The organism is Nocardioides euryhalodurans (assembly GCF_004564375.1).
Taxonomy (GTDB): Bacteria; Actinomycetota; Actinomycetes; order Propionibacteriales; family Nocardioidaceae; genus Nocardioides; species Nocardioides euryhalodurans.
The window spans coordinates 226521-572500 of the sequence record NZ_CP038267.1 but is presented as its reverse complement, the minus strand read 5'-3'; the positions used below and the strand labels follow the sequence as shown (position 1 = coordinate 572500).

The following is a 345980-nucleotide window of genomic DNA, read 5'->3' as shown; positions in this document are numbered from 1 at the left end:
CAAGCGACTGTTTACTAAAAACACAGGTCCGTGCGAAGTTGTAAGACGATGTATACGGACTGACTCCTGCCCGGTGCTGGAAGGTTAAGAGGACGAGTCAACTCACTTGTGGGTGAAGCTCAGAATTTAAGCCCCAGTAAACGGCGGTGGTAACTATAACCATCCTAAGGTAGCGAAATTCCTTGTCGGGTAAGTTCCGACCTGCACGAATGGAGTAACGACTTGGGCGCTGTCTCAACCATGGACTCGGCGAAATTGCACTACGAGTAAAGATGCTCGTTACGCGCGGCAGGACGGAAAGACCCCGGGACCTTTACTATAGTTTGGTATTGGTGTTTGGTTCGGCTTGTGTAGGATAGGTGGGAGACTGTGAAACCTCGACGCCAGTTGGGGCGGAGTCAACGTTGAAATACCACTCTGGTCGTACTAGATGTCTAACCTAGGACCATGATCTGGTTCAGGGACAGTGCCTGATGGGTAGTTTAACTGGGGCGGTTGCCTCCTAAAGAGTAACGGAGGCGCTCAAAGGTTCCCTCAGCCTGGTTGGCAATCAGGTGGCGAGTGTAAGTGCACAAGGGAGCTTGACTGTGAGACAGACATGTCGAGCAGGGACGAAAGTCGGAACTAGTGATCCGGCCACGGCATGTGGAAGCGTGGTCGCTCAACGGATAAAAGGTACCCCGGGGATAACAGGCTGATCTTCCCCAAGAGTCCATATCGACGGGATGGTTTGGCACCTCGATGTCGGCTCGTCGCATCCTGGGGCTGGAGTAGGTCCCAAGGGTTGGGCTGTTCGCCCATTAAAGCGGCACGCGAGCTGGGTTTAGAACGTCGTGAGACAGTTCGGTCCCTATCCGCCGCGCGCGCAGGAAACTTGAGAAAGGCTGTCCCTAGTACGAGAGGACCGGGATGGACGAACCTCTGGTGTGCCAGTTGTCCCGCCAGGGGCACCGCTGGTTAGCTACGTTCGGAAGTGATAACCGCTGAATGCATCTAAGCGGGAAGCACGTTTCAAGATGAGGTTTCCCACCCCCTCGAGGGGGTAAGGCCCCCACCAGAACAGTGGGTTGATAGGCCGGAGGTGTACAGCAGCAATGCCCAGCCGACCGGTACTAATAGGCCGAGGGCTTGTCCCACACACCACCAGAACAATTACTGCGTGTTCGCGTCCACTACCCAGATCCCGACCAACAAACCCACCCCGAGCAGCCACAACAGCTCACCGGGGCGGAACAAACAACAGAAGAGTTGGTCAACAGAGTTACGGCGGCCATAGCGAACGGGAAACACCCGGACCCATCCCGAACCCGGAAGTTAAGCCGTTCAGCGCCGATGGTACTGCACCCGAGAGGCTGTGGGAGAGTAGGACGCCGCCGGACATCCTTTCGACGAGGGCCACCCAGCAATGGGTGGCCCTCGTTGGCATTTCCGGACCAGGAGGCGTCCACAAGCGGCCCTGACACCGGGTACTCCACAGGGGATCACTCGCTGAGCCCGTGGTGGGGGTGCCGGCGGGGAGGCTGGTCGCGAGGTGATGACCCATGGCCCAGACCGTGTCCGATGACCAGCGGCCCGACAACCAGGTACGGCTCAGCGGCCGTGTGTCGGGCGATCCGGAGCAGCGCGAGATGCCGAGCGGGGACCGCATGTGGTCATTCCGCCTCGTGGTGCCGCGCGCCCAACCACGGGGACGCCAGACCGTCGACGTCGTCGACTGTGCCGTGTGGGGCGGGCGACCGCGTCACACGGTCGCACGGTGGGCGGACGGCGACCTCGTCGAGGTGGAGGGGGCGCTGCGGCGCCGGTTCTTCCGGAGCGGTGGGGCGACGGCGTCGCGGGTGGAGGTGGAGGTGACCAGCGCCCGGATCACTCGTCGAGCAGGGAGCGCATGAGCACTCCGAGCCCGGGCTTGGGCTGGAAGGACGTGGCCTTCTCGGGCAGCAGCCGGTTGCCGGTGACGATCTGGTCGACCAGGTCGAAGTCCGGGGCCGGCATCAGGACGCCCACGCCGCCTGGGGGCACGTGAGCCAGGGTCTCCTCGACCGAGTGGTGGTAGGCGACCTGGCGGCGCGCCGGTGGGAGCCGGGGGACGAGCTCCTCGTGCAGCATCTCCACGGCGGCTCGACCCGGGCTGAGCCGCAGCTCGATCCTGGCCCAGTCGGTGCCGTCGGTCAGCACGAGCGTGCTCGGGCCGAGCGCGGCCATGGCCTGCTGCTCGGTCGCCTCTGCGAAGGACGCCAGCCCGTCGACCGCCCGTCGTACGTCGCGCAGCGACGTGTGGGTCAGCGTCCGGTGGATCGCGCCCAGGAACAGCGGCGTGTCGTCCTGGTCGACCAGCATCGCCAGGCCCCGGTCGGCGGCGGTCCCCGGGTGGGCCTGCTGCATCTGGAGGTACGCCGCGTAGCGGTGGTGCCCGTCGGCGAGGAGGACCCGGCAGTCGGCCAGGTGGGTGGCCAGCGAGGCCAGCTGGAGGGGATCACGGATCGCCCAGACCCGGTTGAAGCGCTCGCTGCGATCGGTGAACTCCGCCCGGGGTCGACCGGCGACCACGTCGTGGACGACCGCCCGGACCTCGGCGGGGCCACGGTGGACGAGGAGGATCGGAGCGGGGTTGAGCCGCATCTGGTGCATGCGCTCGGCGAGCTCGGCACTCTGCTGGGGCTCGACGCCCTCGTGGGGGAGCACCACACGACCGCCTGGCTCGGACGCCCGCTCCGAGACGTCGAGCGCACCGACGAGGCCGCGGACGGTGAGACCGTTGGCGGTGTACTCGTGGAGGTAGAGCGCGGCGTCGGCGTCGTGGACCAGATGCCCCTGGCGTTCCCACCGTCGCAGGCGTTCGGTGACGCCGCGGTAGGGACGGGCGAAGGCCCGGGCCGAAGCCGGGTCACCGACCCGGCGGGAGGAGAGCATCAGCGCCCGGAAGGGCGCGAACCTCAGCGGCCCGGCGACGCCGGCTGGGGAGTCGGGGGCGCCGGAGTCCATCGGAGCATCGTAGGGTGCGCGTGCGACGACCGGGATCGGAGGTGCGTGCCAGTGCTCGGAGCATCGCGACGACCCTTGGTCGAGGTCCACGACCTGGTGATGTTCGACCTCGACGGCGTCCTCTACGTCGGCGAGCACGCCGTCCGGGGGGCCCCCGACCACCTCGCGCGGGTGCGTTCGGCGGGTGTCCACGTCGCCTTCGTCACGAACAACGCCTCGCGTCCCCCGGCTGCGGTGGCCGAGAAGCTCAGCGGGCTCGGCATGCCGGCCAGCAGCACCGACGTCGTCACCTCGGCGCAGGCCGCGGCACGGGTGCTGCTGGACCGGTACGGCGAGGGGGCGCCGGTGTCCGTCCTCGGGGCGCTCGGGCTGCGGGAGGCGCTCACGGAGGTCGGCCTGGTGCCGGTCGCCGTCGACGACGACCGGGCGGTGGCGATCGTCAGCGGGTTCGGACCCGACGTGCGGTGGCGCGAGGTGATGCGGGCGGCGACCCTCGTGAGGTCGGGTCTCCCGTGGGTCGCGAGCAACACCGACCTGACGCTGCCCACCCCCGAGGGAATCTCGCCCGGACACGGCGCCCTCGTCGAGCTGGTGTCGAGGTTCTCCGGGGTCGACCCGGTGGTGGCGGGCAAGCCGCACCCCCCGCTGTTGCGGGAGACGGTCCGGCGGGTCGGGGGCGAGCGGCCGCTGATGGTCGGCGACCGGCTCGACACCGACATCGAGGCCGGCCACCACAGCGGCGTCGACTCGCTGCTGGTGCTCACCGGCGTCACCGGGCTCGAGGAGCTGGCGGCAGCCCGGCCGACGCTGCGACCGACGTACGTCGCGACGGACCTGGGCGGCCTGTTCGACGCCCACCCGCTGCCCGAGCGGCACCCGGACGGCTGGACCCTGGGGGGCTGGACCGCCCGCGTCGACGGCGGTCGGCTGGAGGTGACGGGGGACGGCGACCGGGACGACTGGTGGCGGGTGGTGGCGAGCGCGTCGTGGCAGTTCCGCGACGACACGACGCGGCCTGTGGACACCCATGGGCTGGTCCCGCCCGGGACGGACCCGGCCGGGTAGCCTCGGCGCCATGAGCGAGACGCGTCCCGAGAGCAGTGAGCCGGTCCGGACCGGGGTCGCGGAGGTCGACGCCGTGCTGGAGACGGTCGAGGCACTCGACGACGTGCCGGTCGCGGAGCACCCGCCCGTCTTCGAGGCGGCCCACGAGCAGCTGCGCCGCGCCCTCGACGGCGCCCACTGAGCCGTCGTGGGCCCACGACGCCTGCGCCTGGACGCCGAGCTGGTCCGACGCGGGCTCGCGCGCTCCCGTGAGCACGCCAGCGAGCTCGTCGCCGCCGGCCGGGTGACGGTCTCGGGCGCCCGCGCCACCAAGCCAGCCACGGGGGTCACGACCGACGTGGCCATCGTGGTCCGCGACGACCCCGGACGCCCCGACTACGTCTCCCGTGGCGGCCACAAGCTGGCCGGGGCCCTCGACGCGTTCGCGCCCGGCGGGCTCACGGTCGAGGGCCGTCGGTGCCTCGATGCCGGTGCCTCGACCGGGGGCTTCACCGACGTGCTGCTCCGACGGGGTGCGCGCGAGGTGGTCACGGTCGACGTGGGGTACGGCCAGCTCGCCTGGCCGCTGCGGCAGGACGAGCGGGTCGTCGTGCACGACCGCACCAACATCCGCGAGCTCTCCCTCGACGTGGTCGGGACACCCGTCGACCTCGTCGTGGGCGACCTGTCGTTCATCTCCCTCACGCTGGTCCTCGACGCGTTGCTGGCGGTGACGAGCCCCGACGGCGACCTGGCCCTGATGGTGAAACCGCAGTTCGAGGTCGGCCGCGAGCGCGTCGGCAAGGGCGGGGTCGTCCGCGAGCCGGAGCTCTGGGTGGAGGCCGTGGCGACGGTGGCCGCGGCAGCGGAGTCCCGCGGCTGGGGCACCGTGGCCGTGACCCCGAGCCCGCTGCCCGGTCCCTCGGGCAACGTGGAGTTCTTCCTCTGGCTGCGCCACGGGCCGACCCGGCTCGCCGCGGACGCGCGGGACCGCGTCGTCCGGGCAGGCACCGGTACGTCGGTGCCGGGTGAGAGGGTGGATCCGTGATCCCAGCCGAGACCCGCCGCGTGCTGCTGGTCGCCCACACCGCGCGTGACGAGGCCCGTGAGATCGCCCACGCGCTGGTGCGCGGCCTCCACGAGCACGGCATCGTCGTACGCCTGCTCGCGGACGAGGCCGTCGACCTCGGCCTGGCCGGGCCGGAGGCCGCCGGCCCCCTCCTCGAGCTCGCCGAGGCGACGGCTGCGGCCGGACGCGGGTGCGAGCTGGTGGTGGTCGTCGGCGGCGACGGCTCGATCCTGCGCGCCGCCGAGCTGGCGCATCCCAACGGCACACCCGTGCTCGGCGTCAACCTCGGTCACGTCGGCTTCCTCGCCGAGGCCGAGGTCGAGGACGTGGAGTCCACCATCGAGGCCATCGCCGGGCGCCACTACACCACCGAGGAACGGCTGACCCTCGACGTGACCGTCCACCACGACGGCGACGTCGTGACCAGCACCTTCGCCCTCAACGAGGCGAGCGTCGAGAAGGCCGCGCGGGAGCGGATGCTCGAGGTCGTGCTCGAGATCGACGGTCGCCCGCTGTCCCGGTGGGGCTGTGACGGAGTCGTGTGCGCGACGCCCACCGGGTCCACCGCCTACAACTTCAGTGCCGGCGGCCCCGTCGTGTGGCCGGGGGTCGAGGCGCTCTGCGTCGTCCCCCTCAGCGCGCACGCGCTCTTCGCGCGGCCGCTCGTCGTGGCGCCGACCTCGCTGGTCGCCGTCGAGGTGCTCTCCGGCACCGAGGGAGCGGGCGTGCTGTGGTGCGACGGCCGCCGTACCGTGGACCTGCCACCCGGCGCCCGGATCGAGGTACGCCGGGGCGCTCGTCCGGTCCGCCTGGTCAGGCTCCACCAGGCACCGTTCACCGACCGGCTCGTGGCCAAGTTCGGCCTGTCGGTCGAGGGGTGGCGGGGCGCGGGGGAGCGGCGTCGCCAGGCCGAGGACCGCGATGCTTGAGGAGATCCGGATCGAGTCGCTGGGGGTCATCGACTCCTCCGCGCTCGAGCTCGGCCCGGGCCTGACCGTGATCACCGGTGAGACCGGGGCGGGCAAGACCATGATCGTCACCGCGCTCGGCCTGCTGCTCGGGGGACGGGCCGACAGCGGCGCCGTCCGGACCGGCGCGCGGACCGCGCGGGTGGAGGGCACGGTCGTGGTGGGGTCGCTGCCCGACTTCGGGGCGGCGGTCGACGCGGTCGGCGGCGAGGTCGAGGAGGACCGCGTCGTCCTCGGTCGCACGGTCAGTGCCGAAGGACGATCACGGGCGTTCGCGGGCGGCGCCTCGGTCCCGGTCGCGAGGCTGGCCGAGCTCACCGAGCCGCTGGTGGCGGTCCACGGGCAGTCCGACCAGCACCGGCTGCTGCGACCGGCGGCCCAGCGGGGCGCCCTCGACCGGTTCGCGGGCGAGCCCGTGGCGGAGCCGCTGGCGCGCTACCAGGCGCTCCACGCCGACCTCCGGGCGACCGAGCAGGAGCTCGACGACGTCACCACCCATGCTCGTGACCGGGCCCGGGAGGCCGACCTGCTGCGGTTCGGGCTCGAGGAGATCGGCGCGGTGGAGCCGCAGCCGGGGGAGGACGGCGAGCTGGCTGCCGAGGAGGCGCGGCTCGGCCACGCCGACTCGCTCCGGACCGCGGCCGAGGGCGCCCGGGAGTCACTGTCCAGCGACCTCGACCGGCCCGACGCGCTCGGGGCGGTCGCGGCAGCGCGCGCGGCGCTCGAGAGCGTCCGCGACCACGACCCGGAAGCGGCCGGCCTCGCCGACCGGGTGGCCGACCTGTCCTACGTCCTCGCCGACCTGGCGGCCGACGTGGCCTCCTACGCCTCGGCGCTGGAGACGGACCCGGCGCGGCTCGCTGCCGTGTCCGAGCGTCGCGCGGCGCTGGTGGCGCTCACCCGCAAGTACGGCGAGACCGCCGACGAGGTGCTGGCCTGGCAGGAGCGCTCCGGTCAGCGGCTGCTCGAGCTCGACGGCACCGACGAGCGGATCGAGGTGCTGCGCGCCCGGCGCGAGCAGCTCCACGGCGAGCTGACCGCCGTCGCCGTTGAGCTCTCGGCCGCCCGCGTCGAGGCAGCCGGGCGTCTCGGGACCGAGGTGACCTCCGAGCTGAGCGACCTGGCGATGCCCCACGCCCGGGTCGAGGTCGCGGTCACCACGGGGGAGCGCTTCGGTTCCTCCGGGCGCGACGAGGTCGAGATCCGGCTGGCCGCCAACCTCGGCGCCGACCCCCGACCCTTGGCGAAGGGCGCGTCGGGAGGCGAGCTGTCGCGGGTGATGCTGGCGCTCGAGGTGGCCCTCGCCGGGACTGGACCAGCACCCACGTTCGTCTTCGACGAGGTCGATGCCGGGGTCGGGGGCACCGCCGCGGTCGAGGTCGGCCGACGGCTCGCGCGCCTGGCCCGCTCCGCGCAGGTGCTCGTCGTGACCCACCTGCCCCAGGTCGCGGCCTTCGCGGACCGGCACGTGGTCGTCACCAAGGCCAGCGACGGGACCGTCACCAGCTCCGGTCTGACCGTGCTCGACGACGCCGCTCGGGAGCGTGAGCTCTCCCGGATGATGGCCGGGCTGAGCGAGTCCGACACCGCACTGGCCCATGCCCGGGAGCTGCTCGAGACAGCCCTCTCCTCACGCGCCGCGGGCTGACGCGCCGAACCACCACGGGTCCGCGGAGCGGGTCCCCCCGGCTGACACCATGGCGCCGTGCCTGTCCGCAACAAGACCTCCGCCGCGCTGCCCGGGCTCACCGGGCCGGCGCGCGTCGAACGCCGTACGAAGGTGCTGCTCCCGCGACTGCGTCGCGGCGACGTGGCCGTGATCGACCACCTCGACCTCGACCGCGCGACGGCGCAGGCGCTCGTCGACGCCGAGGTGGCGGCCGTGCTCAACGCCTCTCGGTTCCTGTCGGGGCGCTACCCCGCGCTCGGTCCGGTGGTGCTCGCCGAGGCCGGCATCATGATGGTCGACGGGCTCGAGGGGCTCCAGCACATCCCCGACGGCGCCCCGGTCAGGATCCACGACGAGATGGTCTACGTCTCCGGCAAGCCGGTGGCCCTCGGGCGACAGGTCGACGCCGCGACCTTGCAGGACGAGATGGTGCAGGCGCGCACCGGTCTGATCACGCAGCTGGAGACCTTCACCCACAACAGTGCCGAGTTCCTGCGGCGCGAGGAGGAGCTCCTCCTGCACGGCCAGGGCCTCCCCGTGACCGGGTCGCGCCTGGCCGGACGTCCCGTGATCGTGGTGGTCGAGGGACACGAGCACCGCGCCGAGCTGGCAGCGATCAAGGCCTTCGTCCGGGAGCGTCGCCCGGTCCTGATCGGGGTCGACCGCGGGGCCGACGCGCTCCGCGAGGCCGGCCACACCCCGGACCTGGTCGTGCTCGGCAACGGGGGAGACGAGCTGCCCCAGGCGGCGACCCTCCGGGCTGCCCGCGACGTCGTGGTCCGGGTCGACCGTGGCGACCGTCGACCGCTCGAACACCTCGAACGACTGGGGATCCGGGCGCTCCGGGTCGAGAGCTCGGCGACCGCCGAGGACCTCGCGCTGCTGCTGGCCGACGCCGGGGACGCCTCGGTGATCGTGGGAGTGGGCATGCACGCCACGCTCGACGACTTCCTGGACCGGCAACGGGCCGGCCTCGCCAGCACCTACCTCACCCGGCTCAAGGTCGGGCAGCGACTGGTCGACGCGACGGCCGTGCCGACCCTCTACTCCGGACGGCTGCGCCCACGGCACCTCTTCCTGGCGCTGCTGGTGGGGGTGGTCGCCCTGGTGGCTGCCCTCGGCACCACGCCCGTGGGCCAGGACTGGCTTGCGGAGGCGTGGACATGGCTCGAGACGTTGCGCGTCGACGCCTCGGGGTGGTTCGCGTGACGCTCGTACGCCGACACCTCGTGGCTGCCGTCTCGCTCGTGCTGGCCCTCGCCACGGGCATCGCCCTGGGGGCGGGGCCGTTGAGCCGCGAGACCCTGGTGCCGACCCGCGCCGAGACTCCCGCGACGCCCGTGGCGCCCGCCGAGGACGAGGTCGCCGACGACCTGGCCACCTCGGTCGCGCCGACGCTGACCCGCGAACGGCTCTCGGGCCGGACGGTGGCCGTCCTCGCGACGCCAGGGGCCGACCAGGAGGCCGTCGACGCGCTCGTCGTCGGCGTCGAGCAGGCCGGCGGCACCGTGGCCCGCTGGGAGATCGGGACCTCGCTGGTCGCGGCGGGGGAGACCGCGCTGGTCGACACCCTCGGCGAGCAGCTGCTCGAGCAGCTCGGGAGCGAGGTGGCCGACGCCGAGGCGCCGCCGTACGAGCGGATGGGGCAGCTGCTCGGGGTCGCGGTCGCGACCTCGGGACGGTCCGAGGTCGCCGGCAAGGACGAGACGACCGTGCGGCAGAGCATCGACGCCGCCGAGCTGCTCACCTCGACGTCCGAGGAGCCCCGGCTCGCGCCGCTGGTCCTCGTGGTCCTCGGCAACGACACCGAGGACGCCATCGTGGCGGGCCTCACGACCGGGCTGGCCGACCGGGCGCGCGACGTGGTCGTCGCCGCTCCTGAGCGGTCCGGCGACCTCGCGGTGGTCGAGGAGCTCGGCCTCGCCTCGACCGTCGACGGCGTCGACGGGGCGGCCGGTCAGCTGGCCGCCGTGCTCGCGCTCGGTGTGGCCGAGGACACCGAACCCGGGGCCTACGGTGCGTCGGGTGCCGACGGCGTGCTCCCGCTCCGGTAGGATCAAAGTCCGTGAAGCATGCGACGCCGGTCAAGCACGTGTTCGTCACCGGAGGCGTCGCCTCCTCCCTCGGGAAGGGACTCACGGCCTCGAGCCTGGGCAACCTCCTGAAGGCCCGCGGGTTGCGGGTGACCATGCAGAAGCTGGACCCCTACCTCAACGTCGACCCCGGGACGATGAACCCGTTCCAGCACGGCGAGGTGTTCGTGACCAACGACGGGGCCGAGACCGACCTCGACATCGGCCACTACGAGCGGTTCCTCGACACGGACCTGTCCCAGATCGCCAACGTGACGACCGGGCAGGTCTACTCCAGCGTCATCGCCAAGGAGCGCCGCGGCGACTACCTCGGTGACACCGTCCAGGTGATCCCCCACATCACCAACGAGATCAAGGACCGGATCCTCGCGATGGGGCGGGGCGAGGGCGAGGACGCCGTCGACGTGGTCATCACCGAGATCGGCGGCACCGTGGGCGACATCGAGTCGCTGCCGTTCCTCGAGGCGGCCCGGCAGACGCGCCACGAGATCGGCCGCGACAACTGCTTCTTCATCCACGTCTCGCTGGTGCCCTTCATCGGGCCCTCCGGCGAGCTCAAGACCAAGCCGACCCAGCACTCCGTCGCGGCGCTGCGCTCGATCGGCATCCAGCCCGACGCGATCGTGTGCCGCGCCGACCGGGAGCTGCCGGCGGGCATCAAGCACAAGATCTCGCTGATGTGCGACGTCGACGACGAGGCGGTCGTGACCGCCGCCGACGCGCCGTCGATCTACGACATCCCGAAGGTGCTGCACCGCGAGGGCCTGGACGCCTACGTCGTACGCCGCCTGGACCTGCCGTTCCGCGACGTCGACTGGACGACCTGGGACGACCTGCTGCGGCGCGTCCACCACCCGAACGAGGAGGTCACGGTCGCGCTGGTCGGCAAGTACGTCGACCTCCCCGACGCCTACCTCTCGGTCGCCGAGGCGCTGCGCGCGGGTGGCTTCGCCCACGAGGCGAAGGTGCACCTGCGGTGGATCCCCTCCGACGAGTGCGCGACCCCCACCGGCGCCGCCAAGCAGCTGAGCGACGTCGACGCGGTCTGCGTCCCCGGGGGCTTCGGCATCCGCGGCATCGAGGGCAAGCTGGGCGCCCTGACCTATGCCCGCACCCACGGGATCCCCACGCTGGGCCTGTGCCTGGGGCTGCAGTGCATGGTCATCGAGTTCGCCCGCAACGTCGCCGGCCTGGAGAAGGCCGGCTCCTCGGAGTTCGACCCCGAGGGTCCGGAGCCGGTGATCGCGACGATGGAGGAGCAGAAGTCCTTCGTCGAGGGCGCCGGCGACCTGGGCGGCACGATGCGGCTCGGCCTCTACCCGGCGCAGCTGGTCGAGGGCAGTGTCGTCCGCGAGGCGTACGGCGAGGCGACCATCCAGGAGCGCCACCGCCACCGCTACGAGGTCAACAACGACTACCGCGACCAGCTCGCGGAGGCCGGCCTCGTCTTCTCCGGCACCAACCCCGAGCTGGGACTGGTGGAGTTCGTCGAGCTGCCGCGCGAGGTGCACCCCTACTACGTGGCGACGCAGGCGCACCCCGAGCTGCGCTCGCGTCCCACCCGCCCGCACCCGCTGTTCAGCGGGCTGGTCGGTGCCGCCATCGAGCGGCAGCGCTCGGAGCGGTTCCCGATCGACGAGACCGGGCTGCGTCGCCCCGCCGCCGACGAGGACTGAGCGCGTCAGTCGCGGTCGGCCCGCGCCTTCACCATGCGGGCGAGCGTGTCGGCGCTGCCGGCGAGGATCGCCCGAACCGTCGGCTCGACGTCCGGCCGTGAGGCGACCTCGGCCGAGCGGGCCAGGAACTCCTCGTCAGCCACCACCGGGTACATCGTCCGCACCAGGGAGAGGATCGACAGCATCCCGCCGCTGATGGCCGCCACCTCGTCGAGGTAGCGGTGGGCGTACGGCACCAGGAGGGAGGTCTGCGCGGGACGCCAGAAGCTCTTGGCCACCAGGGCGGTGAGGGTGCCGGCGGGCACGGACCGCCTCGTGAAGAGCTCCTCCCACACCTCCTCCTTGGCCGCCCGCTCGGGCCGGGCCGCGGTGACGGTGAGCGCGCGGTGGGCGGCGTCGGGGTCGGGGTCGCGGGCGACGAGGTCGGCCAGCAGCGCCTCGTCGTGGTGACCGCGCTCGGCCCGGCGAGCGGCCACCCGCCACGCCAGGTCCACGTCGCCGGCAGCCGCGTCGGCCAGGGCGGCGTCGTGCGCGGCGGTGCTGGCGCAGGCGGCCAGCACGTTGAGCGCCGGCTTGCGCAGGTCCGGGTCACCGCTCATCGCCAGCGCCTGGTCGGCGACGCGGCGCAGCTGTCCCTCGATCTCCGCGGGTGGGCTCCAGAGCTCGGCGGCCTCCCGGGCGAAGGCGAGGAACGGTTCGAGCAGGGTGGGGTCCTTCTCCGTGGCCAGCGCCCCGAGGAGCGCGTCGACCAGCTCGTGGCTCCCGGCCTCACCGTGCCGGACCAGGTCCCAGGCCGTGGCGACGGCGACGGCTCGGGAGATCGGCTCGGGGAGCGTCCCGGCCCGGCCGATCAGGTCCCGGATCGAGCCGTCGGCGGTCCGGACGGAGGCGAAGGTGAGATCGGTGTCGTTGGGGAGGACGAAGGCACCGGCCGGCAGTCCCTCGAGCCGGGTCCGCGCGCCGTGGGTCTCCACCTCGAGGCGACCGACCAGGGCGCCGGTCCGGTCGTAGGAGCCGACGTCGAGACGGTGGGGACGGGGAGTCCCGCCGTCGGGTGACTCGACGAGCAGCTCATCGCCGTCGAGGGTGATGACGTCGGTCCCGGCCCGGTCCAGCCACTCGCTCGTCCAGCCGTCCAGGTCGCGCCCGGAGGCGGCGGCCACGGCGTCCATCAGGTCCGAGAGCCGGGTGTTGCCCCACGCGTGGTCGCGGAAGTACGACTGCAGGCCACGGGTGAAGGCGTCCTCGCCGACGTACGCCATCAGCTGGCGGAGCACGGACTGGCCCTTGGCGTAGGTGATGGAGTCGAAGTTGGCCATCGCCTGCGAGACGTCGTCGACGGCGTTCCGGATCGGGTGGGTGGCCGGTCCCATGTCGAGGCGGTACGCGTCGAGCTTGCGGCCGACGAGGAAGCCGGCCCACGCCTCCTCGAACTCCGTGGCGTGGGCGGAGGCCCAGGTGGCGGCCCAGGAGGCGAAGGCCTCGTTGAGCCAGAGGTCGTCCCACCAGCGCATCGTCACGAGGTCGCCGAACCACATGTGGGCCATCTCGTGGAGCAGGATCAGCGCGACCTGCTGTCGCTGTGCGTGGGTCGGCGTGCTCCGGTGGAGGGCCGCGTCGGTCCAGGTGACGCAGCCCCAGTTCTCCATCGCGCCCCCCATGTTGGGCACGAAGACCTGGTCGTAGTGGGCCTCCGGGAAGGGCTGGCCGAACCTGTCCCCGAAGAAGGCGAGGCCGCTCTCGGTGGTGTCGAGGAGCCAGGTGGCGTCCCGCTCGAGGAACGGACGCAGCGACTGCCGCGCGTAGAGCCCGAGGCTGTGGTCGCCGCGCTGCTCGCGGACCTCGTGGAAGGGACCGGCGTTGACCACCACGACGTACGTCGACAGCGGCGGCGTGTCCGGGAAGCGCCACACCCGCGCGGCGGCGACCGGCTCGTCGACCGAGTCGGGCCGCATGTTGCTGAGCACCGTCCAGCTCTCGGGGGCCGTCACCGTGAAGCGGTGGGGAGCCTTGAGGTCGGGCTGGTCGAAGCACGCCCAGAGCCGTCGTGCCTCGTCGCACTCCAGCGAGGTCCAGACGTAGACCAGGCCGTCGCTGGGGTCCACCGTCCGCAGGATGCCGGTCGAGCTCGCGGTGTCGGACTGGGACGCGGCCACCACCAGCACGTTGTCGGACTGGAGGCCGGACAGCGGGATCCGCCCCCCGGACACCTCCGTGAGGTCGAGCTCGCGGCCGTTGAGCACCGCAAGGTCGACGTCGGCGGCGCAGTCGACGAAGGTCTCGGCGTCCGGCTCGTGGCAGCGGAAGGTGATCGTGGAGACGGAGCGCAAGGTCTCGCCCTCGAGCAGCCCGGTCAGGTCCACCTCGATGTCGTAGCGGATGACCTCGAGCAGGCGTGCCCGCTGCTCGGCCTCGGTGCGGGTCAGGCTGACAGCGTCCACCCGGCCACCGTAGCGTCCCCCACATGGAGCAGACTCCGGCGCCGCCACTCGTCGACACCCCCGAGAGCTGGCCGGTCGCGTCGAGCGAGGACCTCTTCCGCGACGACTGGGTGATGGCGCTGCGCGCCGACCGGATCCGGCGCCCCGGCGACGAGGGGGGCGAGCCGTTCCGGCGCCTGGTGCTCGAGCACCCCGGGGCCGTGGTGGTGCTGGCGGTCGACGAGGCGGACGGCGTACACCTGCTCGCGCAGTACCGGCATCCCGCCGGTCGGCGCTTCGTCGAGCTGCCCGCGGGGTTGTGCGACGAGCCCGGCGAGGAACCGGTCGACGTGGCCAGGCGGGAGCTGCGCGAGGAGGTGGGACTCGAGGCGGGGGAGTGGACCCACCTGACCTCGACCTGGTCCTCACCGGGCATCAGCGCCGAGCAGATGCACTTCTTCCTCGCGCGTGGGCTCACGCCGGTGACCGACCGGGACTTCGAGCCGACGCACGAGGAGGCCGAGATGACCGCCTTCGTGGCCCCCTTCGCCGATCTCCACGCGGCGGTGCTCGACGGCCGGGTGACCGACGCGCCCCTCGTGATCGCGGTGCTGGTCGCTGCTGCGCGCGGGCTGGTGCCGGGTGGCGTGCCCGCGACGCCCGCCGGGGAGTAGTCTCGGCGCCGCCCCACGACGGCGTGAGGGCCGTCACGTGTGGAGGAGTGTCAGGTGAAGGTCGGCGTCCCGAAGGAAGTCAAGAACCACGAGTACCGCGTCGCACTCACGCCGGTCGGTGTGCACGAGCTGACGCAGCACGGCCACGAGGTCTTCATCGAGAAGGGGGCCGGCACCGGGTCGCAGATCCCCGACGAGGAGTACGTCGCCTCGGGCGCGACGATGCTCGAGACGGCCGACGACGTCTGGGGCACCGCCGACATGGTGCTCAAGGTCAAGGAGCCGGTCGCCGAGGAGTACCACCGGATGCGGGAGGGCCAGACCCTCTTCACCTACCTCCACCTCGCCGCGGACAAGCCGCTCACCGAGCAGCTGCTCGAGCGCAAGGTGACCGCCATCGCCTACGAGACCGTGCAGCTGCCCTCGGGCGGGCTGCCGCTCCTCTACCCGATGTCCGAGGTCGCGGGCTGCCTGGCGCCGCAGGTGGGTGCGCACGCGCTGCTCAAGGCCCAGGGTGGTCGGGGCGTGCTGATGGGTGGCGTCGGGGGTGTCGCGAACGCGAAGGTCGTCATCATCGGCGCCGGCGTCTCCGGCCAGAACGCCGCCAACATCGCGCTCGGCATGGGGGCCGACGTGACGCTGCTCGACACCGACCTCGACAAGCTGCGGATGTCCTTCTGGCGCTACAACAACCGCGTCCACGGGCTGGCCTCCTCGAAGCTGGCGATCCAGCAGCAGGTGATGGAGGCCGACATGGTGATCGGCGCGGTGCTGATCCCCGGTGCGGCGGCCCCCAAGCTGGTGAGCAACGAGCTGGTCTCCCACATGAAGCCGGGTTCGGTGCTCGTCGACATCGCGGTCGACCAGGGCGGCTGCTTCGAGGACACCCACGCGACGACCCACGCGGACCCGACGTACCAGGTCCACGACTCGATCTTCTACTGCGTGGCCAACATGCCGGGCGCGGTGCCGAACACCTCGACCTACGCCCTCACCAACGCGACGCTGCCCTACGCCGTCGCCGTGGCCGACAAGGGCTGGCAGCAGGCGTGCCGCGACGACCGCAGCCTGGCGCTCGGCCTCAACACCCACGCCGGCCAGCTGACCAACGGACCCGTCGGCGAGGCCGTCGGCATCGCAGCGGTCTCGCTGGACGGCGCCCTTGCCTGAGGCCGACGGCCTGACCAGGGCGATCCGCACCTACCTCGACCACCTCTCGGTCGAGCGCGGGCTGGCCGACAACACGCTGTCGTCGTACCGCCGCGACCTCAGGCGGTACGTCGGCTTCCTCCGTGAGCGCGAGCTGACCACCCTCGACGCGGTCACCGAGGCGGTCGTCACCGACTTCCTGGTGCGGCTGCGCGAGGGCGATGCGGAGCACCCGGCCCTGTCGGCGACCTCGGCGGCCCGCACGGTCGTCGCCGTGCGCGGGTTCCACCGCTTCGCCGTCGCCGACGGGCTCGCGACGACCGACCCCGCGGCCGCCGTGAAGCCGCCGTCGCCGGCCAAGCGGTTGCCCAAGGCGCTGCCGCTGGCGGACGTCGAGGCGATCCTCGAGGCGTCAGGAGCGGCCGGCACCACGCTCGCGCTGCGTGACCGGGCGCTGCTGGAGGTGCTCTACGGCACCGGCGCGCGGATCTCCGAGGCGGTCGGCCTCGACGTCGACGACCTCGACCTGGTCGACAGCACCGTGCTGCTGCGGGGCAAGGGCTCCAAGGAGCGGCTGGTCCCGATCGGCTCGTACGCCGCCACCGCGGTCGACGCCTACCTCGTCCGGGGCCGCCCCGAGCTCGCCGGGCCCACGACGCCCGCGGGCGCGCTCTTCCTCAACTCCCGCGGGGGTCGCCTCTCCCGGCAGAGCGCCTGGTCGGTGCTCGTGAAGGCCGCCGACCGGGCGGGGGTGACCCGGGACGTCTCGCCGCACACGATGCGGCACTCCTTCGCGACCCACCTGCTCGACGGTGGCGCCGACGTCCGCGTGGTGCAGGAGCTGCTCGGCCACGCCTCGGTGACGACCACGCAGGTCTACACGCTGGTGACGGTCGACAACCTGCGCGAGGTCTTCGCGACCGCGCATCCCCGGGCGCGGGGCTGACTCCGGCAGGGTTCCCCGGCCCGCTGGGAAACCTGCACCTCCCACGGGTTGCGACGTCCGGGAAGCGCAGGAATCCCGCGAGCGCTGTGACGGGTGGGGTGACCTCCTGCCCGGGATGGTTGGATCGTCTGCATGCCCTCCGCCCCCCTTGCCGCCACCGGCGGTCCTGACGCGGCGTACGACGCCTTCAGCGCCTGGGTGGCCGAGCAGGGGCTCGACCTCTACCCCCACCAGGACGAGGCGGTCCTGGAGCTCTACGGCGGCAGCAACGTCGTGCTGGCCACGCCCACCGGCTCGGGCAAGTCGCTCGTCGCGACGGCGGCACACCTGGTCGCGCTGGCGGAGGGTCGTGTCAGCTTCTACACGGCCCCCATCAAGGCGCTGGTCAACGAGAAGTTCTTCGCGCTCTGCGAGGTCTTCGGCGCCGAGGACGTCGGCCTGCTGACCGGCGACGCGTCGGTCAACCCGGACGCGCCCATCATCTGCTGCACCGCCGAGGTGCTCGCCAACATCGCGCTGCGCGAGGGCAGCAGCGCCGACGTCGGGCTCGTGGTGATGGACGAGTTCCACTTCTACGCCGAGCCGAGCCGCGGCTGGGCCTGGCAGGTGCCGCTGCTGGAGCTTCCGCAGGCGCAGTTCCTGCTGATGTCGGCGACGTTGGGTGACGTCACGGCGCTGGCGGAGGACCTCACCGGGCGCAACGGTCGTGAGACCGCCGTGGTGGCGGACGCGGAGCGTCCGGTCCCGCTCAGCTTCACGTGGTCGACCGAGACCCTCGGCGACACGCTCGAGGAGCTCGTGACGACCCACCAGGCACCGGTCTACGTCGTCCACTTCACGCAGGCGGCCGCGGTCGAGCACGCCACTGCGCTGCTCCGGTCGAAGGTGGGCTGGCTCAAGCCGGACGCCGCCACGCTCGAGGCGATCGGCGCCCAGACGGCCGGGGTCCGCTTCGGCGCGGGGTTCGGCAAGACCCTTCACCGGTTGCTGCGCGCGGGCATCGGCGTCCACCACGCCGGGATGCTGCCGAAGTACCGCCGCGTCGTCGAGCAGCTGGCACAGGCTGGGCTGCTCACGGTCGTCTGCGGCACCGACACCCTCGGCGTCGGCATCAACGTGCCGATCCGGACGGTGCTCTTCAGCGGGCTGGCGAAGTTCGACGGGACCCGGCAACGGGTGCTCAAGGTCCGGGAGTTCCAGCAGATCGCCGGCCGCGCGGGGAGGGCCGGCTTCGACACCGCCGGCCACGTCGTGGTGCAGGCGCCCGAGCACGTCATCGACAACGAGAAGGCGAAGAAGAAGGCGGCCGCCAGCTCCAACAAGCGTTCCAAGGCCCAGCTCCGGAAGCCGCCACCGGGCACCGTCGTCTGGAACGACCAGACCTTCGACAAGCTCGTCGCAGGGGTGCCCGAGCCGCTCGAGTCCCGGATGCGGGTCGACAACAGCATGCTCGTCAACGTCCTCGCCCGCGAGGAGGACGCCTTCCCGGTGATGCGTCGCCTGCTGACCGACAACCACGAGGACCGTCGCCAGCAGGTCCGGCTCGTACGCCGGGCGGTGCGACTGACCCGCTCGCTGGTCCGGTCGGGCACCGTCACCCGGCTCGACGCGCCGGACGAGCTCGGCCGGCGCTACGTCCTGACGGTGGACCTGCCGCCCGACTTCGCCCTCAACCAGCCGCTCTCGCTCTTCGCCATCGCCGCCCTCGACGTGCTCGACCCCGAGGCGCCGACCTACGCCCTGGACGTCGTGTCCGTGGTCGAGGCGGTGCTGGAGGGGCCCCGTCAGGTGCTGATGGCGCAGCAGCACGCCGCCCGGGGCGAGGCGATCGCGGAGATGAAGGCCGACGGCATCGAGTACGAGGAGCGGATGGCCCTGCTCGAGGAGATCACCTGGCCCCAGCCGCTCACCGACCTGCTGGTGCCGCTCTTCGAGACCTACCGCGAGCTCCACCCGTGGCTGCCCGAGGACGCGCTGGCTCCCAAGTCGGTGGTGCGGGAGATGTGGGAGCAGGGGATGGGCTTCACCGACTACGTCGCCCGCTACCAGCTTGCCCGCTCCGAGGGGCTGCTGCTGCGCTACCTCACCGACGCCTACCGGGCGCTCCGGCAGACCGTCCCGGACCGGCACCGGCCACCGGAGCTGGACGACCTCGTCGAGTGGCTGGGGGAGACGGTCCGGCAGACCGACTCCTCGCTGCTCGACGAGTGGGAGTCCCTCGCCGACCCCGACCACGTCCGCAGCGACGTCGTGGCCCACGCGCCGCCACCGCCCCCGCGGCCGCTGTCGCGGCAGGACCGCGCCTTCGCGGTGATGATCCGCAACGCGATGTTCGCCCGGGTGGTGCACTGCGCGCGCGACGACCTCGACGCGCTCATGAGGCTGGAGCGCGAGGCGGCCGACCGGGTCGACCCGCCGCGCGAGGTCGTGATGACGCGGTCGGTGTGGGACGAGGCCCTCGAGTCCTACTACGCCGCGCACGACACCCTCGTCACCGATGGCGACGCCCGCGGACCGACGTACCTCGTCGTGGGGGAGGAGGAGCAGGGTGAGCCCGTCGGTGCCCCGGAGGGCGAGACCGCCCGGATCCGCAGGGTGGTGCAGACTCTGGCCGACCCCGAGGGCCACCGCGACTGGGTGATCGAGGCGGTCGTCGACTGCGACGCCTCGGACGAGACCGGCGAGCTGGTGCTCGCGACCACGGCGCTGCGGCGGCTCTGAGCTCAGGTCGTCGCGCGCTCGAAGAGCTCGACCAGGTTGCCGCTCGGGTCGGCGACGAGAACCTGGGAGCCGGCATTGCCGTGGAGGACCGGGCTGCGCAGCTCCACGCCGGCCTCGGCGAGGCGGGCACGGGCGGCGGCGACGTCGTCCACCTCCAGCTGGATCCGGTTCCACCCGCCGGGCTCGGGAGGTCGGCGGCCGTCCCCCTGGCCGGCTCCGCCGGCGCCCGGGGCGTTGAGGAGGAGGCGCAGGTCGTCGCGGTCCAGCATCGCGAAGCCGGCGCCGGCCTCCATCCGCACCCGGAAGCCCAGGTGGTCGCGGTAGAAGGCGGCGGCGACCCGGGCGTCGTCGACGATGTAGCGCACGCTCACGGTCATCACAGGACCTCCTCGACCGGTGGTCGTCCACGCTAGTCCTGTCGCGGCGGTTGTGCAACGGTTGCGTAGCGTTGCGCGACGTGGCCGTTTCACATGGTCTAGGCTGCCCCGCGTGACGACCCCCCAGCCGCGTGACCCCCGCATCGAGAGGTCGGTCCGGCTGGTCCGGGAGGCGGCCCTCGCCGAGCTCGCCGAACGGGGGTACGGCGGGTTCCGGATCGAGTCGGTCGCCCGCCGCTCCGGCGTCGCGAAGAGCACGATCTACCGGCACTGGTCGGGTCGGCTCGCCCTGGTGGCGGACGCGTTCGAGAGCCTGGACGTGCAGCCGCCGGGCGGAGGGGACGCCGGCCCGGTCGGGCGGGCGCGCGTCGCGGAGCTGTTGCTCCACCTCGCTGCTGCGATGCGGGACTCGACGCTGAGCGGCTGCCTCCCGGCCCTCGTGGAGGCCGCCGAGCACGACGGCGACGTACGCCGGTTCCTGCACCGGTTCAGCGCGGGCCGCCGACAGGCCCTGGTCGACGCGCTCCAGGAGGCGCGCGAGGCGGGCGAGGTGCGGGCGGACCTGGATCCCGAGGATGCCGCGCTGGCACTCTCGGGGGCGATCATCTACGGCCGGCTGATGACCGACCTCCGGTTCGACGCGGAGGCCCTCGACCGGCTGGCGGCCACCGTGCTCGGCCCAGCGGCGCCCTGACGAGTGCACAGATTGCTGCACAGGCACGGGTCTGCCTGTGCACCTGACCGGGGCCTCCTCAACAGATCCGAGATTGTCGCTGGGGGTTACGGTGCGTCGGTTGAGACCGGTCCTCGCGGCGGTCTAGGTTCGCCACGAGCTCGGCCACATGTCGCCGAGTCGACAATTGCGAGGAGTGTCAGATGAGCGGAGACGGTTCCTTCCCAGGACTGTTCGGCGGCCAGGGCAGCCACGCCCCGGAGATGCCACCGCTGGTGAGACCGACCGCACCGTCCACCCCCGATCCTTCCCCCGGAGCAGACGTGCCCGTGAGCCAGCCGATCCCCTTCGAACGCACCGCCGAGCCGGTGCCCGACCCCGTCATGGGCCCGACCGGGCGCCCGATGCCCGACCTGCCGGAGCCGAGGCGGGTCGAGGAGCACGGACCCGCGCGCGTGATCGCGATGTGCAACCAGAAGGGTGGCGTCGGCAAGACCACGACCACCATCAACCTCGGCGCCGCGCTCGCCGAGTACGGCCGCAAGGTGCTGCTGGTCGACTTCGACCCGCAGGGCTCCCTGTCGGTGGGCCTGGGGCTCAACCCCCACGAGATGGACGCCTCCGTCTACAACCTGCTGATGCAGCGCGACATGACGCTCGACGACGTGATCGTCCCCTCGGGCGTCCCCGGCATGGACCTGCTGCCCTCCAACATCGACCTCTCCGCGGCCGAGGTGCAGCTGGTCCACGAGGTCGCCCGCGAGCAGACCCTGGCCCGCGTCCTCGCCCCGGCGATCGAGAACTACGACGTCATCCTCATCGACTGCCAGCCCTCGCTCGGCCTGCTGACCGTCAACGCCCTCACCGCCTCCGACGGCGTGATCGTGCCGCTCGAGTGCGAGTACTTCGCGCTGCGTGGCGTCGCGCTGCTCAAGAACACCATCGACAAGGTGCAGGAGCGGCTCAACCCGAGGCTCGAGATCGACGGCGTCCTCGGCACGATGTACGACGGCCGTACCCTCCACGGCCGCGAGGTCATGCAGCGCCTGGTCCAGGCGTGGGACGAGAAGGTCTTCCACACGGTGATCCGCCGGACCGTGAAGTTCTCCGACTCCACCGTGGCGGGCGAGCCGATCACGACGTACGCCTCGTCGTCGACGGGTGCCGACGCCTACCGCCAGCTCGCCAAGGAAGTGGCTGTCCGGTGCCTCGACGGGTGAGCCTGCCGGCCGCCGACGACCTCTTCCGCACCACCGGCGAGAAGGCGACGCCGGTGCGGGCGGTGCCTGACGCCCCGGAGCCCGACGCCTCGGCGGACGAGCAGGCGCCGAAGCGTCCCAGCGGTCGGGTGCGCCACGACGAGAAGATGACCGTCTACGTCACCTCGGCGGAGCTGCTCGATCTCGAGCACGCCCGGCTGATGCTGCGCCGTGACCACGCGATGGCCGTCGACCGCGGGCGGCTGGTCCGGGAGGCGGTCGCCATGGTGCTCGCCGATTTCGAGCGCAACGGTGGCGAGAGCGCCCTGGTCCGGCGGCTGACCGAGGAATGACCGAGCTGATCGAGGCCCCGGCTCCGTTCGAGGTCCGGCTCGCCAACTTCGAGGGCCCCTTCGACCTGCTGCTGAGCCTGATCGCCAAGCACAAGCTCGACATCACCGAGGTCGCGCTGTCGACGGTGACCGACGAGTTCATCGCCCACGTCAAGGCGCTCGGCAAGGTCTGGGACCTCGAGCAGACCACGTCGTTCCTCGTCGTCGCCTCGACGCTGCTCGACCTCAAGGCGGCCCGGCTGCTGCCGCAGGGCGACGTCGAGGACGAGGAGGACCTCGCGCTGCTCGAGGCGCGCGACCTGCTCTTCGCACGGCTGCTCCAGTACAAGGCGTTCAAGCAGGTCGCCGGGGTCTTCGAGAAGCGGCTCGAGGGGGAGGCGCGCCGACACCCGCGGGCCGTCGGGCTGGAGGAGCGCTACGCCGGTCTGCTGCCCGAGGTCCTGATCGGGATCGGGCTCGACGCGTTCGCGGCGCTCGCCGCGCGGGCGATGGAGCCCAAGCCGGTGCAGGAGCTCTCGCTGCACCACATCCACGCGCCCACGGTGTCGGTGCGCGAGCAGGCGGCCCTGGTGGTCGAGCGGCTCCAGCGCACGGGCACGATGACCTTCCGGGCGTTGTGCGGGGACTCCCCGGACACCCTGACCACCGTCGCCCGCTTCCTGTCGTTGCTCGAGCTGTTCCGGGAGGGAGCGGTGTCCTTCGACCAGCTCTCGCCGCTGGGCGAGCTCACGGTGCGCTGGACCGGCGGGCAGGAGGACGACTTCGAGATCGACGAGTTCGAGGGGGCCCCGGCGGCCCCCGCGGACGACGGGGACACCCCCGACGAGGACCAGGAGGACCCCGATGAGTGAGACCCGGACCGACGACGGCACGCTGGACGTGGCGGTCGCGGAGCTGCGGCCGTCGCTGGAGGCGCTGCTCATGGTCGCCGACCAGCCCCTCGACGTACCGACCCTCGCGTCCGCGGTCGGTCACCCCGTCGACGCCGTGACCGGCGCCCTCGCCGAGCTGGCGGCCGAGTACGACGCCCAGGGTCGCGGCTTCGAGCTCCGGACGGTCGCGGGCGGGTGGCGCTACTACACCCGGGAGGAGTACGCCGCGGTCGTCGAGGGGTTCGTCCTCGAGGGGCAGCAGGCCCGGCTGACCCAGGCCGCGCTCGAGACGCTGTCGGTCGTCGCCTACAAGCAGCCGGTCTCGCGGGCCCGGGTGTCGGCGATCCGAGGGGTCAACGTCGACGGCGTGATGCGGACGCTGCTCACCCGCGGGCTGGTCGAGGAGGCCGGGCGCGACGGCGAGCACGGCGCCACGCTCTATCGCACCACTGCCTACTTCCTGGAGCGGATCGGCATCGGCTCGCTCGACGAGCTGCCCGAGCTGGCCCCCTACCTCCCCGACATGGCGGACCTCGAGGACGACCTCGCCGAGGCCGTCTCGACGCCCGCGGCAGCAGCGACGGACCCTGACGAGCAGGCCTCGTGACGGCACCCGACGTGCCCACCGACGACGACGGGCTGGTCCGGCTGCAGAAGCTCCTCGCGCAGTCCGGGGTGGCCTCGCGCCGCAAGTGCGAGGAGCTGATGCTGGCGGGCATGGTCGAGGTCGACGGCGAGGTCGTCACCCGGCTCGGCACCAAGGTGGACCCGACCACCGCGGTGATCCGGGTGGACGGTCGGCGGCTGCCGCCGGTCTCCCCGCACGTCTACCTCGTGCTCAACAAGCCCCGCGGCGTGGTCTCCACGATGTCCGACCCGGAGGGGCGGCGCACGATCACCGACGTGCTGGCCGAGTCCGCTCCCGAGGTCGGACGGCTCTTCCACGTCGGTCGGCTCGACACCGACACCTCGGGCCTGCTGCTGCTCACCAACGACGGCGACTTCGCCAACCGGATGGCGCACCCCTCGTACGAGGTGGACAAGACCTACGTCGCCGAGGTGGCAGGTGAGGTCTCCAAGCAGACCCTCGCGCGGCTGCGTGACGGCGTGACGCTCGAGGACGGGCCGGTCGAGGTCCGGCGGGTCAAGGTCGTCAGCGAGCACGACGGGCGCAGCATCGTCGAGCTGGTGATCCACGAGGGCCGCAACCGGATCGTGCGCCGGCTCCTCGACCACGTCGGGCACCCCGTACGCCGGCTGACCCGGACCGCGATCGGTCCCGTGGGGCTGGGGCGGCTCGAGGTCGGTGCGCTGCGGCCGCTCACCAACGACGAGCTCGGCGAGCTGCTGGACCGCGCCCAGCTCTGACACCCACCGCTGGCGCCGGGCCCAGCCGGATGGCCTGCGGGACACTAGGGTTCGTCCCACACCGACTCGAGGAGGGGCTGTGGCAGTGCGGGCAGTGCGGGGAGCGACGCAGCTCGAGCGTGACGACCGGGATCACATGCTCGACCGGGTCGCCGAGATGGTGCTCGACGTGATGGCCTCCAACGGCCTGACGGTCGACGACTTCATCTCGGTGATCTTCACCGCCACGTCCGACCTGGTCTCGGAGTTCCCGGCGTACGCCGCCCGCCAGCTCGGCTTCGGTGACGTCCCGCTGCTGTGTGCACGCGAGCTCGAGATCGCCGGGTCGATGCCCCGCGTGGTGCGGATGATGGCCCACGTCGAGACCGACCTGCCGCGGGCCGAGCTCACCCACTGCTACCTGCACGGGGCCGCTGCCCTGCGCAAGGACCTCACCCGCACCCGCGAGGTCCCCGACGATGAGTGAGCTGCTGCGAGGACCCGTCGAGGTCGTCGGGACCGGCCTGCTCGGCACCTCGATCGGTCTGGCCTGCCGGCGCGCCGGGATCGACGTGGTGCTGGCCGACGTGTCCCTCGAGAACCTCAGGACCGCCACCGGGCTGGCTGCCGGTCGCGCCCGGATCCAGGCCGACCGGCCGCAGCTGGTCGTCGTCGCGGTGCCTCCTGACCACCTCGGCAGCGAGATCGTGGCCGCCCTGGAGCGCACCGACGCCGTCGTGACCGACGTGGGGAGCATCAAGGGTGAGCCCGCGCGCACCGTCCACGAGCAGGCGCCGGGCGCCGCAGCCCGCTACGTCGGCGGCCACCCGATGGCCGGCAGCGAGCGGTCCGGCCCGCTGGCGGCGAGCGCGGCGATGTTCGACGGCCGCCCGTGGGCCGTGACGCCGGCCGAGGGCGCGGACCCGTACGCCGTGGCGCTGGTCGAGGAGCTGGCCCGGCTCAGCGGCGCCGTTCCCGTCCGGATGAGCCCCGAGGAGCACGACCGGGCCGTGGCCCGGACCTCCCACCTCCCGCACCTGTTCGCCGTCCTCGTGGCCGGCCGGCTCGCCGACGCCCCCGCCGAGCACCTCGCCCTCTCCGGGCAGGGGGTCCGCGACGTCACCCGCATCGCCGGCGGCGACCCGAGGCTCTGGGAGCAGATCGTCGCCCTCAACGCCGGCGCGCTGAGCGACGTCCTGGCCGAGGTCCGTGCCGAGCTCGACGTGCTGCAGGCGGCCGTGAGCGACGGCGACCGGACGGTGCTCGGGGGGCTGCTGGAGCGTGGGGTCGCCGGGACCCGGGCGATCCCCGGCAAGCACGGGGGCCCGCCGGCTCCGGTCCAGACCGTCTACGTGTCGGTGCCCGACCATCCCGGCGAGCTGGCGCGGCTCTTCGGCGACGCCGGCGCCTCGGGCGTCAACATCGAGGACATCCACATCGACCACGACCCCGGCCGTCCGGTCGGACTCGTGGAGCTGGTGGTCTCGGTGGATCGCGCCGAGGCCCTGCTGGTCGCTCTCGAGTCCCGGGGTTGGCAGACTCACCGGTAGTCTGCGCGGGTGCCTCAGACCCCCTCCGACCTGGTGATCGCGATCGACGGCACGTCCGGGTCCGGCAAGTCCAGCACCTCCCGCGGCGTGGCCGACCGGCTCGGGCTGCGCTACCTCGACACCGGGGCCATGTTCCGGGCGATGACCTGGTGGCTGCTGCGCCAGGGCATCGACGTGCGCGACGGTGACGCGGTCGCCGCCCGCTGCGAGGAGCCGGAGATCCTCTCCGGCACCGACCCCACGGGCCCCGGGATCGTGGTCGACGGGATCGACGTCGGCCGGGCGATCCGCACCGACGAGGTCAACGCGGCCGTCTCGCACGTGAGCGTGGTCCCCGCGGTCCGCACCCGCCTGCTCCACCTGCAGCGCGACGTGATCGACGGCGGCGGGATCGTCGTCGAGGGCCGCGACATCGGCTCGGTCGTGTGGCCCCAGGCCCAGCTCAAGCTCTACCTCACGGCCGACCCCGGCGCCCGGGCCGCCCGGCGCGCAGCCGAGGCCGGCGGGGCCGACGTCGCAAGCACCCGGGAGTCGCTGCTCTCCCGCGACCGGATCGACTCCGGTCGAGCCACGGCGCCGCTGACGATGGCCGACGGTGCCGTCCACCTCGACACAACGCCGTACTCCCTGGACGAGGTGATCGACCAGGTCGTGGCGCTCGCCGAGGCCGCGGGGGAGCGCAGGTGACCTCCGCCCTCCACGACGAGCCGCCGCGCAGCGCGGCGGTGCCCCATCCGCCGCGGCGGTTCCTCCAGAGCGCCCGTCCGGTGGCGCGAGGGCTCGTCCGCCGGCGCTACGACGTCCGCGTCCACCGCGCGGAGCGCGTGCCCGCGGCCGGCCCGGTGATCCTGGCCGCGAACCACATCGGCGTGCTCGACGGGCCACTGCTGGCGGCCTTCAGCCCCCGAGCCGTCCACGCTCTCACCAAGCACGAGATGTTCGAGGGCCGTACCGGCCGCTTCCTGCGGCGCTCGGGCCAGATCCCTGTGGACCGTTTCCACACCGATCCGCGCGCGATCCGTACCTGCCTGCGCGTGCTCCGCGACGAGGGCGTCGTCGGCGTCTTCCCGGAGGGCACCCGCGGCGACGGCGAGCTGCACCGCTTCCACCACGGCGCCGCCTACCTCGCCCTGGTGACCGGGGCGCCGGTGGTGCCCGTGGTCATCCTCGGGTCACGCGAGCCCGGTGGCGGCATCGACTCCACCCCCACCCGGGGGAGCACCATCGACCTGGTCTACGGAGACCCGTGGACCACCGAACGACGAGCCTGGCCACGCCGGACGGGAATGGTCCGGGACTCCTCGGCGCTGCTGAGGGAGCGGCTCCGGGAGACCCTGGACGAAGCACGGTCCCTCACGGGCCGAGACCTGCCCGGCCCGTTGCCGGCAGGGGAGTACGAGGACGATCCCGACACGGGGTTCGTCGACCGAGGAGCATGATGAGCGAGCAGTACCCCGACACCCCGCCTGAGACGACGGGACCACTCCCGGTCCTGGCCGTCGTCGGGCGGCCGAACGTCGGCAAGTCAACCCTGGTCAACCGGATCATCGGTCGCCGGGAAGCCGTCGTCGAGGACGTGCCGGGCGTGACCCGCGACCGGGTGTCCTACGACGCCAACTGGGCGGGGCGGGCCTTCACGCTCGTCGACACCGGTGGCTGGGACCCCGACGCCCGCGGCCTGGCCGAGCGGATCGCCGCCCAGGCCGAGATCGCGGTCGGGCTGGCCGACGCCGTGCTCTTCGTGGTCGACGCCACCGTCGGCATCACCGACGCCGACGAGGCGGTCGTCAAGATCCTGCGGAAGTCCGGGAAGCCGGTGGTGCTGGCCGCCAACAAGGTCGACGACCACCGTACGGAGACCGAGGCGCTCGGCCTCTGGAACCTCGGGCTGGGCGAGCCCCACCCGATCTCCGCGCTCCACGGCCGCGGGTCGGGCGACATGCTCGACGCCGTCCTCGCCGCGCTGCCCGAGCCCCCTCCGGAGCGCGACGCCGAGCCGGGCGGCCCCCGCCGGGTGGCGATCGTCGGCAAGCCCAACGTCGGCAAGTCCTCGCTCCTCAACCGACTGGCCGGCTCCGAGCGCGTCGTCGTCGACAACGTCGCCGGCACCACGGTCGACCCGGTGGACGAGCTGGTCGAGCTGGGCGGGCGGACCTGGCGCTTCATCGACACCGCCGGCATCCGCAAGCGCGTGAAGCAGGCCTCCGGCCACGAGTACTACGCCTCGCTCCGCACCAGCACCGCCATCGACCGGGCCGAGGTCGCCGTGCTGGTGATCGACGGCGGGGAGTCGCTCTCCGAGCAGGACCTGCGGATCCTGCAGACGGTCCGCGAGGCCGGCCGGGCGCTGGTCATCGCCTTCAACAAGTGGGACCTCGTCGACGAGGAGCGCCGCTACTACCTCGAGCGCGAGATCGAGCGCGACCTGGTGCAGGTGCGCTGGGCGCCGCGGATCAACATCACGGCCCGTACCGGCTGGCACGTCGACCGGCTGGTGCCGGCGCTGGACGCGGCGCTGGAGGGCTGGGAGACGCGGATCTCGACCGGTGCGCTCAACAGCTTCCTGGGCCGGCTGGTCGCCGAGCACCCCCACCCGGTGCGCAGCGGCAAGCAGCCCAAGGTGCTCTTCGGCACCCAGGCGACCACCGCGCCGCCGACGTTCGTGCTGTTCACGACCGGCAAGCTCGAGGCGTCGTACGAGCGCTACATCGAGCGGCGGCTGCGTGAGGAGTTCGGCTTCGCCGGCACCCCGATCGTGCTGCAGCAGCGGCCCCGCGAGAAGCGGAAGCGCTGAATGGTCGAGGAGGCGCGCGACCCGCGCGGGGAGCAGTCGTCGTCCCACTGGGAGGGTGTCTACGCGGCGAAGGGCCGTGAGGACGTCTCGTGGTACGAGGAGTCGCCGGAGGTCTCGACCCGGCTGGTCCTCTCCGACGGGGTCCCGGGCAGCGTCGTCGACGTCGGGGCCGGCGCCTCGACGTTGCCTGACGCCCTGCTCGACGCGGGCGTGGAGCACGTCACCCTCCTCGACCTGTCGATGAGCGCGCTGGCGCTGACGTCCGTCCGCCTCGACGAGCGGGCCAACCGGGTCACCACGATCGTCGCCGACGTCCTGACCCACGCCTTCGACGAGCAGTACGACGTCTGGCACGACCGTGCCGTCTTCCACTTCCTGGTGGAGCCGCAGCAGCGGGCGGCGTACGTCGGCCAGGTCTCGCGTGCCCTCGCCCCGGGCGGCCTGCTGGTCGTCGGCACCTTCGCCGCGGACGGCCCGGAGTCGTGCTCGGGCCTCCCCGTGAGCCGCTACGACACCGATGCCCTCGTCGCCGAGCTCGGCCCCGGCTTCACCCTCGTCCACACCGAGCGGGCCGAGCACCACACGCCGTGGGACTCGGTGCAGCCGTTCACGTGGGTGGTGCTGCAGCGGGAGTGAGGTCGGGCGGGGCTTTCCCCGGTCGGCCGGGGAAACCCGGGGTTCGTCACGCATGCTCGGGGCACGAACCCCGCGACTCGCGGACCAGGCTGACCCGGATTCGGATCGCCCTCACGTGCTCCTGTAGGGTTCTGGACGCTCGACCGGTGATCCCGGGCGAGCACTTTCGGGCTGTGGCGCAGCTTGGTAGCGCACTTGACTGGGGGTCAAGGGGTCGCAGGTTCAAATCCTGTCAGCCCGACCGAACGAACCGGCTCTGACCTGCGGAGACGCAGCGTCGGAGCCGGTTCTGCATTCGGGCCGCACGGTGGCTGCGTCGTCGCGCTGCTGCGGCAGGACCGCGCGGCGTGAGTCGGGCGTCCGCGAATTCGCGGAGGACCTCGCAGGGGCTAGGTTCACACGTGGTGATGTCCGACGCGGCGCGGGGGATGTGTTGGGCGTCCATCCCGGCCCACGCGGTCCGGGATGGGGCCGTCCCGCTGGCTCTGGGCCAGTTGGGCGGTTCGCTCCGCGAAGGCACCTGCGTGCGGCCTGCCGAAGATGCCCCTGATCGGTCGTCGAGGTCCGTAGACTGTGCGATGACGAGAGGCGCGGCATGAGCCATGGGCAGTCGCACGACCTGACGGACTCGCTTCGACGGGTGAACCGAGCACGATCCAACCTCGACCTCGCGCGCGCGCAGCGGGCGGTGCCCGGGGTGGTCACCACGGAGCAGCGTCACCTGCTGTCGGCCCTGGAGGGGTACGCCGCCGCGCTGACGAGCCACGGACACCCGATGCCCTACCGGCTGCACAGCGAGCTGGCCATGTACCGGTCCATGTTCGGACCGGCCCGACCACCCACCCGCTGACGCGTCCGCTCACCGGAGGGAGTAGGGGCCGGGACCTTCGGTCCACGTCTCGCCGGTCTGCTCACGGTAGGCGTGGACCGCTTCGGTGATGGTCTCGAAGAGGTGTTCCGGGTCGATGGTCTCGGTGAGCTCGTAGCGCTCGATCTTCTGGCGCACGGGAGTCTTGAGCTCGGCGAACACCAGGCTGGTGCCGGCGGCGTTCAGCTCGAGGTCGAGCTCCTCCAGGACGTCCGAGGCCGTGGTGTCGACGTCGGTGATCGGCTCGGCCGCGACGACGATCCAGCGTGGCCGGGGCTCGCTCCTCGCGAGGTGCCGCACCTGGTCGCGGAAGGTCCGCACGTTCGCGAAGAACAGGGGCGCGTCGAACCGGTAGATGACCAGACCGGGCAGGTGGCGCGTGGCGGGGGTGAACTGCGAGTCGTGGTAGCCGGCCATGCCCGCGACCCGTCCGAGCACGGCCTGGTGCGGCCGCCAGGCACGCCGGAAGACGTTGAGGATCGAGAGCCCCACGGCGATCGCGATCCCCGGCAGGACGCCGAGGAACGCGACACCGAGGAAGGCCGCCAGGGCCAGCCGGAAGTCCGACCTCCGTTGCCGCCGCAACCGGCGCAGCCCTCCGATGTCCGCGAGGGACGTCGAGGCGGCGATGACAACGGCAGCGAGCGTGGGCTGGGGCAGGTCCCGCAGCAGCCCGGGTGCGAGCAGCAGCAGGAGCAGGATCGCGACAGCACCCACCACGCCGGTCACCTGGGTCTTGGCGCCGTTCTGCGCGGCCACCGCCGTGCGGGATCCGCTGGTGCTGACCGGGAACCCCTGGAAGAAGCCAGCGGCGATGTTCGCTGCGCCCACGCCGATCATCTCGCGGTCGCCGTCCACCTCGTCCCCGGCACGGGTGGAGAACGCCGACGCCGTCGAGATCGTGTCGGTCAACGCCACCAGGGCGATGCCCAACGCCCCGGCCACCAGCAGCCACAGGTCGTCGAGCGGAACGGTGGGGATGTCGAACGGCGGAAAGCCTTCCGGCATCGGGCCGACCGCCGTCACGCCGCGGTCCTGCAGGTCGAACAGGTTCACCGCAGCGATCGCGAGCACCACGGCAAGGAGGACCCCCGGAACCCGGGGGAGCAGGCGTTGGAAGCCCAGGATCACGACCAGGCTCGCGACGCCGATCGCCAGCGCTGCGCCCACGGCGTGCCCGGCCGCGAGACCCCGCACGAACCCGACCGCCTCGTCGACCAGGCTGTCGGCGTCGACGGAGAAGCCGAAGAGCTTCGGCAGCTGGCTCACGACGATGGTCAGCGCCAGCCCGTTCATGTACCCGATCTGCGTCGGCCTGGACAACAGCTCGGCCACGAACCCGAGCTGGAAGACCCCGGCCAGCACGGTGATCAGGCCCACCATCACGGCCAGCAGCGAGGCGTACGCCACCGCCCGGTCAGGGTCTCCCTCGGCCGCGGCGAGGGGGATGACGGTCGCCGCGATCATCGGTCCCAGCGCCGAGTCGGGGCCGAGAACCAGGACCCGGGACGGCCCGAGGACGGCGTAGCCGAGGAGGCACAGGACGGTGGTGTAGAGCCCGGTGATGGGCGGCAGTCCCGCCAGCTCCGCATAGGCCATCCCTTGCGGAACGAGGAGCGCGGTGAGGACCAGCCCGGCCACCACGTCCTGGCGCAGCCACCCGCGCTCGTACGACCGCAGGCTCGCGATGCCCGGCGCGAGGCGCGTGATCACCGGCTCGGCGCGCGCGACGACAGGTCGCGCGCCGGCGTCCACGCCACGACGAGCGCGCCGGTCACCAGGTAGACCACCTGGAGGACGTGGAACGCGCGGATCGACGCAATCTCCCCGACGATCCACACCACCATGACGGTCCCCGCGACGATGCAGGCGAGCTGCCACCCGTCGCTGCGCTTCAGCAGGGCGGCGGCGGCGACCAGGGAGCTGCCACCGACGACGGCCATCAGGACCACGCCCGGGAAGTAGTTGCTGGGGAAGTCCGTGTTCCTGACCCACGACGCCTGCTGGGGGATCCACTCCGTCATCAGCGCGAGACCACCGATCACCGCGCTCACGCCGTTGAACAGCACCAACCCGAGGAGCAGCTTCAGCTTCCGGCTCATCGCGACCCTCGGGAGTTCCTGCGTTGACGGCCCGTACGGACGACGACCACGCTAGGGAACCCCTCGCACCCGGAGGCAGGGCCGAAGGTCCCCCCGGAGGTCCGCTACGACCGGCGCCGGACCGAGATCAGCGTGGCGCCCAGGTCGCGCACCTTGGAGAGCAGGCCGTGCAGCTCCGCCTGGTCGGTGACGGTGCCGGTCAGCGTGGTCGTGCCGTCGGTCTCGTGGTGGAGGGTCAGGCCGTCGAACCACGTGGACCAGTGCTCGTCGAGGTGCCCCTCGAGGCGGAGTTCGTAGTGGGGGCCGTCGCCCGGCGCGACCGTCCCGGTCATGTCGTCCTCGGCTGCGGTGGTGCGGCCGACGTCGGCCGGACGCTCCGGCGGATCGCCCACTCGGCAACGGTGAGGTTGATCGCCCACGCCGCCCCCAGGAGGAGGGCGGTGGTGAGGTCTGCGGTGCCGAGGACCAGCCCGCCGATGCCCAGCGTGATCACCTGGGTGCCGGCCACCAGCCCGATCGCGTAGCTGCGGATCATCCACGCCCGGTGGCGGATGACGTCCCTCCGGCGCGCGGCGAGGAACCCTAGGACGAGGGTGACCACCATCGCCGAGCCGAACGCCAGTCGCAGCGGGTACAGCACCTCGCGCGTCGCCTCGGTCCGCGGGTAGAACTGGTTCAGCCACAGCGCCGAGAACGCCACCCCCAGCCCGGCGATCACGAGGACGCGCCCTGCCCGTCGGTGCCAGCCCGGGTGGCGACGGCGGATCTGCGGCGCGAACTGGAACGCTCCGAGGAGCGCGAAGACCGTGGCGCAGGCGATGTGGAGGACGACCGGCTCGGGCGACGCGTCGTACCGGGCGTCCGACGGCAGCCCGGTCGCGCCTCCGGAGAGCTCGACCACGCGGAGCGACCCTGCGACCACCGGGATGGTGCCGAGAGCCAGCAGCCCGGCAGGGACGCCCCAGCCGGACCGGGGCCGGCCGCCCGGTCGGCGCGGCCCCGACCTGCCGAGGGCGGTGGCGTCCTGGCTCATTCCACACCAGCGGCGGTGGCCTGCGGGCTGTCGACGGTGTCGCGGTCCGACGTCGTGTCCGCGCGCACCGGGCGGGTGGTGGCCCACATGGAGCAGCCGAGGCCGATCAGGGCGATGCCGTTGGGGAAGGCGAGCAGCCGGTAGAAGGCGTCGGGCATCACGGACAGCAGGATCGTGACGACGCCGCCCACGGCCAGGACGACGGTGGCCCACCGGGCGAGGACCCGGGCCCGGAACAGCGCGACGCCGAAGACGAGTCCGCCGGCGAGGAAGCAGATGTCCTGGACGGGGAGGGTGATCGCCAGCAGGCCGATGTCGCCGGCCGGGGTGCCGCCCGTGATCTGGGTGATGACGTCCTCGACGTAGGCGGAGTCGGTCCCGACGAGCTGGGGCATGACGAAGGCGGCGACGTAGGTCATGCAGGTGATGAGCAGGTAGCCCGTGGCGAGCACGACGTACCCGACGAGCCCGAGGACCCCGTTGCGGCGCACCTGGCTCAGGTACATCCCGGTGATGCCGACGAGGGCCAGGACGGCCATCAGCACCTTGAGGGAGCCGCGTACGACGACCTCGGTCGTGCCGATGGAGTCTGCGTCGAGGTGCGGGTGGCCGAGCTGCACCCCGATGAAGAGCAGTCCGGCGCCGACGGCGGCGACGGCGGCCCCGCGCGTGAGGGTGGTGGGTGTGATCGTCATGTCCTGCTCCAGGTCCGGTGGGTCCGCGACGGGTGCCGCGGGGGATGTCCGGAACGTAGGGCGGGCGGGGGTGACCGGTCGTCACCACATGATGTGATCGACGATGTGACCCCGTCCGGGACGGGCTAGAGCAGCCCCAGCTGGTGGGCACGGCGGACGGCGGCTGCCCGGCTGTTGACGTCGAGCTTGGTGAAGATGCGCTTGGTGTGGGTCCGCAGGGTGTTGAGCGAGACGAAGAGCCGGCGGGCGATGTCAGGGCCGGTGAGCTCGCTGTCGAGCAGCCGGAGCACGTCGAGCTCCCGCTGGCTCAAGGGATCAGCCAGGGCGTGCTGCCGCGGATCCCCTGTCCCGGGAGCAGCGGGTCCCGGCAGACGTTCCGCGAGCCGCCGGGGGAGAGGGGGCTCCCGGACGGTGACCGCCCGCCGGAGGAGGTCCAGCATCGGCTCGCCCAGGTCGAGGTAGAGCCGGACCTGGCTGTCCGGCTCCGGGGCGAGGGCCCACGACTGCCGCAGGGCCGCCAACGCCCTCGGCTCGTCGCCCCGGACGTCGTGGGCGAACGCCTGCAGCACGCTGATCTCGATCAGGCTCCCCACCCGTCCTGCTTCGGCCGCGGCGACGTGCAGGCGGTCCAGGAGGCGCAGGGCGTCGGCCACGGGCGTCCCCCTTCGCCCGGCCGGGTCGCCCCGCGGAGCGCGGCGGTGCTCGGCGAGCAGGAGCCGCACCAGGGTGAGGTGCTCGTACTCACGCAGGTAGTCCGGGTCGTCGTCGACCCGGACGTCTGCGCTGTCGGCCCAGGCGGCCGCGGACGCCAGGTCGCCGGCCGCGATCGCGAGCCGGGCCCTGACGGCAGGGATGGGCCGGATCTCGGGGTAGAAGCCCCGCCGGTAGAGCGCCTCGGCCTCGTCGAGCAGGCTCCCCACCTCGTCGCGGTGGCCGGCAGCGGTACGGACCTCGGCCATGGCGACGAACCATCGGTGCCGGTTCTCGGTGATGGACGCCCGCCGCGCGAGCACCCGGGCGGTCTCGAGGTGGTGCCGGGCGTCGGCGAGCTCGTCGAGCTCGCGGTCGAGCTCAGCCAGCCCGACGTGGAGGTCGGCGGCCGCCCGAGGGTACGGCTTCCCGTCGGCGGTGGCTCGCTGAAGGCCCTGCTCGAAGAGCTCGCGAGCGCGACCGGGACGACCCAGGGCGACCCACAGGTCGGCGAGCACGATCGTGGTGTCGAGCTCGTCCACCAGGTTGCCCGCAGCGTGGAGGCTGCCGACGGCGGCGCCGAAGGTCTCCAGGGCCTCCGCGACGTCGCCTGCTGCCCACGCGGCGAGCCCGAGGAACGCCCCGCCCTGCCCGCGGATCAGGTGGTCATCGGGGGCGGCGAGGTCGAGCGCCTGCTGTGCGTGGTGCACGGTGCCGGCCACGTCACCGCGGGCCTGGGCCACCGACGCCCGGTAGATCGAGATCGTCGCCGGCGCCGTACGCAGGTCCTCGGTGTCCGCCCACTCGCGCGCGAGCGTCGGGTCCGCCGCGCCCGCGGCGAGCGCGACCTCGGCGGCCCGGAGCCATGCCTCCATGCTGTCGAGGTCGCCGGTCATCAGCCGTGACCATGCGGACCAGATGCTGAGGACGGGGCTCCGACGCACCACCGGCTCGGGCAACGACTGCATCCACGTCAGCAGCAGGCCGTCCTGTCGGGCCCTGCGCAGGTCGGGCAGCGCCTCCTCCATCAGGTGGGCGGCGCGACCGAAGTCCTCGGCGGCCACGGCGTGACGGACCGCCTGGATCGGCAGGTCGTGGGTGGCGTACCAGGCGCTGGCGCGCCGGTGCAGGTCAGGCACCTCGTCGGGGTGCTCGGCCAGCAGCCGGGCCTCCAGCACGTCGGCGAACAGGTGGTGGTAGCGGTACCAGGAGCGTTGGGCGTCGAGTGGGACCACGAAGAGGTTGTCGCGCTCGAGGCCCTCCAGCGTGCGGGCGGCGTCGGAGCGCCCGGTCACCGCGTCGCACAGGGAGCCGGTCAGCCGGTCGAGCACCGCCGTGCGGAGCAGGAAGTCCCGCACCTCGCCGGGCTGACGGGCCAGCACCTCGTCGGCGAGGTAGTCGATGACGAACCGGTTGCTGCCCGTGAACGCGTCGATGAACCCGGCGACCTCGCTGCGCTCGTCGGTGCCCTTCAGGGAGAGCCCGGCGAGCTGCAGGCCGGCGACCCAGCCCTCCGTACGCTCCTCGAGGGCAGCCACGTCAGCCGTGGTCAGGTCGAGCCCCATCACGTGGTGGAGGAAGTCACCCGCCTCGCTCCGGGTCAGGCGGAGGTCGGCGGCCCGGACCTCGGTGAGCTGCCCCCGGCTGCGGAGCCGGGCCAGCGGGAGGGGAGGGTCCGAGCGCGTCGCCAGCATCAGGTGGAGCTGGGCAGGACCATGGGCGAGGAGGAACGTCACGGCCTCGTGCACCTCGGACGAACCGATGACGTGGTAGTCGTCGAGGACCTGCACCCACTGCGTCCCCGGAGCCTCGTCGGCGGCCCGTGCCACGTCGTTGACCAGCACGGTCAGGGCGTCGGGGACGCCCACGCCCGGGGAGTCGAGGGCTTCCGGGCCCACGTCGAGACCCATGCCAGCGAACGCGGCGACCAGGTGCGTCAGGAAGCGGGTCGGGTCGTTGTCGTCCTCGTCGAGCGAGAGCCAGGCGACCCGGATGCCGGGGTGGCGTCGGTCGAGCCGGGCGAGCCAGTCGCCGAGGGCGGTGGTCTTGCCGAAACCGGCCGGAGCCGACACCAGGGTGAGCCGGTGGTGCGCCTCGACGGTCGCGTCGAGCTGCTCGACGATCCGCGGACGCGCGACCAGGTCCGGGCGCCGGAGTGGCGCGAAGAGCTTGGTGGCCAGCACCCGGGTCGACACCCTCGGATCATAGGAGCACCGGACGCTGACGATCTGGCCCGCCGCCCATGACGAACGACCACGAGCAGGACATCATCTCCTCATGACCCCGACCACGGCGCTCACCTTCGGCTACAAGGCCTCGGCAGAACAGTTCGGCCCCAGAGAGCTGATCGAGCTCGGCGTCCGCGCCGAGGAGGTCGGTCTCGACAGCGTCATGCTCAGCGACCACCTGCAGCCTTGGCGCCACGAGGGCGGCCACGCGCCCAGCGCGCTGGCCAGCCTCGCCGCCATCGGCGAGCGCACCGAGCGGGTGGTGCTCGGCACCAGCGTGCTGACCCCGACGTTCCGCTACAACCCTGCGGTTCTGGCGCAGCAGTTTGCCACCCTCGCCCTGCTGAACCCCGGCCGCGTCGTGCTCGGGGTCGGCAGCGGCGAGGCCCTGAACGAGATCGCGGTCGGGCTGGAGGAGTGGCCGGAGTTCAAGGAGCGCTGGGCACGACTGAGGGAGTCGGTGAGACTGCTCCGCGAGCTGTGGCAGGGCGACCGGGTCACCTTCGACGGGGACTACTACCGCACCGCGGACGCCACGATCTACGACCGGCCGGAGGGCGGCGTCCCGATCTACGTCGCCGCGGGCGGCCCACAGATGGCGAAGTACGCCGGGCGCGTGGGCGACGGGTTCATCTGCACCAGCGGCAAGGGCATGGACCTCTACACCGGCAAGCTGCTCCCGGCGGTGGCGGAGGGCCTCGAAGCAGCCGGGCGCGACCACGGCGACATCGTGCGGATGATCGAGGTGAAGCTCTCCTACGCGCCGACCCGCGAGGAGGCCCTCGAGAACACGAGGTTCTGGGCTCCGCTCTCGCTGAGTGCCGAGGAGAAGCACCGGCTCGACGATCCCGTGGAGATGGCCGCGGCCGCGGACCGGCTCCCGATCGAGCAGGTCGCCTCACGCTGGATCGTCGAGACGACACCGGAGGGCGTCGTCGACGCGGTCCGGCCCTACGTCGAGGCGGGGTTCGACCACGTCGTCTTCCACGCCCCGGGCCACGACCAGGAGCAGTTCCTGTCGTCGTTCGGGGCCGACGTCCTGCCGCTCCTGCGCGAGCTCGGGACCAGCTCGTCCTAGGGCGTGGCGGTGTTCGGCGTCGGATCCGGTGGGCGTCTCGGGTCGCTGTGCCGGCGGGAGTCCGCTGTCGGCGTTCACCTCGTCCGGGTGAGGACCTGCGTCCCTCCGGCGCCGAGGATGGGCTCAGGACGCGAAGGAGTTCACCATGAAGCTCATCCCCACCATCGTCGCCACGCTGTCGATCAGCGCATCGCTGGCGGCCTGCAGCGAGGACCGTGCCGCTGTGTGCGACTCCGTCGCCGACCTCAGGTCCTCGGTCGCGGACCTCAGGGACATCGACGTCACCTCCTCCGGCGGACTGAGCGACCTGCAGGCTGCCCTGGACGCCGTCGGGGACGACGTGGCCGCCGTCACGTCGGACGCGGCGGACGAGTTCGCGGACCAGGTCGCCGCGGTCGAGGCCAGCCTCGCGGGGCTCACGAGCTCCCTGGAGTCGGCCCAGTCGGGAATCTCCGCCGACACACTCGCCGAGGCAGCCGAGGCCCTGACCACCTTCGGCACCGAGGTCGAGTCGCTGGTCGACGACGTCGAGGCCACCTGCTGACCGCGGTCGTTGATGGCTGCTCTCCTGGGCGGAGTCCAGCTGCGCCACGAGGGCTCCTCCGAACGTCATCGTCCGCTTCGTACGACGCCTGGTCCACAGACGCACTCCTACGCTTGCGGTCCGGTCAACCGCGAGGGAACGGAGTCGACCATGGGAATCCTGCGAGGCCGACGGGACAAGCCTGAGGTGCGGCGGTTTCGCATGAGGGAGAAGCTGATGGCCGTCGGGGATGACTTCTGGATCGAGGACGAGGACGGCGAACGTGCGTACCGGGCGAACGCGAAGGCGCTGCGCGCACGCGAGACCATCGTCCTCGAGGACGCGTCCGGCAACGAGGTCGCGCGTGTCCAGGAGCGAAAGCTCAGCGTGCGCGACAAGGTCGCGATCGAACGTGACGGCCAGCCGATCGCCACGGTGCACAAGGCCCTGGTGGGGATCCGGGACCGGTTCGTGATCGACGTCGAGGGAGGGCCCGACCTCAAGGCTCACGGGAACATCGTCGACCACGAGTACGAGGTCGAGCGTGACGGGGATGCCGTCGCACGGGTCTCCAAGCGGTGGTTCCGGGTCCGCGACACCTACGGCGTCGAGATCGGGGCCGGCGAGGACGAGGCCCTGCTGCTGGCAGTCGTGGTGGCGATCGAGTCCCTCACGGACTAGCAGGAACCTGACCAGCCGCGCGTTCCTGCCCGGCACCTCCTGCTCGCCGACGTGGGCCGGCAGCCGGGTCCTCGCGCTCCACGGGCGGCCGGCCGAGTCGCTGGACCAGGCGCACGGCTACAGTCGGAGTCCGGTGGCGGACGACGTGGAGGGGTGGGCAGGGATGGCGCGTGGGGACCACGTCTACGTCCAGCGCGGTCGTCACTACACCCACCACGGGGTCGACTGCGGCGACGGCTCGGTGATCCACTACGTGGGTCCGCGCGGCCCCCTCCGGCACGTCGGCCGGACGTCGCTGGAGGAGTTCGCGGCCGGCTCGGTCGTGCAGGTCCGCGCTCACGTCGACCGTCTGGACGTCGAGACCACGATCGAGAACGCCGAGTCCCGCGTCGGGTCCCGCGACTACCACCTGGTGAGGAACAACTGCGAGCACTTCGCTGCCTGGTGCTGCACGGGTCGAGCCGCCAGCAGCCAGGTGCGCCGGTGGGCTCTGGCGGCACAGGGCACATTCGCCTCCCTCGTCGCGGTCCAGTCCCTGGGCGCGCACCTCGCCGTGCTGGGCACCGTGGGAGCGGGCCTGTACGCCTTCGCCGGGCCCTGGCGCCACCGGGCGCCTAGACCACGTCGACCCTGAACGACCGCTCCCGCTGCGGGCCCTGCTGTTGGTGGGGTAACAACCTCCCCTCGACCGATCCACATCGGGATTTCCGGTTCCACACTGGAGTGCATGAGGGGGGAGGCCTCGGTCACGACCGCGTTCGTCGTGGCGCTGTCGCTCGGCGCTCCCGCCCCCGCGCACGCGGACCCGGGAACGGCCACCCACCAGGGCACGGTGGGGGAGACCTTCGCCGGCGCCCAGACGCAGTTCGACCTGGTCACGCACGGCGACGACCAGTACCTCGCGTACTTCGACGTGGATCGCGACATCGTCGTCAAGCACCGGACCCTGGGTGCGGCCGAGGACGGGCCGTGGAGCTCCACGACGATCCTGGAGACGTCGTACAACCCGGACGGCCACGGCCGGGACCACTCCTTCAGGAGCCGGTGGGACTCGCACAACTGGCTCCGCCTGGCCGTGGACGGGTCCGGTCGGCTGCACCTCGCCGGTGACATGCACAGCTCGGAGATCCGCTACTGGCGGACGAGCAAGCCGGGCGACCTCGGCACGCTCACCCGCCGGAAGGTGCTGGTCGACCCTCGTCTGGAGGACCGCGTCACCTACCCGGAGTTCATCCTTCGGCCGCGCGGGGACCTGGGATGGCTGATGTTCCGCGACGGCGCCAGCGGTCGTGGCCGCACCCACGTCTATGCCTGGGACGACGCGCGCGCCTCCTGGTCGAGCAACGGCACGCTGTTCCGGGCCATGTCCCCGGTCTTCGGCGACGGCGACGGCAACGCCTACACCGAGGTGTTCCACACGCCGGGGAGTGGCTACCACATCCTCTACAGCTGGCGTGAGACGTCGGACAGCGGCTCCAGCTCGAGGTTCTCCTACCTGCGCACCCGCGACTTCCGGACGTACGAGAACGCCCGAGGCCTGGCCGTCCCCACTCCGGTGGACGCCGCGGCGAGGCGACCGATCGTGGATCCGATCGCTGCGACGAAGGACGGTTCGGGCAGCTGGACGTCCAACGGGTTCCTCAACGGCGAGACCCTGTTCGGCGTCAGTGGCGACCGGATCCTGCTGGCGTACACGAAGCTGGGCCGGGACCGGCTCGGCGCCACGAGCAAGCAGATCTGGGTCGCGTCCCCGAGCGGGCCCCGGGGCGCCTGGGACCTCGCGCAGGTGAGCGAGGAGCCCGGCGGTGTCGGCCTGGTCGGCGCCACGTTCCCCGACAACCACCTCGTCGTGGTCGACCACGACACGGTCGCGGTCGACTTCAGGTACGACCCCCGCTCGGGGCGTCCCACGCGGCGCGTGACCTTCGACCCGGCGGACCTCGGGGACGGTCCGGTCCCGAGCACGGACGCACCGGCCTACTACCCGGCCGAGGTCTACCAGTCGGTGGACTCCTTCCCCGCTGCGACGTCGCACACCGAGGCGGACAGCCGCTCCCACGAGCAGGCGGGTGGTACGTCGAACCGTGGCTACCTCAACTCGCGGCCGACCGGCGCCCGCACGCTCTACGTCGTGTCCTGGCTCGCCGGACCCGACCGGTTCACCCCGCCGGACCCGATTCCAGGCCCAGAGGTGCTCGACGGCTGGCCCGCCCGGCCGCTGGAGATGTTCAAGGTCACCTACTGAGGGCCGCGGGGTCGGGAGCCCCGGTCACCTCCTCCGGCGATTGCCATCGGTCGCGAACTCCGGGACACTCGAACGAGGTCGCTGCGGGCGCCCGGCGCCCCGGGCGACTGGGGGAGAGGCGATGGTCGAGCGAGCACTTCGCCCGGAGCGAGACAGCATCAGCATCGCGGAGCACGAGCGGCTCCGGAGGGACTTCGACGCCCTGCGGGAGCAGTTCGAGGCCGCCGACGAGGTGCTCTCGGCGATCGGCCGATCTGCGGCCGACCCGGAGAGGGTGCTGGCGACCGTCGTCGAGAGTGCGCGCCGGCTCTGCCGGTCGCAGGCGGCACACCTCTACTTCCTCGAGGACGACGTCTACCAGCTGATCAAGTCGACAGGACTGAGCGAGGAGTCGATCCGGTTCATCGCCGAGCACCCGATGCCGCTCGCTCGCGACACCCTCATCGGTCGCGTCGGACTCGACCGCCGGACCCAGCAGATCCCTGACGTGCTGGCTGATCCGGAGTACGGGCGCCACGACCTCCAGCGGGTCGGCGGCTTCCGGACCACGATGGGCGCGCCCCTGCTGGTCGATGGCGAGGTCGTCGGCGCCCTCCTGCTCTGGCGCAACGAGGTCAGCCCCTTCGACGAGCGTGAGAAGGCGATCGTCACCGCCTTCGCGGCGCAGGCGGCGATGGCGGTCAACGGGGTGAAGCTCGTGCAGCAGATGGAGGCCGGGGGAGTGGAGCTGGCCAAGAAGGTCGAGGAGCTCGAGGCGTTGCGCGAGGTGGGCGAAGCCGTGGGCTCGAGCCTCGACGTCGACCGGGTGCTCGCGACGATCGCCATGCATGCCGTGAAGCTCTCCGGGACCGACGGCGGCTCGATCATGGAGTACTCCGAGGAGGACCGCTGCTTCATGGTCCGCAGCGTCTACCAGACCGATCCGCACGTGGTCGACCGGCTCCACTCGATCCGGATCGACCTCGACGAGACACTCGTCGGACGAGCGGCCAGGGAGCGCCGCCCGATGGCGGTTCCCGACCTCGACGCCTGCGACCTCGACCCACACCTGCGGATCCTCCACGACGACGGCTGGCGCTCGCTGGCCGCCGTGCCGATGCTGCGTGAGGACCAGGTCGTGGGGGCCCTGATCGTCCGTCGGAGGCGCACCGGGGCGTTCACGAGCGACACCCTCGACCTGCTGGAGACCTTCGCGAGCCAGTCGGCGCTGGCCCTTGTCAACGCGCAGCTGTTCCGCGAGCTCAAGGAGCAGAGCATCGAGCTGGAGCTCGCCAGCACGCCCTACGCCATCGAGCTGAACCTGCGCAAGGGTGGGACGACGCATCCGTTCCTCACGCTCCAGTTCCTCACCGACGGCCGGTACGAGCCGGACACCGCCCTCTTCCTGACACCTCGCGGCCACGAGAAGCACCTGGTCGCGACCGACCACCTCGAGTCGGACCTGCTGCGTGGGCTGACGGTGCCCGACCTGTTCGACGTCGTGGCGCGCCACGGTCTGCACTTCGACCAGTCGCGACAGGTCGGGGTGGTGTTCCACATGATCAGCTGCCTCACCGAGCACGGCCGGATCGGGCTGACGGCCGTGGGTGACACCCCCACCGAGGCTGATCGTCGTTACCGGGACGCCGAGCGGATCCTGGTGGAGGAGGCACGGCTGTCGTTGCAGGAAGCTCCGTTGCCGGTCTGAGGTGCAGATGCCACGGATCTGGTACGTCGCGTACGGCTCGAACCTGGCCCGGGCCCGGTTCCGTTGCTACCTGTCAGGAGGGCGCCCGGCGGGTGGGTCTCGCCGGTATGTCGGCTGCCGGGACCGGAGCGAACCCACCCGGACCGAGGGCCTGGAGCTGCCCGGCGGACTCGTGTTCGCGGCCGAGTCGCGTGTCTGGGGCGGGGGCATGGCGTTCTACGACACCACCGCACCGGCCGTGGTCGCCTGCCGCGGCTACCTCGTCACCGCCGCGCAGCTCGCGGACGTGGCAGCCCAGGAGCTGCGCCGGCAGCCGGGCGGCGAGTTCGCGCGTGAGCTGGCCAGGCTGCTGCCCGACGTCGAGTCCGTGCTGACCACCGGCCCCGGTCGGTACGGGACGGTGGTCCGGCTCGGCGCGCTGCACGGCACGCCGATGTTCACGATCACCCACCACGACGTCGGCAGCCTTCCGCTCGCCGCCCCCAGCGCGCCGTACCTGCGCTGGATCTCGGACGGTCTGCGGGAGGCTCTCGGCTACGACGACGCCCAGGTCGCCGGCTACCTGCTCTCGGCGCCAGGCATTCGAGGACGATGGAGCGAGGACGAGGTCCTGGCGCTGTCGGGCGGGAGCGGGGTGGAGCCCGTGCGCGACAGGGTGGCTCCGACGACCACACGGCCGAGCGAGCCATGACCGGCATCGTGGACGCCGACTACCTGGTGGTGGGAGCCGGCGCGATGGGCATGGCGTTCACCGACGCCCTGATCGACCACGCCGACGTGCGCGTCGCCCTGGTGGATCGCCGCCACGGCGTCGGCGGACACTGGTTGGGCGCCTACCCGTTCGTCCGTCTCCATCAGGCGTCTGCCTTCTACGGTGTCGCGTCGACGCTGCTGGGCGGTGGCCGTGCGCAGGAGCGCGGACCGGAGGCGGGCCTGCACGAGCGAGCCACCGCCGCTGAGATCTGCACGTACTACGACCGCGTGCTCGTCGACCGGCTGCTGCCCTCGGGCAAGGTGCAGTTCTTCCCCAACACCGAGTACGTCGCCGACCGCCAGCTCGTCTCGTGCATCTCCGGCGAGCGACTCGCGGTGCCGCCGGAGTGCCGGATCGTGGACGCGCGCTACCTGGCGCCGACCATCCCCGCGGAGACGCCACCACCGTTCGGTGTGGCGGAGGGGGCCCGCGTCGCGCCGGTCAACGACCTCGTCCGGTTGACCGAGGCCCCCCGTCAGTACGTGATCGTCGGGGCCGGGAAGACGGCGACGGACGCCTGCATCTGGTTGCTCGCCCGGGGTGTGGACCCGCAGGCGATCTGCTGGGTGCGGCCGCGCGACGCGTGGATGCTGGACCGGGCAGTGGTCCAGCCGGACCCCTCGGTGTTCCTCGGCATGGCCGCCGACGTGATGGAGGCGGCAGGGGCGGCGCAGTCGCTGGACGACCTGTTCCTCCGGCTGGAGGACGCCGGGATCATGGTCCGCATCGATCGCTCGGTGACGCCGACGATGGCGAAGGCGCCCACCCTGGGCAGGTGGGAGCTCGAGAAGCTGCGCACCATCGAGGACGTCGTCCGGCTCGGTCACCTGCGGTTCGTGGAGAAGGGGCGGCTCACACTGGCGGGCGGGTCGGTCGCGGTCGCGGAGGACGCGCTCGTCGTGCACTGCGCGGCGTCCGGTCTGCAGTACCCGCCGCGCGTCCCGATCTGGCGGCCCTCGGCCGTGACGCTGCAGCCGATACGCGCGGGGTTCCCCTGCTTCGGGGCGGCGCTCGCCGGCTACGTGGAGGCGACACGCGCAGACGACGCGGAGAAGAACCTGCTGTGCCCGCCGACGCCGTACGCGAACACGCTGGCGGACTGGGTCAACATGAACGTGATGGGCACCCGTGCCACGGCCTCGTTCGGCTCCGCGGCGGACATCGCTGCCTGGGCCGGCTCGGTGGCACTCAACCCGGCGCGCATCCCGGCCGGCAGAGTCGGCTCCCAGGAGGTCGACGACGTTCTCACGCGCCTGACGGCCCACCTGCCCACCGGGCTGGCCCGGCTCGTCGAGCTGGGTGGGTCCGGACGGCCGGGCGAGGCCCCGTCGGGCAGCGGCTGACCAGGCGTCGGCGCACCCGTGACGGCTCGGCGCGCAAGGGCCGAAGGTCCCGGGACCTTGTGACCGACGGTCGTAGATCGACCCACCCGACTGGGGTTGGATCAGTGGCGGCGACGAGGGCCCGGAGGGCGTCGCGAGCGATGCACGTCACGCACGTGCGGGAGGCTCTCCGGAACGTGACGGGGGTCCGGCCCTCGTCGCCGGCCCCCTGTCGGGGTCAGCTCCCGTCGACGCTGATGTGCGCCGGGCGCGGTGACGGGTCGTTGGCCTCGACGTCCTGCACGGTCGCCTCCAGCAGGTCGTGCGCGAGCCCGGAGAGAGCCCGGCAGACCGCCAGCTCGTCCCCGATCTCGGGCACGTCCCGGTCGGCGGGGTGCTTGCGTGCGGTCCCGCGGTGCCGCACCACCGTGCCGGCGTCGGTGCGCAGCACCGCCTCCGCGCCGGTCCTCCCGTCCTGCTCGGACAGCAGCACGTCCACGTGCCAGGTCCTCGTGTGCATGGCGACCCTCCTTCGTGGCGCGGCCGCAGCGGTCCTCGCTGCTGGACCAGCGTCGCCTCGTGGGTCCATGCTCCCGCGACCCCCCCGGCTGCGGACCAGTCGAAGGTCCCCGCGAGTCGGGCCCTCAGGACCCTCTCGGCCCGGGCAGCGAGGAAGGTGCCCGAGCCGTGGGAGCGCGGAGCAACGCGTCCACGGTCGTCAACGCCACCAGGGACAGCGCGCCGACCAGCCATCCGTTCCCGTTCCCGGTCCCGAGGCCGACCGCCGCCACCGCCCCCACCGACGTCGCCGTGACCACCACCGCGACGAGGGGGAGGCCCGGCGAGCACTCTCGGGTGCCGGGCACCGGATCCTCGAAACGACCCACCAGCGAGACGATCGCGATCGTCGTCACGAGGAGGGCTGCGAACCAGGCCGGCCTGGCGGCCCACCAGGTGGTGGTGTCCGGCCGGTCGTGCAGGCCGAAGCCACCGAGCAGCAGGGCGGCAGCCCCGAGGAGGGCCAGCGCGGTGGGGTGCCAGAGGTAGAGGGTCATCACCCGCGCCTCGACCACGACGACGGCCCGCCAGACGCCGGCGTACCGGGTCAGCCGCTGCAGCACCGGCTCGGCAGCGAGCACCAGCCCCACCATCGCGGTCCCGAGGAACAGCAGGGTCGCCCGTGGGGGCTGCGTGTTGCTCACGCCGGGGCCTTGGGAGCCCACCATCGACACGGCGTACGGGCCGAGGGCGACCAGTGCCGCGGTGCACAGCAGCCCGCCCCCGGCGAGGAGGAGGCTGCGTCGCCTCCCGACTGCGCCGTCCAGCCAGGCGTAGCCGAGCTGGTGCAGGGTGCCCCAGACCAGCAGCAGGTTCAGGGCGCCCACCGGGCTGCTCCCCAGGAGCATGCTCGCGGTGTCGACCGGGAGCGCGACGAGCCCGACCGCGAGGGTCCACGGGCCCCAGCGGTCCCACGCCGCGAGCGTCATCGGCACGAGGGCGACGACGACGACGTACACGGCGACGAACCAGGTCAGCGTCAGCGAGGACGACGAGGCGATCCGGAGCCACCCGTCGTCGAGTCCGAGGAACGGTGCCACGAGGGCCGCCGCGCACCAGAAGCCCAGGAGCGGGAGCAGCGGTCGGGTCAGGCGGGTGACGCGACCGGCCAGCCACGTGCCGTAGCCCGCGTCCCGCGACCGCGCGTGGCGCCACGACAACGCATTGACGTAGCCGCCGACGAGGAAGAAGAGAGGCATCACCTGCAGGACCCACGTCAGGAGATGCGTCCAGGGAGCGACGGTCAGCAGGTCGGTGCGCTGCAGGCTCCCTGCGTCATCGACGTACCACCCCTGCTTGAGCCAGTGCCCCACCACCACCCCGCAGAGGGCCGTGACCCGCACCAGGTCGACGACCCGGTTCCGGGCACCCGTCCCGGGGCCGGCCGCCGGAGCTGTGGTGAGGTCCATGCCACCACCTCTCTGTCGGCCCTGCTCACGACGCTAGTGGCGCCGGCCCTGCACGTGGCGAGGTACGGAGTCCCGTCCTTCCGGGACCATCGGCCCGCGCTCGGGATGGGTGCCGACCGGCCGGGCCACCCGGGCCGTTGGTCCCTTGGTGGAGGCCCGGCGTCCACGCGAGGCTGGTGGACAGAGCCCGAGGAGGCATCATGCCCGAGGACAACCCCGCTCCGGTGGTCGTGGCAGTCGGCCACGATCCCGTCGAGTCCGCGCTGGCGTTCGCCGTGGTCGAGGCGCGTCGTCGCGGCTGCGGCGTTCACCTGGTCCATGCCGTGCACCACACCCACGACGGCCCTGACTCCGTGTTCGTCACCGAGTCCGACCGGGAGCGTATGGGTCGGCTGGCCCTCACGTCCGCGACGGAACGACTCGAGGCCCTGGCTGACGAGGGGATGGCGGTCAGCTCCGACATGGTGTCCGGGTCGATCGCCGCCGCCGCGGCGGCTTCCTGCGCCGACGCGCGCATGATCGTGCTTGAGCACCGTGACCTGGGACGGCTGCAGCGGGTGGTCACCCGATCCGTGGCGTCCGGGGTGGCGGCCCGGGCCCACGTGCCGGTGGTGTCGGTCCCGTCCCACTGGTCTCCCTCGCACCGACATGCGGCCGAGACCACGGTCACGGTGGGCGTGGACGATCCCGCACGATCGGCATCGCTGCTCCGCACCGCCGCCGACGCCGCTGCCGTAGCCGGTGCGAGCCTGTGCATCGTGCACGCGTGGGCGATGCCCCGCGCCTACGAGGACCTCGGGACCTCGCCCGAGGACGAGGAACGGTGGGCAGCCCAGGTCACGACCGGGATCCAGGAGGTGCTGGACACGATCGTGGACCAGGTGGAGGGAGTGACGGTGAGGATCGTGGTGCGCCACGCGCCACCTGCCGACGCCCTGGTCGAGACGAGCCGTACCTCGGACCTCCTGGTCATCGGTCGACACGACCCGCTGCTGCCGGTCGGCTCCCACCTCGGCCCCGTCGCGCGCGCGGTGCTGCGTGAGGCCGAGTGCCCGGTGATGATGGCGGGTTCCGGTCCGGGTGCCTGACGCACGCTGCGGGCCTGACCGGGGCACGAGGAGCGTAGGCTCGGGTCGTGGTGCAGGACGACGGGTCCGCACGGGGGCCTCATCTTGAGCTCGACGAACTTCTGTCGCAGCTGATCGAGCGAGCCCAGGGGGTCCGCGCCGCACAGAACCGGCTCCGTGGCCTGCTGCACGCCAACCGGGCGGTGGTCGGGGACCTGTCCCTGAGCGCCGTGCTCCGTCGCATCGTGGAGGCTGCCTGCGAGCTGGTGGACGCGCCGTACGGCGCCCTCGGCGTGATCGCACCGGACGGGACCGGCCTGGAGGAGTTCATCCACGTCGGCATGCCGGAGGACGCGGTGGCCTCGATCGGTCACCTCCCCGAGGGCAAGGGCCTGCTCGGGGCGTTGATCGACGACCCACGCCCGATCCGGTTGCGTGACATGCGTGACGACATCCGCTCCGTGGGCCTCCCGGCCGGCCACCCGCCCATGAGGGGCTTCCTCGGAGTCCCCATCCGGGTTCGCGACGAGGTCTTCGGCAACCTCTACCTGGCATCGCTGTCGCAGGCGAACTTCGACGCCGAGGACGAGGAGCTCGTGGTCGCACTGGCCGCCACCGCGGGCGTGGCGATCGAGAACGCCCGGCTCTACGAGGAGTCCCGACGCCGCCAGGTCTGGCTGCAGGCATCGGCCGACGTCACGCGGCAGCTGCTCTCGGCGGAGAGCGACGGCGCGCTGGCTGTCATCGCCGAACGGGTCGCGGAGCTGGCGACCGCCGACGTGGTGACCGTGGTGCTGCCCCAGGTCGGCGGGTCCGGGCTGACGGTCGCGGTGGCGGTCGGGCACAAGGCCGACCAGCTCCGTGGTCTCTCGTACGCCGTGGAGGGGACCCTCAGCGAGCTCGTCCTGACCACCGGCCGGTCAGCGGTGCTGGAGGACGCCTCGGACCTCACGGGCCCGGGGCAACGGTCGGTGCACATGAGCGAGATCGTCCCCGTCGGGCCGGTGATGGGGGTTCCCCTCGCTGGCACCGAAGGGGTACGTGGCGCCCTGCTGGTCGGCCGGTTGCAGGGGCGTCGCCCCTTCAGCGCCGCGGACGTGGAGATGGCCGACACCTTCGCCCACCACGCCTCCGTAGCGCTCGAGCTGGCCGACGGGCGACGCGAGGCGCAACGGATGAGCCTCTTCGAGGAGCGGGCCCGGATCGCCCGGGACCTCCACGACCACGTGATCCAGCAGCTCTTCGCGTCGGGGATGATGGTGCAGGGTGTGATCGCGACGCTCGACGACACGGCTGCCGCCGAGCCCCTCGAGCGGGTCGTGGACAGCATCGACGACGCCATCCGGCAGATCCGGACCTCCATCTTCCAGCTGCGGCCACACCGGCTCCCCGGGACCGAGCTGCGATCCGAGGTGCTCGACGTCGTCGCCGACGTCACCCCGTCGCTGGGCCACGCTCCCCACGTCCAGTTCGTCGGTCCGGTGGACGCGTTGGGCGACGAGGCCATGACCGACGACGTCACCGCCGTGGTGCGGGAGCTGTTGTCGAACGTCGCCCGGCACGCCGGCGCCGACCGGGTCGACGTCGCCGTCGAGGCGACGGGGTCGACCCTCGGGGTGACGGTCACCGACGACGGGGTGGGCCCGGGTGTGCCCTCACGCTGCTCGGGCCTGAGCAACCTTCGGCACCGCGCCGTCGCGCGGGGCGGGACCTTCGCGCTCGCGGCCGCCGGGCCAGGGGGAGGGGCCCGCGCCGTCTGGGAGGTGCCGCTCCCGTGAGCGACCGGGCACGAGGGGACGTGACCGCCGGCGAATCCATCCGGGTCTACCTGCTCGACGACCACGAGGTCGTCCGCCGCGGTCTGCGGACGATGCTGTCGTCCCTCCCGGACGTCGAGGTGGTGGGGGAGTCGGGCTCCGCCGAGGAGGCCACCGCGCGGATCCCCGCGCTCCGTCCGGACGTCGCCGTGCTCGACGGACGCCTTCCCGACGGCACCGGCATCGAGGTGTGCCGGGCGATCCGGTCCGTGGACCCGAGCATCGCGGTCCTGATCCTGACGTCCTACGACGACGACGAGGCGCTCTTCGGCGCGATCATGGCGGGGGCTGCTGGCTACGTGTTGAAACAGGCCAGGGGAGACGACCTCGTCCGTGCCATCAGGGCCGTCGCTGCCGGCCACTCCCTCGTCGACCCGCGCATGACGGCCAGCCTGCTCGAGCGGATCCGACGGGGTCCGGCCGCCTCGTTGGAGCTCGCCGCGTTGTCGGAGCGGGAGATCGAGCTCCTGGGCCTCATCGCCCAAGGCCTGACCAACCGGCAGATCGGGGAACGGATGTTCCTCGCGGAGAAGACGGTCAAGAACTACGTGTCCAGCATCCTCGGCAAGCTCGGCCTGGAGCGGCGGACCCAGGCGGCCGTCCTGGCGACGAAGCTGCTCCGTCCCGACCTCGACGGGGCGACCGGCCCCGGGTCGGGGACGTGACCGCACCTCGATCGGCCACGACGACCGCGGCCCCAGCGGCAGCCCACCTCGTGGGCTCGGCGGGGAACCGCATCGGGAGCACCACTCGAAGGAGCAAGGCATGGACGGCTCGGCACCCACGAGGGCCCCGGCCCGGATGCGCGCCTGGCGCACCCGGGGCGACGGCCACGAGCAGCTGCGGCTGGAGGAGGTGCCCACACCCCTCCCGCGGGGCGACGAGGTCCTGGTCCGGGTCCGAGCCTGCGGGGTCTGCCGCACCGACCTGCACGTGACCGACGGTGACCTCCCGCTGCGCCGGACGCCCCTCGTCCCCGGCCACGAGGCTGTGGGGGACGTGGTGGCGGTCGGGCCCGGGGCGACCGGGCGGGCGCTTGGGGACCGGGTGGGCGTCGCCTGGTTGGGCCGCACCTGCGGCTCCTGCCGCTGGTGCCGACGGGGCGCCGAGAACCTGTGCCGTGGCTCGCGCTACACGGGGTGGGACGAGGACGGCGGCTACGCCGAGTACGTCGCCGTCGCGGCGCCGTACACCTACCTGCTGCCTCCGGCGACGGACCCGGTGCAGACTGCCCCCCTTCTCTGCGCCGGCATCATCGGCTACCGGGCACTGCGCCGGGCCCACGTCCCGCCGGGCGGCAGGCTGGGCCTCTACGGGTTCGGAGCCAGCGCCCACCTGACCGCCCAGGTGGCGCTCGCGCAGGGTGTCGAGGTCCACGTCCTCACCCGGGACCCGGACGCGCAGCGGCTCGCCCTCGACCTGGGGGCGACGTCGGCCGGCGGGGCGGCCGACCAGCCGCCGGTCCCCCTCGACGCCGCGATCCTCTTCGCACCTGCCGGTGAGCTCGTCCCCGTGGCGCTGGCGGCCCTCGACCAGGGTGGGACGCTCGCGCTGGCGGGGATCCACCTCAGCGACGTACCGCCGCTGGACCACCAGCGGCACCTCTTCCGCGAGCGGACGCTCACGAGCGTCACGTCCAACACCCGCGCGGACGGGGAGGAGCTGCTCACGCTCGCGCCACGGCTCGGGGTCCGGGCGACGGTCACCCGCTACCCCTTCGAGCGGGCGTCGCAGGCCCTGACGGACCTGGCCCACGACCGGGTGTCCGGGGCAGCGGTGCTGGTCCCGTGACGGCGCACCCGCACGTTTCTTGACTTGGTCAAGAAAACCCGAAAGGGTGAAGCCGTGCCCACCACCGACGAGCTCGAACAGCTGCTGCGCGGGGCCACCCTGCGGGTCACGCGGCCCCGGCTCGCCGTGCTCGAGGCGGTCCACGACCACCCGCACGCCGACACCGACGCGATCATCGCGGCCTCACGGGCGCGACTCGGGGTGGTGTCCCACCAGGCCGTCTACGACGTGCTCCGGGCGCTGACCACCGCGGGCCTCGTACGCCGGATCCAGCCCTCGGGCTCCGTAGCACGCTACGAGTCGCGGGTGGGCGACAACCACCACCACGTCGTCTGCCGCTCGTGCGGGACCATCGCCGACGTCGACTGCGCGGTCGGTGACACCCCGTGCCTGACCGCCACCTCCGACCACGGCTTCGCGATCGACGAGGCCGAGGTCGTCTACTGGGGCACCTGCCCCGCCTGCTCCACTGCAGCACCGTCCTGATCCGCCCACTCCAGAAAGGTCCGCCGTGTCCGAGCACGAGCAGCCCGACGCCAAGGTCGGGGACATGAACGTCGAGGAGGCCGGGGGCTGTCCCGTGGCCGCCGGCAAGCACCCCACCGAGGGCGGCGCCACCAACCAGGGCTGGTGGCCCAACCAGCTCAACCTCAAGATCCTTCGCAAGCACCCGGCCGTCGCCAACCCGATGGGCGAGGAGTTCGACTACGCCGAGGCCTTCGCCACGGTCGACCTCGGGGAGCTCAAGCGCGACATCGAGCAGGTCATGACGACCTCGCAGGACTGGTGGCCCGCCGACTTCGGCCACTACGGCCCGCTCTTCATCCGGATGGCCTGGCACTCGGCCGGCACGTACCGGATCGAGGACGGCCGCGGTGGCGCCGGCGCCGGCATGCAGCGCTTCGCCCCGCTGAACAGCTGGCCCGACAACGGCAACCTCGACAAGGCGCGCCGCCTCCTGTGGCCCGTCAAGCAGAAGTACGGGCAGGCGATCTCGTGGGCCGACCTGATGGTCCTGACCGGCAACGTCGCCCTGGAGTCGATGGGCTTCGAGACCTTCGGCTTCGCCGGCGGTCGTGCCGACGTGTGGGAGCCCGACGAGGACGTCTACTGGGGACCGGAGCAGGAGTGGCTCGGCGACGAGCGCTACACCGGCGACCGCGAGCTCGAGAGCCCGCTCGCCGCCGTCCAGATGGGCCTGATCTACGTCAACCCCGAGGGCCCCAACGGTGAGCCCGACCCGCTGGCCGCGGCCCGCGACATCCGGGAGACCTTCCGCCGGATGGCGATGAACGACGAGGAGACCGTCGCCCTCATCGCCGGCGGCCACACCTTCGGCAAGACCCATGGTGCCGCCGACCCCGAGCAGTACGTCGGTCCGGAGCCGGAGGGCGCCGACCTGGCGGAGATGGGCTTCGGCTGGCGCAACACCTACGGCAGCGGCAAGGGCCGTGACGCGATCACCAGCGGCCTCGAGGTGACCTGGACCGACACCCCCACGCGGTGGTCCAACGGCTTCTTCGACCACCTCTTCGGCCACGAGTGGGAGCTCGAGAAGAGCCCCGCCGGTGCCTGGCAGTGGGTCGCCAAGGACGCCGAGGCGACGGTTCCCGGCCCTGAGCAGGGCGACCCGCCGCGCCGGCCCACCATGCTGACGACCGACCTCTCGCTGCGCATGGACCCGACGTACGAGCAGATCTCCCGGCGGTTCCACGAGAACCCCGCCGAGTTCGCCGACGCCTTCGCCCGTGCGTGGTTCAAGCTGACCCACCGCGACATGGGGCCCATCCAGCGCTACCTCGGGCCCGAGGTGCCGCAGGAGGAGCTGCTGTGGCAGGACCGCGTGCCGGCGCTGGACCACGCGCTGGTCGGTGAGGCCGAGGTCGCCGCGCTCAAGGAGACGATCCTCGGGTCCGGGCTCACGGTCGCTCAGCTCGTCTCCGCCGCCTGGGGCGCGGCATCGTCCTTCCGGGGCAGCGACAAGCGCGGCGGCGCCAACGGCGGCCGGATCCGGCTCGAGCCGCAGTCGGGCTGGGAGGCCAACGACCCCGACCAGCTCGCGACGGTGGTCCGCACCCTCGAGGGCATCCGGTCGGAGTTCAACGAGGGGCAGTCGGGAGGCGTCCGGGTCTCGTTCGCCGACCTCGTCGTCCTGGGGGGCTGCGCCGCGGTCGAGAAAGCGGCCCGCGAGGCCGGTCACGACGTGACGGTGCCGTTCACGCCCGGACGTACGGACGCGTCCCAGGAGCAGACCGACGTCGAGTCGTTCTCCTCCCTGGAGCCGACCGCCGACGGGTTCCGCAACTTCCTCGGCAAGGGCCACCGGCTCCCGGCGGAGTACCTCCTCGTCGACCGGGCCAACCTGCTGACGCTCAGCGCACCCGAGATGACCGTCCTCGTGGGCGGCCTGCGCGTGCTCGGCGCCAACCAGGGCGGCTCCACCCACGGCGTGCTGACGGAGAGGGTGGGGTCGCTGACCAACGACTTCTTCCGCAACCTGCTCGACATCGGGACCACCTGGCACGCCACCTCGGAGGCCCGGGACGTCTTCGAGGGCCGCGACGCCGCCACCGGCGACGTCCGGTGGACCGGGACCCGCAACGACCTGGTGTTCGGCTCGAACTCGGAGCTACGGGCGGTCGCGGAGGTCTACGCGAGCGACGACGCCGGCGACAAGTTCGTCGCCGACTTCGTCCGGGCGTGGTCGAAGGTCATGGACCTCGACCGCTTCGACCTGGTCTGACGCCGACCGCACGGGCGGCTGCACTCCTCCGGGGGTGCGGCCGCCCGTTCGCGTCCGCGGTCACCGGGTGGGCTCCGGGTCGTGGCGGGCGGCGACCACGAGCCCGGCGTGCCACCCGGGTGCCCGTCCCCCGGTCGGGGGCGCGATCCCCTGCACGTCGTGCCCGCTGCGGGCCAGCAGCCAGGCGACCACGGAGTTGGAGCTCCACATCTCGCCTGCCCGTTGCTCGTCGCGACCCCAGGTGGCCCGGGGGACGTCGGGCACCAGGTCGAGCAGGTGGGCGGCGCGGGTCCTGTCGGTGCCCAGGTGACGGGGACCGCCCACCGCCTCGGCCACGTCGGGGATCACCCCGTCGCGCCAGCAGCGCACCTCGTAGCGGAACAGGCGGCTACGTCCGAGCCACCGACTGCCCACGGGGCCCTCGCAGGCGACGCCGCGGTCCGGATCCGTCGTGCCCCAGACGGGACCCTGCTCGATGGCGTGCCGGTGCCCCTCGAGCCGCACCTCCAGGGCCGCGTGGAACAGGGGTTGCCGACGGCGGTGGTGGACTGCGGCGTCGACCGCCTCGAAGGCCAGCCCGTTGAGGCGTACGACATGACCGCCCGCTCCCAGCGGCAGCCAGAAGAGGAGGACCGAGGGCTCGGTGGCCGTTGCTATCCACCGAGCGTAGGACGTGCCGATGGTGCGGCCCCCCACCCGAAGCGGGTGAGGTCGCGGGCGGTGCGGACCGCCACGATGGGGACACCATGGCGCACGAGAGGTCGGCCGCGACGGCCACGTCGGCGGGCCTCGTGCTGCTGACGCTGGCCTCGGGACAGTTCCTGATGACGCTGGACAGCTCGGTCATGAACGTGTCCATCGCCCAGGTGGCCGAGGACGTCGGGACCACGGTCACCGGCGTGCAGACCGCGATCACGCTCTACACCCTCGTCATGGCGACCCTGATGATCACCGGCGGCAAGATCGGCACCCTCATCGGGCGGCGCAAGGCGTTCTCGATCGGGTGCGTGATCTATGCGTCCGGTTCGCTGACGACCGCGCTCGCGCCGAGCCTGACGGTCCTCATCATCGGCTGGTCGTTCCTCGAGGGCATCGGCGCGGCGCTCATCATGCCGGCCATCGTCGCCCTCGTGGCGGCGAACTTCCCGGCGGAGGAGCGGCCCAAGGCGTACGGCCTGGTGGCGTCGGCCGGCGCGATCGCGGTGGCCGCCGGTCCGCTGATCGGCGGCGCCGTGACGACCTTCTGGACCTGGCGCCTGGTCTTCGTGGGCGAGGTCGTCCTCGTCGGTGCGATCCTGCTGCTGGCCCGCAAGGTCCGTGACGTCGAGCCCGAGGAGTCCTTCGGCATCGACTACGTCGGGGTGGTGCTCTCGGCCCTGGGCCTCGGTCTCGTGGTCTACGGCGTGCTGCGGTCGGGGGAGTGGGGCTGGGTCCGCCCGAAGGAGGGCGGGCCGGACATCCTCGGGGTCTCCCCGACGCTGGCGCTGGTGGTCGCCGGCCTCGTCGTCCTCCGGTTGTTCCTGCGCTGGGAGGACCACGTGACCGCACAGGGCCGCGAGCCCCTCGTCGCGACCCGGATGTTCGCCAACCCGCGGCTGACCGGGGGACTGGTGATGTTCTTCTTCCAGTTCCTCATCCAGGCCGGGCTCTTCTTCACGGTGCCGCTCTTCCTGTCGGTGGCACTGGGGCTCACCGCCCTCGAGACCGGCGTACGGCTGCTGCCGCTGTCGGTCACCCTGCTGATCGCCGCCGTCGGCATCCCGAAGCTGTGGCCGGAGGCCTCCCCGCGTCGGGTGGTCGCGCTCGGGCTCGCCGCGCTCCTCGCCGGCATCGTCAGCCTGATCGCCGCCCTCGAGGTCGGTGTCGGCCCCGAGGCGGTGACCGTCCCGCTGCTGCTGGCCGGTCTCGGCGTCGGTGCCCTCGCCTCGCAGCTCGGCGCGGTCACCGTCTCCTCGGTCCCGGACGAGGAGACCGGCGAGGTCGGCGGCCTGCAGAACACGAGCACCAACCTCGGCGCGTCGCTGGGCACCGCCCTGGCCGGGTCGGTGCTCATCGCCGCCCTGACGAGCAGCTTCCTCCAAGGGGTGCAGGACAACCCCGACGTGCCCGACCAGGTGGTCGCCCAGGCCGAGACCGAGCTGGCCTCCGGGGTGCCCTTCGTGTCCAACGCCGACCTCCAGGAGGGTCTGGACGCGGCCGGTGTGAGCGACGCGGCCGCACAGGCGGTGATCGAGACCAACGAGTCCGCCCGCATCGCCGGGCTCCGACTCAGCCTGGCAGTGCTCGCCGTGATGGCGGCCCTGGCCCTCTTCCTCACCCGTCTGCTGCCGACCCAACCCGCGGGACGGGCCTAGGCTGTGGCCGTGCACTCCTCGTCCCGTACGAGCACCGCTGCCCGACGCCTAGCGGCGGCCGACCCCGCGGGCATGATCTACGGCGCCATCGTCTCGGCCGCGGCGATGGCGACCGTCAGCCTGCACACCGACCAGGCGCAACGGGTCGCGATCGGGACCGGCGTGGTGCTGGCCATCTACTGGCTGGCCGACCTGTACGTCCACGCCCTGTCCGTGCGGTTCGACGGTGACAGCCGGGGCCTGGTCCGCCGGCTCGTCCACGCCGCGGGACACAAGGCCAGCGTGCTCAAGGGCGGCGTCCCGACCATCGCGGCCTACCTCGTGACCTACGTCCTCGTGCGCGACGTCTCGGTGGCCGCCTACACCGCGCTCGGCGTCACCATCGTGCTGCTGATCATCGCCGGCTACCTCGGCGCCCGGCAGGCCGGGAGCCCGGAGCGGGCGGCCGTCGTCGAGGGCTTCGGCGCGGGGTTGCTCGGGGTGCTCGTCGTGGTGGCCAAGTCGCTGCTGCACTGACCGCCGCCACCAGGCAGGGACTCGCCCGGCTCACCTGATGGAGGTGATTCCCGGCGGGCCGGGGAACCCGGATACTGGCCCGCATGACGACCCCTACCCCGGGCGGTGGCGGATGGACGGCCTGACGCTGGCTGCGCTCCTGGGCGCGCTGGCCGTCGCCCTCAGCATCGCGATCAAGGTCGTGGCGCTCGGGGTGATCCCGGCGAACCGCAAGCCGTCGACCGGCATGGCCTGGCTGTTGCTCGTGCTGCTCAACACGGCTGCCGGGCTGATCGGGTTCGCGCTGTTCGGCTCACCCCGACTCGATCGCCACCGTCAGGCCCGCCAGGACCAGGCCAAGGCGAGGATCCGCGAGCGGACCGACCACGTGCCCGACCACGAGCTCGACCCGACGCTCCCGCCGTACGTCGGCTCCGTGGTCGCCCTCAACCGGACGCTCGGCTCGATGCCCCTCGTCGGTGGCAACACCGTCGAGCTGCTCCCGGACTACCGGGGCTCGATCGCGGCGATGACCAAGGCCGTCCACGGCGCGGAGACCTTCGTCGACGTCGAGTTCTACATCACCGCTTGGGACGACACGACCGACCCGCTCTTCGCGGCGCTCGCGGACGCGGCGGAGCGCGGGGTCCGGGTGCGGATGCTCTTCGACCACCTCGGCTCGCGGGGCATCCCCGGCTTCCAGGAGATGCTCAAGCGCCTGGACGGCACCAGGATCGAGTGGCGCGCGATGCTCCCGATCAAGCCGCTGAAGGGCGTCATCCGCAGACCGGACCTCCGCAACCACCGCAAGCTGCTGGTCGTCGACGGCCGGATCGGCTTCACCGGCTCGCAGAACCTCACGGAGCCGGGCTACAACAAACCGAAGAACCACGCGGCCGGCCGGGAGTGGGTCGAGCTCATGGCGCGGCTCCAGGGGCCCGTCGTGGCCACGCTGGAGGCCGTCTTCGCCCAGGACTGGTACACCGAGACGGGGGAGACGACGGCGGTCGCGATCGTGCCCGCGCCGGTGGGGGAGTCGAGGTCGGGCGCCATGCACGACGTCACCTGCCAGCTGGTGCCGAGCGGCCCGGGCTACGTCGCCGAGAACAACCTGCGGCTCTTCACCACCCTGATCTACTCCGCGCAGCGACGGATCTCGCTCACCAGCCCCTACTTCGTCCCCGACGAGTCCCTCCTCTACGCCGTGACGACCGCCGCCCAGCGGGGGATCGAGGTCGAGCTGTTCGTCAGTGAGGAGTCCGACCAGTTCATGGTCGGTCACGCCCAGGCGTCGTACTACCGGGCGCTGCTGGAGAGCGGGGTCCGGATCCGGCTCTACCCGTCCCCGTGGATCCTGCACAGCAAGCACTTCACGATCGACGACGACGTCGCCGTCCTCGGCTCGAGCAACATGGACATGCGCTCGTTCGCCCTCAACTACGAGATCAGCCTGATGATGCTCGGCCGGGACGTGGTCACCGCCATGCGTGAGGTCGAGGACACCTACCGCAGGCTCTCCCGCGAGCTCACGCTCGAGGAGTGGTCCCAGCGCCCGGGCCGCACGCGGTACGTCGACACGGTGATGCGACTGACAGCGGGACTCCAATGACGGCGAAGGAGACGCGCCGGCGGCGGCTGCGGCTGCTGGCGATCCCGCTGGCCGTCCTCGTCCTCTACTTCGTGCTGCCGGTGGATCCCGACGAGGCACCCCTGGGCGTGCTCACAGGACTGATGGTCAGCGGGGGAGCGCTCGCCGCCGTCGTCCGGGTGATCGCGCTGGAGGCGAGGGGGTCGGAGCGGCGCCTCAGCGGGTGGCACCTCGTGGTGGTCCTCGAGATCGCGCTGGTGGCGTTCTCCTTCGCGTACTTCCTCATCGAGACCCGGGACCCGGACCAGTTCTCCGGACTCGCCACGCGGCTCGACGCCCTCTACTTCGCCACGGCGACGGTGGCGACGGTCGGGTACGGCGACGTCCACGCCACCGGACAGGTCGCGCGTGGCTTCGTGACCCTGAACATGGTCTTCAACCTCGTGTTCATCGCCGCGGTGGTGAACCTGGCCAAGGAGCGGCTCAGCGAGCGCAGGCACCACGCCCAAGGAGGAGGCGGCGGCACCCCGCAGGATCAGGCCGGGCCGTAACCGGAGCGGTCGTCGCGACGGGTGGGCTGGGCGCGCGGGTCGTCGGCGGGGACGCGGTCCGCGCGCTTGCTGCGCGCCTGGAGGGCGAAGGCCGCCAGGAGGCCGACGACGACGAGCGAGACGATGACGAGCTCCAGCATGGCGATTCCCCGATCCGAGTAGGTAGGGGGACTCTCGCACATCCGGGGCGCCGAGCCACGGAAGCGCCGATGGTCGGGGAGCCACGGCTCCGGCGAGGCGCATCGGCGTCTCCGCGGCCCCCCGTGCCGAAGAGTGTGCGCCGGTCGCGGCGGGCCGCGCCTCACCCCGAGGGGTGATGCCTTGCCCCGGCCGGTCAGCCGCTGCGCATGAACCCGAGCGACTCGGCGGGGGTGAACCGGGGGAACACGGCCGCCGGGCTCACCGCGAAGCGCGCCGACACGATGTCCCAGAGGACCGCCCGGTAGTCGGTGGTCACCGTGAGGTCCGAGTCGACCTCGGCGGTCAGGTCGGGCCACGAGCCGTAGAACTGCCCGCCCCGGACGCCGGCGCCGAGGACGAACATCACGTTCCCGTAGCCGTGGTCGAGGCCCATGTTGGCGTTCTCCTTGACACGGCGCCCGAACTCGCTCAGGACGACGACCGTCACCTTCTCCCGGAGCGCCCCCAGGTCGGTCAGGAACGCGTCGACGTTGGTGGCCAGGTTCCCTGCCTGGCGCAGCATCTGGCCCCACGAGAGCGTGCCGATGTCGGTGTGGTGGTCCCAGTCGCCGTGGTCGACGGTCAGCACCTGGACCCCGACGTCCCCCTTGACCACCCGGGCGGCCGCCTGCAGCGCCTTGCCGAGGTCCCCGTCGTAGCGCGCCCCGTTGGCGGGGTTGGGGGAGGTGCGGCGTACCGGGGCGAAGTCGGCGTCGGCCCGGAACACCGACCGCATGGTGCCGGCGAGCGGGTGCCCGTTGCGGTCCCACAGCGTGTGGAGTGACCGCATCCGCTGGGGCGCGAAGCTCTCGTGGTCCGCACCGGGCACCCGGACGTCGTCGACGGAGTCCCCGGTGAGGTACGGCGCGGGGCCGACCAGCGAGCCCGGGGGCGTGCCGCTGCCGACGCCGAACGCCTGCAGGGGGGAGTCGATCGCGTCGGCACCCACGAGGCGGTTCAGCCAGCCCACCCGGGCCGACGAGCCGGGATCGGCGTCCTCGACCTCCTCCATCGCCGAGAAGTGCGACCGGTTGGGCGACGGGAGACCGGTCGCGTGGATGGCGGCCATGGCGCCGCTGATCCACCACGGCAGCAGGGGTGCCAGGGCCGGGTGCAACCCGAAGAAGCCGTCCTTGGCGAGCAGCTTCTCGGAGTCCACGGCGATCCGCGGCCTTGCCTGGTAGTAGACGGGGTCACCGTGCGGCACGACCAGGGACATGCCGTCCGCGGCGCCTCGGAGTGAGACGACCACGAGCACCGCGTCGGCCGACGCCGCGTGCGCGGCAGAGGCCGTGAGGACGGCGGAGCCGAAGGCCGTCGTCGTGCCGACCAGGGCCGCGGCCCCGGCGAAGAGACCACGTCGCGACACGGCGGCGAACTCGGGGCAGCAGGCATCAGGCGTCATCGCGGTCACCGGGTGTAGTGGTCGGGGGAGTCGAGGATGGTCACGATCAGCCGGTTCATCTTCCAGGCGACCACGGGGTGGCTCCTGGTGATCCGGGTCCGCGGGGTCACCTCCACCGCCTCGCAGCAGGCCTGCAGCAACGTGGCGGTCGACCGCCGGTGGAGCAGCACCTGCGACAGGTGGTCGACCAGCAGGTCGAAGCGCATCGGGAACCGGGGGACCCAGGCGGCCGGCTTGCGGTGGCGGGCGTCCTGGACCGGCCACCACCCGCTGCCCACGCTCAGGTGCAGGTGCATCGAGTTCAGCAACCTGGAGGGGGAGGACCAGGCGGCCGAGGAGATCGGCTGGCCGTCGGGTCGGGGCCACGACATCGGCAGCGTGCCGAGCCGGCCCATCTGCCACAGCACGGCGTGGGCCGCGCTCTGCTCGGTGCGCGGCGCGCGGATGGAGACCCCGAGCACGCGGTAGGTCGCCACCACGTCCTCCCCGGGGTCACGGACCTTCTGGCCGACCGAGGCGCGGAACTCCGCCGACGCGACGAGCGCGCGCAGCACTGGCGCGATGGCGGTGCCGTGGTCGAGGTACGTCGCCGCGAGCCGGTCCACCAGCGCCTGCGGCGGGTCGTCGGAGACGAACTTCACCGCGAGCCTCCGGGCGATCCTGGCCGCCGTGGCCGGGTGGTGGGCCAGGTAGCGGAGCAGCTCCGTGGTGACCGCCCGTCCGTCCGACGCGGCGTTGGCGTGCGAGAAGTCCAGCACCCTGACCGGACCGGTCCAGTGGTCGGCCTTGGAGTAGTGGGGTTCCCAGGTGCTGCGCTCGACCATCCAGCCGGTGAGGATCCGTGCGACGTTCTTGACGTCGTCCTCGGTGTGGTTCCCGCGGCCGACGGTGTGCAGCTCCAGCAGCTCTCGAGCCAGGTTCTCGTTCGGGTGGGCCTTGGTCGACACCGCCTGGTCGAGGAAGAGCAGCATCGACGGCTCGACGGTGGTCGCCTGGAGCATCTCGTCGAAGCGGCCGAGCGCGTGCCGGCGGATCGTGTCGCCGTACCGCTTGCGGTAGACGAACTGGTTGTCGCCCACGGCCGGGACGTGCAGGAGGTGCTCCCAGAACTCGGTCATCACCTCGTGGACCTGGCGGTTCGTCCGCATCCGCCGCAGCAGCAGCCAGCGCTGGTAGTGACCCATGAGGACCCAGCCCGGCTCCACGCCGGAGATCTGTCGCCGCCACGACTCGAGGCCCTCGAACGCGAGCCCCGGCCACCACGCCAGCACCGCATCGGCCGACCGGTCCGCGATCCTCCCGGGGGAGAGCTGCCACTCGAACCACTTCGCGGGGCCACCGTGCTGCTGCACCTGACGCGCCAGCGCCGGGGTGATCCCGTAGGAGAACCGCCCGACGAGGTGGCGCCCGGAGGCGGAGAGCAGCGGGTTGCCGCGGTAGCGGGCGGGCCGGTAAGTGGCAGCGGCGGCAGGTACTGCCGACGCCACGGCCGCTGCAGAGCCGAGGACGCCGGCAGTACCGATCACGGAACGCCGTGACGGCTCGAAGGTCGTGGGGGGCGCGACCGTCATCTGTGTCTCCCTGATCAGGCCACGACCCGGGGGGTTGTCGCGACCTGAGCCACGGTAGTGAGCCACCCGGACGGGCGCGGCGTTTCCGGGAAGGATGGCCCACCCGGGCCATGGAAATGACCCGGGTGGGTGGCGCGGCTAGAGTGGGGCCTTCCCGACCCCGAACCCGAAGGACCAGACGCATCCCCATGGACGGCTCTCAAAGTCGCCTTTCATCCGGAACGCCTGACATCGCACTCCTGACCGGGGGGTGTGTCCTGTGACCGAGTGGTTGCTGCTCGCAGCGTCGCTGCTCCTGGTGCTCGCGTGCGGCATGTTCGTCGCCGCCGAGTTCGCGTTCGTCACCGTCGACCGCAACCAGGTCGACCAGGAGGCCGCGTCGGGTGACAGCGCGGCTGCCGGCGTGCAGTCGGCGCTCAAGTCCCTCTCGACCCAGCTCTCTGGTGCCCAGGTCGGCATCACCGTCACGAACCTCGCGATCGGCTTCCTCGCCGAGCCGGCCATCGCCGAGCTCGTGGACGGCCCGCTCGAGGCGATCGGCCTGCCGGAGGGTGGCGTACGGCCGGTGTCGATCGGCCTGGCCCTCGCCCTGAGCACGGTGCTCACGATGCTCTTCGGCGAGCTGGTCCCCAAGAACTTCGCGATCGCGCGGCCGATGTCCACCGCGCGCGCCACCCAGGGGTTCATGCGCGGCTTCACGGCCCTCAACCGGGTGCCGATCCGGCTGCTCAACGGCTCCGCCAACGCCCTCGTACGCCGGCTCGGGGTCGAGCCCCAGGAGGAGCTGCGCTCCGCGCGCAGCTCCACCGAGCTGGCCTCGCTGATCCAGCGCTCGGCCGACCAGGGCACCCTCGACCACGAGACCGCCGAGCTGATGGAGCGGTCCGTGGAGTTCGGCACCCGCACCGCCGGTGAGATCATGACCCCCCGGGTCAGGACCACCACCGTCGAGGCCGGCGACCGCGCGTCTGCGGTGATCGAGCTGGCCCGGCAGAGCGGGCACTCCCGGTTCCCCGTCCTCGACGCCGAGGACACCGTGGTCGGGACCGTCCACGTCAAGCACGCGGTCGCGCTGCCCGTGCCCGAGCGGGCGACGACCCGCATCAAGCACATCATGGCCAAGCCGATCGTCGTCCCCGACTCGATGCGCCTCGACCCGCTGCTGGCCCTGCTGCGCGAGGACGGCTTCCAGATGGCGGTGGTCCTCGACGAGTACGGCGGCCACGCCGGCATCGTCACGCTCGAGGACGTGATCGAGGAGATCGTCGGCGACATCTCCGACGAGCACGACCGCCTCGGCGCGCGCGCCCGCCAGCGCCGTGACGGGAGCTGGCTGCTGTCCGGGCTGCTGCGACCCGACGAGGTCGAGGACCTCACCGGCATCGAGCTGCCCGAGGGCGAGGACTACGACACCATCGCCGGACTGGTGCTGCAGGCGCTCGGCCGGATCCCCGAGTCCGGCGACGTCGCCGAGGTCGAGGTGCCTGACCGCTCCGACTCCGAGGACCTCCGCAAGCAGCTCGCGACGCTGAGCGTGGTCCACATGGACGGCCTGCGGGTCGACCGCGTCGCGCTCCGGCTGCTCGACGGGCGTGAGGAGGAGCAGGCGTGAGCGACACCACCGCGATCCTGCTCGCCGTCTTCCTGCTGCTGGCGAACGCCTTCTTCGTGGGTGCCGAGTTCGCCCTGATCTCCGCGCGGCGCAGCCAGATCGAGCCCCGTGCCCAGGAGGGCTCGCGGATGGCGAAGAGCACCCTGCGGGCGATGGAGAACGTCTCGCTCGTGATGGCCGGCGCCCAGCTGGGGATCACCATCTGCTCCCTGGGCCTCGGTGCCGTCGGCGAGCCCGCCGTGGCCCACCTGCTCGAGCCCGCGCTCCACTGGGCCGGCGTACCCGACGCGTTCCTCCACCCCATCGCCTTCGCGATCGCGCTGACGATCGTGGTCTACCTCCACGTCGTCCTCGGGGAGATGGTCCCCAAGAACATCGCCATCGCCGGACCGGAGCAGGCCGCGCTGATCCTCGGCCCCCCGATGATGGGCATCGTCACCCTGCTCAGCCCGGTGATCCGTGGTCTCAACGCGATCGCCAACGCCACCCTGCGCCTGATGCGGGTGGAGCCGAAGGACGAGATCAGCTCCGCCTACACCCGCGAGGAGGTCGCCGCCCTCGTCGAGGAGTCGCGGGGCGAGGGCCTGCTGCGCGACGACGAGTACGACCGCCTGGCCGGGGCGCTCGGCTTCACCGAGAAGACCGTCGCCGGGGTGCTGATGCCGACGGCCGAGCTGGCGACCCTGCGTCGCGGGTCGACGGTGGCGGAGGTCGAGGCGCTGTGCGCGGCCACCGGCTACAGCCGCTTCCCGGTGCGGGCCGAGGCAGGCGACCTGCTCGGCTACCTCCACATCAAGGACGTGCTCGAGACCGACGAGTCGCTGCGGCAGCGGGTGGTCGACGACAAGTGGATCCGGCCCTTCGCACCGGTGCGGCTCAGCGACCCGCTCCACGACGCCCTCGAGCGACTGCAGCACCGTGGCGCCCACATGGCCAACGTCGTGGGGGAGGACGGGGAGGTGCTCGGCATCGCCACGCTCGAGGACGTGATCGAGGAGCTCGTGGGCGAGATCCGCGACGCGGCCCACCACGACGAGCCCGCCTGACCCACCTGTCCACGACCGCCGGATAGGGTGGCCGCGGCATGGCTCCCGGCATGGAATTGCAGGCATCGACGTTGGCGGACGACCTGACACGCAGCGACCGCGTGTGGACCCTGCCCAACGTCCTCAGCATGGCCCGGCTCGCGGGCGTGCCCGTCTTCCTGTGGCTGGTCCTGGGTCCCGAGGCCGACGGGTGGGCGCTCGCCCTCCTCATGGTGTCGGGGTTCACCGACTACCTCGACGGCTGGCTGGCCCGGAGGTGGGGGCAGACCACCCGGCTGGGCCAGGTGCTCGACCCCGTGGCCGACCGGCTCTACATCCTCGCCGTGGTCATCGGCCTCGGCCTGCGGGAGGTGGTCCCGTGGTGGGTGGTGCTGATCCTGCCGCTGCGCGACGCCTTGCTGTGGGGCCTCGTCCCGTTCCTCCGGACGCGCGGCTACAGCGCGCTGCCGGTCCACTTCCTGGGCAAGGCGGCGACGTTCAACCTCCTCTACGCCTTCCCGTTGCTGCTGCTCGGCGACGGCGAGGGAGTGCTGGCGACCCTGGCCGACGTGTTCGGCTGGGCGTTCGCGGTGTGGGGGATCGGGCTCTACTGGTGGGCCGGGATCCTCTACGCCTGGCAGGTCCACCGCCTGCTCCAGACGACCCCACGCAGGGCGGTCACCGATGGCTGATCCTGCCCGCGACCTCCCGCCCCACGTCACGACGCCGCTGCTCTCGCTCGTGACCCAGCAGGCGCTGGAGGAGGACTACCGACAGGTCGCCGAACGCAAGGGGAGCAGCGGCATCCCGCCCGACCCGCCCAAGGTGCGCGCGATCGCGGTCGCCGTGATCGCGGCGTTCGGCATCCTCGTGAGCGTCGCCGCCGTGCAGAACTCCCGCAACGAGGCCGTGGAGGACGCCGGGCGGGCCACGCTCATCGCCCGCATCGGGGAGGAGCGGGCGCTGCTGCGCTCGCAACAGGACCGGGTCGCCGACCTGACCCGCGAGAACCAGCAGCTCGCCGACGACGTCGACGCTCGGACCGCCTCGCGGCAGCAGGCCGAGACCCAGCTGACGCGGCTGCAGGCGAGCGCGGGCTTCGCCCCCGTCACCGGCGAGGGCGTGCGGATCGTGGTCGACGGCAACCCCAACGGCGACGAGCGGCAGCAGGTGACCGACGCCGACCTGGCGATCCTGGTCGACGGGCTCTTCGCGGCGGGGGCGGAGGCGATCGCGATCAACGACCAGCGGCTCAACAACCTCGGCTCGATCCGCAACACCGGCCCGGCCGTCCACGTCAACACCCGGCCGCTGAGCCCGCCGTACACCGTGCGGGCGATCGGCGACACCCAGACCCTGCAGGCCGAGCTGCTGAACACCACCCACGGCGCGGAGTTCTTCTCGCTCGCCGATCAGCTGGGTTTCGTCTACAGCATGCAGAATGTGGAGCAGCTGACGCTGCCGGCAGCCCGCCAGCGGCCGTTGCGGCAGGTCAGCCGCGCCGGTGAGGAAGCCGCACCCGGAATCGAGGAGGGACCACAGTGATCGCCGTCCTGGGGCTGCTCGTCGGCATCCTGCTGGGGTTGTTCTTCCAGCCCGACGTCCCGCTCGGTCTCGAGCCGTACCTCCCGATCGCCGTCGTCGCCGCGCTCGACGCCGTCTTCGGTGGCCTGCGCGCCTACCTCGACGGGATCTTCGACGACAAGGTCTTCGTCGTCTCCTTCCTGAGCAACGTCGTGATCGCCGCCGCGATCGTCTACCTCGGTGACCAGCTCGGTGTCGGCGGCCAGCTCTCCACCGGCGTCATCGTGGTGCTCGGGATCCGGATCTTCTCCAACGTCGCCGCTATCCGACGACACCTCTTCCACGCCTGAGCCATGACCGACCAGACGCCGCCCCCCGCCCCGGACCAGCGACCCGACCAGACCGGTCGCCGTCGGCTGCTCGAGGCCCTGCGCAAGCCGTCGCGGAGGCAGACCGTGGTCGGCCTGCTGCTGGCCGCCGTCGGCTTCGCGGCGGTGACCCAGGTGACGTCGTACGGCGTCGACGACACCTACGCCGGCTACCGGGAGCAGGCGTTGATCGACGTCCTCAACGGACTCGCCGGCACCACCCGCCGCGCCGAGGCCGAGGTCGCCCGGCTCGAGGCGACCCGTGAGGAGCTCCGCGACGACTCCAGCTCCGAGCAGGCAGCGCTGGAGCAGGCGCGCCGCGAGGCGGAGACGTTGCAGATCCTGGCCGGCGTGGTCCCGGTGACGGGGCCGGGCATCCGGGTCACCATCACCGAGGAGACCGGCCAGGTCGACATCGACTCGATGCTCGACACGGTCCAGGAGATGCGGACTGCCTTCGCCGAGGCGATGCAGTTCAACGGGCAGGTACGGGTGGTCGCACGGACCTCCTTCGAGGACGGCGTGGGCGGGATGTACGTCGACGGCACGTTCCTCGAACCGCCGTACGTCCTCGACGTGATCGGCGACCCGACGACCCTGCACGGGGGGCTCACGTTCCCGGACGGTCCGATCGACCAGCTCGAGGCCGACGGCGCCACGGTCGAGGTCGAGGAGCTCGACTCGCTGGACATCGAGTCGACGGTCGACCCGGAGCGGCTCGAGTTCGCCCAGCCCGACACCCGGTAGGCCGTCGCGGTAGCCTGCGGCCGTCACGTTCCCGCCACCGAGGAGACACCGTGTACCCCGACGACCTGAAGTACACCGCCGAGCACGAGTGGGTCCGCAGCCCCGGCCAGTCCGAGGGATCGGTGCGGGTCGGTATCACCCACTACGCGCAGGACGCGCTGGGCGACATCGTCTACGTGTCGCTGCCCGAGGTGGGCGAGACCCTGGTCGAGGGTTCTGCCTGCGGTGAGCTCGAGTCGACCAAGTCGGTCAGCGACATCTACGCCCCGCTGGCCGGTGAGGTGGTGGCCCGCAACGACGGCCTCGACGCCACTCCCGAGCTGGTCAACAGCGACCCGTACGGCGAGGGCTGGCTCTTCGAGGTGCTGCCGGCCGACGCCGGTGCCGTCGACGCGCTCCTCGACGCAGCCGCCTACCAGGCGACGCTGGAATCCTGACCCGTACGCCGTTGCCCCGGCTTGCCGGGCTGATAGGTTCGGGACAACCGTCAACCTCAACCCTTCGGTGAGGGTTCAGGCCCCGAGACGTGCCAGACCGTGGGAGGACCAGTCGATGCCGTTCTGCACCGCGTGCGGCCGGGAGAACCCGGACGACGCCCGATTCTGCTCGCAGTGCGGGACCAAGATGGTCGCCGCGGAGCCGAGTGGTGAGTCCACCGCCACCATCAACATCGGCACCGGCCGCGACAAGACCGACACCTCCGACCGCGCCCTGAGCCCGGTCGACGCGGCGGCCGTCGATGCGCTCCCGCCCGGCCACGCCCTGCTGGTCGTCCAGCGCGGTCCGGGAGCCGGCAGCCGGTTCCTGCTCGACGCCGACCAGGTCAACGCGGGCCGTCACCCCGACAGCCACATCTTCCTCGACGACGTGACGGTCTCGCGACGTCACGCCGAGTTCCACCGCGACGGCGAGAGCTTCACGGTCGCCGACACCGGCAGCCTCAACGGCACCTACGTCAATCGCGACCGCATCGACCGGGTCCAGCTCAACGACGGCGACGAGGTCCAGATCGGCAAGTACCGCCTGGTGTTCTTCTCGGGGCACACGGGCAGCTGATGGCGGAGCCGGCAGCGTCCGCCTCGCGGTCGCGCATGAACATCGGCCAGGTCCTCGACCGGCTGCGCCCCGAGTTCCCGGGGGTCACGATCCCCAAGATCCGGTTCCTCGAGGACAAGGGGCTGGTCAAGCCCGAGCGGACCCCCGCCGGCTACCGGAAGTTCACGACCGCCGACGTCGAGCGGCTGCGCTACATCCTCACGATGCAGCGCGACCACTACCTCCCGCTGCGGGTGATCGGCGAGCACCTCGACGCCATCGACCGGGGCCTCGAGCCGCCGCCGATCGACTCGGTCGTCCCCACGGTCCCCAAGGTGGCACTGGCGGCCGACGGCCTGCCGAGCCCGGAGTCGTTCACCCGCACCGACCACCTGCGGCTCTCCCGCAAGGAGCTGCTCAAGATCGCCGAGGTCGGCGAGGACCTGCTCGAGGAGCTCGAGCAGTTCGGGTTGATCCGGCCCCGGACCGGGACCCGTCACTACGACACCGACGCGCTGGTCATCGCCCAGACCGCCCGCGAGCTCGCCGACTTCGGCTTCGAGCCCCGCCACCTGCGCGCCTTCAAGACCGCCGCCGACCGTGAGGTGGGCCTGGTCGAGCAGGTCGTGGCGCCCCAGAAGCGGGGTCGCGACACCGCTGCCGCGGCCCGGGCCGAGGAGACGGTCAGCGAGATCGCGGCCCTCTCCGTACGCCTGCACGCGACGCTGGTGAAGACGGGGCTGCGCTCTTCCTGAGCGGTCGTCGCGTCCCTGCAGGTCTCCCCGGCGGGCCGGGGAAACCTGTGCTCCCCAGCCGGTGCAACGCGTGGGAGGTGCAGGATCCGGCTGGGCCGGGTGACGGGTGAGGTGACGCCCGGGGCGGGCGGGCGGCCGGGGGCCTCACGTCCCGGGAGTAGGGTGCTGGTGTGCGCGAAGTCGATGTCATGGGCGTCCGCGTGGAGATGCCCTCCAACCAGCCCATCGTCCTGCTGCGCGAGGTCGCGGGAGAGCGCTACCTCCCGATCTGGATCGGGGCGGTGGAAGCGACCGCGATCGCCTTCGCCCAGCAGGGCGTCGTCCCGCCCCGCCCGCTGACCCACGACCTGATGAAGGACGTGCTCGCCGCGACCGGGACCGAGCTCGACGAGGTGCGGATCACCGAGGTCCGCGACGGTGTCTTCTTCGCCACGCTGGTGTTCACGTCCGGCGCCGAGGTCAGCGCCCGACCGTCCGACTCCATCGCGCTCGCGCTGCGCACCGGCACCCGCATCGTGTGCAGCGAGGAGGTCCTCGACGAGGCGGGCTTGGCGGTGCCGGCCGAGCAGGAGGACGAGGTCGAGCGGTTCCGGGAGTTCCTCGACCAGGTGTCGCCGGACGACTTCGAGTCCCGCTGATCCGCCTCAACCATCACCCTCAAGTAGAGGTTGAGGGTTGCGACACGCCGCTGCTGTCGTTGACCACCCCGGAGTACGGGCTTACGGTGAACCGTCTTCGTTGTAACTCCACCGTTGTGGTCACCCGTGGCTCGCGGTCCGGCACTTCCCCCGGGAGTTACGCGCAACGGAGTAGCCCAGGAGGACCACGTGGCCGGTAAGGACTTCGAGCAGGATGCTGCTCGACAGATGTCGGACGACTCCGCGCTGGTCGCGGAGGCTGCCGAGGAGCAGGGCCTGCTCTTCACCGACGACGTCTCGCCGCTCCCCAGTGACACGGGCTACCGCGGCCCCACCGCGTGCAACGCTGCCGGCATCACCTACCGCCAGCTCGACTACTGGGCCCGTACCGGCCTGGTCGAGCCCACCGTGCGCGGTGCGAGCGGCTCGGGCACCCAGCGGCTCTACTCCTTCCGCGACATCCTGATCCTCAAGGTCATCAAGCGGCTCCTCGACGCCGGCATCTCGCTCCAGCAGATCCGCACCGCCGTGCAGCACCTGCGCGAGCGCGGCACCGACGACCTGACGCGCGTCACCCTCATGAGCGACGGCGTCTCGGTCTACGAGTGCACCTCCAACGACGAGGTCATCGACCTGCTCCAGGGCGGCCAGGGCGTCTTCGGCATCGCCATCGGCGGGGTCTGGCGCGAGATCGAGGGCACCCTCGCCGAGCTCCCCAGCGAGCGGACCGCCGCCGAGGCCGACGACGCGTCCACCGCGGGCGACGAGCTGGCAGCGCGACGCGCCTCCCGACGTACGGGCTGAGCCCGGGTCCGCCACGGCGGCGGTGATAGGTTGGCACCGCCGTCGATACCGCGCGGGAGAGTCTTCGGCCGGGTGCACAGCCCGGCGACGGAAGCGCCGAAGGGGCAAATCCTCCCCGGAACCTCTCAGGCGACAGGACCGTGTGGGGCAGGCAACTCTGGAGGGAGCGGTTCCCGACAGAGGGGGAGGCGCCCGATCGCACCCGATCCGAGGAGCCACCCGTGTCCGACCACCCCACCCTCCGCGCCCTCGACGAGGCCCAGCCCTTCCTGGACCGCCATCTCGGGCCGCGCCGTGACGAGGTCGACACCATGCTCGAGGCACTCGGCTTCGAGTCCCTCGACGCGCTGATGGAGGCGGCCGTCCCCGGCGGCATCCGGTCGACCGTCGAGCTGGACCTGCCGCCGGCGGCGTCCGAGACGATCGTGGCGAGCGAGCTGCGGGAGCGGGCAGGGGCCAACCGGCCGGCCGAGGCGATGATCGGGCTCGGCTACCACGCGACGATCACGCCGCCGGTGCTCCGGCGCAACGTCCTGGAGGACCCGGCCTGGTACACCGCCTACACGCCGTACCAGCCGGAGATCTCGCAGGGACGGCTCGAGGCGCTCCTCAACTTCCAGACGGTCGTCGGCGACCTCACGGGGCTGCCGACCGCCAACGCCTCGCTGCTGGACGAGGGCACCGCCGCGGCCGAGGCGATGACCCTCGTACGCCGTGCCAACCGCAAGGCCTCCGGGCCGTTCGTCGTCGACGCGGACGCGCTGCCGCAGACGATCGACGTCGTCCGGACCCGCGCGGCCGCGATGGGCATCGAGGTGGGCGTGGCCGACCTCGCCGACGGGCTCCCCGAGGGCGAGCTGTGCGGCGTGCTGGTCCAGTACCCCGGCGCCAGCGGACGGGTCCGCGACCCGCGGCCCGTGATCGACGCGGCCCACGAGCGAGGCGCGCTCGCGGTCGTGGCGGCGGACCTGCTCGCGCTCACCCTGCTGGAGTCACCGGGCGCGCTGGGCGCCGACGTGGCGGTCGGCTCCTCGCAGCGCTTCGGCGTGCCGCTCTTCTACGGCGGTCCGCACGCGGGCTTCATGTCGGTCGCCGCCGGGCTCGAGCGCCACCTGCCCGGCCGGCTGGTCGGTGTCTCCAAGGACGCGGAGGGCCGGCCCGCGTACCGCCTCGCGCTGCAGACGCGGGAGCAGCACATCCGCCGCGACAAGGCGACCTCCAACATCTGCACCGCCCAGGTGCTGCTGGCCGTGGTCGCCTCGATGTACGCCGTCCACCACGGCCCCGACGGACTGCGCACGATCGCGAACCGCACCCACCGCTACGCCGCGGTGCTCGCAGCGGCCCTCGGCCAGGGCGGCATCGAGCCCGAGGCCACCGACTTCTTCGACACCCTCACGGTCCGCGTGGCGGGCCGCGCCGAGGCCGTGGTCGCCGACGCCCGGGAGCGGGGGATCCACCTGCGGCTGGTCGACGCCGACCGGGTCGGGATCAGCACCTCCGAGTGCACGACCCGCGAGACGCTGACGGCGGTGCTCGCCGCGTTCGGCCTCACCGAGGTCGACCTCGACGACCTCGACCAGGCGACAGCGGACGCGATCCCCGACCCGCTGCGGCGGGAGACCGACTTCCTGACCCACGAGGTGTTCTCCACCCACCACAGCGAGACCGAGATGCTGCGCTACCTCCGGCGGCTCTCGGACCGCGACTACGCGCTCGACCGCGGCATGATCCCGCTCGGCTCGTGCACGATGAAGCTCAACGCGACGACCGAGATGGAGCCGGTCTCGCTGCCGGGCTTCGCCGACCTGCACCCCTTTGCCCCGGCCGAGGACGCCGAGGGCTACCGCCGTCTGGTCACCGAGCTCGAGGACTGGCTCGCGAGCGTGACCGGCTACGACAGGGTCTCGATCCAGCCCAACGCCGGCTCCCAGGGCGAGCTCGCGGGTCTGCTGGCCATCCGCGGCTACCACCGGGCGCGGGGCGACGAGCAGCGCGACGTGTGCCTGATCCCGTCGTCCGCCCACGGCACCAATGCCGCCTCCGCGGTGATGGCGGGCATGAAGGTGGTCGTGGTCAAGGCCGCCGAGGACGGTTCGGTCGACCTCGACGACCTGCGTGCGCAGTGCGAGACGCACCGCGACGACCTCGCGGCGATCATGGTCACCTACCCGTCGACCCACGGCGCGTACGAGGACGGCATCACCACGCTCTGCGAGGTCGTCCACGAGCACGGCGGCCAGGTCTACATCGACGGCGCCAACCTCAACGCCCTGCTCGGGCACGCTCGGCCGGGCGAGTTCGGCGGCGACGTGTCGCACCTCAACCTCCACAAGACCTTCTGCATCCCGCACGGCGGGGGTGGACCGGGCGTCGGCCCGGTGGCGGTGCGCCAGCACCTGGCGCCGTACCTGCCCTCCCACGACCTGCACCCCGAGCCTGCCAAGCGCGAGGGCATCGGCCCGATCAGCGCGGCTCCCTACGGCTCGGCAGGCGTGCTGCCGATCTCGTGGGCCTACGTCCGGCTGATGGGGGCGGAGGGGCTGGCCACCGCGACCTCGGTGGCGGTGCTCAACGCCAACTACGTGGCCCACCGGCTGGACGAGCACTTCCCCGTCCTCTACCGGGGGCACAACGGGCTGGTCGCCCACGAGTGCATCCTGGACCTGCGCCCGCTGACCAAGCAGACCGGTGTGACGGTGGACGACGTGGCCAAGCGGCTCATCGACTACGGCTTCCACGCCCCGACGATGTCCTTCCCGGTGGCCGGCACCCTGATGGTGGAGCCGACCGAGTCCGAGGACCTGGCCGAGATCGACCGGTTCGTCGACGCGATGATCGCGATCCGCGCCGAGATCGACCGGGTCGGCGCGGGGGAGTGGAGCGCCGAGGACTCACCGCTGCGGCACGCCCCCCACACGACCCGCGCCGTGGTCGGCGAGTGGGACCGGAACTACTCCCGCGAGCTCGGCGCCTTCCCGCAGGGCGTGGACCCCGACAAGTACTGGCCGCCGGTGGCCCGGGTCGACCAGGCGTACGGCGACCGCAACCTGGTCTGCGCCTGCCCGCCGCCCGAGGCGTTCGCGTAGGGCCCACGGATGAGGGAACGAAGGCAGGTCTGCCTCGACGTCGCGCAGGCCGAGGGGCGGCTGACGTCGCTCGTCGGTGCCGTGTTCGACCGTTACGGGCCGGTCTGGGCGGGGCGGGCAGGTGACTGCCCCGGGCTCGAGGGGCAGTACCGCATCGGGTCCATCACCAAGACCATGACGGCCGTGCTCGTCATGCAGGCGCGCGACGCCGGGCTGCTGCACCTCGACGACCGGGTGGGCCAGCACCTCGGCGCCCACGTCGGGTACGCCGAGGCGAGCCTGCGCGAGCTGCTCAGCCACACCTCGGGGATGCAGAGCGAGCCGGTCGGACCGTGGTGGGAGCGCTCACGCGGCAGTGACTTCGCGGCCCTGGCCGCGGCCAACGACGGCACCGGACGCGTCGCGCGGCCCGGGGAGATGTACCACTACTCCAACCTCGGGTTCGGCCTGCTCGGCGAGGTCCTGTGCCGCGTCACCGGCCGGCCGTGGCGCACGCTGGTCCACGACGTGCTGCTCACGCCGCTGGGCATGACCCAGACGTCCTACCTCCCGAGGCCGCACGCGCAGCCCGGGTGGAGCGTCGACCACTTCACCGGCGTCCGCACGCTCGAGCCGCTGACCAACACGGGCGCCATGGCACCGGCCGGCCAGCTGTGGTCCACGGTGGGCGACCTGGTGCTGTGGGGGCAGTTCCTCGCCGGCGGCCGACCCGACCTGCTCGACCCCTCGACCCTGCACGAGATGACGCTGCCGGTCACCGACTCCTACGGACTGGGGCTGCGCCTCGCCACCAACGCCGGCGGAGTGCTGGTCGGCCACAACGGCACCATGCCGGGCTTCATGGCCGGCGTCTTCGTCGACCCCGGCTCCGGCATCGGTGCCGTGGTGCTCACCAACGCGACCACCGGGGTCGACACCGAACGGCTGGTGGTGGACCTGATCGACGGTGACTTCATCGACGAGGTGCCCGAGCCGTGGGTCCCCACCTCCGAGGTGCCGTCCGAGGTGGCCGGCCTGCCCGGCCTGTGGTTCTGGGGGAACTCGGCCGTGGAGGTACGCTGGCACAACGACGGCCTCGACCTGCGTGCGCTCGCGGCGCCCGGTGGCCGGAGCCGGTTCGTGCTGCGCGAGGGGCGGCTGGTCGGTGTCGACGGCTACCACCGGGGGGAGACGCTCCACGTGCACCGCTGCCCCGACGGCACCGTGGGCCACCTCGAGGTCGCCACGTTCGTCCACACCAGGACGCCGTACGACCCGGAGGTGGCCGTCCCCGGCGGCCACCCTGCCCGTCGGGGCTGAGCATGACCGCCGCCCACGGCGACGCGCCGACCCGGCTCACGCCCGACGTCGCTGCCGGGGCGGTCCTCCACCAGCGACTGGCACGCCAGGTGGCCGAGCTGCACCGGGGCGAGCACCAGATCCGCTCCGACGACGTCCACGAGGGGGTGCACGGCGCCCGGATCGCCTGCCGGCGGCTGCGGTCCGCGCTGGCGACCTTCCGCCCGGCCCTCGACCGCAAGCTGACCGACCCGCTGCGCGAGGAGCTGCGGTGGCTCGGCGGGGTGCTGGGCGAGGTCAGGGACCCCCACGTCGCCCACGAGCGGCTCGTCGGGCTGCTGGCGACCGAGCCGGCGGAGGAGGTCGCCGGACCGGTGCGGCGACGCCTCGACACGACGTACGCCGCCCGTCTCGTCTCCGGGGAGGAGCAGCTGACCGGGGTTCTCGACTCGCCGCGCCACCTCGCCCTGCTCGACCACCTGGACGAGCTGGTCGCGGACCCGCCGTGGACACCGGCGGCGGGCCGCCCCGCCGGTGAGGTGCTCCCGCGACGGGTGCGCCGGGACTGGAAGCGGCTGCACGGCCGGATGGCGGCGGTGACCGGGGCGAGTGACCAGGACGTCGCCCTGCACGACGTCCGCAAGGCCGCCAAGCGGCTGCGCTACGCCGCCGAGACGCTCCGTCCTGCCTGGGGCGACCCGGCCCGCGAGCTCGCCGACGCCTCCCGACGGCTGACCGACCACCTCGGCGAACGGCAGGACCTGCTGCTGGTCCGTGCCGACCTCACCGCGATGGCCGACGCCGCGGAGGCAGCGGGGGAGCCCTCCCGCACGTGGGGCGCGCTGCTGGCCCGCGAGGACGCCCGTCGGCGCGAGCTGGACGCCGCCCTGGTCGCGACCTGGCGGAGCGTCGCTCGCGGGCGGCTGCGTCGCTGGCTCCGCTGAGGACCTGGAGGGACCGGGACCTTCGGCACTGGGGGCGGACTCCCCACCTCGCGACACTGGGAGCGGAGGGGGGCGGCCATGACGACCACGACGGGGCACCGCGCCAGGAGGTCGGACCGGGCTCGGAGCTGGTGGTCCCTGGCACTGATCCCGGTCGCCTTCGTGGCGGCCTTCGTCGTGGGCGAGGGGCTGTTGGCGCTCTACGGCTACGAGGTGCACGGCGAGCAGGCGCCACCGTGGTGGGCGGTCGCCGGAGCAGCGCTCCCGGCCCTGGCCGTCTTCGCGGTCCCGATGGTGCTCGCCCTGCACTTCGGCCGACGCGCCCTGCTGGCCGGCGACGAGGCCGCGAAGCTGCCCATGGCCATCGGGGTGGCCGTCACCGCGGTCTTCGTCCTGCAGAACACGCTCGCGCGCCTCGCCGGAGGCTGAGCGTCAGCGGGCCTGCGAGACGCTCGACATGTTGAAGTCGGGCACCCGCAGTGCGGGAGTCGCCGTACGCGAGAAGTAGTCGTCGCCCCACTCCCTGCTGAAGCTCGGGACGCTCCGGCCGGCGTGCGTGAACCGGTTGAGGAGGTCGACGGGGCTCTCGTTCCAGCGGAAGTTGTTGACCGAGCCGGTGATCTCGCCGTCCTCCACCAGGTAGACCCCGTCGCGGGTCAGGCCGGTCAGCAGCAGCGACTGGGGATCCACCTCCCGGATGTACCAGAGGCAGGTCAGCAGCAGGCCGCGCTCGGTCCCGGCGACCAGGTCCTCGACCGAGCCCGTCCCGCCGTCCACCTCCAGCACCAGGTTGTCGACGTACGGCGTGACCGGCTGGTCGGTCAGGCCGGCGGAGTGCCGGGTCTGCAGCAGCGAGGTGAGCGTCCCGTCGGCGATCCAGTCGTGGCGGCGCAGCTCCAGCCCGTTGTCGAAGACCGACTGCTCGTTGTCCGACGTCGACGCCGTCACGAAGGGCGTCGCCTCGAGCCCGGGGTGTGCCGGGTCGGAGAAGAGGTGGACGCCGGGGCGCGCCACCTGCTCGCCGATCCGGGTGCCGCCCCCGCGGCGGCTGTAGACCGACTGGCCCTCGTGGGCCGTGCGGGCGCCGGCGTACCAGTAGGCGTCGATCATCAGGTCCGCGACGGCACTGGGCGGCAGGATCGTGTCGTAGCGCCCGGCGGGCAGGTCGACCTGCCTGGCGGACCAGGCGAGCCGCTGGGCCAGCGTGGCGTCCATCGCCAGCGCGTCGACGTCGGTGAAGTCACGGGTCGCGCCGCCGACCCACGCACTGTCGGTGAGAGCCGCGTTCTTGCCCGTGCAGCCGTAGTGCCCCGTCGGCTGGACGTGCCGCAGCCGCAGCCCGGTGGTCGAGCCGAGGTACGTCGTCACGTGCTCGTGCGAGACGAACCCGTAGAGGACGCGGCCGGCGGCGCCCGCGCGCCCGAAGGCCTCGCCCAGGGCGGGGGCGAAGGTGTCGAAGACGTGGATGTCGGTCGGCTCGGGGGCGTCGTCCCAGTCGGCGGTGGCGTCGCCGGTGACCAGGTCGGCGGCGTCCTCGGCGGGCGAGCCCGCGCGGGCCGCCGCGTCGGCGGCGTGGACCAGCGCGCTCACCTGCGCCTGCGTCGTGGCGCTGCCGCTGACCGAGCCGCTGCTGGTCCCTCCTGCCTGGTGGACGAAGCTGATGACGGTCACGTCCACGCCGTGCATGACGCCGTTGGTGGTCAGCGTGTTGTTGGCCCACCGCAGGTTCGCCTGCGTGCGGTCGCGCACCAGCGCGATGCAGTCGTCGGCGACGGAGGTGGCCAGGGCGTGCTCGACCAGGCTCTGCGGGGTGGCGGCGGGAACGCCGTGCGTGCTGGTCATCGCGTGCCTGCCTCGTCGGTCGTGTTGAGGATGCGGACGCCGCGGAACAGCGACGTCGGGCACCCGTGGCTGACGGCGGCGACCTGGCCCGGCTGCGCCTTGCCGCAGTTGAAGGCCCCGCCCAGGACCCAGGTGTCGCGCCCCCCGACCGCCTCCATCGAGCCCCAGAAGTCCGTCGTCGTCGCCTGGTAGGCGACGTCACGCACCTGGCCGGCCAGCTGCCCGTCCTCGATGCGGAAGAAGCGCTGTCCGGTGAACTGGAAGTTGAAGCGCTGCATGTCGATCGACCACGACTTGTCGCCCACGACGTACAGCCCTCGCTCGACCCGGCCGATCAGGTCCTCGGTGGACACGTCGTCGGGGGAGGGCTGCAGCGAGACGTTGGCCATCCGCTGGATGGGGATGTGGCCGGGGGAGTCGGCATAGGCGCAGCCGTTGGAGCGCCCGTCGTGGAGCTCGGGTTTCATCCTGCCCATCGACCGGTCGAGCTGGTAGCCGACCAGCACGCCGTCCCTGACGATGTCCCACTCGCGGGTCGCCACGCCCTCGTCGTCGTAGCCGACCGTCGCGAGGCCGTGCTCGACCGTGCGGTCCCCGGTGACGTTCATGACCGGCGAGCCGTACTGGAGGGTGCCGAGCTTGTCGTACGTCGCGAACGAGGTGCCGGCGTAGTTGGCCTCGTAGCCCAGGGCTCGGTCGAGCTCGGTGGCGTGGCCGATCGACTCGTGGATGGTCAGCCACAGGTTGGAGGGGTGGATCACGAGGTCGTAGCTGCCGGCCTCGACCCCCGGGGCGCGCAACTTCTCCGCGAGCAGCTCGGGGGCCTCGGCGAGCTCGGCGTCCCAGTCGTGGCCGCCGTCGGTGAGGTACTCCCAGCCGCGACCCACCGGAGGCGCGATCGAGGACATCGAGTCGAAGACGCCCGACTCCTCGTCGGTGCCCATCGCCTCGAAGTGCGGCTGCAGGCGCACCCGCTGCTGGGTGGTCCGCGTGCCGGAGAGGTCCGCGTAGTACTTGTTCTCGTGGACCTGCTGCAACGAGGCCGTGGCGTGCTGGACGGCCGGGTGGCGGCGCAGCCGCTCGCTCCAGTCGATCAGCAGGGCGGCCTTGTCGGAGGTCGGCACGGAGAAGGGATCGACCTCGTAGGCCGACACCCACGTCACGTCGTCGTACGTCGGCTCGTCGGCGATCTCGACGGGCGACGTCGTCATCTCGGCGGCGACCAGGGCGACCTCGACGGCACGCTCCGCGACCGCGGCCGCCTCGTCGGGGGTGAGCACCACGCCCGAGGCGAACCCCCACGCGCCGCGGTGGATGACGCGCACCGCGAACCCGACGTCCTCGGAGTCGGCAGCGCCCTGCAGGACGCCGTCGCGGACGCCGAGGTGCTGGTAGCGGACCCGCTCGAAGCGGAAGTCCGCGTGGCTGACGCCCAGCGCGCGGGCACGCTCGAGGGCCGCATCGCCGAGGCTGCGGTGGGGGAGCGCGGTGAAGGTCGGGTCGAGAGCAGCACCGGTCATGGGGGCGAACCTAACCCATGGCGAGCAGCCGCTCGAAGCGACTCAGCGTGCCTGGCTCAGCGTCGACCCGGCGCGTTGCTTGCGGACGTGGAGCTGGGTGGGGATCCGGTCGCGCATCTCCGCGACGTGGCTGACGACCCCGACGACCCGGCCGCCGTCGCGCAACGAGTCGAGGGTGTCCATCACCTGGTCGAGGGTCTCGGCGTCGAGCGTGCCGAAGCCCTCGTCCACGAAGAGGGTGTCCAGCTCGGACCCGCCTGCCTCGTGGGCGATGACGTCGGCCAGTCCGAGGGCCAGCGCGAGGGAGACGACGAAGGTCTCACCCCCCGAGAGCGTGGCGGGGTCACGGGACTCGCCGGTCCAGTCGTCGCGCACCCGCAGGCTCAGCCCGCCGCGGGACTCCCCGACGCCGCGGTCACCGGTGTGCTCGAGGGAGTAGCGGTGGTCGAAGAGCCGGGCGAGGCGGTCGTTGGCCGCCGCCACCACCTGGGAGAGGCGGTAGGCGAGGACGTAGGCGGACAGCCGCATCCGCAGCCGGTTGTCGGGGGAGGTCCCGTCGGTGAGCGAGGCCAGCCGCTCGGCGAGGGCCAGGTCGGAGAGCACGGGGGACCACGCGGCCACGGCATCCTCGAGGGCGGACGAGAGGCTGGTCAGCCGGGTGACGGCGGCCTCGGCGACAGTGACCGCGGTCCGGGCGCCGGTGAGCGCCTCGGCGTCCCCCCGGTGGCGCGCGACCAGGGCCTCGACGTCCGGCGCAGCGGCGGCGGACGCTGCTCGGAGGTCGGGGTCCTCGAGGGCGCGGGTCGCCGTCGCGAGCGCGACCTCGTGGGCCCGGACCTCCTGCTCGAGCCGCTCGAGCAGGAGCGCGGGGAGCGCGGCCGCCCGAGCAGCTGCGACATCGGGGAAGCCGTGTTCCGCCGCGACCGCGTCTGCCCGCGCCGCCGCCGTCGTGGCGGCGGCCCCGGCCTCGTCGCGGCTGGTGGTGGCCCGGGCCGCTTCCCGGCAGACGGCTGCGACTCTGTCGAGATGGGCGGCGAGGTCGGCCACGCTGGTGTGTCCGGAAGGCGCCAGCAGCGCAGCGAGCTCCTCGCGCAAGGCGGCTGCGCGCTCCTCGCGACCGGCAGCGGTCGCGTCGAGGCGCGCGAGCTGGGCCGTGACGTCGGCCCGTCGGGCGGTGAGCTCCTCGAGCTCCTCCTCGAGCCCCTGGCGCCGGTCACGGGTCTCGTCCAGGGCGCCGGCCGCTGCCTCGAGCCGGCCGAGGGCCTCCGCGAGGACCTGGTGATCGCGCTCCAGCACGGGGGTGGGGCGTCCGCCGGCGCGCTCCCGCGCGAGCGTGATCCGGGTCGTCAGGTCGCTGACCGCGATCGTCCGGGCGTGGCGCTCGGCCTCGGCGTCGTCGACAGCACGGCGCGCAGACCGCTCGTCGGAGAGGTCGGGAGCACCGGGCGCTGGACGGGCCGGGTGGGGATGGTCGTCGGAGCCGCAGACGGGGCAGCTGGCGCCGACGGCCAGGGCGGTGGCCATCTCCGCGGCCATCCCCTCGAGGCGCTGCTCCTGGATCTGCAACCACCGCTCGCGCAGGTCCTGGGCCGCGTCGACCGAGGCCCGTGCGAGGGTCTTGGCCTCGACCCGCTCGGCGACGAGGCGGGCAGCGAGCCGGCCGGCCTCGAGTCGCGCGGCGGCCTCCTCGGTCTCGCGCCGGGCGACGGGCAGCCGGTCGTCGGCGCGGGCGGCCGCGGCCTCGTCGGCGCGTGCGCGGGCGAGGTCGGCGGGGAGGGAGGCCGCTCGCGCGTCCAGGCGCTCCAGGCGCCCGGCCAGCTCGGACCGCCGGGCGGCACCTTCCGCGATCTCCGACTGCAGCGACTCCAGCTCCACGACGTGGCTGGTCCTCGCACGCGCCTCGGCCGCCTCGGTGGTGGCGGCCGCAGCGGCGAGCTCGAGGTCGGGGACGGCGCAGTCGGGCCTCCCGAGCAGGATCCGGGCAGAGGTCAGCAGCTCGTCGGCGGTCGCCGCCGCGCGGACCGCGTGCCGGCGGGCGCGCTCGGCCTCGTCGCTGCGGGGGAGGACCGCCGTCGCGCGGCGAGCGGCGTCGAGCGCCGCGGACCGTGCCCGGTGGGCGGGCTCGGCCGCCTCGAGGGCGGCTGCCTCGTGCCGGGCGCGCCCGTGGCGTTGCTGGAGGTCGGCGAGCCGGCGCGCTCCCTCCAGGGCGGTGCGCGAGGTGGCCTCCGCGACGGCGACCTCCTCGACGACGCGCGCCGCCGTGCGTGCGGCGGCGAGGGCACGCTCGCGGGCCTCGACCGCCCACGGGGCGAGCTCGGTGACGTGGGGCGCGAGGTCGTGGAGGTCCCAGCCCTCGGGCAGCGGGCTGCCGGACGCCTCGCTGAGCCGGCTGACCGTCTCCGAGACCACGTCGTGGCGGCGACCTGAGGCCTGGCGGAGGCTGCGACGCCGCTCGCGCAGCCACTGCTCGACGTCCTCGAAGCGTGCGGTCCGGAACAGGCGCTGGAGCAGGCGGTGCCGCTCGTCGGACTCCGAGCGGAGGAACGCCTGGAACCGCCCCTGCGGCAGCAGCTGCACCTGGCAGAACTGGGCCAGCGTCATCCCCAGCAGCTCCGTGACGAGGTGGCCGGCCTCGTCGAGCCGGGTCGCCAGCGTCTGCCAGGTCCCGTCGACGCGCTCGGAGAGCACCACGGACGCCTGCTCGCGGGTGGTGCCGGTGCCGCGTCTCTTGGGACGCTCCCAGGCCGGGCTGCGGCGGACCAGGAACCGCCGGCCGGCGACGCCGAACTCCAGCGACACGACCGGGGTGGCGCCGGGGGCCGCGTGGTCCGACCGGAGCCGCTTGGCGCCCTGTCGGTCGCCGGGGACGGCGCCGTAGAGGGCGAAGCACACGGCGTCGAGGACGCTCGTCTTGCCCGCACCGGTCGCCCCGGTCAGCAGGAACAGGCCGGACTCGGAGAGGGAGTCGAAGTCGACGCACACCTGTCCGGCGAAGGGGCCGAAGGCGGTGACCTGGAGCTCGTGGAGCCTCATCGCCCCACCTCGCTCAGGAGGGTGTCGACCTCGGGGTCCTCGCCACAGGAGTCGCACGCCAACTGGAGCAGCTCGGCCTCCTCCGGGCTCGCGCCGCGCCCGCGCAGGTCGGCGACGAAGTCGAGGGTGATGTCGTGGTCGGAGCGACCGTGGATCCGGGCCGTGGGCGCCCGGCCGGGCAGCGGCGCCGTCGGCTCGAAGAGCAGCGCCAGGGTGTGGGGGAAGCGGGCCCGGAGCCGCTCCATCGGCCGCTGCGGCCGTACGTCGTCGGTGAGCGTGACCTGCAGCCACGCGGCCTCGTGGCGGGCGAGCGCAGGGTCGGCCAGCAGCTCGTCGAGGGACCCGCGCACCACCGCGAGCGGCCGGGGGACGGGCGCCTCGACGAACTCGGCGCTGACCCGGCCGCCGGCGTCGAGGTCGACCAGCCACGACCCCTTGCGCTGCCGGGCCTCGGAGAAGGAGTAGGCCAGCGGGGAGCCGCTGTAGCGGACCGCGTCGGAGAGCACGTGGGGGCCGTGGAGGTGGCCGAGCGCGGTGTAGGAGACCCCGTCGAAGACAGAGGACGACACCATGGAGACGCCGCCGACGCTGATGTCCCGTTCGGAGTCGCTCGGCTGGCAGCCGGCGACGAACGCGTGGGCGAGCACGACGGAACGGGTGCCGGGGGGACGGTCGTCGAGGTCGGCGCGGACCCGGGCCATGGCCGCGCCCAGCGCGGCCTCGTGGGACCGCGCGGTGAGCCCCCACGGCTCCCGGACCACGTCAGGATCGAGGTAGGGGAGGCCGTAGACCGCGACCGGTCCGTGGGCGTCCTCGAGCAGGACGGGGCGACCGACGCCCGCGGCGTCGGTGCGGACGTGGAGACCGGCGGCGTCCATCAGGCGAGCGCCGAAGCCCAGGCGCCGGGCACTGTCGTGGTTGCCACTGGTCACCACCACGCGGGCGCGCGAGGCGGCCAGCCGGGCGAAGGTCTCGTCGGCGAGGGCGACCGCATCGACCTGGGGCAGCGCCCGGTCGTAGACGTCGCCGGAGACGGCGACCAGGTCGACCTGCTCATGCTCGACGACCTCGAGCAGGTGGTCGGCGAAACTCGCCTGGGCGTCGAGCAGCGCCTCGCGGTGGAAGGAGCGCCCGAGGTGCCAGTCAGAGGTGTGGAGGATCCGCACGGGACGACCGTAGGTCGGGCCACCGACAGGGCCGGGGACCCACGCCGCGGTCGCCCCGAGCGGGGTGCTGCGGGGAGGTCAGTCCTGGGGTGCCAGGGCGAACTCCACGCGGCCCTCCTGGTCGACGCTGGCGTCGAGCACCTTGTCGTCGAGCACGTCTGCGGCGCCGCCGTCGAGGTAGACGGTGGCACCCTCCTGCTCGACGACGGCGTCACCCGGCTCCGCGTTGGCGGCGGGGGCGACGTCGAAGGAGGGGGGCTGGGTGTCGCCGGCGGTGATCCGCAGGCCGTTGGCCTCCGGGATCTGCTCGGCGATGCCCTTGACGACGGTGCTGGCGTTCTCGGTGAGGGTGAGCATGAGCTCGCTTCCGATCGAGTGCAGTACCCCTCCACCGTGGCGCACATCGGCGCCCGACACAAACCCGCTCAGACGTAGCGGACGGTGCGCGCCCCCCGGGTGAAGCCCCACAGCCCGAGCCCCGCCTCGTGCGCCAGGCCGACCGCCAGGGAGGAGGGTGCCCCGACGGCCACCAGGCTCCCGACGCCGGCCGCGACCGCCTTCTGGACCAGCTCGAAGCCCGCCCGGCCGCTGACCACCAGCACCGCCTCGGCGGGGGCGAGTCCGGCGAGCACCCGGGCTCCGGTGACCTTGTCGACGGCGTTGTGGCGCCCGACGTCCTCGCGAACGACGAGGAGCTCACCGGCCGCGGTCGCCAGGCCGGCCGCGTGCACGCCCCCGGTCTGCCCGAACACCGGCTGCGCCTCGCGCAGTCGGTCGGGGAGGGCTCGGACGACGTCGGCGTCCGGGTCGGGCCCGGCCCACCGCCGGCCGCGCGGGGTCGACAGCGCCTCCGCGACCGAGTCCTTGCCGCACACCCCGCACGCCGAGGAGCCGGCCGAGGCGGCCGCGTGACGGTGGGAGACGTCGCGGGCCGGGGCGGTGCCCAGGGTCACCGTCACGACGTTGAACTCCTCCTGCGGGCTGAGGTCCACGTCGGTGCAGTAGGCCACCGTCCGCACGTCGGCGAGCCCGGCGAGGCCCTCGTGCAGCAGCCACCCGGCCGCGAGCTCGAAGTCGTGACCGGGCGTGCGCATCGTCACCCACACCCGTCGCGCGGCCGCCCCGGGCCACGCCAGCCGGATCTCGAGCGGCTCCTCCGCCGCGACGCGGTCCTCGCGCCGCTGCTCGCCGGCGGGGGAGTGCTCGACGGTGGTCACGCGCACGGTCGGCCCGGGTCGGGAGTTCTCGCTCACCCCGTCAGCCTAGGCACCTGCGACGAGAGCACGCGTACTCATGCGCGCGGAGCCTCCGTGAGGGCAGGATCTGGGCAGCGCGTCTCCCGGGGGCAACCGAACACCCCCTGTGCGCGTCGTAAGGGTGAACGGGGGCGTCCGCCTCCTTCGCGGAGAGGGAGAGTGCAATGAAGACCAAGTCTGCGCGCAGCCGGGGAGCGGCTGCGATCGTGGCGAGCATGGCGCTGCTGGGCAGCGGCGCCGCGATCACGGCGTCCCCGGCCCAGTCCGTCCCGCCGGCCGAGGACTGCGCCACCGCCTTCCCGGTCGCCGACATCACCGACGGCATGCTCGTGGACGGTCTCACCGTCACCGACGGCGTCGACCCGGAGGCGTTCACCGGCGAGGTGCTCGGCGTGCTCACCGACGGCATCGCCCCCGGCGTCGACATGATCATCGCCGACATGGAGTCGTCCGAGATCGACCGCGTGGGCATCTGGCAGGGCATGTCCGGCTCGCCCGTCTACACCGAGGACGGCCAGCTGCTCGGCGCCGTCGCGTACGGCCTCTCCTGGGGGCCGTCGTCGGTGGCCGGCATCACGCCCTACGAGCAGATGGACGACTACCTCCCCGGTCAGCCCGCCACCGCGAAGGTCGCCATCGGCGCGCCGATGGCCCGCGAGATCGCCGCCAGCACCGACGTCACCGCCCGCCAGGCCAGCAACGGCCTGACCCGGCTCCGGGTCCCGATGACGATCTCCGGCATCGACTCGGCCCGTCTCAAGCAGCTCCGCCAGGACCGGAAGTGGATCACCCGCCAGGGCCGCGCCGGGAGCCTGGTCGGCAGCGCCGCGGGCAGCATGGCCGCAGAGCCCGCCGACGTGAAGGACGGCGGCAACCTCGGCGCCGCGATCTCCTACGGCACCATCACCGCCGGCGGGGTCGGCACCGTGACCGACCGCTGCGCCGACGACGTGGTCGGGTTCGGCCACCCGATGATGTTCAGCGGCGGGACGTCGCTGGGCCTGATGCCGGCGGACGCCCTCTACATCCAGGAGGACTCGCTGGGAGCCGGCTTCAAGGTCGCCAACCTCGGTGAGCCGGCCGGCACGATCACCCAGGACCGCCTCACCGGCATCACCGGCGCGATCGGCGCCACGCCGGCCGAGGTCGACGTCTCCTCGACGGTGAGCTACGGCAGCCGCGAGCGGGACGCCCTGAGCCACTCGCTCTCCCAGGACTGGAACGCCGACGTCACCGCGATGCAGCTGCTCTCGCTCCACGACGTCACGATCGACGCCATCCAGCCGGGCTCCGAGGTCGCCGGCATCACCCTCACCGGCACCGCCGACGGCCAGGCGTTCACGATCGACTGGAGCGACCGCTTCACCTCCGACTACGACATCGCCTACGAGAGCCTCTGGTCGATGGCCGACCTGGTCTGGATGCTGTCGCGCATGGAGGGTGTCCAGCTCGCGACGATCGACACCACCGGCGAGGTCGACGACAGCACCGACACGCTGCGGGTCGCCCAGGTCCAGCAGAAGCGCCGCGGCCACTGGGTCACGGTCAACCGCCGGACCCCTGCCATCGGTTCGCCCGGCGACCTGATGACGCTCCGCACCCGGCTGGCGGGACCTGACGGCGACACCTGGCTGCCGCAGACCGTCCGGGTGCCGCGCAAGGCCGGCGGCGAGGGCTACCTCGAGGTCGAGGGCGGCTCCTACACCTGGAACGAGGGGCTCTACGAGGCCGAGACCGTCACCGAGGTGCAGGAGGCGCTCGCCAGCGACGTGCGCAACGACGAGGTCCGGGCCAGCGTGACGTTCTGGCAGCGTCGCGGCCAGGTCCGGGCCGAGTCGGTCAGCGACCCGCAGGCCCTGGTCGTCGTCGGCCAGCGCCGGGCGCCGCTGATCGTCCGCCGCTGACCGCGAATCATCCGCACCAGACGGGCCGGGAGCATGGCTCCCGGCCCGTCTGCTGTCTAGGTTGGGAACCGTGAACGACCCGGAGGCGCTCCTGGGGCTGATCCGCGAGGCGGTGATCGGCGAGGACCACGTGATGTCCACGCCGTACGGCCGGCGGCGGGTGACGTACGCCGACTACACCGCCTCGGGCCGGGCGCTGTCCTTCATCGAGGACTTCATCCGCGGCCAGGTGCTGCCGTCGTACGCCAACACCCACACCGAGTCGAGCGGGACCGGCCTGCAGACGACACGGCTGCGCGAGGAGGCTCGCGACATCGTCTGCGAGGCGGTCGGCGGGGGAGAGGACTGCGTCGTCGTCTTCACCGGCTCGGGCTGCACCGCCGCGATCGACAAGCTGATCGGCATCCTGGGGCTCCGGATCCCCTCGGCGCTCGACGACGTCCACCACCTGACCGAGCGCATCCCTCCCGGGGACCGGCCGGTCGTGTTCATCGGCCCCTACGAGCACCACTCCAACGAGATCCCGTGGCGGGAGTCGATCGCCGACGTCGTCACGATCCGGCAGGACCCGGACGGGGGAGTGGACCTCGACGACCTGCGGGCCAGGCTCGAGGAGCACGCCGACCGGCCGTTGCGGATCGGCTCCTTCTCGGCGGCCTCCAACGTCACCGGGATCGTCTCCGACACAGCCGCGATCTCGTCGCTGCTCCACGAGCACGACGCGCTCAGCCTCTACGACTTCGCCGCGGCGGCTCCGTACGTCGACGTCGACATGGGGGACCCGGCCGCGGGTCCGGCGTACAAGGACGCGATCTTCCTGTCCCCGCACAAGTTCATCGGCGGTCCGGCCACGCCCGGCGTGCTGGTGGCCAGGCGGGCGCTCTTCGCCAACCGGGTGCCCGACGTCCCGGGGGGCGGGACGGTGGCCTACGTGAACCCCGACGACCACCGCTACCTCGACGACCCCGCGCAGCGCGAGGAGGGCGGGACGCCGGCCATCATCGAGGCGATCCGCGCGGGGCTGGTCTTCCAGCTCAAGGAGGCCGTGGGGGTCGAGACCATCCGCGAGCACGAGGAGCGCTTCCTGCACCGGGCCGTCGAGGCGTGGCGCCAGGAGCCCGCGATCGAGATCCTCGGCAACCTCGAGCGCGAGCGGCTCTCGATCGTCTCCTTCGTCATCCGGTCGCCGTCGGGGCGGCACCTCCACCACAACTACGTCGTGGCGCTGCTCAACGACCTCTTCGGGATCCAGTCGCGCGGTGGCTGCTCGTGCGCCGGACCCTACGGCCACCGGCTGCTCGGGATCGACCTCGAGCGCTCCCACGAGTTCGAGCGGGAGATCACCGGCGGCTGCGAGGGCATCAAGCCGGGCTGGGTACGGGTCAACTTCAACTACTTCGTCTCCGACGCGGTCGTCGACTACATCATCGAGGCGGTCCGGATGGTCGCCCACGACGGCTGGCGGCTGCTGGGGGACTACCTCTTCGACGAGGCGTCGGGGCGGTGGCGCCACCGCGACGGCCTGGTCACGCCGCCGCTCTCGCTGCGCGACGTGTCGTACGCCGACGGGCGGGTCTCGATGCCGCGCAACGACGACCGGGGCGGCGTCGAGCTGCTCGCCCAGCACCTGACCGACGGCAAGGCGCTGCTGGCGGCGGCCGAGGGGCCGGACCTGGACGACCACCCGGCCGACCTGCGCCCCGACTTCGAGCACCTGCGCTGGTTCGACCTGCCGGTCTCGGCGATGCCCCGGTGACCCTCGCGGCTGGTGTCCGACATCACCGCGTCGGTGATGCGCCGACAGCACTCGCGTACTCCTAGAATGTAAGAGTCGCACAAGCGACATCGTTCATTACATGAATCGTGGAGATCGCGACCCGGAACGGGGTCGGAGGGAGCTGGAAGACCATGAGCACGCAGCCGTACCTGTCCTACGGGATCGTCGACGGACGGACCCACTCGGAGCAGGACCTGGCGCTGTTGCGGACCGTGGAGCTGGACCGGGCGAGCGAGCGCCGCGGCCGGCGGCAGCGCAGCGCGCTGCGACGCGTCCTGCGCTGACGCACCTCGCCGGTCGTCGGGGACGGTCTGGCAGGCTGGCGCCATGAGCGACCAGCCCGACAGCCTGCGCCAGATCGAGCTCACCAAGATCGGGGAGGGTCGCTACAAGGCGACCAACGCCCGCGGCGGTGAGACCTTCATCGGCAGCGGGGGAGAGGACCCCGACTTCTCACCGGTGGAGCTGCTGCTCGCCGCCCTCGCCGGCTGCGGCGCGATCGACGTCGACCTGATCACCCGCAAGCGGGCGCCCGCCGAGGCGCTGACGGTGCGGGCGAGCGGCCACAAGGTGCGTGACGAGCACGGCAACCACCTGGTGAACCTGTCGTTGGCCTTCGACCTCACCTTCCCCGAGGGGGAGGGGGGCGACGCCGCCCGCGCGGTCCTGCCGCGCTCGCTGGAGCAGACCCGCGACCGGCTGTGCACCGTCAGCCGGACGGTGGCCCTGGGGGAGCCCGTGGCGTTCTCGCTGGCCGGCGAGGCCTCAGCCGACCGAGACTGACTCGATCGCCACCTCGGTCGCGGGCGCGCCGTCGGGGCCGCCGTCGGCGGTGCCGTCCTCGGCGACCTGGCGGACAGTCTCGAGCCCCGCGTCGTCGATCGTCCCGAAGACGGTGTAGCTCGGGGGCAGCTCGGTGTCGTCGTACACGACGAAGAACTGCGAGCCGTTGGTGTCCGGTCCGGCGTTGGCCATGGCCAGGGTGCCCGCCGGGTAGGTCTCGTCACCGCTCAGCTCGTCGGCGAAGGAGTAGCCCGGCCCGCCGGACCCGGAGGCGCTCGGGTCACCGCACTGCAGCACGAAGATGCCGGCCGTGGTGAGCCGGTGGCAGGTGGTCCCGTCGAAGTAGCCCTGCCCGGCGAGCGAGGTGAAGGAGTTGACCGTGCAGGGGGCCGCCTCCGCGTCGAGGGTCGCGCCGATCTCGCCCACGCTCGTCGTGAGGGTGACCGCCACCTCGCCCGAGGCGGGGGCCTCGGTGTCCGGAGCCGAGACCTCCTTGGAGGCGGCACCGCCGTCGGGGTAGTCACAGGTCGTCGTGGGCCCGGTCGGGCTGGACTCCGGGGACGTGGGGTCGGACGCGGTGTCCGAGCCGTCGTCGGAGCCGCAGCCTGCGAGCGCTGCGAGGAGGGCGAGGGTGGCCGGAACGGCGAGAAGTCGGGGGACCATGCGGTCGATGCTAGGCGAGCGCCACCGGCCGGTCGGCGTTGGGCGCGCGTCGTAGGGTCACGGGCATGGGCCTCGCTGGGCTACGGATCGCCGGGGGAGCAGCCGTGCTGCTCCTCGCCGTGGGCTGTGCGCCCGAGAGCCGGACCAGCAGCCCCTCCGTGGCGGCCACCACCCCCTCGACCGAGCCGCCGCCGTCACCCTCGCGCGACGTGTCCCGGGACCCGGAACCCGTGCCCGAGCCAGGACGGACCGGGCCGGAGCCGAGTGACGGCCGGCCCGCTGCGGCCACGCTCACGATCCCGGACCTGGACCTGCGCGACTTCCCGGTGGTGCCGTACGAGGGCGTCACCGACGACGCGGCGGGGACGGCGATCCAGAACGACGGCGACCTCGCCAGCCCGCACGGGCCCGACGGGGGAGTCGGTCCCGGCGGCGTGGGCAACTACCAGGTCACCGGCCACCGGCTGTCCTCGACGATGCCGTTCCGCTACCTGCCCTCGCTGACCCGGGGCGACGAGGTGCACGTCGAGTCGCGGGGGACACGTTATGTCTACCGGGTCGTCGACACCCGCGAGACGTCGTTCCGCTCGGCGCGGTCGCTCCGGGAGCAGCGGGCGGCCGTCCCGGGTCGCCCGGGCCTGACGCCGACCCGCGCCATGATCACGCTGTCGACCTGCGCGACGATCGAGGACCACGCCGAGGGCAACTACTGGAGCGACAAGTTCGACAACCCCGAGCACCGCATCGACAAGATCGGGGTGCTGCACCGGGTCGTCCCGGTCCGGGGCTGAGCTCAGGAGAGCCAGTCGCGCAGGACCTCGTCACGCTCGAGGTGCCGGAGCACCTCCATCTCGCCCGGCTCGAGCATCCGGTAGGCGACGAAGAACGAGTCGAGCTCCTCCAGCGCGTTGTCGGGCAGGTCGGACAGCGTGCGCAGGTGGTCCTGGTGGTGGTCGCTCTCGGGGACGCTGAGGATCTTGGTCTCGGTGTCCTCACCGATCCGCAGCTCGAAGCCGCCGAGCACCCGGGCGATCATGTGGACCCCGGGGTAGGTGGCCTCGTCGCACAGCACGAGGGCGTCGAGGGCGTCGCCGTCCTCGGCGTCGATCCCGACGACGTAGCCGTACTCACCGGGGAAGCCGGCCGGCCCGCCGATGCGGCGGTCGAACCAGATCACGCCGTCGTCGTCCTGCTCGTACTTGTTGCGGCCGCCCCGCGGGATCTCGACCACCACCTCGACGAGGCCGTCGGCGTGCAGGTCGGTGCGGGATCGGGTGTCGGAGGGCATGGCCTCCAGCATGCCTGCCGGGGAGGGGATGCCCTCGGGCAGGGTCTTCATCTTGACATAATGTCGCTTATCGGCGGATACCGTAGGCGGCCGAGAGGGGTCATGCGCCCTTGTCGATCACGCAGAACAGGTTGCCGTCCGGATCGGCGAGCACCACGAAGTCCGCGTCGTCCGGGTAGTCCCACTCGACCTGACGGGCGCCGAGCGCGACGAGCCGCTCGACCTCGGCATCCTGTTCCTCGGCGTCGTCGACCCACAGGTCGAGGTGAGTCCGGTCGGTCTCGTCGAGGTGGAGCCTCGCCGCACCGTCCTCGGCCGGCACCAGGAAGTCCGGGTTGGCGGCTGGGGCGTATCCCAGCGCCTGGCTCCAGAAGGACGCCGCACGGTGGCGGTCTGAGACGTTGAGGACGACTGCCCCGATGCGGACCATGCGCCCCAACCTAGGCAGCCCGCGTGTGGATGTGAAGGCCGTCGCGAGTCGACCGGATTGACATGACGACGGTCAGCCCCCGACGTAGGCCGCCAGGTGCTGCCCGGTCAGCGTCGCCCGCTGGGACACCAGGTCCTCGGGCGTTCCCTCGAACACGATCCGGCCACCGTCGTGGCCGGCACCGGGCCCGAGGTCGATGATCCAGTCGGCGTGCGCCATCACGGCCTGGTGGTGCTCGATGACGATCACCGACTTGCCGGAGTCGACGAGCCGGTCCAGCAGCCCGAGCAGCTGCTCGACGTCGGCGAGGTGGAGACCGGTCGTGGGCTCGTCGAGGACGTAGACGTCGCCCTTGTCGGCCATCTGGGTGGCCAGCTTGAGCCGTTGCCGTTCACCACCCGACAGCGTCGTGAGCGGCTGACCCAGCGTGAGGTAACCGAGGCCCACGTCGGCGAGCCGGTCGAGGATCTTGTGGGCCGCGGGCGTCCGCGCGTCGCCGTCGGCGAAGAACGCCTCGGCCTCCGCCACCGACATCGCCAGCACCTCGGCGATGTTGCGGCCGCCGAAGGTGTAGTCGAGCACCGAGGCCTGGAAGCGGCGCCCCTCGCACTCCTCGCAGGGCGACTCCACCGTGGCCATCACCCCGAGCTCGGTGAAGATCACGCCGGCGCCCTTGCAGGCGGGGCAGGCGCCCTCGGAGTTGGAGCTGAACAGCGCCGGCTTCACCCCGTTGGCCTTGGCGAAAGCCTTGCGGATCGGCTCGAGGAGCCCGGTGTACGTCGCGGGGTTGCTGCGTCGGGAGCCCCGGATCGCCCCCTGGTCGATCACCACGACCCCCTCACGGCCCGCGACCGAGCCGTGGACCAGCGAGCTCTTGCCGGAGCCGGCGACACCGGTCAGCACGCAGAGCACGCCCAGCGGCACGTCCACGTCGACGTCCTGCAGGTTGTGGGTCGAGGCACCCCGGACCTCGAGCGTCCCGGACGAGCTGCGCACCTTCTCCTTGAGCTGCGCCCGGTCGTCGAGGTGTCGGCCGGTGACGGTGTCGCTGCCGCGCAGGCCCTCGATGCTGCCCTCGTAGCAGATCTCGCCGCCTCCGGAGCCGGCTGCCGGCCCGAGGTCGACGACGTGGTCGCCGATCGCGATCGTCTCGGGCTTGTGCTCGACGACGAGCACGGTGTTGCCCTTGTCGCGCAGCTGGAGCAGGAGGTCGTTCATCCGCTCGATGTCGTGGGGGTGGAGGCCGATCGTGGGCTCGTCGAAGACGTAGGTCACGTCGGTGAGCGAGGACCCGAGGTGGCGGATCATCTTGGTCCGCTGGGCCTCTCCCCCGGACAGCGTCCCTGCGGGGCGGTCGAGCGAGAGGTAGCCGAGGCCGATCTCGGCGAAGGAGTCGAGCAGGTGCTGGAGGCCGGCCACCAGCGGCGCCACCCCCGGCTCGTCGAGGTCGCGCATCCAGGCCGCCAGGTCGCTGATCTGCATCTGGCACAGCTCGGCGATGTTCTTGCCGTTGATCCTCGAGGAGAGCGCCTCGCGGGTCAGCCGGGTGCCCTCGCAGTCGGGGCAGGTGGTGAAGGTGATCGCGCGCTCGACGAACCGGCGTACGTGCGGCTGCATCGCGTCGACGTCCTTGGACAGCATCGACTTCTGGATCTTGGGGATCACCCCCTCGTAGGTGAGGTTGATGCCCTCGACCTTGATCTTGACCGGCCCGGAGTAGAGGAGCTTCTCGAGCTCCTTCTTGGTGAACTTGGCGATCGGCTTGTCCATCGGGAGCCCGGCGCCGCTGAAGATCCGGCCGTACCAACCGTCCATGCTGTAGCCGGGGACGGTCAGCGCGCCGTCGGCGAGCGACTTCGAGTCGTCGTAGAGCGCGGTGAGGTCGAAGTCGCTGACGTTGCCCATGCCCTCGCAGCGGGGGCACATGCCGCCCTGGTAGACGGCGTTCTGGACGACCTGCTTCTCCTCGCGGCCGCTCGCCTTCTCGGTCTTCATCACGCCACTGGCGGTCCGGGTGGGGACGTTGAAGGCGAACGCGGTGGGCGGACCGATGTGCGGCTGCCCGACCCGGCTGAAGAGGATCCGGAGCATCGCGTTGGCGTCGGTGGCGGTGCCGACGGTCGAGCGAGGGTTGGCCCCCATCCGCTCCTGGTCGACGATGATCGCGGTCGTCAGCCCCTCGAGACGGTCGACCTCCGGCCGCGCCAGCGAGGGCATGAAGCCCTGCACGAAGGCGCTGTAGGTCTCGTTGATCATCCGCTGCGACTCCGCCGCGATGGTGCTGAAGACCAGCGAGCTCTTCCCGGATCCCGAGACCCCGGTGAAGACGGTCAGCCTCCGCTTCGGGATGTCGACGCTGACGTCCTTGAGGTTGTTGACCCGCGCCCCGTGGACGCGGATCAGGTCGTGGTTGTCGGCGGCGTGCACCCCGGTGTCGTTGCTCATCGTGTCTCCCTCGTGAGTGGCGGGCCCACGCTATCCGGGCCGCCGGCCAGGCTGCTTCTCCGTTCCTGACCTGCCGAGCGTCAGAAATCCACCGGCTCCCGCACGATCGGGCACGTCATGCAGTGACCGCCGCCGCGACCACGCCCGAGCTCGGCGCCGACGATCGTGATCACCTCGACGCCCGCCTGCTGGAGCAGGGAGTTGGTGAGCGTGTTGCGGTCGTAGGTGAACACCACACCGGGCTCCAGCGCCACCGCGTTGTTGCCGGAGTCCCACTGCTGGCGCTCGGACTGGTAGACGTCGCCACCGGTCTCGATCACCCGCAGCTCCGGGAGCCCGAGCGAGCGCGCCACGACGTCGACGAACGCGGCCGACCCCTCGTCGATCACCTCGACCCCGGGAGCCCGGTCGGAGGGCAGCAGCGTGAACGTGTGCACCGCGTCCATGATGGTCGGGTAGAGCGTCACGATGTCGCGGTCGGCGAAGGTGAAGACCGTGTCGAGGTGCATCGCCGCCCGGAGCCGCGGCATGCCGGCGACGACCACCCGCTCGGCGGCACCCTGGGCGAAGAGCGCGGCGGCGACCTGGGTGATGGCCTGGCGCGAGGTCCGCTCACTCATGCCCATCAGCACCACGCCGTTGCCGACGGGCATGATGTCGCCGCCCTCGAACGTGGCCTGGCCCCACTCCTGGTCGGGGTCGCCCCACCAGACGGTCGAGCCCGCGAAGTCCGGGTGGAAGTCGTAGAGCGCCTTGTAGAGGAGCGTCTCCTCCTTGCGGGCCGGCCAGTAGAGCGGGTTCATCGTGAGGCCGCCGTACAGCCAGCAGGTGGTGTCGCGGGTGTAGAGGGTGTTGGGCAGCGGCGGCATGAGGTACTCCCGCGCCCCGGTCGCCTCCCGGGCGAGGCTGACGTAGCCGGAGCGGAAGTCGTCGGGCAGGTCGTCGGTGGCGAGCCCGCCCACGAGGTAGTCCGCGAGCTCCCGCGGAGCGAGCGTCTCGAGGTAGGCGCGGGTGCTGTCCACGAGCCCGAGCCCGACCTTGTTGGGCACGATCTTGCGGTCCAGGAGCCAGTCACGGGCGCCGTCGACCTCCATCGTCTGCGCCAGCAGTTCGTGCAGCTCGACGACCTCGACGCCCCGCTGGGTCAGCTTGTCGACGAAGTCGGCGTGGTCCCGCTGGGCGTTCTCGACCCACATCACGTCGTCGAAGAGGAGGTCGTGGTTGTTGCTCGGCGTGAGCCGCCGGTGGGCGAGACCGGGAGAGCAGACCAGCACCTTGCGCAGCCGGCCGACCTCGGAGTGCACGCCGTACGACGCGCTCGGAGCCGCGGAGTCGGTCATCTCGGTCCTTTCGACGGGAGGGTCAGATGGAGATCCTGCCGGTGGCGAGGGACACGAGTCCAGCGATCGCGCCCGCCACCAGGACCGCGCAGACGACCAGCTCGACGGGGGTGAACATCCGGACCCGGTTCTCGCGCCGCGCCATCACGTAGAGGACGGTCCCGGGTGCGTAGACGATGCAGGAGAGCAGCAGGAACTCCGTCCCGGCGGCGTAGACGAGGAACACGGTGTAGACCACTGCCAGCCCGGAGACCGCCAGTCCCTTCCCGCGACCGTCCCGGCGGTCGTAGGTCTCCCCCGTGACCGCGAGCTTGAGCGCGTACGCCGCGGCGAGGAAGTACGGGATCAGCGACAGGCTCGTGGTCAGGTCGAGCAGGAAGTTCAGCGCGTCGTCGGAGAAGAGCACCACGACGATCAGTGCCTGCACCATCAACGAGGTCAGCAGCAGCGCTGTGATCGGCGCCTGGGCACCGTTCTGCCGGGTCAGGAAGCGCGGCATGTCGGCGTCCTGCGCCGGGATGAACAGCACCTCGGCGGCCATCAGCGTCCAGGCGAGGTAGGCCCCGAGGACCGAGACGACCACCCCGACGCTGATGAAGGCGGTGCCCCACTCCCCCACGACGTCCGCGAAGAGTGGCGCCATCGAGGGCTGCCGCAGGTCGGCGATGTCGTCGCGCGGCAGGATCCCGTAGGCCAGCAGCGTGACGAGGGCGAAGACGCACAGCACGCTCAGGAAGCCCAGGACCGTGGCCCGGCCGACGTCCTCGCGGCGACGGGCGTAGCGGGAGTAGACGCTGGCTCCCTCGATGCCGAGGAACACGAAGACCGTCACGACCATGGTGTCCTTGACCTGCTCGTAGAGCGAGGGCACGGACTGCTCCTCGCCGCCCCACAGGTTGTCGACGAAGACCGCGGGGTCGAAGGCGAAGAGCAGCACCAGGATGAAGACGATGATCGGGACGACCTTGGCCACCGTCACGATCCGGTTGACGGCGGCCGCGTCCCGGACACCGCGCGCGATCAGCGCCGCGAACGCCCAGACGCCGACGGTCGAGAGGGACGCGGCGAGGACGGTGTCGCCCTCACCGAGGGCCGGCCACGCCTTGCCGATCGTGGTCATGATGAACACCCAGTAGAAGGTGTTGCCGGCGCAGGCGCTGGCCCAGTAGCCGAACGCGGAGTTGAAGCCGACGTAGTCGCCGAAGCCCGCCTTGGCGTAGGCGAACACGCCGGCGTCCAGCCGCGGCTTGCGCACGGCGAGGCTCTGGAAGACCAGCGCGAGCATGAGCATCCCGGTGCCCGCGACGACCCAGGCGATCACGGCCGCGATGACACCGGCGGCGCTGCCGAACCGGGCAGGAAGCGAGAAGACTCCGGCGCCGATCATCGACCCGATGACCATGGCGGTGAGCGTGGGCAGGCTCATCCCTGCCGCGTTGCTGGTCGGCTGGTCGGTGTCGACGGTGGCCACCGCACCTCCTCCTCCGCCGTGGGCACGGGTACGACCGGGCGAGCGCGACGCTAGCCCCGGCTCCGACGCGACGCCCTCCCCCGATTCCGGTGACCGCCCTTACGACGCGCCGGCGGACGCGCGGCTCCACTCGTACGGCGTCGTGGTGGTGACGGCCAGGAAGCCGTAGCGCTCGAGGATCGGCCGGGAGTCCTCGGTCGAGTCGCTCTGGATCCAACGCTTCCCACCGCGCAGGGCCGAACGTGCACGGGCCGCGGTCAGCGCACGGTAGATGCCCCGACCGCGCCAGCGCTCCACGGTCGCTCCGCCCCAGATGCCGGCGAACTCGGTCCCGGTCACGGGCTCGAGCCGACCGGCGCACACCACCTCGCCCTCCACCTCCGCCACCCACAGCTCGGTGTCGTCACGCAGCGCCAGGCGTCGCACCAGTGCTTGCGTCATCTCCTCGGGATCGAGGTCGTCACCGAAGACCTCCTGCTGCTGCCGGCACATCGCGCGTACGTCGCCCTCCGACCAGATCTGCCGCAGCACCACTCCCTGCGGGAGCGGGACGTCGACGGCCAGCGCCTGCGCCTCGCCGATCATCACCGACTCCCGCTCCCCCTCCTCGAAGCCGTGTGCCACCAGCGCGTCGTGGAGCCCGGGCGCCCGGTCGTGGCCGCGGGTCTTCCACTCGACACGCACGACGTGCGGGTCGGCGCGGTAGTGCGCGAGGGCACCGACGACGAGCTGCCGGACGCCCCGCTCGTCGGCGTCGCCGAGGTCGCGGTAGGTCACGAATCCCCGGCCGCCCTCGTAGGTCGCCAGCCGCAGCGGCCCGAGCTCCGCGACCGAGGTCGCGCTCGCGGTCTCGATCCGCAGCTGGTCGTCGTAGGCGGCCAGGAGGCCGTCGCGGAGGTCCATGGCCGACACCCTGACGGGTCCTCCGGCTCTCCCGCCACCCGGTTATCGGGTAGGAAGTCCCCATGGCGTACGACGTGGCAGCGGTCCGGTCCCACTACCCCGCGCTCGCGGGGGGCGAGGCGTTCTTCGACGGCCCCGGCGGCACCCAGGTCCCGCAGCCGGTGGTCGACGCGGTGAGCCGGACCCTGGCCGGCCCGATCTCCAACCGCGGTCCCCTCACCGCGCCGCAGCGGGCCGCCGACGAGGTGGTCCACGACTGCCGGCAGGCGGTCGGCGACCTGCTCGGGACCGACCCGGGCGGCGTCGTCCTCGGCCGCAGCATGACCCAGCTGACCTACGACCTGTCGCGGGCACTCGCCACCACGTGGCGGCCGGGCGAGGAGATCGTGGTGTCACGGCTCGACCACGACGCCAACGTCCGGCCCTGGGTGCAGGCCGCGGAGCGCGTCGGCGCGGTGGTCCGCTGGATCGACTTCGACGTCGAGACGGCCGAGCTGCGGCCCGACCACCTGCAGGCCGTCCTGGGCGACCGGACCCGGCTGGTGGCGCTGACCGCGGCCTCCAACGTGCTCGGCACCCGGCCGGACGTGCGGGCCCTCGCCGACCTGGTGCACGCGGCCGGGGCGCTGCTCTTCGTCGACGGCGTTCACCACGCCGCCCACTGCTCGGTCGACATGGGTGCGCTGGGCGCCGACTTCTACGTCTGCTCCCCCTACAAGTTCGGTGGTCCCCACTGCGGCGTGCTGGCCGCGGCCCCGGCGCTGCTCGAGACGCTCCACCCCGACAAGCTGCTGCCGTCGACCGAGGACGTGCCGGAGCGCTTCGAGCTCGGCACGCTGCCCTACGAGCTGATGGCCGGCACCACGGCCGCGGTGGACTTCCTGGCCACCCTGGACCCCACGGGTGCGACCGGCCGTCGGGCACGGCTGGAGGCGGCGTACGCCGCGATGGAGGTGCACGAGGAGGTGCTGCGCGACCGGATCGAACGCGCGCTGCTCGAGCGACCCGACGTGACGCTGTGGTCACGCGCCGGTCACCGCACCTCGACCCTCTTCTTCACCCTCGACGGGCACGCACCTGCCGACGTGCACGCGACCCTGGGCACCGCGGGGGTCAGCATCTCCTCGGGCAACTGCTACGCGTGGGAGCCGTGCCAGGCCCTGGGGCTCGGTGCCGAGGGAGCCGTCCGGGTCGGCCTGGCCCCCTACACCGACCACGACGACGTGGACCGGCTCCTGGGCGCCCTGCCCGCCCCGCGGGAGTGACCGGCGGAGGCCCACCCCGCCGAACGGCTGAGCCCGATGGCCCGGACGACCGGAATGACTAGTCAGGTCGGGTCAACTTCACCGTGTCCTGCCACGAAGTGTCGGTGGTCGCGCCTAGCGTCGTCCTCAGCAGCACCGGACACACCACCCCCGAGGACACGCCATGTGGGACACCGTCGACACCAGCAGCAGCCACCTCAGCCACGACATGCCCTGCCCGCGCTGCGGCCACGGCCGCCACACCTACCTCGCGTGCTCCGACACGTGCACGTGCCGCTCCGAGACCGAGGCGACCTCCGAGCGCAAGCTCCTCAGCGCCTGACCGGGACGTCGACCTCGGAGACGACCCGCAGCACCGGCTGGTCGCTGGGCCGCCCCTCGACGTCGCCCGCCGACCACCGCAGGTGGAGGCCGCCGTCGGGCCGCACCTCCAGGACGGCGAGGTTGTTGTCGTACCAGGGACCCCGGTCGAGCTGCCACCCGAGCGGGCCGGCGGGCACCTTCGCCGATCGCGCCAGCCGGCGCGTCACCCTCGCCAGCGGCCGCCGCGCCCCCCAGCTGGTGATCCGCTCCATCCCCCTCGGGAGCGGGTTGCGGATCGGGGAGCAGACCGCCTGCACGATCGCGCTCTGCGGGCGCAGCGCCGTCACCGCCGGGTCCGCCCAGGCGGTGGCGACGTAGCTGTGGTGGACGTCGCCGGACAGGAAGGTGATCGTCTGCGGCGCGGGGCCGCGCCGTCCGGCGGCCACCTCCAGCACCATGTCGGCCACCTGGCGGAACCCCTGGCCGAAGGCGGCCCAGTGCTCGAGGTCGATGGCCTGCCGCAGCCGTTCGCCGACGCCCGCGGCGCGCTTGCCCCACGCGCCCGAGCAGAGTCCCTCGCTGAAGGCCTCGGCGTGGTGGAGGGCGGGTGCCATCAGGAACGGCAGCGAGGTCCCGACGAGCACGTGCTCGAACCCGCCCTGCAGCTGGTCGTCGAGCCAGGTCATCTCGACGTCGTCGAGGATCGAGCGACGGTCCGGCTCGAGCACCCGCGCGGCCCGCGAGTCGACCACGACCAGGCGCACCTGGTCACCGAAGTCACGGGCGAAGCTCCACCGGTAGCAGTCGGCCTTCTCGTCCGCCTGCTCGGCGAGGTCGTCGAGCGCCCCGGTGATGTCGAGCTCGCCCTCGCCGTCGTGGGAGGTGATCCGCTGCCACATCGCGTCGTCCGCGCGGTCGGCGCTGCTGAGGTTGCCGAGGTGCTGGTAGACCCAGTACGACGCCAGGCCGCCGACGATGCGGTCGTGCCACCACGAGGTGGCCGCCATCTGCTGGCGCCAGGTCCAGCTGGTGTTCCAGTCGTCGCGGATGTCGTGGTCGTCGAAGATCATCGCGCTCGGCAGCGTCGAGAGCAGCCAGCGGTTCGCCGGGTCGCTCCACGCGATGCGGTAGAGGTGGGCGTACTCCTCGTAGTCCTTGAGCTCCTCGCCCGGCGGCTCGTCGAGGCTGCGTCGCGAGGCGATGAAGTCACGCATCTCCTCGCTCGTCTCGTCGGCGTAGACCTGGTCGCCGAGGAAGAGCACCAGGTCCGGCCACTTGTCGGCGTCGCCACCGGCCATGTGGAGGGCGTACGCCCGCAGCGCGTCCACGCCGAACGCCTGGGTTCCGGCGTCGTCGTGGGGGACGCTCACCCGGCACGACCCGAAGGCCATCCGCAGCGGCTTGCCGGGCTTCAGCGTCGGGATCACCGACGGCGGGTACGCCGACCCGGGCTCGGGCCACAGTGCCTCGCCGCCCACCGACACGGTGTAGGGCGTGTGGCTCCCGGGGGCGAGACCCTCGAGCTCCACCAGCGCGTAGTGGTGACCGTGGGCCGCGAAGGTCCGGGCCGAGGCGACGTGGTCGCCGGCGGTGACGGTGACGGTCCCCGCGTCCGCCACCTCCACCCAGATCGTCGCCGAGGTCTCGTCGACATGCCGCAGCAGCGGGCCGAGCACGAGGGTCGCCATGGCGAGATCCTCGCACGCCACATCAGGGCTCGAGCAGCACCTTGATCGCCCGCCGCTCGTCCATCGCCCGGTAGCCCTCGGCGACGTCGTCGAGCGGCAGCGTCAGGTCGAACACCAGCCCCGGGTCGATGGCTCCGGACACCACCCGCTCGAGCAGGTCGGGGAGGTACCGGCGGACGGGCGCCATCCCTCCGGCCAGACCGATGTTCTTGCCGAACATGCGCCGCAGGGGCAGCTCCACGCCGTGCGGCACGCCGACGAAGCCCACCGTCGAACCGGGCCGCGCCACCGCGAAGGCGGTCCGCATGGCGCCGTCGGTGCCGACGCACTCGAGGACCGCGTCGGCGCCCACTCCCCCGGTGAGCTCGGCCACGGCGGCCTCGCCCTCCTCGCCGCGGGCGGCCACCACGTCGGTGGCCCCGAACCTGCGAGCGATCTCCTGGCGGGGCTCGTGGCGCGACATGGCGATGACCCGCTCGGCCCCCAGCTGGGAGGCCGCCAGCACGCCGCACAGCCCGACCGCGCCGTCCCCGACGACCACGGCCGTGCCGCCCTCGCGGACCCCGGCGGCGACGGCGGCGTGCCACCCGGTCGCCATCACGTCGGAGAGCGCCAGCAGCGACGGCACGAGGGACGCGTCGGGCATCCCGTCGGTCTTGACCATGCTGCCGTCGGCCTGGGTCACGAGGGCGTACTCGGCCTGGCCGCTCGCGGTGAAGCCCTGCTGGCGGCACGCCGACTGGACGCCGGCCCGGCAGTGCTCGCAGGTGTTGTCGCAGTGGCAGAACGGCACGATCACGAAGTCGCCCGGGCGGAAGGACCGCACCTCGGAGCCGACCTCCTCGACCACCCCCACGCACTCGTGGCCGATCGTGGCGCCGGCCTCCACGTCGTTCTCCCCGCGGTACGGCCACAGGTCCGAACCGCAGATGCAGCCGGCCGTCACCTTGACGACGGCGTCCGTGGGCGCTGTGATGGTGGGGGTCGCGACCTCCGAGAGGCGGATGTCGCGAGGGGCATGGATCGTCGTGGCGCGCATGGCCACCATCCTTGCAGCCCTCCCCCACGACCCACCTCCGGGGATGATTGCTTTATCTCATATCTGAGATACCGTGGCGCCATGACCCAGGACTACAAGGGCCGCATCGGCAACCTGATCCGCGACGCGCGCAAGCACCGCGGGATGACGCAGCAGCAGCTCGCCGAACGGCTGTCCACCAGTCAGAGCGCCATCAACCGGATCGAGAAGGGACACCAGAACCTCTCCCTCGAGATGATCGCGCGGATCGGCTCCGCGCTGGACTCCGAGATCGTCGCCCTGGGCGCCGGCCCCACCCACCTCCGCGTCACCGGGCCGACGACCCTGTCGGGGAGCATCGCCGTCAAGACCTCCAAGAACGCCGGGGTCGCGCTGCTGTGCGCCTCGCTGCTCAACCGCGGGCGCACCACGCTCCGCAAGGTCGCCCGGATCGAGGAGGTCAACCGGCTGCTCGAGGTGCTCACCAGCCTCGGCGTGCAGACGCGGTGGCTCAACGACGACAACGACCTCGAGATCATCCCGCCCGCCGAGCTCGACCTCAGCAACATCGACGTGACCGCCGCCCGGCGTACCCGCTCGGTGATCATGTTCCTCGGCCCGCTGCTCCACCGCGCCGAGAACTTCGAGCTCCCGTACGCCGGCGGCTGCAACCTCGGCACCCGTACCGTCGAGCCCCACATGTCGGCGCTGCGTCCCTTCGGCCTCGAGGTCAAGGCGACCGAGGGCAGCTACCACGCCCAGGTCTCCTCGCAGCTGACGCCGGCGCGGCCGATCGTGCTCACCGAGCGCGGCGACACCGTGACCGAGAACGCGCTCATGGCTGCCGCGCTCCACCCCGGCACCACCGTGATCCGCAACGCCTCGTCCAACTACATGGTCCAGGACCTCTGCTTCTACCTGCAGCGGCTCGGTGTGACCGTCGAGGGCATCGGCACCACCACGCTGACCGTCACCGGCTGCGAGCAGATCGACGTCGACGTCGACTACGCGCCCTCCGAGGACCCCATCGAGGCGATGTCGCTGCTCGCCGCCGCGATCGTGACCGGCTCCTCGATCACCATCGAGCGGGTCCCGATCGAGTTCCTCGAGATCGAGCTCGCCCTGCTCGAGGAGATGGGGCTCAACTACACCCGCTCCGAGGAGTACGTCGCGCGCAACGGCCACACCCGGCTGATCGACCTGACCACGCACGCGAGCGTGCTGCACGCGCCGCTGGACAAGATCCACCCGATGCCGTTCCCGGGGCTCAACATCGACAACCTGCCGTTCTTCGCGGTGATCGCCGCGGTCGCGACCGGCCAGACGATGCTGCACGACTGGGTCTACGAGAACCGGGCGATCTACCTCACCGACCTCAACAAGCTCGGCGCGCAGGTCAAGCTGCTGGACCCCCACCGGGTCCTGGTCGAGGGACCGAGCAGCTTCACCGGCACCGAGATGATGTGCCCGCCGGCGCTCCGCCCCGCCGTCGTCCTGCTGCTGGGGATGCTCGCCGCCAAGGGCACGTCGGTGCTACGGTCGACGTACGTCATCCACCGTGGCTACGAGGACCTCGCCGAGCGGCTCAACCTGCTCGGCGCCAACATCGAGACGTTCCGCGACATCTGAGCCCAGCCGCTGCATGAATCCCCGGCCCGCCGCGGATTCATGCACTTCCCGCGCGTGGCAACGCGTGGGAGGCGCACGAATCCCGTCCGCGACGTGACGGACGGGGCCGGTGTGGTCAGCTGAAGAGCGTCTCCACCCAGGCGCGGGCGGGCTTGCGGGCCGACGGCGGGGCGACCATGTCCGGGGTGATCCGCGGCATCGGTGCGGTCGACTGGGCGGCGTGGCGGTGCCAGTCGGTCTCGGCCTCGATCAGGTTGCCGAGCTCGGCCCGCTCGAGGAACACGCCGTGGCCCTCGGGGCACTGGTTCACCTGACCCGTGCCGAGCGGACGGCTCGCCATCGGGGAGTCACAACGGGGGCAGGTCAGAGGCTCCATGTCGCGACGGTACTCCTCCCCATCCGCCTGCCGGGACGGGGCTCGCGGTGGATACTGCTCGCCGTGACGCCCCGCACCGGACACGCCTACCTCGACGCCCCGACCGGCCCCCTCGCCTTCGCCCACCGGGGTGGCGCCCGGCACCCGGACCTGGTCGGTCTCGAGAACACCCTGGCCGCGTTCCGGCACGCGGCGTCGCTCGGCTACTCCTACCTGGAGACCGACGTGCACGCGACGTCGGACGGAGTCCTGCTGGCCTTCCACGACGCCGTGCTCGACCGGGTGTCGGACACCAGCGGCGGGGTCGCGGACGCGACGTACGCCGAGATCCGGGCGGTACGGATCGCCGGGCGCGAGCCGATCCCGACGCTCGCCGAGCTCTTCGACGCCCTTCCCGGGGCACGCTTCAACATCGACCTCAAGTCCGGGGAGGCCGTCCCGCTGCTGGCGCAGTTCGTCGCCGAGCGGGAGGCCTGGGACCGGGTCCTGGTCGGGTCGTTCTCGGGCCGCAGGCTGCGCCGCTTCCGGCGGCTGACCGGCGGCCGGGTCGCGACCTCGGCGAGCCCGCTCCAGGTCGTCGCCTACCGGCTGCTGCCCTCGGCGCGGCTGGCAGCGCTGCTCTCCGGCGGCCGCGGCTTCGCCGCGCTGCAGGTCCCCCACCGACGTGGTCCCCTCACCGTCACGACCGCCGGTCTCGTACGCCGGGCGCACCGGACGGGTAAGCACGTGCACTCATGGACCGTCGACGACGCCGACGAGATGATCGTCCTGCTCGACCGTGGTGTCGACGGGTTGATGACCGATCGCACCGACATACTCAGGGACGTGCTCGTGCAGCGCGGGCAGTGGAGGGGACAGCCATGAGTGCAGCCGCCGGTGTCGCGGACCTGAGCCCGGTGTCGCGCGCCCGCGAGCAGAAGGCCTGGTACTTCTACGACTGGGCCAACAGTGCCTTTGCCACGACCGTCGCCGGCGTGCTGTTCGGTCCCTACCTGATCGCCGTGGCCGAGAGCGCGGCGGTCGACGACCGGGTCTCCGTGCTCGGGCTCCAGGTCGCCCCGGGCGCGCTGCCGGCCTTCGTCATCACGACGTCCACCGTGATCTCGGCGGTCGTGCTGCCGCTGCTCGGCGCAGTCGCCGACCGCACCGCCCGCAAGAAGGACATGCTGGCCGGCTTCGCCTGGGCGGGAGCCTTCTTCGCGGCCCTGCTCTTCTTCATGAGCGGCGACAGCTGGCAGCTCGGTGCCCTGGCCTTCATCGCCGCCAACCTCTGCTTCGGCGCCTCCGCCGTCGTCAACGACGCGATCCTGCCGCTGATCTCGACCGAGGAGGAGCGCGACGCGGTCTCCTCGCGCGGGTGGGCCTACGGGTACGCCGGCGGCGGACTGCTGCTCGCCCTGAACTTCGTCCTGGTCAGCTTCCACGCCACCTTCGGCCTCACCGAGGGCATGGCCGTCCGGATCAGCCTGCTCTCGGCCGCGGTGTGGTGGGCGGGCTTCACCTTCATTCCCTGGCGGGGGCTGCGGAACCATCCCCCGCAGGACGTGGAGCAGGTGGAGGGCGGGGTGTTCGCCCGCAGCTTCGGTCAGCTCTGGGAGACCCTCAAGGACCTGCGCAACTACCCCATGGCGCTGACGTTCCTGCTGGCCTACCTCTTCTTCAACGACGGCATCCAGACGGTCATCAGCCAGGCGTCGGTCTACGGCGTGGAGGAGCTCGGGTTCGACACCGGCACGGTGCTCGCGACCTACCTCCTGGTCCAGTTCGTGGCGGTCTTCGGGGCGCTCCTCTTCGGCCGCGCCGCGGGCCGGGTCGGCGCGAAGCGCACGATCCTGGTCGGGCTGGTGATCTGGATGCTGATCGTCACCGCAGCTCTCTTCGTCCCGGCCGGCCAGATCGTGCCGTTCCTCGCGCTGGGCGTGGCCATCGGGATCGTGCTCGGCGGCACGCAGGCCCTGGCGCGGTCGTACTTCTCGCTCTTCATCCCCCGGGGCAAGGAAGCCGAGTACTTCAGCTTCTACCACGCCATGGATCGCGGGACGTCGTGGTTCGGCACCCTGCTGTTCGGGGTGGTCTACACGCTCACCGACTCCTACCGGCCGGCCATCTTCGCGCTCATCGTCTTCTTCGTCGTCGGTGGGGTGCTGCTGCTGCGGGTCGACACCGAGCGCGGCATTCGCGAGGCCGGCAACACCGCCCCCAGCGTCGTCTGACAACCAGACGGGACCAGCCGTCGCCACCCCACCCGGATGTGGCCCACGCCTCGGGATTCCCGGGAATCTTGGCCCTCCCCGTACCGTTGGACGAGGCGTAGCGTTGAACACGATGTAACGCCCACATGCGCGCCGGACCGGTGACACCGTCCGGAGCGTTCCACGGGGGAACATCAGACCAGGGAGGTGGCTCATGGCGGAGCGCACACTGAGAGGCGCCCGGCTCGGAGGCCAGAGTTTCGAGGACGAGCGCGGGATCGAGTTCGCGGCACGGCAGCAGGTCGGCTACCGCTGCGAGCGGGGTCACGAGTTCGAGATCACCATGTCGGTCGAGGCCGACATCCCGGCAACGTGGGAGTGCCCGCGCTGCGGCGCGGAGTCGCTGAGCGTCGCCGGCATCCAGCCGGAGGCGAAGGCCGAGAAGCCGGCCCGCACCCATTGGGACATGCTGCTCGAGCGCCGTTCCGAGAAGGAGCTCGAGGACATCCTCAAGGAGCGCCTCGAGCTGCTCCGCGGTGGCGAGATCGGCCCGGCCCACCTGCACCGCTCCTCGCGCAAGAAGAAGGTCAGCTAGACCCGTCGTCGTCGACGACCTCGCCCCGGATCACCGGCCCCGTGCCGGAGGGTCCGGGGCGACGTACGTCTGCAGGCCCGTACGACGTGCTGACCGGACCCAGCAGTCGGCGTGCGACCACCCCGGCCAGCATCCTCCGGGCCACGGGCCTGGTGACCGGGAGGATCAGCAGCACGCCGACCGCGTCGGTGACGAACCCGGGGGCGAGCATCAGCGTCCCGCCGATCAGGATCAAGGCCCCGTCGGCCAGCTCGCGGTGGGGCATCCGCCCCGTCTCGAGGGCCGTGGTCAGTGCCTGCCACGCCCGACCGCCCTCGCGGCGCACGAGCATGGTGCCGATGATGCTGGCCAGCACCAGCAGCAGGATCGTCCACCAGGCGCCGATCACCTGCCCGATCTGGACCAGGACGTAGATCTCCAGCAGCGGCACCCCGATGAAGAGGGCGACCAGCAGCGGGCGCAGCCAGCGGCGGCTCATCGGTGGCCCCGCCGTGACCGGACCAGGCGCAGCACCTGCTCGCGGCGCTCCCGCAGGCCCCAGGCGGTGATGCGCCGCAGGGACTCGGTGGCGACGGCCCGGTCCATCTTGGACTCCCCCCGCACCCGTTCCACGAACTCGATGGGCACCTCACGCACCACCATCCCGTGCCGGAGCACCCGCACCGCGAGGTCGGTCTGGAACACGTAGCCCGTGGACCTGACCGTCTCGAGGTCGATCTTCTCCAGGGTCTGCCGCCGGTAGAGCCGGAAGCCGGCCGTCGCGTCGCGTACGTCGACCCCGAGCAGCAGCCGGACGTAGGTGTTGCCCCCGCGGGAGAGGACCTGGCGGTGCAGCGGCCAGTTCACGACCGAGCCCCCGGGCACCCAGCGCGACCCGATGACCAGGTCGGCGTACGGGAGCGCGTCGAGCAGGCGGTGCAGCTGCTCGGGCTGGTGGGAGCCGTCGGCGTCCATCTCGCCGATCACGTCGTAGCCGGCGTCGAGCGCCACCCGGAAGCCGTGGAGGTAGGCGGCGCCGAGGCCTTCCTTGGAGGTGCGGTGGACCACCCGCACCCCGGGGTCGGCCGCAGCGAGCTCGTCGGCGACCTGGCCGGTCCCGTCCGGGGAGCCGTCGTCGACCACGAGGACGTGGACGTCGGGGTGCGCACCGCGCAGCCGGCGTACGACCCAGGGCAGGTTCTCGACCTCGTCGTACGTCGGGACCACCATGCAGACCCGGCCCTCGCCGCTCATGTGCCCACACCTCCGCTCCGCTGACGTCGACGATACGGGAGCAGTCCCAGCACGAGGCCCAGGACGGTGAGGGCCACGGCCGCGCGGCCGGGCCACGAGCCGGCCCACACCGCCGGGGTGAGCCCGTCGGCGATCGTGACGTCCTCCACCAGCACGTCCTGGGTCCGGATCCCGGCCCGCGCCACGACGGTGCCGTCGGGGGCGATCACCCCGGAGACGCCGTTGGTCGCGGCGACGAGGACGTGCCGTCCGGTCTCGAGGGCGCGCAGCCGTGAGATCTCGAACTGCTGCTCGATCTGCGCGGTGTGGATGAACATCGCGTTGCTGGTCTGGACGGTCAGCAGCTGCCCACCGTTGCGGAGCTGGGCGTGGATGCCGTCGTCGTAGGCGACGTCGAAGCAGATCGCGTCCGCGACCAGCGTGCCCCCCACCGGCAGCGGCTCGGTGCGCGTGCCGCCGAGCATGTCGCGCGGGATCAGGCGGAGCTGGCCGATGCTGCCGAGGCCGAGGTCGCGCCAGGGGATGTACTCGCCGAAGGGCACGGGGTGCCACTTGGTGTAGCGGTCGGCGGCCCCCGTGTCGGGCTCCCAGACGATGCCCTGGTTGAGGACGTTCTCGGTCCCGGCATCGACCATCGCGCCCACCAGGATGGGCACCTGCACGGCAGCGCTGGCCTCGTTGATCCAGGCGTTGACGTCACTGGCCAGGAACGGGTCGACCGCGGTGGAGTTCTCCGGCCAGACCACGAAGTCGGGGCGCGGAGCGCCTCCCTCCTCGACCCGGTCGGCGAGGTCGACGGTGGCGTCCACGTGGTTGCGTGTCACCTGGCGGTGGTCGAGCAGGATGTCGCTCCCGTCGCCCGGCACGTCGCCCTGGACCACGGCGACGGTCCGCTCCCCCACCGTCGGCAGCTCGTGCGGGACCAGCGTCGGCACCACGCTGGCGGCGGCCACGCCCGCCACGGCGACTCCTGCCCGGAGCCGCCGCGGACCGGTGACGACACCGGCGAGCAGCGCGCCGAGCAGGGCGAGCAGGAAGGAGAGCCCGGCCATGCCGACGTAGGGCAGGGCGTCCTGCCACGCGGTGCCGGCCACGGCGTACGAGAGGCGCCCCCACGGCATGCCGCTGAACGGCCACCCCGACCGGATGGTCTCCATCGCCACCCAGGCGGCAGCGAACCACAGCGGGCCGCCCCGGTGCCGGAGCAGCACCACGGTGGCGGACGCCAGCGGCGCGTAGAAGGCCGCCTCGATCCCGGCGAGGGCCACCCACGGCTCGTAGCCGACGACGCGCATCCAGAAGAGCAGGACGAACTGGAACCCGATGCCGAACGCCAGGCCAGGGATCCACGCGCGGCGGGCAGGGAGTCCGCGGACCGAGAGCACGAAGCCGGCGACCCCGATCGGGAGGAGCAGGGCGAGCCCGACCGGCTCGAACGCCTGTGCCAGCAACGCGCCCGCGAGCAGCGCGAAGCCGGTCCGGAGGAGCACGGGGGCAAAGGTACCTGTCGGCACCACCCCGACCGCCCCGCCGGTCGGGGTTGCAGGGCGGCGGAAGGGTCCGCTGCGTCCTTCGGGCCAACCCGAGATCGACCGGCTGCCGACACCGGGAAGTTGTCTAGGGAACCAGGGACCCTTCCGCGTCCGACCTCGCGGTGCGGGACCGACCTCCGTGAACCAGGTCGGACGGTGGTGGCGCCCCACCTCCGACGCGATCACCCGGACGACGGTCCCGCTCGCCACGAACTGCATGGGCGGACCCCCGCACCTTCGGTCGTGCCGGACCCCGATGTCAACCGGCGGTTGACCTGCGCCTTTGCGAGAACGTGCAGGTCAGCGGCGGGTCCCTCCGGTCACAATCCGTACCGAATTTTTCCTTGCGCCCGGCGTGTCGCCGACGACACCCCGGGCAGGCTGCGCGTGGTCAGCCGGGGACGACCACGGTACCGGTGGCCGTGGTCGCGAGGAGGGGCTCGTCGAGGACCGTCGCGGCCCCCGGACGGGCCTCGGTGGCGGCGCCCCGGGCGACCACGTGGACGGTCAGCGACAGCTCGCGCGAGCGGGTGCCGACGCGCGTGATCTCGCACCCGACCTCGAGCACGTCGCCGGCCCGGACCGGGGCGACGAACTGCACGTCGGCGTACGAGGCGAAGAGGCCCTCGTCGCCGTCGGTGACGATGCACATCTCGGTGGCCACGTCGCCGAAGAGACCGAGGCTGTAGGCGCCGTCGACCAGGTTGCCGGCGTAGTGGGCGTGGGAGTACGGGACGTAGCGGCGGTGGACGACGCGCATCCCCACCTCGGCACGGCTGCCGGTCATCAGGAGGCCTTCCTGGTCGGGCGGTCGGTCATGCGGTGGACGATGAAGCTGGCGACCTCCCCGGGCGTGGTGCCCCGGCTGAAGACGCGGTCGACGCCCAGGTCTGTGGACATTGCCTCGTCGAAGCGCGGCCCGCCCACGACCAGCAACGGCTGCCGGCCGGCGGGGTAGGCCTCGCGGAAGGCGGCCGACATCTCGCGGGTGTTGAGGAGGTGGGCGTCGCGCTGGGTCACGACCTGCGAGACCAGGACCGCGTCGGCCTTCTCGGCGAGCGAGCGGTCGACCAGCTGCGGCACCGACACCTGCGCGCCGAGGTTGACCACCTTGATCTCGCGGTAGTACTCCAGCCCCTTCTCCCCCGCGAACCCCTTGATGTTGAGGATCGCGTCGATGCCCACCGTGTGGGCGTCGGTGCCGATGCACGCGCCGACGACGACGAGCCGGCGGCGCAGGCTGCGCTTGATGGCGGCGTTGGCCTCCTTGGGCGTGAGCAGCGGGTAGTCGCGCTCCACCACCTGCACCTTGTCGGGCTCGACGAGGTGGTTGACCCGGCCGTAGACCACGAAGAAGGTGAACCCCTCCCCCATCGGCTTGCTGTGGACGACCAGCGCTGGATCCATGCCCATCTTGTTGGCCAGCTGCACGGCTGCGCCGTCGGCGACCTTGGAGTGGGCGATCGGCAGGGTGAAGGACAGCTGCACCATGCCGTCGCCGGTGGTGTCGCCGTAGGGGCGGATCGGGTTCATCGGGCGGCTCCCTGGTCGAGCAGCTCAGTGGCAGGGTTGTAGTACCGGGCGGACTTGCGGGCGACGCCGTCGAGACCGCGGCCTCCGTCGGCCGGGCGCTTCATCAGGCCGAAGGTGCCGTCGGCGATCGCGGCGAGCAGCGGGGGGTGCCCGGCGGCGTCGGTGTCGTGGGCGATCTGGTCCAGCAGCCCGATGGTCTCGCCGAGGACGTGGTCGGCACGCCGCTCGATGAAGCCGCCGGGAGCGGGCCGGAAGTCCTCCCGGAGGTTGCCGGCGGCGTTCATCACGTAGCGGACGTTCTGGAGGGCCAGGTCGCGGTCGGAGAGCCACGGCGTCACCACGGCCTCGGTCATCATCCCGACCAGCAGGATGCCCTGGCCCGTGAGCGCACCGACGAGGTTGAAGAACCCGTCGAGGAGGTAGCCACGGAACACGTCGCCGGTCATGTGGCGGGTGGGCGGCATCCACTTCAGTGGTGCCTTGGGGAACAGGTCGCGCGCCAGCATCGCGTGAGCCAGCTCGAGCCGGAAGGAGTCGGGGACGTCGGGGTCGATCTCGAAGGCATGACCGAGACCGAGCTGCCAGTCCTCGAGCCCGGCCTCCTTGGCGAAGTACTCGTTGAGCAGCTGGGAGGTGGTGACCGTGTGGGCCGCCTCGACCGCGTCCGCGGTGGTGAGGTAGTTGTCCTCGCCGGTGTTGATGATGATGCCCGCGCGGGCGTGCACCTGTCGGCTGAAGCGCTGGTCGACGAAGGTCCGGACCGGGTTGATGTCGCGGAAGAGGATCCCGTACATCGAGTCGTTGAGCATCATGTCGAGCCGCTCGAGGCCCGCCAGCGCCGCGATCTCGGGCATGCAGAGGCCCGAGGCGTAGTTGGTCAGCCTGATGTAGCGGCCGAGCTCGCGGGAGGTCTCGTCGAGGGCGGCGCGCATCAGCCGGAAGTTCTCCTGGGTCGCGTACGTCCCGGCGAACCCCTCGCGCGTGGCGCCCTCGGGGACGAAGTCGAGCAGCGACTGCCCGGTGCTGCGGATCACCGCGATCACGTCGGCGCCCGCGCGGGCCGCGGCCTGGGCCTGCGGGATGTCCTCGTGGATGTCACCGGTCGCCACGATGAGGTAGATCCACGGGGTCGCCGGGGCGTCACCCACCTTGGCGATCAGCCGCTCCCGCTCCTTGCGCCGCGCATCGATGCGCCGGAGGCCGGCTCCGACGGCCTTCCGGGACGCCGAGGTCGCGCGGGTCGAGTCGCGGCCCTCCGGCACGCGGAAGCGCACGGACCCGGCCCCGGCCTTGGCCGCGAGCGTCGCGAGGTCCTCCGCCTCCCCCCGCAGGAGGGCGTCCCAGACGGGCAGCGCGACGCCGTGCTCGAGGCCGACGTCGGCGCGGACGGCGTCGGCGAGCCGGTTGACCCACGGTGTCCCGTCGGGGTCGGCGCCACCGAGGCCTGCCAGGCGCAGCGTCGCGCGCTCGACGGACACCGTGGTGTGCTTCCTGGCCATCGACACGACCGGACGGCCGACCTTGCGGGCCAGCTGACGGGCCTCCTTGACGCGGGCGCGGTCCAGGTCGAGGCGGGGGCGGGCGGTCGTGGTCACAGTCGCTCCTCGAAGAGTCGTCGTACGCCGTCGTGGCCACGCAGCAGGTGGAGGGCGTGCTCGGCGTGCCCGGGGACGTAGCCGTTGCCGACGAGCATCGTCACGTCGGCGGCGAGCCCCTCGGCGCCGAGGGCGGCGGCGGAGAAGGAGGTGGCCATCGAGAAGAAGATGACCGTCCCGCCGGCAGCGGTCGACAAGATGGCGCCGCCCTCGCACCCCGGGACGTCGACGCAGACCACCGTGACGTCGGCGGGGCCACCCGCAGCGGCGACCGCGTCGCGCAGCGCGATCGGGTCCCGGGCGTCGGCCAGGACCACCTCGTCCGCGAGTCCGGAAGCCCGCAACCGGGCGGCCTCCTGCTCGTGGGGCACCACGCCGATGACGCGAGCGGCCCCGGCGTCGCGGGCTGCGGCGAGGCTCAGCGAACCGGACTTGCCCGCTCCGCCGATGACGGCGACGGTCGCGCCGGCGTACCGGGAGACCACCCGGGCAGTGAGGGCGGGCGCGCCGCACACGTCCATGACAGCAAGGCTCAGCTCGGGCGCGAGGTCGTCGGGGAGGACTGCGGCGATGGAGCGGCCGAAGAGCACCGCGTAGCCGTCGCACGGGACCTGCTCGGTGGCCGCGTCCCACGCGGCGAGCCCGTCCTGGATCACCAGCGGGGTGAGCGTCAGGGACACCAGCGTGGCCACCCGGTCACCGACGGCCAGGCCGAGCGGTGAGGACGCTCCCACCTCCTCGACGGTGCCGACGAGCATCCCGCCGGAGCCGGTCTCGGGGTTCTGCATCTTCCCGCGGGAGGCGACGATGCCGAGGACCTCGGCGCGCAGCGCGTCCCGGTCCACGGTCCCGTCGGCACGCGTGTGCGTGCGCTCGAGCTGGCGGAACGACGCGGCGTCGAGGTTGAGGCGCTCCACGCGGATCCGTACCTCGTCGGACCACAGCGCGTGCCGGGTGTCGAGACGCTGGGCTGCCTGGGGCAGGACCACCCGGTCGTCCAGCACCCGGTGCAGTCCCGTGGGATCGCTCTCCCTGACCCCGGTCACTGTGCTCCCCACCGCCCGTCCTCCGCTTCCTTGGTTCCAAACCCGTAAATCTTGCGGCGTGTGATTGGACGCGCCGCATATCTGCTCGTACTCTCGCAGAAACACGGTGGGCCACACAAACGACTCACCGGATCCGTCAGCGCCGCGAACGACCTGTGGGGAGATCCCAGTGAGCATCGAGACCGCCATCGACCTGGAGACCGGTCAGCCCTACCCGTACGCACAGGTGGAGCTCGTCGAGCCGGACTGGACCCGGTTCCCCGGCTGGAAGGACGTCACCGCCGCGGAGTGGGCCTCGGTCCAGTGGCAGCGCGCCCACTGCGTCAAGAACGTCAAGCAGCTGCGCGAGCTCATGGGCGACCTGCTCGACGAGCGGTTCTACGCAGACCTCGAGCGCGACCAGGCCGAGCGCGCCACCATGTCGATGCTGGTGCCGCCGCAGATGATGAACACGATGGCGCCGGCCGTCGAGCCGCGCGGCGCCGGCTCGCTCACCGACGCGTTCTACGCCGACCCGATCCGCCACTACATGATCCCCGTCTTCTCCGACCGACGGACCGACTGGTCCTCCCACCCGCACGCGACGCGCGACTCGCTCCACGAGCACGACATGTGGGCCACCGAGGGGCTGACGCACCGCTACCCCACCAAGGTGCTCGCCGAGCTGCTGCCGACGTGCCCCCAGTACTGCGGTCACTGCACCCGGATGGACCTGGTCGGCAACTCCACGCCGACGGTGGAGAAGCTGAAGTTCGGCGGCAAGCCGAACGACCGGATCGGCGACATGCTCGACTACCTGCGTCGTACGCCGTCGGTGCGCGACGTCGTGGTCTCCGGCGGCGACGTGGCGAACATGCCCTGGCCGCGGCTGGAGGACTTCCTCACCAAGGTGCTCGAGGTCGACAACATCCGGGACATCCGGCTGGCCACCAAGGCCCTGATCGGCCTCCCCCAGCACTGGCTGCAGGACGACGTCCGCGCCGGCATGGAGCGGGTGGCCACGATCGCCCGCGAGCGGGGTGTGTCGATCGCGATCCACACCCACACCAACCACGCCAACTCGGTCACCCCGCTGGTCGCAGAGGCGACCCGGGCGATGCTCGACACCGGTATCCGCGACGTCCGCAACCAGGGGGTCCTGCTCAACGGCGTCAACGCCGACCCGCACGCCCTGCTGGACCTGTGCTTCCGGCTGCTCGACGGCGCGCAGATCATGCCCTACTACTTCTACATGTGCGACATGATCCCGTACTCGGAGCACTGGCGGGTCTCGGTCGCCGACGCCCAGCGCCTGCAGCACCACATCATGGGCTACCTGCCGGGCTTCGCGACGCCGCGCATCGTCTGCGACGTGCCGTTCGTGGGGAAGCGCTGGGTCCACCAGCTCGCCGACTACGACACCGAGCGCGGCATCTCCTACTGGACGAAGAACTACCGGACCTCGATCGAGGCGACCGACCCCGACGCGCTCTCGCGCACCTACGAGTACTACGACCCGATCCACACCCTGCCGGCCGCCGGCCAGCAGTGGTGGGCCGAGCACTCCTCGCTCGACGAGTCCGAGCTCAAGGCCGCGGAGATGGCCGAGGCGTCGCGACGTACGGCGGCGCTGCAGGCCTACTGACGGGCCCGGCCGGCGTCGCGCAGCGGGTTACCCCCGTCTGCGTATGTCCCCCGGCGACCCCCCTCCCCTAGCGTCAGGGCAACGTCGAGAACAAGGGGGGGATCGACGTGGGGGACAACCACACGCACGATCAAGGGGAGCTGGATCGCCGTTCGCTGATGAAGCGCGCCGCGGTCCTCGGGGCTGCAACGGCATGGGCGACGCCCACGGTGCAGTCCATCGCCGGACCCGCATTCGCGGCCGGCTCACCGGTGCCACGGTGCACCGCCTGCATGACCGGAGGCGGCCAGATCGTCAGCGGCCTGGGGTCGCCGGTCACCTACATGGGTGCCAGCATCCCCAGCATGAGCTTCGGCCTCGGCCAGCTCTGCTGCGAGGACTGGAAGACCGAGCAGATCGAGGTCAACGCCCACCGCACGCAGCAGAAGAAGGATGACGTCAGCTGGCACTTCACGGTGGCCACCCTGACCTGCTCGCGGACGGGAAGCGCGGCACCGCCGCCGAACACCGTCGACTGCGCGAACAGGTTCAACGGCTCCGCCACCGACGGGGAGGGCAACACCCTGTTCTTCACCCTGGAGGACTTCGGGGAGCCGGGTCGGATGGTGGACGCGGTGACCATGCGGATCGAGAACTCGTCGGGCGCCGTCGTCCTCAGCGGGACCGGCCTGCTCAGCCGCGGCAACCTGCAGGTCCACGAGGGCCTCGGCCCGCTGGAGCGTGACTGCTCGGGCTGCTGACCCAGTCCGCACTCCTCTGCCAATCCATCACCGATCGGGGGGACCAATCGATGGAGCACACAGGGAAGGACGAGGACCAGGGCCTGGACCGCCGCTCCGTGCTGCGGCGCGGGGCGGTGCTGGGCGGGGCCCTGGTCTGGACGGCACCCGCCGTCCAGACCATCGCCGGCCCGGCGTTCGCGTCGGGGTCACCGCGCTGCACCGCCGAGGTGGAGGCCAGCTACACCTACTACGAGGGTCGGGTGAAGAAGACCGGCTGCGTCGTCTACCGCTTCGGTGACACCGCCGAGTGCTGCGACTGCATCGAGAAGCTGAGCGCCCTGCCGCTCCCTGTCGCCATCCTGGCCTGCGCCTTCGGGGGCAAGTGCACGATGGTCGGCAAGGGAACCTGCGCCGCCTGAGAGGAGAGATCGTTGTCCCAGCAACCCACCGACGCCGAGGCCCAGGCCGCTGCCTTCCTCGCGGCGCAGAACATCACGGGAGACGTCGAGCTGCACGCCGCTGGCGAGCAGGCCAGCGTCGTCGTCCCTGACTGAGACCCCAGACCCACCACAAGAGGTCCGCCGACCCCGCAGGCGGACCTCTTGTGGTGCTGTGCGAGGGGCCTCAGGTCGCCGCCGCCTGCAGGTAGGAGGGCGCGGCCGTACGCAGCCCCGGTGCGGGTCGTGGCCTTCGGCTCAGCCCAGCAGCTCGAGGACGGCCGCGGCCTGGGCGCCGGCCGTGAGGGTCGGCATTGCCACCACCCGGTGCCGCAGCACCGCGGCACGCAGTCCCCGCAGCGTCGGCCCCATGCCGACCTGCTCCCGGTTGAGGACCGTGCCGATGCAGGCGATCACGGCGTCCGCGCCCGCGATCGTCATCGGGGCCTCCCCCTGCACGCCCACGCACCAGGTGCCGACCGGGATCCGGTCCGGCAGCACGTCGCCGGCCGGGCGCCCCTCAAGGGCCCGGGCCGCGCCGGAGTCGAAGGACCCCGTCACGACCTCGCCCGTCATGGCGTCGTAGCGCTGGGTACGGGCCGCCAGCAGCCGGCCTCCGGCAGCCTCCAGCTGTCGCCGGCGGGTCAGCAGCGTGCGGTGGACCTCGACCGGCAGCAGCATGGCCTGTCCCGAGGGCTCGACGAGCACGCCTGAGTGGACGGCGAGCAGGTCGCTCGCCTTGGCCCGCGCGAGGTCGTCGAGCAGGTGCACCAGGTCGGACAGCAGCTCGTCGCCGTCGTAGCGGCGGGCGACGACCTGGTGGGCCTGGTAGGCCAGGAAGAGGCGCCGGGCCCGGTCCTCGCGCCCGACCTCGACGCTGAAGTTGGGCGCCACGCGGTGGTCGTACTCGGGCGCGCGCAGCGGTGCGAGCACGGCCTCGAGCGTGGCCACCGACTCCTCGGTGTCGGCACGGACACCGACGACGACGCCCCCGGTCCTGACGGCGAGCGTGGTGCCCCAGGCCCGCTTCTCGTCGAGGCGTGCCTGGCACGGCGTGCTGCTCCCGGGCAGGACGAAGACCTCCGTCGGGTCCAGGGTGGCGGTCATCGCGCCACCTCCAGCAGGCCGTCGTCACGCAGCTTGGTGGCGAAGGCCATGACGTCGCGCTCGACGGCCGCCGGCGGCTGCCCGAAGGCACCCGCGAGGTCGCTGACGGTCTCGCGCAGCGGGGCTGCCCCGTCGCAGAGCTGGAAGACCAGCGTCGCGATCGGGTCGAGACGATGAAGCTCGGCGGTGTCGGCGTTCCAGGCGATGGTCTCGCCCTCGATCTCGATCCACTCGACGTGGGGCGCCGGCCGGCGAGCCAGCACGGCGGAAGGCTCCAGCGGCATCCCGCTGTCGTTCGTGGTGGTCACAGGTCCTCCAGGATTCGTTGGCTGAGCAGTTCCTCGACCGCGTCGACGGCGCCGTCGAGCGATCCGATGCGAAGGTGGGCGACGGTGGCGTGCCGCACCAGGCGGGCGGCGACGTCGAGGTTGCGCCGGGGATCCCGGGCGAAGTGGAAGGTCATCCGTGCGAGCTCGTGGACCGCCTCGGCCGGGCCCACGGGGACGACCTCGGTGGTGCTGCCGGCGCGGTACTTCGGGAACAGGATGATCCGGGGCGGTGGCACCGGCGCGCTCTCGATGCGCGCTCCCAGGTGGTGGGGTGGCACGAACCACTGCCGGCGGGGGAAGCCGCCGGCCGGCGGACGGCACTCGGGAAAGAGCCCCCACGACCCCCTGTCCAGGCTGAGCGTCTTGGGGAACGGCGTGACCCATCCCGACGACGGGTCGATCGCGACGGCCTCGTCGGTGACGTAGTCGAAGCCGCTGCGGAGCAGCCCCGCCACCGTGGTGGTCTTGCCCGACTCCATGTCGGCGGCGAGCACGACCGTGATCCCCGCCCGCGTGGCCGCGGCGGCGTGCATCAGGTGGTAGCGGCCCACCGACCGCTCGATGACCGAGCGGTTGATGTGCCAGCACAGCGCCCCCAGGAGGTCCCGGGCGCTGCGGCTGGTCCCGAGCACCTCGCCGTCCGCGTGCAGCTGGACGTGCACGCCGTCGGGGTCGTGACGGACCTCGTAGGTCACCGGCACGTACGCCGTGGTGTCGCGGTCGCGACGCTGGAACGGGGCGAGGACGGGCAGCAGCTCGCGGGCCGCCCCCGCGGGCTCCACGAGCACCTCGAAGCGGTGGTCCAGCGCGCCGCAGGGTCCGCTGCGCCACGCCCAGGTGGGCGGTGCGGTCGGCGCGGGATCGAGGCGCGGCCCGAGCAGCATGGTCACCGGATGACTCCCGTCGCCAGCATGTCGCGCAGCGCGTTCTCCACGTCGGCCCGGGCGCGGGCCGGTTCGAGCGCGAAGAGTGCGCTGACCGCATCGACCATCTCGGTCACGGTGGTGGACCCGTCGCAGAGCTCCCACAGGGCGAGGGCCGTCTGGTTCAGCACCACCGGCGGAGCCGCGATGTCGGGCGTCAGCACGACGGAGTCGCCGGAGCGCACCACCGGGCTCTCGGTCGTCCGGTGCGGCCGGACGGGCAGCAGGTCAGTCATGGGTGGCCTCCAGGAGCGTGGGTTCGACTCCGTGGGCGACCGCGAACCCGGCCGCCTCCGAGCGGGACGCGAGCCCGAGCTTCGCGAGCACCCGGTTGATGTGGGTCTTGGCCGTGTGCGGCGAGATCACCAGGCGCGACGCGATCTCACGCGTGTCGGCCCCGTGGCCGAGCAGCCCCAGCACCTCGCGCTCACGAGGGCTGAGCGCGACCAGCCGGTTCGTGGTCGGCGCCGCCTGCTCACGCCGCTCGAGGATCAGGTCGTGGAGCACCGAGCCGAGCAGGTGGGCCGGCAGATGGACGTGACCCTCCAGCACGGTCCGGACGGCGTCCCGCACCCCGGTCAGCCCGTCGGAGGAGACGACGATGCCGGCAGCCCCCCGCTCGAGGAGCTCGAGGTGGCCCGCCGCGCCCGCCCTGGTGACCAGCACCGGGCGTACGCCCTGCCGGACCAGGCTCATGCAGAGCTCGACCTCACCACCCGGGGCGAGCTCGAGGTCGACCACCGCCAGCTCGGGCCGCAGCTCGAGCACCAGCCGGCGCAGGCTGGCCAGGGTCACCGCCGAGGTGGTCGCCAGCCCGAAGTCCTGGGCCAGGGCGACGGCCAGTCCGGTGGCCACCGTGGGTGAGGGGTGGGCGACCAGCGTCCTCACGGCGGACTCCCTGCAGGATCGCCCGCCCGGGCCAGCCGGTCGCTGCGGTGGGCGAGCGCCACCACGGCGTAGCGGTGGGAGACCCCGAGCTTGGCGAGCACGTGGCCGACGTGGGTCCGGACGGTGTGGTAGCTGATCCCGAGGGCGCGCGCGATCGCCTCGTTCGTCGCGCCCGCGCCGAGGAGCCGGACGATCTCCAGCTCCCGGTCGGTGAGCGAGCTCAGGGGGTCCTCCGCTGCGGCGGCCGCGCTGGGCAGTCCCCGCTCCCCCCGGTTGAGCCGGTCGATCGCCGCCACCATGTCGGCGGTGGACGCCCCCCAGGCCAGCAGGCCCGCGGCGCCCACCCGCTCGGCGAGCCGCACGGCCGCGGCGTCGACCTCGGGCGAGACCAGGAGCATCGGACGTCCGTCGCACAGCTCCCGCATCCGTGCCGACTCGGTGTCAGGCCCGGAGAAGAGCACCACGACGTCCACGTCCCGCGCCGGCGTCTCGGTCGCGCTCAGACCGGCGTGGTCCAGGGCGAGGACCGTGCAGTCGGCCTCCAGGGTGTCGCCGGGTGCCACGAGCACCTTGGCCATCGTCGTCATGCGATCTCCTGCTCGTGCACGGCGGGCGCGTGGTGCAGGATCCGCCGGAAGGCCCGGGCGATCCCACGCACCTGGTCGTCGTCCATGTGCGACCAGAGCGCCGGCGACACGACCGACCCCGCCAGCCGGTCGGTCAGCGGGAGCGACCGGGCCGGCAGGTGCCGGTAGGCCTGCTGCCGGTGGATCGGCGGGTCGTAGTAGTGGCGCGAGTCGACGCCCTCGGCCGCCAGCGCCCGGCCGACCTCGGCCGCGGACACGCCGGCCGTGGCCTCGTCGACTACGACGGTGAGGTCCTTGTACGTCGACACGTCGCCCTCGTCGAGGATCGGCCCCCGGACGCCGGCCACCTCGCCGAGCTCGGCCCAGAAGAGCCGCACCATCTCCCTGCGCCGGACCAGCGCCTGGTCGAGCAGGGAGAGCGAGTGCAGGGCCGTCGCGGCGTGCAGCTCCGACATCCGTGCGTTGAGGCCGGCGAACCGCGTGTCGTAGTCACCGGGGTTGCCGTAGTCGCGTCCGAGCCGCAGCTGTCGGGCCAGGTCGGCGTCGTGGGTGGCGATCAGGCCGCCCTCCCCCGCCACCACGACCTTGGTGGGGCTGAGCGAGAACACCTCGGCCACGCCGAAGTTGCCGACGGGCGTGCCCGCGCGCATCGACCCGAGTCCGTGGGCGGCGTCGTAGACGAGCGGGATGCCGGCCCGGTCGGCGACCTGCTGCAGGGCCTGGGTCCGGCACGGTGTGCCGTAGACGTGCGTGGCGGTCATCGCCGACACGTCGTCGCCGAGCTCGGACACGACCCGCTCCGCGTCGGTGGGATCGAGCGTCAGTGAGTCCTCCGACACCTCGGCGAAGGCGGGAGTGCCTCCCGCCCACATCACGGCGTGGGCGCTCGCGGAGAACGTCAAGCTGGGCAGGACGACGTGGCGCGTGGCACCGATCGCCTGCAGCACGAGCATCAGGCCCGAGGTGCAGCTGGCCACCGCGACGACGTGCGCGACACCCAGGCGGGCTGCGACGGTCTCCTCGAGCTCGCGCACCGTCGGACCGTTGGTCAGCATCCCCGAGCCGAGGATGTCGGCGTACCGCCGCTCGAGGGCGCTGGTGTCGCCCAGCGCCGGACGCACCAGCGGCAGCCGCTCGCCGAAGACGGGGTCACCGCCGAGGACGGCCGGGAGGTCCCCGGTCCGCTTCCGCGGAGCCGCCTTCTTCGTGGTCGTGGTGGTCGGAGTGGTGAGCAGGGTCATGACGGTGCCCCTTCACGAGCAGGTTCGGACGGACGTCCCGAGGCGACGGCCTCGTACGGATGTGGGGTGCGCAGTGCCAGGAAGACCAGGACGAACGGCAGCACCTGGACGCGCTGGCGGGTGAGGATCCCGAAGTTGGCGAAGTTCGAGAACGCGAAGATGAAGGCCACGGTGTAGGCCAGGCAGAGGATCAGGTACGGCTGTCGCCGCAGCCGGCCGGGCACCTTGAGGATCGAGCGCCAGCCCAGGGCGACCAGCAGGAGGAGCAGCGTCCCCTCGAGGGCGGCCAGCATCATCTGGGCGCTGTTGGCCTCGATGATCATCGGCCGGAAGATCACCGAGAACGCGGCGATCGGGAAGTCGGTGATGCTGTCGACGCCCGTGGCCTCGAAGGACGACCCGCCCTTGTCGGTGCGCTCGGCGGTGTTGGTGATCGCCTCGTCGACCCCGGAGACCGAGACGTCCTGGACGTTGAGGAACGAGGCCGCCATCTGCACCGCGAACAGCCCGCCGACCGCGAGCAGCGTGGCCGAGGCGACGAAGGCCAGCGGCGTGAGCTCGGTGGCGGGGTTGGGGCGTCGCCGCAGCACGTGGGCGAGGGCCAGCGCCAGGAACAGGGCCGCCGTCACGTGGGGCCGGACCACGCCCGTCACCAGCATCCCGAGCACCAGCGGACCCCACCAGCGCTTGTAGCCGCTGAGCAGCAGCGCGCTGCCGTAGGCGAAGAGCCCGATCCCGAAGATCATGAAGGCTTCCTTGCCCAGGCTCGAGGGCCAGTAGAGCATCGAGGGCAGGAACAGGACGAGCAGCGAGTAGCGCCGGGCGTCACCGTCGGGCACCGCCACCCGGAAGGCCCGGTAGAGGAAGTAGCAGCCCCAGAACGCCATCAGCCCGAACACCGCGAAGGCCACGAAGATGCTGGGCCCGGTGATGGCGTAGAGCGTCCCGGTCAGGACCCTGACGAAGCCGGTGCCGATGAAGTCCTTGCCGATGTCGGCGGTGAGGTTGCCGGAGCGGTACTCGACGGCGAGCCGGGCCCCCTCGTTGTCGTAGACCGCGGCGTCGGACAGCCCGCCGTAGAAGAAGTAGGCCAGCCCGTAGCGGGCCGCGGTCGCCACGCACTTGAAGGCGAACGCCCACAGCAGCACCTGGACGAACCGCGGGTCGGGGTCGCGTCGCCCCGCGCGCAGCAGCATCGGCACCGTGCCGATCAGCAGCAGCGGGATCACGACCAGCGCGATCCACACCTCGTACGTCGCGTTGCTGGCCGCCCAGGCGGTGAGGCCGGCGTAGGAGGTCACGAGCAGCACCCCGGCGACCGCGACGGCCGAGGTGGCCCGTGGCGAGAGCGAACCCGTCATCAGAACACCTCGAGGTCGCCCAGCGAGAGCCGCCAGGACCGGGAGTCGAGGACGTCCGGCGGGCAGCCGGGACGAGGGTTGGCGACCAGGCCGATGCCGCCGCCCGGGGCCGGCAGGTAGCCGGCGGCCAGGGCGGCGCGGGCGACCTCGCTGCCCGGCGACGCGTGCAGCGCGACGTGGTCGACCCCGGCACGGCGCGCAGCCCGCAGCACGGCCCGCGCGGCACCGGTGTCGCCGGCGGCGACCATCACGTCGCCGAGCGTGAGCTCCGCCAGTCCCGCGCGGCTGCGGACGCGGCCGACGCCCAGGCCGACCAGCTCGCCGTGGCGCCGGACCGCGACCGCGCGGTAGTCGAGCCCCGGGGGTGCCGCGTAGCGCCACCGCAGGTACGCCGGCGTGATCGGCGTGTGCAGCCGGCCGGGCACCGCGCCGCGACCGAGCAGCGCCGCGACCTCGTCCTCGTGGGCCAGCACCTCGGCGGCCGTGGGCAGCGGGCTCCGCACCGGTCGTACGTCGGTCGCCGGGGCCACGGCGCTCGCCGACCCGGACGCGTTGGCGGCACTCGCTGCCCGCGCCCCGCGCAGGAACCGCAGCGGCCGCACCGGGCTGATCCGCACCGGGAGCTGGCCGACCTCCTGCCAGCCCATCCGCAGGTAGCCGGGGCGGCTGTCGGCGTTGGGGGTGTTGAAGACGAGGGCGATGCCCTCCTCGCGCTCGAGCTGGTCGAGCAGCTGCAGGGTGAGCGTCTTGAAGATGCCCCGTCGCTGGTAGTCGGGGTGGGTCGCGGTGTCGACGGCCCTGACCGCCCGCAGCCGGGCGTCGCCGAGCTGCAGCTCCCATCGCAGGAAGAGCCGCACCCCGACGATGCGGTCACCGTCGGTCGCGACCAGGCCGGGCGAGGCGCCGAACGGGCTGTCCCGGTGCTTCCACCGGAAGAAGTCGGAGGTGCGGCTGCCCGTCGGGCCACCGGCCATCGCGGTGGTGAGCAGGTCGAGCACCTCGGGCTCGTCGTCGACGCCGAGGCGGCGCACGGTGAGGGTCTGCGCGCCGCTCATCCGACTCCCACCTCCGCCCGACGACCGGCCACCGCCCGGTAGTGGGCGACCTGGGTGTCGGCCGCCCGCTGGATCGAGAAGTCGAGGGCGCGCTCCATCCCGGCGTCCGCGAGCCGCGCCCGGTCCCCGGCGTCGCCGGCCAGCCGCACCATCGCCCGCTCCAGGGCGGCCACGTCGCGGGGCGGGACCAGCACGCCGTCGACGTCGTTCGTGATCAGCTGCGGGATGCCGCCGACGGCCGTCGACACGATCGGCACGCCCGCCCCGAGCGCCTCGATCAGTGCGATCGACAGCCCCTCGTGGAGGCTCGAGAGGACGAACGTGTCGAAGGCGGGCAGCAGCTCGGGAACGTCGTCCCGCATGCCGAGGAACCGCACGGAGTCGCCGATGCCCAGGCGGGTGGCCAGCGAGCGCAGCTCGGCCAGCCGCGGACCGGTGCCGATGAGGACCAGGCAGGACTCCGGGAGCTGACGGTGCACCTTGGCGAAGGCCCGCAGCATGGTGTCGTGGTCCTTCTTGGGTGCCAGGTTGCCGACGGTCCCGAAGACGAAGCGGGCGTCGTCGATGCCCAGCCGTCGACGGGCGTGGCGGCGGGCGTCCGCCCCCCGACGTACGGTCGCCAGGTCGACGCCGTGCAGCAGCACCTCCACCCGCGGGCGGCGCAGCGGCCGGCTCGGACGGATCGACTCCGCGACCTGGTCCGACACCGCCCAGACCAGCTCGTTGCGGCCGATGGTCGCGGCGTTCACGACTCGCGTCGCGGGGTGGTACCGGTCCCAGGTGTTGTGCTCGGTGTGCAGCGCGACCGTGCCGTCGCGCACCAGCAGCCGGCCGGCGGCACCGACCAGCGGCGCGTGTGAGTGCACGACGTCGTAGCGGCGCTGCCGCAGCAGCCGCCGGAGCTCCACCGGCCACGGGGCCGGACCGTCACCGAGCGGGTGCACGGTGATCCCGGCGTCGCGCAACGGCTGCACGAGCGCCGTCTTGCGGGGCAGCCGGTAGGCGACCTCGATCGTGAGGTCGGTGCGGTCCATGGCGCGGGCGAGGCTCACGAGGAGCATCTCGGCACCGCCCCGGCCCAGCCCCTTGGCGAGCCAGAGCACCCTGAGGTCGGTCATGTCGCGCGCCGCCGGTTCCGGGTCTGGGCCAGCCCCGTCCGCAGCCGGCCGAGGTGACCGGAGTGGCGGGTGCCGAGGTAGGAGCGGTCGGGCAGCACGAGGGCGTGCACGAACGAGGCCCTGTCGTGCCAGGTCGGGAGGGCCCGGATGGAGGCGACCGACTTGCGGGCATAGCTGCTGTGCGATCCGTAGACCGCGAGCTCGGCGGCCTGGCGGGGATCGGTCCGGTACGCCTCGGCCCAGGCGGAGAGCGAGAGCACGTCGGCGATCCGCAGCTCGTGCCAGGCGTGCCGCACGGCCCGGGAGACGACGGCCTCGCCCCCGCTGGTGCGGATCAGGTGGTGCACCCGCTCGAGGTCCAGCGACCGGGTCAGCGCGAGCTGCGCGATGTCGCGCAGCGGCACCAGTCGCGGCGTCGCCTCGCCCAGCACCGCGTGGTAGCAGGCGTGGACGAAGCGCTCCTCCGCCGGCAGCGCCTGCAGCTGCCGCCCACCCATCCTGAAGGCCTCCGACCGTGCCCACAGCTCGTCGAGCCGCAGCCGCACGCCGAGCGGCCCCATCGTGAAGGTGCGGTGCAGGTCGAGCTCGAGCCCGTCCTCGGTCAGGAAGCTCGTGCCCTTGCTGAAGCGGCGGTCGAAACCGGGCCTCGGCTCCGGGTGCCGGCGGCGGTGGCCCCGGGCGATGATGACCTCGGTCGCCCGGTCGAAGTCGTCGCCCTGCACGAGCAGGTCGACGTCCCCGAAGGTGCGCCAGGCCGGCTCGGGGTAGTCGAGGTGCGCGAGCACGGGACCCTTGAGCGCCCGCACCGGGATGCCCGCGCGGTCGAGCTCGCCGACCGTGTCGAGCATGAAGCGCTCGAGCGACAGCACACCCGCGAGCGTCTCGACGTGGAGCCACTCGGTCCGCTCGACCTGCTCGTCGGTGACGGGCAGCATGCCGCTCTGGACGGCGGCCCAGAGCAGGCCGGTGAGCCGTTGGCTGCGTGCGTCGTGGAGGAGCTGGTCGAACTCCCCCGCTCCGAGCGGCTCGTCGGGGAAGTGCAGCAGGCTCCCCGCGAGCCCGTGGGCGGCCACGGTGCGGATGAGCGTGGCGTGGTGGGTCTGCGGCGCCCAGGTGGGGATCACAGCGCGTCCTCCTCGATCAGCCGCGCGACCACGCCGCGGTCGGCGAGGTCCTCGAGGCAGGCGGTGACCGCGTCGGGGTCGAGGTCCTCCCCCGTCTCCCGGCCGAGCCGGTGGGCGATCGCCGCGGCGTCGACGGGTTCGGCGAGCAGCCGCCACAGGACCGCGCTGCCGCCACCCAGGACGACCACCTCGTGGCCGGTCCCGTCGGGCAGCACGAGGACGTGGAGACCGGTGTCGCGCCACAGCACGGCAGCGACCCGGACGTACTGGCAGGTGGTGGCGATCGTGCTCACAGCGTCACCACCCGGTCGTCGCCGCGCTGGTGGAGCGCGTTGCGGGCGTCGAAGACCAGCCGGGCGTGCCGGGTGATCGCGGCCAGGTCGTACTCGGAGTGGGGCGTCAGCACCACCACCGCGTCGGCCGCCTCGATGTTGGCCCGGGTCAGCGGGGTCCGGCGCAGCGACATCCCGTGGCTGCGCAGTCGCGGCACGAACGGGTCGTGGTAGGTGATCCGCGCCCCCCGGCGGTCCAGCTGGGCGAGCGTCGCGACCGCCGCACTCTCGCGCAGGTCGCCGACGTCGGGCTTGTAGGTCACGCCCAGCGCCAGGATCCGGGCCTTGGGCAGCGCCACCCCGCGCTCGGCGAGCGCGTCGCTGATCCGTCGGGTGACGTACGCCGGCATCTCGGCGTTGATGTCCTGCGCGAGCTCGACCAGCCGGAACGGCCGGCCCGTGTCGCGGCGCGACTGCCAGGCGAGGTAGGTCGGGTCGAGCGGGATGCAGTGGCCCCCCACGCCGGGCCCGGGCTGGAAGGGCATGAAGCCGAACGGCTTGGTCGCCGCGGCCTCGATGACCTCCCAGGTGTCGATGCCCTGCTCCCCGCACAGCACCGCGAGCTCGTTGACGAGCGCGATGTTGACCATCCGGAACGTGTTCTCGAGCAGCTTGGCCATCTCGGCGGTGCGGCACCCCGACACCGGGAACACGTTGTCGACGACCGAGCCGTAGAAGGCGGCCGCCAGGTCCGTGGAGTCCTGCTCGATGCCGCCCACCACCCGCGGGGTGGTGCGCAGCCCGAACTTGATGTTGCCCGGGTCGATCCGCTCCGGTGAGAACGCGAGCCAGAAGTCCCGTCCCGCACGGAAGCGGGCCCGCTCGAGCAGCGGGGCGACGACGTGCTCGGTCGTGCCGGGATAGGTGGTCGACTCGAGGACGACCAGCGCTCCCCGGCGCAGCCGCTCCCCCACCTGGCGTGCCGCGGACTCGACCATCGAGAGGTCGGGCCGGTGGTCGGTCACCGGCGTCGGGACGCAGATGACGACCACGTCGGCCGTGGCGACGTCCTCGAAGTCCGAGGCGAACCGGAGCGAGCTGCTCTCCGACGCCTGGACGAAGAGCGGCTCCTCCACCCCCGGGACGACGAGCTCGCCGCGGGCGAGGGCGTCCACCCTTCCCTCGTCCACGTCGATCCCGGTGACCCGGAAGCCCTCGACGGCACAGGCCGCCGCCAGCGTGAGGCCGACGTACCCCTGTCCGATCACGCACACGCTCGCGGTGCGGTCCCCCAGTCGTGCCTCGAGATGGTGTCGTGCTGACGTGCTCATGGTCCCCCCAGATCCATGTCGACGTGCAGTGGTGGCGGTGCTAGTCCGCCTCGCCCGCGCCGGAGTCGGCACGTTCGGTCTTCGCGGTCTTGCCGTTCTTCTCGGTCTTCTCGGCCTTGTCGGTCTGCTCGGTCCTGTCGGTCTGCTCGGTCTGCTCGGACTTCTCGGCGACCGTGGCCTCCGGCGGGCTCGCCATCGGGTAGCCGTAACGCGCCCCCGCCGGACGGGTCCCGACCAGGACGGTGCCGAGCGCCGCGATCCCGAGCCGCGACAGCAGCCGGTGGCACTCCTCCGCCTGCCCGCGCGTGGTCTTGTTGAGGCGGCTCACCAGGAGCGTGACGTCGGCGTGCCTGGCGACGTCGAGCGCGTCGGAGACGGCCAGCATCGGCGGCGTGTCGATGAGGACGACGTCCGCGAGCGATCGCGCGGCCTCGATCATCGGCCCCACCGAGGCCAGCAGGGCCCCCGGGTGGTCGGTCTGGTGACCGCTGGTCGCGATCGTCACGCCGGCGATGCCGGTCTCACGCAGGACGGACTTGAGCTGGCGCCCCCGGTCGGCCGCGAGCAGGTCCGAGACCCCGGTGCCGTTCTCGACACCGAACACCTGGTGGACCCGCGGGTTGCGCAGGTCGAGCGAGAGCACGAGCACCCGCCGCCCGGCCTCGGCCATCACCGCGGCCAGGTTGGCCACGGTCGTGGTCTTGCCCTCGTGGGGCAGTGCGCTGGTCACGAGGATGGTCAGGCCACCCGGCTTGGCCCCCTTGGTGGCGGCGTCGGCCAACCCGGGGCTCAGCAGCAGCACCGAGCTGCGCAGGTTGCGGAAGGCCTCCGCCACGGTGCTGGCCGGCCGCGCTGCGCTGGCCACCCCGTCGCGGTGGTTCTTGGGCATCGTCGGGATCTCGGCGAGCACCGGGAGCCCGACGGCGTCCTCGACCTGCTCGCGGGTCCGCATCCGGGAGTCGAGCCGCTCGACGATCAGCGCCAGCGCGGCACCGAGCAGCAGCCCGAGCAGCGCCGCGATGCCGATCCTCGCCATCGGGTTGGTCGGTGCGGCGAAGGTCTGCGTGGCCTCCGGGATCGGGACGCCGGACTGGAGGACCTCCAGGATCGGGCCGCTCGAGTTGCCGGTGACTGTCCTGAGCTCGTTCTGCAGGAGGCTGTACTGCTCGTTCAACGAGGCCATCTCGGTCTGCTCGAGGGCGTTCGTGCCGCCGGCCTCGAGAGCCGTGATCTGCTCCCCGATGCGGTCCAGCTCCCGGTTGATCTCGCGAGCCCGGATCTTGTTCTGGCTCTCCTCCAGGTCCTTGAAGTACTGGATCGTGGTGTCCGCGAACACGTTGACGCGGTTCGCGGCGGCCTGCCCGTCCTCGTCCGTGGTCGTGAAGGTCAACGTGCTGGTCTCGGCGTTGGGCTGGACCAGCACCTGCGCGGCCAGGACTTCGGGCAGGCCGTCGTACTTCAGCTCGGCGGCCGCCAGGTCGGGGATGTCTCCCGTCGTCGCGTAGAGCGCCACGGTCGCCAGGCTGATCGGCACCTCGTCGACCGGCGCGTTGAGCGGCGTGATCAGGGTGGCCGTGGCCGAGTACGACGTGACGGCCGCGTCGGCCGGCGCCGCCTCCTCCGGCAGCGTCCACCACGCCGCGAGCAGTGCGACCACGCACGGCAGCAGCACCAGCTTCCATCGGCGTCGCAGGATGCGGGCGTACGACGTCACCTCCATGTCTGTGCTCCTTCCATCTCCGTGTCGGCTTCCCGGTCACCAACCACGGCGTGACGGGCCTGGAGCACGAGGGCGAGTGCCTCCCGCGCTGACTGCGAGTCCTGGTCCGCCGCCGCCCGCTCGATCAGCGTCACCGCTGACTGCAGGACGCCCGGGGCGACCGCCACGGGGTCGAGGCGGACGATGGACGGGTGGGACGTGGCGTGCTGTTGCTCGTCCGGCGAGTGCAGCTCCTCGGCGAGCTTCTCGCCCGGCCGGATGGCGGTGACCCGGATCTCCACGTCGGCTCCGGGCCGCTGCCCGGAGAGCTGGATCATCCGCTTCGCGAGGTCGAGGATCCGGACCGGCTCCCCCATGTCGAGCATGAAGATCTCGCCGCCCTCGGAGAGCGCCGCCGCGTGGAGCACGAGGCGCACGGCCTCCGGGATGCTCATGAAGTAGCGGGTCATCCGGGCGTCGGTGATGGTGACCGGTCCGCCGGCGCGGATCTGCCGGACGAACGTCGGCACGACCGAGCCCCGGCTGCCGAGGACGTTGCCGAAGCGGACCGCGCAGACCGTCATGCTGCTCGAGCGGCCGAGCACGAGGTGCTCACCGGTGAGCTTGGTCGTCCCCATGACGCTGGAGGGACGGACCGCCTTGTCGGTCGAGATGAAGACCAGTCGCTCGGTCCCGACCTCCTCCGCGCACTGCACGACGTTGCGGGTGCCGAGGACGTTGGTGTAAACGGCCTGCACCGGGTGCGACTCCAGGATCGGCACGTGCTTGAGCGCGGCGGCGTGGAAGACGATCTCCGGCCGCTCCTCCTCCATCACGCGCAGCAGGGAGGCGCGGTCACGGATGTCGGCGAGCCGCTGGCCGACCGAGCGCGGCAGCGGTGCGGCCGCGTCGAAGAGGTGGGTCTCGTCGTGGTCGACGAGGGTGAGCTTGGCCGGCGCGAAGGACGCCACCTGGCGGGCCAGCTCGGAGCCGATCGACCCGCCGCCACCCGTGATGAGGACCCGCTTGCCGCGGATCAGGTCCTTCACGGTCGCCAGGTCGGTGTCGACCTGCGCCCGGCCGAGGAGGTCCGCGATCTCGATGTCGCGGACGTCCTGCAGCGAGACCTGCCGGCCGAGGAGCTCCGAGGCCGGCGGCACGATGCTCAGGCCGGTGCCGAGGTCGCCGCACAGGTTGGCCACCCGGCGCACCAGCTCGGGCTCGGCCTGCGAGATCGCGAGCACGGCCCGCGTCGCCGCGGTCTCCTCGATGATGTCGGCGAGGTCGTCGATGCCACCGCGGACCTTGACTCCCAGCAGCCGCAGCCCGCGCAGCCGGGGCTCGTCGTCGACGAAGCCGACCAGCCGTGCGGAGTGGTGGAGCTGGATGTCCTTGGCCAGCGAGACGCCGACCTCTCCGGCGCCGATCACCACGAGGCGCTCGCCGTCGTGCCCGGACCCGTTCGCCTCGCGCCAGCGCAGCAGGCGCGACCAGAAGCGGATGGTGCCGGCGAGACCACAGCTGAGCACGGTCGCCACGATCGGGATCGACAGCGGCACCGGCCGTCCCGTCGCCCACACGACCGTCACCAGGACTGCCATGACGCCGAGCTGCGCGACCAGGATCTGCCTGGCCTCCAGGATGCTGGCGAAGCGCAGCACGCCGGAGTAGACGCCCGCGACGGCGTGCCCGGTGACGGTCACCACCACCGCGATGGGCAGGAAGAGCGTCAGACCGGCCCACGCCTCGGTCGGGACTTCCCCGTCGAAGCGCAGCAGCATGGCACAGAGCCATGCGACCCCCGTCAGTACGGCGTCTCCCGCGACCAGCGGTGCTGCTACACGTACCCTCGTTCGCACTCGTTCCCCGCTGAGTGCATTCATCGGCCGTCACCCCCCCAAGGATCGGCCATTCCCCGTCGTGGAAGTTACCCGCGGGATCTGCCGCAAGGGAACAGCCGGAGCCAAAGACGCGCAAACGGTTACCTTCCCAACAGCCCCGCCACAGAGGTCTCGCCACGTCTCCGGCCACCCCGCAGGGGCGATCCCGCAGTCGCGTCCCGAGCGCCCCACGAAGCCTCGTCCGGCGCCCGGATCCCATCTATTGCTGGGGATCAGGGCCCTGCTGGCGACCCGTCGTACCGCGGCGTGCCCGACCGCGACTGCACGAGACCGAGCCCGGCGCCACTCCGGTCCAGACCGGTTCAGACCACGCGCCCGGACGGCCTCAGGCCACGGTGGCCGGCTCGACGCCGTACAGCGCGAGCATCTCCGCGGTCACCGCGTCCGGCGAGAACCGCCGGGCCCGGGTCGCTCCCTCGACCCCTGCCGAGCGGCGGAGCGCGGCGTCCTCGGCGAAGCGTCGGACCGCCGCGGCGGCCGCTGCCACGTCCTCGACCGCGAAGACGGTGCCCGCACCCGTGCTGAGCATGTCGCGGATCGGTGGCAGGTCGGTCGCGACGACCGGGATGCCGTTGAGCATCGCCTCCGCGGTGATCCGGGAGAAGGACTCCTGCCGCGACGGGATCAGCACGACGTCACACCGCTCGTAGACCCGGCGCACGTCGATCTGGGGCTGCTCGAGCGTCACCTGCGGCAGCGCGTCGAGGCGCGCCCAGACCGGCTCGTTGAAGTCCGAGGGGTTGCGGCTCGTGAAGAGCTTCCACTCCAGGGGCAGGTCGGCCAGCGACTCGACGATGTCGGGCAGCAGGTCGAACCCCTTGCGCCACGTGGGCGCGCTGAGGTAGCCGACGGTGACCCGGTCTCCGGGCGGTGGCCGCGGGGCGACGACGTCACGGGGGTCGATCGGGTTGGGCACGATGTGCACGTCCGAGGCCTGGCACAGGCCGTTCTCGACCGCGACCTCGGTGGCCGTGGTCGACACCGCCGCCCAGGTCACCTTCGGCAGCACCCGCCGCCAGAGCGGCCCCAGCCTCCGCCCCCACTCCGACCCCACCGGGTCGTGGACCCAGACCGTCACCGGCACCCGGGTGACGACGGCCGCGGGCAGCGCGAGGTTGAGCCCGGTGGTCGCGTTGGCGTGGATGGCGGCCAGCTGACGGCGGTAGCGGACCGCGGTCAGCACCACCCGCAACGAGGCCAGCACCTGGACGAGGCGGCGCAACGGCGCCGCGATCTCCTGCTGCCGCCCGGGCAGGCGGGGGAGGTCGACGTACGCGTCGGCGAGACCACGGTCGCGCACCATCGCGACGAACGCCCCCTTGCCCGGTGCCGCGAGCACCCGCGTCACCTGGCCCTCGAGGCCCTCGAGCAGCGTGACCAGGCTGCGGTTGGAGCCGCCCAGCGGGGCGGGGCCGGCCACGAAGAGGACGTGGCGGCGCTGGGTCACGCGCGACCCCACAGGTCGAAGTCGGGGCCCACGAGCCCCCGCAGCTGCACCAGGTCGTCCTGGAGCTGCGACCAGAGCCAGTCCTCGAGCTCCGGCGACACCTGGGCGACGTCCGGCGGGATCGGCCGGCTCACCAGCTGGTGACCGCGGACCAGGACGTCCCGGGGGACGTGCTTGCCGAGCCCGGAGCGGCGCAGGAACCGGCGTCCCGAGTCGACGAGGGCCGGCGCCTTGCGCTTGTCGGCCGAGCGGTTCAGCTCCCGCTCCATGGTGCGCATCGGCGCGTCCGGGTCGACACCGAGGAACTCGAAGACCTGTCCCATGGTGCGCTCCCGGTCGTCGCGGAGGTGGTCGGTGGAGATGACCAGGATCCGGTCGCGCGCGACGTGCTCGAGGTAGAGCCCGATCTGGTAGGCGTAGCGGCTGCTGTCGAGGTAGTCGGGGTTCTCCCGGACCGCCTCCTCGAGCGGACGGCCTTCGCGACCGCGGTCGACGTAGTGGACGTACTGCGAGCGGATCCGCTGGACGGGGTTGCGGATCAGGTAGACGAGCTTGACGTCCGGCAGCACCCCGACGATGCGTTCCGGCACGCCGTCGTAGCGCGGGGCCTGGGTGTAGCTCGTGGACGCCTCACCGCGGGCCGGGAAGCCCTCGCTGTCGGCGAAGAAGGACTCGTAGTGCTCGAGCCCCCGCTGCCACCCGTTGGTGAAGAAGTGGAGCTCCTTGGGGCGCGACATGAACACCTCCGGATGGCTCCGGAGGTAGGAGGACAGGCTGGACGTGCCGGACTTCGCAGCCCCGATCACCAAGAACGTCGGCAGCATCCCGTTCGCCTCCCCGTGGCCCCGCCCACCGGTGCCGCGGTCGGCACGGCGTCGCGGCCGGCGTGTCTGGGCGCCCATGGTGGCACAACGCACCCCTCGGCGGCAGGGTCCGGAGTATCCTCCCAACCGCGTCCGCAGGACGCCACCAGTGCGGTTCCAGGGGGAGAGATGGCCGACGCGGGGTCGATGCGACTGCCCGACTTCGTCGTGATCGGTGCCATGAAGGCCGGCACCACCTCCCTCTTCCGCTGGCTCGGCACCCATCCGGGGTGCGACCTCCCGGAGGTCAAGGAGCCCCACTTCTTCTCCCGCGACGACGAGTACGCCCGGGGCATCGCCGCCTACCGCGACTACTTCGCCGCGACCGACCCGGCGCTGCTCACCGGCGAGGCCTCCGCGTCGTACGCCGACCCCCGCATCGCCGGCGTCGTCGCCGAGCGGCTCCATGCCGCGGTGCCGTCGGCGCGGCTGGTCTACCTCGTGCGACACCCGGGTGAGCGGCTGAAGAGCCACTTCCTCCACGAGCGGCAGCGTTCGCGGGAGCGGCGGTCGCTGCCCGAGGCCTTGGCCGACCCGGCGAACCCCTACGTCGCCCTGTCCTGCTACGCCGACGCCGTGACACCGTTCCTGCGCCGCTTCGGCAGCGACGCGGTGCTCCTCCTCCACCTGGCCGACCTCGCCGGCGCGGACGCTCCCGGCTGGGACCGGCTGACCGACTTCCTCGGCCTGGACCACGCCCCCGGGACCGACGAGCGGGCCAACGAGACGAGGTCGAAGGTGGCGTTCAACCCGCTGCTGCTCAAGCTGTGGGAGGCCGGGTGGCTGGAGCGGGTGGGGCGGCTCCCCGGGCCTGTCCGGCGGGCCGGCCGGGCCGTCCTCGGTCGCTCGACCGCGTCCCTGCAGGACCAGGCGCTGGAGGTGCGCGACCTCGTCCTCCCCGACCCCGTGCAGCGACGGCTCACCGAGCAGTGGGCGGGGGTGCACGAGCTGCTCGGGGCACCGGCGCCCCCGCTGGACTGGACCAGCCCAGAGGCATCGAGGTGAGCGATCCCATGGCGCACCCCGACCCCGAGAGGTACGCTCCGCGGGTCGGAGCATGGGCTAGGGGGCCGTGGTGTTGCCGGATTTCATCGTCATCGGTGCCATGAAGAGCGGGACGACCAGCCTGGCGCGATATCTCGGCGCCCATCCTGACGTCTTCTACACCCGGCCGCGTGAGCCGCGGTTCTTCAGCGACTTCCACGACACCGGGCTGGCGTCGTACGAGGCGCTCTTCGCGGACGCGCTCCCCCACCAGGTCAAGGGCGAGGGATCGACCAACTACTCCATCGCCGGCCTGCGTCCAAGGGTGCCCGAGCGGATCGCCGCGGTGTGTCCCGACGTCCGCCTGGTCTACCTGGTCCGCGACCCGGTCGAGCGGATCCGCTCGCTCTACCAGCACCGCCTCGAGCGCAAGCCAGACCGTCGGTCGATCGACCGCGCGGTCTTCGAGGTGCCGCTCTACCTCGAGTCGGCGCGCTACGGCGCCCAGCTCGACGCCTACCTCGAGCACTTCGATCGCGAGCAGATCCTGGTCATCTCCAACGAGCGGCTGCGCGACGAGCGGGCCGCCCTGCTGGCCGAGGTGTTCGCCTTCCTGGGGGTCGACCCCGACTACGTGCCCGACAACCTCGACCGGACCCACAACACCGGGAGCGACCAGCGCCGGATGCCCGCCCCGCTCACGATGGTGCGCGGCACCCTCGCCCGGACGCCGCTGCTCGAGCGGGTGCCGGTCTCGGCCAAGCGCGCCCTGCGTGACCGGACGATGCGGCGGCAGCAGCCCGGCGAGACCGTGGTCTCCGACGAGCTCCGCGCCCGCATCCACGACACCCTGCGCCCGGACCTGCAGCGCTTCCGCCAGATCGTCGGCCCGTCCTTCGACGTGTGGGGGCTGGCGTGACGACGGCCGACTCGCGGGTCACGCCCGCGGCCCCCGACGCTGCGCGGGACCCGCAGCCGCAGGAGCCGGCACCACGGGACGCGGTCGCGCGCCCGGGCCGGTCCTCGAGCGACGACGACACGACCTCGCGGGGCACGCTCTCCAAGGCCTGGGTGCTCTCCGACCAGCTGCCCCGTCGGCACATGGCGGTGCTGGTCGGCCTGTCGATCTTCGCCAGCGCTCTGGAGACGGTGGGCGCGGCGCTCATCGTCGTGGTGCTCGGCCTCGCCACCGGTGAGGGCGAGATCGCCCTGCCCGGCATCGGCGACGTGTCGGGCTTCGTGCCCGGCGACACGATCGACGCCAAGACGGTGTGGGCGGCCTCGGCGCTCGCGCTGTTCTTCGTGGTCCGTGCCATCGCGCTGATCGCCCAGACCTACATCCAGCAGCGGATCCTGCACCGGGCGGGCGCCCGGCTCTCGGCCCAGCTGCTCGACGGCTACCTCCGCAAGCCGTACGCCTTCCACCTGCGCCGCAAGACCGCCGAGCTCACCCGCAACACCTTCAACGGCGTGCAGGCGCTGGTGACCGCGGTCTGGATCCCGGTGGTGACGTTGCTGACCGACGCGCTCGCCACGGTCGTGCTGCTCGGCTTCATGCTCGTGATGTCGCCGGGGGCGACGTTCCTGGCGCTGGGGCTGCTGCTGCCGGTCATCCTCGTGCTGCTGCGCGTCATCCAGCCGCGGCTCAAGACGCTCGGCCGGATCAGCCAGGACGAGGCCCAGGCGACCTTCCACATGCTCCAGCAGAACCTCGTGGGCATCCGCGAGATCAAGCTCCACGGCAACGAGCCGTTCTTCGTGCGCACCTTCGCCCGGACCCGGATGCGCGCCGCGCGGGCCCAGTACGTCAAGGGCTCCACGCTCGCCCTGCCGCGGACGATCATCGAGACCACGCTGGTGCTGCTGCTGCTCGCCTTCGTCGCGGTGAGCGCGCTCGCCGGCAGCAGCGAGGGCGGCGCCGTCCCCGTCGTCGGCCTGTTCGCGTACGTCGGCTTCCGGCTGCAGCCGTCGCTGCAGCGCATCGTGCTCTCGCTCAACAACATCCGGTTCGCGGGTCCGGCGGTCGACGACCTCTACGCCGACTACGTCACCATGGACCACACCCGCCGCCAGCTGGTCGTCCGGCGACCCCTGCAGGCTCCGGAGAAGCCGCTGGAGGCGCTCCGGCTCAGCGCGGTCTCGTTCTCCTACGGCGACGACGAGCGGCAGGCACTCCGGGGCATCGACCTCGGCCTCGCCCGAGGCGAGTCGATCGGCGTCTGTGGCCGCAGCGGCAGCGGGAAGAGCACCATGATCGACCTGATCTGCGGCCTCCTGACACCCACGACCGGCCACGTCGAGGCGACGATCGGCGGCTCGACGTCGGACATCTCCGACGACCTGGCCGACTGGTACTCCCGGGTCGGCCTGGTGTCGCAGTCGGTCCACATGTTCGACGGGACGATCCGCAGCAACATCGCCTTCGGCGTACCGCCCGAGGACGTCGACGAGGAGCGGGTGCGGGAGGTCGCCGACCTCGCGCAGCTCGGCCCGATGCTGGCCGCACACCCCGACGGACTCGACGCCGAGGTCGGCGAGCGCGGGCTCTCCGTCTCGGGCGGCCAGCGACAGCGGATCGCGATCGCCCGCGCGCTCTACCTGCAGCCCGAGCTGCTGATCTTCGACGAGGGCACCTCCGCCCTCGACAACACGACCGAGGCGGCGCTGGTCGAGGCGATCGACGCGCTCCGCGAGGACCGGCTCATCATCATGGTCGCCCACCGGCTCTCGACGGTGCGCCGTTGCGACCGGATCGTCTACCTCAGCGACGGCAACGTCGCCGCCGAGGGCACCTACGACGAGCTGATGGCCTCGCACGAGGAGTTCAGCTCGATGGTGGCCCAGGGCGGTCAGTGACGGCCGGTCCCAGCAACCGGGTCCACTGGTCGACGACCGAGTCCAGCTCGAACCGCTCCAGGCACCGCGTCCGGGCCTCGGCACCCAGCCGCTCCCGGTCGTCGAGCGCCTCCTCGAGGCACCCGGCGAGGTCCGCCGCACCGGCGGTCCGCACCAGCAGCCCGGTCCGGCCGTGCTCCACCACGTCGGACACGAAGCCGACGTCGGTGCTCACAGCGGGGACCCCGCACAGGCCGGCCTCGATCAGGACTCCCGGCACGCCCTCGCTCTCGCTGGTCATCAGCAGCACGTCGCAGGCGTGGAGCAGCGGCACCACGTCGGTCAGGCTGCCGAGGAAGCGCGTGGTGCCGGGCACCTCGCCGGCCAGCTTCTCGAGCGCCGGACGCTCGGGCCCGTCCCCCGCGACGAGCAGCACCGCCCCGGGGACACGTGCCGCAGCCTCGATGGCCAGGCCGACCCGCTTCTCCGGCGAGAGCGCCCCGATGATCGCCACGACCCGGTCCGCAGGCTCTAGCCCGAGGGCCGCGCGGGCAGCCGTACGGCCCTCGCGCGTCGGTGGGTGGAACCGGTGGCCGTCGCGCATGTTGCGGATCACGAGCAGCCGCCCGGCCGGGACGTCGAAGTGCTCCTCGAGCACCAGGGCGGACTGCTCGGTCAGGGCCGCCACCGCCGACATCCTGCCCAGCAGGAACCGGACCCGCCGGTGACGCCACCGCTCCCCCGCCCAGAAGAGCGGGTCGCCGATGTTCTGGTAGATCAGCCGACGGCGCAGGCCTGCTGCAGCCAGCACCACCGCGGGCAGGGTGCGCGACCCGTGGGCGATCACCACGTCCGCGCCCCGCACCTCCGACCGGAGGCGCAGCAGCGTCCGTGGGCCGAGCGGGCTGGTGCCGAGCACGGGCACGCCGGCGAGCTCCGGGCCGGTGGTCCGGGCCAGCGCCACCAGCCTGGTGTCGTAGCCACGTCCGGCGAGGGCGTCGGCCAGCATCAGGGCAGCGGACTCCGCGCCCCGCGGCTGGTTCCGCGTGACGAGGTGGAGGACCCGCGGGCGTCGCTCAGCGGCCATCGCGCCAGCTCGGGACGTGCCCCCACACCTCGGCGAGCCGGCGGTCGTCGTCCTCGAACCGGGCGTACAGCTCGCGGGCGAGCCCCGCCTCGGCTCTCCGGGGCTCGGACTCCGTGGCGGGCCTGCTGAAGTTGCGGAACTCCTCGGGGTGCCAGTCCGCGAGGCCCAGGAAGCCGGTGATCCGGCTGAAGCACTCCACCGGGCGGGCGTAGAGGTCGGCGCTCTCGACGACCAGCAGGCTCGAGGACGGGTAGTGGGCCAGCCACCTCTCGAGCTGCTCGGCGTAGCGACCTCGGGAGAGGTAGGAGAAGCGCGAGTGGATGCGCGAGAAGTAGCCCGGGTCCGCCGCCATGCGGGCGAGCTCCGGCGCGAGGCGCGCCTCCTCGGCGGCGATCGCCTCCTCGAAGCCGAGGTCCTCGAAGCCGAGCTGGCGCATGTGGCGGTGGTGGGAGTACGCCCGTTCCACCGGGTCCCGGAGCAGTGCGACCAGCCGCGCCTCGGGCAGCAGGTCGGCCGCGCGCGCAGGCACCTCCGGGTGGAAGAGGTAGCTGGGCGTGGCCTCGAAGGTCCGCAGGGTGCGGTGGCGCCCCGCCGCCACGGCCGAGCGCGCCCGCAACGGGAAGTGCTGGCGGTACCAGGCCACACCCTCGGCGTGGTGGCAGTCGAAGTACTCGACCTCCTTGCGTAGCGGCTTGGCCACCTCGGGATGGGCGCACAGGTAGCGGTAGAGCGAGCTGCTGCCGCCACGCATGGTCCCGAGCACCAGGAAGTCCGGCAGCATCCGGAGCCGGGCGGTCGGCTTGCGGAGCGCGACCCGGCGTCGGGCGATGCGCCCGCGCTGCTGGACGCTCAGCTGCTTCCGGACGGCGTCGGCGACGCCCTGACCGGCCTTCATCGCCTCACCCCCTGGCGCGCCCGGAACCGCACGTGCGCGGAGCCTACGGCTGCCCGGGAGCCCGCGCAATTGTCTCCCCGCGGCGGCCCGCGACGGTCTAGTCTGTGCCCGTGCGCGAGGCGCTGAAGCGGGGGTTGTCGGTCATCCCGGGGGGACCGTCGAGCGGCGCCAGCCTGCTCATCTACCACCGCGTGGGCGGGGGCTCCCGCGACGAGCTCGACGTCTCGGTCGAGCAGTTCCGGGCCCAGCTCGACGCCCTCGCGGGCCAGCCGGTGGCGCCGCTGGGCGAGGCCGTCGACGCGCTCCAGCGGGGCGACACCTCGCCGCGGGTCGTGCTGACCTTCGACGACGGCTTCCGCGACGTCTACGAGAACGCCTGGCCGGAGCTGCGGCGTCGCGAGCTGCCGTTCACGATCTACCTCACGACGGCGTACGTCGGCGACTCGATGCGCTGGGAGGGCTCGACGGCCCGCGAGCAGGGTGCCCCGGCGCTGACGTGGACCCAGCTGCGGGAGATGGTCGACTCCGGGCTCTGCACCATCGGCAACCACACCCACACCCACGTACCGCCCGAGCTGCTGACGGCCGCGGAGCTGGACCGCTGCACCGAGCTGGTCGGCCAGGAGCTGGGCGTGGTCCCCCAGCACTTCGCCTACACCTGGGGCATCCCGGTGCCTGCGCTGGCCGAGGAGCTCTCGGCCCGGTTCCGGACCTGCGCCACCGGGGCGCTGGGGCGCAACCTGCCCGGCGTCGACCCGCTGCAGCTGGCGAGGATCCCGGTCCGGCGTACGGACCCGCTGCCGTTCTTCCGGGCCAAGCTCCGCGGCGAGCTGGTGCCCGAGCGGCTCTACGGCCGCATCGTCTCCGCGGCCAAGGGGGTGGGGATGCGTGGCTGAGATGCGGGCCGGGGCCGGCGCCGACGAGGTCGTGGTGCCCCGCTGGCGCGGGCCCGGGGGTCGGCCGCTGCGCGTGGCCCACCTGACCACCGTCGACATGAGCCTGGCCCTGCTGCTGGCCACGGAGCTGGCGGTCGACGTGGAGGCCGGGCACGAGACGTACGGCCTGTCCGCGCCGGGACGCTTCGTCCCGACGGTCACCGCCCTCGGCGTCGAGCACGTCCCGCTGCCGTCGCTCACCCGCTCGTGGGACCCGCGCCGGGACCTCCGGGGAGTGCGCGAGCTCGTGCAGGCGCTGCGTCGCCTCCGCCCCGACGTCCTCCACACCCACAACCCCAAGACCGGGGTGATCGGCCGGGTCGCGGGCCGGCTGCTCGGCGTCCCGGTGGTGGTCAACACCTGCCACGGGCTGTGGGCCTCGCCCTCCGACCGGCTGCGCCGCCGGCTGCCCGTCTACACCGCCGAGGTCGTGGCCTCCTGGTTCAGCCACGCCGAGCTCTTCCAGAACGCCACCGACCGGCAGACCCTGACGCCGTGGCTGCGGGCCGGCCGGTCCGAGGTGGTCGGCAACGGCACCGACCTCGTCCGCTTCCGCCACTCCCCCGACGAACGACGCCGGTTGCGCGCCGAGCTCGGGGTCGCCGACGACACGGTCGTCGTCGGCGGCGTCGGCCGGATGGTCGCCGAGAAGGGGATCCGCGAGTTCCTCGCCACGGCCGACCGGCTGACCGCGGCGCACGGCGACGACGTCGCCTTCGTCTGGGTAGGGCCGGACGACCCCGACAAGCCCGACGCCTGGGCCGTGGCCGGCACCGGCGTCCGGTTCCTCGGCGAGCGGTCCGACATGCCGGCTGTCTACAGCGCCCTCGACGTCTTCGTGCTCCCGTCCTACCGCGAGGGGTTCAGCCGCTCCGCGATGGAGGCGGCCGCGTGCCGCACCGCCATGGTCCTCAGCGACATCCGCGGCTGCCGCGAGGTCGGCGTCGACGGCACACACCTGCTGCTGTCTCCCCCGGGTGACGCCGACGCGCTCACCGACCGGGTCGGGCGGCTGGTCGCCGACGCGGACCTCCGGACCCGGCTGGCCCGCGCCGCCGAGCAGCGCGCGCACGCCGAGTTCGACCAGCGCCGGATCGCGGCGCGCTCCCTCACGACGTACGCCGACGTGGCCCGTCGTCGCGGTCTCGGCTGGACGGAGGTGCGGCCGTGAGACGGATGGTCGACGTGGTGGTGGCTGCGGTGTCAGGTGTGCTGCTGGCGCCCCTGATGGCGGTCGTGGCGACCCTGGTGCGGTGGCGGCTCGGCCGGCCGGTGATCTTCCGGCAACGGCGGATCGGCCGCGACGAGGTCCCCTTCGACATCGTCAAGTTCCGCACTATGCGTCCGGAGGCCTGGCCCGGTGAGCCGGACGCCGACCGCGACACCCGGCTCGGGCGGACGCTGCGCGGGCTGAGCGTCGACGAGCTGCCGCAGCTGTGGAACGTGCTGCGCGGTGACATGAGCCTGATCGGCCCGCGGCCGACCCTCCCTGAGCAGGTCGAGCACTACTCCCCGCGCCAGCACGGCCGGCACGCGATCCGGCCCGGCCTGACCGGCTGGGCGCAGGTCAACGGCCGCAACTCGATCTCGTGGCCGGAGCGGATCGAGCTGGACCTCTGGTACATCGAGCACCGGTCGCTGGCCCTCGACGCGCGCATCGTCGGGCGTACGCTGCTCCGTCTGGTGCGCCCCAGCGGGATCTACGGCGAGGGCGGGGTCAACCAGGGATTCCTGCCCGCCGGCGACGAGGGGACCCCGTGACGGCCGGCGGCCTCGGCCCCCCGCCCTCCTTCATCATCGCCGGGGCGATGCGCTCCGGCACCACGGCCCTCACGTCCTGGCTGCGGCTGCACCCCGGGGTGCACATGTCCTCCACGAAGGAGGTCCACTTCTTCGACCGGCACTACGACCTCGGCTGGCCCTGGTACGCCGAGCACTTCGCCGGCGCGCCGCCCGGGTCGGCCACGGGCGAGGCGACGCCCAACTACCTCTACCACCCCGAGGCGGTCACCCGGATGGCCACGGACGTGCCGGCGGCCCGGATCGTCGTCCTGCTCCGCGACCCGATCGCCCGCGCCCACTCCCACTACCTCCAGCGGCTGACCCGCGGCGGCGAGGAGCTGTCCTTCGGCGACGCGCTCGCCGCCGAGCGGGAGCGTCTCGCCAGTGGCGACGAGCTCGACCGGGCCCACTTCTCCTACGCCGACCGGGGCCACTACCTCGGCCAGCTGGAGCGCCTGCTCGAGCACTACCCTCGCGAGGCCGTCTCGATCCACCTCTTCGAGGACCTGCGCGACTCCCCCGTCGAGGTGTTCCGCGCCATCGCCGACTTCATCGGCGTCGACCCCACCACGGTCCCGGAGGCGGTGGGCGAGCAGGCGAACGCCTACCAGCAGTTCCGCTCGCTCCGGGTCCGCGCCGTCGCGGACCACCTCCCGGGTCCGCTGCGCCGGGCCGTCGGCCGGCTCAACCGGGTGGAGGTCGACGCCTACCCCGAGGTCGAGCCCGCGGTCGTCGAGCGCCTGGCCGCCGAGTTCGCACCCGAGCGTGAGGCCCTGGCGCAGCTCCTCGGTCGCGACCTGCACGAGTGGCGTCGCTGACGCCAGGCCCCTACGGCGGCGCGCCCGGTGCCTGTCGCTCGACCCGCGGTGCCGAGAGCGCGCCCCCGACGACCATCGAGAGCGCCAGCAGCACGCCCCCGAAGTGGAGCACGTAGTCGACCGAGGCCGGGAGCAGCAGGATGCCGAGGAGCACAGCCTGTCGTCCCAGCGCGAAGGAGGCCCAGCCGACCAGGAGCGCGAGCAGCCCGAGTCCGACGAAGCCGAGCTCGGCGCCGGTCTGCAGGACGTAGGAGTGGGCCCACGCGAGGTCCGGGTCGGCGCCCGTGGGGCTCTCCTCGGAGAACCGGCCCGGCCCGATGCCGGTCACGGGCTCGCGCAGCAGCAGGTCCCACGCCTCCGACCACAGGTCGAAGCGTTCCTCCGACAGGGCGGAGACCAGCAGGCGCGGTCGTGGCAGCAGCCCGGCCGCCCACGCGACCGTCAGCAGGACGGGGACGAGCAGCAGCACCGCGGCCACGACCGCCCAGAGCACCGTGGGCCCGAGGTGGCGCGTGACGCTCCACCCCGCGAGCAGCACGGCGGCCAGGGCCGCCGCCTGCGCGTCCTGGGTCGCGCACGCCACCGCCGCTGCCAGGGAGATCCCGGCCGCGGCGCCCCGCCAGGCCATCGGCCGGCCGCTGGTCGCGACGACCGCACCGGCCGCGGCACACAGGACCAGCGCGGCGTTGGCGTTCATGTAGCCGAGAGGGGCGGTCATCGCCTCACCGGAGACCGGCTGCGGCCAGGCGAGCATGAGCACCACCAACGCGCCCGCGAGCACCAGCAGCCCCGGCGTGGCCGGGTCGTGCGTCCCGAGCAGGAAGCCGGCGACCAGCCCCACCGCCAGCAGCACGTACGCCGCCCCGGCCGCTCCGGCCTGCGGGGCCTCCGGCGTCGACAGCAGGGCCCACGCCGCCGCCAGGCCGAGCAGCAGCAGTCCCACCGGGAGGGATCGCGCAACACTCCTCACGCGGCCCACCGATGCGGGAGGATGCTGACGTGATCATCGCGGGAGCAGGTGGCGTCGGCCGGGAAGCACTCGACGCCTGCCTCGCGGCGGGCCTGGCCGTGTCGGGGTTCGCCGACGACGGGCTCGCTGGCGGCCGCTGCCGCGGCCTCCCGGTGGGGCGGCCAGACGAGGCGCCGGCCGGCTCGGCGTACGTCGTCGGGATCGCCTCCCCCGCGGTGCGGCGCCGTCTGGTCGCCCTCCTCGACGCGCGGGGGCTGGAGCCGGTCACGGTGGTCCACCCGCGGGCGATCGTGGCTCCGGAGACCACGCTCGGCGACGGCTGCCTCGTGCTCGGCGGGGCCCACGTCTCGAGCAGCATCACGATCGGGGACCACTGCCAGGTCCACTACAACGCGACCGTCGGCCACGACACGGTGCTCCGCGATTTCGTGACGGTCTATCCGGGCGCCAACGTCTCGGGCTCCGTCGTCCTCGAGGAGGACGTGACGGTCGGCAGCGGCGCGGTCGTGCTGCAGGGCCTCACCGTGGGGGCCGGCGCCTTCGTCGGTGCCGGAGCCGTCGTCACGCGGGACGTCGCGCCCGGGCAGGTCGTGGTCGGTGCACCGGCGCGGCCGACTCACCCACGCTCCTGAACGAACCACGCGATCGTCTCGTCCAGTCCCTGCTCGAGCGGCACCGGCGTCACCCCGGGGAAGAGCCCCAGGAGGCGGGTCGGGTCGGCCTGGGAGTGCGGGACGTCGCCGGCCCGCGGCGGTCGCCGGTCGAGCTCCACCGGTCGCCCGAGGCGCTCCTCGAGCATGCCGATCAGCACCTGGAGGGTGGTCGAACCGCCGAAGGCGAGGTTGACCGGCTGCGGCGAGGTCACCCGGCGGTGGGCCGCCTCGGCCAGCACCCGCACGACCGTGCCGACGAAGGTGAAGTCGCGCGACTGGGTGCCGTCACCGTCCAGCGGCAGCGGGCGCCCCTCCAGCGCTGCCGACACGAACTGCGGGATGACGGCGGCGTAGGCGTGGCCGGCCGCCTGCAGCGGGCCGAAGACGTTGAAGAAGCGGAACGGCATCGTCTCGAGGCCGTAGACGTGCGCGAAGGCGGTGGCGTAGGACTCGGTGGCCAGCTTGCTGACGGCGTACGGCGACATCGGCACGCACCGCAGGTCCTCGTGCTTGGGCAGCTCGGGGTTGGCGCCGTAGACCGAGCTCGACGAGGCGACCGTGACGTGGGGCGGCGTCGGGCTGCGCCGGGCGGCGTCGAGCACCATGAGGGTGCCGGTCGCGTTGGCGGCGTGGCTGGTCAGCGGGTCGGCCACCGAGCGCGGCACCGACGGCACCGCCGCCAGGTGGACGACAGCATCGGCGGACGGGACGACCGCGTCGAGCAGCGTCGCGTCGAGGATCGAGCCCTCCCGCAGCTCGACGTCGACGCCGTCGAGGTTGCTCCGGAAGCCCGTGGACAGGTCGTCGACGACCACCACCTCGTCGCCCTGCTCGACCAGCAGCCGCGCGAGGTTCGCCCCGATGAATCCGGCCCCGCCGGTCACGACCACCCTCATCTGCGTCCCCCGTGTCTCTCTCAGGTCACCGGACGGTTCTCGTACGGCGTCGACAGCACCACCGTGGTCCGGGACGACACGCTGGCCGCCGCCCGGATCCGGGCCAGCAGGTCCTCGAGGTCGGCCGGCGTCGCCACCCGCACCTTGAGGATGTAGGACTCCTCCCCCGCCACCGACCAGCACGACTCGATCTCGGAGATGTGGCGCACCCGCTCGGGGTAGTCGTCCGGCGCGGAGGGATCGATCGGAGTGATCGAGATGAAGGCCGTCAGCGGCAGGCCGATCGCGTCGTGGTCGACCGAGGCGCCGTACCCGGTGATGAGGCCGCGCTGCTCGAGCCGCTTGACCCGCTGGTGCACCGCGGACGTCGAGAGCCCGGTCGCCTTGCCGAGGTCGGTGTAGGACATCCGTCCGTCGACGGCGAGCAGCTCCACGATCTGTCGGTCCGTGGCCTCGAGGAGTACGCGCGTCACGCGGGCCACAGTAGCGGGATCGGCGGCCGTCGCGGCCTGGATCGGCGACGACTCCGCGGCAGCGTCGGTCGCGGGTGCCAGACTGGCGCGCGTGACCGAACGCCTGATGCTGCTCGACACCGCCTCGATGTACTTCCGCGCCTTCTTCGGGGTGCCGGAGATCAAGGCCGACAACGGCACGCCCGTCAACGCCGTCCGCGGCCTGCTCGACTTCATCAGCAGGCTCGTCGGCGAGTACCACCCCACTCACCTCGTGTGCTGCTGGGACAACGACTGGCGGCCGCAGTGGCGCGTCGACCTGATCCCGTCCTACAAGTCGCACCGCGTCGTCGCCGCCCGTCCGGGGGACCAGCCCGACATCGAGGAGGTGCCGGACCCGCTCGAGCAGCAGGTGCCGGTGATCCGGGCCGTGCTGGAGGCGTTCGGGATCGCGGTCGTCGGGGTCGACGGCTACGAGGCCGACGACGTCATCGGCACCCTCGCGACCGGGGCCGGGATGCCGGTCGACGTGGTCACCGGTGACCGCGACCTCTTCCAGCTCGTCGACGACGAGGCCGGCGTCCGGATCCTCTACATCGCCCGCGGCGTCGGCAGGCACGAGCGGGTCACCGCCCAGGTGGTCCGCGACAAGTACGCCGTCGAGGCCCACCAGTACGCCGACTTCGCGACCCTGCGCGGCGACGCCTCCGACGGCCTGCCCGGCGTGGCGGGGGTCGGCGAGAAGACCGCGGCGACGCTGCTGCAGCGTTTCGGCGACGTGCCCGGCATCCTCGCCGCCGTCGAGGACCCCGACTCCGACCTCGGTCCCAACCCGCGCAGCAAGATCCGGGCCGCGGCCGACTACCTCGCCGTCGCCCCGCAGGTCGTCGCCGTCGCCCGCGACCTGACCCCGGCCGATCACGACGCGACCCTCCCCCGGGAGCCGGCCGACCCCGAGCTCGTGGCCGCGCTGGCCCAGGAGTTCAACCTCTCCGGGCCGGTCGACCGGCTGGTCGAGACGCTCGCCTCCCGCTGACCACGCGCTCGTTACGGTGGAGGCATGACTCGTATCGCCGTCGTCGGAGGAAACGGACAGATCGCCCGGCTGCTCCACCCCATGCTGCTCGGGGCGGGACACCAGCCGGTGGCGCTCGTGAGGTCGGCCGAGCAGGCCGCCGCGCTCGAAGCGACGGGGGTCGAGACCCGCCGGCTCGACATCGAGTCCGAGGACGCCGCGGGGTTCGCGGCCGCCTTCGAGGGCTGCGAGGCCGTGGTCTTCGCCGCCGGAGGCGGGCCTGACGGCAACATCGAGCGCAAGCGCACGGTGGACCTGGAGGGCTCGCTGAAGTCGATCGAGGGTGCCACCGGCGCCGGCATCCGCCGGTTCGTCCAGATCTCGGCGATCGGCGTCGACGAGCCGCTGGGCGACGACGTCGAGCCGGTGTGGCGGGCCTACGTCGAGGCCAAGCGCGACGCCGACGCGGCGCTGCGCGCCAGTGCCCTCGACTGGACGATCCTGCGACCGGGCCGGCTGACCGACGACCCGGGGACCGGGCGGGTGCAGCTCGGCGCGGACCTGCCGCGTGGCGACGTCCCCCGCGCCGACGTCGCCGAGGTCGTGGCCGCCGTCCTGGAGTCACCCTCCTCGATCGGCAGGCAGTGGGTCCTCGTCGAGGGCGACTCCCCCGTCGCCGAGGCCGTCGCTGCGGCTGCCGGCTGACCGGATCCTCCGATAGTCCGTCACGGATCGGTTGTGGATCGGCTCGCGTCACGACCGATTCGTGACGCACTATCGATCCGGGCGCCTCACTCGGTGAACGAGGAGTAGGCGACCACGCCCCGCTTGAGCCGGCGTACGGCCTCGCGGGCGGTCTCGCGCAGGGGGCCCGATCCTGCGGCATCGGCCACCTGACCGGTGAGGTCGAGCAGCTGCTTGACCCACCGGACGAAGTCTCCGGCGGCCAGGTCGGTCACCGTCAGCACGTCGTCGAGCTCGTCGCCCTCGGCCCACCGGTGGGCGGCCCACGCGAAGCCGAGGTCGGGTTGACGGAGGAAGTCGAGCCGGTGGTCGCGCTCGAGCGCGTCGAGCTCGCTCCACACGTGGACGGTGGCCGCGATGGCGTCGCGCACCGGCCCGGGGGGCATCCGGGGCGACGAGGCGTCGTCGGGTCGACGCGCCTCGAAGACCAGCACCGACAGGGCCGAGGCGAGCTCCGAGGCGTCCAGGCCGTCCCACAGGCCGCGTCGCAGCGACTCCGCAGCCACCAGGTCCATGTCGGAGTAGAGCCGCCGCAGGTGGCCGCCGCGATCGGTGACCCGGTCGCCCTCGAGGTAGTCCAGCGCCGTCAGCACCTCGCAGACCCGGTCGAACTGCCGCGCGACGGTGTTGGTGCGCTGCTCGATGCGGCGCCGCAGCGTGGCCGAGTCGCGGTCGAGCTTGAACCACCGCTCGGCCCAGCGTGCGTGCTGCTCGCGATCCGGGCAGTCGTGGCACGGGTGCGCCCTCAGCTCGCGCCGGAGCTTCTCGACCCGCTCGTCGCCTCGGACCTCCCGCTCGGTGCGCCGGGGCGGGGGCGGCGGCGTCAGGTCGTGCGTCCGGTTGCGCAGCGTGGACGCGAGGTCACGCCGCATCTGCGGGTTGCGGCCGTTGAAGCTCTTGGGCACCCGGATCCGGGTGGCGGCGACGACCGGGGTCGGGAAGTCGAGCAGGTTCAGGCGGCGCGCCTGCCGATCGGCGGTGAGGACGTAGGGGCGGGGCTCCTCTCCCGCTGTGCCGGGGTCGATGACGACGGCGAAGCCGGCGAACTTGCCGGCGGGCACCTCGATCACGTCACCGATCCTCAGCCGCCGCAGCGACCCCACGACCTCGCCCCGACGGTCGGCCTTGCGCTCCCTGGCGGCCGACTTCTCGAGGTCGGAGATCGCGCGGCGGATCCCGGCGTACTCCATGAAGTCGCCGCGGTCGCACGTCGCCGCCTCGGCGTAGCCGGCGAGCGCCTCGTCGCTCTTGCGCAGCTGACGCGCCAGCCCGACCACGCCCTTGTCGGCCTGGAACTGGGCGAAGGACTGCTCGAGGAGGTCCCGCGAGCGGGAGCGCCCGAACTGGTGGACCAGGTTGACCGCCATGTTGTACGACGGCCGGAAGCTCGACCGGAGCGGGTAGGTCCGGGTCGAGGCGAGCCCGGCCAGCTCGCGGGGGTTCATGCCCGGCTGCCAGAGCACCACCCCGTGGCCCTCGACGTCGAGGCCGCGACGCCCGGCCCGGCCGGTGAGCTGGGTGTACTCCCCCGGCGTCAGGTCGGCGTGGGTCTCGCCGTTCCACTTGCTGAGCTTCTCGATCACGACCGTCCGGGCGGGCATGTTGATGCCGAGCGCCAGGGTCTCGGTGGCGAAGACCACCTTGCACAGGTTGCGCACGAAGAGCTGCTCGACGACCTGCTTGAAGGCCGGCAGCATGCCCGCGTGGTGGGCGGCGACGCCGCGGGTGAGGCCGTCCAGGAAGTCGTGGTAGCCGAGGACGTGGCGGTCCTCGTCGGGCAGGTGGCGGCACGCCTCCTCTACGAACGCGAAGATCGTGTCGCGCTCCTCGGGGGTGGTGAGCCGGACGTTCGCCGCCAGGCACTGGGTCACCGCCGCGTCGCAGCCGACCCGGCTGAAGACGAAGTTGATCGCGGGCAGCAGTCCCTCGCGCTCGAGCCGGTCGACGACCTCGACCCGGCTGGGGATCCAGACCCGCCGGCCGTTGCCCACGCTGCGCGGGTTCTTCGACGACCCGGGCCGGCCCTTGCGCGGGGAGCGGCGGTCGCGCATCAACCGGCTGCTCGCCCAGTCGTCGCGGGCCACCCGCTCGAGCTCGCGGTTGACGGGCGTGCCTTCCTTGACGAAGCCGGCGGCGGCGTCGACGTCGGAGACCGCGAACAGGTCGAGCAGCTTCCGGCCGACCATCACGTGCTGGTAGAGCGGCACCGGGCGGCGCTCCTCGACGATGGTGTCGACCTCGCCGCGCACCGTCTGCAGCCACTCGCCGAACTCCTCGGCGTTGGACACGGTCGCGGACAGCGAGACCAGGGCCACCGACTCGGGCAGGTGGATGATGATCTCCTCCCACACCGCCCCGCGGTCGCGATCGGCGAGGTAGTGGACCTCGTCCATGACCACGAACCCGAGGCCGAGGAGGGTGCGGGAGCCGGCGTACAGCATGTTGCGCAGCACCTCGGTGGTCATCACGACCACCGGGGCCTCGCCGTTGATCGTGTGGTCGCCGGTCAGCAACCCCACCCGGTCCTCGCCGTAGCGCGCGACGAGGTCGTGGTACTTCTGGTTGGACAGCGCCTTGATCGGGGTCGTGTAGAAGCACTTGCGGCCCGTGGCGAGCGCGAGGTGGATCGCGAACTCCCCGACGATCGTCTTGCCGGAGCCGGTCGGCGCCGCGACCAGGACGCCCCGACCCTCCTCGATCGCGTGGCAGGCCTCGACCTGGAAACCGTCGAGCGGGAAGTCGTAGAGGCCGGTGAAGTCGTCGAAGACGGGGTGGCCGGCGCTGGGCCGGACGTCAGGAGAGGACACTGAGTGCTCCCGGCTGGCTGGTGATGGTCAGGGGCAGCCCACCGATCCGCTCGCCGTCGGCGTACGCGACGATCCCCGGTGCCGCCACCGTCACGCTACGCACCCGGTGGTGCTCGTACTCCGGCAGGTGCACGTGGGTGCCGCGGAACAGCTTGGGGTACGCCCGCACCAGCCCCGGCCTGCTCATCGGCCGGATCACCACCACGTCGAGCAGGCCGTCGTCGAGCAGCGCCCCCTCCGTGATCCGGAGCCCGCCCCCGAAGGACGGCCCGTTGCCGACCGCGACCAGCATCGCGTCGAGCCGGTGGACCTCTCCGTCGAGGTCCAGCGTGTAGGAGATCGGCTCGAAGGTACGCAGCTCGGCCAGCGTGGCGAGGTTGTAGCGCATCTGGCCACGCGGCCAGGTCATGGCGTTGGCGCGCTCGTTGACGACCGCGTCGAAGCCGGCCGCGAGCACCGTGACGAAGTACGTCGGTCCGGTGCGGGCCAGGTCGAGCCGGCGCGGCGTCGAGGCGACGACCCGGTCCGCCGCGGCAGCCGGGTCCTTGCGGGGCAGGTCGAGGTAGCGGGCCACGTCGTTGCCGGTCCCGGCAGGGACGATCCCCAGGTGGACCCCGGTCGCGGCCACGGCCTGCACCCCGAGGTGGACCATCCCGTCGCCGCCGACCACCACCAGCGCCCAGACCCCGTCGGCCACGGCGTCGCGCGCGAGGTCGAGCGACTCGCCGGCGTCGCCACCGACCAGGTCGCGGACCACGAAGCCCGCCTCGCGCAACCGGCGGAGGGCGACCGCACGTGCCGCCAGACCGCGCCCCTTGCCGGCCGTCGGGTTGGTCAGCAGGGCGACCTCGCGGGCCACCGGAGCCGTGCCCGCGTCCATGGGACCCGACCCTACTGCCGCGGGTCGCTAGCGTCCGGCACGGCGCGGCGACCGGTCTCCGATCCGCAGCCGGGCACCGACGTGGTCGGGCGAGGCGCCGACGGCCTTCGCGAGCCGCCGCAGCGCCTCCAGCACCCGGTCGGCGTCGAAGCCGGTTCCGGGGACGCCCATCACCAGCCGGCCGTCGTACTCGGCGAGGAGCACCTGGTCGTGCTGCCACGCCTGGTGGGCGCGGGAGCGGCCAGCCTCGTCGACCACGGGGGCCGGGTAGGCCTCGTCGACGGCGAGCAGGTCGCAGGGAAGCCGTTCGCCCGCGGTGTCGGTGAGGTCGCCGTGGACGAGGTGGCCGGTCCGGAGCCCGGTCTGGGACTCCCAGGTCACCTCGCCGGTGCCGAGCCACTCCGGCAGGTCGAACGGGTCCACCTCGGACAGTCTCGGGGTCGCCACGGGCTCCACCCTGTCAGACCGTCCCGGCGCGTCGTCAGATGGGCGAGAGCTCGTCGTCGGCGAGCCCCGCGGCCGGGTCGGCCTGGGCCCGGCGCTTGTCCAGGAAGCGCGCGATCACCTCGGAGATCGCGAACAGCACGACCATCGGCACCGCGAGGAACAGCATCGTGAAGGGGTCCGTCGAAGGGGTCGCGATCGCCGCGAACACGAAGGTCCCGATGACGATCCACGCCCGGTGGGCGCCCAGGGCGGCGCCCGGCAGCACGCCGGCGAGGTTGAGCAGGATCACGAACACCGGGATCTCGAAGGCGATGCCGAAGACCAGCAGGGTCCGGATCAGGAAGGTGAGGTAGTCCCCGAACTCCACCAGGTTGGTGAGGTCGCCCGGGGTGAGGCCGATCAGGATCTCCAGGCCCTTGGGCAGCGTGAGGTAGCCCAGCACGACGCCGGCGAGGAAGAGCGGGCCCGCGATCGCGGCAAAGACCCGACTCCACTTGCGCTCCTTGTCGTGGAGCCCGGGCAGGATGAACGCCCAGATCTGGTAGAGCCAGAACGGGCTGGTCAGCACCACCGACACCAGGCCGCACAGCTTGAGGTAGAGCATCAGCGGGCCGCCGGCGCCGGCGATGGTCGCCTCGGTGCGGACGTCCTCCCCGAGCGCGGCCTGCGCCGCGGCGTACGGCTCGAGGACGAGCGCGAAGATCTGGTCGAAGAAGAACAGCGACACCACCAGGCCGACCGTGATCACGACCGCGATCTTGAGGACCCGGGCGCGCAGCTCGCGCAGGTGGTCGGAGAGCGCCATCTTCCCGTCGGGACCGACGGGGTGATGGGGCTTTCCGGCGAAGAGACCGAGGAAGCCTGAGACCCTCACCGCCGGGTCAGGTCGTGGTGTCGCGCTGCTCGCGGACCACCGGGTCGTCGCTCACGACGTCGGTCTGGGCCTGGGCGTTGCGGGCCTCGATCTCGCGCTGCTCGGGCGTCTTGGACTCGTCGTCCTCGTCGTCGATCAGGCCCTTGGTCTCGGCCTTGAAGATCCGCAGCGCCCGGCCGCTGCCGCGTGCGAGCTCGGGCAGCTTCTTGGCGCCGAACAGCAGCAGGATCACGAGCACGATGAGCATGAGCTCCCAGCCACCTGGCACAGCGATCAGCGCATTCATCAGCAGTTCCTCACATCCCGGTCTCGGTCTTCCACTACTGTACGCCGCCTCCGTCGTAGAGGCTGAGCGTTGCCTGTGCCCGGGAGGTGAACTCCTGATGATGTCCCTCGGGCGAGACCACCCGCGCGTGCGGCGCGAGCCGCAGCAGCAGGCGCGTCAGCCAGCGCCGGTCCGCCACGAGCAGGTCCGCCTCGAGGGTGCCGTCCGGCCTGGGACGGACCTCCTCGACCTGGTGGTACTCGACCACCCACCGTACGGCCGGGTCCAGCAGCAGCGTGACCCGCTCCGCGTCGGCGGCGAAGTCGAAGAGCCCCTCACCGAGCTCGCGGGCGTCCTCGACATGGGCGGAGACCGGCGTGTCGAGGACGGTCGCGGCGTGGATCCGGTCGAGCCGGAAGAGCCGGTCGTCCTCGGCGCTGTGGCACCACGCGTCGAGGTACGTCGCCCCGCCGGTGCTGAGCAGCCGACGCGGGTCGACCACCCGCTCGGTCTGCTCGTCGCGCGCCGGGACCCAGTAGGTCAGCCGCACCTGCCGGCCGGCACGGGCGGCGTCCTCGAGGTCTGCGCGCAGCCGGGCGAGGCGCGCGTCCGCCGGTTCGCTGCCGGGGTCGATGACCGCGGTCGTCCTGGCCTCGGTCGCCCCCTGCAGCTTGGCCAGGGCACGGTCCACGACCTCCCGCGTCTCGTCGGTGGCGCCGCCACGCATCGCCAGCAGCGCCACCATCACGGCGGTCGCCTCGGTGGCCGTCAGCCGCATAGGCCGGGCGAGGTAGTCGGCGTTGGAGACGCGGATCAGGCCGTCGCCCTCGGCGCCCTCCAGGGCGTCGAGGTCCACGTCGATGAGGTCGTCGGGGTAGCCGTCGGGGAGCCCGCACATGAAGAGCACCTTGAGGTCCTTGACGACCTGGGCAGGGGCCACCCCCAGCGCCTCGGACGCCTCGGTGAGGCTCACCTCGCCGCGGGAGTGGAGGTAGGGCACCAGCGTCAGCAGCCGCGCCACCTGCTCCTTGGCCCCGCCCGGCCCGCTCATGCCGACTCCCCCGCCAGGCTGCGGGTGAGCCGGTCGACGACCACGCTGCGCAGCGACGCGGGCTCCTCGACCCAGACGTCAGGACCGTGGGCGAGCACCTCCTCGGCGAGGTCCACCCCGCCCCGCTCGAGCAGCAGCCGGTCCCAGCCGGTGGTCGCGTCCGGCCCCTCGACGGCGGACTCGACGGTGCTGGCCGCGCGGCGGAACGCGTGACCGCTCCCGGTCCGGACCAGCAGCGTGACGGGCTCGGCGGCCGTGGGTGGGACGAAGCGCCGGGTCACGTCGCGGATGTCCAGCCCGGCGGGGACGTCGTACGCCTGGGGTCGGCCGACGCGGCGGGCGCTGCCCTGCACGCGGGAGAGCCGGAAGACCCGCTCCTCCCCGCGGTCGAGGTCGAGGCCGACGGCGTACCAGCGGCCGGAGTAGCGCACGACCCCCCACGGCTGGATCCGCCGCGTGGCGACCTCCTGGCCGGGGCGCTGGTAGTCGAACTCCACCTCGCACCGCTCCTGGGCCGCGTCCCAGAAGACGTCGAACGCCGGCTCCTCCGCCCCGAGTCGAGGCTGCACGAGGTCCAGCGCCCCGGCGTCGACGGGGACGCCGGCGGCAGCGAGCTTGCGGACCGCCTCGGTCGTCGCCTCGGCGAGCCGCGCGTGCTCCCAGACCTTGGTGGCGAGCCCGACGACCTGGGCCTCGTCGGCGCTCAGCTCGATCTGGGGCAGCTGCAGCTCGTCGGCGCGGACGCGGTAGCCGGGCTCGTCGTCGAAGTAGGCGTCGAGGTGCCCGACCTCGATCGGGACGCCGAGCGAGCGCAGGTCGTCCTTGTCGCGCTCGAACATCCTCTCGAAGGCCTCGTCGCCCGCGTCGGGGTAGAGCAGCTCGCGCACCTTGTCCTTGGAGACGTAGCGCTGCTGCACGAGCAGCATGATGAGCAGCTTGAGCAGCCGCTCGCTCTTGTCCGCCGCCACCCCGGTCCCCCTCAGCTCAGTTGGCCGCGAGGACGTCGACCACGAAGTAGAGGGTGTCGGTGCCCTTGATCCCGGCGCCCTCGTTGCCCTGCTTGCCGTAGCCGAGCTCCGGCGGGATCGCCATGATCACGCGGCTGCCGACCGGGGCGCCCACGAGCGTCTGGTCCCAGCCCTTGACGACCGCGCCGACACCGATCTGGAAGGAGGTCGGCTGGGCGCTGAAGCTCTCGTCGAAGGGCTTCTTGCCACCGTAGACCTGGCCGAGGTAGTCGACGACGATGGTCTGGCCCTTCTCGACCGCGTCGCCCTCGCCCTCGATGAGGTACGCCGACTTCAGCTCGCCGTCCGGCTTGGGCGTCCCGGAGAAGTCCAGGCCGGTCGGAGCCTCCTCGTCGCCCACCAGGGAGGGGGCCCAGGTGGGGGCCTGCTGCTCCGCACCCTCGGGGCCGTCCGGGACCTGCTCGAGCAGGTCGATGACAGCGACGACGGTGTCCTTGTTGCCGATCCCGAGCTGGGAGTTGCCTGCCGGACCGAACGCGGTCTCGGCGGAGGCGGCCACGGCGACCCGGGAGCCGATGGTCTGACCCTCGAGACCCTGGATGAACAGCTCGCTCAGCATCTCCTCGTCGACCGTGAACAGCTGGGGGGTCTGGGCGTCGTAGGTGCTGAAGGCCATCTGCTGGGTCACGCCGTTGCCGATCCAGACGTGCGAGAGCACGCTGTCGCCCGCCTCGACCTCCTCGCCGTCGCCCTCGGTGACGACCTCCACCTCCACGTCGTCGGCCTGCAGCTCGCCGTCCCAGGTGACCTCGGGGTTCGAGCCGACCTCGCCCTCGATGGACAGGTCGGCGAGCCCCGAGCCCGAGGTGTTCGAGGAGCTGTCGCCCTCCGGGTCGTCGCCGCAGGCGACGAGCGTCGCCCCCAGCAGCAGGGCCAGGGAGGGGGCCAGGATTCGACGGATCACGCTCTCACCTTCGGTTGCACGACGATCGGGACGGGGCAAACGACCGCCACCCTATCCGGGGACCCTGAACGCTTCCGGCACCCGGCCGCGTTCGTCACATTCCGTCGATGAGGCGCTGCACGCGCTCGTCGTGGGCCCGGAACGGGTCCTTGCAGAGCACCGTCCGCTGCGCCTGGTCGTTGAGCTTGAGGTGCACCCAGTCGACCGTGAAGTCGCGCCGGCGCTCCTGGGCCTTGCGGATGAACTCCCCGCGCAGCCGGGCGCGGGTGGTCTGCGGCGGCACCGACTTGGCCTCGAAGATCCGCAGGTCGTTGGTCACACGCGCCACCGAGCCCCGCTTCTCGAGCAGGTAGTAGAGCCCCCGGCCGCGGTGGATGTCGTGGTAGGCGAGGTCGAGCTGGGCGATCCGGGGGTGGCCGAGCGGCAACCCGTGTCGGGCGCGGTAGCGCTCGATCAGCTTCCACTTGATGACCCAGTCGATCTCACGGTCGACCAGTCCGAGGTCGTCGGACTCCACGGCCTTGAGGCCGCGCTCCCACAGGTCGAGAGCCCGCTCGATCACCGGGGTCCCGATCTGGCGGCGGTCGACGAAGTCGCGGGCCTTGGAGAGGTACTCGCCCTGGATCTCCAGGGCGCTCGCCTCCCGGCCGTTGGCCAGGCGTACGCGCCGCTGACCGGTCATGTCGTGGGAGATCTCGCGGATCGCCCGGATCGGGTTCTCGAGGGTGAGGTCGCGCATCACGACCCCCTCCTCGATCATCCGCAGCACCAGGTCGCAGCTGGCGACCTTGAGCATCGTGGTGGTCTCGCTCATGTTGGAGTCGCCGACGATGACGTGGAGCCGCCGGTACTTCTCGGCGTCGGCGTGCGGCTCGTCGCGGGTGTTGATGATCGGCCGACTACGGGTCGTGGCGCTGCTGACGCCCTCCCAGATGTGCTCGGCGCGCTGGCTGACGCTGTAGGTCGCGCCGCGTGGCGTCTGGGTGACCTTGCCGGCCCCCACCACGATCTGCCGCGTCACCAGGAAGGGGATCAGCACGTCGGCCAGCCGGCTGAACTCCCCGGCCCGGCTGACGAGGTAGTTCTCGTGGCAGCCGTAGGAGTTGCCGGCGGAGTCGGTGTTGTTCTTGAACAGGTAGATCTCGCCGGCGATGCCCTCGTCGTGCAGCCGCTGCTCGGCATCGAGCAGCAGGCCCTCGAGCACCCGCTCCCCCGCCTTGTCGTGGGTGACCAGCTCGGTCACGTCGTCGCACTCGGGGGTGGCGTACTCGGGGTGGCTGCCGACGTCGAGGTAGAGGCGGGCCCCGTTGCGAAGGAAGACGTTGCTCGAGCGACCCCAGCTGACGACCTTGCGGAAGAGGTAGCGGGCGACCTCGTCGGGACTCAGGCGGCGCTGTCCGTGGAACGTGCACGTCACGCCGTACTCGTTCTCGATCCCGAAGATCCGCCGGTCCACGGCTCCCACACTAGGCGTACGGCGAAAGATCTGGGGGCCAACCGCCGACACGTGGTCAACGGTTCGTCAGCGTGCCTGCTGCGGGGCCGGCCCGTCGACGAGGGCAGGGGTCCACGGCAGGGAGGGCAGGTCCTCCTCCGAGGCGATCTCGGGGGTCGCCGCCGGGACGACGACCTGCACCGCGCCGCCGAGGTGGTCGGCGACCGCCTCGGCGACCTGGGCGAGGGCCGTGCCGGCCTCGAGCGGCACCACGTCGAGGACCGTCGCCACCGCCCCCGGAGGGGTCGCCTCGGGCCCGGAGCCGGCGAGGCGTACGAGGGCGGCGCCGTCGGCCACCTGGACGTGCAGCCAACGGTCCTCCGGCCAGAGCTCGGCCACGGCCGCGGCGCTCGGCAGGGACCGTGCGACGGCGAGGTAGCGCTGCAGCACCGTGGTGGTCTCGACCTCGGCGACCGTGCCCCGGGCCGGGCCGCTGCCGGGCTCGACCCGCGACCGCCGGTCCGGAGCCCCCTCGGTCCGGCGCCGGCGCAGCTCGTTGCGCTTCTTCGCCAGCCCGATCTGGGCCCGGTGGACCGCCGGCTGCGCCGTGTGGCGGGCCCAGCGGCGCACGGGCGCGGTCGCTCGTCGTGCGACGGTCGGCCGGTGCGCCTCGACGGTCAGCAGCGGCGGCTGCTCGACGTCCATCGCCTGCTTGAAGGGGTTGTCGCCCGGCATCAGGTCCATCAGCGCCGGTCGCTCGCGGTCGATCGACTCCTGGACGTGCTTGTGGAGCAGGTAGCCGGGCGAGAGCACCGCCATCCGCTCGTCGTAGACCGTGCTCCAGCCGAAGACCACGTCTCCGAGCCGGAAGTAGATGTTGCCGGCGGCCGGTCGCCCGTCGAGCGTCAGCATCATCAGCCGCAGCCAACCGAGCTCGTCGGCCCGCTCCAGCCACGACCGTCGGGTCCGGCGGGCCTGGGCACCGCGGGCGCCCTTCCAGCTGAGCGCCGAAACGGCCTCGAACAGGTCGATGCCCTGCTCCAGCGGCTCCGCGCCGGTGCCGTACCGGTGGACCTCGAGGTCCCAGTAGGGCTCCACCCGCTTGGCCCGCGAGCGGTACGACGTGGCGAGCTTGCGCTGGCTGCGCGCGAACGCCTCCTCGTCGGTCGAGACCGGCACCACGTTGTCGGTCCGCCGCGAGTGGACCTCCGTCGCGTAGCCGGCGTCGCGAAACGCGTCGAGCAGCAACGGCGTGGCGGGATCGCGGGACGGCAGGCCCTCCAGCACCAGGTCGTGCGCTCCCGATCGCCCGAGCTGGTCGACCAGCAGCCCCAGCACCTCAGGGTCGGGGATCTCCTCGGCCAGCGCCGGGCGGAACCGCGGCACGTGCCCCTTGTTGGTCGACACCCAGGTCCACCGTTCCCGACGCATCGGCAGCACCGCGACCGGCCGGCCCGCCTCGAGCACCGCCGGCACGACCACGTTCCTCCCGGCGCGCGGGCGGCCGTCGAGCCACGCGCGGAACCACGCGTGCGAGCTGTAGAAGTCGGCCTGGGTGCCGCGCGCGCTCGCCATCCGGTCCCACTGCGCCGCGTCGTCCGCGGACACGTCGTCCGGCGTCCACGCCACCGTCTCGAGTGCCATGCTCCCCCTTCACATCGCACGTCGCCGAAGGGTGCCCGCTCCGGCGACGGCCCAAGGCTAGGCCCACCCCCGCGCCGCCGGGCACGGGCTGTCTAGACCGCTTCCTGCAGCCGCCCTCGCGTTGCTACCTTCGGGGCCCGGGGTCTGCGGGGGAGGACTCATGACTGGGGTGACCCTTCGGCGTGCCGGTGACGTCGCACTGCGACGATCACCTGCCCAAGCCGTCTTCACGCGCCGCGCCGCGCGCCGGCTGGCCGTGCTCGCCTACCACGGCGTCGACGACCCCGGGCAGTTCGCCCGCCAGCTCGACCACGTGGTGCGACACGCCGCCCCGGTCTCGCTGGACGCCGTCCTCGCCGCGCTCTCCGGCGGCCCGCCACTCCCGCCGCACGCCGTGCTCGTCACCTTCGACGACGGTTTCCGGAGCGTCCTGGACGCCGGGCTGCCGCTGCTGCGGGAGCGGGGCGTGCCCGCGGTCGCGTTCGTGCTGCCCGGCCTGCTCGACACCCGACAGCCCTTCTGGTGGACCGAGGCGACCCTGCTCCACGACGCGGGCGCCCGGGCGGCGGGTACGCCCACCACCAGCGCCGCCGCCCTGGTCGGTTGGCTCAAGACGGTGCCGGACACCCGCCGGGTGGAGGTGGTCGAAGAGCTGCGGGCAGCGGCGCCCGGCGTCGACACGAGCATGGGCCAGCTGTCCAGGCAGGAGCTGGCGATCCTCCTCGAGGGAGGCGTGGCGATCGGCAACCACACCTGGACACATCCGTGCCTCGACCGGTGCGACACCGCCGAGGTGACCCGCCAGGTCGTCGATGCCCACGACACGATCCGCGAGGTCCTCGGGCACCCGCCCCGGGCCTTCGCCTACCCCAACGGCAACCACGACCTGCGGGCCGAGGGGCTCCTGGGCGAGCTCGGCTACGAGGCGGCCTTCCTCTTCGACCACCGGCTGGCGCAGGCCCCCGGCCCCGCCAGCGACCGGCTGCGCATCTCCCGCCTGCGGGTCGGTACCGAGACCTCCCTCGATCGCTTCGCGACCATCCTCAGCGGGCTGCACCCCGCCGTCCACCACGCCCGCGGCGGCCGCTGAGATGGCCGCACCCCAGGTCCTGACCGCTCCCGAGGCCGCCGAGACGTACGCCGACGCCTGGCGCGCCCTGGCCGCGGGCCACCCGTGGACGTCGTACTTCTGCACGCCCGACTGGCAGCTCTCCTGGTGGGAGGTGCTGGGGTCCGGGCGCGACGTGCGGTTGGCCGTCTGGCCGGGCGACGGGGGGCTCGACGCCGTCGTGGGGCTGGTCCGCGAACCGCTGCACCCGCGGATCGCCCGGGTCCGGGGACCGTGGGCACCGCTCGGGAGCGGCGCCGGAGCGGCCGACCACCTCGGCTGGCTGGTGCGGCCCGAGCGCCACGACGACGTCCGCCGCTGGCTCGCGGAGACCGTCGGCCGCAGCAGCCTGCTGCTGCCGGCCAGCGACCCGGAGAGCCGCGCCGCCGACCTCGTGACCGGTGCCGACCCCATCGCCACCACGGCCTGCCCGCGCGTCGACCTGCCCGACGACCCGCTGCCGACCGGCTCCTCCAAGCTCCGCAAGCGGGTGCGCTACGACGAGCGGAAGCTGGCCGAGGAGGGAGTGACCACGACGTGGCTCTCCCCCGGCCAGGTGACCGGCGAGGTGCTCGACCACCTGCTGCGGCTGCACGGCTCGCGTGCCGGGGACCAGGGCTGGGCCACGAGCTTCACCGCCGAGCGTCGCCGCCTCCACCTCGCGCTCCTCGCCCGCGCCACGCCGGGCTGCGGCCCCGCCGCGGTCGTGGCGCGTCGCGACGACGAGGTGGTCGGGGTGCTCTACGGCTTCCTCTGGCAGCGCACCTTCGCCTACTACCAGACCGGCTGGGACGAGGCGTACGCCCGCCACGGCCTCGGCACCGTCCTGGTGGCCGCCGCGATGCGCGCGGCCCGCGACGCCGGCTGCGAGGTGTTCGACTTCCTGCGCGGGGCGGAGCCCTACAAGTACCGTTTCGGAGCGGTCGACCGGACCGACACCACGTGGCTCGCGGGCCGCGGGCCGGTGGCGCGGGTGGTCCGCGCCCGCTACGCCGACCACGACGGTGCCGCACGGAGCGAGGAGGACGCAGGTGCGCCTGCTCTACGTGATTGACAGCCTGGACCGCCCGGGAGGAGCCGAGCAGGCGCTCGCGTCGATGGCTCCGCACCTGGTGAAGGCCGGCGTGGACCTCGACATCGCCTACCTCCTCGAGCGGGAGGGCTTCCAGGACGACCTGCGCGCGGTCGGCGCCTCGATCTTCCCGGTGCTGGAGCCCGACAGGGTCCGGCGCGCCAGAGCGCTCGCCTCGCTGATCCGGGAGCGCGAACCCGACCTGGTGCACACCACCCTCTTCGAGGCCGACCTCGCGGGCAGGGTCGCGGCCGCGACCACCCGCACCCGCGTCGTGTCGAGCCTGGTCAACATCGCCTACGGTCCCGAGCACCGCGGCGATCCCCGGCTGACGGCCGCCAGGGTCGTGGCCGCGCAGGCCGCGGACGCGGCGACCTGCCAGCTCGTGCACCGCTTCCACGCTCTGACCCAGTACGTCGCCGACGTGATGGGGCGCCGGTTGCTGATCCGGCCCTCGCGCATCGACGTGGTCCCCCGCGGCCGCGACGAGGCGGTGCTGGGGTCGCGCACGCCCGAGCGGCGGCACACGGTCCGGACCGGCCTCGGCCTCGCCGACGACGCCCCGATGGTGGTCGCCGCAGCGCGGCACGAGTACCAGAAGGGCCTGGACACGCTCGTCGAGGCGTTCGCCGCGGTCAGGCGCGCCCACCCAGCAGCCCAGCTGGTCGTCGCGGGACGCGAGGGCACGGCGACCACACTGATCCGCCAGCGGGCCGCGGAGGGCGGGGTGACCGATGCCGTGCACCTGCTCGGTCCCCGCACCGACGTACCCGACCTGGTCGCCGCGGCCGACGTCTTCGTCGCTCCTTCGCGCTGGGAAGGGCTGGGCAGCGCCGTCGTGGAGGCCATGGGCATCGGCACCCCCGTCGTCGCCGGCGACGTCCCGGCGATCCGGGAGACCATCACCGGCGCGGGTGCCCTGCTGGTGCCCGTCTCCGACCCGGACGCTCTCGGCCGGGCCGTGGTGAACGTGCTCGACGACGGCGCCGCCGCCGCCACGCGGGCGGGCGCCGCGTCGGCCCGCTTCCGCAGCCGCAACACCATCGAGGCCGTCACAGCCGCCATGCTGGAGTTCTACGAGCGCTCGCTCGGCTGATTCCCGGCGGCCGGGGAGCTGGCGTCGGTGTGCTGCAGCGGGCTCGGGCAGGGCACCGCACCGCTCCCCTGCGGCGCCCTGCGTCGGTCCAACGGGTGGGGTCGATGTCTCAGGGGGGACTGACTGACCGTCTCGGCACACCACCCCAGGGTGCGCCGGTGCGTGCGCTGGGTCGTTGGGTCCAGCTGGTCCGGCGACGTGGCCCCAACGACCACTGCCCCGCACCCCTCACCGGGACGACACGTGGGAGCGGGACGCCGACCCCCCGCTCAAGCGAAGCCACCGTCTCGGCACACCACCACCCCAGGGTGGGTGTGTGTGCGCTGGCTCGTTGGGTCCAGCTGGTCCGGCCACGTGGCCCCAACGACCCACTGCCCGACACCCCTCACCGGAGCGGCGAAGCTCGACTGGTCCGGCACGTACGCCACTGAGCACGCCCCTCACGGACACCACCAGGACCGGTGCGTCGTCACTTCGTGCCGGAGTCGCGCCCGGTGGCGGCACGCCCCCAGGGCACCGCGCGCCCGAGCAGCTCCTCGAGCTCGTCCCGGTCGGCCGCGAAGTGGTCGCGCAGCCGCTCGCGGGTGGCCGGCTCCATCGGCGGATAGGCGCCGGGGGTGCTGTTCCAGCGGCGGACCGTCCGGGAGACGGGGCCGGGGAGTCGTCGGGCGACGCTGCCGAGCAACGGGCTGCGCGCCGGCCCGTGGTGGTTCGTGCGTCGGGCCGGGACCGGCTCGGTCGGAGGCGGCACCCCGAGCCGCGCACACAGGCCCGCCACGACCGGGCCGGGGTCGCGGGCCAGGTCGTCGAAGAGGACCACGTGGACGCGGTCCGGGGGGACGTGCTCGTGGAGCCGGCGGAGCAACCGGGCGTACCCGCCGGAGGTGAGGTAGCCGTGGGGCAGGTCGCGCGGGTCGCGCGCGAGCCGCTCCGGTTCGGCCTCGAGCGCCTCCTCGAAGCCGAGACGTTCGGTGCCCTTGTCGCGGTTGAGCCAGTAGTGGGAGTACGCCCGGTCGACCGGGTCGCGCAGCACCAGGCCGACGACCGCGTCCGGGAGCTCCCTCGCGATCCGCTCGACGGCCTCCTCGTGCAGGACGTAGCTCGGCGTGACGTCCACGCACACCTGCTCGGGCCGGGCATCGCGGTAGAGCCCGGCGTACCAGTCGGGGCCGCGGTCGTGGCGACGGGTGAAGTAGTGGACCTCCTCGAGGTCGGGCACGAACACGCCCGGCACGGTCCGCAGGTGGCTCGCGACCGTGGTGGTGCCGGCTCGCGGCACCCCCGCCACCACGAAGCCCGGCAGCCGGTCGGTCACCAGGTCACCGCCAGCCCGGCCGCGACCGCGGCCAACGCCAGCGGGGCGGCGAGCCAGGGCAGGATCGTACGGCGGCGCCGCGAGGTCACCTCGGCCACCATCCCGACCGTCGCCGCCGCCATCGCGAGCAGTCCGACGACGCCGTGCGGGAGCACCACCATGACGGCCATCAGCGGCCAGCAGGCCCCCATGCAGCGCAGCGACTGGCGGGCTCCGAACTCCAGCCGGGTGCCGACCTCCCGTGCGCCGCCGGGCGCGAGCGGGACGGTCCTGCTGCACGAGAAGGCCGCCCAGCGCTTGGGCGGGCTCACCTGCCAGCCCGCGGCCACGACGAGCAGCACCGCGAGCAGCAGCGCGGACGACATCCAGCCGGCGAGCAGCCACTCCCCGATCGCGATCGCGACGACCCCGAAGGCCACCCACGGCACGAGGAAGCCGGTCGCCAGCAACGCCATGCCGGACCACCGGTGGCCGCGGAAGCTGTTGAAGGCCACGTGCCGGAGAGCGGGCAGGGCGAGGGGCAGCATCATGGCCACGCACATCACGGTCCACGTGCCGAGGCCCATCAGGCCCGACGCCCCGTGCTCGTGGTGCCCCGCGGGCACCTGGACCGACTGGACGGCAAGCCACAGCCACGCCGCGGCGATCACCACGACCCCGGGCCACTCCGGGCGCCAGGCCAGCCAGGTGGTCAGCCGGTGGGGTGCCGCTGCGGCCTCGTCAGTCCACGAAGACGCTGACACGGCCGACGGTCATGGGCGCCTCCCGAGCCCCGTCGAGGAGCTCGCCGAGCACCTTGTCCACGTTGCCGGTGTAGCCCGGCGGCGGGGTCGGCAGCTCGGGCAGGAAGGTCACCTCGATCGCCTCCCCCTTGCGGATGCGACCTGCCCGGCGCAGCACGCGCAGCTTGCGGGTGACGTCGAAGGTGTGGCGCATCCCCGGGACGTGGTCGTGCCGGGAGTCGAGGCTGTTCATGTTCTCGATGCCGAACGCGGTCAGGTTGCCGACGTGGTGGAAGTCGCGGACCCGCTCCGTGACGCGCTTCGGCAGGTTGAGGTAGACCCCGTAGACGACACCCGGGTTGCTCAGCGCCCGGATGTCCTCGACGTTGAGGTACGCGCGGCGACCGCGTCGTACCACGCCACGCGCCGAAGGGGCAGCAGCTGCCTCCAGCGTGCTGACGGCACCCCGGTCGACCTGCGCGGACACCGATGCGCGGCTTCCTGCCAGGCGGACGGGTCGCCGGCTGGCGGCCACCATCTCCGGGGGACGCCGATCCTGTGCAGCCATGTCGTCAGCTCCTGTCTTCCCGGGCGCTCATGCGTACACGTAGCCGAGCTGGCCGGCAGCGTCGACGACTTGCGAGTTCGCCAGGGTGACCGCCTGGCCGGTCTCGTCGTAGAGCGTGAACGTCTGGTTGCGCCACGCCGCGTCGGTGGGGTTGGCGCGACCGCCGCCCATGCCGAGCCAGACGTTCCACAGCCGGTCGATGTTGGCGTGGTGGAGGAAGAAGATCGGGTCGTTGGCCGCACAAGGGACAGCGCTCATGAAGCCACCGGTGCAGCTGGCCCGGGACTTGCTCCCGACCTGGGTGTGGACGCCGTTGTGCGGCTGGGTCTCGAGCATGCCGAGGGCCCCGGCGAACTGCGCCGGCGGGAGGATGCCGCCGCCGAAGGACGTCTTGGCGCGGTCGGCCGACGCCGCGAACGGGATCCGGTTCATCGCCTTGGCCGCGTCGGTGACCCGGGTGCTGAGCTCGAAGCCCTCCATGATCGCGGTGCTGCGCCGCGTGGGGAGGTAGAGCGCGTTGGGCGACCCGTCGGGCAAGGTCGGCACGCGGAACGCCATCGGCAGCGTGCTGCCCGGGAACGGCGTCGCGTAGTTCCAGTACGGCATCGCCCAGTCGTCCGGACCGCCGACCTCGGCGATGGCCGCCCGGACGATCCGTTCCATGAAGTAGACGAACATCCGGTGCCACGGCAAGAAGTGCCAGCTCTGGTGCTGGCACTGGTTCCAGCTCGGGTGCGCCGGCCGGACGAACGTCCCGTGGATCGCGGCCTGGAAGTACCAGCTCGTCGGGTCGTCCGGTTCGCGGCTCTGCATCAGCGCGACGGCCCTGGCGTAGGCCTCGGTGTAGGCGTTCCACGGGGTCCCGAGCGTCCACACGTCGCGGCGGACGAACTCGCCCGCCAGCGTGGCACTGGAGACCGCGCGAGCGCTCTCGGTGGTGATGGCCAGGTCTGCAGTGACGACTGCGGCTCCTGCGATGAAGCCGCGCCTCCCCACCCCCGGCAGTGACGACGTGTCAACGGCCATGTGTTGTTACCCCCCGAGCGCCAGTGAAGCCGCGCTCAGGGGGTGGCACAACCAGCCATTCGGTGTAATCCACCGGCTGGTCTAGACCACTATCGCTGAGGGTCGTCCTGCCCCGGCTGCGACGGGGGTGCCACCGGCGGCGCCACGGGCGGCTCGCCGGTCCGCGGGTCCTCGAGCGGCGGGGTCGCCCCGCTGGTCTGGTCGGTCGGGTCGGCCGGGTCGTCGATGGCCGCCGGCGACGCCATCGCGGGCGGCTGCGCGTCCTCGGGGTGGGGCTCGTCGGGCGAGGCCGGGCCACGCTCCCCCAGCCGTCGGCCGAGCTCGTCGGGGCGGAAGCGCCGGAACTTGCGGGGCTGCACCCGGGTCCGGTCGAGCACGGCGACCTCGAGCGCGGACTCGGGGATCACCCGGTCGGAGGTGTCGGAGTGACCGAGGGCGGCCACGGCGAGCCGCAGCGCGGCGTCGAGGTCGAGCCCCTCCTCGTAGCGGGAGGTCAGGAACTCCACGACCGTGTCGACCGCGCCGCCCATGACGGCGAATCCGTGGGCGTCGGCGACCTGGCCGTCGTAGGTGAGCCGGTAGATCTGGTCGTCGGCCGCCTCGTCGCCCACCTCGGCGACGAAGAGCTCCACCTCGTACGGCTTCTCGCCGCCGCTGGAGAAGATGGTCCCGAGGGTCTGGGCGTAGGCGTTGGCGAGGCCGCGACCGGTCACGTCGCGCCGGTCGTAGGCGTAGCCGCGCATGTCGGCCAGCCGCACGCCGGCGATCCGGAGGTTCTCGAACTCGTTGTAGCGACCGACCGCCGCGAAGGCGATCCGGTCGTAGATCTCCGAGATCTTGTGGAGCGCCTGCGAGGGGTTCTCGGACGCGAACAGCACGCCGTCGGCGTACTGGACGACGACGACCGAGCGGCCGCGGGCGATGCCCTTGCGGGCGAAGTCGGCCCGGTCCTTCATCAGCTGCTCGGGCGAGACGTAGAACGGCATGCTCATCAGCGACCACCACCGTTCAGCGGTGCGGCCGGGCCGTCAGGTCTCGTCATGCGGCCGGCGATCATCCGGTCGGCGATGTCCGCGACGTCGTCGTCGGGCATCCGGCGGCCCCCGTCGGCGGTGATCAGCTGGACCACCGGGAAGATCCGGCGGGTGAGGTCGGGCCCGCCGGTGGCGGAGTCGTCGTCGGCGGCGTCGTAGAGCGCCTGCACGACGACGGTGACCGCGTCGGTCTCGTCGAGGTCGTCGCGGTAGAGCTTCTTCAGCGACCCCCGCGCGAAAAGCGAGCCGGAGCCCACGGCGTGGAAGGCGGTCTCCTCGTAGCGGCCGCCGGTCACGTCGTAGCTGAAGATCCGGCCCTGGTCGGCGGTCAGGTCGTAGCCGGCGAACAGCGGCACCACGGCCAGCCCCTGCATCGCGAGCCCGAGGTTGGCACGGATCAGGGCGGCCAGCCGGTTGGCCTTGCCGTCCATCGACAGCGTCGTGCCCTCGATCTTCTCGTAGTGCTCGAGCTCGGTCTGGAACAGCCGCACCAGCTCGACCGCGAGGCCGGCGGTGCCGGCGATGCCCACGGCGGAGTACTCGTCGGCGGGGAAGACCTTCTCGATGTCGCGCTGCGCGATGACGTTGCCCATCGTCGCGCGGCGGTCACCCGCCATCACGACACCACCGGGGTACGTCGCGGCGACGATCGTGGTCGCGTGCGGGGCCAGCTCGGCGGCGTGGCCCTGCGGCAGCGTCCGACGCGACGGGAGCAGGTCGGGGGCGGCGTCGGACAGGAAGTCCGCGAAGGACGAGCTGCCCGACTGCAGGAACGCGGCGGGCAGGCGGGGCTCCGGGTTCACTCTCCGCCCTTCTGGATGAACGACTTCACGAAGTCCTCGGCGTTGCTCTCGAGCACGTCGTCGATCTCGTCGAGGATCGCGTCGACGTCGTCGTCGAGCGCCTCCTTGCGCTCGGCCACGTCGCTCTCGGTGGCGACCTCGGCAGCCTCCTCGCTCTCGGAAGCCTTGCGGGGCTGCTTCTGCTCCTGTGCCATGCCTCGACCCTATCCACTCACCGGGTGAGCGCGCTGACCAATGCCTCGGCGGTGTCGCACCGGTCGATCAGCTCGCCCACGCTGGCACGGGTCCCGCGGAGCGGGTCGATCGTGGGCACCCGCTGCAGCGACTCGCGGCCGGGGAGGTCGAAGATCACCGAGTCCCAGGAGGCGGCGGCCACCGAGTCGGCGTACTTCTCCAGGCACCGGCCGCGGAACCACGCCCGGGTGTCCTCCGGCGGGTCGTGCATGGCCGCCTCGACCGAGACGTCGTCGAGGAGCCGCTCGATCCGGCCCATGCCGACGAGCTTGTGGTAGAGCCCCTTCTCGGGGCGGATGTCGGAGTACTGGACGTCGATGAGCTGGAGCTTGGCGTCGTCCCAGCCGAGCCCGTCGCGGTCGCGGTAGTGCTCCAGCAGCCGCAGCTTGGCGACCCAGTCGAGCTCGGTGGCGCACTCCATCGGGTCCCGCTCGAGCCGCTCGAGCACCGACTCCCAGCGAGCGAGCACGTCGACGGTCTGCGGGTCGGCGTCCGAGCCCAGCCGGTCCTCGACGTACTTGCGGGCGAGGTCGTAGTACTCCAGCTGGAGCTGGACGGCGGTCAGGTGGCGGCCGTCGGTGAGGGGGACGGTCGTGCGCAGGGTCGGGTCGTGCGACACCGCGCGCAGCGCGGCGACCGAGCCGTCGACGGTCAGGTCGCGGGAGATGAACCGGTCCTCGATCATCGCGAGCACCAGGGCGGTCGTCCCGACCTTGAGGTACGTCGAGATCTCGGCGAGGTTCGCGTCACCGAGGATGACGTGCAGCCGCCGGTAGCGCTCGGGGTCGGCGTGCGGCTCGTCGCGGGTGTTGATGATCGGCCGCTTGAGGGTCGTCTCGAGCCCGACCTCGACCTCGAAGAAGTCGGCGCGCTGGCTGATCTGGAAGCCGTGCTCCCGCCCGTCCTGGCCGATGCCGACCCGGCCCGCGCCGGTGAACACCTGCCGGGAGACGAAGAAGGGCGTCAGGTGGCGCACGATCTCCCCGAAGGGGGTGCTGCGGCGCATCAGGTAGTTCTCGTGGGCGCCGTAGGAGGCGCCCTTGTTGTCGGTGTTGTTCTTGTAGAGGTTGATGGGCGCGCCGCCGGGCAGCTGGCCGGCCCGGCGCGAGGCGTCGAGCATCACCTGCTCCCCCGCCTTGTCCCACCGGACCACGTCGAGCGGCGTGGTGACCTCCGGGGTGGAGTACTCCGGGTGCGCGTGGTCGACGTAGAGACGTGCCCCGTTGGTGAGGATGACGTTGGCCAGGCCGAGGTCCTCGTCGGTGAGCTGCGTCGGGTCGGCGACCTGGCGCGACATGTCGAAGCCGCGGGCGTCGCGCAGCGGCGACTCCTCCTCGAAGTCCCAGCGGGCGCGACGCGCCTTCACCGTCGCCGACGCGTAGGCGTTGACGACCTGGGACGACGCGACCATCGGGTTGGCCAGCGGCTGTCCCTGCACCGAGATGCCGTACTCGACCTCGGTGCCCATCACGCGGCGGACACTCATACGGACGAGCCTACGGCCACGGTGGCGATCGGAGCCCGCGTGATCAGCGCTTGCGCAGCTTGGGAACGACGAAGAAGGCGATGACCAGGACGACGGCGATGATGAGGATCCACTTCATGCTCGGACCCTAGCGGGCGACCTGCGGCTCGTAGGCTCACCCCCATGGGTGCCTGGTCCGACCACGTCGTCCCCCGCATGGCGGACGCGTCGCTGCGCAACGAGGAGATCGGGCGGTTGCGGGGCGAGGTCTGCGCCCCCGCGCGTGGCCGGGTGCTCGAGCTGGGCTTCGGCGGCGGGCTGAACCTGCGGTGGTACCCCGCCGCGGTGACCTCGGTCGCGGCCGTCGAGCCCTCGGACGTCGGGTGGCGGCTCTCGGCCCCGCGCCGCGAGCGCTCGCCGCTCCCGGTCGAGCGGCGGGGGCTGGACGGGCAGCACCTCGACGAGCCCGACGCGTCGTACGACACGGTGGTGTCGACCTTCACCCTGTGCACGATCCCGGACGTCGCCCGCGCCCTGGCGGAGGTACGTCGGGTGCTGCGCCCTGGCGGCGTCCTGTGCTTCCTCGAGCACGGGCTGGCCCCCGACCCCGGGGTGGTGCGGTGGCAGCGCCGGTTGGAGCCCCTGCAGCGTCGGATCGCGGGCGGGTGCCACCTCACCCGGGACGTGCCCGCCCTGGTCCGCGCGGCCGGGCTGGAGCCGACGGTGGCACGCGCCGACTACCTCGGCGGCCCCCGGCTCAACCGGCCCTGGACCTATGCCTACCTCGGCAGCGCCACCGCACCCTGAGCCCCGGCCGCGACGTCGCGGAGCTCGGCGGTCGCCCGGTCCAGCACCTCGCCCGGCCCCACCCGCCAGGTCTCCTCCCGCAACCGCTCCAGCGTGGCGCCGTCCACGACGTCGGTGACCGGCACGTACACCCTCCCGCTGTGCCGGGCGATCTCGTGGCCCACCGTCGCGGCACCGGGGGCGGCGTCCGCGCAGATCAGCAGCCGCGCGGCAGCCTCGCTCCTGCCCGCCGCCGCGAGCAGCCCGGCCGCGTTGCGGGCCGTCGTCCACAGCTGCGTCTCCTGGCCGGTCCGGCGCCAGGCGTCGAGGAGGTAGGCGAAGCCGTCCGCCGCGCCGGCCACGTCGCCGGTGCGGGTCCGCGCCGAGGCAAGGGCGACCCGGGCGACGCCCTCCACGAACGTCGCGCCGACGCGGGCGCCACCCTCGATCGCCTCCAGGTAGTGGGGGACGGCGGCGGCGGGGTCGGCGGCCGCTCGCAGCTCCCCCTCGACGTACGCCGCGAATGCGGCCATGGAGACGCTCCCGCCCCGCGCGTTGGCGTCGTGAGCGCGGTCCAGGATCGCCCGGGCGCGGGGGATGTCGCCGGCGTAGGCGGAGGCGAGCGCGGCCGAGGCGAGGAAGCCGCCCGCCTCGGCGGTCTCGACCTCCCCGGCGCGGAGCCAGCGGTCCCGGGCCCGGACGAAGTCGCCGCGGAAGTGCGCCACGGACGCCTGGGCGCTCCACGCCCGGAGCACCAGGGTGGGTGCGGGGTCGGGGCCGGCTGCGTCGAGGGCCGCGCGCGCCCAGCGAAGGGCACCGTCGAGGTCACCCACCAGCCGGGCGGCGTCGGCGGCGCAGCCGAGCAGGGCGGGGCGCGACGGGTGCCCGGCGAGCGAGGCGTCCTCGGCCAGGTCCACCGCCCAGGCCCACATCTCCCGCAGGTCGCGCCAGATGGTCACGTCGTTGAGCCAGACCGTGATGCCGATCCGCACGTCGTCGCGGCCGCGCGTCGCGGCGAGGTCACGGGCTGCGCGCAGGTTGTCGAGCTCGGCACGGAGCCGGCGGTCGGCGTCGGCCTCACGGGGCCCCAGCAGCGCAGCACCGAGCTCCTCGGCCACGGCCAGGCAACGGTCCAGGAAGCGCTCCTCGGCCGCGGCCAGCGCGTCCGTGGCGCGCAGCTCGTCGAGGAGGAACGCGCGGACCGTGAAGAGCAGCCGGTAGCGACCGGTCTCCGCGTCCACCACCACGAGCGAGGCGTCCACCAGGCCGTGGAGGACGTCCACCGGGTCCCCGGCGCCGGCCTCGTGCCCGACCAGCGCCTCCACCGTGGCCACGTCGGCGCCACCCGGGAAGACGGCCAGCGCCCGCAGCAGGGCGCGCCCCTCCTCGTCGAGGAGCCGGTAGGACGCCGCGATCGTCGCCCGGAGGGTCTGCTGCCTCCGGTCCCCCGGTCCGCGGGGACCGGTGGCGAGGTCGAGCGCCCTGTCCAGGCGCTCGCGCACCGCCCGCAGCGGCATCACGGCGACCTGGCGCGCCGCCAGCTCGATGCCGAGCGGCAGCCCGTCGAGACGGCGGACGACCTCCAGCAGGTCGGGCACGTCCTCCTCCCGCAGCTCGAGGTCGGGGCGCCGCGCCCGGGCGTGCTCGAGGAACGCGCGGACGACCGGCTGGCGTTGCAGTGACGCCAGGTCGGTCGGGTCGCGTGGCACCGGCAGCGGCTGCAACCGGACGACGTACTCGCCGGGCACGTGGAGCGTGACGCGCGACGTGGCGAGGACGTGGACCCCGGGCGCCGCACGGCGCAGCGTCACCACCAGCTCTCGGCAGGCGTCGACGACGTGCTCGCAGTTGTCGAGCAGCAGCAGCAGGCTGCGGTCGACGAGCGCCCCCGCCACGTCGCCGGCCGCAACGTCGCCGCGCGTCCGCAGTCCGAGGGTGGAGGCGACCGCGGCGCACACCCGGTCCGCCCGGTCGACGGCGCCCAGGTCGACCAGCACGACCCCCTCGCTGCCGTCCTGCAGGGCCTCCGGGTCGGCCACCACGTCGAGGGCGAGCCGGGTCTTGCCGACGCCACCGGGTCCGGTCACCGTCACCACGGCGTGCCCGCCGAGGAGGCGCAGCACCTCGGCCCGGTCCTCCCGGCGCCCCAGGAGCGGCCCGTCGGGCCGGGGGACGTGCGCGCGCGGGCGCCGTCCGCCGCCGGGGCCCGCAGGTTCGAGGGCGCCGCTCGCCACCTGCTGCTCGAGGTCGTCGAGCGCCGGGCCGGGGTCGAGCCCCGTCTCCTCGGCCAGGCGCCTCCGGAACGCCTGCGCTGCCGCCATCGCCTCCCGGGTGCGCCCGTCGGCGGCGAGGGCACGGACGTGGAGCAGCGCGGTGCGCTCGCGCAGCGGCGAGGCTGCGGCGGCGAGCGCCGCCAGCTCGGCCACCCCGGGCTCAGCCACCCGCAGCGCGGCGTCGACGAGGTCGTCGTGCAGCCGCAGGCGCAGCTCCTCGAGGGGCACCGAGGCGGGTTCCAGCGACGGCAGGGCCGCGAACTCCCCCAGGGCGGGTCCCCGCCACAGCGCCAGCGCCTCGCGGGCCAGGGCCGCCACCTCGGCAGCAGGTGTGTCCGGCCGGGTCACCCTGGCGGCCAGCCGCCGCGCTGCGTCGGCGTCCAGCTCGCCCGGCTCCAGGACCAGGCGGTAGCCGCCGGCGGTCCGGCCGAGCCGGTCGGCGTACGCCCCGAGATGGCCTCGCAGCCGGGAGACGTGGCTGTAGAGCGCCTGGGTGGCGTTCTCGGGCTGGTCCTCGGGCCACAGGCGGTCGACGAGCTGCTCCACGCCCACGGTGTGACCGGCCTCCAGGGCCAGCAGCGCCAGGAGCGCACGGCGCCGCATCCCCGGGACCTCCACGGACCGGCCGTCGACCCGGAGCACCAGCGGGCCGAGCACGCCGACCTGCAGGGGAAGGGCTGCCCGCTCCGACCCGGGCTCCGGGCTCATGGGGCGACTGTGCCCGACGTCGGGCGCCGGTGTCACCCGACTTCGGGCGCGGCCCAGTGCTCCGTGGCGACCCACGCCCGGAAGCGATCGGCCCCCACGGCAGCGACCAGCGCGGACGTCTGCGACTCCTGCGCCAGGAGCGCCGCCACCTTCCGGTCGAGAGCCTCCCCGGTGAGGGGCAGGCGGACGAGCACGTCCTCGTCGGCGCACACCCGAGGCTGACCCAGGTCGAAGACGCCGAAGTCGGCGTCCAGCCCCGGGTCCACGGGGTGGTCGGACGCGACGGCGTGCAGCACGCGTGGCACGACTCCTGCCCCGGTCGCGAGCCTCACGGCCAGGTCGGTCCACGCACTGACCGCACGGTGGTCCGGGTGGCCCGTGAACCCGTCCGGGCCGAAGGTGAGCACGGTGTCGACCCGGACGGCCTCGATCAGCCGTGCGAGGTGCCGGGCGGGCCGGACGGGGTCGAGGGCGGAGCAACCGCCGTCGGGGTGATCCAGCCAGTGGTGCTCCGCCACCCCGAGGATCGAGAGCGCCGCCTCCAGCTCCCGGGTCCGCAGCGCCGCCAGCGCGATCCGCTCCCCGGCCGTCGCCGAGGGGTCCGCGGCCTCCCCCCGGGTGGCGGTCACGCAGACCACGCGGTTCCCGGCGTCCCGCAGCGCCGCCAGCAGCCCCCCGGCGAGGTAGGTCTCGTCGTCGGGGTGTGCCCAGACCCCCAGCACGGTTCCGAGGGCGGTGACGTCGGTGGTGCGATCAGCAGTCATGGTCGTGGTCCTCATGCCCGAAGTCTTCGGAGGTTACCTGTCACCGGTCTGTCACGACCCCGCCCGGCGGGGCCCACCGGTGGCAGCGCGCTGCGAGGACTCCCCCGCAGGCTCGGTCCCGGCGGCGCCGACCGGCGCCGTACCGGGTGAACCGAGAGGACAACACGATGACGACGCAGCTCGACGCCCCGAGCGTGGACCTGACCAGGCTCGAGGAGTTCGCGACCAAGGTCGCGGTCGACCGGGCCATCGCCTACAACGGCGTGCTGGCCTACCTGGGTGACCGGCTGGGGCTCTGGCGGGCCCTCGCCTCGGTCGCCGACACGACCAGCGAGGAGCTCGCGGAGCGCAGCGGCCTCGCCGAGCGCTACGTCCGCGAGTGGCTCGCCACCCAGGCTGCCGCCGGCTACGTGACGTACGACGGGCCGACGTGCCGCTTCAGCCTTCCCGCCGAGCACGCCCTGGTGCTCGCCGACGAGGACAGCCCGGTGGCCGGCGTGGCCGGCTTCCAGGTGATCACCGCGGTCTACGCGGCAGCCGACCAGCTCGCGCACGCCTACGCCACCGGCGAGGGGGTCGCCTGGGGCGATCACGACCCACGGTTGTTCTCCGGCGTCGACCGCTTCTTCCGGACGCTCTACCGCGGCTCGCTCGTCAGTGAGTGGCTGCCGTCGGTCGAGGGCCTGGTGGAGCGGCTGGAGCAGGGCATCCGCGTCCTCGACGTCGGCTGCGGGCTCGGCTCTGCGCTGGTGCTGATGGCCGAGGCGTTCCCCGCCTCGACCTTCGTCGGCGTCGACAACCACGAGGAGTCGATCCGGCTCGCACGGGCGGCTGCGGCCGAGGCGGGCGTCGGCGACCGGGTCACCTTCGAGGTGGCCGACGCGACGTCGTACGGCGGGAGCCACGACCTGGTGTGCTTCTTCGACGCCGTGCACGACATGGGCGACCCCGTGGGGGCGCTGGCGCACGCCCGCTCGGTGCTGGCCGAGGACGGTGTCGTGCTGGCGGTCGAGCCGTTCGCGCACGACCGGCTCGAGGACGGGATCGGCAGCCCGGTGACGCTGACCTACCTGGCGGCCAGCTCGGCCCTGTGCGTCCCCAACGGGATGTCGCAGGGCACCGACACCCTGGGCGCCCAGGCGGGACCCGCGCGGCTGACCGCGGCCTTCCGCGCGGCCGGGTTCACGCAGGCCGGCGTGGCGGCGGAGACGCCGTACAACCTCCTGATCGAGGCGCGCGCCTGAGGCACGGACGCAGGCCCGGCCGGCGTGCAGCTCGTCGGCCGGGAACCGGTGCCGTCCCGGGTCAGCGCTTGCTGGCCCAGATCGCGAGCAGCATGATCAGGCCGATCACCATCGCGGCGACGAGCAGCTGGCCGAGGGGCACGGGTCAGTCCCTGGGGCGGGTCTGGGCCGCGTGGGCCACGTTGATCCCGACCAGGCCCGCCCAGCCGACCACCATCGCCGCGAGGCCGGTGACGCCTCCCTCGACGGCCAGGGCTATCGCGGTCACCGGGATGCCGGCGACCCCCGTGACGATGCCCAGGGCGAGCTGCCGGGGCCCGGCCGAGGCGCGGGCCCGGTCGCCGCTGGCGCGCTGGGACACGTCCTGGGCCGACCGGGCGACGACGGCGGCCTCGATCCGGTCCGCGAACGCGTCCACCAGCGCCGCGTCGTACGTCGACCCGAGCTCGCGACGGGTCTCGAGCACCGCCTCGATCTCCGTCCGCTCCAGCGGTTCGTCCCCCGGCATGCTCAGAGGTACTGGCCGGTGTTGGCCACCGTGTCGATCGAGCGACCCGGTTCGGTGCCCTGCTTGCCGGTGATGAGCGTGCGGATGAAGACGATCCGCTCGCCCTTCTTGCCGGAGATCCGCGCCCAGTCGTCGGGGTTGGTCGTGTTGGGCAGGTCCTCGTTCTCCTTGAACTCGTCGACGCACGCCTGGAGCATGTGCGAGACACGGAGGCCGAGCTGGTCCTGGTCGAGGTAGTCCTTGATCGCCATCTTCTTGGCCCGGTCGACGATGTTCTGGATCATCGCGCCCGAGTTGAAGTCCTTGAAGTACAGGACCTCCTTGTCGCCGTTGGCGTAGGTCACCTCGAGGAAGCGGTTCTCCTCGGTCTCGGTGTACATCCGCTCCACCGTCGCCTGGATCATCCCGGCGACGCACGCGTCACGGTCGCCCCCGAACTCCCGGAGGTCGTCGGCGTGCAGGGGCAGCGCCGCCACGAGGTACTTGGAGAAGATGTCGCGGGCCGACTCGGCGTCGGGCCGCTCGATCTTGATCTTCACGTCGAGACGGCCGGGACGCAGGATCGCCGGGTCGATCATGTCCTCGCGGTTGGACGCACCGATGACCAGCACGTTCTCGAGAGCCTCGACGCCGTCGATCTCGCTGAGCAGCTGCGGGACGATGGTGTTCTCGACGTCGGAGGACACCCCCGAGCCGCGGGTGCGGAACAACGAGTCCATCTCGTCGAAGAAGACGATCACGGGCGTGCCGTGGCTGGCCTTCTCCCGCGCCCGCTGGAAGACGAGCCGGATGTGGCGCTCGGTCTCGCCGACGTACTTGTTGAGGAGCTCGGGGCCCTTGATGTTGAGGAAGTACGACTTGCCGGCCTCGCCGCCGTCGGCGCCGGTCTTGGCGGCGACCTTCTTGGCGAGCGAGTTGGCGACCGCCTTGGCGATCAGCGTCTTGCCGCAGCCGGGCGGTCCGTAGAGCAGGACACCCTTGGGCGGCTTGAGCTGGTGCTGCTCGAAGAGGTCGGGGTGGAGGTACGGGAGCTCGACCGCGTCGCGGATCTGGTCGATCTGGTTGACCAGGCCACCGATCGAGTCGTACTCGATGTCGGGGACCTCCTCGAGGACCAGCTCCTCGACCTCCGACTTGGGGACCCGCTCGTAGGCGTAGCCCGCCCGGGCGTCGAGCAGCAGCGAGTCGCCGGCCCGGAGTGTCTCCGCGCGCAGCGGCTCCGCCAGGCGTACGACGCGCTCCTCGTCGGCGTTCGCGATGACGAGGGCGCGGTCGCCGTCGGCGAGCAGCTCCTTGAACATGACGACCTCGCCGACCTCCTCGAAGTCGAGGGCGGCGACGACGTTGAGTGCCTCGTTGAGCATGACCTCCTGGCCCCGCACGAGGGTCTCGAGGTCGACGCTCGGGCTCGCGGTCACCCGCAGCTTGCGACCGCCGGTGAAGACGTCGATCGAGTCGTCCTCGTTGCGCTGCAGGAAGGTGCCGAAGCCCGCCGGCGGTTGGGCGAGCCGGTCGACCTCCTCCTTGAGCTTGGTGATCTGGTCGCGGGCCTCGCGCAGGGTCTGGGCCAGCCGCTCGTTCTGCGCGGTGACGGCCGAGAGCGACCGCTGGGTGTCGGCGAGCCTCAGCTCGAGGCCGCGCGAGTGGCCGGGAGCGTCGCCCAGCCGACGACGCAGGTCGCCCACCTCGGCCTCGAGGAAGCGCACCTGCTCCATGAGCTCCGAGGTCGAACGACCTCCTGCGCCGGACATGCCTTCAGATGCTGACATCTCTGGTCACCTCCTCCGCTTGTGACACTACCCGCGCGGTGGGACGAAGGAAGGGGCAACGCCCCGGGTCACGAGACGGAAATCCGTCGGGCTCAGCCCCCGGGGGTCTCCTCCGCCACCTGCGGCGGCAGGTCGGGGGGCCGGGGACCGGCGTAGTCGGGCCCGTAGGCGCCGGGAGCGGGCCGTCGGCGCTTCACCGGGGGCCGCTCCCCCGCCGCCATCCGGCGAGCGGTGACCAGGAACGCGGTGTGCCCGATCATCGAGTGGCCCGGCCGGACCGCGAGCCCCTCGACGTGCCAGTCGCGCACCAGCGACTCCCAGGCCGCGGGCTCGGTGAACCCGCCTTGGACGCGGACGGTCTCCACGAACCGCGAGAGCTGCGTGGTGGTCGCGACGTAGGCGCACACGATCCCACCGGGACGCAGCGCGTCGGCCACGGCGTCGAGGCACTCCCACGGCGCGAGCATGTCGAGGATGACCCGGTCGGCGCGCTCGCCGCTGCGCGGCAGCTCCTCGGCCAGGTCGCCCAGGGTGAGGGCCCACGCCGGGTGGTCGCCCCCGAAGAACTGGGTCACGTTGCGTCGCGCGACGTCGGCGAACTCCTCGCGCCGCTCGTAGGACGACACGCGACCGTGCGGGCCGACGGCCCGCAGCAGCGAGCAGGTCAGCGCGCCGGAGCCGACCCCGGCCTCCACCACGTCGGCCCCGGGGAAGATGTCGGCGAGCGCCACGATCTGGGCGGAGTCCTTGGGGTAGACCACGGCTGCCCCGCGCGGCATGGAGACGGCGTACTCGGAGAGCAGCGGGCGGAAGACGAGGTACTCGCCCCCGGCGCTCGAGGTGACCGTGAAGCCCTCGTCACGACCGATCAGCTCGTCGTGCTCGAGGTGGCCCTTGTTGGAGAAGAACCGCTTCCCGGCGACCAGCTCGAAGTTGTGACGCCTGCCCTTGCTGTCGGTGAGCCGCACCCACTCGCCCTCGCGCAGCGGGCCGCGGTGTACGCCGGACCACGCCTCGGTGGGCACGTCGGGCGACACGCGGTCGTCGTGCTCAGCCACGGGCACCTGCCTCCCGGAAGGCCTTCTCGACGTCGGCGGTGACGAGCACGCCGTAGAGGGAACCGTCCCCCTCCACGAGGAGGTACTCGCTGGCGGGCTTGCGGCCGATCGCGGTGACCAGCTCCTCGCCGATCAGGGTCGCGGGCAGGGTGAGCCCCTCCTCCAGGGTCCGGGACACCGTCGAGACGGGCACCAACGGGCGCCGTTCCTCGGGGGTGGCCACCAGGGCGGTCTCGTTGACAAGCCCGACCGGGCGGCCGGCGCCGGTGACGGTCACGATGCTGCCGGCCTGGGCCTCGCGCGCCCGGCGTACGGCCTCGGCGAGCGGGAGGTCCTCGGGGACGGTGAGCGTCCGCCGGGCCAGCGACCGGGCCACCAGGCCGGGCAACCTGCTGCGGAGCCGCGCCGAGCTCAGCGCGGCGGTCGCGCCGGTCCAGAGGAAGAGCCCGATGACGAAGGCGAGCGCGAAGTCGATGACGTCGGGCTCGAACCCCAGCGTGGCCTCCATCAGCAGCGGCCAGCACAGGGCCGCCACGGCGGTGACCCGACCGCCCCACGCGGCGGCGACCGTGCCGCGGTGGACGCTGCCCGTCAGCTTCCACACGCCGCTCTTGAGGACCCGGCCGCCGTCGAGCGGCAGTCCGGGCACCAGGTTGAGGATCCCGACCAGCAGGTTGGCGCCGGCCAGGCCCTCGACCGCGAGGAGGAGCAGCCCGTCGGGCGTGACGAACCACAGGCCGAGCGCGGCCACGCCGACTGCGATCGAGGTCAGCGGACCGACCACGGCGATCATGAACTCCTCGCGCGGACGCCGGGCCTCCCCCTCGATGGCCGTCATCCCGCCCAGGAAGTGGAGGGTGATCGAGGAGACCGGGAAGCCGTAGCGCGCCGCCATGAGGGCGTGCGAGATCTCGTGGAGCAGCACGGAGAGGTAGAGCAGCACGGCGAACAGGAAGCCGGCGACGTACTTCCAGGGGCCCAGGCCCGGCGCCACCATCTCGACCCGCGGCGCCATGACGAACGCGATGAGGCCGGCGACGAGGAACCACGAGGACGAGACGAGCACGTCGGTGCCGGCGATGCTGCCGATCCGGATGGTGCCCGGCGGACGCCGGTGGTCCTGCTGCCCCCGCGGCTCCGGAGGCGTCGCTGGCGCATGATCGGCTGACACGCACCGAGGTTATCCGACACCGCCTCGCCCTCCCGCATCCCTGTCGGTGCCCTGACCTAGGGTCGGGGCATGCAGGTGCAGGACTCCCCCTCGACGCCGCTGTCGACCCCCGTCGACGGGATGGAGGTGCTCGGCGCACTGTCGCCCAGCCGGGCCGGAGACTTCCTGACGTGCCCCCTGCTCTACCGCTTCCGCAGCATCGACCGGCTCCCCGAGCCGCCCAGTCCCGACGCCACCCGCGGCACGCTCGTCCACAAGGTGCTCGAGGACCTCTTCGACCTCCCGGCGCCCGGCCGGACGCCGGAGCAGGCCCGCGAGATGCTGGTCCCGGCCTGGGAGCAGCTGCTCGAGGCCGAGCCCGGCCTCGCGGAGCTCTTCACCGGCGGTGACGCCGGGCCCGCCGCCGACCTCGACGGCTGGCTGGCGTCCTGCCGGGCCGTCCTGGACCGCTACTTCTCGCTCGAGGACCCGCGGCTGCTCGAGCCGGCCGAGCGCGAGCTCTACGTCGAGGCCCTGCTCGACTCCCGGCTGCTGTTGCGCGGCTTCGTCGACCGGCTCGACGTCGCCCCCGACGGCCGGATCCGGGTGGTGGACTACAAGACCGGACGAGCGCCCGGGGAGGGCTGGGAGGCCAAGGCGCTGTTCCAGATGAGGTTCTACGCCCTCGTCATCTGGCGCACCCGCGGCGTGGTGCCGTCCATGCTGCAGCTGGTCTACCTCGGCAGCGGCGAGCTGATCCGCTACGTCCCCGACGAACAGGACCTGCTGGCCACCGAACGCAAGGTGGAGGCGATCTGGCGAGCCATCGTGCTGGCCACCGAGTCCCGCGACTGGCGCCCCCAGCGTTCGCGCCTGTGCGACTGGTGCTCCTTCAAGGCGCTCTGCCCCGAGTGGGGCGGGACACCGCCACCGCTCCCCGAGGCAGCCGTGCCCGCCGACCCCGGCGAGCTCACCGCAGAGGACGTCGACTGAGCCGGTCGGTCAGACGTCGTGGCGCTCCGCCCACAGCGCCGCCTGGGTCCGGTCCTGCACCCCGATCGCGGCGAAGGCCGAGGTCAGGTGCGCCTTGACGGTGCGCTCGCTGATCCCGAGGCGGCGCGCCACCTGCTTGTTGGCCAGGCCCTGCCGCACCAGACCGAGCACCTCACGCTCCCGGGCGGTCAGCCGCGCCGCCGGGGAACCCTGCCGGGCGGCCAGCAGCTGGCGGGCCGCGCGAGGGTGCAGCGGGGACTCACCCCGGTGCACGGCCCGGACGCCGGCGAGGAGCTCGTCGGGGTCGGAGTCCTTGAGGAGGTAGCCCACCGCGCCCGCGTCGAGGGCGGCGACGATCCGCTCGCTGTCCGAGAAGGACGTCAGGACCAGCACCTCGGCGTCCCCCTCGCCCGCGAGGATCCGTCGGGTCGCCTCGACGCCGTCCATCCCGGGCATCTGGAGGTCCATGACCACCACGTCCGGCCGCTCCCGCGCGCAGACCGCCACCGCCTCCGCACCGTCGGCGGCCTGGGCCACCACGTCGATGTCGTCGGCTCCGCAGAGCAGCCGCGCCAGACCCGCGCGCACCACCGCGTGGTCGTCCACGACCACGACCCGGATCGGCCCACCGCTCATCCCTCCACCTCGAGACGGACGCTGGTGCCCCCACCCGGCTCCGCGTCGATGCGGAGCCTGCCCCCGGCCTCGTGCACGAGACCGGCCAGGCCGCGCAGGCCGAGATGCTCGGCGCCGCGCGGTTCCGACACGTCCATCCCGACGCCGTCGTCGGTGACGACCAGCAGCACCCGTCCGGCCTCGCGCCGCACCGTGACGTCGAGACGGCTGCCGCGGGAGTGGCGGAGCGCGTTGCGGACCGCCTCCTGGGCGACCCGCCACACCAGCGCCACCACCGGGTCGGGTGTCCCCGCGACGCCGTCCACCTCGACGTGCGCCTCCATGCCGGCGGTCCCGGCGGGAGCCACCAGGTCGTCGAGCGCGGCAGCGAGCCCTTCCGCCGTCAGGTCGGGCGGATGGATCTCCACGAGGAGGGAGCGCAGGGCCCGCGACGACTGCCGCAGCGCTGCCGCCGCGTCGGTGGCGACGGCCGCGGGGACGACGGCCCCCTCCCTCCCCGCGGCGGCGAGGGCGAAGGTGGTGCCTGCCAGGTCCTGGACCACGCCGTCGTGCAGGTCGCGGGCGATCCGGCGCCGCTCGGCGTCCGAGGCGTCGATGGCGGCCTGGAGCAGCCGCTGCCGCTCGGCGGCCGCCCGGCGCAGCCGACGCGAGAGCCCCCAGATGATCAGCGTCGCCAGGCCGCCCAGGACCAGCAGCGAGCCGACCATGATCCGGCGGAAGGGTGAGAAGACCTCCTGGGTGTCCGCGGCGATGGTGTCGGCGGAGTAGTACGCCTCGAAGAGCAGCGGCGTGCCGTTCGGGGCGAGGATCCGGGTGTAGACCTCCACCAGGTCGGTGGACCCCACCTCGAGGCGGTTCTCGGGGTCGGTGAGGTCGGACACCTCGGCGTCGGTCCCGCCCTCGCGGAGGATCTGCTGCTCGGCGTCCTCGAGGGCGAAGCTCTCCCCGATCAGCTCGGTCTGGTCGGAGTAGACGATCGTGCCGTCGGCACTCCAGATCTTCACGCGCCTCACGTCCCCGACCAGGAGCCGGTCGCGCACGTCGCGGTCGAACCGGTCGATGGCGCCGGCGTCGCCGGTCGTGAGCCGGTCGGTCAGCGAGGGCTCGACCACCGAGTGGGCCAGGATCGCGGTCGCCCCCCGGGCGTCCCCCAGCGCCTCGCGCTGCGCGGCCCGGTCGATCAGGCGGTCGCTGACCACGACGACCCCGGCGAAGAGGAGGAACCCGAGGGCGAGGAACTGCGCCACCGGGCTCCGCCACGCTCGCCGACGCTCAGCCTCCATGAGCAGCGAGGATAGGCCTCACCAGCTGATGCGACCGCGACACACCTGGCCGCCGTGGGTGGCGCGCAGCCGGAACCGGTCGGTCCCCGACAGGTTCGACATCCGGCGCTCGACGTCGAAGGATCCCGACGGGCCGGACGTCGTCGACGTACCCCGGGCGGAGACACTGCCGTTGTGGCGCAGCCGCCAGTGCCAGGTCTGCCCGGAGACGTTGCTGTCCACCTCGGCCTCGACCTCGAGGCGGCCGTCGTCCGGCTTCACCTTGAGCTTCCAGTCGGCGGAGCCGCTGCAGCCGCCCCGACGGATCTTCTCGTCATCGCCGGCCATCGCGGGGGCGGCACTCCCCAGCGTCACCAGCATCGTCCCGACCACCACTGCCGCCATCGTCCTGCGCATCGTCACCAGACCTCCTGAGTCGCTTCTGTGAGGTTCCAGCGTGTGGCCGGACGAGGGCGGCCCACCATTGTCCGGTGGTCGTAGTACCCGGCGGCGAGGGTCAGCCGCCGAGCGCGACCAGCGCCCGGGCGTCGAGCCCGGCGAGGGAGTCGCGGAAGACCCGTCGCTCGCCCGCGAGCACCGGGACGTGGTTCGGAACCACGAGCACCAGGCACCCGGCCGACTCCGCGGACTTGGCACCGGTGTTGGAGTCCTCGATCGCCAGGCAGTGGGCGGCGTCGAGGCGCAGCTCTGCTGCCGCCTTGAGGTACGGGTCGGGGTGCGGCTTGCCCCGGGTGACGGCGTCGCCCGTGACGACCACGTCGAAGGCGCCCTCGGGGAGGGCGGCCAGCACCGGCGCGACGAACCGCTTGTAGGACATGGTCACCAGGGCGCGGGGCATGCCGGTGGCGGCGAGGTCCTCGAGGAGCTCGAGCGCGCCCGGCCGCCACGGCACCTCGTCCTCCACCCGGGCCACCACGCCGTCCAGCAGCTGCTCGACGATCTCGGAGGGCTCGAGGTCGATCCCCATGTGCTCACGGATGTACCGGCCGGAGTCGAGCAGGTCGTGGCCGACGAGGTTGAGGGCGTGCTCGGTCGACCAGGTGCCGCCGTGCTTCTCGGCGAGTGCGAACTCGGTCTCGATCCAGTACGGCTCGGTGTCGACGAGGGTGCCGTCCATGTCCCACAGGACGGCCCTCGGAAACGGCGCGGCAGGTCCTCGGGATGCGGCGGTGCTCAGGATTCCCTCCCGGGGGCTCGGTGCGACAGGGCGTCCGCCCAGCCTACGGTGACGGCGCCCGGCAGGCGGTGGCGGCCGTGCGGGCGACCCTGGGCACGAGGGTCCTGCCCGGCCCGCCAGGGGGCACACGGCGACGAGGGACTCCTCGCCCTGCGGGGGACCGGGCGAGGAGCCACGCGCCGAGCCCGGGGACAAGGACGGGGCGCCCCCCGGGCATGGAAAAGACCCTGGCACTCATGGCAGAGCGCACAGGGTCCGGGTGCAGTCGTTCATCCTCAGTAGAGCACACCGTCGCCTCCGCCGCCACCCTCCCCACTCACGGCAGGATGGCCGCGGCACGGGCGTGCGCCAGGAGGGTGGCCCCGTGCAGCTGGCGGCCGACGACCTCGCTGGCGACCTCGCTCAACCGCCGGCCGTGGTCGCGTGCGTAGCGACGCAGCACGCTGAAGGCGACGCTCATCTCCAGGTCGCCCGTCTGGGCGATGACACCCTTGGCCTGCTCGACGATGATCCGGCTCGTCAGCGCGTGCTGCAGCTGCGCGTTGATCGTCGCGAGGTCGGCAGCAGCCTTCTCGTTGACGACGGCCACGCTCACGACGTGAGCCAGTGCCTGGGCCAGAGCAAGGTCCTCGTCGTCGAGTCGACCAGCCTGTTCCCCGAACAGGCCCAGGGTCCCCAGGACGGTGTCGCGCAGCCGCATCGGGAGCGCGTGGACGGACCTGAAGTCGACGTCTCGTGCCGCTCGGCAGAACTGGGGCCACCGCTCCGTCTCGGCGGCGAGATCCGGCACGATCACGACCTCACCGGCCCGGAAGCAGTCCAGGCACGGTCCCTCGTCTCGTTGGAGCTGGAGCACCTCCAGGTGGTGGGCGCGGTCGGAGCTCGAGGCAGCCAGGTGGAGGGCCCCGCGGCCGTTGGCGAGAAGCAGTCCCGCCGAGTCGACGCCGAGCAGCTGGGTGCAGCTCGTGGTGAGCCTGGTCAGGATCTCGACGACGTCGTAGTCGTCGACCAGCTCGTTGGAGAGATCCACGAACGCCTGGATGATCTCGCGCTCCCTGTGATCGGTCATCCCTGCCCCCGCCCCGGTCCGTGGTCGTCCCGCTCCAGCACCAGGCGACGTTCCACGATGGCCCAGGCCACCTGGCTCGCGGTCTGCCCGGTGGCGACGGCGTGGGCTCGCAGGCGCGCCAAGGCCTCTGCGGCGTCCACGTCGAGCTGGGAGATCAGCATGCCGGTGGCCTGGTACACCTCGATGCGATCCATCTCCTCGAGGCTGCCCCACGCCTCCTCGGATCCTTCCTGGAGCGCATCGTCCTGGTTCCCGCCGCCCTCGGCGACCAGGTCGAGCAGCGGTGCTGCCGCCAGCTCGGCGGCCAGCAGCGCCCCCTCGAGCTCGTTGCCCTGCAGGGGGCCGGGATCGACGCGGAACAGGTCGAGCGCTCCCACGCACACCGAGGTGATCACGACCGGGAGGGCGAAGACCCCTCGGATCCCGTCGGCCAGGGCCGCTCCGGCAAAGGCGGGCCAGCGGCGCCCCAACGCCGAGTCGAGGTCAGGCACCAGCACGGACTGCCGGGCCGCCACCGCATCGAGGCAGGGCCCCTCCCCGAACGTGAACTGGTACTCGTCCAGCCGACGGCTGGCCTCGCTGCTCGACCCGAAGGTCCCCCGGGTCGCTCCGTCGTGGACCACCGACAGCGCCGCGCCGTCCACGCCGAAGAGGTCCACGCACGTCGAGCACAGCTCGTCGGCCGCCGGGACGCCCCGCTCGGCGCCGGTCATGGCGGCGTTCAGCTCGCTCCGCATGGCGTCGAACGCACGCGTCATCGGGACCCCTGACGTGGCCGGCCGTGGATGGCGAGGTGTCGCCCAAGGCCTGGGCCTCGGACCCCAGTGTAGGACCTCTCCCTCGCGCCGAGGCCTGCTCGCTCGACCGTCCGGCAGGCGGTCAGCACCCCGGGCGGACGTCCCTTGGCAGAGGGTGGCGGCAGGCGCACGGTCATGCGAGCACTGGTTGCGCCCCAGACCCCGACGTGACTCGCCAGTCACCAGATCGACCAGGCCGTCTCATCTCGGCCCATTGTCGGGGACTCGACGTCCAGGGCAGTGAGCCCACGTCGGGGGATTGCGCTCGCTGCCCTGGACCTCGGGGCTCGCACGCTCACGGTCACGTCCCGGCCGAGGCCCGGCTCAGTCCTCCGGGTCGTAGCCCAGGTTGGGCGAGAGCCAGCGCTCGGCCTCGGCGAGCGTCCAGCCCTTGCGCTCGGCGTAGTCGGCCACCTGGTCCCGCCCGAGCCGTCCCACCACGAAGTACTGGGAGTCGGGGTGCGAGAAGTACCAGCCGGACACCGACGCCCCCGGCCACATCGCCATCGACTCGGTCAGGCGTACGCCGAGGCTCTCCTCGACCCGGAGCAGGTCCCAGAGGGTCTGCTTCTCGGTGTGGTCGGGACAGGCGGGGTAGCCCGGCGCCGGCCGGATGCCGTCGTAGAGCTCCTTGATCAGGCCCCGGTTGTCGAGCTGCTCGTCGGGGGCATAGCCCCACGCCTCGCGGCGCACGTGCTCGTGGAGGCGCTCGGCGGCGGCCTCGGCGAGCCGGTCGGCAAGCGACTCCAGCAGGATCCCGGAGTAGTCGTCGTTCTCGGCCTGGAACGCCGCGACCCGCTCCTGGCTGCCGAGCCCGGCGGTCACGGCGAAGCCGCCGACGTGGTCCGCGAGCCCCGTCTCCCGCGGTGCCACGAAGTCGGCCAGGCAGCGGTTGGGGACCCCGTCGCGGTGCTTGCCCTGCTGGCGCAGGTGGCACAGCCGCGCGACGACCTGCTCGCGGGTGGCGTCGGCGTACACCTCGATGTCGTCGCCCACCGCGTTGGCCGCCCGGAAGCCGTAGACCCCGCGGATCCCGAGCCAGTCCCCGGCCTCGATGCGCGTCAGCATCTCCTGGGCGTCGTCGTAGAGCCGGCGGGCGGCCTCTCCTGTGGTCGGGTTGTTGAGGATGTCGGGGAAGGACCCCTTCATCTCCCAGGCGTTGAAGAACGGCTGCCAGTCGATGTAGTCGCGCAGGTCCGAGACGGAGAACGTCACCGTGCCGTCGGCCCCCAGCTCGGCCGGGACCGGCGGGGCGTGGTCGGACCAGTCGACGGGCGCGGCGTTGGCCCGGGCCTCCGCCAGGGTCACCATCGGCCGCTCGGTCTTGGCGGCGTGGCGGGTGCGGAGGCTGTCGTAGTCGGCGCGGACGTCGGCGAGGAGCTGCTCGCGGCGCTGCGGGCTCAGCAGCGACGCCACGGTCGGGACGGACCGGGACGCGTCCTTGACCCAGACGACCGGACCGTCGTACTTGCCGTCGACCTTCACCGCCGTGTGGGCTCGCGAGGTCGTGGCACCGCCGATCAGCAGCGGGATCTCGAAGCCCTGCCGCTGCATCTCGCTCGCCATCGTCACCATCTCGTCGAGCGAGGGGGTGATCAGCCCCGACAGACCGATCGCGTCGGCACCGTGCTCCCTGGCCGCGTCGAGGATCTTCTGCGGCGGCACCATCACGCCGAGGTCGATGACCTCGTAGTTGTTGCACTGCAGCACGACGCCGACGATGTTCTTGCCGATGTCGTGGACGTCGCCCTTCACGGTCGCCATCACGACGGTGCCGTTGGTCTCCTTCTGGGTGGCCAGGGCCGGGTCCTTGGCCTTCTCCTCCTCGATGAAGGGGATCAGGTAGGCGACGGCCTTCTTCATCACCCGAGCGCTCTTCACCACCTGCGGGAGGAACATCTTGCCCGAGCCGAAGAGGTCGCCGACGACGTCCATGCCGTCCATCAGCGGGCCCTCGATCACCTCGATGGGGCGGCCGCCACGCTCGGCGATCTCGGCCCGCAGCTCTTCGGTGTCGTCGACGACGTGGGCGTCGATCCCCTTGACCAGCGAGTGGGTGATCCGCTCCCCCACCGGCAGCGATCGCCACTCGTCGACCGTCTCCTCGTCGGCCTCGGCCGCCCGGTTGTAGCGCTCGGCCACCTCGAGCAGCCGCTCGGCCGCGTCCGGCCGCCGGTTGAGCACGACGTCCTCGATCCGCTCCCGCAGCTCCGCGTCCACCTGGTCGTAGACGGCGAGCGCACCGGCGTTGACGATGCCCATGTCGAGGCCCGCCTCGATGGCGTGGAAGAGGAAGACCGCATGGATCGCCTCGCGCACCGGGTTGTTGCCGCGGAAGGAGAAGCTGACGTTGGAGATGCCGCCCGAGACCAGGGCGCCCGGCAGGTTCTGCTTGATCCAGCGGGTGGCCTCGATGAAGTCCTGCCCGTACGTCGCGTGCTCCTCGATGCCGGTGGCCACCGCGAACACGTTGGGGTCGAAGATGATGTCCTCGGCCGGGAAGCCGACCTCCTCGGTGAGGATCCGGTAGGCCCGCCCGCAGATCGCCTGCCGACGCTCCAGGGAGTCGGCCTGGCCGTCCTCGTCGAAGGCCATGACCACGACGGCAGCGCCGTAGCGCCGGCACAGCCGGGCCTGCTCGACGAACTTCTCCTCGCCCTCCTTCATGGAGATCGAGTTGACGACCGGCTTGCCCTGCACGCACTTGAGCCCGGCCTCGATGACCTCCCACTTCGAGGAGTCGACCATGACGGGGACCCGGCTGATGTCGGGCTCGCTGGCGACCAGCTTGAGGAAGCGGTCCATCGCCGCGACGCCGTCGATCATCCCCTCGTCCATGTTGACGTCGATGACCTGGGCGCCGTTCTCGACCTGCTGCGCGGCCACCGTGAGGGCGGTGTCGTAGTCGCCGTCCTTGATCAGCGTGCGGAAGCGGGCGGAGCCGGTGATGTTGGTCCGCTCCCCCACGTTGACGAAGAGGCTGTCTTGGTCGATGGCGAACGGCTCCAGCCCGGAGAGCCGCAGGGCCGGTGCCGGCGTGGCCCGGGTCCGGGGCTCCGCGCCCTTGACCGCGGTGGCGATCGCCTCGATGTGCTCGGGGGTGGTGCCGCAGCAGCCGCCGGTCAGGTTGACCAGCCCGGACGCGGCGAAGTCGCCCAGGACCGAGGCCATCTGGTCCGGCGACTCGTCGTACTCGCCGAACTCGTTGGGCAGCCCCGCGTTGGGGTGGGCGGAGACGAAGCAGTCGGCGATCCGGGCGAGCTCGGCGACGTACGGCCGGAGCTCGGCCGCACCGAGGGCGCAGTTGAGGCCCACGACGAGGGGGCGGACGTGGCGCACGCTGTGCCAGAAGGCCTCGGTGGTCTGGCCCGAGAGCGTCCGGCCGGACGCGTCGGTGATGGTCCCGGAGATCCAGACGGGCCACCGGCGGCCCTGCTCCTCGAAGAGCGTCTCGAGGGCGAACACCGCCGCCTTGGCGTTGAGGGTGTCGAAGATGGTCTCGACGAGCAGCAGGTCGCTGCCGCCGTCGACCAGCCCGCGCGCCTCCTCGAGGTAGGACTCGACGAGCTCGTCGAACTCGACGTTGCGGGCGCCCGGGTCGTTGACGTCGGGCGAGATGGACGCGGTCTTGTTGGTCGGGCCGAGCGAGCCGGCCACGAACCGGGGCCAGTCCGCGGTCGAGAACTCGTCGGCAGCCAGCCGCGCCGCCGCCGCGGCCGCGACGTTGAGCTCGTAGCAGTGGTCCTGCAGCCCGTAGTCGGCCTGGGAGATGCTGGAGGCGGTGAAGGAGTTGGTGCAGACGATGTCGGCGCCGGCCTCGAGGTAGTGCCGGTGGATGTCGCGGATGATGTCGGGCTGGGTCATCGACAAGATGTCGGAGTTGCCCTTGAGGTCGTGACCGTGATCGGCGAACCGGTCCCCGCGGTAGTCGTCCTCGCCGAGCTGGTGTCCCTGGATCAGGGTGCCCATCGCCCCGTCGATGACCAGGATGCGCTCCTGCATCGCAGCCGTGAGCGCCTGCGTGGCATCGGGCCGGTGTGCGGGCTCGGACACGGCTCTCCTCTCGGCTCCATCGGGGCCTCCAGCGTAGGCAGCCTGTCCGCAACGTGGACTGACTTCCCGGATGGTGAACACGACCATCGTGACACCCACGCCGAACACCCGCGAAATCATCGGAGCGGTCGTCCCTGCCGCGTCACGGCACAGTGACTAGGGTGGATGGGTGATCGAGCTCGAGGACGTCCCCGACCTGGTCGACCCCGTCGTCATCGCGGCCTTCGCCGGTTGGAACGACGCTGCGGACGCCTCCTCCGCCGTCGTGGACCACCTGATGCAGGTCTGGGACGCGCGGATCATCGGCAGCGTCGACCCGGAGGACTACTACGACTTCCAGGTCAACCGGCCCACGATCGGCACCGACCCCAGCGGGCACCGGCGGCTGGTCTGGATGACCACCCAGATCGCGGTCGCCTCCCCGCCCGACCTGGGGCGGGACGTGATCCTCATCCGTGGCATCGAGCCCAACCTGCGCTGGCGGCAGTTCTGCGCCGAGCTGCTCGCTGCCTGCGACGACCTCGGCGGTGAGCTGGTCGTCACCCTGGGCGCGCTGCTCGCGGACACCCCCCACACCCGACCGGTCCCGGTGACCGGGACCGCCACGGAGCCCGACCTCGTCGACCGGCTCAAGCTCGAGCAGTCGACGTACGAGGGCCCGACAGGCATCGTCGGCGTGTTCCAGGACGCCTGCGTCCGGCTCGACATCCCGGCGGTGTCCTACTGGGCGGCGGTCCCCCACTACGTCCCGCAGCCGCCGTGCCCCAAGGCGACGCTGGCGCTCGTCGGCCAGCTCGAGGACCTGCTGCAGACGAGCATCCCGCTCGACGAGCTGCCCGACGACGCCCGGGCCTGGGAGCGCGGCGTCGACGAGCTCGCCGAGGAGGACGAGGACGTCGCCGACTACGTCCGGGCCCTCGAGGAGACCCGCGACACCACCGACCTGCCGGAGGCGTCCGGTGAGGCGATCGCCCGGGAGTTCGAGCGCTACCTCAAGCGCAACCGGCCCGACGAGGGTCCGGGTCAGGGTCCGCAGGTCTGAGCTAGAGGGACAGGCCGAGCGCCGCGTCGAGCAGCCGGTGGACCGTGCCGGCGGCGGCGGGGTCGCTGGTGTCGGCCAGCCCGTCGGTCCCGAGGGTCGCGTCCACCCAGGCCTGCACGGCGGCCACGGCGGCCGGGGCGTCCAGGTCCTCGGCCAGGGCGGCCAGCACGGCCTCGGCGACCGGAGCGGCCGGTGCGCCGGCACCCAGCGAGAGGGCGCGGCGCCAGGTGACGAGGGTGTCGACCGCGTCCCAGAGCTGGTCGTCGGTCCACTCCCAGTCGGCGCGGTAGTGGTGGCGCAGCAGCGACAGCCGGATCGCCATGGGGTCGACGTCGCTGTGGCGGAGGGCGCTGACGAAGACCAGGTTGCCGCGCGACTTCGACATCTTCTCGCCGTCGTAGCCGACCATGCCGGCGTGGGCGTACGCCCGGGCGAACCGCTCCCCGCCCCGGGCGACCTGCGCCTCGCTCGCGCACATCTCGTGGTGCGGGAAGACCAGGTCGCTGCCGCCGCCCTGGACGTCGAAGGTGGTCCCGAGGTGGAGCAGGGCGATGGCGGTGCACTCGACGTGCCAGCCCGGTCGTCCCGGTCCCCACGGGCTGTCCCACGCGGGCTCCCCGGGGCGCTCGGCCCGCCACAGCACGCAGTCGAGCGGGTCCTTCTTGCCGGCCCGGTCGGGGTCGCCACCGCGGTCGCCGAAGACGGCGAGCATCTGGTCGCGGGTCCAGCCGGACAGCGAGCCGAACGTCTCGTCACTGGTGACGGAGAAGTAGAGGTCGTCCTCGACGCGGTAGACCGAGCCGGTGGCCTCGAGCTCGCGCACCAGGTCGATCACCAGCGGGATCGACTCGACCGCCCCGACGTAGTGGTCGGGCGGGACCACACGGAGCGCCGCCATGTCGTCGCGGAACAGCTGGGTCTCGCGCTCGGCGAGCTCGCGCCAGTCGCCGCCGACCTTCGCGGCCCGCTCCAGGAGCGGGTCGTCGACGTCGGTCACGTTCTGGACGTAGGTGACGTCGTGGCCGGCGTTGCGCCAGGCGCGGACGAGCAGGTCGAAGCCGACGTACGTCGCCGCGTGGCCCATGTGGGTCGCGTCGTAGGGAGTGATCCCGCAGACGTACAGCCGGGCCGCACCCTGCTGCGGGACGACCGTCACGGACTCGCCGGACGCCGTGTCGTGGAGCCGCACCGGGGGTCCGGTCACGTCGAGTCCGGGGATCTCGGGGGCGGGCCAGACGCGCATGGTGGGAAGGGTAACGGGGAGGGCCAGCGTCCTAGAACGGCGGCCACGGGATGGCCGGCCAGTCTCCCCTCGGCTGAGGGAACACCGCCGCGGCGCGCAACCGCTCGGCACGGCGCCGGAGGCCCTCGACCTCCCGCTCGGTCACCAGGTGCTCCAGCCCCTCGCCGAGGGTGCCGGCGACCGCGGCGAGCACCCGGTCGATGCCGTCGAGCTCGTCGGCGGCCAGCGGCTCGCCGGCCCATCCCCAGAGGACGGTCCGCAGCTTGGGCTCGGCGTGGAACGTCACGCCGTGGTCGACCCCGTGGCGGTGGCCGCCGGTCATCTCCAGCACGTGACCACCCTTGCGGTCGGCGTTGTTGACCAGCACGTCCAAGACCGCCATGCGCCGCAGCGCCACGGAGTCCTCGTGGACCAGCGAGATCGGCCGGTCGTGCTGGTCCACGCCGTCGAACACGTGCAGGAACCCGGCCGGCGTGGCGCCTTCGGGGACGATCGTCACGGCCTCCTGATCCGGGTCGGGCTCCTTCCAGAGCTGCACCATCCCCAGGCCGTGAGGACCCTCGCGCAGGACCGTGAGCGGCACCACGTCCCAGCCGCTCGCCGCCGACACCAGGTGGGAGGCCACCTCGCGGAAGGCCAGGCTGCCGTCGGGGAAGTCCCACAGCGGGCGCTCCCCCGCGATCGGCTTGTAGACGACCTGGGTGCCGTCCACCTCCCCGACGAAGGTGGCGTTGGAGGCGGGCATGATCCGTCCGTGGAGGACGAGCTCGCCGTCCTCGATCACGGGTCGCGGCGGCGGAACCCGTTGGCCCGGACGCACAGGTGGCCGTCGGGGTCGATCGGGTGGCCGCAGAAGGGACAGCTCGGCCGCCCGGCGTCGACCACCTGCTCGGCACGCTTGACGAAGGAGCGCGCGGCGGCGGCGGTCAGGCGTACGAGCAGCAGCTCGTCGGGCTCGGGCTCCTCGAAGTCGTCGTCGACCTGGTCGGGCGCCACCACGGCCGCCTCGGAGTAGGGGAAGACCTCGACGACCACCCGCTCCGCGTCGGGGTCCCACGAGAGGGTCATCGTCCCGGCCCGGAACTCCTCCTCGATCGGCGACGCGAGCGGACCGTTGTCGTCGAGGTCGAGCGGCGCGACCGCCGGCACGACACCACGGGTGTCGGCCTTCATCAGCTCGTCGAGGAGCTGGTCCATCCGCTCCGCGAGGGCCACCACCTGCTGCTTCTCGAGGGCGACGCTGACGACACGGCGGCCCTCGCTGGCCTGCAGGAAGAAGGTGCGCTCCCCGGGCTCGCCGACGGTCCCGGCGACGAAGCGTTCGGGCGGGTCGAAGGAGTGGACGATCGGCACGGATCCCACCCTAGTGACCGGGCCCAGCGCCGCCACCGACGACTCCGGTCGCCGGCGCCTTCCGGCGTCCCTTGGGCGCCAGCCACGCCAGGTCACCGTCATGGGTGTTGGTCTGCAGGACGTACGCCGACTCAGCGGTGAACCGCACCACCGACACCGACGCGGGGTCGACGTGGAGCCGCTGGAACTGGTCGAGGTGCAGCCCGAGCGCGTCGGCGAGGACCGCCTTGAGCGGGTCGCCGTGCGTCACCGCGGCCCAGACGGCGTTCGGGCCGTGCTCGGCCTCGACCCGGGCGTCGTGGCGGCGTACGGCCTCGACCGCGCGGGCGGCCATCCCGGCCAGGGACTCCCCGTCGGGGAAGGTGACGGCGGAGGGACGACGCTGCACCGTCTTCCACAGCTTCTCGCGGGCGAGCTCCTTGAGCTCCCGCCCCTGCCAGTCGCCGTAGTCGCACTCGACGAGCCCACGCTCGGTGACCACCTTCGCCCGCTCGGGCTGGGCGTTCGCGATCGCCGACGCGGTCTCCTTGCAGCGCTCCAGCGGGCTGCTCACGAGCGAGGCCAACGGGACCGGGGCCAGCCGGTGGGCGGTGCGCCCCGCCTGCTCGCGACCCGTGTCGTCCAGATGGACCCCCTTGAGGCGGCCGGTGAGGAGGCCGCTGGCGTTCGCCGTCGAACGGGCGTGCCGGACCAGGAGCACGGTTGCCATGCCGGCGACTGTACGTGCCCTAACCTCAGGAGGGTGATCGTCGACAGCGCCCTCTACCGCCGGGGCACCCGGGTGCCGGTGGAGTGCGACGTCGCGGACCTGGCGACGATGCGGGAGCGGTGCGAGCCCGGCGACTTCGTGTGGGTCGGCCTGCACGAGCCCGACCTCGGGGAGCTGGCCAAGGTCGCCAACGCCTTCCAGCTCCATCCCCTCGCCGTCGAGGACGCCGTCAACGCCCACCAGCGGCCCAAGCTGGAGCGCTACGACGACACGATCTTCCTGACCGTGAAGACGCTCTGGTACGTCGACGCCGAGGACGCGGTCGAGACCGGCGAGATCAACCTGTTCATCGGTGCCGACTTCGTGGTCAGCGTGCGCCACGGCGAGGGCGGCGGGCTGAAGCGCGCCAGGGTCGACCTCGAGGCGCGCGAGGCCGTGCTCGCCCACGGGCCGACCGCGGTCGTCTACGCCGTGTGCGACCAGGTCGTCGACGCGTACGAGGAGGTGGTCGACGAGCTGGTCGCCGACGTCGACGAGGTCGAGATGTCGGTGTTCTCCGAGGAGCGCACCAACGACTCGGCGCGCATCTACGTCCTCAAGCGCGAGCTCGCCGAGGTGCGCCGGGCAGTGATGCCGCTGCGCGAGCCGGTCGGGCGCTTCGCCAACGGGATGGTCCGCGGGATCGACCCCGAGGCCGGCGCCTACTTCCGCGACGTGGGCGACCACCTCGCCCGCGCGGCCGCGACGATCGACGAGCTCGACGGGCTGCTGTCCACCGCCTTCGACGCCCACATGGCGCGGATCTCGGTGCAGCAGAACGAGGACATGCGCAAGATCTCGGCCGGCGCCGCCCTGATCGTCGTCCCGACCCTGATCGCCGGCATCTACGGCATGAACTTCGACGTCATGCCCGAGCTCCACTGGGACTTCGGCTACGCCTGGGCGCTGCTGCTGATGTTCGGGGCGTCGGCCGGCCTGCTCTGGTTCTTCAAGCGCTCCGGCTGGCTCTGACGGAACGGTCGGACATCAGCGCTCGCCGGCCCTGCGCCCGGGGCGGTGACGGTCCCCAGGGCTCCTTCGGCACTCACGTCCTCGCGGCGCCTGCCGAGCGGTGACGACGCAGGAAGTCCAGCACGAGGCGGGCTGTGTCGGCAGCGTGACTGAGGGCGAGCAGGTGGCCTGCTCCTGCCACCGTGGCGCTCTCCGTCTGGGGGAGCAGCCGGCGGATCCGGGTGCGGACCTCGGCGAACCACGGACCGCTCTGGCCGCCGCCGACGTAGAGCACCGGGCACGTGATCCTCGTGGCGTCCGCATCGTCGAGCTCCCAGGAGAGCAGTGCCGGGAGGTCGGACTCGAAGAACGTCGGGGCGTCGCGCTCCATCGCCGCCACCGAGCCCGGCAGGTCCCGCTCCGACTCAGCACGCCAGTCGGGCCCGGCGAGCATCCCCATGAGCTCGTCCAACGCCACGGTCGGCCCCCGGGAGGAGTAGCTCTCGACGAGGCGGGTGCTCGCGGCGACGAAGTCCGGAGTGCTCGGCACGCCCGACGGCGGCGGCTCCAGCACCGTCAACGTCCGCACCACGTCCGGGCATCTCGTCGCCAGGGTCAGCGCGACGGCCGCGCTGTAGCTGGCACCGACCACGTGGGCCGGCCCGACCGCCAACGCCTCGAGGAGGAAACGACAGTCAGCGGCGTCCTGGGCGATCGAGCCCGGTCGGAGCGCCGGCCCGCTGCCGGCGTACCCGCGGCGGTGGTAGTGGATCACCTCGAGCTCACCGTCGCCGGCGAGCTGCTCGGCCAGGGGACGCAGCTCATCAGCGGTCAGTGCCGTCTGGATGACCACGAGGGGCTCACCCTCGCCCCACACCTCGGTCTCGAGGTCGACCTCGCCGACCCTGACGGGCCTCGTGCGGCTCACACAAGCCATCGTCGCTGCGCCGAAGGTGGATGACAACAGGCCACCCGGGATGCCCGCAGCGCACGTCGTGCGGCGAGGGTCAGGGAGTCAGCACGCCGGTCGCGAGCAGCACCAGCGTCATGCCCCCGAGCACCACGCGGTAGATCACGAACGGCGTGTAGGAACGGGTCGAGACGTAGCGCAGCAGCCACGCGATGGCGGCGTACCCGACGAGGAACGACACGATCGTCGCGACGAGCGTCGGGCCCCAGCCGTACGCGTTCTCGCCGTGCGGGATCTCCTTGAGCTCGAAGAGCCCGGCACCCACGACCGCGGGGATCGCGAGCAGGAACGCGTAGCGGGTGGCCGCCTCACGCTCGTACCCGAGGAACCGGCCCATCGAGATGGTGGCGCCGGAGCGGGAGACCCCGGGGATCAGGGCGCAGGCCTGCGCCGCACCCATCAGCACCGCGTGGCGCAGCGTCATCTGCTTGATCGTGCGGTCGTCGCTGCTGAAGCGGTCGGCGATCCCGAGGACGACACCCATGACGACCAGCGTGGTGCCGATGATCCAGAGGTTGCGGAAGTCCTCCTCGATGACGTCCTTGAGCAGGATGCCGAGGACCACGATCGGCAGGGAGCCGATGATGATGAACCAGCCCATCCGCGAGTCGAGGTGACCGCGGAGCTCGGGTCGGAAGAGCGACCGGGTCCAGGTCGAGCCGATCCGCCAGATGTCCTTGCGGAAGTAGATGAGGACCGCCAGCTCGGTGCCGATCTGGATCACGGCCGTGAAGGCGGCTCCCGGGTCGCCCCACCCGAAGAGCTCCGGGAAGATCCGCAGGTGTGCGCTGCTGGAGATGGGGAGGAACTCGGTCAGCCCCTGAAGGGTGCCGAGCGCGACGGCCTTGAGGAGATCCCACACGGCGGGCAAGCCTACGGATAGCCTCTTCGCCATGCTGCAACGCGCCCTGGGGCACACCGGTCTGTCGGTCTCGCGGCTCGGTCTCGGCACGGCCATGTGGGGCACCCAGGTCGACGAGCACGAGGCCCGCGACCTGCTCGGCACGTACGTCGATGCGGGCGGCACGCTCGTCGACACGGCCGTGATGTACGGCGCCGGCGCCTCCGAGGAGCTGCTCGGCCGGCTGATGGGCGAGGTGGGTCGCGAGCAGCTGGTGGTCGCGTCCAAGGGCGGCTTCCGCGCCGGACCGGACGGCCCGGTCCGCGACACCTCGCGCCGCACCCTGCTGCAGAACCTCGACACCTCGCTCGAGCGGCTCCGGACCGACCACGTGGACCTCTGGCAGGTGCACGTGTGGTCGGACGCGGCGCCGGTCGAGGAGACGATGGCCGCGCTCGACCAGGCCGTCACCTCGGGCCGCGCCCGCTACGTCGGCGTGTGCAACTACGCCGGCTGGCAGCTCGCCCAGGCCGCCACCTGGCAGCGCGCCATCCCCGGCCGGGTGCCGCTCGCGAGCACCCAGGAGGAGTACTCGCTGCTCAACCGTGACCTCGAGCGGGAGGTGCTGCCGGCGGCCCGCAGCACCGGCCTCGGCGTGCTGCCCTACTCCCCCCTCGGCGGTGGCGTCCTCACCGGCAAGTACCGCACGGGCACGCCCGCACACTCACGCGGTGCTGGCCGGCTCTCGGCCAGCGTCGACCGCTACCTCGACGACCACGGACGGGCCGTGGTCGAGGGCGTGGCCCGCGCGGCCGACGGCCTCGGCTGGACACCGCTCCAGGTCGCGCTGGTCTGGGTCCGCGACCGACCCGGCGTCACCGCGCCGATCGTCGGCGCCCGGACCGCGACGCAGCTCAAGGACGTGCTCGGCGTGGAGGGGTTGACCCTGCCGCCCGAGATCGTCGCGGCCCTCGACGACGTCTCGGGGGACTGAGATGACGGCGACCCGCGCCACGCAGCGACCGCTCCGCCCCGGGGTGGAGTGGGAGTTCGAGAAGCTGGTGATCTCGCGCGACTTCTCGCGCAACGTGGTCACCCGCCTGCTCGTCGACCGCGCCGAGCACGGCGGCTGGGAGCTCGACCGGGTCCGGATCTCGCCCGACGGCACCCGCCGCGTGGTCCTGCGGCGCAAGATCATCCGGCAGCGGCAGCTCGTCTGAGCGTCGGCCGGGTCAGACCTCGTCGAGGAACCGGTCGAAGACGCGCGCCCCGAACTCCAGCGCGTCCACCGGCACCCGCTCGTCGACGCCGTGGAAGAGCGCGGTGAAGTCGAGGTCGGCGGGGAGCCGCAGCGGGGCGAAGCCGTAGGACCTCATGCCGAGCTTGCGGAAGTGCTTGGCGTCGGTGCCACCGCTCATCAGGAACGGCGCGACCAGCGCCTCGTCGTCCTCGGCCAGCAGGCTGCGCGTCATCGCGTCGACCAGGTGGCCGTCGTACGGCGTCTCCCACGGCTCCTGCTTGGTGATGAAGTCGAGCTCCACCGCGTCGCCGCACAGCTCGGCGAGAGTGTCGAAGAACTCGTCGCCGTAGCCGGGCAGGAAGCGGCCGTCGATGGTGGCGGTCGCCTCCGTCGGGATCACGTTCGCCTTGTAGCCGGCCTGTAGCATCGTCGGGTTGGCGGTGTTGCGGATCACGGCGCCCAGCATCCGGCTCGCGCTGCCGAACTCCTCGATCAGCGCCTCGGCGTTCTCCGGGGTGGCCTCGGTCCCGGCGAGCTCGGCGACGGTCGCGAGCAGCACCTCCATCGCCGGCGTCAGGCGCACGGGCCACGGGTGGGCGCCGATCCTCGCGACCGCGGCCGCGAGGTCGGTGACCGCGTTCTCCCTGTTGATCATCGAGCCGTGCCCGGCCCGGCCGCGAGCGGTCAGCGTCATCCACGCCATGCCCTTCTCGGCCGCCTCGATGAGGTAGATGCGCCGGCCGCGCACGGTCGCGCTGAAGCCGCCGACCTCGCCGACCGCCTCGGTGACGCCGTCGAAGTGCTCGGCGTGGTCCTCGACCATCACCTGGGCCCCGTGGTGGCCACCGGCCTCCTCGTCGGCGGTGAACGCCAGCACCACCGGCCGCGCCGGCACCCGCCCCGCCCGGGTGCGCGCCCGGACGACGGAGAGCAGCATCGCGTCGAAGTCCTTCATGTCGACCGCGCCGCGGCCCCACACGAAGCCGTCCTGCACCTCGCCCGAGAACGGGTCGACCTGCCAGTCCTCGGCCGCCGCCGGGACGACGTCGAGGTGACCGTGCAGCAGCAGCGCGTCGTCGCGGCTGCCGTCGCCGCCCCAGTGGGCGATCAGGCTGGTCCGGCCCGACGTCCGCTCGACGACGGTGGACTCGATCCCGACCTCGTCGAGCAGCGTCGCGACGTGCTCGGCGGCCTTGCGCTCGCCCGGCCCGGAGCCGTCCCCATAGTTCGAGGTGTCGAGGCGGATCAGGTCGCGACACAGCTCCACGACCTCCCCGGCAGGGTCGTGGGCGGGCGTCTGGATGTCCGAGGTCATGCCCCCATCCTGACACCGTTGGGGGGACCCTCCCGATGCGGGACTCACGCCCTCCCTTTGCTACTGTTCCACCGCACTCGTCCGGGTGGCGGAATTGGCAGACGCGCTAGCTTGAGGTGCTAGTGCCCGTATTAGGGCGTGGGGGTTCAAGTCCCCCCTCGGACACCACAGACCGCAGGTCAGTCGACCTGCACTCTCTCTGGGGCAGCCACGTGGTTGCGTCTCCCAGGGGCACCTGTGCCCGTCCGAGCGTCGAAGCACGGTTGGCGTGCTGGAGCCGCTTCGGGTCAGCCGTCGGGTCACCGCTGCACCATCCGTCAGCCGGAACTACTGCCGGCGGAGGAGGCCGGTGAGTCCGGCGAGCAGGAAGCCCACGAACACCCAGGACAGGACGCGCAGCGTGTGCATGACGAGCGATACCGGTCCGGGGGGCGGGAGCCAGGCGGGGGTGGCTATCGCTGGCGGAATGGCCACGCTGGCGGCGTACTCCAAGGTGTTCATGCAGGGGGTGTCCCAGGAGGGGTTCGTGCAGTCGGCGGCGCGGACGCGGCCAGGGATGTCGGCGATGGTCGCACCGGGGTACTCGTGCGCCGCGATCGCGGCCGTGGTCTCGGTGGTGAAGTCGTCACCGGTGACCGCGATGAGGCCAAGCGCCACGAGGAACACCCCGAGCAACCAGGCCAGCGACCGGAGCGGGTAGTGGCCGTAGCCGGTGGTGATTCGATAGATGACCTGCACGACCCTGCTGGGGAGGGGGCCCATCTGCGCAGCGAGCCCCGCCCACCGGTAGCGGATCCTCCGGGCGTCGCTCGCTTGCCCCATGGTTTCGTAGGCGTTGGCCAGCTCGGACCACACTTGGGATGACGGACCCTCCTCGTGGCTCACGTCCTCGTCGACTGAGACCCCTTCGGGCAGTGCCGTCAACCACGCCCCCGCAACCCGGACATCGTCTGCGACCACACCGAGGACTCCCCCCAGCTTCCACCCTCGGGCCGAGCGAAGCGGCGGCAGATCCCCCGGATCTCGTGGGGTGACCAGGAGTCCGACCTCGGCTCGCGGCAGGGCGATCCCACCCGGCGGGTGGGGACCCACCGACTGAAACCTGCTCCTGGCGAAGCGGCTCTCACCGGCCATGACCAAGCGGTCACAACGGACGCCACCGAGGTAGACCTCCGCGTGTCGATACACCGGGGCGGCGATGTGGACGCTGTTCGCGGTCGTTTCCGCAAGGCTGAGAAGAATGGCGGAGCGTGCCACGTCCACGAACTCGGGGTCGATCACAAGGTCGTCCCCGACCTCCAACCGGGACGCGTTGAAGGATGGCTGGAGGTCGGGATCCTCCAAGGTGCACTCCAGCCGGAAGGCCTGTGCCACCGACACTGAACGCAGCCCGATGAAGCTACGAACGCCTTCGACAACCAAGTCCCCGCCGACGGCGACGCGGTCCAGCGTCACCTCGGTGGGCTTCAGCTCGTCTGCCCCTGGGAAACGTTGACGGTCGAATCGGACGTCACCTCCGATCCCCACGTCGAACAGCCCGATCCCGTCAGCGGTTGGGGGCAGTACCAGGCCTCGAGCCAGGTGTGAGTTCTCGATGGCAAGGTGATCGGCCTGAGAGCTGTCGAGCTCCAGGGAGTCCAGCCGAGTGCCGTGCATTCGTAGGAAGTGAGTGATGCGGCACGCCACGAGTCTCAGGCTCCGGGGCCAGTCGAGGCCGACAAGGTGGAGGTCACCCCGGATCTCGGCACCGATGATCGTGAGCCCCCCGAGCGCGAGCGAGGTGGGGTCGCGAGCCGTACGATGCAGGAACTCGCTCAGCACCTGTCCCGGGATGGCCATGCTCATGAGCGCGCCCTGCGCCTCTGCCTGGACTTCAGGAGGCTGAGGGTTGCCGTCGTCGAGGCACGCAAGAAGTCGCAGACACTCAGCCACCTCGACGTCCCGCAGAAGTGGGGAGCCCTGAGGGGGCATGTCCCCGTCATCGAGGAACTGCTCAGCGTCCATGACTCATCGTGCACCCAGAGCGTCGTGTCGAACACCGGTGTGGTCTGGCCCATCAACGGGACTGCAGGGGGAAGAAGAGGGCACATCCGGCCGAGAGCCGTCGCGAGGGGCGTTCTTCCGTGCACCCGGGCACCTTCGGGGCTACATTCGCCCGCCCCCCCACGCGTGCCCATCGACGCCAGGACCCACGATCCGGTCCCCGGGGTCCAGGTTCTCTGGCCGCGGGGATCGTTGCATTCCGGCTGCCCATTCACCCGGGGCGGGTGACGTGGGAGGACCGCTCCGACGGCCACCATGGACCGCCCGCACCGTGCTGCAGGAAGGCCCTGATGTCCGCCACCGTTCTCATCGCCCTGGGGGCGGTGCTCTGCTTCCTCGGCGCCCGGTTCCTGCGGGTGACGATCCTCGTCGCCGGCTTCGGGCTCGGCTGGATGCTCACCGAGCTGTTCGACGCCGACCTGCAGACCCAGGTCCTGGTCGCGCTGGGCGCGGCGGTGACGGCGTTCGTCGTGACGCTCGTGATCCGGTCGATCCTGCTCTTCGTGGCGGGCGCGGTGGTCGGCGCCGTCATCGGCGCCAGGGTCTACGCGCTGCTGGCAGGGGGCGAGGGGGACCCCGATCTGGTCCTCGGCCTGGTGTTCGTCCCGACCATCGCCCTCCTCGGCGGCTTCCTCGGGGACCGCTACCAGCGGCGGCTGCTCGTCTGGGGCACCGCCGTCGCGGGTGCCGCGATGATCCTCTCCGGCGTGGGGCGAGCAGGCAGCTCGTCCACCGAGCTCTTCTGGCGCCCGCAGACCACCTGGGGCACGGCTGTCTTCCTGGTGGCCTGGGTGGGGCTCGCCCTGGTCGGGCAGCGGTTCCAGCACCGCGACGACACCGAGGACGCGCGCTGAGGCGTCCGAAACCCGGTTGCCGGCCGACGGGACCAGCAGGACACTCGCTGCATGACCGCCGCGCTCCCTGCGGCCCTCCCCGCAGGGTTCACCCTGGAGCCCGCAACCGGCGCCCACGCGCCCGAGGTGCACCAGATCATCGCCGCCGAGCAGGTCGCGGCCTTCGGGTTCTGCGCCGACACCGAGGAGGACGCCCGCGCCGAGCTCGAGCCACCCCCGACCATGGACTCCCTCCAGCACGTCGTCCGGGACGGCACGGGCAGGGTCGTCCAGTGGTGGTTCGCGTTCCACGTCCCGGGCGACCCGCTGCTCGGCACCGGGATCACCAGCGATCCGGCGCTCCCCGACGAGGTGCACGACGAGCTGACCGCGGCCGGCTGGGGGCTGTTGCTCCCGTGGTTGACCGACCACGCTCCCGACGGCGAGGGGCCGGTCAGGGCGTTCTCCGGGTGCCCGGCCGGTGCGACCGCCGCCCAGCGCCGCCTCGCAGCCGCCGGCTTCACCCACCAGCGCACCTTCTGGGAGATGCTCGGACCGGTCACCGGCGCCTCCCGCACCGCGGCACCCGTCCCGGGACTCGCCATCACCGGCGCCGCGAGCAGCCACGACGTCCACGGAGTGCTCAACGAGGGCTTCGTCGGCCACTGGGGATTCACGCCGCTCGACCACGACTCGTGGCTGGCCCTCGAGGAGTCCCAGTCCGGGTTCGACCCGGCGTTCCGGTTCCTGGCCACGATCGACGGCGTTCCCGCTGCGGCGATGGTGCTGAGCCGGAGGCTGGAGACCGAGGACGCCCTGTACGTCGCCGAGCTCGCCACCCTCGCGCCGTACCGCCGTCGCGGCATCGCCGCGGCCCTGCTGGCGCACGCCTGCGAGATCGCGCACCGGGAGGGGCTCGGCCGGCTGTCGCTGCACGTGGACAGCGAGAACAGCCACGACGCACCGTCGGTCTACCGCAGGGCAGGACTCGACGTGCGCTGCGCCTTCCACGGGTACATCGCGGAGCTCGCCCGCCCGCACCCGGCCCCCTTCGTCCCCGGGACGTGATGGACTGACCCCGTGATGATCCGTCCCGCCGAGCTCTCGGCGATCAAGCGTGGCGAGATCGACCTCGCCTTCCGTCGCTGGGACCGGCCGCGGGTCAAGGTCGGGTCCCGGCTGCGCACTGCCGTGGGCCTGCTCGAGGTGACCTCCGTCGAGCAGGTCGCGCTCTCCTCGCTCCGGGCCGAGGATGCCCATCGGGCGGGTGCGGCGTCGCTGGCCGGGCTCAAGGAGGCACTGGCCCACCGGACCGACCGCCCCGTCTTCCGGGTGGGTCTTCAGTACGCCGGCGCCGACCCCCGCGAGGCGCTGCGCGAGTCCGTGCCCACGCCTGCGGAGATCGAGTCGATCCTCGCCTCGCTCGACCGTCTCGACCACGCCTCGCCCCACGGGCCGTGGACGCGCGCCACCCTCGAGGTCATCGACCGCTCGCCCGAGGTCCGCGCCCCGGACCTGGCCGCCGAGCTGGGTCGGGACACCCCGGACTTCAAGCGCGACGTCCGCAAGCTGAAGGAGAAGGGCCTCACCGAGTCGCTCGCGATCGGCTACCGGCTCTCGCCGCGGGGCGAGGCCGTGCTCGACCACGGCCGACCACCCCGAGCCCGCGCACCTCGCCCGGAGGGCACCCCGCTCCCCCGCACCATCGGCGCTCCGGCCACCGGCGCGCTCCGCGTCGTCGAGGTGACCAGCCTCGAGCAGGTGACCGCCTGGACCGAGGCCGAGCTGCTCGCGCTGCACGGCGTCGGCCCCGTCGCCGTCACCCGGCTCGGCGAGGCCCTGGCCGAGCGTGGCCTCGGGTTCCGGGAGGACTGATGGACGCCTTCCGGGTCGGGTTCGTCACCGGCGCCACACCCGACAAGTGGGCCCGAGCGTGGCGCGAACGGCAGCGGCAGCCGCTGGAGCTGGTGCCGGTCACCGAGGAGGAGCAGGAGCTGCGGCTTCGCGACCTCGGCCTCGACATGTGCCTGGTCCGACTGCCGGTCGACCGCGACGGCCTGCACCTCGTGCCGCTCTACGACGAGGTGCCGGTGGTCGTCGTGCCGCGCGACCACTTCGTCACCGCGGCGCCCGAGGTCCGGCTCGCCGACCTCGTCGACGAGCAGCTGGTGGTGCCGCACCCGTCCGGCTGGACCCCCGACGTCGACCAGCTCCCCTGGCCGCCGATGTCCGCGCAGGAGGCCGTCGAGGTCGTCGCGAGCGGCGGTGGGGTCGCGATCCTCCCCATGTCGGTCGCGCGCCTCCACCACCGCAAGGACGTCGAGTCGCGGCCGGTCACGGACCTGCCGCCGACGAAGATCGGCCTAGCCTGGCTCGTCGCCCGGGATGACGAGCAGACCCAGGCCTTCGTCGGCGTGGTCCGTGGCCGTACGGCACGCAGCTCCCGAGGCTGACCCGGCGGGCCGTGCCGGGCGCTACCCCGCAGCAACGTCCGGCACGACCCCGGTGCCTCCCCCGGGCACGTCAGGTCAGGGCAGGGCGTCGGCCGCCGCCACGACGTCGACCAGCCCGGCTCCCTTGTCGTAGGAGGTGCCGCCCGCGTACGGCGCCCCGAAGGTGTAGGCGTACGCGGTCTGCTTGATCGCGTCCTCGACCTGGGCCGGGGTCGCGCCCGGCGAGTCCTGGAAGAGCTGCGCCACGATGCCGGCGACGTGCGGCGCCGCCATCGAGGTGCCGCTGATCGTGTTGTAGTCGCCACCCTCGACCGGGTCGAGGCCCGTCGAGCAGATCGGCAGGTAGAGGCGGCAGGAGGAGGTGATGGTGTCGCCGGGCGCCGAGATGTCGGGGTACGTCGACGGGTCGCTCTCCAGCCCGCGGGAGGAGAACTCGCTGACCTCGCCGTCGCGGGTCCCGGTCTCGAGGTCGTTGTACGACGCGACGCTGAGGATGCCGCCGGTCGGGTCCTGGCCCGGCGGGTTGGTCAGGCTCTCCGAGCCGTCGCCGCCGTCGTTGCCGGCGGCCCAGACGGTCGCGACGCCCTCGGCCGCGAGGGCCCGCTGCAGCTTCACCGTGGCCGACTCGGGGTCGAACTCGCCGCCGCCCGAGGGTCCGTAGGAGTTGTTGGTGACCTTGATCGGCGGGCACTCGGCCGCCGGGACGCCCTCGCCGCACGGTGCCTCGTGGTTCTCGAGCACCCAGTTGAGGGCAGCGTCGGCGCCGATGATGAAGAGGCCGGCACCGGTGGAGAGGGAGACCAGCTTCGCGCCGGGGGCGGCGCCGTGGATGGTGGAGCCGTCGGAGAGCTCGGTGGGCCGCCCGGCGACGATGCCCGCCACGTGGGTGCCGTGGCCGCCGACCGAGAGGGTGTCGGTGTCGACGTTGTTCGGGACCTCCACGACCTGGCAGAACGCCTCGAGCGGGTCGCAGACCGTCTTCTGGTTGCTGACCACCGCCGAGGTGCCGTCCTCCTCGGTCAGGAAGGGGTGGGTCGGGTCGACGCCCGAGTCGATGACCGCGACGCTCACGCCGGTCCCGGTCAGGGGCGTGCCGTCGGCGCCGGTCCGGGTCTCCATCGCCTCACTGCCGCGGGTCGCGGTGTGGGAGGTGACCTGGGAGAACTCGATCGGCTGGTTGCCCTCGAGGTAGGTCACGCCCGGCTGCGTACGCGCCGCGGCGACCTGGGCCGCCGTGCCGCGGGCGACGACCACGCCGATCCGGTCGAAGCTCATGGTGCGGGTCATGCCGGTCAGGCGTACGGCCCGGTCGGCCGCGGCCAGGTCGGTCCCGTGCACCAGGACGGTCGTGCGCTCGGTGAGCCCCAGCGTGGGGAGCTCCTCGGCCAGGACGTCGGACAGGTTGGCGGGGCTGCCGACGAGCGGGGCGGCCGCGCCCTGCACGGGCAGGGTCGGGGTGAGCGCAGCGGCCGTGACGGCAGCAGCGACGAGCAGGCGCGCGGATCGGCGCATGTGGTTCCTCCTGGGTCACCGGGGTGTGACCTGCACAACGACCGGTGGCCCGCGGAGTCACGCCACATGCTGCGTCAGGTCGCCGAGACCCCGACCTGCCCCTCCCGGAAGGCCGCCACGAAGTGGGCGTGGTCCTCGCGGACGCGGTCGCCGTAGGCCATCCCCCAGTCGGTCAACCAGGTGGTGAACTCGCGGCGGCGGCGGTCCAGGGAGCGGGCGATCGCCTCCTCGACCTGGAAGTCGACCAGGTCCTGCTCGCTGTCCTCGTCGGAGGCGCAGTGGATCTTGGCGGTCGCCCGGCCGAGCAGGTCGACGACCTCCGCGATCTCGTCGGGCTCGGTCAGGCCCGACCAGTCGAGGTCCACCTCGTAGGGCGACACCTCCGAGACCACGAAGCCCACCCCGTCGATCCGGGTGTGGCCGAGCAGCGGATCGGTGTGCACCTGCAGCGCCCGCTGGCTGACGACCGTCCGGTGCCCCTCGTTGTCGAAGTAGGCCTCCACGTCGGCGGAGTCGACGAAGCGGCTCACCGCGGGGATGTTGGCCTGCTTCATCGACAGCACGACGTCGTTGTCCAGCGCCTGGCTGTAGCCCTCGACCAGCAGGTTGTACGCCGGCAGCCCGGCGCTGCCGATGCCGAACCCGGACTTGCCCACGACGTCGCGCAGCTCGTAGAACAGCGCCCGGTCGAACCGCTTGTCGTCGGGGATGGTCTCGAGGTAGCCCTCGAAGGCGGAGACCACCAAGTCCTGCTCGGTCCGCGCCAGCCGCCGGACCGAGCCGTCCTCCGCGAACCGGCGGACGCCGTCCTCGAGCCGGGTGGTCGCGTCGAGCAGGTCGGCGCGCCGCTGCAGCCGGGCACTCCGCAGGGCGGAGTGGATCGGTCCCGAGGTGTTGTCGAGGTGGAGCGCGAAGTCGTCGTCGTCCTCGCTGCGGCGGTACGCGTCGACCTGCGAGAGGTAGGACCGGACGTAGCGGCCGATCAGCCGGCGTACGTCCTCCTCGGGCAGCGCCTTCTGCCAGCCGACCAGCGCCAGCGAGGCCGCGAAGCGCTGCAGGTCCCACGTGAAGCGGCCCAGGTAGGCCTCGTCGAAGTCGTTGATGTCGAAGACCAGCCGGCCGTCGGAGTTGAGGTAGGTGCCGAAGTTCTCGACGTGGAGGTCGCCGTGGATCCAGATGCGGCCGCTCCGGTCGTCGGCGAACGGGTCCTCCTCGGTGGTGACGTCGGCGTAGTAGAGGCAGGCGCTGCCGCGGTAGAAGGCGTGCGGGTCTGCCGCCATCTTGCGGTACTTGGCCCGGAAGGCCTTGGGGTCGGCCTTCATCAGGGGGGCGAATGCGTCGTCGAGGACGGTCGCGATCTGGTCGCGGCGGTCGTGCCTGGCTGCCATGGCCGCCACTATGCCCGACGCTCCGCAGGCAGCCGCAGACCCACGGAGCGGAGCTCGAGCTCGGCCAGCCGGTCGGTCACGGCCCGGTCGCCGCGCCGCCAGGCACCCGCCGGGTCGTCGCTCACCCGGGCGAGGACGTGCATGGGCTGGTGGGCCAGCGCCCGCAGGGCGAACAGGTCGAGGTCGTCGACGCTGTCGACGAACCGGGCACCCGCGGTGGCCCGGCGTACGAACCGGACCCGCAGGGGGAGGTAGGCGAGCAGCGCGAGCAGGATCGGGATCGCGGCCACCGACCACCCGAGCAGGTCCGCGAGCCGCTCGACCGAGGCGACCTGGGTGCGCCCGGCGTCGGCGAGCCGCTCGGCCGCCCCTGCGGCGCCGTCGAAGGGGGCACGCGCCTCGTCGCCCACGACGGGCAGCCCGCCCAGCACTCCCCCGGCGTCCTGCATCGAGCCCGACAGCCCGGTGGCCGACTCGGTGAGCTGGCGCCCGGGGCCGGCGAGCTCGAGGGTGGCGTCGTGCACGACGCTGCCGGACCAGGCCCAGAGCACGAGCCAGGCGACCAGGAGCAGGTCGGCGACGACCTGACGGGTCCGACGGACGGGGGTGTCGGCGTACAGCTTCATGGGCTCATCGGACCACATGGGTAGGGCTACTCAGCCCGATCCGGGTAGCGCGGCGGGTACGCCGGCGCGGCGTCGCCGCGAGGCTGGTCGCATGAGCACTCCGAACTCGCCCAAGAACACCAATGCCTTCTTCGCCCAGGCCGGGATCTCGTTCGCCATCGCGCTGCTCGCCATGGTCTTCGCGATCCTGAACCTGCCGGTGGACCCGTGGATCCGCGGCTTCCTCGGCCTCGGCACCCTCTACCTCACGACCTCGGCCTTCACCCTCGCCAAGTGCGTCCGCGACGCCCAGGAGAACCAGGCCGTGTACGCCCGCCTCGACCAGGCCCGCGTCGACAAGATCCTCTCCGAGCACGACCCGTTCAAGGCCGTCTCCTGACCCCTCGGACCCGAGACACGCCCGAAGGGCGCCACCCGTTGACCCGGGCGGCGCCCTTCACCTTGACTGCGGGGTGACCGGAGCACACGTCTCGAAGGGAGTCACCCGTGGACCACCGCACCGCGATCACGACGATGAGGACCCTGGCCCTGCGACTGGGCAGCACGACCGGCCGGCTGGCGGGCCGTGCCCGGCACGAGGTCTCCCTCAGGATCGCGGCGCGACGCGACGGCGCCCACGGCGAGGCCCCGCCGACGATGGATCCGGCGGCCAGGCAGGCGATGCCGGGACCGAGTCCCGCCGACGTCGCGCGTGCGGTCGCCCGCAACGCCGCCGGCCTCCGCCGCAGCACCGCGGCCCCCACCCGGACCCCCGCCCGTCGCTCGTCCCCGGGAGCCAAGCTCCCGGCGCGCGCCGGCCAGGGGATCCTGGGGGTCTGAGACCTACTTCAACTCGGCACTCGAGAGCCCGAGCACCCGGCGGGCGACGATCAGCTGCTGGATCTGCTGGGTGCCCTCGAAGATGTCGAGGATCTTGGAGTCCCGCGCCCACTTCTCGAGGAGCTCTGCCTCGGAGTAGCCGAGCGAGCCGCACAGCTCCACGCACGACAGCGTGACGTCGGAGCCCACGCGGCCCGCCTTCGCCTTGGCCATCGACGCCTCGAGGGAGTTGGGCGTCCGGTTGTCCGCGAGCCAGGCCGCCTGGAGCGTGAGCAGCCGGGCGCCCTCCCAGTCCGCCTCGAGCTGCAGGAGCTTCGCCGCCGCCGCGTGCTGGAGGTGGGCGGGACGGTCGTGGTCGACCTCGACACCCGCCTCGGCCAGCAGGTCGCGGGTCAGGTCGAGCGACGCGCGGGCCACGCCGACCGCCATCGCGGCGACCAGCGGCCGGGTGTTGTCGAAGGTCGCCATCGCCCCGGCGAAGCCCTGCTTGACGTCCACGTCCGGGGAGCCGAGGAGGTTCTCCTTCGGCACCCGGCAGTCGGTGAAGGTGATCGCCGCGGTGTCGGAGGCCCGGATGCCGAGCTTGTGCTCGAGCCGCTCCACCGCCATACCGGGCGTGCCCTTCTCGACGACGAACGACTTGATCGCCGCCCTGCCCAGGCTCTTGTCGAGCGTGGCCCAGACGACGACGCTGTCGGCTCGCTCCCCCGAGGTGACGTAGATCTTCTCGCCGTTGAGGACGTAGTGGTCGCCGTCGAGCACCGCGGTCGTGGCGATGCTGGCGGAGTCCGAGCCGGTGCCGGGCTCGGTGATCGCCATGGCTGCCCACGTCCCCGCGAGGCGCTGCTGCTGCTCCTCGTCGGCCACCGAGGCGATGGCGGAGTTGCCGAGCCCCTGCCGCGGCATCGAGAGCAGCAGGCCGACGTCACCCCAGCACATCTCGGCGATGGACATCACCGAGGCGAGGTTGGCGCCGTTGCGCACACCGGCCTTCTCACCCGGCGTCTCGTCACGTCGGACGCCGGCCGCGCCCGCGCCCTCCGCCGCGCCGGACTCGGAGATCCCGTCGATCATCGCGGCGAGCATGTCGAGCTCCTTGGGATAGGAGTGCTCGGCGCGGTCGTACTTGCGGGAGATGGGCCGCAGCATGTTCATCGCGACCTGGTGGGCCTGGTCGCGCAGCGGCCGGAACTTCTTCGGGTCGTCCAGGTGAATGGCCATCAGACCAGCACGCTTCCTTCCATGACGCCGACGGCACGCAGGTCGCGATACCACCGCTCGACCGGGTGCTCCTTGACGTAGCCGTGGCCGCCGAGGAGCTGGACGCCGTCCAGCCCGATCCGCATGCCCTTGTCCGCACAGAGCGTGCGCGCGAGGGAGACCTCGCGCGCGAAGTCCTTGCCCGCGGCGGCCCGCGAGGCCGCCTTCCAGGTGACCAGCCGCATCGCCTGCAGCTCGATCGCCATGTCGGCGACCATGAACGCCACCGACTGCCGGTGGGCCACCGGCTCCCCGAACGCCTCGCGCTCCTTGACGTACGGCGTGACGTAGTCGAGCACCGCCTGCCCGGTCCCGACCGCGAGGGCGCACCAGGCGAGCCGGGAGAGCCGGACGCAGTCGGTGTAGGTGCTGCCGTCGTCAGCGCCGAGCAACGACTCCGCAGGGATCCGGACGCCGTCGAGCGACAGCCGCGTCATCGAGGCGGCACGGATCCCCATGGCCGGGTCGCCCTCGACGCCCAGGCCGTCGGTGCCGGACTCGACGAGGAACAGCGCCGGCCGGCCCTCGAGCTCCGCGCCGACGACGAACAGCTCGGCCTCGGCGCCCCGCGGCACCTGCGACTTCACGCCCGTGAGCACGAAGCCGTCGCCGTCACGGACCGCCGTGGTCGCCGGGCTGAGCACGTCGAAGAGGACCGTCGGCTCGTTGAGCGCCAGCGCGGCGGCCGGCACGTCGACACCCGTGAACGCCGGGAGGTAGGTCGCCTGCTGCTGCTCGCTGCCCCACAGCGACAGCGCCGTGGCGACCGCCCCCGGCGCGAGCGCCGCGACGGCCAGCCCCATGTCGCCACGGGACAGCGCCTCGGCGACGAGCGTCCCGGCCATGGCCGAGCGCTCCTCGGAGATCCCGCCGAGCGACTCGGGCACGCCGAGCAGCGGCAGCCCGATCTCCAGGCTCGAGGCGAGCAGCGCCTCCGGGGCCGCGCAGGCGTCGTCGGCCGCAGCCGCTGCGGGCCGGACCACCTCGGCGGCGAACTCGCCCACCACGTCGACGAGCATCTGCTCGTCCTCGCTGGGCGTCAGGTCGAAGGTGCCGGGCGCCGCGGCAGCCGGCACGCGGACGCCGTCGGTGCCGGCCGAGCCGGTGCGGGTGAACGTCCGGGACGCCGCCGTCACCGTCCGGAAGCCGCTCCGGGTGACCGTGAAGACCGCCTGCTCGGCGGTCCGGCGGAGCCCGATCCGGTCGATCAGGTCGCTCTGGGCCACCTTGGTGAGGGCCGCCACGGCGTACCCGATCGGGTCGCGCGACTCGCCCCGGGCGAGGCCGAACTTCCCGCCCGGCCTGAGGTTCTTGGTGAGGGACATGCAGGTAATGTAACTCCGAGTTACACCACCTGTCACAGGACGCTCCGGTGTCCCCTGTCACAGACCGCCCACCGGGCGACACTAGGCTCGCCGCCATGCCCGACCCGACCTCCCCGCCGGAGCACGCGCCGCACGGTCCCCTCCCGACGGGCGGCACGGTCCGCCCGGTCACCCGCTGGGGCACGCCCGTCATGCACCGCCCCCAGGCGCCGGTCGAGGTGTACGACGAGGAGCTCGGCGCCCTGGTCGCCGACATGGTCGCCACGATGTACGCCGCCGAGGGAGTCGGCCTGGCTGCCTGCCAGATCGGCGTCGACCGGGCGGTCTTCGTCTTCGACTGTCCCGACGAGTCCGGCGAGCGCACCGTGGGCGTCGTCTGCAACCCCGAGCTGGTCCTCCCGGAGGGCAAGGACCGACAGCTCGACGAGGACGACGAGGGCTGCCTGTCCTTCCCGGGCGCCTTCGTCCCCCTCGCGCGACCCGACCGGGCCACCGTGACGGGCACCGGGCTCGACGGAGAGCCGGTGGAGTTCAGCGGCGACGGCCTGCTGGCCCGCTGCCTCCAGCACGAGACCGACCACACCCGCGGCACGGTCTTCGGTGACCGGCTCGCGACGAAGGCCCGCAAGAAGCTGCAGAAGGCGCATGACCAGGCGGTCGACGACTTCCCGCCCGACTGGCCGGCCTGACTCCGGAGCCGCTACTGGGTCGGCTTCGGGCACAGGAACGGCGCCCGGTTGCCGCCGGAGTGGTACTCGTAGGTCGTCCCGTCCACGCTGAGGACGATCCGGCTGCCCTCGACCAGGGCCTGGGTGTACATCATCCCCTTCTCGGCGCAGCCGAGGCTGCCGTCGTTCCAGGTGACGGCCTCCTCCGAGTCGACGGCGATCTCGTCGGCCGCCACGTCGAGCCGACGGGCGAGGTCGGCCATGGCCTGCTCGACCACGGGTGAGCCCGACCCTGCCGAGGGCTCCGGAGACTCGCTGGACGGCACGGTCTCCTCACTTCCCTCCGGGTCGGTGGCGGACTGCTCGGTCCCGCAGGCCGCGAGGACCAGCGTGGCACAGAGCAGGGCGAGAGCGGTCGTACGCATGGTGCTGCCTCCCGAGGTGTCGGCATCCGGACAGGGGTGGGACGGCCCGGCGGTCCGCCCGGTTCCCCCGGTCTCGCCCCACCGTCTCAGGGTGTCAGCGTGTCCGCGCGTCGCGGATCACGACCCGTGTGGCTCCCGGGCGGCCCACGGTGTAGCCGGTCCCCCTGGTCAGCCTCACCTTGACCACCTTGGGGCCCTGCGTGCCCTTGCGGTTGATGACGCGGACGACCTCGCGGGTGGTGCGGGCTCCGGGGCGGAAGGTGGCGACCCCGTCGAGCCGGCGGTAGTCCCGCCCGGCGCGGGCCGTGCCGCGGACCCGGTAGGTGACCCTGAGCCGCTCGCCCAGCGCGTAGCCGGGCCGCTCGAGGACGAAGTACCCGTTGCTGCGCGGCTGTCGGGCGTCCCTCCTCCCGGCCAGCTTGATGATGTCGTCCAGCCGGGTGAGCGTCACGGGGACCATGCCGAGAGGTCCGCCCGTCGTCCCGGAGCTGAGGGCCAGCGTGCCGTACCACGTCCGGCCGGCACGGATCGCCCGCTCGTCCCACGAGGTCCGGATCGTGTTGGAGGCCTGGCGCTGGGCGCTGAGGTTCCCGGGCGCGCCCGAGACCACGGCGTGCTGGAGGTCGACCCGGTCGCTCCCCCCGGGGCGCTCGCGGTCCGGTTCTGGACCAGGATCCACCACGGGCCTGCGTCGCTCGCACCCAGCGGCAGGTCGATGCGCTCCGCGGCTCCGCTCGAGACGCTTGACGCGACCTCGGTGGCGGCACTGGGCGTGGGCCCGGTCCCGACGTAGAGGTCGACGTCCTGTGCGGTCGTCGCGGCGACCTCGGCCACCAGGCGCGTCGCACCTGCGGCCACGGGCACCGCGATGACCTGCCGACCGTTCGCGTCGTAGGGATTGCTGTTGGTGGTGTCCTGGGGGATCGTCAGGGCCTGGGTGCTGGCAGGGACGAGGCGGCTCGCCTCGACCTGCACGCCCGCAGCGGCGGCGGCGATCGGAGCCGACACGTGGGATCCGGTGTCACGTCGGGTACGGATGGCGACCGAGCCGCCGGCCCAGAAGCCGGTCGCGGGCCGTGCGGCGACGGGCAGGTGCGCCGCCGGTGCCGCAGAGCCTGCGCCGGGGGTCAGGGTGACGGTGCCGAGCAGGTGGTCGTCGGTCGGCGCGCCGGCCACGTCGGCCGTGATCGTGAGCTGCTGCGTGGCACCGGGTGCGAGGGTGAAGGACGCCGGCGTGATCGTCACCTTGATGCCGTCGGTGGCTCCGGTCCCCTGGGCGGTCCACGAGCCTGCACCGGTCTCCGTGGCCGTCACCGTCCGGGTCCAGGTGCAGGTGCCACGGCAGTCGCTGTCGGCCATGCTCGCGAGGTTGAGCTCCGTGACGTCGCCGCCTCCCGCCGGGTTCGCGCCGAGGTAGTCGCCCTCGGTCTCGTCCAGCACCAGCCCGGCGTCGGCAGCCCGGGTGAGGTCGACGCGGCCGGAGCCCATGCCGAACCAGTCGGCGGCGGATCCGTCGGCGTTCCTGACGCCGGTCGACGCCGTCGTCATCAGCGCGGACTGCGCCTCGGCCGGCGTCCAGTCGGGATGGCTCGCGGCGAGCAGCGCCAGCGAGCCCGCCACGTGGGGGCTGGCCATCGAGGTGCCGGACCGGAAGCCCCACCGCACCTGGTTGGCGGTCCCGTCGCCGGCCAGGACGTCCACCCCGGGAGCCGACAGGCTCGGGCTGACGATGTCGACGGCTCGGTTCGGGCCACGTCCCGACGACGCGGCCAGGACGTCGGCGACGTCCGCGCCGAGGTGCTCCTCACCAGCCGAGATGGAGGCTCTTTCGCCCGCGACGGCGTCCATCCACATCTCCAGCGCGAGCCCGTCGGCGTGGGTGATGTGCACCGCGGGGAGGGCGTGGGCATCGGCGTTGAGCGAGCTCCCCAGGTTGGACCCGTTCATGAGGATCATCCCCTCGGCACCGAGGGCCTTGACCACGGAGCCCTTGACGGTCCGCCCGGTGATCCCGGTCTCGCAGACGACGATCGTGCCGGTGAGGTCGACACCGACCAGGGCCTCGGCCAGGCAGCGGTTGCTCCCGATGTCGCCGGCGTCGACCAGCGGGAAGGCTCCGTCGGTGGCGCCGGAGAACGACAGTCCGTCGATGTCGGGTCGGGTCGCACCCCCGTCCGCCGTGATCTGCTCGACCTCGGCCCGCCACGCACGGTTGTGGCTGGTGGAGGCCACGGAGGTGAGCCACGGCACGTCGCCGGGCGACCCCATCGTGCCCGGTCCGGGGCCACCGTTGCCGGCGGAGGCTGCCACGTGGATGCCCGCGGCGCGTGCGTTGAGCAGGCCGGTCGCATCGGGATCGGTCCAGGCCGCGGACGGCGTGTCGCCGCCGATGGAGTAGTTGATGACGTCGACCCCGTCGGCGATCGCCTGGTCGATGCCCGCGACGATCGCCGCCTCGGGGCAGCCCCCGGAGCAGACGTCGTAGGCGATCACGTTGGCGTGGGGCGCGACGCCCTTCACGACACGCTCCACGGTCTCCGGGGTCGTCCCGGCCCCTGCCATGGACACGGTGGCGCGGACCTGGTTGCCGGCGGCGGTGGAGGCGGTGTGCGTGCCGTGACCGGTGTCGTCGTAGCCGTAGCCGACGCCGTTGGAGCCGGTGTCGTCACCGGGGGCGAAGTCCCAGGCCCCGATCAGCTTGTCCGTGCAGCCCCACCCGGGCCGGTAGACCGCCGACGTCGGGTCGCAGGCACCGTAGAACCGCCCACGGGGGTTCTGGACGACGTAGTCGTCACCACCGGCCGCCCCAGGCACGGTCGCGGCGAAGGCCGGGTTGGCGGCGTTGATGCCCGTGTCGAGGACGCCGATCACGACGCCCTCGCCCTTGGTACCGGCGCCGCTCGGGGTGGCGGTGCCGTCCCAGATGCCCGGCGCCCCGATCCACTCGGGTCCGACGTCGGTCTGCGGCTGCCGCTCCTGCTGGACCTGGACGGCGACCACGCCGTCGAGGCCGGCCACCTCGCGCGCCTCCTCGCGGGTGAGCGGGAGCGCGAAGCCGTTGAGGGCGTCGGTGTAGGAGAAGGTCACCGTGGTGGTCCGACCGGTGACGTCGGCGATGTCACGGCGTACGTCGGCCTGCTCGTCGACGAGGTGGTCGCGGTAGGCCTCCTCACGGGCGGCCTCGGGCGAGAAGCTCCGCCCCTGGGTCTGCACGGGAGCCAGCCCCTTGACGCCGCCGGTGTAGCTGGGGACGGCGTCGCCCTCGAGCTGCACGATGTAGAGCTCGCGGCCAGGCCCGTCCCCCAACGAGAGCACCGGTTCCGGCTCCGCAGCCGGGCTCACCGCCACGGGCTCGACCGTCGACGGCACGGAGTCGGACGTGCCGCCCGGGGACGCGACGGCAGCCGGGACCGTCCCGAGGGTCAGCACGGCCACGACCGAGAGCACGACGGTTCGACGGATCACGTCAGGTTCTCCCACTGGACAGTGTGCGCAACGCCCGCGGCGCCCGCCCCGGGACACTCCCCGAGGGTACTGGCACAGTGTTCCTGCTCACGTCGAGTTGCCGAAATCAACGCCGACCGGACGGCCACCCCGAAGGATGACCGGCCGGTCGGCTGTTGCGGTGCCCGAGACCTCAGCGGCCCCTCCTCGAGGCGTCGAGGATCCGCACGCGCGCCACGCGCGGCCGGCCGAGGGTGTAGGTCTCCTCGGGGGTGAGCCGGACCTTGACGACCCGGGTGGGCTGCTTGCCCCTCCGGTTGACGACCTTGACCAGCTCGCGCGCCGTCCGTGCCTGCGCACGGAACGTCACGGTGCCGTCGAGCCCCCGGAAGTCGCGCCCGCGGCGGGCCGTGCCGGAGACGTCGTAGGACACCGTGAGCCGCTCGCCCACGGCCGAGGCGGGCCGACGGAACACGACCACGCCGTCGCGGCGGGGCTCCTTCGCGTCGCGCCGCTTGACCACGGTGACGGCAGCCAGGGCCTCCTCGACGGTGACGTCCTCCTCGACGGTGACGGGCTGCGCACCCTCGTTGTCGGTGGTGTGCACCAGCGCGTTGGTGAGGACCTGTCCACCGGCCACCCCCTCGTCGACCGTCACCTGGTAGGTGAACTGTGCCGGGTCGAAGAGGGTGTTGTAGGTCATGCACACCACGGTGTCGTCCCCGATGGTGCCGGAGGCGTCGCCGCTGTTGACCAGGGCCTGGCCGTTGCTGCCGTCGGCGTTCTCGGTGCCGATGGTGACGTCGTCGATCGGTCCGTCGACGTTGTCGTAGGCGAAGGCGAGGTCGCGGCTCCCGGCGACCTGGGCCACCTGGAAGTCGGTCGTGCCGAGCCGCCCGGACTTGTCGCCGGCCAACCGCATGCCGTCGAACTGGATCAGCTTGAGGTCACCGGCCTGGGCGATGCGCACGCCCGCGTCGCTGCCCGCGTCGTGGAGCAGCTGCATGTCCTGCCAGAGACCGGCGGCCAGGTTGTTGGGCAGCGCCGCGTTGGGCACCTCCTGGTTGATGAACGGGTTGCCGCCGTAGCCCTCGTCCCCGTAGGTGACGAAGCCGTCGTCGGTGAACCCGAGCCCCTGGTGGCTGTCCTCGTAGAACCCGAAGGAGTCGCTCGCGAAGGCAGTGAACAGCACGCTGTCGCCCTCCACGGCCGGGTCCGTGCCGATGCCGAACTCCCCGAGGTCGACGAACTCCGCCTCACCCGAGAACGGGTGCACGCAGGAGGGGTCGTTGGCGCTGGTGGTCACGTCGTAGGGCTTCTCGACTCCCACCGGGCTCGGCATCTCGGCGGTCCAGCCGAGCACCCCGTCCTCGAAGGTCGCACCGTCGGGACCCGAGCCCTCGACGTAGGTGGTGCCCTCGGGCAGCGTGTCCTCGAAGGTGTAGGTCAGGTCCTCCGGGGTCACGTTGGGCAGCACGTCGACCGTGTAGGTGAGCGTGTCGCCCGGCGCGGCGGACTCGGCGTCGACCGTCTTGGTGACGTCGTCCTCGAACCGGTTGACCGTCACCGGGAGCGTGCCGATCTCCGACCCGCCCGGGGCTGCGCTGATCGTCACCGACCCGTACCAGGTCTCGCCCGCGTCCATCTCGGGCTCGTCCCAGAAGGTACGGATCGTGAACGGCTCTCCCACCGGGTTGGTCGCCGGCCCCTCGGCCCGCAGGTTGCCGGCGTCGCCCGCGACCACGGCGGTCTCCAGGTCGACGGTGTCGGTGGCCGTCGGGCTGCTGGCCTCCCAGTTCTGGACCAGCACCCACCAGGTTCCCGCGTCGCCCTCCCCGAGCGGGAGGTCGACGCTCTCCGCCGATCCGCCGGAGGCGCTCGACGCGACCTCGGTGGCGGCACTGGGCGTGTCGCCCTTGCCCACGAAGAGGTCGAAGTCGGGTGCGGTGGCGTCGGTGAGGTTGGCGATCAGCCGCGTGGCGCCCTCGGGCGCGGTCACGGTGACGAACTGCGTGCCGTTGCCGTCGTACGGGTCGTCGTTGGTGGTGTCCTGTGGGACGGCCAGCTCCTGGACCTCCGCCGGAACCAGGCCGTTGGCCTCGATGTCGAGGTCGGTGATCTCGACGGCCTCGATGGGCTCGGACTCCTGGGAGCCGGCGTCACGCCGGGTGTCGATGTCGATCGAGTCCTGGGCGAAGACGCCGGTCGACGGCAGCGCGGCCACCGGCAGGTGTGCTGCCGGCGCCTCGGACCCGCCGGCAGGCATCAGGGTGACGTTGCCGAACTGGTAGTCCTCGGTGGAGGACCCGGTCACGTCGGCGGTGACGGTGATCTCCTGCGTCTCGCCGGCGGCGAGGGTGAAGGAGGCCGGCTCCACGGTGACGTCGATGCCGTCGCTGACGGCCGCTCCTGCGGCCGTCCAGTCACCGGCACCGGTCTCGGTGGCCGTGACGGTTCGCGTCCAGGTGCACGTCTCGAGGCACTGGCTGTTGGCCATGCTCGCGGTGTTGAGCTCCTTGACGTCGCCACCCAGCGTCGGGTCGGAGGCGCGGTAGTCCTCCTCGGTGACGTCGAGGACGAGCCCGGCGTCCGCCGCCTTGGTCAGGTCGGCGCGGCCGGAGCCCATGTCGAACCAGTCGGCCTCGGAGCCGTCGGTGTCGGTGACGTCGGTGAAGGACGTCGTCATCAGGGCGGACTGCGCCTCGGCGGGCGTCCAGTCCGGGTGCTCGGCTGCGAGCAGCGCGAACGAGCCCGCCACGTGGGGGCTGGCCATCGAGGTGCCGGAGATGAAGCCCCAGCTGACCTCGTTGTCGACGCCGTTGCCGGCCAGGATGTCGACTCCCGGAGCGGAGATGCTCGGGCTGATCAGCTCGACCGCACGGTTGGGACCGCGGCTGGAGAAGCCGGCCATGATGTCGGCGACGTCGTCACCGATGTACTCGACACCACCGGAGAGCGAGGCCTGCTCACCTTCGACGGTGTCCATCCACTCCTCCAGGGCGACGCCGTCGTCGTGGGTGATGTGGACCGCGGGCAGGGCGTGCGGGTCGGCGTTGAGCGAGTCGCCGCTGGCCGCGTCGTTCATCAGCACCATGCCCTCGGCGCCCAGGTCGGCGACGACCTGGCCCTTCTCGACGCGACCGGTGTTGCCACGCTCGCAGACCACGATCTGCCCGGTGAGGTCCTCGCCGGCCAGCTCGCTGGCGATGCAGAGGTTGCTGCCCAGGTCGGCGGCGTCGACGAGCGGGTAGGCACCGTCGCTCGCGTTGGCGAAGGCCAGGCCCTGGATGTCGGGGTGGGTGGCGCCGCCGTCAGCGGTGATCCCCTCCACGTTGGCCTGCCACTGCCGGTTGTGCTGGGTGGCGCCCACGGTGGTCATCCACGGGACGTCGCCCGGGGAGCCGACGGTCGCGGCACCCGGACCGCTGTTGCCGGCCGAGGTGGCGACGTGGATCCCGGCGGCGCGGGCGTTGAGGAAGCCCAGGGCGTCCGGGTCGCTCCACGGGTTGGACGGGGCGGCGCTGCCGATCGAGTAGTTGATGACGTCGACCTCGTCGGCGATCGCCTGGTCGATGCCGGCGATGATCGCCGTCAGCGGGCAGCCGCCGGCGCACACGTCGTAGGCGATGACGTTGGCGTGGGGTGCGACCCCCTTGATGTTCTCCGTGGTCTGGAACCGCTCGGCAGGGTCCTCCTCGGCGCTGTAGGTCGTCGCGTCGACCTGGTTGCCGGCGGTGGTGGAGGCGGTGTGCGTGCCGTGGCCGTCCTCGTCGTAGGCGTAGCCCACCGCGGCGTTGTCGGCGGGGGCGAAGTCCCAGGCGCCGATCAGCTTGTCGTTGCACTCGAAGTCGGGGTTGTAGTTCGGGTTCGTGCTGTCGCAGACGCCGACGTACGTGCCCGAGCCGCGCGGGTTCTCGTGGTCGTAGCCGTCACCACCGTCCTCGACGGGGACCACGTCGTGGAACGACGGGTTGGCGGCGTTGATGCCGGAGTCGAGGATGCCCGCGACCACGCCTTCGCCCTTGGTGCCGTCGCCGCTGGGCGTGGCAGTGCCGTCCCAGATGCTCGGGGCGCCGATCCACTCGGGACCGACGTCGGTCTGGAGCTGGCGCTCCTCGTCGACCTGGACGGCGGCCACGCCGTCGAGTCCGGCCACCTCGCGCGCCTCCTCGCGGGTCAGGCTCACCGCCATGCCGTTGAGCGCGTCGGTGTAGCTGAACCGCACCCGCGGGGCGCTGCCGGTGACCTCGGCGATGCCCGAGCGCAGCTCGGCCTGCTGGTCGACCACGTAGTCGCGGTAGGCGCGCTCGCGGCCGGCCTCGGGCGCGAATGCCCGGCCCTCCGCCTGCACCGGGGCGAGGCCCTTGACCCCGCCGGTGTAGGTCGGGACGGCCGCGTCCTCGAGCTGGACGAGGTAGAGCTCACGCCCCGAGCCCTCGCCGAGCGAGAGCACGGCGCCCTTGTCGCGAGACTCGGTCAGGGTGGCGTCGGCCTGCTTCAGCTTCGGCACGCGCTGATCGGGTGCGGCCTCACCCGGAGCTGCGTCGGCGGCCGGTACCAGGCCGATCATCAGGACGGCCGCGGCGGTGGCCGCGATGGTTCGACGGATCACGTCAGAGAACTCCCCACTGGAAATGGCGGTGCGGAGAGTCCAAACAGTGTTGCCCGAGACACCCCACGAGAAACGGTGCACTGCATGCCTAGTCACGGACCTTGCGCAAGTCAACGGTTTCCGGATGAGAGTCCCGACCGTGACCGATTCGTGACCGGCGGCCCGGTCCCCCGCGGGCGAGTCCGGTCAGCCCGGCAGGTCCCTCTCGGCGTACGACGGGAAGGCCTCGCCGCCGTCCGCCGCCAGCGCCTCGGCGACGATTCGCAGGTGCCTCTCGACCATGTCGTCGGGCATGGCCGGCAGCACCTCGTCCCACAGGGCCAGCACGGCACCGCGGCCCTGCATCATCCCTGCGGGCCGGGCGAGGGCCCACAGGTGGAAGTGCTCCGACCCGTCGCCCCAGCGCGCGAAGTGGCAGCGCGCCACTCCCGGGATCTGCTTCACGGCCACGCTCAGCCGCTGCATCAGCGGTCCCAGCGAGGCGAGGACCTCCAGGGGCGCGTCGTCGAGCAGCACGTGCTCGCGAGGGGCCACGCCACCCACGAAGGGCAGCCCCATCCGCTCCCACCCGGCGCGCACCTGCCAGACGTCGTCGCGCCAGATCGTGTGGGCCGAGGGCCGGCAGTGGGGACAGCCGGCCCGGTCGACGACGCCGGCGCGCGGTTGCTCGGGGACCATCATCGGGGCGAGCGGCGCCATCGTCACGGCGTCGAAGGCGGCCCGGTCCCCCTCGGTCAGCGCCGCTGCCTCCAGGACCTCCCCGATCGGGAGGCGGCGGTGGTAGGCGGAGTCGGCGGGCTGGGTCTCGTGGGCCTCGGGCATGCGCAGGAGGCTAGGTCACGCCGGGGCACGGTCAACGGCGGGCAGCGACGTAGCAGGCGACCGCGGAGGCCGCCGCGACGTTGAGCGAGTCGATCCCGGGCTGCATCGGGATGGTGGCGCGACGGTCGGCGCTCTCCTCCCACCTCGAGGTCAGCCCGTGGCCCTCGGAGCCGAGCACCAGCGCCAGCCGGTCGACACCGCGGACCGCCTCCTCGATCGGCACCGAGTCGGCCGCCAGGGTCAGTGCCACGGTGGTGAACCCGGCGGCGGAGAGCTGCGGCAGGGCGCCGTACCAGTCGGGGAGCCGGGTCCACGGCGTCGCGAACACCGCGCCCATGGCCACCTTCACCGAGCGCCGGTAGAGCGGGTCCGCACATCGGGGCGCGAGCAGCACCGCGTCCATGCCGAGGGCGGCGCCCGACCGGAAGGCCGCACCGACGTTGGTGTGGTCCACCAGGTCCTCCAGCACCAGCACCGACCGCGCGCCTGCGAGGACCTCCTCGACCGGGGGCAGCGGGCGCCGGTGGAGCGAGGCCAGCGCCCCGCGGTGGACGTGGAAGCCGGTCACCTCCTCGGCCAGGGCCTCGGAGAGGACGTAGCAGGGGGCATCGCTGCGGTCGAGGACGTCGGCGAGCCCGTCCAGCCAGCGGGGCGCCATCAGGAAGGAGCGGGGCTCGAAGCCGGCCTCGACGCTGCGGCGCACGACCTTCTCACCCTCGGCGAGGAAGAGCCCCTGGTCGGACTCGAGGTGCTTGCGCAGCTGGACGTCTCGCAGGTCGCGGTAGTCGGAGAGCCGGGCGTCGGCGGGGTCGTCGACCTCGACGAGCCGGGCCATCAGGGTGTGTCCTCGACGGGGAGCGCCAGCGAGACGACGTCACCGACGACGATGATCGCCGGCGGGCGTACGTCGTCCTCGACGATCCGGTCACCGAGCGACCCGAGCGTCGCCAGCACCGTCCGCTCGCCGGGCATCGTGCCGTCGCAGATCACCGCGACGGGCGTCCGGGGATCGCGGCCGTGGCGCACCAGCTCAGCGGCGATGGCCGCGGCGTTCTGGACCGCCATCATCAGCACCAGCGTGCCGGTGAGCCCGGCGAGCGACTCCCAGCTGACCAGCGAGTCCGGGTGGCCGGGGGCGAGGTGGCCGGAGACGACGGTGAAGTCGTGGGCGACCCCGCGGTGGGTGACCGGGATGCCGACCCGGCCGGGCACCGACACCGGGCTGGGGAGCCCGGGCACCACGGTGACCGGGACGCCGGCCTCGCGGCAGGCCAGCACCTCCTCGAAGCCGCGGCCGAACACGAAGCCGTCGCCGCCCTTGAACCGCACGACCCGCTTGCCGGCACGGGCACGGTCGACGAGGACCCGGTTGATCTCGTCCTGCTGGGCCGCACGGCCGCGGGGAAGCTTGGTCACGTCGACGAGCTCCACGTCGGGGCCGAGCTCGTCGAGCAGCGCCCGGGGGGCGAGCCGGTCGGTCACGACCACGTCGGCCGACGCGAGCGCGTGGCGGGCGGCCACCGTCACGAGGTCGGGATCACCCGGCCCACCGCCCACGAGCACGACGCCCGGGCTGCGGTCGAGGGCTCCGGTGGTGCTGAGCCGGCCGTCGCGCAGCGCCTCGAGGATGTCGTCGCGCAGCGCCGCCGACTGGCGGGGCTCCCGGTTGCCGAGCACCGCGACGGTGACGCTCCCGTGGCGGCCCGAGGCCGGCGTCCACGCCGAGGCCGTGCGGGCGTCGTCGGCCCGCACGCAGAAGATGCGTCGCTCGTCGGCGGCACGCAGCACCAGGGCGTTGACCTCGCTGTCGTCCGTGGCCGCGATGGCGTACCAGGTGTCGTCCAGGTCGTCCTCCTCGAAGCGGCGCAGCACGAGCGTCAGCTCGCTGGACATCCCCTCCAGGGCCGGCGTCACCTCCGGCGACACGACCACCACGTCCGCTCCCGCCGCAAGCAGGGGCGGGACGCGGCGCTGGGCGACGTGGCCACCGCCGACCACCACCACGCGTCGACCCGCCAGCCGGAGCCCCACGGGGTACGGCGCAGGCACGGTCGGGTCGCTCACCCGAGCCATTCTCCCCGACCGGAGGCGTGGGTAGGGTCGGGGTCATGAGTGTGGACACGACGATCGAACGCCCCGTCAGCCCCAACCCGTACGACCTGCTCCCGCCACGACCCTCGTTCTCCGTCACCAGCGACGACGTGACCGACGGCCAGCCGCTCAAGGGCGACCAGGTCGCGGCCGAGGGCAACAGCTCGCCACAGCTCTCCTGGTCCGGCGCCCCCGAGGGCACGAAGTCCTTCGTGGTCACGTGCTTCGACCCCGACGCCCCCACGCCGAGCGGCTTCTGGCACTGGGCGCTCGTCGACCTCCCGGCCGACACCACGTCCCTCCCAGCAGGGGCCGGCGCTCCGGGCGCGGACCTTCCCGGCGGCGCCTTCATGCTCCGCAACGACGGTGGCCAGGCGGGCTTCATGGGGGCCGCTCCCCCGCCGAACGACCAGCCGCACCGCTACTTCTTCGTGGTGCACGCCGTCGGCGAGGAGACCCTGGGCATCGACGCCGACGCCTCCAACGCGGTGATGAGCTTCAACCTGGCCTTCAAGACCCTCGGCCGGGCCATCGTCCACGGCACCTACCAGCACTGACGCGCCGTCGTCCCGGCGCCGGGGCGGTCAGCGCCGGACGCCGGTGGGCATCGCGGTGACCACGACGTTGCTGAGGTACTCCGAGCCGTTCCAGTCCTCGCACGTGATCAGCACCAGCCGACCCGGCACGCCCTGGTCGAACAGCTCCTCGGCCCGTCTGGCCAGGTCGCCCTTCCCCAGCACCTCGGTGCTGCGGACGGCATAGGTCAACGAGCGGTTCCCGGCGCGTACGACGACGTCGTCGCCCGCGGTCAGCTGCTCGAGGTCGTCGAGCGCGCCGCCCCCGGTGCTGACGGTGTGGCCGGTGACCAGCGCGGACCCCTGCGGGTCGCCCGGCCGGGAGCCGTCGGCCCACCAGCCCAGGGTCTGCGGGTCCGCCGGTGGCGTGAGCACACCCCCCGGCGCCCCGATCGGCACGACCGGCGAGGCCACGTCGAGGGCTGGGATCCTCACCTCGGTCGGTGAACCGGCACGTGCCGGAGCCGGGGCTGCCTGCGGCAGGTCGTCCTCGGACAGCTCCTCGCCCGGCACCACCGACGTCGACTCCTCGGCCGGGGCGGTCGGGTCCACGGCGTCCTCCACGGTGCCGGAGCCTGGGGCCAGCCACCAGACGAGCCCGGCCGCCAGCAGCACGACGCCCGCCACGACGGCCCACCAGCGTGGACGACCGCGGCCGGTCGCGGTGTCGACGTCGGTCACGACGCCATCCTGCCCGGTCGGACAACCGGCGACGCGGTCGTCACCACGTTGCTGAGGTAGACCGAGCCGTTCCAGTCCTCGCACGTGATCAGCACCAGCCGACCCGGCACGCCCTGGTCGAAGAGCTCCTCGGCGCGCTCGGCGAGCTCACCCTTGCCCAGCACCTCCGTCGTGCGGACGGCGTAGGGGATGCGGCCACCCGGGGAGTCGACCCACACCCGGTCACCGGCCTGCAGCTGCTCGAGGTCGTCGAGCGCGCCACCACCCGTGCTGACCGTGTGACCGGTGACCAGCGCCGAGCCCGTCGCGGCGCCGGGTGCCGCGCCGTCGGACCACCAGCCCAGGACCTGCGGATCGGCCGGCGGCGTGAGCACCCCTCCGGGGGCGGTGATCGGCACGACCGGGACGTCGACGCCCAGGGACGGCACGCCGACCCGCAGCGGCGCTCCCGCCTCGGCAGGCAGCACCGGAGAGGGCCGCGCACGCTCGAGGCGCTGCTGCACTCCCACGCCGGGAACGACCTCCTGCACCTCGGGTGGAGCCGGGGTCAGCTCGGTCCGGAGCGGCGACGGCGCCGGCTCTTCCTGGCAGGCGCTCACCGCCAGCACGAGCGCAACTCCCACGACCGTCGACCACGACCGTACGACGGCTCGACGCATCCATTCCCCCGACTCCACGGACCCATCCTCCCCCACCCGGACGATCCAGGGGCGTCAACCGGCCGGACAACCGGCATGACCCGATGGTGCTATTGCCTCCGAGGCCCCGCAGTCGCGACGATGGCGAGGTCATCCCCTCCGGGGGATGTCGGCCGCCTCCCCCCGGCGGCACCGTGGTTTCCCCCGACCACTCAGCGCACAGCCCCCCTCGGTCACCCGGTGGCCGGTACAACACAAGACGGAGCCCCCCATCATGCGTCCTCACGCACGCCTTCTGCTGGCGACCCTGCTGCCCGTGCTGCTCACGGCCGGCACGCTCGCCCTCACCGCGCCCGCCCAGGCAGCGACCTGGGCACCGCGACTGGACCGCGCCCTCGACCCGGACGTCAACGTCGACGAGTTCGAGGACCGCATCCTGATCCGGATCAACAAGGCCCGCGCCCGTCACGGGCTGGCCAAGGTCCGGGTGTTCCAGTCCTGCGTCGACGGCTACTCCGAGCGCTGGTCGCGGCACCTGCGCAAGATCGACACCCTGGTCCACCGCGACCTCGGCCGGATGCTCGACGGCTGCAACCTCAACTGGGTCGGCGAGACGCTCGTGAGCGGCACCAGCCTCACCCCGGCCGCCGCCGTGCGCGCCTGGCTGGACTCGCCCCCGCACCGGGCGGTCATCCTCAAGCCGCGAGCCCGCTGGGCCGGCATCGGCGTCCGCGTCAACGGCGAGGGCAAGGTGTTCGCCGCGCTCAACTTCGGGGACCGTACCTAGCCCACGACGTCGGTGCCGTGGCCGCCAGGGCAGCGGCCACGGCACCGCCGGGCGAGTCGGTCATGTGGGCTGCCGACCCGCCCGACGCCGTGTCCCTCAGTGGGCACGAGATGAGGGGCGTCCACCCGCGGGGCAGGTGGACGCCCCTCTGGTGCGAGCCGGCCGTGGGCCGCCGGTTCGCACCGTCGCCGGTGCGCTTACCGGCGAGCTGAGGTCCGCCGGCGGGTGCCGGCGAAGCCGATCAGTCCGAGACCGCCACCCACGAGGAGCAGCCACCAGGCGCGGCGTACGGCCTCGACCTGCTGCCACACCGTGGCACCGGCGTCGACGACCGTCGGGACCGCACCGGATGCCTGCGCTCCCGCAGCGACCGGAGGCGTCTTGTCGTCCTCGTCGGTCTCCTGGTCACCGGCGGGCTCGGCGCACTCGTCCGCGAACTGACCGGTCGACCAGGCCGTGAACGTCTCGTTCGTCCGCACCGGTCCGGTCTCCTCGCCGAGGACCCACTCGCGCAGAGCGGCGTCCCAGACGTACTCGGTGCGGTAGGAGTCGACCCAGGTCGTCTGGCCGCGTAGCTTGCAGGAGGCCTGGGCCCCCGCCACCTCGCGGACGATCGGCTCGGGCTGGGCAGGTGCACAGAGGTCGAGGTACTCGTCGTCGGTGTAGGGCGTGAACGCCCAGGCACCCCAGGCGATCTCCCACTCCGGCTCCAGGACCCAGGTCCGCGTCGCCGCGTCCCAGACGTACTCCTGCTCACCGTCGCGGCTCACCGTGCCGGCCCCGAAGTCCTCGCCGTACTGCGACAGGTCGCAGCCCTCGTCGGTCTGCGAGACCGGCTCGACGGGCGGCTGCTCCGGCGCGCACGCCTTGAAGTACTCGGCGTCGGTGTAGGCCGTGAACGCCCAGGCACCCCAGGCGATCTCCGACTCCGGCTCCAGCACCCAGGTCCGCGTCGCCGCGTCCCAGACGTACTCCTGGACACCGTCACGAGCGACGGTCCCGGCCCCGAAGCCCTCGCCGTACTGCGACAGGTCGCAGCCCTCGTCGGTCTGCGAGACCGACTTCGGCTCCGGCTGCTCCGGCGCACACTTCTCGAGGTACTCGGCGTCGGTGTAGGGAGTGAAGTCCCAGGCGGCCCAGCTGATCTCCGACTCCGGCTCCAGGACCCAGGTCCGCGTCGCCGCGTCCCAGACGTACTCCTGCGAGCCCAGCCGGTTGATCGTGCCGGCGCCGAAACCGTCGCCGTACTGCGACAGGTCGCAGCCCTCCTTCATCTCCATGACGGGCTCGGGCTGCGGCTCGTCGGGCGCGCACTTCTTGAAGTACTCGGCGTCGGTGTACGGCGTGAACGCCCAGGCACCCCAGCTGACCTCCGACTCCGGCTCCAGCACCCAGGTCCGCGTCGCCGCGTCCCAGACGTACTCCTGGACACCGTCACGAGCGACGGTCCCGGCCCCGAAGCCCTCGCCGTACTGCGACAGCTCGCAGCCCTCGTCGGTCTGCGAGACCGACTTCGGCTCCGGCTGCTCCGGCGCACACTTCTTGAAGTACTCCGCGTCCGTGTAGGGCGTGAAGCTCCACGCACCCCACTCGACGTCGGCGTTGCGCTCGAGCACCCACTCCCGGGCGGCGGTGTCCCAGACGTACTCGCGCTCACCGGTGCGGGTGGCGGAGCCGGCGCCGAAGCCGTCACCGAGGTGCGACAGGTCGCAACCCTTTCGCTCCTGCTCGACCTGCTTGGGGTCGGGTTGGTCGGTGGCGCACTCCTCGAAGTACTCCGCGTCCGTGTAGGGCGTGAAGGCTTCGCCGGTCCGCACGGGGCCGGTCTCGTCGCCGAGCACCCACTCGCGCGCCGCCGCGTCCCAGACGTAGGGCGTGGTGTAGACGTCGACCCAGCTGGTGACCCCGGCCGGCTCGCAGTCGCTCGAGGACCCGGGAACCTGCCGCTCCTTCGGCTCGGGCTGGTCGGGGGCGCACTCCTTCGCGTACTCCGCGTCGGTGTACGGCGTGAAGGTCTCGTCGGCCCGCACGGGTCCGGTCCGCTCGCCGAGCACCCACTTGCTCGACGCCGCGTCCCAGACGTACGGCGTGGTGTAGACGTCGACCCAGCTGGTCACACCGGCCGGGTCGCAGCTCGACGACGAGCCGGGCTCGCGCTCGACCAGGGCGTCGGGTCGCTTGCAGTCCTTGTGGGAGCTCGGCTCCGAGGGGAACGTGTGGCTGAAGCTCGCGGGGCCGACGATCGTCCAGCCGGGCTTGGCGACGTAGGTGACCGTCACCGTCCCGCCCGGCACGGCGTTGCCCGTGACCGTCTTGGTCAGGCCCTCGTAGCTCGGCGCCGAGTAGGACGGAGCGACGTACTCATCGGCCACGCAGGAGCTGTCCGTGAACACCACCTCGGGGTCGACGGGCTTGCTGCTCTGGGTGACCTTGTAGCCGATGTGGCTGATCGAGTGGTGGTCGATCGAGAAGGTCCCGGTCTTCGGCCCCGCGATCGGACCGCTCTCGTCGATGATGGTCGAGGCCTTGACGCACAGCTCGACGGTGTAGCCGGCCTTGATCGAGTAGTCGACCGACCGGTTGCTCCAGGAGAGCGTGCCGAACGGGTAGGTCTGGTTGCCGCTCGGCTTGTCCTCGGCGGCGCCCTTCGTGTAGCCGAGGCTGTTGCAGGTGGCCTGCGTGGCAGCCGACGGAGACGTGGTCACCAGTGACAGCCCCACGGTCACGAGCAGCAGGACGGCGCACATGCGCGCGGCCCTGCGGATGGATGAGCGCGCTTGCTTCAGGCGCGCAGAACTAACAGGCATGCTGACTTCCCCCCACGGACCGCTCGCGCCCCCCAGCGTTTGACGGTCCAAGATTTCCCACGGTCCCGGCGAGCCGGGCGCGCACCGGTGGTGCGTGCCTGAAAGGTAGCCACGGGATCAGGCGCCCACGAGGGCATCACCCCTGCTGTTGACGAGTTGTGGCGGACTGGGTGATCGCCCGTTACCGATCGTCTGACAATCATGGTCCGTTCGGGTGAGCCGGACGCCACCCGGACGGGCTACCCCGCCCCCGGGTCGGCCAACGCGTGGCATGATGCGCGACCGCACCCGGTCGTGTCTCGGAGGTCACGCATGCTCTACGTCGCCGTCGCGACGCGTGCGTTCCGCCGCTACGCGACCTACCGGGCCGCGACCCTCGCGGGGATCTTCACCAACAGCGTCTTCGGCGTCATCTACAGCTACGTCTACCTCGCGCTGTGGACCGCGCGTCCGGGCGCCGGAGGGTACGACGCCGTCGACGCGGTCACGTACGTGTGGCTGGGCCAGGCGCTGCTCATGACCGTGGCCCTGTGGGGCGGCGGCTCCACCGACGACCTGGCCGCCCGGATCCGCACCGGCGACGTCGCGATCGACCTCTACCGACCGGTGGGCCTGGTCGGGTGGTACCTCGCCGCCGACCTCGGCCGGGCGGCGTACCACCTGCTGACCCGGGGGCTGGCGCCGACAGTGGTCGGCTTCGTCCTCTTCGACATCCGGCTCCCCGACCTCGCGGGCGCCGCACTGTTCGCCGTCAGCATCGTTCTCGCCGTGGTCACCAGCTTCGGCTTCCGCTTCCTGGTCGCGTGCTCGGCGTTCTGGCTGCTCGACCAGTCCGGCGTGCAGCTGATGTCCGGCGTGCTCGCGATCTTCTTCAGCGGCCTGGCGCTCCCGCTCGTGATCTTCCCGGAGCCGCTGCGCTCGATCGCGCTGGTGCTGCCGTGGGCCTCCTACCTGCAGACGCCGGCCGACGTCTGGCTCGGCACGCTCGACGGAACCGGGCTCCTGGCCGCGCTGGGTCTGCAGGTCGCGTGGGCGGTGGTGCTCCTCGGCTGCTGCCGGGCGGTCGTCGGCGCCGCGACGCGCAGGGTGGTGGTGCAGGGTGGCTGAGCTGTCCCGGACGGTGCGCGAGGCGCCCGAGCTCTACGGCCGCATCGCCTGGATGTGGGTCCGCTCCTCGCTGGCCTATCCCCTGTCGTTCTGGCTGATGACGCTGGGCAGCGCGCTCATCACCTTCCTCGACTTCGTCGCGCTGTGGCTGATGTTCTCGACCGTCGACGCGCTCGGGGGGTTCGAGCTGTGGGAGATCGCCCTCCTCTACGGAGCCAGCGGCATCGGGATCGGCGTCGCCGACCTGCTGATCGGCAGCGTCGAGCAGATCGGCGACCACGTCCGTACCGGCACGCTCGACACCATGCTGACGCGACCGGTGCCGGTGCTCGTGCAGGTCTGTGCCGACCGCTTCGCGCTGCGCCGGCTCGGCCGGATCACGCAGGCCGTTGCCGTCTTCGCGTGGGGCGCCTGGTCGGTCGACTGGTCCGCGGACAAGGTCGTCGTGGCGATGGGGATGGTGCTGGGCGCGTGCGCCATCTTCTTCTCGCTGTTCGTGACCATGTCGTGCGTGCAGTTCTGGACCCACGACGCGAGCGAGTTCGCCAACGCCTTCACCTACGGCGGCAACACCATGACCCAGTACCCGCTCACCGTCTTCCCGCGGGAGGTGGTCAGGACGCTGACCTTCGTGATCCCGGTGGCGTTCACCAACTGGTACTCCTGCCTCCACCTGCTCGACCGCCCCGACCCCTTCGGCATGCCCGGGTGGTTCGCGCTGGCACCGCTGCCGGTGGGGATCCTGATGCTGGCCGTCGCGGGCCTGGCGTGGCGGACCGGGCTGCGTTCCTACACCTCCACCGGGAGCTGACATGGCACTGATCGACGTCCACGGGCTCGAGCGCACCTTCGCCGTACGCCGCAAGGAGGGCGGTCGGCGGCGGCGCCCCACCACCGTGCGGGCCGTCCACGACCTCAGCTTCTCGATCGCCGAGGGCGAGATGGTCGGCTACCTCGGCCCCAACGGCGCGGGCAAGTCCACCACCATCAAGATGCTGACCGGGATCCTGCACCCGACCAGCGGGGACCTCGAGGTGGCGGGGCTGGCGCCGCAGCGGCAGCGCACCGAGCTGGCCCGTCAGATCGGCGTTGTCTTCGGCCAGCGCACCACCCTGTGGTGGGACCTGCCGCTGCGCGACTCCTTCGACCTGCTGCGACGGATCTATCGCACGGATCCCGCTCGGCACCGTGCCAACCTCGACCGGTACGTCGAGCTGCTCGAGCTCGGCGACCTGCTGGACACGCCGGTGCGGCAGCTCAGCCTGGGCCAGCGGATGCGCGGGGACATCACGGCCGCGCTCCTCCACGACCCGCGCCTGCTCTTCCTCGACGAGCCGACGATCGGGCTCGACGTCGTGAGCAAGGGCCGGGTCCGCGAGTTCCTCCGCGTGCTCAACGCCGAGCGCGGCACCACGCTGATCCTCACCACCCACGACCTCGCCGACGTCGAGGCGCTCTGCGACCGGGTGATCGTGATCGACCACGGCACCTCGGTCTACGACGGCTCGCTCACGGGCCTGCACCGGCACGGCGGCTCGACCCGCACCCTGGTCGTCGACCTCGTCGACGAGGCACCACCGATCGAGGTCGCGGGAGCGACGACCCGCGACGTCTCGGGGCCGCGGCAGTGGCTCACCTTCCCGGCCGACACGAGCGCCGCACCGGTCGTCGCGGCCGTCGCGGCGACGTACGACGTCGCGGACCTCTCGATCCAGGAGCCGGCGATCGAGGACGTGATCCGCGAGCTCTACTCGCACGGCAGCCCGGGCAGGGCGTAGGTCGGGGTTCTCGGCCACGGAGTCGGGAGGCACGCCCTATCGTCCGTGGCATGACACGACAGCAGGCGCGCTCGGGCTCGCCCCACGAGGACTCCACCGGCTTCAGCCGGGGCGTGCGCGCGGGCAGCACCGTCGCCATCGCCGGGACCGCTCCGGTGTGGCCCGACGGCACGGTCGACCCCGACCCGGCCGTGCAGGCACGGCGTTGCTGGGAGATCGTGCTCGGCGCGTTGGCCGAGCTCGGCGGCGCCCCCGAGCACGCCATCCGGACGCGGCAGTACGTCACCGACGCGGCGTACGCCGACGCCGTGTCGGCCGTCCACCGCGAGGTCTTCGGCGAGATCAGGCCGGCGAGCACCATGGTGGTGGTCGCCGGCCTGCTCGATCCCCGGTGGAAGGTCGAGATGGAGCTCGACGCGATCCTCCCGGAGGATGCCGGCTAGATCCCGGCGTCGACCGCGGTCGGAACCGCCGGAGTGCCCGGCGTCTGGCTGCCGGTCGGGGTGGTCGGGGTCGTCGGCGGCGCCGGGTTCTCCGGCACCTCCTCCTCGCCCTCGATCTCGATGCAGCCCTTGGCGACGCGCTCGGCGACCGTCAGCCGCCGGACCGTCACCCAGCCGGTGTCGTTGCGGACCTCGGGCTCGCCGAGGACCCACTGCTCGCCGTCCCAGACGTAGCCGGTGACGATGTCCCAGGTGCGGCGCTCGACACGCACGCAGTCCTCGCGCACCTCGGAGCGCTGGTCGACGACCGGCTCCGGCTGCTCGGGACGGTCGGCGCAGTCCTCGACCGAGGCGGGCTCGGTCGGGAAGGTGTGCTCGAAGACCGACTGGCCCTCGATGACGTAGCCCTCCAGGGCGGTGTAGGTGACGGTGACCGTCTCGCCGGGCGCGACGGTGCCGTCGACCCGAACCGTGGTGCCCTCCACCTCGGGAGCGTCGAGCCCCGGCTCGGTGTAGGTGTTGTCGACGCACACGTTGTCGGTGAACGACGGGTTGACCGTGACCTTCTCCGGCTCCGGCTTCGCGCACTCACCCTCCGCGACCACCGTGGCCGTGTCGGAGGCGGTGACGCCGTTGGGCCACGAGGCGTCGACCTGCAGGGAGTGGCTCCCGGCCTGCAGGCCGCTCTCGGTGAGCGTGACGGTCGCCGGGTTCGGCTCGACGGTGCCGTCGCCGAGGCGCGAGGTGTAGGTCATCACCTTGTCGCGCTCGGAGTTGCCGATCGTCCACACGACGTCGAACAGGCCGGTCTCGGTGTCGCAGACGACCTCACCCTCGACGACCGGCGTGTGGGCCGAGGCCGGTGACGCGACGGCCACCAACCCCACCATGACCATCAGGAGCGCCGCCAGATAGGCGCGCGCATGCGTGACTAGACGCATTGCTTGATTCCCCCCTCGGCCCGAACCCCCCGGTCCTGACCTGTCTGAGTTGTGACACGGCGCCCCCACGGCGCCGCCAGTCGTGCTCAACGGCGACAGTACGTGGAAGTCACGACAATCCCCGGATCCTTAACTTTCGCCTGTGGACTAACGTCCCGGGGATGACCGACCAGGGGCCGGCGCCCGACGACCTCGCGAGGATCGTGTCCTTCGCCATGGACTGCGCGCGCGACGGGCAGACCGAGCTGCTGGGCCAGTACGTCGACGGCGGCTACCCGGTCGACCACCCCGACGCCGCGGGCAACACGTTGCTGATGCTGGCCGCGTACCACGGGCACGCCGGCACGGTCCGGATGCTGCTGGAGCGCGGCGCCGATCCCGACCGCCTCAACGACCGCGGTCAGTCCCCCGTCGCCGGCGCGCTCTTCAAGGGCGAGGACGAGGTGGTCCGCGCCCTGGTCGCTGCCGGCGCCGACCTGGACCGGGGGAGCCCGTCCGGCCGTGAGGCGGCCGCGATGTTCGGCACCGGCCACCTGCTGGGGGACACGCCCGACACCTCAGGGTTTTCTTGACTCGTTCCAGTCTGAGTGCTTGGTTGGAGGGGTTCCGGACGCGAGGAGAGGACCCCCCATGACCGAGCTGCCCCAGCCGAACGACGGCACCGCCACCAAGACCAACCCGAGCGAGGAGGCGCGCCTCGGGTCGACGACCGACACCGGCGCTCCCGCGCCCAGCGACCGCAACTCGCTGACCCTCGGCGCCGACGGCCCGATCCTGCTCCACGACGTCCACTTCCTGAACCAGATGGCCCACTTCAATCGGGAGCGAGTCCCGGAGCGGAACGTGCACGCCAAGGGCTCCGGCGCGTTCGGCGAGTTCGAGACGACGGGCGACGTGTCGGCGTACACGAAGGCGGCGCTGTTCCAGCAGGGCACGAGGACGGAGATGCTCGCGCGCTTCTCGACCGTGGCCGGGGAGCAGGGCTCCCCCGACACCTGGCGCGACCCGCGTGGCTTCGCGCTGAAGTTCTACACGAGCGAGGGCAACTACGACCTCGTCGGCAACAACACGCCGGTCTTCTTCATCCGCGACACCATGAAGTTCCCCCACTTCATCCGCTCGCAGAAGCGTCGCGGCGGGAGCGGCCTGCGCGACAACAACATGCAGTGGGACTTCTGGACCCTCAACCCCGAGTCGGCCCACCAGGTGACCTACCTGATGGGTGACCGCGGCATCCCGCGGTCCTACCGCCACATGAACGGCTACGGCTCGCACACCTACCTCTGGGTCAACGAGGCCGGCGACAAGCACTGGGTGAAGTACCACTTCCACAGCAACCAGGGGGTCGAGGGGCTCACCGACGACGACGCCACCCGGATCGCCGGCGAGGACGCCGACTTCCACCGCCGCGATCTCAACGACGCCATCGCGCGGGGCGACCACCCGAGCTGGACGCTGTCGATCCAGGCGATGCCCTACGAGGACGCGAGGACCTACCACCTCAACCCGTTCGACCTGACGAAGATCTGGCCGCACGGGGACTACCCGCTGATCGAGGTCGGGACGATGACCTTGAACCGCAACCCGGAGAACTTCTTCGCCGAGATCGAGCAGGCCGCCTTCGAGCCCTCGGCGACGGTCCCCGGCATCGGCTTCTCACCCGACAAGATGCTGCTCGGCCGCGCCTTCTCGTACGCCGACACCCACCGCTACCGGATCGGGCCCAACTACCTGCAGCTGCCGGTCAACCGGCCTCGGGTCGAGGTCAACACCTACACGCAGGACGGGCCGATGGCCTACGAGCACCGCTCCGACGACCCGGTCTACGCGCCGAACACCTTCGGGCGCGGCTACGCCGACCAGGTCGGCGAGGTCGACGACGGCTGGGAGGCCGACGGCGCCATGGTGCGCCAGGCCTACACGCTGCGCGAGGACGACGACGACTGGAGCCAGGCCGGCGCCCTGGTCCGCGAGGTCTGGGACGACGACCAGCGGGCCACGTTCGTCAAGACGGTCTCCGGCCACCTCCTCGGCGGCGTCGAGGGCGACGTGCTCGAGCGGGCCTTCGTCTACTGGAAGAGCGTCGACGCCGACACCGGCAAGCAGATCGAGGAGATCGTGCGCGCGGGTGCCGACCACGGCGGACCGGGCGCCCAGCCCGGCAACGCCGCGGAGGACGCCTCCGACCCGGTCGTCGAGCGGGACACGCACGCCGGCTGACCACCGCCACAGCTCCGCAGCCACGCCTCCTGCCCAACACAGGGGGCGTGGCTGCTTGTGGGCCCCTTCCGCGCAGGACTAGCCTCCGAGCACCAACGAGGCCGGCTCCCCGACCTCCCGGACGGGAAGGGTGTTGCGATGTCACGACGCGAGGGCCGAGGGATCGAGTACGAGCGCGAGGGCGCCGACTACTTCGCCGAGCGCGAGCTCCAGGGCGGCGTCGCAGGCTGGGTGCTCCTGGCCGGGCTCGGGGTCGCCTACGTCATCTCCGGCGACTACGCCGGGTGGAACTTCGGCCTCGCCGAGGGCGGCTGGGGAGGGCTGCTCGTCGCGACGCTGATCATGGGCGTGATGTACCTGTTCATGGTGTTCGGCCTCGCCGAGCTCTCGTCGGCGATCTCCACCACCGGTGGCGGGTACGCGTTCGCGCGACGCGCCCTCGGGCCGTGGGGCGGTTTCCTGACGGGCACGGCGATCCTCGTCGAGTACGCCATCGCCCCCGCCGCGATCGCCAACTTCATCAGCGCGTACGTCGAGTCGCTGGTCGGCCTCAGCGGGCCGCTGGTCTTCCTGGCCTTCTACGTGGTGTTCGTGGGCCTGCACCTCTACGGCGTGGGCGAGGCGCTGAAGCTGATGTTCGTGATCACGGCGATCGCCGTGGTGGCGCTGCTCGTCTTCGTCGTCGCCGCCGCCCTGGAGTTCGACGCGGCCAACCTCACCGACATCCCGGCCGGTGACGCAGCCGGGGCGAGCTCGTTCCTGCCCTTCGGGCTGGTGGGCATCTGGGCCGCACTCCCCTACGCGATCTGGTTCTTCCTCGCCGTCGAGGGCGTGCCGCTCGCGGCCGAGGAGACCAAGGACCCCGCACGCTCCATGCCGAAGGGCATCATCGCCGCGATGCTGACCCTGCTGGCGTTCGCGGCCCTGATCCTGGTGGTCGCCCCGGGTGCCGCGGGCTCCGACGCCATCCAGGGCTCCGGCAACCCGCTGGTCGACACCCTCGAGATCGCCTACGGCGGCTCCACCGCCGTCAGCACCTTCGTCAACGTCGTCGGCCTGCTCGGCCTGATCGCCAGCTTCTTCTCGATCATCTACGCCTACTCCCGCCAGACCTTCGCGCTCTCGCGGGCGGGCTACCTGCCGAAGGTGCTCTCCAAGACCGGGTCGCGGAAGACGCCGTACCTCGCGCTGATCGTGCCCGGCATCATCGGGTTCGTGATGGCCGTCTTCAACCAGGGCGACCTGCTCATCCTGGTCGCGGTGTTCGGCGCCACGATCTCCTATGTGCTGATGATGCTGTCCCACATCGTGCTGCGGTTCCGGGAGCCCGACCTCGAGCGTCCCTACCGGACGCCCGGCGGCGTGGTGACCACCGGCATCGCCCTGGTGCTCGCCTGCGTCGCCGTCGTCGCGGGCCTGCTCGTCGACACCCGCGTCATCCTCGTCACCGCCGGGGTGTTCGCGCTCGCGATCGCCTACTTCGGCCTGTACAGCCGCCACCACATCGTGCAGGGGGCTCCGGAAGAGGAGTTCGCCGCGATCGAGGCCGCAGAGAAGGATCTTCACTGACCGTGGGACACCTCACCGAAGGAACCGACCAGCCGGTCAACGACCGGATGCTGACGCTCGACCGGCTGCGCCACCTCGTCGCGGAGGGCGACGTGGACACGGTCGTCATGGCGTTCACCGACATGCAGGGGCGGCTGCAGGGAAAGCGGCTGCACGCGCAGTACTTCCTCGACGTCGCGCTCGAGGCGGGGACGGAGGGCTGCAACTACCTGCTGGCCGTCGACGTCGACATGAACACCGTCGACGGCTACGCCATCTCGTCGTGGGAGCGAGGCTACGGCGACATGGAGTGGGTCCCCGACTGGCGCACGCTCCGGCTGCTGACCCACCTCCCGGCCACCGCCATGGTGCAGTGCGACCTCGTGTGGCTCGACCACTCACCCGTCGTCGAGTCCCCGCGGGCGATCCTGCAGGCGCAGATCGACCGGGCCGCGGCACTGGGCTTCACCGCCCACGCCGGGACCGAGCTGGAGTTCATCGCCTTCGAGGACACCTACGAGGCCGCCCACGACGCCAACTACCAGCGGCTCCGGGGCGTCAACCAGTACAACGTCGACTACTCCGTGCTCGGCACCACCCGGGTCGAGCCGCTGCTGCGCGACATCCGCAACCACATGTACGCCGCAGGGATGGACGTCGAGGGCGCCAAGGGCGAGTGCAACTTCGGCCAGCACGAGATCGGGTTCCTCTACAACGACGTGCTCGTCTCCGCCGATAACCACGTCGTCTACAAGAACGCCGCGAAGGAGATCGCGGCCCAGCACGGCAAGTCGATCACGTTCATGGCCAAGTACGACGCCCGCGAGGGCAACTCCTGCCACATCCACCTCTCGCTGCGCGGCACGGACGGCGGGCTGGTGTTCTGGGACGAGGAGACCAACACCCGGACCCCGCTCTACGACCAGTTCGTCGCCGGGCTGCTGGCCACGGCCCGCGACTTCACGCTCCTCTACGCACCCAACGTCAACTCCTACAAGCGCTTCGCCGACGCGTCGTTCGCGCCGACGTCGGTCGCCTGGGGCATCGACAACCGCACCTGCTCGATCCGGCTGGTCGGCTCGGGGAAGTCGGCCCGGCTGGAGAACCGCATCCCCGGCGGCGACGTCAACCCCTACCTCGCGCTGGCGGCGATGATCGCCGGCGGCCTGCACGGCATCGAGCAGGAGCTGGACCCGGTGCCGGAGACCGAGGGCAACGCCTACACCTCCGGTGCCGACCGGGTGCCGCGGACGCTGGCGGAGGCCCGCGCGGCGTTCGCCGACAGCAAGGTGGCACGATCGTGTCTCGGTGACGCGGTGGTGGACCACTACACGAACATGGCCGACGTCGAGCTCCGCGCGTTCGAGGCCGCGGTCACCGACTGGGAGCTCCGGCGAGGCTTCGAGAGGCTGTAACCCGCATGACCGACACCTTCACGGTCGTCGACCCGGCCAGCGGCCGCCCCCTGACCGAGGTGGCGCTGGCGTCCGTCGAGGAGACCGACCGCGCGATCGAGGCCGCTCAGGAGGCGTTCGCACACTGGCGCTCGGTCGCCCCCGGTGAGCGTGCGGCGGTGCTGCGCCGCTTCGGCGACCTGGTCGACGCCCACGTCGAGGAGCTCGCCGAGCTGGAGGTCCGCAACGCCGGCCACACCCTGGCCAACGCCCGCTGGGAGGCCGGCAACGTCCGCGACTGCCTCCACTACTACGCCGGTGCTCCCGAACGGCTCTTCGGACGCCAGATCCCCGTCGCCGGCGGGACCGACCTGACCTTCCACGAGCCGCTCGGCGTCGTTGGGATCATCGTCCCCTGGAACTTCCCGATGCCGATCCTCGGCTGGGGCGTCGCACCGGCCCTCGCCGCCGGCAACACGGTCGTCCTCAAGCCTGCCGAGCTCACGCCCCTCACCGCCGTCCGGATCGCGGAGCTCGGGCGCGAGGCCGGCCTCCCGGAGGGCGTCTTCACCGTGCTGCCGGGCAAGGGGTCGGTCGTGGGCGAGCGGTTCGTCACGCACCCGCTGGTCCGGAAGGTCACCTTCACCGGCTCCACCGAGGTGGGCAAGCGGATCATGGCCGGCTGCGCCGAGCAGGTGAAGCGGGTGACGCTCGAGCTCGGCGGCAAGAGCTCCAACATCGTCTTCGCGGACGCCGACCTCGCCGCCGCGGCCGCGTCCGCGCCGTACGCCGTGTTCGACAACGCCGGGCAGGACTGCTGCGCACGGTCGCGGATCCTGGTGGAGCGCTCGGCCCACGACGAGTTCCTCTCGCTCCTCGAACCGGCGGTCAGCGGCCTCAAGGTGCTCGACCCGGCCGACCCCGACAGCGAGATGGGCCCGCTGATCTCGGCGGAGCAGCGTCGCCGGGTGCAGGGCTACCTCGACGACGTCGAGGTGGCCTTCGCGGGGACCACCCCCGGCGGCGACGGCTTCTGGGTGCCGCCGAGCGTGGTGCTCGCCGACGACCCGGCCGCGCCCATCTGGCGCGAGGAGGTCTTCGGGCCCGTCGTCGCGGTGATGCCCTTCGACGACGAGGCGCACGCCGTCGAGCTCGCCAACGACACCGAGTACGGCCTGTCGGGCTCGATCTTCACCAGCGACCTCGGACGGGGCCTGCGGGTCGCGCGGGCCGTCGAGGCCGGCAACCTCAGCGTCAACTCGCACGCCGCGGTGCGCTACTGGACCCCGTTCGGCGGCTACAAGCAGTCCGGCCTGGGTCGCGAGCTCGGGCCGGACGCCCCGCAGGCGTTCACGGAGGAGAAGAACGTCTTCATCGCCCACTGAACCGCGGCCACCCCCGGGTCGCAGGCAGCACCACCAGAGAGGAACCACCATGGCAGGACGTCTCCAGGGCAAGGTGGCCGTCGTGACGGGCGGCTGCTCGGGCATCGGTCTCGCCACCGTCGAACGCTTCGTCGAGGAGGGCGCCCGCGTCGTCATCGGCGACATCGACGACGAGCGCGGCCACGTGCTGGTCGGGCAGCTCGGCGGCGAGGAGATCGCGACGTACGTCTCGGTCGACGTGACCGACAAGGAGCAGGTCGACGCACTCTTCGCGACCGCGAAGGACACCTACGGGTCGGTCGACATCGCCTTCAACAACGCCGGCATCTCCCCGCCCGAGGACGACTCGATCCTCGACACGGACCTCGAGGCGTGGCGGCGCGTGCAGGAGGTCAACCTCACCAGCGTCTACCTCTGCTGCAAGGCTGCGCTCCCCCACATGCTGGCGCAGGGCTCGGGCTCGATCATCAACACCGCGTCGTTCGTGGCCGTGATGGGCGCGGCCACCTCGCAGATCTCCTACTCCGCCTCCAAGGGCGGGGTGCTGTCGATGAGCCGCGAGCTCGGCGTGCAGTTCGCGCGCGACGGGATCCGGGTCAACGCGCTGTGTCCCGGGCCGGTCAACACGCCGCTGCTGCAGGACCTCTTCGCCGCCGACCCCGAGCGGGCGGCGCGGCGGCTGGTGCACGTCCCGATGGGCCGGTTCGGCGAGCCGCGCGAGATGGCGAACGCGGTGCTGTTCCTGGCCTCGGACGAGTCGTCGTTCATCACGGCGAGCAGCTTCCTGGTCGACGGCGGCATCTCCGGCGCCTACGTCACGCCGCTCTGAGATGCCTGCCCCCATCATCGGGCTCACCACCTACCGCGAGCAGGCGGCCTGGGGGGTCTGGGACCAGCGCGCCGACGTCCTGCCCACGCAGTACGCGCAGGCGGTCGAGGCCACCGGCGGCGTCCCGGTGCTGCTGCCGCCGGTCGACCAGACCGGCGCCGCGGACACGGTCGTTGGGCGGCTCGACGGGCTGGTGATCAGCGGGGGCGCCGACGTCGACCCGGCGCGCTACGGCGCGGGACCGCACGCGCGGACCGCCGGCTGGCGTCCTGACCGGGACGCCTGGGAGCTGGCCCTCCTGGACGCCGCGGCGGCCCGGGCACTGCCGGTCCTGGGGGTCTGCCGCGGGATGCAGCTGATGGCGGTCCACGCCGGCGGTTCGCTGGACCAGCACACGCCGGACCTGGTGGGGCACGAGCAGCACAGCCCCGGCGGTGACCGGTTCGGCACGGTGGAGGTCGCCACGGTGGCCGGGTCACGGGTGGGGAGCCTGGTCGGCGATTCGCTCTCGGTGACCTGCCACCACCACCAGTCCGTGCAGTCGCACCCGGGGTTCACGGCCTCGGCACGAGCCACCGACGGGACCCTGGAGGCGATGGAGTCCGACGGCGACCGGTTCTGCGTGGCGGTGCAGTGGCACCCGGAGACCGCCGCGGACGTCGGGCTGCTCGCGGGCCTGGTCCGCGCGGCTGCGACGTACGCCGTCGAAGGTGCTGGGAGACTCTCCCCATGAGCGGCACCACCACCGACGTCCTGGGTGAGCCCTGGACCTCCGAGACGATCCACTTCCCGCCCGACGAGGAGGGGCAGGTGGTCGCCACCCTCGTCTCGCGGCGTGCCGCCGAGCCGACGAACCGGGCGGTGCTCTACGTCCACGGGTTCTCCGACTACTTCTTCCAGACCGCGTACGCCGAGTGGTGGCTCGAGCGCGGCTACGACTTCTACGCCGTCGACCTGCGCAAGTACGGCCGCTCGTTGCTGGCGCACCAGACGCCGGCGTACGTCACGGACCTGCGGGAACACTTCCCCGAGCTGGACTCGGCCTGGCACCGGGTCACCGAGCGCGACGGCCACGATCACGTCGTCCTCTCGGCCCACTCCACCGGGGGGCTCGTCTGCTCCCTGTGGGCGCAGGAACGGCAGGTCGCGCTGGCCGGCATGGTCCTGAACTCGCCGTGGTTCGACCTGCAGGGCAAGGCGTGGATGCGCTCGGTCGGCACCTTCGTGCTCGACCAGGTCGGTCGACGCCGTCCGCGCCGAGTTCTCGGGACGAAGGCTCCGGGCCTCTACGGCCGCAGCCTCCACCGGGACCACGAGGGCGAGTGGGACTTCGACCCCGCGCTCAAGCCGCTGGACTCGCTGGCCGTGCACCTGGGCTGGTTGCGCGCGATCCGCCGGGGGCACGCCGAGCTGCACCGCGGGCTCGACCTCCGCTTCCCGGTGCTCGTGCTCTCCTCGGACCGCACGACCTGGCCCACCGAGATGGGCGAGGACGTCCACACCCACGACATCGTGCTCGACGTCGAGCAGATCCGTCGCTGGTCCCCCGCCCTCGGGCGGCACGTCACCTACGTGGCCGTCCCCGGCGCACGACACGACGTGGTCCTGTCCCGGCCCGACGTGCGCGCCCGGGCCTACGACGAGCTCGAGCGGTGGCGGACGGCGTACGTCGACCGCTGAGACCTCGGTGGCTCGCTGCGCCCTAGAGTCTCGAGCATGCGCGCAACCCCGACGCTCCCCTCCGGCCCGGAGGTCCTCCTCCGCGGCGGGTCGGACCGACGTTTGACCCAGGGCCTCGTGGCCCTCTCGGTCCACGTCGTCGACGACGGACGCGCGACCGCGGAGGTCGAGGTGACCGGTCACCCGGAGGGCGTCACCCTGAAGGGAGCGAAGGTCGGCGCGTCCACGCTGGCGATCCGGCTCACCGCTGACGAGGACGACTTCATCGGCGGGGTCACGGAGGTCGAGACCCGCCTCGTCGCAGGCGCCGCGCCCACCACGGTCCTCCGGGCCGACGGGACGGCGCGGGTCGCCGACTCGGCAACGGCCGTGACGCTGACGTTCGGCGCGGAGATCCAGTCCGGGTCCGTACGCCGTCGCGCCGGCGGGACCATCGCTCGCTGCCGTGCCACGGCACCCGGGCTGCGGCACGGGTCCCGGATCACCCTGGCCACACCTGGCCGCGGGGCCGACGCAGACCTCGAGGTCGTCGAGATCTGGCACCGGTTCGACGCTGCCCATGGGCTGTGGGTCGAGCTCGTCGCGAGGACGTAGGCCGCACGCATCGTCCGAAAGGCCCGGCGGTCAGCCCTGCAGGCCCTCGCGGACCTCGGCCAGCGCGACGTCGAGGTCGACGGCCGGGGCCCAGCCCCAGGTCCGGGCGCGGTCACCCGTGATCCGGCCGGTCCAGGCGGGAGCGTCGTCCCAGACCGGCTCGACGCCGACGGCACCGGTGACGGTCTCGTAGTAGTCGCGCTGGGTGGCGGTCCCGGCCACGAGGTCGACCGGCGTGCACTCGCCCTCGACCGGGCCGGTGTCCGCGTCGGTCGACAGCATGATCCGGCCGCAGGCGAGGTCGGCCAGGAAGTCGGCGAGGTCGTCGACGTGCACCCAGTTGAACGAACCGCCCGGAACGGCGTGGCGGGCCTGCTCCTCCTCGCGGATCGCCGCGGGGCGCAGCGTGTTCCACACGGATGTCTCCCCGGCCCCGAGGATCGCCGGCGGCCGGACCAGCACGCGGGTCATCCCCTCGACGTCGGCCAGCGCGAGGTCGGCGTCGCGCTTGGTCACGGCGTAGGCACTGGTCTCGTCGGCCACCAGCGGCGACGACTCGTCCACGTCGCCGGTGCCCGGCGTTCGGTCGTAGACGGCGGCCGTCGAGACGTGCACGAAGCGCGCCACCCCCGCGTCCGCCGCCGCCCGGGCGAGGCGCACGGTGCCCTCGACGCCGATCGCGTGCTGGGTCGACCGGTCGCTGCCCATCGGGTGCACCGTGGTGATGACCGCGTGGGCCCCGGCGACCACGTCGGCGGCGACGTCCGGGTCGGTGAAGTCGCCGACACGCTCCTCGACACCGGCGAGGGCCGGGGCCGTGCCCGCACGTCGTACGACAGCACGCACCACCACACCGCGCTCGACCAGCGCCGCACATGTGCGCGCCCCGACGAACCCGTTGGCCCCGGTCACCACGACGACCGGCGCCCGGTCCGCTGGAGAGCTGCTCATGGCGCAAGCCTTGCACGGGCAACAACCGGCAGGATGGCGGCATGAGCAACGACTCCCCCACCGACCAGCCCCGTCGTGCCGTCCTCGTCACCGGGGGCTCCCGCGGCATCGGCGCCGCCGTCGCCCGCGCCTTCGCCGCCCAGGGCGACCGGGTCGCGGTGCACTACGGCGTCTCCGCCGACCGGGCGGCCTCGGTCCGCGCGGCGCTGCCCGGTGACGGCCACGTCACCGTGCAGGCAGACCTGGCAGACCCGGCGGCGGTCCGGTCCTGCGTCGAGGAGGCGGCCGACCTGCTCGGGGGGCTCGACGTGCTGGTCAACAACGCCGGCGTCTTCCTGGCCCACCCACCGCTCACCACCTCGTACGACGCGTGGCAGGAGGCGTGGTCGCGCACGCTCGCCACCAACCTCACCGGCGCCGCCAACGCCACCTTCTGCGCGATCCCGCACCTGCGCGCGGCTGGCGGCGGAGCGGTGGTCAACGTGTCGAGCCGGGGCGCCTTCCGGGGCGAGCCGCACAACCCGGCGTACGCCGCGTCGAAGGCGGGGATGAACGCCTTCGGCCAGTCGATGGCGCTCGTCCTCGCCCCGTACGGCATCTCCGTGGGCACGGTCGCCCCCGGCTTCGTGCAGACCGAGATGGCGCGCGAGGTGCTGGAGGGCGACAGCGGCGACGCGGTCCGGGCCCAGTCGCCCTTCGGCCGGATCGCGGAGCCCGAGGAGGTGGCCGCCGCGGTCGTCTGGCTGGCCTCGCCCGCCGCCCGGTTCGCCTCCGGCACGATCATCGACGTCAACGGGGCGTCGTACCTGCGCAGCTGACGACTCGTCGCGCCGATCGCCGGTGCGGGTGCGACGGCCCCGGGTTCGTCCGCGAGTCTCGGGGTCGGTGACGGAGACAACCGTCACGAACCCCCGGTTTCCCCGGCCGGGGAAAGCCCTCAGGCCCCCTCAGTCCGCCAGCAGCACGACCAGCGCGACCACGCCGACCACCACGATCACACCCCGCAGCACGAGCGGGGGCAGCCGGCGCCCCACGCTGGCGCCGATCTGACCGCCCACGATCGACCCGGCGGCGATCAGCCCGGCGACCGCCCAGTCGACGTGGGCGACGACGATGAACACGGCGGCTGCGATGGCGTTGACCAGCCCGGCGAGCACGTTCTTGGTCGCGTTGTGCCGCTGCAGCGAGTCGGCGACGCCGATGCCCAGGATCGCGACGAGCAGCACGCCCTGGGCGGCGCCGAAGTAGCCGCCGTAGACCCCGGCGAGGGCGACGGCCGGCCAGACCCACCACGCGCCGTGCTCGGGCAGCCCGCCGCGGCTCTCGGCACGGGCCGCGACCCGGCGCGAGATCCAGGGGCCGGTCACGACGAGCACGAGACCCAGGCCGATCAGTGCGGGCACGATCGCGTCGAACGCCGCCGAGGGCAGCACGAGGAGCAGGACAGCGCCCGCCGTACCTCCCAGGAGGGAGGCCGAGGCGAGCCGCAGCAACCGGCTCCGCTGCCCGGCCAGCTCCCTGCGGTAGCCGATCGCACCGGAGACCGAGCCCGGCACCAGGCCGATCGTGTTGGAGACGTTGGCCGTCACCGGCGGGACACCGAACGCGAGGAGGGTCGGGAACGTGATCAGCGTTCCCGACCCCACCACGGTGTTGATGGTTCCGGCCGCGACCCCGGCGAGCAGGATCGCGACGACCTCGAACCAGGTCACGCGGTCGGAGGCGCCCCCGGCGACGGCGGGCCCTGCGGCGGGGGTGCGTCGTCGGGCAGGTCGTCGGTCAGCGGGTCAGGCTCGGGGACGGGCGACGCCTTCCGCTCGGCACCGGGGTTGGCGGCCTTGGCCGCCGCCTCGATGGCCTCCTGGACCGCCTTGTTGGCGCCGCTGAGCTCCTTGTCACCGGCGGTTCCGGCCAGCTGCGGCTCGCTCGGCCCCATGTCGACACGCTTGCGGGGCGTCGCGTCCTGCGGGATCCCGGCGACCTCGTGGATCGAGGAGCCGAGGCCCTCCAGCGCCTTGGTGATCTCGGAGGGGATGACCCACACCTTGTTGGCCTCGCCCTCGGCGATCTTGGGCATCATCTGGAGGTACTGGTAGGCCAGCAGCTTCTGGTCCGGCTGCCCGTCGTGGATCGCCTGGAAGACGGTCTGGATCGCCTGCCCCTCACCCTGGGCGCGCAGGATCTGGGACTCGCGGTCCGCCTGCGCGCGCAGGATCTGCGACTCCCGGTCGCCCTCGGCGTTGAGGATGGCGGACTGCTTGGAGCCCTCGGCCGTGAGGATGGCCGACTGCCGCTGGCCCTCGGCGGTGAGGATCAGCGCCCGCTTGTCGCGGTCGGCGCGCATCTGCTTCTCCATCGAGTCCTTGATCGAGGGCGGCGGGTCGATCCCCTTGATCTCCACGCGGTTGACGCGGATGCCCCACTTGCCGGTGGCCTCGTCGAGGACGCCACGCAGCCCGGTGTTGATCTCCTCGCGGCTGGTCAGGGTCTGCTCGAGGTCCATGCCACCCACGATGTTGCGCAGGGTGGTCATGGTGAGCTGCTCGACGGCCTGGATGTAGTTGGCGATCTCGTACGTCGCCGCGACCGGGTCGGTCACCTGGAAGTAGATGACGGTGTCGATCGACACCACGAGGTTGTCCTCGGTGATGACCGGCTGCGGCGGGAAGCTGACCACCTGCTCACGCAGGTCGATGAGGTAACGGACCTTGTCGATGAAGGGGACGATGATCTTGAGGCCCGCGTCGAGGGTCTGCTGGTACTTCCCGAACCGCTCGACGATGCCGGCCCGCGCCTGCGGGATGATCTTCACGGTCTTGGCCAGCATCACGATGGCGAACACCGCGAGCAGCGCCAACACGATGAGCAAGGTGGGCATCAGATCTCCTCCGAGTGGATGGCGGTCATGGTTCCAGGCGTGGGACGGGGTGGACGTACGCGGTGGCGCCGCGGATCTCGAACACCTCCACGGTCTCACCCGACTCGATGGTGAGCGTCTCGTCGTAGGGCTGGGCGCTCCAGAGCTCGCCCGAGAGCCGGACCCGGCCCGGCGTCAGCGAGGTGACGGTCTCGGTCACGATCCCCTGCGTCCCGACCAGCTTGCGGTGCCCCAGGCGCAGCTCTGGCCCGTGGTCGAGCTTGCGGGCGAGGCCGGGCCTCACCACGGCGAGCATCCCGACCGAGGTGATCAGGGCGACCACCGCGGCGATCGCGAACGAGTCCGTGAAGAACGAGGCCACCATCCCGCCGAGCGCGCCGGTGGCGAGCATGATCAGGACCAGGTCCAGGGAGAACATCTCCGCAACACCGAGCACGATGGCCAGCGCGAGCCACGACTCCGTCATGTGTTCGCGGATCCAGTCCATGCCGCAACCCTATCCGGCGGCACCCGATCCCACGGCTGGTTCAGAGTGCGCGCCGCGGCGTCCGCCGCCGGGCGCTGAAGCGGCCGTCCTCCGAGGACAGGCCCAGGGGCATGCCGAAGGTGTCGCTGAGCGCCTCCTCGGTCACGACCTCCTCCATCGGACCGGACGCGACGACGCGCCCTTCCCGCAGCAGCATCGCGTGGGTGAACCCCGGGGGGATCTCCTCGACGTGGTGGGACACCAGCACCGTGGCGGGCGAGGCCGGGTCGTCGGCCAGGACCGAGAGCGTGTTGACGAGGTCCTCGCGACCGCCGAGGTCCAGGCCCGCTGCCGGCTCGTCGAGGAGCAGCAGCTCCGGGTCCGTCATCAGCGCGCGCGCCACCTGCACCCGCTTGCGCTCCCCCTCGCTGAGGGTGCCGAACGTGCGCTCCGCGAGATGGCGTACGCCGACCTCGACCAGGAGCTCGTCGGCGCGCTCGTGGTCGAGCTCGTCGTAGGCCTCGCGCCAGCGGCCGACGACGCCGTAGGACGCCGAGACCACCACGTCGTGGACACGTTCGTCGCGCGGGATCCGCTCGGCGAGCGCGGCGCTCGTGAGCCCGATCCGGGGCCGCAGCTCGAACACGTCGACGGTGCCGAGCACCTCGTCGAGGATGCCCGCGACCCCCACGGTCGGGTGCAGCTGGGCGGAGGCGACCTGCAGCAGCGTGGTCTTGCCGGCTCCGTTGGGGCCCAGCACCACCCAGCGCTGGTCCTCGGCGACCTCCCAGTCGACGGAGTCGAGCAGGGTGGCACCGCCCCGGCGCACCGTCACGCCCGCGAACTCCACGACAGCGACCATGGCGGTCACCCTATCCACCGCTCCCCCGCTACCCGGCGGCGCGTATCGTCGCGCGCCGTGAGCGACTCCGACCTGCACACGCTGCCCGTGTCGGGCAGGGTCGCGTGGTGGGCGACCGCGTGGCTGCGCGGGCGGACCGTCACCGACCTGGCCCTCGACGCGGTCGCCGCCGACGGCCGTCTGCACTGCGGACCGGGTGGCGAGCCGCTGGTCGAGCTGCTCGGCCGGCTCCGGGCCGCGGGCGCGACAGACTGCGGGCTGGCGCTGCCGGTCGAGGGAGACCCGCTGGGGCTCGGAGGACCACGGGAGCTCAACGACCTCGCGCTCGAGCACGGCGAGGCGGTGGTGGCGCCCGCCGCCGGGCTCGCGCTCGTCCCGGACGTCGGGACCGAGGTCGTGACGTGGCGGCTGCTCCCTGCTGCGCGGCGGCAGCTGCCCGACGTGGGCGAGACCGACCGGGCGCTCCGGCGAGCGATCATCGAGACGGCGAACGACCTGGCAGCGCTCGACGTCGCCCGCTGGCGCCCGGAGGCCGCGGACCTGCTCATGGGCCCGGACCGGCGCGAGCCGCTCCCCGCACCCGAGGGCACCCCCGCCCGCTGCGTCGAGCTGGCCGGCCGTGCCCTGTCAGCGGCGGCGATCGTCGACGTGGCGCTCGCGGACGACGGGGCCGCGGTGTCGGTCGGCGAGATCGCCCGGCGGCGGGCGGCGCTGGACCCCCTCGAGCGTGCCTCGCGCCGCGCCCTGGTCGCGGCGTGCTCCCCCGAGGTGTGGCCGCCGGGCTGATCAGGCGTCGGCCCAGACGCCCAGCTCGTTGCCGCTGGGGTCGAGGAAGTGGAAGCGACGGCCGCCCGGGAACTCGTAGGGTCCGGCGACGACCTCGCCACCCGCCGCCTCGACGGCGCGGACCGTCGCGTCGAGGTCGGCGGACCAGAGCAGGACCAGCGGTCCGCCCCGGGCCGGGGTCGCTGTGGCGTTGAGCCCGCCGACCTCCCCGGTGCCGTCCGCGGAGCGGATGCCGGCGTAGGTGTCGCCGTAGTCGTTGAACTCCCAGCCGAAGGCCGAGGAGTAGAAGGCACGGGTCGCGGGCAGGTCGGAGACGGCCAGCTCGACGTAGTCGATGGTGTGGTGGAGGTGGCTCATGCGGGCCACGCTACGAGCCACCGCCCACAGCCGACCCCGACGGCGCTAGCCTCGTCCCGCGATGGACCACGAAGCCCCGAAGACCCTCCTCATCACGCTGAGCGGCAAGGACCGGCCCGGTGTGACGTCCGCGATCTTCACCACCCTCAGTGGCGCCGGCGTCGAGGTCCTCGACATCGAGCAGATCGTGCTGCGCCGCCGGCTGATCCTCGGCGTCCTGGTCCGCGCGCCGCGCGACTGGAAGAAGCTGCGCGCCGCGGTCGAGGAGACCGCGGCCGCCCTCGACATGGGGGTCGACGTCGACCGCGGCGTCGGTGACAACCTGGCCCGCTCGCAGGGGCGATCGCACGTGACCGTGATCGGCACCCCCCTCAAGGCGGGCCACATGGCAGCCGTGGCGGGCCGGATCGCCGACAGCGGCGCCAACATCGACCGCATCGAGCGGATGGCCCGCTACCCGGTCACCGCCATCGACCTGCACGTCTCGGGTGCCGACCCCGACCGGCTCCGGGCCCTGCTCGCGGCCGAGGCGGCCACCCAGGGCATCGACGTGGCCGTCCAGCCCGCGAACCTGATGCGACGCGGGATGCGGTTGATCGTGCTCGACGTCGACTCCACGCTCGTGCAGGGCGAGGTCATCGAGATGCTCGCCGAGCACGCCGGGCAGGCCGAGGAGGTGGCCCGGGTCACCGAGCAGGCGATGGCGGGCGAGCTCGACTTCGAGGAGTCGCTGCGGTCGCGGGTCGCGCTCCTCGAGGGAGTGCCGGCCACCGCCCTCGACCAGGTGTACGACGACCTCGTGCTCGCCCCCGGGGCGCGGACCATGGTCCGGGTGCTGCGTCGCCTCGGCTACCGCTTCGCGCTGGTGTCGGGGGGCTTCTCGCAGATCACCGACCGGCTGGCCGAGGCGCTGGGCATCCACTACTCCCACGCCAACGAGCTCGAGATCGTCGACGGCCGGCTCACCGGCCGCATCGTGGGCGACGTGGTCGACCGGGCGGGCAAGGCGACCGCCCTGCGCCGCTTCGCCGACGCCGTCGGCGTACCGGCCGAGGCCGTGATCGCGATCGGCGACGGCGCCAACGACCTCGACATGCTCGCCGCGGCCGGACTCGGCATCGCCTACAACGCCAAGCAGGTCGTCCAGGAAGCGGCGGACACCTCGGTCAACGTCCCGTACCTCGACGCGATCATGTACCTCCTCGGGATCTCCCGCGAGGAGATCGAGGCCGCCGACGAGGAGGCAGGCTTCACCACCCCGGCTCCCCCGCTCTGAGCTCGCCGGGCACTTCCGCACGCCATCACCCCGCCGACCGGTCACGCCTGCAGGCCACGGCGCCGGTCAGCCGCTTGATGGCCACCAGGGGCTGACCGGTCAGGGGCCGCGGTAGCCCACCAGCCGGGCACCGGCCCACGCCAGGTCCCCCCACGCCCCGTCCAGCTCGAAGACCGCGACGGCGCCCGCGGGGAAACCCGAGGCGACCAGGTCGTTCGTGGCGTCGGGGTCGCCGTCACCGTCGTCGAGGAGCTGCGCCATCGACCCCATGGTCGGGTTGTGGCCCACCACCGCGACCGTGACCACCTCCTCGGGCACCTCGCGCACGAGGTCGAGCGCGGTCTCCGGCTCGGCGGTGTAGAGGGCCCGCGACAGGTCGGGCGCCAGCTCCCAGCCCGCGCCGCGGGCGAGCGCGTCCCAGGTCTGGGCCGCCCGGGTCGCCGCGGAGACGAGCGCGTGGTCGGGGCGGAGGCCCTGCCCGGCGAGCCAGGTGCCGGCGGACTCGGCGTCACGGACCCCCTCGTCGGCGAGGGGCCGCTCGGCATCGGTGGTGCCCGACTGGCCGGCCCGGGCGTGGCGGATCACGAGGAGTCGACGCGGCTGCACGCGCCCACTGTGGCAGCCGCTAGCCTCCCTGTCATGCCTCCCGGACCTCTCATGATCATCGGTGGCGCCGAGGACAAGCTGCGTCGGCCCACGATCCTGCGGGAGTTCGTCGACGCGAGCGGCGGAGCGGAGGCCAGGATCGCCGTCATCCCGACCGCGTCGTCCCTCGGCGACGCCGTCGTGGAGGTCTACGACGCCGTCTTCCGCAAGCTCGGGGCCGCCGAGGTCGTGCCCGTCCGTCCCGAGTCGCGCGAGGACGCCCACGACGCCGACCTCGTCGCCCGCCTGCACGGCGCCACCGGCATCTTCATGACCGGCGGCAACCAGCTCAAGCTGTCCTCGATCATCAGCGGCACCCCGCTGGGCGAGGCGATCCACGAGGCCCACCGCGACGGCGTGGTCGTCGCCGGCACCTCCGCCGGGGCCAGCATCCAGTCCTCCCACATGGTCGCCTTCGGCGGCCCGGGCGCCACGCCCAAGCAGCGGATGACCCAGGTCGCCGCGGGTCTGGGGCTGCTCGAGTCGGCCGTGATCGACCAGCACTTCGACCAGCGCAACCGCTACGGACGCCTGCTGATGATCGTCGCCCAGTCGCCGCAGCTGCTCGGGATCGGCGTCGACGAGGACACCGCTGCGGTGGTGACCGAGAGCGACGGCCGGCAGCTGCTCAGGGTCAGCGGTCGCGGCTCGGTCACGATCTTCGACCCCGCCCGCATGGTCACCAACGCCTACGAGGCCCAGCGCTCCAGCCCGCTGCTGGCCAGCGGCGTCACGCTGCACGTGCTGCCCGAGGGGGCGACGTACGACCTCACGGCCCGCGAGCTGCTGCCGCAGCAGTGGGCGGTCGACCCCGAGGACGAGGCCGAGCTGGCCGAGGCCCAGCACGACATGCGCCAGATGGCCCGTGACATCGCGGCCGGCGACGCCTCCCCGGCGGCGCTTCGCCGACGCCTCGCCCGCACCAGGTCCAGGCTTCAGCCCCACCGACAGGACGGAGACGACCGATGACCGAACGTCCCACTCCCGACCTCACGATCCTCGAGACCCGGGTCTACCGCGGCGCCAACGTCTGGTCGTACGAGAAGGCGATCCACCTGGTCGTCGACCTCGGCGTGCTCGAGCAGCACCCCACCAACACCCTCCCCGACTTCACCGACCACCTGCTGCAGATGCTGCCCGGGCTGCGTGAGCACTCCTGCTCGCGCGGGCGGCGCGGCGGCTTCGTCGAGCGACTCAACGAGGGCACCTGGCTGGGCCACGTCGCCGAGCACTGCGCCCTCGCCCTCCAGCAGGTCGTCGGCCACGACATCCGGCGCGGCAAGACCCGGATGGTCAAGGACCGCCCGGGCGTCTACAACGTGATCTACGGGTACGTCGACGAGCAGGTCGGCCTGGCCGCCGGGCGGCTCGCGGTACGCCTGGTCAACCACCTCGTCGAGGGCGACCCCGACTTCGACTGGGACGCCGAGCTCGAGGCGTTCATCAAGCGGGCCGAGCGGACGGCCTTCGGCCCCTCCACGCAGGCGATCGTCGACGAGGCCGTCTCGCGTGACATCCCGTGGCTGCGCCTCAACCAGCACTCCCTCGTCCAGCTCGGCCAGGGCGTCCACGCCAAGCGGATCCGCGCCACGATGACCTCCGAGACGTCCTCCATCGCGGTCGACGTGGCCTCCGACAAGGACCTCACCACCAAGCTGCTCGGCGCCGCCGGGCTGCCCGTGCCCAAGCAGGAGTCGGTCCGTACGGCCGACCAGGCCGTCCGTGTCGCCGGCCGGATCGGCTACCCCGTCGTGGTGAAGCCGCTCGACGGCAACCACGGCCGCGGCGTCTGCCTCGACCTGCAGGACGAGGACGCCGTGCGCGAGGCGTTCCCGATCGCCGAGGAGCAGTCGCGACGCGGCTGGGTCATCGTCGAGAGCTTCGTGACCGGCAAGGACTACCGCTGCCTGATCATCGACGGCCGGATGGTCGCGATCGCCGAGCGGGTGCCGGCCCACGTGGTGGGCGACGGCTCCTCGACCGTCGAGCAGCTCGTCGAGGACACCAACGCCGACCCGCGCCGCGGCGTGGGCCACGAGAAGGTCCTCACCCGGATCAAGATGGACGCGGCCGCCCAGGAGGTGCTCGCCGGCCAGGGGCACACGCTGACGTCCGTCCCGGAGGAGGGCGAGATGGTCAAGCTGGCCCTCACCGGCAACATGTCGACGGGCGGCATCTCCATCGACCGGACCTTCGAGGCCCACCCGGAGAACGTCGAGATCGCCGAGGAGGCGGCCCAGATGATCGGGCTCGACATCGCCGGCATCGACTTCATCTGCCCCGACATCACCGAGCCGGTCCGCGAGACCGGCGGCGCCATCTGCGAGGTCAACGCCGCACCCGGCTTCCGGATGCACACCCACCCGACGATCGGCGAGCCGCAGTTCATCGCCAAGCCCGTCGTCGACATGCTGTTCCCGCCGGGCGCCCCCTCGCGGATCCCGATCGTGGCGGTGACCGGCACCAACGGCAAGACCACGACGTCCCGGATGATCTCCCACGTCTTCAAGGGCATGGGCCGCAAGGTCGGCATGACCTCGACCGACGGCGTCGTCATCGACGAGCGGCTGCTGATCCGGGCCGACGCGTCCGGGCCGCGGTCGGCACGGATGGTGCTGCAGAACCCGCGTGTCGACTTCGCGGTCTTCGAGGTCGCCCGCGGCGGCATCCTCCGCGAGGGCCTCGGCTACGAGCGCAACGACGTCGCCGTCGTCCTCAACGTGCAGCCCGACCACCTCGGGCTGCGCGGGATCGACACCGTCGAGCAGCTCGCGGACGTCAAGGCGGTCGTGGTCGAGGCGGTCCCGCGTACGGGCTCCGCGGTGCTCAACGCCGACGACCCGCTGGTCCGCGAGATGCGGCGCAAGTGCAGCGGCGAGGTCGTGTGGTTCTCGATGTCCGAGCCGGGCTCGGAGGTGCGCGACATGATCGACGCCCACTGCCGTCGCGGTGGCAAGGCGCTGGTCCTCAACCCGTCCGACCGCGGCGAGATGATCGTGGTCAAGCACGGGCGGCGCGAGATGCAGCTCGCGTGGACCCACCTGCTGCCCGCCACGTTCAACGGCCGTGCGCGGATGAACGTCCAGAACTCCCTGGCCGCGGCGGCCGCCGCCTTCGCCGCCGGAGCCCCGCTGCACGACATCCGGCAGGGCCTGCGGACCTTCTCGACGAACTACTACCTCTCCCCCGGACGGCTCAACGAGGTCGAGGTCAACGGCGTCAACGTCATCGTCGACTACTGCCACAACGCACCCGGCATGCGGATGCTCGGCGACTTCGTCGACCGGGTCGGCGAGTCGCTCTCGTCCTCCCACGAGCTGGCGCGACCCTCGCGGATCGGCATCATCGCCACCGCGGGCGATCGGCGTGACGCCGACATGCGCGAGCTCGGCGAGATCGCGGCCCAGCACTTCGACGTCGTCATCGTGCGCGAGGACGAGGCCCTCCGGGGCCGTGAGCGTGGTGCCACGGCGGAGCTGGTGCGCGAGGGCGTGCAGGAGGCGATCGCCGCCGGCGCCCGCTGCAAGCAGGTCGAGGTCGTGCTCGAGGAGATCGAGGCGGTCCGCCACGCCATGGCCCGCGCCAACAAGGGCGACCTGTGCGTGGTGTGCGTCGACAAGCACGCCGCGGTGATGAGCGAGCTGGAGAACTGGTCCAACCAGGCGTACGCCGGCGCCGGCGCAAGCCCTGACGCTCCCGCCGCCGACCCGGACTACGCGCCTCAGTCCGAGGGCTGATCGGCGATCACCTCGGTCACGAAGCGCAGCACGGCCGGGTGGGCAGGGTCGATCAGGTGCCCACCGCGCACCTGCTCGTGCCGGGCTTCGGGCAGGGACGACACCAGCTGCTCGTCGACCGCCAGGGCCGCTGGGTAGGAGCTCTCCCCGGAGAGCACCAGTGTGGGCTGGCTGACGGACGCGAGCTCCTCCGCGCTCGGCAGCCACGGCTGCTCGCTCAGGTCCAGGCCGCGACCCCGGATCTCGGCCAGCACCCCGGGTCCACCAGCGGCGAAGAGCTCCTGCACCTCGCCGGGGAAGGACTCCCACGTACCGGGCCCCAGGGCCAGCTCGAGAACGGTCCGGGCCGCTGACCCGGGTTCGTCCCCCGCGCGGCTCAGCACGTTCTCACGCAACTGCGTGGCCCACGCCTGCGCCTCCGCGTGGATGGCGAACACCGCCGGTTCGAGCAGCACCAGGGCGCGCACCAGGCGTGGGTGCTTCACGGCGAGCGCCAGCGCGATCAGCCCCCCGGTGCTCCGCCCGATGACGACCGCCGGGCCGCCGACCTCGGCGAGCAGCGCCACCGCGTCGTCGAGGTGGTCGTCGAGGTCCACGGTCAGCGGTGGTGTCGCCCACGCGCTCCGGCCGAAGCCGCGCCTGTCGTAGACCACACAGGTGCCCAGCGCGGCGAGTGCCTCCGCGGCGTCCTCCCAGAACGCGCACGAACTCGGGCTGCCGTGGATCCCCAGGATCGGATCGCCGGTGCCGCGCACCTCGTGGAAGAGCTCGAGCCCTCCTGTTCGGAGGGTGGCCATGAGGTCAGCGTACGCCCGCCCGAGGCGGGAATCACCCCTGCGTGAGCGCCTGCACCAACCGGATCCCGAGGCCGTCCACGGAGCGGTCGCTCGCGGTCAGGGCGACCACCGCCACCCGGTGGTCCGGGTCGACGCCGACGAAGGAGCGGTAGCCGGCAGTACCCCCGTTGTGCCACAGCAGCACCCCGTCGCTGCCGTGCCACCGCAACCAACCCAGGCAGTGGTCCATCCGGGCACCCGGCACCCGCGGCTGCTGGCTCAGCCGGATCGCGTCACCGAGCGGCCCCGGCGGCGGCTCGAGCTGGGCCGCCAGGAAGCGCTGCAGGTCCGCCAGCGTCGACCAGAGCGCACCACAGCCCGCGAGGGCGTCGAAGGTCCAGGCCTGGGTGCGGGGCCGCCCACGGCGGCGGTGACCGGGCAGGCCGTCCCCGGGATCGACTCCGGTGCTGCGCAGCCCGAGCGGGTCGGACACACGCTCACGCACCAGGTCGGCGTACGGCCTTCCGGCCCTGACCGCGAGGGCGTGGCCCAGCAGACCCGCACCGAGGTTGGAGTAGGCAGGTCGGCGACGCCGCTTGAGCCTCGTCGACGCGAGGGACCGGACGAGTGCCTCGTGGTCGACGTCGCCGTAGGGATCCGGGTGGCGGCTGAGCGCCCGCGACCACAGCTCCTTCGGGATCCGGGGCAGCCCGGACGTGTGCGTCGCCAGCTGCTCGAGAGTGACGTCACGCACCGGTCCGGAGAGGTCGTCGACCAGCGCGCCGACCGGGTCGTCGAGGGCGACCGTGCCGTCCACGACGTACGTCGCCAGGAGCAGGCCGGTGAACACCTTGGTCACCGATCCGATCTGGAAGCAGCCGGAGGGATCGCCGGCCCACGTCACCGCCTCGCCGCCGACCAGCCCGCCGACCGAGAGCCGTCGGTGGCTCGGTGCCGCGGCGGCGACCACCGCCTCCGGCGCCTCAGCCGTGCGCGGCACGGACCTTCCCGCCGAGCGTCTCGGGGTCGTCGGCGGTCCCGTCGTGCTCGGCGATCCAGGCGAAGACGTCCTCGCGCTCCGCGTGGCACATCAGCCCGACGACGTCGCCCGGCTGCGCCTGCCCGACCAGCGCGGCCAGGGCCGCGACCTCGGTGGGGTAGGACTCCAGCTCCTCGACGCCGACGCGTGCGGCGCCTGCCCGCATCAGGCCGTCGAGCTCCGCCACGGTGCGACCGCGCAGGTAGTGCTGCTTGTGGCCGATCGCCACCACGTCCGAGCCCATCGCCCCGATCTCACCGAGCCGCTCGATGAGGTCGTCCTGTCGGTCGCCGACCGCGCCGAGGCCCAGGAGCAGCCGGGCGCCGGGGCGGCGTACGCCTCCCATGACCTCGAGCAGCGCCTCGAGCCCCGCCTCGTTGTGGGCGAGGTCGACGACGACCGTGACCTCGCCGATGCTGAAGAAGTTCATGCGTCCGGGGTTGTGCTCGGCATCGGGTCGGAACGACCTGAGGCCGGCCGCGACGACCTCCCGGGGGATCCCTGCCGCGAGTGCCGCCGACGTGGCAGCCAGGGTGTTCTCGACGTTGAAGCGGGACAGGCCGGCGAGCGTCATCGGCACGTCCACCAGCTCCACCACGAGCTCGGGGTCGGCGTTCGGCGCCACCACGCAGACCCAGCCGTCGATCACCGTCGTCGCCCGTCCACCCTCGTTGAGCACCTCCCGGATCGCCGGGGAGTCGGGGTCCCGGGAGAACACCCACGGACGCGCCTTGATCACGGTACGCATCGCCAGCACCCGCGGGTCGTCGCCGTTGAGCACCGCCCAGCCGCCCTTGCGCGTGATCCGCGGGACGACCGCCTTGACCTCGGCGAGCTGGTCGAGGGTGTCGATCCCCTGCAGCCCGAGGTGGTCGGCGGAGACGTTGGTGACGACGGAGACGTCGTTGCGGGTGAGGCCGATGCCCTTGAGCAGGATGCCGCCGCGGGCGGTCTCGGTGACGGCGAACTCCACCTCCGGGTGCGCCAGCACCCGGCCGGCCCCGCTGGGCCCGGAGTAGTCGCCCGCCTCGACCAGCGCGCCGTCGACGTAGATGCCGTCGGTGTTGGACCACCCGACGACCAGGCCGTTGGTCCGCGCGACGTGGGCGATCATCCGGCTGGTCGTGGTCTTGCCGTTGGTACCCGTCACGGCCACCACCGGTACTCCCGGGGTCAGGGTGCGCGGCCCCTCGCCCACCGCGGCGGCCGCGACCCGCTCGGCCGCCCGGTGCATCAGCTCGTCGACATCGGTCGCCGGCAGGGCGTCGATCACCTCGGCGACCGCGCGCCCCATCTCCTGCGCGCGCTCCCGATGCCGCCACGGGTAGGCGACCACGATCTGGTGCGGGTCGCTCGTGGGACGCACCCGTACGGCCAGCCGCGTCGTCCCGCTCTCGGCCGCCAGCGCCCTCACCAGCCGGGCCACGGCGCGGATCGCGAACCGCTGCCGGAAGCCGGTCCCGGGCTCCCCCGGCCGCGCCTGCCCGAGTCCGATGCGGCGGGCGAACGCCTGGGCCGTCCTCGTGGGGACGTCGGACAGCGCGCCGATGTCGAGGGTCAGCTTGATCGCCGCGCGGGGGAAGTAGAGGTTCGGCCCCTCCAGCACCCGGAGCTCCACGAGTGAGGTCACGGGCGTGACGCTAGCGGAGGCCTCGGGGCCGGCGTCGGTGTGGGCGGCCGCTCAGGCCCCCATCGCGTGGAAGCCACCGTCGACGTGCACGATCTCCCCCGTGGTCGCGGGGAAGAAGTCGCTCAGCAGGGCGCAGACCGCGCGCGCGGTCGGGTCGTGGTCGCCCTCGTCCCAGCCGAGCGGGGCGCGGGTCTTCCACATCGACTCGAGGTCCTCGAAACCGGGGATGGCCTTGGCGGCCAGGGTCTTCAGCGGCCCGGCGGAGACCAGGTTGCAGCGGATCCCCTCGGCGCCGAGGTCGCGGGCGAGGTAGCGCGAGGTCGACTCGAGGCCGGCCTTCGCGACGCCCATCCAGTCGTACGCCGGCCACGCCGTGGTCGCGTCGAAGGTCAGGCCGACGATCGAGCCGCCCGACCCCATCAGCGGGCGGGCCGCGACGGCGAGCGCCTTGAGGGAGTACGCCGAGACCTGCACCGCCTGGGCGACGTCCTCCCACGGCCCCTCGAGGAACTTGCCCCCGAGCAGCGTCTCCGGGTTGCCGTAGGCGATCGAGTGGACCACCCCGTCGAGCCCGTCGACGTGCTCGCGCACGGCGTCGGCGAGGCCGTCGAGGTGGTCCTGGTCGGTCACGTCGAGCTCGAGGACCGGCGGCTCCGTGGGGAGCCGCTTGGCGATCCGTCGGGTGATGCCGAGGGCCCGCCCGAAGTTCGAGATCAGCACGGTGGCGCCCTGCTCCTGCGCCACCCGCGCGACCGCGTACCCGATCGAGCTGTCCATGGTCACGCCCGCGACCAGGATCCGCTTGCCGTCCAGGATGCCCATGTCAGTGCCCCATTCCGAGTCCGCCGTCGACCGGGATCACGGCTCCGGTCACGTAGCCGCCGTGCTCGCCGGTCAGCCACAGGACGGCCGCCGCGATCTCCTCCGGGGTGCCGTACCGCTGCAGCGGCACCTGCTGCTTGATGGTGTCCTTCTGCTCGTCGGTCAGCACCGCGGTCATGTCGGTGTCGACGAACCCGGGCGCGACCACGTTGGCCGTGATCGAGCGCGACCCGAGCTCCCGCGTCAGCGAGCGCGCCATGCCGACCAGGCCGGCCTTCGACGCGGCGTAGTTGACCTGCCCCGCCGAGCCGAGCAGCCCGACCACCGAGGAGATGAAGACGATCCGCCCCCGCCGGAGCCGGAGCATGCCCTTGGAGGCGCGCTTGGCGAGCCGGAAGGAGCCGGTCAGGTTGGTGTCGATGACGCGGGACCAGTCCTCCTCGCTCATCCGCAGCAGCAGCGTGTCGGCAGTGACACCGGCGTTGGCGACCAGCACCTCGACGGGCCCGTGCTCCTCCTCGATCCGGGAGAAGGCCTCGTCGACGGCGGCGGCGTCGGTGATGTCGCACACCAGGTCGAGGGAACCCTCGGGCCCCCCGCCGCTGCGACTGGTCACCGCGACGCGGTCGCCCTGGGCGAGGAAGGCCCCGGCGATGGCGCGTCCGATGCCGCGGTTGCCCCCGGTGACGAGGACCGATCTGGGTTCGTTGTCAGTCACGGTCACCGACGCTAGTGATTACCGGCGCGTACGCGGAACTCACTCGTCCTCCAGGCGGAACCCGACCTTGATCCCGACCTGGAAGTGCTCGACCTGGCCGTCCTTGACCTGGCCGCGCACCTGGGTGACCTCGAACCAGTCGACGTGGCGCAGAGTCTTGGCGGCGCGCTCGATGCCGTTGCGGACGGCCTGGTCGATCCCGTCGGGCGAGGTCCCGACGATCTCGGTGACGCGGTAGGTGCGGTTGGACATGGGGTCTCCTTCTGCGCAGGGCACGAGGTGGGTTCGGCGATCGTAGCGACGTACAGTCGTGAGCATGGCCCGCGACGACGCTGTGCGCATCACGACGGCGTCGTCGAGCGCCCACGAGGACATCGCCCGCCGGCAGCGTCGCTACGTCCTGTCGATGTCGCTGCGGACCGTCTGCTTCGTCGGCGCGATCCTGGTGGGACCCGGCTGGCTGCGGTGGGTGCTGGTGGCCGGCGCGGTCCTGCTCCCGTACGTCGCCGTGGTGATGGCGAACGCCGTCTCGACGAAGTCCGACGGATTCGCCCTCACGGGGTCACCGAATGCTCACCCGGAGCTCGGTGGAGGTACGGATTCCGCACCGCCACGCGGATACGACAGTATTTGACTTTCCCAGATCCCCTGACACAATTCACGACGAACTGTGTCTCCCCCGTCGCAGTTCGCAGGTGCCGGACGTCCTCCCCCGTGGTCGTCCGGCTTCCTGCATTTCGGGGCGCCGTCACCGGCCTCGGAGCAGGGCGCGAGGATGGACCCATGGACCAGGACCAGCCGACCTGCAGCGCCAAGGGCTGCCAGCAGGACGCCGTGTGGGCGCTGCTCTGGAACAACCCCAAGCTGCACACGCCTGACCGGCGCAAGACCTGGCTCGCCTGCGAGGAGCACCGGACGACGCTCTCCGACTTCCTGGGGGCGCGTCAGTTCCTCAAGGACGTGGTGCCGGTCTCGGAGGTCGGCACCGGCTGACGCCACGAGGGTGGACCTCGCGAGCGAGTCTCCGGGTTCGTCACCAACACGAGCGTGACGCGCCCCCGGTTTCGCCGGCCGACCGGGAAACCGGCATCACCTCACGCGCTACCCGCCGATCGCCGACATCGGCCGGTCAGGCTGCAGGAAGCTGGGGTCGTCGATGCCGTGTCCGGGCCGCTTGCCCCGCATCGCGATGACCCAGCGCTCGGCGACCTCCTCGTCGCTCGCCCCGGCCCGCATGGCGGTGCGCAGGTCGGACTCCTCCCGCGCGAAGAGGCAGTTGCGGACCTGGCCGTCGGCGGTCAGCCGCACCCGGTCGCAGTCGCCGCAGAAGGGACGCGTCACGGACGCGATGACACCGACCGTCGCCGGGCCGCCGTCGACGCGGAACAGCTCGGCCGGGGCGCTTCCCCGCGGCTCGGCCGCCGGGGTCAGGTCGAACTCGGCTCCGAGCCGCTCGAAGATCTCCTCGGCCGTCACCATGGCCGTGCGGCTCCAGTCGTGCTGGGCGTCCAGCGGCATCTGCTCGATGAACCGCAGGTGGTAGCCCTCGCCCACCGCCCAGCGGAGCAGCTCGGCCGCCTGGTCGTCGTTGGTGCCGCGCAGCAGCACGGCGTTCACCTTGACCGGCGTGAGCCCCGCCTCCTGGGCGGCCGCGAGGCCGGCGAGGACGTCGGCCAGCCGGTCGCGACGGGTGATCGCCTCGAAGGTGGTCCTGCGGACGGTGTCGAGGCTGACGTTGACCCGGTCCAGCCCGGCCTCCTTCAGCGCGCCGGCGGTCCGCGAGAGGCCGAGCGCGTTGGTGGTGAGACTCAGCTCGAGGTCCGGCCCGACCTCCCGGGTCCGGCGGACGATGTCGACGATGCCGCGGCGTACGAGCGGCTCACCGCCGGTGAAGCGGACCTCGCGGATGCCGAGCATCCGGACCCCGATGTCGACGAGCCGGACCACCTCGTCGTCGGTGAGGACCTCCTCGCCCGGCAGCCAGTCCAGTCCCTCCGCGGGCATGCAGTAGGAGCAGCGCAGGTTGCACCGATCGGTCAGGGAGACGCGCAGGTCGGTGGCGACCCTGCCGTAGCGGTCCTCGAGGGGCATGGCAGTCACAGGGCCGACTGTAGTCCGCGGATGGCTGGGTCCGAAGCCTTCCCGCGCCCCGGATAGCCTCGCGGGGTGCGTGCAGTGCGGTCCTGGGGATTCCTCGTCAGCCGGCGGTGGGTGGCGTTCGCCCTCGTCGTAGCCCTGCTGGCGTGGCTGGCCTGGTGGCTCGGCGAGTGGCAGTTCGGCCGCCTGGAGGACCGCAAGGCGCGCAACGCGATCATCGAGCGCAACGAGACCGCGCCGGTGGCGCCGGTGGCGGACCTGGTCAGCGAGGGCGGCGAGGTCGCGGTCGACGACGAGTGGCGGGTGGTCACGGCCACCGGCACGTACGCCGTCGAGGACACCGTGATCGTGCGCTATCGCACCCGCGACGGCGCCTCGGGCGTCGACGTCGTGGTGCCGCTGGTGACCGGCGACGGCACGGCCCTGCTGGTCGACCGCGGCTGGGTCGCCGCCGACAACCGGGGCACCGACGCCGGCGACGTCCCCGCACCGCCGGAGGGCGAGGTGACCGTCACCGGCTGGCTGCGCCGGGACGCGACCGGCGACAGCACCGCCGTCACCGACCAGTCCACGCGGTCGATCTCGAGCGAACGGATCGGCGAGGCCCTCGACCTCCCGGTCTACGGCGGCTTCGTCGACCTGCGCAGCGAGGACCCGGAGCCGGACCAGCCGCTCGCTCGGGCCGAGCTGCCCGAGCTCGACAACGGCCCGCACTTCTTCTACGGCCTGCAGTGGTGGTTCTTCGGACTGCTCGCGGTGGGCGGCTTCGGCTACCTGGCGTGGGACGAGCGGCGAGGCTCGCCCGGCCGCCGCGGTGGTCGGGGTGGCGCCCCGGACGACACGGGTCAGACCGTGCGCATCATGCCACCGTCGACCGGCACCATCACGCCGGTGACGAACGACGCGGCCGGGGACAGCAGGAAGGCAGCCACCCGCCCGAACTCCTCCGGCTCGCCGTAGCGGCCCAGCGGGATCTGCGCGACCATCCGCTCCTTCGCCGCGTCGGCGTCGCCGGTGAGGGCGTCGAGCTCGGCGACCCGGTCGGTGCCGACCCGTCCGGGGAGCAGCCCGTTGACCCGGACACCCTCCGGTCCCAGCTCGTCGGCGAGCTGCTTGGCGACCATGGCCAGGCCCGGCCGGAAGCCGTTGGAGGTCGCCATGTTGGGCAGCGGGCTGTGCACGCTCGTCGACAGCACCAGTGCCAGCGCCCCGCCGTGCGGAAGCTCCGGCCCGATCTCGCGGCACAGGCGGACGGCCCCCAGGAACACCGAGGCGAACGAGTCGGTCCACTGCTCGTCGGTGACCCCGGTGACCGGTCCGACCGGCGGCCCGCCGACCGAGACCAGCGCGCCGTCGATGCGGCCCCAGGCGTCCTGGGCCGCGGCCATCAGGCGGGCAGGGGTGTCGGGGTCGGCGTTGTCGGCCACGACGGCGCGGGCGGAGTCACCGAGCTCGGCGACGGCGGTGTCCAGGGCCTCCTCGCTCCGCCCCGAGAGCACGACCCGGGCACCCTCGGCGACCAGGGCGTCGGCGGTGGCGCGGCCGAGCCCGCGGCCGCCCCCGGTGACGATGAAGACGCGGTCGGTGAGTTCGAGATCCATGCGCCCGACCCTACCTAGGCGACCGGAGTGTCCTCGTCGAAGAACTGGGTCCGGTGGAGGTCGGCGTACAGGCCCCCGCGCGCGAGCAGCTCGGTGTGGGTCCCGGCCTGCACGATGCGCCCCTCGTCGAGGACGAGGATCCGGTCGGCGTTGCGCACGGTCGAGAGCCGGTGCGCGATCACGAGGGACGTTCGCCCCTCGAGCGCGGCGTCGAGCGCGCGCTGGACGGCCGCCTCCGACTCGCTGTCGAGGTGGGCCGTGGCCTCGTCGAGCACGACGATCTCGGGCGCCTTCAGCAGCAGCCGGGCGATGGCCAGCCGCTGGCGCTCGCCGCCGGAGAGCCGGTAGCCGCGGTCACCCACGACGGTGTCGAGCCCGTCGGGGAGCCCGCCGACCAGGTCGGCGATCTGGGCGGCCGCCAGGGCGTCCCAGATCTCCTGGTCCTCGGCCCCGGGCCGCGCGTAGAGCAGGTTGGCCCGGATCGTGTCGTGGAACATGTGGGCGTCCTGGGTGACGTAGCCGACGACGTCCTCGAGGGACTCCAGCGTGACGTCACGGACGTCGCGGCCGCCGACGCGCACGACCCCGTCGTCGGCGTCGTAGAGGCGCGCGACGAGGTGGGTGACGGTGGTCTTGCCGGCGCCCGAGGGGCCGACGAGGGCCACCATCTGGCCGGGGTCGGCGCGGAAGCTGATGTCGCGCAGCACCTGCCCGGAGTCGCGTGACTCGGTCCGGGCGACGGTCTCGAGCGAGGCCAGGGAGATCTGGTCGGCGCGGGGGTAGCGGAAGGCGACCCGGTCGAACTCCAGCGACGAGGCGCTCCGCGGCAGTGCCACGGCGTCGTCGGACTCCTGGACCATCGAGGGCAGGTCGAGCACCTCGAAGACCCGCTCGAAGCTCACGAGCGCTGTCATGACGTCGATCCGGACGTTGGAGAGGCTCTGCAGCGGGCCCAGCAGCCGGACCAGCAGCGTCCCCAGCGCGAGCACGGTGCCGAGCGTCAGGCCGCCGTCGATCACCAGCTGGCCGCCGACGCCGTAGACGACCGCGAGCGCCAGCGCGGGGACGGTCAGCACGACGGCGACGAAGATGCGCGTCACGAGCGCGATCCGTACGCCGAGGTCGCGCACCTGCCCCGCCTTCGAGGCGAACAACCGGTCCTCGGTCTCCCGGTGGCCGAACAGCTTCAGCAGCATCGCGCCGCCGACGTTGAAACGCTCGGTCATGGCGTTGCCCATGTCGGCGTTGCCGTCCATCTGCTCGCGGGTGAGCGAGGCGAGCCGGTTGCTGACCCAGCGCGAGCTGAGGAAGAGGATCGGGAAGAGGGCCAGGCACAGCAGGGTGACCTGCCAGCTGAGCGCGAACATGGCGATGCCGACCACGACCGCCGAGACCGCGCTCGAGACCGTGTTGGACAGCGTCGAGGTGAAGGCGCGCTGCGCACCGATCACGTCGTTGTTGAGGCGGGAGACGAGCGCGCCCGTCTGGGTGCGCGTGAAGAAGGCCAGCGACTGTCGCTGCACGTGGCCGAAGACCTGGGTGCGCAGGTCGAAGATCAGCCCCTCGCCGATGCGGGAGGAGAGGTAGCCGCTCGCGATCGACAGCACGGCCCCGACCAGGGCGACGCCTGCCATCGCGACGGCCAGCGTCGTGACCAGACCGCCGTCGCCGGCGAGGATGCCGTCGTCCACGATCCGCTGCACGAGCAGCGGGTTGACCACGACGAGCATCGAGTCGATGACGGTGACCACGAGGAAGAGCGCGATGGCGCCGCGGTGCGGCCCGGCGAAGCCCATGACCCGCCGGACGGTGCCGCGCTCGACCCGGCCCTTGGCGGCGTCACGATCCGTACGCATGTGCCGCCATGCCGGCCCCATCCCACTACCCAGCGACACCTACGCCTCCTGTCCCACCCGGCTCCTGCCGGGTCATCCGCCCATCAGCCGGGCGAGCTCGCGGAACCTCCGCACCTGCGCCCCCCGCTCGAACCGGCGCTGCTCGTCGAGCGTGCGACCGGCGGCGCCGAGGAGCAGCTCCTTGGTCTCCCTGACCGCACCCGCCATCGGAGCGGTCAGTGCCGCCGCCAGGTCGGCGACGGCGTCGTCCAGCTGGTCGGCGGGCACGGCCGCCGTGGCGAGCCCGATGTCGACAGCCTCCGCGGCCCCCACCATGCGAGCGGTCACGCAGATCTCGAGTGCCCTGGCGTAGCCAACGCTCTCGACCAGCGGTTTTGTTCCCGTCAGGTCGGGCACCAGGCCCAGCGTCGACTCCAGCATGGCCAGCTGGGCGTCGTCCGCGAGCACCCGGAGGTCGCAAGCCAGCGCGAGCTGGAAGCCGGCGCCGACGGCGTACCCCTGCACCTGGGCGACGGACACGAAGCGCGGGTCCCGGAGGAAGGTGAAGCCCCGCTGGTAGTCGTCGATGGTCGCCGCCATGGCCTCGTCGTCGAGCGCGAGCAGCCCGGCCACGGTCTCCTGGCCGTCGCCGCCCCCGGGTGCGAGCATCGCGCGGTCGAGCCCGGCCGAGAACGAGTGCCCCTCCCCCTTCACGACGACCACGCGTACGTCGTCGGGGAGCTGCTCGCCGAGGTGGGCCAGCGCGCGCCACATCCGGGGAGTCTGGGCGTTGCGGACCTCGGGCCGGGCGAGCGTAATCGTGGCGACCGGACCGTCGACGTCGTGGCGCAGGCCAGCGGCCTCCAGCTCTGCGGGAGTCATGCTCCCAGCATCGCAGCGGCGGCTCAGGCGAGCGACACGAGGTCGGCGTAGTCCTCGGTCCAGAGGTCCTCGACGCCGTCGGGGAGGATCAGCACGCGGTCCGGCTGCAGCGCGTGGACAGCGCCCTCGTCGTGGGTGACGAGGATGATCGCCCCGGCGTACTCGCGAATCGCCGCGAGCACCTCCTCACGGGAGGCCGGGTCGAGGTTGTTGGTCGGCTCGTCGAGCAGCAGCACGTTGGCCGACGACACCACGAGGATCGCCAGCGCGAGCCGGGTCTTCTCGCCGCCCGACAGCACCTTGGCGGGCTTGTGGGCGTCGTCGCCGGAGAAGAGGAACGACCCGAGCACCGAGCGGGCCTCGGTGTCGGTGAGCTGGGGTGCCGCCGCGTGGAGGTTCTCCAGCACGGTCCGCTCGACGTCGAGCGTCTCGTGCTCCTGCGCGTAGTAGCCGAGCTTCAGGCCGTGCCCGGGCAGCACCTGACCGGTGTCGGGCCGGTCCACCCCGCCGAGGATCCGCAGCAGGGTGGTCTTCCCCGCGCCGTTCAGGCCCAGGATGACGACCCGGCTGCCGCGGTCGATGGCGAGGTCCACGTCGGTGAACACCTCGAGCGAGCCGTAGGACTTGGAGAGCTCGGCAGCCGTGAGCGGGGTCTTGCCGCAGGGGGCCGGCGCGGGGAAGGCGATCCTCGCCACGCGGTCGGCCTTGCGCTCGCCCTCGACGCCGGACATCAGCTTCTCCGCACGCTTGAGCATCGACTGGGCGGCCTGTGCCTTGGTGGCCTTGGCCCGCATCTTGTTGGCCTGGTCGGTGAGGACCTTGGCCTTGCTCTCGGCGTTGACGCGCTCGCGCTTGCGGCGCTTCTCGTCGGTCTCACGCTGCTGGAGGTAGGCCTTCCAGCCCATGTTGTAGACGTCGATCTCGGCCCGGTTGGCGTCGAGGTGGAGGACCCGGGTCACCGTCGCGTCGAGCAGCGCCGTGTCGTGGCTGATCACGACCAGCCCGCCCTGGTGGGACCGGAGGAACTCCCGCAGCCAGACGATCGAGTCGGCGTCGAGGTGGTTGGTGGGCTCGTCGAGGAGCAGCGTGTCGGCACCCGAGAAGAGGATGCGGGCGAGCTCGACCCGACGCCGCTGGCCACCGGAGAGGGTCTTCAGCGGCTGGCCGAGCAGCCGGTCCTCGATGCCCAGGCTGTGGGCGATCCGCGCCGCCTCCGACTCGGCGGCGTAGCCACCGCCGGCGTGCAGCTCGGCGTCGGCGCGGCTGTAGCGCCGCATCGCGCGCTCGCGGACCTCCGGGTCGTCGCTGCCCATCTCGGTCTCGGCCGCGCGCAGCTTGCGTACGACGTCGTCGAGTCCGCGCGCCGAGAGGATCCGGTCGCGGGCGAGCACCTCGGGGTCTCCGGTGCGCGGGTCCTGCGGGAGGTAGCCGACCTCGCCGGTGCGCAGCACCTTGCCGGAGGCGGGCAGCGCCTCGCCGGCGAGGATCTTGGTCAGGGTGGTCTTGCCGGCGCCGTTGCGGCCCACGAGGCCGACCTTGTCGCCCGGGGCCACCCGGAAGTCGACGTCCGCCATGAGGAGCCTCGCCCCGGCACGGACTTCGAGCTGGTGGGCGGTGATCATCAGGGTCGCTAGCCTAGGCGGGCAGGCACGGCGCCTCGCAATCGGCGACCCACCCAGAGGAGCAGCGCGTGCGCTTCAACCCCAAGGCCCGTCTCGACACGCGGCGGGTCCGCGACTCCGGCCGCTCCGGAGGCGGCGGCTCGCGGATGCCCGGAGGCGGGGGCCGGCTGCCGATCCCCGGGGGTGCCGCGGCCGGCGGCGGGCTGGGCGGGTTGCTGGTGATCGTCCTGGTCATCGTCGTGATGCAGTTCATGGGCGGCGGCGGGGGCGGCGCGCCGACCGCCTCGGACGACCTGGACCTCAGCCGCGTGCAGGGCGACGACAGCCAGCGCTACGCCAGCTGCGAGACCGGCGCCGACGCCAACCAGGACGTCGACTGCGCTCGCGTGGCCGTCGAGAACTCCCTCACCGCCTACTGGTCGGACACGCTTCCGGAGCAGGCCGACGCCGACTTCCGGCCCGAGCAGGTGATGGCGACGTTCACGGGCGCGGTCAGCACCGGCTGCGGCCAGGCCACCTCCGACGTCGGGCCCTTCTACTGCCCGCCCGACGAGGGGATCTACCTCGACACGACCTTCTTCGAGGACGTGCTGCAGCAGGGGCTGGGCGGGCCGGCGGGTGCCTTCGTGGAGCCGTACGTCCTCGCCCACGAGTACGGCCACCACATCCAGAACGTGCTCGGCACGATGGGCCGGGTCCGCACCCAGCAGGGTCCTGAGAGCGACGCGGTCCGGCTCGAGCTCCAGGCCGACTGCTACGCCGGGATGTGGACCGGCAGCGCCACCACCGCCACCGACGAGCAGGGCGAGGCGTTCATCAGCGAGCTCTCGCAGACCGACATCGACCAGGCGATCGCGGCCGCCAAGGCGGTCGGGGACGACCGCATCCAGGACCGTACGACCGGCCGGGTCAACCCTGCGGAGTGGACCCATGGCTCGGCGGAGCAGCGGCAGCGCTGGTTCAAGGTCGGCTACGAGCAGGGCTCGCTGGAGGCCTGCGACACGTTCGCAACCGACACCCTGTGAGGCGCAGGTCGAGATAGTGCGTCACGGATCGGTCGTCGGACGGCCGGATCCACGACCGAAACGTGACGTACTATCGCCCCCCGCTCACTCCTCGAGCAGCGCCTCGATCTGGGCGAACTGCCGCTGCAGGGTCCGCAGGTGGGGCGCGACGGCGGGGTGGCGGAACTTCGCGACGAGGGCACCCTCTCCCCCACTGACCCGTTCGAGCGCCCAGTCGGCCCGGGTCAGGGCGGTGTAGACGGCCGTGACCCGGGCGCCGGTGACCACGTCCTCCGCCGAGGCCAGCCCGTCAGGCAGCCCCATCAGGTACGCCTCCAGCAGCGGGTCGAACTCCTCGCGGGAGGCCAGGGAGTAGAGGCCGAGGTCGCTGCCGACGTGGCCCACCCCGAGCATCGCCCAGTCGATCGCGACGACGTGGTCGGCCTCGCGCCCCGGGAGGTTCGCGGGTGCCGGGTCGCCGTGCTGGGGCACCTGCGGCAGCGCGTCGACCCGATCCAGCATGCTCTGGCGACGCTTCCAGAGGTGGTCGGCCACGTCGGCCACCGGCGTCCGGGCCAGGGTGGGCCAGCCACCGCGACGCTCCACCCGGGTGAGCCGGTCGCGCAGCTGGTCGCGTGCGAGGAACGTCGGGCGGACGACGAGGCTGCCCGCGAAGCGGCCCAGCGCCATGGCGACGAAGAGCCCGCTGGTCGCGGCGTCCTCCACCCACTCCCGGGTGATCGTGATCCCCTCGGTGTCCTCCTCGACGGCCGCCGAGGGCGCGCGCAGGCCGTCGGTCGACCCCACGATGCCGGTCGAGAGGGTGTCGGCCTCGCGGCGCCAGTACGCGAAGTGGGCCGGCTGGCTCAGCTCGCCCGGGTCGTGGGGAGCGGGGCGCGCCAGCCGCTTGACGACGACGGGCTGGTCGCCGAGCGCCGCGCGCCAGACGCCGACGGTCGAGGTGCCGGTGCCGCCGGGCAGCGGATGCCAGTCCGGCTCCGGCTCCCACATGGAGGGGACGTTAGCCGATGTCGCGCCGCGTGAAGGCGAACCAGCCCGTGGCGCTCATCAGCGCCGCGACTGCCAGGACCACGACGAAGGCGGCCGGATCGGCCGGCTCCACGGGCACCATCGCGAGGTGCTCGAAGGGAGACAGGTCCCGCAGCCAGTCCGGGAAGCGCAGCACCTCCCCCAGGATCAGCACGACGGCGCAGAAGCCGAGCCCCAACCACGCGAACGAGGCCAGCCGGGCGCCGAACCCGTAGAGCAGTCTCGCCAGCCCCGCCAGCACGAGCACCGCCGGGAGCCAGGACAGCGTCTGCCAGGTGAACCGCCAGACCGCTCCGGGCGCGTCGACCACCAGGACGTAGCCCACGCCCATGCCCACCCCGGCGGCACCCAGCACCAGCACGGTCCCGAGCACGGTCACGGAGACCTGCGCGAGCAGCCAGCGGCTGCGCGAGATGCCGGTGGCGAGCAGCGGCTCGGCTCGCCCGTCGTCCTCCTCGCCCCGCGGCCGCAGCGCCGACGAGATCGCGAAGCCGCAGCTCAGCATCGCCAGCATCAGCATGGAGATGGCGTGGAAGCCCCGGACCAGGTCGGCCCCACCGGCAGCCATCATCTGCCGGGCCGCTTCGCTGTCGCCGATCAGGTCACCGGCGCTGTCCCCGATGGTCCCGTAGGCCACGCCGACCAGCAGCATCCCGGCCCCCCACCCGAGGAGCGCTCCGCGCTGCAGGCGCCAGGCCAGCCCGAAGGGCGAGGAGAGGCGGGCCGACGCCACGCCCGGCCCGGGGCGCGCCGCCAGCACGCCGGAGCCGATGTCGCGCCGCTCGAAGACCGCCACCGCCGCCAGGGACGTCACGACCGTCGCCACGAGCAGCAGCAGGGCAGGCCACCACTGCAGGTCGCTGAAGGCGTACATCCGCTGGTACCAGCCGATGGGGCTGAGCCACGACAGCGCCTCGTTGCCCACGTCGCCGACCGCCCTCAGCGCGTACGCCGCCGCCATCACCGCCCCGGTGAGCCCGTAGGCCGCGCGCGTGGTCGAGGTGAGCTGGGCGGCGAAGAGGGCGACCGCGCCGAAGAGCAGTCCGCACAGCCCCAGCCCGACGCCCAGCGCGACGGAGTCGGCCGTCGCCAGGGGCACCGAGACCAGGCTCAGTGCCACCAGCGCCGCGATCAGGAGGTTCGCGGTCAGGACCACGAGCATCGTCGCCGCCAGGGGCGCCCGCCGGCCCACGGCCGCCGAGCGGACCAGCTCGTCGCGACCGCTCTCCTCCTCGCCCCGCGTGTGCCGCCCGACGAGGAACATGCTCATCAGGCCCGCGAGGATCGCCCCGAAGGCCGTCGCCTGCCAGGTGACCTGGCCGCCGACGGTGTTGAGGGCGCGGGCCGGACCGGTCATCGCGATCATCGCCGGGTTCGACTCCATCGCCGCTGCAGCCCGGTCGAACTCCGCCTGGGTCGCGTAGAGGCTCTCGACGCTGATCGCCTGGCTCCAGTAGGAGACCGTGATCGCGACCGTCCACCAGAGGACGACCCAGCGGTCCCGGCGGAGGAACGCGCGGTACAGGATGCCGGTCCCGGTCACGACGCCTGCTCCTCCTCGGCCGGGTCGAGCTGGTCGCCGTAGTGCCGGAGGAAGAGCTCCTCCAGGGTGGGCGGCGTGGCGGTCAGGCTGCGCAGACCGGCCCGGTGCAGCACTCCGATCGCCTCGTCGAGGCGGGCCGTGTCGACCTCGCACCACACCCGCAGATCCTCGACGACGAGGTCGTGCACCCCCTCGAGAGCCTCCAGCCCCACTGGGGGCGAGGCCACCTCGGCCGCGAGGGACGTCCGGGTGAGGTGACGCAGCTCCGCCAGCGTGCCGCTCTCCACGCAGGAACCGGACCGGATGATGCTGACGCGGTCGCAGAGACGCTCCACCTCGGCGAGGATGTGGCTGGAGAGCAGCACGGTGCGTCCCTGCTCGCGGAAGTCCTGGACGCAGTCCTGGAAGACCGACTCCATCAGCGGGTCGAGGCCCGAGGTCGGCTCGTCGAGGAGCAGCAGCTCGACGTCGGCGGCGAGCGCGGCGACGAGGGCGACCTTCTGCCGGTTGCCCTTCGAGTAGCTGCGGCCCTTCTTGGTCGGGTCGAGCTCGAAGCGCTCCACGAGCTCGTCACGACGGCGGCGGTCGAGGCCGCCACGCAGCCGGCCGAGCAGGTCGATGACCTCACCGCCGGTCAGGTTGGGCCACAGGCTCACGTCGCCCGGCACGTAGGCGAGCCGTCGGTGGAGCGCGGCCGCGTCGCGCCACGGGTCGCCCCCCAGCAGGCTCACCTCGCCCTCGTCCTTGCGGAGCAGGCCCAGCAGCACGCGGATGGTCGTGGACTTGCCCGACCCGTTGGGCCCGAGGAAGCCGTGGACCTCGCCCGCGGCGACGGAGAGGTCGAGCCGGTCGAGGGCGAGGGTGGCGCCGAAGGTCTTGGTGAGCCCCTGGATCTGGATCGGTGCGGTCACCCCTCGAGCGTACACGTCTTTCAGAATTTTCTGAATACTGCGATAGTTGGACCATGACCGACGCCCGCGACCGCTACGTCGAGCGGATGGGGGCCGCCCTGTCCGACGCCGGCCTCCAGCGGCTGCCCTCCCGTGTCTTCGCCGCGCTCACCAGTGACGACGACGGCCGGATGACCTCCGCCGAGCTGGTCGAGACCCTGCGTGTCAGCCCCGCGTCTGTCTCCGGTGCGGTGCGCTACCTCGCGCAGATCGGCTTCCTCCACCGCGAGCGCGAGCGCGGCGGTCGACGCGACGTCTACGTCGTCGACGACGACGCGTGGCTGCAGGCCATGCTCCGCGAGGACCAGGTGTACGCCCCGATGGTCACCGCGCTCGACGATGCGCTGCGCGACCTCCCCGACGCGTCACCGGCGCGTCACCGGCTGCTGCTGATGCGCGAGTTCCTCGTGTTCGTCGGCGGCGAGATGGACGGCATCGCTCAACGGTGGCTCGCCCGGCGGGCCGAGATCGAGCAGGACCTCGGCTAGCGTCAGCGCGTGACCTCACCGCTCCTCGACACCACCAGCCGCGCCCTGCGCCGGATCGCCCTCGACAAGCAGCGCAGCGGCCGCGTCCCCGGCCTCTTCGCGGGCGTGCAGCGCGGCGGCAGCATCGTCTGGGGCGACGGCGTGGGGCGGGTCTCGCTCGACCGGGAGGGCACTCCCGGGGAGGACGACCAGTTCCTCGTCGCCTCGAACTCCAAGACCTTCACCGCGGTGATGGTGATGCAGCTGCGCGACGAGGGGCGTCTCGACCTCGGCGACCGGATCGCCGAGCACCTCCCCGAGGTCAGCCACCCGTTGAGCGTCCGGCAGGGTCTCGCACACGTGTCCGGCATGCAGCGGGAGCCCGTCGGCGACGTCTGGGAGACCCTCGAGCAGCCGACGACCGAGGAGCTGCTCGCCGGGTTCGTCGAGGCGGAGGTCATCGGCCGGCCGCACGACCGCTGGCACTACTCCAACACCGTCTACGCGATCCTGGGCGAGCTGGTCGCGCGGCTGGACGGGCGGTCCTGGGAGGAGTCGCTCCGGGCGAGGCTGCTCGACCCGCTGGAGCTCCGGCGCACGTCGGTGGGCTTCGACTCAGGTCCGCACGCCGACGGCTACTACGTCGCCCCGTACGACGACGTCCCCCGCCCCGAGCCGGTGCTCGACCTGCGGGCGATGGCGCCGTGCGGCGGCATGGCCAGCACGGCCCGCGACCTCGCACGCTGGTCGGCCTTCGTCGCCGACCCCGACCCGGCGGTGCTCTCCCCCGACACGCTCGAGGAGATGTGCCAGCCGCAGGCGCTCATGGACGTCGTCGGCTGGACCGCGGGCATGGGGCTCGGCTTCTTCCTGGTCCGGTCGAAGGCCGGGCGCACCTGGGTCGGCCACACCGGCGGCATGCCCGGCCACATCACCGGCCTCTTCACCCATCGCGAGTCCGGCACGGGCGCCGTGGTGCTCATGAACGCGAGCGCCGCGCCCGACCCGGCCGCCTTCGCCCTGGAGCTGGGCGAGCACGTCGTCGTCCACGACCCGGAGGAGCCGGAGCCGTGGGCACCGGGCACCGACCTGCCGGCCGAGCTCGCCGGGCTGCGGGGCGTGTGGTTCAGCGAGGGCACGCCGTTCGTCTTCTCCGTGGTCGACGGCCACCTCGAGGCCCGCCATCCCGACCTGCCGAAGGACCGTCCGTCCTCGGTGTTCGAGCCGGTCGGCGACGACGTGTTCCGCACCGTCAAGGGGCGCGAGCGGGGCGAGCTGCTGCGCGTCACCCGTGACGCGGACGGCGTCCCGGTCAAGCTCAACTGGGCGACCTACCTCGTGACCCGGGAGCCGCTCGCGTTCGGGGAGACCCCGGCGCGCTGATCAGGCGTTGTGGACCTCGACCCGGATCGACCGGGCGTCGAGGATCGCGGCGTCGAGGACCTGCCGGCGCGGGTCGGGCACGGGCAGCCACGGCTCGACCACCGACAGGTGGCGCAGCCGCGGGTCGGCGAGCACCTCGCCGACGGCGCCGTGGTCGCCACCCGTCACGAGCGGTCCGGGCCCCAGGATCCGGGCAGCATGGTCGGCCGCCGCCTCGTAGGCCTCCCTCGCCTGCTTGTCGCGCCGCCGGGCGAACCGCTGCTGGCTCTGGCCCCCCGCCTTGGTCCGCCCCTGGACGTGGCGCTGCCCGATCTTGTGGGCGGCCAGCTCGGCACCGGCCATCCGGGCGACGGCGAAGCCGCCCTTGCGGACCAGCAGCACCCCCCACCCGGCAGGCGGGACGGTGGCGTCGGCGAACCCGCTCGGCCCCCCGTCGTACGACGACGCGAAGGGCAGCCGGGCCGTGAAGGTCGACCCGTCGGGGGCGGCGCCCCGCAACGAGCCGTCGACGGTGAGCTCCACCCCGCCGTGCCGGGTCGCGAAGTTGTCGACCCACCGCGCCCAGCGACCGGGCGGGACCAGGACCTCGACCACCGTCAGGACCAGACCACCTTGGCGTGCTCCGACCAGAGCTCGAAGCCGGGCGCGGACACCTCGTCGCTGCGGTTCCAGACCGCGAGGTAGAGGGCCACGGGGGTGCCCCTCAGCACCACGTCGGCGGAGGCGTCGCCCGCGCCCCGGGTCGTGACGGGAGGTTCCTCGCCCGTCGTCACCAGCCACCGCTCCTCCGCGCCGTCGGGCAGCACGGCGAAGCTCATCGGGGACGGCGTCCGCAGCCGGCTCTTGCGGCGTGGGAGGAAGCCCGTCAGCAGCTCGTCGATCCCGTCGAGCGCCAGGTCGTTGCCGATCCAGGTGTCCTCGGCGTGCGGCCGGCGCCCGAGTGCGGCGCCGAGGGCGTCGACGGCGTGGATGGTCGTCTCGTGGCACTGGCGTCGCGCCCAGAAGGCCCGGGCGGGCGGGGCGTCGTGGAGGAACACGGGGACGTCGAGGTCGTCGGGCGCCGACAGCAGCGCCTCCACGAGCGGCTCCGCCCCCTCGGAGAGCCACTGGAGGAGGTCGCGCGCCACCAGCCCCTCCTCCTCGAAGACCTCGGGATCGACCTCACGGCCCTCGATGGTGGCGGTGGCCCAGCGGTGGACCATGCCCTGGTGGGCGACGAGGTGGCGCACGTCCCACCCGGGAGCGGTGGGCACCGGGGCGTCCCAGTCCGCCGACTCGATGCAGGTGGCGAACCGGTCGAGGGCCTCGCGGAGGCCGTCGAGGTGGGCGTCGATGTCCATCGCGCCAGTGTGGCAGGGGCCGGGGACGGCTGTCCTCAGTCGGCGTGGAGGACCTTCAGCCGCTGGACCACCATCGGGGTGTCGGCCACCAGGCCCTCGCCCTCGACGAGCGTGGAGCCCGGATCGACCTCGGCGTACGGCACCAGCAGCACCTCGCTCACGCTCACCAGGGCCTGCGGGTCACCGCGCCCGTCGAGCACGATCCCGAGCTCGCCCGGCTGCGGGACCGGCTCGCCGACCTGCTCGAGCTCGGCCAGCGGCATCGCGGTCGCCGTCGTGGCACCGGACCGCACGGAGGCGAGGAAGGCGTCGGCCTCCTCCGGGGTCTCGCCGTAGGACCACGCGGGCGGGCGGACCACCTCGAGCGGCGTGGGTCCGAAGTACGACGGCACGCCGTTGAGCCGGGCGTGGAAGACCGCCACCCGCCAGAAGGTGTCGAGCGCGCCGTCGGTCTCCTCGGGGGTCACGAGGACGTCAGACGTTGAAGCCGAGGGCGCGCAGCTGCTCGCGACCGTCGTCGGTGATCTTGTCCGGGCCCCACGGCGGCATCCAGACCCAGTTGATGAGGACATCGTTGACCAGGCCCTCCAGCGCGGAGTTGGTCTGGTCCTGGATGACGTCGGTCAGCGGGCAGGCCGCCGAGGTCAGCGTCATGTCGAGGACGCAGTTGGAGTCCTCGTCCAGGTGAACGTCGTAGACCAGGCCGAGGTCGACGACGTTGATGCCGAGCTCGGGGTCGACGACGTCCTTCATCGCCTCGGTGACGTCGTCGGGGCTCACCGTGGACGTCGCGGCACCGCCACCGCCGGGGGCGGCCTCGGGGACGTCGGGCAGGTCGTCGTGTGCGGGGTTGGTCATCGGGTCTCCTCCAGGACTTGGGTGGTCGCGTCCTTCCAGGCCATCCAGGACAGCAGGGCGCACTTCACACGGGCGGGGAACTTGGCGACGCCGGCGAACGCGATGCCGTCCTCGAGGACGTCCTCGTCCGGCTCGACCTGGCCCTTGCCCTGCATCAGCGTCAGGAACGTCTCGTGCACGGTCATCGCCTCGGCGACCGGCTTGCCGATCACGAGGTCGGTCATCACCGAGGTGGCGGCCTGCGAGATCGAGCAGCCGACGGCGTCGTAGGAGACGTCCTCGACGACCCCGTCGCTGACGTGCACGCGCAGCGTCACCTCGTCACCGCAGGTCGGGTTGACGTGGTGGACCTCGGCCTCGAACGGCTCCCGGAGCCCGCTGTGGTGCGGGTTCTTGTAGTGGTCGAGGATGATCTCCTGGTACAGGGCATCCAGCTCGGCAGACATGTGTCACCCCAACCCGAAGTAGCTGCGGGTGTATTCCAGGCCGTCGACGAGCGCGTCGATCTCCGCCGGCGTCGTGTAGAGGTACGACGACATCCGGGTCGAGCTCTGCACCCCGAAGCGGGCGTGCGCCGGCTTGGCGCAGTGGTGGCCGGCGCGGACGGCGATGCCACGGGTGTCGAGCACGGTCGCCACGTCGTGGGGGTGGACCCCGGCGATCTCGAAGCTGATCGCGCCCCCGCGCTCGGCCGCGTCGAGCGGCCCCAGCACCGTCAGCCCGGGAACCGTCTGCAGCCCCTCGAGCGCGTGGGCGGTCAGCGCCTGCTCGTGGCGGTGGATCGCCTCCATGCCGACGTGTCCGAGGTAGTCGACCGCGGCGCCGAGACCGACGGCCTCGACGATCGGCGGGGTCCCGGCCTCGAACTTGTGCGGGATCCCGGCGTACGTCGACCGCTCCATCGAGACCGTCTCGATCATCTCGCCGCCACCCAGGAACGGCGGCAGCGCGTCGAGCACCTCGGTACGGCCCCAGAGGACCCCGATGCCGGTGGGTCCGACGACCTTGTGGCCGGTGAACGCGAGCAGGTCGACCCCGGCCTCGGCCAGCGCGGTCACGTCGACGGGGAGCTGGGGGACGGCCTGCGAGGCGTCGACCACCACCAGCGCGCCGACCTGCTTGGCCCGCCGGGCGATCTGTGCGACCGGGTTGACGGTGCCGAGCATGTTGGACACCCACGTCAGCGAGACGACCTTGGTGCGCTCGGTGATCAGGTCGTCGATGCCGTCCAGGTCGAGGTGGCCGTCGTCGGTCAGTCCGAACCACCGCAGGGTCGCGCCGGTCCGCTCGGTGAGCAGCTGCCACGGCACGATGTTGGAGTGGTGCTCCATCTCGGTGATGACGACCTCGTCACCCGGCCCCACCTGGTGCTCCCCCGGCCAGGCCAGCGTGTTGGCGACCAGGTTGAGCGCCTCGGAGGCGTTCTTGGTGAAGATGACCTCGTCGCGGGAAGGGGCGTTGACGAACCGCGCCACCTTGTCGCGGGCCTCCTCGAACGCCGCCGTCGACTCCGCCCCCAGCTGGTGCATGGCGCGGGCGATGTTGGCGTTGTGGCGCTCGAGGTGGTCGACCATCGTGTCGATGACGACCTGCGGCTTCTGGGAGGTGTTGGCGCTGTCGAGGTAGACCAGCGGCTGCTCGCCGGCGAGCGTGCGCGCGAGGATCGGGAAGTCCTTGCGCAGGACGTCGAGATCAGGCAGCAGTCCTTCGATCTGTGTCATCTCGTCACCTCGATCCGGGTGGTCGGCTGATGTCATGGGTGGATGCTCCGCAAGGCGGAGGAGGGAGGCGGCCTCCGAGCGAAGCGGGCCGTCGACCGACGACAACGCAGCGGAGCGCCTCCCAGGACATCAGACGGCCGCTCGGACGTACTTGTCGTAGCCTTCGGCCTCGAGCTGGTCGGCCAGCTCGGCGCCGCCCTCGTCGGCGATCCGGCCGGCGACGAAGACGTGGACGAAGTCCGGCTTGATGTAGCGCAGGATCCGCGTGTAGTGCGTGATCAGCAGCACCGCCTTGTCGTCGTCCTCGGCGAAGCGGTTGACGCCGTCGGAGACGACCTTGAGCGCGTCGATGTCGAGGCCGGAGTCGGTCTCGTCGAGCACCGCGACCTTGGGGTCGAGCAGCTCGAGCTGGGCGATCTCGTGGCGCTTCTTCTCGCCACCGGAGAAGCCCTCGTTGACGTTGCGCTGCGAGAAGGTCGGGTCCAGGCCGGCCTGCACCATGGCGGCGTTGACGTCCTTGACCCAGGTGCGGAGCTTGGGGGCCTCGCCGTCGACCGCGGTCTTGGCGGTGCGCAGGAAGTTGGCGACCGAGACGCCCGGGACCTCGACGGGGTACTGCATCGCGAGGAAGAGTCCGGCCCGTGCGCGCTCGTCGACGGTCATCGACAGCACGTCCTGGCCGTCGAGGGTCACCGAGCCGCCGGTGATGTCGTACTTGGGGTGGCCCGCGATGGAGTACGCGAGCGTCGACTTGCCGGACCCGTTGGGGCCCATGATGGCGTGGACCTGGCCGCTGTCGATGGTGAGGGTGACGCCCTTGAGGATCTCCTTGGGGCCGTCCTCGGTCTCGACGCTGACGCGCAGGTCCTTGATCTCGAGCTTGCTCATGCGGGGGTGACTCCGTTCAGGGTGGTCTCGGTGTCGACGTAGACGTCGCCGTCTCGGACGTCGACGGGGAAGGTCGCGACCGGCTCGGTCGCGGGCAGGCCGGTGGGCTTGCCTGTGCGGAGGTCGAAGCGCGAGCCGTGGAGCCAGCACTCGACCGTGCACTCGGCCACCTCGCCCTCCGAGAGGGCGACGGCAGCGTGGGAGCAGAGGTCCTGCACCGCGAACACCTCGGCGTCGGCACCGTCGCCGTGGCGTGCGACTGCCACGTCGTAGGCGCCGATGGTGACGGCGAGGGCCTCGTCAGCGGGGACGTCGGCCAGCGCGCAGGCTCGCTGGAAGGCCATCAGAGCGCCTTCCCGCTGACGTTCTTGGACAGCTCGGCCTCCACGATCGTGACGAGCTTCTCCTCGATGGCGGGGACGCCGACCTTGCGGATCAGGTCGTGGAAGAAGCCGTGGACGACGAGCCGGCGGGCCTCCTTCTCGTCGATCCCGCGCGAGCGGAGGTAGAACAGCTGCTCGTCGTCGAAGCGACCGGTCGCCGAGGCGTGGCCGGCGCCCTCGATCTCCCCGGTCTCGATCTCCAGGTTGGGGATCGAGTCGGCCTGGCAGCCGTCGGTGAGGACGAGGTTGCGGTTCTCCTCGAAGGTGTCGATCCCTTCGGCGACCTTGCGGATCAGGACGTTGCCGACCCACACGGTGTGGGCGCCGCGGCCCTGCAGCGCGCCCTTGTAGCTGACGTGGCTGCGGGTGCGCGGCGCGGTGTGGTCGGCGAAGAGCCGGTGCTCGATGTGCTGGCCGGTGTCGGCGAAGTAGAGGCCGAGCAGCTCGGCAGAGCCGCCGGGGCCGGCGTACTCGACGTTGGCGTGCATCCGGACCAGGTCGCCGCCGAAGGACAGCGCGGCGTGCTTGACGGTCGCGTCGCGGCCGACGCGGATCGCGTCGCGGCCGAGGTGGACGGCGTCGTCGTCCCAGTCCTGGATGGAGACCATCGTCAGGTCGGCGCCGTCGCCCACGACCACCGAGGTGAGCGCGGAGTAGCGGGCGCTGCCGTTGTGCTCGACCACGAGCGTGGCCCGGGCGTGGTGGCCCACGCGCACCAGGACCTGGCCCCAGACGAGGGCGTCGGCGTCGTCACCGTGGAGCTTCACCAGGATCGGCTCGTCGGAGGAGAAGTCCGCCGGGATGTCGATCACCTGGCAGCCGCCCGCGAGCTCGGCCGACAGCGCGGCCGGGCGGTCGTTGGGCGGCAGCTCGCCGTGCTCCCGGGCCTCCTCGGCGGTGATCACCGGCAGGGTGACCCCCTCGGGCAGGCTGGTCTCCCACGACAGGCAGGCGTCCGACGGCTCGCCGTCGAGGATGCCGCGCAGCCGCTTGAGCGGGGTGAACCGCCACGTCTCCTCGCGACCCGTCGGGACCGGGTGGTCCGCGAGGTCGTAGGACGCGGGCGGGTTGAGGTGGCTCTCGACGCGCTCGACCTCGAGCGCCTCTGCCATCAGTTCGGTTGCAGTCAACGTGGTTGCTCTCTACGTGTCAGTTACGGGGTCTCGAGGCTCAGGCCCTGACGGCCTTCGCACCTCGACCACCGGTCGGTCGCTGTCGGCTGACTTCGTCAGCCGACGGCGCCCTCCATTTGCAGCTCGATCAGGCGGTTGAGCTCGAGGGCGTACTCCATCGGGAGCTCCTTGGCGATGGGCTCCACGAAGCCGCGGACGATCATCGCCATCGCCTCGTCCTCGGCCATGCCGCGCGACATCAGGTAGAACAGCTGGTCCTCGGACACCTTCGAGACGCTCGCCTCGTGGCCCATGGACACGTCGTCCTCGCGGATGTCGACGTAGGGGTAGGTGTCGGAGCGGCTGACCTGGTCGACCAGCAGCGCGTCGCACAGCACGTTGGACTTCGAGCCGTGGGCACCCTCGTTGACCTGGACCAGGCCGCGGTACGACGTCCGGCCACCGCCGCGGGCCACCGACTTGCTCAGGATCGAGCTCGAGGTGTGGGGCGCGGCGTGCACCATCTTGGCGCCCGCGTCCTGGTGCTGGCCCTCGCCGGCGAACGCGATCGACAGCGTCTCGCCCTTGGCGTGCTCGCCCATCAGGTAGATCGCGGGGTACTTCATGGTGACCTTGGAGCCGATGTTGCCGTCGACCCACTCCATGGTGGCGCCGGCCTCGCAGGTCGCCCGCTTGGTGACGAGGTTGTAGACGTTGTTCGACCAGTTCTGGATGGTCGTGTAGCGGCAGCGGCCGCCCTTCTTCACGATGATCTCGACGACCGCGGAGTGCAGCGAGTCCGAGGAGTAGATCGGCGCGGTGCAGCCCTCGACGTAGTGGACGTAGGCGTCCTCGTCGACGATGATCAGCGTCCGCTCGAACTGGCCCATGTTCTCGGTGTTGATCCGGAAGTAGGCCTGCAGCGGGATGTCGACGTGGACCCCCGGCGGGACGTAGATGAACGAGCCGCCGGACCAGACCGCGGTGTTGAGCGCGGCGAACTTGTTGTCGCCGACCGGGATCACGGTGCCGAAGTACTCCTCGAACAGCTCCGGCTGCTCCTTGAGCGCCGTGTCGGTGTCGAGGAAGAGCACGCCCTGCTCCTCGAGGTCCTCACGGATCGAGTGGTAGACGACCTCGGACTCGTACTGGGCGGCGACGCCGGCGACGAGGCGCTGCTTCTCGGCCTCGGGGATGCCGAGCTTGTCGTAGGTGTTCTTGATGTCCTCGGGGAGGTCCTCCCACGACTGCGCCTGCTTCTCGCTGGACCGGACGAAGTACTTGATGTTGTCGAAGTCGATGCCGCCGAGGTCCGAGCCCCAGGTGGGCATGGGCTTGCGGTCGAAGAGCTTGAGGCCCTTGAGGCGCAGGTCGAGCATCCACTGCGGCTCCGACTTCTTGCCGGAGATGTCGCGGACGACGTCCTCGTTGAGGCCGCGGGTCGCGGTGGCGCCCGCGTCGTCGCGGTCGGACCAGCCGAACTCGTAGCGGCCGATGCCCTGGAGCTCCGGGTTGAGTTCTTCGATGGAGGTCATGCCTTCTCACTTCCGTCGTTGGCATGCGGGGTGCTCGCGGAGGAGCCGGTCGGGATGCAGGTGGTGCAGACGCCGTCGCCGTGGGCGATGGTCGCCAGTCGCTGCACGTGGGTGCCGAGCACCTTGGCGATCGCCTCGGTCTCGGCCTCGCACAGCTGCGGGAACTCGTGGGCCACGTGGGACACCGGGCAGTGCTGCTGGCACAGCTGCTCCCCCAGCGCCTGCCCGGCCAGCGGCAGGTCGCGCACGCTCGCGGCGTAGCCCTCGGCGGTGAACACCCGCGCCAGCGCCTCGGCGGGCGTCAGCTCGGGCTGCTCGGTGGTGATGCGCGTGTAGTCACGCTCGATGAACGCCACCCGGCGCCTCGCGAACTCCATGACCGCCTCGTCACCGCCGGTCTCGGCGAGGAAGGTCAGGGCCTGGGTGGCGAGGTCGTCGTACTGCTGGTCGAACGCGTCGCGCCCCGCCTCGGTCAGCGCGAACACCCGCGCGGGACGGCCGCGGCCGCGGTGTCCGTAGACCTTCTGGTCGCGCGCCTCGACGGTGCCGTCCTCGACGAGGTGGTCGAGGTGGCGGCGTACGGCGGCGGGCGTGAGGTCGAGCTGCTCGGCGAGGGAGGCAGCGGTGGAGGGTCCGTTGACGAGGATGGAGCGCACCACGCGCTCCCTCGTCGACCGGTCTCCGATGAATTCCACAACGCCAGTGTGCCGTTAATGATTCGACCGATTCAAGTAAGGCCACCCTTAGCAGTTCCGGGGCCGGTCCCACCGATCCTGAGGATGACGCGGAAGGAGGTGCCCCGTGCTCTACTGGCAGTGGCATCCCCCGACCCCGCCGTACCCAACGTGATCCTCTCCCAGCGCCTGCGCGCAGCACTCCAATCCCGCACCCTCCTGGTCACCGGGATCCTCGTCAGCCTGCTCGTCCCGGTCCTGACGCTCCCCCGGTTGCCGGAGGTGAACCTCTGGCCGGTCGTCCTCGGCCTGGCGCCCTGGGTGGCCGGGAAGTACCTCCTGTGCCCCCTGCGCTGGCGCGCGGTCACGGACGCCGGCCTCACCCGGGCCTGGCACGTGCGGGCGTACGCCGAGTCGGAGCTCCTGGGGCTGCTCACGCCCGGACACGTGGGTGCGGACGTCTGGCGCGTGCACCGGCTCTCCAGGACCGGCCTGCGGCGACCGGACGCGCTCATGAGCGTCGGCCTGGACCGGCTCGTGGGAGCCCTGGGCCTGACGGTGTTCATCGTCTTCGCCGGGGCCACGCTGCCCCTCGAGATGCTGGCGGTCGCGCTGGGCGTCGGCGTCGTGGTGCTCGGTGGCGGACTGCTCCTGCGACGGTTCCGGCCCGACCTGATGCCCCGGCGGACCCTGCCACCGCCGCGTCGACTGGTCCACGGGCTGCTGCTGTCCGCCGGCTACCAGCTCACGATCGCCGGCCTGCTCTGGGGGTCGGTCGCGGCCACCGGCCATGCCCTCTCCCCCCTCGCGCTGCTGGGCGCCTTCGGCGCCAGCCAGCTGGCCGGAGTGCTCCCGGGCCCGCACGGGGCCAGCCCCCGCGACGGCGCCCTCGTCGTCGCCCTCGCCGCCCTGGGAGTGCCCTGGTCGGCCGCCGCGGCGGCCGTCGCGCTGAAGGCGGTGGTGGCCTGGCTGCCGGCGCTCGCCCTGGGCGGGGTCAGCCTCCTCCTCACCCGCCGGGCCCTGCGAGCCGTCGCCCCCACGCCCGCCACGGCCTGACCGCTCGGGACCTTCGACCGGTTCCTCCGGTGGCAACGGTGCCGCAGCATGGCAAGCGAGGATCTCGGGTGACCACGTGCGCGAACGGGGTGGGAGCACATGTACGTCGACCGCTCGACCAACGGCAGGGTCCGCCTGCGCTGGGTGACCGGGCAGGCGGCCCTGGTCCTGCTCGGCGTCGCCTTCTACTTCGGGGTGCGCGGCTACACCGAGGCGTCCCGGGCCGAGGCCGTCGACCACGCGCACGACCTGGTCGCCCTCGAGGCCAGGCTCGGGATCGACGTCGAGCACGACCTCCAGTCACTCGCGGCCCCCTCGGACACGGTGGAGACCCTCGCGAACTGGATCTACATCTGGGGTCACTGGCCGGTCATCATCGCGACCATGGTCTGGCTCGGCTGGCGTCACCGCAGGCAGTTCCTGCGACTGCGTGACGCGATGCTCGTGAGCGGCGCGCTCGGCATGGTGGTCTTCGTGAGCTACCCCGTCGCGCCGCCGCGGCTGGCCGACGCGAGGATGGTCGACACCGTCACGGAGCGGTCCGAGGCCTACCGGATCCTCCAGCCGCCCGCCTTCGTCAACCAGTACGCCGCGCTGCCCAGCCTGCACTCCGGCTGGGACCTGCTGGTGGGGATCTCGATCGTGGCTGCCGCCTCCACCCTCGCGCTCAAGGTCGTCGGCTTCGCCATGCCGGTGCTCATGGGTATTGCGGTGGTGGCCACGGCCAACCACTACGTCATCGACGTGGTCGCGGGCGTGGCACTGGTCCTGGTGGGCTACGCAGCAGCGCTCGCCCTGGAGCGCCGCCGCGACGGGCGGCACCGGAGCCCCGGATGACCGTCCTCGCCGTCGCCCACCGGGCCGGCAACTCCCTCGCGGGCCTGCAGGCAGCTCGCGAGCTGGGCGTGGACGTGGTCGAGTGCGACGTGCACCACCATCGCGGGCGCCTGGAGGTCCGCCACCTCAAGACGGCGGGTCCGCTGCCCTTCCTGTGGGACCGCTGGGAGCTGGTCCCCGCGTCCGCTCCCCGACTGGGGCTGGAGGAGCTGTTGCAGGCGGACCGGCACGGGACGACGTTCATGCTGGACCTCAAGGGACGGCGCCCGGCCACGGCAGCGGCCGTGGCCCGCCTCCTGCACGAGGTGGCCCCGCACCACCCGGTGCTGGCCTGTGGTCGCTGGTGGCCGGCCGTCGACGCGGTCGCCCGGCTGCCGTGGGTGCTGCCGGTGCTCTCGGCGCGCAGCCGCCTCGAGCTGCGCCGCCTGCGTCGACGGGTGGCGGCGGCGCCGGGCACCGTGCACGGGGCGTCGGTGCACGCGTCGCTGCTCGACCGGTCGCTGGTCGCCGAGCTGCACCGAGGCCTCGACGTCGTCATGACGTGGCCGGTCGACGACCCGGTGGAGCTGCGCCGGGTGCTCGGGCTCGGGGTGTCCGGAGTGATCAGCGACGAGCCGGGCGTGCTGGCGGAGCTGGTCGCCCGCCGGGGCTGACCGGGTCGACGGGCGGCCGCCAGGGCCGACCCGCGGACCCGTGCCTAGAGTGGCGGCATGCCTGGTTCGATCCTCGGTACCGAGGTGCGACGCGTGGAGGATCCGGACCTCGTCCGTGGCCTCGGCACCTTCGTCGACAACCTCGCCGCCGCCCGGTCCGACGTGCTCCACGCCGTGTTCGTCCGCAGCCCGATGGCCCACGCGCGGTTGCTGTCGGTCGACACGGCGCCGGCGGCCGACGCACCCGGCGTGGTCGCCGTCCTGGCCGCCGCCGACCTCGGGGACCGGCCCGTCCCCCTCTTCGCCTCCGCCAACGACCGGGTGCCGCGCTTCCCCCTGGCCCGCGACGTCGTGCGCTACGTCGGCGACCCGGTCGCCCTCGTCGTGGCCCGCACCCGCGCGGAGGCCGTCGACGCGGCCGAGCTGGTCGACGTCGACTACGACCCGCTGCCCGCGGTCGTGGACCCGGAGGCGGCGGCCGACCCCGGGGCACCCCAGCTCCACCCCGAGCTGCGCCGCAACGTCGCGATCCTGCGCCTCGACGACGGCGACCCGCTCGACGACGCCCAGGTCGTGGTCCGCGCCCGGATCGAGAACAACCGGCTGGCCACCGCGCCCATCGAGGGCAACGCCGTGCTCGCCGACCCCACCGGCGACGACGCCGGCCACCGGCTCACCGTCTGGCTCTCCACCCAGCACCCGCACCTCGGCAAGAGCCTGCTGGCGCGCTTCACCGGCATCGACAAGGCGCAGATCCGGGTGGTCGCCCCCCACGTCGGCGGCGCCTTCGGCGGCAAGGCCGGGATCTCGCCCGACCACGCGGCGGTGGTCGCGGCGGCCCTCCGGCTCGGCCGACCGGTGGCCTGGGCCGAGACCCGCAGCGAGGCGATGCTCTCGATGCACGGGCGCGGCCAGGTCCAGTACGTCGAGCTCGGCCTCACCCGTGACGGAAGGATCACCGGGATGCGTGCCCGGGTGCTGGGCGACTGCGGCGCGTACGCCGGGTTCGGCGGCAGCTTCGCGTCGGGCTCGACCCGCACCATGGCGCAGGGGCCGTACGTCATCCCCCGGATCCGCTACGAGGGCGCGTCGGTCGTCACCACCACCAGCCCGGTCGGCGCGTTCCGCGGAGCCGGACGACCGGAGGCGGCCGCGATGCTCGAACGGGTCCTCGACCTCGCCGCCGACGAGCTGGGCATCGCACCCGAGGAGATCCGGCGGCGAAACTTCGTCCGGCCGGAGCAGTTCCCGTGGGGCACCTTCGCCGGCCGGACCTACGACTCCGGCGACTACGACCTGCCCCTCACCGAGGCGCTGCGCCACGCCGACGTGGAGGGCGCCCGGGCCGAGCAGGCCCGCCGGCGGGAGTCCGGGGACCCCCGCCAGCTCGGCATCGGCATCGCGTCGTACGTCGAGATCACCGGCTTCGGCGGTTCCGAGCACGGCTTCGTATCGGTGCACGCGGACGGCACGGCGACCGTCCGCGCCGGCACCTCCGCCCACGGGCAGGGCCACGCGACGGCCTTCTCGATGATCGTGGCCGACCGGCTGGGGCTGGCGCTGGACCGGATCGGCTACGAGCAGTCCGACACGGCCGTGGTGCCGACCGGCGGCGGCACCGGCGGCGCCCGTTCGCTCCAGATGGGGGGCCTCGCGGTGGCCAAGGCCGCGGCCGAGGTCCGGGACCGCGCACGGCTGCTGGCCGCCGAGCTCCTCGAGGCCTCGGTCGACGACGTCGAGGTGGGGGCCGGCGGGCTCGAGGTCGCGGGTGTGCCCGACGCCCGCATCTCCTGGGCCGACCTCGCCCGGGAGGCCTCCGAGCGGGGCGAGCCGCTCGAGGTGGGCACGACCTTCGAGCAGCAGCACCCCACCTTCCCGTTCGGCAGCCACGTCGCCGTGGTCGAGGTGGACACCGAGACCGGGCTGGTCCGGCCGCTGCGCCACGTGGCCGTCGACGACTGCGGCCGGGTCGTCAACCCGTTGCTGGTCGCGGGCCAGCAGCACGGCGGCGCCCTGCAGGGCATCAGCCAGGCGCTCTGGGAGGAGTTCGTCTACGACGTCGACGGGGTGCCGCTGACCTCCACCCTCGCCGACTACTCCATGCCGACGGCCGCGGACGCGACGGCCATCGAGGCCCACAGCACGGAGACCCCCACGCCCTACAACGAGCTCGGCGTGAAGGGGATCGGCGAGGCCGCGACCATCGGGGCGACGCCCGCGGTCCAGAACGCGGTCGTCGACGCGCTCTCCCACCTCGGCGTCGGCCACGTCGACATCCCCTGCACCCCGACCCGGGTCTTCGGCGCGATCCGGGACGCAGCGGCGGGTGCCGGCGACCCGTGGCGCGAGCCGCCCGGCGTCTTCTCCGACCCCTCGCTCGCCGAGGACGAGGCCCCCGACGACGTCGAGGTCTGAGGCCCCCGTACCCATGGACGCGGGCGTGTGCCCGAGAACGGTCCAGGGACCGTCCTCGGGCACACGCCGCGTCGCCGTCAGCCCTGCTTGCGGGCGACCAGCACCCCGAGCACGGCGTAGCCGACGACCAGGTGGAGGGCGCCGACCAGCTGACCGGCGAGCGCGCCGCCGAGCATGAGCGCCGGGACGGTCACGACGGCCCAGCTCTCGGCGACCATCGGCCAGAAGCGGGACAGCCCCGTCCAACGGCCGGCGATCGCGATCCGGATGCCGATGAAGAACATGCCGAGCATGGACAGCGGCCAACACAGGTCGAGCAGGAGCCACCCGGTCTGTCCGAGGTCGGAGACCGCGAGGGTGTCCGCGAGGGTCGAGGCCATCGCCAAGCCGACCACCACGGTCTCGATCCGGAGCACGGTCCGCGCGATCCGGCCCTCGCCGAGGGCGCGGGTGCGCCACAGGACGCGGAGCAGGAAGAGCAGGCCGACCTGGAACAGGCCCGAGCCGATCCCGAAGACCGCGAGGCCGAGCGGGTCGTGGGGGTCCTGGCCGACGAGCAGGATGGAGGCGGACCAGGCCAGCGCGCCGACGGTGAGCATGCGGCCGTGGGTGAGGAACGGCCTGGGCGCCGGGCCGGGGGTCGCGCTGGCGACGTCGGAGCGGGCCGGTGCGGGTGAGTGCGAGACGGTCATGACGGGTTCCTTCGGTTCGGAGTACGACGCCGCGGTGGCGGCACGAGAGGAGACTGGCCGTCCCGGCGACCCGCGGGTCAGGGAGCGCGGTCCCGTCGCCGGCCCCGCGTCCCGTCCCGCCACGAGGGGACCGTGGTCCCGCGACAACGGGACGCTGCCGCGGTGATACTGCTCGCGTGACCAGCACGACGGCCGGACGGGCGCTCCCCTCGACGTGGGTACGCCGGCCGGTCCCGCTCGCGCTGGTCACGGCCGCCCTGGTCGCCCTCGGTGCCTCGCTGTGGCTGGACCTGGCCACCACCGGCGCGGAACGCACCGCCGCGGCGAGCGGGCTCGGCACCGCCACCGGCATCTCCGGCGTGCTGCTGCTCCTCGCGGCGGCGTACGTCCTCCACCACCGGCCGGGCGACACCGTCGGCCGGGTGGTCGCGGCTCTCGGGCTGGTCTGGGTCGCCGACGGCGTGCTCGCGGCGTGGGCCAGCTACGGCTACGCCCACGACCTGCCGCTGACCGACGCGGCCATCTGGTTCGTGTGGCGGTTCGGGGCGGTGCTGCTGTCGGGGATGGTGACCCTGCTGCTGCTCTACCCGACGGGTCGACTGCTCGCTGGCCGGTGGCGGCCGGTCGCCGTCGTCGTGCTGGTCTCGGCGTACCTGCTGCCCGTGATGCTGCTGCTGGCTCCCGACAGCGTCGTGCTGGCCGGCGACCTCCCCGGCGCCTCGAGCGACCAGACCGCCCTCCCGCTCGGCGACGGGCTCGCCACCGCGCTGCTCCGCACGGCGCAGACCTTGACGTTCACCTCGCTCCTCGCCTCCGTGGCGCTGCTCTGGGTCCGCCACCGACGCGCCGACGCGGCCGAGCGCACCCAGCTCCGCTGGCTGCTCTGGGCCGGCATCATGACCGTGCTGATGGTGGTCTGCGGCCTCGTCCTCGACATCAGCGGCGCGTGGACCACGTTGCTGCTCAACCTGGCCGTCGCCACCCTGGCCGCCTCGGTGGCCATCGGCCTCGTGCACCCGAACCTGGGCGACGTCGACGCCCTCGTCGCCTGGACCCTGACCTCGGCGGCCGTGGCGGCCGTGGTGGTGGCGGTCGACCTGGCCGTCATCGCCGCCGGCAGCTCGCTCCTCGGCGAGCGACTCGACGAGCGCCGGGTCACGCTGGTCGTCCTCGTGCTGGCGGTGGTCGTGTACGGACCCCTGCGAGCCTGGCTCGGCAACGGCGTACGCCGGCTGATGTTCGGCCGTCGCAGCGATCGCTACGACGTCGTCTCCTCGCTGGCGGCCCGGCTGGAGGAGACCGGCTCGGTCGCGGAGCAGCTGCCGGCGCTGGCCGGCGCGGTGGCCTCGACCTTCAAGGTGCCGTTCGTGCGGGTCGAGGTCGTGGCGCCCGACGGCGGGCTGCTGTCGGCCACCCACGGCAGCGAGCCGGCCGAGGTGCAGTCCTTCGACATCGCCTACCGCGGCACCCGCGTGGGCCGGCTGGTCCTCCCGGTCCTCGGGGTCCGATCGATGCTCTCCCGACGCGACCAGGGGCTGCTGCTCGACCTGGTGCGGCAGGCAGCGATCGCGATCCGCGCCGGACTGCTCTCGGCGGAGGTGCAGGAGAGCCGGGAGCGGCTGGTGCTCGGCCGCGAGGACGACCGGCGCCGGATCCGCCGCGACCTCCACGACGGGCTGGGACCGGTCCTGGGCGGGGTGGCGCTGCGGCTCGACGCGGCCGGCAACGTGGTGGAGACCGACCCGGGGCGGGCTCGCGAGCTGGTCCGGCTGGCGCGGACCGAGGTCGCCGACGCGCTCGACGACGTACGCCGTCTGGTCCACGACCTGCGGCCGCCCGCCCTCGACGACCTCGGGCTCGAGGCGGCGCTGCGGCAGCAGGCCGAACGGGTGAGGTCGCAGGTCGACGTCGCGGTGAGCGCCGAGGGAGTGGCCGGGCTGCCGGCGGCGGTCGAGGTCGCGGCGTACCGCATCGTGTCGGAGGCCCTCACCAACGTCGTCAGGCACGCGGAGGCGTCGCGGGCCGAGGTCACCCTCGCGGCCGACGGGTCTGCCCTGACCGTGGCCGTCGTCGACGACGGCCGCGGCATCGGCCCCGACGTGGTGGCCGGCGTCGGGCTGCTGTCGCTGCGCGAGCGGGCCGAGGAGCTCGGCGGGCACTGCGAGGTCAGCTGCCCGCCGACCGGTGGCACCACGGTCCACGCCTGGTTGCCGTTCGGCACCGGTGCCACCCCGGAGAGGAGCCGCTCGTGACCGAGGCCATCAGGCTGCTCGTCGCCGACGACCACCCGTCTTCCGCGACGGGCTCGCCTCGCTGCTCGACCCACTGCCGGGGATCGAGGTCGTGGCCCGCGCCGCCGACGGCGCCGAGGCCGTCGCGTTGGCGGCCGAGCACCGGCCCGACGTCGTCATCATGGACGTTCAGATGCCGGTGATGAACGGCATCGAGGCGACCCGCACCATCGTCGCCGCGACGCCCGGAACCGGCGTCCTGGTGCTGACCATGGGCGAGGACGACGGGACCGTGCTGGCCGCCCTGCGCGCCGGCGCCCGCGGCTACCTCCGCAAGGGGGCCGAGCAGGACGAGATCGTCCGGGCCATCACCACCGTGCACGGCGGCGGGGTGGTGTTCGGAGCCTCCCTCGCAGCGCGGATCGCGGAGGTGCTGGCCCCGGCGGAGCGGCCGGAGCGCCCGTTCCCCGAGCTGAGCGAGCGGGAGACCGAGGTCCTGGACCTGATCGCCACCGGCCGGAACAACGGCCAGATCGCCCAGGAGCTCTTCCTCTCCCCCAAGACGATCCGCAACAACATCACCAGCATCCTGTCCAAGCTGCAGGCCACCGACCGGGCGGAGGTGATCATCCGGGCCCGTGACGCCGGTCTCGGCCGCGACGGCTGACGGGGCTCCCGACGTGGGGCCCGTCGGCCGCGATTCCTAGACTGGCCGGGTGCCCGCTCCCTCCCCCGACCCCGAGGTCGCCCTCGAGGTGCAGGACCTGGTGATGCGGTACGGCGACACCACGGCCGTCGCCGGCCTCTCCCTGACCGTGGAGCGGGGCACCATCACCGCGGTGCTCGGTCCCAACGGCGCCGGCAAGACCACCACCCTCGAGACCTGCGAGGGCTACCGCGCCCCGCAGCAGGGCACCGTCCGCGTGCTCGGCCTCGACCCCCGTCGCGACCGCAAGCAGCTGCTCCCCCGCATCGGCGTGATGCTGCAGGACGGCGGCGCCTGGTCCGGGGTCCGGGCCCGCGAGATGCTCGACCACGTGGCCCGCCTGCACGCCCACCCGCTCGACACCGACGAGCTGGCCGGGCGGCTCGGCCTCGACGAGTGCGGCCGGACGCCGTACCGCCGGCTCTCCGGGGGCCAGAAGCAGCGACTGGGGCTGGCGATGGCGCTGGTCGGCCGCCCCGAGCTGGTCTTCGTCGACGAGCCGACCGCCGGCATGGATCCGCAGGCCAGGCGTACGACCTGGGCGCTGCTCGAGGAGCTGCGCGCCGACGGCGTCACCGTCGTGCTGACGACCCACTACATGGACGAGGCCGAGCGGCTGGCCGACCGGATCCACATCCTCGACCACGGTCGGCTGATCGCCAGCGGTACGCCGCTCGCGCTCACCCGCGGCGGTCACGTCGCCACCATCCGGCTCGTGGTCAGCCGCCCGTTCCCCGACGGAGCCCCCGGGGCTCTCGGCCAGCGGCTGGGGCCGGACACGCGGGTCACGCAGCTCGACGAGCTCAGCCTGATGGTGGTCGGGCCCGCCGACTCGACCACGCTCGCGACGGTCTCGGGCTGGTGCGCCGAGAACGACGTGCTGCCGGAGTCGCTGACCCTCGGCCAGCGCACGCTGGAGGACGTCTTCCTCGAGCTCACCGGCCGGGAGCTGGCGCCGTGAACACCTTCACCCCGCGGCCCGGGGCCGCCCCGCTGCCCCGGATGGTCCTGGCCCAGGCCTCGATGGAGACGCGCCTGCTGCTCCGCAACGGCGAGCAGCTGCTGCTGGCGCTGGTGATCCCGCTCATCGCGCTCGTCGGTGGCGTCACGGGCGCCGCGGCGCTCGACCTCGACCTGGGGCACCCGCCGGTCGACGTGCTCACCCCCGGCGTGCTGGCCCTCGCGGTCATGTCGACGGCCTTCACCTCGCTCGCGATCGCCACCGGCTTCGAGCGCCGCTACGGCCTGATCAAGCGGCTCGGCGCCTCACCGCTGCCGCGTTCCGGCCTGCTCCTCGGCAAGACCGGTGCGCTGCTGCTCGTGGAGGTCGCCCAGCTCCTCGTGATCGGTGGCGTCGGCCTCGCGATGGGCTGGGACCCGGATCCTGCCGGCCTGCCCGGCGTGCTGGCCGCGGTCCTCGCCGGCACCTTCGCCTTCGCCTCGCTCGGGCTGCTGATGGCGGGCGCGCTGCGGGCCGAGGCGACCCTGGCCGCCGCCAACCTCGTCTACCTGCTGCTGCTCGCCGGCGGCGCCGTCGTGCTCCCCGCGACGTCGTACGGCGGCTTCGGGGAGCTCGTCCGCTGGCTGCCGTCGGGGGCGCTCGGTGAGGCGATGCGGGCCGCCACGCTGCGCGGGGCGTTCCCCGTGACCGAGCTGCTCGTGCTGCTCGCCTGGGGGGCGCTCGGCACCGTGCTGACCGCGAGGACCTTCCGATGGGAGTGACCGTGACCGACACCCGCCCACGCGCGCTGTTCCCCCTCGCCGTCGCCAACCTGGTCGCCAACATCGGCATCGTGGTGACCGGCGGCGCCGTCCGGCTCACCGGCTCCGGGCTGGGCTGCCCGACCTGGCCGCGGTGCACCGACCGCTCCTACGTCCCGCACGGCGAGCTCGGCGTCCACGGAGCGATCGAGTTCGGCAACCGGATGCTCACCTTCGTCCTCGCCGCGATCGCCATCGCCTGTTGGGTCGCCGCCCTGGTGGCGCTGGTGCGGACCTGGCGCCGCTCCCGCGACTGGGCGCCCTTCTGGCTCGCCACCGTCATCGCGCTCGGCGTCCCGGCGCAGGCCGTGATCGGCGGCATCACCGTCCTCACCGACCTCAACCCGTGGATCGTGTCTCTGCACCTGCTGGTGTCGATGGCCATGATCGGCGTCTGCGTCTGGCTGCTCGACCTGCTGCGCGGTCCGTCCCGCGCGGCCGCGTCCCGCGGGACGCGATCGCTGGCCTGGGCGGTGTTCGCCGTCGGCTGGGCGGTGCTCTACGTCGGGACGATCGTGACCGGTTCCGGCCCCCACGCCGGCGACGTCGACTCCCCGCGCAACGGCCTGGACCCGCTGCAGCTGAGCCAGTTCCACGCCGACCTGGTGTTCCTCTTCGTCGGCCTCACGGTCGGGCTCGCGTACGCCTTCCCGCGTGGCGCGCGCCGCCCGGTGATCGTGCTGCTGGCGCTCCAGCTCGCGCAGGGCGTGGTCGGCTTCGTGCAGTACTACACCGACCTGCCGATCCTGCTGGTCGGGCTGCACCTGCTCGGCGCGGCCCTGGTCTCGGCCGCCATGAGCTGGGTGCTGCTCGCGGCCCACGGCCGGAGCCGGGCGGGGGCGGAGGCTCCGGCGCCGATGGCGGCCCCGACCACGGTGTCCTGAGCCTGCGCGCTGCTGCTAGGCATTTCCCATGTTCACCTGGGGTCTGCCCACTTCTCATGGCGGCTCAGCCGTGAGACGTGAGCAGGTGCCTACATCACATGGGAAATGGCCCGCACCGCCCCCACGAGCCCAGGAATGGTGACAGCGGCCTGGCCCGGACCCCCGTGGCCGGGCGAGGCCGCCGTCATGGAAGTAGACGCGGCACGCCCCGACTTGGTTGCCACGTGCAGCCAACTTTTTTCGCGAGCCTCCCGGAGCACGGTCCGGGGCCGGTGTCAGCGGGTGAGCAGCGGGTCGAGCGCGACGGCCACGAACAGCAGCGAGAGGTAGAGGTTCGAGGAGTGGAACAGCCGCATCGGCTGGATCAGGGTCAGGTCCTCGGTGCCCTTGGTGCGTCCCCACATCCGGTGCGCCTCGACCAGGAAGACCGCTCCCAGCACCACGGCGGCCGCGGGGTAGACCCAGCCGGTGTCGGCGACCGGCCACAGCAGCAGCGAGGTCGCGACCATGGCCCAGCTGTAGAGCACGATCTGCCGGCCCACCACCTCGGCCCGCGCCACGACCGGGAGCATCGGGACGTCCACGTTCGCGTAGTCCTCGCGGTAGCGCAGCGCCAGCGCCCACGTGTGGGGCGGGGTCCAGAAGAACACCACGAGGAACAGCACGACCGGTGCCCACGCGAGCTCCCCGGTGACGGCGGTCCAGCCGATGAGGGCGGGGAAGCAGCCCGCGAGGCCGCCCCAGACGATGTTCTGGGTGGTGCGGCGCTTGAGCAGCACGGTGTAGACGACGAGGTAGAAGGCCTCGGCCGCCAGCGCCAGCATCGCCGAGAGCGGGTTGACCCAGGTCCACAGGACCACGGTCGCGAGCACGCCCAGCACCACCCCGAAGACGGTCGCCGCGACCGGGGTGACCACGTGACGGGGCAACGCCCGGCGGCGCGTCCTGCGCATCTGCTCGTCGATGTCGCGGTCGTAGACGCAGTTGAGCGCGGAGGCGGACCCCGAGGACAGCGTGCCGCCGATGACGGTCGCCGCGACCAGGCCGAGCTCCGGCACGCCCCGGGCTGCGAAGAACATCACCGGCACGGTCGTCAGCAGCAGGAGCTCGATCACCCGGGGCTTAGTGAGGCCGACGTACGCGCCCACCACGTCGCGCAGCGAGGCGCGCGTCGTCCCGGAGCGCCTCACGGCAGCATCCGGCTGGTTGGCCGACTGGCCGACGTATGTCACGGGGATCCTCGGGTACGGGAGCGTCGATGCGCCTCGCAGTCTAACGCGGGGCATGAGTAGGCTCGGCGGTGCCGTGCACGGCTGCCGAACGACGTGAGAGGACCCCTGTGAGCGACTCCCCCGCACGCCTGGAGTGGACCGACCTGGACCAGCGGGCGGTGGACACCGTCCGGGTGCTGGCGATGGACTCGGTGCAGAAGGTCGGCAACGGCCACCCCGGCACCGCCATGAGCCTGGCGCCGGCCGCGTACCTCCTCTTCCAGAAGGTCATGCGCCACAACCCCGCCGACCCGCACTGGCCCGGTCGCGACCGGTTCGTGCTGTCGTGCGGCCACTCGAGCCTCACCCTCTACATCCAGCTCTACCTCGGCGGCTGGGGCCTCGAGCTCGAGGACCTGAAGTCGCTGCGCACGTGGGGCAGCAAGACCCCGGGCCACCCCGAGTACGGCCACACCGCCGGCGTCGAGACGACCACCGGCCCGCTCGGCCAGGGCATCGGCAACGCCGTCGGGATGGCGATGGCTGCCCGCCGCGAGCACGGCCTGCTCGACCCGAACGCCGCGCCCGGCGAGTCCGTCTTCGACCACCACGTCTACGCCATCGCCAGCGACGGCGACATCGAGGAGGGCGTCTCCTCCGAGGCCTCCTCGATCGCCGGCACCCAGCAGCTGGGCAACCTCACTGTCATCTACGACGAGAACAAGATCTCGATCGAGGACGACACCGACGTCGCACTCTCCGAGGACGTCGCCAAGCGCTACGAGGCGTACGGCTGGCACGTGCAGGTCGTCGACTGGACCAACGACGGCGAGCGCTACGAGGAGGACGTCCCCGGGCTCTACCGCGCGATCCGGGCCGCCGAGCGCGTCACCGACCAGCCCAGCCTGATCGTGCTGCGCACGATCATCGCGTGGCCGGCCCCCAACGCCCAGAACACCGGCAAGGCCCACGGCTCCGCGCTCGGCGACGACGAGGTCGCCGCCACCAAGGAGGTGCTCGGCTTCGACCCGGCCCGCACCTTCGAGGTCGACCCTGCGGTGCTCGACCACACCCGCGAGGCCGTCGAGCGCGGCAAGCTGGCCCAGGCGGCCTGGCAGGAGCAGTACGACGCCTGGACCCGCAAGCCCTCCGCCGACCCTGCCCTCTTCGACCGGCTGCAGACGCGCACCCTCCCCGAGGGATGGGACGCCGACCTCCCGACCTTCCCCGCCGACGACAAGGGCGTCGCCACCCGCAAGGCCTCGGGCGCGGTCCTCAACGCGATCGCGGCGAAGGTGCCGGAGCTGTGGGGCGGCTCGGCCGACCTCGCCGAGTCCAACAACTCCACGATCGCCGGCGCCCCCTCCTTCATCCCGAAGGAGCGGTCGACCGAGATGTGGAAGGGCGACCCGTACGCCGGCCGCGTGCTGCACTTCGGCATCCGCGAGCACGGCATGGGCGCGATCCTCAACGGCATCGCCGTCCACGGAGGCACCCGCGTCTTCGGCGCCACGTTCCTGACGTTCTCCGACTACATGCGTCCCTCGGTGCGGCTCGCCGCGCTGATGGGGCTGCCCGTCACCTACCTGTGGACCCACGACTCGATCGGCCTCGGCGAGGACGGTCCGACCCACCAGCCGGTCGAGCACCTCGCGGCGCTGCGCGCCATCCCCGGACTCGACGTGGTCCGCCCGGCCGACGCCAACGAGACCGCCGCCGCCTGGCAGACCGTGATGTCCCACACCGACCGCCCGGCCGGCCTGGTCCTGACACGCCAGAACGTGCCCGTCTTCCCGCGCGGCGAGGAGGGCTTCAGCGATACCAGCAACGTCCACCGTGGCGGCTACGTCCTGCTCGACGTCGAGGGCGGCCAGCCGGACGTCGTCCTGGTCGGCACCGGCTCCGAGGTGCAGCTCGCCGTGCAGGCACGCGAGCTGCTCGCCGACCGCGGCGTCCGGGCCCGGGTCGTCTCGATGCCGTGCCGGGAATGGTTCGACGCGCAGGACGCTTCCTACAGGGAGACGGTGATCCCGCCCGCGGTCCGGGCACGGGTGTCGGTCGAGGCCGGCATCGGTCTCGGCTGGCGCGAGATCGTCGGCGACCACGGCCGGATCGTCTCGCTCGAGCACTACGGCGCTTCGGCCGACTTCGAGCGGATCTACCGCGAGTTCGGCATCACCGCCGAGGCGGTCGCCGACGCGGCCGAGGACAGCATCCGGGCGGTCAGCGGCTAGGGCTCACGCCCACCGCCGGCCGGCACACGACAGGGAGGAAGACAACAGATGTCCAACGGATCCGATCGTCTGCAGCAGCTGGCCGAGGCGGGGGTGTCGATCTGGCTCGACGACCTCTCCCGCGAGCGGCTGGAGTCCGGCAACCTCGCCGACCTGGTCAAGAACAGCAACATCGTCGGCGTGACCACCAACCCCGCGATCTTCCAGGCCGCGCTCAGCGACGGCGAGCGCTACGACGCTCAGGTGCGTGAGCTCGCGCGGTCCGGCGCCGACCTCGCGACCGCCGCCCGGGCCATCACCACCGACGACGTACGCGACGCCTGCCGGGTGCTGCGTCCGGTCTTCGACGCCACCGACGGCGTCGACGGGCGGGTCTCGATCGAGGTCGCGCCCGGCCTCGCCCACGACACCGAGGCCACGGTCGCCGAGGCGGCCGAGCTGTGGGAGCAGGTCGGCGAGCCCAACCTGTTCATCAAGATCCCCGGCACCCCCGAGGGCTGGCCTGCCATCACGCAGACCCTCGCGCACGGGATCTCGGTCAACGTCACCCTGATCTTCGGCCTCGACCAGTACCGCCACGTCATGGAGGCGTACGTCGCCGGCCTCGAGCAGGCCGCGGCCCACGGCCACGACCTCGCCACGATCCACTCGGTGGCGTCGTTCTTCGTCTCCCGCGTCGACAGCGAGATCGACAAGCGGCTGGAGGCCACCACCTCCGGGCCCGGCACCGACCCCGCCCTGCGCGGGAAGGCCGGCGTCGCCAACGCGCGGCTGGCCTTCCAGGCCTTCGAGGAGTTCTTCAGCGGCCCGCGCTGGGAGGCACTGGAGGCGCAGGGGGCTCGGAAGCAGCGTCCGCTCTGGGCGTCCACGGGCGTCAAGAACCCCGACTACGACGACACGATGTACGTCGTCGACCTGGTCGTCGAGGACACCGTCAACACCATGCCGGAGAAGACCCTCGAGGCCGTCGCCGACCACGGCGAGGTCCGCGGTGACCGGGTGCGCCCCTACTACGACGACGCCGCGGCCCACATGGCGGCGCTCGCCGAGGCCGGGATCGACTACGACGACGTCATCGCCGTCCTCATCAAGGAGGGTGTCGACAAGTTCGTCACCGCCTGGGACGAGATGCTCGGGACGCTGTCCGCCTCGCTGGAGGCGGCACGGGCATGAGCGACGGTCCGGTCGATCCCACCGGTACCGCTGCGTGGTCGCGGCTCACGGCCCTGGCCGAGGGCTTCGAGCCCGACCTGCGAGCTGCCCTCGCCGACGAGGAGTGGGTCCGGCGATCGACCCTGACCGCCGGTGACCTCCACGTCGACCTGTCGAAGAACCTGGTCACGCCTGAGATCTGGACGGCGTTGCGCGAGCTCGCCGACCAGGTGGGGCTGAGCGCCCGCCGCGACGCGATGTTCGCCGGTGAGCGGATCAACGTCACCGAGGACCGTGCGGTGCTGCACACCGCCCTCCGGCTCCCCGCGGATGCCTCCCTCGAGGTCGACGGGCACGACGTGGTCCCCGACGTCCACGAGGTGCTGGGCCGGGTCTACGACTTCGCCGACCGGGTCCGGTCGGGGGCGTGGACCGGCGTGACGGGCGAGCGGATCCGGACCGTGGTCAACATCGGCATCGGCGGCTCCGACCTCGGTCCGGTGATGGCGTACGAGGCGCTCGCCCCCTACGTCCAGGACGGGCTGGAGTGCCGGTTCATCAGCAACATCGACCCGACGGACGCGGCGACGACGCTCGCCGGGCTCGACCCGGCGACCACGCTGTTCATCGTCTCCAGCAAGACCTTCGGGACGCTGGAGACGCTGACCAACGCGCGGCTCTGCAGGGCCTGGCTGCTCGACGGCCTGACCGGGCACGACGAGGGCGAGGCGGTGGCCCGGCACTTCGTCGCCGTCTCGACCGCCCTCGACAAGGTCGCCGACTTCGGCATCGACCCCGACAACGCCTTCGGCTTCTGGGACTGGGTCGGCGGTCGCTACTCCATGGACTCCGCCATCGGGACCTCGCTGGTGGTCGCCGTCGGGCCGGAGCGCTTCGCCGAGCTGCTCGCGGGCATGCACGCCATGGACGAGCACTTCCGTACGACCCCGCCGGAGCACAACGTCCCGGTGCTCATGGGGCTGCTCAACGTCTGGTACACGAACTTCCTGGACGCCCAGACCCACGCGGTGCTGCCGTACGCCCAGCTGCTGCACCGCTTCCCCGCCTACCTCCAGCAGCTCACCATGGAGTCCAACGGCAAGGGCGTGCGCTGGGACGGGACCCCCGTCACGACCGGCACCGGCGAGGTCTTCTGGGGCGAGCCCGGGACCAACGGCCAGCACGCGTTCTACCAGCTGATCCACCAGGGCACCCGGCTGGTGCCGGCCGACTTCATCGCGGTCGCACGTCCGGCGTACCCGCTCGTCGACGGGGACGCCGACGTGCACGAGCTGTTCCTCGCCAACTTCTTCGCGCAGACCAGGGCTCTGGCCCTCGGCAAGACGGCCGACGAGGTCCGCGCCGAGGGCACCGCGGAGGCGCTCGTCCCCGCCCGGGTCTTCACCGGCAACCGGCCGACGACGTCGATCCTCGCACCCGAGCTCAGTCCCTCGGTGCTGGGCCAGCTGGTCGCGCTCTACGAGCACATCACGTTCGTTCAGGGCGTGGTCTGGGGCATCGACAGCTTCGACCAGTGGGGCGTGGAGCTCGGCAAGCAGCTCGCCCAGCAGGTGACGCCGGCGGTCGGCGGCGACGACGACGCGCTCGCCGCACAGGACGCCTCGACCCGCTCCCTCATCGACCAGTACCGGAGGCTGCGCTCCCGATGACCGGCACCCCCACCGAGGCGACCCACGCCAACCCGCTGCGGGACCCCGAGGACCGTCGGCTGCCGCGGATCGCAGGCCCGAGCGGCATGGTCCTCTTCGGCGTCACCGGCGACCTCGCCCGCAAGAAGGTGATGCCCGCGATCTACGACCTCGCCAACCGCGGGCTGCTGCCGCCGGGATTCAGCCTGGTCGGCTTCGCACGGCGGGACTGGGCGGACCAGGACTTCGCGCAGATCGTCCACGACTCCGTCAAGGAGCACGCGCGGACCGAGTTCCGCGAGGAGGTCTGGCGCCAGCTCGCCGAGGGCTTCCGTTTCGTGCCGGGCGACTTCTCCGACGACCTCGCCTTCGACAACCTCCGCCGGACGATCGAGGAGCTCGACCAGGCCCGCGGCACCGGCGGCAACCACGCGTTCTACCTCTCGATCCCGCCCAAGTTCTTCGGTGACGTCGTGCAGCAGCTCCAGGAGCACGGGCTGAGCAGGCAGACCGACGGCTCCTGGCGTCGCGTGGTCGTGGAGAAGCCGTTCGGCCACGACCTCGCCTCCGCGCGGGAGCTCAACGACAGCCTTGCCCAGGTCTTCCCGACCGGCTCGGTCTTCCGGATCGACCACTACCTCGGCAAGGAGACGGTCCAGAACATCCTGGCGATGCGCTTCGCCAACGCCATGTTCGAGCCGATCTGGAACTCCAACTACGTCGACCACGTGCAGATCACGATGGCCGAGGACATCGGCATCGGCGGCCGGGCCGGCTACTACGACGGCATCGGTGCGGCCCGTGACGTGATCCAGAACCACCTGCTGCAGCTGATGGCGCTGGTCGCGATGGAGGAGCCCTCCGACTTCCGGGCCGAGAGCCTGCGGCGCGAGAAGGAGAAGGTGCTCGCCGCGGTGTCGCTCCCCCGGCGGCTCGACCTGTCGACGGCGCGCGGCCAGTACGACGACGGCTGGTCCGGCGGCGTCCGGGTCCAGGGCTTCCACGACGAGGAGGGCATCCCGAAGGCCTCCACCACCGAGACGTACGCCGCGATCAAGCTCGGCATCGACAACCGGCGCTGGGCCGGGGTGCCCTTCTACCTGCGCCACGGCAAGCGGCTCGGGCGGCGGGTGACCGAGGTGGCCGTGGTGTTCAAGCGCGCCCCGCACCTCCCCTTCCACGCGAGCGCCACCGAGGAGCTCACCCAGAACACCCTCGTGGTCCGGGTGCAGCCCGACGAGGGCCTCACCATCAGGTTCGGGTCCAAGGTGCCCGGCACGTCGATGGAGATCCGCGACGTGACCATGGACTTCGCGTACGGCGGCTCGTTCACCGAGTCCTCGCCGGAGGCGTACGAACGGCTGATCCTCGACGTGCTGCTCGGCGACCCGCCGCTCTTCCCGCGCCACGAGGAGGTCGAGCTGTCGTGGAAGATCCTGGACCCGATCCTCGAGCACTGGGCGCGGCAGGACCGCAACGGCAAGGCGAAGCCGGAGCCGTACCCCGCGGGCACGTGGGGGCCCGCCTCGGCGGACAAGATGCTCGCCCGTGACGGCCGGACCTGGCGGAGGCCCTAGATGATCGAGCTCACCGACACCAACTCGTCCCAGATCGCCGCGGAGTTCGTCCGCGGCCGGATGCGTGCCGGCAGTCCCGCGATGGGGATGGTGATGACGCTGATCGTGGTCGTCGCCGAGGACGACGCGTCGGCCGCGATGGACGCCGCGCGCGAGGCCTCCCACGAGCACCCGGCGCGGGTCCTCGGTGTGATCCTCGGCGACGGCCGCGGCGCTCCGCGCGTCGACGCCCAGGTCGGGATCGGCCAGGGCTGGAGCGGCGAGACGGCGCTGATCCGGCTGCACGGGGAGGTCACCAAGCACCCCGAGTCGGTGGTGCTGCCGCTGCTGCTGCCCGACTCCCCCGTCGTCGTCTGGTGGCCCTCGGACCACCCTGCCGACCCTGCGAGCGACCCGCTCGGCCGGCTCGGCCAGCGACGCATCACCGACACCGCGTTCGTGTCGCGCGGCAAGATCAAGGCGCTCCACGGCCAGTGCGAGGCGTACGCCCCCGGCAACACCGACCTGGCGTGGACCCGGATCACCCCGTGGCGCGCCCTGCTCGCGGCCTCGCTCGACCAGCACCCGCTCAAGGTGCGGCGCGTCTCGGTCGCCGCCGAGCGGATCAGCCCGAGTGCCGACCTCCTGCTCGCCTGGCTGGCTGACCGGCTCCGGGTCCCCGCGGACCGCGTCAGCTCGCAGGGTCCGGGCATCACCGAGGTGGTGATGGAGACCTCCGAGGGCGAGATCCGGATCGCGCGCGGCGACGGCAAGCTGGCGGTGTTCTCCTCCCCGGGTCGACCCGACCGGCCGGTCGCGCTCAAGCGTCGCGACCTGCCCGAGTTGCTCGCCGAGGAGCTGCGGTGGAGCGACGAGGACGACATCTACGCCGCCACCACCAAGCGGCTGCTCCGGCTCCGGGACGGCGCATGAGCACCCTGGTGGAGGTCTTCGACGACGCCGACGCGCTGGCGACGGCGGTCGCCGGCGAGCTCCTGGCCCGGATCGTCGCCGCCCAGCGGTCCGGGCACGTCCCCCACATCGGCCTCACCGGCGGGTCGGTCGCCGACCGGATCCACCACGCGCTCGGGGAGCACGGTCCGGTCTCCGACGTCGACTGGTCCCGCGTGGACTTCTGGTGGGGTGACGAACGGTTCGTCCCCGCCGACAGCCCCGACCGCAACGCCGGGCAGGCCCGGCGGGCCTTCCTCGACCACGTCGGGGTCGACCCGGAGCGCGTGCACGAGGTACCCCCGACCGACCACGCGGCCACGGTCGACGACGCCGCCTCGGCGTACGCCCGCGAGCTGCGCGAGCACGGGTCCGGAGCCTTCGAGGTGCTGATGCTCGGCATCGGGCCGGACGGTCACGTCGCCTCGCTGTTCCCGGGTCACCCGGCGCTCGAGGTCACCGACGCCGTCACCGTCGCCGTCCACGACTCCCCCAAGCCGCCGCCGGCGCGGGTCAGCCTCACCTTCGAGGCGCTCAACCGGAGCCGGGCCGTCTGGCTGGTCGTCAGCGGCGAGGAGAAGGCCGAGGCCGTCGCGCGGGCCCTCGCGCCCGAGGGCGACGTACGGGAGACCCCCGCGCGGGGGGTCACCGGCCTCCCGGCCAGCGACGACTCCCCGGCCGCCGAGGTCGTCTTCTTCCTCGACCGCGCCGCCGCCTCCCACCTCTGATCGCGAGTCGGCGCTTCCTCACAGCCACATGCTCGCGAGTCGGCGCTTGCTGACAGTCGGGCGTTGCCGAGTCGGCGCTTGCTGACGGCTCGCGACGCCCGCGGTTGGCCACTCTCCACAGGCTCACCCGCACCCCTTCCGGCGGCCGGAAGATCAGGTGATCCTGCAGCGCATGAATCTCCGCCGCTGGCTCGACCAACCGCTGCTCGACGACTCCTTCCCGCTTCCCCTCGACGCGCCGTTCACCACCCACGACGCACGCCAGGCGGGCCTGACGCCCCGCCATCTCACCGCACTGGTGGACGCCGCCCTGCTCCGGCGACCGGTCCGGAGCGTCTACCTCGCGTCGCAGGCCGGCGACTCGCCGCGACTGCGTGCCGCGGCCATCCGGTTGACCGTGCCCGACGGGGCGGTGGTGTGCGACCGGCACGCGGGATGGCTGCACGGCGCCGACATGGTCCTCGCGCCGAACGAGCACCTCGCCCTACGACCGCTCTCCGTCTACCGGCTGCGTGGCATGGGCAGACTGCGCAACGACCTGACAGCCGGCGGTGAGCGCGACCTCCGGCCCCACGACATCGTCGAGCTGGACGGGCTGCTCGTCACGACCCCGCTCCGGACAGCCTGGGACCTGGGGCGGCAACGCTTTCGCGAGGATGCTCTCGCGGGCCTGGACCAGATGCTGCGACTCGGTGTCTTCAGCACCGAGGAGCTGCTGCACGGCGTGGAGAGGTTTCGCGGACACCGCTGGATCACCACGCTGCGCGAGCTCGCGCCGATCGCGGACGCCCGCTCTGCGTCACCCGGCGAGTCCGTGCTGCGACTGCGATGGATCGACCTCGGCCTCCCCACGCCCCAGCTGCAGGTCGAGGTGTGGATCGACGGCAGGCTGGTGGCCATCCTCGACCTCGCCCACGAAGGCCTGCACTACGCAGCCGAGTACGACGGCGCCGAGTGGCACGGCTCACCGGAGCAGCAGGCCCACGACCGGGTCCGTCGCGCCGAGGCCGCTGAGGCGGGGTGGACGATCGACGCCTTCGTGAACGCCGACGTCCGCGGACAGCACCGTACGGTCGACGCACGGCTGCGTGCCGGCGTCACAGCGGCCCGGGAAGCCTACGGTCGGCGCGTGTTCCTGTGATCGAACGCCGACTCGACGCCTCAACCTTGCGAGGTAGCGCCGCCTCGCCCCTTGTGGGGTGGGAGGAAGCGCCGACTCGGCGTGGTCAGAAGATGAGGTCGCCGGACTTCCGGCGGGAGCGGAGCAGCTGCAGGGCCTCGTCGAGGATGTCGGCGGCCTCCGCGTCGGAGCGGCGCTCCTTCACGTACGCGAGGTGGGTCTTGTACGGCTCGATCTTGGGAGCAGGCGGAGGGTTCTCCTGGTCCATGCTCGCCGGCAGCCCGCACTTGGGGCAGTCCCACTCGACCGGCACCTGGGCCTCGACCGCGAAGGTCACGACCGAACGGTGCTCGTGGGAGCAGTAGTAGGTGACTGCCTGTCGCGGCGCGGCCTCGCCGCGCTCCGCCTCGCCCATGGGGCCTGCACCGACGCGGCTCCCACGAATGGCGTTCCCGCCTCCAGCCATGATCCGGGTCCTCTCAGCTCTGGTAGGCCAACAGCAGGCCCAGGGCGACGATGCACGCGAACCAGATGACCCCGACGCCGATCGTGATCCGGTCCAAGTTCTTCTCAGCGACCGAGGAACCTCCCAGCCCGCTTGACATGCCACCCCCGAACATGTCGGAGAGCCCGCCCCCGCGTCCCTTGTGGAGGAGCACCATGAGGATGAGCATCAGGCTCGTGATGACGAGCAGAACGGTGAAGAGCACAGTCACGGTCGTGAATCCTACGTCACGCGCGACGAGTTACAGGAGCGGCATGTCGTAGAAGCGGCAGATGCCTCCGAACTCGTCCGCCTGCAGGCTCGCGCCGCCGACCAGACAGCCGTCCACGTCGTTCTTGTCCATGATCCCCGCGACGTTGGCGGCCTTCACGGAACCGCCGTAGAGGACCCGTACGCCGTCGGCCGCTGCGTCGCCGTGGACCTCCCGCACCCGCTCCCGGATCGCCGCGCAGACCTCCTGCGCGTCGTCGGGCGTCGCGACCTCACCGGTCCCGATCGCCCAGACCGGCTCGTAGGCGACGACGAGCTCGGCCACCTGCGCGGCGGTGAACCCGGCCAGCGACCCGTCGACCTGCGCGAGCGTGTGGGCGACGTGCTCGCCGGCCTGCCGCACCTCGAGTCCCTCGCCCACGCACACGATCGGGGTCATTCCGGCAGCCAGCGCGCGGTGGGCCTTGCCGTTGACGACCTCGTCGGTCTCGGCGTGGTGCTCGCGGCGCTCGGAGTGTCCGACCACGACGTAGGAGCAGCCGAGTTTGGCGAGCATCCCCGCGGAGATCTCGCCGGTGTAGGCGCCGGACTCGTGGAGCGACACGTCCTGGGCGCCGTACTTCACGAGCAGCTGGTCGCCGTCCACGAGCGTCTGGACCGAGCGCAGGTCGGTGAAGGGCGGCACGACGACCACCTCGACCTGCGCGTAGTCGTGCTTCTTGTCCGACAGCGTCCACGCGAGCTTCTGGACCAGCACCACCGCTTCCTGGTGGTTGAGGTTCATCTTCCAGTTGCCGGCCATCAGCGGCGTGCGTGACATGGGGGTGCTCCTTCGTGCGAGGGGTGGTGCGGGGGTGGTCAGCGTTCGAGCACGGCGATGCCGGGCAGCTCCTTGCCCTCGAGGTACTCGAGGCTGGCGCCGCCACCGGTCGAGATGTGGCCGAACGCCGACTCCTCGAAACCGAGGGTGCGGACGGCGGCGGCCGAGTCGCCACCACCGACCACCGAGAGCCCGTCGACCTGGGTCAGCGCCTCGGCGACGGCACGGGTGCCGGCCGCGAACGCGTCCGACTCGAAGACGCCCATGGGCCCGTTCCAGAAGACGGTCCGCGCACTGCGTACGGCCTCCGCGAACGCCGCCGCCGACGTGGGGCCGATGTCCAGCCCGAGGCTGTCGGCGGGGATCGCGTCGACCGCGACCACCTGCGGCCGCGGCTCGCGGTCGCCGGAGGGGAACGCGGTGTCGACGACGATGTCGGTCGGCAGCACGATCTCGACGCCGGTCTCCTCGGCACGCGCGAGGTAGGAGCGGCAGGTGTCGAGCTGGTCCTCCTCGAGCAGGCTCGTGCCGACCTCGTGGCCCTGCGCCGCGAGGAAGGTGAAGACCATGCCGCCACCGATCAGCAGCCGGTCGGCCTGGCCCATCAGGTTGTCGATGACCCCGAGCTTGTCGGAGACCTTCGACCCGCCGAGCACGACGACGTAGGGGCGCGCAGGCTCGTGGGTGAGCCGGCGCAGGACGTCGATCTCGGTCGCCACCAAGGCCCCCATCGTCGACGGGAGCTGCAGCGCGATGTCGTAGACGGAGGCCTGCTTCCGGTGGACGACCCCGAAGCCGTCGGAGACGAAGGCGTCGGCCAGCTTGGCGAGCTCGCTCGCGAACGCGGTGCGGATCTCGTCCTCCTTGCTGGTCTCGCCCGGGTTGAAGCGGACGTTCTCCAGCACGGCGACCTGGCCGTCCTCGAGACCGGCGACGGTGTCGCTCGCGCTTGGGCCGACGGTGTCGGCCGCGAACGCGACGTCGGCGCCGAGCAGCTCGCCGAGCCGCGCCGCCACCGGCGCCAGGGAGTACGCCGGGTCCGGCTCGCCCTTCGGCCGGCCCAGGTGGGCCGTCACGACCACGCGCGCCCCTGCCTCGGCGAGGGTGCGGATGGTCGGGACGCTGGCCCGGATCCGGCCGTCGTCGGTGATCCGACCGTGGTCGAGCGGCACGTTCAGGTCGGAGCGGACCAGCACCCGCTTGCCACGGACATCGCCCAGCGCGCCGGTGAGGGAGTCGATGCCGGCCACGTCAGAGGGTGGCCCCGACGTGGACGATCAGGTCGGCGAGCCGGTTGGAGTAGCCCCACTCGTTGTCGTACCAGCCGAGCACCTTGACCTGGTTGCCGATCACCTTGGTCAGCGGGGCGTCGAAGATGCAGGACGCCGGGTCGGTGACGATGTCGGTGGAGACCAGCGGGTCGGTGGAGTACTTGAGGAAGCGGCCGTCGGCCGCCTTCTCGATGGCGGCGTTGACCTCCTCGACGCTGGTCTCACGACCGGCCTCGAAGGTGAGGTCGGTGGCCGAGCCGGTCGGCACCGGCACCCGCATGGCGTAGCCGTCGAGCTTGCCCTTGAGCTCGGGCAGGACCAGCCCGATCGCCTTGGCGGCACCGGTCGAGGTCGGCACCATGTTGAGCGCCGCCGCCCGGGCACGCCGCGGGTCCTTGTGGATGTTGTCCTGGAGGTTCTGGTCCGCGGTGTAGGCGTGGATGGTCGTCATCAGGCCCTTGACGATGGTGAACTCGTCGTTGAGCGCCTTGGCCATCGGCGCCAGGCAGTTGGTGGTGCAGGAGGCGTTGGAGATGACGGTGTGCGCGGCGGGGTCGTAGAGCTCGTGGTTGACGCCCATCACGACCGTGATGTCCTCGTTGGACGCCGGCGCGGAGATGATGACCTTCTTGGCGCCGGCGTCGACGTGGGCCTTGGCCTTGGTCGCGTCGGTGAAGAAGCCCGTGGACTCGACGACCACGTCGACACCGAGGGAGCCCCACGCCAGGTTGGCGGGGTCGCGCTCGGCGGAGACAGCGATCTCCTGGTCGCCCACCTTGATGGCGGACTCGGTGCTGCTCACGTCGGCGTCGAGCCGACCGAGGATCGAGTCGTACTTGAGGAGGTGCGCCAGCGACGCGTTGTCGGTGAGGTCGTTGACGCCGACGATCTCGATGTCAGCCCCCGAGGCACGCACGGCCCGGAAGAAGTTGCGTCCGATCCGGCCGAAGCCGTTGATGCCTACGCGTACGGTCACAGCGTCTCACTCCTGAGTGGATGGGTCGTGGGTACGCCCCGACCCTATCGCTAGCCACGACGGCCGACGAGGGTCCGGTCCCCGGTACGGATCGGTAATGTTGGAACGATCAAAGTGTGCTAGGCGCGGGGCGCCGCTCAGGCGTCCTCGGCCAGCATCTCCGGCGTCAGCGACGACTCCGTGTCGGGGATCCCGAGGTCCTCCGCGCGCTTGTCGGCCATCGCGAGCAGCCGGCGGATCCGCCCGGCGATCGCGTCCTTGGTCAGCGGCGGCTCGTGGAGCGCACCGAGCTCCTCCAGCGAGGCCTGCTTGTGCTCGAGGCGGAGGCTGCCGGCGAGCGCGAGGTGGTCGGGCACCTCGTCGGCGAGGATCTCCAGCGCCCGTTCGACCCGTGCCCCGGCCGCGACCGCGGCGCGGGCGGAGCGACGCAGGTTGGCGTCGTCGAAGTTCGCGAGCCGGTTGGCCGTCGCGCGGACCTCGCGGCGCATCCGGCGCTCCTCCCAGGCCATGAGGGACTCGTGGGCGCCGAGCCGGGTCAGCAGCGCGCCGATGGCGTCGCCGTCACGGATGACGACCCGGTCGACGCCGCGCACCTCGCGGGCCTTGGCCTGGATCCCGCCCAGGCGCCGTGCCACGCCGACGAGCGCGAGCGCGGCCTCGGGGCCGGGGCAGGTGACCTCGAGGGAGGACGAGCGGCCGGGCTCGGTCAGCGAGCCGTGGGCCAGGAAGGCGCCGCGCCACGCGGCCACCGCGTCGCAGCCGCCGCCGGAGACGACCGCCGGAGGAAGACCCCGCACCGGCCGACCGCGCTGGTCGAGCAGGCCGGTCTGGCGCGCGAGCGCCTCGCCGTCCTTGACGATCCGGACGAGGTAGCGGCTGCCCTTGCGGATGCCGTTGCCCTGGACCATGACGACGTCGGAGTGGTGGCCGTAGACCTCGGCGATGTCCTTGCGGAGACGACGGGCGGCGGCGCCGGTGTCGAGCTCGGCCTCGACGACGATCCGGCCACTGACGATGTGGAGCCCGCCTGCGAAGCGGAGCATCGAGGACACTTCCGCCTTGCGACAGCAGGTCTTCGTGATCTGGGTGCTGGCAAGCTCTGCCTTCACCTGAGCCGTCATCGCCATGGGCCGATCCTGCCACGCGCGTCAACAACCCTCGACGGCGGCAGCGGGGTCAGTCGGCCTCGACGATCGCGCGGTAGGCGGCGGCCAGCCGCTCGTGGTCGTGGCGTGCGGTGAGCTCGCCGTCCGGGCCCTCCTCGGCGAGCTCCGCCAGCACGAGCCGACCCCCCACGCCCTCGACCGCGGCCTCCAGCGCCGGGGCGTCGGCGACGGTCCGCTCCTCCACCAGCACCGCGTCGACGCGGAGCCCGGGGGCATAGGCCAGCAGCGCCCGCAGGTGGTCCTCCGGCCCCCACCCCTGGGTCTCCCCCTGCTGCGGCTCGAGGTTGAGCACCACGAGCAGCCGGGCGTCGGTCGTCTCGAGCGCCTCGCGCAGCTCGGGGACGAGCAGGTGCGGGATCACCGAGCTGAACCACGACCCCGGTCCGAGCACCACCCAGTCGGCGTCGAGGATCGACTGCACCGCCTCGGGGCAGCCGTCCGGGTCGGGCGGGTCGAGGGCGACGGACACGATCTCGCCGTCCGTGGTGGCCACCTCGACCTGCCCTCGTACGGTTGCGAGGTCGTCCCCCGGGCCGAGCCCCCGGACCTGGGCGGTGATGTCCATCGGCGTCAGCGCCATCGGCAGCACCCGCCCGCGGGCGCCCAGGAGCCGACCGACCCAGTCGAGGGCGCGGACGTGGTCGCCCATCCGCTCCCAGAGGCCCACGATCAGCAGGTTGCCGATCACGTGGCCGCGCATGTCGCCGTCGCCGGCGAAGCGGTGCTGGACCACGTCGGCCCAGGTCCGGCCCCACTCGTCGTCACCGCAGAGGGCGGCGAGCGCCATCCGGAGGTCCCCCGGCGGCAGGACGCCGAACTCGCCCCGCAACCGTCCGGAGGAGCCGCCGTTGTCGGCGACCGTGACGACCGCGGTGACCTGGTCGAGCGTGAGGTCGTCGTGGAGCCGACGGAGCGCGCTCAGCGAGGCGTGCAGCCCGTGGCCGCCCCCGAGGGCGACGGCCGACTGCGCGGTCGGCCGCACGTCACTCCCGACCGAGGTCGCGGTGGGTGGCACGGGCGTCCTGGCCGCTGGCCGACAGCCGGGCCGCGATCTCCTCGGTCATCGCGACGCTGCGGTGCTTGCCGCCGGTGCAGCCGACGGCCACGGTCATGAAGCGCTTGCCCTGCTCGAGGTAGCCGCGGGCGACGCCCTGCAGCACCGGGAGGTAGCCGTCGAGGAACTCCGCGGCCCCCGCCCGGCCCATGACGTAGTCGGAGACCGGCTCGTCGCGGCCGGTGAGGTCGCGCAGCTCGGGCACCCAGTGGGGGTTCGGCAGGAAGCGCATGTCCGCGACGAAGTCGGCGTCGACCGGGATGCCGTACTTGAAGCCGAAGCTGACGACGGTCACCTTGAGCCGGGTCGACTCGGGGTTGCCGAACGCCTCCGCGATCCGGTCGGTGAGCTGGTGGACGTTGAGGTTGGTGGTGTCGATGACGAGGTCGGCGTTGCTGCGGACGTCGCCGAGCACGACGCGCTCGCGCTGCAGCCCGTCGAGCAGACGGCCCGAGCCCTGCAACGGGTGGGGGCGGCGGGCCGCCTCCTGACGTCGCACCAGCACGTCGTCGCCCGCCTCGAGGAAGAGCAGCGTCGCCTTGCGACCGGTCGCGCCCTGGGCGAGGTTCGCGGTGAGCGACTGGAAGAACGAACCGGAGCGTACGTCGACGACGACCGCGATCGGCTGCTCGACGCCCCGGCTCTCGTCGACCAGGCGCACCACCTCGCGCAGCAGGGTGGGCGGCAGGTTGTCGACGACGTAGTAGCCGAGGTCCTCGAGCTCCTTGGCAGCGGTGCTGCGGCCGGCCCCGGTCATGCCGGTCACGACCACGAGCTCGCCGGTCTGCTGCTCCATCAGGTCTCCTCGATCTCGCCCGTGGCGGTGTTGACGGCGACAGTCTGGCCGCCGGACGCGGCGACCGCATCCTTGATGGCGGTGGCGGTCCGGACCCCGATGCCCGGGACCTCCGCGATCTCCTCCACGGTCGCGGCGCGCAGCTTGCGGAGCGAGCCGAAGTGCTTGAGCAGCGTCTTGCGCCGCACCTCGCCCAGACCGGGCACGTCGTCGAGCAGGCTCTCCACCATCGACTTCGAGCGCCGGTTGCGGTGGTGGGTGATGGCGAACCGGTGGGCCTCGTCGCGCACGCGCTGCAGGAGGTAGAGGCCCTCCGAGCTCCGCGGGAGGATCACGGGGTCCTCCTCGTCGGGCACCCACACCTCCTCGAGCCGCTTGGCGAGCCCGCACACCGGGATGTCGCCGAAGCCGAGCTCGGCCATGGCGTCGCGCGCCACCGCCACCTGTGGCGGGCCACCGTCGACGACGACCAGCCCGGGGGCGTAGGCGAACTTGCGCGGCCGGCCGGTCTCCGGGTCGACGAGCATGGGGCCGGACTCGGTGACCACCTCGGTGGAGCTGCCCTGCTCGTCGGCCAGCCGCCGGAAGCGGCGCGTGAGCACCTCGTGCATCGAGGCCACGTCGTTCTGGCCGTCGACCCCCCGGATCACGAAGCGGCGGTACTCGCCCTTGCGGGCCAGCCCGTCCTCGAAGACGACCATGGACGCGACCACCTCGGTCCCCTGGAGGTTGGAGACGTCGTAGCACTCGATCCGCAGCGGCACCTCGTCGAGCGACAGCGCCTGCTGGATCTCCTCCAGGGCGCGGTTGCGGGTGGTGAGGTCGCTGGCGCGCTTGGTCTTGTGGAGCGCGAGCGCCTGGGCGGCGTTGGTGGCCACCGTCTCCTGGAGGGCCCGCTTGTCACCGCGCTGGGGAACCCTGATCCGGACCCTGCTCCCCCGCAGGTCCGTCAGCAGCTCCTCGAGGACCTCGGTGTCCGGAGGGAGCGTCGGCACCAGCACCTCGCGCGGGATCTGGTCGCCCTCGCCGGCGTAGAGCTGGAGCAGGAAGTCCTGGACCAGCTCCGAGGTCCCGCCCTCGTCGACCCGGTCGGCCACCCACCCGCGCTGGCCGCGGATCCGGCCACCTCGGACGTAGAAGATCTGGACCGCGACCTCGAGCGGGTCCTCCGCCAGCGCCACCACGTCGGCGTCGGTGTCGTCGCCCAGCACGACGACCTGCTTCTCGAGCGCCTTCTCCAGCGCACCGAGGTCGTCGCGCAGCCGGGCGGCGCGCTCGTAGTCCTCGGCCTCGGAGGCGGCGTACATCTCCCGTTCGATGCGCTTGACGAAGGCGGCCGTGCGGCCGGCCATGAAGTCGCAGAGGTCGTCGACGATCGCGCGGTGCTCCTCCGCGGTGACGCTGCCCACGCAGGGCGCGGCGCACTTGCCGATGTAGCCGAGCAGGCACGGCCGGCCCATCTGGCCGTGGCGCTTGAAGACGCCGTTGGAGCAGGACCGCATCGGGAAGACCCGGAGCAGCTGGTCGACCGTCTCGCGGATCGCCCACGCGTGGGAGTACGGGCCGAAGTAGCGGGTGCCCTTCTTCTTGGCCCCGCGGCCCACCATCACGCGCGGGAACTCGTCGCCGACGGTGACGGCCAGCCAGGGATAGGACTTGTCGTCGCGGTACTTGACGTTGAAGCGCGGGTCGAACTCCTTGATCCAGCTGTACTCCAGCTGCAGGGCCTCGACCTCGGTCTTGACCACGGTCCACTCGACGCTCGCACCTGTCGTGACCATGGTCGCGGTCCGCGGGTGGAGGCCGGAGATGTCCTGGAAGTAGGAGGAGAGCCGGGCGCGGAGGTTCTTGGCCTTGCCGACGTAGATGACCCGGCCCCGGGCGTCACGGAAGCGGTAGACCCCCGGCCGGGTCGGGATGGATCCCGGTTCCGGACGGTAGGACGCGGGGCTGGCCACCGTTCAACCCTACGGGGCGCCACCGACGGTCCCGGCGACCCGGTGCACCCGGGTGGGCGGGGGTGGTCCAGACCACCTGTCAAAACCTCAACAAAGTGTATAACTTCGTGTAGAGGCAACCATCCTTCCCGGGACCCGACACGAGGAGATCGTCATGCACAAGCGCACCACCGCAGCCCTGGCCGCGGCCGGGGTCGCGGCCCTCACCGCCACCCTCCTTCCCGCCCCCGCCAGCGCCGGCGACCACGCCAAGCCCGCCCCGGCGAGCCTGGCCGAGCTGCTCGCCGCGGACGGCCTCGCCTTCGACCGCAACTGGAACGACTTCGACATCCTCGACCAGGCGGTCAACGACGTGCTGGCCGCCAAGCCCGGGAGCCCGGTCGGAGCGCTGGCCGACGGGTCCGCGACCCTGACCGCGTTCGCGCCGACCGACCGCGCGTTCCGCCGGCTGGTCAAGGACCTGACCGGCTCCAAGCCCGCCGACGAGGCGTCGGCGTACGCCGCGGCGGGCACGCTCGGAGTGGACACCATCGAGCAGGTGCTGCTCTACCACGTCGTGCTGGGAGCCGCGGTCACCTACGAGCAGGCACAGGCCGCCGACGGCGCGGAGCTGACCAGCGCCCTCGGCCCGGCGATCACCGTCGAGGTCTCGGGCAAGGGCAAGGTCTACCTGGTCGACCAGGACCCCGACAACCGCGACGCCCGGGTGCGAGTGCGGCAGACCGACCTCACCGCCGGGTCCCAGATCGCGCACGGCATCACGGAGGTGCTGCGCCCGGCCGACCTCTGAGCACCGACCTCACGGACCCCGTCGCCTCGCCCCGGGCGGCGGGGTCCGTGGCGTCCAGAGCCTCAGGCGAGGGTGATCTCGTCACCCTCCACGGTGATCGCGGTCTCGGCGAGGGGCTCGGTGGCGGGGCCGTTGACGACACTCCCGTCCTCGGCGCTGAAGACGCTGCCGTGGCAGGGGCACATGATCTGCCCCTCCTCGACCTTGTCGACCACGCAGCCCTGGTGGGTGCAGACGGCGGTGAAGGCCTTGAAGTCACCCTCGGTCGGCTGCGTGACGACGACCTTCTCGTCGTCGAAGATCGTCCCGCCCCCGACGGGGACCTCCGAGGTCGCCCCGAGCACGGTGCCCGCCGCGGCGCCCGAGCCGGAGTCGTCGGTGCCGGTCGAGGCGCCGTCGTCACCGCAGGAAGCCAGCAGCGGCGCCGCGACGCCCAGGCCCGCGACGCCGGCGATCGCGTGTCGACGGCCGATTCCGTCCGTGGTCATGGGTCCTCCTGCGCAGGGGGTGGAGTTCTCGTCCTCGACCCTACCCAGCGACCTGAGAGCAAGGTGAGAGCCGGCGTCCTCAGCGCTGCACGGAGGCCTTCCCGGTCGGCTTCCTGGTGGTCGGCTTCTTGGCCGCCGCCTTCTTCGTCGGCTTCGCTGGCGCCTTCGCCGGCGTACGTCGCCTCGACGGCTGGGCGGCCTCGCGGCCCTCGAGCAGCGGCCGCAGGAACGCCCCGGTGTGGCTCTCGGGGTGGACGGCGACGTCCTCGGGCGTGCCCTCGGTGACGACCACGCCACCGCGCGAGCCGCCCTCGGGGCCCATGTCGATCAGCCAGTCGGCGGTCTTGATGACGTCGAGGTTGTGCTCGATCACCAGCACCGTGTTGCCCTTGTCGACGAGGCTGGACAGCACGCCGAGCAGTCGGCGGATGTCCTCGAAGTGGAGCCCCGTCGTCGGCTCGTCGAGCACGTAGACGGTCCGCCCCGTCGAGCGCTTCTGCAGCTCGCTGGACAGCTTGACCCGCTGCGCCTCGCCGCCGGACAGCGTGGTGGCGGGCTGGCCGAGCCGGACGTAGCCGAGCCCGACCTCGCACAGGGTCGTCATGTGGCGCGCGATGGCCGGGACGGCCGCGAAGAACTCCTTGGCCTCCTCGATCGGCATGTCCAGGACCTCGGCGATGGTCTTGCCCTTGTAGTGGACCTCGAGCGTCTCGCGGTTGTAGCGGGCGCCGTGGCAGACCTCGCACGGCACGTAGACGTCGGGGAGGAAGTTCATCTCGATCTTGATCGTGCCGTCTCCGGAGCAGGCCTCGCAGCGCCCGCCCTTGACGTTGAACGAGAAGCGACCCTGCTGGTAGCCCCGCATCTTGGCCTCCGGGGTGGAGGCGAAGAGCTTGCGGACGTGGTCGAAGACGCCGGTGTAGGTCGCCGGGTTGGACCGGGGAGTGCGCCCGATCGGCGACTGGTCGACGTGGATGACCTTGTCGACCTCGTCGACACCGGTGATCTTGCGGTGCCGGCCGGGGACGGTCCGGGAGCGGTAGAGCTGCTTGGCCAGCGAGGTGTAGAGGATGTCGTTGACCAGGGTCGACTTGCCGGAGCCGGAGACGCCGGTGACGGCGACGAAGAGGCCGAGCGGGAAGGCGACGTCGATGTCCTGGAGGTTGTGCTCGCGGGCGCCGTGGACGACGATCTCGCGACCCTTGGTGCGCGGACGGCGGACGGCGGGCACCGGGATCTCCCGGCGGCCGGAGAGGTACTGGCCCGTCATCGAGTCGGGGTGGTCGAGCAGGCCCTGGACGGTTCCGGAGTGGACGACCTGGCCGCCGTGCTCGCCGGCGCCGGGACCGATGTCGACGACCCAGTCGGCGGTCCGGATGGTGTCCTCGTCGTGCTCGACGACGATGAGGGTGTTGCCGAGGTCCTTGAGCCGGGTGAGGGTCTCGATGAGCCGGTGGTTGTCGCGCTGGTGGAGCCCGATCGACGGCTCGTCGAGGACGTAGAGGACGCCGACCAGGCCGGCGCCGATCTGGGTGGCCAGCCGGATCCGCTGGGCCTCACCGCCGGAGAGGGAGCCGGAGGGGCGGTCGAGGGAGAGGTAGTCGAGGCCGACGTCGAGCAGGAAGTTGAGCCGCTCGAGGATCTCCTTGAGCACCCGCTCGCCGATCTGCTTCTCGCGGGAGGACAGGTCGAGCCCACGCAGGAAGTCGGCGGTCTCGTTGATGGGCAGCGAGCAGACCTCGGCGATGTTGCGGCCGCCGACGGTGACCGAGACCGAGACCGGCTTGAGGCGCGAGCCCGAGCACGCCGGGCACGGCACCTCGCGCATGAAGCCCTCGAAGCGCTCCCGGCTGGTGTCGGACTCGGCCTCGCGGTGGCGGCGCTCGATGTAGGCCTGCACGCCCTCGAACTGGGCGTAGTAGGAGCGCTCGCGTCCGTAGCGGTTGCGGGTGACGACGTGGACCTTGGTCGAGTGGCCCCACAGGATCGACTTCTGCGCCTTGGCCGACAGGTCCTGCCACGGGGTGTCGAGGTCGAAGCCGAGCTCGTCACCGAGGGCGCCCATGAGGCGCTGGAAGTAGTCGGCGACGTGGGCCTGGCTCCACGGCTGGATGGCACCCTCGCCCAGCGAGGCGGCCGGGTCGGGGACGACCAGCTCGGGGTCGACCTCCATCCGGGTGCCGAGGCCGTGGCACTCGGGGCAGGCGCCGAAGGGGCTGTTGAAGGAGAACGCCCGCGGCTCGAGCTCGTCGGTGTCGATCGCGTGGTCGTTGGGGCACGACATCTTCTCGGAGAACCGGAGCTCGCGGCCCGGGTCCTTCGCGTCGAGGTCGACGAAGTCGAGCAGCACCAGGCCGCCGGCCAGGTTGAGCGCGGTCTCGACCGAGTCGGTGAGCCGGCGCTTGGCGGAGCCCTTGACAGCCAGCCGGTCGACCACGACCTCGATGGTGTGCTTCTTCTGCTTGTCGAGCTTGGGCGGCTCGCTGAGCTGGTGGGTCTCGCCGTTGACCCGGGCCCGGGAGAACCCCTGCGTCTGCAGCTGGCGGAAGAGCTCGACGTACTCGCCCTTCCGGCCGCGGATGACCGGGGCGAGCACCTGGAAGCGCCGCCCCTCCTCGAGCGCGAGCACCCGGTCGACGATCTGCTGCGGGGTCTGCCGCTCGATGGGGGCCCCACAGGTCGGGCAGTGCGGGTGGCCGATCCTGGCGAAGAGCAGCCGCAGGTAGTCGTAGACCTCGGTGATCGTGCCGACCGTGGAGCGGGGGTTCTTGGACGTGGACTTCTGGTCGATGGAGACCGCGGGCGAGAGGCCCTCGATGAAGTCGACGTCCGGCTTGTCCATCTGGCCGAGGAACTGCCGGGCGTACGCCGACAGCGACTCGACGTAGCGGCGCTGGCCCTCCGCGAAGATGGTGTCGAAGGCCAGGCTCGACTTGCCGGAGCCGGACAGCCCCGTGAAGACGATGAGCGCGTCCCGGGGAAGATCGATCGAGACGTCCTTGAGGTTGTGCTCGCGCGCACCTCGGACGATGAGCTGGTCGGCCACTGCGGTCCCTCGGCGTGTTCGGACGTGTTTCGAACAAGTGTTCGGCATCGGGGCCGGCGTCGCAACCCCGCCACGCCGACGCCTCCCAGACTCTCACGTCAGGCAAGATGGGCCCATGTCGCATCCCCTCGACCTCGCCCACCTCGTCACCGCCGGGCAACGGCTGGTCAGGAGCGTCGACGCACTCAGCGGCGACGACTGGTCCGGCCCCTCGCTGCTCCCCGGGTGGACGCGGGCCCACGTGGTGGCCCACCTCGCCCTCAACGGCGAGGCGCTGGGCGGCGTGCTGGGGGGCGTGGTCGAGGGCGAGCCGGTGCCGATGTACGTGTCGCAGGAGAGCCGCGACGAGGACATCGCGGAGCTCGCCGGGGCCGAGCACTCGGAGATCCGGCAACGCCTCCTCGCGGCCACCACCACGTTCCTCGACGCCGTGCAGGCGGTACCGGAGGACGCGTGGTCGGGACGCTTCGAGCGGACCACGGGGGGCCCGACCTTCCCGCTCGACGCGGTGCCGCTGATGCGGGTGCGCGAGATCGAGATCCACCACGTCGACCTCGGCACGGGCTACTCCCCCGACGACTGGCCGAAGCCGTTCGCCGAGACCGTCGTCGACGGCATGGTGAAGCGGCTCGACCCGGGGGCCGGCTTCCGCGTCGCCCCGCTCGACAGCACCCGGACCTGGGAGGTCGGCACGGTCGACGACGAGTCGATCGGGGTCACCGGCCCGGTCGCCGCGTTGGCCTGGTGGCTCACCGGCCGCGACCCCGGCGACCAGGTGAGCGCCACCCGCGGCGAGCTCCCCGAGATCGGGGGCTGGTGATGGCCTACACCGGAGCCGTCTCGCCCGGGGGCGAGCCCGACGTGCGTGAGCTGTCCCACCTGCGGATCACGAAGGTGGCGGTCGACCCCGACATGTCGAACAACTGCTACCTGCTGCGCTGCGCCGCCACCGGCACGCAGGTCCTGGTCGACGCGGCCGCCGAGGCCGACGGGCTGCTGCGACTCGTGGGTGACGACGGCCTGGCTGCCGTGGTCACGACCCACCAGCACTGGGACCACCACCGCGCCCTGGCCGAGGTGGTGGCGGCGACCGGCGCCGAGGTCGTCGCGGGCGCGCCCGACGCGGACGCGATCACCGAGCAGACCGGGGTCGAGGTGACCCGGCGGGTCGGTGACGGCGACGTCGTGGGCGTGGGCGACTGTGAGCTCGAGGTGATCGCCCTGGTCGGGCACACCCCCGGTTCCGTCGCCCTGCGCTACCGCGACCCCGACGGTCACGACCACCTCTTCACCGGCGACTCGCTCTTCCCGGGCGGGGTCGGCAAGACCTGGTCGGCCGAGGACTTCGCGACGCTGGTCGACGACGTGGAGACCAAGGTGTTCGGCCGGCTCGCCGACGACACCTGGTTCTATCCCGGACACGGCGACGACTCGACGCTCGGCACCGAGCGGCCGTCCCTGCCGGAGTGGCGCGAGCGCGGCTGGTAGCCGGGCTCAGTCGACGAAGGGGTTGGTCGCGAGGGAGACGAACCGCTCCTGGTGGCGACGGGCCCGTGGGACGCCGAGCTCTCGCAGGGCCGCGTTGGCGACGGCCATGAAGGGCGCGGGGCCGCACAGGAACACGTCGCGGCCGGCGTACGGCGCGGCGAAGTCGCGCAGCTGCTCCTGGGTCGGCAGTCCCCGGTCCGTCTCGAGCCAGTGCTCGACGACGAGCCGGTCGGGGTGCGCCTCGGCCAGCCGCCGCAGCGGCTCGGCGAAGATCACCGACTCCTCGTCGCGGTTGGCGTCGAGCAGCACCACGTGGCCGGTCCCGTCCCGCATCGCCGCCCGGACGATCGACATCACCGGCGTGATGCCGGACCCGGCGGCCAGGAGCAGCAGGTCGGCGCTCCGGTCCTTGGGCGTGAAGATCCCGCTCGGGGGCAGCACCCGGAGCACGTCCCCGACCGCGAGGTGGTCGTTGATCCAGCCCGAGGCGTAGCCGTCTCGGGTCCGCTTCACGGTGACGGTGAGCGGCTCGCCGGGAGGGACGCACAGCGAGTAGCAGCGGGCGACGAGACCGGTCCGCTCGGACGGGACGGCGAGGGTGAGGAACTGACCGGGCGCGAAGGCGAACTGCTCGGCGTGCTCGGCCGGCACCTCGAGCACCACGGAGACCGCCTCGCGGGTCTCGGGGCGCACCTCGGCGACGGTCAGCTCGTACGACGTCTCGGCCACGGGGGCGATTGTGCCCGCGGCCCGGTCGATGCCCGCGACAGGGCACGTGGTCTTCGCCATACTCGGCGACGTGCACCCCGACGACCCCGCCGCGCGACTCGACGAGCGGGTCGACACGTGGCGGCCCGACCTGGTCCGCTCGATCGGGCGGGTCTGGCCCGACCGCACCGCTGCCGAGCACGCGGAGCTGGCCGACCGCCTGGTCGCCGTGGCCCGGGCCGGGTACGCCGGCCGCCCTGCCGACCTGCGCGCGCTCGACGAGCGGCGGCTGGCCGAGCCGGACTGGTTCCAGCGGCCCGACATGCTGGGGTACGCGGCGTACGCGGACCGCTTCGGCGGGACCCTCGCCGGCGTCGCGGAGCACACCGGCCACCTGCGCGACCTGGGCGTGACCTACCTCCACCTGATGCCTCTGCTGACCCCCCGCCCGGCGCCGAACGACGGCGGTTACGCGGTCGCCGACTACCGCAGCGTGCGGCCCGACCTCGGTGACGTCGAGGACCTGCGCGACCTCGCCACCACCCTGCGTGGCGAGGGGATCAGCCTCTGCCTCGACCTGGTCCTCAACCACGTCGCGCGCGAGCACGCGTGGGCAGCCGCGGCCCGCGCCGGTGACGCCGACAAGCGGGCGTACTTCCACATCCACCCGGACCGCTCGGTGCCCGACGCGTTCGAGGCGACCGTGCCGGAGGTCTTCCCCGACTTCGCCCCCGGCAGCTTCACGTGGGACGACGAGGTCGACGGCTGGGTCTGGACGACGTTCCACGACTACCAGTGGGACCTCGACTGGGGGAACCCCGACGTGGTCTGCGAGTTCGCGGAGATCGTCTGCTTCCTCGCCAACCTCGGCGTCGAGGTGCTGCGGCTGGACGCGATCGCCTTCCTCTGGAAGCGGCTCGGCACCTCCTGCCAGAACCAGCCCGAGGTCCACGACCTGACCCGGATCCTGCGAACGGTCGCAAGGATCGCCTGCCCGGCCTTGCTCTTCAAGGCCGAGGCGATCGTCGGCCCCGCCGACCTCCCGGCCTACCTCGGCGTCGGCGACAACGCCGGCCGGGTCTCCGACCTCGCCTACCACAACAGCCTCATGGTGCAGCTCTGGTCGATGCTCGCCTCGCGCGACGTCCGGCTCGCCGCCGTCGCGCTGCAGCAGCTCCCGCAGCCGCCGGCGATCACGTCGTGGCTGACCTACGCCCGGTGCCACGACGACATCGGCTGGGCGATCGACGACACCGACGCCTGGCGTGCCGGCCTCGAGGGGGCGGCCCACCGCCGCTTCCTCTCGGACTGGTACGCCGGGGTCTTCCCCGGCTCGTGGGCGCGGGGGCTGGTCTTCCAGGACAACCCGGCCACTGGCGACCGACGGATCTCGGGGTCGCTCGCCTCCCTCGCGGGCCTGGAGTCCGGTGACCCGGGGGCCGTCGACCGGATCCTCCTGGTCCACGCGGTGATCCTCGGGTTCGGGGGGTTGCCGGTGCTGTGGATGGGTGACGAGGTGGGCCTGCTCAACGACCTCGGCTGGGCCGACGACCCGGCCCACGCCGGCGACAACCGCTGGGTGCACCGGCCCCGGATGCCGTGGGACGGCGACAGGCCGGTCGTGCCACCGGGTGCCGAGCCCGTCGCGGCCGGCGTCCGCCACCTGCTGCGCACCCGCGCCGCGCTCCCCCACCTGCACGCGGCTCACCCGACCGAGACCTGGGATCCCCGCGACCCGGGCGTGCTCCTCGTCGTGCGCCGGGCGCCGGAGGGGCCGCTGCTGCTCGCCGCCAACGTCACGGACGAGGAGCGCTGGGTCGCCGACGACGTCCTCCACTGGCTGGGCCTGCACTCCCCCCGCCTCACCGACGCGATCACCGGTGCTCGTCCGGAGCTCCGCGACGGGGCGGTCCGGCTGGCGCCGTACCAGTGCGCCTGGCTGTACGCGGCCCGCGGCTGATCAGAGCATCCGGCGCAGGATCCTCGGGCGCAGCGTCAGGAACAGGTGGGCGGCGAGCGCCGCGAAGAACGCCAGGTGGGTCGCGACGTGGAGGGGCAGCACGTCGTCGTCGCCGACCCCGACGAGCAGCAGCCCGGTCGCCGGCATCAGGAAGAGCAGCACCAGCAGCACCCGCTCGGTCCAGTGGGCGAGGCGTCGCTGTCCCTCGGAGAGGTGCTCCGACCAGGGCGGGAGCCCGGCGACCCGGCGCCAGACGACGCGGGCGACGGCGAGCAGCAGGATCGTCACCCCGATCACCACGTGGACCCTGACGAGGGTCTCGGGGTCGTCGAGGTAGGAGGAGTCCTCGCCGCCACGGCCCCGACCACGACCGCTCTCCCCGCTGCGGCCGCGGCCTCGGCCGCGGCCGCTCCCCGAGTCGTCGGCCTCCATCAGCCAGCCGACCGTGAGCTGGGCGGTCAGGGCCAGCACCGTCAGCCAGTGCAGCCCCTTGCCGACCCAGCCGTAGCCGTCCGGTCCGTTGCGTGCCCCCATGCCGGTCAGTAGTAGCCGGTCTCGCCGTCGAGGAGCTCGCGCACCAGGTCGAGGTGGCCCGCGTGGCGGGCGGTCTCCTCGAGCATGTGGACCAGCATCCAGCCCAGCGTCGCCCCCGCGGCCGGGAAGGCGGTCCCCACGCCGGTGTCCGACAGCGAGTGGGAGGCGATGACGTCGTCGCTGCGACGGCACTGCTCGTCGTACGCCGCCAGCAGCTCGTCGAGCGAACGGTCCTGGACCAGGAACTCGGAGTCCTCGACGTCGTCCCAGCCCGGTCCCTCGGGCTCACGCCCGAGGAAGGCGTGCTCGAACCACAGCTGCTCGGCCCAGGTGAGGTGGCCCACGATGCCCGCGACGGTCATCAACGGGGAGGTCGGGATCACCGACCGGTGGGCGTCCTCGTCGGAGAGTCCCTCGCACTTGAGGGTGACGATCCCACGCTGCAGGTCGTACCACCCGAGCAGCGAGGTGCGGTCGTCGGCGTCGAAGGCGGGACGTTCTCGGCGTGCAGGCACGGGCACACCCTTGCGACCCGGGACGCCCCGGTCAACCGGTCCGTGGGCCGTCCCCGGGCCGGGTGACGGTCGCGCCGTAGCGGCCCCGGTGGTAGAGCAACGCCTCGCCGTCGCCGGTGGCGGAGAGGTCGAGCACACGCCCGACGACCAGCAGGTGGTCACCGCCGTCGTGGACCGCCTCGACGCGGCAGTCGACGTGGCCGAGGCCGCCGGGGAGCAGCGGCGAGCCGGTGGCCGGCGACGGTGTCCACGCCAGGTCGCGGAACTTGTCCGCCCCGCGGGTGGCCATGAGCTCGGCGAGCCACTGCTGGTCGGCTGCGAGGATGGTGACGCAGAAGGTCCCGGCCCGCTCGATCACCGGCCACGCACGGGAGGTGCGCGCCATCGACACCAGCACGAGCGGGGGTTCCAGCGAGAGGGACAGGAAGCCCTGCACGGTCATCCCGACCGGCCCGTCCTCACCCGTGGCGCTGACGACCGTCAGCCCCGTCGCGAAGCGACCGAGCACGTCGCGGAAGCGCAGTGCCGCAGCGTCGGAACCCGGTTCGTGGCTGAGGTGCACCATCTCGCCGGGCCGCAGCTCGAAGTCGTCCGCCTCGCGCTGGTCACCGCTCTCCTGCATGATCGCCCAGTCTGTCACGCAGGCAAGGGCCGGCTCGGAGCGGTCGGCTCACCGCACGCGACGACCGGCCCGCTCCCCCGCCCGGCCCCGGTGCGTCTTCGAGACGTCGAGCGTCAGGCGGCCCGGCCAGTCGAAGGCCAGCGACCCGCCGTGCGGCAGCGTCCGCCACCGGCCGGCGACCTCGTCCAGCCGACGTACGGCACCGCGCAGCGCGTCCGGGTCCGCGGCCACCGGCGCGGCGGTCGTCTGCTGCTTCACCCGCCCGACGGAACGCTCCCAGGTTGCGACGGTGAGGGCCACCAGGCGCTCCGACCGGACCATGTCGGCATGACCCATCGACGCCACCCGCTGGGCCCGGCGCCGGTGCCGCAGCGTGTTGTCCTCGGGAGCGGGGGCGAAGATCCCTCCCCCGCCGGCCGCGAGCTGCCCCCAGACGCCGAGCTCGATCCCGAAGTGCTCCTCGACGAGGTAGTGCGCGAGGTCGTGCGGCATCAGGTCGTCGAAGCCGGGTGCGAACCGCGACACCAGGGGCGCGCCGTGCTCCCGGTCGATGGCGACGGTGTACCGGTGGTCGTCGACCCTCGTGAAGGTCACCCGCATGCTCCCGACGCTAGACGCCCGGCGAGCAGGGGTCACCCGGTTTCCGGCGGCTCAGCGGAAGCGCTGAGCCGCCTCCTCGACCCGGGCGACGTGGCCCGCCCAGTCGTAGTCGTCGCCGGGCAGGTTGGTGACGCCGTCCCGGAGCCCGGCGGCACCGTCGATCGTCTCGCGGACGATGTCGGCGTGACCGGCGTGGCGGTTGGTCTCGGCGACGACGTGGACCAGCAGCAGGCCGAGGGTCACCCGGTTGCGCTCGACCGGCCACCAGGGCACTCGTCCCTCGCTGTCGATCCCGAGGGCGTCGAAGGTGCGGGCCGCCTCCTCCCAGGCCAGGTGGTAGAGGCCGATGACGCCCTCACGGGACTCCTCGGGCGTGGCCCACATGTCCTCGTTGTGCTCGGCGTCCTCGTCGTCGAACGGCGAGGGCACGGGGAGCTCCCGGCCGAAGCTCGACACGAAGTAGCCGAGCTCGACGTAGGCGAGGTGCTTGACGAGGCCGAGCAGGTTGGTGCCGGTGGGGGTGAGCGGACGGCGTACGTCGTAGTCGCTCGCGTCCTCGAGCTTCCAGAGCAGCGCCTCGCGGGCGGTCTGGAGGTAGCGGACCAGGATCTCCTTCTGTCCCTCGGGCACGGTCAGGCTCCCTTGCGGTGGGGAGTCAGGACGCAGAACTCGTTGCCCTCGGGATCGGCCAGCACGGCCCAGCCCCTGTCGGGCCCGTCGCGGTGGTCGGCCTCGAGCGTCGCGCCGAGGCCGAGGATCCGCTCGACCTCCTCGTCGCGGCTGCGGTCGGTGGGCCGGATGCACAGGTGCATCCGGTTCTTGACCGTCTTGGGCTCGGGCACCTTGAGGAAGAGCAGGGCGCGGTCGTCGGGGCCGACGAGACCGCACTCGTCGTCACCCGGCTCGTCCTCGCCGTCGTAGACGAAGTCGTCGAGCACCTGGGCCCACCAGATCGTCTGGGCGTAGGGGTCGTGGGCGTCGATGCAGAAGTTCGATGTCCGAGAAGCCATGTCCGCATCTTCACCTGTCCCGGCGACGACCGCCACCGACATCGGCCCGCTGCGGAACACCTCGGGCGCCCGTGGTGTTGGGACCGGACGTGCGCGGGGGATCCCGCGTGCCCCCCGACCCGCAGGAGGACGACGAACAGTGCGTGCAGCCAGCTACGACCAGTACGGCGGTCCCGAGGTGCTCACCGTGGGCGAGGTCCCCGACCCGCCCGTCGGCCCGGACACGGTGCTCGTCCGGGTGAAGGCCACGAGCGTGAACCCGGTGGACTGGAAGATCCGCGAGGGCTACCTCCAGGGCGCCTACCCGCACCACCTGCCGATCATCCCCGGCTGGGACGTCGCCGGAGTCGTCGAGGCCGTCGGCCCGGCGGTCGTGACCGGCGTGCAGCCGGGCGACGAGGTCTGGGGCTACGTCCGACGTGACGACGTGGCCCACGGCACCGCCGCCGAGCTGGTGCCCGCTCCCGAGCGCACGGTCACCCGCAAGCCGGCGTCGCTCTCCTTCGAGGAAGCAGCGGCCGTCCCGCTCGCGGGTCTCACCGCCTGGCAGTCGCTCACCGAGGCGCTGCAGGTCGGCGAGGGCGACCGCGTCCTGGTCCACGCCGCCTCGGGCGGGGTCGGTCAGCTCGCCGTCCAGATCGCCACCGCCCTGGGTGCCGAGGTGATCGGCACCGCGTCGCCCGCCAACCACGACCTGGTCCGCTCGCTGGGCGCCACCACGGTCCTCGACCACGCGGCCGGGCCGGTGAGCAAGCAGCTGGCCGAGCACGGCGGCCGGGTCGACGCGGTGCTCGACCTGATCGGGGGCGACGCGCTCGCCGACGCCCCGGAGCAGGTCCACGACCCCCGCCGGATCGCCTCGATCATCGACCCGGAGACGGTCCTCGGCCTGGGTGGGCGTTACGTCTTCGTACGCCCCGAGCGTGACCACCTCGACGAGCTCGGCCGCCTCGCCGACGAGGGCAGGCTGCGGGTCACCCTGGCCCGGACCTTCGACCTCGACGAGATCGCCGACGCCCACCTGCTCTCCCAGGAGGGCCACCCCGGCGGCAAGATCGCCGTCCGCGTCTGAGGGAACCACGCTCGCCCCGCGGTGGGCATACTGGACCGGTGCGTGCAGCGCTCCGGACGCGGTACGGCGGTCCGGCCGTCGTCCACCTCGCCGACGTCCCGGAGCCGGTCCCCGGCAAGGGCGAGCTGCTGGTGCGGGTGCTCGCGACGACGGTCAACCGCACCGACTGCGCGTACCGGTCCGGGCAGCCGTGGATCAACCGTGCCGTCTGCGGGTGGCCGCGGCCGCGGGTCCACGTGCTGGGGTCGGAGTACGCGGGGGTGGTGGCGGGCGTGGGCGAGGACGTCACGTCGTACGCCGTCGGCGACCGGGTGTTCGGCTTCGTCGACGGCCGTCCCGGCGCGCATGCCGAGCTGGTGGCCGTCGCTGCCGACGGCCTCGTCGCCCCGGTGCCCGAGGGGTGGGACCCGGTCGACGCGGCTCCGGGGACGGAAGGGGCGCACTACGCCCACGCCTTCCTCCGCGTGACCGGCCTCAGCAGGGGTGACCGGGCCGTCGTCGTCGGAGCCACGGGCGGGATCGGTACGGCAGCCGTGCAGCTGCTGCACGCCGAGGGCGTGGAGGTGACGGCGGTGTGCGACCGGCTGCCCCCGGGACGCCCGGACCTGCTGACCGGGCTGGGCGCGGCGCGTGTTGTCGAGCTCGACGGCGGTCGCGGGGACGACCTCGGGGGCGGCTTCGACGCGGTCCTCGACGCCACCGGGCACAGCTCCTTCGGCGCTGCCCGTCGGCTGCTCCGACGCGGTGGCTGCTACGTGTCGTCGGACCTGGGGCGTGGTGGTCAGAACGTCCTGCTCGCCGCGGCCGGGCCGCTGGCGCGGGCGCTGGGTCGGCGCCACGTGCGCTTCCCCTTGCCGCACGAGGACGCCGCCCTCGCCACGCACCTGGCCGAACTCATGGCGCGCGGCGACTACCGCCCCGTGGTCGACCGGACCTACCCCTTCGACCAGCTGTGCGAGGCGTACGCCCACGTCGACACCGGCAGGAAGGTCGGCAACGTCGTCGTCACCATGCCGGGAGAACGCAGCCAGGACGCGGGCTGAGCTGCGGCCGCGGCCTGCGTGGTGCGCCCACCCGGACACGGGCGTCCTAGGCTCGCCCGCATGACCGAGATGCCCGCGGACCTGCTCGTCCACGCGCGCGAGGCCCGGGGCTTCATGCCCGAGGACGAGGGGCTGCTGCTCCACCGGCTGGCCCGGGAGCGGCTCCCGCTCGGCCCGGTCCTGGAGGTCGGCACCTACTGCGGCAAGTCGGCGGTCTACCTCGGCGCCGCCGCCCGCGAGGTCGGCGGCACGGTCTTCACCGTCGACCACCACCGCGGCAGCGAGGAGAACCAGGCAGGGTGGGAGCACCACGACCCCGACCTGGTCGACCCGGCGACGGGGTTGATGGACACGCTCCCCTTCCTGCGCCGCACCCTGGCGCGCGCCGGGCTCGAGGACCACGTGGTCGCCGTCGTCGGCGCCTCCGCCACGGTCGCGCGCCACTGGCGGACGCCGCTGACGATGCTGTTCATCGACGGCGGCCACGGGCAGGAGCCGGCGCACGCGGACTTCTCCGGCTGGGCGCCGTGGGTTCAGCCGGGCGGGCTGCTCGTCATCCACGACGTCTTCCCCGACCCGGCCGACGGCGGGCGGCCGCCGTACGAGATCTACCTCCGGGCGCTCGCGGGCGGCGCCTTCACCGAGGTCGAGGCGCTCGGGTCGGTGCGGGTGCTGGAGCGGACGTCAGGACAGGCGGGGCCGCTCGAGCACGTCGGCTGACGGGCAACCACACTCGAGGCCGATCTCCGCGAACGCCGGACCGAGGGTCGTGCCGCGCATGATCGTCGCCCCGGGCGTGCTGAGCGAGAGCGCGTCGACCGCCAGGATCACCGCCGCCCCCGTGTACGTCGTCTGCTCGTCCGGCCAGTTCACGCGGTCGGGGAAGACGTAACCGGTCCAGTAGGACCCGTCACCGTGGCGCAGGTGCTGCAGGTCCCCGAGCAGCCGGAGCGCTCGCTCCCGGTCGCCGACGACGTCGAGGGCCAGCACCAGCTCCGCGGTCTCGGCCCCGGTCACCCACGGGTTGCGGCTCACGCAGCGGATGCCGAGACCGGGCTCGACGAAGGTGTCCCACCGCTCCGCCAGCCGACGGCGGGCGGCCTCCCCGCGGATCGCACCGCCCAGCACCGGGTAGTACCAGTCCATCGAGAACTCGGCCTTGTCGAGGAAGCGGTCCTCGTGGTCGCGGATCGCGTGGGCCAGCCGGCCTCCAGCCAGCTCCCACTCCGGCTGCGGGTCCTCGACCAGCTCGGCCAGCGCCACCCCGGCCCGCAGCGCGTGGTGGATGCTGGACGAGCCGGCCAGCAGCGCCTCGTCGTTGACGCGGCCGGGGGCGCCGTCGGGCCACTCCTGCGACCAGGCGATGCCGCCCCAGGGCAGCTGCAGGGAGACCGCGTGGTCGAGCCCGCGACGCACGACCGGCCACATCCGGCGCACGAACGCGGAGTCGCGACGGACCAGCCAGTGGTGCCAGACCCCGACGGCGAGGTAGGAGCCCATGTTGGTCTCGCTCGAGGCGTCGGCCACCTCGCCGCCCACGATCTTCATCGGCACCGAGCCGTCCTGGCGCTGCACGGTCGGCACCCAGGCGTACGCCCGCTCGGCCGCCTCCACCTCGCCGGCGGCGAGGAGCGCCATCGCGGCCTCCACGTGGTTCCAGACGTCGGTGTGGGCGCCGGACTGCCACGGGATCGCCCCCGACGGCTCCTGGGCCCCGACGATCGAGCGCGCAGTGGCCGCGACCTGGCGGGCGCTCAGCAGCCCCTCGAGGCGGGGGACGTCAGCCGACATCGACCGGCTTGCGGAAGTAGAGGACCAGCGACTTGCCGATGAGCGGGTCGAGCACCCGCCCGGCCGCGCGCAGCACCGCCGGCTGCTCCATGATCTCCCACACGAGCAGCCGGTGGTAGGCCCGCACGAGCGGGTGGCGGTCGTTGGTCACGCCGACCGCGCACTTGAGCCACCAGTACGGCGCGTGCAGCCCGTGGACGTGGTCGCGGCCCTCGAGCACGAGACCGGCGTTCTCGGCCTTGGAGGCCAGCTCCTTGTCGGTGTAGATCCGGATGTGACCGCCCGGGACGTCGTGGTACTCGTCGGAGAGCTTCCAGCTGATCGCCTCGGGCAGCCAGCGCGGGACGGTCAGGGCGACCGTGCCGCCGGGCCGGGTGACCCGCACCAGCTCCTCGATCGCGGCGATGTCGGCGGGGACGTGCTCCAGGATCTCGGCCGCGACGACGCGGTCGAACTCACCGTCGGCGAAGGGCAGCGCCAGCGCGTCGCCCTCCTTCACGTCGGCCTCCGCACCCGCCGGCACCTCACCGGCCTCCTTCATCGCGACGAAGAGGTCGCGGACGCCCGCGAGCTCGTCGGCGTCCTGGTCGAAGGCCATCACGTCGGCACCGCGTCGGTACATCTCGAACGCGTGGCGGCCCGCCCCGCACCCGAGGTCGAGCACGCGGTCGCCCGGGCGCAGCCCGAGCCGGTCGAAGTCAACGGTGAGCACGGATCGCCTCCTCGTAGGCGGCGGCCGTCGCCTGCGCGGCGGCTCGCCAGCTGAACCTCTCCTCGACCCGACGTCGCCCGGCCGCCCCCATCCGGGCCCGACGCGCGGGGTCGTCGAGCAGCGCACCCAGCGCGTGGGTGAGCTCGCCGACGTCGCCCGGCTCGACCAGGTCCGCGCACTCGCCGTCCGGGCCGACCACCTCGGGGATGGCGCCGGCGCGCGACACGACCAGCGGCGTCGCGCAGGCCATCAGCTCCGCGGTCGGGAGGCTGAAGCCCTCGTACAGGGACGGGACGCACGCGACCTCGGCCGAGCCCATCAGCCCGACCAGCTCGTCGTCGGTGAGGCCGTGGACGAAGCGCACCGAGCCCTCGAGGCCGAGCTGGTCGATCAGCTGCTCGGTCCGTCCGCCCGCGACCGGCTTGCTCACCAGCACCAGCTCGAGGCCGGCACGCTCGACGCGGAGCTTGGCGTACGCCTCGAGCAGGGTCGCGATCCCCTTCATGGGGGCGTCGGCGCTGGCCATCGCCATGATCCGGCCCGGCACCCGCGGCTCGGTGGGCGGCCGGAACCGCTCCTCGACGCCGAGCTGGATCACCCGCATCCGGGCCGGGTCGAGGCCGAAGTCACGTGCGGCGTCCCGGCGCGAGGACTCCGACGGCGTCACGATGAACCGCATCTGCCGGGCGACCCTGCCCTGCATCCGCAGGAACCCGTACCAACGGCGCAGCGTCAGCCGCTGCCTCCGGGTCGTCGCCTGCTGGAGGTCGATCCGCCGGTCGTGGGTGATCGGGTGGTGGATGGTCGTGACCATCGGGAGCCGCTCGGCGACGTCGACCATGCCGTGACCCAGCACCTGGTTGTCGTGCACCACGTCGAAGTCGTCCACGCGGTCGGCGAGCAGCCGCGCGACCCGGGTGCTGAAGGTCTTCGGCTCCGGGAACCCGGCCGTGCACATGGTGAGGAACTCCTCGACGTCGACCCGGTCGCGGAACTCCCGCAGCCGCGGGACCCGGAACGGGTCGGGCTCGCGATAGAGGTCGAGGCTCGGCACCTCCGTGAGCAGCACGCCCTCGTCGAGCTCGGGGTAGGGCTGGCCGGAGAACACCTCGACGGTGTGGCCGAGCGCCACCAGCTCCCGGCTGAGGTGGCGGACGTAGACGCCCTGTCCGCCGCAGTGCGGCTTGCTGCGGTAGGACAGCAGTGCGATCCGCATCGGCGGCGGCCCCTTCGTCGGATACTCGTCGGTAACGCTGACGATTATGGCCGGTCTCCGGATCCGGACCTCAGGTGCCCTCGCTGGAGTGGCCCGGGAACACGTGGGCGTCCGGGTCGATGGCGACGGCCGCGTTGTTGACCGCGGTCGCGGCCTCGCCGAACCCGACCGCGATCAGCCGGACCTTGCCGGCATACTCGGTGATGTCCCCGGCGGCGAAGACGCGCGGCAGGCTGGTCTGCATCGAGGGCGACACCACGACGTGGCGCTTCTCGACCTCGATCCCCCACTCCTGCAGCGGCCCGAGGTCGGCGACGAAGCCGAGCGCGGCGACCAGGGCCTGCGCCGGACGGCGGACGGGCTCGACGCCGTCGACGCTGATCTCGACCTCCTCGAGCGTCCCGTCGCCGCGCAGCTCGGTCACCTGCGCCCGCGTGATGATGTCGACCGAGCTGTCACGCACCGCCTGCACGGTCCGCGCATGGGCGCGGAACGCGTCACGCCGGTGGACCAGCGCCACCGACCGGGCGACCGGCTCGAGGTGGAGCGCCCAGTCGAAGGCGCTGTCGCCGCCCCCGACGATGACGACGTCCTTGTCGACGTACGGCTGGAAGGACGGGACGAAGAACTCCAGGCCACGGCCGAGCCACCCGTCGCCCGCCGGCAGCGGCCGGGGGCTGAACTTGCCGATGCCCGCGGTGATGATCACCGCACCGGCGCTGATCTCGGTGCCGTCGTCGAGCCCGATCGTCACCGAGTCCCCGTGGTGCTCCAGGCTCCGGGCGGTCCGGTCGAGGTGGTAGGTCGGGTGGGCGCTCGACGCCTGCGCGACCAGCCCCTCCACGAGCGCCTTGCCCTTGACCGTCGGGAAGCCGGCGACGTCGAGGATCGCCTTCTCGGGATACATGGCGGTGATCTGGCCACCGAGCTCAGGCAGGCTGTCGACCACCGCCACCCGCAGCCCGCGGAAGCCGGCGTAGTAGGCGGCGTACAGGCCGGTGGGGCCCGCTCCGATGATCAGCACGTCCGTGTCGGTGGCCACGCGCTGATCCAACACCGGTCACGGGCCCGGCGACAACAGGCTCGCCAACCCCGGTGGGCCGACCTGCCTAGGATGCCGCTCGTGGAGACGAGCCGCGGATGACCGACCCCGACCAGGTGTGGTCCGCCTTCAGCGGCGATCCGCGCGATCCCGCGCTGGCCGGAATGCGCGCCTCCGACGCCGACCGCGAGGTGGTCCACCAGGTGCTCACCGAGGCGTACGCCGACGGCCGGCTCGACCGGGAGGAGCTGGAGTCCCGGACGACCGAGACGCAGGCGGCGCGGACGCTGGGCGACCTGCTGCCGCCGCTGGAGGGCCTGGTGGCCGCCCGACGGTCGGCGACGCTCGTGCCCGAGGCGCGCATCGCCGAGCGAGCGCTCGAGTCGTGGCGCAAGGACCGGCGCGAGGCCCTGTGGGGGCTGCTGTCGGTCTCGGCGATCGTGTGGACGATCTGGCTGGCGGGGTCGTTCGGGGGTGACGGGTTCGACCCGTACTTCCCCTGGCCGCTCTTCGTCACCATGGCGGCGGCGCTCAACCTCGGCCGGATCCAGTTCCAGCGCGACCAGATCGTCTCGGACGAGAAGCGACGGCTCGAGAAGAAGCGCCGCAAGGAGATCGAGAAGCGTCGGGAGGAGGACTCGTGACCTCCTCCCCCACGACCGAGCTGCTGCGGCGGCACCCCTCCGGGTGGGTGCTGGCGGCGCAGCTGGTCGCGATCCTGGCCTACCCGTTCCTCGACGACTCGGTCGCCGGCCGGGCGATCCTGGGCGTGGTGCAGATCGCGATCGTGCTGGCGGCGCTCTACGCCGTCCGGCGGACGCCGACGCTCACCTGGGTCGGCATCCTGCTGGCGCCGCCCGCCATGCTCTTCACGGTGATGGAGGCGGTCTGGCCCGACACCGGCTGGATCGTGCTGGGCTCGGCGCTGCTGCACGCGCCGTTCTACTTCTACGTCTCCTACGGGATGATCCGCTACCTCTTCCACGACGACCGGGTCACGCGCGACGAGCTGTTCGCGACCGCCGCGGCCTTCACGGTCGTCGCCTGGGGCTTCGCCTACGTCTACGCCGCCGTGCAGGTCCTGAGCCCCGGCTCCTTCACGGGCGCCGGCGGCACCGAACAGACGTGGTTCGAGCTGCTCTACCTCTCGTTCGCGCAGCTCACCAGCGTCGGCCTGTCCGACGTGGTGCCGATCGAGGCGCACGCCCGCTCGGTCGCGATCCTGGAGATGGTGGCGGGCGTCTTCTACATCGCGCTCGTCGTCGCCCGCATGGTCGGGCTGACCATCGTGCGGCAGCAGCGGCGCTGACGCCCGGCCGTCGTCCTCAGTCCTCGTCGTCCTCGTCGTCGAGGAGGCCCTCTCGCCGGGCTCCCGCGACGATCCTGCGGACGTTGGTGAGCGAGCCGCAGTCGTCGTCGATCTGCCGGTTGCGCTCGGCGGCGAACTCCTGGCCGAGGTCGGCCCGCACCCGTTCGCCGACCTCCTCGCGGGCCGGGTTGAGGATGGTCAGCTCCTCCTCCGTGAGGTGGTGGTTGACGGCGGTCGCCAGCTCCTCGACGGCGTCGTCGAAGGCCTGGGTGTCGGTGCCCTTGAGCTCCAGCACCGCCAGCAGCGCCTCGTGGCCCTCGGCGTGCTCCTCCTCGCCGTGCTCGGCCTCGTGCTCGCCGACCGCGCCCTTGCGACGGAGCTTGGGGTAGACGTACTTCTCCTCGGCCTCCGCGTGGGCGACGTGGAGGGCGGCGAAGGCGGCGCGGACCGCGTCGCGGTCGCTGCTGGCGTCCCGGAGGTCGCGAAGCAGCGCCTCGAAGCGCCGGTGGTCGTCGAGGATCAGGTCGATGACGTCGCCCTGCACGGGCCGTCCGAGGTCGATGGCAGTCATGCGGCGAGCCTAGTCAGCACGGGCGCGTCGCCCCTCACCCGGAGGGTGGTGCATCGGGGCTGCATTTCCCATGAGATGCGGGTGGCTGGTCACTTCTCACGGTGTACCGAGCGTGAGCAGTGAGTATCTGCCCACATCTCATGGGAAATGCGTGGCGCCCCGAGTCCTACGGGCGCGGTACGTCGGCCTCCCAGCGCCGCCGGCGCTCGGCGTCATCCTGCTCCCACCACGGGGTGCCCCGCTCGCCGAGGGCGACCTTGGCGGCCTGGACACCGGCGCGGGACCGCGGCTCCTCGTCCGTGCCGCGGGTGCGCCGCACCTCGCGCCGCCACGCCATCAGGACCCGCTGCAGCTCGTCGCGCCGAGCCGCGGGGATGGCCGGGTCGGTCGCCCGCCAGCGCCTGCCGTCGACCACGATGAAGCGGCCGTCGTCGGTGGTCTCGGGCATCAGTCGAGGCAGAACTCGTTGCCCTCGGGGTCCAGCATCACCACGTGGCCGCCCGACAGCGGCGGGGCCGGCTCGTGGCGCTCGACCCTGGTGGCGCCGAGCCCGACGAGCCGCCCGGCCTCCGCCTCCAGCGCGGCCATCCGCTCCTCCCCCTCGAGACCGGGGGCGGCCCGGACGTCGAGGTGGACGCGGTTCTTGGCGGCCTTGCCCTCCGGCACCCGCTGGAAGAACAGCCGCGGCCCCTCGCCGGCCGGGTCCTGACAGGCCGAGGCGCTGTTTCGGTGCTCGGGCGGCAGGCTCTCCGCGAACGCGTCCCAGGACTCGAAGCCGGGCGGCGGTGGCGGCAGCTCGTAGCCGAGCACCTCGTTCCAGAACAGCGACAGGGCACGGGGGTCGGCGCAGTCGAAGGTGACCTGCACGGTCTTGGCCGTCATCTCGCGCTCCTCACTTGGTCGCCGGCGCTCGCTGCGCTCGCGCGCTCCTCGCTCGTCGGGAGCACTCCGAGCTCGTTCCTCGCTCGGTGCCCCATCCTCACTTCGTCGCCTCCATCATCTGGCGGAGCTCCTTCTTGAGCTCGGAGATCTCGTCGCGCAGCCGGGCGGCGACCTCGAACTGGAGATCGCCGGCGGCGGCCTTCATCTGGTCGGTGAGCTGCTGGATCAGGTCGGCCAGCTCCGTCGCGGGGATGCCGGCGGTGTCGGGCAGCTCGTCGTGGAGCCTCGAGAGCGCCGGGGTCGGGGACTTGCCGGCCTTCACGCCACCTGCGCGGCCCTTCTGGCCGACGTCGGCCCAGGTCTGCAGGAGCGCCTGGGTGTTCTCGTCCTCACGGGCGAGCATCTCGGTGATGTCGGCGATCTTCTTGCGCAGCGGCATCGGGTCGAGCCCGCGCTCGGTGTTGTAGTCGATCTGGATCTGGCGGCGCCGGTTGGTCTCGTCGATGGCGGCCTCCATCGACGGCGTGACCTTGTCGGCGTACATGTGGACCTGACCCGACACGTTGCGCGCGGCGCGGCCGATGGTCTGGATCAGGGACTTGTCGGAGCGCAGGAAGCCCTCCTTGTCGGCGTCGAGGATCGAGACCAGCGACACCTCGGGGAGGTCGAGGCCCTCGCGCAGCAGGTTGATCCCGACCAGGACGTCGTACTCGCCGAGGCGCAGGTCGCGCAGCAGCTCGATCCGCTTGAGCGTGTCGACCTCGGAGTGGAGGTAGCGGGTCCGGACGCCGGCGTCGAGGAGGTAGTCGGTGAGGTCCTCGGACATCTTCTTGGTGAGCGTGGTGACCAGGACCCGCTCGTTCTTCTCGACGCGGGTCCGGATCTCGTGGATCAGGTCGTCGATCTGGCCCTTGGTCGGCTTGACGACGACCTCGGGGTCGATCAGGCCGGTCGGTCGGATGATCTGCTGGACGACGTCGCCCTGCACCTTGTCGAGCTCGTAGTTGCCCGGGGTCGCGGAGAGGTAGATCGTCTGGCCGATCCGGTCGAGGAACTCCTCCCACCGCAGCGGCCGGTTGTCCATCGCGCTGGGGAGCCGGAACCCGTGGTCGACGAGGTTGCGCTTGCGGGACATGTCGCCCTCGTACATGCCACCGATCTGGGGCACGGCCACGTGGGACTCGTCGACGACGAGCACGAAGTCCTCGGGGAAGTAGTCGAGCAGGCAGTTGGGCGCCGAGCCGCGGGAGCGACCGTCGATGTGCATGGAGTAGTTCTCGATGCCCGAGCACGACCCCACCTGGCGCATCATCTCGATGTCATACGTCGTCCGCATCCGCAGCCGCTGCGCCTCGAGCAGCTTGCCCTGGCGCTCGAAGGTCGCGAGCTGCTCCTCGAGCTCGGACTCGATGCCGGCGATGGCCCGCTCCATCCGCTCCGGACCGGCGACGTAGTGGGTCGCCGGGAAGATGTGGAGCTCCTCGTCCTCGGTGAGGACCTCGCCGGTGACGGGGTGCAGCGTCATCAGCCGCTCGATCTCGTCGCCGAAGAACTCGATCCGGATCGCCAGCTCCTCGTAGACCGGGAAGATCTCGAGGGTGTCGCCGCGGACCCGGAACGTGCCGCGGGTGAAGGCCATGTCGTTGCGGGTGTACTGGATCTGGACCAGCCGCCGGAGCATCTCGTCGCGGTCGTGCTCCTGGCCGACCTTCAGCCGGATCATCCGGTCGACGTACTCCTGCGGGGTGCCGAGGCCGTAGATGCAGGAGACGGTGGACACCACGATCACGTCGCGGCGCGTCAACAGGCTGTTGGTCGCGGAGTGGCGGAGCCGCTCGACCTCCTCGTTGATGGAGGAGTCCTTCTCGATGTAGGTGTCGGTCTGGGGGACGTACGCCTCCGGCTGGTAGTAGTCGTAGTAGGAGACGAAGTACTCGACCGCGTTGTTGGGGAAGAGCTGGCGCAGCTCGTTGGCGAACTGGGCCGCCAGCGTCTTGTTGGGCTGCATCACCAGCACCGGACGCTGCAGCTGCTCGGCCACCCACGCGACGGTGGCGGTCTTGCCGGTGCCGGTCGCGCCGAGCAGCACCACGTCCTCGACCCCGCCCTGGATCCGCTCGGTGATCTCGGCGATCGCCGCCGGCTGGTCGCCCGACGGCTGGTAGTCGGACTCCACCTTGAAGGGCGCCACCCGGCGCTCGAGATCGGTCACTGGCCGCATGGCCCGAGCCTACGTCGGCCCACCGACAGGGTTGCGGGGTGCGGCCGCCCTCATGGCGATACCTGACCGCGGACATCATCATCAGCGCTCGTCAGATGATGATCCTCGCGGTCAGGTATCCCGGCCGGCCTGGGTGCCCACCCGTCAGGCGGGCGGTCGCCAGAGCCAGGTCTCGGAGACCAGCTCGCCGTCGCCGCCGGACCACTCCCACCCACCCACGACGACGAGCTCGTCACCGACGCCCGCGACGACCGCGTCGGTCCGGCCGGACAGCGGGGCGTCCGCCGACCTGGTCCAGCCGGCGACGGGCTCGCTCCCGGGGCCGACGTGGGCGGTCAGCTGAACGCAGCCGGCCAGCAGCCCCACGAGCGGGACGGACGCCAGGGCGAGGCGACGCCGGAGCGGGAGCACGTCGGTTGGACGACGGCTCCGGCGCACCGGTTCCCACGCTCGCTAGATTGGCCGCGTGCGCGCGACGAGGGGATCCGGGGCCGAGCGGGTGTTCCGCGCGCTGCGCCGCTCGGTGCTCGCCGTCCTCGGGCTGCAGCTCGCGCTGGCGGTCGGGATGTCGCTCGTCGACTCCTACCGTCGGCGCAACAAGAAGCCGAAGCCGTTCCCGACCACCGCACCCCGGACCGTCGAGCTGGGTGCCGGGTCGATCACGACCTACACCTACGGTCGGGACCTGTACGCCGACATGCTGGCGGCGATCGAGGGCGCCCAGCGGCAGGTGCTCTTCGAGAGCTACATCTGGAAGGGCGACGAGGTCGGCGAGCAGTTCAAGCAGGCGCTGGCCGACGCCGCCGGACGGGGCGTCGAGGTCTACTGCATCTACGACGGCTTCGCCAACCTCGTCGTCTCGCCCCTGTTCAAGAGCTTCCCACCGACGATGAAGGTGCTGCGCTACCCGGTCTACAACGCCGGCTGGCGGTTCTTCGACCTGCGACGCTACGGGCGCGACCACCGCAAGATCCTCGTGGTCGACGACGCGGTGGGGTTCGTCGGCGGCTACAACGTGGGGACGGCGTACGCCACCGAGTGGCGCGACACCCACGTCCGGATCGACGGACCGGCGGTGTGGGACCTCAAGCGGGCCTTCGCCGACTTCTGGAACCTCAACCGGCGACGGATCCTCGGCACCAGCGAGCGGCCGCTGCTGCTCGAGGCCGCGGCGCAGTGGGAGTCGCGGATCCGGGTCCACCGCAACGTGCCGCGGCTGTGGATGTTCCCGATCCGCGGGATGTACCTCGAGGCGATCAGTCGGGCCTCGCGCAACATCTGGATGACGCAGGCCTACTTCCTCCCAGACCAGGACTTCGTCGACGAGCTCGTGGCCGCGGCCCAGCGCGGGGTCGACGTACGACTGCTGGTCCCGCTGAAGTCCAACCACGTCGTCGCCGACTGGGTCTCGCGCGGCTACTACGCCCAGCTGCTACGCGCGGGGGTGCGGATCCTGCGCTTCAAGGACGCGATGGTGCACGCCAAGACCGCCACCGTGGACGGCACCTGGTCGACCGTCGGCACCGCCAACATCGACCGGTTGAGCCTCACCGGCAACTACGAGATCAACGTCGAGGCGATCGACGAGGACTTCGCGCAGTCGCTGGAGGAGGTCTTCCAGCTCGACCAGACCAACTGCCTCGAGCTGACCCTGCACGAGTGGGAGGCGCGCGACCTGCACCGACGCTTCACGGAGTTCCTGCTGACGCCGTTCCGCCCCCTGCTCTGACCCTCCGCCCACGCGGTGTCAGGCGGGGAGGTGGGTGCGCGGCGCCATCCGGGGACCCAGCCGGGGCCGGTGGAGCCCCGCGAGGGCGACCAGGCCCTGCACCCGGCCGCGGTGCGGACGGTAGGGCTCGAGGTACGCCTCGAGCTCGTCGTCGTCGAAGGCCGAGCCGGTGAGCGCCCAGCCGATGTCCTTGGCCACGTGGTAGTCGCCGAACGAGACCGCGTCGGCGTCACCCATCGCCCGTTGGCGCACCTCGGCGCTGGTCCACCGCCCGATCCCGGGCAACGACCGGAGCGCCTTGTCGGCCTCCTGCGGGCTCATGGTCGCGGTCCGCTCGATGGCGTGGGCGACCCGGGCCGCGAGCACGACCGCCTTGGAGCGGGCCGGGTCGATGTGGAGCTTGAGCCACTCCCACGACGGGATGGTGCGCAGGGTGTCGGCGTCCGGCTGCACCCACACGCCCAGGTCGTGGCCCGGCCCGGGAGCGCGGTTGCCCCACCGGTGGACGAGGTTGCGGAAGCCCGCGAACGCCTCCTGGCCGGTGACCTTCTGCTCGATGATCGCGGGCACCAGCGCCTCCATCACCAGGCCGGTGCGCCCGATCCGCCAGTCGCGGTGGTGGCGCCAGACGTCGGCGAGGACCCGGTGGGTCGGCTCGAAGCCGCTCGGGTCGTCGTCGGCACCGAGCAGGCCCGGCACCGAGGCGAGCGCCCACTCGGCGCCCTCGCCCCAGGCCGCGGCGTGCACCTCGCCGTCGCGCAGCCGGGCGTCGATCATCAGGGTCGCCTCGCCCTCCGGCGTACGGAGCCCGCGCCAGTGGCGCCCCTGGAAGTCGACCTTGTAGGTCGGGTCGCTGCCGCCGTGGCGCTGCTGGCCGAGCACCTCCCCGACGGGCACCGCCCAGTCGGGCCGCCACAGCCGCGTGCTGGCGCGCGGTGCCGACGGGTCCGAGGGTGAGGTCACACCCGGAGGGTAGGCCACCGGGGGTGCCGCTGGTGAGTCCCTCGGGTGAAGTTTCCTGCGCACCGACCCCGGTCGTCCCGGCGTAGGGTCTGGCTGTGCCCGACTCCACCCGCCGCGACCTCGAGGCCGGCATCGAGACCGACTTCCGCAGGCAGATGTCCTACGGCGACTACCTCTGCCTCGACCAGCTGCTCTCGGCGCAACGGCCCCAGAGCGACCCGCCGCAGCACGACGAGCTGCTCTTCATCGTCCAGCACCAGACCAGCGAGCTGTGGCTCAAGCTGATGGTCCACGAGCTGCGCTCGGCGCGGGCCCTGCTGGCGGCCGACGACCTGGCCCCGGCACTGAAGCGGCTGGCCCGGGTCAAGCACATCCAGCACACGCTGACCGACCAGTGGTCGGTGCTGGCGACGATGACCCCGAGCGAGTACGCCGAGATCCGGCCGTTCCTCGCCACCTCCTCGGGCTTCCAGTCGGCGCAGTACCGCGAGGTGGAGTTCCTGCTCGGCAACAAGGACGCCGACATGGTGCCCGTCCACGCCCACGACCCGGCGGCCCGTGACGTGCTCGCTCGGCTGCTGGGCGAGCCCTCCCTCTACGACGAGTTCCTGCGCCACCTCGCCCGCACCGGTTACGCGGTGCCCGCGGACCTCGTCGAGCGCGACTGGTCGGTCAAGCACCGTGCGCACGACGGACTGGTCGACCTGTTCGCGACCGTCTACGCCGCGCCCGAGGAGCACTGGGGCGTCTACGAGACGTGCGAGGAGCTGGTCGACCTCGAGGACAACTTCCAGGAGTGGCGCTTCCGACACCTGCAGGTGGTGCAGCGGACGATCGGCCACAAGAGCGGCACCGGCGGCTCCTCCGGTGTCGCGTTCCTGCGGCGGGCGCTGGACCTGACCTTCTTCCCCGAGCTCTACGAGGTGCGGACCCGCATCGGCGGGTGATCGCTGTCCCCGGCCACGGCTAGCCTGACCAGCGTGCTGATCGCCGACCTGGTCACGACCTCCTCGACGGTCGCGGCGACCCGTTCGCGCAAGGCGAAGGTCGTGGCGCTCGCCGAGGCGCTCGACCGCGCCGAGCGCGACGAGCTGCCACTGGTGGTGTCCTACCTCGGCGGTGCGCTGCGGCAACGGCGCACCGGTCTCGGCTGGCGGGGGCTGCAGTCGCTCCCCGACCCCGCCGACGAGCCGTCGCTCACGGTCACCGAGGTGCACCAGGCGTTCGACGAGCTGGCCGCGCTCGCGGGCAGCGGGTCGCAGCAGGCGCGGGCCACCGCCCGGGACGAGCTCTTCGGCCGGGCGACGACCGAGGAGCAGCGGTGGCTGCGAGGGCTGGTGACCGGCGAGGTGCGCCAGGGCGCGCTCGACGCGCTGGTGCAGGAGGCGCTCGCGGCCGCGGCCGACGTACGCCTGGCGTCCGTGCGACGGGCGGCGATGCTGTCGGGGTCGACCGTCGCGGTGGCGCAGGCTGCCTTCGAGGGCGAGGAGGCCCTCGCCGCGGTCGGGCTGGAGGTCGGCCGCCCGGTGCTGCCGATGCTCGCCTCCAGCGCTCCCGACGTCGCCGCCGCGCTGGCCAAGGCCGCGCCCGACGGCGCCCCGGTCGCGGTCGACACCAAGCTCGACGGGATCCGGATCCAGGTCCACCGTGACGGCGACGAGGTCGTGGTCGCCACCCGCAGCCTCGACGACATCACCCACCGGCTGCCGGAGGTGGTCGCGCTGGCCCGGTCGCTGCCGGCCGATCGCTTCGTGCTCGACGGCGAGGCGATCGCGCTCGACGACGACGGCCGGCCGCGCCCGTTCCAGGAGACGGCGTCGCGCACCTCCATGGACGCCGGGGTGGCGGTGACGGCCTACTTCTTCGACCTGCTCCACCTCGACGGTCGCGACCTCCTCGACACCCCGGGCGAGGAGCGCGCGGCGGCGCTGGAGGCGCTGGTGCCCGAGTCCTCGCGGGTGCCGCGGATCGTGACCGCCGACCCGGCCGAGGCCGAGGCTTTCGCCGCCGAGGTGCTGGCCGCCGGCCACGAGGGCGTCGTGGTCAAGGGCCTGGGGTCTCCCTACGCCGCGGGTCGGCGTGGCGCAGCGTGGGTCAAGGTGAAACCGGTCCACACGCTCGACCTCGTCGTGCTCGCGGTCGAGTGGGGCTCGGGCCGCCGCCAGGGCTGGCTGTCCAACATCCACCTCGGCGCGCGCGACCCGGAGACGGGCGGGTTCGTGATGCTGGGCAAGACCTTCAAGGGCATGACCGACGAGGTGCTCGCGTGGCAGACCGAGCGGTTCACCGAGCTGGCGACCTCACCGGCCGACGGCTCGGCGTACGTCGTGGAGGTCCGGCCGGAGCAGGTGGTCGAGATCGCCTTCGACGGCCTGCAGCGCTCGACCCGCTATCCCGGCGGGCTCGCGCTGCGCTTCGCGCGGGTCGTCCGCTACCGCGAGGACAAGACGGCCGACGACGCCGACACCATCGAGACGGTCCGGACGCTCGCCGGGGGCTCGTGAGGTGACCTAGGGTCTGCGCATGGACCCCCGGACCGACCTCCTGCGGAGCATCTCCTACGTGCTCGGCGCCCTTGCCCTCGCCGGGTGGTACGCCTTCATCAGGTCGCCGGAGGCGTACTGGCTCGCCCTGTCGATCGTGTCCACGGTCGGCTGCGCCGCCTTCCGGCTGCAGGCCTCGATCCGCGAGCTCGAGGCGCGGCTGACGGTGGCCACTCCCCGCGACGAGGCACCAGGCGACCACGCCTGACCGGTTCTCGTCACACGTGTGCAACTCGGTGTTGCACTAACCTGACGGCATGGCGCAGCAGGCACCCGAGAGCGACGGCCGGCGTACGGCCGCGGCCACCCGGCGCCGCCAGCGGGAGGCCGACATCATCGCGGCGACCCGGCGGCTCTTCGACGAGACCGGCGTCCGCGACGCCCAGATCGAGCAGATCGCGAGCGCGGTCGGCATCAACCGGGCGATCGTCTACCGCCACTTCACGGGCAAGGAGGAGCTCTTCGCGCTGACGCTCGTCGAGTACCTCGACGAGCTGCGGGAGGCGCTCGCCGACGCGGACGCCGCCGGCGGCGAGCCGGCCGACCGGCTGACCCGGATCACCGGCGCCTTCGTCGACTACGGCGTCGCCCACCCTGCGTTCGTCGACTGCGCCCAGACCCTGATGCGCCGCACCGGCCCCGAGCTGCTCGAGGAGATGTCGGAGTCGGCGGTGTGGCGCCTCGGCCGCGCGATCTCCACCTGCCTGGCCGTCCTGGAGTCGGCGCTCGAGGCGGGCGTGGACGCCGGCGACTTCCGAGTGGACGATCCGGTGCTGCTGGCCAACATGCTCTACGCCAGCGGCCTCGGCGCCCTGCAGCTCGCCCGGGTCGGCATCCAGGTCAAGGAGTCCGCCCCCGGCGTACCGATGGTCGGGCAGGTGTCCGCCGAGCAGGTGCGCGACCACCTCGTCGCCAGCGCGCTCGCCCTCGCCACCCGCTGACCACACGAGCCCCAGTGGTCACGGCGGCCGGGCAGCTCCTGCGCCTCCCACGGGATGCCACGGCTGGGAAGTGCTCGAATCCCCGGCGGGCAGGGGATCCATGCACTTCCCGCCCTCACTTCTCCAGGATCGCCACGACGCCCTGGCCACCGGCGGCGCAGATCGAGATCAGCGCACGGCCCGAGCCCTGCTGGTCGAGCAGCTTCGCGGCGGTCGCCAGGATCCGGCCGCCGGTCGCGGCGAACGGGTGGCCCGCGGCGAGCGAGGAGCCGTTGACGTTCAGCTTGGCGCGGTCGACCGACCCCAGGGGCGCGTCGAGGCCGAGCCGCTCCTTGCAGAAGATGGGGTCCTCCCACGCCTTGAGCGTCGAGAGCACCTGCGAGGCGAACGCCTCGTGGATCTCGTAGAAGTCGAAGTCCTGCAGCGTCAGGCCCTCGCGCGCGAGCATCCGCGGCACGGCGTAGGCCGGCGCCATCAGCAGCCCCTCGGCACCGTGGACGTAGTCCACCGCGGCCGTCTCGTACGCCGTGAACCAGGCCAGCACCGGCAGGTCGTGCTCGGCGGCCCACTCCTCGGAGGCGAGCAGCACCGCCGAGGCGCCGTCGGTCAGCGGCGTGGAGTTGCCGGCCGTCATGGTCGCGGCCTGGCCCTTGCCGAAGACCGGCTTGAGGGTGGCGAGCTTCTCCACCGACGACTCCGGCCGCAGGTTGTTGTCGCGCTCCAGGCCGCGGAACGGCGTGAGCTGGTCGTCGAGGAAGCCGGCGTCGTACGCCGCGGCCAGCCGCTGGTGCGACGTCGCCGCCAGCGCGTCCTGCTCGTCACGACCGACCTGCCACTCCAGCGCGGTGAGCGCGGCGTGCTCGCCCATCGACATCCGGGTGCGGGGCTCACCGTTCTGCGGGACCTCCAGGCCGATGTCGTTCGGCCGGATGGCACCCAGTGCCTTGATCCGGCCGGCGGTGTCCCGCGCCGCGTTGACCTTCATCAGCTTCTTGCGGAGCTTGTCGCTGATGGCCACCGGCGCGTCGGAGGTGGTGTCCGTGCCGCCGGCGATGCCGGCGTCGATCTGGCCGAGCGCGATCTTGTTGGCGACCTGGATCGCCGCCTGCAGGCCGGTGCCGCACGCCTGCTGGATGTCGGTGGCCGGGGTCTCGGCCGACAGCCTCGAGCCCAGCACCGCCTCGCGGGTGAGGTTGAAGTCGCGGGCGTGCTTGAGCACGGCGCCGGCCACGACCTCGCCCAGTCGCTCGCCCTCGAGCCCGAAACGGGTCACGAGGCCGTCGACGGCCGCGGTCAGCATCTCCTGGTTGGAGGCATCCGCGTACGCGGTGTTGGAACGGGCGAACGGGATCCGGTTGCCGCCGAGCACGGCGACGCGACGAGTCGAGGTCTCCATGCCGGCCATTGTGACCCACGAGTAACCTTCGACGAAACCGCCTGAGTCCCACGTCACGCGAGTCCGATCCCACAACGTGTGGACACCGAGTGTCACAGGGAGTTACAACACCACCATGAGTGATCGCTACCAAGGCTTCGTGCAGACCCCGATCGGCCAGCTGCTGGTGAAGAACCTGGGCCTGCCCAGCCCGACGCCGCTGCGGCGCTACGAGGCGGGCGACCCGCTGGTCGACGGCACCGTCGTGGTCGGCGGCACCGGCCGGCTCGTCGAGTCGCTGCCCGGGGTGATGGACCTGCTCGGCATCGCGACCACCACGAGCGCCGACGCCGCCGAGAAGTACGCCGGCCTGGTCTTCGACGCCACCGGCCTCACCGACGCCGGCCAGCTCGGTGCGCTCCGCGAGTTCTTCACCCCGCTGCTGCGCAGCCTGCAGACCTG

Annotated in this window: 336 protein-coding genes, 2 tRNA genes, 2 rRNA genes and 1 riboswitch (2 of these 341 cut by a window edge); of the genes, 162 read left to right on the top strand and 178 right to left on the bottom strand. The window is 72.4% G+C overall.

The features are described from left to right. The 3 genes from EXE57_RS02685 to EXE57_RS02675 all read left to right on the top strand — a co-directional run. A 23S ribosomal RNA gene (locus tag EXE57_RS02685) occupies nucleotides 1-1136 on the top strand (it extends 2010 nt beyond the left edge of the window). Between the two features lie 126 nt (nucleotides 1137-1262). Further along, nucleotides 1263-1379, top strand: a 5S ribosomal RNA gene (gene rrf, locus EXE57_RS02680). Between the two features lie 162 nt (nucleotides 1380-1541). After that, complete coding sequence (locus tag EXE57_RS02675; RefSeq protein ID WP_135073766.1) at nucleotides 1542-1892, top strand: single-stranded DNA-binding protein; 351 nt, start codon at nucleotides 1542-1544, stop codon at nucleotides 1890-1892. On the opposite strand, the gene EXE57_RS02670 is transcribed toward EXE57_RS02675, so the two are convergent. Next, the gene (locus tag EXE57_RS02670) at nucleotides 1867-2985 is read right to left on the bottom strand and encodes a DUF1015 family protein (protein ID WP_135073764.1); all 1119 of its coding nucleotides are present in this window, start codon (nucleotides 2983-2985) and stop codon (nucleotides 1867-1869) included. The genes EXE57_RS02675 and EXE57_RS02670 overlap by 26 nt on opposite strands. A gap of 75 nt (nucleotides 2986-3060) precedes the next feature. Here EXE57_RS02670 and EXE57_RS02665 point away from each other — a divergent pair, with 75 nt between their 5' ends. Genes EXE57_RS02665 through EXE57_RS02635 form a run of 8 tightly spaced genes read left to right on the top strand, consistent with a single transcriptional unit; the run spans nucleotide 3061 to nucleotide 11504 of the window. Continuing rightward, the gene (locus EXE57_RS02665; RefSeq protein WP_244246962.1) at nucleotides 3061-4050 is read left to right on the top strand and encodes an HAD-IIA family hydrolase; all 990 of its coding nucleotides are present in this window, start codon (nucleotides 3061-3063) and stop codon (nucleotides 4048-4050) included. A gap of 10 nt (nucleotides 4051-4060) precedes the next feature. Then, on the top strand, nucleotides 4061-4231 hold the full coding sequence (locus tag EXE57_RS19580) for a hypothetical protein (protein ID WP_167305794.1): 171 nt from the start codon (nucleotides 4061-4063) through the stop codon (nucleotides 4229-4231). A 6-nt stretch (nucleotides 4232-4237) separates the two neighbouring features. Continuing rightward, the gene (locus EXE57_RS02660) at nucleotides 4238-5077 is read left to right on the top strand and encodes a TlyA family RNA methyltransferase (RefSeq protein ID WP_135073762.1); all 840 of its coding nucleotides are present in this window, start codon (nucleotides 4238-4240) and stop codon (nucleotides 5075-5077) included. Then, complete coding sequence (locus tag EXE57_RS02655) at nucleotides 5077-6027, top strand: NAD kinase (protein WP_208543041.1); 951 nt, start codon at nucleotides 5077-5079, stop codon at nucleotides 6025-6027. Before EXE57_RS02660 ends, EXE57_RS02655 begins: the two co-directional genes overlap by 1 nt. Beyond that, the gene (recN, locus tag EXE57_RS02650; RefSeq protein ID WP_135073760.1) at nucleotides 6020-7714 is read left to right on the top strand and encodes a DNA repair protein RecN; all 1695 of its coding nucleotides are present in this window, start codon (nucleotides 6020-6022) and stop codon (nucleotides 7712-7714) included. Before EXE57_RS02655 ends, recN begins: the two co-directional genes overlap by 8 nt. A gap of 57 nt (nucleotides 7715-7771) precedes the next feature. Next, on the top strand, nucleotides 7772-8944 hold the full coding sequence (gene steA, locus EXE57_RS02645) for a putative cytokinetic ring protein SteA (RefSeq protein WP_135073758.1): 1173 nt from the start codon (nucleotides 7772-7774) through the stop codon (nucleotides 8942-8944). Beyond that, nucleotides 8941-9789 carry a copper transporter gene (locus tag EXE57_RS02640; RefSeq protein WP_167305793.1) on the top strand — a complete coding sequence of 283 codons (849 nt, stop codon included), beginning with the start codon at nucleotides 8941-8943 and terminating at the stop codon, nucleotides 9787-9789. Before steA ends, EXE57_RS02640 begins: the two co-directional genes overlap by 4 nt. A gap of 11 nt (nucleotides 9790-9800) precedes the next feature. Beyond that, nucleotides 9801-11504 (top strand): CTP synthase, encoded by a 1704-nt coding sequence (locus EXE57_RS02635; protein WP_135073754.1) that lies wholly within the window; start codon nucleotides 9801-9803, stop codon nucleotides 11502-11504. A gap of 5 nt (nucleotides 11505-11509) precedes the next feature. Here EXE57_RS02635 and pepN read toward each other — a convergent pair whose 3' ends face one another. Beyond that, nucleotides 11510-13945, bottom strand: a complete 2436-nt coding sequence (pepN, locus tag EXE57_RS02630; protein ID WP_135073752.1) for an aminopeptidase N — start codon at nucleotides 13943-13945, stop codon at nucleotides 11510-11512. A gap of 23 nt (nucleotides 13946-13968) precedes the next feature. Between pepN and EXE57_RS02625 the strand changes: the two genes are divergently transcribed. From EXE57_RS02625 to EXE57_RS02610, 4 genes are all read left to right on the top strand, one after another. Continuing rightward, entirely contained in the window at nucleotides 13969-14598 is a 630-nt protein-coding gene (locus EXE57_RS02625; RefSeq protein WP_135073750.1) for an NUDIX domain-containing protein, read from the top strand. Nucleotides 14599-14652: 54 nt separating this feature from the next. Next, a complete protein-coding gene (gene ald / locus EXE57_RS02620) occupies nucleotides 14653-15768 on the top strand; it encodes an alanine dehydrogenase (RefSeq protein WP_135073748.1) in 1116 nt (371 codons plus the stop codon). Then, nucleotides 15761-16693, top strand: coding sequence for a site-specific tyrosine recombinase XerD (gene xerD, locus EXE57_RS02615; protein WP_167305792.1), 933 nt, complete (start codon nucleotides 15761-15763; stop codon nucleotides 16691-16693). Before ald ends, xerD begins: the two co-directional genes overlap by 8 nt. A gap of 132 nt (nucleotides 16694-16825) precedes the next feature. Next, a complete protein-coding gene (locus EXE57_RS02610) occupies nucleotides 16826-19414 on the top strand; it encodes a DEAD/DEAH box helicase (protein WP_135073746.1) in 2589 nt (862 codons plus the stop codon). 2 nt (nucleotides 19415-19416) lie between these two features. Here EXE57_RS02610 and EXE57_RS02605 read toward each other — a convergent pair whose 3' ends face one another. Next, a complete protein-coding gene (locus EXE57_RS02605; protein WP_208542943.1) occupies nucleotides 19417-19791 on the bottom strand; it encodes a VOC family protein in 375 nt (124 codons plus the stop codon). Between the two features lie 112 nt (nucleotides 19792-19903). Here EXE57_RS02605 and EXE57_RS02600 point away from each other — a divergent pair, with 112 nt between their 5' ends. The 14 genes from EXE57_RS02600 to EXE57_RS02535 all read left to right on the top strand — a co-directional run bounded on the left by EXE57_RS02600 (nucleotide 19904) and on the right by EXE57_RS02535 (nucleotide 30065). Beyond that, nucleotides 19904-20485, top strand: a complete 582-nt coding sequence (locus EXE57_RS02600; protein ID WP_135073742.1) for a TetR/AcrR family transcriptional regulator — start codon at nucleotides 19904-19906, stop codon at nucleotides 20483-20485. A 242-nt stretch (nucleotides 20486-20727) separates the two neighbouring features. Beyond that, nucleotides 20728-21684, top strand: coding sequence for a ParA family protein (locus EXE57_RS02595; RefSeq protein WP_425271708.1), 957 nt, complete (start codon nucleotides 20728-20730; stop codon nucleotides 21682-21684). Between the two features lie 62 nt (nucleotides 21685-21746). Beyond that, nucleotides 21747-22016, top strand: a complete 270-nt coding sequence (locus tag EXE57_RS02590) for a hypothetical protein (protein WP_425271707.1) — start codon at nucleotides 21747-21749, stop codon at nucleotides 22014-22016. Beyond that, the gene (locus EXE57_RS02585; RefSeq protein ID WP_135073736.1) at nucleotides 22013-22867 is read left to right on the top strand and encodes a segregation and condensation protein A; all 855 of its coding nucleotides are present in this window, start codon (nucleotides 22013-22015) and stop codon (nucleotides 22865-22867) included. Before EXE57_RS02590 ends, EXE57_RS02585 begins: the two co-directional genes overlap by 4 nt. Continuing rightward, nucleotides 22860-23495 (top strand): SMC-Scp complex subunit ScpB, encoded by a 636-nt coding sequence (gene scpB / locus EXE57_RS02580; protein ID WP_135073734.1) that lies wholly within the window; start codon nucleotides 22860-22862, stop codon nucleotides 23493-23495. Before EXE57_RS02585 ends, scpB begins: the two co-directional genes overlap by 8 nt. Next, complete coding sequence (locus EXE57_RS02575) at nucleotides 23492-24256, top strand: pseudouridine synthase (RefSeq protein WP_135073732.1); 765 nt, start codon at nucleotides 23492-23494, stop codon at nucleotides 24254-24256. The genes scpB and EXE57_RS02575 overlap by 4 nt, the downstream gene beginning before the upstream one ends. Before the next feature lie 79 nt (nucleotides 24257-24335). Continuing rightward, entirely contained in the window at nucleotides 24336-24722 is a 387-nt protein-coding gene (gene aroH, locus EXE57_RS02570; RefSeq protein ID WP_135073730.1) for a chorismate mutase, read from the top strand. Beyond that, the gene (locus EXE57_RS02565; protein ID WP_135073728.1) at nucleotides 24715-25785 is read left to right on the top strand and encodes a prephenate dehydrogenase; all 1071 of its coding nucleotides are present in this window, start codon (nucleotides 24715-24717) and stop codon (nucleotides 25783-25785) included. Before aroH ends, EXE57_RS02565 begins: the two co-directional genes overlap by 8 nt. Before the next feature lie 9 nt (nucleotides 25786-25794). Continuing rightward, on the top strand, nucleotides 25795-26472 hold the full coding sequence (cmk, locus tag EXE57_RS02560) for a (d)CMP kinase (protein ID WP_135073726.1): 678 nt from the start codon (nucleotides 25795-25797) through the stop codon (nucleotides 26470-26472). Then, the gene (locus tag EXE57_RS02555) at nucleotides 26469-27224 is read left to right on the top strand and encodes a lysophospholipid acyltransferase family protein (protein WP_135073724.1); all 756 of its coding nucleotides are present in this window, start codon (nucleotides 26469-26471) and stop codon (nucleotides 27222-27224) included. Before cmk ends, EXE57_RS02555 begins: the two co-directional genes overlap by 4 nt. Further along, the gene (gene der, locus EXE57_RS02550; RefSeq protein WP_244246961.1) at nucleotides 27224-28579 is read left to right on the top strand and encodes a ribosome biogenesis GTPase Der; all 1356 of its coding nucleotides are present in this window, start codon (nucleotides 27224-27226) and stop codon (nucleotides 28577-28579) included. The genes EXE57_RS02555 and der overlap by 1 nt, the downstream gene beginning before the upstream one ends. After that, nucleotides 28580-29215 carry a class I SAM-dependent methyltransferase gene (locus tag EXE57_RS02545; protein ID WP_135073720.1) on the top strand — a complete coding sequence of 212 codons (636 nt, stop codon included), beginning with the start codon at nucleotides 28580-28582 and terminating at the stop codon, nucleotides 29213-29215. Nucleotides 29216-29382: 167 nt separating this feature from the next. Continuing rightward, nucleotides 29383-29456: transfer RNA gene (locus EXE57_RS02540), tRNA-Pro, on the top strand. Between the two features lie 399 nt (nucleotides 29457-29855). Further along, nucleotides 29856-30065 (top strand): hypothetical protein, encoded by a 210-nt coding sequence (locus tag EXE57_RS02535; RefSeq protein WP_135073718.1) that lies wholly within the window; start codon nucleotides 29856-29858, stop codon nucleotides 30063-30065. Between the two features lie 9 nt (nucleotides 30066-30074). Here EXE57_RS02535 and EXE57_RS02530 read toward each other — a convergent pair whose 3' ends face one another. The 6 genes from EXE57_RS02530 to EXE57_RS02505 form a co-directional block, all read right to left on the bottom strand. Beyond that, nucleotides 30075-31838, bottom strand: a complete 1764-nt coding sequence (locus EXE57_RS02530; protein ID WP_135073716.1) for a SulP family inorganic anion transporter — start codon at nucleotides 31836-31838, stop codon at nucleotides 30075-30077. Next, a complete protein-coding gene (locus EXE57_RS02525) occupies nucleotides 31793-32185 on the bottom strand; it encodes a hypothetical protein (RefSeq protein WP_135073713.1) in 393 nt (130 codons plus the stop codon). The genes EXE57_RS02530 and EXE57_RS02525 overlap by 46 nt, the downstream gene beginning before the upstream one ends. A gap of 104 nt (nucleotides 32186-32289) precedes the next feature. Continuing rightward, nucleotides 32290-32517, bottom strand: a complete 228-nt coding sequence (locus EXE57_RS02520; protein ID WP_135073710.1) for a hypothetical protein — start codon at nucleotides 32515-32517, stop codon at nucleotides 32290-32292. Further along, nucleotides 32514-33218 (bottom strand): DUF2306 domain-containing protein, encoded by a 705-nt coding sequence (locus EXE57_RS02515; RefSeq protein WP_135073708.1) that lies wholly within the window; start codon nucleotides 33216-33218, stop codon nucleotides 32514-32516. The genes EXE57_RS02520 and EXE57_RS02515 overlap by 4 nt, the downstream gene beginning before the upstream one ends. Then, a complete protein-coding gene (locus EXE57_RS02510) occupies nucleotides 33215-33913 on the bottom strand; it encodes a hypothetical protein (protein WP_135073706.1) in 699 nt (232 codons plus the stop codon). Before EXE57_RS02510 ends, EXE57_RS02515 begins: the two co-directional genes overlap by 4 nt. 125 nt (nucleotides 33914-34038) lie before the next feature. Continuing rightward, on the bottom strand, nucleotides 34039-36798 hold the full coding sequence (locus EXE57_RS02505; protein WP_135073704.1) for a winged helix-turn-helix domain-containing protein: 2760 nt from the start codon (nucleotides 36796-36798) through the stop codon (nucleotides 34039-34041). An 82-nt stretch (nucleotides 36799-36880) separates the two neighbouring features. On the opposite strand from EXE57_RS02505, the gene fgd reads away from it, so the two are divergent. From fgd to EXE57_RS02465, 8 genes are all read left to right on the top strand, one after another. Then, nucleotides 36881-37909, top strand: a complete 1029-nt coding sequence (gene fgd / locus EXE57_RS02500; RefSeq protein ID WP_135073702.1) for a glucose-6-phosphate dehydrogenase (coenzyme-F420) — start codon at nucleotides 36881-36883, stop codon at nucleotides 37907-37909. A 145-nt stretch (nucleotides 37910-38054) separates the two neighbouring features. After that, a complete protein-coding gene (locus EXE57_RS02495) occupies nucleotides 38055-38453 on the top strand; it encodes a hypothetical protein (protein ID WP_135073700.1) in 399 nt (132 codons plus the stop codon). Nucleotides 38454-38654: 201 nt separating this feature from the next. Beyond that, nucleotides 38655-39113: an LURP-one-related/scramblase family protein gene (locus EXE57_RS02490; RefSeq protein WP_244246960.1), complete on the top strand. Its 459-nt coding sequence runs from the start codon at nucleotides 38655-38657 to the stop codon at nucleotides 39111-39113. Nucleotides 39114-39246: 133 nt separating this feature from the next. Next, nucleotides 39247-39747 (top strand): lecithin retinol acyltransferase family protein, encoded by a 501-nt coding sequence (locus EXE57_RS02485; protein WP_135073696.1) that lies wholly within the window; start codon nucleotides 39247-39249, stop codon nucleotides 39745-39747. A gap of 93 nt (nucleotides 39748-39840) precedes the next feature. Beyond that, nucleotides 39841-41358 (top strand): BNR-4 repeat-containing protein, encoded by a 1518-nt coding sequence (locus EXE57_RS02480; protein ID WP_135073694.1) that lies wholly within the window; start codon nucleotides 39841-39843, stop codon nucleotides 41356-41358. A gap of 121 nt (nucleotides 41359-41479) precedes the next feature. Continuing rightward, a complete protein-coding gene (locus tag EXE57_RS19895) occupies nucleotides 41480-43045 on the top strand; it encodes a GAF domain-containing protein (RefSeq protein ID WP_135073692.1) in 1566 nt (521 codons plus the stop codon). 208 nt (nucleotides 43046-43253) lie between these two features. Next, nucleotides 43254-43736 (top strand): hypothetical protein, encoded by a 483-nt coding sequence (locus tag EXE57_RS02470; RefSeq protein ID WP_208542942.1) that lies wholly within the window; start codon nucleotides 43254-43256, stop codon nucleotides 43734-43736. Beyond that, on the top strand, nucleotides 43733-45142 hold the full coding sequence (locus tag EXE57_RS02465; RefSeq protein WP_135073690.1) for an NAD(P)-binding protein: 1410 nt from the start codon (nucleotides 43733-43735) through the stop codon (nucleotides 45140-45142). The genes EXE57_RS02470 and EXE57_RS02465 overlap by 4 nt, the downstream gene beginning before the upstream one ends. Nucleotides 45143-45359: 217 nt before the next feature. Here EXE57_RS02465 and EXE57_RS02460 read toward each other — a convergent pair whose 3' ends face one another. After that, the gene (locus EXE57_RS02460) at nucleotides 45360-45641 is read right to left on the bottom strand and encodes a DUF1876 domain-containing protein (RefSeq protein WP_135073688.1); all 282 of its coding nucleotides are present in this window, start codon (nucleotides 45639-45641) and stop codon (nucleotides 45360-45362) included. A 124-nt stretch (nucleotides 45642-45765) separates the two neighbouring features. Then, nucleotides 45766-47088 carry an acyltransferase family protein gene (locus tag EXE57_RS02455; protein ID WP_135073686.1) on the bottom strand — a complete coding sequence of 441 codons (1323 nt, stop codon included), beginning with the start codon at nucleotides 47086-47088 and terminating at the stop codon, nucleotides 45766-45768. A 200-nt stretch (nucleotides 47089-47288) separates the two neighbouring features. On the opposite strand from EXE57_RS02455, the gene EXE57_RS02450 reads away from it, so the two are divergent. From EXE57_RS02450 to katG, 6 genes are all read left to right on the top strand, one after another. Next, complete coding sequence (locus tag EXE57_RS02450) at nucleotides 47289-48176, top strand: universal stress protein (protein WP_135073684.1); 888 nt, start codon at nucleotides 47289-47291, stop codon at nucleotides 48174-48176. A gap of 47 nt (nucleotides 48177-48223) precedes the next feature. After that, complete coding sequence (locus EXE57_RS02445) at nucleotides 48224-49933, top strand: sensor histidine kinase (RefSeq protein WP_135073682.1); 1710 nt, start codon at nucleotides 48224-48226, stop codon at nucleotides 49931-49933. 20 nt (nucleotides 49934-49953) lie between these two features. Further along, nucleotides 49954-50637, top strand: coding sequence for a response regulator (locus tag EXE57_RS02440; RefSeq protein WP_425271697.1), 684 nt, complete (start codon nucleotides 49954-49956; stop codon nucleotides 50635-50637). 100 nt (nucleotides 50638-50737) lie between these two features. After that, nucleotides 50738-51763: a zinc-dependent alcohol dehydrogenase family protein gene (locus EXE57_RS02435; protein ID WP_244246959.1), complete on the top strand. Its 1026-nt coding sequence runs from the start codon at nucleotides 50738-50740 to the stop codon at nucleotides 51761-51763. Between the two features lie 54 nt (nucleotides 51764-51817). After that, on the top strand, nucleotides 51818-52249 hold the full coding sequence (locus EXE57_RS02430) for a Fur family transcriptional regulator (RefSeq protein WP_135073678.1): 432 nt from the start codon (nucleotides 51818-51820) through the stop codon (nucleotides 52247-52249). A 64-nt stretch (nucleotides 52250-52313) separates the two neighbouring features. Beyond that, nucleotides 52314-54506, top strand: a complete 2193-nt coding sequence (gene katG, locus EXE57_RS02425) for a catalase/peroxidase HPI (protein ID WP_135080537.1) — start codon at nucleotides 52314-52316, stop codon at nucleotides 54504-54506. A gap of 60 nt (nucleotides 54507-54566) precedes the next feature. Here katG and EXE57_RS02420 read toward each other — a convergent pair whose 3' ends face one another. Beyond that, nucleotides 54567-55202, bottom strand: a complete 636-nt coding sequence (locus EXE57_RS02420) for a hypothetical protein (protein WP_244246958.1) — start codon at nucleotides 55200-55202, stop codon at nucleotides 54567-54569. A 50-nt stretch (nucleotides 55203-55252) separates the two neighbouring features. Here EXE57_RS02420 and EXE57_RS02415 point away from each other — a divergent pair, with 50 nt between their 5' ends. From EXE57_RS02415 to EXE57_RS02400, 4 genes are all read left to right on the top strand, one after another. Beyond that, the gene (locus EXE57_RS02415; RefSeq protein WP_135073676.1) at nucleotides 55253-56860 is read left to right on the top strand and encodes an MFS transporter; all 1608 of its coding nucleotides are present in this window, start codon (nucleotides 55253-55255) and stop codon (nucleotides 56858-56860) included. Nucleotides 56861-56869: 9 nt separating this feature from the next. Further along, on the top strand, nucleotides 56870-57376 hold the full coding sequence (locus EXE57_RS02410; RefSeq protein WP_135073674.1) for a hypothetical protein: 507 nt from the start codon (nucleotides 56870-56872) through the stop codon (nucleotides 57374-57376). A gap of 112 nt (nucleotides 57377-57488) precedes the next feature. After that, the gene (cls, locus tag EXE57_RS02405) at nucleotides 57489-58964 is read left to right on the top strand and encodes a cardiolipin synthase (protein WP_135073672.1); all 1476 of its coding nucleotides are present in this window, start codon (nucleotides 57489-57491) and stop codon (nucleotides 58962-58964) included. Beyond that, nucleotides 58961-59494 carry a potassium channel family protein gene (locus EXE57_RS02400; RefSeq protein WP_135073670.1) on the top strand — a complete coding sequence of 178 codons (534 nt, stop codon included), beginning with the start codon at nucleotides 58961-58963 and terminating at the stop codon, nucleotides 59492-59494. Before cls ends, EXE57_RS02400 begins: the two co-directional genes overlap by 4 nt. On the opposite strand, the gene EXE57_RS19570 is transcribed toward EXE57_RS02400, so the two are convergent. The 3 genes from EXE57_RS19570 to EXE57_RS02390 all read right to left on the bottom strand — a co-directional run bounded on the left by EXE57_RS19570 (nucleotide 59479) and on the right by EXE57_RS02390 (nucleotide 62650). Further along, nucleotides 59479-59634, bottom strand: a complete 156-nt coding sequence (locus EXE57_RS19570) for a hypothetical protein (RefSeq protein ID WP_167305791.1) — start codon at nucleotides 59632-59634, stop codon at nucleotides 59479-59481. The genes EXE57_RS02400 and EXE57_RS19570 overlap by 16 nt on opposite strands. 194 nt (nucleotides 59635-59828) lie before the next feature. Beyond that, a complete protein-coding gene (locus EXE57_RS02395) occupies nucleotides 59829-61079 on the bottom strand; it encodes a DUF1501 domain-containing protein (protein WP_135073668.1) in 1251 nt (416 codons plus the stop codon). 5 nt (nucleotides 61080-61084) lie between these two features. Beyond that, nucleotides 61085-62650, bottom strand: a complete 1566-nt coding sequence (locus EXE57_RS02390) for a DUF1800 domain-containing protein (RefSeq protein WP_135073666.1) — start codon at nucleotides 62648-62650, stop codon at nucleotides 61085-61087. 259 nt (nucleotides 62651-62909) lie between these two features. Between EXE57_RS02390 and EXE57_RS02385 the strand changes: the two genes are divergently transcribed. The 15 genes from EXE57_RS02385 to EXE57_RS02315 all read left to right on the top strand — a co-directional run bounded on the left by EXE57_RS02385 (nucleotide 62910) and on the right by EXE57_RS02315 (nucleotide 76898). Next, complete coding sequence (locus EXE57_RS02385) at nucleotides 62910-64262, top strand: hemolysin family protein (RefSeq protein WP_135073664.1); 1353 nt, start codon at nucleotides 62910-62912, stop codon at nucleotides 64260-64262. Then, on the top strand, nucleotides 64259-65308 hold the full coding sequence (locus EXE57_RS02380; RefSeq protein WP_135073662.1) for a hemolysin family protein: 1050 nt from the start codon (nucleotides 64259-64261) through the stop codon (nucleotides 65306-65308). Before EXE57_RS02385 ends, EXE57_RS02380 begins: the two co-directional genes overlap by 4 nt. 50 nt (nucleotides 65309-65358) lie before the next feature. Further along, nucleotides 65359-65979 (top strand): cardiolipin synthase ClsA, encoded by a 621-nt coding sequence (gene clsA, locus EXE57_RS02375; protein WP_135073660.1) that lies wholly within the window; start codon nucleotides 65359-65361, stop codon nucleotides 65977-65979. Next, nucleotides 65972-66832 carry a DUF881 domain-containing protein gene (locus EXE57_RS02370; RefSeq protein ID WP_135073658.1) on the top strand — a complete coding sequence of 287 codons (861 nt, stop codon included), beginning with the start codon at nucleotides 65972-65974 and terminating at the stop codon, nucleotides 66830-66832. Before clsA ends, EXE57_RS02370 begins: the two co-directional genes overlap by 8 nt. Beyond that, complete coding sequence (locus EXE57_RS02365) at nucleotides 66829-67161, top strand: small basic family protein (protein ID WP_135073656.1); 333 nt, start codon at nucleotides 66829-66831, stop codon at nucleotides 67159-67161. Before EXE57_RS02370 ends, EXE57_RS02365 begins: the two co-directional genes overlap by 4 nt. Before the next feature lie 3 nt (nucleotides 67162-67164). Beyond that, nucleotides 67165-67926, top strand: coding sequence for a DUF881 domain-containing protein (locus EXE57_RS02360; RefSeq protein ID WP_135073654.1), 762 nt, complete (start codon nucleotides 67165-67167; stop codon nucleotides 67924-67926). Nucleotides 67927-67976: 50 nt separating this feature from the next. Further along, nucleotides 67977-68363, top strand: a complete 387-nt coding sequence (gene gcvH, locus EXE57_RS02355; RefSeq protein WP_135073652.1) for a glycine cleavage system protein GcvH — start codon at nucleotides 67977-67979, stop codon at nucleotides 68361-68363. A 115-nt stretch (nucleotides 68364-68478) separates the two neighbouring features. Continuing rightward, nucleotides 68479-68982 (top strand): FHA domain-containing protein, encoded by a 504-nt coding sequence (locus EXE57_RS02350; RefSeq protein ID WP_135073649.1) that lies wholly within the window; start codon nucleotides 68479-68481, stop codon nucleotides 68980-68982. Then, nucleotides 68982-69716, top strand: a complete 735-nt coding sequence (gene ftsR / locus EXE57_RS02345; RefSeq protein WP_135073647.1) for a transcriptional regulator FtsR — start codon at nucleotides 68982-68984, stop codon at nucleotides 69714-69716. Before EXE57_RS02350 ends, ftsR begins: the two co-directional genes overlap by 1 nt. 170 nt (nucleotides 69717-69886) lie before the next feature. Then, nucleotides 69887-70354 carry a bifunctional nuclease family protein gene (locus EXE57_RS02340; protein ID WP_135073645.1) on the top strand — a complete coding sequence of 156 codons (468 nt, stop codon included), beginning with the start codon at nucleotides 69887-69889 and terminating at the stop codon, nucleotides 70352-70354. A 228-nt stretch (nucleotides 70355-70582) separates the two neighbouring features. After that, a complete protein-coding gene (locus EXE57_RS02335) occupies nucleotides 70583-71158 on the top strand; it encodes a MerR family transcriptional regulator (RefSeq protein ID WP_135080533.1) in 576 nt (191 codons plus the stop codon). Nucleotides 71159-71201: 43 nt separating this feature from the next. Next, nucleotides 71202-71309: riboswitch (glycine riboswitch) on the top strand. A 70-nt stretch (nucleotides 71310-71379) separates the two neighbouring features. After that, nucleotides 71380-74247: an aminomethyl-transferring glycine dehydrogenase gene (gene gcvP, locus EXE57_RS02330; protein WP_135073643.1), complete on the top strand. Its 2868-nt coding sequence runs from the start codon at nucleotides 71380-71382 to the stop codon at nucleotides 74245-74247. Between the two features lie 9 nt (nucleotides 74248-74256). After that, nucleotides 74257-75546 (top strand): serine hydrolase domain-containing protein, encoded by a 1290-nt coding sequence (locus EXE57_RS02325; protein WP_135073641.1) that lies wholly within the window; start codon nucleotides 74257-74259, stop codon nucleotides 75544-75546. A 2-nt stretch (nucleotides 75547-75548) separates the two neighbouring features. Next, nucleotides 75549-76469, top strand: a complete 921-nt coding sequence (locus EXE57_RS02320; RefSeq protein WP_135073639.1) for a CHAD domain-containing protein — start codon at nucleotides 75549-75551, stop codon at nucleotides 76467-76469. Between the two features lie 78 nt (nucleotides 76470-76547). Beyond that, a complete protein-coding gene (locus tag EXE57_RS02315; protein ID WP_135073637.1) occupies nucleotides 76548-76898 on the top strand; it encodes a hypothetical protein in 351 nt (116 codons plus the stop codon). Nucleotides 76899-76901: 3 nt separating this feature from the next. Here the strand turns inward: EXE57_RS02315 and EXE57_RS02310 are convergent, their stop codons facing one another. The 6 genes from EXE57_RS02310 to EXE57_RS02285 form a co-directional block, all read right to left on the bottom strand. Next, nucleotides 76902-78311, bottom strand: a complete 1410-nt coding sequence (locus EXE57_RS02310; RefSeq protein WP_135073635.1) for a metallopeptidase TldD-related protein — start codon at nucleotides 78309-78311, stop codon at nucleotides 76902-76904. Further along, the gene (locus EXE57_RS02305) at nucleotides 78308-79831 is read right to left on the bottom strand and encodes a TldD/PmbA family protein (RefSeq protein ID WP_135073633.1); all 1524 of its coding nucleotides are present in this window, start codon (nucleotides 79829-79831) and stop codon (nucleotides 78308-78310) included. The genes EXE57_RS02310 and EXE57_RS02305 overlap by 4 nt, the downstream gene beginning before the upstream one ends. 42 nt (nucleotides 79832-79873) lie before the next feature. Continuing rightward, nucleotides 79874-82864: an AAA family ATPase gene (locus EXE57_RS02300; RefSeq protein ID WP_135073631.1), complete on the bottom strand. Its 2991-nt coding sequence runs from the start codon at nucleotides 82862-82864 to the stop codon at nucleotides 79874-79876. Further along, nucleotides 82861-84030 carry an exonuclease SbcCD subunit D gene (locus EXE57_RS02295; protein ID WP_135073629.1) on the bottom strand — a complete coding sequence of 390 codons (1170 nt, stop codon included), beginning with the start codon at nucleotides 84028-84030 and terminating at the stop codon, nucleotides 82861-82863. Before EXE57_RS02295 ends, EXE57_RS02300 begins: the two co-directional genes overlap by 4 nt. A 78-nt stretch (nucleotides 84031-84108) precedes the next feature. Beyond that, complete coding sequence (locus EXE57_RS02290) at nucleotides 84109-84387, bottom strand: Fe-S cluster assembly protein HesB (protein ID WP_135073627.1); 279 nt, start codon at nucleotides 84385-84387, stop codon at nucleotides 84109-84111. Nucleotides 84388-84455: 68 nt separating this feature from the next. After that, nucleotides 84456-85283 (bottom strand): formate dehydrogenase accessory sulfurtransferase FdhD, encoded by an 828-nt coding sequence (locus EXE57_RS02285; protein WP_244246957.1) that lies wholly within the window; start codon nucleotides 85281-85283, stop codon nucleotides 84456-84458. 167 nt (nucleotides 85284-85450) lie between these two features. Here EXE57_RS02285 and EXE57_RS02280 point away from each other — a divergent pair, with 167 nt between their 5' ends. The 4 genes from EXE57_RS02280 to EXE57_RS02270 all read left to right on the top strand — a co-directional run bounded on the left by EXE57_RS02280 (nucleotide 85451) and on the right by EXE57_RS02270 (nucleotide 89750). After that, nucleotides 85451-87190 carry a hypothetical protein gene (locus EXE57_RS02280; protein WP_135073625.1) on the top strand — a complete coding sequence of 580 codons (1740 nt, stop codon included), beginning with the start codon at nucleotides 85451-85453 and terminating at the stop codon, nucleotides 87188-87190. A 70-nt stretch (nucleotides 87191-87260) separates the two neighbouring features. Then, complete coding sequence (locus tag EXE57_RS02275) at nucleotides 87261-88946, top strand: aminotransferase class V-fold PLP-dependent enzyme (RefSeq protein WP_135073623.1); 1686 nt, start codon at nucleotides 87261-87263, stop codon at nucleotides 88944-88946. 152 nt (nucleotides 88947-89098) lie between these two features. Then, on the top strand, nucleotides 89099-89251 hold the full coding sequence (locus tag EXE57_RS19565) for a hypothetical protein (RefSeq protein ID WP_167305790.1): 153 nt from the start codon (nucleotides 89099-89101) through the stop codon (nucleotides 89249-89251). Between the two features lie 43 nt (nucleotides 89252-89294). Beyond that, the gene (locus EXE57_RS02270; protein WP_135073621.1) at nucleotides 89295-89750 is read left to right on the top strand and encodes an OsmC family protein; all 456 of its coding nucleotides are present in this window, start codon (nucleotides 89295-89297) and stop codon (nucleotides 89748-89750) included. Here EXE57_RS02270 and EXE57_RS02265 read toward each other — a convergent pair. Beyond that, nucleotides 89733-90413 carry a peptidylprolyl isomerase gene (locus tag EXE57_RS02265; protein ID WP_135073619.1) on the bottom strand — a complete coding sequence of 227 codons (681 nt, stop codon included), beginning with the start codon at nucleotides 90411-90413 and terminating at the stop codon, nucleotides 89733-89735. The two genes, EXE57_RS02270 and EXE57_RS02265, sit on opposite strands and share 18 nt — an antisense overlap. A gap of 65 nt (nucleotides 90414-90478) precedes the next feature. Between EXE57_RS02265 and EXE57_RS02260 the strand changes: the two genes are divergently transcribed. Beyond that, nucleotides 90479-91204 carry a class E sortase gene (locus EXE57_RS02260; RefSeq protein WP_135073617.1) on the top strand — a complete coding sequence of 242 codons (726 nt, stop codon included), beginning with the start codon at nucleotides 90479-90481 and terminating at the stop codon, nucleotides 91202-91204. Nucleotides 91205-91206: 2 nt separating this feature from the next. Here EXE57_RS02260 and EXE57_RS02255 read toward each other — a convergent pair whose 3' ends face one another. From EXE57_RS02255 to EXE57_RS02230, 6 genes are all read right to left on the bottom strand, one after another. Continuing rightward, nucleotides 91207-91752: an inorganic diphosphatase gene (locus tag EXE57_RS02255; RefSeq protein WP_135073615.1), complete on the bottom strand. Its 546-nt coding sequence runs from the start codon at nucleotides 91750-91752 to the stop codon at nucleotides 91207-91209. 49 nt (nucleotides 91753-91801) lie between these two features. Beyond that, nucleotides 91802-92131: a VOC family protein gene (locus EXE57_RS02250; protein WP_135073613.1), complete on the bottom strand. Its 330-nt coding sequence runs from the start codon at nucleotides 92129-92131 to the stop codon at nucleotides 91802-91804. Between the two features lie 72 nt (nucleotides 92132-92203). Further along, nucleotides 92204-94576, bottom strand: coding sequence for an ATP-binding cassette domain-containing protein (locus tag EXE57_RS02245; RefSeq protein ID WP_135073611.1), 2373 nt, complete (start codon nucleotides 94574-94576; stop codon nucleotides 92204-92206). An 80-nt stretch (nucleotides 94577-94656) separates the two neighbouring features. Continuing rightward, a complete protein-coding gene (locus tag EXE57_RS02240; RefSeq protein WP_135073609.1) occupies nucleotides 94657-95916 on the bottom strand; it encodes an arginine deiminase in 1260 nt (419 codons plus the stop codon). A 22-nt stretch (nucleotides 95917-95938) separates the two neighbouring features. Next, nucleotides 95939-97387, bottom strand: a complete 1449-nt coding sequence (locus EXE57_RS02235) for a basic amino acid/polyamine antiporter (protein ID WP_135073607.1) — start codon at nucleotides 97385-97387, stop codon at nucleotides 95939-95941. A 99-nt stretch (nucleotides 97388-97486) separates the two neighbouring features. Further along, the gene (locus EXE57_RS02230) at nucleotides 97487-98290 is read right to left on the bottom strand and encodes a GNAT family N-acetyltransferase (protein ID WP_135073605.1); all 804 of its coding nucleotides are present in this window, start codon (nucleotides 98288-98290) and stop codon (nucleotides 97487-97489) included. Between the two features lie 62 nt (nucleotides 98291-98352). Here EXE57_RS02230 and EXE57_RS02225 point away from each other — a divergent pair, with 62 nt between their 5' ends. Next, on the top strand, nucleotides 98353-99555 hold the full coding sequence (locus EXE57_RS02225) for a cysteine desulfurase-like protein (RefSeq protein ID WP_135073603.1): 1203 nt from the start codon (nucleotides 98353-98355) through the stop codon (nucleotides 99553-99555). A 163-nt stretch (nucleotides 99556-99718) separates the two neighbouring features. Continuing rightward, entirely contained in the window at nucleotides 99719-99877 is a 159-nt protein-coding gene (locus tag EXE57_RS19560; RefSeq protein ID WP_167305789.1) for a hypothetical protein, read from the top strand. On the opposite strand, the gene EXE57_RS02220 is transcribed toward EXE57_RS19560, so the two are convergent. Then, complete coding sequence (locus tag EXE57_RS02220; RefSeq protein WP_135073601.1) at nucleotides 99867-101546, bottom strand: alkaline phosphatase D family protein; 1680 nt, start codon at nucleotides 101544-101546, stop codon at nucleotides 99867-99869. The two genes, EXE57_RS19560 and EXE57_RS02220, sit on opposite strands and share 11 nt — an antisense overlap. A gap of 22 nt (nucleotides 101547-101568) precedes the next feature. Then, the gene (locus tag EXE57_RS02215; RefSeq protein WP_135073599.1) at nucleotides 101569-102585 is read right to left on the bottom strand and encodes a zinc-dependent alcohol dehydrogenase family protein; all 1017 of its coding nucleotides are present in this window, start codon (nucleotides 102583-102585) and stop codon (nucleotides 101569-101571) included. An 81-nt stretch (nucleotides 102586-102666) separates the two neighbouring features. Here EXE57_RS02215 and EXE57_RS02210 point away from each other — a divergent pair, with 81 nt between their 5' ends. Further along, nucleotides 102667-104193: a helix-turn-helix domain-containing protein gene (locus EXE57_RS02210; protein ID WP_135073597.1), complete on the top strand. Its 1527-nt coding sequence runs from the start codon at nucleotides 102667-102669 to the stop codon at nucleotides 104191-104193. Between the two features lie 115 nt (nucleotides 104194-104308). On the opposite strand, the gene EXE57_RS02205 is transcribed toward EXE57_RS02210, so the two are convergent. Then, nucleotides 104309-104569 carry a TFIIB-type zinc ribbon-containing protein gene (locus EXE57_RS02205; protein WP_135073595.1) on the bottom strand — a complete coding sequence of 87 codons (261 nt, stop codon included), beginning with the start codon at nucleotides 104567-104569 and terminating at the stop codon, nucleotides 104309-104311. A gap of 63 nt (nucleotides 104570-104632) precedes the next feature. Here EXE57_RS02205 and EXE57_RS02200 point away from each other — a divergent pair, with 63 nt between their 5' ends. From EXE57_RS02200 to EXE57_RS02190, 3 genes are all read left to right on the top strand, one after another. Beyond that, nucleotides 104633-105433 (top strand): glycerophosphodiester phosphodiesterase family protein, encoded by an 801-nt coding sequence (locus EXE57_RS02200; protein WP_135073593.1) that lies wholly within the window; start codon nucleotides 104633-104635, stop codon nucleotides 105431-105433. After that, nucleotides 105430-106782 carry an MFS transporter gene (locus EXE57_RS02195; protein ID WP_135073591.1) on the top strand — a complete coding sequence of 451 codons (1353 nt, stop codon included), beginning with the start codon at nucleotides 105430-105432 and terminating at the stop codon, nucleotides 106780-106782. Before EXE57_RS02200 ends, EXE57_RS02195 begins: the two co-directional genes overlap by 4 nt. A gap of 193 nt (nucleotides 106783-106975) precedes the next feature. Then, entirely contained in the window at nucleotides 106976-107356 is a 381-nt protein-coding gene (locus EXE57_RS02190; protein WP_135073589.1) for an RNA polymerase-binding protein RbpA, read from the top strand. On the opposite strand, the gene EXE57_RS02185 is transcribed toward EXE57_RS02190, so the two are convergent. The 7 genes from EXE57_RS02185 to kdd all read right to left on the bottom strand — a co-directional run bounded on the left by EXE57_RS02185 (nucleotide 107349) and on the right by kdd (nucleotide 114307). Then, nucleotides 107349-107834, bottom strand: coding sequence for an FxsA family protein (locus EXE57_RS02185; protein WP_135073587.1), 486 nt, complete (start codon nucleotides 107832-107834; stop codon nucleotides 107349-107351). The two genes, EXE57_RS02190 and EXE57_RS02185, sit on opposite strands and share 8 nt — an antisense overlap. Further along, the gene (locus EXE57_RS02180; protein ID WP_208542939.1) at nucleotides 107831-108589 is read right to left on the bottom strand and encodes a polyprenol monophosphomannose synthase; all 759 of its coding nucleotides are present in this window, start codon (nucleotides 108587-108589) and stop codon (nucleotides 107831-107833) included. The genes EXE57_RS02185 and EXE57_RS02180 overlap by 4 nt, the downstream gene beginning before the upstream one ends. Continuing rightward, nucleotides 108586-110079, bottom strand: a complete 1494-nt coding sequence (lnt, locus tag EXE57_RS02175; RefSeq protein WP_244246956.1) for an apolipoprotein N-acyltransferase — start codon at nucleotides 110077-110079, stop codon at nucleotides 108586-108588. Before lnt ends, EXE57_RS02180 begins: the two co-directional genes overlap by 4 nt. Before the next feature lie 433 nt (nucleotides 110080-110512). After that, complete coding sequence (gene kal, locus EXE57_RS02170; protein ID WP_135073583.1) at nucleotides 110513-110908, bottom strand: 3-aminobutyryl-CoA ammonia lyase; 396 nt, start codon at nucleotides 110906-110908, stop codon at nucleotides 110513-110515. Beyond that, nucleotides 110908-111654 (bottom strand): lysine 5,6-aminomutase subunit beta, encoded by a 747-nt coding sequence (gene kamE / locus EXE57_RS02165; protein WP_135073581.1) that lies wholly within the window; start codon nucleotides 111652-111654, stop codon nucleotides 110908-110910. Before kamE ends, kal begins: the two co-directional genes overlap by 1 nt. Continuing rightward, nucleotides 111651-113249, bottom strand: a complete 1599-nt coding sequence (gene kamD / locus EXE57_RS02160; protein ID WP_135073579.1) for a lysine 5,6-aminomutase subunit alpha — start codon at nucleotides 113247-113249, stop codon at nucleotides 111651-111653. The genes kamE and kamD overlap by 4 nt, the downstream gene beginning before the upstream one ends. Continuing rightward, a complete protein-coding gene (gene kdd, locus EXE57_RS02155) occupies nucleotides 113246-114307 on the bottom strand; it encodes an L-erythro-3,5-diaminohexanoate dehydrogenase (protein WP_244246955.1) in 1062 nt (353 codons plus the stop codon). Before kdd ends, kamD begins: the two co-directional genes overlap by 4 nt. A 157-nt stretch (nucleotides 114308-114464) precedes the next feature. Between kdd and EXE57_RS02150 the strand changes: the two genes are divergently transcribed. From EXE57_RS02150 to EXE57_RS20290, 4 genes are all read left to right on the top strand, one after another. Next, nucleotides 114465-115919, top strand: coding sequence for a KamA family radical SAM protein (locus tag EXE57_RS02150; protein ID WP_425271696.1), 1455 nt, complete (start codon nucleotides 114465-114467; stop codon nucleotides 115917-115919). Nucleotides 115920-116191: 272 nt separating this feature from the next. Then, nucleotides 116192-116659 (top strand): hypothetical protein, encoded by a 468-nt coding sequence (locus tag EXE57_RS02145; protein ID WP_135073577.1) that lies wholly within the window; start codon nucleotides 116192-116194, stop codon nucleotides 116657-116659. 50 nt (nucleotides 116660-116709) lie between these two features. Next, on the top strand, nucleotides 116710-117060 hold the full coding sequence (locus tag EXE57_RS02140; protein WP_135073575.1) for a hypothetical protein: 351 nt from the start codon (nucleotides 116710-116712) through the stop codon (nucleotides 117058-117060). Between the two features lie 12 nt (nucleotides 117061-117072). Continuing rightward, nucleotides 117073-117195: a hypothetical protein gene (locus EXE57_RS20290; protein WP_279633188.1), complete on the top strand. Its 123-nt coding sequence runs from the start codon at nucleotides 117073-117075 to the stop codon at nucleotides 117193-117195. A 141-nt stretch (nucleotides 117196-117336) separates the two neighbouring features. Here EXE57_RS20290 and EXE57_RS02135 read toward each other — a convergent pair whose 3' ends face one another. The 17 genes from EXE57_RS02135 to EXE57_RS19545 form a co-directional block, all read right to left on the bottom strand. Further along, entirely contained in the window at nucleotides 117337-118185 is an 849-nt protein-coding gene (locus EXE57_RS02135; protein WP_135073573.1) for a hypothetical protein, read from the bottom strand. Continuing rightward, the gene (locus tag EXE57_RS19555) at nucleotides 118182-118493 is read right to left on the bottom strand and encodes a PqqD family protein (RefSeq protein WP_167305788.1); all 312 of its coding nucleotides are present in this window, start codon (nucleotides 118491-118493) and stop codon (nucleotides 118182-118184) included. The genes EXE57_RS02135 and EXE57_RS19555 overlap by 4 nt, the downstream gene beginning before the upstream one ends. Then, nucleotides 118490-119404 carry a hypothetical protein gene (locus tag EXE57_RS02130; protein WP_167305787.1) on the bottom strand — a complete coding sequence of 305 codons (915 nt, stop codon included), beginning with the start codon at nucleotides 119402-119404 and terminating at the stop codon, nucleotides 118490-118492. The genes EXE57_RS19555 and EXE57_RS02130 overlap by 4 nt, the downstream gene beginning before the upstream one ends. Next, nucleotides 119401-119673, bottom strand: a complete 273-nt coding sequence (locus tag EXE57_RS02125; RefSeq protein ID WP_135073571.1) for a PqqD family protein — start codon at nucleotides 119671-119673, stop codon at nucleotides 119401-119403. Before EXE57_RS02125 ends, EXE57_RS02130 begins: the two co-directional genes overlap by 4 nt. Further along, nucleotides 119666-120325, bottom strand: coding sequence for a response regulator transcription factor (locus EXE57_RS02120; protein ID WP_135073569.1), 660 nt, complete (start codon nucleotides 120323-120325; stop codon nucleotides 119666-119668). Before EXE57_RS02120 ends, EXE57_RS02125 begins: the two co-directional genes overlap by 8 nt. Then, nucleotides 120322-120912, bottom strand: a complete 591-nt coding sequence (locus EXE57_RS02115) for a LuxR family transcriptional regulator (protein ID WP_135073567.1) — start codon at nucleotides 120910-120912, stop codon at nucleotides 120322-120324. Before EXE57_RS02115 ends, EXE57_RS02120 begins: the two co-directional genes overlap by 4 nt. Continuing rightward, on the bottom strand, nucleotides 120909-122153 hold the full coding sequence (locus EXE57_RS02110; RefSeq protein WP_135073565.1) for a DegT/DnrJ/EryC1/StrS family aminotransferase: 1245 nt from the start codon (nucleotides 122151-122153) through the stop codon (nucleotides 120909-120911). Before EXE57_RS02110 ends, EXE57_RS02115 begins: the two co-directional genes overlap by 4 nt. Continuing rightward, nucleotides 122150-123514 (bottom strand): hypothetical protein, encoded by a 1365-nt coding sequence (locus tag EXE57_RS02105; protein ID WP_135073563.1) that lies wholly within the window; start codon nucleotides 123512-123514, stop codon nucleotides 122150-122152. The genes EXE57_RS02110 and EXE57_RS02105 overlap by 4 nt, the downstream gene beginning before the upstream one ends. Next, the gene (locus EXE57_RS02100) at nucleotides 123514-124569 is read right to left on the bottom strand and encodes a GNAT family N-acetyltransferase (protein WP_135073561.1); all 1056 of its coding nucleotides are present in this window, start codon (nucleotides 124567-124569) and stop codon (nucleotides 123514-123516) included. Before EXE57_RS02100 ends, EXE57_RS02105 begins: the two co-directional genes overlap by 1 nt. After that, entirely contained in the window at nucleotides 124566-125687 is a 1122-nt protein-coding gene (locus EXE57_RS02095; RefSeq protein WP_135073559.1) for a glycosyltransferase, read from the bottom strand. The genes EXE57_RS02100 and EXE57_RS02095 overlap by 4 nt, the downstream gene beginning before the upstream one ends. Then, the gene (locus EXE57_RS02090) at nucleotides 125684-126811 is read right to left on the bottom strand and encodes a nucleotidyltransferase family protein (protein WP_167305786.1); all 1128 of its coding nucleotides are present in this window, start codon (nucleotides 126809-126811) and stop codon (nucleotides 125684-125686) included. Before EXE57_RS02090 ends, EXE57_RS02095 begins: the two co-directional genes overlap by 4 nt. Next, nucleotides 126808-127104: a hypothetical protein gene (locus tag EXE57_RS19550; protein ID WP_167305785.1), complete on the bottom strand. Its 297-nt coding sequence runs from the start codon at nucleotides 127102-127104 to the stop codon at nucleotides 126808-126810. Before EXE57_RS19550 ends, EXE57_RS02090 begins: the two co-directional genes overlap by 4 nt. Further along, complete coding sequence (locus EXE57_RS02085) at nucleotides 127101-128351, bottom strand: nucleotide sugar dehydrogenase (protein WP_208542938.1); 1251 nt, start codon at nucleotides 128349-128351, stop codon at nucleotides 127101-127103. Before EXE57_RS02085 ends, EXE57_RS19550 begins: the two co-directional genes overlap by 4 nt. A gap of 103 nt (nucleotides 128352-128454) precedes the next feature. Next, nucleotides 128455-130134, bottom strand: a complete 1680-nt coding sequence (locus EXE57_RS02080; protein WP_135073551.1) for a polysaccharide biosynthesis tyrosine autokinase — start codon at nucleotides 130132-130134, stop codon at nucleotides 128455-128457. Beyond that, nucleotides 130125-131894 carry a nucleoside-diphosphate sugar epimerase/dehydratase gene (locus tag EXE57_RS02075; protein WP_135073549.1) on the bottom strand — a complete coding sequence of 590 codons (1770 nt, stop codon included), beginning with the start codon at nucleotides 131892-131894 and terminating at the stop codon, nucleotides 130125-130127. Before EXE57_RS02075 ends, EXE57_RS02080 begins: the two co-directional genes overlap by 10 nt. Nucleotides 131895-132339: 445 nt before the next feature. After that, a complete protein-coding gene (locus EXE57_RS02070; protein WP_135073547.1) occupies nucleotides 132340-133461 on the bottom strand; it encodes a glycosyltransferase family 4 protein in 1122 nt (373 codons plus the stop codon). Further along, nucleotides 133458-134285, bottom strand: coding sequence for a sulfotransferase family protein (locus EXE57_RS19545; RefSeq protein WP_167305784.1), 828 nt, complete (start codon nucleotides 134283-134285; stop codon nucleotides 133458-133460). Before EXE57_RS19545 ends, EXE57_RS02070 begins: the two co-directional genes overlap by 4 nt. A gap of 168 nt (nucleotides 134286-134453) precedes the next feature. On the opposite strand from EXE57_RS19545, the gene EXE57_RS19540 reads away from it, so the two are divergent. The 3 genes from EXE57_RS19540 (at nucleotide 134454) to EXE57_RS02055 (ending at nucleotide 138164) form a co-directional block, all read left to right on the top strand. Next, nucleotides 134454-135329 (top strand): sulfotransferase domain-containing protein, encoded by an 876-nt coding sequence (locus EXE57_RS19540; protein WP_167305783.1) that lies wholly within the window; start codon nucleotides 134454-134456, stop codon nucleotides 135327-135329. A gap of 70 nt (nucleotides 135330-135399) precedes the next feature. Further along, the gene (locus EXE57_RS02060; protein WP_135073543.1) at nucleotides 135400-136227 is read left to right on the top strand and encodes a sulfotransferase family protein; all 828 of its coding nucleotides are present in this window, start codon (nucleotides 135400-135402) and stop codon (nucleotides 136225-136227) included. After that, the gene (locus tag EXE57_RS02055) at nucleotides 136224-138164 is read left to right on the top strand and encodes an ABC transporter ATP-binding protein (protein ID WP_135073541.1); all 1941 of its coding nucleotides are present in this window, start codon (nucleotides 136224-136226) and stop codon (nucleotides 138162-138164) included. Before EXE57_RS02060 ends, EXE57_RS02055 begins: the two co-directional genes overlap by 4 nt. Here the strand turns inward: EXE57_RS02055 and EXE57_RS02050 are convergent. Further along, nucleotides 138133-139230 (bottom strand): glycosyltransferase, encoded by a 1098-nt coding sequence (locus tag EXE57_RS02050; protein ID WP_135073539.1) that lies wholly within the window; start codon nucleotides 139228-139230, stop codon nucleotides 138133-138135. The genes EXE57_RS02055 and EXE57_RS02050 overlap by 32 nt on opposite strands. Further along, complete coding sequence (locus tag EXE57_RS02045) at nucleotides 139220-140125, bottom strand: sulfotransferase domain-containing protein (protein ID WP_135073537.1); 906 nt, start codon at nucleotides 140123-140125, stop codon at nucleotides 139220-139222. The genes EXE57_RS02050 and EXE57_RS02045 overlap by 11 nt, the downstream gene beginning before the upstream one ends. A gap of 110 nt (nucleotides 140126-140235) precedes the next feature. Here EXE57_RS02045 and EXE57_RS02040 point away from each other — a divergent pair, with 110 nt between their 5' ends. From EXE57_RS02040 to EXE57_RS02025, 4 genes are read left to right on the top strand one after another with little or no spacing between them, the layout of a single operon-like run. Further along, nucleotides 140236-141021 carry a polysaccharide deacetylase family protein gene (locus tag EXE57_RS02040; protein WP_208542937.1) on the top strand — a complete coding sequence of 262 codons (786 nt, stop codon included), beginning with the start codon at nucleotides 140236-140238 and terminating at the stop codon, nucleotides 141019-141021. 1 nt (nucleotide 141022) lies between these two features. Further along, complete coding sequence (locus EXE57_RS02035) at nucleotides 141023-142231, top strand: glycosyltransferase family 4 protein (RefSeq protein WP_244247125.1); 1209 nt, start codon at nucleotides 141023-141025, stop codon at nucleotides 142229-142231. A 5-nt stretch (nucleotides 142232-142236) separates the two neighbouring features. Then, complete coding sequence (locus EXE57_RS02030) at nucleotides 142237-142821, top strand: sugar transferase (RefSeq protein ID WP_135080519.1); 585 nt, start codon at nucleotides 142237-142239, stop codon at nucleotides 142819-142821. Further along, nucleotides 142818-143660, top strand: a complete 843-nt coding sequence (locus tag EXE57_RS02025; protein ID WP_135073532.1) for a sulfotransferase — start codon at nucleotides 142818-142820, stop codon at nucleotides 143658-143660. Before EXE57_RS02030 ends, EXE57_RS02025 begins: the two co-directional genes overlap by 4 nt. A 10-nt stretch (nucleotides 143661-143670) precedes the next feature. Here the strand turns inward: EXE57_RS02025 and EXE57_RS02020 are convergent, their stop codons facing one another. Next, nucleotides 143671-144603, bottom strand: coding sequence for an O-antigen ligase family protein (locus EXE57_RS02020; RefSeq protein WP_135073530.1), 933 nt, complete (start codon nucleotides 144601-144603; stop codon nucleotides 143671-143673). Nucleotides 144604-144659: 56 nt separating this feature from the next. Here EXE57_RS02020 and EXE57_RS02015 point away from each other — a divergent pair, with 56 nt between their 5' ends. Next, entirely contained in the window at nucleotides 144660-145262 is a 603-nt protein-coding gene (locus EXE57_RS02015; RefSeq protein WP_208542934.1) for a NeuD/PglB/VioB family sugar acetyltransferase, read from the top strand. Here the strand turns inward: EXE57_RS02015 and EXE57_RS02010 are convergent. Together EXE57_RS02010 and EXE57_RS02005 are read right to left on the bottom strand one after the other, a co-directional pair. Continuing rightward, the gene (locus EXE57_RS02010; protein ID WP_135073526.1) at nucleotides 145247-146179 is read right to left on the bottom strand and encodes an NAD-dependent epimerase/dehydratase family protein; all 933 of its coding nucleotides are present in this window, start codon (nucleotides 146177-146179) and stop codon (nucleotides 145247-145249) included. The genes EXE57_RS02015 and EXE57_RS02010 overlap by 16 nt on opposite strands. 20 nt (nucleotides 146180-146199) lie before the next feature. After that, complete coding sequence (locus EXE57_RS02005) at nucleotides 146200-146652, bottom strand: Lrp/AsnC family transcriptional regulator (RefSeq protein WP_135073524.1); 453 nt, start codon at nucleotides 146650-146652, stop codon at nucleotides 146200-146202. Nucleotides 146653-146743: 91 nt separating this feature from the next. Here EXE57_RS02005 and EXE57_RS02000 point away from each other — a divergent pair, with 91 nt between their 5' ends. Beyond that, a complete protein-coding gene (locus EXE57_RS02000; protein WP_135073522.1) occupies nucleotides 146744-147667 on the top strand; it encodes a 5'-3' exonuclease in 924 nt (307 codons plus the stop codon). A gap of 24 nt (nucleotides 147668-147691) precedes the next feature. Beyond that, nucleotides 147692-148351, top strand: coding sequence for an SDR family oxidoreductase (locus EXE57_RS01995; RefSeq protein WP_135073520.1), 660 nt, complete (start codon nucleotides 147692-147694; stop codon nucleotides 148349-148351). Nucleotides 148352-148437: 86 nt separating this feature from the next. Here EXE57_RS01995 and EXE57_RS01990 read toward each other — a convergent pair whose 3' ends face one another. The 10 genes from EXE57_RS01990 to EXE57_RS01945 all read right to left on the bottom strand — a co-directional run bounded on the left by EXE57_RS01990 (nucleotide 148438) and on the right by EXE57_RS01945 (nucleotide 159725). Continuing rightward, nucleotides 148438-151197 carry a DEAD/DEAH box helicase gene (locus EXE57_RS01990; RefSeq protein WP_135073518.1) on the bottom strand — a complete coding sequence of 920 codons (2760 nt, stop codon included), beginning with the start codon at nucleotides 151195-151197 and terminating at the stop codon, nucleotides 148438-148440. Further along, a complete protein-coding gene (locus EXE57_RS01985) occupies nucleotides 151184-152077 on the bottom strand; it encodes a YegS/Rv2252/BmrU family lipid kinase (RefSeq protein ID WP_135073516.1) in 894 nt (297 codons plus the stop codon). Before EXE57_RS01985 ends, EXE57_RS01990 begins: the two co-directional genes overlap by 14 nt. A 27-nt stretch (nucleotides 152078-152104) precedes the next feature. Then, a complete protein-coding gene (locus EXE57_RS01980) occupies nucleotides 152105-152524 on the bottom strand; it encodes a hypothetical protein (RefSeq protein ID WP_135073514.1) in 420 nt (139 codons plus the stop codon). Between the two features lie 34 nt (nucleotides 152525-152558). Beyond that, on the bottom strand, nucleotides 152559-153329 hold the full coding sequence (gene tatC, locus EXE57_RS01975; protein WP_135073512.1) for a twin-arginine translocase subunit TatC: 771 nt from the start codon (nucleotides 153327-153329) through the stop codon (nucleotides 152559-152561). A gap of 76 nt (nucleotides 153330-153405) precedes the next feature. Beyond that, entirely contained in the window at nucleotides 153406-153684 is a 279-nt protein-coding gene (gene tatA, locus EXE57_RS01970; protein ID WP_135073510.1) for a Sec-independent protein translocase subunit TatA, read from the bottom strand. A 34-nt stretch (nucleotides 153685-153718) separates the two neighbouring features. Further along, a complete protein-coding gene (locus tag EXE57_RS01965; protein ID WP_135073508.1) occupies nucleotides 153719-154714 on the bottom strand; it encodes a helix-turn-helix transcriptional regulator in 996 nt (331 codons plus the stop codon). Next, the gene (locus tag EXE57_RS01960; RefSeq protein WP_135073506.1) at nucleotides 154711-155682 is read right to left on the bottom strand and encodes a helix-turn-helix transcriptional regulator; all 972 of its coding nucleotides are present in this window, start codon (nucleotides 155680-155682) and stop codon (nucleotides 154711-154713) included. The genes EXE57_RS01965 and EXE57_RS01960 overlap by 4 nt, the downstream gene beginning before the upstream one ends. Nucleotides 155683-155698: 16 nt before the next feature. Further along, a complete protein-coding gene (locus EXE57_RS01955; protein WP_135073504.1) occupies nucleotides 155699-156646 on the bottom strand; it encodes an FKBP-type peptidyl-prolyl cis-trans isomerase in 948 nt (315 codons plus the stop codon). A gap of 94 nt (nucleotides 156647-156740) precedes the next feature. Next, nucleotides 156741-158102 (bottom strand): Pup--protein ligase, encoded by a 1362-nt coding sequence (gene pafA, locus EXE57_RS01950; RefSeq protein ID WP_135073502.1) that lies wholly within the window; start codon nucleotides 158100-158102, stop codon nucleotides 156741-156743. Between the two features lie 66 nt (nucleotides 158103-158168). Continuing rightward, nucleotides 158169-159725, bottom strand: coding sequence for a GNAT family N-acetyltransferase (locus EXE57_RS01945; RefSeq protein ID WP_135073500.1), 1557 nt, complete (start codon nucleotides 159723-159725; stop codon nucleotides 158169-158171). Between the two features lie 160 nt (nucleotides 159726-159885). On the opposite strand from EXE57_RS01945, the gene EXE57_RS01940 reads away from it, so the two are divergent. From EXE57_RS01940 to EXE57_RS01930, 3 genes are read left to right on the top strand one after another with little or no spacing between them, the layout of a single operon-like run. Then, entirely contained in the window at nucleotides 159886-160815 is a 930-nt protein-coding gene (locus EXE57_RS01940; RefSeq protein ID WP_135073498.1) for a polysaccharide deacetylase family protein, read from the top strand. A gap of 1 nt (nucleotide 160816) precedes the next feature. Then, nucleotides 160817-161887, top strand: a complete 1071-nt coding sequence (locus tag EXE57_RS01935) for a GNAT family N-acetyltransferase (protein WP_135073496.1) — start codon at nucleotides 160817-160819, stop codon at nucleotides 161885-161887. Continuing rightward, nucleotides 161865-163001, top strand: a complete 1137-nt coding sequence (locus EXE57_RS01930; protein WP_135073494.1) for a glycosyltransferase — start codon at nucleotides 161865-161867, stop codon at nucleotides 162999-163001. Before EXE57_RS01935 ends, EXE57_RS01930 begins: the two co-directional genes overlap by 23 nt. 469 nt (nucleotides 163002-163470) lie before the next feature. Here EXE57_RS01930 and EXE57_RS01925 read toward each other — a convergent pair whose 3' ends face one another. From EXE57_RS01925 to dop, 8 genes are all read right to left on the bottom strand, one after another. Continuing rightward, nucleotides 163471-164316 carry a sulfotransferase family protein gene (locus tag EXE57_RS01925; RefSeq protein WP_167305782.1) on the bottom strand — a complete coding sequence of 282 codons (846 nt, stop codon included), beginning with the start codon at nucleotides 164314-164316 and terminating at the stop codon, nucleotides 163471-163473. Next, nucleotides 164313-165059, bottom strand: a complete 747-nt coding sequence (locus EXE57_RS01920) for a copper chaperone (protein WP_135073490.1) — start codon at nucleotides 165057-165059, stop codon at nucleotides 164313-164315. The genes EXE57_RS01925 and EXE57_RS01920 overlap by 4 nt, the downstream gene beginning before the upstream one ends. Beyond that, entirely contained in the window at nucleotides 165037-165606 is a 570-nt protein-coding gene (locus EXE57_RS01915) for a DUF7868 domain-containing protein (protein WP_135073488.1), read from the bottom strand. Before EXE57_RS01915 ends, EXE57_RS01920 begins: the two co-directional genes overlap by 23 nt. Before the next feature lie 27 nt (nucleotides 165607-165633). Further along, on the bottom strand, nucleotides 165634-166632 hold the full coding sequence (locus EXE57_RS01910; protein WP_135073486.1) for a tyrosinase family protein: 999 nt from the start codon (nucleotides 166630-166632) through the stop codon (nucleotides 165634-165636). Nucleotides 166633-166721: 89 nt separating this feature from the next. Next, a complete protein-coding gene (prcA, locus tag EXE57_RS01905) occupies nucleotides 166722-167624 on the bottom strand; it encodes a proteasome subunit alpha (protein WP_135073484.1) in 903 nt (300 codons plus the stop codon). Continuing rightward, nucleotides 167624-168469 (bottom strand): proteasome subunit beta, encoded by an 846-nt coding sequence (prcB, locus tag EXE57_RS01900; RefSeq protein ID WP_135073482.1) that lies wholly within the window; start codon nucleotides 168467-168469, stop codon nucleotides 167624-167626. The genes prcA and prcB overlap by 1 nt, the downstream gene beginning before the upstream one ends. Beyond that, on the bottom strand, nucleotides 168466-168663 hold the full coding sequence (locus EXE57_RS01895; protein ID WP_135073480.1) for a ubiquitin-like protein Pup: 198 nt from the start codon (nucleotides 168661-168663) through the stop codon (nucleotides 168466-168468). The genes prcB and EXE57_RS01895 overlap by 4 nt, the downstream gene beginning before the upstream one ends. Before the next feature lie 17 nt (nucleotides 168664-168680). Continuing rightward, nucleotides 168681-170189, bottom strand: a complete 1509-nt coding sequence (gene dop, locus EXE57_RS01890; protein WP_135073478.1) for a depupylase/deamidase Dop — start codon at nucleotides 170187-170189, stop codon at nucleotides 168681-168683. 162 nt (nucleotides 170190-170351) lie between these two features. On the opposite strand from dop, the gene EXE57_RS01885 reads away from it, so the two are divergent. Then, nucleotides 170352-170975 (top strand): class I SAM-dependent methyltransferase, encoded by a 624-nt coding sequence (locus EXE57_RS01885; protein ID WP_135073476.1) that lies wholly within the window; start codon nucleotides 170352-170354, stop codon nucleotides 170973-170975. On the opposite strand, the gene EXE57_RS01880 is transcribed toward EXE57_RS01885, so the two are convergent. Together EXE57_RS01880 and EXE57_RS01875 are read right to left on the bottom strand one after the other, a co-directional pair. Next, entirely contained in the window at nucleotides 170948-173935 is a 2988-nt protein-coding gene (locus EXE57_RS01880) for an AfsR/SARP family transcriptional regulator (protein WP_135073473.1), read from the bottom strand. The two genes, EXE57_RS01885 and EXE57_RS01880, sit on opposite strands and share 28 nt — an antisense overlap. 32 nt (nucleotides 173936-173967) lie before the next feature. Continuing rightward, nucleotides 173968-174699 carry a PIG-L deacetylase family protein gene (locus tag EXE57_RS01875; RefSeq protein ID WP_208542933.1) on the bottom strand — a complete coding sequence of 244 codons (732 nt, stop codon included), beginning with the start codon at nucleotides 174697-174699 and terminating at the stop codon, nucleotides 173968-173970. Nucleotides 174700-174866: 167 nt separating this feature from the next. Here EXE57_RS01875 and EXE57_RS01870 point away from each other — a divergent pair, with 167 nt between their 5' ends. Continuing rightward, the gene (locus EXE57_RS01870) at nucleotides 174867-175943 is read left to right on the top strand and encodes a class I SAM-dependent methyltransferase (protein WP_135073469.1); all 1077 of its coding nucleotides are present in this window, start codon (nucleotides 174867-174869) and stop codon (nucleotides 175941-175943) included. Between the two features lie 145 nt (nucleotides 175944-176088). Here the strand turns inward: EXE57_RS01870 and EXE57_RS01865 are convergent, their stop codons facing one another. From EXE57_RS01865 to EXE57_RS01850, 4 genes are all read right to left on the bottom strand, one after another. Continuing rightward, nucleotides 176089-176451 (bottom strand): hypothetical protein, encoded by a 363-nt coding sequence (locus EXE57_RS01865; RefSeq protein ID WP_135073467.1) that lies wholly within the window; start codon nucleotides 176449-176451, stop codon nucleotides 176089-176091. 2 nt (nucleotides 176452-176453) lie between these two features. Beyond that, entirely contained in the window at nucleotides 176454-178202 is a 1749-nt protein-coding gene (arc, locus tag EXE57_RS01860) for a proteasome ATPase (protein ID WP_425271695.1), read from the bottom strand. A gap of 110 nt (nucleotides 178203-178312) precedes the next feature. Next, complete coding sequence (locus EXE57_RS01855; protein WP_279633187.1) at nucleotides 178313-179278, bottom strand: tRNA (adenine-N1)-methyltransferase; 966 nt, start codon at nucleotides 179276-179278, stop codon at nucleotides 178313-178315. Next, nucleotides 179271-180449, bottom strand: a complete 1179-nt coding sequence (locus EXE57_RS01850) for a site-2 protease family protein (protein WP_244246954.1) — start codon at nucleotides 180447-180449, stop codon at nucleotides 179271-179273. Before EXE57_RS01850 ends, EXE57_RS01855 begins: the two co-directional genes overlap by 8 nt. 69 nt (nucleotides 180450-180518) lie before the next feature. Here EXE57_RS01850 and EXE57_RS01845 point away from each other — a divergent pair, with 69 nt between their 5' ends. Further along, complete coding sequence (locus EXE57_RS01845; RefSeq protein ID WP_208542932.1) at nucleotides 180519-181421, top strand: RecB family exonuclease; 903 nt, start codon at nucleotides 180519-180521, stop codon at nucleotides 181419-181421. 9 nt (nucleotides 181422-181430) lie between these two features. Here EXE57_RS01845 and EXE57_RS01840 read toward each other — a convergent pair whose 3' ends face one another. From EXE57_RS01840 to metH, 7 genes are all read right to left on the bottom strand, one after another. Beyond that, nucleotides 181431-182057 carry a response regulator gene (locus EXE57_RS01840; RefSeq protein WP_135073463.1) on the bottom strand — a complete coding sequence of 209 codons (627 nt, stop codon included), beginning with the start codon at nucleotides 182055-182057 and terminating at the stop codon, nucleotides 181431-181433. Continuing rightward, the gene (locus EXE57_RS01835; protein ID WP_135073461.1) at nucleotides 182054-183340 is read right to left on the bottom strand and encodes a sensor histidine kinase; all 1287 of its coding nucleotides are present in this window, start codon (nucleotides 183338-183340) and stop codon (nucleotides 182054-182056) included. Before EXE57_RS01835 ends, EXE57_RS01840 begins: the two co-directional genes overlap by 4 nt. An 18-nt stretch (nucleotides 183341-183358) precedes the next feature. Further along, nucleotides 183359-183742 (bottom strand): hypothetical protein, encoded by a 384-nt coding sequence (locus EXE57_RS01830; RefSeq protein ID WP_135073459.1) that lies wholly within the window; start codon nucleotides 183740-183742, stop codon nucleotides 183359-183361. Between the two features lie 94 nt (nucleotides 183743-183836). Further along, a complete protein-coding gene (locus tag EXE57_RS01825; protein WP_135073457.1) occupies nucleotides 183837-184457 on the bottom strand; it encodes an HAD family hydrolase in 621 nt (206 codons plus the stop codon). 376 nt (nucleotides 184458-184833) lie between these two features. Continuing rightward, nucleotides 184834-185586: a GAF and ANTAR domain-containing protein gene (locus EXE57_RS01820; RefSeq protein WP_135073455.1), complete on the bottom strand. Its 753-nt coding sequence runs from the start codon at nucleotides 185584-185586 to the stop codon at nucleotides 184834-184836. After that, nucleotides 185583-186344, bottom strand: a complete 762-nt coding sequence (locus tag EXE57_RS01815) for a GAF domain-containing protein (RefSeq protein ID WP_135073453.1) — start codon at nucleotides 186342-186344, stop codon at nucleotides 185583-185585. Before EXE57_RS01815 ends, EXE57_RS01820 begins: the two co-directional genes overlap by 4 nt. 363 nt (nucleotides 186345-186707) lie before the next feature. Continuing rightward, entirely contained in the window at nucleotides 186708-190385 is a 3678-nt protein-coding gene (gene metH, locus EXE57_RS01810) for a methionine synthase (RefSeq protein ID WP_244247123.1), read from the bottom strand. A gap of 220 nt (nucleotides 190386-190605) precedes the next feature. On the opposite strand from metH, the gene EXE57_RS01805 reads away from it, so the two are divergent. Continuing rightward, on the top strand, nucleotides 190606-191478 hold the full coding sequence (locus tag EXE57_RS01805) for a PAC2 family protein (RefSeq protein WP_135073451.1): 873 nt from the start codon (nucleotides 190606-190608) through the stop codon (nucleotides 191476-191478). Between the two features lies 1 nt (nucleotide 191479). On the opposite strand, the gene mshC is transcribed toward EXE57_RS01805, so the two are convergent. Genes mshC through EXE57_RS01785 form a run of 4 tightly spaced genes read right to left on the bottom strand, consistent with a single transcriptional unit; the run spans nucleotide 191480 to nucleotide 194783 of the window. Beyond that, complete coding sequence (gene mshC, locus EXE57_RS01800; RefSeq protein WP_135073449.1) at nucleotides 191480-192721, bottom strand: cysteine--1-D-myo-inosityl 2-amino-2-deoxy-alpha-D-glucopyranoside ligase; 1242 nt, start codon at nucleotides 192719-192721, stop codon at nucleotides 191480-191482. 31 nt (nucleotides 192722-192752) lie between these two features. Continuing rightward, entirely contained in the window at nucleotides 192753-193505 is a 753-nt protein-coding gene (locus tag EXE57_RS01795) for an SCO1664 family protein (protein WP_208542931.1), read from the bottom strand. Continuing rightward, a complete protein-coding gene (locus tag EXE57_RS01790; protein ID WP_244246953.1) occupies nucleotides 193502-194074 on the bottom strand; it encodes a DUF3090 domain-containing protein in 573 nt (190 codons plus the stop codon). The genes EXE57_RS01795 and EXE57_RS01790 overlap by 4 nt, the downstream gene beginning before the upstream one ends. A gap of 10 nt (nucleotides 194075-194084) precedes the next feature. Beyond that, complete coding sequence (locus tag EXE57_RS01785) at nucleotides 194085-194783, bottom strand: MSMEG_4193 family putative phosphomutase (protein WP_135073445.1); 699 nt, start codon at nucleotides 194781-194783, stop codon at nucleotides 194085-194087. Nucleotides 194784-194816: 33 nt separating this feature from the next. On the opposite strand from EXE57_RS01785, the gene corA reads away from it, so the two are divergent. Further along, nucleotides 194817-195794, top strand: coding sequence for a magnesium/cobalt transporter CorA (gene corA, locus EXE57_RS01780; protein WP_135073442.1), 978 nt, complete (start codon nucleotides 194817-194819; stop codon nucleotides 195792-195794). A 73-nt stretch (nucleotides 195795-195867) separates the two neighbouring features. Here the strand turns inward: corA and EXE57_RS01775 are convergent, their stop codons facing one another. Beyond that, on the bottom strand, nucleotides 195868-196701 hold the full coding sequence (locus EXE57_RS01775; protein WP_167305781.1) for an alpha/beta fold hydrolase: 834 nt from the start codon (nucleotides 196699-196701) through the stop codon (nucleotides 195868-195870). A 79-nt stretch (nucleotides 196702-196780) separates the two neighbouring features. Further along, nucleotides 196781-197605 carry an undecaprenyl-diphosphate phosphatase gene (locus tag EXE57_RS01770; protein WP_244246952.1) on the bottom strand — a complete coding sequence of 275 codons (825 nt, stop codon included), beginning with the start codon at nucleotides 197603-197605 and terminating at the stop codon, nucleotides 196781-196783. Between the two features lie 31 nt (nucleotides 197606-197636). On the opposite strand from EXE57_RS01770, the gene EXE57_RS01765 reads away from it, so the two are divergent. Both EXE57_RS01765 and EXE57_RS01760 read left to right on the top strand, forming a co-directional pair. Then, nucleotides 197637-198578: an aldo/keto reductase gene (locus tag EXE57_RS01765; RefSeq protein WP_135073436.1), complete on the top strand. Its 942-nt coding sequence runs from the start codon at nucleotides 197637-197639 to the stop codon at nucleotides 198576-198578. 1 nt (nucleotide 198579) lies between these two features. Continuing rightward, nucleotides 198580-198804 (top strand): DUF5703 family protein, encoded by a 225-nt coding sequence (locus EXE57_RS01760; protein WP_135073434.1) that lies wholly within the window; start codon nucleotides 198580-198582, stop codon nucleotides 198802-198804. A 12-nt stretch (nucleotides 198805-198816) separates the two neighbouring features. Here the strand turns inward: EXE57_RS01760 and EXE57_RS01755 are convergent, their stop codons facing one another. Next, nucleotides 198817-200139: a M20/M25/M40 family metallo-hydrolase gene (locus EXE57_RS01755; RefSeq protein WP_135073432.1), complete on the bottom strand. Its 1323-nt coding sequence runs from the start codon at nucleotides 200137-200139 to the stop codon at nucleotides 198817-198819. 79 nt (nucleotides 200140-200218) lie between these two features. On the opposite strand from EXE57_RS01755, the gene EXE57_RS01750 reads away from it, so the two are divergent. After that, a tRNA-Leu gene (locus EXE57_RS01750) sits at nucleotides 200219-200307 on the top strand. 159 nt (nucleotides 200308-200466) lie between these two features. Here the strand turns inward: EXE57_RS01750 and EXE57_RS01745 are convergent. Next, complete coding sequence (locus EXE57_RS01745) at nucleotides 200467-202143, bottom strand: hypothetical protein (RefSeq protein ID WP_135073430.1); 1677 nt, start codon at nucleotides 202141-202143, stop codon at nucleotides 200467-200469. A gap of 329 nt (nucleotides 202144-202472) precedes the next feature. On the opposite strand from EXE57_RS01745, the gene EXE57_RS01740 reads away from it, so the two are divergent. Genes EXE57_RS01740 through EXE57_RS01725 form a run of 4 tightly spaced genes read left to right on the top strand, consistent with a single transcriptional unit; the run spans nucleotide 202473 to nucleotide 205468 of the window. Further along, nucleotides 202473-203036: a TM7S3/TM198-like domain-containing protein gene (locus tag EXE57_RS01740; RefSeq protein WP_135073427.1), complete on the top strand. Its 564-nt coding sequence runs from the start codon at nucleotides 202473-202475 to the stop codon at nucleotides 203034-203036. Between the two features lie 51 nt (nucleotides 203037-203087). Then, nucleotides 203088-204083 (top strand): GNAT family N-acetyltransferase, encoded by a 996-nt coding sequence (locus EXE57_RS01735; RefSeq protein WP_135073425.1) that lies wholly within the window; start codon nucleotides 203088-203090, stop codon nucleotides 204081-204083. A 12-nt stretch (nucleotides 204084-204095) separates the two neighbouring features. Further along, nucleotides 204096-204890, top strand: a complete 795-nt coding sequence (locus EXE57_RS20080) for a hypothetical protein (protein ID WP_167305780.1) — start codon at nucleotides 204096-204098, stop codon at nucleotides 204888-204890. After that, nucleotides 204890-205468, top strand: coding sequence for a LysR family substrate-binding domain-containing protein (locus tag EXE57_RS01725; RefSeq protein ID WP_135073423.1), 579 nt, complete (start codon nucleotides 204890-204892; stop codon nucleotides 205466-205468). The genes EXE57_RS20080 and EXE57_RS01725 overlap by 1 nt, the downstream gene beginning before the upstream one ends. Nucleotides 205469-205543: 75 nt before the next feature. On the opposite strand, the gene EXE57_RS01720 is transcribed toward EXE57_RS01725, so the two are convergent. From EXE57_RS01720 to EXE57_RS01710, 3 genes are all read right to left on the bottom strand, one after another. Then, nucleotides 205544-206980 carry a S8 family peptidase gene (locus EXE57_RS01720; protein WP_135073421.1) on the bottom strand — a complete coding sequence of 479 codons (1437 nt, stop codon included), beginning with the start codon at nucleotides 206978-206980 and terminating at the stop codon, nucleotides 205544-205546. Nucleotides 206981-207054: 74 nt separating this feature from the next. After that, the gene (locus EXE57_RS01715) at nucleotides 207055-208368 is read right to left on the bottom strand and encodes a DUF2252 domain-containing protein (RefSeq protein WP_135073419.1); all 1314 of its coding nucleotides are present in this window, start codon (nucleotides 208366-208368) and stop codon (nucleotides 207055-207057) included. Nucleotides 208369-208376: 8 nt separating this feature from the next. Then, nucleotides 208377-208994, bottom strand: coding sequence for a hypothetical protein (locus EXE57_RS01710; RefSeq protein ID WP_135073417.1), 618 nt, complete (start codon nucleotides 208992-208994; stop codon nucleotides 208377-208379). Nucleotides 208995-209085: 91 nt separating this feature from the next. Between EXE57_RS01710 and EXE57_RS01705 the strand changes: the two genes are divergently transcribed. Next, nucleotides 209086-209373: a YiaA/YiaB family inner membrane protein gene (locus EXE57_RS01705; protein WP_135073414.1), complete on the top strand. Its 288-nt coding sequence runs from the start codon at nucleotides 209086-209088 to the stop codon at nucleotides 209371-209373. Nucleotides 209374-209480: 107 nt separating this feature from the next. Next, the gene (locus EXE57_RS01700) at nucleotides 209481-209813 is read left to right on the top strand and encodes a hypothetical protein (protein WP_135073412.1); all 333 of its coding nucleotides are present in this window, start codon (nucleotides 209481-209483) and stop codon (nucleotides 209811-209813) included. Nucleotides 209814-209816: 3 nt separating this feature from the next. On the opposite strand, the gene EXE57_RS01695 is transcribed toward EXE57_RS01700, so the two are convergent. Both EXE57_RS01695 and EXE57_RS01690 read right to left on the bottom strand, forming a co-directional pair. Continuing rightward, complete coding sequence (locus EXE57_RS01695; protein WP_135073410.1) at nucleotides 209817-211034, bottom strand: acyl-CoA dehydrogenase family protein; 1218 nt, start codon at nucleotides 211032-211034, stop codon at nucleotides 209817-209819. Beyond that, a complete protein-coding gene (locus EXE57_RS01690) occupies nucleotides 211034-212398 on the bottom strand; it encodes an acyl-CoA dehydrogenase family protein (RefSeq protein ID WP_135073408.1) in 1365 nt (454 codons plus the stop codon). Before EXE57_RS01690 ends, EXE57_RS01695 begins: the two co-directional genes overlap by 1 nt. 95 nt (nucleotides 212399-212493) lie before the next feature. Here EXE57_RS01690 and def point away from each other — a divergent pair, with 95 nt between their 5' ends. Continuing rightward, the gene (def, locus tag EXE57_RS01685) at nucleotides 212494-213087 is read left to right on the top strand and encodes a peptide deformylase (protein ID WP_135073406.1); all 594 of its coding nucleotides are present in this window, start codon (nucleotides 212494-212496) and stop codon (nucleotides 213085-213087) included. Nucleotides 213088-213098: 11 nt separating this feature from the next. Here def and EXE57_RS01680 read toward each other — a convergent pair whose 3' ends face one another. The 7 genes from EXE57_RS01680 to cobA all read right to left on the bottom strand — a co-directional run bounded on the left by EXE57_RS01680 (nucleotide 213099) and on the right by cobA (nucleotide 224442). Then, nucleotides 213099-213491 carry a hypothetical protein gene (locus EXE57_RS01680; RefSeq protein WP_135073404.1) on the bottom strand — a complete coding sequence of 131 codons (393 nt, stop codon included), beginning with the start codon at nucleotides 213489-213491 and terminating at the stop codon, nucleotides 213099-213101. A 94-nt stretch (nucleotides 213492-213585) separates the two neighbouring features. After that, a complete protein-coding gene (locus EXE57_RS01675; protein WP_135073402.1) occupies nucleotides 213586-213942 on the bottom strand; it encodes a hypothetical protein in 357 nt (118 codons plus the stop codon). Then, nucleotides 213939-216956: a S8 family serine peptidase gene (locus EXE57_RS01670; protein ID WP_167305779.1), complete on the bottom strand. Its 3018-nt coding sequence runs from the start codon at nucleotides 216954-216956 to the stop codon at nucleotides 213939-213941. Before EXE57_RS01670 ends, EXE57_RS01675 begins: the two co-directional genes overlap by 4 nt. 172 nt (nucleotides 216957-217128) lie before the next feature. Next, complete coding sequence (locus EXE57_RS01665; RefSeq protein ID WP_135073397.1) at nucleotides 217129-221547, bottom strand: S8 family serine peptidase; 4419 nt, start codon at nucleotides 221545-221547, stop codon at nucleotides 217129-217131. 186 nt (nucleotides 221548-221733) lie between these two features. Next, nucleotides 221734-222369: a hypothetical protein gene (locus tag EXE57_RS01660; RefSeq protein ID WP_135073395.1), complete on the bottom strand. Its 636-nt coding sequence runs from the start codon at nucleotides 222367-222369 to the stop codon at nucleotides 221734-221736. A gap of 31 nt (nucleotides 222370-222400) precedes the next feature. Beyond that, on the bottom strand, nucleotides 222401-223204 hold the full coding sequence (locus EXE57_RS01655; RefSeq protein ID WP_135073393.1) for a TrmH family RNA methyltransferase: 804 nt from the start codon (nucleotides 223202-223204) through the stop codon (nucleotides 222401-222403). Next, a complete protein-coding gene (gene cobA / locus EXE57_RS01650; RefSeq protein ID WP_135073391.1) occupies nucleotides 223204-224442 on the bottom strand; it encodes a uroporphyrinogen-III C-methyltransferase in 1239 nt (412 codons plus the stop codon). Before cobA ends, EXE57_RS01655 begins: the two co-directional genes overlap by 1 nt. A 35-nt stretch (nucleotides 224443-224477) precedes the next feature. Between cobA and EXE57_RS01645 the strand changes: the two genes are divergently transcribed. Beyond that, nucleotides 224478-225017 carry a YbhB/YbcL family Raf kinase inhibitor-like protein gene (locus tag EXE57_RS01645; protein WP_135073389.1) on the top strand — a complete coding sequence of 180 codons (540 nt, stop codon included), beginning with the start codon at nucleotides 224478-224480 and terminating at the stop codon, nucleotides 225015-225017. A gap of 27 nt (nucleotides 225018-225044) precedes the next feature. Here the strand turns inward: EXE57_RS01645 and EXE57_RS01640 are convergent, their stop codons facing one another. Further along, on the bottom strand, nucleotides 225045-225716 hold the full coding sequence (locus tag EXE57_RS01640) for a class F sortase (RefSeq protein ID WP_244246950.1): 672 nt from the start codon (nucleotides 225714-225716) through the stop codon (nucleotides 225045-225047). Next, a complete protein-coding gene (locus tag EXE57_RS01635) occupies nucleotides 225713-226393 on the bottom strand; it encodes a class F sortase (protein ID WP_244246949.1) in 681 nt (226 codons plus the stop codon). The genes EXE57_RS01640 and EXE57_RS01635 overlap by 4 nt, the downstream gene beginning before the upstream one ends. A 235-nt stretch (nucleotides 226394-226628) precedes the next feature. Between EXE57_RS01635 and EXE57_RS01630 the strand changes: the two genes are divergently transcribed. Then, nucleotides 226629-227141 carry a CAP domain-containing protein gene (locus tag EXE57_RS01630; RefSeq protein WP_167305778.1) on the top strand — a complete coding sequence of 171 codons (513 nt, stop codon included), beginning with the start codon at nucleotides 226629-226631 and terminating at the stop codon, nucleotides 227139-227141. Nucleotides 227142-227338: 197 nt separating this feature from the next. Here the strand turns inward: EXE57_RS01630 and EXE57_RS01625 are convergent, their stop codons facing one another. Next, the gene (locus EXE57_RS01625) at nucleotides 227339-229888 is read right to left on the bottom strand and encodes a hypothetical protein (protein ID WP_135073385.1); all 2550 of its coding nucleotides are present in this window, start codon (nucleotides 229886-229888) and stop codon (nucleotides 227339-227341) included. A 372-nt stretch (nucleotides 229889-230260) separates the two neighbouring features. Here EXE57_RS01625 and EXE57_RS01620 point away from each other — a divergent pair, with 372 nt between their 5' ends. From EXE57_RS01620 to EXE57_RS01605, 4 genes are read left to right on the top strand one after another with little or no spacing between them, the layout of a single operon-like run. Further along, nucleotides 230261-231055, top strand: a complete 795-nt coding sequence (locus EXE57_RS01620; protein ID WP_135073383.1) for an ABC transporter permease — start codon at nucleotides 230261-230263, stop codon at nucleotides 231053-231055. Further along, entirely contained in the window at nucleotides 231048-231866 is an 819-nt protein-coding gene (locus tag EXE57_RS01615) for an ABC transporter permease (protein WP_244246948.1), read from the top strand. Before EXE57_RS01620 ends, EXE57_RS01615 begins: the two co-directional genes overlap by 8 nt. Nucleotide 231867: 1 nt before the next feature. After that, entirely contained in the window at nucleotides 231868-232833 is a 966-nt protein-coding gene (locus EXE57_RS01610; RefSeq protein WP_135073381.1) for an ABC transporter ATP-binding protein, read from the top strand. A 50-nt stretch (nucleotides 232834-232883) separates the two neighbouring features. Continuing rightward, a complete protein-coding gene (locus EXE57_RS01605; protein WP_135073379.1) occupies nucleotides 232884-233276 on the top strand; it encodes a RidA family protein in 393 nt (130 codons plus the stop codon). On the opposite strand, the gene EXE57_RS01600 is transcribed toward EXE57_RS01605, so the two are convergent. Beyond that, a complete protein-coding gene (locus tag EXE57_RS01600; RefSeq protein WP_135073377.1) occupies nucleotides 233273-234217 on the bottom strand; it encodes a hypothetical protein in 945 nt (314 codons plus the stop codon). The two genes, EXE57_RS01605 and EXE57_RS01600, sit on opposite strands and share 4 nt — an antisense overlap. A gap of 161 nt (nucleotides 234218-234378) precedes the next feature. Between EXE57_RS01600 and EXE57_RS01595 the strand changes: the two genes are divergently transcribed. The 9 genes from EXE57_RS01595 to EXE57_RS01555 all read left to right on the top strand — a co-directional run bounded on the left by EXE57_RS01595 (nucleotide 234379) and on the right by EXE57_RS01555 (nucleotide 243867). Beyond that, complete coding sequence (locus tag EXE57_RS01595) at nucleotides 234379-234789, top strand: ankyrin repeat domain-containing protein (RefSeq protein ID WP_135073375.1); 411 nt, start codon at nucleotides 234379-234381, stop codon at nucleotides 234787-234789. Between the two features lie 58 nt (nucleotides 234790-234847). Then, complete coding sequence (locus EXE57_RS01590; RefSeq protein ID WP_135073373.1) at nucleotides 234848-236437, top strand: catalase; 1590 nt, start codon at nucleotides 234848-234850, stop codon at nucleotides 236435-236437. A gap of 138 nt (nucleotides 236438-236575) precedes the next feature. Beyond that, nucleotides 236576-238006 (top strand): ethanolamine permease, encoded by a 1431-nt coding sequence (gene eat, locus EXE57_RS01585; protein ID WP_135073371.1) that lies wholly within the window; start codon nucleotides 236576-236578, stop codon nucleotides 238004-238006. A gap of 2 nt (nucleotides 238007-238008) precedes the next feature. Next, nucleotides 238009-239400: a glutamine synthetase family protein gene (locus tag EXE57_RS01580; protein ID WP_279633186.1), complete on the top strand. Its 1392-nt coding sequence runs from the start codon at nucleotides 238009-238011 to the stop codon at nucleotides 239398-239400. 5 nt (nucleotides 239401-239405) lie between these two features. After that, entirely contained in the window at nucleotides 239406-240764 is a 1359-nt protein-coding gene (locus EXE57_RS01575; protein WP_135073369.1) for an aldehyde dehydrogenase family protein, read from the top strand. A 49-nt stretch (nucleotides 240765-240813) separates the two neighbouring features. Beyond that, entirely contained in the window at nucleotides 240814-241593 is a 780-nt protein-coding gene (locus EXE57_RS01570; RefSeq protein ID WP_135073367.1) for a 3-oxoacyl-ACP reductase, read from the top strand. A 1-nt stretch (nucleotide 241594) separates the two neighbouring features. Next, entirely contained in the window at nucleotides 241595-242326 is a 732-nt protein-coding gene (locus tag EXE57_RS01565; protein WP_135073365.1) for a gamma-glutamyl-gamma-aminobutyrate hydrolase family protein, read from the top strand. Further along, nucleotides 242323-243273, top strand: a complete 951-nt coding sequence (locus EXE57_RS01560) for an alpha/beta hydrolase (RefSeq protein ID WP_135073364.1) — start codon at nucleotides 242323-242325, stop codon at nucleotides 243271-243273. The genes EXE57_RS01565 and EXE57_RS01560 overlap by 4 nt, the downstream gene beginning before the upstream one ends. A gap of 36 nt (nucleotides 243274-243309) precedes the next feature. Next, complete coding sequence (locus tag EXE57_RS01555; protein WP_135073362.1) at nucleotides 243310-243867, top strand: hypothetical protein; 558 nt, start codon at nucleotides 243310-243312, stop codon at nucleotides 243865-243867. 30 nt (nucleotides 243868-243897) lie between these two features. On the opposite strand, the gene EXE57_RS01550 is transcribed toward EXE57_RS01555, so the two are convergent. Then, nucleotides 243898-244818 carry an NAD-dependent epimerase/dehydratase family protein gene (locus tag EXE57_RS01550; protein WP_135073360.1) on the bottom strand — a complete coding sequence of 307 codons (921 nt, stop codon included), beginning with the start codon at nucleotides 244816-244818 and terminating at the stop codon, nucleotides 243898-243900. A gap of 41 nt (nucleotides 244819-244859) precedes the next feature. Between EXE57_RS01550 and EXE57_RS01545 the strand changes: the two genes are divergently transcribed. Beyond that, nucleotides 244860-245636 (top strand): SDR family NAD(P)-dependent oxidoreductase, encoded by a 777-nt coding sequence (locus tag EXE57_RS01545; RefSeq protein WP_135073358.1) that lies wholly within the window; start codon nucleotides 244860-244862, stop codon nucleotides 245634-245636. Nucleotides 245637-245765: 129 nt separating this feature from the next. Here EXE57_RS01545 and EXE57_RS01540 read toward each other — a convergent pair whose 3' ends face one another. The 4 genes from EXE57_RS01540 to EXE57_RS01525 are packed head-to-tail and all read right to left on the bottom strand — an operon-like array spanning nucleotide 245766 to nucleotide 249024. Further along, nucleotides 245766-246530 carry a sulfite exporter TauE/SafE family protein gene (locus EXE57_RS01540; protein WP_135073356.1) on the bottom strand — a complete coding sequence of 255 codons (765 nt, stop codon included), beginning with the start codon at nucleotides 246528-246530 and terminating at the stop codon, nucleotides 245766-245768. After that, nucleotides 246527-247696, bottom strand: coding sequence for an SPFH domain-containing protein (locus EXE57_RS01535; protein WP_135073354.1), 1170 nt, complete (start codon nucleotides 247694-247696; stop codon nucleotides 246527-246529). Before EXE57_RS01535 ends, EXE57_RS01540 begins: the two co-directional genes overlap by 4 nt. A 25-nt stretch (nucleotides 247697-247721) precedes the next feature. Continuing rightward, a complete protein-coding gene (locus EXE57_RS01530; RefSeq protein ID WP_135073351.1) occupies nucleotides 247722-248183 on the bottom strand; it encodes an NfeD family protein in 462 nt (153 codons plus the stop codon). Nucleotides 248184-248223: 40 nt separating this feature from the next. Continuing rightward, entirely contained in the window at nucleotides 248224-249024 is an 801-nt protein-coding gene (locus tag EXE57_RS01525) for an ABC transporter ATP-binding protein (RefSeq protein WP_135073349.1), read from the bottom strand. Nucleotides 249025-249081: 57 nt separating this feature from the next. Between EXE57_RS01525 and EXE57_RS01520 the strand changes: the two genes are divergently transcribed. Continuing rightward, a complete protein-coding gene (locus EXE57_RS01520) occupies nucleotides 249082-249810 on the top strand; it encodes a hypothetical protein (RefSeq protein ID WP_244246947.1) in 729 nt (242 codons plus the stop codon). Here EXE57_RS01520 and EXE57_RS01515 read toward each other — a convergent pair whose 3' ends face one another. Next, nucleotides 249811-250167 (bottom strand): VOC family protein, encoded by a 357-nt coding sequence (locus EXE57_RS01515; protein WP_208542930.1) that lies wholly within the window; start codon nucleotides 250165-250167, stop codon nucleotides 249811-249813. A gap of 61 nt (nucleotides 250168-250228) precedes the next feature. Between EXE57_RS01515 and serB the strand changes: the two genes are divergently transcribed. Then, nucleotides 250229-251443 (top strand): phosphoserine phosphatase SerB, encoded by a 1215-nt coding sequence (gene serB, locus EXE57_RS01510; protein ID WP_135073345.1) that lies wholly within the window; start codon nucleotides 250229-250231, stop codon nucleotides 251441-251443. A gap of 99 nt (nucleotides 251444-251542) precedes the next feature. Here the strand turns inward: serB and EXE57_RS01505 are convergent, their stop codons facing one another. After that, complete coding sequence (locus EXE57_RS01505; RefSeq protein ID WP_135073343.1) at nucleotides 251543-252049, bottom strand: SixA phosphatase family protein; 507 nt, start codon at nucleotides 252047-252049, stop codon at nucleotides 251543-251545. A 33-nt stretch (nucleotides 252050-252082) separates the two neighbouring features. On the opposite strand from EXE57_RS01505, the gene EXE57_RS01500 reads away from it, so the two are divergent. Both EXE57_RS01500 and cphA read left to right on the top strand, forming a co-directional pair. Next, on the top strand, nucleotides 252083-253057 hold the full coding sequence (locus EXE57_RS01500; protein ID WP_135073341.1) for a cyanophycinase: 975 nt from the start codon (nucleotides 252083-252085) through the stop codon (nucleotides 253055-253057). Then, nucleotides 253054-255825 (top strand): cyanophycin synthetase, encoded by a 2772-nt coding sequence (cphA, locus tag EXE57_RS01495; RefSeq protein WP_135073339.1) that lies wholly within the window; start codon nucleotides 253054-253056, stop codon nucleotides 255823-255825. Before EXE57_RS01500 ends, cphA begins: the two co-directional genes overlap by 4 nt. On the opposite strand, the gene EXE57_RS01490 is transcribed toward cphA, so the two are convergent. Genes EXE57_RS01490 through EXE57_RS01465 form a run of 6 tightly spaced genes read right to left on the bottom strand, consistent with a single transcriptional unit; the run spans nucleotide 255810 to nucleotide 261062 of the window. Continuing rightward, nucleotides 255810-256622, bottom strand: a complete 813-nt coding sequence (locus EXE57_RS01490; protein WP_135073337.1) for an alpha/beta fold hydrolase — start codon at nucleotides 256620-256622, stop codon at nucleotides 255810-255812. The genes cphA and EXE57_RS01490 overlap by 16 nt on opposite strands. A 31-nt stretch (nucleotides 256623-256653) precedes the next feature. Continuing rightward, nucleotides 256654-257601 (bottom strand): serine hydrolase domain-containing protein, encoded by a 948-nt coding sequence (locus EXE57_RS01485; RefSeq protein WP_135073335.1) that lies wholly within the window; start codon nucleotides 257599-257601, stop codon nucleotides 256654-256656. Beyond that, complete coding sequence (locus tag EXE57_RS01480; protein ID WP_244246946.1) at nucleotides 257585-259270, bottom strand: Mur ligase family protein; 1686 nt, start codon at nucleotides 259268-259270, stop codon at nucleotides 257585-257587. The genes EXE57_RS01485 and EXE57_RS01480 overlap by 17 nt, the downstream gene beginning before the upstream one ends. Nucleotides 259271-259321: 51 nt before the next feature. After that, on the bottom strand, nucleotides 259322-260092 hold the full coding sequence (gene fabI, locus EXE57_RS01475; protein ID WP_135073333.1) for an enoyl-ACP reductase FabI: 771 nt from the start codon (nucleotides 260090-260092) through the stop codon (nucleotides 259322-259324). A 1-nt stretch (nucleotide 260093) separates the two neighbouring features. Further along, complete coding sequence (locus EXE57_RS01470) at nucleotides 260094-260810, bottom strand: beta-ketoacyl-ACP reductase (RefSeq protein WP_244246945.1); 717 nt, start codon at nucleotides 260808-260810, stop codon at nucleotides 260094-260096. Between the two features lie 39 nt (nucleotides 260811-260849). Continuing rightward, nucleotides 260850-261062, bottom strand: coding sequence for a dodecin (locus tag EXE57_RS01465; protein WP_135073329.1), 213 nt, complete (start codon nucleotides 261060-261062; stop codon nucleotides 260850-260852). 64 nt (nucleotides 261063-261126) lie between these two features. Here EXE57_RS01465 and EXE57_RS01460 point away from each other — a divergent pair, with 64 nt between their 5' ends. Continuing rightward, complete coding sequence (locus tag EXE57_RS01460; RefSeq protein ID WP_135073327.1) at nucleotides 261127-261444, top strand: DUF3099 domain-containing protein; 318 nt, start codon at nucleotides 261127-261129, stop codon at nucleotides 261442-261444. A 149-nt stretch (nucleotides 261445-261593) separates the two neighbouring features. Beyond that, complete coding sequence (locus EXE57_RS01455) at nucleotides 261594-261803, top strand: hypothetical protein (protein ID WP_135073325.1); 210 nt, start codon at nucleotides 261594-261596, stop codon at nucleotides 261801-261803. Nucleotides 261804-261911: 108 nt separating this feature from the next. Here EXE57_RS01455 and moaA read toward each other — a convergent pair whose 3' ends face one another. Beyond that, nucleotides 261912-262901, bottom strand: a complete 990-nt coding sequence (gene moaA, locus EXE57_RS01450) for a GTP 3',8-cyclase MoaA (protein WP_135080497.1) — start codon at nucleotides 262899-262901, stop codon at nucleotides 261912-261914. A 75-nt stretch (nucleotides 262902-262976) separates the two neighbouring features. Between moaA and EXE57_RS01445 the strand changes: the two genes are divergently transcribed. Continuing rightward, nucleotides 262977-263867: an SURF1 family cytochrome oxidase biogenesis protein gene (locus tag EXE57_RS01445; RefSeq protein ID WP_244246944.1), complete on the top strand. Its 891-nt coding sequence runs from the start codon at nucleotides 262977-262979 to the stop codon at nucleotides 263865-263867. Here the strand turns inward: EXE57_RS01445 and EXE57_RS01440 are convergent. The 4 genes from EXE57_RS01440 to EXE57_RS01425 all read right to left on the bottom strand — a co-directional run bounded on the left by EXE57_RS01440 (nucleotide 263753) and on the right by EXE57_RS01425 (nucleotide 268847). Beyond that, complete coding sequence (locus EXE57_RS01440; protein ID WP_135073323.1) at nucleotides 263753-264508, bottom strand: SDR family oxidoreductase; 756 nt, start codon at nucleotides 264506-264508, stop codon at nucleotides 263753-263755. The genes EXE57_RS01445 and EXE57_RS01440 overlap by 115 nt on opposite strands. A 14-nt stretch (nucleotides 264509-264522) precedes the next feature. After that, nucleotides 264523-266364 carry an ABC transporter ATP-binding protein gene (locus EXE57_RS01435; RefSeq protein ID WP_244246943.1) on the bottom strand — a complete coding sequence of 614 codons (1842 nt, stop codon included), beginning with the start codon at nucleotides 266362-266364 and terminating at the stop codon, nucleotides 264523-264525. Between the two features lie 72 nt (nucleotides 266365-266436). Continuing rightward, a complete protein-coding gene (locus tag EXE57_RS01430) occupies nucleotides 266437-267225 on the bottom strand; it encodes an enoyl-CoA hydratase/isomerase family protein (protein ID WP_135073321.1) in 789 nt (262 codons plus the stop codon). A gap of 23 nt (nucleotides 267226-267248) precedes the next feature. Then, nucleotides 267249-268847 (bottom strand): ABC-F family ATP-binding cassette domain-containing protein, encoded by a 1599-nt coding sequence (locus EXE57_RS01425; RefSeq protein WP_135073319.1) that lies wholly within the window; start codon nucleotides 268845-268847, stop codon nucleotides 267249-267251. Nucleotides 268848-268915: 68 nt separating this feature from the next. Between EXE57_RS01425 and ypfJ the strand changes: the two genes are divergently transcribed. Then, a complete protein-coding gene (gene ypfJ / locus EXE57_RS01420; protein ID WP_135073317.1) occupies nucleotides 268916-269872 on the top strand; it encodes a KPN_02809 family neutral zinc metallopeptidase in 957 nt (318 codons plus the stop codon). An 84-nt stretch (nucleotides 269873-269956) separates the two neighbouring features. Here ypfJ and EXE57_RS01415 read toward each other — a convergent pair whose 3' ends face one another. Genes EXE57_RS01415 through EXE57_RS01405 form a run of 3 tightly spaced genes read right to left on the bottom strand, consistent with a single transcriptional unit; the run spans nucleotide 269957 to nucleotide 273355 of the window. Next, a complete protein-coding gene (locus EXE57_RS01415) occupies nucleotides 269957-270862 on the bottom strand; it encodes a phosphotransferase (protein ID WP_135073315.1) in 906 nt (301 codons plus the stop codon). Nucleotides 270863-270872: 10 nt separating this feature from the next. Beyond that, nucleotides 270873-272444: an ABC transporter permease gene (locus EXE57_RS20285; RefSeq protein ID WP_135073313.1), complete on the bottom strand. Its 1572-nt coding sequence runs from the start codon at nucleotides 272442-272444 to the stop codon at nucleotides 270873-270875. Continuing rightward, nucleotides 272441-273355, bottom strand: a complete 915-nt coding sequence (locus EXE57_RS01405; RefSeq protein ID WP_135073311.1) for an ABC transporter ATP-binding protein — start codon at nucleotides 273353-273355, stop codon at nucleotides 272441-272443. Before EXE57_RS01405 ends, EXE57_RS20285 begins: the two co-directional genes overlap by 4 nt. Nucleotides 273356-273408: 53 nt before the next feature. On the opposite strand from EXE57_RS01405, the gene EXE57_RS01400 reads away from it, so the two are divergent. Next, nucleotides 273409-273882: a GbsR/MarR family transcriptional regulator gene (locus tag EXE57_RS01400; RefSeq protein ID WP_135073309.1), complete on the top strand. Its 474-nt coding sequence runs from the start codon at nucleotides 273409-273411 to the stop codon at nucleotides 273880-273882. A gap of 9 nt (nucleotides 273883-273891) precedes the next feature. Beyond that, nucleotides 273892-275244 (top strand): serine hydrolase domain-containing protein, encoded by a 1353-nt coding sequence (locus EXE57_RS01395; protein WP_135073307.1) that lies wholly within the window; start codon nucleotides 273892-273894, stop codon nucleotides 275242-275244. On the opposite strand, the gene EXE57_RS01390 is transcribed toward EXE57_RS01395, so the two are convergent. From EXE57_RS01390 to EXE57_RS01340, 11 genes are all read right to left on the bottom strand, one after another. Further along, complete coding sequence (locus tag EXE57_RS01390; protein ID WP_135073305.1) at nucleotides 275245-275838, bottom strand: acVLRF1 family peptidyl-tRNA hydrolase; 594 nt, start codon at nucleotides 275836-275838, stop codon at nucleotides 275245-275247. 2 nt (nucleotides 275839-275840) lie between these two features. Then, a complete protein-coding gene (locus tag EXE57_RS01385; protein WP_135073303.1) occupies nucleotides 275841-276584 on the bottom strand; it encodes a maleylpyruvate isomerase family mycothiol-dependent enzyme in 744 nt (247 codons plus the stop codon). Between the two features lie 35 nt (nucleotides 276585-276619). After that, on the bottom strand, nucleotides 276620-277051 hold the full coding sequence (locus EXE57_RS01380; protein WP_135073301.1) for an ASCH domain-containing protein: 432 nt from the start codon (nucleotides 277049-277051) through the stop codon (nucleotides 276620-276622). Between the two features lie 7 nt (nucleotides 277052-277058). After that, complete coding sequence (locus EXE57_RS01375) at nucleotides 277059-277442, bottom strand: metal-sulfur cluster assembly factor (RefSeq protein ID WP_135073299.1); 384 nt, start codon at nucleotides 277440-277442, stop codon at nucleotides 277059-277061. Continuing rightward, nucleotides 277439-277888 carry a Fe-S cluster assembly sulfur transfer protein SufU gene (sufU, locus tag EXE57_RS01370; protein ID WP_135073297.1) on the bottom strand — a complete coding sequence of 150 codons (450 nt, stop codon included), beginning with the start codon at nucleotides 277886-277888 and terminating at the stop codon, nucleotides 277439-277441. The genes EXE57_RS01375 and sufU overlap by 4 nt, the downstream gene beginning before the upstream one ends. A gap of 3 nt (nucleotides 277889-277891) precedes the next feature. After that, nucleotides 277892-279163 carry a cysteine desulfurase gene (locus tag EXE57_RS01365; RefSeq protein WP_135073295.1) on the bottom strand — a complete coding sequence of 424 codons (1272 nt, stop codon included), beginning with the start codon at nucleotides 279161-279163 and terminating at the stop codon, nucleotides 277892-277894. A gap of 129 nt (nucleotides 279164-279292) precedes the next feature. Next, on the bottom strand, nucleotides 279293-280051 hold the full coding sequence (sufC, locus tag EXE57_RS01360) for a Fe-S cluster assembly ATPase SufC (protein ID WP_135073293.1): 759 nt from the start codon (nucleotides 280049-280051) through the stop codon (nucleotides 279293-279295). Further along, a complete protein-coding gene (locus EXE57_RS01355; RefSeq protein ID WP_135073291.1) occupies nucleotides 280048-280395 on the bottom strand; it encodes a non-heme iron oxygenase ferredoxin subunit in 348 nt (115 codons plus the stop codon). The genes sufC and EXE57_RS01355 overlap by 4 nt, the downstream gene beginning before the upstream one ends. Beyond that, the gene (gene sufD / locus EXE57_RS01350) at nucleotides 280395-281564 is read right to left on the bottom strand and encodes a Fe-S cluster assembly protein SufD (RefSeq protein ID WP_244246942.1); all 1170 of its coding nucleotides are present in this window, start codon (nucleotides 281562-281564) and stop codon (nucleotides 280395-280397) included. Before sufD ends, EXE57_RS01355 begins: the two co-directional genes overlap by 1 nt. Before the next feature lie 98 nt (nucleotides 281565-281662). After that, on the bottom strand, nucleotides 281663-283081 hold the full coding sequence (sufB, locus tag EXE57_RS01345) for a Fe-S cluster assembly protein SufB (protein ID WP_135073288.1): 1419 nt from the start codon (nucleotides 283079-283081) through the stop codon (nucleotides 281663-281665). Beyond that, entirely contained in the window at nucleotides 283078-283776 is a 699-nt protein-coding gene (locus EXE57_RS01340; protein ID WP_135073286.1) for a helix-turn-helix transcriptional regulator, read from the bottom strand. Before EXE57_RS01340 ends, sufB begins: the two co-directional genes overlap by 4 nt. Nucleotides 283777-283896: 120 nt before the next feature. On the opposite strand from EXE57_RS01340, the gene EXE57_RS01335 reads away from it, so the two are divergent. The 4 genes from EXE57_RS01335 to EXE57_RS01320 all read left to right on the top strand — a co-directional run bounded on the left by EXE57_RS01335 (nucleotide 283897) and on the right by EXE57_RS01320 (nucleotide 288716). Next, complete coding sequence (locus EXE57_RS01335; RefSeq protein ID WP_167305777.1) at nucleotides 283897-284811, top strand: lysylphosphatidylglycerol synthase domain-containing protein; 915 nt, start codon at nucleotides 283897-283899, stop codon at nucleotides 284809-284811. A gap of 99 nt (nucleotides 284812-284910) precedes the next feature. Next, on the top strand, nucleotides 284911-285648 hold the full coding sequence (locus tag EXE57_RS01330; protein WP_135073281.1) for a phosphatase PAP2 family protein: 738 nt from the start codon (nucleotides 284911-284913) through the stop codon (nucleotides 285646-285648). Continuing rightward, nucleotides 285645-286301 (top strand): glycerophosphodiester phosphodiesterase, encoded by a 657-nt coding sequence (locus EXE57_RS01325; protein WP_135073279.1) that lies wholly within the window; start codon nucleotides 285645-285647, stop codon nucleotides 286299-286301. The genes EXE57_RS01330 and EXE57_RS01325 overlap by 4 nt, the downstream gene beginning before the upstream one ends. A gap of 57 nt (nucleotides 286302-286358) precedes the next feature. Further along, on the top strand, nucleotides 286359-288716 hold the full coding sequence (locus tag EXE57_RS01320; protein WP_135073277.1) for a xanthine dehydrogenase family protein molybdopterin-binding subunit: 2358 nt from the start codon (nucleotides 286359-286361) through the stop codon (nucleotides 288714-288716). Between the two features lie 77 nt (nucleotides 288717-288793). Here EXE57_RS01320 and EXE57_RS01315 read toward each other — a convergent pair whose 3' ends face one another. Further along, a complete protein-coding gene (locus EXE57_RS01315; protein ID WP_135073275.1) occupies nucleotides 288794-289408 on the bottom strand; it encodes a hypothetical protein in 615 nt (204 codons plus the stop codon). Between the two features lie 176 nt (nucleotides 289409-289584). Between EXE57_RS01315 and EXE57_RS20280 the strand changes: the two genes are divergently transcribed. From EXE57_RS20280 to EXE57_RS01290, 5 genes are all read left to right on the top strand, one after another. Beyond that, the gene (locus tag EXE57_RS20280) at nucleotides 289585-291660 is read left to right on the top strand and encodes a sensor histidine kinase (RefSeq protein WP_135073273.1); all 2076 of its coding nucleotides are present in this window, start codon (nucleotides 289585-289587) and stop codon (nucleotides 291658-291660) included. Between the two features lie 91 nt (nucleotides 291661-291751). Further along, complete coding sequence (locus EXE57_RS01305; RefSeq protein ID WP_341869423.1) at nucleotides 291752-292306, top strand: response regulator transcription factor; 555 nt, start codon at nucleotides 291752-291754, stop codon at nucleotides 292304-292306. 49 nt (nucleotides 292307-292355) lie between these two features. Further along, entirely contained in the window at nucleotides 292356-293306 is a 951-nt protein-coding gene (locus EXE57_RS01300; protein ID WP_244246941.1) for an ABC transporter ATP-binding protein, read from the top strand. Then, nucleotides 293303-294067, top strand: coding sequence for an ABC transporter permease (locus tag EXE57_RS01295; protein ID WP_341869422.1), 765 nt, complete (start codon nucleotides 293303-293305; stop codon nucleotides 294065-294067). Before EXE57_RS01300 ends, EXE57_RS01295 begins: the two co-directional genes overlap by 4 nt. Next, nucleotides 294058-294990 carry a COX15/CtaA family protein gene (locus EXE57_RS01290; protein WP_135073271.1) on the top strand — a complete coding sequence of 311 codons (933 nt, stop codon included), beginning with the start codon at nucleotides 294058-294060 and terminating at the stop codon, nucleotides 294988-294990. The genes EXE57_RS01295 and EXE57_RS01290 overlap by 10 nt, the downstream gene beginning before the upstream one ends. Nucleotides 294991-295265: 275 nt before the next feature. On the opposite strand, the gene EXE57_RS01285 is transcribed toward EXE57_RS01290, so the two are convergent. Further along, nucleotides 295266-296222, bottom strand: coding sequence for a heme o synthase (locus EXE57_RS01285; RefSeq protein ID WP_244246940.1), 957 nt, complete (start codon nucleotides 296220-296222; stop codon nucleotides 295266-295268). Nucleotides 296223-296329: 107 nt separating this feature from the next. On the opposite strand from EXE57_RS01285, the gene tkt reads away from it, so the two are divergent. The 7 genes from tkt (at nucleotide 296330) to EXE57_RS01250 (ending at nucleotide 305612) form a co-directional block, all read left to right on the top strand. Further along, complete coding sequence (gene tkt / locus EXE57_RS01280) at nucleotides 296330-298435, top strand: transketolase (protein WP_135073267.1); 2106 nt, start codon at nucleotides 296330-296332, stop codon at nucleotides 298433-298435. 48 nt (nucleotides 298436-298483) lie between these two features. Then, nucleotides 298484-299608 (top strand): transaldolase, encoded by a 1125-nt coding sequence (tal, locus tag EXE57_RS01275; RefSeq protein ID WP_135073266.1) that lies wholly within the window; start codon nucleotides 298484-298486, stop codon nucleotides 299606-299608. Next, the gene (gene pgi, locus EXE57_RS01270) at nucleotides 299605-301257 is read left to right on the top strand and encodes a glucose-6-phosphate isomerase (protein ID WP_135073264.1); all 1653 of its coding nucleotides are present in this window, start codon (nucleotides 299605-299607) and stop codon (nucleotides 301255-301257) included. The genes tal and pgi overlap by 4 nt, the downstream gene beginning before the upstream one ends. Beyond that, on the top strand, nucleotides 301254-302813 hold the full coding sequence (zwf, locus tag EXE57_RS01265; protein WP_135073262.1) for a glucose-6-phosphate dehydrogenase: 1560 nt from the start codon (nucleotides 301254-301256) through the stop codon (nucleotides 302811-302813). Before pgi ends, zwf begins: the two co-directional genes overlap by 4 nt. Beyond that, complete coding sequence (locus tag EXE57_RS01260; protein WP_135073260.1) at nucleotides 302814-303725, top strand: glucose-6-phosphate dehydrogenase assembly protein OpcA; 912 nt, start codon at nucleotides 302814-302816, stop codon at nucleotides 303723-303725. It begins immediately after the preceding gene. Beyond that, the gene (gene pgl, locus EXE57_RS01255) at nucleotides 303722-304471 is read left to right on the top strand and encodes a 6-phosphogluconolactonase (RefSeq protein WP_135073258.1); all 750 of its coding nucleotides are present in this window, start codon (nucleotides 303722-303724) and stop codon (nucleotides 304469-304471) included. Before EXE57_RS01260 ends, pgl begins: the two co-directional genes overlap by 4 nt. 172 nt (nucleotides 304472-304643) lie before the next feature. Further along, nucleotides 304644-305612, top strand: coding sequence for a hypothetical protein (locus tag EXE57_RS01250; RefSeq protein WP_135073256.1), 969 nt, complete (start codon nucleotides 304644-304646; stop codon nucleotides 305610-305612). A gap of 85 nt (nucleotides 305613-305697) precedes the next feature. On the opposite strand, the gene EXE57_RS01245 is transcribed toward EXE57_RS01250, so the two are convergent. The 9 genes from EXE57_RS01245 to uvrC form a co-directional block, all read right to left on the bottom strand. Next, on the bottom strand, nucleotides 305698-306057 hold the full coding sequence (locus EXE57_RS01245; RefSeq protein ID WP_135073254.1) for an RNA polymerase-binding protein RbpA: 360 nt from the start codon (nucleotides 306055-306057) through the stop codon (nucleotides 305698-305700). Nucleotides 306058-306070: 13 nt separating this feature from the next. After that, the gene (secG, locus tag EXE57_RS01240; protein ID WP_135073252.1) at nucleotides 306071-306307 is read right to left on the bottom strand and encodes a preprotein translocase subunit SecG; all 237 of its coding nucleotides are present in this window, start codon (nucleotides 306305-306307) and stop codon (nucleotides 306071-306073) included. Nucleotides 306308-306337: 30 nt separating this feature from the next. After that, nucleotides 306338-307126: a triose-phosphate isomerase gene (gene tpiA, locus EXE57_RS01235; protein ID WP_135073250.1), complete on the bottom strand. Its 789-nt coding sequence runs from the start codon at nucleotides 307124-307126 to the stop codon at nucleotides 306338-306340. Between the two features lie 38 nt (nucleotides 307127-307164). Then, nucleotides 307165-308376 carry a phosphoglycerate kinase gene (locus tag EXE57_RS01230; protein ID WP_425271694.1) on the bottom strand — a complete coding sequence of 404 codons (1212 nt, stop codon included), beginning with the start codon at nucleotides 308374-308376 and terminating at the stop codon, nucleotides 307165-307167. Nucleotide 308377: 1 nt separating this feature from the next. Further along, complete coding sequence (gap, locus tag EXE57_RS01225) at nucleotides 308378-309373, bottom strand: type I glyceraldehyde-3-phosphate dehydrogenase (protein WP_135073248.1); 996 nt, start codon at nucleotides 309371-309373, stop codon at nucleotides 308378-308380. A gap of 137 nt (nucleotides 309374-309510) precedes the next feature. After that, the gene (whiA, locus tag EXE57_RS01220; protein WP_135073246.1) at nucleotides 309511-310500 is read right to left on the bottom strand and encodes a DNA-binding protein WhiA; all 990 of its coding nucleotides are present in this window, start codon (nucleotides 310498-310500) and stop codon (nucleotides 309511-309513) included. A 49-nt stretch (nucleotides 310501-310549) separates the two neighbouring features. Further along, on the bottom strand, nucleotides 310550-311554 hold the full coding sequence (locus tag EXE57_RS01215) for a gluconeogenesis factor YvcK family protein (RefSeq protein WP_135073244.1): 1005 nt from the start codon (nucleotides 311552-311554) through the stop codon (nucleotides 310550-310552). Continuing rightward, nucleotides 311523-312389: an RNase adapter RapZ gene (rapZ, locus tag EXE57_RS01210; protein WP_135073242.1), complete on the bottom strand. Its 867-nt coding sequence runs from the start codon at nucleotides 312387-312389 to the stop codon at nucleotides 311523-311525. The genes EXE57_RS01215 and rapZ overlap by 32 nt, the downstream gene beginning before the upstream one ends. Then, the gene (gene uvrC, locus EXE57_RS01205; RefSeq protein ID WP_135073240.1) at nucleotides 312389-314347 is read right to left on the bottom strand and encodes an excinuclease ABC subunit UvrC; all 1959 of its coding nucleotides are present in this window, start codon (nucleotides 314345-314347) and stop codon (nucleotides 312389-312391) included. Before uvrC ends, rapZ begins: the two co-directional genes overlap by 1 nt. A gap of 154 nt (nucleotides 314348-314501) precedes the next feature. Here uvrC and EXE57_RS01200 point away from each other — a divergent pair, with 154 nt between their 5' ends. Then, a complete protein-coding gene (locus tag EXE57_RS01200; RefSeq protein ID WP_135073238.1) occupies nucleotides 314502-315137 on the top strand; it encodes a fasciclin domain-containing protein in 636 nt (211 codons plus the stop codon). Between the two features lie 62 nt (nucleotides 315138-315199). Here the strand turns inward: EXE57_RS01200 and EXE57_RS01195 are convergent, their stop codons facing one another. Together EXE57_RS01195 and uvrA are read right to left on the bottom strand one after the other, a co-directional pair. Continuing rightward, nucleotides 315200-315625 carry a Rieske (2Fe-2S) protein gene (locus tag EXE57_RS01195; RefSeq protein ID WP_135073236.1) on the bottom strand — a complete coding sequence of 142 codons (426 nt, stop codon included), beginning with the start codon at nucleotides 315623-315625 and terminating at the stop codon, nucleotides 315200-315202. Between the two features lie 79 nt (nucleotides 315626-315704). Beyond that, entirely contained in the window at nucleotides 315705-318671 is a 2967-nt protein-coding gene (gene uvrA / locus EXE57_RS01190) for an excinuclease ABC subunit UvrA (protein WP_135073234.1), read from the bottom strand. A 115-nt stretch (nucleotides 318672-318786) separates the two neighbouring features. Here uvrA and EXE57_RS01185 point away from each other — a divergent pair, with 115 nt between their 5' ends. Further along, a complete protein-coding gene (locus EXE57_RS01185) occupies nucleotides 318787-319491 on the top strand; it encodes a maleylpyruvate isomerase family mycothiol-dependent enzyme (RefSeq protein ID WP_167305776.1) in 705 nt (234 codons plus the stop codon). Further along, nucleotides 319491-320159, top strand: coding sequence for an MBL fold metallo-hydrolase (locus EXE57_RS01180; RefSeq protein WP_135073230.1), 669 nt, complete (start codon nucleotides 319491-319493; stop codon nucleotides 320157-320159). Before EXE57_RS01185 ends, EXE57_RS01180 begins: the two co-directional genes overlap by 1 nt. Nucleotides 320160-320165: 6 nt before the next feature. Here EXE57_RS01180 and EXE57_RS01175 read toward each other — a convergent pair whose 3' ends face one another. Further along, nucleotides 320166-320888, bottom strand: coding sequence for a ferredoxin reductase domain-containing protein (locus EXE57_RS01175; protein ID WP_244246939.1), 723 nt, complete (start codon nucleotides 320886-320888; stop codon nucleotides 320166-320168). 28 nt (nucleotides 320889-320916) lie between these two features. Here EXE57_RS01175 and EXE57_RS01170 point away from each other — a divergent pair, with 28 nt between their 5' ends. Next, nucleotides 320917-322827 carry an alpha-amylase family protein gene (locus tag EXE57_RS01170; RefSeq protein WP_135073226.1) on the top strand — a complete coding sequence of 637 codons (1911 nt, stop codon included), beginning with the start codon at nucleotides 320917-320919 and terminating at the stop codon, nucleotides 322825-322827. Here EXE57_RS01170 and EXE57_RS01165 read toward each other — a convergent pair whose 3' ends face one another. The 6 genes from EXE57_RS01165 to EXE57_RS01140 are packed head-to-tail and all read right to left on the bottom strand — an operon-like array spanning nucleotide 322828 to nucleotide 326108. After that, nucleotides 322828-323361 carry a cytochrome b gene (locus tag EXE57_RS01165; RefSeq protein WP_135073224.1) on the bottom strand — a complete coding sequence of 178 codons (534 nt, stop codon included), beginning with the start codon at nucleotides 323359-323361 and terminating at the stop codon, nucleotides 322828-322830. A gap of 5 nt (nucleotides 323362-323366) precedes the next feature. Further along, complete coding sequence (locus EXE57_RS01160; RefSeq protein ID WP_135073222.1) at nucleotides 323367-323876, bottom strand: DinB family protein; 510 nt, start codon at nucleotides 323874-323876, stop codon at nucleotides 323367-323369. A gap of 31 nt (nucleotides 323877-323907) precedes the next feature. Next, on the bottom strand, nucleotides 323908-324498 hold the full coding sequence (locus EXE57_RS01155; protein WP_135073220.1) for a flavin reductase family protein: 591 nt from the start codon (nucleotides 324496-324498) through the stop codon (nucleotides 323908-323910). Nucleotides 324499-324546: 48 nt separating this feature from the next. After that, entirely contained in the window at nucleotides 324547-325098 is a 552-nt protein-coding gene (locus tag EXE57_RS01150) for a hypothetical protein (RefSeq protein WP_135073218.1), read from the bottom strand. 51 nt (nucleotides 325099-325149) lie between these two features. Further along, nucleotides 325150-325728 carry a DinB family protein gene (locus EXE57_RS01145; RefSeq protein ID WP_208542929.1) on the bottom strand — a complete coding sequence of 193 codons (579 nt, stop codon included), beginning with the start codon at nucleotides 325726-325728 and terminating at the stop codon, nucleotides 325150-325152. A 2-nt stretch (nucleotides 325729-325730) separates the two neighbouring features. Continuing rightward, nucleotides 325731-326108: a VOC family protein gene (locus EXE57_RS01140; RefSeq protein ID WP_135073216.1), complete on the bottom strand. Its 378-nt coding sequence runs from the start codon at nucleotides 326106-326108 to the stop codon at nucleotides 325731-325733. A 139-nt stretch (nucleotides 326109-326247) separates the two neighbouring features. On the opposite strand from EXE57_RS01140, the gene EXE57_RS01135 reads away from it, so the two are divergent. From EXE57_RS01135 to EXE57_RS01125, 3 genes are read left to right on the top strand one after another with little or no spacing between them, the layout of a single operon-like run. Further along, nucleotides 326248-327180: an NADP-dependent oxidoreductase gene (locus EXE57_RS01135; protein WP_135073214.1), complete on the top strand. Its 933-nt coding sequence runs from the start codon at nucleotides 326248-326250 to the stop codon at nucleotides 327178-327180. A 38-nt stretch (nucleotides 327181-327218) separates the two neighbouring features. Next, the gene (locus tag EXE57_RS01130; protein WP_135073212.1) at nucleotides 327219-328223 is read left to right on the top strand and encodes a quinone oxidoreductase family protein; all 1005 of its coding nucleotides are present in this window, start codon (nucleotides 327219-327221) and stop codon (nucleotides 328221-328223) included. 60 nt (nucleotides 328224-328283) lie between these two features. Next, nucleotides 328284-328943 (top strand): class I SAM-dependent methyltransferase, encoded by a 660-nt coding sequence (locus tag EXE57_RS01125; RefSeq protein WP_244246938.1) that lies wholly within the window; start codon nucleotides 328284-328286, stop codon nucleotides 328941-328943. Here EXE57_RS01125 and EXE57_RS01120 read toward each other — a convergent pair. The 4 genes from EXE57_RS01120 to EXE57_RS01105 form a co-directional block, all read right to left on the bottom strand. Further along, nucleotides 328908-330014 carry a glucosidase family protein gene (locus EXE57_RS01120; protein ID WP_135073210.1) on the bottom strand — a complete coding sequence of 369 codons (1107 nt, stop codon included), beginning with the start codon at nucleotides 330012-330014 and terminating at the stop codon, nucleotides 328908-328910. The genes EXE57_RS01125 and EXE57_RS01120 overlap by 36 nt on opposite strands. Further along, a complete protein-coding gene (locus tag EXE57_RS01115) occupies nucleotides 330004-330726 on the bottom strand; it encodes a class I SAM-dependent methyltransferase (protein WP_135073208.1) in 723 nt (240 codons plus the stop codon). Before EXE57_RS01115 ends, EXE57_RS01120 begins: the two co-directional genes overlap by 11 nt. Continuing rightward, a complete protein-coding gene (locus EXE57_RS01110) occupies nucleotides 330713-331942 on the bottom strand; it encodes a glycosyltransferase family 4 protein (protein WP_135073206.1) in 1230 nt (409 codons plus the stop codon). The genes EXE57_RS01115 and EXE57_RS01110 overlap by 14 nt, the downstream gene beginning before the upstream one ends. A gap of 70 nt (nucleotides 331943-332012) precedes the next feature. Continuing rightward, nucleotides 332013-332984, bottom strand: a complete 972-nt coding sequence (locus EXE57_RS01105) for an NAD(P)/FAD-dependent oxidoreductase (RefSeq protein ID WP_244246937.1) — start codon at nucleotides 332982-332984, stop codon at nucleotides 332013-332015. 98 nt (nucleotides 332985-333082) lie between these two features. Between EXE57_RS01105 and EXE57_RS01100 the strand changes: the two genes are divergently transcribed. Next, nucleotides 333083-333628, top strand: coding sequence for a DUF1707 SHOCT-like domain-containing protein (locus EXE57_RS01100; RefSeq protein ID WP_135073204.1), 546 nt, complete (start codon nucleotides 333083-333085; stop codon nucleotides 333626-333628). After that, a complete protein-coding gene (locus tag EXE57_RS01095) occupies nucleotides 333625-334293 on the top strand; it encodes an ion channel (RefSeq protein WP_135073202.1) in 669 nt (222 codons plus the stop codon). The genes EXE57_RS01100 and EXE57_RS01095 overlap by 4 nt, the downstream gene beginning before the upstream one ends. 16 nt (nucleotides 334294-334309) lie before the next feature. Here EXE57_RS01095 and EXE57_RS01090 read toward each other — a convergent pair whose 3' ends face one another. The 5 genes from EXE57_RS01090 to EXE57_RS01070 form a co-directional block, all read right to left on the bottom strand. After that, nucleotides 334310-334864, bottom strand: a complete 555-nt coding sequence (locus tag EXE57_RS01090; RefSeq protein ID WP_135073200.1) for a hemerythrin domain-containing protein — start codon at nucleotides 334862-334864, stop codon at nucleotides 334310-334312. A gap of 166 nt (nucleotides 334865-335030) precedes the next feature. Continuing rightward, nucleotides 335031-335312 carry a hypothetical protein gene (locus EXE57_RS01085; RefSeq protein ID WP_135073198.1) on the bottom strand — a complete coding sequence of 94 codons (282 nt, stop codon included), beginning with the start codon at nucleotides 335310-335312 and terminating at the stop codon, nucleotides 335031-335033. Next, the gene (locus EXE57_RS01080; protein WP_135073197.1) at nucleotides 335312-335746 is read right to left on the bottom strand and encodes a VOC family protein; all 435 of its coding nucleotides are present in this window, start codon (nucleotides 335744-335746) and stop codon (nucleotides 335312-335314) included. Before EXE57_RS01080 ends, EXE57_RS01085 begins: the two co-directional genes overlap by 1 nt. A 97-nt stretch (nucleotides 335747-335843) precedes the next feature. Then, nucleotides 335844-337967, bottom strand: coding sequence for an excinuclease ABC subunit UvrB (gene uvrB, locus EXE57_RS01075; protein ID WP_135073195.1), 2124 nt, complete (start codon nucleotides 337965-337967; stop codon nucleotides 335844-335846). Nucleotides 337968-338111: 144 nt separating this feature from the next. Beyond that, the gene (locus EXE57_RS01070) at nucleotides 338112-338405 is read right to left on the bottom strand and encodes a hypothetical protein (protein WP_135073193.1); all 294 of its coding nucleotides are present in this window, start codon (nucleotides 338403-338405) and stop codon (nucleotides 338112-338114) included. 28 nt (nucleotides 338406-338433) lie between these two features. Between EXE57_RS01070 and EXE57_RS01065 the strand changes: the two genes are divergently transcribed. Further along, nucleotides 338434-339696, top strand: a complete 1263-nt coding sequence (locus tag EXE57_RS01065; RefSeq protein WP_244246936.1) for a phospholipase D-like domain-containing protein — start codon at nucleotides 338434-338436, stop codon at nucleotides 339694-339696. Between the two features lie 18 nt (nucleotides 339697-339714). On the opposite strand, the gene EXE57_RS01060 is transcribed toward EXE57_RS01065, so the two are convergent. Beyond that, on the bottom strand, nucleotides 339715-340659 hold the full coding sequence (locus EXE57_RS01060) for a DNA-3-methyladenine glycosylase family protein (RefSeq protein WP_135073191.1): 945 nt from the start codon (nucleotides 340657-340659) through the stop codon (nucleotides 339715-339717). Nucleotides 340660-340754: 95 nt separating this feature from the next. On the opposite strand from EXE57_RS01060, the gene EXE57_RS01055 reads away from it, so the two are divergent. Genes EXE57_RS01055 through EXE57_RS01040 form a run of 4 tightly spaced genes read left to right on the top strand, consistent with a single transcriptional unit; the run spans nucleotide 340755 to nucleotide 344143 of the window. After that, a complete protein-coding gene (locus EXE57_RS01055) occupies nucleotides 340755-341606 on the top strand; it encodes a tryptophan 2,3-dioxygenase (RefSeq protein ID WP_244246935.1) in 852 nt (283 codons plus the stop codon). A 33-nt stretch (nucleotides 341607-341639) separates the two neighbouring features. Beyond that, on the top strand, nucleotides 341640-343163 hold the full coding sequence (locus EXE57_RS01050) for an ATP-dependent DNA ligase (protein ID WP_135073187.1): 1524 nt from the start codon (nucleotides 341640-341642) through the stop codon (nucleotides 343161-343163). Nucleotides 343164-343182: 19 nt separating this feature from the next. After that, nucleotides 343183-343410, top strand: coding sequence for a hypothetical protein (locus EXE57_RS01045; RefSeq protein WP_135073185.1), 228 nt, complete (start codon nucleotides 343183-343185; stop codon nucleotides 343408-343410). A gap of 49 nt (nucleotides 343411-343459) precedes the next feature. Continuing rightward, nucleotides 343460-344143, top strand: a complete 684-nt coding sequence (locus EXE57_RS01040; RefSeq protein ID WP_135073183.1) for a TetR/AcrR family transcriptional regulator — start codon at nucleotides 343460-343462, stop codon at nucleotides 344141-344143. 115 nt (nucleotides 344144-344258) lie between these two features. On the opposite strand, the gene EXE57_RS01035 is transcribed toward EXE57_RS01040, so the two are convergent. Next, nucleotides 344259-345539, bottom strand: a complete 1281-nt coding sequence (locus EXE57_RS01035; RefSeq protein ID WP_135073181.1) for an acetyl-CoA C-acetyltransferase — start codon at nucleotides 345537-345539, stop codon at nucleotides 344259-344261. A 115-nt stretch (nucleotides 345540-345654) separates the two neighbouring features. On the opposite strand from EXE57_RS01035, the gene EXE57_RS01030 reads away from it, so the two are divergent. Further along, nucleotides 345655-345980, top strand: the 5' portion of a protein-coding gene (locus EXE57_RS01030; RefSeq protein ID WP_135073179.1) for a 3-oxoacyl-ACP reductase. It continues 1006 nt past the right edge of the window; the window shows 326 of its 1332 coding nt (coding positions 1-326); its start codon is at nucleotides 345655-345657; its stop codon lies beyond the right edge, outside the window.

What these genes read in the sequence shown, in the direction of transcription:
- EXE57_RS01590 (WP_135073373.1), top strand. Translation starts at nt 234,848, where the DNA reads ATGACCGAGCTGCCCCAGCCGAACGACGGCACCGCCACCAAGACCAAC.
- EXE57_RS02185 (WP_135073587.1), bottom strand. Translation starts at nt 107,834, where the DNA reads ATGAGCCGCCGCTGGCTGCGCCCGCTGCTGGTCGCCCTCTTCATCGGG.
- EXE57_RS01290 (WP_135073271.1), top strand. Translation starts at nt 294,058, where the DNA reads ATGGGAGTGACCGTGACCGACACCCGCCCACGCGCGCTGTTCCCCCTC.
- EXE57_RS01910 (WP_135073486.1), bottom strand. Translation starts at nt 166,632, where the DNA reads ATGGCCGTTGACACGTCGTCACTGCCGGGGGTGGGGAGGCGCGGCTTC.
- EXE57_RS19565 (WP_167305790.1), top strand. Translation starts at nt 89,099, where the DNA reads ATGAGCACGCAGCCGTACCTGTCCTACGGGATCGTCGACGGACGGACC.
- EXE57_RS01870 (WP_135073469.1), top strand. Translation starts at nt 174,867, where the DNA reads ATGACGACGCAGCTCGACGCCCCGAGCGTGGACCTGACCAGGCTCGAG.
- EXE57_RS02610 (WP_135073746.1), top strand. Translation starts at nt 16,826, where the DNA reads ATGCCCTCCGCCCCCCTTGCCGCCACCGGCGGTCCTGACGCGGCGTAC.
- EXE57_RS02360 (WP_135073654.1), top strand. Translation starts at nt 67,165, where the DNA reads ATGACCGACCAGACGCCGCCCCCCGCCCCGGACCAGCGACCCGACCAG.
- der (WP_244246961.1), top strand. Translation starts at nt 27,224, where the DNA reads ATGAGCGAGCAGTACCCCGACACCCCGCCTGAGACGACGGGACCACTC.
- EXE57_RS01100 (WP_135073204.1), top strand. Translation starts at nt 333,083, where the DNA reads ATGACCGACCCCGACCAGGTGTGGTCCGCCTTCAGCGGCGATCCGCGC.
- EXE57_RS01165 (WP_135073224.1), bottom strand. Translation starts at nt 323,361, where the DNA reads ATGGGGGCACGCAACGGACCGGACGGCTACGGCTGGGTCGGCAAGGGG.
- EXE57_RS02190 (WP_135073589.1), top strand. Translation starts at nt 106,976, where the DNA reads ATGGCGGAGCGCACACTGAGAGGCGCCCGGCTCGGAGGCCAGAGTTTC.
- EXE57_RS02095 (WP_135073559.1), bottom strand. Translation starts at nt 125,687, where the DNA reads ATGACCGACCTCAGGGTGCTCTGGCTCGCCAAGGGGCTGGGCCGGGGC.
- clsA (WP_135073660.1), top strand. Translation starts at nt 65,359, where the DNA reads ATGGAATTGCAGGCATCGACGTTGGCGGACGACCTGACACGCAGCGAC.
- EXE57_RS01745 (WP_135073430.1), bottom strand. Translation starts at nt 202,143, where the DNA reads ATGGACGCTGAGCAGTTCCTCGATGACGGGGACATGCCCCCTCAGGGC.
- EXE57_RS02435 (WP_244246959.1), top strand. Translation starts at nt 50,738, where the DNA reads ATGGACGGCTCGGCACCCACGAGGGCCCCGGCCCGGATGCGCGCCTGG.
- EXE57_RS02105 (WP_135073563.1), bottom strand. Translation starts at nt 123,514, where the DNA reads ATGACGGGTTCGCTCTCGCCACGGGCCACCTCGGCCGTCGCGGTCGCC.
- EXE57_RS01715 (WP_135073419.1), bottom strand. Translation starts at nt 208,368, where the DNA reads ATGGCAGCCAGGCACGACCGCCGCGACCAGATCGCGACCGTCCTCGAC.
- EXE57_RS01605 (WP_135073379.1), top strand. Translation starts at nt 232,884, where the DNA reads ATGACACGACAGCAGGCGCGCTCGGGCTCGCCCCACGAGGACTCCACC.
- EXE57_RS01835 (WP_135073461.1), bottom strand. Translation starts at nt 183,340, where the DNA reads ATGGAGGCTGAGCGTCGGCGAGCGTGGCGGAGCCCGGTGGCGCAGTTC.
- EXE57_RS01575 (WP_135073369.1), top strand. Translation starts at nt 239,406, where the DNA reads ATGACCGACACCTTCACGGTCGTCGACCCGGCCAGCGGCCGCCCCCTG.
- EXE57_RS01440 (WP_135073323.1), bottom strand. Translation starts at nt 264,508, where the DNA reads ATGGATCTCGAACTCACCGACCGCGTCTTCATCGTCACCGGGGGCGGC.
- mshC (WP_135073449.1), bottom strand. Translation starts at nt 192,721, where the DNA reads ATGCGCGTCTGGCCCGCCCCCGAGATCCCCGGACTCGACGTGACCGGA.
- EXE57_RS01150 (WP_135073218.1), bottom strand. Translation starts at nt 325,098, where the DNA reads ATGCGGGTGACCTTCACGAGGGTCGACGACCACCGGTACACCGTCGCC.
- EXE57_RS01375 (WP_135073299.1), bottom strand. Translation starts at nt 277,442, where the DNA reads ATGACCAACCCCGCACACGACGACCTGCCCGACGTCCCCGAGGCCGCC.
- EXE57_RS01155 (WP_135073220.1), bottom strand. Translation starts at nt 324,498, where the DNA reads ATGCAGGAGAGCGGTGACCAGCGCGAGGCGGACGACTTCGAGCTGCGG.
- EXE57_RS02240 (WP_135073609.1), bottom strand. Translation starts at nt 95,916, where the DNA reads ATGACCGACTCCGCGGCTCCGAGCGCGTCGTACGGCGTGCACTCCGAG.
- EXE57_RS02230 (WP_135073605.1), bottom strand. Translation starts at nt 98,290, where the DNA reads ATGGACCTCCGCGACGGCCTCCTGGCCGCCTACGACGACCAGCTGCGG.
- EXE57_RS02390 (WP_135073666.1), bottom strand. Translation starts at nt 62,650, where the DNA reads ATGACGGTCGCGCCCCCCACGACCTTCGAGCCGTCACGGCGTTCCGTG.
- EXE57_RS02135 (WP_135073573.1), bottom strand. Translation starts at nt 118,185, where the DNA reads ATGACCGCCACCCTGGACCCGACGGAGGTCTTCGTCCTGCCCGGGAGC.
- EXE57_RS02305 (WP_135073633.1), bottom strand. Translation starts at nt 79,831, where the DNA reads ATGACCGGTGCTGCTCTCGACCCGACCTTCACCGCGCTCCCCCACCGC.
- EXE57_RS01555 (WP_135073362.1), top strand. Translation starts at nt 243,310, where the DNA reads ATGCGCGCAACCCCGACGCTCCCCTCCGGCCCGGAGGTCCTCCTCCGC.
- EXE57_RS01600 (WP_135073377.1), bottom strand. Translation starts at nt 234,217, where the DNA reads ATGCGTCTAGTCACGCATGCGCGCGCCTATCTGGCGGCGCTCCTGATG.
- EXE57_RS19545 (WP_167305784.1), bottom strand. Translation starts at nt 134,285, where the DNA reads ATGCTGCCGACGTTCTTGGTGATCGGGGCTGCGAAGTCCGGCACGTCC.
- EXE57_RS02315 (WP_135073637.1), top strand. Translation starts at nt 76,548, where the DNA reads ATGACGACCACGACGGGGCACCGCGCCAGGAGGTCGGACCGGGCTCGG.
- EXE57_RS01935 (WP_135073496.1), top strand. Translation starts at nt 160,817, where the DNA reads ATGGCCGCACCCCAGGTCCTGACCGCTCCCGAGGCCGCCGAGACGTAC.
- EXE57_RS01695 (WP_135073410.1), bottom strand. Translation starts at nt 211,034, where the DNA reads ATGGCCATTCACCTGGACGACCCGAAGAAGTTCCGGCCGCTGCGCGAC.
- kal (WP_135073583.1), bottom strand. Translation starts at nt 110,908, where the DNA reads ATGACCGGCAGCCGTGCCGAGGTGGGGATGCGCGTCGTCCACCGCCGC.
- EXE57_RS01460 (WP_135073327.1), top strand. Translation starts at nt 261,127, where the DNA reads ATGGCCCGCGACGACGCTGTGCGCATCACGACGGCGTCGTCGAGCGCC.
- EXE57_RS02395 (WP_135073668.1), bottom strand. Translation starts at nt 61,079, where the DNA reads ATGACGCCTGATGCCTGCTGCCCCGAGTTCGCCGCCGTGTCGCGACGT.
- tal (WP_135073266.1), top strand. Translation starts at nt 298,484, where the DNA reads ATGTCCAACGGATCCGATCGTCTGCAGCAGCTGGCCGAGGCGGGGGTG.
- EXE57_RS01090 (WP_135073200.1), bottom strand. Translation starts at nt 334,864, where the DNA reads ATGACTGCCATCGACCTCGGACGGCCCGTGCAGGGCGACGTCATCGAC.
- def (WP_135073406.1), top strand. Translation starts at nt 212,494, where the DNA reads ATGCCCGACCCGACCTCCCCGCCGGAGCACGCGCCGCACGGTCCCCTC.
- EXE57_RS02625 (WP_135073750.1), top strand. Translation starts at nt 13,969, where the DNA reads ATGGAGCAGACTCCGGCGCCGCCACTCGTCGACACCCCCGAGAGCTGG.
- EXE57_RS02325 (WP_135073641.1), top strand. Translation starts at nt 74,257, where the DNA reads ATGAGGGAACGAAGGCAGGTCTGCCTCGACGTCGCGCAGGCCGAGGGG.
- serB (WP_135073345.1), top strand. Translation starts at nt 250,229, where the DNA reads ATGGACCACGAAGCCCCGAAGACCCTCCTCATCACGCTGAGCGGCAAG.
- EXE57_RS01690 (WP_135073408.1), bottom strand. Translation starts at nt 212,398, where the DNA reads ATGTCCCTCACCAAGAACCTCAGGCCGGGCGGGAAGTTCGGCCTCGCC.
- EXE57_RS02585 (WP_135073736.1), top strand. Translation starts at nt 22,013, where the DNA reads ATGACCGAGCTGATCGAGGCCCCGGCTCCGTTCGAGGTCCGGCTCGCC.
- EXE57_RS01940 (WP_135073498.1), top strand. Translation starts at nt 159,886, where the DNA reads ATGACTGGGGTGACCCTTCGGCGTGCCGGTGACGTCGCACTGCGACGA.
- EXE57_RS02495 (WP_135073700.1), top strand. Translation starts at nt 38,055, where the DNA reads ATGAAGCTCATCCCCACCATCGTCGCCACGCTGTCGATCAGCGCATCG.
- EXE57_RS01425 (WP_135073319.1), bottom strand. Translation starts at nt 268,847, where the DNA reads ATGATCACCGCCCACCAGCTCGAAGTCCGTGCCGGGGCGAGGCTCCTC.
- EXE57_RS01945 (WP_135073500.1), bottom strand. Translation starts at nt 159,725, where the DNA reads ATGGCACTCGAGACGGTGGCGTGGACGCCGGACGACGTGTCCGCGGAC.
- EXE57_RS02415 (WP_135073676.1), top strand. Translation starts at nt 55,253, where the DNA reads ATGGCGCACGAGAGGTCGGCCGCGACGGCCACGTCGGCGGGCCTCGTG.
- EXE57_RS01110 (WP_135073206.1), bottom strand. Translation starts at nt 331,942, where the DNA reads ATGCGGATCGCACTGCTGTCCTACCGCAGCAAGCCGCACTGCGGCGGA.
- EXE57_RS02370 (WP_135073658.1), top strand. Translation starts at nt 65,972, where the DNA reads ATGGCTGATCCTGCCCGCGACCTCCCGCCCCACGTCACGACGCCGCTG.
- EXE57_RS01560 (WP_135073364.1), top strand. Translation starts at nt 242,323, where the DNA reads ATGAGCGGCACCACCACCGACGTCCTGGGTGAGCCCTGGACCTCCGAG.
- EXE57_RS01840 (WP_135073463.1), bottom strand. Translation starts at nt 182,057, where the DNA reads ATGAGCGGTGGGCCGATCCGGGTCGTGGTCGTGGACGACCACGCGGTG.
- EXE57_RS01455 (WP_135073325.1), top strand. Translation starts at nt 261,594, where the DNA reads ATGGACCAGGACCAGCCGACCTGCAGCGCCAAGGGCTGCCAGCAGGAC.
- EXE57_RS02075 (WP_135073549.1), bottom strand. Translation starts at nt 131,894, where the DNA reads ATGCTGCTGCGCTTCGACGGGGAAGTCCCGACCGAGGCGTGGGCCGGT.
- EXE57_RS01875 (WP_208542933.1), bottom strand. Translation starts at nt 174,699, where the DNA reads ATGACTGCTGATCGCACCACCGACGTCACCGCCCTCGGAACCGTGCTG.
- EXE57_RS01245 (WP_135073254.1), bottom strand. Translation starts at nt 306,057, where the DNA reads ATGGCTGGAGGCGGGAACGCCATTCGTGGGAGCCGCGTCGGTGCAGGC.
- EXE57_RS02470 (WP_208542942.1), top strand. Translation starts at nt 43,254, where the DNA reads ATGGCGTTCTACGACACCACCGCACCGGCCGTGGTCGCCTGCCGCGGC.
- EXE57_RS02450 (WP_135073684.1), top strand. Translation starts at nt 47,289, where the DNA reads ATGCCCGAGGACAACCCCGCTCCGGTGGTCGTGGCAGTCGGCCACGAT.
- EXE57_RS01595 (WP_135073375.1), top strand. Translation starts at nt 234,379, where the DNA reads ATGACCGACCAGGGGCCGGCGCCCGACGACCTCGCGAGGATCGTGTCC.
- EXE57_RS01430 (WP_135073321.1), bottom strand. Translation starts at nt 267,225, where the DNA reads ATGACTCCCGCAGAGCTGGAGGCCGCTGGCCTGCGCCACGACGTCGAC.
- EXE57_RS01200 (WP_135073238.1), top strand. Translation starts at nt 314,502, where the DNA reads ATGCACAAGCGCACCACCGCAGCCCTGGCCGCGGCCGGGGTCGCGGCC.
- katG (WP_135080537.1), top strand. Translation starts at nt 52,314, where the DNA reads ATGAACGTCGAGGAGGCCGGGGGCTGTCCCGTGGCCGCCGGCAAGCAC.
- EXE57_RS01680 (WP_135073404.1), bottom strand. Translation starts at nt 213,491, where the DNA reads ATGCGTACGACCGCTCTCGCCCTGCTCTGTGCCACGCTGGTCCTCGCG.
- EXE57_RS02140 (WP_135073575.1), top strand. Translation starts at nt 116,710, where the DNA reads ATGGAGCACACAGGGAAGGACGAGGACCAGGGCCTGGACCGCCGCTCC.
- EXE57_RS02010 (WP_135073526.1), bottom strand. Translation starts at nt 146,179, where the DNA reads ATGAGGGTGGTCGTGACCGGCGGGGCCGGATTCATCGGGGCGAACCTC.
- cobA (WP_135073391.1), bottom strand. Translation starts at nt 224,442, where the DNA reads ATGGCTCGGGTGAGCGACCCGACCGTGCCTGCGCCGTACCCCGTGGGG.
- EXE57_RS01765 (WP_135073436.1), top strand. Translation starts at nt 197,637, where the DNA reads ATGCTGCAACGCGCCCTGGGGCACACCGGTCTGTCGGTCTCGCGGCTC.
- EXE57_RS02050 (WP_135073539.1), bottom strand. Translation starts at nt 139,230, where the DNA reads ATGGCCGCTGAGCGACGCCCGCGGGTCCTCCACCTCGTCACGCGGAAC.
- EXE57_RS01655 (WP_135073393.1), bottom strand. Translation starts at nt 223,204, where the DNA reads ATGGCCCGGCTCGTCGAGGTCGACGACCCCGCCGACGCCCGGCTCTCC.
- EXE57_RS01825 (WP_135073457.1), bottom strand. Translation starts at nt 184,457, where the DNA reads ATGGACGGCACCCTCGTCGACACCGAGCCGTACTGGATCGAGACCGAG.
- EXE57_RS01330 (WP_135073281.1), top strand. Translation starts at nt 284,911, where the DNA reads ATGTACGTCGACCGCTCGACCAACGGCAGGGTCCGCCTGCGCTGGGTG.
- EXE57_RS01525 (WP_135073349.1), bottom strand. Translation starts at nt 249,024, where the DNA reads ATGGTCGCTGTCGTGGAGTTCGCGGGCGTGACGGTGCGCCGGGGCGGT.
- EXE57_RS01610 (WP_135073381.1), top strand. Translation starts at nt 231,868, where the DNA reads ATGGCACTGATCGACGTCCACGGGCTCGAGCGCACCTTCGCCGTACGC.
- EXE57_RS02400 (WP_135073670.1), top strand. Translation starts at nt 58,961, where the DNA reads ATGACGGCGAAGGAGACGCGCCGGCGGCGGCTGCGGCTGCTGGCGATC.
- EXE57_RS01515 (WP_208542930.1), bottom strand. Translation starts at nt 250,167, where the DNA reads ATGAGCCACCTCCACCACACCATCGACTACGTCGAGCTGGCCGTCTCC.
- EXE57_RS02265 (WP_135073619.1), bottom strand. Translation starts at nt 90,413, where the DNA reads ATGGTCCCCCGACTTCTCGCCGTTCCGGCCACCCTCGCCCTCCTCGCA.
- EXE57_RS02035 (WP_244247125.1), top strand. Translation starts at nt 141,023, where the DNA reads ATGCGGGCCGGGGCCGGCGCCGACGAGGTCGTGGTGCCCCGCTGGCGC.
- tatA (WP_135073510.1), bottom strand. Translation starts at nt 153,684, where the DNA reads ATGAATGCGCTGATCGCTGTGCCAGGTGGCTGGGAGCTCATGCTCATC.
- EXE57_RS01725 (WP_135073423.1), top strand. Translation starts at nt 204,890, where the DNA reads ATGGACGCCTTCCGGGTCGGGTTCGTCACCGGCGCCACACCCGACAAG.
- EXE57_RS19540 (WP_167305783.1), top strand. Translation starts at nt 134,454, where the DNA reads ATGGCCGACGCGGGGTCGATGCGACTGCCCGACTTCGTCGTGATCGGT.
- EXE57_RS01720 (WP_135073421.1), bottom strand. Translation starts at nt 206,980, where the DNA reads ATGCGCCGATCCGCGCGCCTGCTCGTCGCTGCTGCCGTCACGGCCGCT.
- EXE57_RS02225 (WP_135073603.1), top strand. Translation starts at nt 98,353, where the DNA reads ATGGCGTACGACGTGGCAGCGGTCCGGTCCCACTACCCCGCGCTCGCG.
- EXE57_RS01985 (WP_135073516.1), bottom strand. Translation starts at nt 152,077, where the DNA reads ATGGACGCGGGCACGGCTCCGGTGGCCCGCGAGGTCGCCCTGCTGACC.
- EXE57_RS01915 (WP_135073488.1), bottom strand. Translation starts at nt 165,606, where the DNA reads ATGGCTGCACAGGATCGGCGTCCCCCGGAGATGGTGGCCGCCAGCCGG.
- EXE57_RS02675 (WP_135073766.1), top strand. Translation starts at nt 1,542, where the DNA reads ATGGCCCAGACCGTGTCCGATGACCAGCGGCCCGACAACCAGGTACGG.
- EXE57_RS01865 (WP_135073467.1), bottom strand. Translation starts at nt 176,451, where the DNA reads ATGCCGGGGGACGAACCGCTGGAGCGGACGGAGATCGAGGCGGTGCTC.
- EXE57_RS01260 (WP_135073260.1), top strand. Translation starts at nt 302,814, where the DNA reads ATGATCGAGCTCACCGACACCAACTCGTCCCAGATCGCCGCGGAGTTC.
- pgi (WP_135073264.1), top strand. Translation starts at nt 299,605, where the DNA reads ATGAGCGACGGTCCGGTCGATCCCACCGGTACCGCTGCGTGGTCGCGG.
- EXE57_RS01645 (WP_135073389.1), top strand. Translation starts at nt 224,478, where the DNA reads ATGAGTGTGGACACGACGATCGAACGCCCCGTCAGCCCCAACCCGTAC.
- EXE57_RS19580 (WP_167305794.1), top strand. Translation starts at nt 4,061, where the DNA reads ATGAGCGAGACGCGTCCCGAGAGCAGTGAGCCGGTCCGGACCGGGGTC.
- EXE57_RS02455 (WP_135073686.1), bottom strand. Translation starts at nt 47,088, where the DNA reads ATGGACCTCACCACAGCTCCGGCGGCCGGCCCCGGGACGGGTGCCCGG.
- EXE57_RS19560 (WP_167305789.1), top strand. Translation starts at nt 99,719, where the DNA reads ATGTGGGACACCGTCGACACCAGCAGCAGCCACCTCAGCCACGACATG.
- EXE57_RS19570 (WP_167305791.1), bottom strand. Translation starts at nt 59,634, where the DNA reads ATGCTGGAGCTCGTCATCGTCTCGCTCGTCGTCGTCGGCCTCCTGGCG.
- EXE57_RS02210 (WP_135073597.1), top strand. Translation starts at nt 102,667, where the DNA reads ATGACCCAGGACTACAAGGGCCGCATCGGCAACCTGATCCGCGACGCG.
- EXE57_RS01325 (WP_135073279.1), top strand. Translation starts at nt 285,645, where the DNA reads ATGACCGTCCTCGCCGTCGCCCACCGGGCCGGCAACTCCCTCGCGGGC.
- EXE57_RS01490 (WP_135073337.1), bottom strand. Translation starts at nt 256,622, where the DNA reads ATGGCCACCCTCCGAACAGGAGGGCTCGAGCTCTTCCACGAGGTGCGC.
- EXE57_RS02595 (WP_425271708.1), top strand. Translation starts at nt 20,728, where the DNA reads ATGCCACCGCTGGTGAGACCGACCGCACCGTCCACCCCCGATCCTTCC.
- EXE57_RS01045 (WP_135073185.1), top strand. Translation starts at nt 343,183, where the DNA reads ATGGACCCCCGGACCGACCTCCTGCGGAGCATCTCCTACGTGCTCGGC.
- EXE57_RS02030 (WP_135080519.1), top strand. Translation starts at nt 142,237, where the DNA reads ATGGTCGACGTGGTGGTGGCTGCGGTGTCAGGTGTGCTGCTGGCGCCC.
- EXE57_RS01080 (WP_135073197.1), bottom strand. Translation starts at nt 335,746, where the DNA reads ATGACGGCCAAGACCGTGCAGGTCACCTTCGACTGCGCCGACCCCCGT.
- EXE57_RS01545 (WP_135073358.1), top strand. Translation starts at nt 244,860, where the DNA reads ATGAGCAACGACTCCCCCACCGACCAGCCCCGTCGTGCCGTCCTCGTC.
- EXE57_RS02350 (WP_135073649.1), top strand. Translation starts at nt 68,479, where the DNA reads ATGCCGTTCTGCACCGCGTGCGGCCGGGAGAACCCGGACGACGCCCGA.
- EXE57_RS01365 (WP_135073295.1), bottom strand. Translation starts at nt 279,163, where the DNA reads ATGACACAGATCGAAGGACTGCTGCCTGATCTCGACGTCCTGCGCAAG.
- zwf (WP_135073262.1), top strand. Translation starts at nt 301,254, where the DNA reads ATGACCGGCACCCCCACCGAGGCGACCCACGCCAACCCGCTGCGGGAC.
- dop (WP_135073478.1), bottom strand. Translation starts at nt 170,189, where the DNA reads ATGAGTGTCCGCCGCGTGATGGGCACCGAGGTCGAGTACGGCATCTCG.
- EXE57_RS01195 (WP_135073236.1), bottom strand. Translation starts at nt 315,625, where the DNA reads ATGACCACGGACGGAATCGGCCGTCGACACGCGATCGCCGGCGTCGCG.
- EXE57_RS01740 (WP_135073427.1), top strand. Translation starts at nt 202,473, where the DNA reads ATGTCCGCCACCGTTCTCATCGCCCTGGGGGCGGTGCTCTGCTTCCTC.
- EXE57_RS02320 (WP_135073639.1), top strand. Translation starts at nt 75,549, where the DNA reads ATGACCGCCGCCCACGGCGACGCGCCGACCCGGCTCACGCCCGACGTC.
- EXE57_RS02460 (WP_135073688.1), bottom strand. Translation starts at nt 45,641, where the DNA reads ATGCACACGAGGACCTGGCACGTGGACGTGCTGCTGTCCGAGCAGGAC.
- EXE57_RS02205 (WP_135073595.1), bottom strand. Translation starts at nt 104,569, where the DNA reads ATGGAGCCTCTGACCTGCCCCCGTTGTGACTCCCCGATGGCGAGCCGT.
- EXE57_RS02510 (WP_135073706.1), bottom strand. Translation starts at nt 33,913, where the DNA reads ATGACGATCACACCCACCACCCTCACGCGCGGGGCCGCCGTCGCCGCC.
- EXE57_RS01535 (WP_135073354.1), bottom strand. Translation starts at nt 247,696, where the DNA reads ATGCCCACCTTGCTCATCGTGTTGGCGCTGCTCGCGGTGTTCGCCATC.
- EXE57_RS02080 (WP_135073551.1), bottom strand. Translation starts at nt 130,134, where the DNA reads ATGGAGGTGACGTCGTACGCCCGCATCCTGCGACGCCGATGGAAGCTG.
- EXE57_RS01120 (WP_135073210.1), bottom strand. Translation starts at nt 330,014, where the DNA reads ATGTCGGCTGACGTCCCCCGCCTCGAGGGGCTGCTGAGCGCCCGCCAG.
- EXE57_RS01620 (WP_135073383.1), top strand. Translation starts at nt 230,261, where the DNA reads ATGCTCTACGTCGCCGTCGCGACGCGTGCGTTCCGCCGCTACGCGACC.
- EXE57_RS01625 (WP_135073385.1), bottom strand. Translation starts at nt 229,888, where the DNA reads ATGTGCGCCGTCCTGCTGCTCGTGACCGTGGGGCTGTCACTGGTGACC.
- EXE57_RS01140 (WP_135073216.1), bottom strand. Translation starts at nt 326,108, where the DNA reads ATGGCTTCTCGGACATCGAACTTCTGCATCGACGCCCACGACCCCTAC.
- prcA (WP_135073484.1), bottom strand. Translation starts at nt 167,624, where the DNA reads ATGAGCATGCCGTTCTACGTCTCGCCCGAGCAGCTGATGAAGGACCGG.
- EXE57_RS02145 (WP_135073577.1), top strand. Translation starts at nt 116,192, where the DNA reads ATGACCGGAGGCGGCCAGATCGTCAGCGGCCTGGGGTCGCCGGTCACC.
- EXE57_RS02110 (WP_135073565.1), bottom strand. Translation starts at nt 122,153, where the DNA reads ATGACCCTGCTCACCACTCCGACCACCACGACCACGAAGAAGGCGGCT.
- EXE57_RS02565 (WP_135073728.1), top strand. Translation starts at nt 24,715, where the DNA reads ATGAGTGAGCTGCTGCGAGGACCCGTCGAGGTCGTCGGGACCGGCCTG.
- EXE57_RS01710 (WP_135073417.1), bottom strand. Translation starts at nt 208,994, where the DNA reads ATGAAGCTGTACGCCGACACCCCCGTCCGTCGGACCCGTCAGGTCGTC.
- EXE57_RS01435 (WP_244246943.1), bottom strand. Translation starts at nt 266,364, where the DNA reads ATGCGTACGGATCGTGACGCCGCCAAGGGCCGGGTCGAGCGCGGCACC.
- pgl (WP_135073258.1), top strand. Translation starts at nt 303,722, where the DNA reads ATGAGCACCCTGGTGGAGGTCTTCGACGACGCCGACGCGCTGGCGACG.
- EXE57_RS01035 (WP_135073181.1), bottom strand. Translation starts at nt 345,539, where the DNA reads ATGGAGACCTCGACTCGTCGCGTCGCCGTGCTCGGCGGCAACCGGATC.
- uvrB (WP_135073195.1), bottom strand. Translation starts at nt 337,967, where the DNA reads ATGCGGCCAGTGACCGATCTCGAGCGCCGGGTGGCGCCCTTCAAGGTG.
- EXE57_RS01185 (WP_167305776.1), top strand. Translation starts at nt 318,787, where the DNA reads ATGTCGCATCCCCTCGACCTCGCCCACCTCGTCACCGCCGGGCAACGG.
- EXE57_RS01965 (WP_135073508.1), bottom strand. Translation starts at nt 154,714, where the DNA reads ATGAGCGGGCCGGGCGGGGCCAAGGAGCAGGTGGCGCGGCTGCTGACG.
- EXE57_RS01785 (WP_135073445.1), bottom strand. Translation starts at nt 194,783, where the DNA reads ATGGCAACCGTGCTCCTGGTCCGGCACGCCCGTTCGACGGCGAACGCC.
- tatC (WP_135073512.1), bottom strand. Translation starts at nt 153,329, where the DNA reads ATGGCGCTCTCCGACCACCTGCGCGAGCTGCGCGCCCGGGTCCTCAAG.
- EXE57_RS01180 (WP_135073230.1), top strand. Translation starts at nt 319,491, where the DNA reads ATGGCCTACACCGGAGCCGTCTCGCCCGGGGGCGAGCCCGACGTGCGT.
- EXE57_RS01815 (WP_135073453.1), bottom strand. Translation starts at nt 186,344, where the DNA reads ATGACGCGTGCGTTCGACGCCATGCGGAGCGAGCTGAACGCCGCCATG.
- ftsR (WP_135073647.1), top strand. Translation starts at nt 68,982, where the DNA reads ATGGCGGAGCCGGCAGCGTCCGCCTCGCGGTCGCGCATGAACATCGGC.
- EXE57_RS01170 (WP_135073226.1), top strand. Translation starts at nt 320,917, where the DNA reads ATGCCCGCGACAGGGCACGTGGTCTTCGCCATACTCGGCGACGTGCAC.
- recN (WP_135073760.1), top strand. Translation starts at nt 6,020, where the DNA reads ATGCTTGAGGAGATCCGGATCGAGTCGCTGGGGGTCATCGACTCCTCC.
- EXE57_RS01880 (WP_135073473.1), bottom strand. Translation starts at nt 173,935, where the DNA reads ATGAGCCCGGAGCCCGGGTCGGAGCGGGCAGCCCTTCCCCTGCAGGTC.
- fabI (WP_135073333.1), bottom strand. Translation starts at nt 260,092, where the DNA reads ATGGGCATCCTGGACGGCAAGCGGATCCTGGTCGCGGGCGTGACCATG.
- sufC (WP_135073293.1), bottom strand. Translation starts at nt 280,051, where the DNA reads ATGAGCAAGCTCGAGATCAAGGACCTGCGCGTCAGCGTCGAGACCGAG.
- EXE57_RS01735 (WP_135073425.1), top strand. Translation starts at nt 203,088, where the DNA reads ATGACCGCCGCGCTCCCTGCGGCCCTCCCCGCAGGGTTCACCCTGGAG.
- EXE57_RS02465 (WP_135073690.1), top strand. Translation starts at nt 43,733, where the DNA reads ATGACCGGCATCGTGGACGCCGACTACCTGGTGGTGGGAGCCGGCGCG.
- EXE57_RS01415 (WP_135073315.1), bottom strand. Translation starts at nt 270,862, where the DNA reads ATGTGGGAGCCGGAGCCGGACTGGCATCCGCTGCCCGGCGGCACCGGC.
- tpiA (WP_135073250.1), bottom strand. Translation starts at nt 307,126, where the DNA reads ATGTCACGCACGCCGCTGATGGCCGGCAACTGGAAGATGAACCTCAAC.
- rapZ (WP_135073242.1), bottom strand. Translation starts at nt 312,389, where the DNA reads ATGGAGCAGCAGACCGGCGAGCTCGTGGTCGTGACCGGCATGACCGGG.
- cphA (WP_135073339.1), top strand. Translation starts at nt 253,054, where the DNA reads ATGACCGAACGTCCCACTCCCGACCTCACGATCCTCGAGACCCGGGTC.
- whiA (WP_135073246.1), bottom strand. Translation starts at nt 310,500, where the DNA reads ATGGCGATGACGGCTCAGGTGAAGGCAGAGCTTGCCAGCACCCAGATC.
- EXE57_RS02220 (WP_135073601.1), bottom strand. Translation starts at nt 101,546, where the DNA reads ATGGCGACCCTCGTGCTCGGCCCGCTGCTGCGGCATGTCGACGAGACC.
- EXE57_RS02525 (WP_135073713.1), bottom strand. Translation starts at nt 32,185, where the DNA reads ATGAGCCGGAAGCTGAAGCTGCTCCTCGGGTTGGTGCTGTTCAACGGC.
- EXE57_RS02045 (WP_135073537.1), bottom strand. Translation starts at nt 140,125, where the DNA reads ATGAAGGCCGGTCAGGGCGTCGCCGACGCCGTCCGGAAGCAGCTGAGC.
- EXE57_RS01550 (WP_135073360.1), bottom strand. Translation starts at nt 244,818, where the DNA reads ATGAGCAGCTCTCCAGCGGACCGGGCGCCGGTCGTCGTGGTGACCGGG.
- EXE57_RS02115 (WP_135073567.1), bottom strand. Translation starts at nt 120,912, where the DNA reads ATGACGACGATGGCCAAGGTGCTCGTGGCACCCGGCGACACCCTGGAG.
- EXE57_RS01465 (WP_135073329.1), bottom strand. Translation starts at nt 261,062, where the DNA reads ATGTCCAACCGCACCTACCGCGTCACCGAGATCGTCGGGACCTCGCCC.
- EXE57_RS02545 (WP_135073720.1), top strand. Translation starts at nt 28,580, where the DNA reads ATGGTCGAGGAGGCGCGCGACCCGCGCGGGGAGCAGTCGTCGTCCCAC.
- EXE57_RS01845 (WP_208542932.1), top strand. Translation starts at nt 180,519, where the DNA reads ATGCAGGTGCAGGACTCCCCCTCGACGCCGCTGTCGACCCCCGTCGAC.
- EXE57_RS02245 (WP_135073611.1), bottom strand. Translation starts at nt 94,576, where the DNA reads ATGAGCAACGACACCGGGGTGCACGCCGCCGACAACCACGACCTGATC.
- EXE57_RS01355 (WP_135073291.1), bottom strand. Translation starts at nt 280,395, where the DNA reads ATGGCCTTCCAGCGAGCCTGCGCGCTGGCCGACGTCCCCGCTGACGAG.
- arc (WP_425271695.1), bottom strand. Translation starts at nt 178,202, where the DNA reads ATGTCCGGCGCAGGAGGTCGTTCGACCTCGGAGCTCATGGAGCAGGTG.
- EXE57_RS02300 (WP_135073631.1), bottom strand. Translation starts at nt 82,864, where the DNA reads ATGAGGCTCCACGAGCTCCAGGTCACCGCCTTCGGCCCCTTCGCCGGA.
- EXE57_RS02515 (WP_135073708.1), bottom strand. Translation starts at nt 33,218, where the DNA reads ATGAGCCAGGACGCCACCGCCCTCGGCAGGTCGGGGCCGCGCCGACCG.
- EXE57_RS02255 (WP_135073615.1), bottom strand. Translation starts at nt 91,752, where the DNA reads ATGAAGACCCTGCCCGAGGGCATCCCCTCCCCGGCAGGCATGCTGGAG.
- EXE57_RS02670 (WP_135073764.1), bottom strand. Translation starts at nt 2,985, where the DNA reads ATGGACTCCGGCGCCCCCGACTCCCCAGCCGGCGTCGCCGGGCCGCTG.
- moaA (WP_135080497.1), bottom strand. Translation starts at nt 262,901, where the DNA reads ATGCCCCTCGAGGACCGCTACGGCAGGGTCGCCACCGACCTGCGCGTC.
- EXE57_RS02250 (WP_135073613.1), bottom strand. Translation starts at nt 92,131, where the DNA reads ATGGTCCGCATCGGGGCAGTCGTCCTCAACGTCTCAGACCGCCACCGT.
- EXE57_RS01995 (WP_135073520.1), top strand. Translation starts at nt 147,692, where the DNA reads ATGACTCGTATCGCCGTCGTCGGAGGAAACGGACAGATCGCCCGGCTG.
- EXE57_RS02605 (WP_208542943.1), bottom strand. Translation starts at nt 19,791, where the DNA reads ATGACCGTGAGCGTGCGCTACATCGTCGACGACGCCCGGGTCGCCGCC.
- EXE57_RS01660 (WP_135073395.1), bottom strand. Translation starts at nt 222,369, where the DNA reads ATGCCCGAGGCCCACGAGACCCAGCCCGCCGACTCCGCCTACCACCGC.
- EXE57_RS02290 (WP_135073627.1), bottom strand. Translation starts at nt 84,387, where the DNA reads ATGCTCACCCTCACCGAGAACGCCAGCACCGTCGTCAAGGGCATCGCC.
- EXE57_RS01755 (WP_135073432.1), bottom strand. Translation starts at nt 200,139, where the DNA reads ATGACCTCGGACATCCAGACGCCCGCCCACGACCCTGCCGGGGAGGTC.
- EXE57_RS01400 (WP_135073309.1), top strand. Translation starts at nt 273,409, where the DNA reads ATGACCGACGCCCGCGACCGCTACGTCGAGCGGATGGGGGCCGCCCTG.
- EXE57_RS01705 (WP_135073414.1), top strand. Translation starts at nt 209,086, where the DNA reads ATGAGCACTCCGAACTCGCCCAAGAACACCAATGCCTTCTTCGCCCAG.
- EXE57_RS01085 (WP_135073198.1), bottom strand. Translation starts at nt 335,312, where the DNA reads ATGCCCGAGACCACCGACGACGGCCGCTTCATCGTGGTCGACGGCAGG.
- EXE57_RS01040 (WP_135073183.1), top strand. Translation starts at nt 343,460, where the DNA reads ATGGCGCAGCAGGCACCCGAGAGCGACGGCCGGCGTACGGCCGCGGCC.
- EXE57_RS01530 (WP_135073351.1), bottom strand. Translation starts at nt 248,183, where the DNA reads ATGGACTGGATCCGCGAACACATGACGGAGTCGTGGCTCGCGCTGGCC.
- EXE57_RS19895 (WP_135073692.1), top strand. Translation starts at nt 41,480, where the DNA reads ATGGTCGAGCGAGCACTTCGCCCGGAGCGAGACAGCATCAGCATCGCG.
- EXE57_RS02195 (WP_135073591.1), top strand. Translation starts at nt 105,430, where the DNA reads ATGAGTGCAGCCGCCGGTGTCGCGGACCTGAGCCCGGTGTCGCGCGCC.
- scpB (WP_135073734.1), top strand. Translation starts at nt 22,860, where the DNA reads ATGAGTGAGACCCGGACCGACGACGGCACGCTGGACGTGGCGGTCGCG.
- EXE57_RS01820 (WP_135073455.1), bottom strand. Translation starts at nt 185,586, where the DNA reads ATGACCGATCACAGGGAGCGCGAGATCATCCAGGCGTTCGTGGATCTC.
- EXE57_RS01250 (WP_135073256.1), top strand. Translation starts at nt 304,644, where the DNA reads ATGAATCTCCGCCGCTGGCTCGACCAACCGCTGCTCGACGACTCCTTC.
- EXE57_RS02215 (WP_135073599.1), bottom strand. Translation starts at nt 102,585, where the DNA reads ATGCGCGCCACGACGATCCATGCCCCTCGCGACATCCGCCTCTCGGAG.
- eat (WP_135073371.1), top strand. Translation starts at nt 236,576, where the DNA reads ATGTCACGACGCGAGGGCCGAGGGATCGAGTACGAGCGCGAGGGCGCC.
- EXE57_RS02125 (WP_135073571.1), bottom strand. Translation starts at nt 119,673, where the DNA reads ATGACTGACCTGCTGCCCGTCCGGCCGCACCGGACGACCGAGAGCCCG.
- EXE57_RS01500 (WP_135073341.1), top strand. Translation starts at nt 252,083, where the DNA reads ATGCCTCCCGGACCTCTCATGATCATCGGTGGCGCCGAGGACAAGCTG.
- EXE57_RS01320 (WP_135073277.1), top strand. Translation starts at nt 286,359, where the DNA reads ATGCCTGGTTCGATCCTCGGTACCGAGGTGCGACGCGTGGAGGATCCG.
- EXE57_RS02480 (WP_135073694.1), top strand. Translation starts at nt 39,841, where the DNA reads ATGAGGGGGGAGGCCTCGGTCACGACCGCGTTCGTCGTGGCGCTGTCG.
- EXE57_RS02260 (WP_135073617.1), top strand. Translation starts at nt 90,479, where the DNA reads ATGGGCCTCGCTGGGCTACGGATCGCCGGGGGAGCAGCCGTGCTGCTC.
- EXE57_RS01565 (WP_135073365.1), top strand. Translation starts at nt 241,595, where the DNA reads ATGCCTGCCCCCATCATCGGGCTCACCACCTACCGCGAGCAGGCGGCC.
- cls (WP_135073672.1), top strand. Translation starts at nt 57,489, where the DNA reads ATGGACGGCCTGACGCTGGCTGCGCTCCTGGGCGCGCTGGCCGTCGCC.
- EXE57_RS01760 (WP_135073434.1), top strand. Translation starts at nt 198,580, where the DNA reads ATGACGGCGACCCGCGCCACGCAGCGACCGCTCCGCCCCGGGGTGGAG.
- EXE57_RS02100 (WP_135073561.1), bottom strand. Translation starts at nt 124,569, where the DNA reads ATGAGCGGCGCGCAGACCCTCACCGTGCGCCGCCTCGGCGTCGACGAC.
- EXE57_RS01885 (WP_135073476.1), top strand. Translation starts at nt 170,352, where the DNA reads ATGGGTGCCTGGTCCGACCACGTCGTCCCCCGCATGGCGGACGCGTCG.
- EXE57_RS02310 (WP_135073635.1), bottom strand. Translation starts at nt 78,311, where the DNA reads ATGACCAGCACGCACGGCGTTCCCGCCGCCACCCCGCAGAGCCTGGTC.
- sufU (WP_135073297.1), bottom strand. Translation starts at nt 277,888, where the DNA reads ATGTCTGCCGAGCTGGATGCCCTGTACCAGGAGATCATCCTCGACCAC.
- sufB (WP_135073288.1), bottom strand. Translation starts at nt 283,081, where the DNA reads ATGACCTCCATCGAAGAACTCAACCCGGAGCTCCAGGGCATCGGCCGC.
- EXE57_RS02520 (WP_135073710.1), bottom strand. Translation starts at nt 32,517, where the DNA reads ATGACCGGGACGGTCGCGCCGGGCGACGGCCCCCACTACGAACTCCGC.
- EXE57_RS01895 (WP_135073480.1), bottom strand. Translation starts at nt 168,663, where the DNA reads ATGGCACAGGAGCAGAAGCAGCCCCGCAAGGCTTCCGAGAGCGAGGAG.
- EXE57_RS02490 (WP_244246960.1), top strand. Translation starts at nt 38,655, where the DNA reads ATGAGGGAGAAGCTGATGGCCGTCGGGGATGACTTCTGGATCGAGGAC.
- EXE57_RS01125 (WP_244246938.1), top strand. Translation starts at nt 328,284, where the DNA reads ATGACCGAGATGCCCGCGGACCTGCTCGTCCACGCGCGCGAGGCCCGG.
- EXE57_RS02180 (WP_208542939.1), bottom strand. Translation starts at nt 108,589, where the DNA reads ATGAGCGGCGAGGGCCGGGTCTGCATGGTGGTCCCGACGTACGACGAG.
- EXE57_RS02280 (WP_135073625.1), top strand. Translation starts at nt 85,451, where the DNA reads ATGAAGACCAAGTCTGCGCGCAGCCGGGGAGCGGCTGCGATCGTGGCG.
- fgd (WP_135073702.1), top strand. Translation starts at nt 36,881, where the DNA reads ATGACCCCGACCACGGCGCTCACCTTCGGCTACAAGGCCTCGGCAGAA.
- EXE57_RS01570 (WP_135073367.1), top strand. Translation starts at nt 240,814, where the DNA reads ATGGCAGGACGTCTCCAGGGCAAGGTGGCCGTCGTGACGGGCGGCTGC.
- kamE (WP_135073581.1), bottom strand. Translation starts at nt 111,654, where the DNA reads ATGAACCCGATCCGCCCCTACGGCGACACCACCGGCGACGGCATGGTG.
- EXE57_RS02335 (WP_135080533.1), top strand. Translation starts at nt 70,583, where the DNA reads ATGTCGGACGACTCCGCGCTGGTCGCGGAGGCTGCCGAGGAGCAGGGC.
- metH (WP_244247123.1), bottom strand. Translation starts at nt 190,385, where the DNA reads ATGCAGGAGCGCATCCTGGTCATCGACGGGGCGATGGGCACCCTGATC.
- EXE57_RS01385 (WP_135073303.1), bottom strand. Translation starts at nt 276,584, where the DNA reads ATGGACATCGACGCCCACCTCGACGGCCTCCGCGAGGCCCTCGACCGG.
- EXE57_RS01315 (WP_135073275.1), bottom strand. Translation starts at nt 289,408, where the DNA reads ATGACCGTCTCGCACTCACCCGCACCGGCCCGCTCCGACGTCGCCAGC.
- EXE57_RS01630 (WP_167305778.1), top strand. Translation starts at nt 226,629, where the DNA reads ATGCGTCCTCACGCACGCCTTCTGCTGGCGACCCTGCTGCCCGTGCTG.
- EXE57_RS02270 (WP_135073621.1), top strand. Translation starts at nt 89,295, where the DNA reads ATGAGCGACCAGCCCGACAGCCTGCGCCAGATCGAGCTCACCAAGATC.